Source organism: Vibrio toranzoniae (genome assembly GCF_024347655.1).
Taxonomy (GTDB): domain Bacteria; phylum Pseudomonadota; class Gammaproteobacteria; order Enterobacterales; family Vibrionaceae; genus Vibrio; species Vibrio toranzoniae.
This window is the reverse complement of sequence record NZ_AP025515.1, coordinates 115,344-576,716: the sequence shown is the minus strand read 5'-3', so window position 1 is coordinate 576,716 and position 461,373 is coordinate 115,344. Positions and strand designations below refer to the sequence as shown.

General features: G+C 43.3%; 370 protein-coding genes, 9 pseudogenes and 1 riboswitch (2 of these 380 running past the window's edge). Of the genes and pseudogenes, 216 read left to right on the top strand and 163 right to left on the bottom strand.

Going from position 1 to position 461,373, the window contains the following annotated elements:
- Positions 1-449 carry the beginning of an MFS transporter gene (locus OCU50_RS16980; RefSeq protein ID WP_060469440.1) on the bottom strand. The gene continues 760 nt to the left of window position 1, outside the view, so 449 of the gene's 1,209 nt are visible here — the first part of the coding sequence; it begins with the start codon at positions 447-449; its stop codon lies off the left edge, out of view.
- Between the two features lie 147 nt (positions 450-596).
- Here OCU50_RS16980 and OCU50_RS16975 point away from each other — a divergent pair, with 147 nt between their 5' ends.
- The 5 genes from OCU50_RS16975 to OCU50_RS16955 all read left to right on the top strand — a co-directional run bounded on the left by OCU50_RS16975 (position 597) and on the right by OCU50_RS16955 (position 7,219).
- Positions 597-1,364, top strand: coding sequence for an ABC transporter ATP-binding protein (locus OCU50_RS16975; RefSeq protein WP_060469441.1), 768 nt, complete (start codon positions 597-599; stop codon positions 1,362-1,364).
- A 22-nt stretch (positions 1,365-1,386) separates the two neighbouring features.
- Complete coding sequence (locus OCU50_RS16970; protein ID WP_060469442.1) at positions 1,387-2,280, top strand: iron-siderophore ABC transporter substrate-binding protein; 894 nt, start codon at positions 1,387-1,389, stop codon at positions 2,278-2,280.
- Positions 2,281-2,339: 59 nt separating this feature from the next.
- Entirely contained in the window at positions 2,340-4,280 is a 1,941-nt protein-coding gene (gene fhuB, locus OCU50_RS16965; RefSeq protein WP_370736485.1) for a Fe(3+)-hydroxamate ABC transporter permease FhuB, read from the top strand.
- A 249-nt stretch (positions 4,281-4,529) separates the two neighbouring features.
- Complete coding sequence (locus OCU50_RS16960; RefSeq protein ID WP_153011328.1) at positions 4,530-4,844, top strand: hypothetical protein; 315 nt, start codon at positions 4,530-4,532, stop codon at positions 4,842-4,844.
- A gap of 218 nt (positions 4,845-5,062) precedes the next feature.
- Positions 5,063-7,219, top strand: coding sequence for a TonB-dependent receptor (locus OCU50_RS16955; RefSeq protein WP_060469444.1), 2,157 nt, complete (start codon positions 5,063-5,065; stop codon positions 7,217-7,219).
- 128 nt (positions 7,220-7,347) lie between these two features.
- Here OCU50_RS16955 and OCU50_RS16950 read toward each other — a convergent pair whose 3' ends face one another.
- A complete protein-coding gene (locus OCU50_RS16950) occupies positions 7,348-7,728 on the bottom strand; it encodes a hypothetical protein (protein ID WP_060469445.1) in 381 nt (126 codons plus the stop codon).
- Between the two features lie 197 nt (positions 7,729-7,925).
- The gene (locus OCU50_RS16945) at positions 7,926-9,638 is read right to left on the bottom strand and encodes an RluA family pseudouridine synthase (RefSeq protein ID WP_060469446.1); all 1,713 of its coding nucleotides are present in this window, start codon (positions 9,636-9,638) and stop codon (positions 7,926-7,928) included.
- 293 nt (positions 9,639-9,931) lie between these two features.
- Here OCU50_RS16945 and OCU50_RS16940 point away from each other — a divergent pair, with 293 nt between their 5' ends.
- A complete protein-coding gene (locus OCU50_RS16940; RefSeq protein ID WP_060469447.1) occupies positions 9,932-10,384 on the top strand; it encodes an NUDIX hydrolase in 453 nt (150 codons plus the stop codon).
- Between the two features lie 90 nt (positions 10,385-10,474).
- On the opposite strand, the gene OCU50_RS16935 is transcribed toward OCU50_RS16940, so the two are convergent.
- Positions 10,475-11,518, bottom strand: a complete 1,044-nt coding sequence (locus OCU50_RS16935) for a helix-turn-helix domain-containing protein (protein ID WP_060469448.1) — start codon at positions 11,516-11,518, stop codon at positions 10,475-10,477.
- Between the two features lie 187 nt (positions 11,519-11,705).
- Between OCU50_RS16935 and OCU50_RS16930 the strand changes: the two genes are divergently transcribed.
- Together OCU50_RS16930 and OCU50_RS16925 are read left to right on the top strand one after the other, a co-directional pair.
- Positions 11,706-12,041, top strand: coding sequence for a DUF805 domain-containing protein (locus OCU50_RS16930; RefSeq protein ID WP_060469449.1), 336 nt, complete (start codon positions 11,706-11,708; stop codon positions 12,039-12,041).
- Entirely contained in the window at positions 12,038-12,520 is a 483-nt protein-coding gene (locus tag OCU50_RS16925) for a hypothetical protein (RefSeq protein ID WP_060469450.1), read from the top strand. The genes OCU50_RS16930 and OCU50_RS16925 overlap by 4 nt, the downstream gene beginning before the upstream one ends.
- A gap of 290 nt (positions 12,521-12,810) precedes the next feature.
- Here the strand turns inward: OCU50_RS16925 and OCU50_RS16920 are convergent, their stop codons facing one another.
- Positions 12,811-13,371, bottom strand: coding sequence for a ShlB/FhaC/HecB family hemolysin secretion/activation protein (locus OCU50_RS16920; RefSeq protein ID WP_160327928.1), 561 nt, complete (start codon positions 13,369-13,371; stop codon positions 12,811-12,813).
- Here OCU50_RS16920 and OCU50_RS16915 point away from each other — a divergent pair.
- Positions 13,312-13,776, top strand: a complete 465-nt coding sequence (locus OCU50_RS16915; RefSeq protein WP_060469452.1) for a Tad domain-containing protein — start codon at positions 13,312-13,314, stop codon at positions 13,774-13,776. The genes OCU50_RS16920 and OCU50_RS16915 overlap by 60 nt on opposite strands.
- 58 nt (positions 13,777-13,834) lie before the next feature.
- Here the strand turns inward: OCU50_RS16915 and OCU50_RS16910 are convergent, their stop codons facing one another.
- The 6 genes from OCU50_RS16910 to OCU50_RS16885 all read right to left on the bottom strand — a co-directional run bounded on the left by OCU50_RS16910 (position 13,835) and on the right by OCU50_RS16885 (position 20,683).
- Positions 13,835-14,161 carry a putative quinol monooxygenase gene (locus tag OCU50_RS16910; protein ID WP_060469453.1) on the bottom strand — a complete coding sequence of 109 codons (327 nt, stop codon included), beginning with the start codon at positions 14,159-14,161 and terminating at the stop codon, positions 13,835-13,837.
- A gap of 1,105 nt (positions 14,162-15,266) precedes the next feature.
- Entirely contained in the window at positions 15,267-16,124 is an 858-nt protein-coding gene (locus OCU50_RS16905) for a hypothetical protein (protein WP_060469454.1), read from the bottom strand.
- Positions 16,124-17,029 carry an ABC transporter ATP-binding protein gene (locus OCU50_RS16900; protein WP_060469455.1) on the bottom strand — a complete coding sequence of 302 codons (906 nt, stop codon included), beginning with the start codon at positions 17,027-17,029 and terminating at the stop codon, positions 16,124-16,126. Before OCU50_RS16900 ends, OCU50_RS16905 begins: the two co-directional genes overlap by 1 nt.
- Positions 17,026-17,397: a GntR family transcriptional regulator gene (locus OCU50_RS16895; protein WP_017058710.1), complete on the bottom strand. Its 372-nt coding sequence runs from the start codon at positions 17,395-17,397 to the stop codon at positions 17,026-17,028. The genes OCU50_RS16900 and OCU50_RS16895 overlap by 4 nt, the downstream gene beginning before the upstream one ends.
- A gap of 207 nt (positions 17,398-17,604) precedes the next feature.
- Entirely contained in the window at positions 17,605-19,365 is a 1,761-nt protein-coding gene (locus OCU50_RS16890) for an EAL domain-containing protein (RefSeq protein WP_060469456.1), read from the bottom strand.
- 778 nt (positions 19,366-20,143) lie between these two features.
- A complete protein-coding gene (locus OCU50_RS16885; RefSeq protein WP_060469457.1) occupies positions 20,144-20,683 on the bottom strand; it encodes a GNAT family N-acetyltransferase in 540 nt (179 codons plus the stop codon).
- 226 nt (positions 20,684-20,909) lie between these two features.
- On the opposite strand from OCU50_RS16885, the gene OCU50_RS16880 reads away from it, so the two are divergent.
- Positions 20,910-22,175 (top strand): HD-GYP domain-containing protein, encoded by a 1,266-nt coding sequence (locus OCU50_RS16880; protein WP_060469458.1) that lies wholly within the window; start codon positions 20,910-20,912, stop codon positions 22,173-22,175.
- A gap of 140 nt (positions 22,176-22,315) precedes the next feature.
- On the opposite strand, the pseudogene OCU50_RS16875 reads toward OCU50_RS16880, so the two are convergent.
- A pseudogene (locus OCU50_RS16875) lies at positions 22,316-22,678 on the bottom strand (PTS sugar transporter subunit IIA); the annotation flags it as partial.
- Positions 22,679-22,879: 201 nt separating this feature from the next.
- On the opposite strand from OCU50_RS16875, the gene OCU50_RS16870 reads away from it, so the two are divergent.
- The 4 genes from OCU50_RS16870 (at position 22,880) to OCU50_RS16855 (ending at position 26,414) form a co-directional block, all read left to right on the top strand.
- Positions 22,880-23,500 carry a YajG family lipoprotein gene (locus OCU50_RS16870; protein ID WP_060469459.1) on the top strand — a complete coding sequence of 207 codons (621 nt, stop codon included), beginning with the start codon at positions 22,880-22,882 and terminating at the stop codon, positions 23,498-23,500.
- Positions 23,501-23,937: 437 nt separating this feature from the next.
- Positions 23,938-25,146, top strand: a complete 1,209-nt coding sequence (locus OCU50_RS16865) for a NupC/NupG family nucleoside CNT transporter (protein WP_060469460.1) — start codon at positions 23,938-23,940, stop codon at positions 25,144-25,146.
- A 335-nt stretch (positions 25,147-25,481) separates the two neighbouring features.
- Positions 25,482-25,751, top strand: coding sequence for a hypothetical protein (locus OCU50_RS16860; protein ID WP_060469461.1), 270 nt, complete (start codon positions 25,482-25,484; stop codon positions 25,749-25,751).
- Positions 25,752-25,796: 45 nt separating this feature from the next.
- Positions 25,797-26,414, top strand: a complete 618-nt coding sequence (locus tag OCU50_RS16855) for a class I SAM-dependent methyltransferase (protein WP_060469462.1) — start codon at positions 25,797-25,799, stop codon at positions 26,412-26,414.
- A 109-nt stretch (positions 26,415-26,523) separates the two neighbouring features.
- On the opposite strand, the gene OCU50_RS16850 is transcribed toward OCU50_RS16855, so the two are convergent.
- A complete protein-coding gene (locus OCU50_RS16850; RefSeq protein ID WP_060469463.1) occupies positions 26,524-27,666 on the bottom strand; it encodes a DUF3541 domain-containing protein in 1,143 nt (380 codons plus the stop codon).
- Between the two features lie 263 nt (positions 27,667-27,929).
- Here OCU50_RS16850 and OCU50_RS16845 point away from each other — a divergent pair, with 263 nt between their 5' ends.
- Positions 27,930-29,285: a diguanylate cyclase gene (locus OCU50_RS16845; protein WP_060469464.1), complete on the top strand. Its 1,356-nt coding sequence runs from the start codon at positions 27,930-27,932 to the stop codon at positions 29,283-29,285.
- A gap of 164 nt (positions 29,286-29,449) precedes the next feature.
- On the top strand, positions 29,450-31,039 hold the full coding sequence (locus OCU50_RS16840; protein WP_060469465.1) for a DEAD/DEAH box helicase: 1,590 nt from the start codon (positions 29,450-29,452) through the stop codon (positions 31,037-31,039).
- Between the two features lie 587 nt (positions 31,040-31,626).
- Here OCU50_RS16840 and OCU50_RS16835 read toward each other — a convergent pair.
- The gene (locus OCU50_RS16835; RefSeq protein ID WP_082710376.1) at positions 31,627-33,156 is read right to left on the bottom strand and encodes a DUF3612 domain-containing protein; all 1,530 of its coding nucleotides are present in this window, start codon (positions 33,154-33,156) and stop codon (positions 31,627-31,629) included.
- A 169-nt stretch (positions 33,157-33,325) separates the two neighbouring features.
- Here OCU50_RS16835 and OCU50_RS16830 point away from each other — a divergent pair, with 169 nt between their 5' ends.
- Positions 33,326-33,922, top strand: coding sequence for an aldolase/citrate lyase/malate synthase family protein (locus OCU50_RS16830; RefSeq protein ID WP_060469467.1), 597 nt, complete (start codon positions 33,326-33,328; stop codon positions 33,920-33,922).
- 145 nt (positions 33,923-34,067) lie between these two features.
- Here OCU50_RS16830 and OCU50_RS16825 read toward each other — a convergent pair whose 3' ends face one another.
- The 4 genes and pseudogenes from OCU50_RS16825 to OCU50_RS16810 all read right to left on the bottom strand — a co-directional run bounded on the left by OCU50_RS16825 (position 34,068) and on the right by OCU50_RS16810 (position 37,640).
- Complete coding sequence (locus tag OCU50_RS16825) at positions 34,068-35,084, bottom strand: GGDEF domain-containing protein (protein ID WP_060469468.1); 1,017 nt, start codon at positions 35,082-35,084, stop codon at positions 34,068-34,070.
- Positions 35,085-35,538: 454 nt separating this feature from the next.
- Positions 35,539-35,751, bottom strand: coding sequence for a transcription antiterminator/RNA stability regulator CspE (cspE, locus tag OCU50_RS16820; RefSeq protein WP_004740083.1), 213 nt, complete (start codon positions 35,749-35,751; stop codon positions 35,539-35,541).
- A 352-nt stretch (positions 35,752-36,103) separates the two neighbouring features.
- A pseudogene (locus OCU50_RS16815) lies at positions 36,104-36,306 on the bottom strand (cytosine deaminase); the annotation flags it as partial.
- Positions 36,307-36,959: 653 nt separating this feature from the next.
- Entirely contained in the window at positions 36,960-37,640 is a 681-nt protein-coding gene (locus OCU50_RS16810) for a pyridoxamine 5'-phosphate oxidase family protein (protein WP_060469470.1), read from the bottom strand.
- Between the two features lie 90 nt (positions 37,641-37,730).
- Between OCU50_RS16810 and pdxR the strand changes: the two genes are divergently transcribed.
- Positions 37,731-39,191 carry a MocR-like pyridoxine biosynthesis transcription factor PdxR gene (pdxR, locus tag OCU50_RS16805; protein ID WP_060469471.1) on the top strand — a complete coding sequence of 487 codons (1,461 nt, stop codon included), beginning with the start codon at positions 37,731-37,733 and terminating at the stop codon, positions 39,189-39,191.
- A 78-nt stretch (positions 39,192-39,269) separates the two neighbouring features.
- Here pdxR and yjeH read toward each other — a convergent pair whose 3' ends face one another.
- Positions 39,270-40,535, bottom strand: coding sequence for an L-methionine/branched-chain amino acid transporter (gene yjeH / locus OCU50_RS16800; protein WP_060469472.1), 1,266 nt, complete (start codon positions 40,533-40,535; stop codon positions 39,270-39,272).
- A 410-nt stretch (positions 40,536-40,945) separates the two neighbouring features.
- On the opposite strand from yjeH, the gene OCU50_RS16795 reads away from it, so the two are divergent.
- Both OCU50_RS16795 and OCU50_RS16790 read left to right on the top strand, forming a co-directional pair.
- On the top strand, positions 40,946-41,866 hold the full coding sequence (locus OCU50_RS16795) for a LysR family transcriptional regulator (RefSeq protein ID WP_060469474.1): 921 nt from the start codon (positions 40,946-40,948) through the stop codon (positions 41,864-41,866).
- 113 nt (positions 41,867-41,979) lie between these two features.
- Positions 41,980-42,594 (top strand): LysE family translocator, encoded by a 615-nt coding sequence (locus tag OCU50_RS16790; RefSeq protein ID WP_017058685.1) that lies wholly within the window; start codon positions 41,980-41,982, stop codon positions 42,592-42,594.
- 94 nt (positions 42,595-42,688) lie between these two features.
- Here the strand turns inward: OCU50_RS16790 and OCU50_RS16785 are convergent, their stop codons facing one another.
- Positions 42,689-43,852, bottom strand: coding sequence for an alpha/beta hydrolase (locus OCU50_RS16785; protein WP_060469475.1), 1,164 nt, complete (start codon positions 43,850-43,852; stop codon positions 42,689-42,691).
- Between the two features lie 48 nt (positions 43,853-43,900).
- Complete coding sequence (locus OCU50_RS16780; RefSeq protein WP_017630489.1) at positions 43,901-44,131, bottom strand: hypothetical protein; 231 nt, start codon at positions 44,129-44,131, stop codon at positions 43,901-43,903.
- A 273-nt stretch (positions 44,132-44,404) separates the two neighbouring features.
- Here OCU50_RS16780 and hcp point away from each other — a divergent pair, with 273 nt between their 5' ends.
- Positions 44,405-46,066, top strand: coding sequence for a hydroxylamine reductase (gene hcp, locus OCU50_RS16775; protein ID WP_060469476.1), 1,662 nt, complete (start codon positions 44,405-44,407; stop codon positions 46,064-46,066).
- 118 nt (positions 46,067-46,184) lie between these two features.
- Positions 46,185-47,246, top strand: coding sequence for an FAD-binding oxidoreductase (locus OCU50_RS16770; RefSeq protein ID WP_060469477.1), 1,062 nt, complete (start codon positions 46,185-46,187; stop codon positions 47,244-47,246).
- Positions 47,247-47,490: 244 nt separating this feature from the next.
- Here OCU50_RS16770 and OCU50_RS16765 read toward each other — a convergent pair whose 3' ends face one another.
- Positions 47,491-48,927 carry a glyceraldehyde-3-phosphate dehydrogenase gene (locus OCU50_RS16765; RefSeq protein ID WP_060469478.1) on the bottom strand — a complete coding sequence of 479 codons (1,437 nt, stop codon included), beginning with the start codon at positions 48,925-48,927 and terminating at the stop codon, positions 47,491-47,493.
- A 920-nt stretch (positions 48,928-49,847) separates the two neighbouring features.
- Between OCU50_RS16765 and OCU50_RS16760 the strand changes: the two genes are divergently transcribed.
- Positions 49,848-52,421: a hybrid sensor histidine kinase/response regulator gene (locus OCU50_RS16760; protein WP_060469574.1), complete on the top strand. Its 2,574-nt coding sequence runs from the start codon at positions 49,848-49,850 to the stop codon at positions 52,419-52,421.
- Between the two features lie 96 nt (positions 52,422-52,517).
- Here OCU50_RS16760 and OCU50_RS16755 read toward each other — a convergent pair whose 3' ends face one another.
- The gene (locus OCU50_RS16755) at positions 52,518-52,832 is read right to left on the bottom strand and encodes a DUF496 family protein (protein ID WP_004730049.1); all 315 of its coding nucleotides are present in this window, start codon (positions 52,830-52,832) and stop codon (positions 52,518-52,520) included.
- Positions 52,833-53,026: 194 nt separating this feature from the next.
- Between OCU50_RS16755 and OCU50_RS16750 the strand changes: the two genes are divergently transcribed.
- From OCU50_RS16750 to OCU50_RS16725, 6 genes are all read left to right on the top strand, one after another.
- Entirely contained in the window at positions 53,027-53,227 is a 201-nt protein-coding gene (locus OCU50_RS16750; RefSeq protein WP_017058678.1) for a hypothetical protein, read from the top strand.
- A gap of 64 nt (positions 53,228-53,291) precedes the next feature.
- Positions 53,292-53,948 (top strand): YceH family protein, encoded by a 657-nt coding sequence (locus tag OCU50_RS16745; RefSeq protein WP_060469479.1) that lies wholly within the window; start codon positions 53,292-53,294, stop codon positions 53,946-53,948.
- Positions 53,949-54,263 carry a GIY-YIG nuclease family protein gene (locus OCU50_RS16740; RefSeq protein ID WP_060469480.1) on the top strand — a complete coding sequence of 105 codons (315 nt, stop codon included), beginning with the start codon at positions 53,949-53,951 and terminating at the stop codon, positions 54,261-54,263.
- Between the two features lie 305 nt (positions 54,264-54,568).
- Entirely contained in the window at positions 54,569-55,654 is a 1,086-nt protein-coding gene (locus OCU50_RS16735) for an autoinducer 2-binding periplasmic protein LuxP (RefSeq protein ID WP_060469481.1), read from the top strand.
- A complete protein-coding gene (gene luxQ / locus OCU50_RS16730) occupies positions 55,654-58,224 on the top strand; it encodes a quorum-sensing autoinducer 2 sensor kinase/phosphatase LuxQ (protein ID WP_060469482.1) in 2,571 nt (856 codons plus the stop codon). Before OCU50_RS16735 ends, luxQ begins: the two co-directional genes overlap by 1 nt.
- 128 nt (positions 58,225-58,352) lie before the next feature.
- Positions 58,353-58,715: a HopJ type III effector protein gene (locus tag OCU50_RS16725; protein ID WP_060469483.1), complete on the top strand. Its 363-nt coding sequence runs from the start codon at positions 58,353-58,355 to the stop codon at positions 58,713-58,715.
- Between the two features lie 75 nt (positions 58,716-58,790).
- On the opposite strand, the gene OCU50_RS16720 is transcribed toward OCU50_RS16725, so the two are convergent.
- Positions 58,791-59,099, bottom strand: a complete 309-nt coding sequence (locus tag OCU50_RS16720; RefSeq protein ID WP_077681677.1) for a DUF1289 domain-containing protein — start codon at positions 59,097-59,099, stop codon at positions 58,791-58,793.
- Positions 59,100-59,259: 160 nt separating this feature from the next.
- On the opposite strand from OCU50_RS16720, the gene yegD reads away from it, so the two are divergent.
- The 4 genes from yegD (at position 59,260) to OCU50_RS16700 (ending at position 63,942) form a co-directional block, all read left to right on the top strand.
- Positions 59,260-60,612 carry a molecular chaperone gene (gene yegD, locus OCU50_RS16715; protein ID WP_060469484.1) on the top strand — a complete coding sequence of 451 codons (1,353 nt, stop codon included), beginning with the start codon at positions 59,260-59,262 and terminating at the stop codon, positions 60,610-60,612.
- Between the two features lie 520 nt (positions 60,613-61,132).
- Entirely contained in the window at positions 61,133-62,176 is a 1,044-nt protein-coding gene (locus OCU50_RS16710; protein ID WP_060469485.1) for a porin, read from the top strand.
- 274 nt (positions 62,177-62,450) lie between these two features.
- The gene (locus tag OCU50_RS16705) at positions 62,451-63,083 is read left to right on the top strand and encodes a fumarylacetoacetate hydrolase family protein (protein WP_046224011.1); all 633 of its coding nucleotides are present in this window, start codon (positions 62,451-62,453) and stop codon (positions 63,081-63,083) included.
- A 226-nt stretch (positions 63,084-63,309) separates the two neighbouring features.
- Positions 63,310-63,942: a LysE family translocator gene (locus tag OCU50_RS16700; protein WP_060469486.1), complete on the top strand. Its 633-nt coding sequence runs from the start codon at positions 63,310-63,312 to the stop codon at positions 63,940-63,942.
- A gap of 103 nt (positions 63,943-64,045) precedes the next feature.
- Here OCU50_RS16700 and OCU50_RS16695 read toward each other — a convergent pair whose 3' ends face one another.
- Entirely contained in the window at positions 64,046-65,752 is a 1,707-nt protein-coding gene (locus tag OCU50_RS16695; protein WP_060469487.1) for a phospho-sugar mutase, read from the bottom strand.
- Positions 65,753-66,209: 457 nt separating this feature from the next.
- Here OCU50_RS16695 and coxB point away from each other — a divergent pair, with 457 nt between their 5' ends.
- Genes coxB through OCU50_RS16675 form a run of 4 tightly spaced genes read left to right on the top strand, consistent with a single transcriptional unit; the run spans position 66,210 to position 70,634 of the window.
- On the top strand, positions 66,210-67,412 hold the full coding sequence (gene coxB / locus OCU50_RS16690; RefSeq protein ID WP_060469488.1) for a cytochrome c oxidase subunit II: 1,203 nt from the start codon (positions 66,210-66,212) through the stop codon (positions 67,410-67,412).
- Entirely contained in the window at positions 67,409-69,070 is a 1,662-nt protein-coding gene (ctaD, locus tag OCU50_RS16685) for a cytochrome c oxidase subunit I (protein ID WP_060469489.1), read from the top strand. Before coxB ends, ctaD begins: the two co-directional genes overlap by 4 nt.
- Before the next feature lie 11 nt (positions 69,071-69,081).
- Positions 69,082-69,711, top strand: a complete 630-nt coding sequence (locus OCU50_RS16680) for a cytochrome c oxidase assembly protein (RefSeq protein WP_060469490.1) — start codon at positions 69,082-69,084, stop codon at positions 69,709-69,711.
- Between the two features lie 38 nt (positions 69,712-69,749).
- On the top strand, positions 69,750-70,634 hold the full coding sequence (locus OCU50_RS16675; RefSeq protein ID WP_060469491.1) for a cytochrome c oxidase subunit 3: 885 nt from the start codon (positions 69,750-69,752) through the stop codon (positions 70,632-70,634).
- A 44-nt stretch (positions 70,635-70,678) separates the two neighbouring features.
- On the opposite strand, the gene OCU50_RS16670 is transcribed toward OCU50_RS16675, so the two are convergent.
- Positions 70,679-70,909, bottom strand: coding sequence for a DUF2909 domain-containing protein (locus tag OCU50_RS16670; protein ID WP_082710377.1), 231 nt, complete (start codon positions 70,907-70,909; stop codon positions 70,679-70,681).
- Between OCU50_RS16670 and OCU50_RS16665 the strand changes: the two genes are divergently transcribed.
- The 7 genes from OCU50_RS16665 to aroG all read left to right on the top strand — a co-directional run bounded on the left by OCU50_RS16665 (position 70,821) and on the right by aroG (position 77,100).
- Positions 70,821-71,702 (top strand): SURF1 family protein, encoded by an 882-nt coding sequence (locus OCU50_RS16665; RefSeq protein ID WP_060469492.1) that lies wholly within the window; start codon positions 70,821-70,823, stop codon positions 71,700-71,702. The genes OCU50_RS16670 and OCU50_RS16665 overlap by 89 nt on opposite strands.
- 76 nt (positions 71,703-71,778) lie before the next feature.
- Complete coding sequence (locus tag OCU50_RS16660; protein WP_060469493.1) at positions 71,779-72,387, top strand: hypothetical protein; 609 nt, start codon at positions 71,779-71,781, stop codon at positions 72,385-72,387.
- Positions 72,388-72,466: 79 nt separating this feature from the next.
- A complete protein-coding gene (locus OCU50_RS16655; RefSeq protein ID WP_060469494.1) occupies positions 72,467-73,522 on the top strand; it encodes a COX15/CtaA family protein in 1,056 nt (351 codons plus the stop codon).
- On the top strand, positions 73,512-74,486 hold the full coding sequence (gene cyoE, locus OCU50_RS16650; protein ID WP_060469495.1) for a heme o synthase: 975 nt from the start codon (positions 73,512-73,514) through the stop codon (positions 74,484-74,486). The genes OCU50_RS16655 and cyoE overlap by 11 nt, the downstream gene beginning before the upstream one ends.
- Before the next feature lie 372 nt (positions 74,487-74,858).
- On the top strand, positions 74,859-75,212 hold the full coding sequence (locus OCU50_RS16645; protein ID WP_017058656.1) for a hypothetical protein: 354 nt from the start codon (positions 74,859-74,861) through the stop codon (positions 75,210-75,212).
- Positions 75,213-75,519: 307 nt separating this feature from the next.
- Positions 75,520-75,738 (top strand): DUF3820 family protein, encoded by a 219-nt coding sequence (locus tag OCU50_RS16640; RefSeq protein ID WP_060469496.1) that lies wholly within the window; start codon positions 75,520-75,522, stop codon positions 75,736-75,738.
- Positions 75,739-76,047: 309 nt separating this feature from the next.
- Complete coding sequence (aroG, locus tag OCU50_RS16635; protein WP_060469497.1) at positions 76,048-77,100, top strand: 3-deoxy-7-phosphoheptulonate synthase AroG; 1,053 nt, start codon at positions 76,048-76,050, stop codon at positions 77,098-77,100.
- A gap of 114 nt (positions 77,101-77,214) precedes the next feature.
- Here aroG and OCU50_RS16630 read toward each other — a convergent pair.
- The 3 genes and pseudogenes from OCU50_RS16630 to OCU50_RS16620 form a co-directional block, all read right to left on the bottom strand.
- Positions 77,215-78,525, bottom strand: a pseudogene (locus OCU50_RS16630) (phosphohexomutase domain-containing protein); the annotation flags it as partial.
- 259 nt (positions 78,526-78,784) lie between these two features.
- Positions 78,785-80,236, bottom strand: coding sequence for a mannose-1-phosphate guanylyltransferase/mannose-6-phosphate isomerase (locus tag OCU50_RS16625; RefSeq protein WP_060469499.1), 1,452 nt, complete (start codon positions 80,234-80,236; stop codon positions 78,785-78,787).
- Positions 80,237-80,294: 58 nt separating this feature from the next.
- The gene (locus tag OCU50_RS16620; RefSeq protein WP_060469500.1) at positions 80,295-81,407 is read right to left on the bottom strand and encodes a mechanosensitive ion channel family protein; all 1,113 of its coding nucleotides are present in this window, start codon (positions 81,405-81,407) and stop codon (positions 80,295-80,297) included.
- A 187-nt stretch (positions 81,408-81,594) separates the two neighbouring features.
- On the opposite strand from OCU50_RS16620, the gene OCU50_RS16615 reads away from it, so the two are divergent.
- Both OCU50_RS16615 and OCU50_RS16610 read left to right on the top strand, forming a co-directional pair.
- Positions 81,595-82,251: a potassium channel family protein gene (locus tag OCU50_RS16615; protein ID WP_060469501.1), complete on the top strand. Its 657-nt coding sequence runs from the start codon at positions 81,595-81,597 to the stop codon at positions 82,249-82,251.
- Between the two features lie 19 nt (positions 82,252-82,270).
- Entirely contained in the window at positions 82,271-83,638 is a 1,368-nt protein-coding gene (locus tag OCU50_RS16610; protein WP_060469502.1) for a TrkH family potassium uptake protein, read from the top strand.
- Between the two features lie 130 nt (positions 83,639-83,768).
- Here OCU50_RS16610 and msrB read toward each other — a convergent pair whose 3' ends face one another.
- Positions 83,769-84,911, bottom strand: coding sequence for a peptide-methionine (R)-S-oxide reductase MsrB (msrB, locus tag OCU50_RS16605; protein ID WP_060469503.1), 1,143 nt, complete (start codon positions 84,909-84,911; stop codon positions 83,769-83,771).
- A 200-nt stretch (positions 84,912-85,111) separates the two neighbouring features.
- Here msrB and OCU50_RS16600 point away from each other — a divergent pair, with 200 nt between their 5' ends.
- Positions 85,112-85,510, top strand: a complete 399-nt coding sequence (locus tag OCU50_RS16600; protein WP_060469504.1) for an OsmC family protein — start codon at positions 85,112-85,114, stop codon at positions 85,508-85,510.
- An 88-nt stretch (positions 85,511-85,598) separates the two neighbouring features.
- Here OCU50_RS16600 and OCU50_RS16595 read toward each other — a convergent pair whose 3' ends face one another.
- The 4 genes from OCU50_RS16595 to phnW form a co-directional block, all read right to left on the bottom strand.
- On the bottom strand, positions 85,599-86,666 hold the full coding sequence (locus tag OCU50_RS16595) for an OmpA family protein (protein ID WP_060469505.1): 1,068 nt from the start codon (positions 86,664-86,666) through the stop codon (positions 85,599-85,601).
- Between the two features lie 384 nt (positions 86,667-87,050).
- On the bottom strand, positions 87,051-87,893 hold the full coding sequence (gene phnX, locus OCU50_RS16590) for a phosphonoacetaldehyde hydrolase (protein ID WP_060469506.1): 843 nt from the start codon (positions 87,891-87,893) through the stop codon (positions 87,051-87,053).
- A 97-nt stretch (positions 87,894-87,990) separates the two neighbouring features.
- Positions 87,991-89,448 (bottom strand): aspartate aminotransferase family protein, encoded by a 1,458-nt coding sequence (locus tag OCU50_RS16585; RefSeq protein WP_060469507.1) that lies wholly within the window; start codon positions 89,446-89,448, stop codon positions 87,991-87,993.
- Entirely contained in the window at positions 89,448-90,551 is a 1,104-nt protein-coding gene (gene phnW / locus OCU50_RS16580; RefSeq protein WP_060469508.1) for a 2-aminoethylphosphonate--pyruvate transaminase, read from the bottom strand. Before phnW ends, OCU50_RS16585 begins: the two co-directional genes overlap by 1 nt.
- Positions 90,552-90,877: 326 nt before the next feature.
- Here phnW and OCU50_RS16575 point away from each other — a divergent pair, with 326 nt between their 5' ends.
- The 13 genes from OCU50_RS16575 to gntR all read left to right on the top strand — a co-directional run bounded on the left by OCU50_RS16575 (position 90,878) and on the right by gntR (position 105,532).
- Positions 90,878-91,888, top strand: a complete 1,011-nt coding sequence (locus tag OCU50_RS16575) for a putative 2-aminoethylphosphonate ABC transporter substrate-binding protein (RefSeq protein ID WP_060469509.1) — start codon at positions 90,878-90,880, stop codon at positions 91,886-91,888.
- Positions 91,889-92,009: 121 nt separating this feature from the next.
- Positions 92,010-93,428 (top strand): FAD-dependent oxidoreductase, encoded by a 1,419-nt coding sequence (locus OCU50_RS16570; RefSeq protein ID WP_060469510.1) that lies wholly within the window; start codon positions 92,010-92,012, stop codon positions 93,426-93,428.
- 74 nt (positions 93,429-93,502) lie between these two features.
- Entirely contained in the window at positions 93,503-94,144 is a 642-nt protein-coding gene (locus OCU50_RS16565; protein ID WP_060469511.1) for a haloacid dehalogenase-like hydrolase, read from the top strand.
- Positions 94,145-94,418: 274 nt separating this feature from the next.
- The gene (locus OCU50_RS16560) at positions 94,419-95,528 is read left to right on the top strand and encodes a putative 2-aminoethylphosphonate ABC transporter ATP-binding protein (protein ID WP_060469512.1); all 1,110 of its coding nucleotides are present in this window, start codon (positions 94,419-94,421) and stop codon (positions 95,526-95,528) included.
- A 21-nt stretch (positions 95,529-95,549) separates the two neighbouring features.
- The gene (locus tag OCU50_RS16555) at positions 95,550-97,259 is read left to right on the top strand and encodes a putative 2-aminoethylphosphonate ABC transporter permease subunit (RefSeq protein ID WP_370736484.1); all 1,710 of its coding nucleotides are present in this window, start codon (positions 95,550-95,552) and stop codon (positions 97,257-97,259) included.
- A gap of 68 nt (positions 97,260-97,327) precedes the next feature.
- A complete protein-coding gene (gene phnR / locus OCU50_RS16550; RefSeq protein WP_060469575.1) occupies positions 97,328-98,032 on the top strand; it encodes a phosphonate utilization transcriptional regulator PhnR in 705 nt (234 codons plus the stop codon).
- A gap of 135 nt (positions 98,033-98,167) precedes the next feature.
- Positions 98,168-99,070 (top strand): EamA family transporter, encoded by a 903-nt coding sequence (locus tag OCU50_RS16545; RefSeq protein WP_060469514.1) that lies wholly within the window; start codon positions 98,168-98,170, stop codon positions 99,068-99,070.
- A gap of 200 nt (positions 99,071-99,270) precedes the next feature.
- Positions 99,271-100,287 carry a TRAP transporter substrate-binding protein gene (locus OCU50_RS16540; protein WP_060469515.1) on the top strand — a complete coding sequence of 339 codons (1,017 nt, stop codon included), beginning with the start codon at positions 99,271-99,273 and terminating at the stop codon, positions 100,285-100,287.
- Positions 100,288-100,352: 65 nt separating this feature from the next.
- The gene (locus tag OCU50_RS16535) at positions 100,353-100,910 is read left to right on the top strand and encodes a TRAP transporter small permease subunit (protein ID WP_060469516.1); all 558 of its coding nucleotides are present in this window, start codon (positions 100,353-100,355) and stop codon (positions 100,908-100,910) included.
- Complete coding sequence (locus OCU50_RS16530) at positions 100,903-102,225, top strand: TRAP transporter large permease (RefSeq protein WP_060469517.1); 1,323 nt, start codon at positions 100,903-100,905, stop codon at positions 102,223-102,225. The genes OCU50_RS16535 and OCU50_RS16530 overlap by 8 nt, the downstream gene beginning before the upstream one ends.
- A 118-nt stretch (positions 102,226-102,343) precedes the next feature.
- Complete coding sequence (locus OCU50_RS16525) at positions 102,344-102,841, top strand: gluconokinase (RefSeq protein ID WP_060469518.1); 498 nt, start codon at positions 102,344-102,346, stop codon at positions 102,839-102,841.
- 3 nt (positions 102,842-102,844) lie between these two features.
- The gene (gndA, locus tag OCU50_RS16520) at positions 102,845-104,353 is read left to right on the top strand and encodes an NADP-dependent phosphogluconate dehydrogenase (RefSeq protein WP_060469519.1); all 1,509 of its coding nucleotides are present in this window, start codon (positions 102,845-102,847) and stop codon (positions 104,351-104,353) included.
- 177 nt (positions 104,354-104,530) lie between these two features.
- Positions 104,531-105,532: a gluconate operon transcriptional repressor GntR gene (gntR, locus tag OCU50_RS16515; RefSeq protein ID WP_082710379.1), complete on the top strand. Its 1,002-nt coding sequence runs from the start codon at positions 104,531-104,533 to the stop codon at positions 105,530-105,532.
- A gap of 140 nt (positions 105,533-105,672) precedes the next feature.
- On the opposite strand, the gene OCU50_RS16510 is transcribed toward gntR, so the two are convergent.
- Complete coding sequence (locus tag OCU50_RS16510) at positions 105,673-106,455, bottom strand: siderophore-interacting protein (RefSeq protein WP_060469520.1); 783 nt, start codon at positions 106,453-106,455, stop codon at positions 105,673-105,675.
- A gap of 329 nt (positions 106,456-106,784) precedes the next feature.
- Complete coding sequence (locus OCU50_RS16505) at positions 106,785-108,155, bottom strand: L-serine ammonia-lyase (protein ID WP_017058616.1); 1,371 nt, start codon at positions 108,153-108,155, stop codon at positions 106,785-106,787.
- A gap of 290 nt (positions 108,156-108,445) precedes the next feature.
- Here OCU50_RS16505 and OCU50_RS16500 point away from each other — a divergent pair, with 290 nt between their 5' ends.
- Positions 108,446-109,342 carry a YdcF family protein gene (locus OCU50_RS16500; protein WP_060469521.1) on the top strand — a complete coding sequence of 299 codons (897 nt, stop codon included), beginning with the start codon at positions 108,446-108,448 and terminating at the stop codon, positions 109,340-109,342.
- Positions 109,343-109,346: 4 nt separating this feature from the next.
- On the opposite strand, the gene OCU50_RS16495 is transcribed toward OCU50_RS16500, so the two are convergent.
- The gene (locus tag OCU50_RS16495; protein WP_060469522.1) at positions 109,347-110,024 is read right to left on the bottom strand and encodes a hypothetical protein; all 678 of its coding nucleotides are present in this window, start codon (positions 110,022-110,024) and stop codon (positions 109,347-109,349) included.
- 257 nt (positions 110,025-110,281) lie between these two features.
- Positions 110,282-110,536, bottom strand: a complete 255-nt coding sequence (locus tag OCU50_RS16490) for a putative hemolysin (protein ID WP_060469523.1) — start codon at positions 110,534-110,536, stop codon at positions 110,282-110,284.
- Positions 110,537-110,907: 371 nt separating this feature from the next.
- Between OCU50_RS16490 and OCU50_RS16485 the strand changes: the two genes are divergently transcribed.
- The 6 genes from OCU50_RS16485 (at position 110,908) to OCU50_RS16460 (ending at position 117,227) form a co-directional block, all read left to right on the top strand.
- Positions 110,908-111,426: an NUDIX hydrolase gene (locus OCU50_RS16485; RefSeq protein WP_060469524.1), complete on the top strand. Its 519-nt coding sequence runs from the start codon at positions 110,908-110,910 to the stop codon at positions 111,424-111,426.
- Between the two features lie 246 nt (positions 111,427-111,672).
- Entirely contained in the window at positions 111,673-113,439 is a 1,767-nt protein-coding gene (locus OCU50_RS16480) for an ABC transporter ATP-binding protein (protein ID WP_060469525.1), read from the top strand.
- Positions 113,433-115,217, top strand: a complete 1,785-nt coding sequence (locus OCU50_RS16475; RefSeq protein WP_060469526.1) for an ABC transporter ATP-binding protein — start codon at positions 113,433-113,435, stop codon at positions 115,215-115,217. Before OCU50_RS16480 ends, OCU50_RS16475 begins: the two co-directional genes overlap by 7 nt.
- A gap of 234 nt (positions 115,218-115,451) precedes the next feature.
- Entirely contained in the window at positions 115,452-115,736 is a 285-nt protein-coding gene (locus tag OCU50_RS16470) for a hypothetical protein (RefSeq protein WP_046223975.1), read from the top strand.
- A 73-nt stretch (positions 115,737-115,809) separates the two neighbouring features.
- Complete coding sequence (locus OCU50_RS16465; RefSeq protein WP_060469527.1) at positions 115,810-116,244, top strand: hypothetical protein; 435 nt, start codon at positions 115,810-115,812, stop codon at positions 116,242-116,244.
- A gap of 143 nt (positions 116,245-116,387) precedes the next feature.
- Positions 116,388-117,227 (top strand): tetratricopeptide repeat protein, encoded by an 840-nt coding sequence (locus tag OCU50_RS16460; RefSeq protein ID WP_060469528.1) that lies wholly within the window; start codon positions 116,388-116,390, stop codon positions 117,225-117,227.
- A gap of 143 nt (positions 117,228-117,370) precedes the next feature.
- On the opposite strand, the gene OCU50_RS16455 is transcribed toward OCU50_RS16460, so the two are convergent.
- A complete protein-coding gene (locus tag OCU50_RS16455) occupies positions 117,371-117,691 on the bottom strand; it encodes a heavy metal-binding domain-containing protein (RefSeq protein ID WP_060469529.1) in 321 nt (106 codons plus the stop codon).
- 94 nt (positions 117,692-117,785) lie between these two features.
- Positions 117,786-118,694, bottom strand: a complete 909-nt coding sequence (locus OCU50_RS16450) for a LysR substrate-binding domain-containing protein (protein WP_060469530.1) — start codon at positions 118,692-118,694, stop codon at positions 117,786-117,788.
- Between the two features lie 91 nt (positions 118,695-118,785).
- Between OCU50_RS16450 and OCU50_RS16445 the strand changes: the two genes are divergently transcribed.
- Positions 118,786-119,805: a DMT family transporter gene (locus OCU50_RS16445; RefSeq protein ID WP_060469531.1), complete on the top strand. Its 1,020-nt coding sequence runs from the start codon at positions 118,786-118,788 to the stop codon at positions 119,803-119,805.
- Between the two features lie 15 nt (positions 119,806-119,820).
- Here OCU50_RS16445 and OCU50_RS16440 read toward each other — a convergent pair whose 3' ends face one another.
- Positions 119,821-122,838: an HD domain-containing phosphohydrolase gene (locus OCU50_RS16440; RefSeq protein WP_060469532.1), complete on the bottom strand. Its 3,018-nt coding sequence runs from the start codon at positions 122,836-122,838 to the stop codon at positions 119,821-119,823.
- Positions 122,839-123,157: 319 nt separating this feature from the next.
- Between OCU50_RS16440 and OCU50_RS16435 the strand changes: the two genes are divergently transcribed.
- The 4 genes from OCU50_RS16435 to OCU50_RS16420 all read left to right on the top strand — a co-directional run bounded on the left by OCU50_RS16435 (position 123,158) and on the right by OCU50_RS16420 (position 126,722).
- A complete protein-coding gene (locus OCU50_RS16435) occupies positions 123,158-123,904 on the top strand; it encodes a phosphatase (RefSeq protein WP_060469533.1) in 747 nt (248 codons plus the stop codon).
- 144 nt (positions 123,905-124,048) lie between these two features.
- A complete protein-coding gene (locus tag OCU50_RS16430; protein ID WP_060469534.1) occupies positions 124,049-124,444 on the top strand; it encodes a cytochrome b562 in 396 nt (131 codons plus the stop codon).
- 280 nt (positions 124,445-124,724) lie between these two features.
- Entirely contained in the window at positions 124,725-125,075 is a 351-nt protein-coding gene (locus tag OCU50_RS16425) for a hypothetical protein (protein ID WP_048657751.1), read from the top strand.
- 111 nt (positions 125,076-125,186) lie between these two features.
- Positions 125,187-126,722, top strand: a complete 1,536-nt coding sequence (locus OCU50_RS16420) for a PepSY-associated TM helix domain-containing protein (RefSeq protein WP_060469535.1) — start codon at positions 125,187-125,189, stop codon at positions 126,720-126,722.
- Positions 126,723-126,985: 263 nt separating this feature from the next.
- Here the strand turns inward: OCU50_RS16420 and OCU50_RS16415 are convergent, their stop codons facing one another.
- The gene (locus tag OCU50_RS16415; protein WP_060469536.1) at positions 126,986-127,174 is read right to left on the bottom strand and encodes a hypothetical protein; all 189 of its coding nucleotides are present in this window, start codon (positions 127,172-127,174) and stop codon (positions 126,986-126,988) included.
- Between the two features lie 159 nt (positions 127,175-127,333).
- On the opposite strand from OCU50_RS16415, the gene OCU50_RS16410 reads away from it, so the two are divergent.
- Positions 127,334-128,161 (top strand): LysR family transcriptional regulator, encoded by an 828-nt coding sequence (locus tag OCU50_RS16410; protein WP_060469537.1) that lies wholly within the window; start codon positions 127,334-127,336, stop codon positions 128,159-128,161.
- Between the two features lie 49 nt (positions 128,162-128,210).
- On the opposite strand, the gene OCU50_RS16405 is transcribed toward OCU50_RS16410, so the two are convergent.
- Complete coding sequence (locus OCU50_RS16405; RefSeq protein ID WP_060469538.1) at positions 128,211-129,143, bottom strand: LysR family transcriptional regulator; 933 nt, start codon at positions 129,141-129,143, stop codon at positions 128,211-128,213.
- Positions 129,144-129,573: 430 nt separating this feature from the next.
- Here OCU50_RS16405 and OCU50_RS16400 point away from each other — a divergent pair, with 430 nt between their 5' ends.
- The 3 genes from OCU50_RS16400 to OCU50_RS16390 all read left to right on the top strand — a co-directional run bounded on the left by OCU50_RS16400 (position 129,574) and on the right by OCU50_RS16390 (position 132,903).
- Positions 129,574-130,767, top strand: coding sequence for a glycine C-acetyltransferase (locus OCU50_RS16400; RefSeq protein WP_060469539.1), 1,194 nt, complete (start codon positions 129,574-129,576; stop codon positions 130,765-130,767).
- A 110-nt stretch (positions 130,768-130,877) separates the two neighbouring features.
- Entirely contained in the window at positions 130,878-131,909 is a 1,032-nt protein-coding gene (gene tdh, locus OCU50_RS16395) for an L-threonine 3-dehydrogenase (RefSeq protein WP_017058545.1), read from the top strand.
- Between the two features lie 559 nt (positions 131,910-132,468).
- Positions 132,469-132,903, top strand: coding sequence for a YccF domain-containing protein (locus OCU50_RS16390; protein ID WP_060469540.1), 435 nt, complete (start codon positions 132,469-132,471; stop codon positions 132,901-132,903).
- A 209-nt stretch (positions 132,904-133,112) separates the two neighbouring features.
- Here the strand turns inward: OCU50_RS16390 and yiaY are convergent, their stop codons facing one another.
- A complete protein-coding gene (gene yiaY, locus OCU50_RS16385) occupies positions 133,113-134,261 on the bottom strand; it encodes an L-threonine dehydrogenase (protein ID WP_060469541.1) in 1,149 nt (382 codons plus the stop codon).
- Between the two features lie 625 nt (positions 134,262-134,886).
- Here yiaY and yjjG point away from each other — a divergent pair.
- Together yjjG and yddG are read left to right on the top strand one after the other, a co-directional pair.
- Positions 134,887-135,561, top strand: a complete 675-nt coding sequence (gene yjjG / locus OCU50_RS16380) for a pyrimidine 5'-nucleotidase (protein WP_060469542.1) — start codon at positions 134,887-134,889, stop codon at positions 135,559-135,561.
- A 174-nt stretch (positions 135,562-135,735) separates the two neighbouring features.
- Positions 135,736-136,651: pseudogene (gene yddG, locus OCU50_RS16375) on the top strand (aromatic amino acid DMT transporter YddG).
- Positions 136,652-136,702: 51 nt separating this feature from the next.
- Here the strand turns inward: yddG and OCU50_RS16370 are convergent.
- Positions 136,703-137,599 carry a cation diffusion facilitator family transporter gene (locus OCU50_RS16370; RefSeq protein ID WP_060469543.1) on the bottom strand — a complete coding sequence of 299 codons (897 nt, stop codon included), beginning with the start codon at positions 137,597-137,599 and terminating at the stop codon, positions 136,703-136,705.
- Positions 137,600-137,947: 348 nt separating this feature from the next.
- Between OCU50_RS16370 and OCU50_RS16365 the strand changes: the two are divergent.
- Positions 137,948-138,298, top strand: a pseudogene (locus tag OCU50_RS16365) (hypothetical protein).
- 60 nt (positions 138,299-138,358) lie between these two features.
- Here OCU50_RS16365 and OCU50_RS16360 read toward each other — a convergent pair.
- A complete protein-coding gene (locus OCU50_RS16360; RefSeq protein WP_060469544.1) occupies positions 138,359-139,237 on the bottom strand; it encodes a LysR family transcriptional regulator in 879 nt (292 codons plus the stop codon).
- A gap of 161 nt (positions 139,238-139,398) precedes the next feature.
- On the opposite strand from OCU50_RS16360, the gene OCU50_RS16355 reads away from it, so the two are divergent.
- The 3 genes from OCU50_RS16355 (at position 139,399) to OCU50_RS16345 (ending at position 142,811) form a co-directional block, all read left to right on the top strand.
- Positions 139,399-139,998, top strand: coding sequence for a class I SAM-dependent DNA methyltransferase (locus OCU50_RS16355; RefSeq protein WP_060469545.1), 600 nt, complete (start codon positions 139,399-139,401; stop codon positions 139,996-139,998).
- Between the two features lie 291 nt (positions 139,999-140,289).
- Positions 140,290-141,855: a YjjI family glycine radical enzyme gene (locus OCU50_RS16350; protein WP_060469546.1), complete on the top strand. Its 1,566-nt coding sequence runs from the start codon at positions 140,290-140,292 to the stop codon at positions 141,853-141,855.
- Positions 141,856-141,896: 41 nt separating this feature from the next.
- Positions 141,897-142,811 (top strand): YjjW family glycine radical enzyme activase, encoded by a 915-nt coding sequence (locus OCU50_RS16345; RefSeq protein ID WP_060469547.1) that lies wholly within the window; start codon positions 141,897-141,899, stop codon positions 142,809-142,811.
- Positions 142,812-142,878: 67 nt separating this feature from the next.
- Here OCU50_RS16345 and OCU50_RS16340 read toward each other — a convergent pair whose 3' ends face one another.
- From OCU50_RS16340 to yccS, 5 genes are all read right to left on the bottom strand, one after another.
- On the bottom strand, positions 142,879-143,790 hold the full coding sequence (locus OCU50_RS16340) for a LysR family transcriptional regulator (RefSeq protein WP_060469548.1): 912 nt from the start codon (positions 143,788-143,790) through the stop codon (positions 142,879-142,881).
- A 53-nt stretch (positions 143,791-143,843) separates the two neighbouring features.
- A complete protein-coding gene (locus OCU50_RS16335; RefSeq protein ID WP_060469577.1) occupies positions 143,844-145,103 on the bottom strand; it encodes a hydroxymethylglutaryl-CoA reductase in 1,260 nt (419 codons plus the stop codon).
- Positions 145,104-145,276: 173 nt separating this feature from the next.
- Entirely contained in the window at positions 145,277-145,597 is a 321-nt protein-coding gene (locus tag OCU50_RS16330) for a hypothetical protein (RefSeq protein ID WP_060469549.1), read from the bottom strand.
- Positions 145,598-145,718: 121 nt separating this feature from the next.
- Positions 145,719-145,904 carry a hypothetical protein gene (locus OCU50_RS16325; protein ID WP_060469550.1) on the bottom strand — a complete coding sequence of 62 codons (186 nt, stop codon included), beginning with the start codon at positions 145,902-145,904 and terminating at the stop codon, positions 145,719-145,721.
- Between the two features lie 327 nt (positions 145,905-146,231).
- Positions 146,232-148,415, bottom strand: a complete 2,184-nt coding sequence (yccS, locus tag OCU50_RS16320; RefSeq protein WP_060469551.1) for a YccS family putative transporter — start codon at positions 148,413-148,415, stop codon at positions 146,232-146,234.
- A gap of 177 nt (positions 148,416-148,592) precedes the next feature.
- Between yccS and helD the strand changes: the two genes are divergently transcribed.
- Together helD and OCU50_RS16310 are read left to right on the top strand one after the other, a co-directional pair.
- Positions 148,593-150,668 (top strand): DNA helicase IV, encoded by a 2,076-nt coding sequence (helD, locus tag OCU50_RS16315; protein ID WP_060469552.1) that lies wholly within the window; start codon positions 148,593-148,595, stop codon positions 150,666-150,668.
- A gap of 60 nt (positions 150,669-150,728) precedes the next feature.
- On the top strand, positions 150,729-151,079 hold the full coding sequence (locus OCU50_RS16310) for a VOC family protein (protein ID WP_060469553.1): 351 nt from the start codon (positions 150,729-150,731) through the stop codon (positions 151,077-151,079).
- Positions 151,080-151,199: 120 nt separating this feature from the next.
- Here OCU50_RS16310 and OCU50_RS16305 read toward each other — a convergent pair whose 3' ends face one another.
- Both OCU50_RS16305 and torT read right to left on the bottom strand, forming a co-directional pair.
- Positions 151,200-151,655: a methylglyoxal synthase gene (locus tag OCU50_RS16305; RefSeq protein ID WP_060469554.1), complete on the bottom strand. Its 456-nt coding sequence runs from the start codon at positions 151,653-151,655 to the stop codon at positions 151,200-151,202.
- A 61-nt stretch (positions 151,656-151,716) separates the two neighbouring features.
- Positions 151,717-152,745: a TMAO reductase system periplasmic protein TorT gene (gene torT / locus OCU50_RS16300; RefSeq protein WP_060469555.1), complete on the bottom strand. Its 1,029-nt coding sequence runs from the start codon at positions 152,743-152,745 to the stop codon at positions 151,717-151,719.
- Between the two features lie 92 nt (positions 152,746-152,837).
- On the opposite strand from torT, the gene torS reads away from it, so the two are divergent.
- A complete protein-coding gene (gene torS, locus OCU50_RS16295) occupies positions 152,838-155,870 on the top strand; it encodes a TMAO reductase system sensor histidine kinase/response regulator TorS (protein ID WP_060469556.1) in 3,033 nt (1,010 codons plus the stop codon).
- A gap of 163 nt (positions 155,871-156,033) precedes the next feature.
- On the opposite strand, the gene OCU50_RS16290 is transcribed toward torS, so the two are convergent.
- Both OCU50_RS16290 and OCU50_RS16285 read right to left on the bottom strand, forming a co-directional pair.
- Positions 156,034-158,388 carry a fatty acid cis/trans isomerase gene (locus OCU50_RS16290; protein ID WP_060469557.1) on the bottom strand — a complete coding sequence of 785 codons (2,355 nt, stop codon included), beginning with the start codon at positions 158,386-158,388 and terminating at the stop codon, positions 156,034-156,036.
- A gap of 193 nt (positions 158,389-158,581) precedes the next feature.
- Complete coding sequence (locus OCU50_RS16285; protein ID WP_060469558.1) at positions 158,582-159,820, bottom strand: L-lactate MFS transporter; 1,239 nt, start codon at positions 159,818-159,820, stop codon at positions 158,582-158,584.
- A gap of 595 nt (positions 159,821-160,415) precedes the next feature.
- Between OCU50_RS16285 and OCU50_RS16280 the strand changes: the two genes are divergently transcribed.
- Positions 160,416-160,796 carry a hypothetical protein gene (locus OCU50_RS16280; protein ID WP_060469559.1) on the top strand — a complete coding sequence of 127 codons (381 nt, stop codon included), beginning with the start codon at positions 160,416-160,418 and terminating at the stop codon, positions 160,794-160,796.
- Between the two features lie 149 nt (positions 160,797-160,945).
- Here OCU50_RS16280 and OCU50_RS16275 read toward each other — a convergent pair whose 3' ends face one another.
- Positions 160,946-161,290 carry a YajD family HNH nuclease gene (locus OCU50_RS16275; protein ID WP_004730279.1) on the bottom strand — a complete coding sequence of 115 codons (345 nt, stop codon included), beginning with the start codon at positions 161,288-161,290 and terminating at the stop codon, positions 160,946-160,948.
- A gap of 286 nt (positions 161,291-161,576) precedes the next feature.
- On the opposite strand from OCU50_RS16275, the gene yghU reads away from it, so the two are divergent.
- The 9 genes from yghU to OCU50_RS16230 all read left to right on the top strand — a co-directional run bounded on the left by yghU (position 161,577) and on the right by OCU50_RS16230 (position 172,703).
- A complete protein-coding gene (yghU, locus tag OCU50_RS16270; protein WP_060469560.1) occupies positions 161,577-162,434 on the top strand; it encodes a glutathione-dependent disulfide-bond oxidoreductase in 858 nt (285 codons plus the stop codon).
- Between the two features lie 349 nt (positions 162,435-162,783).
- On the top strand, positions 162,784-163,920 hold the full coding sequence (locus tag OCU50_RS16265; protein WP_082710380.1) for a hypothetical protein: 1,137 nt from the start codon (positions 162,784-162,786) through the stop codon (positions 163,918-163,920).
- A gap of 16 nt (positions 163,921-163,936) precedes the next feature.
- Positions 163,937-164,842 carry a metal ABC transporter solute-binding protein, Zn/Mn family gene (locus tag OCU50_RS16260; RefSeq protein ID WP_060469562.1) on the top strand — a complete coding sequence of 302 codons (906 nt, stop codon included), beginning with the start codon at positions 163,937-163,939 and terminating at the stop codon, positions 164,840-164,842.
- Positions 164,843-164,844: 2 nt separating this feature from the next.
- Entirely contained in the window at positions 164,845-165,642 is a 798-nt protein-coding gene (locus OCU50_RS16255; protein WP_060469578.1) for a metal ABC transporter permease, read from the top strand.
- Positions 165,643-165,798: 156 nt separating this feature from the next.
- Entirely contained in the window at positions 165,799-166,122 is a 324-nt protein-coding gene (locus OCU50_RS16250) for a DOPA 4,5-dioxygenase family protein (protein ID WP_017058518.1), read from the top strand.
- A 369-nt stretch (positions 166,123-166,491) separates the two neighbouring features.
- Positions 166,492-167,379 carry an ABC transporter six-transmembrane domain-containing protein gene (locus OCU50_RS16245; protein ID WP_060469563.1) on the top strand — a complete coding sequence of 296 codons (888 nt, stop codon included), beginning with the start codon at positions 166,492-166,494 and terminating at the stop codon, positions 167,377-167,379.
- Positions 167,369-168,544 (top strand): efflux RND transporter periplasmic adaptor subunit, encoded by a 1,176-nt coding sequence (locus OCU50_RS16240; protein WP_060469564.1) that lies wholly within the window; start codon positions 167,369-167,371, stop codon positions 168,542-168,544. Before OCU50_RS16245 ends, OCU50_RS16240 begins: the two co-directional genes overlap by 11 nt.
- Positions 168,541-171,702, top strand: coding sequence for an efflux RND transporter permease subunit (locus OCU50_RS16235; RefSeq protein ID WP_060469565.1), 3,162 nt, complete (start codon positions 168,541-168,543; stop codon positions 171,700-171,702). The genes OCU50_RS16240 and OCU50_RS16235 overlap by 4 nt, the downstream gene beginning before the upstream one ends.
- Positions 171,699-172,703 carry a helix-turn-helix domain-containing protein gene (locus tag OCU50_RS16230; protein ID WP_060469566.1) on the top strand — a complete coding sequence of 335 codons (1,005 nt, stop codon included), beginning with the start codon at positions 171,699-171,701 and terminating at the stop codon, positions 172,701-172,703. Before OCU50_RS16235 ends, OCU50_RS16230 begins: the two co-directional genes overlap by 4 nt.
- A 95-nt stretch (positions 172,704-172,798) precedes the next feature.
- On the opposite strand, the gene OCU50_RS16225 is transcribed toward OCU50_RS16230, so the two are convergent.
- From OCU50_RS16225 to fruB, 3 genes are read right to left on the bottom strand one after another with little or no spacing between them, the layout of a single operon-like run.
- Positions 172,799-174,559, bottom strand: coding sequence for a PTS fructose-like transporter subunit IIB (locus OCU50_RS16225; RefSeq protein ID WP_060469567.1), 1,761 nt, complete (start codon positions 174,557-174,559; stop codon positions 172,799-172,801).
- A 15-nt stretch (positions 174,560-174,574) separates the two neighbouring features.
- Positions 174,575-175,552 carry a 1-phosphofructokinase gene (pfkB, locus tag OCU50_RS16220; RefSeq protein ID WP_060469568.1) on the bottom strand — a complete coding sequence of 326 codons (978 nt, stop codon included), beginning with the start codon at positions 175,550-175,552 and terminating at the stop codon, positions 174,575-174,577.
- 9 nt (positions 175,553-175,561) lie between these two features.
- Positions 175,562-176,695, bottom strand: a complete 1,134-nt coding sequence (gene fruB, locus OCU50_RS16215) for a fused PTS fructose transporter subunit IIA/HPr protein (protein ID WP_060469569.1) — start codon at positions 176,693-176,695, stop codon at positions 175,562-175,564.
- A gap of 373 nt (positions 176,696-177,068) precedes the next feature.
- Here fruB and cra point away from each other — a divergent pair, with 373 nt between their 5' ends.
- Positions 177,069-178,073 carry a catabolite repressor/activator gene (gene cra / locus OCU50_RS16210; protein ID WP_060469579.1) on the top strand — a complete coding sequence of 335 codons (1,005 nt, stop codon included), beginning with the start codon at positions 177,069-177,071 and terminating at the stop codon, positions 178,071-178,073.
- An 86-nt stretch (positions 178,074-178,159) separates the two neighbouring features.
- Here the strand turns inward: cra and OCU50_RS16205 are convergent, their stop codons facing one another.
- The 4 genes from OCU50_RS16205 to nirB all read right to left on the bottom strand — a co-directional run bounded on the left by OCU50_RS16205 (position 178,160) and on the right by nirB (position 184,773).
- Positions 178,160-179,950 carry a bifunctional protein-serine/threonine kinase/phosphatase gene (locus OCU50_RS16205; RefSeq protein WP_060469570.1) on the bottom strand — a complete coding sequence of 597 codons (1,791 nt, stop codon included), beginning with the start codon at positions 179,948-179,950 and terminating at the stop codon, positions 178,160-178,162.
- 144 nt (positions 179,951-180,094) lie between these two features.
- Positions 180,095-181,564 (bottom strand): NarK family nitrate/nitrite MFS transporter, encoded by a 1,470-nt coding sequence (locus tag OCU50_RS16200; RefSeq protein ID WP_060469571.1) that lies wholly within the window; start codon positions 181,562-181,564, stop codon positions 180,095-180,097.
- Positions 181,565-181,706: 142 nt separating this feature from the next.
- Complete coding sequence (gene nirD, locus OCU50_RS16195) at positions 181,707-182,051, bottom strand: nitrite reductase small subunit NirD (protein WP_017082504.1); 345 nt, start codon at positions 182,049-182,051, stop codon at positions 181,707-181,709.
- A gap of 139 nt (positions 182,052-182,190) precedes the next feature.
- A complete protein-coding gene (gene nirB / locus OCU50_RS16190; protein WP_060469572.1) occupies positions 182,191-184,773 on the bottom strand; it encodes a nitrite reductase large subunit NirB in 2,583 nt (860 codons plus the stop codon).
- Between the two features lie 486 nt (positions 184,774-185,259).
- Between nirB and OCU50_RS16185 the strand changes: the two genes are divergently transcribed.
- From OCU50_RS16185 to OCU50_RS16170, 4 genes are all read left to right on the top strand, one after another.
- On the top strand, positions 185,260-187,833 hold the full coding sequence (locus OCU50_RS16185) for a molybdopterin oxidoreductase family protein (protein ID WP_060469573.1): 2,574 nt from the start codon (positions 185,260-185,262) through the stop codon (positions 187,831-187,833).
- A gap of 382 nt (positions 187,834-188,215) precedes the next feature.
- Positions 188,216-188,614, top strand: coding sequence for an SMI1/KNR4 family protein (locus OCU50_RS16180; RefSeq protein WP_046875492.1), 399 nt, complete (start codon positions 188,216-188,218; stop codon positions 188,612-188,614).
- 186 nt (positions 188,615-188,800) lie between these two features.
- Positions 188,801-189,046: a hypothetical protein gene (locus OCU50_RS16175; RefSeq protein ID WP_046224150.1), complete on the top strand. Its 246-nt coding sequence runs from the start codon at positions 188,801-188,803 to the stop codon at positions 189,044-189,046.
- A gap of 173 nt (positions 189,047-189,219) precedes the next feature.
- Positions 189,220-189,693, top strand: coding sequence for a hypothetical protein (locus OCU50_RS16170; RefSeq protein WP_060469831.1), 474 nt, complete (start codon positions 189,220-189,222; stop codon positions 189,691-189,693).
- 678 nt (positions 189,694-190,371) lie between these two features.
- Here the strand turns inward: OCU50_RS16170 and OCU50_RS16165 are convergent.
- Both OCU50_RS16165 and OCU50_RS16155 read right to left on the bottom strand, forming a co-directional pair.
- Positions 190,372-190,593 (bottom strand): hypothetical protein, encoded by a 222-nt coding sequence (locus OCU50_RS16165; protein ID WP_065311194.1) that lies wholly within the window; start codon positions 190,591-190,593, stop codon positions 190,372-190,374.
- A gap of 1,940 nt (positions 190,594-192,533) precedes the next feature.
- Positions 192,534-192,728 carry a hypothetical protein gene (locus OCU50_RS16155; protein ID WP_082710393.1) on the bottom strand — a complete coding sequence of 65 codons (195 nt, stop codon included), beginning with the start codon at positions 192,726-192,728 and terminating at the stop codon, positions 192,534-192,536.
- A 263-nt stretch (positions 192,729-192,991) separates the two neighbouring features.
- On the opposite strand from OCU50_RS16155, the gene OCU50_RS16150 reads away from it, so the two are divergent.
- On the top strand, positions 192,992-193,645 hold the full coding sequence (locus tag OCU50_RS16150) for a hypothetical protein (protein ID WP_153011341.1): 654 nt from the start codon (positions 192,992-192,994) through the stop codon (positions 193,643-193,645).
- Between the two features lie 1,366 nt (positions 193,646-195,011).
- Here OCU50_RS16150 and OCU50_RS16135 read toward each other — a convergent pair.
- Together OCU50_RS16135 and OCU50_RS16125 are read right to left on the bottom strand one after the other, a co-directional pair.
- Complete coding sequence (locus OCU50_RS16135; protein ID WP_065311196.1) at positions 195,012-195,233, bottom strand: hypothetical protein; 222 nt, start codon at positions 195,231-195,233, stop codon at positions 195,012-195,014.
- Positions 195,234-197,027: 1,794 nt separating this feature from the next.
- On the bottom strand, positions 197,028-197,249 hold the full coding sequence (locus tag OCU50_RS16125) for a hypothetical protein (RefSeq protein ID WP_060469833.1): 222 nt from the start codon (positions 197,247-197,249) through the stop codon (positions 197,028-197,030).
- A 190-nt stretch (positions 197,250-197,439) separates the two neighbouring features.
- Here OCU50_RS16125 and OCU50_RS16120 point away from each other — a divergent pair, with 190 nt between their 5' ends.
- The 3 genes from OCU50_RS16120 to OCU50_RS16110 all read left to right on the top strand — a co-directional run bounded on the left by OCU50_RS16120 (position 197,440) and on the right by OCU50_RS16110 (position 199,898).
- Positions 197,440-197,832, top strand: a complete 393-nt coding sequence (locus tag OCU50_RS16120) for an NUDIX hydrolase (protein ID WP_060469789.1) — start codon at positions 197,440-197,442, stop codon at positions 197,830-197,832.
- Between the two features lie 765 nt (positions 197,833-198,597).
- Positions 198,598-199,008, top strand: coding sequence for a GNAT family N-acetyltransferase (locus OCU50_RS16115; RefSeq protein ID WP_054963648.1), 411 nt, complete (start codon positions 198,598-198,600; stop codon positions 199,006-199,008).
- A gap of 152 nt (positions 199,009-199,160) precedes the next feature.
- A complete protein-coding gene (locus tag OCU50_RS16110) occupies positions 199,161-199,898 on the top strand; it encodes a hypothetical protein (RefSeq protein WP_060467612.1) in 738 nt (245 codons plus the stop codon).
- Between the two features lie 325 nt (positions 199,899-200,223).
- Here the strand turns inward: OCU50_RS16110 and OCU50_RS16105 are convergent, their stop codons facing one another.
- The gene (locus tag OCU50_RS16105) at positions 200,224-200,397 is read right to left on the bottom strand and encodes a hypothetical protein (RefSeq protein ID WP_157769197.1); all 174 of its coding nucleotides are present in this window, start codon (positions 200,395-200,397) and stop codon (positions 200,224-200,226) included.
- Between the two features lie 186 nt (positions 200,398-200,583).
- Here OCU50_RS16105 and OCU50_RS16100 point away from each other — a divergent pair, with 186 nt between their 5' ends.
- From OCU50_RS16100 to OCU50_RS16035, 12 genes are all read left to right on the top strand, one after another.
- Complete coding sequence (locus OCU50_RS16100) at positions 200,584-200,964, top strand: MmcQ/YjbR family DNA-binding protein (protein WP_060467613.1); 381 nt, start codon at positions 200,584-200,586, stop codon at positions 200,962-200,964.
- Between the two features lie 783 nt (positions 200,965-201,747).
- Complete coding sequence (locus OCU50_RS16095; protein ID WP_060467614.1) at positions 201,748-201,996, top strand: hypothetical protein; 249 nt, start codon at positions 201,748-201,750, stop codon at positions 201,994-201,996.
- Between the two features lie 132 nt (positions 201,997-202,128).
- Positions 202,129-202,731: a DUF922 domain-containing protein gene (locus OCU50_RS16090; RefSeq protein ID WP_060469830.1), complete on the top strand. Its 603-nt coding sequence runs from the start codon at positions 202,129-202,131 to the stop codon at positions 202,729-202,731.
- 1,089 nt (positions 202,732-203,820) lie between these two features.
- Positions 203,821-204,096: a putative quinol monooxygenase gene (locus OCU50_RS16085; RefSeq protein WP_060469790.1), complete on the top strand. Its 276-nt coding sequence runs from the start codon at positions 203,821-203,823 to the stop codon at positions 204,094-204,096.
- A 284-nt stretch (positions 204,097-204,380) separates the two neighbouring features.
- On the top strand, positions 204,381-204,854 hold the full coding sequence (locus OCU50_RS16080) for a hypothetical protein (protein ID WP_153011337.1): 474 nt from the start codon (positions 204,381-204,383) through the stop codon (positions 204,852-204,854).
- 87 nt (positions 204,855-204,941) lie between these two features.
- On the top strand, positions 204,942-205,100 hold the full coding sequence (locus OCU50_RS16075) for a hypothetical protein (RefSeq protein ID WP_157769189.1): 159 nt from the start codon (positions 204,942-204,944) through the stop codon (positions 205,098-205,100).
- 460 nt (positions 205,101-205,560) lie between these two features.
- On the top strand, positions 205,561-206,097 hold the full coding sequence (locus OCU50_RS16070) for a hypothetical protein (RefSeq protein ID WP_060469792.1): 537 nt from the start codon (positions 205,561-205,563) through the stop codon (positions 206,095-206,097).
- A gap of 122 nt (positions 206,098-206,219) precedes the next feature.
- Entirely contained in the window at positions 206,220-206,675 is a 456-nt protein-coding gene (locus tag OCU50_RS16065; protein ID WP_060469793.1) for a GNAT family N-acetyltransferase, read from the top strand.
- Positions 206,676-208,466: 1,791 nt separating this feature from the next.
- Positions 208,467-209,144: a RusA family crossover junction endodeoxyribonuclease gene (locus tag OCU50_RS16055; RefSeq protein WP_060469795.1), complete on the top strand. Its 678-nt coding sequence runs from the start codon at positions 208,467-208,469 to the stop codon at positions 209,142-209,144.
- 189 nt (positions 209,145-209,333) lie between these two features.
- Positions 209,334-209,633: a hypothetical protein gene (locus OCU50_RS16045; protein WP_060469796.1), complete on the top strand. Its 300-nt coding sequence runs from the start codon at positions 209,334-209,336 to the stop codon at positions 209,631-209,633.
- Complete coding sequence (locus OCU50_RS16040; RefSeq protein ID WP_235588176.1) at positions 209,623-210,150, top strand: hypothetical protein; 528 nt, start codon at positions 209,623-209,625, stop codon at positions 210,148-210,150. The genes OCU50_RS16045 and OCU50_RS16040 overlap by 11 nt, the downstream gene beginning before the upstream one ends.
- A gap of 106 nt (positions 210,151-210,256) precedes the next feature.
- Entirely contained in the window at positions 210,257-210,994 is a 738-nt protein-coding gene (locus OCU50_RS16035) for an HNH endonuclease signature motif containing protein (protein WP_060469798.1), read from the top strand.
- 1,355 nt (positions 210,995-212,349) lie between these two features.
- On the opposite strand, the gene OCU50_RS16030 is transcribed toward OCU50_RS16035, so the two are convergent.
- A complete protein-coding gene (locus tag OCU50_RS16030; RefSeq protein ID WP_065311181.1) occupies positions 212,350-212,571 on the bottom strand; it encodes a hypothetical protein in 222 nt (73 codons plus the stop codon).
- Between the two features lie 208 nt (positions 212,572-212,779).
- On the opposite strand from OCU50_RS16030, the gene OCU50_RS16025 reads away from it, so the two are divergent.
- The 6 genes from OCU50_RS16025 to OCU50_RS15990 all read left to right on the top strand — a co-directional run bounded on the left by OCU50_RS16025 (position 212,780) and on the right by OCU50_RS15990 (position 216,602).
- Entirely contained in the window at positions 212,780-213,016 is a 237-nt protein-coding gene (locus OCU50_RS16025) for a hypothetical protein (protein WP_060469827.1), read from the top strand.
- Positions 213,017-213,153: 137 nt separating this feature from the next.
- The gene (locus tag OCU50_RS16020; protein ID WP_025534186.1) at positions 213,154-213,618 is read left to right on the top strand and encodes a hypothetical protein; all 465 of its coding nucleotides are present in this window, start codon (positions 213,154-213,156) and stop codon (positions 213,616-213,618) included.
- Positions 213,619-214,280: 662 nt separating this feature from the next.
- Complete coding sequence (locus OCU50_RS16015) at positions 214,281-214,700, top strand: GNAT family N-acetyltransferase (protein ID WP_060469832.1); 420 nt, start codon at positions 214,281-214,283, stop codon at positions 214,698-214,700.
- A 121-nt stretch (positions 214,701-214,821) separates the two neighbouring features.
- Entirely contained in the window at positions 214,822-215,484 is a 663-nt protein-coding gene (locus OCU50_RS16005; protein WP_060469825.1) for a hypothetical protein, read from the top strand.
- A gap of 143 nt (positions 215,485-215,627) precedes the next feature.
- Positions 215,628-215,942, top strand: a complete 315-nt coding sequence (locus OCU50_RS16000) for a hypothetical protein (RefSeq protein WP_025787411.1) — start codon at positions 215,628-215,630, stop codon at positions 215,940-215,942.
- A 147-nt stretch (positions 215,943-216,089) separates the two neighbouring features.
- Positions 216,090-216,602 (top strand): hypothetical protein, encoded by a 513-nt coding sequence (locus OCU50_RS15990; protein ID WP_060469826.1) that lies wholly within the window; start codon positions 216,090-216,092, stop codon positions 216,600-216,602.
- 136 nt (positions 216,603-216,738) lie between these two features.
- Here OCU50_RS15990 and OCU50_RS15985 read toward each other — a convergent pair whose 3' ends face one another.
- The 3 genes from OCU50_RS15985 to OCU50_RS15975 form a co-directional block, all read right to left on the bottom strand.
- Entirely contained in the window at positions 216,739-217,017 is a 279-nt protein-coding gene (locus OCU50_RS15985) for a type II toxin-antitoxin system RelE/ParE family toxin (protein ID WP_046225271.1), read from the bottom strand.
- Entirely contained in the window at positions 217,014-217,298 is a 285-nt protein-coding gene (locus tag OCU50_RS15980; RefSeq protein ID WP_006710667.1) for a type II toxin-antitoxin system RelB/DinJ family antitoxin, read from the bottom strand. Before OCU50_RS15980 ends, OCU50_RS15985 begins: the two co-directional genes overlap by 4 nt.
- Before the next feature lie 335 nt (positions 217,299-217,633).
- Entirely contained in the window at positions 217,634-217,855 is a 222-nt protein-coding gene (locus OCU50_RS15975) for a hypothetical protein (protein ID WP_060469706.1), read from the bottom strand.
- 195 nt (positions 217,856-218,050) lie between these two features.
- On the opposite strand from OCU50_RS15975, the gene OCU50_RS15970 reads away from it, so the two are divergent.
- The 4 genes from OCU50_RS15970 (at position 218,051) to OCU50_RS15950 (ending at position 220,287) form a co-directional block, all read left to right on the top strand.
- Positions 218,051-218,446, top strand: coding sequence for a DUF3465 domain-containing protein (locus tag OCU50_RS15970; RefSeq protein WP_060469705.1), 396 nt, complete (start codon positions 218,051-218,053; stop codon positions 218,444-218,446).
- Between the two features lie 165 nt (positions 218,447-218,611).
- On the top strand, positions 218,612-219,436 hold the full coding sequence (locus tag OCU50_RS15960; RefSeq protein ID WP_235588172.1) for a hypothetical protein: 825 nt from the start codon (positions 218,612-218,614) through the stop codon (positions 219,434-219,436).
- Between the two features lie 113 nt (positions 219,437-219,549).
- Positions 219,550-219,801 (top strand): TIGR03643 family protein, encoded by a 252-nt coding sequence (locus tag OCU50_RS15955; RefSeq protein WP_060469704.1) that lies wholly within the window; start codon positions 219,550-219,552, stop codon positions 219,799-219,801.
- 144 nt (positions 219,802-219,945) lie between these two features.
- Positions 219,946-220,287 (top strand): SH3 domain-containing protein, encoded by a 342-nt coding sequence (locus OCU50_RS15950; protein WP_060469703.1) that lies wholly within the window; start codon positions 219,946-219,948, stop codon positions 220,285-220,287.
- A gap of 85 nt (positions 220,288-220,372) precedes the next feature.
- Here the strand turns inward: OCU50_RS15950 and OCU50_RS15945 are convergent, their stop codons facing one another.
- A complete protein-coding gene (locus tag OCU50_RS15945; RefSeq protein WP_060469702.1) occupies positions 220,373-220,861 on the bottom strand; it encodes an Sbal_3080 family lipoprotein in 489 nt (162 codons plus the stop codon).
- Between the two features lie 186 nt (positions 220,862-221,047).
- On the opposite strand from OCU50_RS15945, the gene OCU50_RS15940 reads away from it, so the two are divergent.
- Complete coding sequence (locus tag OCU50_RS15940; protein WP_060469701.1) at positions 221,048-221,335, top strand: hypothetical protein; 288 nt, start codon at positions 221,048-221,050, stop codon at positions 221,333-221,335.
- Between the two features lie 197 nt (positions 221,336-221,532).
- Here the strand turns inward: OCU50_RS15940 and OCU50_RS15935 are convergent, their stop codons facing one another.
- The 7 genes from OCU50_RS15935 to OCU50_RS15905 all read right to left on the bottom strand — a co-directional run bounded on the left by OCU50_RS15935 (position 221,533) and on the right by OCU50_RS15905 (position 229,119).
- Positions 221,533-222,534 carry a substrate-binding domain-containing protein gene (locus OCU50_RS15935; RefSeq protein ID WP_060469700.1) on the bottom strand — a complete coding sequence of 334 codons (1,002 nt, stop codon included), beginning with the start codon at positions 222,532-222,534 and terminating at the stop codon, positions 221,533-221,535.
- A gap of 152 nt (positions 222,535-222,686) precedes the next feature.
- Positions 222,687-223,613 carry a ribokinase gene (rbsK, locus tag OCU50_RS15930; RefSeq protein ID WP_060469699.1) on the bottom strand — a complete coding sequence of 309 codons (927 nt, stop codon included), beginning with the start codon at positions 223,611-223,613 and terminating at the stop codon, positions 222,687-222,689.
- Positions 223,614-223,798: 185 nt separating this feature from the next.
- Entirely contained in the window at positions 223,799-224,677 is an 879-nt protein-coding gene (rbsB, locus tag OCU50_RS15925) for a ribose ABC transporter substrate-binding protein RbsB (protein WP_060469698.1), read from the bottom strand.
- Between the two features lie 174 nt (positions 224,678-224,851).
- Positions 224,852-225,844 (bottom strand): ribose ABC transporter permease, encoded by a 993-nt coding sequence (gene rbsC / locus OCU50_RS15920; RefSeq protein ID WP_046224736.1) that lies wholly within the window; start codon positions 225,842-225,844, stop codon positions 224,852-224,854.
- Positions 225,841-227,346, bottom strand: coding sequence for a ribose ABC transporter ATP-binding protein RbsA (gene rbsA, locus OCU50_RS15915; RefSeq protein WP_060469697.1), 1,506 nt, complete (start codon positions 227,344-227,346; stop codon positions 225,841-225,843). Before rbsA ends, rbsC begins: the two co-directional genes overlap by 4 nt.
- Before the next feature lie 100 nt (positions 227,347-227,446).
- A complete protein-coding gene (rbsD, locus tag OCU50_RS15910; protein WP_060469696.1) occupies positions 227,447-227,866 on the bottom strand; it encodes a D-ribose pyranase in 420 nt (139 codons plus the stop codon).
- Positions 227,867-228,081: 215 nt separating this feature from the next.
- Positions 228,082-229,119 carry an endonuclease/exonuclease/phosphatase family protein gene (locus OCU50_RS15905; protein WP_060469709.1) on the bottom strand — a complete coding sequence of 346 codons (1,038 nt, stop codon included), beginning with the start codon at positions 229,117-229,119 and terminating at the stop codon, positions 228,082-228,084.
- A 343-nt stretch (positions 229,120-229,462) separates the two neighbouring features.
- On the opposite strand from OCU50_RS15905, the gene OCU50_RS15900 reads away from it, so the two are divergent.
- The 5 genes from OCU50_RS15900 (at position 229,463) to OCU50_RS15880 (ending at position 235,808) form a co-directional block, all read left to right on the top strand.
- Positions 229,463-231,358, top strand: a complete 1,896-nt coding sequence (locus tag OCU50_RS15900) for an extracellular solute-binding protein (protein ID WP_060469695.1) — start codon at positions 229,463-229,465, stop codon at positions 231,356-231,358.
- 12 nt (positions 231,359-231,370) lie between these two features.
- Positions 231,371-232,459 carry a microcin C ABC transporter permease YejB gene (locus OCU50_RS15895; RefSeq protein WP_060469694.1) on the top strand — a complete coding sequence of 363 codons (1,089 nt, stop codon included), beginning with the start codon at positions 231,371-231,373 and terminating at the stop codon, positions 232,457-232,459.
- A gap of 31 nt (positions 232,460-232,490) precedes the next feature.
- Positions 232,491-233,513, top strand: a complete 1,023-nt coding sequence (locus tag OCU50_RS15890) for an ABC transporter permease (RefSeq protein WP_004730360.1) — start codon at positions 232,491-232,493, stop codon at positions 233,511-233,513.
- Positions 233,514-233,522: 9 nt separating this feature from the next.
- Complete coding sequence (gene yejF, locus OCU50_RS15885) at positions 233,523-235,145, top strand: microcin C ABC transporter ATP-binding protein YejF (protein ID WP_060469693.1); 1,623 nt, start codon at positions 233,523-233,525, stop codon at positions 235,143-235,145.
- Between the two features lie 117 nt (positions 235,146-235,262).
- Positions 235,263-235,808, top strand: a complete 546-nt coding sequence (locus OCU50_RS15880) for an RNA-binding S4 domain-containing protein (RefSeq protein ID WP_060469692.1) — start codon at positions 235,263-235,265, stop codon at positions 235,806-235,808.
- Positions 235,809-236,037: 229 nt separating this feature from the next.
- Here OCU50_RS15880 and OCU50_RS15875 read toward each other — a convergent pair whose 3' ends face one another.
- Positions 236,038-236,928 carry a LysR family transcriptional regulator gene (locus OCU50_RS15875; protein WP_060469691.1) on the bottom strand — a complete coding sequence of 297 codons (891 nt, stop codon included), beginning with the start codon at positions 236,926-236,928 and terminating at the stop codon, positions 236,038-236,040.
- Positions 236,929-237,085: 157 nt separating this feature from the next.
- On the opposite strand from OCU50_RS15875, the gene OCU50_RS15870 reads away from it, so the two are divergent.
- From OCU50_RS15870 to OCU50_RS15840, 7 genes and pseudogenes are all read left to right on the top strand, one after another.
- Positions 237,086-237,484, top strand: a complete 399-nt coding sequence (locus tag OCU50_RS15870) for a RidA family protein (RefSeq protein WP_004741170.1) — start codon at positions 237,086-237,088, stop codon at positions 237,482-237,484.
- A 205-nt stretch (positions 237,485-237,689) separates the two neighbouring features.
- On the top strand, positions 237,690-239,150 hold the full coding sequence (locus tag OCU50_RS15865) for an aldehyde dehydrogenase family protein (RefSeq protein ID WP_060469690.1): 1,461 nt from the start codon (positions 237,690-237,692) through the stop codon (positions 239,148-239,150).
- A gap of 210 nt (positions 239,151-239,360) precedes the next feature.
- Entirely contained in the window at positions 239,361-240,356 is a 996-nt protein-coding gene (locus OCU50_RS15860; protein WP_060469689.1) for a membrane dipeptidase, read from the top strand.
- Positions 240,357-240,586: 230 nt separating this feature from the next.
- Entirely contained in the window at positions 240,587-242,194 is a 1,608-nt protein-coding gene (locus OCU50_RS15855) for a BCCT family transporter (protein ID WP_060469688.1), read from the top strand.
- 232 nt (positions 242,195-242,426) lie between these two features.
- Positions 242,427-244,255: pseudogene (locus tag OCU50_RS15850) on the top strand (hypothetical protein).
- A pseudogene (locus OCU50_RS15845) lies at positions 244,252-244,989 on the top strand (DUF3726 domain-containing protein). Before OCU50_RS15850 ends, OCU50_RS15845 begins: the two co-directional pseudogenes overlap by 4 nt.
- 354 nt (positions 244,990-245,343) lie before the next feature.
- Complete coding sequence (locus OCU50_RS15840; protein WP_060469686.1) at positions 245,344-246,636, top strand: alpha/beta fold hydrolase; 1,293 nt, start codon at positions 245,344-245,346, stop codon at positions 246,634-246,636.
- Between the two features lie 117 nt (positions 246,637-246,753).
- On the opposite strand, the gene OCU50_RS15835 is transcribed toward OCU50_RS15840, so the two are convergent.
- Together OCU50_RS15835 and OCU50_RS15830 are read right to left on the bottom strand one after the other, a co-directional pair.
- Positions 246,754-246,936 carry a hypothetical protein gene (locus tag OCU50_RS15835; protein WP_017058452.1) on the bottom strand — a complete coding sequence of 61 codons (183 nt, stop codon included), beginning with the start codon at positions 246,934-246,936 and terminating at the stop codon, positions 246,754-246,756.
- A 297-nt stretch (positions 246,937-247,233) separates the two neighbouring features.
- The gene (locus OCU50_RS15830; RefSeq protein WP_017058451.1) at positions 247,234-247,458 is read right to left on the bottom strand and encodes a PAS factor family protein; all 225 of its coding nucleotides are present in this window, start codon (positions 247,456-247,458) and stop codon (positions 247,234-247,236) included.
- 248 nt (positions 247,459-247,706) lie between these two features.
- Between OCU50_RS15830 and OCU50_RS15825 the strand changes: the two genes are divergently transcribed.
- From OCU50_RS15825 to OCU50_RS15815, 3 genes are all read left to right on the top strand, one after another.
- Positions 247,707-248,528 (top strand): PhzF family phenazine biosynthesis protein, encoded by an 822-nt coding sequence (locus tag OCU50_RS15825; RefSeq protein ID WP_370736477.1) that lies wholly within the window; start codon positions 247,707-247,709, stop codon positions 248,526-248,528.
- 148 nt (positions 248,529-248,676) lie between these two features.
- Positions 248,677-249,180: a YgjV family protein gene (locus tag OCU50_RS15820; RefSeq protein ID WP_017058449.1), complete on the top strand. Its 504-nt coding sequence runs from the start codon at positions 248,677-248,679 to the stop codon at positions 249,178-249,180.
- Positions 249,181-249,192: 12 nt separating this feature from the next.
- Entirely contained in the window at positions 249,193-249,657 is a 465-nt protein-coding gene (locus OCU50_RS15815; protein WP_060469684.1) for a GNAT family N-acetyltransferase, read from the top strand.
- A 254-nt stretch (positions 249,658-249,911) separates the two neighbouring features.
- Here the strand turns inward: OCU50_RS15815 and OCU50_RS15810 are convergent, their stop codons facing one another.
- Entirely contained in the window at positions 249,912-250,409 is a 498-nt protein-coding gene (locus tag OCU50_RS15810; protein ID WP_060469683.1) for a fasciclin domain-containing protein, read from the bottom strand.
- Positions 250,410-250,921: 512 nt separating this feature from the next.
- Between OCU50_RS15810 and OCU50_RS15805 the strand changes: the two genes are divergently transcribed.
- Together OCU50_RS15805 and OCU50_RS15800 are read left to right on the top strand one after the other, a co-directional pair.
- Positions 250,922-251,416 (top strand): GNAT family N-acetyltransferase, encoded by a 495-nt coding sequence (locus tag OCU50_RS15805; RefSeq protein ID WP_060469682.1) that lies wholly within the window; start codon positions 250,922-250,924, stop codon positions 251,414-251,416.
- Positions 251,417-251,612: 196 nt separating this feature from the next.
- A riboswitch (purine riboswitch) is annotated at positions 251,613-251,712 on the top strand.
- 89 nt (positions 251,713-251,801) lie between these two features.
- Positions 251,802-252,800 (top strand): adenosine deaminase, encoded by a 999-nt coding sequence (locus OCU50_RS15800; protein ID WP_060469681.1) that lies wholly within the window; start codon positions 251,802-251,804, stop codon positions 252,798-252,800.
- A gap of 79 nt (positions 252,801-252,879) precedes the next feature.
- Here OCU50_RS15800 and OCU50_RS15795 read toward each other — a convergent pair whose 3' ends face one another.
- The 4 genes from OCU50_RS15795 to OCU50_RS15780 all read right to left on the bottom strand — a co-directional run bounded on the left by OCU50_RS15795 (position 252,880) and on the right by OCU50_RS15780 (position 259,238).
- Positions 252,880-253,524: a DUF2057 family protein gene (locus OCU50_RS15795; RefSeq protein WP_060469708.1), complete on the bottom strand. Its 645-nt coding sequence runs from the start codon at positions 253,522-253,524 to the stop codon at positions 252,880-252,882.
- Positions 253,525-253,885: 361 nt separating this feature from the next.
- Complete coding sequence (locus tag OCU50_RS15790) at positions 253,886-256,261, bottom strand: ATP-binding protein (protein WP_060469680.1); 2,376 nt, start codon at positions 256,259-256,261, stop codon at positions 253,886-253,888.
- Entirely contained in the window at positions 256,254-257,348 is a 1,095-nt protein-coding gene (locus OCU50_RS15785; RefSeq protein WP_060469679.1) for a cytochrome-c peroxidase, read from the bottom strand. Before OCU50_RS15785 ends, OCU50_RS15790 begins: the two co-directional genes overlap by 8 nt.
- A 327-nt stretch (positions 257,349-257,675) precedes the next feature.
- Positions 257,676-259,238 carry an arylsulfatase gene (locus OCU50_RS15780; protein WP_060469678.1) on the bottom strand — a complete coding sequence of 521 codons (1,563 nt, stop codon included), beginning with the start codon at positions 259,236-259,238 and terminating at the stop codon, positions 257,676-257,678.
- 346 nt (positions 259,239-259,584) lie between these two features.
- Between OCU50_RS15780 and OCU50_RS15775 the strand changes: the two genes are divergently transcribed.
- The 10 genes from OCU50_RS15775 (at position 259,585) to yegS (ending at position 272,428) form a co-directional block, all read left to right on the top strand.
- On the top strand, positions 259,585-261,132 hold the full coding sequence (locus tag OCU50_RS15775; protein WP_060469707.1) for an arylsulfatase: 1,548 nt from the start codon (positions 259,585-259,587) through the stop codon (positions 261,130-261,132).
- A 190-nt stretch (positions 261,133-261,322) separates the two neighbouring features.
- Entirely contained in the window at positions 261,323-263,689 is a 2,367-nt protein-coding gene (locus OCU50_RS15770) for a tetratricopeptide repeat protein (protein ID WP_060469677.1), read from the top strand.
- A gap of 95 nt (positions 263,690-263,784) precedes the next feature.
- Positions 263,785-264,768 carry an AAA family ATPase gene (locus OCU50_RS15765; RefSeq protein ID WP_060469676.1) on the top strand — a complete coding sequence of 328 codons (984 nt, stop codon included), beginning with the start codon at positions 263,785-263,787 and terminating at the stop codon, positions 264,766-264,768.
- A 12-nt stretch (positions 264,769-264,780) separates the two neighbouring features.
- Positions 264,781-265,737: a DUF58 domain-containing protein gene (locus tag OCU50_RS15760; protein ID WP_060469675.1), complete on the top strand. Its 957-nt coding sequence runs from the start codon at positions 264,781-264,783 to the stop codon at positions 265,735-265,737.
- Entirely contained in the window at positions 265,738-266,298 is a 561-nt protein-coding gene (locus tag OCU50_RS15755; RefSeq protein WP_060469674.1) for a DUF4381 domain-containing protein, read from the top strand.
- Entirely contained in the window at positions 266,291-267,370 is a 1,080-nt protein-coding gene (locus OCU50_RS15750) for a vWA domain-containing protein (protein ID WP_060469673.1), read from the top strand. Before OCU50_RS15755 ends, OCU50_RS15750 begins: the two co-directional genes overlap by 8 nt.
- On the top strand, positions 267,363-269,105 hold the full coding sequence (locus OCU50_RS15745) for a VWA domain-containing protein (RefSeq protein ID WP_060469672.1): 1,743 nt from the start codon (positions 267,363-267,365) through the stop codon (positions 269,103-269,105). The genes OCU50_RS15750 and OCU50_RS15745 overlap by 8 nt, the downstream gene beginning before the upstream one ends.
- Complete coding sequence (locus OCU50_RS15740; protein WP_060469671.1) at positions 269,102-270,496, top strand: BatD family protein; 1,395 nt, start codon at positions 269,102-269,104, stop codon at positions 270,494-270,496. Before OCU50_RS15745 ends, OCU50_RS15740 begins: the two co-directional genes overlap by 4 nt.
- A 78-nt stretch (positions 270,497-270,574) precedes the next feature.
- The gene (locus tag OCU50_RS15735; protein ID WP_060469670.1) at positions 270,575-271,483 is read left to right on the top strand and encodes a LysR family transcriptional regulator; all 909 of its coding nucleotides are present in this window, start codon (positions 270,575-270,577) and stop codon (positions 271,481-271,483) included.
- Between the two features lie 36 nt (positions 271,484-271,519).
- Positions 271,520-272,428, top strand: a complete 909-nt coding sequence (gene yegS, locus OCU50_RS15730) for a lipid kinase YegS (RefSeq protein ID WP_060469669.1) — start codon at positions 271,520-271,522, stop codon at positions 272,426-272,428.
- Between the two features lie 166 nt (positions 272,429-272,594).
- Here the strand turns inward: yegS and OCU50_RS15725 are convergent, their stop codons facing one another.
- On the bottom strand, positions 272,595-273,383 hold the full coding sequence (locus OCU50_RS15725) for a formylglycine-generating enzyme family protein (protein ID WP_060469668.1): 789 nt from the start codon (positions 273,381-273,383) through the stop codon (positions 272,595-272,597).
- Between the two features lie 137 nt (positions 273,384-273,520).
- Here OCU50_RS15725 and OCU50_RS15720 point away from each other — a divergent pair, with 137 nt between their 5' ends.
- Together OCU50_RS15720 and OCU50_RS15715 are read left to right on the top strand one after the other, a co-directional pair.
- Entirely contained in the window at positions 273,521-274,852 is a 1,332-nt protein-coding gene (locus OCU50_RS15720; protein ID WP_060469667.1) for an anaerobic sulfatase maturase, read from the top strand.
- Positions 274,853-274,939: 87 nt separating this feature from the next.
- Entirely contained in the window at positions 274,940-275,998 is a 1,059-nt protein-coding gene (locus OCU50_RS15715) for a tetratricopeptide repeat protein (RefSeq protein WP_060469666.1), read from the top strand.
- Between the two features lie 103 nt (positions 275,999-276,101).
- On the opposite strand, the gene OCU50_RS15710 is transcribed toward OCU50_RS15715, so the two are convergent.
- The 8 genes from OCU50_RS15710 to OCU50_RS15675 form a co-directional block, all read right to left on the bottom strand.
- Entirely contained in the window at positions 276,102-279,326 is a 3,225-nt protein-coding gene (locus tag OCU50_RS15710; protein ID WP_060469665.1) for a response regulator, read from the bottom strand.
- 214 nt (positions 279,327-279,540) lie between these two features.
- Positions 279,541-279,915 carry a hypothetical protein gene (locus OCU50_RS15705; protein ID WP_060469664.1) on the bottom strand — a complete coding sequence of 125 codons (375 nt, stop codon included), beginning with the start codon at positions 279,913-279,915 and terminating at the stop codon, positions 279,541-279,543.
- Between the two features lie 108 nt (positions 279,916-280,023).
- On the bottom strand, positions 280,024-282,162 hold the full coding sequence (locus tag OCU50_RS15700; protein WP_060469663.1) for an ATP-binding cassette domain-containing protein: 2,139 nt from the start codon (positions 282,160-282,162) through the stop codon (positions 280,024-280,026).
- Complete coding sequence (locus OCU50_RS15695; RefSeq protein ID WP_060469662.1) at positions 282,159-283,745, bottom strand: ATP-binding cassette domain-containing protein; 1,587 nt, start codon at positions 283,743-283,745, stop codon at positions 282,159-282,161. The genes OCU50_RS15700 and OCU50_RS15695 overlap by 4 nt, the downstream gene beginning before the upstream one ends.
- Positions 283,735-285,159 carry a TolC family protein gene (locus tag OCU50_RS15690; RefSeq protein ID WP_060469661.1) on the bottom strand — a complete coding sequence of 475 codons (1,425 nt, stop codon included), beginning with the start codon at positions 285,157-285,159 and terminating at the stop codon, positions 283,735-283,737. The genes OCU50_RS15695 and OCU50_RS15690 overlap by 11 nt, the downstream gene beginning before the upstream one ends.
- On the bottom strand, positions 285,134-287,365 hold the full coding sequence (locus OCU50_RS15685) for an ATP-binding response regulator (RefSeq protein WP_060469660.1): 2,232 nt from the start codon (positions 287,363-287,365) through the stop codon (positions 285,134-285,136). The genes OCU50_RS15690 and OCU50_RS15685 overlap by 26 nt, the downstream gene beginning before the upstream one ends.
- A gap of 3 nt (positions 287,366-287,368) precedes the next feature.
- Complete coding sequence (locus tag OCU50_RS15680) at positions 287,369-288,718, bottom strand: HlyD family type I secretion periplasmic adaptor subunit (RefSeq protein ID WP_017058421.1); 1,350 nt, start codon at positions 288,716-288,718, stop codon at positions 287,369-287,371.
- 11 nt (positions 288,719-288,729) lie between these two features.
- Positions 288,730-289,083, bottom strand: coding sequence for a hypothetical protein (locus OCU50_RS15675; RefSeq protein ID WP_060469659.1), 354 nt, complete (start codon positions 289,081-289,083; stop codon positions 288,730-288,732).
- 180 nt (positions 289,084-289,263) lie between these two features.
- Between OCU50_RS15675 and OCU50_RS15670 the strand changes: the two genes are divergently transcribed.
- The gene (locus tag OCU50_RS15670; RefSeq protein WP_261809205.1) at positions 289,264-309,066 is read left to right on the top strand and encodes a tandem-95 repeat protein; all 19,803 of its coding nucleotides are present in this window, start codon (positions 289,264-289,266) and stop codon (positions 309,064-309,066) included.
- A gap of 157 nt (positions 309,067-309,223) precedes the next feature.
- Positions 309,224-309,586, top strand: coding sequence for a hypothetical protein (locus OCU50_RS15665; protein ID WP_060466854.1), 363 nt, complete (start codon positions 309,224-309,226; stop codon positions 309,584-309,586).
- A 319-nt stretch (positions 309,587-309,905) separates the two neighbouring features.
- Here OCU50_RS15665 and OCU50_RS15660 read toward each other — a convergent pair whose 3' ends face one another.
- The 5 genes from OCU50_RS15660 to OCU50_RS15640 all read right to left on the bottom strand — a co-directional run bounded on the left by OCU50_RS15660 (position 309,906) and on the right by OCU50_RS15640 (position 315,948).
- On the bottom strand, positions 309,906-310,802 hold the full coding sequence (locus OCU50_RS15660) for a sigma-70 family RNA polymerase sigma factor (protein WP_060466853.1): 897 nt from the start codon (positions 310,800-310,802) through the stop codon (positions 309,906-309,908).
- A 379-nt stretch (positions 310,803-311,181) separates the two neighbouring features.
- Positions 311,182-311,514: an Hpt domain-containing protein gene (locus OCU50_RS15655; protein WP_060466852.1), complete on the bottom strand. Its 333-nt coding sequence runs from the start codon at positions 311,512-311,514 to the stop codon at positions 311,182-311,184.
- Positions 311,508-313,091 (bottom strand): response regulator, encoded by a 1,584-nt coding sequence (locus OCU50_RS15650; RefSeq protein ID WP_060466851.1) that lies wholly within the window; start codon positions 313,089-313,091, stop codon positions 311,508-311,510. Before OCU50_RS15650 ends, OCU50_RS15655 begins: the two co-directional genes overlap by 7 nt.
- Positions 313,092-313,329: 238 nt before the next feature.
- Complete coding sequence (locus OCU50_RS15645) at positions 313,330-314,880, bottom strand: DHA2 family efflux MFS transporter permease subunit (RefSeq protein ID WP_060466850.1); 1,551 nt, start codon at positions 314,878-314,880, stop codon at positions 313,330-313,332.
- Positions 314,881-314,883: 3 nt separating this feature from the next.
- The gene (locus tag OCU50_RS15640; RefSeq protein ID WP_060466849.1) at positions 314,884-315,948 is read right to left on the bottom strand and encodes an HlyD family secretion protein; all 1,065 of its coding nucleotides are present in this window, start codon (positions 315,946-315,948) and stop codon (positions 314,884-314,886) included.
- 127 nt (positions 315,949-316,075) lie between these two features.
- Here OCU50_RS15640 and OCU50_RS15635 point away from each other — a divergent pair, with 127 nt between their 5' ends.
- On the top strand, positions 316,076-316,978 hold the full coding sequence (locus tag OCU50_RS15635) for a LysR family transcriptional regulator (RefSeq protein WP_060466848.1): 903 nt from the start codon (positions 316,076-316,078) through the stop codon (positions 316,976-316,978).
- A 130-nt stretch (positions 316,979-317,108) separates the two neighbouring features.
- Here OCU50_RS15635 and OCU50_RS15630 read toward each other — a convergent pair whose 3' ends face one another.
- The 4 genes from OCU50_RS15630 to OCU50_RS15615 all read right to left on the bottom strand — a co-directional run bounded on the left by OCU50_RS15630 (position 317,109) and on the right by OCU50_RS15615 (position 322,412).
- Entirely contained in the window at positions 317,109-319,424 is a 2,316-nt protein-coding gene (locus OCU50_RS15630; RefSeq protein WP_060466847.1) for a glycoside hydrolase, read from the bottom strand.
- A gap of 135 nt (positions 319,425-319,559) precedes the next feature.
- Positions 319,560-320,378, bottom strand: coding sequence for a DUF2861 family protein (locus tag OCU50_RS15625; RefSeq protein WP_060466846.1), 819 nt, complete (start codon positions 320,376-320,378; stop codon positions 319,560-319,562).
- Positions 320,375-321,025, bottom strand: a complete 651-nt coding sequence (locus OCU50_RS15620; protein ID WP_060466845.1) for a response regulator transcription factor — start codon at positions 321,023-321,025, stop codon at positions 320,375-320,377. Before OCU50_RS15620 ends, OCU50_RS15625 begins: the two co-directional genes overlap by 4 nt.
- Positions 321,003-322,412, bottom strand: a complete 1,410-nt coding sequence (locus OCU50_RS15615) for an ATP-binding protein (protein ID WP_060466844.1) — start codon at positions 322,410-322,412, stop codon at positions 321,003-321,005. The genes OCU50_RS15620 and OCU50_RS15615 overlap by 23 nt, the downstream gene beginning before the upstream one ends.
- Positions 322,413-322,683: 271 nt before the next feature.
- On the opposite strand from OCU50_RS15615, the gene OCU50_RS15610 reads away from it, so the two are divergent.
- Together OCU50_RS15610 and OCU50_RS15605 are read left to right on the top strand one after the other, a co-directional pair.
- Positions 322,684-323,217, top strand: coding sequence for a YbhB/YbcL family Raf kinase inhibitor-like protein (locus OCU50_RS15610; RefSeq protein ID WP_060466843.1), 534 nt, complete (start codon positions 322,684-322,686; stop codon positions 323,215-323,217).
- A 61-nt stretch (positions 323,218-323,278) separates the two neighbouring features.
- Positions 323,279-324,076, top strand: coding sequence for a helix-turn-helix transcriptional regulator (locus OCU50_RS15605; protein ID WP_060466842.1), 798 nt, complete (start codon positions 323,279-323,281; stop codon positions 324,074-324,076).
- A gap of 14 nt (positions 324,077-324,090) precedes the next feature.
- Here OCU50_RS15605 and OCU50_RS15600 read toward each other — a convergent pair.
- Positions 324,091-324,385 (bottom strand): annotated as a pseudogene (locus OCU50_RS15600) (MFS transporter); the annotation flags it as partial.
- A 160-nt stretch (positions 324,386-324,545) separates the two neighbouring features.
- Here OCU50_RS15600 and OCU50_RS15595 point away from each other — a divergent pair.
- The 5 genes from OCU50_RS15595 (at position 324,546) to OCU50_RS15575 (ending at position 331,315) form a co-directional block, all read left to right on the top strand.
- Positions 324,546-325,877, top strand: a complete 1,332-nt coding sequence (locus OCU50_RS15595) for a D-serine ammonia-lyase (RefSeq protein ID WP_060466840.1) — start codon at positions 324,546-324,548, stop codon at positions 325,875-325,877.
- Between the two features lie 253 nt (positions 325,878-326,130).
- Positions 326,131-326,931 (top strand): hypothetical protein, encoded by an 801-nt coding sequence (locus OCU50_RS15590; RefSeq protein WP_060466839.1) that lies wholly within the window; start codon positions 326,131-326,133, stop codon positions 326,929-326,931.
- Between the two features lie 250 nt (positions 326,932-327,181).
- Positions 327,182-328,204, top strand: a complete 1,023-nt coding sequence (trpS, locus tag OCU50_RS15585) for a tryptophan--tRNA ligase (RefSeq protein ID WP_060466838.1) — start codon at positions 327,182-327,184, stop codon at positions 328,202-328,204.
- 292 nt (positions 328,205-328,496) lie between these two features.
- Positions 328,497-329,357 carry a delta-class carbonic anhydrase gene (locus OCU50_RS15580; RefSeq protein WP_060466837.1) on the top strand — a complete coding sequence of 287 codons (861 nt, stop codon included), beginning with the start codon at positions 328,497-328,499 and terminating at the stop codon, positions 329,355-329,357.
- 431 nt (positions 329,358-329,788) lie between these two features.
- Positions 329,789-331,315 (top strand): methyl-accepting chemotaxis protein, encoded by a 1,527-nt coding sequence (locus tag OCU50_RS15575; RefSeq protein ID WP_082710308.1) that lies wholly within the window; start codon positions 329,789-329,791, stop codon positions 331,313-331,315.
- Positions 331,316-331,456: 141 nt separating this feature from the next.
- Here the strand turns inward: OCU50_RS15575 and OCU50_RS15570 are convergent, their stop codons facing one another.
- On the bottom strand, positions 331,457-332,848 hold the full coding sequence (locus tag OCU50_RS15570; protein WP_060466835.1) for an HD-GYP domain-containing protein: 1,392 nt from the start codon (positions 332,846-332,848) through the stop codon (positions 331,457-331,459).
- A 265-nt stretch (positions 332,849-333,113) separates the two neighbouring features.
- Positions 333,114-333,773, bottom strand: a complete 660-nt coding sequence (locus OCU50_RS15565) for a class I SAM-dependent methyltransferase (RefSeq protein WP_060466834.1) — start codon at positions 333,771-333,773, stop codon at positions 333,114-333,116.
- A 229-nt stretch (positions 333,774-334,002) separates the two neighbouring features.
- Between OCU50_RS15565 and OCU50_RS15560 the strand changes: the two genes are divergently transcribed.
- On the top strand, positions 334,003-334,572 hold the full coding sequence (locus OCU50_RS15560; RefSeq protein ID WP_082710307.1) for a type II secretion system protein: 570 nt from the start codon (positions 334,003-334,005) through the stop codon (positions 334,570-334,572).
- 97 nt (positions 334,573-334,669) lie between these two features.
- On the opposite strand, the gene OCU50_RS15555 is transcribed toward OCU50_RS15560, so the two are convergent.
- On the bottom strand, positions 334,670-336,052 hold the full coding sequence (locus OCU50_RS15555; RefSeq protein ID WP_060466832.1) for an MATE family efflux transporter: 1,383 nt from the start codon (positions 336,050-336,052) through the stop codon (positions 334,670-334,672).
- A gap of 389 nt (positions 336,053-336,441) precedes the next feature.
- Here OCU50_RS15555 and OCU50_RS15550 point away from each other — a divergent pair, with 389 nt between their 5' ends.
- On the top strand, positions 336,442-337,182 hold the full coding sequence (locus OCU50_RS15550; RefSeq protein WP_235588137.1) for a hypothetical protein: 741 nt from the start codon (positions 336,442-336,444) through the stop codon (positions 337,180-337,182).
- A gap of 332 nt (positions 337,183-337,514) precedes the next feature.
- Here OCU50_RS15550 and gcvP read toward each other — a convergent pair whose 3' ends face one another.
- From gcvP to OCU50_RS15535, 3 genes are all read right to left on the bottom strand, one after another.
- The gene (gene gcvP, locus OCU50_RS15545; protein ID WP_060466830.1) at positions 337,515-340,394 is read right to left on the bottom strand and encodes an aminomethyl-transferring glycine dehydrogenase; all 2,880 of its coding nucleotides are present in this window, start codon (positions 340,392-340,394) and stop codon (positions 337,515-337,517) included.
- An 88-nt stretch (positions 340,395-340,482) separates the two neighbouring features.
- Positions 340,483-340,863: a glycine cleavage system protein GcvH gene (gene gcvH / locus OCU50_RS15540; protein WP_017105929.1), complete on the bottom strand. Its 381-nt coding sequence runs from the start codon at positions 340,861-340,863 to the stop codon at positions 340,483-340,485.
- Positions 340,864-340,914: 51 nt separating this feature from the next.
- Complete coding sequence (locus OCU50_RS15535) at positions 340,915-342,207, bottom strand: serine hydroxymethyltransferase (protein WP_046223630.1); 1,293 nt, start codon at positions 342,205-342,207, stop codon at positions 340,915-340,917.
- A 442-nt stretch (positions 342,208-342,649) separates the two neighbouring features.
- On the opposite strand from OCU50_RS15535, the gene OCU50_RS15530 reads away from it, so the two are divergent.
- The 3 genes from OCU50_RS15530 (at position 342,650) to OCU50_RS15520 (ending at position 346,225) form a co-directional block, all read left to right on the top strand.
- Complete coding sequence (locus tag OCU50_RS15530; RefSeq protein ID WP_060466829.1) at positions 342,650-343,273, top strand: helix-turn-helix domain-containing protein; 624 nt, start codon at positions 342,650-342,652, stop codon at positions 343,271-343,273.
- A gap of 493 nt (positions 343,274-343,766) precedes the next feature.
- Positions 343,767-344,900, top strand: coding sequence for a glycine cleavage system aminomethyltransferase GcvT (gcvT, locus tag OCU50_RS15525; protein WP_060466828.1), 1,134 nt, complete (start codon positions 343,767-343,769; stop codon positions 344,898-344,900).
- 263 nt (positions 344,901-345,163) lie between these two features.
- Positions 345,164-346,225 (top strand): S1 family peptidase, encoded by a 1,062-nt coding sequence (locus OCU50_RS15520; protein ID WP_060466827.1) that lies wholly within the window; start codon positions 345,164-345,166, stop codon positions 346,223-346,225.
- A 113-nt stretch (positions 346,226-346,338) separates the two neighbouring features.
- Here OCU50_RS15520 and arfB read toward each other — a convergent pair whose 3' ends face one another.
- Entirely contained in the window at positions 346,339-346,749 is a 411-nt protein-coding gene (arfB, locus tag OCU50_RS15515; protein WP_060466826.1) for an alternative ribosome rescue aminoacyl-tRNA hydrolase ArfB, read from the bottom strand.
- 87 nt (positions 346,750-346,836) lie between these two features.
- Here arfB and OCU50_RS15510 point away from each other — a divergent pair, with 87 nt between their 5' ends.
- Positions 346,837-347,442, top strand: coding sequence for a beta-phosphoglucomutase family hydrolase (locus OCU50_RS15510; protein WP_060466825.1), 606 nt, complete (start codon positions 346,837-346,839; stop codon positions 347,440-347,442).
- 35 nt (positions 347,443-347,477) lie between these two features.
- Here OCU50_RS15510 and OCU50_RS15505 read toward each other — a convergent pair whose 3' ends face one another.
- The 4 genes from OCU50_RS15505 to OCU50_RS15490 all read right to left on the bottom strand — a co-directional run bounded on the left by OCU50_RS15505 (position 347,478) and on the right by OCU50_RS15490 (position 353,578).
- Positions 347,478-349,382, bottom strand: coding sequence for a sensor domain-containing diguanylate cyclase (locus tag OCU50_RS15505; RefSeq protein WP_060466824.1), 1,905 nt, complete (start codon positions 349,380-349,382; stop codon positions 347,478-347,480).
- 258 nt (positions 349,383-349,640) lie between these two features.
- Positions 349,641-351,389, bottom strand: a complete 1,749-nt coding sequence (locus tag OCU50_RS15500; protein WP_060466823.1) for a formate--tetrahydrofolate ligase — start codon at positions 351,387-351,389, stop codon at positions 349,641-349,643.
- 291 nt (positions 351,390-351,680) lie between these two features.
- Entirely contained in the window at positions 351,681-352,985 is a 1,305-nt protein-coding gene (locus tag OCU50_RS15495) for an inosine/guanosine kinase (protein WP_060466822.1), read from the bottom strand.
- Positions 352,986-353,101: 116 nt separating this feature from the next.
- A complete protein-coding gene (locus OCU50_RS15490; RefSeq protein WP_060466821.1) occupies positions 353,102-353,578 on the bottom strand; it encodes a CreA family protein in 477 nt (158 codons plus the stop codon).
- A 248-nt stretch (positions 353,579-353,826) separates the two neighbouring features.
- On the opposite strand from OCU50_RS15490, the gene OCU50_RS15485 reads away from it, so the two are divergent.
- Both OCU50_RS15485 and OCU50_RS15480 read left to right on the top strand, forming a co-directional pair.
- Positions 353,827-354,321: a hypothetical protein gene (locus OCU50_RS15485; protein ID WP_060466820.1), complete on the top strand. Its 495-nt coding sequence runs from the start codon at positions 353,827-353,829 to the stop codon at positions 354,319-354,321.
- A 378-nt stretch (positions 354,322-354,699) separates the two neighbouring features.
- Entirely contained in the window at positions 354,700-355,425 is a 726-nt protein-coding gene (locus tag OCU50_RS15480) for an HAD-IA family hydrolase (protein WP_060466819.1), read from the top strand.
- Here the strand turns inward: OCU50_RS15480 and OCU50_RS20770 are convergent.
- The 3 genes from OCU50_RS20770 to OCU50_RS15470 form a co-directional block, all read right to left on the bottom strand.
- Positions 355,367-355,582 (bottom strand): hypothetical protein, encoded by a 216-nt coding sequence (locus OCU50_RS20770; protein ID WP_082710305.1) that lies wholly within the window; start codon positions 355,580-355,582, stop codon positions 355,367-355,369. The genes OCU50_RS15480 and OCU50_RS20770 overlap by 59 nt on opposite strands.
- Before the next feature lie 403 nt (positions 355,583-355,985).
- A complete protein-coding gene (locus OCU50_RS15475; RefSeq protein ID WP_060466818.1) occupies positions 355,986-357,410 on the bottom strand; it encodes a methyl-accepting chemotaxis protein in 1,425 nt (474 codons plus the stop codon).
- Between the two features lie 148 nt (positions 357,411-357,558).
- Positions 357,559-358,782 (bottom strand): aromatic amino acid transport family protein, encoded by a 1,224-nt coding sequence (locus OCU50_RS15470; RefSeq protein WP_060466817.1) that lies wholly within the window; start codon positions 358,780-358,782, stop codon positions 357,559-357,561.
- A 445-nt stretch (positions 358,783-359,227) separates the two neighbouring features.
- On the opposite strand from OCU50_RS15470, the gene OCU50_RS15465 reads away from it, so the two are divergent.
- The 3 genes from OCU50_RS15465 to OCU50_RS15455 all read left to right on the top strand — a co-directional run bounded on the left by OCU50_RS15465 (position 359,228) and on the right by OCU50_RS15455 (position 361,467).
- On the top strand, positions 359,228-359,365 hold the full coding sequence (locus OCU50_RS15465; protein ID WP_167346757.1) for a hypothetical protein: 138 nt from the start codon (positions 359,228-359,230) through the stop codon (positions 359,363-359,365).
- A 161-nt stretch (positions 359,366-359,526) separates the two neighbouring features.
- Positions 359,527-360,138 (top strand): acyl carrier protein phosphodiesterase, encoded by a 612-nt coding sequence (locus OCU50_RS15460; protein WP_060466816.1) that lies wholly within the window; start codon positions 359,527-359,529, stop codon positions 360,136-360,138.
- 57 nt (positions 360,139-360,195) lie between these two features.
- Entirely contained in the window at positions 360,196-361,467 is a 1,272-nt protein-coding gene (locus OCU50_RS15455; protein WP_060466815.1) for a DEAD/DEAH box helicase, read from the top strand.
- A gap of 227 nt (positions 361,468-361,694) precedes the next feature.
- Here the strand turns inward: OCU50_RS15455 and OCU50_RS15450 are convergent, their stop codons facing one another.
- The 6 genes from OCU50_RS15450 to OCU50_RS15425 form a co-directional block, all read right to left on the bottom strand.
- The gene (locus OCU50_RS15450) at positions 361,695-363,101 is read right to left on the bottom strand and encodes an aspartate aminotransferase family protein (RefSeq protein WP_060466814.1); all 1,407 of its coding nucleotides are present in this window, start codon (positions 363,099-363,101) and stop codon (positions 361,695-361,697) included.
- Between the two features lie 35 nt (positions 363,102-363,136).
- Entirely contained in the window at positions 363,137-364,657 is a 1,521-nt protein-coding gene (locus OCU50_RS15445) for an NAD-dependent succinate-semialdehyde dehydrogenase (protein ID WP_060466813.1), read from the bottom strand.
- A 155-nt stretch (positions 364,658-364,812) separates the two neighbouring features.
- Entirely contained in the window at positions 364,813-365,292 is a 480-nt protein-coding gene (locus OCU50_RS15440) for an Lrp/AsnC family transcriptional regulator (protein WP_060466812.1), read from the bottom strand.
- Between the two features lie 25 nt (positions 365,293-365,317).
- Complete coding sequence (gene doeB, locus OCU50_RS15435) at positions 365,318-366,325, bottom strand: N(2)-acetyl-L-2,4-diaminobutanoate deacetylase DoeB (RefSeq protein WP_060466811.1); 1,008 nt, start codon at positions 366,323-366,325, stop codon at positions 365,318-365,320.
- A gap of 53 nt (positions 366,326-366,378) precedes the next feature.
- On the bottom strand, positions 366,379-367,566 hold the full coding sequence (gene doeA, locus OCU50_RS15430) for an ectoine hydrolase DoeA (RefSeq protein WP_060466810.1): 1,188 nt from the start codon (positions 367,564-367,566) through the stop codon (positions 366,379-366,381).
- 587 nt (positions 367,567-368,153) lie between these two features.
- Positions 368,154-368,888 carry a TetR/AcrR family transcriptional regulator gene (locus OCU50_RS15425; protein WP_060466809.1) on the bottom strand — a complete coding sequence of 245 codons (735 nt, stop codon included), beginning with the start codon at positions 368,886-368,888 and terminating at the stop codon, positions 368,154-368,156.
- Between the two features lie 156 nt (positions 368,889-369,044).
- Between OCU50_RS15425 and OCU50_RS15420 the strand changes: the two genes are divergently transcribed.
- Genes OCU50_RS15420 through OCU50_RS15410 form a run of 3 tightly spaced genes read left to right on the top strand, consistent with a single transcriptional unit; the run spans position 369,045 to position 374,244 of the window.
- Positions 369,045-370,133 carry an efflux RND transporter periplasmic adaptor subunit gene (locus OCU50_RS15420; protein WP_060466808.1) on the top strand — a complete coding sequence of 363 codons (1,089 nt, stop codon included), beginning with the start codon at positions 369,045-369,047 and terminating at the stop codon, positions 370,131-370,133.
- Entirely contained in the window at positions 370,133-371,188 is a 1,056-nt protein-coding gene (locus OCU50_RS15415; protein WP_060466807.1) for an efflux RND transporter periplasmic adaptor subunit, read from the top strand. Before OCU50_RS15420 ends, OCU50_RS15415 begins: the two co-directional genes overlap by 1 nt.
- Positions 371,185-374,244 carry an efflux RND transporter permease subunit gene (locus tag OCU50_RS15410; RefSeq protein ID WP_060466806.1) on the top strand — a complete coding sequence of 1,020 codons (3,060 nt, stop codon included), beginning with the start codon at positions 371,185-371,187 and terminating at the stop codon, positions 374,242-374,244. The genes OCU50_RS15415 and OCU50_RS15410 overlap by 4 nt, the downstream gene beginning before the upstream one ends.
- A 123-nt stretch (positions 374,245-374,367) precedes the next feature.
- Here the strand turns inward: OCU50_RS15410 and OCU50_RS15405 are convergent, their stop codons facing one another.
- Positions 374,368-375,003, bottom strand: coding sequence for a hypothetical protein (locus tag OCU50_RS15405; protein WP_060466805.1), 636 nt, complete (start codon positions 375,001-375,003; stop codon positions 374,368-374,370).
- Positions 375,004-375,293: 290 nt separating this feature from the next.
- On the opposite strand from OCU50_RS15405, the gene OCU50_RS15400 reads away from it, so the two are divergent.
- The 3 genes from OCU50_RS15400 to OCU50_RS15390 all read left to right on the top strand — a co-directional run bounded on the left by OCU50_RS15400 (position 375,294) and on the right by OCU50_RS15390 (position 376,798).
- Entirely contained in the window at positions 375,294-375,539 is a 246-nt protein-coding gene (locus OCU50_RS15400; RefSeq protein ID WP_017058334.1) for a DUF2164 domain-containing protein, read from the top strand.
- A gap of 153 nt (positions 375,540-375,692) precedes the next feature.
- Complete coding sequence (locus OCU50_RS15395; RefSeq protein WP_060466804.1) at positions 375,693-376,232, top strand: cytochrome b; 540 nt, start codon at positions 375,693-375,695, stop codon at positions 376,230-376,232.
- Positions 376,229-376,798, top strand: a complete 570-nt coding sequence (locus tag OCU50_RS15390; RefSeq protein ID WP_060466803.1) for a YceI family protein — start codon at positions 376,229-376,231, stop codon at positions 376,796-376,798. The genes OCU50_RS15395 and OCU50_RS15390 overlap by 4 nt, the downstream gene beginning before the upstream one ends.
- 364 nt (positions 376,799-377,162) lie before the next feature.
- Here the strand turns inward: OCU50_RS15390 and focA are convergent, their stop codons facing one another.
- Positions 377,163-378,614, bottom strand: coding sequence for a formate transporter FocA (gene focA / locus OCU50_RS15385; RefSeq protein WP_060466802.1), 1,452 nt, complete (start codon positions 378,612-378,614; stop codon positions 377,163-377,165).
- 257 nt (positions 378,615-378,871) lie between these two features.
- Between focA and OCU50_RS15380 the strand changes: the two genes are divergently transcribed.
- Complete coding sequence (locus OCU50_RS15380) at positions 378,872-379,777, top strand: LysR substrate-binding domain-containing protein (RefSeq protein ID WP_017058330.1); 906 nt, start codon at positions 378,872-378,874, stop codon at positions 379,775-379,777.
- A gap of 206 nt (positions 379,778-379,983) precedes the next feature.
- A complete protein-coding gene (locus OCU50_RS15375; RefSeq protein ID WP_060466801.1) occupies positions 379,984-380,478 on the top strand; it encodes a DUF1097 domain-containing protein in 495 nt (164 codons plus the stop codon).
- A 130-nt stretch (positions 380,479-380,608) separates the two neighbouring features.
- Here OCU50_RS15375 and OCU50_RS15370 read toward each other — a convergent pair whose 3' ends face one another.
- On the bottom strand, positions 380,609-382,264 hold the full coding sequence (locus tag OCU50_RS15370; RefSeq protein ID WP_060466800.1) for an ATP-dependent endonuclease: 1,656 nt from the start codon (positions 382,262-382,264) through the stop codon (positions 380,609-380,611).
- 237 nt (positions 382,265-382,501) lie between these two features.
- On the opposite strand from OCU50_RS15370, the gene OCU50_RS15365 reads away from it, so the two are divergent.
- The 5 genes from OCU50_RS15365 (at position 382,502) to OCU50_RS15345 (ending at position 389,822) form a co-directional block, all read left to right on the top strand.
- Positions 382,502-384,241 (top strand): bifunctional metallophosphatase/5'-nucleotidase, encoded by a 1,740-nt coding sequence (locus OCU50_RS15365; RefSeq protein ID WP_060466799.1) that lies wholly within the window; start codon positions 382,502-382,504, stop codon positions 384,239-384,241.
- A 550-nt stretch (positions 384,242-384,791) separates the two neighbouring features.
- Positions 384,792-385,793 carry a TerC/Alx family metal homeostasis membrane protein gene (locus OCU50_RS15360; protein ID WP_060466798.1) on the top strand — a complete coding sequence of 334 codons (1,002 nt, stop codon included), beginning with the start codon at positions 384,792-384,794 and terminating at the stop codon, positions 385,791-385,793.
- Positions 385,794-386,105: 312 nt separating this feature from the next.
- A complete protein-coding gene (locus OCU50_RS15355) occupies positions 386,106-386,294 on the top strand; it encodes a hypothetical protein (protein ID WP_017058324.1) in 189 nt (62 codons plus the stop codon).
- A gap of 321 nt (positions 386,295-386,615) precedes the next feature.
- Positions 386,616-387,905: a DEAD/DEAH box helicase gene (locus OCU50_RS15350; protein ID WP_060466797.1), complete on the top strand. Its 1,290-nt coding sequence runs from the start codon at positions 386,616-386,618 to the stop codon at positions 387,903-387,905.
- A 198-nt stretch (positions 387,906-388,103) separates the two neighbouring features.
- On the top strand, positions 388,104-389,822 hold the full coding sequence (locus tag OCU50_RS15345) for an autotransporter assembly complex protein TamA (protein WP_060466860.1): 1,719 nt from the start codon (positions 388,104-388,106) through the stop codon (positions 389,820-389,822).
- Between the two features lie 313 nt (positions 389,823-390,135).
- On the opposite strand, the gene OCU50_RS15340 is transcribed toward OCU50_RS15345, so the two are convergent.
- The 6 genes from OCU50_RS15340 to OCU50_RS15315 all read right to left on the bottom strand — a co-directional run bounded on the left by OCU50_RS15340 (position 390,136) and on the right by OCU50_RS15315 (position 398,394).
- A complete protein-coding gene (locus OCU50_RS15340) occupies positions 390,136-391,593 on the bottom strand; it encodes a phospholipase D family protein (RefSeq protein ID WP_060466796.1) in 1,458 nt (485 codons plus the stop codon).
- Positions 391,594-391,679: 86 nt separating this feature from the next.
- Positions 391,680-393,737, bottom strand: coding sequence for a carboxylesterase family protein (locus OCU50_RS15335; RefSeq protein ID WP_060466795.1), 2,058 nt, complete (start codon positions 393,735-393,737; stop codon positions 391,680-391,682).
- Between the two features lie 191 nt (positions 393,738-393,928).
- A complete protein-coding gene (locus tag OCU50_RS15330) occupies positions 393,929-395,596 on the bottom strand; it encodes a hypothetical protein (protein WP_060466794.1) in 1,668 nt (555 codons plus the stop codon).
- Between the two features lie 346 nt (positions 395,597-395,942).
- Complete coding sequence (locus OCU50_RS15325; RefSeq protein ID WP_060466793.1) at positions 395,943-397,298, bottom strand: FUSC family protein; 1,356 nt, start codon at positions 397,296-397,298, stop codon at positions 395,943-395,945.
- Between the two features lie 12 nt (positions 397,299-397,310).
- Positions 397,311-398,171: an HlyD family secretion protein gene (locus tag OCU50_RS15320; RefSeq protein ID WP_060466792.1), complete on the bottom strand. Its 861-nt coding sequence runs from the start codon at positions 398,169-398,171 to the stop codon at positions 397,311-397,313.
- Between the two features lie 10 nt (positions 398,172-398,181).
- Entirely contained in the window at positions 398,182-398,394 is a 213-nt protein-coding gene (locus tag OCU50_RS15315; RefSeq protein ID WP_060466791.1) for a DUF1656 domain-containing protein, read from the bottom strand.
- A gap of 470 nt (positions 398,395-398,864) precedes the next feature.
- Here OCU50_RS15315 and aspT point away from each other — a divergent pair, with 470 nt between their 5' ends.
- The 7 genes from aspT to OCU50_RS15280 all read left to right on the top strand — a co-directional run bounded on the left by aspT (position 398,865) and on the right by OCU50_RS15280 (position 407,652).
- Positions 398,865-400,580, top strand: a complete 1,716-nt coding sequence (gene aspT / locus OCU50_RS15310; protein ID WP_060466790.1) for an aspartate-alanine antiporter — start codon at positions 398,865-398,867, stop codon at positions 400,578-400,580.
- Between the two features lie 87 nt (positions 400,581-400,667).
- A complete protein-coding gene (locus OCU50_RS15305; RefSeq protein WP_060466789.1) occupies positions 400,668-402,266 on the top strand; it encodes a bifunctional aspartate transaminase/aspartate 4-decarboxylase in 1,599 nt (532 codons plus the stop codon).
- A gap of 206 nt (positions 402,267-402,472) precedes the next feature.
- Positions 402,473-403,330: a pyridoxal kinase PdxY gene (gene pdxY, locus OCU50_RS15300; protein WP_060466788.1), complete on the top strand. Its 858-nt coding sequence runs from the start codon at positions 402,473-402,475 to the stop codon at positions 403,328-403,330.
- Positions 403,331-403,554: 224 nt separating this feature from the next.
- Positions 403,555-404,727 (top strand): patatin-like phospholipase family protein, encoded by a 1,173-nt coding sequence (locus tag OCU50_RS15295; RefSeq protein WP_060466787.1) that lies wholly within the window; start codon positions 403,555-403,557, stop codon positions 404,725-404,727.
- 88 nt (positions 404,728-404,815) lie between these two features.
- On the top strand, positions 404,816-405,169 hold the full coding sequence (locus OCU50_RS15290) for a hypothetical protein (protein ID WP_370736479.1): 354 nt from the start codon (positions 404,816-404,818) through the stop codon (positions 405,167-405,169).
- A 159-nt stretch (positions 405,170-405,328) separates the two neighbouring features.
- The gene (locus tag OCU50_RS15285; RefSeq protein WP_060466785.1) at positions 405,329-406,234 is read left to right on the top strand and encodes a LysR family transcriptional regulator; all 906 of its coding nucleotides are present in this window, start codon (positions 405,329-405,331) and stop codon (positions 406,232-406,234) included.
- Positions 406,235-406,491: 257 nt separating this feature from the next.
- Positions 406,492-407,652 (top strand): BamA/TamA family outer membrane protein, encoded by a 1,161-nt coding sequence (locus tag OCU50_RS15280; protein ID WP_060466859.1) that lies wholly within the window; start codon positions 406,492-406,494, stop codon positions 407,650-407,652.
- 89 nt (positions 407,653-407,741) lie between these two features.
- Here the strand turns inward: OCU50_RS15280 and OCU50_RS15275 are convergent, their stop codons facing one another.
- The 3 genes from OCU50_RS15275 to OCU50_RS15265 all read right to left on the bottom strand — a co-directional run bounded on the left by OCU50_RS15275 (position 407,742) and on the right by OCU50_RS15265 (position 412,235).
- Entirely contained in the window at positions 407,742-408,299 is a 558-nt protein-coding gene (locus OCU50_RS15275) for a PhnA domain-containing protein (RefSeq protein WP_017058318.1), read from the bottom strand.
- Positions 408,300-408,520: 221 nt separating this feature from the next.
- Positions 408,521-410,962, bottom strand: coding sequence for a VolA/Pla-1 family phospholipase (locus OCU50_RS15270; RefSeq protein WP_060466783.1), 2,442 nt, complete (start codon positions 410,960-410,962; stop codon positions 408,521-408,523).
- 13 nt (positions 410,963-410,975) lie between these two features.
- Positions 410,976-412,235, bottom strand: a complete 1,260-nt coding sequence (locus OCU50_RS15265) for an outer membrane protein transport protein (RefSeq protein ID WP_060466782.1) — start codon at positions 412,233-412,235, stop codon at positions 410,976-410,978.
- A gap of 358 nt (positions 412,236-412,593) precedes the next feature.
- On the opposite strand from OCU50_RS15265, the gene OCU50_RS15260 reads away from it, so the two are divergent.
- Positions 412,594-413,676, top strand: a complete 1,083-nt coding sequence (locus OCU50_RS15260) for a site-2 protease family protein (protein WP_060466781.1) — start codon at positions 412,594-412,596, stop codon at positions 413,674-413,676.
- 130 nt (positions 413,677-413,806) lie between these two features.
- Here the strand turns inward: OCU50_RS15260 and OCU50_RS15255 are convergent, their stop codons facing one another.
- Entirely contained in the window at positions 413,807-414,595 is a 789-nt protein-coding gene (locus OCU50_RS15255; protein WP_060466780.1) for a M48 family metallopeptidase, read from the bottom strand.
- 165 nt (positions 414,596-414,760) lie between these two features.
- Between OCU50_RS15255 and OCU50_RS15250 the strand changes: the two genes are divergently transcribed.
- The 5 genes from OCU50_RS15250 to OCU50_RS15230 all read left to right on the top strand — a co-directional run bounded on the left by OCU50_RS15250 (position 414,761) and on the right by OCU50_RS15230 (position 418,572).
- Positions 414,761-415,186, top strand: coding sequence for a hotdog fold thioesterase (locus OCU50_RS15250; RefSeq protein WP_060466779.1), 426 nt, complete (start codon positions 414,761-414,763; stop codon positions 415,184-415,186).
- 89 nt (positions 415,187-415,275) lie between these two features.
- Positions 415,276-415,509 (top strand): DUF3389 domain-containing protein, encoded by a 234-nt coding sequence (locus OCU50_RS15245; protein WP_060466778.1) that lies wholly within the window; start codon positions 415,276-415,278, stop codon positions 415,507-415,509.
- Between the two features lie 163 nt (positions 415,510-415,672).
- The gene (locus OCU50_RS15240) at positions 415,673-417,364 is read left to right on the top strand and encodes an SgrR family transcriptional regulator (protein ID WP_060466777.1); all 1,692 of its coding nucleotides are present in this window, start codon (positions 415,673-415,675) and stop codon (positions 417,362-417,364) included.
- Positions 417,365-417,394: 30 nt separating this feature from the next.
- Positions 417,395-418,306: a DMT family transporter gene (locus OCU50_RS15235; RefSeq protein WP_060466776.1), complete on the top strand. Its 912-nt coding sequence runs from the start codon at positions 417,395-417,397 to the stop codon at positions 418,304-418,306.
- A gap of 14 nt (positions 418,307-418,320) precedes the next feature.
- The gene (locus tag OCU50_RS15230) at positions 418,321-418,572 is read left to right on the top strand and encodes a hypothetical protein (protein ID WP_060466775.1); all 252 of its coding nucleotides are present in this window, start codon (positions 418,321-418,323) and stop codon (positions 418,570-418,572) included.
- Between the two features lie 88 nt (positions 418,573-418,660).
- Here the strand turns inward: OCU50_RS15230 and OCU50_RS15225 are convergent, their stop codons facing one another.
- Positions 418,661-419,269: a DUF2238 domain-containing protein gene (locus OCU50_RS15225; RefSeq protein ID WP_060466774.1), complete on the bottom strand. Its 609-nt coding sequence runs from the start codon at positions 419,267-419,269 to the stop codon at positions 418,661-418,663.
- Positions 419,270-419,468: 199 nt separating this feature from the next.
- On the opposite strand from OCU50_RS15225, the gene OCU50_RS15220 reads away from it, so the two are divergent.
- Both OCU50_RS15220 and OCU50_RS15215 read left to right on the top strand, forming a co-directional pair.
- Positions 419,469-420,308 (top strand): isopenicillin N synthase family dioxygenase, encoded by an 840-nt coding sequence (locus OCU50_RS15220; protein WP_017058308.1) that lies wholly within the window; start codon positions 419,469-419,471, stop codon positions 420,306-420,308.
- A 165-nt stretch (positions 420,309-420,473) separates the two neighbouring features.
- Positions 420,474-421,112 (top strand): DNA-J related domain-containing protein, encoded by a 639-nt coding sequence (locus OCU50_RS15215; protein ID WP_060466773.1) that lies wholly within the window; start codon positions 420,474-420,476, stop codon positions 421,110-421,112.
- A 78-nt stretch (positions 421,113-421,190) separates the two neighbouring features.
- Here OCU50_RS15215 and mrdA read toward each other — a convergent pair whose 3' ends face one another.
- The 5 genes from mrdA to OCU50_RS15190 all read right to left on the bottom strand — a co-directional run bounded on the left by mrdA (position 421,191) and on the right by OCU50_RS15190 (position 429,169).
- Complete coding sequence (mrdA, locus tag OCU50_RS15210) at positions 421,191-423,089, bottom strand: penicillin-binding protein 2 (RefSeq protein ID WP_060466772.1); 1,899 nt, start codon at positions 423,087-423,089, stop codon at positions 421,191-421,193.
- A gap of 294 nt (positions 423,090-423,383) precedes the next feature.
- On the bottom strand, positions 423,384-425,039 hold the full coding sequence (locus tag OCU50_RS15205; RefSeq protein WP_060466771.1) for an ABC-ATPase domain-containing protein: 1,656 nt from the start codon (positions 425,037-425,039) through the stop codon (positions 423,384-423,386).
- 120 nt (positions 425,040-425,159) lie between these two features.
- A complete protein-coding gene (locus OCU50_RS15200; protein ID WP_060466770.1) occupies positions 425,160-427,067 on the bottom strand; it encodes a sensor domain-containing phosphodiesterase in 1,908 nt (635 codons plus the stop codon).
- Between the two features lie 179 nt (positions 427,068-427,246).
- A complete protein-coding gene (fabV, locus tag OCU50_RS15195; protein ID WP_060466769.1) occupies positions 427,247-428,446 on the bottom strand; it encodes an enoyl-ACP reductase FabV in 1,200 nt (399 codons plus the stop codon).
- An 81-nt stretch (positions 428,447-428,527) separates the two neighbouring features.
- Positions 428,528-429,169 (bottom strand): arylesterase, encoded by a 642-nt coding sequence (locus OCU50_RS15190; RefSeq protein WP_060466768.1) that lies wholly within the window; start codon positions 429,167-429,169, stop codon positions 428,528-428,530.
- Between OCU50_RS15190 and OCU50_RS15185 the strand changes: the two genes are divergently transcribed.
- The 3 genes from OCU50_RS15185 to OCU50_RS15175 all read left to right on the top strand — a co-directional run bounded on the left by OCU50_RS15185 (position 429,168) and on the right by OCU50_RS15175 (position 434,269).
- Positions 429,168-429,842 (top strand): ABC transporter ATP-binding protein, encoded by a 675-nt coding sequence (locus OCU50_RS15185; protein ID WP_060466767.1) that lies wholly within the window; start codon positions 429,168-429,170, stop codon positions 429,840-429,842. The genes OCU50_RS15190 and OCU50_RS15185 overlap by 2 nt on opposite strands.
- 1 nt (position 429,843) lies before the next feature.
- Positions 429,844-432,282 (top strand): ABC transporter permease, encoded by a 2,439-nt coding sequence (locus OCU50_RS15180; RefSeq protein WP_060466766.1) that lies wholly within the window; start codon positions 429,844-429,846, stop codon positions 432,280-432,282.
- Between the two features lie 532 nt (positions 432,283-432,814).
- Positions 432,815-434,269 (top strand): FAD-dependent oxidoreductase, encoded by a 1,455-nt coding sequence (locus tag OCU50_RS15175; protein ID WP_060466765.1) that lies wholly within the window; start codon positions 432,815-432,817, stop codon positions 434,267-434,269.
- Between the two features lie 146 nt (positions 434,270-434,415).
- Here OCU50_RS15175 and OCU50_RS15170 read toward each other — a convergent pair whose 3' ends face one another.
- The 3 genes from OCU50_RS15170 to OCU50_RS15160 form a co-directional block, all read right to left on the bottom strand.
- A complete protein-coding gene (locus OCU50_RS15170; RefSeq protein WP_060466764.1) occupies positions 434,416-435,366 on the bottom strand; it encodes a 5-oxoprolinase subunit C family protein in 951 nt (316 codons plus the stop codon).
- Positions 435,359-436,108: a 5-oxoprolinase subunit B family protein gene (locus OCU50_RS15165; RefSeq protein WP_060466763.1), complete on the bottom strand. Its 750-nt coding sequence runs from the start codon at positions 436,106-436,108 to the stop codon at positions 435,359-435,361. Before OCU50_RS15165 ends, OCU50_RS15170 begins: the two co-directional genes overlap by 8 nt.
- A gap of 120 nt (positions 436,109-436,228) precedes the next feature.
- On the bottom strand, positions 436,229-436,972 hold the full coding sequence (locus OCU50_RS15160; RefSeq protein ID WP_060466762.1) for a 5-oxoprolinase subunit PxpA: 744 nt from the start codon (positions 436,970-436,972) through the stop codon (positions 436,229-436,231).
- Between the two features lie 168 nt (positions 436,973-437,140).
- Here OCU50_RS15160 and OCU50_RS15155 point away from each other — a divergent pair, with 168 nt between their 5' ends.
- The gene (locus tag OCU50_RS15155; RefSeq protein ID WP_060466761.1) at positions 437,141-437,320 is read left to right on the top strand and encodes a hypothetical protein; all 180 of its coding nucleotides are present in this window, start codon (positions 437,141-437,143) and stop codon (positions 437,318-437,320) included.
- A gap of 81 nt (positions 437,321-437,401) precedes the next feature.
- Entirely contained in the window at positions 437,402-438,415 is a 1,014-nt protein-coding gene (gene galE / locus OCU50_RS15150) for a UDP-glucose 4-epimerase GalE (RefSeq protein ID WP_060466760.1), read from the top strand.
- A gap of 347 nt (positions 438,416-438,762) precedes the next feature.
- On the opposite strand, the gene OCU50_RS15145 is transcribed toward galE, so the two are convergent.
- Positions 438,763-440,901, bottom strand: a complete 2,139-nt coding sequence (locus OCU50_RS15145; RefSeq protein WP_060466759.1) for a TonB-dependent hemoglobin/transferrin/lactoferrin family receptor — start codon at positions 440,899-440,901, stop codon at positions 438,763-438,765.
- 224 nt (positions 440,902-441,125) lie between these two features.
- On the opposite strand from OCU50_RS15145, the gene OCU50_RS15140 reads away from it, so the two are divergent.
- Entirely contained in the window at positions 441,126-442,013 is an 888-nt protein-coding gene (locus OCU50_RS15140; protein ID WP_060466758.1) for a LysR family transcriptional regulator, read from the top strand.
- Here the strand turns inward: OCU50_RS15140 and OCU50_RS15135 are convergent.
- Positions 442,002-444,686, bottom strand: coding sequence for a bifunctional acetate--CoA ligase family protein/GNAT family N-acetyltransferase (locus OCU50_RS15135; RefSeq protein ID WP_060466757.1), 2,685 nt, complete (start codon positions 444,684-444,686; stop codon positions 442,002-442,004). The two genes, OCU50_RS15140 and OCU50_RS15135, sit on opposite strands and share 12 nt — an antisense overlap.
- Before the next feature lie 216 nt (positions 444,687-444,902).
- On the opposite strand from OCU50_RS15135, the gene OCU50_RS15130 reads away from it, so the two are divergent.
- Together OCU50_RS15130 and OCU50_RS15125 are read left to right on the top strand one after the other, a co-directional pair.
- The gene (locus tag OCU50_RS15130) at positions 444,903-445,454 is read left to right on the top strand and encodes an SPOR domain-containing protein (protein WP_060466756.1); all 552 of its coding nucleotides are present in this window, start codon (positions 444,903-444,905) and stop codon (positions 445,452-445,454) included.
- A 180-nt stretch (positions 445,455-445,634) separates the two neighbouring features.
- Positions 445,635-446,630, top strand: coding sequence for a D-alanine--D-alanine ligase (locus OCU50_RS15125; protein ID WP_060466755.1), 996 nt, complete (start codon positions 445,635-445,637; stop codon positions 446,628-446,630).
- Between the two features lie 138 nt (positions 446,631-446,768).
- Here the strand turns inward: OCU50_RS15125 and OCU50_RS15120 are convergent, their stop codons facing one another.
- On the bottom strand, positions 446,769-447,737 hold the full coding sequence (locus OCU50_RS15120; RefSeq protein WP_060466754.1) for a tyrosine-type recombinase/integrase: 969 nt from the start codon (positions 447,735-447,737) through the stop codon (positions 446,769-446,771).
- Positions 447,738-447,837: 100 nt separating this feature from the next.
- Here OCU50_RS15120 and OCU50_RS15115 point away from each other — a divergent pair, with 100 nt between their 5' ends.
- On the top strand, positions 447,838-448,206 hold the full coding sequence (locus tag OCU50_RS15115; protein ID WP_017058288.1) for a DUF3319 domain-containing protein: 369 nt from the start codon (positions 447,838-447,840) through the stop codon (positions 448,204-448,206).
- Positions 448,207-448,209: 3 nt separating this feature from the next.
- The gene (yciH, locus tag OCU50_RS15110; RefSeq protein WP_050649524.1) at positions 448,210-448,521 is read left to right on the top strand and encodes a stress response translation initiation inhibitor YciH; all 312 of its coding nucleotides are present in this window, start codon (positions 448,210-448,212) and stop codon (positions 448,519-448,521) included.
- A 790-nt stretch (positions 448,522-449,311) separates the two neighbouring features.
- On the opposite strand, the gene OCU50_RS15105 is transcribed toward yciH, so the two are convergent.
- The 3 genes from OCU50_RS15105 to OCU50_RS20725 form a co-directional block, all read right to left on the bottom strand.
- Positions 449,312-450,361 (bottom strand): ATP-binding protein, encoded by a 1,050-nt coding sequence (locus tag OCU50_RS15105; RefSeq protein WP_060466753.1) that lies wholly within the window; start codon positions 450,359-450,361, stop codon positions 449,312-449,314.
- Positions 450,354-451,085 carry a DNA-binding transcriptional response regulator gene (locus OCU50_RS15100; protein ID WP_060466752.1) on the bottom strand — a complete coding sequence of 244 codons (732 nt, stop codon included), beginning with the start codon at positions 451,083-451,085 and terminating at the stop codon, positions 450,354-450,356. Before OCU50_RS15100 ends, OCU50_RS15105 begins: the two co-directional genes overlap by 8 nt.
- Before the next feature lie 354 nt (positions 451,086-451,439).
- The gene (locus tag OCU50_RS20725; protein WP_060466751.1) at positions 451,440-451,649 is read right to left on the bottom strand and encodes a hypothetical protein; all 210 of its coding nucleotides are present in this window, start codon (positions 451,647-451,649) and stop codon (positions 451,440-451,442) included.
- Between the two features lie 459 nt (positions 451,650-452,108).
- Between OCU50_RS20725 and OCU50_RS15095 the strand changes: the two are divergent.
- Positions 452,109-452,675: pseudogene (locus tag OCU50_RS15095) on the top strand (GGDEF domain-containing protein); the annotation flags it as partial.
- A 767-nt stretch (positions 452,676-453,442) separates the two neighbouring features.
- Here OCU50_RS15095 and OCU50_RS15090 read toward each other — a convergent pair.
- The 8 genes from OCU50_RS15090 to OCU50_RS15055 all read right to left on the bottom strand — a co-directional run.
- Positions 453,443-453,595 (bottom strand): YoaH family protein, encoded by a 153-nt coding sequence (locus tag OCU50_RS15090; RefSeq protein ID WP_004731009.1) that lies wholly within the window; start codon positions 453,593-453,595, stop codon positions 453,443-453,445.
- Between the two features lie 41 nt (positions 453,596-453,636).
- Positions 453,637-454,779 carry a conjugal transfer protein TraF gene (locus OCU50_RS15085; RefSeq protein ID WP_060466750.1) on the bottom strand — a complete coding sequence of 381 codons (1,143 nt, stop codon included), beginning with the start codon at positions 454,777-454,779 and terminating at the stop codon, positions 453,637-453,639.
- A gap of 50 nt (positions 454,780-454,829) precedes the next feature.
- Positions 454,830-455,717, bottom strand: a complete 888-nt coding sequence (locus OCU50_RS15080) for a DUF2861 family protein (protein WP_060466749.1) — start codon at positions 455,715-455,717, stop codon at positions 454,830-454,832.
- Positions 455,717-456,376, bottom strand: a complete 660-nt coding sequence (gene vxrB, locus OCU50_RS15075; protein ID WP_017058282.1) for a response regulator transcription factor VxrB — start codon at positions 456,374-456,376, stop codon at positions 455,717-455,719. Before vxrB ends, OCU50_RS15080 begins: the two co-directional genes overlap by 1 nt.
- Complete coding sequence (gene vxrA / locus OCU50_RS15070) at positions 456,351-457,823, bottom strand: sensor histidine kinase VxrA (protein ID WP_060466748.1); 1,473 nt, start codon at positions 457,821-457,823, stop codon at positions 456,351-456,353. The genes vxrB and vxrA overlap by 26 nt, the downstream gene beginning before the upstream one ends.
- Before the next feature lie 282 nt (positions 457,824-458,105).
- Positions 458,106-459,485 (bottom strand): Re/Si-specific NAD(P)(+) transhydrogenase subunit beta, encoded by a 1,380-nt coding sequence (gene pntB, locus OCU50_RS15065; protein ID WP_060466747.1) that lies wholly within the window; start codon positions 459,483-459,485, stop codon positions 458,106-458,108.
- A gap of 10 nt (positions 459,486-459,495) precedes the next feature.
- On the bottom strand, positions 459,496-461,043 hold the full coding sequence (gene pntA / locus OCU50_RS15060; protein ID WP_060466746.1) for a Re/Si-specific NAD(P)(+) transhydrogenase subunit alpha: 1,548 nt from the start codon (positions 461,041-461,043) through the stop codon (positions 459,496-459,498).
- A gap of 297 nt (positions 461,044-461,340) precedes the next feature.
- Positions 461,341-461,373: the 3' end of an HlyU family transcriptional regulator gene (locus tag OCU50_RS15055; RefSeq protein WP_060466745.1), read on the bottom strand. 249 nt of this gene lie beyond the right edge of the window; the window shows 33 of its 282 coding nt (coding positions 250-282); its start codon lies beyond the right edge, outside the window; the stop codon is at positions 461,341-461,343.

Sequence of the window (461,373 nt, the reverse complement as noted above, 5' to 3'; positions counted from 1 at the left end):
ACCGATGTGATGGCTTGAAGTCGGTTTTCCTTACCGCATAAGATAATAGCCCAATGTTGGCTTGCTGGCACCATTCCTGAAACAGTGCAGCCGTAGATAATGCGAGCCAATAGTAGCCCAGTGAAATAGAACGGTATGTAAGAATCCTCACCTTTACTCAAAATCGCAAATAAAGCCAAAAATGAGAAGCTAATCGCCATGCCAATCAGAGCCTGAATAACTACTTTTTTAGGCCCGTGTTTATCACTGTACCTCCCCCAGAAAGGAGCGGATGGCAAAAATAGAAAGCTACCAGTGGCTATCAAAATAGACCATGTTGACAGCCCAAATGCGGATTGTTCTACCAAGAATGGTAGCGAGACCAACAATCCATTTTGCCCAATGCCCATGAGAGCTGCGGCCAAACTTATAGTGGCTAATTGAACGCGTTTGCTATTTGTTCCTGACATATCTTGAGGTACTTGTGGCGATGGTGAGGACGACAATGAATAGCATTGTTAATGATAAAACTGTTCATTGTGATAATAATTATCATTGTTATTTTGTTGTGATAAGATTAACGGCCTGTAGCTAATAACACAACTGCGTATTTAATTATGTACCGACTTGTCGATGCGTCGTTTGAAATCGACGGCAACCCTATTCTTTCCGCCACGAGCTTAACTTTTGAACCCGGTCAAATCACTACGCTGCTAGGGCACAATGGCTGTGGTAAGTCGACGCTGATGAAATTGTTGAGCCGCCAAAATGTTCCTACTCAAGGACAAGTTCTCTTGAGAGGTACACCAGTCTCTCGGTTCAATCATCTTGAATTTGCTCATCAAGTGGCTTACTTGCCTCAACATCCACCAATTACTGACGGCGTCACTGTTCGAGAATTAGTTTGTTTTGGCCGTTACCCGTGGAAAGGCGCCTTTGGTCGCTACAGCAAAAAAGACTATGCGATTGTGGATGATGCTATTGATAGAGTTGGATTAAATGCCTTCCGAGATCGATTTGTGGCGACCTTATCTGGTGGTGAAAGACAACGCGCTTGGATAGCGATGCTATTGGCTCAACAAAGCCAATGTATTTTGCTCGACGAGCCGACGTCTGCACTAGATATTGCCCACCAACATGAGTTGCTATCTCTTATCCGCGATCTCAACCGTACTATTGGCCTGACGGTTATCATGGTTTTACACGACGTCAATATGGCGGCTAAATTCAGTGACCACCTGATTGCGCTTTCTTCCGGTAAGATTATAGCCTCAGGGGTTCCTCAAGAATTTATGACCCGCAAGACGTTAATGCAGATCTATGGAATTGATCTCGCCTTATTCCAGCACCCAGAAACGGGTCAACAAATCAGTTATATCCCTTAATTAAAATAAATAGGATTCGGTTGTGAAACAGTTTGTGATGATGTTTTCTATGTTTCTAGCGTTTGCTACTAATGCTATGGACCTTAAACATGAAATGGGTGTTGCCTCTTTTGATTCCATCCCTGAAAAAGTGGTCGCTTTAGATTGGGCATTAACAGAGACCGTCTTGAGTTTGGGGGTTGAGCTTGAAGGCGTGGCGGATATTGATGGTTATAAGCAGTGGGTCGTGGAGCCAGTTCTGAACTCAAATGCCACCAACGTAGGTTCTCGGCGTGAGCCTAATTTAGAGCTGCTTACTACGTTAAAGCCTGATGTCATCTTGATCAGTAAACACATGGCGGCAGCTTACGAGCGGCTCAATCAAATTGCTCCTGTCGTGGTTTTCAGCGTTTATAGCGAAGATAAACAACCTCTTGAGTCGGCAGAATCCGTGACGGTGTCTTTAGGTAAGTTGTTCGGCAAAGAGCGACAAGCAAAGAAAGTGATTCAACAGACTAAACGTGTATTGGCAGAGAACGGAGCGAAAGTACGAGCCGCGAACAAGGGAAGTAAGCCTTTTATTTTTGCTCGATTTATTAACGACAAAACCCTGCGGGTTCATGGACAGGGTTCGCTTGCACAATCAACGCTTGATGCGATGGGGTTGCGTAATGACTGGCAAGCGCAAACGAATCTTTGGGGGTTCTCTACGGTAGGAACTGAGAAGTTAGCAGAGCACCAGCATACCAATGTCATGTTGCTTGGACCTCTTAAGGAACAAGAATTAATACAGCTATCTCGCTCACCCCTTTGGCAAGTCATGGAGTTCACGCGCACCGATTCTGTTCATGAACTCCCTGCGATTTGGACGTTCGGCGGGCTTATTGCTGCGCAACGTTTTAGTTTCCATATTAGCGATAGCATGAATAAACAATGACAAATACCGCCATTAAGCTTCCTAATCGGTCTGTGGAGCGCGTTAATTGGAAAGTGACGATGTTGCTCCTTTCGGTAATCATAGTGATCGGTATGTTACTGCAAGTGACTGCACCATACTCTAAAGGTGTTGAACTGATTTGGGATACGTTATTTCACTTTGATGCGTCGAATTATCAGCACTTGATTACCCGGCTAACTTACCTTCCTAGACTAGTGGTCGCATTAGCATGTGGTTTTGGTCTTGCTGTTGCGGGTTCTGTGATGCAGTTTGTGCTGCGAAACCCTATCGCATCACCTACTACATTAGGGGTTGCGGCGGGAGCAGAATTAGGCATGGTTCTCGGAATACTGTTTCTGCCTGTTGGCTTAGCCATACCAGCATTCATTCCTGCCTTTATTGGTGGCTGTTTAGCGACGGCGCTGGTTTTTTCTCTTAGTGCTGCCAGAGGTTTCTCACCTTTACACTTAGTGTTGGCAGGCATGGTGGTGAGTTTGTTCTTGGGATCAGTGAATACCATGTTACTGATGCTCAATGAACAAAGACTCACCAGTATTTTTGTGTGGGGATCCGGTGTACTTAATCAAAATGATTGGTCGAGTGTTCAGACACTGATTCCTTTGATTTCCTTTCCAACCTTCTTGTTATTACTTCTTCATCGACCACTGTCTGCGCTGCAGTTTGGCGATAATGTTGCGACCTCGCTTGGTATTAACATTAAACACGTCAAGCTGTTGTGTTTGTCTTTGGCTATTTTTATCACCGCTGCGGTAGTCAGTGAAGTAGGACTCATTGGGTTTGTTGGCATCGTTGCTCCCGCCATAGCGAGGATGCTTGGTGCGAGATCGTTAAGGCATCAGATTGTGGTGAGTGGGTGGATCGGTAGCCTAATGCTATTGATTGTTGATTTAGTTATTCAGCCTTTTTCAGGCGTTGGGGGAGAGCTGCTTCCTACCGGTGCCATGACTGCATTGATTGGGGCGCCATTTTTGCTTTGGTTACTACAAAGGGCCAAGTTACCTTCGGAATTAAAAGCACGTAGTGAGCAGACGGAACGCTATAAGCACGTAAATACGAAAAAGATCATTGTGATCATGTTTGGCGTGTTGTTAATCGCTGCTTTACTCGCTGTTGTTGTCGGGCGAGATCAGTTTGGTTGGACATTGAGTTTCAATCAATCCTTATTGCGACTGCGTGCGCCACGGGTATTGGTTGCGTTAATTGCAGGGATAGGACTGGCTGTTGCGGGCACTATTATTCAACGAATCTCAAACAATCCAATGGCAAGTCCCGAAGTATTGGGGATCAGCTCTGGTGCGGCTCTTGCGCTAGTACTCGGGACTTTAACGGGGATAGCGATTGAACGAGAACAACAAATGGCTCTTGGGACTCTAGGTGCTGTATCGGTGACAGTATTAGTGTGGTTGGTGGGACGAAAACACAACTTTGCTCCCGCACAAACTTTACTCACTGGCATTGCATTGAGCGCAGGGCTTGATGCCTTGCTACGTATTGCAATGAGTTCCGGGAATGAAAATGCAACGGCACTCCTTACGTGGCTATCGGGTTCAACTTATCTGGTGGTTACTCAAGATATCGTCTTGCTATTGACTGGCGTTGGTTTAGTCGGAGCTTTTGCATTAGCACTCAATCGTTGGATAGAGATCATCAGTTTAGGGGAGGTAACGGCTAATAGCATCGGTGTGAGCGCCACCACGGTACGTTTAGTCTTACTTCTTTTGGTCGCGGCGTTAACGACGTTGTGTACCATCGTAATAGGGCCATTGAGTTTTATTGGCCTGCTTGCACCGCATATGGCCCGCTCTCTGCACCAATATCGGGCCGTGCCACAAATGTTGACCGCTGCATTATTGGGGGGAATTGTTATGGTCATTGCCGATTGGTTAGGTCGAACTTTGTGGTTCCCTTGGCAATTCCCTGCTGGTCTATTGGCTTCATTAATAGGTGGGGGGTACTTCCTGTATTTAATGAGGCGTTAATAAGATAACCCTTCAGTTTTAGCAGGAATTAATGCGATATTTGCAGTCGATCTGTACGTGATTATAGAGGCCAGAGTACCGAAAATTCGAGTGCTCTGGCCTTTTTATTTGTCGGTATATTATTGATAAAATTAATATTTGTAGATTTGTTATTTATTTTTGTCAATTATTAAAAAATTGGTTGATTATGCAAATGATAATAATTAGCATTCTCTGTATTGGTTTGGTAATAATAGTTCGAGAAATAATATGAATCGTAAAAACGATCGGCTCAATCTCGAGAATTCAAACAAACAGGTCCGAGGTAATGACCCGTCCATTGCTTGTTTTCTCAACTCTCTCGCCCGCGAAAGTCAGTTCATTCAAATTCAACGTTCTGAAGGCCGGTACATTTTCCAGTTGTCCTTATCAGAAAATAGAGTGATTCAAATCCCTCTAAGTTATCACTCTGAACTTGGCAGTCATGAGTATGACCTACCTGCATTGCTCCTTACAGAAGACGCGTATCACGCTTTATCTATTGAAGACCTGATCGACCGAGCCCTTCCACATTGTCCGAATTGAGCACTATTAAATAGTGCATTTGATACGTAATGGCTTTGCTGTTTTGGACAATTGGTATTGCCTTGTCTGCTTAAGCCATTGAGTTAAGAATTTAAGCCATGTATGAACCACCTGATGGGGGATGATGACATTGGTTTATTTAGCAAAGTAATAATGAAGGACATCACATAAGCCTTGATGGTTTTTGGATCCTTCTCTCAATAAAAATAGAGAATGAAATGAACGTTAAAAAAGGAAGTTTTCCACTATCGACTGTTGCTTTAGCGGTTGCCGCTGCAAGCACAATATTCCCAGCCCAAGCTCAACAAACAACAACTGAAGAAAAAATGGTCGTTGTTTCAAGTCGAACTCCTAAAGCGATCAGTGATATCCCCGGCACTGTTTGGTATATCGATTCGGCGCAAATTGAGCAGGAGTTTCGTGGTGGTAAGTCACTTGGCGAGATTCTCTCGGCAACTATCCCGTCGTTAGACGTTAGCAGTGGTGCTCGTACTAACTATGGTCAGAACTTACGTGGACGTAAGATGCTCGTGATGATTGATGGTGTATCTTTACAATCTTCACGTCCAATCAGTCGTCACTTAGATTCGATCGACCCGTTTAACATTGATCGTATTGAAGTGTTGTCGGGTGCCACTTCGATCTATGGTGCGGGTGCGTCTGGTGGTGTAATCAACATCATCACCAAAAAAGCGGATGGTGAAGCGCTAGAGTTTGAATCGTATGTGGGAGGTTCATCAGGCTTTAATTCAGGTGAAGACTTTGATTACAAAGTGGGTCAATCAATTTCTGGTGGTAACGATAAGGTTACTGCTCGTGCATCTGTGGTTTATACCGAAACCCAGGGTTTCTTTGATGCTGACGGCGACATCGTAACGCCTGATATTTCTCAGGGTTCGTTACAGTTTAACCAAACGGTTGATTTTTTGACGACAGTTGGTGTGAATATCTCTGAGACGAAGAAGCTGAACTTGTTAGCTCAATACTACGACAGCCAACAAGATTCACCTTACGGACTTTACATCGTTAACAATAAATTTGTGGACGTGAGAAAAGGTTTTTATTCTGACCGTGAACATGGCACTGAGCGTATGATGTTAAGTGCGTCTTACGTTGATGACCAGTTCTTAGGGCATCAACTTATTGCTGAAGCGTCTTACCGTAAAGAAGATCAGACCTACACGCCTTATTATCAATCTTCAGGTCAACAAATAACGGATGTTTTCTCTTTAAAAACAGCCTTAGCGAAGAGTTTTAACAAGTTTAACATCGTTTATGGTATTGATGCTTATCAAGATACCTTAGAGAGCAACCAAGCACTTTATGATCCAACGATTGCCAATAATTCTGGTAATCTAGTTAACCAAACTTACGCTGAAATAGGTCGTTACCCTAGCGTTGAGGTTGGTTCTGTAGCGGGCTTTGTGCAAGCCGGGTATTCGATCACTGATGCTTGGAGTGTCGAAGGTGGTTTCCGTTATCAATATATGGTCAATAAGATTGACGATTTTGTTGGATATAAGCAACAGGGTCAGATAGCTAAAGGCAATGGAACATCAGCCGACTCAGTACCGGGTGGTGAAACGAACTACAGTGTTGGGTTGTTTAACTTGGGTACGATCTATCATCTCAATGATGAGTCTCAAATCTGGACTAACTTCTCTCAAGGTTTTGACCTTGCGGATCCTGCGAAATACTACGGCCAAGGTGACTACACGTTGGTTGGTGATAACTGGCAATTAAACGACAGTATTAATGTTAACAACTCAAAAATGTCGGGCATTAAAACCAATAGTGTTGAACTTGGTTATCGCTTAGATAACGGTGATTTGAATCTTCAAACTGCAGCGTATTACTCTCACTCGGATAAAGCGGTTAAGTACAACAAGCAGACACTGCTTATTGAAGAGTTGGATGATAAAAAGCGTGTTTACGGTTTAGAAGCGATGGCGTCTTACTGGGTACATGACAACGTTCAACTGGGAGCTTCAGGTCACTACGTTGTTTCAGAAGTGAAAGGCGACGATGGTTGGAAAGATATGACCGCTGGAGAAGCGAGCACGTCAAAAGCAACAGCATGGGCTGGTTGGTATGATTCAGAGCTCGCGCTTAAACTTCAAAGCCAAACTATGTTTGATTACGAAGATGACTCTCAAAACAAACTGGATGGTTACACTGTGTTTGATCTTGTGGGCTCTTACCAATTACCTGTCGGTAGCTTAGGTTTTGGTATCCAAAACTTACTTAACGAAGACTACACAACGATCTGGGGTCAGCGCGCACAAATTGTATACTCGTCTCACTACGATGCTGCAGCTTACGATTACAAAGGCCGTGGTCGTACTTATACTTTGAATTACCAAGTTAAGTACTGATCTCTTTTAGGTAACTGATGTAGAGCTAAATATAGCTTAGCAAAGGCAAAGCCATTCATAGCGATATGAGTGGCTTTTTGTATGACTCTCAATATAGCCGTGCTGGATTACCTCCAACGAGAACGGTGTTACTTACCTCTCGAACGCTTTTCTACCAAGCCATTGCGTTCTAAGCCGCGCCTTACGCTGCTGCATAGTTTACCAAAACGACGCAGTTCTTCGAAGTTTGGCCCTTGTCCGATTGAAATACTGTGTTCCCAGTACATCAACTCACTGTCGACCATCTCCAATAATTTCTTAGAGCAACCGGAGCAATTTCCTTTTGGCCCACAAATGAACGTCTCTGACTCGTAAAGAGGGAGTTCGTTTTTCACTTCTTCGATGAGATTCAACATCGCCGAGTTTAAGTCTGGCTTCTTGTTGGTGAGTGGTTTCAAGCTTAGTGCTTGAGGTGCGATCACTGAAGGGGCTTGTGTATTGGATTGTAGATTCAAAGCAGCTGATGACATATCAAAGGCCTCAAGGAAAGAAGAAGAGGGGCATCCTACTCATCACAACAAAGTGAATCTTGATGTAGTGCAATAAGCGTGGAGATATATCCTAAAGAGGTAGAAGAAATAAGGGCGTGAGAATGGTGGAGAGCGTGAGAAGGAGAGCCACAAACGGCGTGGCTCCCCTAATTAAAGTTTGATATTAACAAGAACCCTTAGAACTCAGCGTCGAACTGGAACTCCATCCACTCTTTGGTGACTGGGTGATGTAGCGCAAGCCTTTCAGCGTGTAAGTGCAATCGGTCAGCTTTGTTGCCATACAAGCCGTCACCAACGATAGGCATGTTAAGCCCTTCTTCGTGTGAACAGTGAACGCGTAATTGGTGTGTACGGCCAGTTTTCGGGTGCAGATAAACCTTGGTTGTGTCTTGGTTTCGCTCAATCACTTCCCATTTGGTTTCAGCTGGCTTGCCGTGCTCGAAGCAGACAATCTGACGAGGACGATCGTACAAATCGCCGCGCAATGGCAAGCGAACATAACCTTCATCTTCTGCCAGAACGCCTTCAATCATTGCTACATATCGCTTCTCGACTTCACGAGTAATGAACTGCTTCTGCAAGCTTTTGTTCGCACGTCGAGTGAGGGCAAATATCAGAATACCAGAGGTCGCCATGTCCAAACGGTGAATCACAAATGGGCCTTCAACATCGGGATGCATTTCTTGAACGCGAGTATAAGCCGAATCTTTGATGGTTTTGCCCGGTACAGATAGGAAACCGGCTGGTTTGTGTACCACAACGATGTGGTCGTCTTGGAACAAGATATCGAGGTCTTTGCCTTCTGCTGGGTTTTCTAGCAATGGGTTTGGGTCGACTTCTAGACCTTTCATCATGTGGCCTAAAATCGGTACACATTTGCTTTGGCAAGAAGCATAGTATTTTTTGTGTTTGCGGATTTCTGATTTTGGTGAGCGACCCCACCAGAATTCAGCCAGTGCCAGTGGCGTATAGCCATTCAGATATGCATATTGCAGAAGTTTTGGCGCAGCGCATTCACCAGAGCCTGCAGGTGGAATCTTGTTCGGCGTGTTTTCAAAGATTTGGTTTAGATCTTCGACATTGCCTTCCGCATTTTGGAAAGCGTATTGTGAAAACAACTTGTGTTGAAGCTGATGAGAAAGGTGTGCTCTTTGCTCTTTGAGCTCTGCTAATTGAGTCGTAAACACGTCAACTTTGCCTTGAAGCTCATTCAGAGTTTGTTCCCAGTTGAGCTTAAGATACTTCTGCTGATTCTTGTCGGCAACACTGGCTTTGTTTAGCTCGTTATTTAGCTCTTCGAAAGCTTGCTCATCAAGGTTTTCTTTGCCTTGTTCACGTTGCTCTTTACGTGTTTTTCGGCCTTCAATAATCAGCAAGCGTTGCGCTTCGATCTCTTGTTCTGCCTGTGCTTTCTGTTGTGCTAACTGCTCACACAATTCGAGATATTCAGTATTGACTTGCAGCGCTTTAAATTTCGCATTCACAGCCATCATGTCGGCCGTGTCTTGATGGAAAAAGCTGTCGCTGCTCAACATGTCGAATACGGGCGGTACAAAATGGGGCAGTAGGTTTTGGTCGGCGACTTTACCAGAAAATGCAGAGAAATAACCAAGCTCACCTTCTGGGCTTTTCACCAACAATACACCAAACATTTTACCGCGACCCACGTCAGAATCTAGCCCGAAATCATGTTGCCAATCGGTTTGTGTTTCTAAATATTGTTGAAGTTGGTGAGAGGCGATTTCACACAGTGGGTGTGGTTCGTAATAGAATGGGAACGTGAAACGCTCAGGCAACGAATATGACTCGATCGGCTGTTGAAAGCGAGTGAAGCAATGCTCAGGGTTGTGGCTTTTTTCTGAGGCGTGCGTTGGATTTGGTGAGTGCATATTGTCGTCTTAATACTTATATCGTCGTGTAATGGGTAGTGAGTCTACCGTGTATTACTAGAAAGCCTTCAACACGGTACAAGGCGGCGATTCTACTCTTTATCGAAAAGCGCCACAAATAAGAAATGGTTCAATTATTGGATACCACTGTTGTGATGCGTCACTCCAAGTTTTCGAGTGACGGTTTGAGCTTCATAAGTGGATGAGTGACTTCTCGTTTTTTATTATAGAAGACAACTTAATAAACGAAGGGTGGTAGCCTTACCGATGTCTTGTGTAACTAAGGTAACGTTATGATCCCACTAAATACTTCCATCGTGGCAGGTGTCGCTTTTTCTGAAATCAACGGCCAAACGAAAATGCTATTAATGAAGCGTGTGAAGGGCGGTTTTTGGTGCCATGTTGCTGGTTCAATCGAAGTGGGTGAGACTGGCTGTCAGGCCATTGTTCGTGAGTTTGAAGAAGAAACCAAAATCGCAGTGGAAGTTCTGTATAATGCGCAGTTCTTAGAACAGTTCTACGAGGCGGACGTCAATGTGATTCAACTAATCCCAGTGTTTGCCGTGTTATGCCCGCCCAATCAGGCGGTTGAACTGAACCATGAGCATACCGAGTACCGCTGGTGTAGTTTAGAGGAAGCTAAAGTGCTAGCGCCGTTTCCTAATCAGCATGCAGTTTATGATCATATCTGGTCGTATTTTGTTGATAAGTCCGTAAATCCGCTTTACCGAGTGAAAGTGAAGTAGCGCGGTGTCCCTTGATTAGATGTGCAGAACTTAACGTTTAGACTTACAAAAAAGGGGTAAGAAGACGCTTACTGGTACTTGGCGCCAAGTTTACTTATTGTGTTTCTCTTTGCTTTTCCGGTATTCACTTGGTGTCATTCCAGTCATTGTTGAAAACTCCCGATTAAAATTAGATTTAGTCTGAAAACCAGAATTCATGAATACTTGAGTAATAGTGTCTTGCGACGTAATCAAAGCATGTTTGGCATGGTCTATACGATACTTATTGATGAGTTTAGAAATATTCTTTTTATGAACTTGATTGACTGCGATAGAAATTTGTTTTGCTGGTATACCTAACTTTCGTGTCAATTTCGAAAGAGTGAGTTCAGGGTCTAGGTAAAGAGAGTCTTGGCAAATCTTGCTATCTAACATAGAAGTGATTTCTTCAGCCCGTTCACTGGTCATTAATGCAGAACTTAGTGGCTCATCATTAGCGCCATTCATTTCTTTGGACTTTTCCCCATTCGTTATAGGAGTATTAATACCTGTCACGACGACAGCTATCGATAGCACGGGCAAAAGAACTAAATGTGCAGCAGTAAGTATGTAGAGTGACAGTTCGCCTTGGTTAAAAGTTAAATCCAACGACATGAATGTATCTACAAATGCAGAAAATATCAGTACCCACCCAGCAATACTCTCTGCTTTTTTTACTCCTTCCCAATTTCCTAGCGAGACATTAATCAGTGCGGCTTCTGTTGACGAAAAGCGGAGTAGTGCAATTCCATAAATGATGTAAGTTAAAGTAAGTATTTCATCCAATGGAAGTGCTAACCAGGGTTGAGTTATAGAGCTCACAACAACGAGTAATGGTGCAACAAAGTGTTTAATAGGTAAGAAGCCGAGGTCTCGATTTGCATGCGCAAACGCATACCACGCTGCAACAGGAATTGTAGAAGCCAAAATAGGTTGTGCGATGCTGAAAATTTCAAGTCCAAATGTCCAGCGTAATCCAACCATCGCGGTAGTGGCAGAGCACAGCCCTAAAAACATGCTTGCGACCTTAGTTTGTTGAGAGAGTCGGGCATAAAGTATTATCGCCAATAACCCTAGCAACATAGAAACAATGAATGGTACGGGAATCGCAAGCATAGTTGGACCTAGATTAATAAATGGGTATTTGAACGGGATTGCACCAAGGATAACTCGATGAAATATAATTAAAAATGTAAAATAGACAAAAACTTGTTTAAGGACGACCTAAAACCTGTTTTGAGACGTATACTCCCCTTATTTCGAGGCAAAATGTCATCATCAATTCGTTATTGAGGTGACATTTATGAAGTTTTATTTTCTAGCTTGGAAACGAAGTTTAGATTTTGTTGGCCGCTCGTCGCGTGAAGAATACTGGATGTTTATACTCGTGCATATATTGGTGAGTGTCGGGTGTATTGTGGCTGATATGGCTATGGATATGACGACTTGGTTTGACACCATTTATGGCATTTTAAGTTTCATTCCTATGCTTTCCGCAATAGTGCGTAGACTGCACGATATTAACAGATCTGGTTATTGGGGACTGGTCTTTTTTATACCAGCAGTAGGACCTTTTTGGTTAATATATTTGTTGGTGAAATCGACCAATGTTCAGAACGATCAGGAGGCTTTAGCATGAAAAAAGCAATCACTTTGCATGTGTTTTTGTCTGTTTTTATCTCAACATTTAGTGGCGCCATCACTCTATCGCCGGCGGATACGTTTGGTACTCTAACAATCGACACTATGACCCAAGGACAGCTCTTGTGGCTTAACGGCCGAGTCGGGGAAGCGAACTATATATTTACTCGTCAAGACGAAAAAATATGTACTGTTCAGGTGCCTGTTGCTGTGGGGAGTATTGCTGAACCTGATTTGGGGATCAGTAAAACGAAAGGTCTAACTATTGTCGTTGTAAGTCAACGGCTCAATGATGCACTTATTCAAGGGAAACGGGTAAATAGTAAAGATTGGCGCTTCACAACAAAAGAATATAATGGAAACGTTGACGGACTGATAGTTAATGGAATTAACCTTGAAGAAGGCTTCATCTTAAACTCCAAAAGAAAGTGGGTTTCTTGGTTTTTAGGAGATAAACCAAGCGTCGTTTGTCACTAATTTATAGTTCCTTTCAAACAATGCTACTCATACCAATCGTAGTACGTAATTGGCCACCATAGCTTGTTACAGCGCTCGACAACTTTGTTAGAAACTGTGGTTGGTTGGTATTACATGCATAGAAGCTCATTCTGCAAATGAATGGGCTTCATCTTAAGGCGGCCTGCCTAACCACATCATCTTTTTTACATGTAGGGGTTGGTATGCCCGAGTACGAAGCGTCTTTGGGGGACAAATCCATCCATTAAAATATACTTGCACCTTGGATAGTTCAGGAAAACGAAAGTTAACTAAAATTGCCAGTTTATATTTAGGTTGTAGACATAGTCGTTATTGTATTCTCTTTCTTTTAAGGGTTTAGCATAGTCAACAGCAACATATAAGTTTGCTTCAAAGCCAATTTCAACACCAAGTGCTGCTGATGAGATCCGGTTTGTTCTGGCGGTAGAAAGCTCTCGCTCGGTATAAGCGAAGTCATAAGTGATATAGGGGTTAAAAAAATAATTCCCATGTTTGTTTCGTTGTAACAGCTTTACTTCGGTGCCATATCCTCTATCACCTTCTATGGTGTTTTCCGGGTAACCACGGCCATAGTTGAGACCACCGTAATTTAAACGCTGCGATGGCACTATCCTCTCATCGGCAAACATGCAGTTTGCCCGCAAAGATACAACGTAATCCTTAATAAATTCATATGAAGTAGATAAATTAAGGTCGTAAAAAGTAAAATCGCTGTTGTAGATATTTTCAGTTTCTAAATCACTCCTATATCTAAATGCACTACTGATACTTTGGTTATCTTTACTTCTGTCGCTATTGATACTGCACGACTTGCTTTCCAGCGTCAGCAATTACAGTCAGTCGCCGATCTTTCTGCTTCAGAAATTGGTCTGAACAATCCCTATTTCATCCAACCTGAAGCAGTTGAAAACTGGGAGGTTATATTGACTGATAAGTATCAGCAACAAGTCGATGATATTGTTATTCAAAATGGTTATGCCTTGATTCAGGATAACCGTTGGATTTTTAATCCGAGCCCCAGCGCGGCTACAGATGGTTCCCCGGCCACTAAAGTTGTGGCCACAAAAACCGTCCCACAAAGTATGATTGCTGGTGGCCTTTTCAACGACAATCAAATTACCTTGATGGCAGAATCTGCCATACAAAAAGCAGGAATCATCAGTTTTGGGATTGGCAGTAAAACTCTCGAAACAACAGAAAGTAGCATTTTAAATGGTTTGCCAACACCTCATTAAAACTTGGTTCAGTGGACATTCCGCACATTTTAAAACCTGCGTTCGTTAGGGAGCTTATTTAATCAGTGTGATGATGCAGTTGACTAGCGGATACGTCATTAGGTGTCGGAACATCGGTGACTTGATAATGACGTGTCACGCTCTTAGAGATTTCACACCATTCCGAGCTTTTAACTCGACGTTGGTGTGTGTCGAATGCCTCTCGGTTAGTGAACTCTTCATACACTTCAAAGCGATTAGGTTGAAGCGTACTTTGACTGATCCGAAACACTATACAGCCAGGTTCCGCAAGTGTGAGTTCTTTATGCGCAGCCAAGGCTTGGGTGACTGCTTCTAGGGCGTTGTCTGGCACTAGAATATGACCTTGTAGAATTACTTTACTCATTATTACGTCCATTTAACTTTATCTATTACGAGCATTATCTATTAGATAGAGGCTTTATCCATTGCCAATATAAACACATTTTGATGTTGTGACGTACAGACCATTGTGGGGTATAAAACGATCATCTTCAATATACCGATTGTTACGTGGTAACTTTGGTGGGTGAAATAAAGTAAATATTTGGAACTAAATCCGTGCTGGTCCGGTCTATTAATACGTATCATTGAACTGTATTGATACTGAAATGAATATGTCATTTGAGAGAGTTAACCTTAAATTCGAATAACAACTCATGGTATTAAACTGAACCATAGTTGATATCTAGGTCATACTTTGATGCAAATGGTACTAAGAATTCCATATATTTCGTGACCTGTATCATTGATCTAGCCATCAAACACCGTTAGATTCGAATAGTTGGCAATAAAAATAGCTCAAGAAGAGCAGTTAAATGAAAAGGAAATATCCCATATGAAAAAAATGAGAAGAGCACAACTTCATCGCGTTCGTATCCAATATTGGAAAGACACGTCAAAAGAAGCTGCAAAGAAATAAGCTTTAAATTGTAAAGCTATCAAGTCAAAAAGCTGAAAAGCTTAAGTATAATGAAAAATGCAACAAACCGGTTTCATTAGTTCTCCCAAAGACCTTTATCTGGTAGGTGACTAAAGAAATCATTCTCCAAAGAGCTGACAGGCATTAAGTACAATGCATCCAGTGTCAGCTCATTAATACCCCTCTTAGCTCATCTTTGCTTCACTTTAGTTCTTCTTAGTTAAAACGGCCCTCTACCTCTTTTTTATGATCTAACTTGTAAGGTTAATAAATTGGAAGTATTGCTAATACCCATCGTCGTAGGTACTTGGTCACCTTCGCTTGTTGAAAGGCTTGATAACTTCGTTAGAAATTGTGGTTGTAGGATAATAACTTACCGAAAATGTCTGCCTGGCCCTAAAGCCTTTGCCTGCGATAATTATGATCACTTATTTGCTGTGATTGGGAAAACAAAAAAGCTCCTGATTTCTCAGAAGCTTTGATTTTGATTTGGATATCGGACGTGGTGATTTACTCAGGAGTGATATCATTAACGTCAGGATAGCTCTCTCTAACGTTGGAACAGACCCTTCAAACTTACATCATCCGTTCTGTTTAGCTTTAGGCTCAGTAGATAACCGCTAACACCAATCAATACGTAAATACCTAAAGATAAAACTGGAGCTTCTGCAATCGCGCTGAACGGATTACTCGCCATCAGCACGTTGATTGGTAGCGAAGCGATGAGAGATAGGAAGTCATTGATGCCATAAAACCCAAACACGGCAACAGAGAGAAACTTAATCGCATAGCTTGAGATAAAAATCACAAGCAATGGTGAATTAACCAACTGTGAAATAGCCAGAGTAACCGTTGCCAATGGTAGTAGAACCAGTGCAACTAACATCATTCTTCCAAAGAACACGAGCCAGTTGCTTAGCACATAAAACAGAGACTGCTGCTCGACGAGCAGCGCTAATTGTTGTTGGCTTGAAATGTTCAGTATCCAAAGTAGGAAATCGGCGAATAGCACTAATAGCGCACAGAGAGCTGGAATAACCACTAAACCGAAGCCTAGCTTCACTCCGTGAGTCATTGCATTGGATACTGGCATACTTCTCCAAAACATTGAGCTGCCTTCTTGACGCTCTTTACGCAGTGTTTTAGGGATGTATAGCGTCGAAAGCAGCAGTGAAACTAGGCCTGCGCCAAAGTAGATCACTGAGTTTAGATCTTGTGCGAACTCTCTGTGGATGTCACTAACGTCGCCATTGACTTCCATTTGAAAGAAAAAATCGTGTTGCGCCTGACCGCTAAAGAACAGGCTAACGAACAGCAACAAACCACATAATGCGACAAACAGAGGTAATCGAGTGTTAATCTTGTGCTCGATAAGCTCTTTTTCTAGCATGTAAAAACTTGGATGCATTATGCCTTCTCCGTTTGTGTTGCAAGGAATAGGTCAGCGAGACCCACGTTGTAGATGTTTCCCAATGACTCAACCAGTTCTTTGTATTGACCTTCCAATAACCACTTAGTGGTCCCTAGGCCCGGTTGTGAGGTCAATGGATTGAGCTTCTGGATCTCGTTTGAATGGCTGTTTTCCACGTCGATAATGAAATAGTCGTTTTCGATGTCTTCCAGGCTCTTTTGCAACACGCAGTGACCTTGTTTCAGAATCAACACATCCGTTAATAGGTGTTCAATCTCTGAAACCTCATGGCTAGCGATGATCATCGCGCGTTCACCGTCATGGAACCACTCTAAAAGGTGACGGTAAAAAGTATCACGGTAGAGCAGGTCTAGACCCAGTGTTGGCTCATCTAAGATCAAAACTTGAGTATCAGTTGCGATGATGATGGCAAGGTGAAGTTGTACCTTCATTCCTTTAGAAAGCTGCTTTATTTTAGATGAAAGTTTAATGCTAGTGCTGCTTAAGGTTTGTTCTGCTTTATGTTTTTTAAAACTTGGGTGCACACCTTCTGTGTATCGAAGCAACTGCTTAACCGTCATCCACTCAGGCAACACGTTCACATCTGAAATGTACGATAAGTGCTGCATTAGCTCTGCGTGCTGGTGGATGGGGTGGTAACCATTCACTTCAATCTCACCTTGATAATTGTGACCACCAAGCAGTGATTTGATCAGTGTCGATTTACCCGCACCATTGTGACCGAGTAGTCCAAGCACTTGTCCCGGCTTTAATTCGAAGCTGATGTCCTCAACACCTACTTGGTTTGAATAGGTTTTGGTTACGTTTTTTACCGAAAGCAGTCTCTTTGTAGAAGACGTGTTCGTAGGGTATTCGTTTTCTGAGGGAAGTGATCTACTCATGACTTATCCTTTATGTGTTGTGCTAGCTGTTTCACGAGTTCTTCGACACTCATATCAATGATGCCTAGCGTCTCAGCGATGGCTGGGATCTGTGTGTTGATAAATGACTGATGTGCAGACTCTTTCAATTTTTGAACTGCCCCCTCGGCTACATACATGCCTTGGCCTCGTTTTTTCTCTACTAACCCTTCATCCACCAGTAACTGGTAGCTTTTCATGACAGTGAGGTGGTTGATCTTTAGATCGGCGGCAACCGTACGCACAGAGGGCAATGCTTGTTGCTCTAACCAAACGCCTTGAAGAATTTGGTCACTGATCTTTGTCGCAAGCTGCCTAAAGATTGGTTGGTCGTCTTTCCATTTGGTCATAATTAACACTGCATGGTGGTATACATATGTATAACACTAAACTATTTGTTCAAATTGGCAATGATTTTATGAAAATGGACAGAGTATTTTCATGGTTGGATAAAACGTTTTGCGGAAGGGGGGGACTTGAAGCCTACATCCTTGTGGGCTCTAAATCGGTCTTATGAGCGATGACTATTTTTAATAGAAAAGGGGCGGCATCAATACTCAAATAGGGTCAGAGGTTATCTCCTTTGAATTATTGGGTCTGCTATACAGGTAACCTTGATGTAAGTTGTAGCCGAGTTGACATAAGATGTATTGTTGTCTGCGGGTTTCTACACCTTCGTAAATCATAGTGATGTTTGATAAGCGACCTATTTCCGAGATGTTTAGCAATACACCTTGATGATGTTCACCTGATTCGATGTCTTTAACAAAACAACGATCCAGTTTTAGGTAACGAGGAGAGATAATACTAATGATTTCGATATTGTTATTGCCAGTGCCAAAGTCATCCAACGCAATGGTTATACCAAGTTCTTTAACTTCTTTGATGTTGTCGATGACCTCACAGCCATAACCAATGTTCGAGTACTCAGTAATCTCTACGACAAATTCATTTGCTTCCAATGTTAATAAATGTTCTCTGAGTTTTTCAAAATTAGAGCCTACCAAAGCACTCGGACATACATTGACACCATAGATCTCATGGTTGTTGTTTAACTTAGCGTTTTTGACCGTTTCAATGATTAAAATAGTATGAAAAGTCAATAAATTGGTACGTCTCATCGTGTTGATGAAGCTCAGGACGCCAACGTTATGAACTCTCGACAACAACTCGTAGTATAAAACGGTGTTGTCTTTTGTGTTGATTATTGGCTCTTCCTCAAAGGAGATATGTCTCCAACGATACATGTAAGTAATAAAGCCCAAAATGTAAGAGCGATAAAGTAGTGTGGCGAGCAGCAGAGCAAGTGCAGCCCACAATTCAACAACATTGTCACTGTAGAACGTGATGGATGCGCCAGTTGAAAGTGAGGTTTGATAAATAGGCTGATTGCTTTCGCCAAGGTTCAAGATATCGTTATCATTTTTTTGGATAGAGACTGAATCGACTAGCAGCGGTAACAATGAATTTTTGTACCGAGCTTCAATAGGACGTTTAGAAATCCGCACTGTAAGGTCAATATTATGTTCGTGATCGGCGAAATGTGAGTACGAGAAATCTGCACTGTTGTAAAAATCATCAATTTGATCGAGCTTTACCATTTCCGAGCGTGTTTTAGAGATATAACAGGAACGATAAGGTGTTGTCAGGAGCACCGAATCAATGTTGAGTGAGTGCCTTAACGCGTGCACCGACACTTGGCTACCACAGCCGTAGTTCATGACTTCTTCCGCTATCAGCTTTGTGTTCTCGCTATATTCGCTTGCAATCTTCGTCGTATAAAGGATCTGGAAAAAGTAGATAGCAAATAGAAAAAATGAAGAAATAGTGACGACGGTTATCAACGCTTTGATCAAATCCTTCTGATAGGTGTTGATCATCAGCTTTAATAGTTCGATATGGTTGGGTTTGAATGGGGTGATGCTGTGCTTTGGTGCTATGCAGTTTTCTGAGCTTTTATCTAAATCTATAAAGTAGCCTACCTTGTATAAATTTGAGATAAGTTCGCTATTACTATTAATTTTTGATTTCTTACACAGGTTCCGATATTTCTTTCTAATCGAAGCAATAATATTTTTTAAGGCGTATAAGCTGAACTCTTCATCAAAGTGTAATTTAAAGGATTCTTCAACATCTCGTGCAGACTGAGGGTTTGATATTGATGAATTTTCGATAAGGTACTTAAAGACAAAACTCTCTTTACTATTGAGCCTTTCCTCTGATATCTTATTACTGTTTATTTTTATATAGATTTTCTCTTCGTTATAAATTAGTTGCAAGCTCTCATCGTTTTTATTTATGTTGAAAGAACAGTGCATAACTCAACTCCTAAGTGATATTTACTATTTATATGATTGATATTTAATAACTAGGACTTTTATTCACCCCAAGACTTTTTAAATAACACAACTAAAATGTCACTATTTTTCTTAAGATGTTGATACTAATCGCAGAATTTTTACCTTAACGAAAGTCTGTGAAGGTGCCCACTCAAAGCTTAAATTTATAAATGAAAGTCTATGATTTACAAGAGGTAAAGAGGATTTATCCGTCTATTTTGGTATTTATCCATTTCTAAGGCTGTATCTTATGGCTTCCATATCGAAATTCAGAGTGTTCTAATTAATTTTTTGTCTTTGTTTTTCTATTGATATTTAATAATTGTAAGGTTTTTATAAATAAAATAGGATGGTTGAGTTTATATATAATTAATAAAACTCATCTGTTTATTTAAAATACAATGTCGAATAGGTGATAAATATTAATTTATTTTTATTATGTGGTCGTTATTGGATTTAGGGCATGGCTTTTTGGTAATTAAATATATTGGATGATTGTTGACGTTGTATACTAGTTGTCGCCTAAAGTGATTTTTAGTTACTTTAGATTTTGTTCCCTAATTATTAATTAAATAGGAAAGTTAATAATTGAGTTGATGGCTAAACGAGCGGTATCGTTTTAGGTATATTAATATTGTCAGCTTATCTAATAAATTAATGCTGTGGATATTAATTATTGGTAAATTTAAAAACGCTAGTATGTGTATCCCGTTATTCGTTGACGTTTGGGTTATTAGGGGTCAATTAAACTTAAGTGTTATGACCGCCTGGAACGATGAAGGCCATAAATAGCGTGGTCAACGATGCGACCATTCAAGTTTTCGTCACGAGTGATGATGCCTTCTAATGTGAAATGTAAGCGCTCACAAACCTTACGGCTGCTTTGGTTACCTGTTGCCGCTGATATCTCGACCTTTTCCATATCTAACTTATTAAAAGCAATATCAATCAACTTCTCGACCACACGGGTAACAATCCCTTTTCCTTGGTACGGTTCAGACAGCCAATAGCCTATCGTGACTTTCTGCTTGTTGTGATCAATGGTGTTGAAGCTACAGTTACCGACGATATTATCTTTATACACAATCGCACAGGTCATGCTTTGGCCTTCTGCGTAATCGTGCAGCGAACGTTGGATGAAGATCCTAAAATCTTGCTCGGTTTTACAATGTGGCGGCCACGCAAGCCATTGGCTCAGGTACTCATTCTGGTTTTGTGAGATGTCCGCGTAATGAGAAGCGAAGCTCTCTTCAACCAATGCAATGGATAGTTCGTTATCGATAACTGTTTTAAACATGTCTTTCCTTTTCTTATGATTGCTGATTTCTGTCAACCTTGATCGGTAGGATATAGTGCTGCATGATTTTTAATATGCAATACATTGTGGCACGAATTTTTCGTTATACGTTAAATCTATCACGAAACTCATTAAACCTTACAATAGTTGTGTATATAATCATTAACTATGCATTAGTATTGGCAGATTAAATATATAAAAACTATAAAAATTCTAGGCTTAATTAATGAATCAACATTGCCAGGACGTAACCGTAGACTTAAGGAAGGCTCTATTTGGTATTGCTAAGGCGCTTGATAACGTCGGTTTTGAAAGCAAAAATCATGGACAAAGAGTTGGTTACATAGCGTATCGATGCGCTCTGAGTGTCGGGTGGGAAGAGGAGCAGGCGCAACTTGCATTCTCGTTGGGGTTAATTCACGACTGCGGCGTATCGCAAATTGATGAACACCTCAGTTTGACCTCTGGTTTCGTGCCAGACTCAAGTTACCACCATTGCCAAAAGGGTTATCAAATTCTAAAAGAGTGCCCAGTTCTTTCTATATTCGCTAAGCCGGTGCTTTATCATCATACTCCTTGGGTTGAGCTTAAGGCGATGCCGATCAGTGAGTTAGAAAAGGAATTGGCCGCTATCGTGATGCTGGCCGATAGGGTGGACTACCTTTACGGCATCACCTCTTCTGATCGTTATGGGAACCTAACCCCAGATGGTAAGGCAATCATCATTGAGCGTTTGACCGAGCAAGCTAATGAGATGTTCGAGACCAACCTTGTACAACACATGTGTGAGTTGGTCGATCTGGATGATTTCTGGTTTTCGATGGAGATCCCTTACATTGAAAACATGAGAGATAACTTTGAGCCTGTGCCATTTTTCTCCCAAAAAATGTCATTGAATGAGACGGTTGCCTTTGCTGAGTTTATTGCCAATGTCGTTGATACAAAGAGTTCATTTACCTTTAGGCACTCTTTGAAAGTCGGACAGCTTTCTGAGTATTTAGCAAAACAACTGGGTTACTCACACACAACTCAGCGAAAACTTTATCTGGCAGGTTTGGTTCACGATATAGGTAAGCTGCAAACACCAAATGAGATTCTTCATAAATATGATTTGCTGACAGACGAAGAGTATTGCTGTATTAAGCGACATGCAACGGACACTCGATTTGCGTTACAGGAATTATTTAGCTCGCCCCAGATCTGTCAGTGGGCATCAAACCATCATGAAAGATTGGATGGTTCTGGTTATCCTATGGGGAAAACAGCTGAACAATTGGATCAACCCAGTCGGATTATTGCGGTAGTGGATGTGTTCCAAGCGCTAACTCAGTCTCGTCCTTACCGACAGGGCATGACATTAGAAGAGTCTTTAAACATGTTGGCTGACCTTGTTGAAAATCATAAGTTGGATCGAGAAGTGTTTGAGTGCCTAAAAAAACACTCGGAATACTGCTTTGAATTATCAACAGATAAAAGAATGTACGCGTTTTAGCGTTAGCGAGTACTTTTGGGGTGTGATGCCTTAAACCAATTTAGATGAAAATGACTCATAAGAAACAGAAAGCGATAGCCGAGGCTATCGCTTTTTTAATGGGGGTCTATCAGATCAATATCAGGATCGTTAGAGCAAGGTTAGTATCGTTTTAAGATCTCGATGATCGCTTGCGCTGTTTCCGCGGCGATAATGGCATCTATGTCATCATCATTTTGGAACAACTCTGATAGTGCCATAATAGTCTGGATATGGCTGTCTGAATCCATTGCCGCCAGAGTAATGGAAAGGTAAACGTCTCCGTTGTCTTCTGACTCTAAATCAACACCGTGTTTAAACACCGTCACTTGCAGTGATGCTTCGTTCACGCCATCTTCAGGACGAGCATGAGGCATTGCAATCTTTGGCGCTAGAACATAATACGCGCCAATATCTTTGTGCTTTTGCTTGATAGCTTCAACATAGCTAGCTTCGATTTTGTTGCTTGCTAGCAATGTTGAACATATTGAATTTGTTTAATAAATTTATTTTGCAACTGACCATTGTTTTAAATTTATAAGTAATTTTATCAATAATAACCCTACCAATATGTGAGTTGGTTTATGTAATGAGATTTATATAAATTATTGATTTAGCGAATGTTTGATGATTGATTAGATTTTTGTTAGAACACCACCTTCAAAACAATAAGATAGGTAAATATCATGAAAAAACTCGTCAGTTTGCTGCTCGTTGCAGTATCGCTTGGGCTTTCCGGCTGTGCAACCGTATTAACTGCGGAACAAAGTGCGCCGCAATTGAGTGTGGTTCCACAAGATAAAGCGCTGACTATTGCTGTCATTGATAAACGTCCATACGTTTTAGAACAAGATAAAGAACCAAAGTTTGAGGGAATCATTCGCAGTTCATTGGGGATACCTTATTCATACAATACGGCGACTCAGCAACCAATGTCTCAGTTTTTGACGGATAGGCTCGTTGCAGGCTTAAAGAAGCAGCAAGTGACGGTGGACTCAGTCGAAACGACACCAAACGAAGACATAACTAAAGTCGTTGAGCAGATGAAAGCGTTCGACAATAAATCTATGATGTTCGTTTTGAATGAATGGAAGTATGATTTCCACGCGTTCACAGACAACTCTTGGTACAACGTCAATGTAATTATTTATGATGAAGCCGGTAAGAAGTTACTGAGTAAAAACTTTCAAGGTGAGAATGATGTTCCGGATGGCGGCGCGATTATCAATGAGATGCAGCTTATCTACAAACAGCGTTTTGAAGAAATCTTCCAAGATGTTGAAGTAAAAAGTGCTTTACTAAACTAGTTACTGGTGCTCCTATTCTAGAAAAGCCACGTGCTGTGGCTTTTTAGCTAAATCATAGATCTAGTTAACTTATTTTTAACTGTCACGGTAGATCTCTCCGATAAGCACTCCGTTTTGCACGATTCTTAACCGCGCGAACGTTTGCGTTAAAAAATGTGATGAAAGTCTCACTTAACTGTTTATACTTCTCTTCCGGTTTTAAGCCGGTGCTTAGCCAATACAAGCCGTCACATGGATATGTGAATGACCCCACGGACCGGACCAGCTGCGTTCCACTGCTTGTATAAGGTGATTCTTACATGAACAACTCGTTGTTACATTCGCTAACTCTGTTAGCTCCTTCATCGCGTAGCGTGTTGCTTGCGGTTCTTTGTCCTGTTCCTTTGATGTCATTTGCTTGGCTCATGTTCACTCTATAAGGATTACTAGGACATATTATGAATATTCTATTTGGTTTTGTCGGTGTTATTGCACTGATTGCTTGCGCGTACCTGCTGTCTGAAAGTCGTTCTTCGATTAACTGGAAAACGGTCTCTCGTGCTCTATTACTTCAGATTGGTTTTGCTGCTCTAGTATTGTATTTTCCATGGGGACAGTTGGCGTTAACAAGCCTAAGTAATGGCGTTTCTAGTCTGCTTGGTTTTGCAGACGCTGGTATTGCTTTCCTTTTCGGTGACCTTGCCACTGAAGGCTTCATTTTCGCGGTTCGCGTACTTCCAATCATTATCTTCTTCAGTGCTTTGATCTCTGCGCTTTATTACTTAGGCATCATGCAGAAAGTGATTCAAATCTTGGGCGGAGCGGTGCAAAAACTGCTGGGAACAAGTAAAGCTGAATCTCTTGTTGCAACCGGTAATATCTTCCTTTCTCAGGGTGAGTCTCCTCTTCTTATTCGTCCATTTTTAAAATCTATGACTCGTTCTGAGCTGTTTGCTGTAATGGCTGGTGGTATGGCGTCTGTTGCGGGTAGTGTACTTGGTGGCTATGCAGGATTAGGTGTTGAACTTAAATACCTTATTGCAGCAAGTTTCATGGCGGCTCCAGGTAGCCTATTGATGGCGAAGATCATTGTCCCTGAGCGCAGCACACCAAGCGATTACGAACACATTGAGCTAGATAAAGCTGACCAAAGCAATGTGATTGATGCATTGGCAAGCGGCGCGATGAACGGTATGAAAGTCGCAGTGGCTGTCGGTACTATGTTGATTGCATTCGTGAGTGTGATTGCGATGGTGAACACGGGCCTAGAAAGTCTAGGTGAGACGTTCGGTTTTGCGGGTATTACGCTGCAAGCTATCTTCGGTTACCTGTTCTCGCCGCTAGCGTGGCTGATTGGTATCCCGAGTGATGAAGTGTTGATGGCGGGTTCTTACATCGGTCAGAAGATCGTAATGAACGAGTTTGTTGCTTTCATCGACTTCATTGAGAACAAAGCGCTGTTATCTGAACACAGCCAAGTGATTGTGACATTTGCTCTGTGTGGCTTCGCTAACATTGGCTCTATCGCGATTCAACTGGGTTCTATCGGTGTGATGGCACCTGAGCGTCGTGCTGAAGTAGCAAACTTAGGCCTGAAAGCAGTAGTTGCTGGTACGTTAGCAAACCTAATGAGTGCATGTTTAGCGGGTATTTTTATCCTGCTTTAAGCTCGGCTCAGTAAAAGCGATTAGATTCGTAAAAGCGGAGACCTTGCTTACGGAGTTTATGTAAGAAGGGTGTCCGCTTTTTTGTGCCTGCTTGTTAAGTTGATTCAGATTCAAACCACTACTTTCATTGCTCTGTCGTATGCTAGCCTCACTCGGAAGAGTAATAGAGCAAGCCCATTTTATTCGATATACTTGAATATCATTAGGTTGCGATTAATTACATTCAGTTTCGGTCAAGAACATCCGGTTTCGATTTAGAACATTCGGTTTCGATTTAGAACATTCGGTTTGACCAGAACAAAAGCAACCAAGTCCAATAAATCAAAGGTCTCCCCATGAACATGCGCGTTCTTATCGGTCTTATCACTGCCTTTATCGGCTTGTTTGCGGTAGTTTATCTTATTGCTGGTGGTACTCAGTTTCCTATCTCTCAGTGGCCACAAGAGGCTTATCTCGGTTTGGTGTTTAGCGTCGTGTGGGGCACTGGCGTAGCGGCATCGGTGGCGTACTTCTTCTCGGCATTGGTGTTTGTGACGATTGCTGTGGTTTGTTATGCGATTGGTTATAAGATTGGTGGGCTTTTCTTTTCAAGTTCTAAATCTTAATATCATTAAGGTATGCGGATGTTCACTGAAGTGGGACAGATTTGAATGCACTGGCGCGACCGTTTTAAGGTGTATTGGTATCACCGAAAGCAAACTAATCGTTGGCAGGGTGACAAGGCAAAGTCTTTAGGTTGGACTAACGAAGAGAGCCAATTATGTCGCTTCGAAGTCATCGCACGCTCGGCTGACTTTGAGAAGAAGAGTGTTTTGGATTTGGGCTGTGGCTATGGAGAGTTGTTCGAGCTGCTCGACAGTATCTATCGAATTCAATCTTATACGGGTGTTGACCAACACGCGGACTTCTTAAAAAAGGCTAAGCAAAATTACACCGAAGCTCGCTGCAAGTTTATTGCGGGTGACATGAGTAAGATGAATCTAGAAGCGTACGATGTGGTTATCGCAAGTGGTTCACTGAATTACATCTCTCGCGATTCCGACTATCTGACGAACATGATCACTCGTATGTTTGAGTTAGCGAATCAGACTGTGATTTTTAATCTGCTCAATTCAAGCCAATATCCTTCGCGCAATACCTTGATGAGTTATCACCCTCAAGGTGTTTATCGCTTCTGTAAAACGTTGTGTGATGATGTTTCCTTAATAGAAGGTTACACAGAAGGGGATTTCACGATAGTGATGAACAAAGTCAGCTCAGGAGGTTGAGGAACGGCTATCCTTGGTTTTGATTCTATGTTGATGTAGCAGACACAAATAAGCCGCAGGCCTCGAAAGGTATGCGGCTTTTAAATTCTGTAGGTAAACCTTGGAGTCTCTATTTACTCAAAGGCTGGTTTTCAATGAGCCCGTAAGGAATCGTTGTAAACACTTTTGGGTTGCCCTTGAAGGTTGGTGCTTCATTTACTTGTTGCCAATCAAGCAGCATGATTGCTAATACGTTGCGATGCTCACCGTACTCAAGGTCAAAGTCACCCGTGATAGACGGGATCATCCCATGCTTCTTGTCGATAGAGGCTTGGATAGCGAGTCGAGTTTTCTCTACAACCGGGTCATCTTCTAAGCCCGCTAGCAAGAAGGTTAATCCAACTTCCGCGATCACGTCTTCTTTTGCACGCAGAAGAATCGTATCGATGTTCTCTCTAAAGTAATCGTAGATCCATTGGTGATCTTGCTCGCTTACTTGGTGTTGGTAGTATTCCGAATCACCGAAGATTACATGTGTCATACCATAGATCTTATTACCGTATTGCTGGCTTGATAGCTTCTTGTCTTTGTCGTCTGGATAGGTTTTTTTGAACGTGTCGACGAACTCATCAACGACATCTTGCTCACCCAGTTGGCGCAGCCAATAAACCTGATTAGCTAATTGTGCCGCCCAGGCTTTTATCATGTCTTCATTGGTCACGTAGCGTAAAAAGTCATAGCGACGAATGATTTCGCGTAGCTTGGCATCGTTCTTGTGTTCTAAACCGTACTCATTTGCACGTGCCATAGAGCCGAGAAGGTCCACACCAAGATATAGGTATTCGGGCATGTGTTGGGTTACGTTGTAGCGCCGGGTACTGCGCTCATCGTTGTCATCAATATAAGAGGCAACACGCTGCTTTGAGTAAAGTACAATCTGTTCCATGGTGTGAACGTCATTAGACAAGCGGTTTAGTTTACTCGCAACACGCGCCATGTCACTCCAAACAGCGGCAGCATATTTATCGTCTAATGTTTGTCGATACATCCGTAACCCATAGTGACCTTCCTTGAAGGCGGGCAGAGTATAAAGTTGGCTTTCGTAGGTGGTACGAATGAGGTCAGCGAACTGCTTGAAAAGTGGTTCATGAGAAAGAAGAGCATCGGCTTGTGATTGAACACTCGGTACGTTTGCTTTTTGAGAATTGTCCTCTGCATAAATGGCAAAAGCAACTGATAGTAATGTGCATAGTAGTATAATTTTTAGCTTCATACGTAAGGTACCAAGTGATTAATGGTGTATATAAAATAACAGTGATGAATTCTTTCATGTGAAATTTTGGTCAGTACAATGTAAGCTTTATTAAGTGGATAATCAGTGTTGTTGACGGGAGTGTCAGTGATGAATGACTCAATAATTAATGGGGACTCTCTATTAAGTGTGGATTTTTAATGACTTGGCGGCATAATGATGGATTAGTCAGAAATGAGCCGATTTAAGGCAGTAAATAGAACAAAAGTGTTAGAGGTTCGTGAATGCCCAATCGTTCTAGCAAGCAATGGCCTGCCAAATTATTATCTTTGTTATTTTTTGTAGTGATAGTGAGTGCTATCGAAGCGTTTCACGCCAAGCAGTTAACCTTTTTGAAAAATGAATCTTATTCTGAGGCAAAGAGACAGCTGGCTATTATTCGATCGAGCATAGAAGCTAGGATCGTCTCGGATATGTATATTCTCAACAGTTTCTCGACTATTGTGACCATCAACCCCGATGGCGGCCAAAAAGATTGGGAGCGGATTGCGCAAAATATTATTCGAGATGCTTCCCACATTCGATTGATTGCCTTAGCTAAAGATGATGTGCTTAATTTCGTTTATCCCATGGAAGGTAATGCGCAGGTCCTTGGTATTGATTATCGTGACCACCCAATTCAATGGGAGTCGATTGAGATCGCTCGTAATATTGGTCATACATTTATCGCAGGCCCGTTTGAGCTGTTTCAAGGTGGGCAAGCACTCATTACACGAACACCTATCTTTCGAGATCCTCCCTTTTATCAAAATTACTGGGGTGTTTCCAGTGCCATTATTGACTTAGATGAATTATTTGAAGACGTCGGTATTGGTGAGATCGAAAATAAATATGAGCTCGCAATTCGTGGCGATAACAGTTCAGGGAAGAATGGCGATGTCTTCTATGGCGAACAAGACGTATTTGATAACGCGTTTGCTACAGAGCAAGTGAACTTCCCTTATGGTGGTTGGTATCTTGCTCTCTCTGGAAATGAAAATGTATTGATGGACGTCCCTTGGTACCGAACTCAAGCCGTAAGGTTGGTGAGCTACACTATAACGCTTGTGTTAGTGATAGCCTTTTTTACCATCTATCGCTTGTATCGTATTGCAGATAGCCGCTCAATGCATGACGAGTTGACGATGCTGCCGAATCGTAGATACTTCATGTACAGCTTGAAACAGGTCTTTAAGGGCACTCAAAAACAAGGGACAAGGACCTTTGCCGTTGTCAATATTGATCTAGATGGATTTAAAGCGATCAACGACACTTATGGTCACCTAGCCGGTGATCAAGTATTAGTCGAATGTGCTAAGCGTATTAAAAGTGAATTGCGTGTCTCAGACATTGTCGCAAGGATCGGCGGGGATGAGTTCTTAGTTTTGCTACCGCGTATTATCGATGATGAACATGTTTCGTCGATTGTTACAAAGCTTCGAAGGGCGATTTGCACGCCTCCAGTCGTCTATGAGACGCACTCTATTTATCTTCGGATCAGCGTAGGTTGGGTTACTCACAATAGTAACTACAATGATGTCGATGCTCTTTTGAAAGCGGCTGATGAAAAAATGTATGAGCAGAAGCGACAAGCTATCTAGGTTGAATCTGAGCTGTGATTAGAATTTAGTTGCTGAATGTGGGGAAAAGCCTCAGAATACCGCGTTTTGCTTCTATCAATCTAATTGATAAGCAAAAGCTGTAGCAACGATTTCTTTCTATTACGTTGCTCATATTAAATGTTATTCAACTGAGAAAATAATCTATGAGTTTTACCTCCCTTGGCCTTTCTGAACCGATCCTTAAAGCAATTGAAGCACAAGGTTACGATAAGCCATCACCAATCCAAGAGAAAGCGATACCTGCTGTCCTAAAGGGCAAAGATGTAATGGCCGCTGCTCAAACAGGTACAGGTAAAACTGCTGGCTTCACGCTACCTATTCTTGAAATTCTATCAAAAGGTCAACGCGTTCGTCAGAACCAAGTTCGTGCGCTAGTGCTAACGCCAACTCGTGAACTTGCTGCACAAGTGAATGGTAGCGTAGTTAAGTATGGTATTAATTTACCTCTTACTTCTACCGTTGTATTTGGTGGCGTAAAAATTAACCCTCAGATGCAAAAACTGCGTAAAGGCAGTGATGTGCTGGTGGCAACACCGGGGCGTCTACTTGATTTATATAACCAAAATGCGGTGCGCTTTGATCAGTTAGAGATCTTTGTGTTAGATGAAGCTGACCGTATGCTAGACATGGGTTTCATTCGCGATATCCGCAAGATCTTAGCTTTTTTGCCTAAGAAACGTCAAAACCTACTGTTCTCAGCAACGTTCTCTGATGATATTCGTGGCTTGGCTAAAGGCTTAGTAAACAACCCAGTTGAAATATCGGTAAGCCCTGCGAACTCAACCGCGAAAACCGTTGAGCAAAGTATTTACCCAGTAGATAAAAAGAAGAAAGGCCCAATGCTAGCGAAGTTAATCAAAGATAATGATTGGCGCCAAGTGTTGGTATTTAGCAAAACTAAGCACGGCGCCAATAAACTGGCTCGCTTTTTAGAAGAACAGGACATTACTGCAGCTCCTATCCATGGTAACAAGAGCCAGGGGGCTCGTACTAAAGCCTTAGAAAACTTTAAATCAGGCAAGGTACGGGTACTAGTAGCGACTGATATCGCGGCGCGTGGTATTGATATCCCGCAACTGCCTCAAGTCGTTAACTTCGATCTTCCACATGTATCTGAAGACTATGTACACCGTATCGGTCGTACTGGACGTGCTGGTGAAGTAGGTAAAGCTATTTCACTCGTTTGTGCAGATGAAGTGGGTGAACTGTTCGGTATTGAGCGTCTTATTCAGCAAGTGCTAGAGCGTCGTGAACTTGAAGGCTTCTCGCCTGTAAACAAGTTACCTGAATCACGATTGGATGCGCGTCCTATCAAGCCTAAGAAACCGAAGAAGCCTCGTGAACACTCTGATGGTCAACGTTCTGGTGAGAATGCTCGTGGACATAAGCCAGCGAGTAAAAACAAGCGCCACGTGCCGGGTTCTGGATCTGCGCCAAAGCGTAAGCCAAACACAGCTAAGAAAGCGCTAGATAGTAACTCAGCGACTGCAGCTGATGATAAATCAGTAAGAAACAATGGCAATAACTTTAAGCGTGGTAATGCTGGCAGAAGCTCTGAGAAAAATACTAACTCAAGTACTCAAAACGGTGCTGTTAAACCTAAGAAATCAGGTGATGGTGCGGGCTATGGTTCTGGACGTTCATCAAATAAACCAACTTCTAAATCGTCAGTGAATAAACCGTCTGGTAGCAAGCCATCTATAAATCGCTCTAAGCCATCGGCTCAAAAATAGATTCCGGCTCAAAAATAAATTCGAGTTGAGCTGAATACAGGAAGGGTGTTTTAAGAACGCCACTTTTTGATATAGCAAACTTGTAACCGAACCTAATGAAGCGCGAATATTGATTTTCAATATTCGCGTTTTTTGTAGACGCTATATGGCTATATTCAGGGATGACCAGAGCAAAACATATTGAATCTGAAATAGAAGGTGTTGATGGAATGTTAATTGTTGTCTATTAATAACTAAATCACTAGCGTTTTGTTGTTGTTTGCAATTTGCAATTTTAGTTTGCAAAATAAATAGAAACTTACGGTCAATACGTGTTCAGATGCGTAGAAAATGCATGATTTAAAGTTGGCACACATACTGCATTAATAAACGTGACCCTTCTTAAGCCGAGGGTCACCTAGCCAACTGACGTTGTTAGTGAACCTTTATTGTTCACACAAAATATATGACCAATCACCCTTTTGTGATTGGTTTTTTTTGCTTGAATTTTAGGCTCGGCTTGAGGCCTTAGTTTTATTCATCGTCGCTACTAAGCTAAGCAGAGCAGAGCAGAGCAAGACAAATTACCTATAATTCTCATACTGTTATCACTCACCACATTTTGAATAACAACTTGGTTGACGAGGGCACTCTCCACCTCGAGAACAAATAAGCCGAGCCTCTGTTTCGATCCCGCGTTCAATCCAATTTATATTTAGAATCTTGGCTATTGTCGTGAGATCTTTTTTGATGTTACGTGGGATAGTCACAGAACCGCCATTGTTGACGCATGAAGCTTTAAGTTGCTCTGCTATTTCTCTTGAGTTACCGCCTTGAGCATCAATCGCAGGGTTGAGGTCAATGCCTGCACACAACACGCGATTATTACCCGCAGGATCCGTCATATTGATGGATTCACAGCAGTAAATTCTTGGCTCATCGCCCACGTTTAAAATGGAAATTTGAGCCGAACTGCCCGCTCGAGGCTCTGATAATCGACGGAACACGGCCCAATGCTGACATGGATCAGCGACCGTTCTCATATTGCCCCAAGGCAGTGGAATCCCGTTTCCGCGATATACAGCCTTGAGTTTCCCCGGTCCATAAGCATCAAAGTAATGCCAGTGAGGGTAGGGCGATACTACCGTCATTCGGCGCATCGCTACAGAGGGGGAAACCCCTGCTCTTTTATGAACGTCGATTTCGTAACCCGTACGGTCTAGCAACTGTCTAAACGGGACTTTTGGGCATAACAGTGCACCAGCAAAAAAACTGGACTCAAAATCACGCCATGCTTGCAAGATGTCTTGGGAATTAAGCTGAGAAGAGCCCGATATTTGGTTATCGTCCCAAGTGTTGTTGTTACCGACCGACAACACACTCTTAAGACCTTCCTTGCTATGCAGAATGCAATGGCCGATATATACCGAGAGATCGTATTTCAGACGAGTCGGGTACTCTTTAAGAATTTCGTTTAAGAAGATAGTGCCTGGAGGTTCAAAAAAAGAGGTGACCAGCTGTTTGGCATTTATGCCGAGTTCATCGACTACGTCTTGCGGTGTGCGCGTAACCCAGCGGATGTTGATTCCAAGGCTTCTTGCGATGTCTATAAGGTCTTCTACGCTCAGGTTAAGGCGCTTTAAGCCAACTTCCTCTGCCGCACGTTCAAGGTCAGGGAAGTGGTTCTGGTTGCTTTCTTGGTGTGCTCGAATCAAGAGGTGCGCAAACTGACGGCCAGAGATCCCCGTTTGTGACAGCATTTCAGGAATCGCAATCTGCAGGATGTCGTTGGAGAAAAGAAAGCTAGGCTCGAGTGCCATGCCACTTATCCCACCACGATTCCCTTTGTCAGGAGCAATGGCTTGTTGTTCTGATTCGTCGTCGAGAAACCACGTCGGATTCTTTTGAAAGACCTGCGCGATCACTTCTAGCATATCGATGCTTGGCACCCGCTTTCCACGTTCAATCATTGACAGATAAGAAACGGAAGGCGCGTATTCTGGGTTGATTCTAATACAACGCGCAGACAGGTCTTCCATCGTTAAATGGTTACGTTTTCTTAGGTTACGTATTTTTGTACCTAGGAAATGTGACTGACGAACTAAACTTTTTGACAAGGCCATATTTGTAAAATTCACATTGTAAAATTTTTGTTGTGAAATTGTATGTAAAAAAGCGCTAATCTACAAACTAAGCAATTCACAAAATGACAAATAAATTAAACGTTAGTTTTGAATAATTGCTCTAGGACACATTTTTGCGTTAGAAATCGGTGGTTATCACCGGACTGGTCAAGAGGGAAAGACTATGAATATGCTTACATTCGATAAAACAGAAATCCAAAAACAATCAAAGCCATTTATCGCTGAAGCTGTCTTTGCCGTGGAGACAATCAGTGCAAACCAGCAAACTGAGAAGCAAGTGAGAGCAAAGCAGCTGCTTGATCGACTGTTCCCACTAGAGAAGGGCTCACATCAAGACGTAACCAGCTATGTAGTCGACTACCGTCATATTATGGCTTACTTTAAAGACGGTCAGCACAGCGGCCTAAAGCACCCTAAACAGTTTGTAGCGTATATGGGTGAGAAGAATGACCCGGACTCTATCTTGTTCCGAGATGGCAGTGGAAGTCACCTAGAGGTGATGTTTGGATGTCATAAAGGAACAGGTTGTATTGAATTGGTGGAAATCGATGATATTCAGTTGGAATCATGTACCACGTTCGGTCAATCGTCAATGGAAGCAACGACCACAATGTGCGAAGAGACGATTGCAGCAATGCGCCATTGGATCAGTTTGATTCAAGGTGACGCAAAAGGTAAGCCAAAGGCATGCAGCGAAGATAAAGAGTTCAGAGCAAAGAGTGGTGAAGACTACTGCCTGAATTACTGCTTTCAAATCTAATGGCACACTCTAAACATAGAGAACAATACATATAGCCGAAGAAAAAACCTCAAAGAATTAACGTGTTAGATAGCCTTTGAGGCTTTTTCGAACGCATTTCGCTTAATCCTTCACTTGCTCTAGTTTGCGTAGAGCAAGTGAAACCTTACACAGGCATTACTCGGTTACGGCCAAGTGATTTCGCTTCGTAAAGTAGCTTATCAGTACGTTCGATCAGTGACTGAGAGGAATCACCAAGTTCAAGTTCAGCAACACCAAACGATGCGGTGATATTACCGACTTGCTCACCACTGCGACGATCTTTAATCGACATCTTTTCTAGAGAGCGACGGATAGTATCAGCAAGTTGACGAGTAATACGTAAAGATTTGTTTGGCACAATGAGTGCGAACTCTTCACCACCAAAACGATAGGCAGAAATGCCCTCTCGACAGCTTAACTTCAGTTTACGAGCAATCCCTTTTAGAACCAAATCACCAAATAAGTGGCCATAGGTATCGTTGAAATTTTTAAAGTGGTCGATGTCGAGAAGAATCAAACACAGAGATTGGTTGGCTTCACACAAGGTTTCCATATCACGGTCGAAAGAGCGGCGGTTATACAGAGTCGTTGTGCTATCAAAGAGTGCGTCTTTTTGTACTTCTACCAGTTGGGTTTTTAGCTTGGTAATCTCTGACGTTGCAGAATTCAGCTGAGAGTTTAGAAACTGGGTCGAGTGGCGAATATGACGAGACTCAGAAACAAGCTGGCGAACCAAAGACATGACTTCATCAATAGATAAGCTTTCATTATCAACGCGAGCCAAATCTTCGAAGCTTTTATCAATCATGTCAGAGAACGCAGAGGTATCAGTTAAAGTGTCGTTCATCGAGTTCGAAACTTCAGAAACTAACAGTTCTAAGTTAGCTCGTAGGTCACTGATATTAGTTTCGGATTTGCTCGCAACATAGCTGTTGTAAAGCTGCTCACCAACAGCTGGAGGACAAATACCGTAGTGTTCTAAAATACCATCCATATCTTGATTCAACTGCGGGATCGCGTTGTCAACATAGGTGTACCAAAGTGCGTAATTTGCAGGTGTTGTAGACACCCTATTCTTCATCATAAGAGGCACCGCTTTTTTTAGATTAGCGGTGGATTTCTGAAATTCATCTTTTTTCATTATTTTTACTGCAGATACCAAACCAACTAAAGCCACTTGTGGACAAGGTTAGCGGATTTCGAAGATTTTTGCTGCAAAAATTATATGATTAATAGATGAGGGTTGGATAAATCACTACTTTTTATTATGAATATCGGTTGAGTATTGATAAAGGTCATCTAATGGATTGTTCTTTAACCATATTTTTGGTTACTTATTTTGTAACAAAGATTGGTTTTGGTATGAAGTTTTTCAGTAAAAATGAATGGTGTTAAAACTGGAGTAACAGAATAGATTTACATACTAGTAAGGGTAAATTGAAAGCAGATCTGTGATTGGTTTACTCTGACTTAAGTGTAAGATCTAGAGTAGGGTAGGAATCTAGAGAAAGTGGGGTAGGAAAATGTTTTTGTGTAGATAGTAAAAAGCGCCGATAAAAATCAGCGCTTTAGAATTCTTTTAAGCTAAAAGCTTATTATTGAGCAACAACGTTTGCTGCTTGTAGGCCTTTTTGACCGTTTTCAACTTCGAAAGAAACCTTTTGGCCTTCTTTCAGAGTTTTGAAGCCTTCAGAAACGATTGCACGGAAGTGTACGAATACGTCAGCGCCGCCGTTGTCTTGAGAAATGAAGCCGAAACCTTTCTCTTCGTTAAACCATTTTACAGTGCCAGTATTTGTGTTAGACATAATTTGTCCCTTATTCATAAATTTTCTAAATTGTTAATTGCATTACTGCAATGCGCTGATAATTGAATTATTTAATGTTGCTAAGAAATAAGGAAAAACTACTTACAAAAACGGGTGACGATTTTACTTGTTAATTTTACTTTCATCTAACTTAAATAACTCCGTATAACAGGGCGAGTGCATATTAACACAGTCTTTCGAGATGTACACTCATTGATTGAAAAATCCGTGTTTTTTTGTCATATCACGCGGAGTCGAAAGTATACACTAATTTAGTGATGGTTTTGTCAATTCGCTTAACATAACAGAAGGAAGGATCTCAGCTTCCTTTCATCATTTATTATAGACGATGTTAGCGCTTAAAGTTTATATCTTCCGTTTGAGATAAGTTAATTTTTGTTTTAGCTAGTTGAGTCTCTGCGATCGCTTTGCTTTGGCGCACTGAGTATTGGACTGTCATTTGGCGATGCACAGCATCAAACCATTATCAGCAGGAAGAGTCAGTAGGCTACCTGGCTTACCTTCTTCGATACCGAAGTTGTCATGAATGTTGATTATTATGCGATTGAATGGGTGTCTGTATCGAGAGAGAGGTGCGGCTAGACAAACGACAGGCAAAAAAAATAGCCAATCGCAATAACCGCGATTGGCTTATATATTTTGTGAACAAGAATAGGTTCACTAACAACGTCAGTTGGCTAGGTGACCCTCGGCTTAAGAAGGGTCAATATATACATAGCAGGTAGCGTGCCAACTTTTAAAGACCCGAATATAGGCTGTTTAATAGCAATTCGGTGCGTATTTAGGCGTTTTATTCGCGTTTTAAAATCTTACTGTTGTATTTTGCAATTGCGATTTGCGAATTTATAGTGGTTTGATGATTAGGAAGAGTGGAAAAGGGAAGTTATATAAGGTTCTGAGTGATCTGGCTTGTGTTGACTTTTCCTGAAGCTAAAATAATAGAGTCAGGCTTGGGAAGTCGTGAAGCTAAGAAGTTCAATAGCGACAAACAACAAAGCCCAAGTGATTTGATATCACACACGAGTTGTGTTTGATCAATGGTGTGAATCGAATGTTCAAAAAGCATCGTGGCTTAACACCTAAGCAATATGTCGAGCGCTTAAAAATCGGCCTATAAAGCAACTAATTTTCAATCATGTTATATGTCTGCACAACCCATTTTATGAAATTAACAGTGTGACATGTTGTTAGGTTTGATATCGTGAGGGAACATCCTGATACCAACGTTCACTATAAGCCTGTTGGTAATCTGGCTTTTCAATGAGCCCTTCCTGTTCTGGAACGGTTTCTAGTGGCCCAACAACGGTTCGGTAAGGCAATACACCTGCCCAAACGGGAATGTCCATGTCTGCTTTGTCATCATTAACACCATGCTTACCAATTTTTACCGATGCTTCGGTTAACGGAATCGCCAATAACTCAGTGGCGGTGAGTTCTCTTTCGTTACTCAGCCTAACCTCATCGGTTCTACCCGGTGCAATCTGCTCAATGAAGATGTTCAACAAACGATCCTTTTCTTGGTTGTCATCGATGACTGAAAACGACCCCAATACCACTGCTGAACGATAATGTGCACTATGATGAAATGCCGAACGAGCCAACACCCAACCATCGAATAAAGTGAACGTTAAGCAGGTTGGTTCTCCTTTCTTTAACCCTTTCAGCAAACGACTGTTTTTGGCGCCATGAATATAGACCATGTCACCCACGCGCCAAGCGAGCATAGGGATAACCATAGGGCCGTGTTCGCCTTGCAATGCAATGTGTGCAATTAAGCTTTCATCAATGATCTGATGCAGTTTCTCTTGTTCAAATACGGCTTTGTGAGCCCCTTTCTTAATCGTGGTTCTTTTCGTGTTAGATAACATAATCGTTCCTTAATCATTGCCTTTTGATTAATGTAGCGATTAACTGGTCTATTAAATAGAGCCACTTTTAAACACTACTTGGATCCAGTTATGCAGCCTATTGATGTCGGTGACTTACAGTTAGATGACCAACACGACACACGTCAGACCGCTTTGTTTCATGCAATCCGAGAGAAGATTGTCCAAGACCTGTGGAGCAAAGGCAGTAGGCTGCCTTCAACACGAAAGTTGGCCGTAGAACTGTCAGTAAGTCGAAATACGGTGATCTACGCGTATGACCAATTGGTTACTGAAGGCTACATCGAGAGTAAACAAGGCTCTGGTTTTTATGTGTCGGTCGAGCAGCCAGAGCATTTTCTCAGTTTGTCTCAATCGAGCAATGTTCAGAGTTCACAGGACTTGAGTACAGAGGTTGATACACCAAGTGGCGCGAGAGTGACACCCAGTGACATCAACCGCGGTTTTGCGCCGGGTGTTCCTGATCTGGATGCATTCCCGTTTGCTAAATGGCAGAGATTACTGCAACGCCATGCTACGCGACAGAACATCGCAGGCAACCAAGACGTTCAGGGTAGTTTGGCTTTGAGGGAAGCGCTCAGCGGTTACCTTGCAAGCAGCCGTTCGGTTCGTTGTCATGCTGATCGAATTATGATCACCGCCGGTGCTCAGCAAGCTATTTCGATAGGTTTAATGGCGACGTTAGCGATGGGCGACCAAATCCTGGTTGAAGAGCCGGGCTATCGACAGGTGCATAAAATTATTGATCTGTTAAAGCTCGAACTTGATGGAGTGAGTGTTCGTGAAAAGGTCGGACTGGATATTGAAAAAGTGCTTTCCAGTAACGCCAAGGCATTGTATATCACTCCGAGTAATCAATATCCAATGGGTACAACACTCAATACCGAACAGCGCCTCAAACTGATTGATTGGGCAAACAAGAACCAGTCTTGGATCATTGAAGATGACTACGACAGTGAGTTTCAGTTTGCACATCGTCCTTACACCAGTATGCAAGGCTTGGCAGGTAAACTCGGGTTTGATGATCGAATCATCTATGTTGGTTCACTGAGTAAAGTCATGTTCAACGGTCTCCGTTTAGGTTACTTGGTTGTACCTGAAAACTTGGTGGCGAGATGCCTAGAGATTAAAGAGGCACTCACGGGAGATACCGCCGCACATACACAAGAAGCACTGGCTGACTTTGTCCAAGAGGGGGACTTACTGCGACATATTAGAAAAATGCGTCGTTCATACAAGCTTAAGCACGAAGCGATGATTGAAGCGATTCAAAGTGAGTTTCACGGTGATCTTGAGGTGATCAGTCAAGCCGCTGGATTGCATGTCACGGTGAAATGGTCGAACGGAATATCAGAGCAGGAATGGAGTCGAAGGGCTGAACTTGAGAACATCATCGTTCGACCTCTCGATTTTTATGAATATGGCTCAAGTGATTTTCGCGATTGGCATGGTGCGGTATTAGGGTTTGGTAACATCCGTTTGGCTGACATAAAGCCGAAGATCAAACAGATCGCTCGGCTTTTTTATCAATAGTCTCTGATTTTGAACATTAGTGCTGTGAATTTGATGGGTGGTAGCCCCGCTTTACCAAGAGTTGTTGCGGGCTTTATCTTACCACTTTTCTATAGAAACCGTTGGTTTGCCTGACCACTTGCGCCACGGGAGTGACAGTGTCACAAAAATAATGACCGCATAGAGCATTGACCAACCTAAACAGATAAAAACCAGGGTGCAAATAACGAGAGCAATCATGGCTGTGTATCTCGATGTTCCGGTTAATAAGCGACAAGCTGCTAACATCGCGAGCATATAAACCAGAACAAAAATACTATTGGCGAGTTTAAGAAAGAATTCGAGGTCCAAGCTAGACAGCTCACCAATTACACACGAAACAAGCGCGATGAAGCCAATCGCTAAAGTTGGGTAGAGTGGTACACCACGGTTGTTGAGCTGGGCCATTTTACTGGTTGGGCTATGTTGGCGAGCTTGGGCCCAGATCATGCGAGACAAGCTTTGGGTATAAAGGTTTAGGCTCGCAAAGCAAGCAAAGAAACCAAGCACGCTGATGACCGTTTTGAAGCCATTACCAAACAGTTGTTCAGTTACCCAAGGGATAGAAGCGGCATCAAATTCAGAAGAACCATACGCCCCAAGCTTGAGAATAACCACTGAACAAGCCCAATACACCAAGCCTGCGACGAAACACCCTGCAATGATGGCGATTGGAAAGTCGCGCTGTGGATTCTTAAACTCCTCTCCCATGTGAGCAAAGGCTTCTATCCCCACAAAACACCAAAACATCACCGCTAATGCAGCCCCAATAGACCACATAGAATCGTATGAGATAACTGGAATCGCAACATCTGTTACGGTGATATCAGCTTTCCAAACAAAAGCGCTAACTAACGCAAAGATCGACAAGGCAATCACAGTTTGCAGACGACCAGAAGACTTACTGCCCATTAAATTGACGGCAATAAGTAGGGCTACCGTAAAGGACTGAGCACCAAGCGGTGTGTCGAGAGGCGAAGGTAACAGTTGTTGAGCAAAGCCGCCCGCTAATGCAATTGCAGCTGGAATGCCAACAGGAATAACACTCACAAACAACCATGCCACGCTTGTTTCTAATCGCTCGCTGAACGCTTGGCGTACAAAGTAGGCGGTACCTCCTGCATTAGGGTAGCGTTTTCCTAGTGCTGCGAAGGTTAGGGCGACCGGGCAAATGGCGATAAACAGCACTAACCATGCTAGTAGTGATAACTGACCCGCGATACCTGCAGCAATAGCGGGGATCATGAATAGCCCTGTGCCTAATAATGTCGTCGAGAGTTGCCCGATTCCTGAAGTGAGCGTGATTTCTTGTTTGAGTTGCGCCATTCGCTTTCCTTGCTGATACTACATTTCTTTTGCTAAGAGAGGGTTATGCAAAAAAAAGTGCGTTCAGTGCTTATTCCTAATTGTGATTGAAAGCATACAGTGTCGCTACTAATAATGCAGCTAGCAAAACGTCTTAAGATACTGCCACTTTAACGGTATTTATCCAGTTAAGCGTTAAAGTGTCTGCTGTTCTATCGAGAGAAATTGTGTCAAATTAGTAGGGATAAATAGAACGACAATGGAAGTCATCACAGGCATGGAACGTTTGAATCAAATTCGCGATCAGTTGCAAGGCTACTCAGACCTTCGTCACTTGATGACTCATACGGTTTTAACTGAGTTTTTTAATAAGCAAAATTTGTCTTTTAATCTATCGAAAGTCAACGTTAAGTCGTGCGTTAAGGTTGTCCATGTTAGGTAATATCAATCTAAATTTGTTACGCTCGCTGCATGTGCTTCTTGAAGAGTGCCATGTAAGCCGAGCCGCCCAGCGCCTGCACATTACGCAGTCAGCAGTGAGTCGCCAACTTGCGCAGCTGAGAGATTTGTGTGGTGACCCTTTGCTGGTTCGTGATGGTAATAAGCTAGTTCCTACCAACCGAGCTCTGTTGCTTAAAGGCAAGCTCGATGATCTTCTGAGTGAGTTTGATCACCTATTAGATGATAAACCCTTCGAGCCGCAAGACTGGCAGGGTGAATTGGTGTTGTCTTCAAGCGATTATGTTGCTCAGTATATTCTTCCTGTCATTGTCTCTGAAGTATCGGCTGAAGCACCGAATATCAATTTAGCTTACCGTTTGTGGCAACCAACCTACCTAGAAACACTGAGCGAATCAGGTATTCACTTGGCATCAAGTATGTTTCCTCAAAAACCGGATCATGTATCAAGTATCAAGCTTGGTGAAGATAAGTCGGTGTGCTTGATGAGAGCTTCCCATCCGTTGGCTAAGCAATTGGCCATAAGCTCAGCAGATATCGTGAAGTATTCGCACATTAAGGTTACCGGCGGCGGAGACAAAGACAGCTACGCGGACATAGCATTGAAGAAGCAAGGACTGAAGCGAAAAATAGCACTTCAGGTTCCGTTCTTTTCATCGGCTGGAACGGTATTGATGCAAGATGACTATCTGATGATTGTTCCGGAACATATAGCCTACAACCTAGGTAGACACCTCGACACGATTTACTTTTCTTTGCCATTTGATACGGAAATGCACACTTATTGGTTAATGTGGCACCCTAAGTATGACAACGATTCTGCTCATAAATGGGCGCGAGAAAAGGCATTCCAAGCCATGCAGAAGTCGAGCTACAATATCAGTATGATTTAAGATCATAAGTATGATGATAATCTTTGATTTCAAATAATACCTTCTGCGAATTATGGTAAGTATCAAGTATAGAGCGTTCAGTTGGAGCGCCTTGTTTTACTAGGAATGGAATGATGACAGTAACAATTTGGTTTTCTTTATTAGCTATTTGCTTGTTGGGTGCAATGTCTCCGGGCCCAAGCTTAGCGATGATCGCTAAGCACAGTTTGGCTGGTGGCCGTATCAATGGACTTATCGCAGCTTGGTCACACGCAGCTGGCATAGGTATTTACGCGTTCGCAACCATTGTCGGCTTGGCGGTGTTACTTGAACAATCGCCAATACTGTTTAAAGGGATCAGTTTGGCGGGGGCAGCGTACCTGCTTTATTTAGGTGTGAATGCGTTACGTTCAAAAGGTGGCGTTGCTGCGAAATTGGAAGCCGGCGAACAGATGAGCTACATGCAGTCTGCGCGCGAAGCTTTCTTGATCTCAATCTTGAGCCCTAAGATCGCTCTGTTCTTTATCGCTCTATTTAGCCAATTTGTTGCGTTAGGTAATGAACTTAGCAATCAAGTGATTATTGTCTCAACGCCACTGATTGTTGATGGCCTTTGGTACACTTTCATTACTTTGGTGCTATCTAGCCCGCTTATCGTAGAGCGCATTCGAGCAAAAGCACAGTTGATCGATCGATTGTCAGGAGTCGTTTTAGTTTTGCTGGCAGCTCGTGTGGTGTGGACTATATAGCGCTAAGATATATGTTGGAAAGAAACGATACCCATTAAAAAGGCTCACTAGACGTTATCTAGTGAGCCTTTCATATTCCTTATTGAGAGGCTTTTTAGCCTTCAGAATCCAGCACTGTATCAAGCTTAGCCATTGAATCCGCAAAGTAAGGATTGTAGGTTAGGCGAGCATGGTTTTTACCATCCTCAGTATATCCCCACGCTGAGTACCAGACTTCACTATTGTCGATACACTGCTGTTCAAAGCCTTCAGCTTGCCCGTTAGAGCAAATCTTCTCACTACCATTGATTCCGTAGTACGGGTTATTGGGTGAGAACAGTAACCCCATGTGGGAACCATTTGAAATACGTTGCTCTGGGATCTTCATGCTGTATTGAATGGCGCGAGGATCTTCAAGTGTGGCTTCCCCTAGCCAAATTAGCACATTGTTTGGATTTGGCATCGACTGAATAAACGCTTGCTGGACAAAGTTGGTGTCAATCACACTGTCGCCTTCACTCATCATGATAAACACAGGTTTGTCGAAGTGCTTCTTTTGTAGAGCTTCGCGAACCACTTCTGAGGTCTCGTAGTAAACGGCGGCACCGTTCATGGGCAATGAGTTATAACGCAGTATGTTGTCTTCAGGATCTTGATCCGCCCAAGTAACAAAATAACTTGCTAGACTAGCGTATTGCACGGCTGATGAGCTCGGCTGAAACGCAGGAGAGAACAGCAGTAACCCTGAGACTTTGGGATCATTCATCGCCTGTGAAGTCACTAGATTCGCGCCTGTTGAATAACCACCAAGCCAGACGGAATCATATTCTTGTTCAAGTAACTTAGTATGGTGAGCTACGACACCTTGCCAATCTTCTAAGCTTGGCTGCATTAAGTCGCCTACGCGGCTACCGTGGCCCGGAAGTAATAGCGTTCTCACTAGGTAGCCTTGTTCTGATAAATGCGTAGCAATGTCATTAAATGAGTAAGGGGAGTCACCTAGTCCATGAACTAATAACACCGCCTTTCCATTTGGAGAAGCCGGTTTATATTCTGTCGGGGAATTGAGTTGAATCTCAAGTTGCTTGTTTTCTGTCATGAACACACGGTTTTTCAGTAACCAATCTTGAGTGTCATTTACGTAGGCGTCAAAGCTGTCTTGCTGATATTCGGGTAAGTTTGGTGAGGTTTCGTAAGCTGGAGCGATGGTCTCGTTGGAACAACCAACGAGACTTAAAGTTGTTAGGGCGAGTAGCGTTAGAATGGTCTTGCTATGCATTTTTTAGTGTTGTCTCTGTCGTGTATTGTCTTGAAGCAAAAGCTTGGACTATTTTCTATTTGAAAGGTCTTCGTATTCACCTTCAATCACACCTGCATCACTGGTTGATGACTGACGAGTGTTCATATGAGCTGCGAAACCTTGTTTTTTCATTTGATTTTGAATGCGCTTGCCAGTAATTAAAGCTGCAATAGCCAAAGGAATAGCAAGAATCAAGCTTGTGAATAGCGCCAAAAGGCCAGTAAACAGTGCAACAATCGTAACTAATATATTTTTCATATTCATTCCTCTTTTCTCTATGTTGTTACTATATCGCTTCTATTCTGAACGAAACATGAACACCGTTAATTAATCTCAGAGAGTCACTATGACACGGGTGTGTGTAGATTGAGGGTTTATATGTAGTCATAATCACGCATTAAAAATATGGAATTTATTTTAGTTGCTTAAAATCAACAACTTAAAACTTGGCATGCTTGATGCTCTATAGGGTTTGGAATAAGTCACTGTAAGCAAAGTACTTACAGCTAATGAAAATTACTGGAGCCCTATATGTTCTGTATTCAATGTGAACAAACCATTCAAACCCCAACTGTAAAAGGTTGTTCTTTCGCACAAGGTATGTGTGGCAAAACTTCGGAAGTATCCGACCTTCAAGATGTGTTGGTGCATTCTCTCCAAGGTGTTTCTTTTTGGGCAAATTTAGGTCGCACTTGCGATGTTATTGATACTGAAATTGATGAGTGGGCGCCAAAAGCGTTTTTCGCAACATTAACCAACGTTAACTTCGATCCTGCTCGTATCATCGAATTTGCACAGCAATCTCACGAGTTTAAACAGCGTTTAGAGCAACAAGTTCGTGCAGCCGCGACCTTGATTGGTTTCGAAATTCCAACGCTTTCTCCTGCCGCGCAATTCGATCTTCCAACAGACTCTTCAGAGTTACTGGCCCTTGCGCCACAAGCAGCAGTTAACCGTGGTCACGACTCTCAACACGAAGATGTGATTGGTCTTCGTCTTCTTTGCCTATACGGTCTAAAGGGAGCAGCAGCTTACATGGAGCACGCTCGTGTTCTTGGCCAAACTGACAACGCTATTTTCGCTGAATACCATGAGATCATGGCGTTTCTAGGTACTGACCCTTCAGACCTAAAACAGTTGCTCGATACATCAATGCAGATTGGCTTGATGAACTACAGAGTCATGGAAATGCTGGATAAAGGTGAGACAGATACATTTGGTCACCCACAACCTACAACTGTGAACGTGAAGACTAAGAAAGGCCACTGTATTCTTGTTTCTGGCCACGACTTGCATGATCTAGAAAAGATCCTTCAACAAACTGAAGGCAAGGGCATCAATGTTTACACTAACGGTGAGATGCTACCTGCACACGGCTACCCTGAACTGAACAAGTACCCACACCTTGCTGGTAACTACGGCAGCGCTTGGCAGAACCAGCAAAAAGAGTTTGCGAACTTCCCTGGCGCGATTGTGATGACATCTAACTGCCTACTTAACCCAGATGTTGGTGCGTACGCTGATCGTCTGTTTACACGCAGCATTGTTGGCTGGCCGGGTGTTGCACACCTTGAAGGCGACGATTTCAGCGCAGTAATTGATTGTGCACTAGCCCAAGAAGGCTTCAAACACGACGAGATTGAGCAAATGATCACTGTCGGCTTTGGTCGCAATGCCCTGATGGAAGCAGCACCTGCGGTTGTTGAGCAAGTGAAAGAAGGCAATATCAAACACTTCTTCCTTGTGGGTGGTTGTGACGGTGATAAATCTGAGCGTAGCTACTACACAGATTTCACCGCTCAAGCACCAGAAGATTCAGTTATCCTAACGCTGGCATGTGGTAAATTCCGTTTCAATAAGAACCAATTCGGTGACATTAACGGTATTCCACGTCTGCTCGATGTTGGCCAATGCAACGATGCTTATTCAGCGATCCAGCTTGCACTTGCGCTGTCTCAAGAGTTTGATTGTGGCATTAACGAACTTCCGTTAACGCTGGTTTTATCTTGGTTTGAGCAAAAAGCGATCGTTATCTTGCTGACTCTGTTCGCACTGGGTGTGAAAGGCATTTACACAGGCCCAACAGCGCCTGCGTTCCTAACTGAAAACCTACTAAAGATTATTCAAGACGAGTTCGACATGCGTTCTATCTCAACGCCAGAGCAAGATCTTAAAACAATCTTAGCGGCTTAATGTAAGCCCACTCCTAAGCCCTGTTGTTGCTGTTCTCTTTGAACGTGCAGCGGCGGGGCTTTTTAGATTTAAATCTTCAGTCATTTAATCAATAAGTCATCAGCAAGGTGTGTGAACTATGTATGCATGGTCGGATAGCGATTCAATCAATTTAGTGTGTTTAAAGAAATGGCATGAGACGCCAGATACGGTCAGCGTCGAGCTTGGCAGTATTCCACAAGACCTACACTTCAATTTTAAGCCAGGCCAGTTCATCACGTTGGGCTTGGATATGCCGACAAAAACCGACTATCGCGCTTACTCGGTGGCTTCTTGTCCTGAAGATAATCGTTTAAAGCTGACAGTTAAGCGTGTTGAAGGCGGCTTGGTGTCTAACTTTATTGTCGATGAACTTGATGAAGGCGATGAGGTTTCCGTCTTAAAACCTGCTGGTGGCTTTAACTGTATTGATTGCATGCCTACTGCGGCGAAGAAGGTAACGCTAGTCAGCGCAGGTTGTGGTATTACACCGGTCATGGCAATGGTGAAATATTGGTTGTCTCAAGATAGTGAGATGGAGGTAGATTTCGTCCATATGGCGCGCAACAAGCTTGAGACTATCTATTTTGAAGAGCTTCACCAACTCGATAAAGCCTATGCTAATTTCAACCTAAAACTACTGCTGAAAGATAATCAAGGAACCACCGCGTCTCAAGGCCGATTGGATAAGAATTGGTTGGTGAAACTGAGCCCAGATATCTTAGACAGAACCGTTTATCTTTGCGGACCAGTTGGGTTCATGCAAGACATAGAAAGTTATCTAAAAGAACTAGACTTCAACATGGATAACTTCTATCAAGAAAGTTTCACGCCAGTTTCTAAAGACACTCAGCAAGCTTTAGAGGCGGACGTGAACAATGTTGAAGCGAATGATGGTGGTTCTGTAAAAGTCTTCGTACCTACATTTGGCAAAGAAGTGGAAGCTGAGTTTGGAACGCCATTAGCCGATGCATTAGAGCAAGCTGGTGTGCCAATCATCATTGCGTGTCGCAGTGGTATTTGTGGCTCGTGTAAATGCAAAGTAACCAAAGGTTCTGTGGAATCGAGCAGTCAAGAGACATTGACGTCAGAGCAGATAGAGCAGGGGTATGTACTGGCGTGTTCCAGCAAGATTCAATCCGATATTGAGGTTGAGTTGTAGCTATCTCATGCTGGCAATAATGAAACACGATTGGAATGAAGTTTTGTCCATGTGGCAGATATAACGTGTGACAGATATAAAAAGGCCACTTAGATCGTTAGAGAGACCAGATCTAAGTGGCAACCCTCTTGTTTATACGGGGGAGTAAAACAAAAGGGGTTGCGAAGCCCATAATAAGCCTCGCAGATATAGTTATTATGTTGTGGAGCTGGTTGCGCAGAATTAGTTACAAGCTCGAAGTTGTTTAAACTTCAGGGTAAGTCTTGTAGCGAACTCCCATCATTTGTTCCATACAGTGAACAACTTGGCAGCTGTAGCCAAATTCGTTGTCGTACCAAATGTACAGAACTGCGCGGTTGTCTTGCGCGATAGTTGCAACACCGTCAACGACGCCCGGGTGGCGAGAACCAACTAAGTCTGTTGATACAATTTCAGTCGAGTCGGTGTAATCAATTTGAGCTGACAAAGTAGAAGACAGTGCCATTTCACGAAGGTACGCGTTTAGCTCGTCTTTGTTGGTACCTTTCTCAAGGTTTAGGTTTGCTACTGCCATTGACACGTTTGGTGTCGGTACGCGAATCGCATTACCCGTTAGCTTACCTTCCATCTCTGGCATCGCTTTTGATACTGCTTTTGCCGCACCTGTCGATGTCAATACCATGTTCAATGAAGCAGCACGACCACGACGATCACCTGAGTGGAAATTGTCGATTAGGTTTTGATCATTGGTAAATGAGTGAACCGTTTCGATGTGACCCGATAGGACCCCAAATTTGTCATGAACGGCTTTCAATACCGGTGTAATCGCGTTGGTAGTACAGCTTGCTGCAGAGATAATCGTATCTTCTGGTTGAATAACATTTTCATTCACACCAAATACGACGTTCTTGATGTCGCCTTTACCTGGCGCAGTCAGTAGAACCTTCTTAGCACCGTTACATGCTACATGTTGGCTTAGGCCTTCAGCGTCACGCCATACACCTGTGTTATCAACCACAAGTGCATTCTCGATACCGTAAGCGGTGTAATCCACTTCTTCAGGCTTGTTTGCATAGATAACTTGGATGAAGTTACCGTTAACGATGATCGCTTTGCGTTCTTGGTCAACTACGATACTGCCGTTGAACTGGCCATGAACAGAGTCACGACGTAACAGGCTTGCGCGTTTTTCTAGGTCACCATCTTTACCGCCACGTACAACGATCGCACGTAAACGTAGTGGGTAGCCTGGGCCGCTTTTCTCGATCAATAGACGAGTCAGTAGGCGACCGATACGGCCGAAACCATAAAGAACAACGTCGCGAGGTTCTGTCATCGCATCGCCTTCAAGCGATTCCAAAAGGGCAGTTTGTAGGAAATCATTCAAACCCTGTGTGTCTTCGCGATCTTGCCAGAATGAATGTGCAAGGCGACCAACATCAATACGACATGGAGACAGGTCCATAGAGAGAAGGTGTTGAATGATTGGTTGAGTTTGTTCTGCTGTAAGAGGAGAACCAGTGTAACGTTTTGCGATGCGGTGAGCTTTGATGATGTCGATAGTTGTCGCGTTAACTAGGGTCTTACCAAAAAGAATAACTTCTACGCCTTTCTGACGGTATAACTGACCTAAAGTTGGAGCGATGGATTCAGCAATGGTTTGACTAGTTTGCCAATCTAGGAGGTGCTTTTCGGGACTCATCTTTACTCGGGACCTTTCACGTTAAGTTTCTGCATTCATGGCGGTTGTAGGGAAGCCAATCAGCATAGGGGATTGAGGCATCAGGCTGTGGTCTTTTAATGCCACTTAAATATGCTTGATATACCTTGTCTGTATTTGTAATTTTTATGTGGCAGGATTGTAAGTCACGACGGGTTATTCTGCTAGGAAAAATAAATGCAGATAGATTGGCTGTAAATTTATATAAATGCAGTAATAAACATGGCTTTTTCGAGAGGAAGCACTATTGACTTTAACAATCTGTAGCACTTATTTTTCGACAAAAAATACTCAAATCAAAATTATTTATGTAATACAGGTTACCTTGAACATTAAACATGTGATCGCTAACTCAAGTTACACGCAAATAGTAAACGATAAATAAGGTCATTAACGAGTTTTCTTGTTCTACGTTTGAATAAGCTGAGGTTGAATATGAAAAGTACATGATACGAACGATTAGATGTCACAAATTTAACCTAACCATCGGCTTTGTTGGTGTATAGAGTCATAACTTACAGCCTAGTTGAGCTGAGAAGCTAGTTTGCTCACTTGTTATTCGGGTGATAATAACTTGATAAGCCTCCTTTACTTAAATCTCATTTTTGTAGATCTTTCGTGCCTAGACCTCATTTATTCCAACCGTTTTGCTTTAGACCTCTTTATTTAACGTTAAACCTTCTACTTTAAAGCCCTATTATGGGGGGGCTAGGTGACTATAATTTGCCATTGTGGAGTCAGAGTATCGTTTGTTTGTATCTAATTTGATCAATAACTCCTAGTAATGTCCTACTCTTAACTTGGGTTCGTAAATTACTTTCGGGAAGGGAGTAGTTATATAAATGATAAACATGTCAATTAGATGGCGTCTTATTTTTCTTTCTACGGTTTCTGTATTCATCATGTTTGGGTTTGCAGTCAATGAGCTGTTAAAGAGCGACAAGACGGTGGCTCATCTTGAAGCAACACGTATGAGAGTAGAGGCGCTCCAATCTTTTAACGCTGTTTCAGGTGATGCTTATCAATGGATAGTTTTATCTAATGATATTCCTGAAAAAGGCCAATTGCTCGAAAAGCTCAACACTGAACTGGATAAGCTAGCTGAGTACGAAAAGCAACTTCAACGGTTTGATCCCAACTGGAGTGCCGAACCTCAGTTGATTGAACTTAAGAGTGCGTTAGGTAACCTTGTAGGAGTAGGATCAAAGCAAAGTGACGAAGAAAGGTTACTACTGACAGAGCGTGTCTTTAGCTTGCTGCAAGGCGTGTTAATGGATCTCTCTAAATATCGTATCGCTTTAATGGATGCAAAGATCAGTGATACTGATGCGATGTTTGTCAATCTTACTAACTACATGTTTTGGATTCAGAAAGAAGCATGGTTAAGTTATCGCTTATATCGATCCCCAAATCAGAAAAGCCAATATTTTCTGAGTTATGTCGGTACTTTGGAAAGGCAGCAGCAGTTATTAGACACACTTTTTCGATCAGGGAGTCATGCAACGGAAACTGAGAAATTGTTGAACGCTTTCTACAAAGAGAACGTTCAGGACAATTTCACCGCTCGGATCCTGGAAGGAACCTTCTCCTCACCGGAAATATATGATCATATCAAAAGTTTAGAGTTAAAGGAGCAAACCATTTCAAAAGCGGTTGGTGCTTTTACTGAACAACTTCAATCTGAACTAACAAAAAATATTACTCTGCAGCAAAGGCAAACGCTGATCATGGCATCCTTGATTCTCGTCGTTTCAGGTGTTTTGTTATGGTTGGGTATAGCGACATCTATACGTTTAAATAAAAACCTATCGCTTATCCTAAAAGGGGGATCTGAGTGTGCTGATAGCTATGGTAAGCCCAAGGTTATTCAAATTGAAGGGAACGATGAATTAGCTCAGTTCACTGAAACCTTAAATCGAGTGATGGAACGCAATTATCAACACAACAAGGAATTGATAGAAGCAAAAGAAGATGCAATTTCAGCAAATAAAGCGAAAAGCGCATTCTTAGCGAACATGTCCCATGAAATACGTACACCGCTCAACGGGATTATCGGTATGACTGAGATTTTATCTCAAAGTCAGTTGAATGCGAATCAGCAAGAAGTGTTAGGAGATATTGAGTCGTCTTCACATTCACTATTGGTGCTACTTAATGAGATTCTCGATCTTTCTAAAATAGAGTCGGGTAACTTAATGTTGTCGCCACATAATGCAGATCTACGAGAATCGGTTTATGACTCCGTGAGTGTGGTTTTGTCGAAAGCGATAAGTAAAGATATTGAACTCGACATCAATATTGACTCTCACATTCCATCAAAACTGTTTTTTGATGAATACCGTGTTAAGCAAGTACTGACCAATTTGTTGTCTAACGCCATCAAGTTTACTTCAAAGGGAACGATCACCACGGACATCGTTTATACACAGGTGTCTTTGGATAGAGGAAAGGTTGAATGCAGTGTGACTGATACAGGGGTCGGGATTGAGTCGGAGAAGCTGGAGTCCATTTTTGAACCGTTTACCCAAGAAGATGGCAGTATTACTCGACAATTCGGTGGTACAGGTCTGGGCCTTGCTATTTGTCGACAGCTTGTTGATTTGATGGACGGGTACATTACTGCGCGTTCGGTTAAAGGAGAAGGGGCGACGTTCACTTTTTGTCTGTATGTCGACATTGTCGATACTCACGTTCAGACCTTCGATAATTTAAGCTGCGCGACTATTATCTCGAACTCTTTCAATTACCTAGATCAACTTGTTAAAGAGTGTGAACGATTAAATATTCGACCAAATGTAGTTTCATCCATGTCGGCCCTTGATGACAGCCTCAAAGAAAGCGACTTTATCCTTTATTGTCATACGTTGTATCACTCTATGGAGAATGATCTTGCAGAGTTGAAAGCGTTATACCCTCTTACTCGCGTCATTGTATGTCAGCATCATCTATTTAAAACGAACCTAATAACAGAGTCGGTCCACTCAACTCATACATTACCATTCTTGGGTCAACGATTCTTAAACAGTTTGCAATCTCTAGATATCGGTGGAGAACAAGTACGGCAAGTTGAACCAAATGATAAAGAAGTTCGTTCTTTGAATAGACGCATTTTGATTGTGGAAGACAACCTGATGAATCAGAAAATAGCGAGCTTCTTCCTTGAGCAAGCGGGCTATGAATACTTGATTGCCAGCAATGGGCAAGAAGCGTTGGATGTGATAACTCAAGGTGCCCAGTTTGATGCAATCTTAATGGACTGTATGATGCCCGTCATGGATGGGATAACAGCGACCAAGGCGATTAGAGAGTGGGAACTCGACCAAGAAGCGATACCTTTACCAATTATTGCCTTAACTGCTAGCGTATTAGAAGAGGACATTAAAGACTGCTTTGAAGCCGGTATGAATGCTTACCTGGCGAAGCCTTATAAATCTCATCAACTGTACGACCTTTTCAGTAGCTTAGATATCGTCTAGCGATGTCGTATTTTGTGTTTTACGTACAAAAAACCCACTTATACGGAGTATTAAGTGGGTTACTAACATTATTGCAAATTCATTAACTAGGTTAAATTACTTTTTACCTTGAGTTTGCTTATCTTCTTCTGTTAGTTCACGGATGCGGCGGCTGATGTCACGACGAGCTTTAGAAATTTCTGCGCTCTTAATGATGTGGTCATCAACGCGGTCTTCGTAGTCAGCTTTCATGTTTTTGATAATGCCTAGGATTTCGTCATGAGTCATCTCTGGCTTGATGTAATCAAGTAGGTTATCAAGAAGGTCGACACGCTTGCGGTTGTCACGAACTTTCTTTTCGTTGTCTAAAAGTTCACGCTTAAGTTTGTTCTTACGTCGTGCTTGGTTAACAATTTCAAATACGCTGCTCATAGATTCCTTTTCCTAATCGTCAAATACATTGTCTGGTTCTGATTAAAGCATATCAATTGATGTTGTAACAGTCTTTAGATCAAAGCAAAAGTAAGGTTGTATAATTATTCGGCACTCTCGCTGATGTGTGATTGTTTTTATCTCACCGTTCAAGTTAGTATCCCTGTAGATACTGCATTGATACGACATGTGAAATGAATCAACAACAATTGGAAAACGAAGATTTGGATGACAATGTCACTGAATTTTCAGCAGAGCAAAATAAGCTTCGTGATGCGTACGTACAAGAGCGAACTTACTTGGAAGTTGTGGAAATAGAGTTAAACCGCTCTAAAATCATATTGATTGATGAGCAAGGTAGAAAGAAAAGAGTACCTATTCTGTCTGAGCACTAGTCTTCAGTGACTGAATGGTTAGGTGTAGAGATGGAATTATCAAAAATAATAAAAAGGAAAAACGATGAACACAGTACTTTCCCCAATTGAAGCAAGAATCATTGGGTGTTTGATCGAGAAAGAAGTCACGACTCCTGATCACTATCCACTCACGTTGAATAGCTTAACTGCGGCTTGTAATCAAAAGAGTAATCGTGATCCGGTTCTTTCGGTGTCAGAGTCAGACGTTTTGGATGCGGTTGATGGTTTGATCTCGCGTCGTATGGTGAGTGATGAAAGCAGCTTCAATAGTCGTGTAAACAAATATCAACATCGCTTCTGCAATACCGAATTTGGTGATTTACAATTTACAGAGCAAGAACGCGCGATCATTTGTTGTATGCTGCTTCGTGGCGCGCAGACACCGGGTGAGCTTCGTACTCGAACTGGTCGTCTAGCGAATTTCGGTGACGTGAAAGAGGTGGAAGCGACTCTAGAGAAGCTAGCAGCACGAGAAGCGGGTGCGTTAGTCGTTAAGCTACCTCGTGAAGCTGGTAAGCGTGAATCACGCTATCAACATTTGTTAAGCGGTGAGGTGGATGTTGATGCGTTTGCGACGGCACCTGTGGGTACGGCTACTCCATCGGCGACTAACGAAAAACTTGAAGAACTCGAGTTAGAGGTTGCAAGCCTGCGCGCAGAAGTCGCAGAGTTAAAAGAGTTAATTGAATCACTGATATAGATGTCAGTTTTTAATAAAGATACGGATTGGGTCGTCTACCTGATCCGTAACAGACACAATGCGCTCTATTGTGGTGTTACTAATAATTTGGCACGTCGCTTTGAACTGCATCAACAAGGTAAAGGGGCAAAAGCGCTGAAAGGCAAAGGGCCACTGTCACTAGTGTGGAGTTTTAATGTCGACTCAAAAAGCCAGGCATTAAAAACCGAATACGCGATCAAACAACTCCCCAAATACCGCAAAGAAAAGTTGGTATCACTCGAGCTAACCATTGAGTGGCAAGAGGAGACAATTCAATATATCAAAGTTTCATAATTAATAGCTAAAATTTCCACTCGTAATCAGCTTTCATGATCGATATCTGTTGATGAAACCAACTTAACATACTGAATATAAAGGTTAACTATTATAGGTTCGGTGAACCTTTTCTTGGCAAAAATGCGTCAATATCCATGTTATTCCAGGATTAATGAATTACTCATTTGGAATATCGTTCTAATTAGGTTTGGGCGCTATCATTTCTTATCGCTGTACTACATAATATATTCTATCCATACAAAGATATGGTGTCATGCTAGGTTAAAAATGAGCCAAAGTAGCTCATATAAAACGAGAAATATATGAAACGTTTACTTATGTTGTTTGGAATTACCGTATTTTCTACGTCCTCCCTTTCCCACGCTCTCAATGGATATTGGGAATATCAAGATTACCTTTCTAAGTTTCCAAAGCAAAAAATATTGACCGATAAAATGGTCGAAGCTGTTCAAAACCATCCCGTGCCATTGAGGCTAGTTCAAGATAGGCCTATTACTATTTCAGTCGTGTACCCTGGTCGACAGATTTCCGACTACTGGGTGCGCAATATTCAAGCGTTTGAAAAGCGCCTCGATAAATTGAGAATCAACTATCAGATCAATCAGGTTTTTACACGTGTTAATGCTGATATCAATCAACAGAGTATTTCTCTACAAGAGGCGGTTGAAAATAAAACTGATTATTTAATTTTTACGCTAGATACGACGCGACACCGTAAATTTATTGAACATGTGCTGAGTTATACGGATACCAAACTGATCTTGCAAAATATTACCACTCCTGTGCGAGCGTGGTCTGATAGACAGCCGTTTATGTATGTAGGTTTTGATCATGCGACAGGGAGTTTGAAATTGGCGGACTATTTTAAAGAAGTGAGTCAACCAGACAGTCAGTACTCTGTTCTTTATCGTTCAGAAGGTTATATAAGTGACGCTCGTGGAGATACCTTTATTCGTGAAGTGAACTCCGATACAAATTTTGCACTTAAGTCTTCGTTTTACACCAAGTCTGATAAAGAGAGCAGTTACCAAGCGGCTAAAATCAGCATAGAGAACGATAAAAATCTAGACTTTATCTATGCATGTTCAACCGATGTTGCTTTGGGAGCCGCTGAAGCGATTCGTGAGTCTGGTAGGGATATCTTAGTCAATGGCTGGGGAGGCGGATCGGCAGAGCTCGAAGCAATCGAAAGTGGGGACCTAGATGTGACAGTTATGCGTATGAATGATGATACTGGGATCGCGATGGCAGAGGCAATCAAATGGGATCTCAGTGGCTTGAAAGTTCCTACCGTTTACTCCGGTGAGTTTGAAGTGGTGACCAGCGAAGATTCCCCAGAACGTATTTCTGAGCTTAAGAAGCGCGCATTTAGGTACTCAGGTCAATAATGAAGAAAAGCTACGCTTGTACACCAAGGAACACCTTAGCCAAATTAATTACCCGTATTATTATTTTAGTCATAGGGGTGATGGCACTTGGTGTGCTGATTCACAACTATGAAAGTAGCAGTAGTATCGTAAAACAAGAGACGAACCGAACTGTTCAGCAGACCTCAAGCCTGATCCAAAACATGTTTGATTATCGTTTATCGGTGCTGCAAATCCATCAAGACAATAATTCACACAGTGAAAACCTAAGAGAGTATTTTGATACTCATAATGATAAAGCGTTGAGTTACTTTTTTTTTGGTATTGATCAACGTGAGCCGAACCATGCCCCTGATTTACGTTTTGTCTCTACTCATGATGGTTTGGCTTGGGAGGATGGTAATGGTCAATTTTATGGTTTGGATGCAACCAGCTTAGAACATATTTCTGATAAAGTTGCGTTCAGTAGTAATTGGCACTTTTTAAAGCTTATGACGGATATAGGTAATCGTCACTTGTTGGCTCGTCGAACACCTATTGTCGACGATAAGACAGGAGAAGTTCTTGGCCAGTTGTATATCGCGATCGTACTCGATAATAACTTCTCTCTTGCGGAATCCATTCAGAAAGGCAGTAATTGCGAGAATATCGTTATTGAAGCGCATGGCACGCCTGTCGCTTCTACATTCAAGGGTGATGAAAGCTATACGATAGCAAGTATCCTTAATTATAAAATGTACGATCAACTACCTCGCCATTTCGTTACCATCGCGACGATTAAGATAAATGCCGTGGAAACTCCCCTCACTATTCGTGCGGTACAAAAGAACACAAATTTTATTGCGTTGGAAGAAAACTATGAGCGAGCCACCATTGTTGTGGTGGTGTTGATCATACTTATGTCTTTTTTTGCCCGCGCTTGGATTCAAAAAAGAGTAGCTGCAGAATTAGACAAGTTGATGGACTTCACTCGTTCAGCAAGCGGTGGCGAAGAATACAGTAAGTTTGATGGTTCTAATATTTTTGAGTTCCACCATATTGGCTGCACACTAGAAGACACCTTCGACCGCTTATCTGAACAGAACCAAAAATTTCAAGATCTCTTCAATTTTGCCCATTCCCCTATTTTGGTTTGGTCTGAAAAAGGTGACCTGATTCAGATGAACCCGGCAGCTCGTATGGCGTTATTTGATGACGATGACAACTATGGCGCGATGGCTGATGAGTTTGAGCAACGAATGTTGCCTAATATTCAAATGGTGGTTCAAGGGTCAAAGCTGACGGGCATTAATGTTCCAATTGGGGCTAAAGTGTTTCGCTGGAACATGTCTGCAATTCGCGTTGAGCACGGTATTACGGGGGTTGTCGTACAAGGGCAAGACATCACCAAGCTCATTGAGGCGGAGAGACAGGCTGATCGAGCTAGAGAAGAAGCTGAGCAGCTTGCAAACCTTCGTGCAGACTTTTTAGCTAAGATGAGCCATGAGATTCGTACGCCGTTAAACGGTATTTTAGGTGTATCTCAGCTGCTCAAACGATCTATCCAGAATGAAGACAACCGAGACTGGGTAGATGTACTTTGTAACAGTGCCGAACATTTACTGGCAGTACTTAACGATATCTTGGATTTCTCTAAAATAGAACAAGGTCAGTTCAATATACAAAAGAAAAATTTCCGCTTGGGTGAGTTGGTCAATACTGTAGAGAGTATCTATCGTCCGCTTTGTGAAAATAAATCGGTCGCTTTTAGTATTGTGAATCACTTGGTAGATGACATTGAGATCTACACTGACCAAGTTCGACTGAATCAGGTTATGTTTAATCTATTGAGCAATGCCCTTAAGTTTACTCATCAAGGTGGTATTTCTGTCAGTTTTGAGATCGATAGTATTTTTAACTCCGATAAAGCCAGCTTAATCGTTCGAGTGAAAGATAGCGGCATTGGTATTGATGACAGTAAAATTGAGGCTGTTTTTGAACCGTTTGTTCAAGCTGAAGAAACGACGACTCGTGAATATGGTGGTACAGGCTTGGGGTTAACAATTGTAAAAAACCTTGTCGATATGCTTGAAGGAGATATTCACGTTCGTAGTATCAAAGGCCAAGGTTCAGAATTTATAATAGAGATCCCTATTGAGTTGCATTCAGAGCCCTCGTTGGATTCAAAACAACGACCAAAGATGGAGCCTCAGACACTATTTGATCGGTCTTTGGAAGTTTTACTCGTGGAAGACAATCATACCAATGCGTTTATCGCTCAAGCTTTTTGCAAAAAGTATGGAATGGTTGTTACTTGGGCAAAAGATGGTTTAGAAGCTTTGGAGATGGCAAAGGCGAATAAGTTTGACCTCATTTTAATGGACAACCAACTTCCGAACTTAGGTGGGGTTGAAACGACTCAACAATTGAGAAGTGAGGTTGGTATACGGACTCCTATTTACGCGTGCACCGCTGATGCTCAAAAGTCTACCCGAGACCGTTTTTTTGGCGCGGGGGCAAATTACGTGATTGTAAAGCCGATCAAGGAAGATACGCTACACCAAGCTTTTGTCCATTTTAAACACTCTTACTGGAACGAGATTAAGCATTAGTTTTATTAAGGTAATTGCAGGTGTTGAGTGAAAAGATGAATCACTTTTCAGAGTAAACAGTAGGGCTTACTCTTACCGTAAAACAATATAAACTATTGCCTGTTATGTACTTAATGGAGAATAAGTAAATGGAACTGGAAACTTTCTTAGACATACTGCAACAAGCACCTGAAAGCGTTCAATTTGAAGATACAATGCAAGTGATAGAGAGGTATTATGACTTCTCTGTAACTGAATTCAGTAATGGCGATGTGGTCAATGCGGCAGGGCAGAATAATGGTTCATGTAAGATTTTTGCCTTTGGTCTAGCGTTAGGACTTTCAGCAGAGCAAACATTGGCTTGTTTTGGCCAGTTTTATCGAAATGACGTGCTAGGTTTTCCTGAGAATACCGACCATCAAAATATTCGAAACTTCATGATTCATGGTTGGAGTGGAGTAGAGTTCTCTCAGCCAGCACTGGTTGCAAAAGCTAAGCAATCACTCATTTAGTTAATGGTGTCTTGAAGCGAGGTAATAGCATCTCGCTTCTCTTCGCGTTCTAGTGGAAGTTCATCGGTGCAAAATCTACTGAATAGGTAAGGCAGATAGACACTTACGGCACATGCAAACTCCAGCCTTTGGGATATTGCCGGTATCACGTTTTTCTAGCTCGAAGCACCAACAGGTTTCTTTACCTGCACTGATATCACATTGTGCTGGTTCATTGCATGCTGGGCATTGGTGAGTAGAGTTAATACCACTCAGATTATTCATCACCAACTCTCTTTCGCCTTCAGATAACCCTTTCCAGCCTATAATCTCATCCATTGTTCGATGGCACCCACTGCATATACCGCCATTATTTTTACAAGCCGCTCGGCAAGGTGTTTTCATTTATCTGACCTGTGATTCATTTGTGCTGAAATGTAGCATATTTGTTTTCCTTTGCAGAGCCTTATAAACCAAGAAGTGACCTAGTAAAGTCAATAAATGACCTCGTAATTTTGCGGATTTTCATGTAGCATCTCGTCCCTTTTGTCGAGTGGGGGATATTATGTTTATCGGATTTGATTATGGGACTGCGAACTGTTCTGTTGCGGCAATGGTAAATGGGGAGCCAAGTCTATTACCGCTAGAAGGTAAAAACCACTATATTCCCTCAACCGTGTTTGCTCCAACTCGTGAAAGTGTTTCCGAGCATCTCTTTCGCCATTTAAATATTAAGCCTAGCGATGCCGTTGGTGAGCAGGTGTTACGACGCGCGATTGCATTTAACCGAGAAGAAAGTATCGATTTGGTGCCGGAAGACATGGCATTTGGTCAGGCTGCATTAGATCTATATTTGGAAGACCCTCGTGATGTTTACTACGTTAAATCTCCTAAGTCTTTCCTTGGAGCGAGTGGATTGCATGATGTTCAGGTGAGTTTTTTCGAAGATTTAGTGTGCGCCATGATGGCGAATATTAAAAATCAAGCCGAACTTACGACTCAAGAACAGATTAAACAAGCCGTTATCGGCAGGCCGATTAACTTTCATGGTCGAGGTGGCGAAGAGGCAAACAGACAAGCAGAAGACATCCTTACTCGCGCAGCTAAACGTGCTGGCTTCCTTGATATCGCCTTTCAATTTGAGCCAGTAGCCGCAGGCCTAGATTACGAAAGCACCTTGACTGAAAATCAAACGGTACTAGTGGTTGATATTGGTGGTGGTACCACCGACTGTTCGTTGTTAGAAATGGGCCCGAGTTGGTCTAATCAAGCGGATCGTACTCAAAGTTTATTAGCTCACAGTGGACAAAGGGTAGGGGGGAATGACCTTGATATTTACCTTGCGTTTAAACAGTTAATGTCACCTTTTGGGATGGGTAGTAAAGGTACAACGGGCATTGATATGCCTTTGACTCAATTCTGGAACCCTATTGCGATTAATAATGTCGAAGCTCAAAAGAACTTCTATTCTCGCGAAAACCTGGCGGCCTTGAAGTTACTTCGTAAAGAAGCTTCAGAGCCTCAAAAGCTAGACCGTTTGATGAAGGTTTATCACGATACTTTAGGTTACAGCATTGTACGCAGAGCTGAAGAAGCCAAGATTGCACTAGCAGAATCTTCTCAATATCGAGCAGCGATTAATGTAGCGTCTGAACTGGTTGAAGTGGATATCTCTGTTGCACAGATGATTGCTACCATTGAAACACCAAAATCAAAAATGATTGAGTTGGTGACAGAGGCGATACAACAAGGTCAGAAGAAGCCCGATGTAATTTACATGACAGGTGGTTCAGCGCGTTCACCGATACTTCGCGAAGCAGTACAACAAGCAGTGCCTAATGTGCCTATTGTAAGTGGAAACTACTTCGGTTCTGTAACTGCAGGTTTGGCTCGTTGGGCTGAGGTTTGTTTTAAATAGTAGATTAAGCCGTTTAGCTATGAAAGGGCTTGAAGTAACAATGTAGCTGACAGATAGGGTAATTGGTCTTCGACTGGTTGCCCTTTTTTATGTCTAACGCTTTTGTCAATAAACAGTGGCATATCGATGTATTGCTTGCTTCGGGTTCTGTGATTTTGCCTTTGATTAAAAGATTCCAAATGTTACAGAATATTTCCGGGAAAGAACCTCTCTATTCATGGTAAATCTGTTTTTCTTTTTTTTGATTTTAAATGCTTTTTTAGTGATTTAAAAACCAAAAAGTTAATTGCATTAAAATAAATAAAACACAATAGTTTCGTTGTGATGTTTTATTAATTTGTTGTTTTTATTTGGTTTTTTGTTTTCTATAGCATTGTTGTTTTTATTTTATATATTTTAATGCAACTTTTTTGTCATTCATCGATTAGTGTTTGCCTACTTGTTAAATGTAGTTAACAACTTCTCTTATCAATGTGAGGTTGTTAGTGAATAATTCACCCAGTTACAAATGGATATGACAATGAATAAGAAACTTTTGGCGCTAGCGATTTCTGGTGCAGTATTTGGTACACAGGCAGTTGCAGTAGAACTTTACAATGAAGATGGCACAACATTCTCAGTTGGCGGCCACGTTTCAGTTGCAGTTGGTGATGTAAACAGCGATGACCGTATCAGCGAAGACGATATTGGCGTAGAGGCTGTTTCTCCACGTATTAACTTCAATGCTACTCATGAGCTTGGCAATGGCTTCACAGCAGATGCCAAAGGTGAGTGGGCGCTAAATATGTTAGACGGTGGTGATGAATCATTCGCAACACGTTTAGGTTACGTGGGTCTAACGCATGAAGACTTCGGTCGTGGTGTTGTGGGTACTCAATGGGCACCATACTATAACGTTGCTGGTGTTGCAGATATGCCAATCGCATTCGCGAATGATTTCATCTACGACGATCACGGTAACCTAGGTACTGGTCGTGGTGAAGAGATGGTTAGCTACGGTAACGCTATCGATTTTGGTAACGCTGGTTCTCTAAACGTAGGGGTTGCATGGCAAGGTCGTAAAGTCGCTGATTCGAATAAATATGGCAACCGTGCTCAAATCGCATTGAACTACGCTATCTCTGATTTCACAGCAAACTACGCATACAACACTGGTGATGTTACGTTTGGTAACATCGGCGGCGGTTCTAAAACTGCTGATTCAAATGTAGTAAGTGCCACTTACGGTTCTTATGGTTCAGAAGGTCTATTCTTAGCCGGTGTTTACGCTATGAACAACTACATGAACTCAAGCGCTGGTGTTGCTCTTGAAGAAACGGTAGCTGTTGAATTACTGGCATCTTACGCGCTATCTAACAGCCTTAACCTAAGTGTCAACTACGAAGCCGTAGAAGACGACAAGATGAGCGAAACTGTGTTTGCTACTACTGCTCTACAAGCTGAATACAACTTTACGTCTCAGTTTGTAGGCTTTGCTGGCTACCAATTCGACCTACAAGGTTCTGGCGTTTACAAAGAAAAAGCTGACGACCAGTGGCTTCTTGGTGCTCGTTACTACCTATAAGTCGCAGACTTATTTAGCATAGTGTTTACTCCTTAGGTTTACCTTTTAGGATACTGTCCTAGACACCATGCTAAGCCCTCTCAGCCTTTTGGTTAGAGAGGGCTTTTTTTCGTTTTGGACTTTCGTTTAGGGTGGTGCGATCTCCGTATAAAAGCTTTCAAATCATTGAATTGAGTTAAAGATCAGAATTTAGAGACTGGTAACCATCTTGTCGAAGATTCTCTTCTTCTGATACGGTAAACTCTGTATCCCAAGAATAGTTCAGGGATAAACTATGAGCAGCGTTATAAATCAGGAGCAATTGATGAACTCGAAACGAACAGCAATACCCACTAAAGTCTTGTGTGTAGGGCGTAACTATGTCGATCACATTGAAGAGCTCAATAATACTATCCCTGACGCAATGGTGGTTTTTAACAAGCCGAGTACCAGCGTGACTTCTTCTTTATGTTCTTTTCATCAAGAAGCGTTGCATTACGAAGCTGAAATCTGCTTTATTGTTGAAAATGGTCAGTATTCTGCAGTAGGACTTGGATTAGACCTGACTAAACGTGAGCTACAAAGTAACTTAAAAGCGAAAGGCTTACCGTGGGAACGAGCCAAAGCCTTCGATGGCTCTGCTGTGTTGAGTCGTTTTGTGCCAACTGAACATTTAGATTTGTCTGACTTAAATCTAGAGCTGTTTATTAATTGTGTCCGCGTGCAAAAAGGGCATGTGGAGCAGATGCTTTACTCCCCACAGACCATTCTTGAAGAGTTATCTTCTTATACAACCTTGCTAGATGGTGATGTTGTGATGACAGGAACACCGAAAGGCGTCGGAGAAGTGCACCGAGATGATATATTCCTTGGCCGTCTAAAGTGTGGTGAAACTACTCTGATTGAGATCGAATGGGTGGCAAGTTGATGCTAAAGTTTTACGGCAGAGTCTTCTAGCAGATAGCGAGTTAAACATAAGCGGTGACGTTGTTAATGGGACTAAACCGTTAGATTTAATTAGTTGTAAAATTTGTATAATGACCAAAATCTGGTTTTTAATTCGAGATAACTGACGGGTCTCAACGGATTAGATCTGGAAGGGCGTTGGCAATTGATATAAAATTCGACTCCATTTTTTATCAATATTAGAACTCATGATCGACTTAGCCATCTTACCTGTTTACTTGACTGCCGTTGTCGCCCTCCTGCTTTTGCCCGGCCCTGATATGTTGCTTATCGCAAGCTCGAGTATGAGTTATGGACGTAAAGTTGGTTTGTTCGCGAGCCTAGGTAATGCGACGTCTGGAATTATTCTTACCGTATTAGCTGCTATGGGTGTCTCTGCGTTGATCGCAATGAGCCCAGTAGCTTTGAAAGTACTGCACTTGTTAGGTGGTACTTACTTATTAAAAATGGGGTGGGATTGCCTGCGAACAGAGCAGGGCAATGCACCTGAGTTAAGCAATAACTCTGCCGCCAAGTCGTATTACCAAAGAGCACTTATCAGCAATTTGCTCAACCCCAAAGCGTTAGTTTTCTTTGTTATGTTTTTACCTCAATTTGTCTCTACGAATATTGAAGCCACCTCGGGCGAACAGATGCTCATACTGGGTTTGTTGTTGAATATTTTAGGCTTAACCTTCAATTTTTTATTGGTCGCGTTAGTGGGGACAATAGGTAAATCTCTCTTGGAAAACGCACAGTTTCGTAACTATCAACAAAAAGTGATGGGCGGAGTTTTCATTGTGTTGGCCGTGTGGATGCTGTCTTCTTTCTTTACTTCGTAAACACCCAATTCAAACATATTATCGCGGTTGACCGCTGAGAAAGATGGACGCTTAGAGCGTCCATCTTTTGTTTTTATCCGTCATATATTGAACATACCAATAGTTAAGAATTCAGTTCTTGCTGGTGTCGTTCAATCAGTTTATCCATATATTCCTCACCGCGTAGGCGAGTGTCATCGTACGTTTCTGTTCCTTCAAACTTTGCCACCGTTTCATAGTAAACCTTAACTTTAGGCTCGGTTCCTGAAGGTCGTACGATAATGCGCGAGCCATCTTCAAGGTGATAGATGAGTACATCACTTGAAGGCAGGTTAATGGCTTCCGTATTGCCCCCAATGACGAAGCGTAAAGAAGACTGCAGGTCTTCAATCACAGAGATAGCAACACCGTTGATGGCTTTAGGTTGTGCCGCTCGGAGTTTAGATCCAATGGACGGTGAATCTGGATCGAGCGCGATACTTCGTTGTGCGTTGGTATAGACGCCATGTTCAAACGAAATTTGCGCAAGAAGATCCCAAACGGTTCGACCTTGAGACTTTAGCTCCTCAACTAATTGAGCAAAAATGACGATAGCGGACAGCCCATCTTTATCACGTACTTGAGTACCAATTGTGTAACCTAGAGCCTCTTCATAAGCGAATAAGAACTCATTCTGTTTATCTTCTAACTGCATGCCAATATTGGCCAACCATTTGAAGCCTGTTAGTGTTTGGAAGTAGCTAGCACCATGAGATTGCGCTACTTTTTCAAGTAAGGTTGAAGATACGATACTGTTACCAACCAACTGGTTTTTTGTGTGTGGCTTCGATAACAAATAATGTGCGAATAACACACCCACTTGGTCGCCCGTTAGCATCTTGTATGAGGCACCTTCAGTTCGGACAGCAACGGCGAACCGATCTGCATCTGGATCGTTGGCGCAAGCAATGTCGGCATCGACACTTTTCGCTAAGTTGATCACAAGATCCATTGCCCCTTTTTCTTCTGGGTTTGGGAAGTTAACGGTTGGGAAGTTGCCATCGGGCTCTCTTTGCTCCGTTACGCTGAACACTTTGTGAAACCCTGCATCGTGTAGAAGGTCCTCTGCCATTTGTGCTCCCACACCATGCATTGCAGTATAGGCAATGGTTGTATTCGCCGATTCTATCCCTTTATTCACATACGGACTTTGACTAATGGCGGCACGATACGTTTGGTAGTAGCCTTCGGTTAGCCATACTAAGTTACCTTGTTGTTCAGCATTACTTAGGCTGATCAAAGGAATTGGCTTAGTCGATGCTATGTCGATTTCAGCGGCAATGCCTGCATCGTGGGGGGGAATGATTTGAGCACCATTTTCCCAGTATACTTTGAAACCATTATATTCCGGAGGGTTGTGGCTGGCAGTCACGACAACAGCAGCGGCAGCATTGAAATGTTTGATACCAAAAGCAACGATAGGCGTCGCCGCAACATTGGCGGTTAGGTAAACCTTAATACCTAAAGCTGTGAGTACAGAAGCGGTATCAATTGCGAATTGCTTTGAATCTAAACGGCCGTCATAGCCAATTATCACTCCACGAATAGCGGTATTCGCAACATGTTCAATTAAGTAATGTCCAAGCCCTGTTGCTGTTTCTTGTATGACCAAGCGATTCATTCTATTCGGGCCACATCCTACTTTGCCCCGCAATCCCGCCGTTCCGAATTCTAGGCGTTGAGTAAAGCGGTCATCTAATTCGTCGTGCATTCCCTCATCGATGAGATGTTGCAGCTCTTCACGAGTTCTTGGATCTGGGTCTCTCGTTAACCAGTTCATCGCATCTTGCATAATTACTAAACCTTATAATGTCGGTATGACTTCCTATGGGTTTAAATTAAGTGATACTGATTATCATTTCCATGAAGGCAATCGTAAAACTCAATATAAAATAAATTCCAACGGCAGCAGAAAGGCGTATAGATTAAGCCTCTTTAGATAATTGACTGTTTAGCAAGTAAACTTATCTTGAACAATTGGATATCACTAACTAGCCTTTCATATAAATATAACAAAATTTAACAAATTCGCCGTTTTTGAATCTTTCGTTAAAACCTTCGATGTTTATGAGCTGTGTAAGTTCATAGACTGATAAGAATCTAGCAGTCGATTTTTGGAGGTCGCTACGTGAGTTGTCGATTGAGATTCAGCCTTTTCATGTGTATCCGGAATAGCAACGACTGTGATCCGATTCACAGCGATATTTAGGTCGCAAGTATCCAATTTAGGAAGGATAAGGAGAAATCTTTTGAAAAGATTACTGGTTAGGCTAGCGTGGCTTTTGAATGGTTTTGTTGTTGTTTTAGTAGCACCTTTGGTGAATGCAAGCAGTGAATACAACATGACACAAGGCGTCACCGAGATCAGTGGTAAGGTATATGAACTTCATATGCTGATCTTCTACATTTGCTGTGCGATCGCCTTTGTTGTTTTTGGTGTAATGTTTTATTCCATTTTGAGGCACCGAAAGTCGAAGGGAGCGGTGGCTGCCCATTTTCACGAAAGCACTAAAGTTGAAATCCTTTGGACCATCATTCCAATCATTATTCTTATCGCTATGGCCATCCCAGCTACTAAGACCTTGATAGCGATGGAAGACACCTCCCAATCAGATCTCACCGTAAAAATTACTGGTTCACAATGGAAATGGCATTACAGCTATTTTGGCGAAGATGTTGAGTTTTTTAGCCTTTTGGCAACTAGTGATAAAGAGATTGATGGCATCGAAGTAAAAGGGGCGCATTACTTGTTGGAAGTTGATAATCCGCTAGTACTCCCTATCGATCGTAAAGTTCGATTTTTAATGACTTCCGACGATGTTATCCACTCATGGTGGGTACCAGCCTTTGCCGTTAAAAAAGACACGATTCCTGGGTTTATTAACGAGGCGTGGACAAAAATAGATGAACCTGGTGTTTATCGAGGCCAGTGTGCTGAATTATGTGGTCGAGCACATGGGTTTATGCCAATAGTCGTGCATGCTATGGAAGAAGAAGATTTTGATGCATGGCTAGCAACGCAGAAAGAGTTGGCGATAGCCACACAGCAAGCAGCACAAGATGCATTAGATGCGTCACTCTCTCTAGAAGAGCTTAATTCCCTCGGTGAAGAAGTCTATAAAAATCGATGTGCGGTTTGTCATCAAGTCAATGGGGGAGGGATTCCGGGGGCTTTTCCTGCAATTAAAGGCAGTCCTGTTGCTCTTGGCGATGTAGACGTGCATATCGATACTATCGTTTACGGTCGTGGCGGCACGGCAATGCAAGCATTCGATAACCAGTTAACCGAGAAAGAGATCGCAGCAGTCGTTACATATCAAAGAAACGCATGGGGTAATGATACGGGCGATGTTGTGCAGGCTTCAGATATTAACGCTTACAAAAGCAAACAATCAGGTGGCACTGAAAGCTCAACGGATGAAGTGCAAGACAATGCTAAGGAGCAGTTATGAGTTCACCAATCCATAAGCCGGTGAAAGCGGCTCCAGCGGAAGATCAAGCTCTGAGCCATTCTGCGGAAGGTACACTGGGCAATAATGATTTGCCTGTTGATGATCACGACTCACATGCGGCACCCAAAGGTTGGGCTCGTTGGCTTTACTCGACCAATCACAAAGATATAGGGACACTTTATTTGTGGTTCAGCTTCACCATGTTTTTAATTGGTGGTGCTATGGCGATGGTGATTAGGGCCGAGTTGTTCCAACCAGGGTTACAACTCGTTGAACCGGATTTCTTTAACCAAATGACGACCGTCCACGGTTTAATTATGGTGTTTGGTGCTGTGATGCCTGCTTTCACAGGTTTAGCTAACTGGATGATCCCGATGATGATCGGTGCGCCGGATATGGCGTTGCCGCGGATGAACAACCTTAGCTTCTGGATTTTGCCTTTTGCTTTCTTAATATTAATTGGCTCTTTGTTTACAGAGGGAGGCGGCCCGAATTTTGGTTGGACATTTTATGCACCGCTCTCGACGACTTATGGCCCTGATAGTACGGCGTTGTTTGTATTCTCTGTCCATATCATGGGGATCAGCTCGATCATGGGGGCGATCAACGTCATCGTGACTATTGTCAACATGAGAGCTCCGGGTATGACGTGGTTCAAGCTACCTATGTTCGTATGGACTTGGTTAATCACGGCTTTCCTTTTGATAGCCGTGATGCCCGTGCTCGCCGGTGCTGTAACTATGGTACTCACCGACAAGTACTTTGGGACGAGCTTCTTTGACGCCGCTGGTGGTGGGGATCCGGTGATGTTCCAGCACATTTTCTGGTTCTTTGGTCACCCCGAAGTGTACATTATGATCTTACCGTCTTTTGGTATTGTCTCTGCGATCATTCCTACATTCAGTGGTAAACGCTTATTTGGCTATCACTCCATGGTGTACGCGACCTGTAGTATTGCTCTGTTGTCATTCTTGGTTTGGGCGCACCACATGTTCACCACGGGTATGCCAGTATTTGCAGAACTGTTCTTCATGTACTGCACCATGTTGATTGCGGTGCCTACTGGTGTGAAAGTCTTTAACTGGGTGGCGACTATGTGGCGAGGAGCTTTAACCTTTGAAACACCAATGCTGTTTGCTATCGCCTTTATTGTTCTATTTACGATTGGTGGGCTATCTGGACTGATGCTCGCCATCGTGCCTGCTGATTTCCAATATCACGACACCTATTTTGTAGTGGCTCACTTCCACTACGTTCTGGTGACGGGGGCCGTATTCTCGATAATGGCGGCGGCGTACTACTGGTTGCCTAAATGGACCGGGCATATGTACGACCACAAGCTCAGTCTGTGGCATTTTTGGACCTCAGTTATATCGGTCAATGTCCTTTTCTTTCCTATGCACTTCTTAGGTTTAGCAGGCATGCCGCGTCGTATTCCAGATTACGCTATTCAATTTGCTGACGTTAACCAAGTGGTGTCGATTGGTGGTTTTGCCTTTGGGTTGTCTCAGCTGATCTTCTTATGGTTGGCTATTAAGTGCGTAAGAGGCGGAGAGCCTGCACCGAGCAAACCGTGGGAAAGAGCGGAAGGGTTAGAATGGACAGTAGCAAGTCCTGCCCCTCATCATACTTTTACTCATCCACCTAAAATAGATTGAGGAGATGAGATATGGACAACAGACAAAGCAACCAAAACCGCGACGCTGAGCAGCCAAGACGTTCAACCAAGAAGCTGACGGGTTATTTGTTGCTGAGCGTGATAGGCATGTTTGGCTTCGGCTTCGCTTTGGTGCCGCTCTACGATGTTATGTGTGAAGCCTTGGGAATTAATGGCAAAACCAATACCGTTTCTGCTGTGCAACCTCAAGGAATGCAACCTGACTACTCTCGTACAATTCGAGTTGAATTTATGTCTCATATTAAGCCAGATATGCCATGGCAATTTTCCCCCGAAGCACGTGTATTAGAGGTTCACCCAGGTCAGGTCATTCAAACGAATTATTTTGCTAAAAACCTATCAGGTGCTTCGTTGGTTGGACAAGCCGTGCCGTCGGTGTCTCCGGGAATGGGGGCAACCTACTTCAATAAGATGGAGTGCTTTTGCTTTAATCAGCAACCATTAGACGGGTATAAGAGCGCTGAAATGGGTTTGATATTTTATATTGAGCCTGACATCCCAGAATCAATACATACGCTTACGCTCTCTTATACGTTGTTTAACATCACGAATCAGGTGAGTGGAGAGGCAAGTAAGCCTGAAGTGAGCACATCAACATCGAGCACACTCGCAAGTAACTAGGGATTTACAGAACCAGTATCAACATAAGGAGTTGAGCGATGAGTTCTAAAAAGGAAGTGTATTTCGTTCCACATCAAAGCCACTGGCCATTAGTCGGCGCCGTTGCACTGTTTTTGGTCGCGGTTGGTGCTGGCTTGACGGTGCAAAACATGGGTACCGGATCCGCTGGTGGCGTGTTTGGAAAAGTAGTGCTGTTAGTTGGGTTTGTTGTTCTGCTTTATATGCTCGCAGGTTGGTTTAGCAATGTGATCACGGAATCATTAAGTGGTCTCTATTCCGAACAAATATCTCGTTCTTTTCGACAAGGGATGAGTTGGTTTATCTTTTCCGAAATCATGTTTTTCGGTGCTTTCTTTGGTGCGCTTTTTTACGCTCGTATGATATCCGTTCCGTGGATTGGCGGTGCAGGCAACAATGCAATGACACATGAAGTGTTGTGGCCGATGTTTCAGTCGATATGGCCGCTAACCACCACACCAGATGGTGTGACTACACAAGCAATGCCTTGGCAAGGTATCCCGCTTAAGAACACGATAATCCTTTTGCTATCATCTGTAACGCTGCACATGGCACATATCAGTCTTGAACAGAGCAAGCGGATGGCTTTGATCGTGTGGTTGGAGATAACCATTGTGCTGGCTGGCTTGTTCCTATTCTTCCAAGTTGAAGAGTACCTTCATGCGTATCAAGAGATGGGGCTGACACTTCAGTCCGGTATCTACGGTAACACCTTCTTTTTACTGACTGGGTTTCATGGCTTACATGTTTGTTTAGGAACGATTTTTTTGATTGTGTTACTGGCGAGAGTTGCGAAAGATCATTTCTCTACAAAAGATCACTTTGCGTTTCAAGCGGGCAGTTGGTATTGGCACTTTGTTGATGTGGTTTGGTTAGGGCTATTCGTGTTTGTCTATGTACTTTAACTAGATATTCAACGGCTTTAATGATGTACCCAGTCTATATTGAGTTAATAAGGTCGCGGGTTAGGAGTAATGACACCAGAGCCTAAAGCGATTAATAGCAAAAGCACTACGATGGCTGACAGCATTACACGGCGGCCCAAGAAATGACTGAGTCTTTTTCCATTGTGTTTGCCTGAGGCGATTTGGATGAGACCTTTCATTAAGTTGAAGGCGATGAAAAATAGCAAAGCGACCAACACAATTTTCAATAACAACGCAAAGGTAGATGACGCCATAGTGATAACTCCAAACCGTTCGAATGATGATGAACATAAGTTCCGCAGTAAAGGTTTTTGGATAGCGGCTGTTTTAACTGTGGTTTCAGTCGGCGTTTTAATCAAGTTGGGTGTGTGGCAGTTAGACAGAGGTAACGAGAAACTACGTTATGAGCAGCAGCTATTGGAAAGATCGCAACAATCTTCGAGGGCATTGGATATCGTGCTTTCTGATTGGAGAGGTACAGGTTTACGAGCGCAAGAACCATCGAGTCCACAAACCTTAAATGGCTTAAAGGTCGATATTGAGTTAGCGACACCGAGTGGATTAATCCTCTTGCTGGATAACCAGATAAACCAAGGAATGGTGGGGTATGTGATTTACATGTTGGGCGAAACTCAAACTCAGAACGGAAGAAAGCAGCTCTTGATCGATCTTGGATTCGTTGCGGCAAGTAACGACAGAAGAAAACTGCCTCAATTAGGAAACATCACACTACCAACGAATATGTCAGGACGTTTGTATGTACGTTCGGTGAACCCACTAAGTCAGGAACTGGGGTTAGAAAACACCACACCGAAACGAATTCAGAATATCAATATACAAGCGTTATCACAGTACACTGGTCAAGAGGTGTTGCCCTTTATATTTCAGCCGCAGAGCTTAGGTTCATGGCCATATGAAATGTTATGGCGACCGTCGGCAATGAAATCAGAGAAACACTTTGGTTACTCATTTCAATGGTTCGTCATGGCAGCGGTACTGCTATTTTTGATGTTATTGATTGGATATAGGTACATGAAGCAGAAGTAGGCACTTGAAACTGCCATAGACATTGAAAGTCGAGATTGCGACAGCATAAAGGCAGCACCTAACACAGGGAATAAAGATGGATAAGTCTCAAGCACAAACTAACAAAGAGCGTACTGATGCTAATTTAGCTGCGTTCAAGCAGCGTCGATCTCGTGGTCGTCTTGTACTCGTTGGACTGATTTTGATCTTCGCCTTGCCCGCAATTGTCGCTAAAACCGTGTTAGAGCAAAATTGGTACACATCCGGTGTGACGAATTCGGGCGAATTAGTTGAACCAAGAATGACGTTAAAGGACCTGGGCTTAACGACTCCGGTGGAAGCTGAGGGCTGGTTAGTGGGGTACATAGCGCCAACAGAGTGTAAAGGCTTGTGTGAACAACAGCTTCACTATTTGAATCAAAGTTACTTAGCGTTAGGGAAAAATAAAGAGCGAGTGACGGCGGTTGTTTTTGTTTCAGAGGGCAACTCATTGTTAGGGGCGCTGAATAAACCGGATTTGTCATTTATGGCTGGTGGTGATGAGTTGAGTACCGAGTTCGCACCGGCTTCTATCATCATTATCGATCCTTTTGGTCAGCTCGTCATGGAATATAAAAGCGTTTCTGAACCGTCGCAGTTAGTCGGTCAATCTAAAGGCATGATTCATGATCTTAGAAAACTACTTAAATTGTCCCGAGTAGGATAGTGCGGACGGGGGAGTGATGGCTGCTGGGTGTCAGAAGTTAGCTGCTAGGATCTGCGACTAAGTATAGGGAGATACAAAAATGCATAATAAAGCCCCGAAATTACTCATGCTTGCTATGAGAGTGACTATTTTACTGACCCTTACCGTGATCGTACTCGGCGCTTATACTCGTTTATCTGATGCTGGTCTTGGTTGCCCGGATTGGCCGGGCTGTTATGGAAAAATCACCGTGCCTTCCAATACACTAGCAGTGAATGAAGCAAATATTCAGTTTCCAGAACGAGCGCTTGAAGCAGAAAAAGCTTGGATAGAGATGATACATCGTTACTTTGCTGGTTCCTTAGGGCTTCTTATCTTTGTCGTTGTCGCTTGGTGTATTAAAAAGAATATCACCTCTGTTGAACTTCCCTTGCTTATTTCTGCCACTGTGATTTTTCAGGCTTTATTAGGCATGTGGACAGTGACGCTCAAGTTGATGCCCGTTGTGGTTATGGCGCACTTGATGGGGGGCTTTACATTGCTATCTCTCCTTTGTTTGCTCTATTGCCGTCTGTCTCAATTCCAAAGTCGATTTGGTGACGCTACGTATACATCATCACTTAAAGCTTGGGCGCTGTGTGGATTATTAATTGTGGTGGGGCAGATATTGCTTGGTGGCTGGACATCGTCAAATTATGCCGCTTTGGTGTGTACGCAACTGCCGATATGTGAAGGGAACTGGGTAAGTTATCTCGATTTCAAAAACGCTTTCGACTTTGCTCAACACGGTCATGATAATTATGAGTTTGGTGTGTTGGATTACCCCGCCAGGCTTACCATACATGTCATGCACAGGATTGGGGCTATCGTCGCGACTTTAACTGTACTAATGGTGGCGTACCAACTGTGGAAGTTCGGCAAAGGACCTCAGCAAAAACTGAGCGTGGTTGTGGTGATAGTGTTGTTTACCCAAATCACTCTAGGGATCAGCAACGTATGGTTTCATCTACCTATTTTTGTCGCGGTTATGCACAATCTAGTCGCGGCGATGTTGCTGATCAGTATGGTTGTGACGAATTTTGTGGTTTGGCAACCAAAACCGAGCGAATACTTGGTGAAGAACAACGTATTACAAGGAGGTAATCATGGTCAGTAGAACGTCAACACGACATGAATTGGTGGCTCAAGAGAGAGCTTCAAATCAAGAGATTGCTGCCAACAATGAAATTGCTTCAAACAGTGAGTTGGCCTCGAAAAACAACGCCACTTGGAAAGTCTATTTAACACTGACTAAACCAAAGGTGGTAGCGTTGATGTTACTCACAGCATTGGTCGGTATGTGTTTGGCTGTACCCAATGGATTACCTTTGCAACAAACTTTGTTTGGAATGATTGGAATAGGGTTGATGGCGGGCTCAGCAGCCGCGTTTAATCACTTGATTGATAAAAAGATCGATGGGCAAATGTCTCGAACAAACCGACGTCCTTTACCATCTGGTGAGCTCAGTAGTATGCGTGTGTTCAGCTTCGCTACTGGTATTGGTTTGCTTGGCTTTGTTACATTAGTGGTATGGGTCAATCAACTCACTGCTTGGCTAACCTTTGCAAGTTTATTGGGCTATGCGGTGATTTATACCATGTACTTGAAGCGAGCTACGCCTCAGAACATCGTTATAGCTGGGATCGCAGGCGCGATGCCACCTTTGCTGGGGTGGACAGCAGTCACCAATGAATTGCATTCAAACGCTTGGTTGTTGGTGATGATCATCTTTATTTGGACACCTCCGCACTTTTGGGCACTGGCGATTCATCGTCGTGACGAATATGCCAAAGTGAACATTCCTATGTTGCCAGTGACTCATGGGATCGAATACACCAAAACGTCAATTTTGCTTTATACATTTTTGCTTAGCGTTGTGTGTGTATTGCCAGTATTGGTCGGTATGAGTAGTTGGATATACTTAAGTGCTTCATTGGTACTGAATATTGGGTTTGTGTACCACGCATGGGTACTCAAGTATTGTGACAAGCCTAATATGGCAATGAAGACTTTTAAGTTTTCTATCTATCATCTTATGACCTTGTTTGTTGCTCTTCTCGCTGATCACTATCTGCTTTGATTATTATGTACTTCGCTTACTTGCACTAAACAACGCCAGTCTACGTATTCTTTGAGTAAGAAAACGGATGCTCAGACATCCGTTTTTATCTATATACCTAGTTGTTAAAAATAGATATTTAGCTGTTAAAAATGGAATATTTGAAGTAAGCGCTCTAGAAATCAATTCATGTCAGAGTTTGCCTATGTGGGTAACGCCTAGTTGGTACTGGGGCGCTGTTTGCAGTGAATGTTTTATAGCCATCATACTTTGTCCCTATAACCAAATTGTACGCTTATACAAACTAAACCTTTGGTTTCCATTAACCTAGCCCTGACATGCTATGTGTGAAAAGACGGACAATTGATTGATATGAATTATAAAGGAGTCACTATGGAATTCACCGAACAAGACAGAGATGCGTTGTATCAAACGTGGATGTCTCAAAAGTCCCGAATGCGTATTACCCAGATGGAGTTTTCAAAGAAGTTGGGAATGAATCAACTTGATTTCTCTAGAGTGCTAAAAGGGGAGACCCCATTAACCATGTCATTCATCAGTCACTTCTGTCGATTGCTGCATTTAGAGCCTAGAAATGTGTTTCCTTCGCTCAAAGAAGGCATAGACTCAGGGCCTAAAGTTGTCTATTTAAAAAGTAGAATGAGTGTTGATGGAGAAATTCAAAATGCCTATATAGAAGGAAATCAGGTGATCGTAGAGTATGCACACACTGTTCAACATGACTAATATTAAAACTAGCTTCAAATTTTAACTCCTTTACCTACAACCTTTTATTATATTGCTTGTCATTCTCGTTTGAGTTTTCACTCATATCTAAGTGCACTATAAAACCTTTAAACTTTATCTCCTTTAATCTAGCAAGCATTTACTACGACTGGCATTAAATCGGCAGACGATTTTCACAACCCACTAAGGTTAGCCGTTCAAGTATTGATCTTTTGATGCGTAGAATGACGCACAGTGTCACCAACTATTGGGTTGGACGTTTAGGTGATACTCTATAGAGCATAATGAAGCATAGAAAGAGCCGGTAATGCTAGAGAAAGAGAATCTGATTAAGCTCGCCAGAGTACAAATGCCATTTGGTAAATACGCTGGTCGTATATTAATTGACCTGCCTGACGAATATTTGCTGTGGTTTGCTAAAAAGGGCTTTCCATCTGGCGAGCTGGGTGACTTGTTAAAATTGTGTCTTGCCTTGAAAATCGAAGGACTTGATAGTGTCGTCAAGCCATTGAAAAAATGTGAATAAATCTAAGCTCACGCTAATAACGTGAGCTTTTTTATTATCCAGTTTCAAAATATTCTATGACTAGGGCGGAGTTTGAAAAACAGCGGGTCCTACCTTGTTATAAGTTTCGTAATTCATGGGGTGTAAATTAATTTATACGGGGTGTTGTTAATGTAAAACACAAAAAAAATTGCCTTTTTTTTTAATTAGTGATTGAAACTAGAGTTTTTACTAGTTAAGTTACAGGGAACAAGAAGATTAGTGCTGATGGAAAGTTACGTGAGACGACGTACATTCAGCTCAAGGATAGAAAATAGGAAGAAGTAAGCAATGTTTCAGACTGATGATGTAAGAATTAACAAAGTAAAAGAATTATTACCCCCTGTTGCTGTTTTAGAGAAGTTTCCAGCGACAGAAACTGCTTCTTCTACAACCTTTGCAAGCCGTAAAGCCATTCACGATATTTTAGAAGAAAGTGATGATCGCCTGTTGGTGATTGTTGGCCCATGCTCGATTCATGATCCAGAAGCGGCTCTTGAATACGGTAAGCGTCTAAAAGTACTGCGTGACGAACTTGGCGATAAGCTTGAAATCGTGATGCGTGTTTACTTTGAAAAGCCACGTACAACGGTGGGTTGGAAAGGGCTAATCAACGACCCATACATGGATGACACTTTTAAGCTAAATGACGGTCTTCGTCTCGGACGTAAGCTACTGCTGGACCTAACGGATCTTGGTATGCCAACAGCAAGTGAATTTCTTGACATGATCACACCTCAATATGTGGCAGACCTGATAAGTTGGGGGGCAATTGGTGCACGTACTACTGAATCTCAAGTTCACCGTGAACTTGCTTCAGGTCTATCTTGTCCAGTTGGTTTCAAAAATGGTACAGACGGCAATATTAAAATTGCAACAGACGCGATTCGTTCGGCAAGTGCTTCACACCACTTCCTATCAGTAACAAAGTACGGTCATTCTGCAATTATTGAAACGGCAGGCAATCCTGACTGCCATATTATTTTACGGGGCGGTAAAGAGCCAAACTACAGTGCAGAGCATGTAAGTAAAATAAAAGAAGAGCTAGCTGCATCAGGCCTCCCACAGAAGGTCATGATCGATTTCAGTCATGCGAACAGCTCTAAGCAGTTTCAACGTCAAATTAATGTGTCTGATGATGTAAGCACACAAATTGCGAATGGTGACAAAGCGATTTTCGGTGTGATGATTGAATCTCATCTTGTTGAAGGTCGCCAAGACTTAGTGGACGGCAAAGCTCCGACATATGGTCAGTCTATCACTGATGCGTGTATCGGTTGGGAAGATACTGAAACAGTGCTTCGCCAGTTAGCGGATGCAGTGGAAGCTCGTCGTAATCAGTAGGTTCGTTGCCAAAAGGTAGGCCAAAAATTAAAAAGCCCTCGTTCACATTCACGAGGGCTTTTTACTGGGGCTTACTTTTTATTGGACGCTGTTTTAGTTTGAGCTATCTGCTTTTTAAACGAGAAAAGACAACAATTCATCGACTTTCTCAGCGAGCAATTTCGGATCCTTTCTGGATTCTACGTTCAAGCGCATTAATGGTTCTGTGTTCGACATCCTTAAATTGAAACGCCAGTTACTCATTTCAACACTGATGCCATCGATATCACTGATCGTTAACGCGCTATTCTTGTAGTGATTGAGCAGGTTTTCGATGACTTGTTTTGGGTCTGAGACTGTACGATTTATTTCACCCGACGATGGGAAGTTACTAATACTTGCTTGGGTGAGTTGATAGAGAGATCGTCCAGATTTTGATATTAGCTCAATGATAAGTAGCCACGGAATCATGCCTGAGTCGCAATATCCAAAGTCACGAAAGTAATGATGAGCACTCATTTCACCGCCATAAACCGCATTTTTATTACGCATCGCTTCTTTGATAAGAGCGTGTCCAGCTTTCACAGCGATAGCGTTCCCATCAAGTTTATTGGCCACTTCAATCGTATTCCATGTTAAACGCATGTCGTGTAACACGGTTGCGTTAGGCTCTTTGAGTAAGAATGCTTCGATTAGCAGGCCAACAATATAATAGCCTTCTATGTAGCGACCTGTTTCATCAAAGAAGAAACAACGATCGAAATCTCCATCCCAAGCGATGCCAATGTCTGCGGCATGCTTTAAAACCGCTTCTCTTGTCGCGTTTTGATTCTCAATTATTAACGGATTAGGGATACCATTAGGAAACTTAGCGTCTGGTTTATGATTAATCTTGATCAGCTTTATTGGGACACCAAGATTTATAAAACGGCTTTCTAGCGCATCAATAACATGTCCTGCAACACCGTTACCTGCGTTAACCACAATCTTCATTGGTGTGAGTTCAAAAGGGTTTATATAAGAGAGCAAGTGATCTACATAGGGATCCAATACACTTATCGATTTAGAGCTGGTGTAGCACTGAGGTACTTGGTTAGCCTGTAACCTGTAATTAGGTGTATTACCATCAGTGTTATTGCTATTACATGTTTTACCTAAAGCTTCAACTCTCCGTTTGATCGCATTTAACCCACTATGTTTGCTGATTGGGCTCGCATCAGCTCCTACCAATTTCATGCCGTTGTAATTGATTGGGTTGTGGCTTGCGGTTATTTGTACTCCGCCAATAGAATTAAGATGACGGGTAGCAAAATAGACTTCTTCAGTCCCTGTCACTCCTAAGTTAACGACAGTAATACCAGACTCGATTAAGCCTCTTGTCATGGCGTCTTGCAATGATAGAGATGTATCTCGATTATCACGACCAACCACCACCTGAGCTACAGAGTTCGAGAATTGTTTTTTACCGTCGTGGTTCCGTTGCTGATAGGTAACCTCTAACGAATGTTCGACTCTTTGGTTCAAGAGGTGTTGTCCAAATGCCTTACCGAGCAGGTAAGCAAACGGTTCATTGATTTGACTGCCGATAATGCCGCGAACGTCGTTGTTCTTAAAGCAACTGAGATCTAATGTTAGTTTCACTATATTGCCGCCGCTTTATTCCGGTTGGTTGTTAGGCTTAGAAGATTAATGTTCTCTTTTGGGTTTAAACATCTCGCCCATAACTGTCTTGATATCTAGTGATATCGTTTTCACTGAGGTAGCTGCCGGTTTGTACTTCGATCATCTCGAGAGGTGTGTCTCCGGGATTTTCTAGACTATGAATGTGGCCTAGCGGAATATAAGTGGATTGATCTTCCTCGACTAGATAGCTTTGATTGTTATTGGTGACTTTGGCTGTGCCAGCTACGACCACCCAGTGTTCGGCTCTGTGATGGTGCATTTGCAAAGACAATTTCTGCCCTGCATTTACCGTAATTCGCTTCACTTTGTCACGCTTTCCAAGATCTACGACGTCGTATTTACCCCAAGGCCTAAAGACTTCTCGGTGATGTATATGTTCGGTTCGACCTGCTTGATTAAGCTGTTCAACAATCGATTTCACGCCCTGAACTCTGTCTTTATTCGCAACCAATATCGCGTCTTTGGTTTCGACAATAATCAGGTTTTCGACCCCCACAGTCGCAACCAGCTTATTTTCAGCATGAATGTAGTTGTGTTGCGAGTCGACAGTCAACACATCGCCTTCAATCACGTTGTTGTGCTCATCCTTGTCACTCACATCCCAGATCGCAGACCATGAACCAATATCATTCCAGCCAACATCCATAGGAATTACTGCAGCGTGTGAAGTTTTTTCCATCACGGCATAATCAATAGAATCGCTTGGGCTGCTTTTAAACGCTTCAGTGTCAATGCGGATAAAGTCGAGGTCAGTATTTTGTTTTTCAAGTGCGAGTTTACAGGCGGTTAAGATCTCTGGGCTATGTTCGGCTAGTTCTTCAAGATAGCGGGACGCAGTAAACATGAACATGCCGCTGTTCCATAGGTATTGTCCCGAATCAATGTACTGCTCTGCAGTTGCCAGATCGGGTTTTTCAACGAAACATTCAATCGCGTAAGCATGATTGGAGAGCGGAGCTCCTTTCTTGATATAACCATAGCCCGTTTCGGGTGCGTTCGGAGTAATACCAAATGTGACGAGTTTGCCTTGTTTCGCGTATTCGACACCTCTCGCTACCGTTTGCTGAAATTCGGTCGTTTTGGCTATGTGATGATCAGCTGCCAGTACCAATAATATTGGATCTGACTCGTTCTGTTGGTTGCTGTTTGAGTGACTTACGGCCTGTAAGGCTGCGAGTGCGATGGCGGGCGCTGTGTTTCGACCTACAGGCTCTAGCAGAATACCACTGTGTTGGATGTTAGCCGATCGAGCTTGTTCTGCAGCAATGAAGCGGTGTTCTTCGTTACAGATGATGAAGGGAGCGGCACACTCGGTATCCCTTAAGTGCGCTTCAAGGCCTTGCAAACGTAAAAGGGTGTGTTGAAGCATCGATTGTTCGCCAGCGATGTTGAGGAACTGCTTGGGGTAAAGCTCACGAGATAATGGCCAAAGGCGACTACCAGAGCCGCCAGCTAAGATGACAGGTAAAATCATAAGGTGGTAATTAGGTGTATAAGGGCTACTCCCACCATATTACCACGCTTATCACTTATCAATGAGCTTCGGGATGTGAATTAATAACATCTTCAGGCAGACTGACTTTCTGAGAGTCGATCTTAAGTGTTTGGGTTGGGAAGGCGATTTTCGCATCGTGTTTATGAATAATCGCCAATACCTGTAATAGAACGTCTTGCTTCACCCTGTGGTATCTCGCCCAATTGACCGTTTTTGTGAAGGTGTAGATAAAAAAGTTCAGCGTTGATGGACCAAATTTATCAAAGTTAACGATCAACGTCTGTTTGGCGTCAATGTCTGGGTGGGTCTCAAGCATGGATTTTACATCGTTAACAATTAGCGCGAGTTTTGAGGCATCTTGATAACGAAGTCCAAAAGTTTCATGGATCCTGCGGTTCAGCATTCTAGATGGGTTCTCCACCACAATACTGCTGAACACTGAATTTGGAACGTACAAAGGGCGCTTATCAAAAGTGCGAATGATCGTCATGCGCCAACCAATGCGCTCTACTGTACCCTCAATTTGACGATCGGGAGAGCGTATCCAGTCACCGACTTTAAAAGGACGATCGAAGTAAATCATCATACCGCCAAAGAAGTTAGACAGCAGATCTTTAGCTGCCAAACCAACGATTAAACCACCTACACCACCAAAAGTGAGTAATCCAGATAAACTGAGCCCAAATGCCTGCATGATAGTGAGGCCACCTATTGTCATAAAGAATAGTCGGGCGACTTTGGCGATAGCTTGTACAGTGGTTTCGTCTCTGGTTTTCTGTTCCAAGACGTATGCTTCTGCATTACTGATCATTCTTAATGTAAACCAAACAAAGGTACATATAATCAGTATGTGTTTGAGAGTCTTTAACCAGTTGATTTCATTGCCAAACTGGTCTTGAAGGATCAATCCAACCGATACCGTTGCGGGCCAACACCAAAGTAACGTGCTGACAGGGCTTTTTAGTGCTTCTAGCAGGAGGTCGTCCCAATGAAAAGTCGTTTTTTGAGCCAGTACTTCTAAACGACTATGGATAATTCGCCAAACCACCCAAGCTAAGAAACTCGCGATGGTGATAAATAAGACGCTACTCCACCAGTTACTGTGGCTCTGGTTGATGTAGGTTTGAACTTGGGTTATGAATTCATTCATTGTGTGTACTGCCGCAGAAATTATGAGTTGGAAATTAGCAGAAATTGCTGTTGTTCTCTACCTTTATAAATCAAACGATTATGATAATGGAATAAGCTTATTATTGCATACTCGACTTTTTTTGAGATAGAAACTAATGTAGGTTTGGCTATCCGATATAATTCAACTTCTTAAACGGGGACTTCAAATGAGCGACAAACAATATGCAGTTATCGGCTTGGGGCGTTTTGGGTTATCTGTTTGTAGAGAGCTGCAAAGTTCAGGAGCACAAGTACTCGCCGTCGACATTGATGAAGATCGAGTTAAAGAAGCTGCGGCTTTTGTTTCACAAGCGATTGTTGCGAACTGTACGAGCGAAGAGACGGTAAAAGAGTTAAGGCTAGACGATTATGACATGGTAATGGTGTCGATTGGCTCCGATGTTAACTCTAGTATTTTAACCACTTTGGTGGTGAAAGAGTCAGGATCAAAGGCGGTTTGGGTAAAGGCTAATGATAAGTTTCACGGCAAGATTCTTTCTAAGATTGGTGCTGATTATATCATTATGCCAGAACGAGATATGGGCATTCGTGTGGCGCGGAAAATGTTAGATAGACGCGTTCTAGAGTTTATTGACCTTGGAAGTGGCTTGGCGATGACGGAGGTTGTTATCGGACATAACTTATTGGGTAAGAAACTTGGTGACCTTAAGCTGTGTAAAGAGAGCGGTGTTGATGTCCTTGGTTTTAAGCGAGGACCGCATTTAACCAAAGCACCAGAGCTGGATGTGAGTTTAGAAACGGGGGATGTGGTGATTCTTGTTGGGCCGAAAGAGACCTTGTCTAACAAATTACGTAATTGGTGATTGGTAATAAGGTAAGAGTATGAATTCGTTTCAACGTAAAGGTATTTTCTACACGCTTAAGAGAGATGAAAAACCACGTAAAGGGTCTGAACCTAAAATTATCCTTACGAGTTTTTTAGGCGTCCTTATCCCTGCTGCATTATTGCTTACACTTCCTGTTTTTTCTGTCTCTGGACTTAGCTTTACAGATGCGTTGTTTACCGCGACTTCCGCGATCAGTGTGACCGGTTTGGGTGTAGTCGATACGGGTGAGCACTTCACTTTAGCAGGAAAAATCTTACTGATGTTTTTGATGCAAGTGGGCGGGTTAGGGCAGATGACTCTGTCAGCAGTATTGCTCTATATGTTTGGTGTTAGGCTAAGTTTGAAACAACAAGCGTTGGCGAAAGAAGCGCTTGGGCAAGATCGTAAGATTAACCTTCGTAAATTAGTAAGGAAGATCATTATTTTTGCATTGGTGGCGGAGTGTATCGGCTTTATATTACTTTGTTTCCGTTGGGTGCCTGAAATGGGATGGGCAACCGGAAGTTTTTATGCGCTTTTTCACGCTATATCAGCATTCAATAACGCAGGCTTTTCTTTGTTTTCAGACAGTATGATGAGCTTTGTTGACGACCCATTGGTGATCTCTACCTTAGCAGGCTTATTCATTTTTGGGGGACTTGGTTTTACGGTGGTGGGGGACTTGTCGAGTAATTGGCGCAAAGGTTTTCAGCACTTGCATTTACACACCAAGATTATGCTAACAGCGACACCGACTTTATTGTTGGTGGGAACGGTAATGTTCTGGTTGTTGGAGAGAAATAACTCTGCAACGATGGAAGGGTTATCGACACAAGGGCAGTGGCTAGCGGCATTTTTCCAGTCTGCGAGTGCTCGTACTGCAGGGTTCAATAGCGTGGATTTATCTCAGTACACTCAACCTGCATTGTTGGTGATGATTGTCCTTATGTTGATTGGTGCCGGCTCAACCTCTACGGGGGGCGGAATTAAGGTTTCGACCTTTGCGGTTGCATTTGTAGCGACTTGGACCTTCTTACGTCAGAAAAAACATGTCGTGATGTTTAAGCGAACTGTAACTTGGCAAGCGGTAACAAAGTCATTGGCTATCATTGTGGTAAGTGGGGCACTATTAACCACCGCAATGTTTTTGTTAATGCTTACTGAAAAGGCTCAGTTTGACCGAGTAATATTTGAAGTGATTTCTGCCTTTGCGACAGTTGGACTAACGGCGGGGTTAACAGCAAGCCTCTCTGAGCCGGGAAAATACATCATGATAGTCGTGATGGTCATTGGGAGGATTGGTCCTTTGACTTTAGCTTATATGTTGGCTCGTCCAGAGCCTTCTTTACTGAAATACCCAGAAGATACGGTATTAACGGGTTAATAATGCTAACAGGCTAGGATTAACCCTTCTTATTAACGCGTTTAAAAAAGAGAGCCAGCGATACGCTGGCTTTGTTGTTTATGGAGATCGTGCTGTTGGTGAATAGAACGAGTTGGGGGTTAGTCTTTGATTAGCCCTCAAACATCTCAACGTATTCTTCGTAGCCTTCTTCCGCTAATTTATCTGCTGGGATAAAGCGCATCGCGGCTGAGTTCATGCAGTAACGCAGGCCTGTTGGTTTTGGGCCATCTTTGAACACGTGTCCAAGGTGCGAATCACCAAAGCGGCTACGAACCTCAGTTCTTGGATAAAATAGTTTATAGTCAGTGGTTGTTACCACATAAGCCTCGCTAATGGGCTGCGTAAAGCTCGGCCAACCTGTACCTGATTTGTATTTGTCTTTCGACGAGAACAACGGTTCACCTGTTACGATATCGACGTAGATACCTTCCTGTTTGTTATCCCAGTATTTGTTGTCAAACGGGCGCTCTGTAGCGTCATCTTGTGTAACATCGTATTGAAGTGCTGTTAGGCTCGCTTTGATCTCTGCATCAGACGGCTTACTGTATGTCTTAGCATTTGCACGTGCATTCTTACTATCGATAATCTGACGGAGTGTTTGCGGATTTTCCTTTCTATCCTCACCGAAGATTTTATCTAAGTACTGATCACGACCTGATGCATAGCGGTAGTAGTTATAACGAACCTTGCTCTTTTTGTAGTAATCTTGGTGATAGTCTTCTGCTGGCCAGAATTTCTCAAATTCAATCAGTTCTGTCTTTAGCGGTTCACCAAAGATTTGAGCTTTATCGATTTCCATCATGAAGTTCTGAGCGACGTCTTTCTGCTCTTGGTTTCGATAGAAAATAGCAGGTCGATATTGAGGACCTCTGTCTACGAAAGAGCCTTTATCGTCGGTTGGGTCTATGTGTCGGAAGAATTGGTCAAGTACCTGCTCATAACTAACCACATCAGGGTTATAAGCCACATTGATTACTTCGATGTGCCCTGATTTACCTGATGAAACTTGCTTGTAGGTTGGGTTTTTTAATTCACCACCAGAATATCCTGATATAACGTCGGTAACACCAGTCAATTTCTCCAAATCGGATTCTGTACACCAAAAACAACCACCAGCCAGTGTCGCGATTTCACTTTTACCTGAATTAGCCGTTTTATCCATTGTATTGGCAGTGCCAGTCTGGCTCACAAACAGCGAAATCAGTGGTAGCGCAACCACGAGTGATACCAATATTTTAGATAATTTATTCATAGATACCTCATCTTGACGTTTTCTCATTCGATTTTGAATGTACGAATAGAGACAGGTTTTAGATGGAAAAAATTGCATCATTCATAAAAAAAATGTGCCACTCAGAAAATCTTGCTCATAAATGCCGCCAGTAGTAGGGTGTAGGCATTGATGTAAAATAATAGATAATGATGACGTTTTTCGTACATCTAAGGAACAGCATGCAAGCAGAAGTTAAATGGGTCGAAGGCTTTAAATTCCTAGGTCAATCTCAATCAGGCCACTCTGTTGTTATGGACGGCAGCGGTGGTGCAACGGCGCCAAGCCCAATGGAAATGGTCCTTATGGCTGCGGGTGGCTGTAGCTCTGTTGATGTAGTAGATGGTTTGAAATCTGCGGGTCAAAGCATCACAAGCTGTAATGCAAAGCTAGAAACGACACGTCGTGAAACTGCGCCAAAGATCTTTACTGTGATTAATATTCACTTTGAAGTGTCTGGTGACAACCTTGATCCTGAGTTGGTTGCTAAAGTATGTTCTGATTCTCTAGAAAAATACTGTTCAGTATGCCTAATGTTGGGTGCTGGCGTAGAGATGACTCACAGCTGGGAAATTATCTAGTCTTCTGATTACAGCAAAGGCGGGCAAAGAAAAGGGCGGAGCACGTTGAGTGCTCCGCCCTAGTTATTTTGATTAAGGTAGAGTGCGATTATTCAGCAGTTTCTACGATAACTTCTTCTACTTGTACTTCTTCTTGATATTCGAAACCAGGGATCGTCGCTTCAACTCGACGGTTTTGAGCACGACCTTCAGCAGTATCATTTGATGCTACTGGGTTCTCTTCACCTTCACCTGTAGCTGTGATGCGGTCAGCATCAATACCTTGCTCTTCGATGTGCGCAGCTACTGCAGCGGCACGTTTTTTGGAGATCATCATGTTGTATTCAGCTGCACCTGTTGAGTCAGTGTGACCAACAACTTCAACTGTTGATTGAGGGTGAGCCTTCAGTACTTCAATTAATGGCACTAGTGCGATTTTTCCGTCTGTAGACAGCTCGGTACTGTTCGTCTCAAACATGCCTTGAGAGAAGCTTTCAGTGTGTGCTTTCGTCACAACAACTGTTGTCTTTTCTTCTTCCACAACGACTGGTTCTGTGATTGGCTCAGATGGTGCTTGTGTCATTGAAGCTGCGGCTGCGGCAGCAGCTGCCGAGGCGGTAGTATTGCCTGTACCGAAGTTGTAGCTAAGACCTACAGTAACAAGGTTGGAGTTAAGATCTTGGATGATCTTATCGTCAAAATCATCGAAGTATTGATATTCAACTCGAAGTGCCCAATCGTCTGATAGCTGTTTCTCAGCACCGATACCTAGGGCTAATACAACGTCGTCTTCGTCGTCATGCATGATATATGCAGGACCAGCTTTGAAGAAAATATCAAATTCTTGTTTAATCGCTAATCGATACATTGGGCTCAAAGATATTGCTACGATAGAGTCGCTGTATCTTTGAGTTGCTCCATTATTGTTGAAGCTCGTGTCGTAATCACCTAAGTAATCGGCATTCAACTCAAGCGCGAGCGTATCAGTAAAGTTGTAGCCACCGTAAATACCACCCGCAACTGAATCATCTTCACAGTTCGTGCTGTCAACACAAGCACTGTCTAACCAACCCATACCTACTTTAGCACCAACATAAGTTGTTGCTGCGATTGACGGTGCAGCTGCTAAGCCTGAAGCGGCAACAACAGCGCACATGATTTTTGACAGTCTTTTCATAATTATTTCCTTGGATTAACTCTTATTGTTATCTGAACCTGCCAGTAAGACGATTACCTATTAGTTGATGACACTGCTTATAATAAGTAAATCAAAGCGTTGGTTCAGTTGAACCTCTTTTCTTCTCCGCAGTTATATTGTTAATCTGATTGAGTATTGGAGTCAATGAAATTGCTAACTATTGTATAGCTAATAAGTTTATTACTAATTAGCTGAATGATTATATTTAACCTATAGCTTATATATAATCATTTACAAATTATGTAGATAGTAAAATTAAGAAACTTGACCCATATCATATTTATAAAACTGAAAATCCCCATACAACATTCTGGTGTAAGGGGATTTGAATTAAAATTGATTAAATATGTATATTTTTGGATTTTATATTGCGGTTAGTTTTGTATTCTGTGGACGTTCGCCTGCCAGTAAACGCTTTTCGATATCTGCAATCACTTCAGGTAAATCGGCAATCGTGTCAACTAGATAGTGTGGGTTGGACTTGTTTAGCTTAACGCTGGCTTTTTCGCGAGCCGCTGCCAGTGTTGCTTCGTCTGCATCTAAGTATTCTTGATACGTTAATCCAGCCTCATTGCCAGATAGAACAAGGCCTACCGTCCACATGCCTGCGTTGTGGCCTTCATCAATGCCGGGTGCTGCGTCGTCTACTTTTACACACGCAGCAACGCTCGTCACACCTAGGTCGATTACGTTTTTCAGTGCCATAAATGGAGCTGGGCGACCACCTTGAGGCAAGTCATCCGTTGCAACTACGTTGTCTGGTCGGTAGCCATAATCTGCAGCAGCAGGGATTAGCACATCCATTACTTCGCGTGGGTAACCAGAACAAGAGCCTATTTTTACGTTCTTTTCTTTTAGAGTATTCACGACTTCAATCGCGTTTAAAATTGGCGCTGCGTGGTCGGCTACTTTCGCTTTTTGAAGAGGCATGAATGCCGCGTAGATTGCATCAACGTCTTCACTGGTCATTGAACGTCCGAATTGAGCCTTCCAACGAGCGTCAACCGCTGGAATTCGCCCCACCGCTTGGATGTGATCCCATTTGCCGATACCCATAGGTTCACGTGCTTCTGCTAAGTCGATGTCAAAGTCGAAACCTTGCTTGAATGCTTCAACAAAAATACTGGTTGGAGCAAACGAGCCGAAATCAACGATAGTGCCAGCCCAGTCAAAGATAACCGCTTGGATAGGTGATGTTGTGTTCATAATAGTGTCCTATTTTTGTGTCACTCCCTGTTCAAATTACTGGAAGGACGAATGATTGTTTTAGGTTATTGGTTTAAATGTTGATTTAGAGAATGAATTAAAGGTATTCAAAATCTTTGCAGACTTTGGCTATCGCTTTTTCGAATACAGACAGAGCAGCTTCTAGTGCGCTGCGGCTGATGATCAATGGCGGGCTCAACTGAATCACGTTACCTTGTGACACCTTAAAGCTCAGGCCCTCATTCAGACATTGATAAAGTACGGCTTCTGCTTCGTCGAACGCTCTGGTCTTAGTGATATGGTCGGTGACCAACTCAACACCCCAAAGCAGCCCGATGCCGCGAACGTCACCAATGACTGGGTATTTCTCTTTCATTTGAAGCAGATGTTCACGCACGAATACGCTGTCTGTTTGCACTTTTTCAAGTAGATTTTCTTGTTCAATCACTTCCATGGTCGCGAGTGCTGCTGCGCAGCCAATAGGGCTTTTCTCATGGGTGTAGTGACCAAGTGAGACTTGCGCTGCCGTGTTGTATTTGTCTTTGGTAACCATGGCTGCAATTGGAACCAAGCCACCGCCAAAACCTTTACCTATACATAGGATGTCAGGTTCGATATCAAACGCTTGATGAGTAAACCATTCGCCGCTACGACCCATGCCATTTGGGATATCATCAATGATCAACATGACGTTGTGTTTGTCACAGATCTCACGAATGCGCTTCCAGTAAGCCTTACTTGGTACTTGAACGTCAGTGTTACGAACCGCTTCTGCGATGAAGGCACCGATGCCGCCTTCTTTTTCAATCACGTACTCAAGGTAATCCGCATAATGCACATCACATGCGGTCTCACTTTCACCGCCTGCGCTATTCCCACTTAACGGAAAACTATCGCGAAGCGAAAAAGAGTCATTGAGCGGGAAAGCACCACGATAGGAAATCGCTGGTGGGATACGTTCTACGCCAGCCATTAGCGGGCCCATGCCTTCGCGAAAACAGGCTTCGCCGCCGACAGAGATAGCATCCAGCGACGCGCCATGGAAGGAATCCCACAATGAAACGACTTTGAAGTTGTTGGTGACATGTCGAGTCAGTTTGAGTGCCATACCGATAACCGATGTACCACCTGGAGCAAACAAAACACGGTTCAAATCACCACCACAGAGCTGTGTTAGCTTTTCAGCGCACTGGACGGCTGTTTCATTGGTAAAGCGACGCGGTGAAAACGGCAATGACGCCATTTGTTGAGTCACTTTATTAATGATGTGTGGGTGGCCATAACCTAACTGATGGACATTGTTGCCGTGAAAGTCCATGTACTTCTTGCCAGTCGCATCTTGAATGTAGATGCCTTCTGCGGCTTCAAGTGTGTCTAGGCAAGGTGTTGACATCGCTTGATGAAGAAATACGTCAGAGTCACGTTTTAACATTGCTTGAGTGGCATCATCGTTTAGCGACTCGTTCCATTTCTCACGCGCTGGTGTGGTGTTCACATCGCCTTCGCTTCGAAAGTGTGTCGCCTTTAGAACAGAATCTTGATTGGTCGTGGTCATTATTTGATGTCCCAGTACATAGCGTTTTTCACTGCGCCAATGAGGGCTTCAATGTCAGACGGGTAAACTTCACCGATGTTACCGATGCGGAAGCAGTCTGCGTTTGAAACCTTGCCCGGATAAATCACAAACCCTTGCTTTTTCAAACGGTCATAGAATTCCTTGAATTGGTAATCGCTATGAATGGGGGAGTAAAAAGAGGTGATGATGGGTGAATGAAGGTCATCATTTAACAGAGGTTCAAAACCAAGAGAGCGCATACCTGCAACCAGTGTGGTTTGATTGGTTTGGTATCGAGCATGGCGAGCTTCGATGCCGCCTTCTTGTTCCAGTTCAAGCAGGGCTTGGTAAAAAGCACGCACTGTGTGAGTTGGAGAGGTGAATCGCCATTTACCGTGATTGCTTTCCATGCAGTGCCATTGGTCAAACAGATCAAGGCTTAATGAGCGAGCTTGGCCTTTGCACTTCTCTAGTTCCGATTGCTTGGCGATAACAAAGCCGAACCCCGGTACGCCTTGAATACATTTATTTGCCGAGCTGATCATGTAGTCGATGCCTAAGTCAGCAATATCCATAGGGATACCGCCAAAGCTCGACATCGCGTCAAGAATGACCGTTTTGTTGTGCTGCTTTGCCAATTTGGCAATGTCTTCAATTGGATTCAGCATGCCAGTGGTGGTCTCACAGTGCACAATTGCGACGTGAGTAATGTCTGAATCCATGGCCAATGCCGTTTCCATTTCGTTCAAGTCAGGCTGTGATGTTTCACCTGGGGAAACGACATGGCATGGAATGTTTAAATATTCTGCTATTTGAGCAATACGAGCACCATACGCACCGTTATCAACAACCAGAAGCTTACCGCTGTTAGAGATAACACTGCCAATCGTAGCTTCAACTGAAGCTGTGCCGCTACCTTGCATTAATACACTTGTATATCCCGCTTGCTTAGTCGCCAAAGTCACTAGCTTGCTACGAATCACTTCAACAACGTCTTTGTTGTATTCATCATCCCAAGTACACCAATCTTTTAGCATCGCTTGGCGAACGGTTTCAGAAGTAGATAGAGGACCCGGTGTCAGTAGTAAGTATTCGTTTCTCATGTTCAATTCTCGTGATGTTCATTTTGGACTATACCAATATTTACGATTACTTTAACAACCAATTTAAACGGTCGTAAATAGCTCAAACACCATTTTCACAAAAGCTTCATATTAAAATGGGTCACTTGTCTTGAGAAAGTTTCCGATCTTTAAACTGCCATTTTTTGTTCATTTAATCGTCATAAAAGCCAGTTAGCTTAACACTCGAAATCTGGTACATACCACGGTTAAAGTGTGTGCTAACAACCTAAATGAATTTATGGATATAGAAGCCTCTTGATATGGCTTCTAGCTTCTAACCTTGGCATCGGGCCTGACTGGAGAAAATGATGAAAAACCGTTTTATGAAAGGATCACTTGCAGCATTAGTTACTCTATTAGCTGGTAATGCTCATGCAGCACAGGAAGTGACGGTTTACACCGCTTTTGAAACTGACATTTTAGCGAAATACAAAAACGCATTTGAAAGTGAAAACCCAGACATCCACATCAAATGGGTTCGTGATTCAACTGGAATCATGACGGCAAAACTATTGGCTGAGAAAAACAACCCTCGTGCAGAAGTGGTGTGGGGCCTTGCGGGTTCTTCAATGGCTCTGCTTAAAGAAGAGGGCATTCTTAAGCCTTACACACCTCAAGGTGTAGAAGCGCTGCGTTCGAACCTTAACGACCCACAATCGATTCAAGCTTGGTATGGCAACGATGCATTCTTCAATGCGGTTTGTTTCAACGAAGCGGTAGCAAAACAACTTAACCTACCAGCACCTAAATCTTGGGATGACCTAACGAAGCCTATCTACAAAGGTCACATCGCGATGCCAAATCCAGCGTCTTCTGGTACGGGTTACATGCAAGTGTCGGCGTGGCTACAAAACATGGGTGAAGACCAAGGTTGGAACTACATGCAGAAGCTAGACCAAAACATCGCTCACTACACGCACTCTGGTTCTAAGCCATGTGTTCAAGCGGGTATGGGTGAAGTCGCTATCGGTATTTCTATGGCGAGCCGTGGCGCTAAGCTAAAAACTCAAGGTGCGCCACTTTCTGTGATTACGCCTGAAGGTATCGGTTGGGAATCTGAAGCGGTAGGCCTTGTTAAGCCTTCTGATGCAGCACAACGTGTTATCGATTGGTCTATTTCTAAAGCGGCAAATGAGCTTTACATCGAAATGTACCCAGTTGTTGGTCACAAAGATGTGACAGGCAAAGCAGAGAACTTCCCTAATGTAGAAAAGAACATGGCAAAAATGGACTTCGCTCGCATGGGCAGCGAGCGTGCAGACGTATTGAAAACATGGTCTGAGAAGTTTGACGCTAAATCAGAGCCAAAATCTTAATCTATCGAGCTACTCAGTTAATTAACTATTGAGTTCATTAGAAGTTAGAAATCAGTAAAGGAAGGCTTCGGTCTTCCTTTTTTAGTTTTACGCCTTTAGCGTTTTAAGTAAGGTACGACAAATGACAAAACACTATTCATATTGGTTCAAGCAGGCACTAGAAAAGGAATTTGGCAGCATAGATGCAGGTCTAGAATCCGCGAAGCCACTTCAAAAAGACGTTAACTGCGACATCGCTATTGTTGGCGGCGGTTACACAGGATTATGGACGGCGATTTTAATCAAACAGCAGCAACCTCAAAAGCACGTTGTGGTGATTGAAAAAGGTTTGTGTGGAAGCGGTGCTTCCGGCGCGAACGGTGGTTGTATGTTGACGTGGTCGACTAAGTATCCAACGTTGAAGAAGCTATACGGCAAAGAACAAGCAAAATGGCTGGTTAAAGAATCGGAAAAGGTCATTTACGAGATTGAAGCTTTCTGTAATGAACACAACATCGACGCGTATCTCTATCGCAGTGGCACTTATTACACGGCGACCAATGAAGCGCAAAAAGGTGGAATGGAACCTGTTGTGAATGAGTTGGTCAAGCAAGGAATAAATAGTTGGAAGAAGTGTGACAACTCTTTGCCTGATAAAGCGGGATCGGATCGTCATATTGAAGGGTATTACTCAGAAGCCGCGGGCAGTGTTCAACCCGCTTTATTGGCGAGAGGGTTACGCCGAGTTGCTATTGAACTAGGTATCGAAATTCACGAAAACACAGAAATGACGTCGCTCGATTATGGCTCTCCAGCTCGAATCCAAACTAAGGGCGGATCTGTCTTTGCCGATAAAGTGATCTTGGCACTCAACGCATGGATGCTCGATCATTTCAAAGAGTTCAAACGCAGCATTGTGGTTGTCTCGTCAGACATGGTGGTGACTAAGCCAATCCCAGAAAAACTTAAGCAGTTTGGTCCCGAGAAAGGGGCAGCGGTGGTGGATTCACGTATCTTTGTTCACTATTACCGAGACACCCAAGACGGGCGGCTCATGCTAGGCAAAGGTGGCAACAAATTCTCGTTTGCGAATCAGGTTGAAAGCATGTTTAACCAAACGACCAACTATCTGCCGATTCTCAATCAATCTTTCCAAAAACTGTTTCCTAAACTGGAACAAAGTGAATTCGATTACAATTGGTCGGGTGGCTCAGACCGTTCTGTCACAGGATTGCCATTTTTCGGTAATCTAAAAGGCCAAAACAACGTCTATTATGGGCTTGGTTACTCAGGTAATGGTGTTGCTCAAACTCGTATGGGCGGAAAGATTCTGTCATCAATGGTACTCGGAACCGATAACGCTTGGACGTGCTGCGGACTAACCAAAGGACCGCTTGGTCATTTCCCGCCAGAGCCATTCCGTTGGGTGGGTGCAATGATGGTGCGTGATGCGGTACGAAGAAAAGAGAACGCGGAAGATTCTGGTAACACGCCATTATGGCTAGATAAGCAATTGGCAAAGCTGGCTGGTGCGGCAGGTAAAGCCGACAAGGTAGAGTAAATCTGTCGTTTAGATTTTTTCTCGCCCGCTAAGTCTGACTTGGAAGTTAAATTTGATTTGAAGTGAGAATTGATATGACGACCCCGCTGTACGTATTTGATCTAGATGAAACACTCATGGACGGAAACAGTGCCATGATTTGGAATGAGTTTTTGGTTGAAAAGGGCTTAGCGAGTGAACCTAGCTTTTTGAACGAAGAACGCCGGCTTATGACGCTGTACGTTCAAGGTATGCTTAATGAAGATACTTACCTTGAATTTGCTACTCGCTCTCTAGCAAATAAGACACATCAAGAGGTGTGTGCTTTATTAGAAGAGTGTATTGATAGCAAAGTATTGAGTAAGATCTTTCTTCAAGTGATGCAGAGGAGCTGGTCTTCCAAAATACAAGGGCAGACGATGGTGATTATCTCTGCCATCGTATCGTTCATTCCTGCCTGTGTAGCGAAAAAGCTCAATATTCCGAATGCAGTCGGCATCGAATTAATGGAAGAGTCTGGTCAATATAGTGTTAAAGTTCTGGGGATTCCAAATCACCCGTACGGTAAGATTGTGAGTTTTAAAGAGTGGCGCACAGCATTTGATCACCAACAAGGCCTCTGTGGTTCAATTAACGACTTGCCTCAATATGATTTGGCCGATCGCCCTCATTTAGTTAATCCACACGAACGTTTAAGCGCTGGCTCGGACTCTGCTCCATGGTGTGCCGTGTACTGATTTCAGTATTGGTAGAAACAATAGGTATAACAATAAACAAGCATTGATATTTGGCGGTGAAAAGTACATTGGCTTTCATCGTCAAATACTTTTCTTAAAGCGATCGGTTTACTGTAAGCTATTGAATATTATAACTTGTTTAACTCGCGTTTTCCTCCACTAGAATGAATTTTATTTCTGCAATATAACTGTCACTTAGCTTCTATAAATTTGTCACTCAACTGCAATATTCAAAGTTTAAATTTGGTATATACCATATTAAGAGTGCTGTAGTATGAGCAACCAAACTTATTTGAATATTGAAAACGTTGTAAAGCAATTTGGCCAATTTACAGCGTTGAAAGACATCTCCTTATCGATCGAAAAAGGTGAATTTGTCTGTTTCCTTGGCCCGTCTGGCTGTGGAAAAACCACCTTATTGCGTGCGATTGCAGGTTTAGATTTACCAACTTCAGGCTCTATAGAGCAAAACGGTAATGACACAACCTTCTTGCCGCCAGAAAAGCGCGACTTTGGCATCGTGTTCCAGTCTTACGCACTGTTCCCGAACCTTACGGTGGAAGATAACATTGCGATTGGCCTTAAAAACCAAGGTATGTCGACCAAAGAAGCCCTCGAGACGGTGGAATCTTGGCTAGAAACCATCGGTTTACCAACGTCGGCTCAAAAATTCCCGAATCAGCTGTCTGGCGGACAACAGCAGCGTGTGGCTTTGGCTCGCGCTTTGGCACTGTCTCCGGGCTTGCTACTGCTTGATGAACCGCTGTCTGCATTGGATGCAAAAGTACGAACACACTTGCGCGACGAGATCTGTCAATTGCAGCGTAAATTAGGCATCACCACAATCATGGTGACGCACGACCAAGATGAAGCCTTGACCATGGCCGACCGCATTGTGGTAATGAATCATGGAGTTATCGAGCAAGTCGGGGCTCCACAAGAGATCTACCAAAAACCAGTAAGCCGTTTTGTGGCTGAGTTTGTGGGCAGTATGAACTTCATTCAAGCGTCTGTAGCAGCTCAAGGCAAGATGCGTATTGCTGAGTCTATGTTGCCATTGCCTGGGCTAGATAACTTAGAACCAAAGCAGGGTGATGTGTTTGATATCGCGGTTCGTCCAGAGCAAATCCAGTTTGTTGATCGTTTTAATGAGTCCTTACCGGTTCGAATCGTATCAAGTGAATTCTTAGGGGCGTTTTATCGCGTTGAGTGTCAATTGCAACATGACTCAACCGCGAAAGAGATCATCGTTGATGTATCAGTCAAAGAGTTCAACCGATTGAACCTGCGTCGCTGTGATATTCGTTATGTGGCCTTTGACCAAGAAGGCCTAAGAGCTTACCCATCGAAAAGCTTGCAAGTGATGAAAGACGAGGCAGCGTAATCAATCATGGAATCGACTCAAATGATGCAATCTAATCTGCTATTTCAACGACGAGTACAACCTTTTCTTGCTCGGTTGAGTAAAGACAACGTTATCCTATTTGGGCTGTTGGCATTTTTGTCTGTAGTCATGACACTGTTTATTCTGATGCCGTTGTGGGCAATGCTGAAAAAGAGTGTTCAAAACGCAGATGGCGAATTTGTCGGTTTGCAGAATTTCGCGACGTATTTCGCGTCTCAAAGCCTGTGGCAATCCGTCGGTAACACCTTCACGTTGGGCTTGTTGGTAACGACAGTGGTTGGCGTTTTAGCGTTTGGTTATGCCTATGCTTTGACTCGTTCATGCATGCCTTTTAAGGGACTATTTCAGGTATTAGGTTCTGCGCCGATTCTTGCTCCGTCACTACTTCCGGCGATCAGCCTGATCTTCCTATTTGGTAACCAAGGTATCGCCAAAGAAGTCTTGGGCGGTAACTCGGTATACGGCTTGATTGGTATCTCACTCGGCTTGATATTTTGGACTTTTCCACACGCCTTGATGATTCTAACCACTTCACTCAGAACGTCCGATGCTCGTCTTTATGAGGCAGCACGCGCACTGAATACGTCATCGCTCAAAACCTTCTTCATGGTGACGTTACCTGCAGCCAAATATGGCTTGATCAGTACTTTGATCGTGGTGTTTACGTTGGTGGTTTGCGACTTTGGTGTGCCAAAAGTGATTGGCGGTAGCTACAACGTTTTATCGACGGACATCTTTAAACAGGTGGTGGGCCAGCAAAACTTCTCGATGGGTGCGGTAACCAGTATCTTGTTGCTGTTGCCTGCATTGCTCGCGTTTACGGTTGATCGCTGGGTGCAAAAGAAACAGAAGAGCTTGTTTGATACTCGTTCTGTCGCGTACCAACCAGAGCCAAATACGATGCGTGACGGCTTGTGTTTCCTTTACTGCACGATCATCTCTGCTGCTGTCGTTATCGTGTTGGGCATGGCGATATATGGTTCTATGGTCACCTTCTGGCCTTGGAACAAAGCGCTGACACTGAACAACTACAACTTCGCAGAAATGAGTACTTATGGTTGGACTCCGTTCTTCAATTCTCTGACGCTTGGCGCATGGACTGCCATTATCGGTACGGTCTTGATTTTCTTAGGTGCGTATTGCATTGAGAAGGGCAGAGCATTTGGTCCTGTTCGTCAGGCGATGCAGATGCTCAGTGTTGTGCCGATGGCGGTTCCGGGGATGGTGTTAGGTTTGGGCTACATCTTCTACTTTAATGACTTAAGTAACCCACTCAACTTCTTGTATGGAACAATGGCGTTCTTGGTGATCAATACCGTGGTTCACTACTACACGGTAGGGCACATGACGGCGTTAACGGCATTAAAACAGCTGCCTTCGGAAATTGAAGCCACCGCGGCCTCGGTTAACCTACCGCAATACAAGTTGTTCTTTAAGGTGACGGTGCCCGTTTGTCTGCCTGCGATTTTAGATATTGCGACATACCTGTTTATTAATGCACTTACCACGACATCTGCGGTAGTATTCTTGTATTCTACCGACACGATACCTGCGTCGGTTTCAGTCATGAATATGGACGATGCGGGGCAAACTGGTGCAGCAGCAGCCATGGCGGTAATGATCATGATATCTGCAGCGAGTGCGAAGTTGATTCATATGCTAATCAACAAGTTATTCGAGAAGCGCACCCAAGCTTGGCGTAAACGTTAGCGAACCATTTTATATTGCAGTTGGCCAAGGAGTGGCTGACGACAAGAACAAGAATGAAAGGAAATGAAGTGCAGTACGTAAAAATCAAAGATGTCATTGTAGAGCAGATAGAGTCGGGGATGTTAACGCCACGACAGAAGCTGCCTGCAGAACGTAAACTGGCTGAGTCGTTTGATACGACACGAGTTACGTTACGCGAAGCCTTGTCTTCACTTGAAGCGGAAGGACGCATTTATCGAGAAGACCGTCGTGGTTGGTTTATCTCGCCGGCGCCGCTTCGCTACAACCCGACACAAACATTGAATTTCACCAACATGGCTCTGGCGCAGAATCGTAATCCGAAAACTGAGTTAGTGTCAGCGAAAGGGATATTGGCAACCAAGGAGGCGACGAAGCTTCTTGAGTTACAACCGTTCTCAGACGTTTATCGAGTCGATAGAGTTCGCTACCTTGAAGACAGGCCTGTTGTGTATGTGACGAACTACATTCGACCAGAGTTGTTTCCTAACTTGCTCGATTATGACTTGTCCAAATCACTGACGGACATCTACCGCGAACACTTTGGCGTGGTGTATCAGAAGATCCGTTACCGTGTGAGTACAACGTCTTTGTTGGGTGAAACAGCGCAAGCTCTGCGTGCGACTTCGGGTTCTCCTGCAATGGTTGTCGAGCGTGTTAACTACAATCAAAACGGCGATCTGATTGATTGCGATATTGAGTATTGGCGTCATGACGCGATCAGTATCGAGTCGATAGCGCAGTTAGAGCGTTAGTCGTACGTTAGAACGCTGGCACACCTCACTTTAGGGATTTGCCCAACTGGAATAATCAAAGGCCTCTTATCTGGAGGCCTTTTTTATCCCTTGTTTTCAGCGACTGTTCTTATCAGTTATCAATTTAGGAATGAAATGGAATTCTCTGCCATCATCATCGTGATTATTTCGGCTCTGCTGCATGCGGGTTGGAATGTCTTAGGTAAATCAAATCAAGGCTCTGGGTCCTCTTTCTTTTTAGCGTCTGGCTTTGCCGCTGCCGTGATTCTGACCCCTTATTTGATTTGGTATGTCTACAGCGTCGGCTTTGCAAACATCACAATTCCATTCTGGCAGTTGCTCTTCTTGAGTGGCATTTGCCAAATCATCTATTTAATCGGCTTAGGCATCGCCTATAAACAGGCTGATATTGGTGTCATCTACCCAATGGCACGAGCGCTTCCTGTGTTAATGGTTGGTTTGGGAACCGTATTGATTGGCTATGAGTTGTCATTGAATCAATGGATTGGCTTTGCACTGATCACATTAGGCTGTTTGTTTGTTCCACTGAAACAATTCTCTGAGCTGAGGCTTAAGGCTTATCTTAACCTTGGTGTGCTGTGGGCACTAATAGCCGCGATAGGCACCACGGGTTACTCCATTATTGATAAAGAAGCGCTTTTGTTATTGGAGCCATTAAGCACGCCTACCATTACTAATAAACACACGGCAATTTTCTACCTAGGCATTCAATTTTGGGCGATCGTAATTCCGCTGAGTATTTGGTTGTTGGTGACCAATCAAAGAGTCGAGTTTACCAACGCATGGGTACTACGTAAAAAAGCTACGGTTGCAGGCATTATGATGGCATCGACTTACGGTTTGGTGTTGTTTGCGATGACCATGACAGAGAACGTCAGCTTGGTGGTGGCACTTAGGCAAGTAAGCATCATCTTCGGCGTCGTGATGGGGATCTACTTTTTAAAGGAAAAGTGGCACATGACTCGCGGTGTAGGCGTCATTTTTATCATTGCTGGTTTAGTTATCTCACTGAATTAAAGAGAAATTAAAATACACTTCTAACTTATAATGTGACTTTTCAGTCACATTTTCATTATTGATAGCAAACGTTTTACTAATGTTAAAGATGTGATCCTTCTCATAGACAAAGCTGTTAAGTTACCGGTAACATCCACCTTAACGTTACCGGTAACATATAACAACAAACCGGACTCTGTGAAACTCATAAGGATACCCAAATGAAAGCTCTGACTAAAACGCTGATCGCTGCTTCCCTCACTGGCCTATTTGCTACTTCAGCAATGGCTGCAGACTTCAAACTTAAGATTCAATCTTCAGATCCATCTGGTGATTTGAACTTCAAGGTTCAGCAGAAGTGGGCTGAGCGCGTAGAAACGATGTCTAACGGACGTATCGACATTGATCTTCTTCCTGTAGGCGCTGTGGTTAAGCACACTGAAACGCTAGGCGCGATCAAAATGGGCATCTTAGATGGTCATATCACAGCAACGGGTTACTTCTCTGGTAAAGATCCAGCATTCGGCCTAATCGGTAACATGGTGGGTGCATGGTCAGACACAACACAACTGCTTCAGTACATGAACTATGGTGGCGGTAACGAACTAATGACTGAGCTTTACAAGCCTTACGGTGTTCAGTTCGTTGGTGCTTCAACAACAGGTGTTGAGTCTTTCATCTCTAAAAAGCCAATTGACGGTGTTGCGGATCTTAAAGGTCTTAAATTGCGTGCGCCTGAAGGCTTAGTACAACAAGTGTTTGCGGCAGCGGGTGCGACTCCAGTAAACCTTCCGGGTTCTGAAGTATTTACCGGTCTAAGCAAGGGCGTCATTGATGCTGCGGACTACACAGTATTCTCGACAAACCAAAAAGCGGGCATGAACGATATTGCGACACACCCAGTTCAACCGGGTTTCCACTCGCTACCGTTAATCGATATCTCTGTTTCTCAAAAGAAATGGGACAAGATGCCTGCGGATCTACAAACGATTCTACAAACGTCGGTTCGTGACTTCTCTTACGACATGACGACTCAGCTAAAAATGGCTGACCAAGCAGCAGTTAAAGAAGCCCAAGCGAATCCAGAAATCACAATTCATGACTGGTCTCAAGAAGAGCGTAAGAAGTTCCGTGAAATTGCAAAAGGTCAATGGAAAGTCTTTGCAGAGCGTTCTGACAACGCAGGGAAAGTTTACACTTCCGTTACCGTGTTCCTAGAAGAAAACGGCCTACTGTAATTCAAACCTAGCTTATTGATGGGGGAGGGCATTGCTCTCCCGTTTTCTCTCAGGAAATTTGGCTCATGACAGACAAAACCCCTCACGCACCAGCTGAAAACGATGAAAAGCCAAGAAACGGCCTTGATCGTCTTATCATAAAATTCAGTAACTTAGTTAGCTGGCTGTTCATCTTCACTGTATTGATCTCATTTTACGAAGTTGTGATGCGTTATGCATTTGATGCCCCGACCACATGGGTACACGAAACGGCTTCATTTATCGGTGGCTCCCTATTCATTATCGGCGGCATCTACGCTTTCGCGGCTGATAAGCATGTACGTGTGGTTCTTATCTACGATTCAGTGTCTAACCAAACACGTAAGTACCTTAATCTTGTTCACCACACAGTTGGCTTGGCCTTTGCTGGCATGCTGGCTTACGCGGCTTACTTCACAGCAGAAGAAGCATGGTTTGCACCTTGGGGTGAATTCCGCTTAGAGACATCAGGCTCAGTGTTAAACGCACCTTATCCTGCGTTGCTGAAAGGTCTGATCTTTGTCGTTTTATGTGTTCTTGTTGTCCAGTTTGTATTGCACCTAATCCAAGAGTTGATGGGTCTAAGGAAGAATGACGATGTTTGATTTATCTTCTATTGGTATCGCATGGGGCAGTTTGCTCATGCTGGTTATGATGATTGGTTTGCTACTCACGGGTATGCAGCTGGCCTTCGTAACAGGTTTTGTCGCGATTTTCTTCACCCTATGTTGGTTTGGCCCTGATGCCTTGCCTTTGATTGCGAGCCGCACTTACAGCTTTGCTTCTGGTTATGTATTCCTCGCCGTCCCAATGTTCGTATTGATGGCAGCGCTCTTAGACCGTTCGGGTATCGCGCGTGACCTGTTTGATGCCATGAAATCTGTCGGCCGTAAAGTTCGCGGTGGCGTTGCGGTACAAACGTTACTAGTTGCGGTTCTATTGGCTTCAATGTCGGGCGTTATCGGTGGTGAAACGGTACTACTTGGTATTCTCGCTCTGCCTCAAATGCTTCGCTTGGGTTACGACCGTAAGCTTGCTATCGGTACAACCTGTGCGGGTGGTGCGTTAGGCACCATGCTTCCACCAAGTATCGTATTGATCATCTACGGTATGACAGCCAGCGTATCGATTGGTGACTTGTTTAAAGCATCTTTTTTACCAGCGTTTATCCTTGCGGGTTGTTACATCGGCTACGTATTGATTCGTTGTAAGCTAAACCCTTCTCTCGCGCCTATTCCAAGTGATGATGAGACAGAAGAAGACATCGCAAATCAGCCTAGCTACTTCAAGGCTCTGTTCTTCCCATTGCTTTCAGTAGCAACCGTTCTAGGCAGTATCTACACCGGCATCGCGTCAGTAACAGAAGCTTCTGCTTTGGGTGTGGTGGGTATTATGATCAGTGCACTGATCCGTGGCGAACTGAACTTCAACATGTTGAAAGAGAGTGCCATGGCAACCATGCGTACCTGCGGCATGATCATGTGGATTGGCATCGGTGCAAGTGCACTGGTAGGTATCTACAACTTGATGGGCGGTATTGATTTTGTTGAAGAAACCATCCTTGCTCTAAGTGGCGGCAACGCAACAGTAACGCTGCTAATCATGATGGCTATCTTGTTGGTTTTAGGCATGTTCCTTGATTGGGTCGGTGTGGCGCTTCTAACAATGCCAATCTTCGTTCCAATCATTACAGGCCTTGGTTTTGACCCAGTTTGGTTTGGTGTTGTGTTCTGTCTCAACATGCAGGTGTCTTTCTTGTCGCCACCGTTTGGCCCTGCGGCATTCTACCTAAAATCAGTCGCACCAAAAGACATCAGCTTGGGCGAGATATTTACCTCACTACTGCCGTTCATTGCACTTCAAGTCTTGGTTCTGGGGCTGGTTATTATCTTCCCTCAGCTAGCACTTTGGTGGCAATAACAGTAAAGGTCCTTGAGCGGATTTAGTATTCGGGGACCGATCAGCAGCAACATAAGTTTAACTATTAGATTCGATTGTCAGCCCCAGTTTTGGTTGGGGCTTAGGGAAGGCTTGCCTTATGAAAAGCAAAAAAATACTCGTGATGGGCGTATCTGGATGCGGAAAAAGCCTGATTGGTAGCCGTATCGCAGAAGCATTAACGCTCCAGTTTTTTGATGGCGATGATTTCCATCCGCAAAGCAATGTAGAAAAGATGCGTCAAGGTATCCCACTGACAGACGACGATCGTCAAGGATGGCTGGAAACACTGAATAAGCAATATATCGAACAACCAAGCGCAGTGATTGCTTGCTCGGCACTAAAGCCGCAATACCGCGATATTCTGCGCAACAACAATGAAGATTTAGTGATTGTGTACCTACAGGGCAGTTTCGATACGATTTGGAATCGTCACAAAGCTCGTGAAAATCATTATTTTAATGGTCAAGAGATGTTGAAAAGCCAGTTTGAAACCTTGGTTGAACCTGATCTAGATGAAGCATTATTTGTCGATATCTCACAAGATGTCGAGCAAGTAGTAGAAAGTGCAGTTAAACAAATTAAGCAGATAGGCTAAACCATGACTCAGATAAAAAATGACATCGCTATGATTGGCTTAGGGGTGATGGGTAAGAGCTTAGCACTCAACCTGCTCGATAATGGATTTAACGTTGCTGGCTTTGATTTAAGCGCTGACAACATTGAGCGTGCGAGTTCAGAAGCAAAGCAGCTTAATGAATCCTTTGACGGCAAAGGTCAGTTCACCAAAGGCACGAGTCTTGAACATGTGTTGCAGAGCTTAGCAAAACCGCGTGTAATCGCACTGTCGGTTCCTGCTGGAAAGCCCGTTGATATCGTCGTGAATAATCTGCTTGATGCCGGTTTGGAGAGCGACGACATTGTTATCGATACGGGTAACAGCTTATGGACTGATACCGAGACACGTGAACAGAATTATAAAGGTAAGCTCCGTTTCTTCAGTACAGCGGTTTCTGGTGGCGAAGAGGGGGCTCGTGTTGGCCCAGCATTGATGGCGAGTGGTGACCCGTCTGCTTGGCAATATGTGAAGCCGATGTGGGAAGCGATTGCTGCAAAAGTGGATGCAAATGGTTTGCCTGTTGCCCAATTTGAAGTGGGTGAGGCATGCGCGGCGTATGTTGGCCCTTCTGGTACTGGGCACTACGTTAAGATGGTGCATAACGGCATTGAATACGCCGATATGCAGCTTATCTGCGAAGTTTATCAGTTCATGCGTGGTGTGCTTGAAATGCCTGCTCAAGAGATTGGCCAAGTCTTTGAGCAGTGGAATAATGGTGTACTTAATAGTTACCTGATGGAAATCAGTGCCGATATTCTTCAGCATGAAGATGTGGTGACGGGTAAGCCATTCGTTGAGGTCGTGCTAGATAAAGCTGGGCAGAAAGGCACGGGATTGTGGACGGCGGTTAATAGCCTTCAAGCAGGTTGCCCAACGCCAACCATTGCACAAGCGGTTTACGCGCGTGCGATGAGCGGTCAAAAATCACAACGTGTCCAGGGAAGTCAGCTTTTAAAAGGTAATATTGCTGATGCGAACTTGTTAGATAAAACAGAAGTGATTTCTGAACTTCACGATGCTCTGTATTGCGCCAAACTGTGCGTTTATGCGCAGGGCTTTGATTTGTTGAAAACAGCGTCAGACAAAGAAGGTTGGAACCTAGATTTCACTCAAATAGCAAAAATCTGGCGAGCGGGGTGTATTATCCGTGCGGCTTTCTTGCAAAGTATTACAGCGGCTTACCAACAAAATAATGAGCTAGCGAACCTGTTGTTTGATGAGGCTTTCATTAAACAAGTGGAAGAGCGTGAGCTGGCTTGGCGTATTGCGGTAGCGAACTCCGCTTTGTTTGGTGTGCCGATGCCGGGGATAAGCTCAGCATTAAGCTACTTCGACTCTCTGCGCTGCGAAGTGTTACCTGCGAACTTGCTGCAAGCGCAGCGTGACTATTTTGGCTCCCATACCTATTCAAGAGTCGATAGAGAGGAAGCTGAAAAATTTCACGTAACTTGGAGTCAGTCTCCAAGAACTGAAGTAAAAGTTAATACCTAAATGATGTATAACGCCCTCGCCATGAGGGCGTTATTGTTTGCACCGGAAGTAACAATAGATAGATCTTTTTTATGTTCTTGTCGTTGCATCAACCTTTTGTTAGATAAGGCTTCAAATTCCAAGTCAGTTGGATACACTGTTACCAGTAACATAACTCAAAAATAATAACTATTAATTATGTCGAATAAGAAAAAACGCCCTACATTACAAGATGTTGCCAACCTAGTTGGCGTAACTAAAATGACGGTGAGTCGCTGTTTACGTGATCCTTGCCAGGTATCAGAAGCTTTGCGAGACAAGATTAACGCAGCAGTCGATGAGCTGGGTTATATCCCTAATCGTGCCCCAGATATTCTTTCTAACGCAAAAAGTAATGCGATTGGCGTTTTAGTTCCCTCGTTAACCAACCAAGTTTTCGCTGAAGTGCTCCGTGGTATTGAGCAAGTGACGGCACCAGCAGGTTATCAAACCATGATTGCCCACTATGGCTATAGCCCTGAGTTGGAAGAGCAGAGCATTGCTTCGCTGCTCTCTTACAACGTTGATGCGATTATCTTGTCAGAAAACGTTCACACCGATAGAGCTAGAAAAATGCTGCAAACGGTCTCGATCCCAGTGATTGAAATCATGGATTCGGTGTCTCCAAGGATTGAACAAGCGGTTGGCTTTGATAACTTCGAAGCCGCTAGGGCGATGACTAAAACCATACTCGACAGAGGGCGGACAAATATCGCTTATTTAGCTGCTCGCATGGATGAGCGTACTCGCTTAAAAATGGCAGGCTATGAACATGCGATGCAAGAGGCCGATAAAGTGCCAGTAACACTGCAAACAGAAGACGCGTCCTCGTTTACTTTAGGCGCTAAATTGATTGGCGATTTACTCGAGAAGCACCCTGAAGTGAACGGTATATTTTGTACTAACGATGACTTAGCCATTGGTGCTTTCTACGAGTGTGTAAGGCGTGGTATTCAAGTACCTGAACAGATGGCGATTGCAGGTTTCCATGGACACGACATCACAGTGGCGATGACGCCTCGTTTAGCCACGGTGGTAACACCAAGAGAGCAGATTGGTAAAGTCGCTGCGCAGCAAGTGGTATCGCGTTTACAAGGAAATAAAGAGTGGGTTGCGAAGCTGGATCTTGGTTATGAGATTGAAATCGGTGAGAGTATTTAATTTGTATTATGTTTTGCTTTGACGGGATTAAAGCCAAACGCCCTTAACGATAGACATATCGTTAAGGGCGTTTTTATGTGCTAAACGTTCGCTGAACGTTTTCAAAGGTTAAGATCAGTCGTAGTAAACAATTGGTCATCCTAGCTTGCTAAAGCTTGCGTATCTTGTTGTTTCAATACTTTATGGCCATCTTCAGTGACGCCACGTTTCCAGTAGCTGCTGATATAGATGTTTTCTTTCGCTACGTCTTTTTCGTTTCTGAAGTACTGTCTCAGTTCACGCATGCTTTCAAACTCACACGCCGTCCATACTGAAACTTGGCCCTCTAACCATTCTGTGTTGCGCACAGTTCGTGAAAGGGTGTCTGAGGCTTCATCTGCAATTAACCAAGTGACCTTGATACCTTGTGGCGCTTCAAGTGTTTGCTTGTCTTGTTCAGAATTAATTTGAACAACAGCGTAACCCGTTGCTGATTCTGGAAGTGTTTTTAATTTGGCTGAAAGAGCAGGCAGTGACGTCATATCTGCCACTAAGAAGAACCAATCCGACTCAAGGTTTACCCCTTGAATCAAGCCAGGGCCAACCACTGAAATAGTATCGCCCACTTGTGCGTTCATTGCCCATCTTGCAGCAAAACCACATTGCAAATCTGTGGTGATATGGCGAACGAAATCAACCTCGATAGAGTTTTCGTCAGGGTGGTATTGACGAACCGTGTAGGTACGCATGGTTGGACGATCACCGTCATTCAATTGGCTTAAATCAGTTGAGCCTAAAGGAGAGAATAAAAGCTTGATGTATCCGCCGGCACACTCTGTTGGGTATTGACTTAATCCCTCACCGCTAAGCGTTATACGTTGCATGTTCGGTGTGATTGTTGAGGTTTGACTAACGGTTAATGTGATAGGACTAGGCTTGCTCATGAAAGGCTCTCTTAGGGTTTGATTTTCACATGATAATCCTGAATAAGATAACACTCAATAGTAATAATTATCATTTACCTTTATTTACACAAGCGTGACGTATTTTGAATCATTCCGTTAGATCGAAAGTCATCGACAAAAAAAGTTTATCGCGCCTTTATAGGGAAACCTCTTTGCTCTTTAGCAAAAAAGCCAGTTGTTGGCTGGCTTTGTCTGGATAGTTAGCACTGTTAGAAGTTAGCTTATAAGAATGCAGTTTTGGTATAGGCTTTTCTTACAGTAGTTTCCAATAGTCTCGGTTTCTATCAGTTAATCATTTTTAATTTGTGCTATTCACAAGGCGGCGCCATATGGATCACTGCCAAGCCACCTAAAGAAGTCTCACGGTATTTCTTGTTCATATCTTTACCCGTTTGATACATAGTCTCGATCACTTTGTCCAAAGAGATAAGGCACTTGCTGGTACGTTTCAACGCCATGCGTGATGCGTTAATAGCTTTCATTGCCCCCATTGCATTACGCTCAATACACGGCACTTGGACAAGCCCACCAATTGGATCACATGTCATGCCCAGTGAGTGCTCCATTGCGATCTCAGCAGCAATACAGATCTGTTCGTTGCTACCACCACGTAATGCAGTTAAGCCTGCAGCAGCCATTGATGAAGATACGCCGACTTCACCTTGACAGCCAACCTCAGCACCAGAAATAGACGCATTGGTTTTGTAAAGAATGCCGATCGCCCCAGATACTGCTAAGAAGTCTTTAAGCTGTTTTGTATCAAGTTCTTTGATGAAGCGATGGTAATACATTAACACGGCTGGAATCACACCGGCAGCACCATTGGTTGGAGAAGTTACCACTTGTCCGCCAGCCGCATTTTCTTCACTTACTGCAAAGGCGAACAGGTTGATCCAATCCATGATCTCCATGGGATCGCTTTCGATGGAAGCATTGGCCTCAAGCTTTTTCAAAAGTGCAGGGGCACGGCGCGTGACCTCTAGGCCACCATCGAGAATACCTTCGGTATCAAAACCTCGTTGCATGCAAAGTGACATCACCTTCCAGATCTGGTCGGCTTTTTGGTCAATTACATCCATATCTTGGAACGAAATTTCATTACGCAGGATTAAACCACCCAGGCTGAGACCATTTTGTTCCGACAACTCCAACAACTGATCGGCAGAAGAAAAAGGGAACTCTACTTTTGTTTCGGACTCTTTTTTTCCGTGTTGTAGTTCGTCAGCCGTTGCGATGAAACCACCACCAATCGAGTAGTAAGTTTCCATTTCTAGAAGGCTGCCGCTTGCATCAAAGGCTGAGATAGTCATGCCGTTTTCGTGAAGTGGAAGGTTAGTTTTGTGGAATAGTAAGTCGCTTTCTACGTTGAAGTGAATTTCATGGTTACCGCTAACCATGAGAGATTTGTCTTCAATCGCTTTACGCATTGCTAAATTAGCGCTGGTTATTTTGATAGTATCAGGGCGGTTGCCAAGCAGACCTAACAGCGTTGCACGATCGGTGTGGTGACCGATACCTGTTAGCGACAGTGAACCGTATAGGTCGATCTGAATACGAGCAACTTGTTCAAGTACAGATTCAATTTTTTGTGTAAAATTAAACCCAGCGATCATTGGTCCATTTGTATGGGAGCTGGAAGGCCCGACCCCAATTTTATAGATATCAAAAATAGACAGCATAGTAACTTCCTGTGAAGACGGTTCGATGAACGAACTCTGGTTAAATTTTGTTTTGTTAGCTTTATTTCTTTGAGTGAGACAAATGCTAACAAGCATAGGTGGTGAAACTCAAGAGCGTGCTATTTTTGCTTTACAGTGGCACGTGGCTCTCGTGTGTGTGATTTATGATACTGCTATTAATAGTGAGCGTTATTGTAAGCAACATGTAAGAACTTAAAAATACTTTTGTTAACAGGTATTGTATACATAATTCACTCCATCAGAACACCAAAACGAGACTTGAACATAAAATGAGCATTAATCACCTCCTTATTGTGCTGGGTAAGCGACTTAATGAGAACAAATTGACTGATGAAGGAATGAGTCGAATTGATGCTTTAGTTGATTATCTTACGGTCGAATCTAATCAGAAACTGGCGGTTGCATTTTGCGGTGGGGTGACCAAAGGCCAAACCCGATCAGAAGCGGATGTGATGTACCAATATTATCGAAAACTTGAAGATCAGCGTGAGTATCCGTTCACCTTAGGGGCTATTTTACTGGAGAAGGCATCGACAAGTACGGTTGAGAATATTCAGAACTTGGCCTCAGAAATGATTGAAAGCGGTCTGTTTACGCGTGGGCAAAATGTGAAGGTGACGTTTGTTTCCAATGACTACCACTTACAGCGTATTTTCGAAGTTCAAGCGTTGATGGATGAACAAGGCTTGCTTAAGGTTCTGGTTGAGGAGTGTTCTTCGCTTGGGATCGAACTTCAAGTAGACCGTCGGCTAGATGCTCATGTTGCGGTGCCATACCCTCATCAAAGTGTTCAGGGGCATTTGTTTTTATTGATGGATGTACTGACGACTTATCGAGTCTATCTTGAAGGTGTCTGCGCGGGGGTATTTCAGCGAGATTTAGAGTCAGTAAGACAAGAACCAGAAAGGCTCTCTTTAGAAGCCTTAGTTGTTGTAAAAGAGCTAGTCGCGAAAAGCTTCACGAAGAAAGGCTCGACGGGGTTGTCAGCCCTGTTTGATATTGTAGACAGTTTACTTCCGGTATTGGAACGCTGTATTCAACATACTCCAGCAGATACAGATATTAAAAAAGTCAGGGAGTATCTAGCGCTACTAGACACAAACCTGACTTTGTTGAACCGATATTTAGACCCAGAATCTGACCACACACATCGCTGGTGGCGATAAGCCGTTATTTCTTTCTCGTGATGCCAAGAACCGTTTTAAGGCTAGCAAAAGCAATCAAACAATAGGCTAAAAGCTCAGTACCTTCTTCGGCGATGTTTTTAACCACGCGCACGTAATCATCCCCCATAACGTTGTGCCAAAAACTGCCCATGCCAAACAGACGAGAAAATACCAATAACAGCATGACACCAGTAACCAAAAGGTTCATGTGCGGAGATGCAAGAATAAGCGCAAGCTGGTCAATGGTTCGTTTACCATTTTTAATCGCATAGAAAATGGCACTGCCAGAAACCAATAGGGCAGGGACAACCCAAGCACCATGTACGATCTTGTCGAACCAAAAATCCATTTCACGAATAAACATCACACCGAAAAACGCGCTGATGAGCAGGGCTGCGTGCTTAACTTCGGTTTTCTTTCTTGCTAGATAAGCAAAAGATCCAGACGCAATAATAAGCAGTAACTGCTGCAGCATTTCGGTCACTGACACTTCACCAACAGATCCATTTAACAATATAAAATCAATTCGAAGTGCCAAGTTTACGATAATACCAATAGCTAAAACGACTAACGCCGTTTGACACCGTTTATAGATAACTTGTGAGGTGGATTGTGAGAGCGTGAACTCAGGGAGTTCAAACGACATATGAGCTTTTGCTTCTTTTTTAGGTTGGCTTTTCATATCAATTTAACATGTAAATGTCTGTAACAGATCGATATTTTATCGACCTGATACATTCACAATGTCAGGGCTATGTCATAAATAAAACGCTGTTCAATTGATGTTGTGGTAAAGTAAACCGCCGCTGAGTCGCGGGCAGTTTACGTAATATCATGGGATTTTATTGGGTGAGAGTTGTGAAGAAATAATGCTGATTATATCGATGTGGCGTCATAAGCTCACAGCATCACAGCATCACAGCATCACAGCATCACAGATTAGCTGTCTTCTTTCTGATCGTGGTTATTGCGGTAGTATTCCCACTGTTCGATACGTTGACCATCTTGTAATACACAATAAGTGGTTCGTTGATTATTTTCCGTTACCGTGTCCAATTCGCCGTCCTGTTGAACACAATAAACCGATGCCGGGTTAGCGACTGAAACACGTTGACCTTCGCTATATTCTGCATAGTCATTAGCACAACCGCCTAATACAAGGGCAAACACAGCCATCAAACCAATTTTTTTCATGTTTATCTCCTAAGTGATAACTCTACAAGTGAATGTGTTAAGTTCTACAGAACTAAATTTAAAGCTCTATAAACCAGTATATTTTAGATTTAAGAAAAGGTTGTTCTAATTTGGTCAAGATATTGAAATAGGTTGATATTTCCTCATTTTTAACTGTTTTTTGAGCATGAGATCAAGCTCAGTTAGGTTGGGGCCTTAAAAAGAGAGACACCCTATGACTCGAGGTTTGTAAGATGGGAATTATTCTCTTACGACCATGAATCCCCCGCGATAAAAATAATATCTTCCGAGTTTTGTCGGTCATTCTGAGCCTCTAATCTACGCTTGGTTATGATATGATGCCGCCCAAATTCAGTTGAGCAGTCAGAACGATGAGACACCTAAAAACCACAATTCACCCAGATATCGAACACTTAGATAATAAAACGGTATATAAGCGCAATGCCGCCCGTGCAATTGTTTTAGATGGTGAGGATGTTCTGATGCTCTATACGGAACGTTACCACGACTACACCATTCCTGGTGGTGGCTTGGACGAAGGCGAAGACGTGATCGCAGGTATGGTTCGTGAACTTGAAGAAGAGACTGGTGCTAAGAATATTCACAGTATTAAGCCGTTCGGGATATTTGAAGAATTTCGTCCTTGGTATAAAGACGATGCAGACATGATGCACATGATCTCTTATTGTTATTCGTGCAAGATTGATCGTGAGCTTGGCGAGACGGATTACGAAGACTACGAAGTGAAAAACGGGATGAAGCCTGTTTGGGTGAATATCCATGAAGCGATTGCCCATAATGAAAAAACCATAGCGGAAAGCCCTAAAAAGGGCATGAGCATTGAACGTGAGACATTTTTATTGCACTTGATCGCTAAAGAGATGTTGTAAATGGTCTTCGACTTCTAAACCTCCTTTTTTAAGCTCGTTAATTGTGCTCCGCCTGAAAGTGGCCGGCTTTGGGCGGTTTTCCCCAGCGTCAAACACAACATGTAGTTTGGCATTGTACATAGGTTGTTCAATGTGGTTGATGCTACTAGCTAAATTGTTTTGGTGTCTATTTGCCTCTGCGATTGTTCAACTTAGCTTGAGTTATATATCCAATCGCTGTGAACCTGCCTTAAGCAAAGAATCCTTATGAAGAATAAAAGACAGTTTATTGCCCACTACCTGCGCATGAATCGCACCTCTTACTTGATGGCGGTCGTGTTCATTTTCCTCGTTAACTGGCTACAGGTTGAGATCCCTCGTTATATTCAATTATCGATAGATTTGATTGATGATGCTTCATTTAGTGGTCATCAACAGCTTCAACATTATGTTTGGATTGTAGTCGGCATGTCAGTCGCTATGGTTGTAGTGCGTATTCTGTCTCGTATTTACGCGCTTAACCCGGGCCGAATCACTGAGGCGGCATTAAAAAGTACACTTCTACAAAAACTCAATCGTTTACCTAATAGCTTTCATGAGCGTTTTGCTTCTGGTCGGTTAATCTCAATAATCAATAACGACCTTAGTGGCATACGTTTGTTGTTTGGCGTAGGTTTTCTCCAGTTCTTCAATGTGTTACTTGCACTGTCACTGACGCCTCTCTATATGTGGCGTATATCTTCAGAATTAACGCTCTATTCGATTATTCCTATCTCAATAGCCTTTGTGATTTTTCGTGTCGGCTTTAAACGTATGAAAACGCTGCATTTAGAACATATGAAGCGATTACAAAACCTGTCGGCTCAATTGATGAGTTATTTGTCTGGAATTGATCTGATTAAAAGTCAACAGATGTCACCTTGGGTGATAGCGGAAACTGAAAAACTCAACCAACTATTGCTTGAGTGTCGTCTCAAGATTACCCGCATTCAAGTCTTCTTTATGCCTGTACTTGATTATGCTAATGACCTGATGAAAATCATTATCCTAGGTTTTGGCGGTTACATGTTAATGAGACAGGAACTTACCTTAGGCGAGATAACCGCTTTTCTGACTTACTCTGTGTTACTCGCTATGCCATTGATGCAGTTAGGTAGGATCGCGACTATTTATCAGCGAGGCATGGTTGGCATTCAAAGTGTGCAGACGATTCTTAATGCTAAAGTTCCAGAGCTTGATGAAGGTAAACTGTCTGAGAACGATATTGAGTCCCTAAAGGGAAAAACGTTTTCCATTCGCAATCTCAGCTTTAGTTATTCAGGTGAAGAACGTCTGATTCTTGATAACATCAGCTTTGATATCCCAGCGGGTAAGAAAGTCGGTGTACTTGGTGGCATAGGGGCGGGTAAAACGACATTAGTGAACTGTTTGAACCATCACTTGGACGTTCATGAAGGTTCTGTTTTCCTTGGAGAAAAAGATGTAACCAGCTTCTCACGCAGTGACTTGCGCCGTTATGTTAAAACCGTTACTCAAGATCCTTACCTGTTTTCCGCAACCGTCGAAGACAATATTCGTTTTGGTAGTCTAGATACAGATTTGGCGAAAAGTCAGGTTGATGAAGTGCTGGAACTCAGCCAGTTGGCCGGTGATGTCACACGCTTTGAAGGTGGAGATCAAACCTTAGTTGGTGAAAAAGGCATCATGCTGTCGGGTGGCCAGAAGCAGCGTCTGAGTATTGCGCGAGCCCTGTTGCAACCGACCGATCTGATCATCATGGATAACGTTTTATCCGCTGTCGACTATGAAACAGAACGAAAAATATTGGAAGGCTTGTTTAAACGCTTAGAAAATCAGTCTGTTCTTGTGGTTTCACACCGTGTAAATGCCCTTGAATATATGGACGAAATTATCGTGTTAAATGAAGGTAAGGTCATTGCCAAGGGCAGCCATGCCACGTTACTAAAATCGTGCGATTATTATTACGACACATGGCAATTACAGCAGAATGAAACGGAGGCAACAGCATGTTAAAAGGTGTTGATCTCAAGTACCTCAAGCACTTTTTTAAGTTTGCTAAGAAATACAAAGGCTCTGCGATTCTGGGTATTGCTATGCTTCCGCTCTCTGTCCTCACAAGCTTATTGTTTCCTTGGCTTATCATTCAAGTGATCGATGTTCATTTGAGCCATGGGGATATGGATGGACTGCTCGAGTACATTTTCTACTTGGTTGCCGTGCTAGTGGCGAGTTATGTGGTGGATACCACCTATTCGTATAACCTGCGTAAAACGGGTCAATATACCATCACGGACATGCGCTCCGTGTTGTTTTCTCGTGTGCTTAAACTGCCGCGCCGCTATTTTGATAACACACCTATTGGAGTAACACTTTCACGGTTAACCAGTGACTTGGAAACCATCGGCGAGACATTTGTTCAGTCGGTTGTTGGGCTTGTTAAAGACAGTATTAATACTATTGCTCTGTTGGTGATGATGTTCTTTATTGACTGGCAGTTAACGATGATTGTGTTGATTATCATGCCACCAGTGATGTACTTGACGGTGTATGTCAGAAACCGGCTTCGCGCTCTGTATAAAGTCACGCGATCTTCGCTTGCTCGTGGAATTGGCTTTCTACAAGAAGTTTTGTTTGGCATGAAAACGGTTCAGATGTACCGAGCGGAAGGACAAGTTGAGCAGCGCTACCAAGGCTATACTGATGAGTTTTTGAGAGCGCAGAAAAAGATCAATAAATACGATGCGATTCTGTTTTCGTTTATCTCTGGCATTACCTCAATCACCATCGCGATCATGATTTGGTATGGCTCTGAGCAAGTGATTAAAGGCGCACTAACCTTAGGTGTGTTGATCGCCTTCATCAACACGTTAGAGAAAGTGTTTGTCCCGATCCGTGATTTTACCTCGCAGATCGCTTCGATTCAGAGTTCATTCGCGGCGTTTGACCATATAGAAGAGCTGTTTGTTGAGCCAACTGAAGAGGAAGAATGTCATTTATTGCCATCAAACAAGGTTGAAAAACAGCTAGAGCAGTTTGAGAGCCTTGAGTTTAAGAACGTGAGTTTCCGCTACAAAGGCGATGCTCCGTATGTGTTGAAAAATGTCTCTTTTGTATTGGAGAAGAGACATCAAATTGCGCTTGTCGGTTCCACTGGATCTGGCAAGTCTACGATTCTGCGTTTGATCTCTAAAACTTATCAAAACTATGAGGGCAGCATTTTATTGAATGGTATTGAGCTGTCGCAGATTTCAAGCGAAGACTCAGCTCATTTGTTCTCAATGATGATGCAAGACGTGCACTTATTTGAAGAGACAATTCAGTTCAATATTGCGTTGGGTAAAACGCATTTATCTAAAACCGAGGTTGAGCAGGCAGCGCGTTATGTTTACGCCGATAAGTTTATTGAACAATTGCCACAAGGTTATGACTTCCACTTGGAAAAGAACGGCTCAAATTTGTCTGTGGGGCAAACGCAGCTTATTTCGTTCGCAAGAGCGGTCGCCCAGGGTGGGCAGTTGATGATGCTTGATGAAGCAACTAGCTCGGTGGATTCCATTACCGAGGATCTCATCCAAAAAGCGATGCAGCGTCTTTTCAGGGAAAAAACCGTGATTGCGATTGCACACCGTCTGAGCACTGTTCGTCATTCTGATACAATTTTGGTGTTGGAGAAGGGAGAAATTGTCGAACAAGGTAACCATCAATCGTTGGTTGCTCTGAATGGTATTTATGCTGGTTTGTTGAAAGAGTCAATTGTTGAAACGAGTGATTCTCAGTCTATTCTAGCTTGAAACCTCCAACAGATTACCGCACTTAAACAGACGATATTGGCTTGAGCACGCCTGACTAGTTTTCTATTGTTCTCTAGTATTCCCAATAGCTTAGAGGTAAATAAAGCCTATTTTACGAGTGTTAATATGTTATGATTTTGCGATAACTTAAGGATTGTCTTTGAGCACAAAAATGTATGTAAGCAAAACGTACGTGTTTGTGTTAGTCACTTTCTGGCGAATATGGAATCGAAAATGTTGTTGGAAGAAGTAGTAGAGATTATTGAATTCACGGACTCAGACCATTTATCTCAAGCAATGGAACGGTTTAACGAGTATGGCTTTGTTGATGCTGAGCTTTTGCCTTTCATGGATATTGTTTTTGAAACGGCGCCAGAGCAGTTAGCAAAAAAATTGTCGCAAAGTGGCTTCAACGGCCAGGTGCGAGTTGAGAAGAATGATGACGCATCCGGCTTCCTCATTATTGATGCTGGACGTACTCAATTACAAGACGCTATTCAAATCAACAAAATAGCGTAAGCAAGGCAACACTAAGTTCAGTAAATCGAACTTAGTACAGTAACACCAGTTATGATTATTAGAGGTTAATAAAGTGACAATAGCTACCGTATCACCAACAGAGCAACACATTTCCAGTGAGAATGCGCTTCTAGGTGCGTCTTTATTAGCAGCGCAAAAAGTTGAGTTAGCTCTATTCAATGTTATTTCTAGATTAGCTAAAGCACTACCAAAGGAAAGGCAGCAGCAACTAGGCTTGAACTTGGATACATTTTTAAGAGAAAAACCAAGTGAACAAGACTCGTCGCTGAGTTTTTATGAACAAACGTTTGGTGCGCAGCTTCCTCTTAAAAAAAGCGAAATTAACGAATTTATTGACCACAGAAATTTAGTGATTCATAACTTTTGGCGAGTGACTGGTGCTGATGTGAAAGGCGGTGAGAAGCTTGCTAACCCAGAGCTTTACTTAAAAGAGTTCTTAGCTAAATGTGAGTACTGGCAAATGATGCTTAATACTCAAACTAAATAACTAAATAGAAATAAGAAAACCATAGTGAGTATGCTATGGTTTTTTTACGAATAATGCTGAAGTTTAAAATTGCCGGCTTTATCGCTTGTCTCTCATTTAGGAGACACAGTGACACAACCATGAAATATATAAGGAATATGTAAATGCTTCGAATCCTATTGATTGCAGTGTTCTCACTGGTAACAACCATGAGCTTTGCAAGCGAGGAGGTTACTTACTCAGAACAAGAGTATTTAGATAGACCGCTGATGGAACGTTATATCTTAGACGAGTTGAAGCAGTTGCGAATGGAACAGCAAGATCTTGAAAGACGCTTAACCATTCAAATGACGGATCGTGAGCTTTCTGTGGCTGACAAGTCACTGAACTATGCGAATGTCACTGTGACGTATTTTTTCTATATCATTGCCGGTGTTGCTTCACTCATTGCCTTGGTTGGTTGGCAATCAATTAAAGAGCTCAAACATACCACTAAAGAAATGGCCGATCAGCGACTTAATTCTATTGCTCAAGACTATGAGAAGAAATTCAATGTTCTTGAAAGGGATCTTAAGCGTAAGACTAGAATCATCTCGGATAATAACCGAGAGATTGAAATTATCAATGAGATTCATAACTTGTGGTTGAGAGCGCAGAATGCGCAAACGGCAGAACAAAAGATTGAAATCTATGATGAAATATTAAAGATTCGTCCTGGAGATTTAGAAGCGCTAACCTCTAAAGCCGATGCTGCTATGGATATGCAGGAATACCACTGGGCAATGAGTCTATGTAATCGTGTATTAGAAGTCGATGATCAAAATGCTCACGCTTTGTATCAACGGGCTTGCTCATACGCAAGATTAGGAGCAGAAGCTCAGTCTATCGATGATTTAGAGCGCGCTATTGAAGCTAGTGGCTCAATGAGAGAACTGTTAGCTGAAGAGCCGGATTTTGAAATGTTGCGAGGCCTAGACCGCTTCGAAGCGCTTCGAGAAGAGTAATATTAACGACAAACAGTATTCGGTGATGTGATTGGCTGACTGCTGAATGGACGTTCATGTCTAGATGAGTACAATTTAACCCTTCCAAGTTTGATAGGAAGGGTTAATCGTTACGTAACACATTTTCGTGTTTACCTGCTCTATTAAGCTACGACAACCGCTGTGCCACTTGCTGAAACCATCAGCATGCCATTACCTGTGCCTAAGACTTCGTAATCGATATCAACACCAACTACCGCGTTGGCACCTGCTTCTATCGCTTTTTGCTCCAACTCTTTGAATGCGTAGTTACGTGCTTTCTCTAGCTCTTTTTCGTAAGTGCCAGAACGTCCACCCACAAAGTCACGAGTTCCTGAAAACATATCTTTGAAAACGTTCACTCCTAGAATGGCTTCTCCGGCAATAACTCCTTTGTAATCGACAATGCGTTTGCCTTCGACAGATTGCGTGGTGGTAATAATCATAGTGTCCTCTTATAAGCTAGCTTTATTGTTAGATGGTTTAGATCTTATTTTTGACGTTATGGTTGGGTTCTATTCGTTATTGCTTATTGAATCACTATTGAGCGTCAGCTTTGCGTGTGAATTCATGCCTTAACCATGCTCTTAGTTGTAGCACACTTTCTTGTTTCAATTTGTTGTTAGGGCAAACAAAATAGAAATCCTGGTGTGGATTAGGGACTGGCTCTCCAAGCTCAACCAACATACCGTGGCTTATATCATCTTTTACAAATAGGCGATGAGTGACCAAGACACCAAGCGAGCGAATTGCGGCTTGCACAGCTTGAATAGAGACATCGAACGTCAAGTTACTGTGGAAAGTGGGCATTGGAACTTGGTAATGGTCGCACCACACTTGCCAGTCTAGTTTTCGTCTAGGATTAAATACACCAATGGGTGGACGCTGTTTTACTATCTGCTCAACGCTTAAGCCCATTTGACTCTTCAATAGACTAGGACTGCACACCAACACCAGATCATCGTCGCCTAATTTTTCGCTGTAATACTGGTTCCACTCATTGGGTTTACCATGCACAAGGGCAATATCTACACCCTCTTGCTCTATATCGAAAGGGCCCGTTAACGTGGAAATACGGATATCGAGTGAGGGAGCGAAGTTTTGGAAATCAGGAACTCGAGGTATCCACCAATGCATGGCGAGAGAGTTCACCATGTTAAGAGTAATGCGGTGCTCGTTAGGTGTTCTTGCCAGTTCTTCGGTAGCTTCGATTACTTGTTCTAGTGCTGGTGCTACTTTTCGATAATATCGTTTACCTGCGGCATTGAGCACAACGCGACGTCCCACTCTCTGGAACAGTGGTTTATTGATCTGTTGTTCCAACGATTTTATCGCCTGACTGACCGCTGAGTGACTGACATATAACACATGAGCAGCCTCGGTCATGCTGCCTGTTTCTGCGACAGCTACGAAAGCGTAAACAGATTTTAGTGGTACGAGTTTCTTCATTGGTAAGTTTTCCTTACAGTTATGGTTAATATTACTCGCTATTTTTCATCTCGTCATGTCTTTAAAGTAGTGGTCATAGGAGGTGATAATTATGTCTGATATTACCAAGGCAACAGTTTTCATGTTGTTGTCGACATTCAGTTTGTCTTTAAGCGGCTTATTGGCCAAGTATTTGTCTGAAACGATGACAATCTCATTGCTGAGCTTCGTCCGGTTTCTGCTGCCTAGCTTATTTCTATTTTTCTTCTTGGCCTTTTACAAAATCACTCAGCCTTCACGAGAGATGTGGAAACCTTTGGTGATGCGGGCTATCTTCATGGTTGCGTGTCAGTGGTGCTTTCTTACAGCATTACAAACCTTAACGTTGGTTGAGGGTATCGTATTATTTAGTACTGGCCCTTTATTTATACCCTTGTTAGAAAAGTTAATGTTTGGAACTAAAGTTCATACAACGACGGTGATTTGCTTGGGGGTGACATTTGTTGGCGTAGTGCTCATGGCAGGGGATTGGTCTCAGTTTGAATTTGGCTCGACATTCTTTAGGCCCGAGCTGCTGCTTGGGTTGTTAGCTGGTGTGTTTAATTCGGGATCACAAGTGAGTTTGTATCGAGCCTCCAAGACTAGCCTTACACCAGCAGAATTAAACGCATGGACCTTCTTAGTCGCAGCAATATTCGTTTTTCCCATGATCGCGGTCACGTCGCTCTCTTCCGCTGCGGAAGTCATTGGGAATGATAGAGGGTATGAGGCCTTAGCGACCTTATTGTCAATTGATAGCATCAGTTGGATTGGCTTTGGAGTTTTTGGATTGGCGCTATTTACTATTAATACGCAAATTTTCCGCTCTAAAGCGTATAAGCTGGTAGACAGTGGATCTCAGTTGGCACCTCTAATTTTCACTAACATGCTGTTCAGTGCGCTATGGCAGATCTTGTTCTTTGATGATGTGTTTTCAACTCAGCAATTAATGGGTATTAATCTAATTGTCGTCGCGAGCATAACGAATACGCTATTGGCCAAAAGACACAGTAAGGCAAAAACTAAGCAGACACCGCGAGGGACAATCAATGAGATAGCCTCCTCTGTGTTGGGCTCCGCTGCTAAAAGCTAAACGATAGATTTAAGGCTAGAACAACGAGCGCATGTACTCTTTCACTCGACGGATATGCTTATCCTGATCAATGTTACACCGTTGGTTAGGTTCAAGAAATCGAGCCGCGTATTTGTCATAGATCTTGTTCTCCAGAAACAGTAAATACAGTTTCGGATCAATGTGACCGCTGGTTGCCATGTCGGTCATGATACTCAGTGATTCATCTAAATGTTTGCCCTTCTTGTACGGGCGGTCACTTGACGTTAAAGCTTCAAAGGCACTGGCAATCCCTATTGCTCTAGACGGTAAGGGCAATTGCTCTTCGTTTAGACCTCTTGGATAACCTTTACCGTCAATACGCTCGTGGTGGCCGCTGGCGAGATCGGGAATGTTTTTGAGATAAGATGGGTAAGGGAGTTTGCTGAGCATGATGAAAGTCTGAATGATATGGTCGTTTACCATGAAACGTTCTTCATCGTTTAGCGTACCATGGCACACTTTCAAGTTATGCAGCTCACCTTGGTTGTATTTTGTTTCTCCGGGTTTGAGTACGAACTCTTCTTGCCACACGTCTGCTGGGTTAAAGCCGTTATCCCACGGTATTTTATGTTCGGGTTTATCAGCAAGTAATGGTTCCATTACGGGAAGCGCCTGTTTACTGTTATTTGGTGCTGTTTCATCCTGTTCTGCTGTACCCTGGTTAGTGCTGTACCTCTCTTTTTCAGCCCAAGACAAGCCTAATTGATCGTCTAATGTGCGTTTCCATTGGCGTTTTGCAATTTGGTCCAAGCGTTCTATTTGTTCTTCCGTCATTGATTCACTACCCTGGTTGCATTTAGCAACGAAGGAAAATTCTTCGTCCAGTTCTGATTGTTTTTGTTTGAGGATCTTAAGACTTTCTGCCTGAAGCGCACCATTAGCTATGGCCCTCCAATAGTCCGTTTCAGCTTGTTGTTTTAACAACTCGAAACGCATGCGAACTTCGTGGATACGGTCGTAAACCGTCTCCAATTTGGTTGCTTTGTCTACGATATATTCAGGGGTAGTGACCTTACCGCAATCATGAAGCCAGGCGGCTAGCATCAGCTCTTCCCATTGCTTATTATCGAGTGAAAATTGCGGATAATAATGGTCATCATCAATGGTTGCTTGGGTTATCCATTTGGTGAGTTCAGGTACTTTTTGGCAGTGCCCTTGCGTATAGGGTGATTTGGTATCAATCGCTGACGCAATAAGTTCAATTAAGGCATTGAGCATGTTTTTCTGCTGTTGCATTTGGTCAATGTTATCTTTGGCTATTTCAGCAAAACTCAGCAGCTCTCTTAGAAAGGCATGTTTGTCTGTTTGAATCTTAGTAATAGGCCTCTCATAGCCAATCACGACGATGCCAACCAATAATTTCTCGCGGTTCAACAAAGGAAACAGGAACAGGTCTGAATTGAAGATCGAGTTTTGATAATAGTTAAGAACGTTATCCTCTCGGTTTAAGTGGATGGTTTCTCCATGTTTGAGCTGAGATAGCAACCAAGGAGTATGTTCGATGAAATCATTGATATCTGCTTTAAAAGGAATAATGGATAGGTTGGCCGCTGTATCAAACACGTTTTTTTCTTTTGATTGAGTAAAGAGCACAATGGTTTCTGCTTTGGTTATTAAGTAACTTTGATGAGCAATGTTCTTGGTTAATATCGAAAACTCCTGATTACCTGCGGTGTCTCGAAGTAGAGAAATAAGATCATGAAGCGTGTGTTCCATCAGCTCAATCGAGTGCGTGAGGTCAACTACTTCCTTAATCATGCTTTTGGGGGAGCGGGTTCGTCTGAAATCAAATCGTGTGATGTTGTCAGTGAGTTGCACGAGCGTATTGAGTGGTTGAGATAGGCGATTTGCGACAAACCATACAATGCCGAAGCAGAGCAATAACATACCAATTGCCACGCCAACTTGCTTATCCCGCATGGAAATAAGGTCAGAGAGCAAATCATTGTGCGGTGTTGCTTCTGCCAAATAAAGGGTGACGTTTGGAGTCAGCTCAACGGGCGTTAACGTTAGTGCCCAAGTATTTAAGTTGTAATCAACGTTTTTTAGCTTGAGATCAAATTTCTGTTCATCAGAGATAAGAGGTGCTAATACGGATGATTTTAATGCTTCCATTTGTTCTCGTTTAGGCATTTTGACGAAGCTGTGTTCTTGTTCACTACCAGAAATCTTCCCTGTAGCTTGGCCATTATGTTTAATCGAACCATCGGGTTGATCAGGGGCAAGGTTAGGTACCGGTAGATCAAGCTGATGTTGGCCAAGAAGGTTAAAGTGTTTGTCAAATAAGGCGAGTCGGGTTTGCGGGGAATAGGCCAGTTCACTGATTTGAGACGAGAGAGATTCTAATGTGAAATCGGCCCCAACCACATGCTTGTCGTCTGCAGATCGTCTAGAAAGCGTAATTCCATTGGTTTGTAAAAAATAGAACAGATAGGGCTCAGAAAGTTGTATTGAGCCATTAGGCTTTGCGTTCCGAAACCAAGGGCGGGCCGTGGGGTTAAACTTGCTTTCAGCTTGCATGGTACTGATCACTTGATGTGTGCCATCAAGAAAAGTAATAAAATTTTCACCTTTAAGATTAGTACTGCTGATCATCATGGTCGCTTTGGCTGGTGCATTGTTTTCGGCTCTTTGTCTATTGGTACTTAAAGGGCGGAAAATTCTGAATTCACCATCGTCAGAGGCATAGAATAAAGCAACCAGACTTTTATTCTGCTTGAAAATGATATCGACTGATGCCAGCCAAGATTCTTTCTCGGTAGAGAAGGTTTGATGAGCCACAAATGGGCTCACAGCCATCACATTCAAGGTTGTGATAACGGGTGCGATGGCTTGCTTAAATACCGATTCCAGCTTATCGCGATGTTCATTACTAATTTCGCGCACTGTGCCTAGTAGCAATTCTTGAGAATGACGGTAGCTGATTGAGATAAGTACGGCACCGGCAAGTGTTGTCAAAATTAAGAAAAGGCTAGTGATGTGGATACTCAGCGGATATTGTCTTCTTCTCATCAAACACTCCAGTTTGTTAACTTGTATAAGTATTGACGAACTTGGGTAGGTTGCAAAAAATTGGTGTAATTACCAAGTTTGTACGGTTATACGTTGATGAGAGGAAGCGTTCTAGAGGTAGTCTTTATAAGGTTTGGATAGCTCAATGTCTAACAACAGGGTGAATGAAGTAAACAAAAAGCTCTATGCTTAGGTGCTAATTGTCACTTTCAACTGATAAACTGGTTAAATTGTTGCCACGAGGCACTCCTTTTCAGAAAGCGATATCAGAGATACCTTTTTGAAAAACGTTTAGAGACCAAGCTAGAGGCATTGATTCATGGAACTAAAAGTAGATACCCATACCCACACGTACGCGAGTGGTCACGCTTACAGCACGCTGATCGAAAACGCAAAGTCGGCGAAGCAAAACGGTTTAACAATGTTTTGTACAACCGATCACTCAGAGTCGATGCCGGGCGCGCCGCATTATTGGTTCTTCAGTAATCAGCGTGTACTTCCTCGTTTTATCGAAGACGTTGCTATCATCCGCGGCGTGGAATCAAACATCATGAACACACAGGGTGAAATAGATATTCACCCTAGTGTTGATAAGAACCTAGATTGGGTGATTGCCAGCTTCCACGAGCCAGTGTTTCGTCCGTCGGATGCCGCAACTCATACGGAAGCGTTGTTGAATGTGATTAGGGGCGGTCGAATTGATGCACTTGGCCACTTAGGGAACCCAAATTTTGATTTCGATTTTGAAACTGTGATTGAATGCGCAGCCCAACATAATGTCGCAATCGAGATTAATAACACCACACTCAAAGGCAATAGCCGTGTTGGTAGTGTCGACCGCTGTTTTGAGATCGCAAGAATTGCGAAAGCAAAAGGGGCATTCATTACTACAGGAAGTGATGCGCATTTCTGCCAAGACGTGGGCGGGCTGGATCTTGTGTCTTCACTGCTTGATGAGGTGGGCGTGGATTCGAGTAAGGTGATTACCCACTCGCCAAAGCAATTCCTAGCCTTTTTGGCACTGCGTGGTCGTAATGACATCCCAGAATACTCGGCTCTTGCTTAAGAGAATGTCGGTGGGTTTGCATTTCGACACAATCAATTTTTGTGCCTGTCAGATTTTTGTATACACTAGCCGAAAATAATAAAGTCGAAGTGCCACAATCATGGTGGCGCTATCTTCAAAGTCACAGTTTCACTTGGAGAAACAATGAAAACTCGCTCAATCCTTTTATCTGGCTTAATCGCTGCTGCAGTAATGTCTGGCAACGCATTTGCTAACGTTGACCTTAAGAAAAACATGCAAGAAATGAAGCTTGCGTTTAAACAAGCGGCAGAAGCTCAAAACATCGAAGAGATGCAGAAACCTATCGTTCGTTTAGATACGCTAGTGGCAGAACTGAAAACGGGTGTTTACCCAGTAGAAAGAGAAGACAACTTTATGGAAGGCTTCAAAAAAATCAGTGCTTCAATCGATAGCATTGAACAGAAGCTAGATCAAGGTGACTTTGAAGCGGCACAGCAAGAACTGCGCACGATTGATGGCCTTCGCGAAGAGTACCACGAGAAGCGTACCCCAAGCATTTGGAGCAAGATCTTCGGTTAATTCGTTTGTTCATTAGAGTGACCAGATAACAAAGTTCAACTTCTAAAACGCCGGTTATATTTCCTTTCCCAGGAAAATATAAGCGGCGTTTTTTATTGTCTTTTTTCTAATCAGTTTGATGCACAGAGGTGCGTAATATTTTATTAGCGCTTCTGTTGTACCCCGTTTTTAACGAAATAGAGTGTGCGTTAGCTTCAATTTTTTAACTTGATGTTAATCTTTACGTTTACCTATATAGCAAGTGCCTCATAATAAGGGAAATTTATAAAGATTTGGAATAATGCGCCGAACCTCGTTCAATCTCTCCATGTTACTCGCCACAGCGTTAAGTTGGGCTTTAGTGACATTAATGCCTGTTATCAATGCTCATGGTAACAGCGCGGGAGTGTGGGCGTCGTTATGTACGGTCAACGGCTTTGAACTGGTTCAAATTGAAGAAGGCGAACCGAATACTCATAAAGGTAAGCCGTGTCCGTTTAGCCATTTTTCCACATTTCACCAAGATGAACTTCCAACTACACTACTCACAACTCGACTGAGTTTTATTGTCTCAGACAGCTACGCTTTTTTGGCTCTAAGCGAACGCTACACGAGGCAAGCCCCGCGCGGCCCTCCCTTTGTTACTGCTTAAACCTAACCCATTAAAATAATTAAAAAATAAAGTATTAAGTAAAGTTAAACATGCCTTAGTGACTTTCTGATTTTTCAGAAGGTGAGTTTGCGCGTGTCAAAGGAAATAATAATGTTGAGAAATGAATCTCAAGCCTCTGCGAAGGCACAAACGACTTCGCAGTCTACAAGCAGTGTAAATACCGGTTCGAAAACCAATATAAAAAGCAAAGAACGCAATAAAACTCTCTACTTTCTCACTTGGCGCTGGCACTTCTATGCTGGGCTATTCGTTATCCCATTTATGTTGATGCTGAGTATTACTGGCTTGATGATGCTGTTTGATGACGAGATCGAACTCGCTTTTCATCAAAACGCGATTGAAATTGCTGCATCGGGTGAACCCATCAAGGTTTCGCAGCAGCTAGCGTCAGTGCAGAATCAATATCCACAAGGTTCAGTGACACAGTTCGTACCGAGCAAATCGCCTGACTTGGCGAACCGATTCTCAGTATCACTTGAAGACGGTACATCGGTTTTCGCTACCGTGAATCAATACACCGGTGAAGTCGTTGGTGAAGTGCCACGCAGTGAAAGCCTCTACGAACTTGCGAACGATATTCACGGCACGTTGTTGATTGGTGATTGGGGTGATTACCTTATTGAAGTGGCAATCAGCTTATCGATTCTCCTTCTTATCAGCGGTATTTATTTATGGCTACCGAGAGACAACGCAAGCCGTGCTGGGTTTCTCAAGCTGAGAGTGTCATCTGGGCCACGTGTGCTTATGCGTGATCTGCATGCGAACATAGGTGGCACGTTATCTCTGATCTTGCTGTTGTTTATTCTCTCAGGATTGGCGTGGACGGGCTTCTGGGGAGGAAAGTTGGTTCAAGCATGGAGCACTTTCCCTGCTCAAATGTGGGACGATATTCCTCTTTCAGACAAAACTCACGCTTCTCTTAACCACGGTTCAGAAGAAGAACTACCGTGGAACTTAGAACAAACACCACTGCCGTTGTCTCAAGATAAGCCTGCAGAGCATGTACACCACGTAGAAGAGGCGTCTGAACCTCATGATCATTCAAAGATGGGCGAAGACCACTCTCAACATGTGATGTCAGCAAGCAGCTTTGCTATCGATGATGTTATCGAAAAAGCGCACTCGCTTGGTTTCACGCAATACAAGGTGAACTTCCCACGCTCAGAAACGGGTGTTTACACAGTGACAGCCAATACCATGGGTGGTGACATCATCGACCCAACTCAGGATCGTACCACGCATCTAGACCAATACTCAGGTCGTATTCTGGGTGAGGTGACTTGGCAGGATTACAACTTTATCGCTAAGACACTGGCGGTCGGTATTTCTCTGCACCAAGGTGACATCAGTATCATCAATAAACTTCTAAACGCGCTGTTCTGCTTTGCATTTATTGTGGTGTCGGTGACTGGCGGTGTTATGTGGTGGATGCGTAGACCTTCAGGTCAACGCAAGCTTGGCACACCACCTAAGTTTGGTGATGCTGGCCTATGGAGAACTGGCTTGGTAACTGTCGTGGTGATTTCAGTGCTGTTTCCACTGGCGGGAGCGACGATTGTGGCTGCGATGCTGTTGGATTGGCTGCTTTTTTCGCGTGTTGAAAAGTTCAAAACTGTTCTTAATTAGTTAATTAATACACAAACTGACCTTCTTTGTTTGAGAGGGTCAGTTTCATGATTAAGATCATATGTTCAACTTTGATTTTTTAATAAAAAATTGTAATTTAACGAAAAAATTAGTTCTAACTGATAGACGATGATAATGAATACCGTTATCGCTGTGGTCCATCAGGAGTTGCGACAATGTTTGTGAAATTATGCATTAACACATAAGAAATTATCTTGAAGTTTAAACGGTTTATTTTTTATTTACTGAAGTTAATTGATCAATTAATCTAAACCAAGGTCTCGTTTCATGTGTTCACTAAAATCAGACGTGTTTCGAACATTGATTTTATCCTTGTTGTGACGGAAATTAATTTCATCACCAAATAACGTAACAAAAACTTTTGTATAAAAATTTATAATGTTATTTATCAAGTTATATATTTTTTTTGAAATTTGTTTTTCTTTTTTCATGGTATGTACCCGTATATAGTTTATGGATTTAATTTTTTAAAATATTTCTATTACTTGAATATTATTTATAATGCCACTTCCCCCCTTCGACTGAATGTAGTTATACTAAGGAGACATTTTAAATACAACGTGACCCAGAGTTGCAAATAGGTAACAATCATGGAATTGATGAACAATGAACTAATCTGCTTTGCAGCAGTTTGTAAGCACCTTTCCTTGACGGAGGCTTCCAAGGAACTGGGAAAGTCGAAGGCTCAAGTCAGTCGCCAACTAGCAGCCTTAGAGAAGCAAATTGGAGTGACACTTGTTCACAGAACAACAAGACAACTCGTTCTGACTGATCACGGAGAAAGTATCAAAGAGCTTGCCATCGAAGCTTTAGATAATTTACAAGCGTTGAATTATAGAGCGAAATCACTTAGTGATTGTATTAGTGGAAAATTTAAAATAACAATGCCTAACTCAGTCGCCTCTTCTATTTTTGGTGAAATTCTTAAAGGCCTTAAAGAACGATACCCAGCCGTGAACTTTGAAGTATCATCAAATAATAATGTTGAAAATTTATTGGAAAGCAATATCGATATTGCAATTAGACTAAATAACGTTGTTGATGAAACATTGATTGCACATGAAGTTGGAAATTATAATGATATTGTAATCTCGCAACTTGATAACACTCAAAATAACACGTTATTAATTTATAAAAGACACTCTAATAAAGAGGAGATAAAGCAGAGGTATAGTGATGTAATTGAAGTTGATAATACATCTATTCTAATGAACTTTGTTTCTAAAGGCGTAGGCGTGGGTGTGATTCCGAATTATCTTATGAAAGGAAGCCAAATAAATAAGAACATCCATATTACACAGGTTTTTGACACAGAAAGATCCATGTATATTGCCTACCCTTACCAAAATCCACTGCCGAGAAAATTGGTTGAAATTTCAGCATTTATTAGAATGGAACTGGATAGGATTTTGAATTAATAATCCTTTTAGTTAGTCTGACATTGTGAGCTGCAGATCCCTATCAATATTACTTTAGTTCCCTGGCTAACTTATCACCCAAGTGCTCCATAGCGTAATCAATGAACACACGGAGGCGAGCAGGCATGTATTTGGTTTGAGCAAACTGCATCGCGATAGCGCCGTGGTAATTACTCTTGATGGTCCAATCTTCCAATGCCTGCACCACAGAGCCTTCAGCCAGCGCATCTTGAATCACGAAGTCATGGAAAATACCTACGCCAAGTCCTTCTTTCACACCTTTGAGTCGCATTTGGGAGTGGTTTACCGCGTAACGGCCACTGACGGATACCGTGTGAAATTCATCGTCTTTCAAGAAGTCCCAAATGTGGTCTTTGTCTGTCTCAGCAAGGTATAAACAGTCGTGTTTCGAAAGGTCAGTCGGGTGGCTAGGAACTCCTTTTACTTGCAAATAGTCGGGGCTTGCACATAACACGAGGTTGGTCTTTCCAAGCTCTTTCAAAACTAAGCTCTCGTCGGGCTTATCAGTAAGGCGAAACGCGATGTCGATGCCTTGGCGCAATATGTCGATGTCGCCATCAGCCGCTCTTAACTTAAGTTGAATCTCGGGATACTGGTTTAAGAATGGAACAACGAAAGGCTGTAGAACCGAGTTCAAGAAGGCTTCTGGAGCCGCTACCGTTATAGAACCTGCAGGTTCAGTGTGATCAGAGGTAGACAGTTCGACCGCTTGCTGCGCTGCATTAATCATAACCACGCTTTGGTCGTAAACCAGTTGGCCTGCTTGTGTGATGATCAATGTACGAGTCGTGCGTTCAAACAGCTTCACTGAGAGCGCTTTTTCTAAACGTGTGATCAGTTTACTCAACGCTGAGGGTGTTACTCCTAACTGTTTTGCTGCCGCAGTAAAGCTCCCTTCATTTACCACTAAAATGAACGAGGCGAGATCCGGAAGTAGGGCAATGAGCTTAGGATTAATCATAAGTATCCAGTTAAACAAGTTTCAACGATGAGCGTAATGGCAATTGTGAGTGATTACGTGTGATTTGTGAATCAATTTCATCAATTGAACGGCGGGATTTTCTGAGATAAACCTAAATTCATCACTATATCGTTCTGAGATGAAAAATTGATATTTGATATGACAGCGAAATTAGACCGAAATGGAGGTCGATTTGACGTTAAAAAGAACAGGTAAGACGCGTTTATGTGCCCTGTGTCACTGGGATGAACTATTATTAATGCCTCAGGTTCACTAATGTTTTTCCAACTAAAGGGATAATCGGAATGCGTATGTTCAACTAGAATATAGGCATTAGTTTTACAGTGTAAATGATCGTTTTGAGATCGTTTATATCCCTACATAAAGCGGCGCGTGATGCTGCTGAATAATAATTAGGAAGGAATGAACAATGTCTTCTGCATTTTACCAACAGATTCAAACTCAAATCGAAGAAGTTAAAGAAGAAGGTCTTTACAAGTCTGAGCGCATTATCACTTCTGCTCAAAAAGCAGCGGTTTCTATCTCGACTGGTGAAGAAGTATTAAACTTCTGTGCAAACAACTACTTAGGCCTTGCTAACCACCCGGACCTTATCGAAGCTGCTAAAGGCGGTATGGATCAACACGGTTTTGGTATGGCTTCAGTACGTTTCATCTGTGGTACTCAAGACTCTCACAAAGAACTAGAGCAAAAGCTATCTACGTTCCTTGGTAAAGAAGACACAATCCTATACACATCTTGTTTTGATGCGAACGCTGGCCTATTCGAAACGATTTTAGGCAAAGAAGACGCAATCATTTCTGATGCTCTAAACCACGCATCTATCATCGATGGTGTTCGTCTGTGTAAAGCAATGCGCTTCCGCTACGCGAACAACAACATGGAAGAGCTAGAGCAGCAACTTATCGCAGCTAAAGAAGCTGGCGCTCGTCACACGCTTATCGTAACTGACGGTGTGTTCTCAATGGACGGCGTAGTAGCTAACCTTCCTGCTATCTGTGACCTTGCTGACAAGTACGGCGCACTAGTGATGGTTGATGATTCTCACGCCGTAGGCTTCATGGGTGAAAACGGCGCAGGTACTCACGAGTTCCACAACGTTGTTGACCGTATCGACATCATTACAGGTACGCTAGGTAAAGCAATGGGAGGCGCTTCAGGCGGTTACACTTCTGGTAAGAAAGAAGTAATCGACTGGTTACGTCAGCGTTCTCGTCCATACCTATTCTCTAACTCTGTTGCACCAGCAATCGTATCGGCGTCTATCCGTGTTCTCGATCTTCTAGCGGAATCTGGCGACCTACGTACTCAACTATGGGAAAACTCTGCTCACTTCCGTACTCGCATGGAAGAAGCGGGCTTCACAATGGGTGGTGCTGACCACGCAATCATCCCAATCATGCTGGGTGATGCAAAAGTAGCGGCTGAATTCGCAGAGCGCGCTCTAGAGAAAGGCATCTACGTTGTCGGTTTCTCTTTCCCTGTAGTACCAAAAGGCCAAGCTCGTATTCGTACGCAAATGTCTGCTGCACACTCTCGTGAGCAACTAGACCGCGCAATCGATGCGTTCATCCAAGTTGGTAAAGATATGGGTATCATCTAATTTTAAAGGGGTGCCTTGTGCATCCTTTAGTTAGATAGAGCAACGCCCAATAGCACATATAGATTTTTGATTCTCGCCTTACAGTTAGGCGAGATGAACTGGATAACATTATGAAAATTAAAGCACTTTCTAAGCTTAAGCCTGAAGAAGGCATCTGGATGACCGAGGTTGAAAAACCTGAAATGGGTCATAATGATCTTCTTATCCGTATTAAGAAAACCGCAATTTGTGGTACTGACGTACACATCTACAACTGGGATGAGTGGTCACAAAACACAATTCCAGTACCTATGGTAGTAGGTCACGAATACGTGGGTGAAGTTGTTGGCATCGGCCAAGAAGTTCGTGGTTTTGAAATCGGCGACCGTGTTTCTGGCGAAGGTCACATCACATGTGGTCACTGTCGTAACTGTCGTGGCGGCCGTACTCACCTTTGCCGTAACACAACAGGTGTTGGTGTTAACCGCACTGGTGCGTTCTCTGAGTTCCTTGTGATCCCAGCGTTCAACGCATTTAAGATCCCTGCAGAAATCTCTGACGATCTAGCATCCATCTTTGACCCGTTTGGTAACGCAGTACACACAGCGCTTTCTTTCGACCTAGTAGGCGAAGACGTGCTCATCACTGGTGCTGGCCCAATCGGTATCATGGCTGCAGCTGTTGCTAAGCACGTTGGTGCTCGTCACGTAGTTATTACTGACGTAAACGAATACCGCCTAGATCTTGCTAAGAAAATGGGTGTGACTCGCGCAGTAAACGTGATGGAAGAGAAGCTTGAAGACGTAATGGCTGATCTTGGCATGACTGAAGGCTTCGATGTAGGCCTAGAAATGTCTGGTAACCCATCTGCGTTCAACAGCATGCTGACGAACATGAACCACGGCGGTAAGATCTCTCTATTAGGTATTCCACCATCAGACATGGCAGTAGACTGGAACCAAGTAATCTTCAAAGGCTTGGTTATCAAAGGTATCTACGGTCGTGAGATGTTCGAAACTTGGTACAAGATGGCTTCTTTGATTCAATCTGGCCTAGATCTAACACCAATCATTACTCACCACTACAAAGTGGACGACTTCCAGAAAGGCTTTGACATGATGCGATCTGGTATGTCTGGTAAGGTAATTTTAGACTGGGAATAAGCTTAACAGCTAATCAATAACAAAAAGGCGATAGTTGATACTGTCGCCTTTTTTGTTTTTAAACGAGAACAGCTGTTAGTTAGTTGAGATGAATACAGGACATAATTACTCTATTCATTATCACTCAGATAGGATGGCAGATTTTGTTACATATACTGGTTGATGTACACGTCGACTAAAAACATGAGCACAGGAACTGTACTCAGAAGTGCGAAAAAGACGATAGGCACCCAGTTTTTCATTTTCTTTTTAGGTTGCTTAGGGTTATTCATAAATTAGGCCTTAAATTAGTTGAAGTGTTTGCACTGCTGCTGGGCACGCTATGGGTGAATTAGCGTGGGGCGCTGTTTAACAGAAGGTTCTAGTTGTATATTTATGGTATCAAATAAAATAGTTGATACCTATATGGTTATGGAGATCCTTGGTGCGCGTCAAAAATATAAAGTGTAGGTGATTCATGAGTGGTTCATAAAGGCTCGATAATAATGAACCTATTACAATAAACATTGCCTCACTCGGCATATGAAAGAAACGTATAAAAAGATTTGGAGAATACAGAATGAGAACAATAGGTAACATCATTTGGTTTCTGTTCGGTGGCGTATTTATGGGACTGGCTTGGTGGTTCTTCGGGCTACTTGCATTCCTCACCATTGTTGGTATCCCTTGGGGCAGAGCGTGTTTTGTAATGGGTAACTTCTCTTTTTTCCCATTCGGACAAGAAGCGATTTCGCGTGATGAGTTAACTAATGAGATGGATATAGGCACGAGTCCGTTAGGTGTGATTGGGAACATCATTTGGTTTTTATTTGCGGGAATCTGGCTTGCGATGGGTCACATCATGTCAGCAGTGGCGTGCTTCATTACGATCATCGGTATTCCGTTTGCGATTCAGCATTTAAAGTTAGCGGTTATCTCACTGGCGCCAATCGGTAAAACGGTTGTCGACAAGCATGAAGCCGATGCGGCACGAGTAAGAAACTACAAAGGCTAAGGCTCCGGTCTTCTGAGCTTGATATAAAGTTGAAAAGCATATCGTATGATGTGCTTTTTTTACGTCGTGGTTCCTATCGAGTGTCTAATTTGACGGTGCCAGAGGCAAAGGCTTGATGTGATACGACTGATAAAAGAAAACGGGCTCAGAAGGTGAGCCCGTTTGTGTTTGTTTTGACCTGTTTTAATAACAAGTGACGGGTAGCTAGGTTACATCGCTGCTTCGAAGATCGCTGAAATTTCTTCGTGCGTGGCTTGTTTAGGGTTAGTGAAACCACATGCGTCTTTCAGTGCGTTGTCTGACAGGGTTGGAATATCTTCTAGTTTGGCGCCTAACTGTGCGATGCCTGTTGGGATATTTACATCATTCGCTAATTGAACAATTGCGTTAATTGCTGCGTCTGCGCCTTGCTCCGGTGACATCCCCTCAACATTTACGCCCATTGCTTTCGCAACGTCACGTAGACGCTCTGGACAAACTTGCGCGTTGTAGCGTTGAACGTGTGGAAGCAAGATAGCGTTACATACACCGTGTGGAAGGTCATAGAACCCACCCAGTTGATGCGCCATTGCGTGAACATAACCAAGAGAAGCGTTGTTGAATGCCATTCCTGCCATAAACTGTGCGTAAGCCATTTGCTCACGAGCTTCAATGTCTTCGCCGTGCGTTACGGCTGTTCTTAGGTTCGCTTGCACAAGCTCAATAGCTTTAATGGCTACTGCGTCTGTGATTGGCGTTGCTGCGATAGAAACGTAGGCTTCGATTGCGTGTGTTAACGCGTCCATACCTGTTGCAGCCGTTAGTGATGCAGGTTTAGCAAGCATCAGTTCAGGATCGTTTACAGAGATAAGCGGCGTTGTGTGCTTATCTACGATAGCCATCTTAATGTGACGCTCTTCATCAGTGATGATGCAGAAACGTGTCATTTCAGATGCAGTACCCGCTGTGGTATTGATAGCAATTAATGGCATCATTGGTTTTTCAGACTGATCAACACCTTCGTAATCTGAGATTTTGCCACCATTAGATGCGACAAGAGCAATACCTTTTGCGCAATCATGAGGAGAACCACCTCCTAGAGAAACAACAAAGTCACAATCATTATCTGTAAGTAGCTCAAGGCCGTCATTAACGTTAGTAATGGTTGGGTTTGGCTGGGTGCCATCGAAGACAACAGCGTCAACGCTACGTTGGCTAAGAAGGTCTTGTACCTGCTTTACCACGCCAATTTGGTTAAGAATCTTATCCGTAACGATCAGACCTTTTTTGAAGCCTTGAGACTGAATGCTATCAGCAGCATCTTTCAAACAGCCGGTACCCATGAAGTTTATTGTAGGGATGTAAAACGCGCTAGACATTGGGAAACTCCGTTAATTATAGTTTTTGATTTGTTCTATGTTGTTGGTAATATTAGGAAAACCTTCGATCCTAGATAAGCTTTAACCCAAACTACCACTTTGTGATTATGTATTAAGTTTGATGCATATGACAATCGTTTTTATGGTTTTATGTGAGTTTACTATCAGCAGAAAAAACCAAATTAAGAAGAATATGTTGAGGTGCTGGTCAATTGAGTGGCTAACAAATGAGTATTATTAGTTTGACTCGTCTGCTTTAGAAGATGCCAAACTCGTTTTACATTGGTTTGAACTGCTCTCATGTTCTGTTTCTGAATTTTCATTTTTATTCGGTTCTTCATCGTAGTGTTTGACCACAAAAGGAGTAAGTATTACGGATGATGGCAAGAAGTGCTTCATAGTACCTCCCGGTACTTAAATGGATTTTTATTGTATGGTATTGGTTTAATATGTGGCAGAATTTGCGATATATCATGACTTGCGACTTGTTTTCTATAAATTATTAGATTTATATACAGGCTCACAAAATTGAGAGTAAAGTGATGACCCGCCCTTTGAGGCAACGATAAAAACAACGACAAAACAGCGCATGCACTGCTCAACAGCGCGAGTAAGAGGACATAAAATGAAGTACGATTGGATATTCTTTGATGCGGATGAAACCTTGTTTCACTTTGATGCTTTTCAAGGGATGAAGTTGATGTTTTCCCGTTTTGGTGTTGACTTTAGCGAACAGGATTATTCATTTTATCAAGAGGTTAATTTACCATTATGGGTAGATTACCAAGATGGTCGTATCACGGCAGCTCAACTGAAGCATGCGCGTTTTGAAAGCTGGGCGGCAAAGTTAGAGACAACAACGGCAGCATTAAACAGTGCATTTTTAGCCGCAATGGCGGACATTTGTTCTCTGCTTCCTGGTGCCAAAGAGTTGATGGAGTCGTTAAAAGGCAAAGTGAATATGGGCATCATCACTAATGGCTTCACAGAGCTACAATCGATCCGTTTAGAGCGAACAGGAATGACAGGCTATTTTGACCATGTGATCATTTCTGAAGAAGTCGGTGTCGCAAAACCAGACGCCGAAATTTTTGAATATGCACATAAGCTGATCGGATTGCCATCGAAGCAACGGGTATTGATGGTAGGGGACAATCCGCACTCTGATATATTGGGAGGCTTGGATTTTGGTATTGAGACTTGTTGGCTGAATAGCCAAGAGAAAGCGACACCTGCGGGGATTAACCCTCACTATCAGGTTCGATCTCTGGCTGACCTACAAGATCTTCTACTGGCATAATCGCCTGCTAGTTTTGACTTTATAAGTTAATTATCGACAACCGAGTACCAGCATGTGCTCGGTTGATTTTTCTACTGGTTTATCATCTAGCTTAAAACATAGATTGCAGCGTTGAAGCACAGTCGGCCTGATGCTTGGCACTGAAGACCAAGACAATGAATATAAGGAAGAGGCGTGCTGAAATCTCATCGCCATAGCTGCTACTTTACTTTGGAGCTGCTTAATTGCACTGTCTCGTAGCGTTTCAGAACAACTGGGGCCCATTGGTGGCGCAGCCAGTCTTTATACGGTGAGCTCACTGTTGTTGGTTTGTGTTATGGGGCTACCTAAGCCGTCGCGCTTCTCTAAGTCATACTTGTTGATCGGCGGTGCTTTATTTGTTTGCTACGAGATTTTCTTGGCTTTGGCTTTGGGAATGGCAAACAATCGACATCAAGCCTTAGAAATGGCGGTGATCAATTATCTCTGGCCAGCACTGACAGTGTTGTTTGCGGTATTGTTGAGCGATAAAAAGATCAACTGGTTAGTTTATCCAAGTATCTTCTTGGCATTTTTTGGCGTGGCTTGGAGCATCAGTGGCGAGCAGGGGCTTTCTGTCGACCAAATAGCGGCTAATATTGCGACGAATCCTAAAACCTATTCGATGGCATTTTTCGGAGCAATTATTTGGGCTGTGTATTGCAATTACACCCAACGGGTTGCTAAAGGCCAAAATGCGATTGTGTTTTTCTTTATCGCTACCGCGGTCACCCTGTGGATTAAATATGCACTGAGTGATGAAACCGGCATGGTAATGACAACGAGTGCGGCGATTGACTTAGTGCTTGCTGGGGCTTGTATGGGAGCAGGTTACGCACTTTGGAATACAGCAATATTAGGTGGCAATATGATGTTTCTGGCGACCATGTCGTATTTTACGCCAATCTTCTCTACCTTACTGTCTTCCGTGATTCTCGGTTTGTCATTGAGCATCACGTTTTGGCAGGGCGTGTGTATGGTGACGATTGGTTCGCTCGCTTGCTGGTGGGTAACTAGAGAAAAGCCGACATCAAAGGTGTCGGCTTCTAAAGAGGTTCAATCTTCCCCTTAATCTGATGTTATCTTGTCGCGTGAGGTTTTTCCTCATTTGTTAGGTAAAAGCTTAACTCGCGACATTGAGGTTCAATTGAAGCTCATAAGGCATCTTAGATAAGCGTCGCTTAAGTTGGCGGCGCGTTCGTTCAATATCATTGAACGCAATTGCTTGTTGGTCGTTGGTATGAATATCAACGTTAATTCTGAGTTCTGGGCCAACTTTAGTCACCCCCATCAGTTCTAAATTTTGATCCGCTTCTTTGTTTACCTCGACAACATTCTTATCCACCGCGTCACAAATGTCTTTGGTTGCCGACATCATTAGAAGTTCACGCATTGCTTCGCGCAACATGTCAAATGGGACTTTGATGAAGTAGAAAGACATAATCAACATCATCACTGGGTCAGCATAAACCGCATATGCTGATAGTGGAGAAAAAGTCACTAGCCAAGCAACTACGAACCCCGCGGTCACTGCCACACTCAATAACGTATCCATTTGCCATTGTTTTGACTCGGCTTGAATCAGGCCTGAAGAGATACTTTTGCTCTTATTGGCGATGTACCACCAAGCGTAACCACAACCTAATACGTTGATAATACCGAACAGAGTTGCGATAGAAGTATCAACTTCACGGCCGCCAGTCATAAGGGCACCAATCGCAGAGTAAAGTGAGTAGCTAACCACAAGCAGAATGACTAGGGCTTTTATCGCAATAACAATCGGTTCTATGATAGCTCGACCGAACGGGAACTCTCTATCTGAAGGGCGATTAATGTATTTTGAAGCTGCTAGTGACAATAAAGTTAACAGTAAGCTGATAAGAGAATAGACACCGTCAAATACTATGACCAGAGAGCCAACGATAAGACCCAACACCAATCCGCCAATAGCGAAGCCTGATGCTAAAAGGGCTGAGAACAATAGTACTCGATTTTCGTTTTGGCTTTTCCTGTCGCACATAAAATTTTCCAGATGTTTTTAATAGCCTCATTGTTCTGATATTGAGCTAACTTTACAAACCTTATATAGTGAAGTTGGCCGTTTTTATCTAACATTTAACTAAAAAGCATTAAAATTCAATCAGTTAAGATTCGTTTGTAGGGCCAGTTATATTGACACTGAGTGTTTGTTGATGATTCAGTACAGCTGAAATGAGAGAATTTATGATTAATAAAACATATCGTTGGCAAATGTTGTATAGCTCTAGAAAATTAAGCGATACTCCAATAAAGGCTCAGGGTTAGAGCGCGATCAATAAATTGTTCAAGCTTTAACGAAATGGTATGAATTTCAAAGGAATGGGTAAATATGAAGTTTGACAATCTCAGCGATAGTGAATTATGGGGCATTGCTAAACCAATTATGGATAACCTGATGGAGGGCTCAACAAAAATTGATCATGCACAGCACAGCCGAGACTTTACGCAGAGGATGAAGGATATTGTTACGCCTTAATATCTGGAAAAGGTGTGTCGCTATTATCAGCACAGCAACGGATTTTTTGCTGAACGTGAGCCAGTTGCGCTATTCAGACGATCTGATTCAATCGCCTTTGTTTGGAAGCAAGCGTATACCATTGCTAAAGGCGAGTTTGTCGCTGAAATGGTACTGGTTGAAGAAGATGGACGTTACATGGTTGATCACGTTATGGTTTTCTAAGGAGAGGGCGTGTTAGCTGTCGTATAACTTTACGTATTGATATAGAAAAAACCGGGTTGTCTAGAAATCAAATAGATAATCACTTATTTGATCCGCTAACCAGCTCATACCTGGATGCTCAGCCATTCCCGCAGCTGTAAACATACAGTAATCTTCTTGCGTTAGTCCGTAAGTATGCTTAATAACAGCCAACTCTTGTTCACGAAGTAAGTGGCGAATCAATGGTTCAGGCAATACGCCCCAAGCGTTTTCACGTAGAATAGTATCCAACATAAAGTCGAAGCTAGAAAAGCCGATGTGGCGACGCGAGAAGGGCTCAAGCTCTGGGTTATCTTTTTCATTGAGATAAACCATCGTTACTTGCATCGAATTTCTCAACACTTCATCAGATACACGTCGCATCACACTCAGATCGTGTCCTTTTTTACATACAGACATCATTCTAATCTTACCAAGTGGGTTGTAGATTATTCTTGGATCATCAACACGCTCGTAATCGACACCAAACGCGAAATCGACTTGCTGGGTTTCGACTAGGTTGGCTAAGTCACCACTCGATGCAAGAACGAAGTTGAATGAGGTGGAAGGATACTTCTTGTTGAGTGCATGAGATAAGTCCTGCCACATTTCGTCGGGTAATGAATCGTCGCGAGCGATCCATATCTCCGCATTGAATTCACCTGATACATAGAGACAAGTTTGCTTAATGCGAGCTACCGTCACCAACATGCCTTCGCAATCTTTATAGATGGCTTTGCCTGCTTCAGAAAGCTCAACGTGGTTTCCGCTGCGCACAAACAGTTCGATATCTAACTCTTTCTCTAAGGCTTTAATCGACATGCTGAGTTTAGTTCGGTTGCATTCTAACTGACGTGCAGCTTCAGAGACGGATCCTAAATCAGCAACAGAACAAAAGGCTTGGACTTGAGAAAGGTTCATTTCATTTCCATATTGAGCGGGAGTAGGCACATATTATCTGAATATTGTGCTGACTATCTTAGAAATAGTCCATCTTTGCATGATAACTCTATGACGAATTGGCTAATTTGGTTTATTCTGTGCGTGTTCCGAACCTACAAGAAGTAAAGATGGAGGCCATGATGGCGAAACAATGGGACGAGTACGCACCTGACTGGGATAACGATCCCGCAACTGTAGTATTCGCACAGTCCGTATTTGACCAGTTAACACAGCTCGTTGATTTGAACGGAACCCGTGTCCTTGATTTTGGCTGTGGTACAGGACTACTCAGCCAAAAAATATCTCCTTTTGCAAAAGAGGTCATCGCGCTTGATATCTCTGAAGGGATGATCGAAGAGCTAGATAAAAAAGAGCTAACCAATGTTGAAGCCGTTGTCGATATTCTATCGCGCGGGCTTGCGGCGCAGCATCCAGCCTTCAGAAATCAATTTGATGTAGTGGTAGCGTCTTCGGTATGTGGTTTTATTCCGAATTTACAAGACACGGTCAGTTTGATTTATACGTTGCTCGAAAACGATGGCATTTTTGTTCACTGGGATTGGTACCTTGAAAACGACGATGAAGATTATGGCATCAGTCTAGAGCGTTCAAAAAATGTTCTAGGTGCTGCTGGTTTCTCTGTTGTTGAAGTATCAACACCGTTCTCAATTGACACTCCGCAAGGACCTTTAAAGGTATTGATGGGGGTTGGTCGTAAACAAGTGCTCCCTCACCTTTAACAGATACTGTCGCTCGTCTCTTTCTCTATAGCGTGAACTCTAAATAACAAACTCACATTAACGGTCTCATGACCAGTTATGTGGGTTTTTTGTTTTTACCCGTTTGTGTTTCAAGATAAATGACTAGACTAGTACTTACAGAACTCTGTTATTTATTCGTTTAGCTTTCATTATTTGCTATTCAGTAATACCGAATTTCCATTTTGGAAATATAGTCTTTCATACCTTTCATTAGTGGAAACTCAAAACATAGGTGTAGAATAAACCCATAATAAAACAGAGGGTTTAATCATGAGCCACCAATCTGCGTCATCTACTTCTTCACCACTTTCAGAGCAACAACAACGCTTTAGCAATATCATTTCAGATGCCAACCTGTCTCCAAAACAGAAGTCGCACTATCTTGCCTTAGAAGCTGAAGCGAGCCTGCCGTATATGTCGGTAAGCAATGAAGTAGAGCAAGCCTTACAAGAAGGTGTGCTATGTGACATGTTTGAAGGTCACGCCCCATTTAAGCCGCGCTATGTACTTCCAGACTACTCTAAATACTTACATCAAGGCTCAAAGTATTTAGAGCTTAGCGCGGCAACTAATTTCGACGAAGCATTGAACATGCTGACCATCCTTTATCATCACGTTCCATCAGTGACTTCCATTCCGGTTTACTTAGGTCAACTGGACGATGTATTGATGCCTTTCGTTGGCGGCTTAACGGAAGAGCAGGTTTATCAAAAGCTTAAGCTGTTCTGGATCATGCTGGATCGCACACTGCCAGATGCCTTCATGCACGTCAATATCGGCCCGACAGATAATATTATTTGCCGTACGATTTTGCGCGTAGATGCTGAACTGAAGCAGATCGCACCAAACCTAACCTTTATGTATGACCCTGCTGTTACACCTGATGATCTACTTCGTCATGCGGCAAGCAATATCTGTGAATGCAGCAAGCCGCACATTGCCAACTATCCTGCACATGCCGCAGCGTATGGTGATAAGCGTTTTGGTATCGTGAGCTGCTACAACTCTCTACCTTTGGCGGGCGGTTCAAATACCTTAGTGCGTATGAACCTTAAGCAAGTGGCGTTGAAGTGTCAGGATAGTGATGATTTCTTACAACACGTATTGCCTAACTACAGTGGCATCATGGTTGAATTGATGAACGCTCGTAGCCGCTTCTTGCATGAAGAGTCTCACTTTTTTAACGGCTTCCTGACCAAAGAAGGCCTTATTGAAGAAGATCGCTTTGCGCCAATGTTTGGTATTTACGGCATGGCGGAAGCGGTTAACATCTTGATGGAGAAAGAGAGCCAAGCAGGGCGCTATGGTCACGATGAACAGGCGAATCAACTCGGTTACAGTATCTCTGAAAAGCTGGCTGAGATCGTCGAAAGCTCTGAAGTGAAATATGGGCTGGAAGGTAAGGCACTGTTGCACGCTCAAGGCGGTATCAGCTTAGATGAAGATGTAACACCAGGTGTGCGTATTCCTTATGGTACAGAGCCAGATCCTGTCGCTTATGTTCGTGCTACAGCAGATCACCACAAGTTTTACACCTCGGGTATCAGTGACATTCTGACCATAGACGAAACAGTGAAATCTAACCCTGAAGCGATGTTCAACCTGTGTAAAGGCGCGATTCAAGCGGGCTACCGTGAATTCACTGCTAACGTGGCATCAAATGACTTGGTTCGTGTGACGGGTTACATGATTAAGCTTTCAGACATTGCTAAATATGACGAGCAAGGCTCTCGCACTAACACGACTTTCTTAGGCGCTGAAGCTGCGAAGAACACGGGTATCTTAGAGCGTAAACCACGCGTGGCGAGCTTAGAGATGTCACCGATGTACGAATAGAACTTTAATCTAACTATATCCATAACCAAACAATATCAATTATGAAAATTTCTGATCTAACAACTCAAATGGCTAGGGTTAATAACAATAAGACAGAAAAACAAGCGAAGGTCAGCCGTGTGCTGACCTTTTCTTGTGTTGATGGGCCGGGAAATCGTCTAGTACTGTTTCTACAAGGCTGTAATTTTGATTGTATTACTTGTCATAACCCACATACCATCAATCACTGTAACCATTGTGGGGACTGCGTTAGCGGGTGTCCAAGCGGTGCACTAAGCGTTGTTGATGGCAAAGTGAAGTGGGATTTGTCTGACTGTACCAATTGCGATCAGTGCATTGATATCTGTAATCATAAATCGAGTCCGAAAATTACCTCGATGACGGTCTCGGAGGTACTTGAACTCGTTAGGCACAATCAATTTTTCTTGAGTGGTATTACCGTTTCGGGCGGTGAAGCGACCATGCAACTGCCGTTTATTATCGAATTGTTTCAAGCAATCAAAAGCGATTCGCAGTTGGCACACTTAACGTGTTTTATTGACAGTAATGGTTCGCTGCCACAACAAGGGTGGGACAAAGTGTTGCCTTTCCTTGATGGCGCGATGATTGACTTAAAGTCATGGCAATCGGAAACCCATCTATGGTTAGTTGGCAGAGGGAATCATAGGGTGTTTGAAACCATTAACTACCTTGCAGATAAAGGAAAACTACACGAAGTTAGGTTGCTGCATATTCCCAATAAAAGTGATCTCGATATTGAGGTAGAGCAGGTCGGTTATTACTTAAAAGGCTTGCCAAGTGATGTTCGTATTCGATTGAATGCCTTTCAACATCATGGCGTAATTGGTGAAGCATTAGAGTGGTCTAAATGTACAGAGCAACAAATGCAGAGCTTTCACGACAAGCTCTACGCTATCGTTCAAAGGCCGATGCAAACACCTAAAGTTTATACCTAATCTTTTATCAACATCGAGTATTTTATAAACACTAGTCTCGTTAGTTAGATCAGCTTCTAGTACAATCCTAGGCTTCTAAGAATAAGTCACACAGCCATTTGATCGCTTGGTCATTCATGTTTGGTTTGTTCCACACCAAGCTATACGCCACTTTACCGTAATCGAAAGGAAGTGGCTTACTCACTAAACCTTGTGCTTGTTTTGCATGCTCAGCCCATTGTTTTGAACAGGTGAACAAGAAAGGCGTGTGATGACAAAGTACGGCTGCAGCACCAAAGTCCGCTACCGATATCGCCATTTCTCGCGGCTGGTGGCATTGAACTAGGTTTTGTTCAAAGTAAGGCTGAGACAGTTCGTTATCTAGGATCCCAATATGTTTATGGTTTAAGTAATCTTCAACAGTCAGTTCCTGTCGGGCAAGTGGGTGGTGTGCGCCCATTAAGCAAACCATTTCATCTTGAAGTATGGTTTTCCAGACTAATTCTTTGTTGTTTGTCGGGGGTTGAGAAATGTCATGGGGCAGTAGAACCAAATTGATCTTGCCACTTAATAATGCGTCGAAGCCGAGTTGTTGTTTTGAATAGATAGTTAGCTTGGCTTTGGGGGCGAGCTCCGTCGTTATTCTGCTTACCTTAGAGGCGAACACCTCAAAGGTACTTTCACGCATCGAAAGTGAAAAGTTGCCTTGGTAATCTTGCGGGACAAAGATTTTTTGATGAAGTAAGCCGTTCATACTGGCTAGAATTGCATGTACAGTAGGAGCTATTTTCAGTGCAAATGGTGTCGGAATCAACTTGGTGCCATCTCTATAGAATAGCTCATCATTTAAGATGTCACGCAGTTGAGAAAGGTTTTTACTCACACTTGAAGGGCTCACACAAAGCTGCTCAGACGTTTGAGTAACACTATGAGTGTCCAGCATAATATGAAGTGCAGTGAGGTGCTTAAGGTTCACTCTCGATAAATGTAAGTAATCCATTCACAACTCACTCAATACTTGGACAGTTTAGGTTTTAAGGTTTGTAACCGAAATTAGCGTGCTAACTTGTGATGAGCTCGCGAGAAATGACCTGCACAGAAGGCACCGACAATAGAAAGTTCTCCTGCTAAACACAGCACCGCGCAAACTTCTGCTAACGCTTGTGACTTTCCGTTACCATGTAACCCCAATAGATCTAAACAAGCTTTTTGACTAGGAAGGCTTGTACCGCCACCAACCGTACCCAGCATCAAGTTCGGCAGTGTAACACTAGCGTAAAGTCCGCCTTCTTTATTTAGCTCCATACGCGTCATACCAATCGCAGATTCAGCAACACACGCCGCGTCTTGGCCACAAGCGATATAAAGTGCAGCCAGTGCATTGGCATAATGGGCATTAATACCAATCGTACCACTCAAAGCGCCACCTACCGTAGTCATTTGGCCAAATTGGACCATCTTCTCTGGTGTGGTGTGTAGATACTTTGCGATAACCTCAGCAGGAATATTGATTTCAGCTGTTACCTTTTTACCACGAACGCTGCGTAAGGTTTGGGTATTGGCTTTCTTATCACCCGACAAGTTACCATCAAGGAAAGCATGATCGGGTTTAACCGGCGTGTTTTCTATGATGTACTCAAATACTGCATTAGTGGCAATTGTCACCATGTTCTGACCAGATGCATCTCCAGTTAGGAATTCAAACACCAAGTAAACATGGTTGCCTTCGATGTTGATATTGATGTCGGTAAGTCTGCCATGTGAAGTGGTGGCTTCTGCCAAGGCTTTAAACTGTTCATATTGAGTAACAGCCCAAGCAACAAACTGTCCCGCTTCAACTAACCCTCGGAATGCAAAACCAGGGGTACGTGTTACACCTTCATTGAGCAACATCGCACTTGCGCCACCACAAGCGGTGATCAGCTTTGAACCACGGTTGTAAGACGCAACAAGTGCAGCTTCCGTCGTTGCAAGCGGCACCAAATAATCGCCCTCAGCAAACAGACCATTCACTCTTAGTGGGCCAGATATACCGACAGGCACTTTCACTGTTCCAATAAAGTGCTCGATGTTTTTTTCATAAGCTTGAATCTGACTTTCAGTATGAGTATCGAGCAGCTCTTGTTGTGATTCTGCGTTATTAAGGGCCGCCCAGCGACGTGTAAGGTTTTTTTCTGTCAGATAGGGGCTCGGTGTCAGCTTGTTTACTGGCTTTTCAAAGTGAGGTTGAAGCTTTTTTTCTAATTCGTCTGCGGAGATGTCGCCTCCTAAAATAGAAACATAGTCACGGCGATGCAGATTTAGTTTTGGCATAAATAGTATGAAGTGAAGTTTGTGCAGCAAATTGGTTTGCGCTGATTCTACCGAGTAATAAGCCAGAAACAAGCGTCAGATATAATGAGTTACAGTTTGTGAGCTTATCGTGTCAAAAATCGTTGAATCAAACTGGTTTAGAACATCAAAAAAGTACGAAATGTAAGTGTAGTTTAGATATGGATGTCGAGAAGACTGCCGATAGCTTCGTTTTGACGATCAACGACACTCGCACCAACACGGTTATAATTGGCACTTTGGGTCAGCTTTAGTAAGGGCTCACTCGAGGGCGAAACGGGTTCTGGTTCTTTGTCTTTAAACGAAGTGTATTGCTCAGGCTCTACTTGGTTAAAGCTGAGGTCACTGCTTTTGAAAGCATCATCGGAGTTTGGAACGTTTTTGTAGGCTTGGTTGAGCTCGATAGCGGCTTCTTCAGCCATTTTGGTTGACTGCTGAATAATGGCGTAACCAGATTGAATACCAGATATCGACATAGCAGAACCTTTAATTGACGTATTGATTAAGTCTAGGTGGACTATATTTTGAGCGCAATGGTTAAGGAATGATATTTATAGTGAAACGGTATACTTAAGCTAAAATAGTGACGTCTGTCTGTTAACTGAACAGGTCGTTTAGTACATTTAGCTCTTCATCGGTAAGAAGAGTTTTCTTTTCCGTTTCAAGATTACCATCGATCTCCCCTTGCAGCGCCTTTAATTGCTGTGGGCTAAGATACTGTATCTGTTGTTTGAACGCTTCAAATTGTTGTGTATTCATAACGTGACCTTGCTTCAAATCCATATGCTCAGTTGAGCATAGACTACTGATTCAGGAAATCAAACAAGATTAAGTGAATATTATTTGAAGTTTGCAATTTCCTAAAACTAAGACAACTATAAATCTATTTGGTCGTTTTTTGTCCGGAAAGTGTTAGGCAAAGTTATAGTTTAGTCAGTTAAAGTCAAAAAATTATTTATAATGTAAAAGCGATTCAGCCCTTTCACAATAAGGGTAGGAAAGTTGTTGCTCTACCTATTTTGGGGGTTGGTAGAGCAATGTATAACTATACGTAATGATTAAAACTTGAGCGGTTGGTGCTATCTGTCTATTTTTACAGCACTTTGTTCATCAAGAAGTTTCCTTGTTGATGTACTTATTAATGTTGATTTTAAATGCAAACTTGGTCGCTAAAGTATGCAGTTCCGGAAGCATTCGATAAATTAAATGCAGCTGTTGTAGAACCATTCTAACAGACCCCTCATCTTCTTCTCGCCATTCACTCAAGCGCTTATCAAGTTCAGGATCATAGGTATTTTTGATTTCACATTGCTCATGGTAGGAATAGAGCTGGTCATTCAGAGCGTCGAGGTGATCATGTATGACACGATGTGCATCCAACACAAGTTTATGTGTGGATTCGTCATCAATACGAGTTCTATGAGCACCTAATGCAGAAATGTAGCTCAACAGAGCGTGATTGAGGGTCAGAAATCGAAAGCTATCGTCTTCAGAAGTACGATATTTATCAGGCTCAGCTAGCATACTGCTAATGACCAGAGTTAGATTCGCGTCGTTATTGTGTGCACTGCGACGAGCGATACGATAATTCAAAGTGTCTTTTTTTCCGACGCGGTATTGGCCAATGATTTGGTCTAAGTAATTTTTATTGGAATCGAGAGCATCGGCCATGACCTTGTGCAGTCGTTTTGATTGCCAGTCTGGCAACACGTAGACCACTGCGAGCACGGCTAGGGCACACCCAATAAACGTATCCGCTAGCCTTGGCAGCACCACGGCATAGCCTTCGCCGAGCTGATTAAAGCAGAATAATACCAGTAATGTGATGAAGCTTGTTGCGAAGCCGTAATTGTTGATGCGAAACGCAAAGAACATAACACCACTGATAACAATGAATACTAACTGGCTTTCTTGAGAAGGGAAGAAGGTCAGTAGTGGGACGCCTATCAACAAGCCTGCCACAGTTCCGATCACGCGGGCCGTCAGTTTTTTTCGTGTGGCACTGTAGTTTGGTTGGCACACAAACAGTGTAGTAAGTAAGATCCAATAGCCACGTTCAATATCAAAGCCTTGGATTATGCCATAACCGAGCGTTAGAGTGATTGCCAACCGAATTGCGTGACGAAACAACATGGAATCTTTGTGTAGGTTGGCTCTGATTTTTTGCCACATCGCGGTTAATGTGTGTGGATTCGTATCGTCCAAGACTCCTTCCTCTAACTTTTCGGCGTCTGGATTGCTGATATTCGACAGTTGTTTTTCAACGGTTGCTAGGTTATCGAATAAGTAACCTAATTGGTTTAGCAGTGGTTTCCATTCTGTCTTGTTCTGTTGTTGTAAATGATTGAGTGAAGACATCAGCTCATCAAGTGCCAGTACAGACTTATTGCCATGCTGGTACACAGCCCCAACCTTGAGTGAACTTGCCACTTCTTTGCATGCGGTTGCTTGTGACTCTAGTAGATACTTAAAGCGGAACAACACATCAGATCGTTCGAAATGTTTCGCGAGTTCTTGATAGCGATAGTGGGTGGAACTCACACGTTCATGAATGTCTTGCGCGATAAAATAAGTATTTAAGAATCGGTCACTCGGGCCATCAATGTGTCCACGCTTTGAACGGTTAAGCAACGTCGCTTTACACATGTTGAGTGCATTAACGGTACTGGCATTCAGCTTGGCCTCGATAATGCGGTGTGGCTGAGGGATGAGGTCAGAAACAGGGTAAAATAGCTCTGCTTTAGAGTCCATGTAGGTTCCAATTTGATCAAATACCGTTGCAAGGTTTTGCTGTACCGGTTGCATTGGCCATATAATTTGCCAAATCATAGACATAAAGTAATACCAAGCTGCCCCCGTTAATAGCAGCAGTGGTTGAAACCATAGGTTAGTGCTTTCGTGGGCGCCAAGCATTGCATAGATGGCTATCAACAAAGAGCCAAATGCGATACTTGCGTATTTCGGTCCAATAGCGCCCAGCATAATGAACGAAAATGTTGATGCGAAAAGCCCTAATGCGAACAACCAAGGTGTGTCGAAGAGTAGCTCAATGGAAAAGGCGGCGATTGCAAAACAGATAAACGTAAGAGTGAGCGCCTTTAAGCGGCCCGTAAAGCTGTCGTCACTTTCAGCTAGTGCAGCAGCAATAACCCCTAAAATTAAAGGCGTGATAAGTGTGTTTAGTTCATAATACCAAGCAGGAATAACAACACCCAGTAGAGTGATAAGAATTAACACGCTGTAATTGATGGTTTTATTCGCCCAATAGAGGCGTAATTTGACAGAGAAGTCCACAGTCGCTCACTTAATACACTAAAACCATAATCCTAACAGAAATCAAGCACAAGAATTTGATACTTATCCATAATTGTCCCTAGGTGGTCATGAAAACGTCGATAAGATGTGAGACATTATTAATTCTCTTTGCATCATGATATAAATTCAACATTCCCAATTAAAGAGCACGCTCCAATGCAGCTAAGCGCTAACAAGACTGCACAGTTTTTTATTCAAAATGAATATCATCAAGTTGAACTTGATGGTCCACGCCTATTGCTATCTTCAGTAGGCAGTGAAGAACGTATCCCGTTTACTATTTGGAGTGGCAAGGTCGCGATAAAGCGTGGGTTGTTTTGGGGATCATTGCAGTTCTTTGCGAATCAGCAAGATGGCCAACAGCGCAGTTGGCTAGTACAAGGCCTACCTTGGGAGCAGTGTCGTCAATTTGCACGTGTATCGGTTGCCGCGTATCAGAAGTGGCATAATACACAGTGTGAGCAACTTGCTGAACACGTCCCTCAATGGGAATCAGAACTGACACGCCTTGAGCAACTTCCTGCTTTTCTTCCGCACTCAAAAGTTAACACTTGGGTCGACATGGTTAAATCGGATTTACAAAGTATGACCATGACGCTAGAGGAAGCCGCTCAACGTATGCCGCACCGCATCGCTCGAATGCAGCCATGGTTGTCTGAAACGGAGAGCAAGCAAGCTGATAGAAACCAGCAATGGATAGAGACAGAAAGAAAAAATTGGGAAGTGCTGTTTGCTCAGTGTGAGTCATCTCCTCTGAACTTGTCGCAGCAATACGCCGTATTAATGAACGATGATCATAACCTGATTCTAGCGGGCGCTGGCTCGGGTAAAACCAGTGTTCTAACCGCTCGTGTTGCTTATCTATTGCAAAGCCACCAAGCTCAAGCTGAAGAACTTCTATTGCTTGCATTTGGGCGTGAAGCCGCTGATGAGATGAAACAGCGACTCGCCAGCAAGATTGGATTATCAGCGGAGAAGGTGCAAGTTAGTACTTTCCACCAATTAGGTTTAAAGATCCTAAATGAAGTTGAAACTGAACGTGTCGTTATTTCTCCGCTGGCATTAGACGACAATCAACGCCAAGCATGGTGTATTGATTGGTTGAAAAAGCACTGGATGACCCCCACTAACTTCAAGCGTTGGCAAAAGCACCTGTCTAAATGGCCAATTGCTTATCTTACTGGTGATGATGAGCTTGGCAGTCACGTATCTAATCTTAAATTGATTGCTTGGTTAGAAAAACAACTTGAGCAGCTTAACGCGTCGGGCTTATCGAAGAAAGAAGTACAGCAACAGCTCATCGACCACCGAGATTATACGCGCTTAAATAGTGAACTCTCATTGTGTTGGCCATGTGTTACCGCGTGGCAGAAAGCACTAAAAGAAGAGAATCATATCGATTTCTCGACCATGATCAGCCGTGCGACTCAATACGTCGAAAAGGGTAAGTTTATCTCGCCTTGGAAGTTCATCATGATCGATGAATACCAAGATATCTCACCCGATCGTCTTGCTTTGGTTGAAGCGCTGTGTAATCAGTCGAAAGCTCAACACCAAGCGTCTATTTTTGCTGTGGGCGATGACTGGCAGTCGATTTACCAGTTTGCGGGGGCCGATGTCGATTTAACAACGGGCTTTAAGGATCGCTTTGAAAGCTCGACTATTCATCACCTAGATACCACTTACCGATTTAACAATCAGCTCGGTGCGGTTGCCAATCGCTTTGTACAAGAAAATCCGATTCAATTGCCGAAAGAATTGAATAGCTTTAAGCAACAGAAGCAGAAAGCGGTGTACAGCGCGCCAAGTAAAGAAGTTGAGAAGATCCTTGACCAATTGAACCGTCAATCTAAAGGTAAAACCAAAAAATCAGTGATGCTGCTTGGTCGTAACCACTATCACAAACCAGAGTTGTTAGATGATTGGAAAAAGATCTATACCTCGATCGATCTTCACTTTATGACCTGTCATGCGAGTAAGGGTAAAGAAGCAGACTTCGTGATTATTCTTTGTGTTGATGAAGGGCAGTTTCCGGCGAAAAAGAAACAACTGCATATTGATGGCGCGTTGACTGAGTCATCCGATGTGTTTCCTTATGCCGAAGAGAGACGCCTATTTTACGTGGCAATGACACGGGCTAAAGAGAAGGTATGGATTACGCATAGCGGTGATGGTTCTGGCTTCGTGCAAGAGCTTCACGGTTCTGATTACCCTGTGATACGCAAAAAGTAATATGCCCTGTCGTTATCGTCTAAAATTAGATCTCAAAACCTGAATATAGAAGGATGCGATATGGAACATGGATCGATCAACTACATTGAATTTGCTGCACGAGATATGGCCGAAACTAAGGCATTTTTCAGTGCTGTGTTTGGCTGGAGTTTTGAAGATTATGGCCCAGAGTATTCTGCTTTCGAAGGTAAAGGTTTAATGGGTGGCTTCTATTTGGCAAATCTGGCTTCTGATGCTGAAAGTGGCGCGGCTCTGATGGTTTTTTATAGCCAAGATCTCGAGCAAACTGAGCGTGACGTGATTCATGCTGGCGGGCAGATAAACCGTGAGATTTTTAGCTTTCCTGGCGGACGTCGTTTCCATTTTAAAGAACCGAGTGGTAACGAAATGGCAGTGTGGAGTGACCAATAGTCAGCTCCATATCCTAAATTTCGGACAAAGATAAAGCCCGCAATTTTAAGCAGGCTTTCTTGTATTTGATTTCCTATTCGCTGGTATAGCAAGCAGCTAACTCAACAAACAAACTCAGTATCAAGTACGCTCAGCGAGATACGCTTCGTAATCTGGGATCTCAATGATCACTTCTTCTTCAAGCAATGAAGAATTAAATAGGAAGTTAGCGGTAGCACGGTTGGTTGCAACAGGAATGTTCCATACACTTGCAATACGAAGTAGTGCTTTCACATCTGGATCGTGTGGTACTGCATTGAGTGGATCCCAGAAGAAAATCAGCATATCGATCTTTCCTTCTGAAATAAGCGCACCAAGCTGTTGGTCGCCGCCCATTGGGCCGCTGATCATACTTTTGATTGCTAGGCCTGTTTCTTTGCTGAGTAGAGAACCCGTAGTACCCGTCGCATATAGAAAATGGCTTTGCAGCTTTTCTTTGTTTTCCTTAACCCATCTTAGTAGCTCTGGTTTGAAGTGGTCATGAGCAACCAAAGCGATATTCTTATGCGTTGGCATAGTACGTGTTGTTTTTTGCATGAATGTTCCCTAATTATTGTTCGTATTTTTATTGTTATTGAGTGCTTAACTCAATATAACACTATGGATTCACACTGAATACTGGTCGAAACTCAGAAGGTGACAATGAATCGGCAATAATTTGATCTTTTAATGTGGCAGGAGTGAGGGCTTCAATAACTGGGGCACTGTGTTTCTCATAAGGTTGCCCTCTCAAGTAATTAATGGCTTGCTTGAGTGACAAGCGACCTTGTTCGACCATTTTATCCGTAGGTGCAAAAAGGACTTTATTGCGCAGTAAACCGCGGTAGATACCGTGACTTAAATAGCTCGAAATCAAACCTATTTCATTTGTTTTTCCTGCTGCTCTGAGCTCACTGATCGCCGCTTCGATAGCAACCGCGCTTCCGACAATATATTGAATATTAGGCTGCTCAATGACTTGCTGGACAAGGTTTCGTTGTAGTTCTTTATCGTTATCAGCCCAATAGCTGATCGCGATTTCGACATCGCTCGACTTGATCGCATCATAAAAGCCGAGAGCAACCGGCTTGGTGCCTCCGCTAGATTGAGGGCCAAGTAACAGGGCGATGGGGGTTTTGCCAGAACCTTTAGGATGTGACTTCGCTAAATACTCCCCAACTTGAAAGCCCATCTGATACCAATCAACGCCCACTGTACCTTTCAAAATCTTCTGTTGAATTTTATTGACGGTAAGCTCATTTACCGTCGCAAAAACGGGCGTTGAGCCGACCCAATCGGTCAGGTTATCGTGGTAAGCGTCAGGTGAAACCGTTCCTAAAATTATGGCGTCGGCCCCCCATTGAGTGCAAAGCACCAGTTGTGAAGCTTGTTTAGTTACGTTGGGGTAACCGCCTGCTTCCAAAACTTTTAGCTCGACTTGCTGTTTTTCTGCTTCCGAGACCATACCGTAGTTAACGGACAGCCAATAAGAGTCTTTCAGGTGCGGATAAATGGCACAAACTTTCTCTTTTTTGGTTGCAGCGGTAGCCGATTCTATCGGGCTTGGAAGCTTGCTAGCACTAGTGTTACTGCTCATTACAGCAAACAAAGCTAGGAGAAGTTTTGAAGCGAAAGGTTTAAATAGCATGGATTGCCGTTTTATTGGTCTTAGATAAGAAACACTGCAAAATATAGCGTATTCTGCAGGGGTAGAGAAGAACGTTTTAAGGTTTAGATTTTATGTTATTAGCTTCAGCAAGTATTGGACGCAAGCTACTAGCCTCATTTTTAGTGATGGCGATGCTCGTTCTTTTGTCTGCATTGATCGGTGTTTCTGGATTTAGCTTTGTAGCAAAAACAGAGAGAAACGTCGTTGATTCGGCACTGCCTGCGATGATCGAAGCTCGTCAGGTTTCCGGATTGAGTAATCGCATCATTTCGTCTGTACAAACACTTTCCAACGCAAGAAATGAAGCAGAGAGAAAAAAAGCCGGCACTGTTTTGTTCGATCAGCTCGAAGCGCTATTACAACATATCAAAGAACTAGGGGTTGACAGTTTTGACTCCCAGCTGCTTGATGAACTTGAAAACAATGTTCAAAGTGTTATCAATACATTGGCTGAGCTTGGTGTCTCTGTAAAGCGTAAGCTTTGGCTCGCCAAAGAACTGTCGTCTCGTGTTGAAGAGATGCGTTTACTCGCTGAAGAGCTTGAGCAATTGACTCGTACTCAAGTTTTAAATACGGCCACGATTGCTGTAGCTAATGTCACACACATCTACGATCTGCTAGAAACCGAAGAGACAGATAAAGCCTACCAAGCACTTGATGCACTGGTTGAGGTTGATCTCGATTTATCTGAACGGTTGCATGAGTTGCACCTGCTAGCCTTTAAAATGCTTAATCAAATTGAAGAAACTCAAACCGTTACCAATATCGAGCGTATTCACCAGATAAAAGCTGAATTCGAATCTAATCTGAGAGTTATGGCACGCCGTGTTAAAGCGGTAGAGGATCCTACTCGTTCTGCGCAGATGGCCCAACTATTGGATGAACTGCAGCGACGACAAGTGGTGTTTGATATCGCTCTAGAGAGGTATGAGAACAACAAACAATCCGAACTCTTAATGCAGAATACTTTGCAGTTATTTGCTCAATTAAATACCACCGTCAATCAACTTATTGATGATTCAAATCGGAGTACAAAGAAAGCGGTCGATGAACTGACATCCACTCTGAGTTTGGCTCAATGGTCGCTCTCGGTTATCTCCATAATAGGTCTGGTTATCGTGGTTTTCATTGTGTGGCGTGTTGTTTATATTTCAGTAGTTAAACGTCTTACCGAGTATTCCTCTGCATTAATGTCGATCGCACAAGGGCGTTTAAACATTGATATCTCGGTAAAAGGTAATGATGAACTCGCTCATATGGGGGAAGCCATTATTACCGCCAGAAATACGGCTCAAGCGTTGCAAGTGGTTGCTGTGGGCGAAGCCAAAGCGAAACGAGAACTTGAAGAGCACAAAGAGCATCTTGAAGAGTTAATCACTGAACGCACATATCAATTGCAACAAACTAACGAAAAACTGAATGTCGAAGTAAGTAACCACGCCAAAGCTCGTCACGCTGCTGAGCAAGCGAGCCGTGCAAAGTCAGTTTTCCTCGCGACCATGAGTCACGAAATCAGAACACCAATGAATGGGGTGTTAGGTACAGCGAGATTGCTTAAAGACACTGGCCTAAATCCTTTACAGTCTGGTTATGCTGATATCATCAACCGCAGTGGTAAGAACCTGTTAGCGATTTTAAACGATGTACTTGATTATTCGAAAATTGAAGCGGGTCATCTAGAGATTCGAGTTGCTTCCTTCGACCTCCATCAGATGGTTCAAGATACTTATCAGTTGATGGAAGGGAGAGCCGGTGAGAAGAAACTCGAATTTAACTACCATATTGAGAGTGGTGTTCAACGTTATTGGCGTGGTGATGTTACTCGAATGAGTCAGGTATTGAATAACTTGGTTGGTAATGCCATCAAGTTTACAAACACAGGTACCGTGGATATTTTTATCAGTCTAGATGTAGAAGATGAAAACCGGGTGATGTTTGAGGTGTCGGATACAGGGACCGGAATTCGAGCAAGCGAACAGAAGTATTTGTTTGATGCGTTTAGCCAAACGGATAGTGGGCGTAATAAAACGGGTGGTACGGGTTTAGGTTTAGCAATTAGTAAAAGCATTGTGTTAGCGATGAACGGCGACATTGGTGTTCATTCCGAAGAGGGTGAGGGCTGCCAATTTTGGTTCTCTGTTCCGCTTCAAATGGGTGAAGAAGTCGAAGCAAAAGTCACGGCAGTTGAAGCCTGTATTCGTGCCAAAGTACTCTTGGTCGAAGATAATCCGGTGAACTGCATTGTTGCAGAAGGTTTCTTACACAACCTTGGTCATGAAGTCGTTATTGCGACGACAGGCAAAGAAGCCCTATCTATCTTTTCCGAACAAGCATTTGATATTGCATTGGTTGATATTAATTTACCGGACTGCGACGGCGTAGCGTTAATACAGCAGTTAAAAGCCATCTATGATGAGCAGTTATCTCATTCACTGTATGCGAATATTGGGCATACCCCGTCGATGATTGCTGTTTCTGCTCACGTTTTCAATGAAGAAGTGGAAAGTTACTTGGCATCGGGTTTTGATGGCTTCTTACCTAAGCCTTTGGAAAAAGAAGAGCTTTCACAACTGATTGTCGATCAACTTGACGGCAAATCTTTGTTGCTTCCGCAACCCGATCCTGGTGACACAATGTGTAAAGATACTAACAGGCTGAACAACCCCGACGGACAATCCCAAAAGCATGGTCTTCGTTCACCTCAGATAGCCAGCATGATATCTGATTTAACCACCGAAACGAATTCTCAAGTTCCAGAGATAGGAGGTGCGTCAGTGGAGCTTATTAATAGCAAAGTAATAGAAGGTGACTTGTCTATTTTAGGTTTGGAAAAGATGAAGCAGATCGTTACGTTATTTGAAGAGAGTAGCCAGCAGATCTTGCGTGAGTTTGTTCAAGCAAGTGACGCTAGTAACGGGCAAGAAGTAAAATCACTTGCTCATAAGTTAAAAGGTTCTGCAGGTAGCTTGGGCTTATCCGCGCTATTGCATTTATGTCAGAGCATTGAAGCGAGTGACGATCCATTGCAGCAATACCGAGAGAGCAGTGAGTCTTTGGCTAAATTGGCGAAAGACTCTCTACTGGCGCTCAAGCTTCATGTTTGATTTAACGCTTGAGTCGTTAATCGTGAGTCGCTAAAAATGACAAGAAAGTCCTTTGAAAGACGGTTCGTCGCTTATTAACGGCTTTAAAGCACCGCTGAGAAAAAAATATTAAAGTTCAAATGAGGGCGGATGTACATTCGCGTAATCAGCCCTTGGATATCGATTATCTATTTTCGAAACGGTTGTAATCGAGGAGACCGAACTCAATAGGCTGATCTTTTTGATACCAACGATGCACACGGTCACTGAACGGCCAAAACTCCGGAGAGCTGCGTCGTACTGCAAACTTATCAAGTAACGCTACGTAGTCTTCTTCTGTGGTCAAGTTTTGTAGTGTTTTAACCAAGTTCGGAATCTCGTTCTCTGTTAATGATAGGTAAGCTTCGGGGTAGCTGCCCAACACACCACGGACGAGCGTTAAGTCATCATTGGCGTAATCACGGTTACTTTCTTCATCAAAAAGGCTCGAAATGTTGCTGTGAGCGTTGTTATGAATCATGGTGAACAGCTGCTCCTCGCCGTTTTTGCCTTCAATCATAATCATCACTAGTTGCGGTACATGACGTAAGCCTTCGCCCCGAATCAAACTCACTTGATTAAGCAGAGCCTCGTTTTTCTTACCAAACCCAGTCTCAACAATATCAAATCGATTATCGAGTACAGGTGCCAGTTTATCTTTGAGCATGTGCAGCAGTTCACGCTTCGGATCGTCGGTTTTGTAAATCACGCTGGTTGGCTGCTCAAAAGGAGCAATATTACGCTGCAAAAAGTCACTTAATTGTACACTTTGATTTTGGTACCAGCTTGAATGTTCTATATGTCGGAAGTCTTTAGGCAGAAGGGTTAAGAAGTTGCTCTCACCCTCAAGGCGTAAGAAATCCATAAACATACGAGTAATCAGTTGGTGGCCAAAGTTACCATACACATCAAAGCCTGCTACAAGAAGGTAGTGAATTCGTTCTAAAAGAGCATAGTCAAGAACCCATGCCGTTTTCGGTTGAGGGCCAACCAAGCCTTGGACAACAGAGGCGCTATCAAAGTGTCTAAAGATGGTTAGAGCGGCATTGCGGTTAATGCCATTACCGTCCCATATGATGCCAGTATCGAGGTTGACGCCACTTGCAAACCATTGGTTAGTGAAATCGGATTTAGCATTGAGGTATCGTGCTTGTTGCTTTGAATAGCGTACCCAATTAGTCGCTGGGACGGTATTGCTTTTTAATTCGCTCGGTAGCTTTAAGTTTTTCTTTTGACTGGCATAGAAGGCGTTGATTTCCGGTAAATCGGCTTTATCTGGGTCAATGAAGAATACCCAAAAACGGTCGTTAATGACATTCAGTGCGAGCTGACCGCGGCACACCGGTCCTTTGATAAAGGCCATGATGGTGTTTTGTGCGTTATCCAACATGAAGTGGAAACGTGAGTTTACCGGTATCGCTTCGAAAGAAGTCATAGGGTTGGCTGCCACATCTATGTCATAGCTAGGAAGTTGTTTGACTTGGTAATTAGCGTCTACAAACCACGTATTCCATTTTTGTAGGCGCTCTTTATTTAGCGCGAATGGCATGTGCGTCTTGTCAACAATCGTGCCTTGCTCTGGAATTAATCGGTAGTAGACCCGGGCGACTTTTGGATCGTCGTAAGGGCGACGAGTCGTAATGCGCTGGACTGCTTCGCCTGGTGGTGTTGCGGAACGAACGATTGAGAAGAAACGTGTTGGTTGCCCTAAATCAGAAAAATAGACGTGCGATAAAAACAGATGCTCGTAGATGTAACGTGCGGAGACCTGGCTCTTGTTCGAGCTTTTATTCAGGAAGCTTTCATAGACGTTAACAAGCCTTTTCTCGGCATCGTTTAGAGGAATATGCTCGTTCATCAATGCCCCGTTTTCTAACCAGCTCATTAATGTCGCATACTCCGTCTTGTCGAGGTTTGGCATGCCATAAGGCATCCCCCAAGTCGGGTAGTCTTTTTCATATTGAGCATACTCTTCGATGGTTGGACACCGTTGGTCACGATTGGTTGAAAAGTCGAAACCTTCCAATTGCTTTTGGTCTGGAAGCGGATGGTTCTCTTTTTGAATCAGCATTCGAGATATAAGACCAGCATCTAGGTTAGCCGTTGAATTCTGCATACGTTCGTTAAGCACCGGGTGGAAATCAGCATCACGCCACTCTTGTGTGGTTAACGCGTCTTCAAACAAACGAGTTGGGGCTGAGGCGGTTAAGCGAGTACCTTGGTAGACAAGTGCCTTACTTGCGCCACGATCGATACCTTCCACCGAAGACATTTTGAGTTGGCAAGGTGCGTCGTAGCACGCATGACACACCACACATCGGTTATTAATGATGGGCTTTACTTCGTCAATGAAGTGCTGTGCTTGAGCAGAAAGAATAGGAGCTTGGCGATTACGTACTTGCTGTTCACCAAATAGCTCATCGAAGTTTAAACCCGCGTACACGGCACAACCTGAGAAGACGCTTACAAAAGCTAAAATGAAGATTTTTTTCAAATTCATAGGTATTTAAATATTAGGAATTTTTCCAATTATATCGAAAAGGCTTATGTTCTAACAATGTTATGGACAAAGTGGTTAATAGGGTTAATCAGTAGGGGATAGATGAGGAACCGGGTTCGATTGTCGTTTGATACAAAAAGAGCCTAACCTTCCGGTTAAGCTCTTCAGTAACAAATTCAATCTTTTCTGACGATTAAGCTTGAGATGCTTTTAGTTCAGAAACTTTAGCTTCAGAGATTGGCTTAGTGATGATTGCTAGAACAATACACACGGCCATCATAGCAGCAGAGATTGTGTAAGCTAGGCCGTAACCTTCGCCATTTGTCATTGAGTAACCAACAACCGCTGCGCCGATAGCGCCGCCGATACCCCATGCCGTGTAAAGCACGCCGTAGTTAGTACCGTAGTTTTTCAGGCCGTAGAACTCAGCAGTAAGTGTTGGGAATACTGCTAGAAGCGTACCGTAACCAACAGCTGCGATAGCCGTACCAATGATTAGCGTGAATTCAGAGTTGAACGTAGCGAATAGAGCCATGTTCGCGCCTTGAAGGATGAACGCTAGAAGTAGAGTACGTACGCCACCGATTTTATCTGCAAGCATACCCGCAGCAACGCGGCCGCCTGAGTTGAATACAGCAAGGATAGACGCTAAGTAAACGGCGTTTGGTAGGTTCGCTTGAACGCTAGCAATCGTAGTGATGTTACCGATGATCATAAGACCAACAGAAGCAGCAAATGCGTACATGATCCATAGAGAGTAGAACTGAGGAGTCTTCAGCATTACTTTCCACGTTAGGTCTTCAGTCTTCTTAACCGATTTAGGAGCTTGGCCTGCTTTTACTTTAGGCTCAGCTGGCGTGTAATCCGCAGGTGGGTTGTTGATCGTTGCTGCTAGAGGTACTGCAATTGCAAGTACACCAACACCAAGAATCATAAAGCTTGTTTGGATACCCATGCTGTTGATTAGCGCAGAAGTTACTGGCGCTAGGTAAATAGCAGCAAGTCCGAAGCCCGCTGCGATTAGGCCGTTAACCATCCCTTTCTTAGAAGAGTGGAACCACTTCATTGCAGATGGAGAAAGACAAGCGTAACCGAAGCCGATACCAGCACCTGTCATCACACCAAACGTTAGGTTTAGCATCATAGGCGTTGTAGCAAAACCAGAAGCAATCATGCCCAGGCCTGTAAGCGCTGTACCTAGAATAAGGATCTTACGTGGCCCCATGCGGTCTTGTAGGATGCCTGCAATAAGAAGACAAACAGAGAATGTGATAGTTGCAATAGCGTAAGGTGAAGACGCTTCAGCAGCACTCCAACCAGCTTCAGTCACTAGCGCCTTGTTAAATACACTCCAAGCATACAGGATGCCAAGACAAAGGTTGATACAGAAGCCTGCTAGCAGGATACGTGTTGCTTTATCAATCTTGCTCATTTTTATTCTCAGTTTTGTCATCAATCATGTGGAGAGTCACTTAACTAACGACGGGTTATTGTGGTTATTTCTTCAAAATTAGTTTGCGTTTTTCAACAGGTGACGCAAAAGAGCGCGGATTATAACCAATAAAAATGTGATTGGAATCTATTTTTCTGTTTTTGGTCAATTAAGATTTCTTTGTTAACAGGGTGTTTTTTGTTGGTTTTTAAATTGTTTTCAACACCTTTCTATTTTGTTTTTTTTAGCGCCGTCATCTTATTATTTTTGGGATTATTGAGTCATGGTTTCTGAGTAGCCGTGTATTTCGTGCGGATATCACAGATTTTCGAATTATTTTAAATTTTTTATAAAGTTAATATTGTGTAACAAAATAAATCAAAATAGCGCTTTGTTCATATGAGACAAGGGGTAACGGAATCCAATTAAATACAAATTGTTAAACACTTGTTAAAGGTGGTTGTGGTGTGTACTTTTGCTTACATTTTGTTCGATTTAAGGGGTTGTGTTGTCGAGAGAAAGTGAGAAAATAACACACAAACAAAGATTCCAAATTTGAAAGGATGCGTTTCCAACTTATGGCGAGGCGAATATTATGAAACTGTTTTTAATTCTATTGATGTCAATTTCTGGTGGTTTGGCTGCAGCTGACCATATTCACTCTTTCTTGTTTGGCTTTTATATTGCTGCATTAGCGGTGGGTAGTTGCTATTGGCTTGCATTTCGCAGCACGCGTTTCCCGCAGTTAGCTCTAGTGCTATTAATGTGTGGCTTCTTCGCGAAAATCGCTGTGACGGTTATCGGTGTTTCTTGGGGTATCTCGAATGACATCATTCAATCGCCGTTCATTTTCTCATTGTCATACCTATTCTTCTTAGTGGTTGTGTCTTACGTTTGGTTTGCATACCGCGATAAGTTGACGCTAAAAAAACGCGCTAAGCAGATAGAAGAGTCTCGTAAGCAAGCGGCAGCATAATTCTATTTGATTCTTAAAAAGCTTTCTTCGGAAGGCTTTTTTGATCTTGCCTCGCTGAATTTGTAGGGCAGATAAAAGAAACCCCAGTATGGCGACAGACTGGGGTTTCTTGTTATTCGAGCGACTCGTTTTTACAAGGAAGGAAGCGCTTACTTCTTCATCAACTTCGCTAGATCGGCGAAAGGGTTATGTGTCGCTGATTGGTGGTCATCTAAACGGGCTTTGGCATCAACGCCGTAACGGTCATGATCTGTGTACTTTGAGTGTTCATGATCGTGGCAATAAAGACAAAGAAGCTCCCAGTTACTGCCGTCTTCAGGGTTGTTTGTATGGTCGTGATCGACGTGGTGAACGGTCAGCTCTCTCAAGTTCGAGTAAACGAATTCTCGTGCACATTTACCACAAACCCATGGGTACAGTTTTAGTGCTTTTTCGCGGTAGCCTTTCTCTTGGCGAGCGTACGCTGCACTCGAGCCGGTGTAATCAGAAGACATTGCCAAATCCTTATCAATTGTAATCTCCCGATTTTATCACAGCTTTCTTGAACGGGTAGGACTGTCGTTGCTAAATGATGCTCTAGATTGACCAACATTAAATGAGGTTCGAAACAAGATTCGAATAGGTGCTTACCTTTTACATGAATCCTCTCGGTAAACGGGTTATGTCTTTCTGGAATAAGCCATGCTTAACAGTTTGAAAATAAATCGTATTCAGGGGTTTTAACCAAGGACATGTGACCTAATATCAGTTTATGAGACCCTATATTAATAAGGAAATATCATGTCACAACAATACACACCGCCAAAAGTTTGGGTTAACGATACTGCTGGTGGTAATAAGTGGGCAAACATTAACAGCCCTGAATCTGGCGCTCGATTTGATAAAGAGCTTCCTGTTGGTGACCATGCTTTGCAACTGTATTCTCTTGGCACACCTAACGGTCAGAAAGTGACTATCATGCTAGAAGAGCTGTTGGCGGCGGGTGTTAAAGAAGCTGAATATGATGCGTACTTGATCAATATTGGTGAGTCGGATCAATTCTCATCTGGCTTTGTTGGTGTCAACCCAAACTCTAAAATACCAGCGCTTGTCGACAAGTCTGGCGATGAAGATGTCAATGTCTTTGAATCGGCATCTATCTTGATGCATCTGGCTGAAAAATTTGGTCACTTCTTACCGAAAGAAGGGGCGGCAAGAACGCAAACCATTAACTGGTTATTCTGGGCACAAGGCTCGGCACCTTTCCTTGGTGGTGGTTTTGGTCACTTCTACGCTTACGCGGATGAAAAGCAAGAGTACCCAATTAACCGTTTTGCGATGGAAGCGAAGCGCCAGCTAGACGTGTTAGACAAACAGTTAGCAAATAACACTTTTGTTGCGGGCGAAGAGCTGACTATTGCAGATATCGCGATTTGGCCTTGGTACGGCAACTTAGTGCTTGGCAAAATTTATGACGCAGCAGAGTTCTTACAAGTGGAGTCTTACACCAATGTTGTTCGTTGGGCGAAGCAACTTGAAGCTCGTGAAGGTTTTCAGCGCGGCCGAGTGGTTAACCGTTCATTTGGCGAAGAGTGGGAGCAAGTACCAGAGCGCCATTCTGCTGAAGATATTGATCGTGTGTTAAAGCTACGCCCGTAGTGACTTTAAAGAGATAATCTATCTCATATAATGAGAGTTTGTTTTAACTGCTAATGTTAACGCAAACTCTAGTATCTAAATTTCATCTCATACCTTCGTTTCTTTCTGCACCAGTCTTCCGAACAAAAGCGTTACCACGTGCTTCCAAATTTTTAATTCGTACTACTTATTACAGAATGTTATTTAAAGTATTGATTATTAACCCTCTTTTTCTTTTTCTATTCGGCGCACCAACTCTCTATTAGTTGGTTTTTTCATATTTTTTTACATTTTACTGGTTAATTTATTATTGGTACGTTATAACATAACAATTGTTAATTGACCGATGTACTTTAAAAAGGAAGAAGTTGTGAATAAAAAATTGGTTTCTCTAGCGGTTGGAAGCTTGCTCGTTTCCTCTGCTTTTGCTGACACATTGTCGAACCCTCAAATTGGCGTGGTTCTTGACGGTTATTATCAAGATGGACAGAGAAACAACTCGGAACGAGCGGAAGGGTTCGGTCTTGGTCATACAGAACTGAACATGTCGGCAAATATTGACGATAAGTTTTACGGTTCTTTAACCACAGTAATTGAAAGTCATGATGATGAGACAGAGTTACTGATCGAAGAGGCGTTCATTGAAACATTGACCATGCCTTACGGTTTAAGTATTCGAGGCGGTCGCTTCCTATCCGACTTTGGTTACATGAATAACCAACACATGCATACCGATAGTTTCGTTGAGCGTCCTGCTGTTTACCGTACATTCTTAGGTTCCCATTATTACGATGATGGTGTTCGTGCGAACATCGTGCTTCCTACCGATCTGTATGTAAAGTTTGGTGTTGAAGCCCTAAGTGGCAGCAAGATATCTTCCGTTGATGATGGATCTGACGTGGGTGTTTACACTACAACTCTTAAGCTGGGTGACGACTTTTCAGAATCTTCAAGCTGGCAGTTTGGTCTGAGCTATTTACGTAACGAAAACGGAAAAGTGCGTGAATTTGAAGATCACGATCATGATCACGGGCATGACCATGATCATAGTCACGGCGCAGCGGTAACAGGTTCAAACTTATATGGTGCGGACTTTGTTTGGAAATGGGCGCCAAGTGGTAACTACAAATACCAAAATTTCACGCTTGCAGCTGAGTATATGCTGTTAGATGGCATTGTCGATGACAAATACAAAAATGACGCGGAATCACCAGATACACTAGCTGGTTACTATGTATCGGGTGTCTACCGATTCAACCCTAGTTGGTCAGCAGGTCTGCGTTACGGTGAAGCGGAAAGCTACGATGGTCATGCACACGGAGACCACATGCACTTTACTGCAATGAACGACAAAGAAGCGGACGTAATGCTTGCTTGGGACTCGTCTCATTTTGGCACAGTTAGAGCACAATACTCTCGCGTTGAAAATAAAAGCAAAGAGACTGATGATGTCTTCACTTTGCAGTACGTAATGACCTTTGGAGCACATGGTGCTCATGCTTTCTAGGAATTTACTCCTAACAATGGCAACAGGTGTTGCCGTTGTATCCTCATCAATAATGGTATCTTCGCCTGCGATGGCGTTGAACATATTCGTCTGTGAGCCAGAGTGGAAGGCATTGATACATAGCCACGCACCTGATGCTAATATCTACTCGGCCACCACCGCGAAGCAAGATCCTCACTATGTTCAGGCAAGGCCATCACTTATTGCCAAAATTCGTCAAGCTGATTTAGCGATGTGTTCAGGGTCTGAATTAGAAGTAGGCTGGTTGCCAATGTTGCAGGTACGTAGTGGTAACCCTGCAGTTCAAGATAGCGCACCAACCATGTTATACGCGAGCGATATGGTTGATATGCTTGATACCCATGACCACGTAGATCGAAGCATGGGCGATATCCACGCTCATGGAAACCCACATGTCCAGTTTGCTGCTGAGTATATGATCCCTATCTCAAGAGAAGTCACCAAGCGATTACAATGGGTTGATCCTGAAAATGCACATATTTACATGCGAAATGGCATGAAGTTTCGTGCCAGCTGGCGTAATAAATTGGCTGAGTGGGAAACTAAAGCTGAGCCGTTACAAGGTAAAAAAGTGGTCGGTTATCATGCTACATATCGTTACCTCTTTGACTGGTTAAATATGGCGCAAATTGCTGACTTAGAACCTAAACCGGGAATATCACCGACTACGTCACATTTACAGTCATTGACCAAGTTGGATCCTGCTTCGTTTGATGCGATTGTGTATTCCTCACATCAAGACCAACGTCCTGCTAATTGGCTTAACCAGCAAATCAATAAGCCTACGTTACAGCTACCATTGACGGTTGCAGAAGGTCAGAGCTTAGATGAGATGTACGATCAAGTGATTGATGAGTTGTTGGATACCTTGGTCGATTCAGATACGTCTGAGAGCTCGTGATGTTGATGGAATATAGCTGGCTGGCACCTGCGGTATTGTGTGGATTAATTGCATTAGTCGGCAACATTGTGCTTGGGGAGCAAGTCCTCAAGCGCCAGATCATCTTTATTGATCTTGCTGTTGCACAAGTGGCTGCTCTTGGTGCTGCTTTGAGTCAGTATTGGTTTAGCCAACATACGCTGCTTCGCGGCTCTTGGTTTGCAGAGATGATTGGCCCGTGGGTCATGTCATTATTGCTGTGCGGATTAATTGCGTTAATGGAAAAGCGTTACAAACAACACCTAGAACCAATGATAGGAAGTTTGTTTGTGGTGTCTGCTTCGTTGGCTATTTTATTGGTCAGCAAAGATCCTCATGGCGCCGATTTTATTCAAGGCATTCTTAACGGGCAGCTGTTGTGGTCTACCTGGGATGATGTCTGGCCATTGGCAATAATCACGACCGCGATGTTGGTGTTGATTAGCGTAAAGCCTGAATTTATGCAGGGAAGTGGCTTTTATCTTATTTTCGCTATTTTGATGCCGATCACCGTAAAGCTGACTGGGATATATTTGGAGTTTGCGTTACTGGTGATTCCTGCGTTATGTGCAGCTGCCTATAAAGGCGTTCGCTTCTTTATCGCGAGTATTGGGATTGGCACTGTCGGTATTTTATCGGGCTTAGCGGTGTCGGCTTATTACGATTTGCCAAGTGGCGCCAGCATTGTCATCACGCTGTTTTTGGTGGGGCTGATATTCAATAGTGTGTCACAGCTAGTTCGACATCAATGTGCAGTTAGATCGAGCAAGCTTGTTATCTAGGGGAGTTTTAATTTGAAGGTAAGGCATAGAACGTTAAACCTAGGCATGGCCCCTTTATTTTTTAGAATCGATGGCGCGGGCAAATTATATTATCTTTAGCTATTGAAGGCGGTTTAGGTATAAAATCGCGATATCATAATTCTAAAGGATGGTGCCATGTACCACGGTCACGTTTATTTCCCTCTGCGATTTGCAGAGCAAGCTGAGACACTACGTCAGAAAATTATTACAGAGCGTAAGGATGTATTAGAGGTTTATCCATTGATACAGCGCTTGGTAGGCCCACATAAAATGCCAATGTTTGAGGTCCATTTTGTTAATAAAGAATCTGGATTTGTTGAGTGGCTTGAGCAAGCACGAGGAGATATGTCAGTGCTGATTCACCCAGTAACGGGGGGCGAAGAGACCTTAGATCATACCGTTCGTGCTACGTGGCTTGGTCGCGAGTTAGGTGTGTTTGAAGAAGCGCTAACCAGTTAATTCAATTTTTCGCCCGACAATACGTAACGAATAAACGTACTGTCGGGTGTGCCGGTACACCTCTCGTTTTGCTCATCGACTTCTTATTGAAATGTTAGTTTCACTAGCTATTCCCCTGTAATAAAACGCCACAACTGCAGCGCCTAGTGTATTAATATGTTGATTAGGTTCACCATCAAATAGCAATACATATCTAGATAGTTACCACTGTCCACACTAACGTTTCTTATGAGTGACAATAAGGGACCTTTGGTAAATAAAAGATAACCGTGGTTAATTGTAAACTACCTACCTAACACAGCAATTTGGGACACTTTTTCCCATGCCGAATTGGTAATACTGACGCCATATTCATTTATGGGCTCAATAATGCTATTCAAATATCCCATCTCTCTACTGACGATTATTCGGCTTAACCCATTAAAGGTTGCTGCGACTTGGTTAATGGTCTTAGCTGAAAACGTGATGCTTATTCTGTTGCCGTTGTTTATTGGTTACGCCATCGACGGCGTGTTAAACCAAAGCTTTCAGCCTTTGATGATGTTGGCACTGATTCTTTTTGTACTGGTGATCATCAGTGTCGTTCGTCGGTTTTACGATACCCGTGTTTATGGGGCGATTCGGGTCACACTGGCGAATATCGTGGAGCGAAACCTGCGTAGCTTATCTGTATCAACCAAAGATGCTCGACTCACCATGTCGCGTGAGTTGGTTGATTTCTTAGAAGACGATTTACCTGCTTTGATGACGGCCGTGGTTCAGCTTGTTGCGACTGTGGTGATTCTCTCTACATTCCATTTTTCATTGGCGCTTTGCATGTTGTTTGCAGGGCTGTCGATGCTCGCGATCTATGGCGTGTTCCACCGAACCTTTACCCAACTTAATGGCCAGTTTAATGATCAAGTGGAACAGCAAGTTCAATTGCTGAGTGGCGTTCGCTTGTCCGCGCTTCGTTGGCACTTTGAACGACTAAAACAGTGTGAAATCAAGCTCTCAGACACCGAAGCTGTTGTCTATGGCCTGATCTTTATCGTGTTGTTTGGCGCGGTCATCGGCAATTTATGGATGGTGAGTCAGCTTATCGAGCCGACTGCTGGTCAAGTGTTCTCCATCGTCACTTATTCACTGGAGTTTGTTGAAACCGCAGTGATGCTACCAATCACGCTACAAACCCTTTCTCGTCTTACTGAAATTAGTCAACGACTCAATCATACCTCCGTCCAACAGGCTACCAAGGAGATGCCTTATGAAATTTAAAAAGCCACTTTCGGTATTAGTCGGTTGTGCGGCTATCTTTATCGCCTTGATTGTCGTAGATGAATTGGAACCTGAAGCTACCCAGCCAGTGAAGAAAGAAGCCGTCCTTGCCCCAGTTTCAGTGTTAGAGGTGACACCATCACAGCATCAATCGACGCTAACGGTATTAGGTGTAACTGCTGCTCGTTGGCCTGTGCAGTTGAAAGCGTCCAGTAGCGCACAGTTGAAATGGCTAGATGAAAGCGTTGAACCGGGGGATTTGGTTAACAAAGGCGATGTGTTAGCAAGGTTAGATACTAGCGCAGTTGATGCTAATTTGGCTCAGGCGTTGAGCTCATTGAAACAAGCGGAATTGGAGTTGAAGCAGGTTAAGCATGAGCAAACGGTCGCGTTAAAAATGCTGAACCCGAAAACGAGTTCGTCTTTTGCTCGTAGAGAGCCTCAAATGCTTGCTGCAAAAGCTAACCTGCAACAAACCAAACAAGCTTACGTAAGTGCGAAGAAGCTAGTGGAAGAGTCAGTGATCACCGCGCCTTTTGATGCGGTAGTCATGAAGCGCCACATTAGCCCGAGAGAGTGGGTAGAGGCGGGGCAAGTGACCTTTGAATTGGCTTCCAGTGATTCGATTGATATTGAGTTGCCTATCTCTGAAATGCATTGGCAACAAGTCCAAGCCGCTCTGAGTGAGCCAAGTATCATGGTGGTGAACCGCTCTGGGAATCGGTGGCCTGCAAAGGTGCGCTATGTGTCTCCGCAAGTTGATTCGGTCACTCGTCAAAAACAAGTCGTGCTTTCGGTTGAGGCGCCTTATCAAAGCAAGCCAAGACTGTTTCCAAATCAACAGGTTCAGGCGGTGGTTAATCTGGGGCTGAAGGATAACGTAGTCAGCGTGCCTTTAAGTGCGATGACGCGAGACGGGTATGTATGGACGTTAGACGTTGGTAATCGTTTACGAAAAGAGTCGGTAACGCTTATCGGGCAAGGCAGCCAAGAGCTTGATATTCGCTTCAACGATCAAAGTGATAAGACTCGTCGCGTGGTGCAATATCCGCTTTCTTCAATGCTAATTGGTAAGCAAGTCGAGCCTAGATTCAATGAAGTTCATTCTGAAGGCATGCTTGCTGGCAAATCTGATGCAGCACAGATTAAGGAATCAAACCAATGAGTTGGATGACAAAATGGTTTATTAATAACCCAGTCGCCGCCAATTTGTTGATGATGGCGATTGTTATCAGTGGTGTGTTGGCGTTTGGGCAGTTGCGTGTCGAGTCGTTTCCACAAATCGCTCCCTCTTCCATCAGTATCAGTGTTACTTACCCTGGCGGTACGGCGCAACAGATCGATGAGAGTGTTACCCAGCGAATCGAAGAATCGATCAGCGGCATTGCTGGCATCAAACAGATCACAAGCCAATCGAGTGCTGGCGTGTCTAGAGTTGAGGTACGTAAAACCAGCAGTACAGATTTAGACAAGCTGTTGGATGACATTCGTAATCAAGTCAATGCTATCAATGGCTTTCCTGTGCAAGCAGAAAGACCACAAGTGGTGCGTAACGAATTTACCAACTTAACCGCGTTTGTTGTGGTATCAGGGCCAAGAACTGATGATGAGCTGCAACCTATCGCCAAGCAACTTGAACAAGCACTGAAGAAGAATCCGCGTATCTCGAAGGTATCAAATTGGGGAACTCGCACATCTCAACTGGTTATCGAGCCTGATCCTGACCAACTTAAAGCGTTAGGGCTGAGCTTGGAAGATCTCGCAAGTTTAGTTGAGCAGCGTTCACTTGAGTCTCGCAGCGGTGAGCTAATTAGTGACAAAGGCCGAATGGTGATTCGTGGTGACGGTTACGCCGATGATGTGCAGAAACTGAATCAGCTTGTCGTGATTTCGGGAAGCAACGGGAAAATACAATTGGGAGACATCGCCAAGCTGACCCGTGGCTACCAATACAGCGGCTCTATCGTGCGTAACAACGGCTCTAACGCCATCGCGTTATTGGTCAGTACTAGCCAAACCGACAATCTGCTTAAAGTCAGCGAAGCGATCAGTGAAACACTGGATGCGCAACGCGCGATTTTGCCGTCGGATATAGAGCTGAATACCATGGCTGACATGGCACCTTACATTGAAGAGCAGCTGTTTCGTTTGAGCGAAAATGCATGGCAAGGCCTGATAATTGTGCTGATCTTACTTGGGATATTTCTTGAGATTAGGCTCGCGTTTTGGGTCGCGATGGGGATTCCGATAGCACTTACAGGAACGCTCGCCGCAATGCAGTGGTTTAACTACAGCATCAACGATATCACTCTATTTGGCTTTATCTTGGTGCTCGGTGTGCTGGTGGACGATGCTGTGGTTGTAGGGGAAGCGATACATGAAAAACGGACGGGTAACGTCGGCTATTCTCCTAATATAAACGGCCCCTCTAATATAAATGGAAAAACAGCGGCTTGGCAGGGCGTTCATTCCGTGTCAGTCGCAACCGTGTTTGGTGTGCTCACTACAATTGCGGCATTCTCTCCAATGCTCTGGGTTAACAATGAGTTAGCCAAGGTGCTTGCTGGATTTTCGGCTGTGGTGATCTTCGCTTTGATCTTCTCACTTATCGAGAGCAAATTTATTCTACCGTCACACTTGGCTCAGCTCTCTGTGAAAAAGCCATCTACAAGTATCTTCGCCAAAATTCAGAATGCCGCTCAAGGCGGGTTGCAGTGGTTTAATCTCAACATCTACAAGCCAGTATTGGAGTTTTCACTTGGTTACAAAGTGGCGTTTTTGCTTGGGTTTGTGGCGGTTATCGCATTGGCTTATGGCATGTGGTCGAATGGTGCGATTCGCAGTGCGTTGTTCCCTGAAATTCCGGGGCGCTACATCACTGCGGTTATTGAACTGGAAGATGGCGCGCCGTTGCCACTGCAGCGCCAAGCTTTGTTGCAAGTAGAGCAAGCGATGACGCAGGTTGAGAAAGGCTTGATGGACGATTACCCATTACAAGAAAAGCCTGTGGTAAACCTACTTGCGTGGTCTGATGGTTATGGTGAAATTGAAGTGACCGCCGAGCTCACCAATGAATCTTTAAGCTTATTGCCGGGTAACTTACTGTTGAAGCGATGGCGAGAAAATACAGGCCAAATAGAAGGCGCTTATTCGGTGAAATTCAGCGCAGCAGAGGAGCCTGCTGGTGGCACATTCTTAACGATCTCCTCTAATGATCGTGAGCTTGCATCAAGAGTGAGTGAACAGCTAGCAGATACTCTCGCTTTGCTAAAAGGCGTTTCGGATGTTTACGATGATGGTCAGGATGGGTTACCGCAAGTTCGTTTGGTATTGAATCAATATGGCCAGCAGCTAGGGTTAACTCAAGCGAAACTGGCTCAGCTAGCAGGCGAAGCGTTTGGCGAAAGAGAAGTCCATCGCCTATTAGAAAATGGGCAAGAGACCAAGGTGCTGCTGCAATATCCAAGAGAGGAGCGCAGAACCTTAGCTCAGCTACAGCAAGCCATCATTATGTTGCCGAACGGTGGCAGTGTGATGATGGGCGATATTGCTGAATTTCGTCATGAGCAAGAGCCGCAAGTGGTTTACCGTCGCGACCGAGAACAAGTGATCAATCTGTATTGGAAGCAGAACCGCGACCTGCAATCACCAGAGAAAACACGTGAGCAACTCGAAGATACGATTGAGTCTCTGCACCTACAATATCCAAGCGTAACCATCAAAGCGGGCGGTGAGTTTGAAGAGATAGGGGAAGTGTCGGATGGCTTTAAATCAGCAATGATTTTGACTCTATTGATGATCTACATTTTGTTGGCGGTGCCATTGAAGTCTTATTGGCAGCCGATGATCATCATGGCGGTCATACCGTTTGGTTTTGCAGGCGCTATTTTTGGTCACTACTTGATGGATTTGCCCATCAGCATTCTCTCAATGTTCGGCATGATGGCCATGACAGGTATCGTGATTAACGACTCGCTGGTGCTGATCACTCGCTTTAATAGTGAATATCGCCAAGGTGTGCCGTTACAGCAAGCTTTAGTCATTGCGGGTACCAGCCGTTTAAGAGCGATTTTCTTAACCACGATTACCACTGTATGTGGGTTGTTACCATTGCTAAGTGAAACTGCTGAACAGGCGCAATACTTGAAACCAGCGGCGGTATCCTTGGTGTTTGGCGAGTTGTTTGCCACAGCAGTAACTCTGATTTTGATCCCTGTGCTCCTTGGCCTGTTTTGCCGTAAGCCGCCTTTACTTGAAAATCTAATTGAAAAAGAACCTAGCGAACAAGATTCATTAGAAGCACTCAGTTTGGATCGCTCGTGATTGATTTTATTAAGGACAAAGACGATAGTGAAGCCAAGCTGTTCGAGAGCAACCCCAATGTACCTGAGAACAAAGACCGTATGACGCAACAGAGCAAACCTGACTATCACTCAGTGCCTGGCTTTAAACTGGTGCCAGAGATTGCATTGATTGAATCTTTACCAGAGCACCTTCAAAAACGCTTTGGCCATGCACTTACCTTAATGCATGAAGAGTGGGGTGAACGTCGTACATGGGAAGAGATAGCCACCGAAAGCGCGATTTCGCCTTATCACTTTCATCGTCAGTTTACTGAGCTGTTCAACGAAACGCCGGGACAATATTTGAGTCGCGTTCGATTACAAATCGCAGTGAGTCTGTTGATCAATGATGAACCGTGGAGCGTGATTGAAATAGCTCAGTATTGCGGCTTCTCATCCTCACAGTCTTTAGGTAAGGCGCTGAAGCGTGAATTAGGGGTTACGGCAAAACATATTCGAGAGATGGGCTACAACGCGACACCCAAGGAGACGGCGGATTTCATCCTGAGATTGGCGCATCCGGGTGTGCAGTCTTCAATGGAAAAAGAACTGGTTAAGTCGATGCCGACAGAGTTGGTTTGGTATCCGGAACGCGGTATGAAAAAGCTTAAGCTGGAAGATCCTGATTGGGACACCGTGTTTGAAATCTATGGTCAGAAATCGACGCACTTGATGGGCACCACACCGATCAAGCAAATGAATAATAAGTGGGATGACATCGACGCTGAAATCGGAAACTGGCAAGTCGCCAGAGACCGTTACGACAAGATCGTCCCTAAAGGCTACTACTTATGTAGCGATGTTTATCTGGTTTCAGATGTGGCTTATAGCACCGCCTTAGAAGCGCTATTTAATGCGGTTAATCAGCAAGGTTTACAGTTAGATGTGAATGGCTATTTGGTGGAGATGATTCGCCACATAGATGATGACGATGTGGAGGGAGTTACTTTCTCTTTCCAGCTGCCGGTTTTATACGAATAATAAAAAGGCTCCTCAAATGAGGAGCCTTTGTTTTAAGGAACAGTTTATCAAGAGCCTCTGGTTATCGGATTGAACCGTTAACCAGAGTAGGGGGATTAAGCCTCTGCAGTTGCCTTAGAATCGCTCATCTTTTTAAGAGCTGCGTAACCAAAGCCTGTTACTGCTGTACCCGCTGCAATCGCCACTAGGTACATAAGAACTGGAGAGATAGCGCCAGGAATCAGTAGTACGAATAAGCCGCCGTGTGGAGCCATTAGCTGTGCACCAAACATCATTGATAGAGCGCCAGTTAGTGCACCACCTGCCATACAAGCTGGGATAACACGCATTGGATCTTTCGCTGCGAATGGGATTGCGCCTTCAGAGATGAAACATAGACCAAGAACGAATGATGCTTTACCTGCTTCACGTTCGCCAGCTTCAAACTTGTCTTTCACTAGGAAAGTCGCAAGGCCCATACCTAGCGCAGGAACCATACCTGCTGCCATGATTGCTGCCATTGGTGCGTAAGTTTGCGAAGCCAGTAGACCAACACCGAATGTGTAAGCCGCTTTGTTTACAGGGCCACCAAGGTCGAAACACATCATTGCGCCTAGAATCACACCCAGAAGAATCGCATTAGACGTTCCCATGCTGTTTAGGAAAGTGGTCATCGCGCTCATCACGCCAGAAACAGGACCACCTACGATGTAAACCATCACCAAACCAGTGAACAAACTCGCGATAAACGGAATGATCAGAATAGGCTTAAGCGCTTCCATAGACTGTGGAAGTTGAACCTTGTCGGCAATGAATTTCGCTGCGTAACCGGCAATGAAACCTGCTGCGATACCACCTAGGAAACCTGCGCCCGTTGAGCTAGCCAGCATACCGCCGATTAGACCTGGAGCCAGACCCGGGCGGTCAGCAATTGAGAATGCGATGAAACCAGCAAGAACAGGAATCATCAGTGCGAATGCAGAACCACCACCGATTGTCATCAATGCTGCAGCTAGTGTGCCTTCTTCTTTAAACGCTTCGATACCGAATACAAAAGAAAGAGCGATGATCAAACCACCCGCAACAACCACAGGAAGCATGTGAGATACACCTGTCATTAGGTGCTTGTACACGCTTTTCTTCTCGTCAGCGGGTGCTGCATTAGAAGATGCTGTGTGTTGGTATGGTTTAGCTTCAGCAAAAGCTTTCTCAACTTCTTGCTTCGTCTTCTTAAGTGCAGGACCCGTTGTCGTTTTGTATAGCGCTTTGCCGTTAAAACGATCCAGTGGAACGTCGATGTCGGCTGCGATGATAACAAGATCAGCGTCTGCGATTTCTTGGTCTGTCAGTTGGTTCTTCGCACCTACAGAGCCGCGAGTTTCCACTTTGATTTGGTGACCTAGGCGTTTGCCTTCTGCTTCAAGCGCTTCAGCTGCCATAAAGGTATGTGCAACACCAGTCGGGCAAGCGGTAATCGCTACGATTTTTTTGCTGCCTGTGCTTGCTGTTGTAGAAGAGTTTGGAGACGTACCGGTCACTTCAACAGTGCTTTCAACTTGAGAAGCGTCTAGTACTGTTGTTCCTGCTACCGCTTTCTCTAGAAATGCTTTTGTATCAGCGGTGCATTCAGAGATAGCCGCTTGGTACACTTTCTTACCGACAAAGCGCGCTTTATCAACGTTGGTGTTAGCTGCGATAACCACGACGTCGCTGCTGTCGATAGTGTCTTGCGATACGGTTGAGTCAGGTAGCACGCTTGATTGACATTCAATAGCGGCGTTCCAACCCAGTGCTTTTGTCGCTTGCTCTAACAAGCCTGCGGCGATGATGCTGTTTGCTACGCCACTAGGGCAAGCTGTGATAATGGTAATATTCATAATAAACCTTTTGTCCTATTTGCTTATGTCTAACTGGCTAGTTGGAGCACTAAGCGACTGTAATTGGATATTTTGTAGTACTGAATCCAGCTCTTGTTGGCTGGTGATGCCCACGCCTACCTGTGAAACTGCTAGAGCAGATAGGGCGGTTGCGAATTTAATAAGTTCTGGTTTTGGCATCTGTTGCATGTGACCCCAACATAGGCCAGCAACCAAGGTGTCGCCTGCGCCTACTGTGCTTACCACTTGCATACGCGGCGGTTGAGCATGTAGCCATTCACCTTGGTTAAGCCACATCACGCCTTCTGCACCAAGTGATACCACGATGTTATCGATGCCTTTTTCACTTAGGGCTTGGCCTGCGTGTTGGCACTGGTCACGTGTTGTCAGTTCGGCATTGAACAGCTGAGAAAGCTCTTCATCGTTTGGCTTAATTAACCAAGGTTGTGCATTGATACCGGCTTTCAGTGCGTCACGGCTGCTGTCGAACAACACCTTTTTACCTAGGTCACGCAAGCGTTGTACCCAAGAAGCGCAAAGCTCTGGTGATACGCCTTGTGGTAAGCTGCCTGCAATCACGAAGTAATCGTGAGTTTCAGCCAGTTCTAACAAGGTTTCTTCAAACGCTTTGATAGCGTCAGCATCAACAGGAACACCCGGGAAGTTGATGTCGCTCACTTGACCTGAGTTCTCTACTAATTTCACGTTGATGCGAGTCGCACCGTCGACACGGATAAAGCGGTCAGTTGCGCCCATCTGTTCAAACAGTTGGCAGAATGCTTCTTCGTTATTGCGACCAAGGAAACCAGTTACGGTCACTTTAGCGCCAAGCTCTGAAAGCACTTTTGCTACGTTAACGCCTTTGCCCGCTGCATGTAGAGAGCCTTTGTTTACTAGGCTCACTGAACCCACATTTAGTGCGTCGATAGCGCCAGTTAAGTCGAGAGCCGGGTTTAGCGTTACGGTAACGGCTTTGATTTGTTTATCAGACATATCGACTCCTTAACCTTCGCCAAGGCCTGAAGCGATAGCCTTGCCAATCGATTCAAGTGCTTGTGTTGCATCTTCACCCTCTGCAACAAACTGAAGTTGGTGGCCGTGTTTAACGCCAAGTGCGATGACTTTCATCAGGCTCTTCGCGTTCACTTCTTTTCCGTCGCCATCTAGGTTTGAAACGCGGATAGTTGATTCGAATTTCTTCGCTTCAGCCACCAACATTGCACCTGGACGAGCGTGTAGGCCATGTGCATTTTTGATTTTGAATACGGCGCAGTTGTCATCGTCTTGAGAGGCTGTAGAAACTGCTTCACCTTTTAGAAGGCCAATTACTTGTGCAATGTCAGCAGTCAACAGTTGTTGCTGTTTACCTTCGAAAACCATTTTGCTTAGGTTTGCCAGAATAGATTGGTGTGCGCTGTTACAAGCTGCGAATGCGACCAATGCTTTCACTGGTGTGCCTTCGTACTCACAATGGTTTGCCGTTGAAACAAACGATACGCCAGTGCGAGTTACGCCTTTATCGCTGCCTAACAACCACAGGCCTTGGCCTAGGTGAGTCGGTGTTTTTGTTACTAGGTCGGCAACGAACGCGTTGTCAGTACAGCCAGTATTCTTAAGAAGGCCGCCCGCAACTGCAGACATTTGAACCATGTCGCTAGCAGGGAACAATAGCTGAACCAAAGATGCGTCTAGGTCGGCTTCTAGCTGAACTTCGCCATTAAGTAGGGCGATGATTTCGTCTTCTGATTTCGCTTGCTTTAATTTCTCTTCAACACCGTCTGCCGCTAGAACCTTAGTTAGCTGCTTAAGGATGCCTAAGTGCTCGTCAGATTTCGCCGCAATACCAATTGCTACGTAAACACGGTTACCGTCTGCCCAATCAATGCCTTCAGGGAAGTGGTGTACTGCAACGCCTGTCTCTTTTACTAGGCCACGCGTGTCAGTGGTGCCATGAGGAATCGCGATGCCGTTACCTAGGAACGTAGAGTTCTGGTTTTCACGGTTCAGCATCCCTTCAACGTAGCCAGAGTCAACTAGGCCTTTCGCGGTTAGGTCGCCAGCAATGTTCTGGATAGCTTTGAATTTGTCATCGGCCGTTTGACCAAGAGTGATGTCAGATTTTGATAATTTAAGCATGGTGCCTCTTTAGCGTATCGCTTGAGAATTTGTGTATCGCTACGATTCAGTCTAGAGCAATATCTGTTTGTTGCTGCTCTTTGTTTTATCTTAGCTGAATCGGTTCAGCAATCGGTGTAAAAAAATTCAGCAAAGCCAATTCTGTTAACCAAAATAGTTTTGCTGTGTGTCGTAATTTCAGTTTCGTTTATAACGAGAAGTTGAATCACGGCAAATGACGCTCAATCCATTCAAAAGGATGATTGAAGTCACTTTTCAGATTTTGCTGAATCCTTTCAGCTTTTATACTGAATCGATTCAGCCTATAATTCAACTAATCCAAGGATCAGAAGATTGGTTATATGATCCTACGCACAAAATACAGGTCACCCATATGACACTAGATGAAATTGCCAAATTAGCCGGTGTGTCGAAAACCACAGCTAGCTATGTGATTAATGGCAAGGCGCAGAAATACAGAATCAGTGAGAAGACTCAGCAGAAAGTAATGGCGGTTGTCGACGAATATAACTACCGTCCAGACCATGCAGCTTCGTCGCTGCGTGCTGGTAATAGCCGTTCATTTGGTTTGATTATTCCTGATCTGGAAAACAGCAGTTACGCGCGTTTAGCAAAATTGATAGAACAGAATTCACGTAAAGTGGGTTATCAAATCCTGATCGGTTGCTCTGATGATGATGCTGAAACCGAACGTAAAGTCGCAGAAGCGTTAGTGAGCCGTCGTATCGATGCCTTATTGGTGGCGAGCTCAATGCCAGACGCCAATGAGTTCTACTTAAAGTTGCAAAACTCGGGCACGCCTGTAATTGCGATTGACCGTCCTTTAGATGATGAGCACTTTGCCTGCGTGATCAGTGAAGATTTCGAAGCTGCGTTTGAACTGACCCATTCAATTCTCGATGACAGTATTCACAGTGTTGGTTTGATAGGTGCACTGCCTGATTTAAATATCTCACGCGAACGTCAGCTAGGTTTTGAAGCGGCAAACAAAGCGTACGGTCAACAATTCGGGTTGTCAGAAAACAAACCTACTGTTGTGGGTTATGGTGAGCACTTTGATAGAGAATCAGGGCGTGAGATTTTTGAGGGTTGGATTGCAAAAGACACAGTGCCCGATGCGATTGTGACCATGTCTTACACCTTGTTAGAAGGTATATTGGATGTGATGGTCGAAAAGCCAGAGTTGATCAATCAAGTCAAATTGGCAACCTTTGGTGATAACCGCTTATTGGATTTCTTACCTTTTAAAGTCCATTCACTGCCGCAGCAATTTGAAGTGATTGCCGATAGTGCTTTTGCTTTGGCGTTAAATGCATCGGCTAAGCGTTACCAAGCGGGTATTGAACTCGTGCCAAGAAGCTTAGTTAAGCGAGGCTAGCTTTCATTTAACAATTAGTCAGAGCTTAACGGCTAGCTTTTGTTTAATAGTTAGCCAGAGCTCAGCCGTTAGCTAGAACTCAACCGTTAGCTAGAACCAAGTAACAAAACTAACTCTACGATAGCGATAACGCCGAGCAACAAGGCCAACACTTTCCAAAACTGGATTGGGTGTCGGTTTATCAAAGGTTGCTTGGCTTTGCTTTTCACCAAGCTTTGGTTTGGTGTGTAAAGGTCTTCCACAAAATCCCCCAACACTTGATGACGTTCGTTTGGCGATTCGGCACACGCTTTCTGTAAAACCAAATCAACCCAAGCCGGTATATCAGCACGCTTTTGTGTGAGTGGTTGGTATTCCCACTGATGATGACGAGATTGCTTGAGAGATTGCGCGCTCATTGCTGAATAGGGCAATTCGCCCGTCAGCATCTCATAACCGATCACTGCAATAGAGAACAGATCTGAGCTTGTGGTGGCCGTGTTGTGCTTAATAGTTTCTGGTGCGATGTAATTCACGGCTCCCAATGGCGTAGGCTCTTTATCTGTTTGTTCTCCCTCTTCAATCCCTCTCACTAACACCGCACCAAGGTCGATGATTTTGATATCACCGTCACGCTGAACCATGATGTTTTCTGGTTTCAAATCCCTGTGAACCATGTCGGCACGTTGTAATACCCGAATGCCTTGAGTGATCTTTTCTAATATTTCGCGCACTTCATTGAGTGATGGTTTTGGATTGTCGTACATCCACTGCCTTAGCGTGACCCCCTCAACCAATTCGCAAATTTGATATAGGAATTGAGAATGCTCTGGCGTTGGGTAGACCTTCATGACTTTCTTGTTATTCAGCAAGATGCCCGCCCACTGTTCGTTAAAGAAAGCCCTTAGTTGTGCTGGGTCGTCATGATATTGAACGGAAGGTACTTTGAGCACGAATTCAGTTTGTGTCTCTTTCTGCATCACGCGATACACATGGCTTCTTGAGCCTGCATACAACACCTCAAGCACCATGAAGTTGTCGATACTTTGCCCGAGTTTTAATGCGGGTGGAATGGCTCGTTTGGCGAGCTTTTCATGAAACTCAATTAACGATGGTTTGGGTAGGTGACTGACTTGGACTATCAAACAGCTCACATTGTCTGAGCTATTGTGGCTTAAAGCGGTATTGCAGATGGTCTGTGCGGCGTATTCGAAATCCGCTCCAGGCTTATCGATGTGTTCATTGAATGTGTTGGGCGAGACAAACTCATGCACACCATCCGATGTGAGGATGAAGCAATCATTCTTTTTGATTGGCAGGGTTTGGTAGTCAACGTTGAGCTGGTTATCCATGCCTAAAGCTCGCGTCAGGTAATGCTTCTGTCCCATGGTTTTACGAGTATGGTCGCGAGTAAGTTGGCGCAGTTCACCATCTCTTAATAGGTAAATTCGGCTGTCACCCACATGGAATATATGCGCGGTGTTGGATTTCAATATCACGCTGCTAAAGGTGGAAACGAGCGCATTGTGGTTAACTTGCTGTGCGGGATGAATATTAGAAACAGATGTATTGAAGAGCCAAGAATTGAGTGAAGTTAAGATTTTTTGAGCCGAGCGTTGAATGCTCCAACTTTGTGGCGTGGCGTAATAGTCATCAATAAACTGCATTACGCTGGTATGGCTGGCTTTTTGGCCGTGCTCACTGCAACTTGCGCCGTCGGCTATACAAGCAACACTGCCTTTTAGCTCTTGCTCTGTGCGAGTCTTAGGGTGTTTTACAATGATGGCGTCTTGGTTTTCATCACGTACGCCTTTATTCGAATAACCACCAAACTTCAAAGTCAGTTGGTTATTGGTTTCTGGCTTGATGACTTGCCCTTGGCTGAATGAAATCGTCATAACTGGTCTTCTTCTTAACTGGCCGTTTTCTCATCTGCTTGAGAGCAAACTTGAGAAAGAACAAAAGCTCTAGCGAATGCAGAGCCTTTGAACGAAATAACCGAGTGTCGCAAGCCCGGTTACTTCTCCCGATTCAATGAGTGGTTAGCTCGATACGTTAATCAAGGTCACGCTACCGTCGTCGTTTACCTCGGCGATTTGGCCGTTAGGCTCTTCCATGAACATCAGAGTTACAAAGCCTAGTACCGCTGTTCCTGCAATCACTAAGAAGAAGGTTTGGTAGCTTACGAATGAAAGTACCGTTAGGTAAACCACCGCCCCCACGTTACCGTAAGCACCCGTCATACCGGCAATTTGACCTGTCATACGACGTTTAATTAGAGGTACGGTTGCAAACACCGCGCCTTCACCTGCTTGCACGAAGAAAGAACACGCCATCGCAGCCACAACCGCTAGCCATACAGGCCATGTGCTGTCGACTTGGCCCATTGCAAAGTAACCCACAGCAAGACCAATCGTAAGAATAAGCAGTGTTGGTTTTCGACCGAACTTATCTGAAATCCAACCGCCACCTGGGCGAGACATCAAGTTCATAAAGGCATAAGCTGATGCAACCATACCTGCAAGAACGGGTGTTAATTCAAAGGTTTCAGAGAAGAACAGCGGCAGCATAGAAACTACAGCCAGTTCAGAACCAAATGTCGCGAAATACAACACGTTCAACACAGCAACTTGCTTGAATTTGTATCTGTGAATCTCAGGTACTTCTTCTTTGAATACGTTCTTATTTACCTTCCAAACTTGCGACACTTCGTACACGTAAAGTGCGGCTAAACTTGCATACACTGAATACACCGCCATGTCAGACAGCATGTTGATGTTGCTCGGTGATAGCTTCCATGTCAGTAGCGCTAAAGCGGCATACATCGGGATCTTCATAATAAGTAGGAAGAAAAAGTCACCCTTTGATGTCACTTCCATTGCCGTTACTTGAGCAGGTTTGAAGTAAGTCGAACCTTTTGGTGTATCCGTTACGTTTTTGTAGAAAATAAACGAGAACGCTAAGCTCATCAGGCCAGTAATACCGACCGCATAACGCCAACCATCTTCGCCACCAAATGCTAGAGCCAGAGTTGGAAGTGTGAACGCTGCCGCTGCTGAACCGAAGTTACCCCAGCCACCATAAATGCCTTCAGCGGTACCCAATTCATTGTGTGGGAACCACTCAGACACAAGACGAATACCGACAACGAAACCTGCACCGATGAAACCTAATAGGAAACGAGCAATTGCGGCTTGAATGAAAGAGTCTGCCAAAGCAAACATAAAACAAGGGATTGAACAGATCGCGAGTAGCGAAGAGTAGACCAGCCTAGGGCCGTATCTGTCGGTTAACATACCAATGGCGACACGCGCCGGAATGGTCAATGCAACGTTGAGAATAAGGAGTGTTTTGATTTCCTCAGTTGAAAGGCCAAGCGAGGTTTTCACCATTTGCAGTAGTGGGGCAAAGTTGAACCACACAACAAAGGTAATAAAAAAGGCCATCCAACTAAGGTGTAAGGTTTTCATCTTTCCCGTAAATGAAAGCAGCGAAAATTTTGTGTTATCCATGGTTTAAATCCTTTAAATCTGGAAAATTACCCGGTTTTAGCTCGTGCGCTACTTCCGAAATTCGAACGCATTAATGTGGCTAAACCCTATGCCGAAATTGCTCACGCCTGTAAAGCGTTTACATGATGATGTCGGCGTTTAGTTAACTGGCGATAGCAAGTGGTGCGAGAACCTGTACTTGTTCTCCTTGCTTGCGAACTTCAAATTTCACAAGCTTGAGATCGGGTTGTTCAAGGCACGCGCCAGTTTCTAAATGGTAATGCTGCTTGTATAAGGGCGAGGCTACGTAAGGCTCACCGCTTAATGAACCAATGATACCACGTGACATCACATTCGCCTTGCCGATAGGGTCGTAATTAGAGAGCCCATACAGTGTGTCGCTGCGCTTGCAGTAAAAAATAGCCACTTGGTTATCGTCTACTTTGGCGCAAATTCCACCATTTGGGGTTAAGTCCCGAGTGCTGCATACGGTTGTCCAATTTTCCATGACTTTCTCCTAGTCAAAACATAAAACTAATAATCAATTTAATTAGGGTGATAGCCGACAGCAGTTTTCTTGGGCTGCGCCACTGTCGACTATCGATATTGGGTTTAGTTGTTACTGATTCACTCACCAGCAATTCAGCTTACGAAACTTCCGTGACTTTGATTTGGTCAGCCTTAGTTCGTTTTTCATCACGTTGTGAATCAGCAGAAGAGCTCAAACTGGGTTTTGGAAAGCGTTGCTCTCGTTCTTTGATGAATGACAGGCTAGTGTCCATTTCTTCGCTGTTAATGTAGTGCTGGAAGCGTTTCATCTTTTCAGGGTTTTCGATGGTGGTTTTCCATTCACACTGGTATTTTTCGATGTTGAGGGCGATATCGGCCTCAAGTTCTTCAGCAACATTGAGCTTGTCTTCAATCACGACTTGTTTGAGGTATTCAATGCCGCCTTCAAGGTTTTCCATCCATACCGATGTACGCTGTAGGCGATCTGCGGTACGTGTGTAGAACATCAGAATGCGGTCGATGTATTGCAGTAGGGTGGTTTCATCAAGGTCGGTAGCGAAAAGGTCACCATGGCGAGGGCGCATACCGCCGTTACCACAGATGTAGAGGTTCCAGCCTTTGTCGGTAGCGATAATGCCAAAGTCTTTCGATTGCGCTTCTGCACATTCACGAGTACAGCCAGAAACCGCAAATTTGATCTTGTGGGGTGAGCGTAAGCCTTTGTAGCGGTTCTCGAGTCGAATCGCTAAGCCAACACTGTCGTCGACACCGTATCGACACCATGTGCTACCCACACACGATTTCACGGTACGTACCGATTTGCCGTAGGCATGGCCAGTTTCAAAACCAGCATCGATCAGCTTTTTCCAGATGATTGGCAGTTCGTTAAGTTGCGCGCCAAACAAGTCGACGCGTTGACCACCGGTGATCTTGGTGTAAAGGTCGAATTCTTTAGCGACTTCACCAAGCACGATTAGTCTATCGGGTGTGATTTCACCGCCAGCAATACGCGGAACCACAGAGTAGGTGCCGTCTTTTTGCATGTTGCCAAGGTAGATGTCGTTGGTGTCTTGCAGTTCGATGTGTTGATCTTCGAGGATGTAATCGTTCCAGTACGAAGCCAGAATCGAACCGACAGCCGGTTTACACACGGTACAGCCCAATCCGTTTCCGTGAGAATCTAACAGCTCGTCGAAGGTCTTGATTTTGTTGACGCGAATGATGTCTGTAAGCTCTTGGCGAGAATACGCAAAGTGCTCACAGATATCGTTAGAGACTTCCACACCTAGGTTACTTAGCTCGCTATCGAGAACCTGTTTAGCAAGGGCAGAACAACCGCCACAACCTGTCGACGCGTTGGTCGTTTCTTTCAATGCGGCCATCGTGGTACAGCCTGCTGAAACCGCGTCTTTAATGTCACCTTTGGTCACATCAAAACACGAACAAATCACTGCGCTATCGGGCAGAGCTTCAACACCCATTGCCGAACCTGAATCATCGGCCACGTTAGGTAAAATCAGCACTGATGGGTTTTCAGGAAGAGGCATGTCATTTTGCTTTATTTGCAGTAGCGAACCGTAAGCCTCTGCATCACCGACCAATACTGCACCGACAATCTTTGTGCCGTCTGCCGAGATGATCAGGCGCTTATAAACTTGTTCAATTTCATCGTTATAGGTATACGACTGAGCGCCTTCCGTCTTGCCATGTACTTCACCAATACTGGCCACATCGACGCCAAGTAATTTGAGCTTGGTGCTCATGTCAGCACCAGTAAACGAAGCGTCGCTTGTTCCGTCCGATAGGATATGCGCGGCCGCGATTTTCGCCATTGAATAGCCAGGGGCGACTAAGCCAAAGATCTTGTTGTCCCAAAGCGCACATTCACCAATCGCATACACGTTGTCGATGTTGGTTTGGCAGTGATCGTTAATCACGATACCGCCACGTTCACCAATGGCGATATCAGAGCCGCGAGCTAGGGCATCTTGAGGACGAATACCCGCAGAGAACACGATCATATCGGTCTCTAAATGGGTGCCGTCTGCAAAGTTCATTCTGTAGCGAGCTTTCTCACCCGCGACTATCTCAGAGGTTGCTTTCTCGGTGTGAACTTGCACACCAAGGTCTTCAATTTTTCTGCGTAAAAGCGCACCGCCACCGTCATCTAATTGTACGGCCATCAGGCGAGGTGCAAATTCCACAACATGAGTTTCTAAACCAAGGTTTTTGACCGCGTTTGCGGCTTCTAAGCCAAGCAGGCCACCACCAATCACCACGCCCGATTTGCTGCCTTTACTTGAGAGTTCAATGGCGTCTAAATCTTCGATGGTACGATAAACGTGGCAGTGTTCTTGGTCGTTACCGGGAATAGGGGGAACAAAAGGGAATGAACCGGTCGCCAGAATCAAAGTGTCATAACTCTCGGTATGCCCCGATTCAGTCACAACGCACTTATTTTCAGTATCCAGTTGAGCGACTTTCGCGTTGAGAAGGTAATTGACGCCATTGCTCTGGTAATACTCTTCGCTGGTTAATGCCAAGTCATCAGCATTTCCGCGCTTGAAGTAAGCCGTAAGCTGAACTCGATCGTAGGCTAACCTTGGCTCTTCACTGAAAGTCATGACATCAAACTTATCACTGTCTGATTGCAGGATGTTGTCGATAAATTTGTGTCCAACCATACCGTTACCAACGACGACGATTTTCTTCTTGCTCATAATCCATTCCTTATTCTCGGCTTCACTGTTTCGAGTATCTAATTTCTAGTCGCTAGCAGATGAATACCGGGTTGAGATTCCACTCAATTCATAATTATCAAGAAAACAAAAATTGTTTTTCTAAGTCTTGGTTTCTAGTGGAGCAAGGAGGATGCCAGATTACCTATCATCAAATTAAATAAAATTTAACGTTTATTTTTCAATGGATTAAAAATTTGGGGTAGCACGCATTTACCCCCAAAGTGGTATGTAACTATTTTGTTAAATTTATGGAAATGAGCATTTGTGGTGCAACTTTCAGCAAGATGGTGCAAAAATTAACTTTCATGTTGGCTTAACTTCGATTGAATTTGCTATTGATATCTATAGTTAAAATAAGTTTATGTTTTTATTGGTTATTTTTACTGTTTAAAATCTTGTGATTAAGTGGCGTGTTATTTGCTTTATTTGATTAAATGCAATTATGGATAATTGAGTGAGAAACGGATGACCGATTCAAACAGTGGCTGGATAAAATCGACATGTGCTTATTGTGGTGTTGGCTGCGGAATAGAAGCGAGGCCGACTTCATTAGGTAAACTTGAAGTGCGCGGTGATAAAGAACACCCATCAAATTATGGAAAGTTATGTACTAAAGGGGTAGCACTGGGCGATACCGTCACACCTTTGGGGCGACTTACACAGCCTATGCACATTCAAAACCAACTGCACATTCAAAACCAACAACAGCAAGCACTTGGCTGGAACGAAGCAACTCAGTTGGTCTCAGATAGATTCAATCAAACCATCGAAGAGTTTGGCCCTGACTCCGTGGCGTTTTACGTATCCGGCCAACTGTTAACGGAAGACTACTACGTTGCCAATAAACTGATGAAAGGTTTTATCGGCAGCGGCAACATCGACAGTAATTCTAGGCTGTGTATGGCATCGAGTGTTGTTGGGCACAAGCGTGCATTTGGTAGCGACACGGTGCCTATCTGTTATGAAGATCTAGAAGATACTGATTTAGTGGTGATCACCGGTTCTAACTTAGCTTGGTGTCACCCTGTATTGTTTCAACGATTACGCGCTGCCAAGCAAAGTAACCCGAACTTAACGGTTGTGGTGATCGACCCTCGTTATACCGACACTTGTGAAATTGCCGACCAACACCTAGCGATTGAATCGGGATCTGACGTTGCCTTGTTCAATGGACTGCTTTCTTATCTCGCCAACAATGATGCACTTGATGAAGAATATATAAGCAAGCATACACAAGGCTTTGAACAAGCGATCGAGTCAGCAAAGAAGTATGTTTACCACTCTGATTCAAACATCAATTTTGAGCAAGGTGTCAGCCAACTGACTGGCTTAACCGAGCAAGAGGTTGAACGCTTTTACCGTGCGTTCGCATCCAACAAAAAAGTCATCACCATCTATTCGCAGGGCGTGAATCAGTCGAGCCAAGGGTGCGATAAGGTGAATGCCATCATCAATTGCCATTTGGCGACCGGAAAGATTGGTAAAGTCGGCATGGGGCCTTTCTCGGTGACAGGGCAACCGAACGCTATGGGCGGTCGTGAGGTTGGGGGCTTAGCGAATACCTTAGCCGCGCATTTTGAGTTTGGGGATGCTGATTCACATCAAACGGTGAGTGATTTTTGGCAAACCGATAACCTAGCAACTAAGCCGGGTTTGAAAGCGGTCGATCTGTTCGATGGTATGCTGGATGGCAAGATCAAAGCCGTGTGGATCATGGCGACGAATCCGGTCGTTAGCCTTCCAGACAGTGCGAAAGTGAAAGCCGCGCTCGAACAATGCCCATTTGTTGTCGTGTCCGATTGCATTGCCGACACTGAAACCACTCGCTTGGCTGATGTAGTGCTGCCCGCGCAAGGGTGGAGTGAAAAGTCGGGCACCGTGACCAATTCAGAGCGCCGTATATCAAGGCAGCGCCGCATATTACCAAGCCCAGGCGAAGCCAACCCCGATTGGTGGATGATTAAAGAAGTGGCGCAGAAAATGGGTCATCAACATGCCTTTGATTATCGTCATGAAGGACAAATCTTTGAAGAGTATTGCCAGATGACCAGCCTTGATAATGCAAACGGCAAACTGCGAGACTTGTGTTTGATTGGCTTAACAAACTTAGACGACAAAGGTTACAGCGAACTTAAACCTCAACAGTGGCCAGTATTGAAGCTGCAACAAGACATCGTGAACCAACGAATGTTTACTAATGGCGAGTTTTTTACCGCCTCTGGGAAAGCGCAGTTTGTTGCCGTTGAACACTCGCAGCCTTTAACGACCACTTCTCCAGATTACCCATTGATCATGAACAGCGGTCGAGTGCGCGACCAATGGCACACCATGAGCCGAACGGGGCTTGCTTCATCGCTTGGTGAGCATACGCCAGAGCCATTTTTAGCCATTCACCCTGAAACCGCCAAAAAGTTCGGCTTTGCAACCAGTACCAATCAAACCAACCAAGTGGTTAAGGTCAAGAGTGCCCAAGGTGAATCTCAAGCACGCTTGGTGTTAACGCAAGAGATGCGCAAAGAGCAGGTGTTTATGCCAATCCACTGGAACGGCACCACAGCCAAAAACAGTAAGCCATGCGACCTTATCTTACCCAATACCGATTCCAACTCAGGACAGCCAGAATTCAAGCACACACCCGTGATGATTGAACCATGTGACTATCGCAGTGAAGCGGTACTGATCAGTGACAGTGTGGTGGACTGTGATGAGTTTGATTATTGGGTAAGGCAGAAAGTGGAGGGCGGTTTTCTGTATCGCATCTCATCATCTAAGAACCCAATGGAGTTGGTGATTCAGCTTGCTAATACCCTCGATGCCTTGCCAGAACCTAACGCAGAAGCGATCAAATCACTCCATTACCACGGCAACAAATCATTCAAAAACTACGGCTCTGCCAAGTTGGGTCAGTCTGGCGTAAAGCAAGCCTTCGTAGTGAACAGCAAGCTCGACCATCAAAGTATCGATTGGCTGGTGGAATGCCTAACCCGAGAAGCCGATGAAGAGTTCGAAGCCGAGTTTTTGAGTACCATGGCGAAGTAGAAGACACCTTCGTAATATAGAGCAATAACCCAAGGGTCTATATATTGCGGCTACTCGCCCAAGTTAGAGACTATCTCTAAGCCACTCATATTTATATCGTAATGCCGACAATCATGTTGGCATTATTTTGGGTACATGACACCCAAGGTGTGGTCGTTCATTGCCATACAGCGACCTAGTCATTCGTTTTCTGCATTTTTCTGATGTTTTATAGATAAAATCTGTATTTAGTCACATCTATTGCGCAAGTTAATCAGTAAGGTACTGTTATTAAATAGTTTATTAGACTCGCCTTGATCTGGATAGATTACTAGACAGAATTGTTTCAGGGACAAAATGTAGAATTTTTCGGTCTAATAACTGTTATGCATCAGGGGGCTTCATGGAATTTATAGATAGACCTGTAGGCGCAAATCAGGAAGAAATACACAAGTTAGAAACTATATTTCAAATGACTCTTCCTGAAAGTATGTTGAATTGGTGGCGTGTTAGCGATGGCCCTATAGTCTATTTTGGGTTCAAAGAGTTACAGTTCTTCTCTTTGTCGGAGATATACGGCGAAGATATTTATGGGGTAAAGCACGATATGCTTGGCGCAATGCCAATTTGCTTAGATGGTAATGGAAATATTTGCGTGGCCAGAATTGCAGGTGGTGTTATATCTGGCTTTTATGTCGTTGATTCTAGTGATTTAGGTTGGGAGCAAGCGAAAATTATAAGCTGTGAATTCTTAAAGTTTGTGAACGATAGTTTTTCACCCGAAGAACGACTAAATGCATAACAAAGCATTTAAGAGTGATTCCCAACGCTTGGCGCTTTCGCTTCGCTCAAGTATAGCCAAGCGCTGCTCACACCTTAATGCGGCGTTATGTGCTTTCAAGGTTCAAGGTAAGTGCGAGTAGTCTGAATAGATTCTATCCAACACATTTTGTGACTTTTGTTTAATATCAGCGGACAAGGAAGCGTAATGACTATAGATGACACATTTTGGCTAGCAGCCAAGAGGAAGGGGTTTGTTCGGTTCATAGTTGAAACAGGTTTACCATTTAGTCTAATCATGTTTATTGCAACTGGAGTCATTTACGATCAATTTGGTGATGGCTTTCTAAATTTGAACGTATTGAAACATTTGGTTGTTTGGCTAGTCGGTGGCGTATTTTTTGGTATTTACCAGTGGTATAACTTAAAACGGCGAGCGTCCGGACAGGTCTGAAATAGGTAAACACGTACTTGGGTGGTACGCACATAACAAAGCGTTTAAGACGGATTCACAACGCTTGGCATTTTTGGTTTGAACTAGCTTTAGTGTTTACGGCACAATGGTTTAGGTTTGGTGGTCGCGTTGTTCACCACTTAACGCGGCGTTATATTTTATTGGAGTTCATCGTGCTAAACAGAATCGAAGAATGGATTGATTTAACTAATGAAAGGTTTTCTAGTCAACGGCAAAGTTGTGCGTTGTTTGCGACTGAATTTGCTGGTTTTTACTCTGAAGAGTTTCTAGCTGACTCATATTTTGTAGTCGTTGATAGTATCCCAAAACCAAATTTTCCAGAATTACGCCAAGCGGGTCTAGGTGATTTTCTTGATATGGAAGTCCAAGGCATAACATACAAGAACACTTACTATATTGTTCCGAGTGTCGCCAAGAACTTACGTTTGCATTTTCACGAGTTGGTGCATGTTGCCCAATGGAAGACTTTTGGTGCTATTGGCTTTTTGCAACGCTACATCACCGAGGTTCAAAGTGTTGGTTATAACGAAGCACCGCTAGAGAAGTTAGCTTATGCATTTGATCTCCACTTTTCTCAAGGTGGACAAAAAATTGATGTTCCAAGCTACGTAGAAAGTAAAATATAACAAAGCATTTAAGACGGATTCCCAACGCTCGGCATTTTTGGTTTGCTTCAAAATAGGTGTTTACGGCACAATACTTTGAGTTCGGTGGTCTGCGTTGCTCACCACTTAATGCGGCGTTATATAGTGACGTTTACTAAGTTTAAGGTGTAACGCTTTGAATTCAAAGTATTACGTAAGATCGAGTGTGCCTCTTACAAGCGAAAATAAGGGTGAGCAGGGGGCATTCTCATGCTACCCTCAAAGCACAGCTCGTCTGGTTAATACGCTTGCGATTAAAATCAGAACGAGCTGTGCTTTGAGGTAAGGCATTTTCCGCTGCCTCAGCTTCGATTTTTGCGTGTCCAAAGGGCAATTGAGCGCGTGAAAGATTGATAGTGCGATATCATGAAGTTTTGGTCACTAATATAACAAGACGTTCAAGAGCGACTCACAACGCGTGGCATTTTTACTATGCGTTGATATAAGTGATTACGGGGTCTGCAGTGACTGATGTATTGCGTTGCTCACGCCTTAACTCATCGTTAGTTTGCAAAGGGCAGAAAAGCGTTTGTGGTCTAAAATCTTTGTTCTGCGTTCTAGCTATTCACCTGTTCGTTTTCCAATCTCACGAGCTTTCCGGTGGCACTATGCTGGAAGCGTTTACGGTGCGTTAGTCACTTACTGGTTCTAACATTGTTACTAGTTCTTTGGTGCGTCTTCTTTGTCTTGGCGGCTAATTAGTAAACAAATGGCTTGGTCATATTTGGTTGTCAGGTTGGTCGAACGAATCCTTTGCCAGTTAAAGCGCTTCAAACCGTGGTTGTTTGTCGTATGTCGCTTCTTAGCCAAGTGCGTTTTGTTGGTTGAGTTTAAATTCTGAGCTGTTCGTTTTACTTTTGTGTTCAAAGCCAGTAGTTTCATTGCTAATTCAGCACCTTGGCGCTAAACCTTTGGTTTTATCGCGGTGGCAAACTAACAAAGCGCTTAAGACGAACTAACAAACGCTCGGCATTTTTGGTTTGGTTAAGTTGTGTGTTTAAGGTGTTCAAATTGAGTCAGGTGGCAGGTTTGTTAGCCACTTAGCTTAGCGTTAGTTTGCAAGGAGCAGAAAAGCGTTTGTAGTCTAAGAACCTTGTTCTACGCTCTAGCTATTCACCTGTTATTTCCCAAAGACTTTTCATCGAAATAGGCATCTCGCGTAGCCAGTTTTTCGGTTAGTTGGCCTCCGTGTTACTCATTTCTTTCGTGTTAGTAAGGTTCATTTCTCAATATTCTTGCGCGCTGCTTCTTTGGTTTTGAAAGCTAAGTATGAGCATTGAAAATTGCACTTGTGGCTGTCGGCATCTACGAAAGTCTTCTTAGCCAAGTTTGTTTTGTTGGTTGAGTTTAAATTCTGAGCTGTCAGTTTTACTTTTGTATTCAAAGCCAGTAGCTTCATTGCTAATTCAGCACCTTGGCGCTAAATCTTTGACTTCATCGCGGTGGCAAACTAACAAAGCGCTTAAGACAGATTCGCAACACGTGGCATTTTTAGTATGCGTTGATTTATGTGTTTAAGGTGTTATGCGGTGGCTTCGTATTGCGTTGCTCACTACTTAGCTTAGCGTTAGTACGGGTTTGACATCAAAGGTCATAAGTTTTGGTGTTTATCTGTTTTGGCGCTCGTCTTTACACCTTTCAGTTAGTGCCTTTCACGTTCTTTCCGGTGGCACTATATGCGGAGTGTTCGCTTTGATTTCACCGTTTACGGCTTCTAACTCTTAGCCTATTTATTTGGCGCTTCTTCATTTTCGTGGTGGCTTTTGAGAGAACCTTGGTTACTTTTGGTATGGCTGTTGAAGTACGAGGAAAGAATCCTTTTCTAATTTGAAGCTAATGAAAGTAGGGCAGTTCAGTGCGTTTTTCTTCTAGCCAACTTTCCCCTATTCATCGGTGTAACGTTTTGTAGTTGCCCGTCTCACTTCAGTGTTCAAAGCCTTTCATATCATCTCAGTTTTCAATATCTTGGAGCGCATAAATAGAAGTAGCACATGTACTAACAAATTGCTTAAGAGTGATTCGTAACGCGTGGCATTTTTACTTTGCGGTGGCTTATGTGATTAAGGCGTCGTGCGGTAGCTTTTGTATTGCGTTACTCACACCTTAGCAAGGCGTTAGTTTGCAAGGAGCAGAAAAGCATTTGTGGTCTAAGAGCCTTGTTCTGCGTTCTAGCTATTCACCTGTTATCTCCCAAAGACTTTTCATCGAAATAGGCATCTCGCGTAACCCGTTTTCGGTTAATTGGCTTCCGTGTTACTCATTTCTTTCGTGTTAGTAAGGTTCATTTCTCAATGTTCTTGCGCGCTGCTTCTTTGGTTTTGAAAGTTAAGCGGGAACATTGAAAGATGGTGTTTGTGGCTGTCGGCATCTACGAAAGTCTTCTTAGCTAAGTACGTTTTGTTGGTTGGGTTTGAATTCTGAGCTGCCCGTTTTACTTTTGCGTTCAAAGCCAGTAGTTTCGCAACTAATTCAGTATCTTGGCGCTAAACATCTGGCTTCATCGTGGTGGCAAACTAACAAAGCGCTTAAGGCGGACTAACAAACGCTCGGCATTTTTGGTTTGGTTAAGTTGTGTGTTTAAGGTGTTCAAATTGGGTAGGGTGGCAGGTTTGTTAGCCACTTAGCTTAGCGTTAGTTTGCAAAGGGCAGAAAAGCGTTTGTGGTCTAAAAGCTTTGTTCTGCGTTCTAGCTATTCACCTGTTCGTTTTCCAATCTCACGAACTTTCCGGTGGCACTATGTTGGAAGTGTTTGCGGTGAGTGAGTCACTTACTGGTTCTAACATTGTTGCTAATTCGTTGGTGCATTTTCTTTGTTTTGGTGACTAATTTCGTAAACAAATGGCTTGGTCATATTTGGTTGTCAGGTTGGTCGAACGAATCCTTTGCCAGTTAAAGCGCTTCAAACCGTGGTCATTTGTCGTATGTCGCTTCTTAACCAAGTGCGTTTTGTTGGTTGGATTTGAATTCTGAGCTGTCCGTTTTACTTTTGTGTTCAAAGCCAGTAGTTTTGTAGCCAATTCAGCACCTTGGCGCTAAACCTCTGGTTTCATCGCGGTGGCAAACTAACAAAGCGCTTAAGACGGACTAACAAACGCTCGGCATTTTTGGTTTGGTTAAGTTGTGTGTTTAAGGTGTTCAAATTGAGTCAGGTGGCGGGTTTGTTAGCCACTTAGCTTAGCGTTAGGCTTCCCCGGTTTGGAAAGTTCAATTAATAATGGCATCATGCTAGTCAACTAAGTGCATTTCATCAATAAACATAAGTAGTTTTATGGGGTTAAAGTTGGAAAATCAAGTTCGGGACAGTGAAAAAGATAGTAAAAAATGGAAGTCCATTTTCGGTGTTATTTTCTTAGGCGCTTTAGGAAGTGGATTTTGGGAGTATTTCCTAAAGGATTTCTGTTTAAAGGTATTAGATCTTACTGTTACCGCTGCTAGTTATTTTTTCTCAGGGTTTGCTGATAGCCTTTACGGTAATATCGGTAATGGTGTCGGTGGCTTTCTTCCTATTTTCACTCCAGTAATGATCATGATCATGATGATCGTTTTTCCTTGGGTTTTTACAATTAAGCTGTATTCAGTGACAAAGCAGATGAATGTGCGGACTAAAAAATTAGATAATGATAAAATCTTGAAGAAAATTAGGTTTTATAAGATAGTTACACCTTTGTTATCTCTTCTAATAACTTTAATGTATGGCCATATGTTATTTGAGTCCGTTTATCAGTATAAAACTGTCCATTATATTGAAAGAACCTTAGAGATTATAAGACCGTCAGTCACACCACAGGATTTTTTGCTTTTAAGGTCTGAATATAGGCAAATTAATTCATTAGAAAAATTTGAAGCTTTTTACTTTAAAGTTTCTTCTGTTGCTAAAGAAAATAGCATTGAACTACCTAAGTTTTCACCATTGTTAATCAAATCTAAAGCCTAACAAACTGTTTAAGAGTGATTCGCAACGCATGGCATTTTTACTATGCGTTGCGTTCGGTGTTTAAGGTGGTATGCGTGAGCTTCTGTATTGCGTTACTCACACCTTAACAGTGCGATTAGTTTGCAAAGGGCAGAAAAGCGTTTGTAGTCTAAAAGCCTTGTTCTGCGTTCTAGCTATCCACCTGTTCCTTCTCCAATCTCACGAACTCTCCGGTGGCACTATATCGGAAGTGTTTGCGGTGAGTGAGTCACTTACTGGTTCTAACATTGTTGCTAGTTCTTTGGTGCGTTTTCTTTTTCTTGGCAGCTAATTTGTTAACAAATGGCTTGATCATATTTGGTTGTCAGGTTGGTCGAACGAATCCTTTGTCAGTTAAAGCACGTCAAACCGTCGTTGTTTGTCGTCTGTCGCTTCTTAGCCAAGTGCATTTTGTTGGTTGGGTTTAACTTCTGAGCTGTCCGTTTTACCTTTGTGTTTAAATCCAGTAGTTTCATCATTAATTCAGCATCTTGGCGCTAAGCCTTTGGCTTCATCGTGGTGGCAAACTAACAAAGCGCTTAAGGCAGATTCGCAACGCGTGGCATTTTTAGTATGCGTTGATTTATGTGTTTAAGGTATTATGCGGTGGCTTCGTATTGTGTTGCTCACTACTTAGCTTAGCGTTAGTTTGCAAAGAGCAGAAAAGCGTTTGTGGTCTAAAAGCGTTGTTCTACGTTCTAGCTATTCACCTGTTCGTTTTTCAATCTCACGAACTTTCCGGTGGCACTGTATTGGAAGCGTTTGCGGTGAGTTAGCCACTTACTGGTTCTAACATTGTTGCGAGTTCTTTGGTGCGTTTTCTTTTTCTTGGCAGCTAATTTGTTAACAAATGGCTTGATCATATTTGGTTGTCAGGTTGGTCGAACGAATCCTTTGTCAGTTAAAGTGCTTCAAACCGTCGTTGTTTGTCGTCTGTCGCTTCTTAGCCAAGTGCGTTTTGTTGGTTGAGTTTAAATTCTAATCTGTTCGTTTTACTTTTGTGTTCAAAGCCAGTAGTTTCATAGCTAATTCAGCACCTTGGCACTAAACCTCTGGCTTCATCGCGGTGGCAAACTAACAAAGCGCTTAAGGCAGATTCGCAACACGTGGCATTTTCACTATGCGTTGATTTATGTGTTTAAGGTGTTATGCGGTGGCTTCGTATTGCGTTGCTCACTACTTAGCTTAGCGTTAGTTTGCAAAGGGCAGAAAAGCGTTTGTAGTCTAAAAGCCTTGTTCTGCGTTCTAGCTATTCACCTGCCCCTTTTCCAATCTCACGAACTTTCCGGTGGCACTGTATTGGAAGCGTTTGCGGTGCGTTAGTCATTTACTGGTTCTAACATTGTTACTAGTTCGTTGGTGCGTTTTCTTTGTCTTGGCGGCTAAGGTGCTTATAAATAGCTTGGTCGCACGTGGTTGTCAGGTTAGTCGAACGAATCCTTTGCCAGTTAAAGCGCTTCAAACCGTGGTTGTTTGTCGTATGTCGCTTCTTAGCCAAGTGCGTTTTGTCGGTTGGATTTAACTTCTGAGCCGCCCGTTTTACTTTTGTGTTCAAAGCCAGTAGTTTCATTGCTAATTCAGCACCTTGGCGCTAAACCTCTAGTTTCATCACGGTGGCAAACTAACAAAGCGCTTAAGACGGACTAACAAACGCTCGGCATTTTTGGTTTGGTTAAGTTGTGTGTTTAAGGTGTTCAAATTGAGTCAGGTGGCAGGTTTGTTAGCCACTTAGCTTAGCGTTAGTTTGCAAAGGGCAGAAAAGCGTTTGTGGTCTAAGAGTCTTGTCCTACGTTCTAGTATTCACCTGTTCGTTTTCCAATCTCACGAACTTTCCGGTGGCACTGTGTTGGAAGCGTTTGCGGTGCGTTAGTCACTTACTGGTTCTAGCATTGTTGCTAGTTCGTTGGTGTGTTTTCTTTGTCTTGGCGGCTAATTCGTTAACAAATGGCTTGGTCATATTTGGTTGTCAGGTTGGTCGAATGAATCCTTTGCCAGTTAAAGCGCTTCAAACCGTGGTTGTTTGTCGTATGTCGCTTCCTAGCCAAGTGCGTTTTGTCGGTTGCATTTAAATTCTAAGCTGCTCGTTTTACTTTTGTGTTCAAAGCCAGTAGTTTTATAACTAATTCAGCACCTTGGCGCTAAACCTCTAGTTTCATCGCGGTGGCAAACTAACAAAGCGCTTAAGGCAGATTCGCAACGCGTGGCATTTTTACCATGCGTTGATTTATGTGTTTAAGGTGTTATGCGGTGACTTCGTATTACGTTGCTCACTACTTAGCTTAGCGTTAGTTTGCAAAGGGCAGAAAGGCATTTATGGTCTGAAAGCTTTGTTCTGCGTCCTAGCTATTCACCTGTTATTTCCCAAAGACTTTTCATCGAAATAGGCATCTCGCGTAGCCAGTTTTTCGGTTAATTGGCTTCCGTGTTACTCATTTCTTTCGTATTAGTAAGGTTCATTTTTCAATATTCTTGCGCGCTGCTTCTTTGGTTTTGAAAGTTAAGTGGGAACATTGAAAGATGGTATTTGTGGCTGTCGGCATTTACGAAAGTCTTCTTAGCCAAGTTTGTTTTGTTGGTTGGGTTTGAATTCTGAGCTGTTCGTTTTACTTTTGTATTCAAAGCCAGTAGTTTCATAACCAATTCAGCATCTTGGCGCTAAACCTCTGATTTCATCGTGGTGGCAAACTAACAAAGCGCTTAAGACAGATTCGCAACGCGTAGCATTTTTAGTATGCGTTGATTTATGTGTTTAAGGTGTTATGCGGTGGCTTCGTATTGCGTTGCTCACTACTTAGCTTAGCGTTATATAGTGACGTTTACTAAGTTTAAGGTGTAACGCTTTGAATTCAAAGTATTACGTAAGATCGAGTGTGCCTCTTACAAGCGAAAATAAGGGTGAGCAGGGGGCATTCTCATGCTACCCTCAAAGCACAGCTCGTCTGGTTAATACGCTTGCGATTAAAATCAGAACGAGCTGTGCTTTGAGGTAAGGCATTTTCCGCTGCCTCAGCTTCGATTTTTGCGTGTCCAAAGGGCAATTGAGCGCGTGAAAGATTGATAGTGCGATATCATGAAGTTTTGGTCACTAATATAACAAGACGTTCAAGAGCGACTCACAACGCGTGGCATTTTTACTATGCGTTGATATAAGTGATTACGGGGTCTGCAGTGACTGATGTATTGCGTTGCTCACGCCTTAACTCATCGTTAGTTTGCAAAGGGCAGAAAAGCGTTTGTGGTCTAAGAGCATAGTCCGGTTTTTATGCTTTACACCTGTTCGTTTTCTAATCTCACGCACTTTCCGGTGGCATTATGTCGGAAGCGTTTGCGGTGAGTTAGTCACTTACAGGTTCTAACATTGTTGCTAGTTCTTTGGTGCGTTTTCTTTGTCTTGGTGGCTAAGGTGCTTATAAATGGCTTGGTCGCACTTGGTTGTCAGGTTAGTCGAATGAATCCTTTGCCAGTTAAAGCGCTTCAAACCGTAGTCATTTGTCGTATGTCGCTTCTTAGCCAAGCGCGTTTTGTCGGTGGTATTTAAATTCTGAGCTGTCCGTTTTACTTTTGCATTCAAAGCCAGTAGTTTCACAACTAATTCAGCACCTTGGCGCTAAACCCCTGGTTTCATCGCGGTGGCAAACTAACAAAGCGCTTAAGACAGACTCGCAACGCGCGGCATTTTTAGTATGCGTTGATTTATGTGTTTAAGGTGTTATGCGGTGGCTTCGTATTGCGTTGCTCACTACTTAGCTTAGCGTTAGAACTTATAGGGAAATTTGATGAAAGTGCATGAATGCGTATCTTTTATGTTGATCGAGTACGATAGCGTGTTACTCGAAAAACGTAGCGAAATAAGAGAAACAGATGTGGGCGTAATAAATATTCCCGGTGGGCATATCGAAGGTGATGAAAGCCAAGCCCAAGCCTTGTTTCGTGAAGTTAGCGAAGAATTGAATGTAAGCCCTAAATCATACAAATATCTCTGTTCCCTATATCATCCAACTAGTGAACTGCAATTGATTCATTATTATGTTGTTGACAGTTGGTCGGGGGCAATTTCAGCACAAGAAGCTGAAAGTGTGCATTGGTATCCGCTATTATCAGCTCCAGTTAGTATTGAAGCTGATAAATTGGCACTTGCTGAGTTTTTCAGGGTTGGGCAATACCTTTAACTACAGTTCTAACAAAGCGTTTAAGACAGATTCCCAACGCATGGCATTTTTCATTCCATCGTTGGGTTTTGTGTTTAAGGTGGTATGGTTAAGTTCAGTGGTAGCGTTGCTCACTACTTAACGCGGCGTTAGTTTGCAAAGGGCAGAAAAGCGTTTGTAGTCTAAAAGCCTTGTTCTGCGTTCTAGCTATCCACCTGTTCCTTCTCCAATCTCACGAACTCTCCGGTGGCACTATATCGGAAGTGTTTGCGGTGAGTGAGTCACTTACTGGTTCTAACATTGTTGCTAGTTCTTTGGTGCGTTTTCTTTTTCTTGGCAGCTAATTTGTTAACAAATGGCTTGATCATATTTGGTTGTCAGGTTGGTCGAACGAATCCTTTGTCAGTTAAAGCACGTCAAACCGTCGTTGTTTGTCGTCTGTCGCTTCTTAGCCAAGTGCATTTTGTTGGTTGGGTTTAACTTCTGAGCTGTCCGTTTTACCTTTGTGTTTAAATCCAGTAGTTTCATCATTAATTCAGCATCTTGGCGCTAAGCCTTTGGCTTCATCGTGGTGGCAAACTAACAAAGCGCTTAAGGCAGATTCGCAACGCGTGGCATTTTTAGTATGCGTTGATTTATGTGTTTAAGGTATTATGCGGTGGCTTCGTATTGTGTTGCTCACTACTTAGCTTAGCGTTATGCGTACTAATCAAAAACTCACTTCACATGTTTATTTATACAGTTGTCTTGTGTATGCTCCGAATGTAATAAAAGGAGATGTACATCATGACAATAACATACGAAGCAAAAGTCCCTAGCCCGTCAGAATTTTGCGAAATGAGAGTGAAGGCTGGGCTGTCTCCAAAGTCGTTAAAAGCTGCCACTATTGCTTTGCCAAATAGCTTGTACGCTATCTCGGTTCGAGATGATGATGTGCTAATTGCTATGGGGCGGGTAGTTGGAGACGGCGCATGTAACTTTGAAGTCGTGGATGTTGCAGTTGATCCGAACTATCAAGGCCAAGGGTTAGGCCGGAAGGTCATGGAGCATATAGATAACTATTTGTCGTCGGTTGCTCTTGAAGGCTCTTATGTTTCAATGATCGCAGATGAGCCAGTGTTTTACGAGAAATTAGGGTACAAGCTTGTTTCTCCATCCAGCCAAGGAATGACGAAGAAATTTAAGCCGCACGCATAACAAAGCGTTTAAGGCAGATTCGCAACGCTCGGCATTTTCGGTTTGATTTGAATTTAGTGTTTACGGCACAATATTTTAGGCGTGGTGGTCGGCGTTGCTCACTACTTAACGCGGCGTTATACGTATCTTCGCTTTTGTGAGAAATTACGATTATGAATAAATTAGAAACTATAGCGAAATTACTAGAGAAGCATGGACTTTCACACATATTAGGCAGTCCTTTTGATAACGCTTTTGACGTCTTTGATAACAAAAAAGAAGATATCAATCTCATCTTGTTGGGCACTAATGGGAACATGACCGATGCGATAAAAACCAATGTAGAGTGGGTGAAAGAGAGAGCTAGAAATCCACAATACAGTCACCTTTTATCTGGTGATTGGGGAGTATCGCCTTTGCGAAAAGAGCTAATCAAGCTCCCTGATGTCCTTAATGAGTGCTTTGGAAATTCTAAGTTTTCAGTGTCAAATATGATTTTAACTAATGGGCTTTTGTTGGCATCCAACGGTGTTGGTGATATCAAAAATCAGTTTGAGATATTGAGAAGTGAAACGGACACGTTTACTAATTTGAAAGGCTTACTTAATGCATCAATGGGTTTTTTTGATGACTTCGTAGTGAAAAATTCTAACCCTAGAGTAATTTTCGCCTATGGTAATGCCGACCAAGGGCATTCTGCGTGGAAGTATTTGAGAGATTATTATCCGAGGTTGAAAGAAACTGTGATTGTTCCTATCAATTCGACTAGCTATAAGTTTTGTTCACTAGATATGCATGGAGACGAGGTGTTTGTTATTGGCTCTCCACATCCTTGTTTTCATTACAACAAACTAAACAAAGATTTAATCAAAGAGGGACTTGAGCAGATCGGTGCTATACCACACGTATAACAATGCGTTTAAGACAGATTCGCAACGCTCGGCATTTTCGGTTTGCTTTGAATTTAGTGATTACGGCACAATGGGTTAAGTCTGGTGGTAAGCGTTGCTCACTACTTAACGCGGCGTTAGTTTGCAAAGGCAGAAAAACGTTGTGGTCTAAAAGCATAGTCCGGTTTTTATGCTTTACACCTGTTCGTTTTCCAATCTCACGGACTTTCCGGTGGCACTATGTTGGAAGCGTTTGCGGTGAGTGAGTCACTTACTGGCTCTAACATTGTTACTAGTTCTTTGATGCGTTTTCTTTGTCTTGGCGGCTCATTCGCTAACAAATAGCTTAGTCACATTTGGTTGTCAGGTTAGTCGAACGAATCCTTTGCCAGTTAAAGCGCTTTAAACCGTGGCCATTTGTCGTATGTCGCTTCTTAGCCAAGTGCGTTTTGTTGGTTGTATTTAAATTCTGAGCTGCCCGTTTTACTTTTGCATTCAAAGTCAGTAGTTTTGTAACCAATTCAGCACCTTGGCGTTAAACCTCTGGCTTCATAGCGGTGGCAAACTAACAAAGCGCTTAAGGCAGACTCGCAACGCGTGCCATTTTTAGTATGCGTTGATTTATGTGTTTAAGGTGTTATGCGGTGGCTTCGTATTACGTTGCTCACTACTTAGCTTAGCGTTATGAGCTAATAGGGAAATCAGTATGAATTACGAAGAATTTAACCATTTTTGCGGATCTTTTGCCGGAACGAGTCACGTCGTTCAATGGGGTAATTCCGATGTATGGAAGGTTGGTGGTAAAGTTTTTGCCATAGGAGGTTGGAGCGATGGTTCTCAAGCTGCATTCACGTTTAAAACCTCCAACTTAAATTTCGACTTTCTAAGTGATTGTGAAGGTTATAAACCGGCTCCATATTTTGCTAGTCGTGGAATGAAGTGGATACAGCAAGTTGAGACTTCAGGCAAATTAGACGATGACCTAAAGTATTATTTATCGGAATCATACCGAATTGTCGCGAGTGGTTTAAGTAAGCGCAGGCAACGAGAGTTGGGCATAGAGCACCTAGCTGAACCACGCTCATAACAAAGCGTTTAAGACGGATTCGCAACGCTTGGCGATTTCGGTTTATTTTAAGTTAAGTGATTATGTCACAATGGTTTAGGTAGGGTGGTTGGCGTTGCTCACCACTTAACGCGGCGTTAGTTTGCAAGGAGCAGAAAAGCGTTTGTGGCATAAAAGCTTTGTTCTACGTTCTAGCTATTCACCTGACAGCTTTCTAATCTCACTCTCTTTCCGGTGGCGCTATGTTGGAAGCGTTTGCGGCGAGTGAGTCACTTACTGGTTCTAACATTGTTGCTAGTTCTGTGGTGCGTCTTCTTTGTCTTGGTGACTAATTTCGCTAACAAATGGCTTGGTCACACTTGGTTGTCAGGTTAATTGAATGAATCCTTTGCCAGTTAAAGCGCTTCAAACCGTGGTCATTTGTCGTATGTCGCTTCTTCGCCAAGTGCGTTTTGTTGGCTGTATTTAAATTCTAAGCTGCTCGTTTTACTTTTGCATTCAAAGCCAGTAGTTTCATCATTAATTCAGCATCTTGGTGCTAAACTTTGGTTTCATCGCGGTGGCAAACTAACAAAGCGCTTAAGGCAGATTCGCAACGCGTGGCATTTTTAGTATGCGTTGATTTATGTGTTTAAGGTGGTATGCGGTGGCTTCGTGTTACGTTGCTCACTACTTAGCTTAGCGTTATGTGCTTTTCTTGAACAACCACTTTTAAACGTATTGATAATTCGGTGATTAAACCTGAATGGGGTAAATTGGTTATTGGTATTTCATCTTGTAATTAATGGTTAAATGGAGTTCTAAATGAAAGCAGTAGTAGCAGGTATTAGCCCTTCGGCAGGTATTTATGCAGCTGAAATTGATGGTTCTGGTGAATATGTGATATTTGAGCTTTTGGATACTGATGAACCTGAAATCGGTGATGTGATCGTACATTCAGACTTTTACTCATTGGGTGGCGAAACATATAAAAATCAGACACAAGGATGCTCTATTGAAGTGTATGTGCAAAATGTAGGGGATAGGAATACAGCGAGACACATGCTGGCATAAACACGACGGGTTGAGTACGCACATAACAAAGCATTTAAGAGTGATTCGCAACGCTTGGCAGTTTCGCTTCGCTCAAGTATAGCCAAGCGCCGCTCACACCTTAATGCGGCGTTATATGCTTCAAGGAAGATGATGAAAAAAATAGTACTTTCAATATGTTGCTTAATGGCGTCCAGTCAGGCTAATGCTGACGTCAAGGTAGATTTTCCCTTCCAAAAAAAGTTCGAAGTGTATGAGGTTAGCGGGAATAGTGTTGAAGAAATTGAACGCTCATTTAACGCTAGACCTGAGTTTCTCGTAAATGAAGGCTTTGACGGGTACACCGCGTGGAAATATGACTTCAATACGAATGATGATACTTGCGAAATTAATGAATTTAAGCTGGAAGTTACCTATACACTTCCGAAGTTCGAAATGTCTAAGACTTCAGTTGAATCAGCGGAGGAGTTTCGCCTATATCTAGAAAAGCTCTATCGACATGAGCAGATTCATTGTGCTCTTGCAGTTAAGTCGATGCATGAAATTTATTTAGCCTTCAAAGGTGGGCAGCGCGGAAGGTGCAGTAGTGCTAATGATAGAGTCACTGAACTTGAAGGTGACTTAGTGGAAAGTAATGCGCTGTTTGACGTTTATACATCGCATGGAGAAATTGAATTAGCAGAGTCTCCATTTGGTGAGGAGCCTTACTTAAAAATATGCGAAATACCTTTCGTGCCAATGTCACCACGCATATAACAAAGCATTTAAGACGGATTCCCAACGCTCGGCATTTTTAGTTTGCTTCAACTTTAGTGTTTACGGCACAATGCTTTAGGCTCAGTGGTCTGCGTTGCTCACCACTTAATGCGGCGTTATGTAGTGACGTTTACTAAGTTTAAGGTGTAACGCTTTGAATTCAAAGTATTACGTAAGATCGAGTGTGCCTCTTACAAGCGAAAATAAGGGTGAGCAGGGGGCATTCTCATGCTACCCTCAAAGCACAGCTCGTCTGGTTAATACGCTTGCGATTAAAATCAGAACGAGCTGTGCTTTGAGGTAAGGCATTTTCCGCTGCCTCAGCTTCGATTTTTGCGTGTCCAAAGGGCAATTGAGCGCGTGAAAGATTGATAGTGCGATATCATGAAGTTTTGGTCACTAATATAACAAGACGTTCAAGAGCGACTCACAACGCGTGGCATTTTTACTATGCGTTGATATAAGTGATTACGGGGTCTGCAGTGACTGATGTATTGCGTTGCTCACGCCTTAACTCATCGTTAGTTTGCAAGGAGCAGAAAAGCGTTTGTGGTCTAAAAGCTTTGTCCTGCGTCCTAGCTATTCACCTGTTCCTTTTCCAACCTCGCGAACTTTCCGCTGGCACTGTATTGGAAGTGTTTTCGGTACGTTAGTCACTTACTGGCTCTAACATTGTTGCTAGTTTCTTTGGTGCGTTTTCTTTGTCTTGGCGGCTAATTCATAACAAATGGCTTGGCCATATTTGGTTGTCAGGCTGGTCGAACGAATCCTTTGCCAGTTAAAGTGCTTCAAACCGTGGTTGTTTGTCGTATGTCGCTTCTTAACCAAGCGTGTTTTGTCGGTTGGGTTTTAATTCTGAGCTGCCCGTTTTACTTTTGCGTTCAAAGCCAGTAGTTTCACAACTAATTCAGTATCTTGGCGCTAAACATCTGGCTTCATCGTGGTGGCAAACTAACAAAGCGCTTAAGTCAGATTCGCAACGCGTGGCATTTTTAGTATGCGTTGATTCATGTGTTTAAGGTGTTATGCGGTGGCTTCGTATTGCGTTGCTCACTACTTAGCTTAGCGTTATGCGTCACAAGGAAATTCATGTCAAAAGTAACATTGAAAGGTTTTATTTTAGTTCCTGAATCGGAGCTTGAATTAGTAAAAAATGAGTTGGTAAACCATAAACGTCTTACTCTCGAAGAAACTGGATGTATCACGTTTAGTGTCATTCAAAATTCGGAAAACGCTCTTCGCTTCGACGTTTATGAAGAGTTCACAGATAAAGTGGCTTTTGAACAACATCAGAAAAGAGTCAAAGCATCTCATTGGGGTAAAGTGACCTTAAACGTTGAACGTCACTATGAGATTTTGGAGTAAACGCATAACAAACTGTTCAAGCAGATTCGGCACGCGTGGCATTTTTGGTTTGCAGTGAGTTTGTGTTTACGGAGTAGTGCAGAAGCTTTTGTATAGCGTGCCTCACTACTTAACAGGGCGTTAAATTTCAGTAGGAGTATCGAGGGTTAGCAGATGTAGTTCAAGTTATAGAAAAAGCACAACTGTCTATCATTACCTTGTCTGTTGTGCTTTTTTGGCTATATAAGATTGATCTTTCGGGAGTCTACAAGGGGCTGCACGAACGAAAATCTAAGCAGTTAGATTTGTTGATTAAGAGTTTGGATAATCATCACCTCAGTGACAATACGAAGTTTGCAATTAAAGAAAATGTTGAAGCTCAATTGTTTCATCAAAGTCATGGAATACGCGCTGATAAGCCTTACCGAGAAGCGTTGATCAATATCAACAAGAAGTACCCTAATCAAGCCCGTTGGTTCTTCCTGCGAAGAGCTTACCCATTTATGTCTTTAGGTGAATCAGGGCGAGTGGAACTAAAGGTGGGCAAAAAAGATGTCTGGATAAACAATATAGTCACTTGGTTTTCCATGGGAGTTGTATTGCTAGGTTTTATATCTTTGTTGCTGTTCCTTTTCGCCACTGTATTTAAGTACCTGCCAGCTCGACTTGGTTTTACAATGGCGGGGTTCGGTTTCATCATGATATTTATGGGCATGTATTTCCATTGGACTACTTGGGGTAGGCATGCAGCAATTAAACTGTCGAAACTAGAAATTTAACAAGGCGCTCAACAGCGACCCTCAACGCGTGGCATTTTCAGTTTGCAGTAACATCAGCGTTTAAGGTGCATTGCAGTAACTATCGTTGTGCGTTTCGGGCACGTTAGCTTGGCGTTAGTTGGCAAAGGGCAGAAAGGCATTTATGGTCTAAAAGCCTTGTTCTGCGTTCTAGCTATTCACCTGTTCGTTTTCCAATCTCATGAACTTTCCGGTGGCACTATGTTGGAAGCGTTTGTGGTGAGTTAGTCACTTACTGGCTCTAACATTGTTGCTAGTTTCTTTGGTGCGTTTTCTTTGCCTTGGTGGCTGAGGTGCTTGTAAATAGCTTGGTCGCACTTGGTTGTCAGGTTAGTCGAATGAATCCTTTGTTAGTTAAAGTGCTTCAAACCGTGGTTGTTTGTTGTATGTCGCTTCTTAGCCACGTGCGTTTTGTCGGTTGCATTTAAATTCTAAGCTGCTCGTTTTACTTTTGTGTTCAAAGCCAGTAGTTTCATAGTTAATTCAGCACCTTGGCGCTAAACCTCTGGTTTCATCGCGGTGGCAAACTAACAAAGCGCTTAAGGCAGATTCGCAACGCGTGGCATTTTTAGTATGCGTTGATTTATGTGTTTAAGGTGTTATGCGGTGACTTCGTATTGTGTTGCTCACTACTTAGCTTAGCGTTAGCTATTTTGGTTAAAATTGGCACACATAATAAGGTAAAAATATGAAGCGAATGTTGGTATTGGGCGCATCTATTGTCGTAGCGTCAGGGTTATTAGGCATAGAGCAAATTAATAATTTTAAGCAGTTCGGTAATGTTATTGAATTAACTTCTGGAAAAATTAGACTTGGTGAAGTCTATCGTGAAACACTGAGTTCAACATACGAAGTCACATTTGTTGGTGATGATCGTGCATCCACTTCAGTTTATGCAAGCACTAAAAACCTTTACTCTTCTGCGTATGAAGATCTCAAGAATACTATTGATAAAGTTAATAAAAGTAGAGAGAAAGATAAAGAAGAGCCATTATCAATCGACAATGTAACTTGGACTAATGATGCAACGATTAACTTAACTACTAAAGTTACCTATCAGTCAGAGTTTCACCCAAGCTTTGTTCTTACCATTGATGAAACAACGATAGACTATATTGCAGGTAAAGATGATTCAAAAAATATTTCACATTATTTGTCTGAATTAAAATCGTACTCTAATAAAATGGAAGCGAAGTATGAGGCAAGTAATTCATTTATCAAATAGCTAACAAAGCATTTAAGAGTGATTCCCAACGCATGGCATTTTTCATTCCATCGTTGGGTTTTGTGCTTACGGTGGCATGGGTAAGTTTCGTGGCAGCGTTGCTCACACCTTAATGCGGCGTTATGAGGCATATGGATATTCAACTAATACAAGTAGAAAGTGATGAGTTTAAAAGTCTGTTTTCTGTTGTGAAACAGGGACTTTATTCACATGTCGATGCCGTCTTTGGTTGGTGTGATGAGTTTCAGGTCAATCGTTTAAAAAGTGACTACGAGCCCCATTGGTTTCACTGGGTTTATCTCAATAACACGAAAGTTGGAATGCTATGCTTCAAGCCTTACGACAACGCATTTCATGTACATTTACTCATTGTGTTTCCAGAATTCCAAAATCAAGAATTTGGTGGAAGGGTAATGAAGATGGTTCACGAAATGGCGCGAGAGCAAGGGCGTAGTCGCGTAACCTTATCAAGCTTTACTAGAAATGAGTCAGCGGTAAGGTTTTACAAATCTCTTGGTTATAAGGTGACTGAAAGCGATGAAAACTTCCTTTCTTTGTCTCTTCAAGTTGCCTCATAACAAAGCGTTTAAGGCAGATTCGCAACGCTTAGCATTTTCGGTTTGCTTTGAATTTAGTGTTTACAGCACAATGGCTTAGGTCAGGTGGTGATGTTGCTCACTACTTAACGCGGCGTTAGTTTGCAAAGGGCAGAAAAGCGTTTGTAGTCTAAAAGCCTTGTTCTGCGTTCTAGCTATTCACCTGTTCCTTTTTCAACCTCACGAACTTTCCGGTGGCACCATGTTGGAAGTGTTTGTGGTGAGTGAGTCACTTACTGGTTCTAACATTGTTGTTAGTTCTTTGGTGCGTTTTCTTTTTCTTGGCAGCTAATTTGTTAACAAATGGCTTGGTCGCACGTGGTTGTCAGGTTAATCGAACGCATCCTTTGCCAGTTAAAGCGCTTTAAACCGTGATTGTTTGTCGTCTGTCGCTTCTTAGCCAAGTGCGTTTTTTTGGCTGTCTTTAAACTCTGAGCTGCCTGTTTTACTTTTGCGTCTAAAGCCAGTAGTTTCATAATTAATTCAGCATTTTGGCGCTAAGCCTTTGGCTTCATCGCGGTGGCAAACTAACAAAGCGCTTAAGACGGACTAACAAACGCTCGGCATTTTTGGTTCGGTTTCGTTACGTGTTTAAGGTGTTCAAATTGAGTAAAGTGACAGGTTTGTTAGCCACTTAGCTTAGCGTTATGTTTTACTAGGATTTCAATGGCTTAAATGCCTTTGAATCGTTCTTTGTCCCTTTAGCCATTCGTTGGGAGTAGACTCAGCAAGTCACTATTGTCTGCCCCAATTCTTGAATCACTTAACCCGTAAAACATGCCAAACTTCGTGGGTTGCTTCATTCGAGTTTTCGGGCGGTTCGGTAGTCAGGTTTCTCTGGCTCAAAGTCGCTTTGAGCATATTTCCCAATCAGCCAATAATCTTGGAAGTAGTCTCGGCAAATCGCCATTGTTCTGCGCTGCCTTTGCTAAGAAAGGGCGCTTGTTGAGGCTTGACCGAGTTGCCTCATTAGCAGGGAAGTGGACTTACTCGTTTTTGGTTTGGCGCATCTGGCGCTCAAGTGAATCCGAGCTTGTGATTTGGTTCAGAAATCTAGGTCTGCATTGCAGTTCTTTGCCAAATAAATCAGTCGTTTGTGTTAAAACATAACAAAGCGTTTAAGACGGATTCCCAACGCTTGGCGTTTCCGGCTTTCTTCGGTTTAAGTGTTTATGTCACAATGGTTTAGGCAGGGTGGTAGCGTTGCTCACCACTTAACGCGGCGTTATGTGTAAAAGAGGATTATTATGTACTACCTTCCCAAGTTGTTGGCTGAGAAGTTTGCTTACTTTGGCAAATTCTCAATATTTGGTATCTGGGCGATATCATTCGCTTCAATGATCTTATTTGCATTTATTGCATCTGCTATCGCTTCTTTAAACGAGCTATTGGTTGCTCCAGCATTTAGTATCTACTTGATATTTGTTTTGGGAATCGTTTCGGCTAAGTTTTTTTCAAGAAAGAAAATCATCCTAACCGGCCCTGTCGCTGTAAGAATAGCTGCATCAGATGCAGGAGAATCGGCCGCGAAAGTTGGAAAAACGATTTCAGAAATAATTTTTTTGCTGTGTTTTTACTTTTTTCTGTTCGGGTGCGTATTTTTTGCGTTATCACCTTTATTGTTTTGGGTATACACATAACAAGTTGCTTAAGAGTGATTCGCAACGCGTGGCATTTTTACTATGCGTCGGTTTATGTGTTTAAGGTATTATGCGGAGGCTAAGGTATTGCGTTGCTCACACCTTAGCAAGGCGTTATAAGACAAGGAATAAAATGGACATTATTGATTTAGACAATGATTTAGGTTTTTTGGATCATGATGAAGAAAACTGTGAGTTGTATTTCAATTTGTACGTCTCACCAGTTTCTTTACAAAGTAAAAACAAAGAAGCTAAACGAAAATTACAATCTTCAATAAAAGAAGCGCTAACACGCTTAGACTTTTATTTGGTCGGTAATGTTAGCTTTCATCTTACATGGAACCTGCATGAGCACCGGAGAATTGAAACCGATGGGGCATCGGATATTGATAATATTTTAAAACCAATCATAGATGGTTTTACTGGTTATGATGCTCTTTTGATTGATGACAATCAAATTGATGATGTGCATGCTCAATGGGCACACTATTACGATTACAACGATGATAAATTTGTTGTAACGATAAAGTATGAACCGGGAGAGCTAATCCCTAAAAAAGCTCTCTTCTTGCTTCAGCTAGAGAGCAATCTTTTTATTCCTATTAAGATTCACAGCGATAACAATGATCGTAGTTTGGAGCTTGAGCGGATACTATCTGATTATCGGAAACGTAAGGAAGATATCACCAGCCAAGGATACGACAGAGCAACTAGGCGTAAAAATAGAATGCAAAGGTTTTTCCATAAAAGTCGAATTGACCACGGATTTAGTAGAGGAAGTTCAGCAACATACCTTGAGTATGTCTTATAACAAACTGTTCAAGAGGGATTCGCAACGCGTGGCATTTTAACTATGCGTTGGTTTTAGTGTTTAAGGTGGTATGCGGCGGCTTAGGTATTGCGTTGCTCACCCCTTAACAGGGCGTTAGCTTTCTGAAGGTGTAAGCCTAAAACTATGCTGTTATAATTGAAACGTATTTGTATTTTGAGAAATGAGACGATGAAGTTTACGTTAGAAGGTAATGACTGTATGCCGCCTATTTCAGGTGGTTATCTACTTATTTATCGCGGTTCTGAAGAAATTACGGTTGTTAGCGTGCCATCCCCTAACTTTACAGCAGATCGCTATAGGGACAGTGTGAGCGAAAACTATGATTCGTTTGAAGACGAGAAAGGTAATGAGTTTAACATTAATGTTTGGTCTTCTAATGTTGGCGTTGATTGGACGCTAGATGTTGAGACAGAGGATGACACGCTAGAAGAGCAAATTAGAGTGGAGTACCATGCTAATGAGTTCTGATACGGCATTTGATGTATATCTCAATACCTTCACTGAAGGACTTACGCAAATAAGAGCGCAAAGTCGAGATAGTTTTCACAACCAATTGTATTTTTCAAACGTGATAAGTTTAATGGAACAGTATCTTTCAAACCTGTTCATTTTTGAGATTACTAATTCTCCTGAGTCACTCCGAAAACTAGCAAGCCATGACAAGTTTCGTTCTGCAACCGTGACGGTTCCTTTTGCTTTAAACAATCCTATTGATGAGTATCTGATACATTCAATGAAAGCATTGGTATGGCATCGGCTTAATGATGTTGAAATGTATTATAAAAAAGTTCTTGGCATTCGTTTCAATATCAGTAGAGAGCTATTAAAACAACTTGAGTTACGCCATGATCTTGTGCATCGAAATGGTCATACTTTAGATGGTGATAAAGTAGATATAACGGATGGCGATCTAGACCGATGTATAGCTTTAGTTGAGCCATTTGTCCTTGATATTCACGCAAAGTATGTAGCCCAAAAAAGCTAACAAAGCATTTAAGAGTGATTCGCAACGCTTGGCATTTTCGCTTCGCTCAAGTGTAACCAAGCGCTGCTCACACCTTAATGCGGCGTTGTGCATATATGAGGAAACTATGGCTATCTCAGATAAAACGCGGAAAATTCTTTGGGGAAAATCCGGTACTAAATGTGCAATTTGTAAACAGTCTTTAGTTTTCGAAAGAACGACTCAAGATTCAGAGTCAGTAGTTGGTGAAGAGTGCCACATAGTGTCTGGCGCTAAAAAAGGCCCCCGAAGCGACCCTGAGTTTCCCAGAGATAAAATAGATGATGTTTCAAATCTCATATTGCTTTGTAGAATTCACCATAAGCAAATTGACGATCAGGTTGAAACATTTACTCCAGAATTATTGATGACTATCAAATCCAATCATGAAACATGGGTTGAAGAAAAACTAAAAGAAACGCCTCAAACTCCGAAGGTTCGAATCGTTAGAGATAAGGCAGAAATTCCAGAAAAATTATGTATTGTTCACACTGGCAAGGAAATGTTTGAAAAAATGTCAGGCTGTCTTGCTTCATATATGGATTACAGTGATAACTTATCTGACGAAGAATTAGATCTTGTAGCTAACTTCCTACAAAATATAAAAGACTGGTCTGAATTTGTGCAAGACTTGGAGCCAGTCCAAAAAATAAATGCTAGCCGGGACATTAATAATGAGCTGATCGCTCTGCGTGAGAGAGGTTTGTATGCTTTTGCTGCTGTTGAAATTCAAAGAATGGTTGGCGGTATTGGTGGCGAGTCTTCATTTCCTGTATTGCATTTGACTGTTAATAAGGCGGATGATCCAAACGTAGTTTCAGAGTAGCTGGGGCTATATGCATAACAAAGCATTTAAGACGGATTCCCAACGCTCGGCATTTTTGGTTTACTTTGAATTTAGTGGTTACGATACAATACTTTAAGTGCAGTGGTCTGCGTTGCTCACCACTTAATGCGGCGTTAGTTTGCAAAGGGCAGAAAAGCGTTTGTGGTCTAAAAGCGTTGTTCTACGCTCTAGTTATTCACCTGTTATTTCCCAAAGACTTTTCATTGAAATAGGCATCTCGCGTAGCAAGTTTTCGGTTAATTGGCTTTCGTGTCATTCAATCCTTTCGTGTTAGTAAGGTTCATTTCTCAATGTTCTTGCGCGCTGTTTCTTTGGTTTTGAAAGTTAAGTGGGAACATTGAAAGATGGTATTTGTGGCTGTCGGTATCTACGAAAGTCTTCTTAGCCAAGTTTGTTTTGTTGGTTGGGTTTGAATTCTGAGCTGTCCGTTTTACTTTTGCATTCAAAGCCAGTAGTTTCATAACCAATTCAGCATCTTGGCGCTAAACCTCTGATTTCATCGTGGTGGCAAACTAACAAAGCGCTTAAGACAGATTCGCAACGCGTAGCATTTTTAGTATGCGTTGATTTATGTGTTTAAGGTGTTATGCGGTGGCTTCGTATTGCGTTGCTCACTACTTAGCTTAGCGTTAGTTTGCAAAAGGCAGAAAAGCATTTATGGTCTAAAAGCCTTGTTCTACGTTCTAGCTATTCACCTGTTCCTTTTCCAATCTCACGAACTTTCCGGTGGCGCTGTATTGGAAGTGTTTTCGGTATGTTAGTCACTTACTGGTTCTAACATTGTTGCTAGTTCTTTGGTGCGTCTTCTTTGTCTTGGCGGCTAAGGTGCTTATAAATAACTGAGTCGCACTTGGTTGTCAGGTTAGCCGAACGAATCCTTTGCCAGTTAAAGCGCTTCAAACCGTGGTTATTTGTGGTATGTCGCTTCTTACCCAAGTGCGTTTTGTCGGTTGTATTTAAATTCTGAGCTGCCCGTTTTACTTTTTCATTTAAAGCCAGTAGTTATTGTAAATAATTCAGCATCTTGGCGCTAAACCTTTAACTTCATCGCGGTGGCAAACTAACAAAGCGCTTAAGACAGATTCGCAACGCGTGGCATTTTTAGTATGCGTTGATTTATGTGTTTAAGGTGTTATGCGGTGGCTTCGTATTGCGTTGCTCACTACTTAGCTTAGCGTTAGTTTGCAAAGGGCAGAAAAGCGTTTGTGGTCTAAGAGCCTTGTTCTACGTCCTAGCTATTCACCTGTTCGCTTTCCAATCTCACGAACTTTCCGGTGGCATTATGTCGGAAGTGTTTGCGGTGAGTGAGTCATTTACTGGTTCTAACATTGTTGCTAGTTCGTTGGTGCGTTTTCTTTGTCTTGGCGGCTAATTAGTAAACAAATGGCTTGGTCATATTTGGTTGTCAGGTTGGTCGAACGAATCCTTTGCCAGTTAAAGCGCTTCAAACCGTGGTTGTTTGTCGTATGTCGCTTCTTAGCCAAGTGCGTTTTGTTGGTTGAGTTTAAATTCTGAGCTGTTCGTTTTACTTTTGTGTTCAAAGCCAGTAGTTTCATTGCTAATTCAGCACCTTGGCGCTAAACCTTTGGTTTTATCGCGGTGGCAAACTAACAAAGCGCTTAAGACGGACTAACAAACGCTCGGCATTTTTGGTTTGGTTAAGTTGTGTGTTTAAGGTGTTCAAATTGAGTCAGGTGGCAGGTTTGTTAGCCACTTAGCTTAGCGTTAGCACTATTGTTTCAAATAATGTACAAGGAGTTGATAATGAGTAAACCTAGTGAAGCTATTTGTAATGATTTAAAAATGCGCATAGATGAAATCTATAGCAAAGATTACGATATTCTTTCAACGTCAATAGATTATAACCTCACTGGTAACACTTGGTATGCGGACGTCTTTATTTCATTTAAAGAGGTAACGCCTGGGACTGCTAATTTCAAGCATAGGAGTGACGTCAATGTTTGGGCATTAGTTGGCGATTTCCGAGATCATCAGTGCTAACAAAGCATTTAAGAGTGATTCCCAACGCTTGGCATTTTTATGTCATCGTTGGGTTTTGTGTTTGCGGTGGTATGGTTAGGTTTCGTGGTCGCGTTGCTCACACCTTAATGCGGCGTTAAAATTCTCAGGAGGTTATGATGGAACATCAGTTAGAAACGGTGGAAGTTACAATTAACTCTGATGGTAGACCAGTACCATTAAATCAATTTAGTGAATATTTTTCATTGTTGAGAGCATGCTACGTTTTAGCGTTGGATGAAGTTCAATTCCAATTTGATGGCGATGACGGTGATGTAATGGTGGCAGAAATGACAGCTACAGAGGTGTCAGAGCTTATTGCTTCTCGAGCGTCTACTCTTACTCCAAGGGAAGTGGAACGTTTGGCTTCTACTGAATTGGCTCCTCATGAAGAGCTGTATTTACAAAATATTATGCGAAGAAATCCTTTTGAGGTTGTCTTTTTAGGTATTGGTATCGCATTAACCGCTGCATTAATCGTGTCAGGTGGTAAATTTGAGTTTGGCTTAACAAAGCTCAAAATAGAAATTCCTCCCCTCGGCGAGGGCATTGAAAAACTTAGAAAAGCGTTCCGACGAAAGTAGAATTTTAACAAAGCATTTAAGAGTAATTCGCAACGCTTGGCGCTTTCGCTTCGCTCAAGTATAACCAAGCGCCGCTCACACCTTAATGCGGCGTTAGTTTGCAAAAGGCAGAAAAGCGCTTGTGGTCTAAAAGCGTTGTTCTGCGTTCTAGCTATTCACCTGTCCGTTTTCCAATCTCACGAACTTTCCGGTGGCACTATGTTGGAAGCGTTTGCGGTGCGTTAGTCACTTACTGGTTCTAACATTGTTGCTAGTTCTTTGGTGCGTCTTCTTTGTCTTGGTGACTAATTTCGCTAACAAATGGCTTGGTCACACTTGGTTGTCAGGTTAATTGAATGAATCCTTTGCCAGTTAAAGCGTTTCAAACCGTGGTCATTTGTCGTATGCCGCTTCTTAGCCAAGCGTGTTTTGCCGGTTGGGTTTTAATTCTGAGCTGCCCGTTTTACTTTTGCATTCAAAGCCAGTAGTTTCACAACTAATTCAGCACCTTGGCGCTAAACCTCTAGTTTCATCACGGTGGCAAACTAACAAAGCGCTTAAGACGGACTAACAAACGCTCGGCATTTTTGGTTTGGTTAAGTTGTGTGTTTAAGGTGTTCAAATTGAGTCAGGTGGCAGGTTTGTTAGCCACTTAGCTTAGCGTTAGGTTTGTTGGTAAGTTCATGGAAATAATAAGATTTCAATCTCATCATTTAGATGCTGTAAAGAAGCTGTATCTAGGATCACGACTAGCAACCTTTAAATGGTTGGATACAGTTGAATTTGAGCTGTCAGATTTTGAACGGGATACAGAGGGTGAAAGTCTTTGGGTAGCAATTGAATCAAACAAAGTCGTCGGTTTTGTCTCAATTTGGGAGCCTGACAACTTCATTCACCACTTGTTTGTGAGTCCAGGTAACTTACGTGGCGGTGTAGGCTTAAAGCTGCTAGATCTCGCGAAACAAAGGCATCCAAGCTTAAGCCTCAAGTGTCTTAGTAAAAATGGCAATGCCACTGAGTTCTATTTATCTCAGGGCTTTACAATTGCCGAAACGGTGGATGATGGTGCGGCAAGTTATCATCTAATGAAGTGGAAATCATAAACCTAACAAAGCGCTTAAGACAGACTCGCAACGCGCGGCATTTTTACTATGCGTTGATTTATGTGTTTAAGGTGTTATGCGGTGGCTTCGTATTACGTTGCTCACTACTTAGCTTAGCGTTATGCACTTTGGTGGTAATATTTTGATTAATATGAAAGAAATTATATTTACGGCAATTTTATCTGCTCTACTTACTGTAGCTGGTTCATATTATTTGATGAGTAGTCAACTAACAGCAGAGCAAGACTATTGGTTGAATCGACAGACCCAAGAGTTAGCAGAAAAGAAGCTAAACAAGCAAGTTGAACTTCTGGAGTCTTTCAATGACATTTACTTGAACCTGCAACTTCAAAGTCTGAAAGCAATGACGGGTACAGCAAAATTTAAAGCAGATTTACATCTTTGCTATCAGGCAGTGGAACTAAAAAGCTCTGAATACAACTGTGATACCAAAGTTGAAGAGCACTTAAAGGAAAAGCAGCGTTATCAACAGCAGGTATATAAACTTAGTGTATTGATGCAAATGTTTCCTTTGTACTTTTCAGATGAAGTAACAAGTAAAGTTCCAGTTATACACGCCGCGGTCGTTAAAAATAACGAAAAGCTATTTGAACTCAGTAGGTACGAGGTGAAAGGTAAGTATCTTGATACTGAGGCAACGGTGTACTTTGAGCGCGAAATGGAAACCTCACCAGATTTTGAGGAAGCAAGAACAGAAGTTATTGATACAATGCTTCGAGAAATCCAAAATTCCGAGAGGTCTTTGTACCGAAGTGCAAGGTAAAACGTGCATAACAAAGCGTTCAAGACAGATTCTCAACGCTCGGCATTTTCACTTTGGGTCAGCTTTAGTGTTTAAGGCGGCAAGGTTTTAGGTAGGGTGGTGGCGTTGCTCACTACTTAACGCGGCGTTATACAAATACAAGGATGAAAATGGAAATTACAGCTAAGAAAATCTCGAAAAGATCTCTTTTCAAAATGCTCTTTATTGGTTTGAGCCTAGGCTTCTTTGTCTTCTTTTTAATTTGTGGTGTCGCATCTATGTTTGGTGCTGAGACTGTAAAGTGGGACGAAACACCAGTAACAGGCACCTCAGGGCTGCTTCTCGCTTTGGCAATATGGCCAGTGTTTAGTTTATTCTTCACGTTGTTCATGTGGTGTTTTGTAGCATTTGGTCTTTGGATGTACTCTTTAGTTAAACCATTGAACTTAGTCTTTAAAGAGGTTCCTAAGCCTCATTAACCATTTGTATAACAAACAATTTAAGAGTGATTCAGCACGCTTGGCACTTTTGGTTTGGGTTTAGTTTAGTGATTAAGGTGTTCAAACTAAGTGTTGTGGCAGCGTGCTTCACACCTTAATTGGGCGTTAGGCATATAGGAGTTTCCTTTGGAAAAAGAAGTTTTTACGTTACTTGATACCGCTCTAAAAATTGGCCTTGGAGCATTAATTAGTGGGTTTTCTGCATACTTTCTTGCTAAAAATAACTTTAACCAAGCGCAAGTAGCGGACAAAAGGGCTAGAACTATTCAATTCTTACAAGACATTGCAACAGGTATTGAGTCTGCGAGAATTAACCACGAAAAAGCCACACATCCGTATTGGTATCGAGCAAGTGCGGAGAGTGCTAAATTTGAAGATGCTACAAAAGAGTCACTAGATTATCTATCTAAATCAATGGCTGATATAGGAAAAGCTCGTGCGATAGCAAGCCTGTTAGACTTGGCCTCAATAACTCAGTCATTAAAACTAGCCGATGAGATCCTCGAAAGTCTATTTGAAGATGTGGCAACATTTGATGCTACAAAAATTGCAGATGATTTAAACGTTCAAAGTAGTGCTTTTAGAAACCAGTTGGACTCTGCGCTAAGCGAACTTGCGTATTGCTACAAAAATGCCTAACAAACAATTTAAGAGTGATTCAGCACGCTTGGCATTTTTGGTTTAGGTTAAGCTCAGTGTTTATGGTGTTCAAATTGGGTATGATGGTAGCGTGCTTCACACCTTAATTGGGCGTTAGTTTGCCCACCGACCACAATCAGTCGGTAGGGAATTTTTGCTTCTGGTGTAGAACTCGCATTACGCGAATCGCTGAGCCGTCAACCCAGTAAGAAACGATCATTGAGATTTCGGGGATAATTAGTAATCGTCCTCGAATACCATCACGTTGAACACCCATTAATGGTTGCTCAAGTAAATTTTCTACTTTAGCTTCGATAATTTCGTCAGTTTTGTCTGCCGCATCAGGGTTGAAGTCATAAAGAAACTCAAAGATCTTCTCACGATCATTTAGCGATTCTTCTTCCCATAAAATCATTGTTGACCTCGGCTACGAATCTTTGCTTTTCGTTCAGCCATTCGCGCTTTTGCTGAGTCATGGTCAACAAATGAAGCTTTTCCTGAGTCAAACTTCTCAAATGCTAGGTTTACTTGTTCAGTTAACCAAGCGTCGTGAGATAATGCTTTGCGTTGTTGTTCAGCCATTTGCTCAGTAAGTTCACGGCAAGCATCGCTAAGTGTGCGTCCTTGGCTTTCAGCCATTTGCTGAGCTAAGCGTTTGATTTCGTCATCAACACGAAATTGAATTCGAGTGTCCATGAGTTGCTCCTAAATTAATGTACACACAAATGTTAGCACTAGCGTCAGGCAAGGGCAACTAACAAAGCGTTTAAGACGGATTCCCAACGATCGGCATTTTTGGTTTGCCTCAGCTTAAGTGTTTACGGCACAATACTTTAAGTGCAGTGGTCTGCGTTGCTCACCACTTAACGCGGCGTTAGTTTGCAAAGGGCAGAAAAGCGTTTGTGGTCTAAAAACCCTGTTCTGCGTTCTAGCTATTCACCTGTTCGCCTTTCTATCTCACGAACTTTCCGGTGGCACTATATTGGAAGCGTTTGCGGCGGGTGAGTCACTTACTGGCTCTAACATTGTTGCTAATTCTTTGATGCATTTTCTTTTTCTTGGCGGCTGAGGTGTTTGTAAATGGCTTGGTCGCACTTGATTGTCAGGTTAGTCGAACGAATCCTTTGCCAGTTAAAGCGCTTTAAACCGTGGTTATATTCCGCATGTCGCTTCTTAGCCAAGCGTGTTTTGTCGGTTGCATTTAACTTCTGAGCTGCCCGTTTTACTTTTGCGTTCAAAGCCAGTAGTTTCATAACCAATTCAGCACCTTGGCGCTAAACCTCTAGTTTCATCACGGTGGCAAACTAACAAAGCGCTTAAGACAGATTCGCAACGCGTGGCATTTTTAGTATGTGTTGATTTATGTGTTTAAGGTGGTATGCGGTGGCTTCGTGTTGCGTTGCTCACTACTTAGCTTAGCGTTATGTGAATCGAAGGAATTGAGGTATATGAAAAAATTTTTCACAGTGTTTATAGCAGTCCTGTGCTTTGTTTCAGTAGGTGCTCAAGCCAATGATCACAAGCTAAAACAAGCATATGAAAATCATCAAAGTGACCTTCAAGTTCGAGGTTCTGGAACTGTAAGCCACCTATTGCCAGATGATAACGAGGGAAGTCGTCATCAGAAGTTTATACTCAGACTAGATAGCAAACAAACTTTGTTTGTAGCTCAAAATATTGATTTAGCCCCAAGAATTCCAAACCTTAGAATCGGTGACCGAGTTCACTTCTATGGTGAATATGAGTGGAATAAAAAAGGTGGTGTTATGCACTGGACTCACCATGATCCACAAAACCGACACCTTCATGGTTGGTTAAAATACAACGGTAAAAAGTACGAGTAAAAATTCACATAACAAAGCGTTTAAGGCAGATTCGCAACGCGTGGCATTTTTACTATGCGTTGCGTTTAGTGTTTAAGGTGTTATGCGGTGGCTTCGTATTACGTGGCTCACTACTTAGCTTAGCGTTAGTTTTTTACTCAGAAATACTCATTAAGGAGGAAGTTTTTGAAGTCAAAAGCTAGAATAATTGTAGTCATGTCGTTATTGGTTGTGGTCATAATAGCTATCTTAACTAAACCAAGCTCAAAGGGATTGGAGCTATCCGATTGTAATTTAGACGCTGTGGCTACAACACATGTCCATTTTTTTGTAGATGAAGAAGTCTTAGCATTATCTACATTAGATGAAGTGAAAAAATCCATGAATAAATCAGTAAAGTACGCCAATCAGGTACTTGAAAATTCGTGTATTCCCTTACGAAGAAAAATTGGCAAAATTTCAGCGATATCATTAGAAAAAGATTCAGTTAATAATCTAAGTTCAGCATGGAAAGTTGTGAGAAAAACTCTTGAAAGTAAAGGAGTTACTTTCAGTGATACACATACAAACGAATTATACGGTTTGATTTTCCATGAAAGGCATGCAAAAAAATTAGGTTTATCTGGACAAGCTTCTCCATATTTTGGTGGTGGTTTTTTTGCTATTTCATCTGGCGCACCAATACATGCTTTAGAGCATGAATTAGGTCATTTGTCGTGGGCACAGCACCGAGAAAGCAATCCAATACCTAACTTAACATTGTTTTTGAAATCCGCTACCCCACAAGACTATCAGGGGAAACTTGTTTCTTATGCTCGCGCATTTAGATGTGGTGATTCAGGTACAATAATGAGTTATGAGACAAACATACTCCCCATATATTCAAGCCCTTTAGTCAAATACCAAGATGATGTTTGTGGGGACATAGATAATGGCGATAATGCACGTGTGTTGCGAGAGTTTGCGCTTGAGTTGCTTAAACAAGAAAGGGAGCAACAGCCTAAAATTTAGTATCAAGTTTGAAGTGCGATTCCTCACCGTTTAGAAGATTAAGCTATATATTTTGTGAACCAGAAGCTAGAAATTAACGTACAAAAAGCGACTTTTTAACTTAGGAATACAAAATGACTCTACAAGAAGAAAGAGCATCTAGAATTATTGAAATGGCATGGGAAGATAGAACTCCGTTTGAGGCTATAGAATTACAATTCGGCTTGAATGAAGCTGAGGTTATTCGCTTCATGCGTAGAAAACTGAGAAGTGGCAGTTTTAAATTGTGGCGCTCTCGAGTTTCAGGGCGCTTAACCAAACACGAAAAACTGCGAAGCTCTGATATTACAAGAGCTTATTGCCCAACTCAGTATAAGCATCGTTAAATTTACACCATACAAGCATTTAAGACAGATTCCCAACACTTGGCATTTTCGGTTTGAATCGGAGTTAGTGTACCGGCACCATGGATTAGCTTTGTAGGAGGCGTCGCTCACTACTCAACGCAACGTCGATACTTTGGAGGGAATATGGAAGTAGTTACTACTAAACAGCATGTCTCAGAATACCCAAATCCGTTTTATTTGAAGCGAGGCGATAAAGTAGCGCTGGGTGAAATGGATGACGAATTTCCCAATTGGATTTTTATAACCAATGATACTGGCGAGCAAGGCTGGGCTCCAATTCAATATATAGAAAAGACTGAAAGTAGCTCCGTAGGAGTAATGCTGGAAGACTATGACAATGTTGAGATCAATACCGTCATCGGTGAAAAGCTGTCAGTGCTGTATGAACTCAATGAGTGGTATCGAGTTTCGAGGTCAACATGCGAAATTGGTTGGGTGCCAGTGCGCTCTGTACAACGTATTTAAACTCAAGTCATATAGCAATACATCAATATCGCAGGGTTTATACATCAAAATAAAAGTAGGCCTCACTCTATGAGGCCTTCTAATATTACTGGTTTGGCTGACCGCCAAGGCAGATTAGCTCGTTTGCTTCTTCTTTAGTTAAATTACTTAGTAGTAGATCGAGCGTAATCTCTGTGCGACGTTGGGCTGAACCAAATTTGTCAAATCCACCACATTTTACCGTGTCAATTTTCACAAGTGCTACGGTTTGCTTGTTGTCTTTTATTTCAACATTTAGAAAGCGCATGTAACTAGCCATATCCCACCACCAATTTGCAGAGTAGGTCAGTTTTGGGTTATCAGTAGTGCTAGAGTTAGATTGAGAAATATCGACAACTTCATATTGGAAACCGTACTCATCTAATTTACCTGCAATAATATGTTTAATTGACTCTTTAGTGCGTCCATCATCAATGATCTGGATACTTTTATTTTCTATTTTAGTTGAATCAAGCTGTTGAAGTTCAAGGATGGCATTATTTGCACAGCCAGACATGAGTAGTATTGAAAAAATTAGGACGATCTTATTAAGCATTATAACGGTTCTCAATTATTATTTATATTCAGCAAATGTTACCATATGGTATGGTGTTCATAAAATGTTTTGTTCGTCTTAGAATTAAAAGCCATTACTTGCCCAAGGTTTCTTAAGCTAACCCATGATATTGGAGGCTAGTACCTTTCGTGGGGGCATTATGTCTATGTACTATGAGGAATAGTTATGATAGTTAGCGAATATGTAGTGAAAAAATCTAATGATAACGCGCTAAATTTGGTTATTGAACTAGGTTTGCCCGAGCCAGACTCAACGGGTGACTATCGTTGTAAATTTAGTGTTCTGGTACTGGGTATTGATGAGTATATTTATGGTGTAGATGCCATGCAGTCATATTGTATGGCGCTAAAGCGCTTTAATTTTCTGATAAATGACCTCGTTTCGGAAGGTTATAAGTTCTACTATCCTGGCTTTCTCGATATGGAAGTGGATATTTTGTCAACGTACTTTTAGGTATACACATAACAAGACTTTTGAGGTCAATAGTTAATGCTGGATGCCATATTTATCCCACATTAAACCGTCTCTAAGTACCACATTTTGTGTCATGACCACCTTTCTCATGTAGGCAACTTCAAGACCGCTGGGATGCTTACATATCAGCTCATTGTGAGTTTATTGCTTTGCTTTGTTACTTTGTAGCAGGCGAGCTAGATTGGTTTTACGCTGCTTCGTTCAACTAATGTTGGTTCGAGTTCCACAACTTGTGGGTAAGCGTCAGGAGTTTGTAGTCGGCTTAAAAGGGTATCTACTGCGACTTTGCCTAAGCGGTGTTTTGGCTGGTGGACGGTACTTAGTGCTGGTGTCATGTACTTCGACAGGTGGATGTCATCGTAGCCAATAATTGATAAATCATTCGGGATCAATGTGCCATCTTGAGCTGCTGCGTGTATCACGCCCATTGCCATCATGTCATTACTGACAAACAGCGCCGATGGCATTTCACCACGCGCTTTTAATGTTTGGTAAGAATCAAAGCCACCATCACATTCGAAGTTAGATTCAACAATCCAATTTGGGTTGATCTCTAAACTCGCTTCTTCCATCGCTTGCTTAAAGCCTTGGTAACGAGACGAGGCTTGGTTGCGATGAAGTGGGCCAGTAATACAACCAATCTGAGAGTGACCGTTATCTATCAAGTGTTTGGTCGCCATGTAGCCACCTTGATGCGAGTTGTCTTGGATCTTATCGCTGGCAAACAACATTGGGCCCCAGTCCATAACCACAACTGGCAGCTCTGGGTAGCGTTCAAACACATCGATATGTTCGCCTTCAAGGGTAGAACACATCAGCATTAAGCCATCGACACGCTTTTGCAGCAAAGTGTCGATGGATGATTTCATACGCTCGCTGTCGCCTTCGGTGTTACACAAGATAAGGTTGTAACCTTTCTCGTAGCAACGACGCTCAACACCTTTCACTACTTCACCAAAGAATGGGTTGGTAGAGGTAGTCACCAGCATCCCAAGGGTTTTGGTTTGCTTCATTTTCAAGCTACGAGCCAATGCAGATGGCGCGTAATTCAGTTCTTTAGCCGCACTGTTAACACGCTCTGCTATCTCTTCGCTGACAAAACGTGACTTGTTGATCACATGGCTCACGGTCGAAGTAGAAACCTTTGCGAGCCGAGCGATGTCTTTCATTGTTGCCATAAAAAATCCTTGTGGGAGTAACTTGCCACGTTGCGCGATATTCTGCCTGAAAACAGGGGCTTATGCTTGTTATTTGTTGTTACCGAATTTGAAGGCTAACACCCGTTAACGACGGTTTAGCTCAGGAGTTAAGCCTTCAAGTAGGTGTCAAGCTAAGCCGATAATTGCTCTGATAAAAACGCGTCTGTTTCTGCTCGGCTTGGAATAGAGGTTTGAGCGCCAAAGCGAGTCACTGAAATTGCCGCCGCAGCGTGAGCAAACTTAATTGCGCATTCTAATGGCATGTCTTCAAGTAAGCCTGTCACTAATGCACCATTGAAGGTATCACCCGCAGCAGTTGTGTCTGTTGCTTCAACGCGGAAGCCTGCGATCAACTCACCTTCACCGTTTTTACTTACCCACACACCCTTCGCGCCAAGTGTGATCATCACAGTCTCGATGCCTTTAGCATGCAGAGCCAAAGCCGCCTGATGAGCAGATGCGCTGTCGCTTACGGTAACGCCTGTCAGCACTTCTGCTTCGGTTTCGTTTGGTGTAATCACATCAACACAAGCAAGCAATGAATCCGATAATGGACGAGCAGGAGCAGGGTTCAGAATAACTCGCGTGCCACTCTCTTTTGCTACTCTCGCAGCGTATTCAATGCCTTCAATCGGTGTTTCAAGTTGAGTCAGCAGGTATTTAGCTGCGCGAATCTTTTCTAGGTGCGGTTCGATTTGGTCGCAAGTCAGTTTGTCATTAGCTTCTGCTGAAAGACAAATACTGTTTTCGCCCGTTGCTGATACTTGGATCATTGCAATGCCAGTTGGCGTGTTGTCTGCAACGATAACACCGTCGATGTTGATACCGTCTTTAGCAAAATCTTGACGAATGTTGATGCCGAACGGGTCGTCACCGACACACGCGATAAAGCCGATATCTGCGTTTAATCGCGCAGCAGCCACTGCTTGGTTTGCGCCTTTGCCGCCAGGGATGACCTGATAGTTACCGCCAATCAAGGTTTCACCCGGACGAGGGAACGAAGGAACTTGCAGTACGTGGTCAGCGTTAACGCTACCTAAAACAATCAGTTGAGTCATGATACGAGCCTTATGATATATCGTATTTGAAAATGCATGGGTCTTTCTCATTACGTTGATTGCTCGCCTTGTTAGCGGCTTATGAGAAACAGCGATGCACTGTCGAGTTGGGTAAATAAGGCAGGGATAGGGGAATCCCTGCCTATGTGTCACTCTAGTTTTTGCTTTATTTAATAGATATTAAATTACTTAGCAATGATTTTTAGCGGTACTGGTACGTACTCGTCGACTGTTTCGCCTTTCAGTACTTTGTCAGCCATTTCAACACCTAGAGAACCGATTAGGTCAGGTTGTTGTGCAACCGTTGCGCCAAGTAGGCCACGGTTAACCGCTGCGATGCCGTCTTCAGTGCCATCAAAGCCAACGATCATTACGTCTTTACCCGAAGCTTGAACGGCGCGAAGTGCACCTAGTGCCATTTCATCGTTTTGAGCGAATACTGCTTGTACGTCTGGGTTTGCAGCAAGCAAGTTTTCCATTACGTTCAGACCTTTAGTACGGTCGAAATCAGCAGGTTGGCTTGCAAGAAGTTCAAGGTCGCTGCCGTTTACTGCGTTCATGAAGCCTTCACCACGTTCACGAGCTGCAGAAGTACCAGCAATACCTTCAAGTTGGATTACTTTCGCTTTTTCGCCCACTTTTTCCATGATGTAGTGACCCGCCATTTCACCACCGATGACGTTATCAGAAGCAATGTGGCTCACTACGTCACCGCGGCTTGCACCACGGTCTAGCGTTAGTACAGGGATGTCTGAGCGGTTAGCCATGCGAATCGCGTTAGACACAGCGTCGGAATCCGTTGGGTTGATCAGGATTGCCTTAACACCACGAATGGTTAGATCTTCAATGTTCGATAGCTCTTTGCTTGGATCGTTTTGAGAATCAAGAACGATAAGCTTGTAGCCTAGCTCTTCTGCTTTCGCTTCTGCGCCATCTTTCATGGTTACAAAGAATGGGTTGTTCAATGTAGACAGAACGATTGCCATTGTATCTTGCGCCTGTGCAGACACAGAGACTGTTGTAGAAAGAAGAGCAGCAGAAATAAGAGTCGCTAATTTTTTCATGGTGTAAGTCCTTTGTGTAGGGTGAGCTAGGAGGCGAGTCCTAGCTCGTTGTTACATTATTTATAGATTTAATGTTTATAGGTTTATTACTGATAGATCTTTTAATTAAAGGTGCTTTTTCTACGGATTTATCTATAGATAAAGCAGGGTGTTGCATTGACTCAAACTAGAGTCTTATTTGTTTTTGTTGTCGACCAATACTGCCAGAAGAATAACCACTGCTTTTGCAATCATCTGGTAGTAAGAAGATACGTCTAATAGGTTTAGGGCGTTGTTTAGGAAGCCGATAATCAATGCACCAATTAATGTGCCCATGATGCGGCCACGACCGCCAGCTAAGCTTGTGCCACCTAGAACCACGGCTGCGATGGCGTCTAGCTCATACCCCATACCTGCGGTTGGTTGAGCGGATGACAAACGCGATGCCACGATGATGCCTGCCACTGCTGCTAACAGACCACAGATTGCGTAAACACCGATTTTTACTTTGTCTACGTCGATGCCTGATAGGCGAGTTGCTGATTCGTTGCCACCAAGAGCGTAAACGTAGCGACCAAAGCGAGTGTGGTTAAGTAGGTACCAAACCGCTGCGAATACCACGACCATGATCCATACTGGAACTGGGATGCCCATTGCGTAGCCTGTACCGAACCAAGCGAATGCATCTGCTGTGTCAGTGAAGCCCGTTGAAATAGGACGACCATCGGTGTAAACCATGGTTACGCCGCGCAATAGAGTCATGGTGACTAGTGTTGCGATGAAGGCCTGAACTTTGCCTTTAGCGATAATCACACCACTGATAGCACCTAATGCAGCACCTGCGACTAGAGCGGTTGGCACTGCGATCATCACTGGGATTTCCATACCAATCATGCTGGCTGCGAACGCACCACAAAGTGCCAGTACAGAACCAACACTCAAGTCGATACCTGCGGTTAAGATAACCAGCGTCATACCCACTGCGATAATGGCGTTGATAGAGGTTTGGCGCAGAATGTTTAGGATGTTGTCGACAGTAAAGAAATTCGGATTTAAAAAAGAAACGACAACAATCAGGAAGATCAAAGCAATTAATGACTTTTGATCAATCAGCCACTCTTTACTGATTAACGGTTTCTTCTTTGGCGCTTCAGTTTCAGTTGTTTTGCTTATGGTTTTAGTACTCATGCTGCATCCTCGTTGAGCTTTTTACCGACCGCACACGCCAGTAATAATTCTTGGTTTGCTTCTTTAGCATCAAATTCACCGCTTACACGGCCTTCATGCATCACCATGATGCGGTCACTCATTCCTAACACTTCTGGCATTTCAGATGAGACCAAAATAATGCTCATGCCATCGGCTTTAAATTTATTAATGAGTTGGTAAATCTCTTTTTTAGCACCGACATCGACACCACGCGTTGGCTCGTCGAGAATCAGTACTTTTGGCTTGGTCATCAAGCCTTTAGCGATAGCCACTTTCTGTTGGTTACCACCAGAAAGGTTACCAATAATTTGCTCGCGAGTAGGCGTTTTGATGTTGAATAGCTTGATGAAATCATCAACCGCCATCACTTCGTCTTGGTGTTGAATTTGACCACTCTTGGTCAGTAGATCCAGTGAACATAGAGACATGTTCTCTTTCACTGAAAGTCCAAGCACTAAGCCATCGCCTTTACGGTCTTCAGAGATGTAAGCAATACCATTAGTAAGACCATCTTTTGGACTCACGGGATTAATGGTTTTGTTTTCCAGGTTAATAACGCCGCGCTCACTTGGAAGGGCACCGTAAAGCACTTTCATTAGCTCTGTTCGACCTGCGCCCATCAGCCCAGATACACCAAGGATTTCACCACGCTTTAGAGTAAAGCTCACATCGTGAACACCAGACCCCGTTAAGCCAATCACTTCAAGGCAGGTTTCACCGTGGCTCTGTCCGATTCGCGGATATTGCTCATCTAACTTACGGCCAACCATCATCTCGATCAGGCCATCTTCGTCGGTATCTTTTACTTCACATTGACCAATAAATTTACCGTCACGAAGTACCGTGATGTCGTCACAAATCTCGAAGATCTCTTTCAAACGGTGAGAAATGTAAACAATGCCACAGCCTTCATTACGCAGTTCGTTAATCACCTTAAATAGAGATTCCGTTTCGGTGTCGGTTAGCGCATCGGTCGGTTCATCCATGATGATGACCTTAGATTCAAACGATAGGGCTTTCGCGATCTCTACCATTTGCTGCTCACCAAGACTCAGCTGGCCTAAAGGTGTTTTCGAGCTGTGTTTTACGTTAAGTCGTTTAAGTAACTTGTCCGCTGCTTGGTACATCTCGTTCCACAAGATGCGACCCATGGTGCCGGTGATTTCACGACCCAAGAAGATGTTCTCGGCGATGGTTAACTCAGGGATTAGGTTCAATTCTTGGTGAATGATACTAATGCCGGCTTGCTGTGAATCACGCGGCCCTTTAAATGCGGCAGGTTTTCCTTGGTAGGCGATAGTACCGCCGTCCAAGTGATAGATACCTGTCAGCACTTTCATTAGGGTTGATTTACCCGCACCGTTTTCACCCATTAACGCCATTACGCGTCCTGGGTAAACGTTGAGGCTTGCCTTATCGAGTGCTTTCACACCAGGGAAGGCCTTCTCAATTGAGCTAAGTTCTAAAATGGCTTGAGTCATGTCGGTTCCTTTACTCGGGGCCAGTTGTATTTGGTTGTTCTGTATATGTATTGTATCTGTTTCTGCAATGACGCTGGACTGTCGTTGCGTTTCGCTTGAGCTAAAACGTTACACCAGCTTGGAAAATCACATTCGCGTAAGGTGTACATTCACCTGTGCGAACTACTGCGCGGCTTTCATGCGTACGCTGCTTAAACTCTTCATGAGTGATGTAAGTAATCGAAAGCGGTTTACCACAACGTGCTTCTTCCGTTTTGATTTGATCAATCAGCGCTGCGTGATGTTCTGGGCTGACTTTCGCAAACTCTTCTGCAATCACAACGCCTTCAATTTGAGACTCATCAAGCATGGTCTTCACTGTTTGAGCGAAGCTCGGCACACCGTGAGTCAAAGCAAGATCAATTCGAGTTACATGATCCGGAATCGGCAAGCCTGCGTCACAAATCGTGATTTCATCTGTGTGGCCAAGAGTCGCCACTAAGTAAGAGAGTTCAGAATTAATTAGAGTACTTTTTTTCATATCACGACCTATCGAAAAATAACGTTTAATGGGTTGAGAACAACTCAAGAAAAAGCCATCGAAACGTTTCGCTATTGATAATAATGTGTGATTTATCATTTGCACGTCTGATTGTTTTAGAGTGTGATAGCGATCATCGAAACGTTTCGATGGGGCGTTTTTTGGTGATCGTAATCACGAATTATTTGCAGAGTGAATGTGTTGATTTACTTATTTTACGCTTCTCGGATATGGGCTGTTACAGAGACAATAGCGTGATCGGTACTGAACTGGTCGTGTGCAAAGCTGGGATTGATGAGGTGATGGTCGAGCACTGTGTAGCTAGAGATCTCCATCAAGCTTGATGAGTTCTGACAATCGAACTCATTGGACATCAAAATGTAGTCCAGTACAGATCCAGAAGCACCGTAGTAGTGGGTTGGTTTGCGTTGTTCAAGTAAGTCTTCTTCATGCAATTGATGATAAAGATCCCAGCTGTCTTTTAAGCGGAAGTGGGACAGCCAATGCTTGCTGTTTTCGTCTCGGTTGATTGAGTAACTCAGCAGCCCTTTAAACTCATCATTAAACAGAGGCTTGTTAAAGTCGCCCATCAACACAACAGGTTGATCCGTTTGGTAGCGTTGATGGGTGATGTACTGATGCAGCATCTGAGCTTCTAGGCCACGTTGAACACTTGATAGCCAAGAGCCTAGTTGTTCCTGATGAAGCTTAACCAAGGTGTCGCTTTGCGGCTTTTTACCTGGTTGATTGTTGTCTACAGATTCAGTTTTAGGTTCTGTCGGGCGCTGTGATTTGAAGTGCACAACGTAACAGTCGGTTGAACCTAAATGAGGTAATGTAATCGTGGCATGAACAGGCGTTCGGTTGAAGGAAAAATTGTCACTAAGATTGAAGGCTGAAAGCAACTCTGAATCTGGTTTAACTGGCTGTACTTTTTCAATTGGGTAGTGGGATGCGATACCCACGACCGGTGAGGTATACAGGTAATCATCTTCAACGTGCGCGTTATCAACAACCGCAAAGTAGGGATAACCCAGATCATTCATTAACTGCTCTAAAGACTGCGGACTAAATATCTCTTGAAAGCCAATCACATCACAATCAGATGAGCGAATCGCTTCAGCTATCCAGCCTTGTTTCTTTTGCCATTCCTTGAAGCTGTAGATGTTCTCAAAATCATAATAAGCATTCGGTGGTTCGAGGTAGTTTAAAAGATTGAACGTTGAGAATGTTATTTGGTTTGGTTTATTCAAAGTGTTATTCCATTTAGAGCAAGTTAACAAGGATACTTCACTCACGTGATTATTGTTGATCATTTAGCAGCGGCATCTTCATTTGTGGAGTAAGCAAGGCTCGTTGAGGTTTATGTCGCTCTCGATAGAGAAATTTTAATGGCTCTTATCTTAGTCTATCCCATCTAATTGCTTTGAATAGACCCGAGTAATTTATAAATAAACGGTAAGAGATAGAGTGCTGATGGTTTTATTAGTTATTACATGATGTTAGATTTGAACCTATACTTGCTTTAACGGTGTGCATTTAAAACCGGTTAATCAAGTTGGATATAGAATTTATAACATTTGAAGGGAGAGTCAAATGGGAACAGATTTCCGAAGCAAAGCCTCGCAGCGCACTCAGTTTTTCAGGTCTAGTTTGAAGTCATGTGCAGTCATGCTGCCGCTAATTGCTCTATATCCCTCCGTTACACACGCCTCTGATACCGAATCAACGCCTGCTGTCACCGTTATTGAAACCACGCAACTGGTCGGTTTTGGTGAAGCAAAATATCCTGTCGATTTCACTCACTTTGATTACGTGAATCCTGACGCGCCAAAACTAGGTAAAATAACCTATGGCACCATTGGCACCTACGATAGCTTTAATCGATTCGGTTCTCGCGGCGTTGCGGCAAGTTACACGGGTGAGATTTACGATACCTTGATGTTTTCTCCGAGCGACGAGATTGATGCGTATTATCCATTGATCGCCTCAAAGGTTCGCTACGCCAGTGATTTCACTTGGATGGAAATCGATATCAATCCAAAAGCTAAGTTTAATGATGGCGAGCCTATTACTGCTCACGATGTTGCATTCACCTTTGATAAGTTTTCAAATGAAGGTGTGCCTCAATATCGCGTGTATTACAAAGAAATTGAATCAGTCACCGCGGTTTCTGATTTAGTGGTTCGTATTGAGATGGAGAAGCCGAACCGCGAGAAGTTGTTTAGCTTTGCCCAAAGCACTCGCGTATTACCAGAACATTATTGGAAAGACAAGAAGCTGTCTGAGCCTCTAAGTGAACCGCCTGTAGGCAGCGGCCCTTATAAGATCATCAGCTATAAATCGGGTCAAAGCGTGACTTACGGTTTAGATGAAAATTACTGGGCCGCCGACCTGCCTGTTAACGTCGGTCGTAATAACTTCAAGGAAGTGCAATACGATTACTACCGTGACGACACCGTAATGCTAGAAGCCTTCAAAGCAGGGGAATTCGATCTTCGAACGGAAAACTCGGCTAAGTTCTGGGCCAACTCTTACACAGGCGCCAACTTCGACAAAGGCTACATCATCAAAGAAGAGATCAAACATGAGAAGCCAGAAACGACTCAAGGTTTTGTCTTTAACATTCAATCTCCTGTGTTCTCTGATCCTAAAGTTCGTGAAGCGTTAACCTACGCGATGGACTTTGAGTGGATGAATAAGAACATGTTTTATGGCCAATACAAACGTACTCGTAGTTACTTCCAAAACACCGACTATGAAGCGAAAGGCTTACCAAGCGAAGCTGAAGTTGAATTACTGTCGCAGTATAAAGATCAAATCCCACCACGAGTGTTTACTGAAGAATTCCAGCCGCCAGTAACCGATGGCAGCGGGCGTATCCGTAGCCAAATGCGCACAGCTTTCAAACTATTGAAAGAGGCGGGTTGGGTACTGAAAGACAAAGTAATGACCAACGCAAAGAGCGGCAAGCCAATGTCATTTGAGTTATTGATTTACAGTCCTACCACGGAGCGTATCGCCACACCTGTTCAGAAGAACTTACAGCGAATGGGTATCGAGATGAAGATCCGTACCATCGATACCACTCAGTACATCAAGCGTCTTCGTGATCGAGATTTCGACATGGTGTCTTCGTCGTTTTCTGCAAATCCTTACCCTAGTCCAAACTTAATGATCGTATGGAACTCTAACTACATTGATTCTACTTACAATACCGCCGGTGTAATGGATCCGGTGGTTGACGCGTTAACAGAACAAATCGCGAGTAATCAACAGAATCCAGAAAAATTGCTTACGTTAGGTCGTTCACTAGATCGTGTATTGCAGTGGAATTTCTACAATATCCCGCAATGGCACGTTGGTGAATACCGCGTAGCAATGTGGGACAAGTTTGAGCGTCCTGATGTCTTACCTAAATACGATTTAGGCATTGATACATGGTGGATTTCAGAAGAGAAGGCGGCTTTGCTTCCTGAAAAGCGTCGCTAGGAGTGAGTTAGCATGGCCGCGTATATATTTCGACGTTTACTGTTGGTGATCCCCACGCTGTGGGCGATCATCACCATCAACTTTTTCATCATCCAGATCGCCCCTGGTGGCCCGGTAGAGCAAGCCGTTGCCCAATTAGAAGGGCACAACTCTGGCATCATGGAGCGTTTTTCTGGTGGTGGACAAGAGGTTGATTTAAGCGAAAGTGACCAAGCGTCAGTCAGTGGCTATAAAGGCTCGCGCGGGCTTGATCCTGAAGTGGTTGAAGAGATCAAAAAACAGTTTGGTTTTGATAAGCCGATTCACGTTCGTTACTTCGATATGTTGAAAAATTACGCGACCTTTAATTTTGGTGAAAGCCTGTTTAAGGGTGGTAACGTGATTGATTTAATCATCGAGCGTTTACCTGTCTCCATTTCCTTGGGGTTGTGGAGTACGTTAATCATCTATGTGATTTCGATACCTCTAGGCATTATGAAGGCGATACATCACGGTTCTCGCTTTGATATTTGGTCGAGCGCAGTGGTAATTGTTGGCTATGCCGTTCCGGGCTTCTTGTTTGCGATCATCCTGATTATTTTGTTCGCGAGTGGTAACTACTTCAGTTGGTTCCCATTGCGTGGACTCGTGTCGAGTAACTTCGACCAGCTCAACTGGTATCAGCAAATAGGAGACTATTTCTGGCATCTAGCATTGCCGATTTTTGCGATGGTTATCGGTGGCTTTGCCACGCTCAGCATGCTGACCAAAAACTCCTTCCTTGATGAAATCAATAAGCAATATGTGGTGACCGCACGAGCGAAAGGTTTGGACGAGAGCAGTATTCTCTACAAGCACGTTTTCCGTAACGCGATGTTGATTATTATTGCTGGTTTCCCAAGCGCGTTTATTAGTATTTTCTTCACGGGTTCTATGTTGATTGAAGTGATGTTTTCACTCGAAGGCATCGGTCTGCTAGGCTTTGAGTCGACCATTCAGCGAGATTACCCAGTGGTGTTCAGCTCTCTCTATATCATGACCTTGCTTGGCTTGGTGCTGAGCATTATCTCCGACCTGACGTATACCTGGGTTGATCCTCGAATTGATTTTGAAGCGCGTTAATGGCGAATGAATAACAAGGTATTGATGATAAATGTTTAACAACCCTTTAGCTGAAGCTCGTTGGTTACGTTTTAAAGCAAACAAGCGTGGTTTTATCTCCCTTTGGATATTTACCATCTTGTTTGGATTGAGCCTGTTCGCTGAAATCATAGCCAACGATAAACCACTCTTGGTTTCTTATGATAATCAGTGGTTTGTGCCTGTTATCAATGAGTACGCCGAGACGGAATTTGGTGGCGAGTTTGAAACTGAAGCCGATTATAAAGACCCATATGTTATTGAACTTATCGAAGACAGCGGATACATCGTGTGGCCAATCATCCCGTTCAGTTACGACACGATAAACTTCGATATTTCAGGTGCGGTGCCATCGGAACCCGATTCAGTCAACTGGCTAGGAACCGATGATAAAGGGCGTGATGTATTAGCTCGCATCATTTATGGATTCCGTATCTCTGTTCTGTTTGGTTTTATTCTGACGATTGTATCGAGCGTGGTCGGCGTCGTCGTCGGGGCGACTCAAGGTTACTACGGTGGTTGGGTCGACTTGTTTGGGCAACGATTTATTGAAGTCTGGTCTGGAATGCCGACTCTGTTCTTGTTGATTATTTTGTCTAGCTTTATTGAGCCGAATTTCTGGTGGTTGCTCGGGATTATGGTGCTGTTCAGTTGGATGAGTTTAGTTGGCATCGTGCGAGCTGAATTCTTACGCTGTCGAAACTTTGATTACGTAAGAGCCGCGCAGGCTATGGGCGTTGACGATAAACGCATTATGCTTCGTCATATGCTGCCCAACGCGATGGTCGCATCACTAACCATGATGCCATTTATCCTTTCTGGCTCGGTGACCACATTAACCTCATTAGACTTCTTGGGCTTTGGCCTTCCTGCGGGTTCGCCTTCATTAGGTGAGCTATTGGCGCAAGGTAAAGCTAACTTGCAAGCGCCTTGGCTTGGCATTTCTGCTTTCGTCGTGCTTTCACTGATGTTGACGTTACTTGTCTTCGTTGGTGAAGCGGTACGTGATGCTTTCGATCCACATCAACAGAAGTAAGGATCAGTTATGACTTCAAATACAGCTCCTGCTTCTCCAGTTCTAACTATCGACAAATTGTCTGTCGGTTTCGGGCGAAAAGATTCGATAGAACAAGTGACACAAGATGTCTCTTTAGAAATATACAAAGGTGAAACGCTCGCTCTGGTGGGTGAGAGTGGTTCCGGTAAATCGGTTACGGCTAACTCAGTATTGAAACTTCTACCTAAAGGTTCATCTCATTACTTAAACGGTAAGATCAATTTCTCTGGCACTGATATTCTGAGTTGTTCTGAAAGGCAGTTGCGTGGGATTCGAGGTGGCCGCATTGGAATGATCTTCCAAGAGCCTATGGTTTCGCTTAATCCGCTTCATCGAGTCGGTAAACAGTTGGTTGAAACGCTCGCTATTCACCGCGGTATGCGAACCAATAAAGCGCAAGCCTTGGCGATAGAGTGGCTTTCTAAGGTGGGTATTCGCTACCCAGAGCAAAAAATTTCAGCGTATCCACATGAGTTGTCCGGTGGTGAGCGTCAACGTGTGATGATAGCGATGGCACTGATCAATGAGCCAGAGTTGCTTATTGCGGATGAACCCACAACCGCATTGGATGTGTCGGTACAAGCGCAGATCCTCGACCTGTTAAAAGATCTGCAACAAGAGTTGGGTATGGCGATGCTCTTTATCACCCATGACTTGAGTATCGTTCGTAAAATTGCCGACAGAGTCGCGGTAATGAAAGACGGTCGCCTTGTTGAAAGTAACGATTGCAAAACGCTGTTTAACGCGCCTGCTCACCCTTACACTCAAAAGCTCATCAACTCCGATCCAAAAGGTTTGCCTGTCCCCGTATCACCAGAAAGTAAACCTCTGCTTGATGTGAACCAACTGCGCGTTTGGTTCCCGATTACGGGCGGTTTGTTCAAACGCACGATTTCACATGTTAAAGCGGTCACTGACATGGAGTTTACTCTGAAAAAAGGGCACTCAATCGGCCTTGTGGGCGAAAGTGGTTCGGGCAAATCGACAACCGGTATGGCTATATTGAAGTTGGTGGAGAGTGAAGGCTCGATTACTTATTCGAGCGAACAGCTTCAAGGCTTAAACCGACAACAGATGTTGCCGTTTCGAAGCCGCATGCAAGTAGTTTTTCAAGACCCATTCTCGGCATTGAATCCAAGAATGTCGGTCGCTCAAGTGATTGGTGAAGGTTTACTTGTGCATCAAGACCTAGACGAGAACGAACTAGACCAACGCATCTGTGACGTAATGAAAGAGGTCGACCTCAACCCTGAAACTCGTCACCGCTACCCCAACGAATTTTCTGGCGGACAAAGGCAGCGTATCGCTATTGCACGCGCACTGATTTTAAAGCCAGAGTTTATCTTGTTAGACGAACCAACATCGTCACTCGACAGGACCGTCCAAGCGCAAGTGTTGGATCTACTGAAGTCACTGCAAGAAAAGTATGACCTGACGTACCTGTTCATTAGCCATGATTTGAATGTCGTGAAATCCCTCTGTCATTACACCATCGTGATGAAAGCGGGTGAGGTGATAGAGAAGGGTGACACTGAGACTTTGTTTGGTAATCCGCAGCATGAATACACCAAGCAACTGGTTAGCCTATCGAATGTTGGTGGGGTTTTATAACGCAGAGAGTTTATTTAAAACAAATGGACTCTGGTTGAATTCAACATGGTCATTTACTTGTTTTACTATTACACTGCGCCCAATATTTCAGAAGTACATATTTAGGTAGAGGTCACCATGGACCAAGAACATTACGAAGACGCTGATTACGAAGGTTACGAGCACGGTGAAGAAGGCGAAGAGATTGAAATCGAAGCCATTGGTATCGATGTTTCTTCTCAGCCAATCGAGCTCTACAAAGCGTTTAAGATTGCTAACCTAGTAAGCGGTGGCGGTGAGGCTAAACACATCATTTCTGAAGGCTACGTAGCGGTAAATGGTGAGTTAGAAACGCGTAAGCGTCGTAAAATGTACGATGGTGATTTTTTCGAATTCAACCAAGAATATTATGTAGTGGTGTGTGATCAGCCAGTACAAGAAGAGTCAGAAAAGTCGAAAAAGAAAGAAGCGCCGCAGCCTAACAACAAGGCAAAGAAAGGCCAGTATAAAAAGGGTTCAAGCAAGAAAGAATCACAGCGCAGCACTGCAGATATGCTAAGCGCTAAAGCTGAACCTAAGAAAGAGAAAAAAGAGAAGAAAGAAAACAAATCGAAAAAGAAAGCGGACACGCCAAAGCCCCAACGTGACGATAAAAGCGGCCGTAATTCGATTGAATTCTTTTAAACTACAGCTCTAAAAGCTATGCTTTTTAAATTTAAGCAACGTTCAACCTCGGTTTGTGTTGAATAGGTATCGAGAGGCTCACTATTTAGTGAGCCTTTTTTGATCCGCTAAACTTAACCTATGATCTGGGTTTAAGGCTTGCTTGAAAAAGCTATATGTATGCCTAGCACCAACGAGTCGTTGAACTGTGTGAAAGTTTCTAATTCTGACCAACCATGTATTTAATGAGTTACGCTTTGTCGTCTCCATAGCTGAGGTATTGGATACACAGATCATGAAAAGCCTGAGCTTGTGGCGAAATCGTACGGTCGGCTAATCTAAAAATACCGATTTGACGCTGTAACGGCGGGTCAATCAACGGAATCCACACCAAGCGGGTTTCATTGGTTGGGAAGGCTAGCTTAGGCAGCGTGGTCACGCCTATCCCGAGTTCTAATACAGAAAACAGGGAAGTAATGTTCTCTACTGAATACAAAGCTTGTTCACTGAGCATGCGCGCCGGGGTTGGGTCAAGTAGGGTACAAGTCCCGTTGCGAATGAACGGCTGTTTTAACAAAGCTTGCCATTCAATTCCTTCTAACTGAGAGGCGATAGGGTTGTCTCTGAGGCAAACCACACCAATAGGATCGGAGAGTAATGGCGTGAAATCGATGCTCTCTTCTTCTAAATGGGAGCTGTTTCCGAGGGCAACATCCACTTCTCCAGAGAGTAATCTGGCCTCTACACCAGCCGCATTATCATCAATCAAGCTTACCTCAACATTCGGGTACTGCTCACAAAATGCTCCTAAAACACTAGGGATTAACTTTGCGGCGACCGATGGCACGCTCGCTATTCGAACTCTTCCTTGTTGCCCTGCCGCGGCTGCACGTAGGTCATTATCTAATGCTTTGTAAACATTAAGAAACTGAATGATTTTTGGCAGGCATATTTCCCCGAAAGGAGTCAGTGTGGATTTGTTGCCGGTTTCAAATAGTGGTTGGCCGAGTATTTTTTCTAGCTCTTTTATTGAGGTAGAAAGTGCCGCTTGCGATCGATTTGCACGGTGAGACGCTGCTCGAAATCCGCCTTCTTCGACCACTAAAACAAAATGTTTTAACTGTTGTAGCTTAATGCTCATGGCATTGATCCTTCTCTAGCCCTTGTTATACCTTGCTTCTTGTATAGTGATAGGTTTTATTTATCAAATGCACAAAATTTACCGTTAGATTTATCATTCGTCAAGGTGCAGTATTTAACTATCTTGAAACATAGTTGTTACAAAGTTGGATGGAATCGTGAACGCACAAACTAAAAAACACCCAGTAAAAACCGCTCTTTTTGCTTCAAAAGCACCACTAGAGTGGGCGATCGTAAATAACGGTACTCTATACACCGCGCAGATTCCAATTGATGAAACGGGCGCAGTCGTAGAGGGCGGTATCGAAGCGCAAACTCGTCAGACTTTTAACAACCTTGTTCATACGTTGGAGTGTGCAGGCGAATCTATGGATTCCGTGCTGCAAGTTCTAATTTACGTGACTGACCGTGAATACCTAAAAACGGTAAACAGCGTATACGGAGAATACTTCAATGCACCTTATCCAAACCGTGCGGCGGTCGTCGTTGCAGGGTTAGCAAGAGAAGAGATGCTGGTTGAGTTCGTGGTTTACGCATCAGCCTCTCAACCTGAATAATTCGATTGTGAACTAAGGCTATTTGCGGATTAAAGCTATTTGTTTGTAAAGAAATTAGTCTGTAAAGATCTTTATTGATACAAGCGACTTGGTTCAGTTTTAGATACAAAATTTAAACGTTATTCCTTATATAAATTAACGTTTTATTCATTAATCAGATGGTTGCCAGACTCGACCGCAACCTAACCGTTACAAGGACAGAATGATGACTCAATTACAGAATGTTCAAGCAGAAAACGCACTTTACATTGGCGGCGAATGGCAAGCGGGTGTAAGCACCGTTGCGAACATTAACCCATCAGATATTTCTGAAAACATCGGTAACTTTGCACAAGCAAGTGCTGAACAGGTTCAACAAGCGATTTCAGCGGCAAAGCACGCTCAGCCAGAGTGGGAAAAAACGCCAATTGAACGCAAGCAAGCGGTACTTCAAGCGATTGGTGATGAGCTGATTGCACGTTGTGATGAGCTGGGTACGTTGCTTTCTCGTGAAGAAGGTAAGCCTTTTGCTGAAGGTCGTGGTGAAATTTACCGCGCAGGTCAGTTCTTCCAATACTTCGCAGCAGAAGTACTTCGTCAAATTGGCGACAACGCTGAATCTGTGCGCCCTGGTGTTTCTGTTGAAGTGACTCGTGAAGCGGTAGGCGTTATCGGCATCATCTCTCCTTGGAACTTCCCGACAGCAACGGCTGCTTGGAAAATTGCTCCAGCACTGGCTTTCGGTAACAGCGTTATCTGGAAACCAGCAAACCTAACACCAGCAAGTGCGGTCGCGCTTACAGAGATCATCCACCGTCAAGGTATCCCTGCAGGTACGTTTAACCTTGTACTAGGTAGCGGTTCAACGGTAGGTGATGCACTGATCAACTCTAAAGAAGTGAACGGCGTGAGCTTTACCGGTTCTGTTGATACGGGTCGTAAGGTTGCAGCTGCTACCGCGCCAAACTTCGTTCGTTGCCAACTAGAAATGGGCAGTAAAAACGCACTTGTTATTGCTGACGATGCAGACATCCAAACTGCGGTTGATGCAACGATTGCAGGTTCGTTCTCGGGTGCGGGGCAAAAATGTACCGCGTCTTCTCGCCTTGTGGTTATGGATAGCATTCACGACCAATACGTTGAAGCATTAATCAAACGTATGAGTGAGCTGAAAGTGGGTCACGCACTAGAAGACGGCGTGTTCATGGGCCCTGTTGTCGATGGAAACCAACTTGAAGCAAACCTAGGTTGGGTTGAGAAAGCACGTCAAAGCGGCGGTGAGCTAGCATTTGGTGGCGAACGTTTGAGCATGAAACACGAAGGTTTTTACATGTCTCCAACGTTGTTCTTAAACACTAAGAACGATTGGGAAGTGAACCAAGAAGAAGTGTTCGCACCAATGGCAAGTGTGATTCGTGTCGCTGACCTAGAAGAAGCGATTGCGACAACCAACGATACTCGCTTTGGTCTAACGGGCGGCATCATCACTCAGAGCCTACGTACTAGCGCAATGTTCAAGCAACAAGCGCAAACAGGTTGTGTGATGGTGAACCTACCAACTGCAGGCACGGATTACCACGTACCGTTTGGTGGTCGTAAAGAGTCTAGCTTCGGTCCTCGTGAGCAAGGTCAATACGCGAAAGAGTTCTACACAGTGGTTAAGACGGCTTACCAGCGTCCTTACTAATCAGCTTTCTGTATAAAAATTGGATAGCTGAAGATATTAACTTCCTAGCTATCCAGCTATCGAATTGGCCTGATTCACAGAGTCAGGCCAACATTTAAACCAAAGCAGCAAACGAATTTAGATAAGTGATTTAACCCATTTTTGAAAACATGTTATTTGAGCGTGTTTTCAAAACCGAGCTAGAACACTGAGCTTTCAATAGGAGTGGTTATGTACCAGCAACGGATTGTTATAGATGGATTGCAATACTGCAATTGGAACAGAGAATATTTCCAAACACTAAAGGCGAGCGGCATTACAGCAGTTCACGCTACCGCGGTTTACCACGAGACAGCTCGTGAAACCTTATCTCGCTTTGCAGAGTGGAACTTAAGATTCGAGCAGAACGCAGACCTCATCATGCCGATTCACTCAATGGCTGATGTTGAGACTGCAAAAGCGACGGGTAAAGTCGGTATTTTCCTTGGTGCTCAAAACTGTTCTCCAATCGACGATGAGATTGGTCTTATCGAAGTGATGCGTAAGCAAGGTCTTTTGATCATGCAATTGACGTACAACAACCAGAGCTTATTGGCGACGGGTTGCTACGAGAAGAACGACACCGGTATTACTCGTTTTGGTAAACAAGCCATCGAAGAGATGAACCGAGTGGGCATGATCATCGATATGTCTCACAGTGCTGAGCGCTCAACACTTGAAGCAATTGATTTGTCTTCGCGTCCTATTTGTATCAGCCATGCGAACCCGACGTTTGCTCATGATGCACTACGAAACAAATCAAACGATGTGATTAAAGCCCTAACCACACGCGGTGGCTTAATCGGATTCAGCTTATACCCATTCCACCTACCTAATGGCAGCCAATGTACCTTGGAAGACTTCTGCCAAATGGTTGCGACTACTGCTGACATGGTCGGCGTAGAGCACCTCGGTATTGGCAGTGACCTATGCTTAAACCAACCTCAAGCCGTTCTTGAATGGATGAGAAATGGTCGTTGGTCTAAAGCAATGGACTACGGAGAAGGCTCTGCGAACAACTCAGGTTGGCCAGATGCGTTGCCTTGGTTCTGCGGTAGTGCGGGTATGGAAAACATATATAACGGATTGATGCGTCATGGTTTCAGCGAGTCTGAAGCTGGACAAGTCTTGGGAGAAAACTGGTTTAATTTCTTGAAAGATGGCCTAGCGCCTCAAACCAAGAGTTAACGGTTTCACACGAGCCATCATCGAATTAGCAGCCTGCTAACAAACGTTCAATGAGCAAGCGCTGCTTAAACTAATTTCACTATTCAAAAGGAACAACGGTCTATTTCGCAACGCGGTAACCCAAACATGGATTAGCCTGCTCAACACAAAAAACAATAGGGCAGGTGTTAAATACACCCTTGTAGTCATCATTCAAATGACAGCTGCAAAGAAACCTCTGGAGTCAGAGTATGTCTGATTTAACCAATAGCGTGAAATCTTCAAACGTAAATGCGGGTCAAGCACACACAGCAAGTAATGCAAAAAGCAACACAAACCAGTCTGAGTCTACCTCAGACAAATTAGGGCTAACCAACCCAGCACTTTGGTACAGCGGCGGTTTTATCGCTCTGTTCGTGGCTCTTGCTTTGTTTGATGATGAGCTGTTATCAAGCCTAGTAAATACGGGCTTTGCATGGTCTGTAAAAGTGTTCGGTCCTTACTGGCAAATGCTTCTTCTTCTGACTTTTCTTATTGGTCTTGGCCTGGCGGCAGGGCGAACAGGCAAGGTTATCCTAGGCGGCATCGCTAAACCTGAAATGGACGGCTTCCGTTGGATGGCGATCATCTTCTGTACGCTACTTGCTGGTGGCGGTGTATTTTGGGCGGCAGCAGAGCCGATTGCACATTACGTTAGCCCACCACCATTGTATGGCGCGCAAGAAAATGCACAGCAAGGCGCGGTGAATGCGTTATCGCAATCCTTCATGCACTGGGGTTTCCTAGCATGGGCCATTGTCGGTAGTTTGACCTCGATTGTGGTTATGCACCTCCATTACAATAAAGGCTTGCCGCTTAAACCTCGCATTCTTCTTTACCCAGTTTTAGGAGAGCGAGCACTGAAAGGCCATACCGGCGCATTGATTGATGCATGTTGTATTGTCGCAGTAGCGGCGGGCACCATTGGTCCTATCGGTTTCTTAGGCTTGCAAGTGAGCTACGCACTGAACGAATTGTTTGGTATTCCAGACGGTTTCACGACCCAACTGATCATCATCTTGTTTGCTATCGTTCTGTACACATTGTCGGCATTAAGTGGTCTTAACCGCGGAATGCAAATGCTAAGCCGTTACAACGTAATTTTGGCGATGGCATTGATGGTCTACATCCTGATTTTTGGTCCAACAAACTTCATCTTTAATGGCTATATTCAAGGTGTAGGCAGCATGATTGATAACTTCATCCCAATGGCAACATACCGTGGTGACGAAGGTTGGTTAAGCTGGTGGACCGTGTTCTTCTGGGGTTGGTTCTTAGGTTACGGCCCAATGATGGCAATCTTTATTGCTCGTATTTCTCGCGGTCGTAGTATTCGCCAATTGGTATCAACCATTAGTCTTATCGCACCGTTTGTTACTTGCTTTTGGTTCACGATTGTTGGCGGCTCTGGCCTTGCGTTCGAAATGGCAGATCCAGGTAGCGTAAGTAAAGCGTTCGAAGGTTTTAACTTACCAGGCGCGCTACTGGCGGTCACTCAGCAGCTACCAATGCCAATGCTTATCTCGATTTTGTTCTTGATCTTAACGACGATCTTCATCGTAACGACCGGTGACTCAATGACTTACACCATCAGTGTGGTGATCAGTGGCGAGACAGAGCCCAATGCAATTATTCGTACTTTCTGGGGTGTGATGATGGGGGTAACAGCGTTAATTCTGATTTCCCTAGGTTCTGGCGGTATTTCAGCGCTGCAATCCTTCATTGTTATCACTGCGGTACCAGTGTCCTTAATCTTATTACCATCGCTTTGGAATGCGCCTCAGATCGCAATCAAGATGGCGAAAGAGCAAGGTTTATAAAAGAGAAGACGCTGTAAGAAATTGATGAAATAAGAACAAATAAGTCTTTGAAAAAAGGCTGATACGAAACACTGAAAAAAGGGGAAAGCCGTACTGGTGAAGATACATCAGACGGCATTATTTAAGTGAAGAGACCTAGTCAGAACAAATAATAATGGGCGAGTTCGCTTGCTTCAATAACTATCAAAAACGTGGAAGCTAACCAGCATACTGTTAATAACAAGTGCTTTAAATGACGGCAACGTCCAGTTCTGAATGGCTAGCAAGTTCCTTATAACTACAAAGGTGGTGAGCAAAATGGATGCACATCGTTCTACCTACACTGAATCAGCACTACGTGACGCAACCGTCGTCATGGCACCGGAAAGACTGGGTGCTATGCACCAAACACGTATCAGCTTCGTAAGAACTCTGATTCGTAAAATGGCGCAACAGCAATGGAAAGTGACTAAGCATGAGTGGCAATTAGACGCTCAAGGCTTTGGTCACGTTATCTATAAGCTAGCGACGCCAAATCATGTTTATCATTTGGTTGTTTTTTGTGATGAAATTGCAGACGACGAACGAAATGACCGCGTAATTGCTGAAAAGTGGGACGTAACGTTCGCGCTTGTTCTTGGTGATGTTGATGTCACCCTACTTGAAAGACTTCGTGCGAATGTACCGCTTCAAGAAGCAGGTCGTAACTCTAACAATGTGCTTGTTTTAGCGCGTGCCAACAAAAGTGTGCGTGTGTTTGAACATATTGTTAGTCACTTGGCTAAAGGTGTTCAACCAACGCCAAAAGAGCTAGCTGAAGTTGGCTACATCCTACGAACGACTGCGGTATATGGTAATGGAAAATTTGGTATTGCTGATTTTAGAATATTGGAAAACAATCCAGATTTTAACCAGTCGTTCAGTGCTCAAATGTGTGCGGTTTATATGCTACGCGAGTTCAGCCTAGATTGGGTTCATTCCCTAGCTGAGCAGCAAGGCGGCGAACAAGCAATTACTTTGCACCGTGGATTACAGCGCTATTTAGGTGTGGGTAATGCAACAGGTTTAGGCATGGCGCCATACCTTATTAACCACCCAAGGATTGTCGATCAATGGATGACAGCCCGTGAACAAGCATTGGCTGCAGTATTGGCGAGTCAGACTGATACGGCGTTGATCGAGCCACTACGTACCTTAGTTAAAAAAGCGATTTGTCATTTAGAGCAAGTCGTTACCATCAATGAAACGCAGCAAGAGCTGAACAAAGCTGCTGTTGATGATTTGAAAGAAATAGAACAATCGCTAGAAACGTCTGTCAGCCTGTGTGAGACATGGTCGCAGTTTGTCGAGCAATCTAAGCGCATGAGTATGGAAGCCCAAGAAATCCTTATCTCATGCTTGATGGAATTGTACCCAGAATTAGTGGACGCCCATCAAGAGCAAATGAATTGCAGCGAAACATTGTCACTTCCTAGTGGCAAAAAGATTCAAGAGTTGTTGGTTGTATTAGAAGAAAAGTATCGCTGGGCGATCACGACTGACTTTACGAAAGCAGAGAACAACTACTGGTTCTGGTATCGCTCTCAAGACAAAGAAGAGCCAAGACTCGGTGTACGAGGCGAAGAGCTGGGGGAAGAGCGTGAACTACCGTTGGATATCGGTCGTCAAGCTTACCGTCTATACCATGCTTTATTGCAATTCGCGCCTGAGCTTTCATTGGCTGAATTCCTTGTTAAACAACCGCAGCATCGTGCAATTGCTCGCCGTGTGTGGACGTTAGGTAACAAGGCGATGGGCGACATTCAAATGAATGTGCTGCATCAAGATTCGCTGCCAATGCACTTACTGCGTTGTAAGCTTGCGATGTTTGGTGCGACTAAGTTTGACCCTCGCTCAGATCGCTGGGTACGAGTGACATTCTTCCAAGGTGCGCCATTGCTTGATGAGATTCATCAGGACGAATGGGTGTTCCCAGTCTTACCAAGTGAAGCTGAACTGTCTGATTCGCAAAGTGTTTCAACTCGAAGCACACCTATTCGCAGTACAAGTACGAAAGGCCAACATGGAGGTAAATCGTTATGATCGTCTCTCACAATGAACTGGTAGCGGCCGTCAATAAGGCCTTTCTGGGTATGCGTCGTGCATGTGGTGAAGCCGACGTGATAGCGAACATGGTGGCAGATTTACAAATGGTCGGTTTGGATGGTGTTCGTCACTTTAACAATGCAAGCAACTTCATTGGTCTAGAAGACGATTGCCCCGTGGATATTCAGGTGCGCAGCGATAATACGGTTGAAGTCGACCTGCACAAAGCGAGTTTGGCGTGTCACCTTCCAGTGGTGATTGATTACGCGATTGAAAAAATGGTCGGCAAGAAGACGCTGAAAATTGAGCTTAATAACTGTCATAACCGTTGGTTAGCGTACAGCGAGCTTGTAAAGCTGGCTGCGAAAGGCATCGCGTGCATGGCACGTTAGGATAACGGCTCTAGCCCTAAGAGCACTTTGTATGTGCTTAATCGTGGTTGCGTTGCACCTGAACTGTTTTTATCAGATTTGCCACTGGCATCGGTCGAACATATCCACAATATGACCATCGAACTTTCCGTCCAGGATTTCGATATCGAACGTTTGTCAGATGGCTACCAAACACACATTGAATCGGAAGCGCTTTTTAAAACTCAAGAGAAAGCATGGAACGATGGTATCGAGGTTGATGATGGAGAGTGGGCAACACTGAAAGAGACCGCTACCGCAATCTTAGTTCAGAGCAGCGAACGCTCGACTCAAGGTGCAGGTGAACTGACGGCTTCATAGTTGCTAGATGTGTCAGAACTAACGATTCGATAGATTAACGGCAAATGGACCAGTTAGTTTGTTAATACAGATAAAACCAAAGAGCTTAACGTATCCTCACCTCGTTAAGCTCTTTTTATTTGTCACCCGTACTCATTCCTCCTCTCAATAGACCACCCTTTCAATCTTTTGTTTTTATGCAAGTTGTTATGTGTTTAAAGCTAATTTGGTGATTTAATGAAGTACCTTCACATTCAGGTTAAACAAACGGTTTCTTTTACAAGCCACTATGCGTATCTTGCTAATTCTAGGTGCCAACGGGCGCCGTTATTATTCGTACCGATGACATTAGAATCAGATAAAAAGGAATGAAGCGTGCAAGCTAACTTTATTGATGGAACGACCTTGTATCGTCAGCACTCTTTTGAGTTGCCACTCGATTACCAAGCAAAAGATGGACAACAGATCCAAGTCTTCGCACGTGAGCTAGTTGATCTCGCTAAAGATGCGCAAGAACTGCCGTGGTTGATCTACTTTCAAGGCGGCCCAGGTTTTCCTTCTCCACGCGTGAGCGGCCAATCGGGTTGGCTAAAGCGTGCATTGCAAAACTACCGTGTTCTGCTTCTAGACCAACGTGGTACGGGCAACAGCACGGTGATCAGCCATGAAACGTTGGCGCATTTGTCTCCAGAGAAACAAGTTGAGTACTTAACGCATTTCAGAGCGGATAGCATCGTTCGTGATGCGGAAGCCATTCGTGAGCAGTTCGGTGTTAAGCAATGGTCGACGATTGGCCAGAGCTTTGGTGGCTTCTGCACATTGAGCTACTTATCGCTGTTCCCACAAAGCTTACAACGCTGTTATGTAACGGGTGGTATTCCGTCTATTGAGCGCGAAGCTGACGATGTGTATCGAGCAACCTACAAGCGTGTAGAAGATAAAAACAGAGCTTTCTTTGCTCAGTTCCCGCAAGCACAAGCTATGTGTCGTGAGATTTCTGATTACCTGCTCAACAACGACGTGAGACTGCCAAATGGTCAAGTATTTACGGTTGAACAGTTCCAGTTGATTGGTATTAATCTTGGCGGTGGTGAAGCAAACCTTCCTATGTACTTCACATTAGAGAGTGCGTTTGTTGAAGTGAACGGAAACAAGCAGTTGAGCTACAGCTTCCTAAATCAAATGCAGCAAGAGCAGGGCTACCTAACGAACCCTATCTACGCGATTCTGCATGAATCGATTTACTGCCAAGGCAAGGCCTCACAATGGTCTGCACACAGAGTTCGCCAACAGTACCCACACTTTAACTACCAATCGGGTAGTGAGTTCTGGTTTACTGGAGAAATGGTGTACCCGTGGATGTTTGACCAATTAGAAACACTGAAGCCTTTACGTGAAGCGGCGAACCTTTTGGCTGAGAAAGCGGATTGGGGCAAGTTGTATAATGCAGAACAGCTGAGCAAGAATACAGTTCCAATGGCGTGTGCGGTTTACGCGGATGATATGTACGTTGAACTAGATTACAGCCGTGAAACACTGGCGACTATTCCAAACTCAAAAGCGTGGATCACTAATGAATATGAACACAACGGCTTGCGAGTAGACGGAGAAAGAATTATCGATAAATTAATGACGATGGTTGAATCGTTAGAAAACCTGCCAAAGTAATTAAGCTAGCTTCGTTAAAAAGACGCCAGAAACAAGAAAACGCTGCATCCGTGCAGCGTTTTTATTAGGTCATCGAACTTAGATATTAAGAACTAGGAGGGGTAGCTTTTAAAACCATTAGGGCTGGATGACGATATCTTGAGTTTCGGTAGTCGTTAAGCTGGCGCGATTCTGTTCGATAAGTTGAGCCGCATAAGAGGGAGTCACAGCTTGAATTTCGCCCTTTGAACGAATGGTTAGTGCTTCCCACGCATGGTCTCGGTATTTGCCTGTTTGTGTATATTCAATAAGTACTCTCATGAGCCTTCCATCTAATGTGTGGTTAACGTGCTACTAACATTAGTCATTTAGATATGGTTGCGCACCTGTTAAATATGAAACATAAGATTAACTAAATGTATCGGGCGATAACCTTGATAAATTTGTTATATACATTTGTAACAAGTAATTTTGAGAGGTCGGTACGGTGTGGAGAGGTTAAGGTTATTGTAAGTTTTGCTTAGGATGAAAGGTAGAATGTACTTTTCTCGTATAAAAAACGCTGCATATAAGCAGCGCCTTTAACGATGGTATCAAGCGATCCGTATAACGGAGTATTTACTTTTTCAGACCAAGGCTTTTACTTGCAGAAATAGCGGCACTTTCTAGGTCGGTAATACGCCCTGCACTGGCTGGACCTAGGACATTTGAATACAAGGCTAACTGTTTCTCAAATGATAAATCCAATTGGTTATAGAGATTTTGGCGAATTTGAGCGTGCTGTTGCGGCTCAGCGTTCGATAACCCTTCCAATGTATCGTAGATGAGAGCTGTTGTATCCATAGATGGTCCTTAGTAAACCTTTACAAAATAAGGAGGATTATGCACTCAGTCTCACTTTTGTTCTGCGATATCGATCTCATTATGTGCGAATTGACTGTATTATGTAATCAGTTAGTTAAAACGTTTGGTGACTGAAATGTCGAAACCGGTGTAGGCTCTCTATAATCAATAAGATGTAGACAATAGTTTTTGCTCGCTACTTGTAGCAGAGAGTATTTGTGCTTATTGTGATCAACAATATTTAACCTATGTTCGCACTAGGAGTCATTGTGGATTTAGATATACATCAGGTTGATTCGTTCACAACTCAAGCTTTTAAAGGAAACCCAGCAGGGGTTTGTATTTCACAAGAGCCCTTGGATGAGTCATTAATGTTTTCAATAGCAGAAGAGATGGCGGTGTCAGAAACGGCTTTTCTGGCGCTTAACACCATGACGCTTAGATGGTTTACGCCTGAAGTTGAAGTGAAACTATGCGGACACGGCACTTTGGCGACAGTGCACGTATTGAAAGAACAAGGGTTTGTGAAAGCAGGTGACCGAGTCGTGTTTAATACGTTGTCTGGAGAGTTAGCTGCCACCGTTTGTGAGTCTTCTATCGAGCTTGATTTCCCTAGTACTGATTTATCATCGGGTTCTGATCCCGACGGAGCGTTGCTTGAATATCTGGGCTTAGCACGGAATCAAGTTGTATCATTCAGGGAGTTTGATTCAAAGCAGTTAATAGAAGTCGTCGATGAGCATGTACTATTAAATTTGTCACCTAACTTTGATGCCTTGAAAGGGATTAAGGGGCGAGGAGTTGTGGTGACGGCATTATCATCGAATCCTGAGCTCGACTTTGTTTCTCGTTATTTTGCTCCCTGGGTGGGGGTTAATGAGGACCCAGTGACTGGCTCGGCGCATTGTGCTCTGACTCAATATTGGTCAGAGAAGCTGAATAAACGCAGTTTTGACGCTTATCAAGCATCGTATCGTGGTGGTTATATTTCTACGAAGTTACAAACGAATGGGCGGATTAAGCTGATTGGTACTGCAACTACCGTGATCAGTGGAATATTGAAGTTGTAGGTTCTAAGCAAGTTATCTTATGAGCTTGCGTTTTCTAACTTGCTCTTATTTTCAATGTCTGTTTTTATTAGTCGGGCTTATTCTTCAGTCATGCCTATTTGATTGACTAAATAGCTAAAGTGTCATTGTCATTATTTAAGGAATCGCCGTGTCAGCCTTCTACCTTTCACAAGTGCTCGTCGCCATCGCTATATGTTTCGACTTGTTGTCTTTTCAGTTCAAAGAAAGGAAGAAAATCGTTACGTGTTTGTTTTTCGCTGGCGTTCTTATTTCGAGTCATTTCATTCTTCTTGAGCAATGGACAGCGGCGAGTTTGATGATTATCGCGACTGTACGTTATTTGACGAGTGTGTTCTCGACATCACCTAAATTAAAATACTTCTTTTGTTCTATGTCATTAGTGGCAACCGTTTTTACTTATTCTGGGGTTGTGAGCGTATTAAGTTGTTTGGCTTCAGTTTTTCAAACTTTAGCGGCGTTCAATAAAGACGATCGTCGCTTGAGAGAGTTGATGATAATAGGAACCAGTTTTTGGCTAATTCATAACTATTTGGTTGGCTCTCCAACCGCAGTGGTAATGGAAGTCTTGTTTATATGCAGCAATTTAGTGGGTTATTACCGTTTTTATTTCAAAAAAAGTGCAGTGGTATAAACGGAGTACGTCGTGGTTAAAATTCGAAACTATCAAGCGAGTGACGCCAAAGCACTGTGGGAAATTTACTTTAATACCGTTCGTAATATTAACGTTCGTGATTACTCTCAAGAACAAGTCGAGGCTTGGGCACCAAGTTATTTTGACTCCGAACTTTGGCAAAAGTGTTTGCACCGTATACAACCCTTCGTGGCCGAGTTCGAGGGAGTTGTGGTTGGTTATAGCGACCTTCAACCGGATGGGTTGATTGATCATTTTTTCTGTCATCATGAATACCAGGGCAAAGGTGTAGGAAGAGCCTTAATGGAACATGTGTTTTCTATTGGTGCAGATCTCGGAGTAACTCAGTTTTTCTCTGAGGTGAGTATTACCGCCAAGCCTTTCTATGAGCACTTTGGTTTTACGGTGGTGAATGAGCAGGAGGTCGACATGCGTGGAGTTAAGCTGACAAATTACGTTATGGAGAAAGTGACCTAATAACCTAATCTGATTTTAGTTTGTTTCTCGCCAATGCTATTTCATATTAAGAGAGGCAGAGTGTCGATAAGTTCAAGCGATGAGCGCCTGTTTGCTTGATACAGATCTTTATTTGAAAGTGTTACTTATTTCGTTGCAAAAGCATCGTTTGTAGTGAAAGTACAGTTTGTAGTGAAAACACAATCTGTAGCAAAGGATGAAGGGGCGTGAACCAATCACACCCTCTAAGAATTGTTCGTGTTTATTTCTTTTGCTTACTTTGGCAGTAACACTTTATCGATCACGTGGATTACGCCATTGCTTGCTTCAACGTCTGGCATTGCGACTTTAGCGTTATTAATCATTACATTACCATCGTCAATTGCTATCATTACAGCTTCCCCTTGCACCGTTTCAGCACTATTAAGCTTCATGACTTCTGTGGCCATTATTTTGCCTGGCACCACATGGTATGTGAGCACAGCGACTAACTTGTCCTTGTTTTCAGGTTTCAACAACATATCAACAGTGCCTTCTGGCAGTGCCGCAAATGCTTCATCGGTTGGTGCAAACACCGTGAAAGGGCCATCGCCTTTCAATGTCTCGACTAAACCTGCAGCTTTCACTGCTGTTACTAAAGTGGTGAAAGAACCATTTTCAGCCGCCACATCAACGATATCTCTCTTCATTTCATGATGGTTAGCTTGAGCAAAAGCGGTGAAAAGAAGTGTTGCAAATAGTACTGACAGAGTCTTACTTAAATTATTAAACATATTGTCGTCCTTTGAGTTTGTCTGTATTTTCGACAATCACTACGAAAGTTTAAACTGGATAGATCAACTAACTGAACCTTCGATCAACATCCTTTGATAGCCAACGTCATCATACGAATAAAAATACACTGCTAAATCATTGTTATCATTTCACTTATCTACGTATAGCTGAAAGTCATTACTCAATTAATGGATGTGAATATGATTTTTTACCTGTTTTACTATCGGGATTTGCGTCAATGTGGACGCGAAAGGTGATTTGATAGGTTATCAAGATTGGTCCTAATATCGATTTTTATAACTCCGAGTAAGTGTTAGCAACTGTTGGTGTCGACGATAAATTCTAACCGCACTCAGATTCCAAACTGCAATTTTTATTATTCGTTTAGCTTTCTCTTCATTATTGATTCAAGTATCTTGATTATTTACCACCTTCTAAGGTTGTAGGTGCTCGTTGCTATCCGTAATATGAAAAATAGGTTACAGGTAGGAAGAATTAATAAGGAAGTGCTTTGGAAATACAAATTAGACATCTTGAACTCACGGACAATTCAGATATTTTCGATATTTATCGACATCCATCAGTATCTGAAAATACTTCACAAAAGCCTTTCCTTAGTTCAGACCAAGTTGAAAGGTTGTTTGGACATTCTGATCATTTTTCTTTGGTGGCTGAAGTCTCGGGTAAAGTCGTGGGACATATGACCTTATTCATGACCACGAAGGTCAGAGACAGACACTGCGCAGGGCTTGGTATCGCGATTCATCCTGATGCCCACGGCAAAGGGGTCGGTAAGGCATTAATGCAAGAAGCAATCAACCAGGCGGATAACTGGCTTAATCTCGTGCGCCTTGAACTTGAGGTTCATGCTGATAACCACGCCGCAATTGCTTTGTATGAAGGTGTCGGTTTTCAATTTGAAGGCACTAAAAGGCTCAGTACATTCAAAGCCGGGAAATACATCGATATGTTATTAATGTCGAGAATTCGACCGGATTACCTCTAATATCTCGTTATTCGTTTACCTTTAGTGGACAGATACTACAGTGATAACTGACAGCCCCAAACCGTTTGTTGTTTGGGGATTTTATATAGAATGAATGGGTTATTTATTATTTATCCCAAACTGGATTAATTCAGTATGGTTGTCGAGTTCACAATATTACTGAGTAATTTATTAGTGAAATTCCCATCTGATTCTGTATAGTTACAACAGTTTGCTTCGTATAACCCCAATGATATGGTTTGGGGGTCTCTACCAGCTCCCGCAAAGTGCTGATTACGAAGGGTTTAGATCACAATAGTGTTCTTGCTCTTTGTAATGGCGTTCAAAAAACATCTTGTCTATTATTCAGAGTAAGTACACACCTAAAATCCATAGTAGGTGAAATATGAACGCATTTATTCAAGGGCTTCCAAAAGTAGAGCTGCATTTACATATTGAAGGTTCATTAGAACCCGAGTTACTTTTCCAACTGGCTCAACGCAATGGCATCGATCTGCCTTATTCATCTCCAGAGCAATTAAGAGCTGCTTATGAGTTTGATGATCTGCAATCATTTCTTGATATTTACTATCAGGGCGCTAATGCTCTGCGTACAGAACAAGATTTTTACGACCTAACATGGGCATATTTAGAGCGCTGCCGAGCCGACAACGTTATTCACACTGAAATTTTCTTTGATCCTCAAACACATACTGATCGTGGCATTGCATTCGATACCGTGATTAACGGCATTCACCGTGCGCTTGAATACGGTCAAAAAGAACTAGGAATTACCTCTCAAATCATTGCCTGCTTCTTGCGCCACCTGTCTGAAGAGAGCGCCATTCAAACGTTCGCTGATATTATCAAGCATCAAGATAAAATCATTGGTGTTGGATTAGACTCTTCTGAATTAGGGCACCCACCTGAGAAATTTAAGCGAGTATTCCAGAAAGCCAAACAAGCGGGTTTCCTAACGGTAGCTCATGCGGGAGAAGAAGGGCCAGCTCAAAATATTGTTGATGCGATTGAAATGCTTGGTGTTAGCCGAGTAGACCATGGTGTGCAGTGCATGGCTGACAAGGCCTTGATAGAGGAATTGATTGAAACCAAGATGCCACTGACTGTATGTCCACTGTCTAACACTAAATTACGCGTTTTCGATGCGATGGAAGACCATAACATAGTCGAGTTGTTAAGAAAGGGCGTAGCTGTCACCATTAACTCTGATGATCCTGCGTACTTCGGTGGTTATATGTCGGATAACTTTAATGCTGTGAATCAAGCTCATGACATGACGCAGCAAGAACTGGCGCAGTTTAGCTTGAATGCTATTGAAGCGAGCTTTATTGGAGAGTCATTAAAGCAGAAATATAGAGGAGTTGTGTTGGCTTATATCGCATAGCTTTCTGCAATATATGAAGGTAAGAAGCTGGCTATAATAACGTGCCAGCTTCTTTAGTTTGAACGAGAGATAAATCGATCTACTTGTTCACGTAATCTTTGAATTTTTGTTTGGTTTCAGAGTCAGCTTTTTCGTACCAGAAATAGAGCATCTCCTCGGCTGTGTTCGCAGCGTTAGTATCTATCTTAGCTGGCAGAGTAACTGCTTGGGCATCAACGGACGTAGTCATGCCAATGGCTAGTGCCGCAATACCACCTTTCTTGTTGTATTCTTTAGCTTCTTGAGGGAACTTACGACCAATTTGCATGCCGTCTTTAATTAACTTGTCTTGCTTAACACTGATAACGTTTTGGTTCTCATCAACCAATTTCCAATCTAGGTGCTCAAGGCCTTTCTTCGCTTCACGGGTATTATGGTATTTAGGCATATCGAACATCAATGCAGCGTCGGTAGCACTGAAGGTTGCAATAATAGCATCGCTATCAACAAACTCACGGTCGTTACCTTTGTCAAAAGCAAGCTGATATTGGAATACGATCTGGTTTTTACCGTCTGGAACGGTGAGCGTTTTATGGGAAGAGAATAAGCTGCCATCTAGATCTGGCTTAGCTTCGTTGACCGCTAGAATATCAACACTTGATGGAACTTGAATTTCAACGTCAGCTAATACTGCAGGTGTTGCAACGATAGCTGTAAGTAGGGCAATGCTTTGGATTGTCTTCATAATCATACAGTTGTTTATAGTTAGATAAATCACATTCTCATGCAGAGCGAAGTATTTCAAGTTACCTTGTCTCGATTTGATAAAATTCACCGAAACTTAACCTAAGCCTAATTTTTGAACGAATTACTCGCACTTTTCCGCTCAGATAAGGGGGCGTTTAACGACTCATGATGTGTAGGGTTTATATCGAAGCTTTAGGACTCGAATCTTTAGGGTACATGGGGAAACACTGCATACATTGAAAATATCAGAAACCCAACGGGCAACAACTTATTTGAAAGCGGCAAACCAGTTTGTTGCTCGTTTGAAGAGTAAACAAGCCAAACGTACGAACAATTGCCCACATATCGGCTGAGGAGGTCTACCCCGTTTTTCGTTGTTGATGGAGTTTGTGTATTAATCGCATTGCTTGGTGACTATTGACCATTAGCCTATTAATGAGTTGTTGAAGTAGCTCTGCTTCGGGCATCATATGTTGTTCGGTGATTTCTTCAGCGGAGATTGATAGCTCAAGAACCTCTGACATTTGAAACTCTATGGCGATATTTTTTACTGCTTGTAAGGTGTCGTAGAGTTCATCAGGTTTTGAATCAGAAAATATCTTTATTAATTGATCAATTTCGTTCTCTAACTTATTGACTAGAGATCTTAAACATTCAAGCTTCTCGCTGGCTTTAAGCTCTTCGCCAATCAGTAATTGGCAGCGAGATATCTCTTCTTCTGTCATCGGTAGCTTATCTTTTGGATGACGAGTAAGTACCGTAACATTGCCTCTAGCCTCGTTCTGAAGACTTTGCAAATGCGAGGATCTGTGTCGATTTATCTCAAACTTATGACGAAATTCATTAATGGCATTTTGGAGGCTGTTTTTTTGTAGTGGTTTAGTGAGAACGAAATCAGCCCCTGAAAGCAAAAAATCGTCATGAGCCTCCTTGAATACGTCTGCGGTGCACGCGAAAATGACGGTCTTGAGTTTAAGCTCATTTCGAATCTTATGTATCGCTTCTATACCGCTCATATTGGGCATGTGGTTGTCCATGATGATTAAGTCATATTGGTTTGAAATCAATTTATCCAATGCCTGTAATCCGTCGTAGGCATTCTCAACGGTTAAGTTTATCGACTCACAAAACTTTCTTATCACCATTGCGTTAATCTTGTTGTCTTCTACTAATAGCACAGAAAAATTATCGAGTGTTTCACTATATTTGGGTAGTGCTTTTTCTACTATTTGTCTTTCAATCTCATACATTTCTAACGGAAGAGTGATGGTAAATTTAGTACCGAAATTTATCTGACTGAAAACCGAGATCGTCCCGCCCATCAATTCGACTAACTGCTTCACAATAGAAAGCCCTAATCCTGTTCCGCCAAACTTACGTGTCGTTGAAAGCTCTGCTTGTTCAAATGCCGTGAATATGTGGTCGATTTTGTCTTCGGCAATCCCAATCCCTGTGTCGGCGACCGTAATATGTACACTTGGTGGGTTCGTTGATGTGATCTGGAATTCAACTTCGACTTTCCCACTTTCGGTAAATTTAACGGCGTTGCCAGCAAGATTAAATAAGATCTGACGTATACGTGCGGGATCTCCAATGAGCTGAATATTGGTTGGTGTGCTGTCTTTTATGAGAAAAGATAAGCCTTTTTCGGCGGCTAATGGTGTCAGGGTTTTATCAAGGTGGGGGATGATGTCTGTAACAGAGAATGGGCTTAGTTCTAGCTCCATTTTCCCTTGTTCTACTTTAGAAAAATCAAGAATGTCATTGAGTATTGTGACGAGATGTTGACCTGAATCGATAATAATTTGGGCCTGTTTTCGGGTATCAGTACTTTGTGAGTCCTCTTTGATGATTTGAGCGATGCCCAATACGCCATTCATCGGCGTGCGTAATTCATGGCTCATGGTCGCGAGGAACAAAGACTTCGCTTCGTTGGCTTTGTGTGCTCTATCAGCTGCCTTTTGGTAAGAAAGGGTGTTCCGTTTCAACTCGAATACACGCAGAATAAAGATCGTGATTGAGAAGGCAAAGGTAAGCAGGGAGAGGGTGATGATGAGTCGAACGATAAACCCGACGAGTTGGTCTTGAAAATTTGTAAACTGATGTGCAATTTGATCTAGATATTCCATGCTATGAGCGGCAAGGACTTGCGAGAGAAGCTGGCTTTGTTGTTGATTAAGCTCCACAAACGTTTCTGATAGATTCGCTAAATCTGAGTCCACATTTTGTTGCTGGATAGAGGATCCGGTTTGCAAAATACTGGCGAGAAGTCCGCTTGGTATTTTTAAGTTCATAGAAGAAGATAAGCGGTTATCAGTGAGCTTAAGAGTCAGAGATTGCAGAATGAACTCTCGAGCGACACTCAGCCCGACAAGGTTGTCTAGCTTATCGATATTAGCCATTGAAGCATTGTGGAAGCGCTCAAGTAATTGAACCGTTTGTAAGTCGCTAAAGAACGTGGAATGTATTTTCTTTCCTTGATAACTCTCCCTTAATGTTTGTAGTTTCTTTTCTAAACGGACTAGATTTGCCGACATTTGATAAGGGTTTGAAATACCTGCGAGAGCACTGTTCGTGACTTTATCGCGCATTTCTAAAATTTCATGGCCTAATTCACGAACAGACTCACTGTATTCAACGACATTCTCATGTTCAGCGTAGGTGAGTACAATGGCGCTGATTAGACCCACAAATAGAGAAACAAAAAGTAAGAGGGCGAACCTGATTTTATTCATTTTCAAACTCCACTAATATTGGAGGTCGGTGACCTGTAAGTGTTTTTAAAAATACTTTAAGATCACTAATAGTTTGTTTTTCGAATGTTTTACCGAGCTGGCTTTCACCCATGATTTTGATTGCTTCCTCTAAAGTGGGCGTTTGACCATCATGAAAATAGGGTGCTGTAATTGCCACATTTCTTAGGCTGGCGACACGAAATAGATGCTTATCTTGTGGTTGACCGGTAAACATAAAACGGCCTTGATCTTTACTTCTCTCTGCACCTGTTCTTGATAACCCAAAGTAGCCAAATCGCATTACCATGCCGCCGCCAATATTGGTGCCTTGGTGGCAACGAATACAGCCTTCCTCTTGAAAGGTTCTCCACCCCCTTTTTTCGCTTTCAGAAAGTGCAGAACTATTGCCTCTTAAATATTGGTCGAAAGGAGAGTGTGGTGTCGTTAAGCCTCGCATAAACTCAACGAGAGCCGCTTTAATTGAGGCCTCGTTAATATCTGTTCCCTCTTCATTGAATAGATTAACGTAATCATCTGACTGGGAGACATAATCAATAATATACCCCCAGTTAGAATCCATTTCGGCGACGTTGTGTACAGGGCCATCGATTTGGTCAGTAAGGTTGTTAACGCGACCATCCCAAAAGAAGCGGTAGTTAAAGGTTGCGTTGAACACTGTGAGTGAATTTCTCATTCCGCTGCCGTTTACCCCTGCGGATACAGGAGTCACTTCAGCCCCATTGGTTTGCAGGCTATGACAACTTTCACAACTGACACTTTGATCGGATGATAAGTTGGGATCCCTAAATAAAACCCAACCTATTTTGGCAAGTTTCTTATCAATTTGAATTGAGTCTGGAATTGGTGATACTGGAGATTTTGCAGATGGGAGCTGTTTGGTATTTTGGCTATCTCTAGTGGAGGTGTGCGCTGCTGAAAGGAAGGTTTCATCGTCGTTATTACGAGAATGTTGTTCTTCATGTTCAAGTAATACATGGACCTTTGAAGAGGCGGTATCATAAACCAATACGGCGATTGAAACGCAAATTACCGTTATGCTTATTACAGCCAGATATGGCGTTTTCATAGCATTAATTCCAACTGATTATGACCATTCAGAGTCGCTCTGATTCCACCTTCATTTTCCTTGTTAAGGATAGGTGTGACTTTATAAACCTAGTTGCATTAAATTGAAGTTGCAAGGCAGGTGGAAGGAAATTAAACCGGCTTGGAAAGTATGGTCGGGGAATAGACTGACAAACTGGGGGCTAATGTCGGTTAGATGAGGAAAAGCCGTAGTCACTGCATTGAGTCACCACGGCTTGGTTATTTCATAATGCACTTACTTTATATATTTAGTGCGTATGTTTACTGAGGTACTAATGTTTACTTGAAACATCTCGCCTAAATCGGCTTATTTAGCTTGCGCTGCTGCCGCTTCTAGTTGCTTTAGTCTACCTTGAAGCATGTAAGTATTCTGGTTGAAGTTGCCAGAGTTCAGCACTTGGCTATTCTGCATTGGGTAATCTGGTAGTGTGTTCATAAACTCTTGTACTTTGCCGCCTACCGGTACGAATAGCCACATGTTGTCTGCCATCCAGCGCAGGTACATGCCAGATTCGTGTGGTGCTTTTTCGAATGGGTCGGCACGCAGGTGTACGACTTGGGGCCAGTTTGGTTGGAAACGTACCGCATCGGTAATGTTACCATCCATAACAGCGAATGAGATCTTGAAGTCATTCCAACGTACAGCGTTTAACTCAGCGTTAGCAGAGAAGTAAAGCATGCTGTCACGAGGGCCTTTTTCTTCTTTACCTTGGAAGTAAGGTAGGAAGTTGTAACCATCTAGGTGTACACGCCAGTTTTTACCGTTGTAAGTCGCACCTTTATCAGAAGCAAGCTTCTCAACCACTTTATCATCACCAGCCGTTGCTAGTAGCGTCGGGATCCAGTCTTGGTGACTCATGATGTCATTGATCTTAGTTCCCGGTTTGATTGTACCAGGCCAGCGAACGAGCTGAGGAACACGCATACCACCTTCGTAAGTGGTACCTTTCTCACCGTGGAAGTAAGTTGCACCGCCATCAGGCCAAGATACTGTCTCTGCACCATTATCGGTAGAGTAGATTACGATGGTGTTGTCTGCGATTTTAAGCTCATCAAGCTTGTCTAGCAGGATACCTACTTGGTCATCGTGCTCTAACATGCCGTCAGCGTAAATGCTGATACCCGATTTACCTTGGTATTTTTCTTGTAGACGAGTCCACACGTGCATACGTGTTGTGTTGTGCCAGATGAAGAATGGTTTGTCAGCTTTCACTGCTTTTTCCATGAAGGCTAGAGATTCTTCTAGGAACTCTTCATCCGCGTGCTCCATACGCTTACGCGTCATAGGGCCAGTATCTTCGATCTTACCATCAGCCGTTGACTTGATTACACCTCGAGGGCCGAAGTTCTTACGGAACTCAGGATCTTTAGGGTAGTAGTATGTCTCTGGTTCTTCTTCTGCATTCAGGTGGTAAAGGTTACCGAAGAACTCGTCAAAGCCGTGATTCGTTGGAAGGTGCTTATCTTGGTCACCCATGTGGTTCTTGCCGAACTGAGCGGTCATGTAGCCCTGTTCTTTAAGAAGGTCAGCGATAGTGGGAGCCCAATCTGGGATGCCGTGATCAGAGCCTGGCATGCCGATAGTCAATAGACCGGTACGGAAAGGTTCTTGGCCCGTTAGGAATGCAGCACGACCAGCAGTACAAGACTGTTGCCCGTAGTGGTCAGTAAACAGCGCGCCTTCGTTAGCAATACGGTCGATATTAGGTGTTTCGTAACCCATCATACCGTTGTTGTATGCACTGATGTTGAATACACCAATGTCATCACCCCAGATAGCAAGAATGTTTGGTTTTTCTGCTGCTGTTGCCGCTGAAGAAGCGGCTAATAAGCCAACACCTAATGCCAGTTTATTAATTGTAGTACCCATAAGGACTCCGATTCACTTTAAAGATTAATGCGTTAGAGCAACACATCGCTGGACAAACATTAATCTTTAAAATCGGTTGTGTCTTTTTATAGTGGTTATAACTAATTGTTATGGGTGTTTATTAAAGTTTTGATTTTTATGGTTCTTTACTGGTTTAGTCGATTTGCCTTCTCACATCAGTTGTGATCATTATCATGTTTGTGTGCCTAATTTCTATCATCTAGTTGTGCGTGTCGCTGTTAAGAAAAATGACAAATAGATTAATAGTTTAGCGAATCTCGCGATCGTTCAAAAAATGGACTATATGTTGTATGGCAGGATGCAAACAACTAACGAAGAGGTTTTTATGACAGCGAAATATGGCGTCAAACGTCGATTAGCAATTATGGGTATTGCGATGATGGTGGCTTCCACCACCACATTCGCGGCAGAAAAACCGAATATTCTCGTCATTTGGGGTGATGACATTGGTCAATCTAATGTCAGTGCGTACACCTTTGGCTTAATGGGGTATCAAACTCCGAATATTGATAGCATTGCCAAAGAAGGCATGATGTTTACCGATTACTACGCAGAGCAATCTTGTACCGCAGGTCGTTCTACGTTTATTACAGGGCAAAGTGTACTGAGAACAGGCTTGAGTAAAGTAGGCTTGCCGGGTGCAGACATTGGCTTACAAGCTGAAGATGCAACCATTGCAGAAATGCTGAAACCTATGGGTTACATGACAGGTCAATTTGGTAAAAACCACCTTGGCGATAAAGATGAATTCCTTCCAACAGCACACGGGTTTGACGAATTTTTTGGCAACCTTTACCACCTAAATGCTGAGGAAGAACCAGAAAATGAAGATTACCCGACCGATCCTGAGTTTCGTAAGAAATTTGGCCCGCGTGGTGTCATCAAATCATTTGCTGATGGCAAGATTGAAGATACGGGTCCTTTAACGCGTAAGCGTATGGAAACGGTTGATGAAGAAACACTAGACGCGGCACTTGATTTCATGGATCGCGCAGTGAAAGCGGACAAACCATTCTTCGTGTGGTGGAACGCGACACGTATGCACTTTAGAACCCACGTGAAAGCGGACAGTAAGGGTGTGACAGGTGTGGGTAATTACGCTGATGGTATGGTGGAACACGATCGCCACGTAGGACAGTTATTGAAGCAAGTCGATGAGCTGGGTATCAAAGACAACACGATTGTTTTCTACTCAACGGATAATGGTCCACATATGAACTCTTGGCCGGATGCCGGTACAACACCGTTCCGTGGTGAGAAAAACACTAACTGGGAAGGCGCATACCGTGTACCAGCAATGGTTCGTTGGCCCGGTAAGATTGAACCGGGTAGTGTTTCTAACGAGATCATGCACCATATGGACTGGTTGCCAACTTTTGCAGCCGCCGCTGGTGATGACCAAATCAAAGAGAAACTTCTGAAGGGTCATAAGGCAGGCGATAAAACGTTTAAAGTTCACCTAGATGGTTATAACTTCCTTCCTTATCTAACCGGTAAAGAAGAAAAAGGTCGACGTTCTGAGATCTTCTACTTTACCGATGACGGTGATTTAGCGGCACTTCGTTACAACCAATGGAAAGCGGTGTTCATGGAGCAGCGTGCAACGGGTACCATGCAGATTTGGTCAGAACCGTTCGTGACGTTGCGTCTTCCTAAGCTGTTTAATCTGCGTATGGATCCTTATGAAAACGCAGATATTACGTCGAATACCTATTATGACTGGTTGTTAGACCATGCTTATATGTTCGTTCCTGCGCAAGCGTATGTGGGCAAATTCTTAGAAACGTTTGCTGAATTCCCACCACGCCAAAAAGCAGCAAGCTTTAGCTTGGATCAGGTTATGGAAAAACTTCAAGAGAACCATAACAAGTAAGCTTTAGTTTATTGAAACTGATAACACGAAAGAGCTCCTAGGAGCTCTTTTTCATGTGCATTTCGATGAGTCAATACTAGTCGCGCATGTGAATCACAACTATCGTGCTCACTGCCACTAAATAATTGTAAATTCGTTGTTTTTACGTCTACCTTATTAAGCATAAGGATGTATAAAAACAAGGAATGTTATGTCTGCATGGTTGTGCTTGCTAGTGAACGGATTGAAACACCAGCGAGTTGCAGTATTATCCGCAATGTTGTCTTTACCTATGTTGTTGATACTCAGTGTCAATACGCATGCCAATGAACAGGCTTTATCAGTTGGATCAGAAGGTTCGCTTGTTAGCTCTCAAGCTACATATGTCGGCTCGGAAGCATGTATAGACTGTCACAGCGAAGAAGTGGAAGCGTGGCAAGGCTCTCATCATGATATGGCGATGAAGCATGCCGACGATGAAACGGTATTGGGCGACTTCAACGATCAAACCGTGACTCATAAAGGAAAACCCAACCGTTTTTTTCGCAAGGGTGATGAGTTTTGGGTCAATATCGAAGGACCAGACGGTCAATTCAAAGATTACAAAATCAGCTATACCTTTGCCTTTGAACCTCTACAACAATACATGGTTGAGTTTGAAGACGGACGTGTTCAATTGATTCCTTTCGCTTGGGATTCTCGTGGTGAGGGAGAAGGCGGCCAGCGTTGGTTTCACCTCTATCCAGATACTACCAACACCGATGAATTCTACTGGACCAACAGTGGTCAGAACTGGAACTTCATGTGTGCAGACTGTCACTCAACGAACCTAGAAAAGAACTACGACAGCGCAAACAATACTTACAATACCACTTGGTCTGAGATTAATGTTGGTTGCGAAGCGTGTCATGGCCCTGCGAGTGAGCATGTTGATCAGACCCGGTCAGCAAAAGCTAATGGTGGGAAGGGTGTCCAAGTCTCGGCGCATTATGGTTTCGATCGCGACTTGTCGAAGTCAGTGAAAGAGTGGATCTATCAAGAGGGCAACTCAACCCTACAACCAAAAGACATCATCAATACCAATCAAGTTCAAACTTGTGCTCAATGCCACAGCCGACGTACTCAGCTAAATGAAACGGGTGACCACGTTAATGGGTCATTCTTTGATAAATATCGTCTGAGCTTAATTACCCCTGAGCTTTACCACAATGATGGTCAAATCTACGATGAAGATTACGTTTACGGATCTTTCTTGCAATCAGTGATGGCAGAGAAAGGCGTCACGTGTACTAACTGTCACGATCCCCATACCGCAGAACTGAAAATTGCCGAAGAAGCCGTGTGTAGCCAATGCCACATTGCCTCTGAATACACACCTGAAAAGCACACATTCCATGAAGCCAATACCGAGGCTTCACAATGTACCACTTGTCACATGCCTGAAACGACGTACATGGAAGTTGACCCAAGGCGTGACCACAGCTGGCATATCCCACGTCCTGATATTAGCCAGCATATTCAAACACCGAACGTGTGTACGAGCTGTCATGAAGACCAAACTGACCAATGGGCCGATCAACAAATTGGCAAATGGTTCCCAGATTCTAAGTATCGTAACCAGCAACACTTTGCTGTCGCCTTTTACGCGGATTCAATCGGGCATAGAGGTGCAGAAGATGCATTGGCGTATTCAGCTCAGGATTCAAGCTTAAGTAATATCATTCGTGCTTCGAGCTTAGAACGTTTGGGTGGTAACGCAGGTAAGAACACGCTCATCTCATTGGCGAGAGCGGTGAAACACGACGATGAAATGATCCGCTTGGGCGTTGTGCAAGGCTCGTCCGGCTTTCCATTTACTGACCGTTGGCAGATTATAGAGCCACTACTGGAAGACTCTGTATTGTCGATTCGTTCAGAAACCGCAGGCGCACTAGTACGTTATTGGGGAGAAATGAATCCGCTGCAGAAAGACCAAATCAAGCCTGCATTAGAAGAGTACATAGAGATACAACAATTCAATGCTGACAGAGGGTTTGGCCGCACGAACTTAGGTAACGTTTACCGAGATTTAGGTCAGCACGACAAAGCCATTGAATTCTATCAAGGTGCTATCGAGATTGAGCCTTACTTCGAGAACAGTTACGCCAACTTGGCTGATTTGTATCGTGCACTGGGCGACGAGCCAAAGGCATTAGCAACATTGAAACAAGGCATTCAAGCGCAACCAAAATCAAGTGTGCTGCCATTCAGTGCAGGGCTATCAATGCTGCGAGTGAAAGATTACAAACAGGCAACCAACTATTTAAAACAAGCGGCAGAAACCGCACAAACCGACCCGCAATATTGGTATGTGTACGGTTTGGCTTTAGAGAAGTCGGATGTACTTGCGGCAAGTCAATCACTGCATAAGGCTTACCAATTTAGTCGCAACCCACAGCACCTGTATGCTCAGTGTGAAGTGTTGGCGCGAAACAGCCATATACCGGGCGTACCAAAGGCGTTTGAGCAATGTATTTCATCATTGAGCAAAGTGGCTCCGCCGGAGGCAATTAACCAATTGAAAGCTAGGTTTAAATAAAGCGATGAGGTGAGCTTGGCTATCGAGCTTATAACTAATAGTTATGGGGCTTGTGAGTAGGATGTACGCAGCCAGATTGAATTAAGGGAAGGCCTATGAACCATGCGCAACAAGCAATAAACCAACTGATTGAACAAACAGAGAAAAGTGTTATCGGTCAGAGCCTCGTCGTTCGGGCTCTGGTAATCGGATTATTGACCAATGGCCATGTGCTTCTAGAAGGGCTTCCCGGTACAGCGAAAACGCGCTCGGTGAAGTCGTTGGCGAATTTATTGAATACAAGCTTTGGCCGTATTCAGTTTACGCCCGATCTCCTGCCATCAGATGTAACGGGTACTGAAGTGTATCAAGAGCTAGATGGTAAGCCTCAACTGCATTTCCAACCGGGTCCTATTTTCAATAGCATTGTTCTGGCCGATGAAGTGAACCGTGCCCCTGCAAAGGTGCAAGCGGCACTGCTTGAAGCGATGGCGGAAGGCACAATAACTGTGGGTGGCCAAACTCATATACTTCCAGACTTGTTCATGGTGTTAGCGACTCAAAACCCGGTTGAACAAGAGGGCACGTATCCGCTACCTGAAGCACAAATGGACCGTTTCATCATGAAAGTGACGGTCGATTACCCAGAAGACGAAGCGGAACGCGACATCATTCGATTGGTGCGTAGCGAAGAGCTAGGCAGCGAGACCAGTTCTGAATTAGTCACACCACAGCATATTGAACCTGAATTGGTACTTGAAGCTCGTCGCCAACTTCCTGATATTGCGGTTTCTGATTTAGTCGAAAACTACATTGTGGCCTTAGTGATGGCGACTCGTAAGCCAGAGCGTTACCCAGAATCAAACTTGTCTAAATGGATTGAGATTGGTTCAAGCCCACGAGCGTCAATCTCATTGGATAAATGTGCTCGCGCTTATGCTTGGCTGCAGGGGCGTGACCACGTCACGTTAGACGATGTGCGTGCAATGTTACCTACCGTATTAGGTCATCGATTCTCATTGTCTTATGACGCATTGGCCGATGGTGTTGACCATCAAAGAGTGGTTGAAGAACTGCTTGATAATGTTGAGATCGGATAACTAGGGGGCGTCATGGCGAAGCCAACACAAGCTCCCAAACCGCAAGGCCTTGATCCACGATTATACTGTGATTACTCAAGGTTAGTGCGAATACAGGCTCAAGCTGAGTCGTTTTCTCTGTTGCCTCATCTTAAGGCGGGCAGTGTACTGTCAGGTCGACATAATTCTCTGTTCCGTGGCCGTGGTTTGAACTTCGAGGAATTACGGCATTACCAATTAGGTGATGATATCCGTAATCTCGATTGGAAAGTTACGATGCGAACGGGTAAGCCTCATGTTCGCAGCTATACCGAAGAGAAAGACCGTAATGTGATTATCTGTGTTGATCAGCGCAGCTCGATGTTCTTTGCTTCTCAAAACACCATGAAATCCGTTGTGGCGGCGGAAGTTGCGGCATTGTGTGGATGGCGAGTACTGAAAGATGGCGACCGTGTTGGCTTTGTTTTAGCCTCACATCAAAAGCTATTCCATACCAAAGCACAGCGCTCACAGTCTGATTTACTCGCTCAACTTAAACACCTTACTAAAGCGAATCAAAGCTTAGGTGTGAGTAACAGCGAGGGTGTCGGGTTCAGTCAATGGATTGAACTGATAAAGCGAATGAGACTAAAACAGTCGACCTTAATCTTTATTAGCGATTGGCGTGACTGCCAAGAACAACATCTTGATCGACTCAAGCAGCTACAGCAGCACAACGACATCCTTGCCATTATGGTGACCGATCCCTTAGAGCAATCACTGCCTCATGATCTTGCTAGCGCGAACTGGGTGGTGGGTGATGGTCGTTTTCAGCTCAATCTCGATAGCCAATCTAAGGTCAACCTTGCGAGCGAAAGCCTTGCTCAAAAAGCGGCACTTCAAAAACAATCTCTTGCTGAATTAATGGCGATGAAAAACCTTCCTTATATCGAATTAGATACGTCTGGTGCTCATATTTCACAGCTTCAAAAGCTAGTAGGAGGGCGCTAAATGGCCATTGAACATACGCCTCCTAGCACTTATATCCTTCGTGAACTGCATGATGTCACGATTCCCGACAGCGTGAGCTGGGTTCCCCAAACGATCGGCTGGAAGATCCTCGGTGTGGTCTTGCTATTGGTTGCTTTCTATCTGACTTATCGCTTGGCGTTAAGATGGTGGAATAATCGTTATCGCAAAGAAGCGCTTAAAGAGCTCGTGCTATTGGATGCGCGAGACAAAAATTCGACCGAGCGAACTTTCAAGGTGCTCAAAGTGGTGCTTCGTTATCTAGACAGCAGCAATGCAAAGTTGTTTGGCCAATCTTATGTAAACCGATTGAATGCTTATTTGCCTGTTAGTGCTGGCACGAGTGCAAACAGCAATGCTTTCTTTACCGATGAAGTGTCGGGGCTGTGGATGCAAAGCTTAATTGATCCCAAGGTGCGTTTGACCTTTGAACAGCGTTTAGAGGTGATTCAAACTGCGATGATGTGGTTAAAACTTCATAAACCCGATGTACAAACAAAACCGAATGTACAAGCGAAACCAGAGGGGCAAGATAATGTTTGATAGTTTATCTGCCAGCTTTGAGTTCGCGCATCCATTGTGGTTTATCGCGTTACCATTACCTCTGTTGGTCTACTTGGCTGTACCTGCTTATCGCACCAAGCAAATGGCCATTAAGGTGCCGTTTTTCAGTGAGTTGGTAGAAGCGATTGGCGAGGCGCCATCCGAGGGTGCAAGCCAGTTAACACCAAGTTGGTGGCAGCGCACCACGTTGATTATTACTTGGGTACTCGTGGTTTGCGCGTTAGCTAAACCAACCATCTTAGGTGAGCCACAAGTTCGTGAACAATTGGGCCGCGATGTGATGGTGGTCGTCGATTTATCGGGCTCAATGGCTGAACAAGATTTTACTTCTAAACAAGGGGACAAAATCTCGCGTTTAGACGCAACTAAAGATGTGTTAGCCGACTTTGCTAAAACTCGAAAGGGCGACCGACTCGGTTTGATTCTGTTTGGTGACGCAGCATTTGTACAAACGCCATTCACTGCTGACCAAGATGTGTGGCTTGAGCTACTTAATCAAACCGACGTGGCAATGGCAGGGAAAAGTACGCATTTAGGTGATGCCATTGGCCTAGCGATTAAGGTGTTTGAACAGAGTGAGAAGCAGAGTGCTGCGGTTCAAGGTTCAATCATTGATGCCAACGCAAAAGAGAAAGTAGTGATAGTGCTGACTGATGGTAATGATACTGGCAGCTTTGTTGAACCTATCGATGCGGCCAAAGTGGCTAAGGCGAAAGGCGTTCGTATCCACGTTATCGCCATGGGTGATCCGCAAACCATGGGCGAAGTGGCTTTGGATATGGAAACCATCAATCGTGTGGCTCAAGAGTCTGGTGGCGAAGCCTTTGAAGCCCTTAACCGCGATGAATTGATTAAAGCTTATGCTCAAGTTGGTGAGCTGGAGCCTAAGTTGTATGAGAGTACGACTTATCGTCCTAAACAGGGATTACACCATTATCTGATGGCCATTGTTGTTGTGATGTATTTGACTGCGTTTAGTTTAGCAACAATCCGCCGACGCTTGATTTTGGCTTCTTCAATGAAAAATTTGAAAGGAGAGAACGATGCCTGATTCTCTCATGTTGCAACAGTTCTTTACCCAGTTTCACTTTATTCGACCATTGTGGTTGTTGGCCTTTATTCCGATGTTTTTCCTACTGTGGATTCGTTGGAGAGAAGAGACTAAGCCAACGTGGAAAGACATTCTGCCTGCACATTTACGCGATGCATTGACCATTGGGGAAACCGGCTGGCGCAAACAGTTACCACTGAAGCTATTAATGGTGATTGTGACCATCGCCATTATTATCTGTTCAGGCCCAACATGGCAGCGTGAAGCTTCACCTTTTGGTGAAGACAAAGCGTCGATGTTAGTGGTACTTGATAACAGTGACTCCATGTTGGCTAAAGACTTACCACCAAGTCGCTTGGAACGCTCTAAGCAGAAAATTAGAGATTTACTTGCAGCTCGCAAGGGCGGCAACACGGGTTTGGTTGTGTATGCAGGCAGTGCTCACGTTGCGATGCCAGTGACCCAAGACAGTAAAGTATTCGAACCGTTTCTGGCGGCTATCACCCCTGACATCATGCCAGTATCCGGAAAGTCAGCGGAAGAGGCATTGCCACTCATCAATCAACAATTGTCGGGTGAGTTAGGTTCGTCAGTGTTGTTGGTATCTGATGGTGTTAACCCTAGTACTATCAGGGCGTTCGAAAGTTTCTTTAACGACAATCCGTATCAGTTGCTCATTCTGGCGGCCGGAAATAGCAATGTGGTGAGTGATAATCCCGTTGATCTCGATTCATTGCGCAGCCTAGCGAGTAAGACGGGTGGACGACTGTTCGAAGTGACCGTTGATAACTCCGATATCCAACAGCTCAACCAAGCGGTTGAAAGAAACATGCAACTTAACGGTGAATCTTCAATGCCTTGGAAAGACATGGGATACGGCCTGCTTATCCCAATGGCTATCATCATGCTGTTGTGGTTTAGAAAAGGGTGGTTGGTTCAATGGTGTGTGGTTGGCGCTTTGATTACAAGCAGTGTGTATTCTCCGCACACTTTGGCGAAAACGGTCAGTTTAACTGCTGACAAGCCCATGGTTGAAGAGTCCGTGACCGTTTGGGATAAAACAGCCCAATGGTGGTGGGATTTATGGCTGACGCCTGATCAACAAGGACAACGTTTATTGAATCAAAAGGAATACCTTGAAGCCGCCAAGCATTTTAAGGATCCAATGCGAAAGGGCGCGGCTTATTACTATGCTCGTGATTTTAAGTTAGCTCATAGCGCCTTTTTACAAACCAAAACCGATTATGGTTTGTATAACGCCGCAAGTGCGTTGGCTCGACAGCGTGAGTACCTTGCTGCTCGTGATCTACTGAAATCACTGAGTGAGAAGCCCGATCTGTCGCCAGAATTAAAAGCTGATATAGATAATAACTTAGCGGTTTTGAGTGGCATTGTCGAAGAGGTTAATCGCACCAGTGAAAGCCAATCAGGCACCACCGACGGCCCTGAAGAATCTTTAGAGCTGGAGGATGATCAACCGCGCACGGGTGATGGTGCAGAAGAAGAAACGGTGGCGGAATTAATGCTTAAGGAAACCCTTAACGCCAATGAGATTTTGGGTAGCCAAGAGCTTGCCGACAAGTGGTTGAAGCGAGTAGAAGCCGATCCTAAGTTCTTCTTGAAATCGAAATTTCAAATTCAGTTGAGAGATCCAGCGCCTTTGCTCGAACGGACATCGCAACAGGAGCAGTCGTCAAAACAAGAACAGGCACCAAAACAGGAGCAAACACAATGAGTCGATATGATTTAGCTCTTGCAGCGGTTCAAGTAAAGGCAGGGCGCTCAGAGTCCTTTAACCTAACCAAGACCTTGCTTGTGTCGATGGTTCTGTTGATTAACACTGTTTTACCTACTCTTGCTTCTGCGGCCGATATCTATGACCTGCAGAGGAATGGCGATGTCGAATTGATCGCTTGGGTCGGAGAAAAGCCAAAGTCTGGCGATAAAATTACGCCTGCAAAAGTAAGCGTTAATGAGCAAGTGATTCTGAACATTGAGGTGGCGACACCACGTTGGCTAACCGGGGGGACTCGAATTGGTAGCATCGAAATCCCGAACGTTATTGCTAAGCAGCGAAATCAACTTGCGACCAACTACACTGAGCGAGTGGAAGGTACAACATGGTCACGCCAACGCTGGGAAGTGACGCTTTATCCGATGACTTCAGGCGAATTCGTGATTCCTACTGTGCCTGTTCGTATTCAAGTGTCAGCTCCTGATGGATCAAACGTTGGTGGTACGCTCTATACGCAACCCATTAAGTTTGAAGCTTCATTACCTTCAGGTTTATTAAGTGATGAATCACCTTGGTTTTCTGCGATAGATGTGGATGTTGAACAGCAATGGCAACGTTCGAATGAAAACTTGAAAGTCGGTGACGCGGTTACACGAACAGTGACGATCAAAGCCAAAGACAGTTTGTCGGTGTTACTGCCGGATGTGTTGTCCAATGAATCGACTCAGCAATATCAAGCTTACCCACAACCTAATCGTTTAGACGATACACAAGAACGTGGTGATTACCGTTCTAGCCGAATCGAAGAAACGGTTTATGTGATTCAACAAGGTGGCGAATTTACCTTGCCGGATTTCTCATTCCAGTGGTGGGACAGCAAGAATCAACGTCTTGAAAGTGTTGTCATAAAAGGTGAGGTGTTTGAAGCAAAACACACTGTTCAATCCTTCATCAAGGCTTATATGTCGGTCTTTATCAGCGTTGGCTTGGCATTAGTGCTGTGTGTTGCGTTGTTTGTTTCTTTGAAGCGTTATTACAAGAACCGACCAACACCGAGCTGGTTGGTATTCCGTCGTTTGCTTAAGCAAGGTAATTGGTCTGCATTGAGAACCTTTATCTATCGTGAGTTACGAACTCAGACTACTCAGCTAGAACTGGATAAAGTGAAGCTGAGTAAAGTGCAACTGGGTAAATTGAATGGACAAAAACGTTGGGTGGAGGACAGCGAAGCACTTCAACAAGGGCGTGAAGATAAAAACGTATTCGCTCGTTTGTGGAGAGGGTTACATAACCTGCCTAGTGACCAATCAAACTCAAGCCATTCTCATTCGATTTTCGCTCGCTTGAAAATCCCTAAAGCCTTGCCAGACTTAAAAGATAAAACTAAGTAGCAAACTTTAGTTATTCGCATCGAACATAATCGGCAGGTTCTCTATTATGGGGAACCTGCTTCTTTAATATGGAACTGTATGAAAAATACCGAGCTAAATTTAATTCCTATATTTGTTGCTATCTATGAAGAGCAGAACTTGTCTAGGGCTGCTAGTCGCATGGATATCAGCCAGCCAGCTGTGAGTAAAGCGCTTGCGCGGTTGCGAGATATCTATGACGAGCCACTGTTTCATCGAACCACTTCAGGCGTAGAACCGACTACTTTTGCTATTGATATTTACCCTGCAATGGCTGCCGCATTGAAGAACTTCACTTCTACTTTATCGGATTCAAGAGACTTCGATCCTAAAACCTCAGGCCGCGTCTTCTCAATTGCTTGCGTTTCAGCGGCGAGTTACGAAATGATGCCAAGAGTCATGCAGTTAATTAGCCAAGTGGCGCCTGGTATCGCATTGGAAGTTCACCCTCTGTTTACTGAAGACTACGAGTCTGATTTAAGGCTCCAAAGACACGATGTGATTGTCGATATGACTCCAAAGGGAAGAACCATGCTCAAGCATGAGGTGATTTCTAAAGAGGAGCTGGTGATTGTATGCAGAGCTGACCATCCTACGATTGGCGACACCATTAATATGGATCAATTTCTTTCTCTTGGTCACGTCGTGGTATCTCGTTGGCATGCCCGTAAAAGCTTGTTAAGTTCTGAACACTATGATGGCTTAGAACAGCGCAGAGTGGTTTACCGAGCGGCTGGCGTTGTCGAGATGCTCCCGGTCATTGAGAACTCAGATTACATCGGTATGCTGCCAATATCGTCGGTTCGCTGCTTCTCGGAGAAGTACAATGTCAAAATACTGCCTTTACCATTCGAGTTGGAAGACCTCGAAATGTGTATGATTTGGCACCCAAGCCGTACCAATGAGCCAAGCCATAAGTGGCTGCGTGCTAAAATAAAAGTGGCGGCAAAAGAGATATCAAGTTACTAGTTAGACTATATTAGTTAGCATTATAGAGGACATAGCATGGACAGCATTCGCGCGATTTTCAATGGTAAGAAAGCCAATACTCCAGAGTTAAGACAAGCGGTTTTTGATGCAAGAGACCGTGATATCGACCTACAAGTTAGAGTGACTTGGGAGCCTTCAGATATGCATCGTCTAGTAAACGAGGCAATATGCGATGGTATGAAACGGCTCATTGTTGCTGGTGGCGATGGGACGGTTAATGAGGCCGTTAGTGCGCTCAACCAGTTTCAAGTAAGTGAAAGGCCGCAACTTGCGATTATTCCCATGGGAACCGCGAACGACTTTGCTACCGCTACCGGCATCCCAAGCGATATACCTTCGGCATTCGATTTGGCAATAAAAGGTTCAGCTTTCGCGGTCGACAGTGTTCGTGCTAATGACCGCTATTTCATGAATGTAGCGGCAGCAGGATTTGGAGCTGAAGTGACTGCTGAAACGCCTGTTGAATTGAAAGACTTTCTTGGTGGCGGTGCGTACACGTTAACAGGCGTGGTGAAAGCGTTAGGCTTTAAGCCTTACAGCGGCACCTTAACCGTAGATAAAGGCACTTTTACTGGCGAAATTCTGGTTGGTGCGTTTTGTAATGGGCGCTTGGCCGGTGGCGGTCAATCACTTGCGCCTGAAGCTTTGATAGACGATGGCTTAATGGATCTAACATTAGTTAAGTCATTTGTAGCGTCAGATTTACCGCAAGTTCTTGAGGAGTTAAAAAGTCCTGATGAAGACGGTAAGTATGTTGTGCATACCCAAACGAGCTGGCTTGATATCGATTTTACTCAACCTTTACCGATTAATTTAGACGGAGAGCCTTATCGCTCAAATAACATCCGATTCGAAGTTGTTCCATCAAGCATCCGTCTGGTACTTCCTGATGACTGCCCTTGTTTAAGTAAGAACTGCGTTTGAATATGCTCAATGTCATATGGTGTTACTGAACGTGAGATCTGCTTTGCTTCAATAGTGTGCTCTGTTTACTGAGTGTGCTTGCAATATTTTCTGCGTTCTTATCGCCAGCCGAGATCCGGGTTAAGGTTGTGCTGTGTAATACTGAATTATCTTAACCCGCCTGTAACTAGTCTACGTCTTTAACTAGGCGCAGCCCCATGTCCGACATGGTGATTGACTGACTTGCGAAATCACGACGGTAACTTTCAGACTCATTTGCGTCATAAGCAAAGCTGCCACCGCGCACCGATTTATGTGATAAACCTACGTCACTGTGCTTTGCATTGTTTGGATTATTTGTTGGACCGAATCTATAGAAGGTGTCATCGAAAGCATCAATGACAAATTCACCAACGTTTCCTGTCATGTCATATAAGCCTAGTTCATTTGGCTTTTTTAACCCGACAGGATGCGCGCTATTTTTCGAATTTGCTGAGTACCACGCAACATCATCTAAGTTGTTGGAACCACTGTAAGTATAGCCTTTGCTTTTGTTGCCACCTTTGGCTGCAAATTCCCATTCCGCTTCAGTCGGTAGGCGGTATTCTTCGCCTGTTAGTTCATTCAACTGCTCAACGAAATAGTTCGCTTGTTGCCAGCTTAGGTTGTTGACCGGAACTTGCGGGTTTTGGAAATAACTGAGAGATGAACCCATCACCGATTCAAACAATTCTTGAGTCACCTCAAACTTCGCGATGTAGAAACTATCTACAGTTACATCACGGGCTGGTCGTTCTGCTTTGGTCGCTTCCGAACTGTTTGAACCCATGGTGAATGTTCCGCCTTCAACCAACACCATCTCTTGGTCAATTTTTTGAGCGATAGGGTGTGTAGGCACGCTTGCACAGCCGCTTAGGAAAATAGTCATGGTGACGCCGCTAACTGTTGCTAAATGTTTGTAATTGATAAATTTCATCACGTGCCTCAAATGTTCGAAATAGGGCGTAATTCTAACGTTTTTGGTCATTCCTATTGGTTATAAAGGGTATAACATGCCACTGACTTAATTCGGAATTATGATGGGAACAAGACACTAAGATAGGTAGGTAAATCATGCACATTACTCAAGGTCCACAATATAACGGTAAAGCGTCTAAGCGCCTGCACGTTATGGCTAAGCCGATTGGTGCAGCGTGCAACATTGACTGTAAATATTGTTATTACCTAAGTAAGCAAGATTTGTTGGAGTACAAGAAAGGCAGTTCTCCAAGAATGGATGATGAGACGCTAGAGACTTACATCCGACAATACATCGAAGGTCAAAATACGCCTGAAATCATCTTCTCATGGCAGGGTGGTGAACCGACTATGTTAGGTTTGGCTTATTTTGAGCGCGTGGTTGAGCTACAGAAAAAGTATCAGCCTGAAGGTGTGTTAATTTCAAATGACCTACAAACTAATGGCACATTACTGAATGACGATTGGGGTCGATTCTTAGCTAAGAATAACTTCCTGATCGGTTTGAGTATTGATGGCCCTGAAATGCTACACAACGCTTACCGTACCAACCGAGCGGGTCGTGGCACATTCAAACAAGTGATGGCTGCTGTAGAGTTGCTGCACAAGCACCAAGTCAAATTCGCCACGCTTACCTGTGTGAATAATCTCACTAGTCAAAACGCATTAGAAGTGTATCGTTTCCTACGTGACGTGGTGAAGTCCCCCCAAATGCAATTTATTCCTATCGTAGAACAGAAAACCTTTAGAACCGTTGCACCGCAAACGTCTCAAGTGAGTGAGCAACTCAAGCAAGGTGATAAGCGTCTTATCCCGGGCCACAAAGATTCGATCATGGAATCATGGTGTGTTTCGGACTTAGCGTGGGGCAACTTCCTGATTGCTGTGTTTGATGAGTGGGCGAAGCATGATATCGGTAAAGTGTTTGTTCAGTATTTTGAAGCAAGCTTAGAAACGTGGATTGGTCGTCCGAACCCGCTTTGCACCTTGAATGAGATCTGCGGTAAAGGTTTATCGATGGAGCCAAACGGTGATGTGTTCTCTTGTGACCACTATGTTTACCCTGAATATAAAATTGGCAACATCCACCACGAGAAGCTTGATGACTTAGCATACAGTGCACCACAACAGAAATTTGGTTTCGCTAAATCACGTACGCTGACGAGCCAATGTCAGCAATGTGATTACAAGTTTGCTTGTCATGGCGAGTGCCCGAAAAATCGCTTTATCAAAACTCGTGCGGGTGAGCCGGGCTTGAACTATTTATGCGCGGGCTGGCACAAGTTCTTCTCTCATGTTGATAAATCGATGGCGTATATCGCGCGTGCGATGAGACACCCTGTTGCTCATGGTAAGTACAGTGATTCTGTGATGATGGCGCGTCGAGCAGAACTGGCAAAACAAACGACGTTTGAGACTAAGTTTTAACTCAGTGTCTAGGTCTATCGATCCTAACGAAATTTAATCAGATATGAGTCTAGGGACAGGCTAAGTTCTCCAGCTTAAGGTAATACTATGATCAAGAAGAGTTTAGCGACAGCGGTTGCTTTGTTTATTTCAACGTCCGCATTGATTTCAACGTCAGCGATGGCAGCTAATAGCGTTCAACAAACCGTTGATGCTCCGGCACAAAATATCAATCAAGTGCTTGAAATGACGGACACTCAAACCCGCATTCAACAGTTGTCTTACATGGCGCAAGATCAGAATCAGTCTATTGAAAACCGTACTGGAGCGCTGCAAGAGTTAGCTTCATACCCAAGCCAGAATGCGCTGGTGGCGGTTGCTAGAAGTTTGAAAGATCAAGACCCTGAAGTTCGTGAAGCGTCTGTGATTGGCTCTGAACCTTATCAATTAGAGCACCGTTGGGCATTGGTATCTCCCTTGCTTAAAGACAGCGATACCATGGTTCGCCACACGGCAACATCAAATCTAATTCGTGACTTTAATGCCTTAGATGATCAACAAAAAGCGCAAATCGAACCACCAGTAAAAGAGTTGATCAGTTTCTTAGAAACGCAAGAATCTGAAAAATATCAATTGCTGTTTGCTGATGTACTTCGCTGGCACAACGAATGGGATAAGGCGGAAACGGTTTATCTAGACCTGAGCAAAATGCATAAAAAAGAGCCACAAGTTTGGTTAAGTTACGCTGATAATTTCCGAGCGCAGAAAAAAGACCAACAAGCGGTCGATGTATTGGATCGCGGTTTGAAACATGTGCCTGACAACGCAGCTCTACATTACTCTAAATCTTTAACTTTGGTTCGCCTTGAAGACAAGAACGCTGCGGCCAATGAGATTGAAGTGGCCGCTAAGTTAGCGCAAGATAACAGCTATTACTGGTACCTCAATGGGGTATTACAAGAAGAGTTGGATATCGACAAGTCGACCAAGTCGTTTGAAAAAGCGTACCTAATATCGGGTTCCCCAGAGCAGTTGTACGCAGTATGTGACATTTACGTACGCTACGGTAATGAGAAAACGGATGAATGCTTAGTTGAGCTTTCGAAAGTGGCTCCGAGTTACGTGATTGATCAGCTGAAAGAGAAGCGAGTAGCGCCAAGCTCGTAATATCTTCAATAACAACGTTGAACAATTAAGAAGTCAGTTGATATATTCGATTGGCTTTTTTGTCTTGTCCTGAACTGTGCGACTCGTGTGTGGGTCATCTCGTCTAACAAGTTGCACTTTCTATTTGATGGAATAGTTTGTCTTTTCTTACGGGCTTCGCGACGTACCCATCCATTCCCGAATCAAAGCACTTTTGAATGTCATCATCGATAACGCTGGCGGTTAACGCGATAATAGGCGTTTTATTTAAACCTAGATTTCTCTCGTATTCTCTAATCGCTCGAGTTGCGGTGAAACCGTCCATTACTGGCATCATGCAATCCATTAAAATAATGTCAAAGTTACTGTCGCTCTTATACATATCAACAGCGATTAGTCCATTGTCTGCAATTTCAAATGCATAGCCCGCTTTTTTCAGCATTAAAGATGCCACCTTCTGATTCACGCGATTGTCTTCGACAAGAAGTATCTTTTCAGATTTACTCGGCACTGTGTTTTGTTCTGTTTCTTCTGGCAATGTCTGTTTGGCTTTGCTTGAGTTATTAATAGGAATGACAGTTGATGCTACTGATGTCGACTTTTGATGAGAGGTGACAGGCAAAGGCATTGTCTCAACAGCGGCTAGGATTTTCTCTTCCAACATTTCGAACTTGAATGGCTTTGGTACATAGTCGTCCATTCCTACATCGAAACACTTTTGAATATCATCATCAATCACACTGGCGGTAAGTGCAATAATAGGGATACGACGTTTTGCTTTTGTTTCCTCTTCAATTCTTCGGATGTTGACTGTTGCTTGAAATCCATCCATAACTGGCATCATACAATCCATCAATATTGCCGCGTAAAGAGAGTTATTAGCAAACATATCCACGGCTTCTTGGCCATTGTTTGCAAATTCGAAGTCAAAGCCACTTTTACTTACGTGAAGGCCAGCAATCTTTTGGTTTATTTTATTGTCTTCCACGATCAGAATTTTATGTTGAGGCATTAGATCTTGTTGATTGGCTTCTGAGCGAGCAGCAGAGCCCTGTACATCGCAAAGTTCAATGGCTTTTATTAAGCGTATGCCAAGTAGCGGTTGTGATACTTGAGCGGTGATACTGTTACCAATATCACCTGGTTCGCTGAGAAATGAACGAAGGAGACAAATAGTAGCGCCGTTTTGATGCAGTTTATCTAAGTTGTCGGAATGGTCGTTAACTCGGAACGAATCATCTTCAGCGAAAATGACAGTGGTCGATTTACTGTACTTTTTCGTTCTGATTTGCTTAACAATATCGTCTGCGTATTCCGTTATTTGAGTCACTTTCAAACCATAAAGATTAAGGTCGTTTTCTATGCGATCAGAAAGTGCATTTTTGTTACCTAGAATGTAAATGTTAGCGGTTGCTAAACTTGGCTTCGGCAACATTAAGTCAACGGGTAATTCTAAATCGAAGTAGAAACAACTGCCTTCCCCTTTAACTGAGGTGAGTTGAATCCTACCACCCATAAGTTCAACGAGCTGAGTACTGATGGCGAGACCAAGACCTGTGCCGCCGAATTGTCTAGTGGTTGAATTGTCCTCTTGAGCAAAAGGTTCGAATATTTGTTTTTGTTGCTGTTTATCTATACCAATGCCGGTGTCACGCACAGCGAATCTAATGGTAACACTATTGCTAGGTTGGCTGAGAGTTTGGATCGATAATGTCACCCCACCTTTTGCGGTAAACTTCACTGCATTCGACATAAAGTTCATTAGAATTTGTCTTAATCGGTGATCATCAAGCATGACTCGTGCTGGTGTATCTGAGCTGATGTCGACGCTAACTGTGATATTTTGCTCTTTTGCTTTCGGTGCAACAATTGAGGCGATGTCGTATATTGATTCTCTGATGGATGCGGAATGTGGGCTGATTAATAGCATGCCAGATTCTATCTTAGAAAAATCTAAGATATCGTTGATTAAACTCAGTAGCAGTTGAGATGATATTTCAATGGTATCAACATAATCTCGTTGTGTTGGGGTAAGCGGAGTATCGGAAAGGACTTCTGAGATACCGATAACGCCATTTAATGGAGTACGTATTTCGTGAGACATATTAGCAAGGAAGCTACTTTTTGCCTTACTCGCTTGGATTGCGTGATCTTTTGCCTGTTCAGCCTCTTCTTTAGCCTGTTCAGCCTCTTCTTTAGCCCTTTCGGCGTCTTCTTTCGCTATCATCAGTCTCTCTTTAGCGAGCCCTTGTTCGATGGTCAATCGTTTTACTTGCTGAGCAAATAGACTGAGCTCATCTTTTCCTTGTATTAGTTTATCTAAAGAAGGCCGAGTTTGATCGTTCTCACTTTTTAAAAACTTGAGAACCAAATTAAGGTTATTGGTGACCTGCCTTGTCAAACTTAAGGTTAACCCCATCACTAATGTAGTGAGTAGGGCGCCGATAGAAATAAACAGCGTTCTCTGCATCTGAGCGGCATAAATCGCTTGCTCAACTTCTTGTTTGAATTCTTGTTTAATGATACTACCGAGGCTTTGTAATAGGCTTAGGCGTGCGTTCATTGCCTCTAAACCAACCGAGATTTCTTGTGGACTTAGCTGGCTTATTGCGTTGAGGTTGAGTAAGGCACTTCTTATTTTTTGGCTTTGAGTAAAAACGTCATTTCTAAACACCTCAACCATTAAAGCGACTTGATCCTCGTTAGCATTTAATAAAACGAAGCGTTCTAGGAACAGTTGTTGCCTTTCACTGAGGGTTTTTATTTGTTCTGCAAGTTCTGGGCTGTATTCTTGGCTGCTTTGAAATATTTCAATCAGTGAGGTACCCAGTTTGAATTCCTCATTTGACCAAAAAGCTAGCCACTCAAGCTGTTGTAATGCAGTGAGGTGCTGCTGAATCTCACGTTTGGTGTTCTCAAACGGGACTTTTTCTATTTCGATCAATAACCGTTTGTACGTATCACTTTGCCACTCAAGGGCATCTAATTTATCGTAACTATCGGTTGCTTCCATCGTAAATAGAGTCGCGTCGCTGAAGTCTGCTACAAGTTGATTTACTTCATCAGAGGCGTCTAAAAAAATGGATGGGGAGACCTTTTTCAGTTCTTCTCTTACTTGACTGCTTTGTGTCGCAAACTCCTCCGAGCTAAAAGTTAGAGCACTCCGAGATAAGGCTGAAACATCCTGAAGGTAGACAAATAGCTGATTGGTTCGTTCAAAATCGTCTAACTGAGTTGTTAAGATATAAGCCTGCCGGCCTGCAAGGAAGAGCAAGAGTGAAATGGGGAGTAAAACTAAGCCAAAGAGTTTGTGTTTGACTGAAAGGTTATTCCAGACCGTAATCGGCATATAAGGATCCATGCTACTGTTTTTATATAAAAACAGTAGAATAAAAATGACAATATGGAAACTTTGATAAGGTAAATTTAGTGGAAGTGTGGAAGGGGTATAAGTTCCGAGGATCTTATCGCTTATCTTGCAATACATTCCGTTCTTGGCCATTGATAACGTTTGGCCTTAGGTTCATTTTGTATTTTTATTGATGAGAAATTTTAAAGAAAGCTTAATGATGATGGTTGTTGTCTTTATTTACTTCTAATAGAAGTTGCTCTAGTGCTGATTTTGCAGTCGGTTCTAATGTCCAAATCCCTAGCATTCGCTGGAGTGCGGCACGATATACTCTGTTTTTTAACAGGAAGGCGAGAGTGCTAGTGTCGTTATTCAAAACATGGCTTTGTATCACGATTAGCTCAGCTTTGTTTGCGATGTCAATTTTCTGAAGATTAAAAGCGGGTAGAAATGCACACTCATACCATACCTCAACAACCTCTCGGAGTTCGATTTCCTCTTCAGGTACGTCACAGCCCTGAAATTGATGATTTTCAGGAATAGTGGATAAGTACGATACATCAAGCTTGTCTGCAACGAATGTGTACATTTGCTTCCTAGTTAAATGTGACTTGAGGGTAAATCATCTCTTTCACTTATGTTTTTGTCAATTACATCCATTTACCTAAAGAGTTAATTGTGAATAAAGGTTGTAGTTTTAACTTAAACTGTTTAAGTATTTGTCTGTTAAACCAAAATATTTCAAATTACCATCTGACTCTAAGACTAAGCTCATGTTTGATGTAATGATCAAGCCTGGGTCATTAGTCGAAAAAATCACGGTCGTGTTCAACAGTTTATCGGTGAACAAGCGATTAAAATACTGTGCGTTCTCGTTTTCGGCACCATTGAAAGGTTCATCTATGATGATCAGAGATTGTTCACAATTACCTAAGCCAAGCGCTAACCGCAGTTTTTGCTGAACCCCGTTGGGAAGGCTTTTGCATTTATCCACGCTCAATTGAGTCGACAAACCTTCTGGTAGCCACTCATCCAATTCGAAGAAGCTGATCATCTCTTGCATATCCTCTATTGGAATGAGTCCATTGTGCAAAATGAAGTTAGTCTCTAGAGAGCCCTCGAAGATGTGCAAGTTAAAAGGGATGTAGTTAATCGATGTGCGATAGCGATAACTGTTGAATTGTTTGATGTTGTAGCCATCGACCGATACCGCGCCTTGATAGCGGTCTTCTAGCCCGGCAATGATGGAAATTAGCGTTGTCTTGCCGCAGCCTGTCGGGCCACAAATCACGACTTTTGCACCGGGTGGTATCTTGAAACCAAGATTGGTTAAACCGGTTGCGGCCCCTGTGTAACGGTGGCTCACACCACTGCCCACAATACTGCCTTGAAACAAGCGAATGGGCGGGCTCTTTTCTAAAGTCAGTTTGTCGTCATTCATCGACATTAAGTTGTTGATCTGAGCTGATGACGCCTTAATTGATTGGAATTTGGAAATGGAGTTGTAAATACCCATGATCGGTCCTAATGCCTTCCAAACCAAAATAACGGTTGCGAGCATGGCACCAGCATCTGAAGTACCTTCCATTACGCCGATTACCGCAGCGACAATACTCGCTGTGCCAATCACTTGGATCAAACTGCCCCCTGCAGCCTGAATTTTGCTGTTGGTCACGGCAACGTTCTCTGCATCATTAGTGCTTTGCATATGGGAAGCACTAAAGCGAGATTGAACCACACGCAATAAAGGTAGACCTTGAATGGTCTTGATACCACGAAGGATCTCATTCCATTGATAAGAGACCATCGCATTGGCACGAGAGCTTTTGGATGTGGCTTGTGAGTAGATATAGCGAGAGTACACACAGAATACCAACATTAAGACTAAGCCGGCCATTACTACCAGTGCTGCCGTGCCAGACATTAGAGCTATCGCGATGATAAATACAATCACGAATGGCATATCAAAGTAGCTGAGGGTCGATTCTGCCGTTACTAATCGTCGGAAGGTATCGATATCTTTTAAGCGAGCCAACTGAGACGAAACCCCAGCGGTTGATGTCATAGCGTAGGGCAGCCATAGAAGCTTTGATATAACGGCTTGGGATATGTGTACCGCGAGATCTTTACCTGAGGTCGCTATGATATTGACCCGCATTTTCTTAAAAAAGTATTCAGAGAAACCAACAATAATGGCAAATAAGGTCAGCCAGTAGAGTGTTACTTGAGAACTAGACGTGAGCGCGAAATTATACACACTCATAATAAAGAAGGGTTGTAATGCCCCAAGTATGCTGATGAAGAAGCTCAAAATTATTAAGCTCTTGAATTCGTTGTTATAACGATAGAAAGCATATTTGATCCAATTACTTCTATCTTGAGATTCTGGTGGTGGTTCACGAAATAGACGAGAGTACTCGCTGATAGAAATCAACAAGCATGGCTTATTACACATTGGATACTCAATAGTATTGTTGTTCGTGTAATCAAACAGCAGCAATTTTCCATCCTTTGTTCCCAAAAAGATGGCGTTGAGGTTTTCTATCTCAATAAAGCTTGGATTAGGGTGCTTATCGATATTTTCGAGTGTTTTAAGCTTAGTGGCATCACAACGGTATCCAAGACGCTCTATGGTTGCGGTAAAGCTGTCGCTGTCTTTTGGTTTTGGCATAAACGCATCACTGAGGATAGCAGGCGTACCTTCCCATTCAAGCGCTATCAATGCGTAAGCTAATCCACGAATCAGAGGTGACTGATTGTAGCGTTCGTTATATCCGATTGCTTCAAAGTCCAATACACGCTGCGATACATTGTTGAAGTCAACGAGAATACTCATTGATTACCTCCCGTCAGTTTGACACGTTTGAGGCGGTGGTTAAGCTTGTCCATTTTATTGCTGGCAATGATCAAGATCTTGTCATTAGAACGATAAGCAGTACTGGTCAGCACCACTCGGGCAAATTCATCGTCAAAGACACAATCGATATCGTCGAATATTAATACGCGCTTGCTAGCGAGCAGGGCGCGGACGAGTAACAGAGCATAACCAACTTGGCGTGAGAATGGGTTGCGCATGTGACCTTTAAGTTCGGTGTAAAATCCGGCGGGAAGAGCATCGATTTGTGTCTTGATGTTCATGGTTTCACACAGTGCGAAAGCCGTGTTATTCAGGCTTGGTCGGAAACAGGTGAGGTTATCAATAATGGTACCTTCTACGAACGAGCTCGTTTTATCGACCATCAACACGCTGTTACGCCAAACGTTGTAGTTAATGTCACTCAGAGGCGTGTCGTTGATCATAATTGCCAGATGGTCATCGCTGCTTTGTCTCGTAATACAGTTGGCGAGGTGGGTCTTGCCTGCACCACTTTTCCCCGTGAGCAAATAGGCTTGACCACGCTCGAATTCGATACGTTGCTTGTCAGAGTACTTGACTGAAATGCGTTCAACTTCTGTTGTTTCATGTTGATGTTCTACTGAAGCCGTCAGTTCAAGCAGTTCCGCGATACGTTGTATATGAAGTTTATTTAGTTCCCAACGGCTCGCGGTACGCATTACTTGTTGGTAGGGGGCAAAGTAACGGTTGGTTAGCATGATGATTGCAGCCATGATCCCTTGGCTTGATTCCATGTTGATAACCGCCATTGCCAACACCACAACAACACAGGCGATGGAGAGCTGTTGGATCAGTGCCAATATCAACCCGAAATTAGATTCAATTTGCTCATATTTGATGTTTTCGACTTCGCGTTCTTCGACCATTTGTGTCATCAAGCTTTCGACGCGGTATTCCATGTTTCGCGCTTTGATATCCAGTGGGCTAGAGATGATTTCTATGATTTTTGATGTGGTTAAGCCTTCGATATCGGATTTATTTTGCAGGCTACTAATCTTTTGTTTAGAGAGGCTAAATGCGAAAATAGCCAAAATAATCGAGGCTATCAGAAGAGTAACGCCCGCCCATATGTTGATTAGCCCTATTATTATGATAGTTAATAAGCTAACCGCTAGGTTGATTAGAGCCCGAACAGACTCTCCGCCAAAGAAGGTTTTAAGTTCAGGAATAGTAGAGATGCGTTCGAGGTACTCACCGGGCTCTAAGCGGCGGTATTTGGAAATCTCAGCCAAACAGATGGATTGAAAAACCTTGTTAGTTAAGTTGGTCTCAAACTGCCTCATGATGACAGATGAGATCTTCTCTTCCTGATTCTTGAGATGGTAATCGAGGAAGATAGAAATCAAGATAATAGCGAACAATAAGAACAGAGTGTTTTGTGCTTGATTGGGTAAAACACGGTCGAAAATAATCAAAATAGAGAAGGGCAAAACTAATCCAAATAGGGTGGAAATTATCGTGGAGAAAGTCAGATAACACTTGTCTGCCATATTGATCTTTTGAGAAAATTGTTTAGTTTGCATTGCGATCTCCTTTCTTCAAGGACGAAGTCGAAAGAAGGTGTTTAGGCACTAATTCTTGGCTGTCTCGATCTTCGATATCACTCATCAATTGCATGATACTCTCTATAGATTCTACGGAGAGCACGCCCTTAATTTTTTCGAGTTTGATGGTCTCGATGATGTAGTCATATCGTGCACTTTCGTAATCTCTTAAAGCGCTGAATAATTTACTCTCGGCCGCGAGCAAATCGGTGATAGTACGCGTACCTAATTGGTAGGCTCTTTGGATCCCTTTGTAAGACGCATAATTAGCGCGAATGATGTTTTCATAACTGCTTATAGACTGGGAAAAGTCGTTAATGGTAAGTAGCGAGGTATTCACATTGTTACGTGTGGTGTAAAGCGAATCTTGGTAAAGCAATTCGGTACGTTCAATGGCCGTCGAGGATTTTTGATATCCGTAATAATCAGAACCACCGGATAAGATAGGTACGGCTAGATTTAAGCCAACACTCGTTGAGTTACTTTCACCAGTCGCTGTTATATCGGTCTTGTCGTAGTTATTGGCGTCATCATGCCGATAACTGGCTGAAAGCGATACTGTAGGTAAGAAGTTCGAACCGCTCTCTTTTAAGCCTCTACGGCTTCTCTCGACGTTTTTCTTAGCCACGAGTAAGTCGTTATTAAGCTTTAATGCTTGATCCATGATTGAACGTTGTTCTGTTTCGTTTATCTCTTTTAAAGGCACGCTTTCGTATATATCTTGCGAAGGTGTGATTGGGTATTGAATCTGAATCGATAGCCCATTGAGAATGACTTGGCGATCTTTTTGTAATGTTCTTAATCGATTTGCCACCCCCTCTTTTTGTGCAATCACTTCGTACAGTTCACTGGCAGCTGTGTTGCCTAGTTCCACGTTACGTTTCATCTGATGTTCACGAGCCTCAGATGATTTAAGTTCAACTTTCGTTGCTTTTATCTGTGCGTTGTTTTTCAAGTACTCAAAATATTGAGAGCCGACTTCTGAGATGGTGTCTTGGATTTTGTTCTCGTGTTTAATCTCTTCAATGTTGAAGTCGAGCTTTGCCGTTCCATACTTAAAAACATCGCCAAGATTGAATATTGACTGGGAAAGGGAAAGGCTGTAGCTGTTCGAGTTGTAGCTTGAGGTCTCATCGGGCACGCTCCGCAATAAGGTCTCATTTTCATTCCATGTGGTATCGGCTGCGCCATTAAGAGAAGGGAGGAACTTAGAGCGGCTGATACCAATGTTGTACTCGTTCTCTTCGACACCTTTATCACTCGCGCGAAGTGAAAGGCTGTTTTGCAGGCCGAGTTCTACTGCCTCAAGCAGGGTCGTCGCCGATGCTGAAGGTGTAGTACTTAATGCAAGCGCAGCCATGATGCTGCTAGTTAAGTTTCTGTACCGCCACATATTTGTTGATCACCTTGATGATTTCGTCGCTTTTGTAAGGTTTGCTGATCACGTAATCCATTCCGGCCTCAATACAAGCCTGGTGTTCGTTACTGCTGGTCAATGCGGTTGCACCTATAATGGTGCAAGGTTTCCTATCTTTATTTTTTTCAAACTGTCGAATACGCTGTGTTGCTTCTATGCCGCCCATTCCTGGCATGATGCAGTCCATAAAAATAATGTCGGAACGTTGATTCATGAAGTGTTTCACGGCGTCGGCACCGTCACCAACAGTGTCTGGTTCGTACTCTTGCTTGGTTAAAATGCGCTTAAGTAAGATTTGTTGAACTCGGTCATCCTCGACGATCAGGAATGAGCTGTTTTCCATTTGTCCTTCCGATGCTTCCGCTTCCATAATGGAAAGTAAGTTAGGAATAAACTCGTAAGGAATAGCTGGTGAGTTTATGATTTTATCGACGAAGCTGTGGCACTCTTGCGCGTGTTGTGTGTTGGTTACGGATAACAACAACTTGGTATTCGGGTGATTCTTGAGCTGTGATTTGACCGTTTTACAGAGCGATGAAAGCTTATTGGGTTCAAATGTATCGGTCAGCATTATTGCATCGTATTCACCGAAGGAGTTCGCTGCTGAAAATAGCTCATTAGCAGTGCGGATCTCGGTGATATCGAGCCCCAAATTGGAGAGCATCTTTCTCATGACATCTATGCGAATTTGAGTGTTTGCGCAGAGCATCAAACGCTTACCGTCGAAACGAGTTTTCTCCGTATGGAAGCTTTTAGCCTTTAGGTCAAGTTCTATTTGAAAACGCTCTTGAGTGCCTGATTGGAACCAGCGGCTTTCGTAGTATCCGTAATCTTTCAAAATGCTCTTTGCTAAGTCGTCTGTGCTGGTGGTGTGGTCTTTGTGAGCGCTCCAATGGAGTGTATTTAGTTTTGCAACAAACACATCAAGCGTTGAGAGGAAATTAAGGTTGATGGTGACGCGCGTATTTTCCATATTAGAAGCCGCACCAGATTCAATCGTTACAAACAATTTCTTGTTAGCTTTGAGCTGAATAGCGTTAGAAAGCTGCAAGAAAAGTATCCAGAATAAGCTGGTGGATTGACCTTCAACGCGATTTGGTAAATTGTCAGAGATAAGACAGTCGAGTTGGCTTTCATTACGCTGAACTTTCGCACTGATATGAATCATCAATTCAGACAGCACGCTCAAAAGCGAGAACTCTTTAGATTTACTCTCTGAGCCTTGAGAAATCAATCGGTTATAGTTTTCAGCAAGCTCTGATAGTGTATTGGAAGCAGACGTAATGTCCTTCGCCATTAACACGCCGCTCTCATCGGTCTCTTGAACTAGGTATTGCACGCCACCATTGATAGTGTTGGTTATTCCGCGAATTTCATATCCTATTAGGGCATACAGTTGCTTGTAGAGATCGTTATTGCGCTTTTGGTCTTCTAATTTACTGAATACCAATTTGAGGTGAGAGTAGATCTGACGTTGTTTGGGGTTGATGCTCACTTCGTTAAGAAGCTCTTCAAGTCTTTTTAAATCGAGCTGCTTGAGTTCTTGGTATAAGGCATCGAATTCACAGTCTATTTCTCGTTCGTTTGAGCTGGATTTTTTCAGTTTCAATATAGCTGCTGAGTTAGAAATAACGATAATAACAGCCAAGATTACGGCTATCATAAACAACCACACAAAGAACTTGTTCTTTTCTGACATCAAGTCGCTCGCGTGCTTATTAAACATGTTGCGATAGTTGTCATCCATTTGCAGGTAGCTGTTAGTGAGTGAAAGGTATAAGTCCAGCATGTCATTACGTGTTTTGGAACTATCGACAAAGCGATTAATAGCTAATTCCATTTGTGTATATTCGGTCGCCCCAACCAAGCTGAATTCGGTTTTGTTCAAAGAGGCTAAAGACCTAAACTCATCTATTTCGCTTTTTAAGGTTGATAGTTTCAAATCATTGCTGCTGCAATTGTTGGTTCTTAAACAACGTTGCAGGGTTTGGATATCAAGTTCGATAGTCTGGTTGAGTTCTTGAGCCTTTATTAGAAGTGGGGCGCTTTGCACTTGAGCGACTGAGTCTATTTTCGACCAAGAAAAGTACAAATAGAAAGCGAGCGCGGTTAATACCACACTAAACAATATGCTAAGGCGTAGAGCTGGAACGGAAATGTTGTATGAAGGTTTTCCGCTCATTGATTACCTCTCATCGAACGCATCTTCGATGGCAGACATCACGGGTTTTGCTGCATATTCGATCACACGACGTGACCCTGTTTTCACATCGGCGGTAAATTCCATATAAGGTGATAACTTGTATTGAGTGCCTCCTCGCTCAAGAAAATTTTGGTCAATTTCAATCTCTGCTAAATAGAATTCGGCATCCTCTTCTTCGTATGATGAACGACTGATTGAAGCAATGGTCCCCTCAACAAAGCCATACTTGGCGAAGTTATAAGTGTCCATTTTTACTTTCACTGCTTGGCCAATTTCAACAAATCCCATGTCTTTACGTGGGATCTTTGCTTCTCCGTGTAGCGAGTTATTGATCGGTGCAATGTCAGCAATGCTTTCGCCTGGCGGAATCACTGCAGAGCGAAAGTTGAAGTGTAGCTTGTCGACTACACCATCGACCGGAGAATAGACAATAAGACGATCAACTTTGTCGGAATGTTGTGGTTGTAAGATTCGCTTTAGCTTAAGATCTTTATTCACTTGAATAATTTGTGCTTGGTATTCTGAATTTCTATTTTCAACCAAATCTCGGTGTTGCTTTTCTAGTTTATCGAGCTGAAAACGCTCATTCATGACTGACTCATCAAGGTTTTCAATCTCACGTACCATGTTGGACTCTTGTACTTTCATATTGAGAACATCAACGTATGAGGCCATCTCTTCTTTATAAAGTGTATTTTTGATGTTGAGTTGTTTACGAATCAGAGAAAGCTGGTTCTCTGAGCTCTTTCTACGTTTTAACATCGAACTTATTAGAGAGTTTTTATGCTTAATATCGTGAGTGATGAGCTCTTCATTAGAGCGGTTTTTTGAGAATTCTTGTTGCCACGTATTCATGTTTACTTGAACCTGATCAGGATATTTTTCAGTGAAAGCAGTAAAGTTTGGCTTCTTCATGTCTCGTAAACTCTCATAGCGAATTTTGTCTAGCTCTAGCTGAATGATTTCTGTATTAACCGTATCGAGTTGGGTATTACGATCAAGAGAGCGTATTCTCGCGATAGGCTGCCCCTCGTAAACGACTTCACCTTTCCTTACTAGCAACTCTTCTAGAATACCTCCTTCTAAGTGCTGGACCTTCTCAACGTCAGATTCCAACAACAACTCTCCACGCAAAGAAACGACAATATCGATACGTGCCTGCGACGCTACAGCGATAGCAACTAAAGCGAGGAGAAAGATGATGAGCAACGTTTTGTGAACGCTGGTCATAGCACTAGCCAGCACTATGGTGTCGTCCGCTGTGACCTTAGAAGCATCGTTGTTAGAAACCAATGCTTTTCTGAGGTGATGCTCTATTTGGTTATTACTCATGACTGCCTCGGTTATTTGTCATCTACTACGTCCTTCATATCTAACAAATGCTTGATCTGTTGATTGACATTTTGTAGTTCGGTTTTGACATCCTCCAAAAGTTCTTCCGGAACAGGAAAGTGGTGTTTACTCAAATATTCCAACTTTGCCATTTGGGGGGGAAGATCTTGGTCACAAAGTAAAATTAGTATCGCCTTCAATTTTTTTGAGTAGCAGTTGAGTTCATCGAAATGATTACCTTTGTGAAGCGTCTCTATATTTATGGCAGCGTCTGAGAAATCCTTACAAAATTCGCTTAATAGCAATTGCAGCCCTTTGTGGTTGTTCTTGATTGAACGCAATAAATTTGTCATGTCTATCATCATTCCACTGCCTAAATTGCTTTAATGACAATAACTAAGGATATTCGAAGGTGCTTTTCAATTTTTTTTGATTATTCGCGTCTAGAAATTATGAAAATTGTTGCATAAAAACTTGGTTTTCTAAAATGGTGTCCTTTAATGCCTCTAAATACGATTAGTTAGCTAGTAGCAACGGAGGCTGTAATGGCAGGCGAAAATAACCAAAACAACCAAAATGAAGATCTCAATGACGCGGTAGAACAGACGGACACGAACGACGCGGGTACGCCCTCCCAGCAGCAGAATCAACAAAACCAACAGAACACGATAGCGACGACGATAGCGACAGGTGCTGAAAACACGGACGCAGCCGACGAAGTTAACCAAGCGTTGGAAGATAATCCAAGTGGCGCAGGTAATGAAGAAGAGGCCTCGGCTTCTGGTGGTTCTGCAGAAGAAGAGACGCAAGAAAGTGACGAAGGTTCAGATGATGCCCAATCGAATGTAGTTGGTGGTGCTGCTTCTGATGCCAGTTCGGATGATGCCTCGGGTAGTGGAGGTGGTTCAGGTGCCGGCGCTCAAGCTGTCGGTGGCGAAAACGCTGCCGCTTCTGAAGGCGGTTCAGATGCCGAAGGTAACGAAGACCAAGGCCAAGCCGCAAGAACATCAGCGGCGCCTAGCGCGGAGGCTTCGGAGTCTGACGAGCAGCAAATGGGCGATGATTTAGATTCACAAACGGTAGAAGAGACATTTGCCGTTGACGTTGAAGCTTCTGACGAAGAGACCATCAGTGAAGTAGAAGATGACTTTGATTCAGAGACGGTAAATGAAACGTTTAAAATCAAAGTGGAAAGCGAAAATGATGCACCAGAAGCTGAACAAAACCTGGCTTACATTATGGATGAAGATGGATCCATAACATTCACTCAAGAACAATTACTCGAATACGCAAGTGATGTTGATGGTGATGAGCTGGTTGCTTCAAATGTTCAAGTCGGCGCAGATGCAACGGTTCAAGAAAATGGCGACGGTACTTTCACGGTGGTTCCTTCCGCTGATTTCAATGGCGAACTTGACCTAACTTTTGATATCAGTGACGGACAAGAAACAATAAGCAGCGCAATTGATCTAACGGTTCGTCCTATCAACGACGCGCCTGTACCAGAAGACAAAACGTTTGTAATAGAAGAAGACGGTACGCTGCAATTTACAGATGCCGACCTATTAACCGGTGCAACGGACATTGAAGGCGACAACCTAACCGTTGAAGGTGTGACCTACGATGGTGGTGACGGTATCCTTACTGACAACGGCAATGGCACGTACACCTTCGCGCCAAACGAGAACTTCAATGGTGATGTAAACTTCAGCTTCGATGTGTCTGACGGTACTGGTACGGTTTCAGCAAACATCGATGTCAGCGTGACTGCGGTTGATGATGCGCCAGTGTCTGGCGACTTAGCGTACTCTGTCGATGAAGACGGTTCTATCCGCCTAAGCCAAGAGCAACTGCTATCGCAAGCATCCGATGTGGAAGGCGATGACCTGACGGCGAGCGGGCTAACAGTGGGCGGTGACGCGACGGTCACTCAAAACGAGGACGGCAGTTTCACCATCACACCAGATGAGAACTTCAATGGTGACATCGATATCAGCTTCGATATCTCAGATGGCACCAATACGGTTCAAGCTTCAGCAGACCTAACGGTTAACCCAGTTAATGACCTGCCAGTTCCACAAGATCAACAGTTTTCTGTTGAAGAAGACGGTACGCTCATCTTTACGGACGCAGACCTTCTAACCGGTGCTACGGACATTGAGGGTGATGATCTCACGGTTGAAGGTATCAGTTATGAAGGGACTGATGGCGTACTGACTGACTTGGGTGAGGGCTCATATAGCTTCGCGCCAAACGAAAACTTCAATGGTGATGTGAGTTTTAGCTTCGATGTGTCAGACGGTACCGATACCGTGTCTGCAAACATCGATGTCAGCGTGACTCCGGAAAATGATCCTCCAGTTGCGGGTTCTACTTCTTACACGGTGAATGAAGATAACTCGATTACCATTTCTGATGCACAGCTATTGGCAACATCTTCAGATATTGAAGGTGATGTATCAATAGACAGCGTGACTTATTCAGGTAGTGACGGTGTTCTTGAAATCAACGGTAACGGTACTTATACCTTCTCACCAAACGAGAACTTCACCGGCGAAATTGCTCTGGATGTCGTGGTTGCTGATGAAGATGGTGCGACCGACGCGACAACAGCGGGTATCACTGTACTTGAAGTGAACGATCCGCCAGTTGCAGGGCCAACGTCTTATACCATTGATGAAGATTCTGTGCTCACGTTTAGTGAGTCACAAGTTCTTCTTAATGCTTCTGATGTTGAAGGAGATGTTGAGCTTGTCGGCATTAGCTATGACGGCCCCGACGGCATCTTCTCAGTCAATGGTGATGGGACTTGTAGCTTTGCTCCGAATGAGAATTTTAACGGTCAAGTTCAGTTAGATGTAACTATTCGTGATGAAGATGGGGCAGAAGTTGATACGGTCATCAACGTGGATGTTCTGCCAATCAACGATGCACCAGTATCGGGTGATTTGGCTTACAACGTTAACGAAGACGGTTCAATTACCTTGAGCCAAGAACAACTACTGTCTCAAGCGTCTGATGTTGAAGGTGAAGACCTAACCGCGAGCGACTTAACGGTTGGTGGTGATGCGACGGTTGAAGCTAACGATGACGGCAGTTTCACCATCACACCAGATGCGAACTTCAATGGTGACATTGATATTCAATTCAACATCACTGATGGTACTGACACAGTTCAAGCAACCGCCGATCTTACTGTTAACCCAGTTAATGACTTGCCGGTTCCTCAAGACCAACAATTCAGCATTGAAGAAGACGGTACGCTGCAATTTACAGATGCCGACCTACTCACCGGTGCCACCGATATTGATGGCGATGACTTAACCGTTGAAGGTATTAGCTATACAGGTGGTGATGGTGTACTGACCGACCATGGTGATGGTACTTATACCTTTGCACCAAACGAAAACTTCAATGGTGATGTCAACTTCAGTTTCGATGTGTCTGATGGCACAGAAACGGTTAGTGCAAACATTGATGTGAGCGTAACGCCTGAGAATGATCCGGCAGTGGCAGGGTCTACTTCTTATATGGTCAATGAAGATAATGCGATCACCATTTCTGATGAGCAATTATTAGCTAACTCTTCGGATATTGAAGGTGCGGTGTCGGTCGATAGCGTAACTTACAGCGGCACAGATGGTGTGTTCCAAGATAACGGCGACGGCAGCTATACCTTCCTTCCTAACGAAAACTTCAGCGGTGATATCAGCCTTGACGTTATTGTTGCCGATGAAGATGGTTCGATTGATGAAACTACTGCGGGCATCACCGTTCTAGAAGTGAATGATCCACCTGTTGCGGGTCCAACGTCATACACCATTGATGAAGATTCGGTTCTGACGTTCAGTGAATCTCAGATTCTTGTGAATGCTTCGGATGTCGAAGGCGATGTAGAGCTCGTTGGCATTAACTACGATGGCTCTGACGGTATCTTCACTGTAAATGGTGATGGTACATGCAGCTTTGCACCCAACGAAAACTTCAATGGTCAGGTTCAACTGGGTGTGACCATTCAAGATGAAGATGGCGCAACGGTTGAAACACACATTAACGTTGATGTATTGCCAATCAATGATGCGCCAGTATCGGGCGATCTGGCTTACACGATTAACGAAGATAGCTCAATCACGCTAAGCCAAGAGCAATTGCTAGCACGAGCGGGTGATATCGATAGCGATAACTTAGAGGCTATCAATCTATCTACTGATGAAAATGCTACCATCCAACAAAACGACGATGGTAGCTACACCATTACACCAGACGCCGACTATAACGGTGATCTAGACCTGAACTTCGATATCATCGATAACGATGGTGGTTCAGTTCAAGTTGGCCTAGACATTACCGTCAATCCGGTTAATGACTTGCCACAAGCGCAAGATCAACAGTTCACGATTGAAGAAGACGGCACGCTGCTCTTCACAGATGCTGACCTGCTTGCAGGTACGTCAGATATTGATGGTGATGAACTGTCGATTGAAAACGTGCTTTATACAGGGGCAGATGGTGTTCTTAGCGATAATGGCGACGGCACATACAGCTTTGCTCCGAACGAGAACTTCAATGGTGATGTACAATTCTCATTCGACGTTTCTGATGGCACCGATTCAACGGCTGCGGTTATCGATGTTAGCGTAACGCCAGAAAACGATCCGCCAGTTGCGGGCTCAACATCGTACACAGTTCAAGAAGATGGCCAAATCACGATCAGTGATGAGCAGCTATTAGCGAATTCTTCTGATGTTGAAGGCGATGTTTCACTATCAAGTGTTAGTTACACTGGTGATGATGGTTCGTTTGTTGATAACGGTAATGGTACATACACCTTCACGCCAAATGAAAACTTCGATGGTGACATCTCATTGGATGTTGTGGTCGTCGACGAAGATGGCGCTACGGCAACTACCACAGCAGGAATTGATGTTATTGCTGTGAATGATGGACCTGAAACTTCGGGTATTCAGGCTGAAGTTGACGAAGATAATTCAATCACTATTACTCAAGATCAGTTACTTGCGAATGCGACCGACGTTGAAGGTGATGAGTTAACGGCAACTAACCTACAAACCAACGATCCTGACGCGACAATTGTTGCTAATGACGATGGTTCATTCACCATTACGCATACAGAAAACTTCAATGGCGAGTTGGACTTCACATACAACATCAGTGATGGTGAGAATGAAGTTCTGACGACACTCGACTTGACGGTTAACCCTGTCAACGATGCACCGGAAGCGGGCGATGAAATCTTCATCCAAGCGCAAGAAGACCAAACAGTTGGTGTGACACTTCGTGAAGAGCCAGCACTACGTTTAGATCAAGCGCCAGAAAATGGAATCATTGAAGCGAATGTAAATGACGAATGGGTGGTGCTGGAAGTAGGACAAGAAGTTCCTGCCGACACAGAAGTGCGCTTTATTCCAAATGATGAAGCACTGGCGAACGGTACACACACCACACAAATCGGTACGTTTGACGATAACGCGAGCGTGGACGATTGGGGTACAGAAGTCGACCCTTACACTCGTGAGTTCTCGGATGGTGATTTAACGGTAACCGTTCAAAGTAACGATGATCCTCTTGGTGCCTGGAATGGTAACACTCACATTGGTCACGGTATTGGTGATACAGACCGCCAAGGCCTAAGTGGTGATGAGAAGCTTACAGTTTCGGTTGAAGGTCAAGACATCAATGAAATCAGTTTCCACCTTGATGGTTTGGGTGGTTGGTTCATGGAAGAGTCTCGTCACTTTACTGAAGTGGAAATTCGCGCCTTCAACGATGATGGTGAGTTAATCGATTCGATGACTTACCACAAAGAAGACCGAAGCAATTACGAGACTGACTATACGCTTACGGTAAGTGAGCCGGTGTCTTACTTTGAGCTTGGTACCGTGCAAGGAAATGGTACTTACGTCGTTCAAAACATGACAGTGTCACAAACTTGTCCTGATTCAGCTGTGTTTACATCAATTGGTGTGGATGGCTCAGAGATCACCGAAACGGTTGAGTTGAATATCCATGCGGGTGATAACGAAATCGAGTTAACGGCTGAACTTCCGAATATTACTGTCGATACCGATGGTTCTGCTCAGTTTGCTTCGGTTGTGATTACCGAAGAGCAACTACTGGCGCAAGCATCGGATATTGATGGCGATGACCTTGATATTCAAAATCTCGAGCTAGTGGGTGAAAATTCAGAGCATGCCACGCTCATCGATAATGGTGATGGCACTTGGACGGTAACACCGGATGAAAACTTCCATGGTGAAATCGAACTTGGTTACCAAGTTAGTGATGGTGAGCTGACAGACAACAACATCATCAACATCAACTTCGAGTCGGTGAATGATGCGCCAATCGTTTCAGGCCCAATTGTTCTATCGACAGATGAAGATGAAGGTATCACGTTCAGTGCGGATGACTTGCTAGCGAACACCACAGATGTAGAGGGCGATACGCTGTCTATTTCTGACATCACTTACGGTGGTGACAACGGTGAACTAGTTGATAACGGTGATGGTACGTTTACTTTCATGCCGAATGAAAACTTCAATGGTGAAATCGACATCGACTACAAGGTGTTTGATGGTACTGATGAAGTTGCAACGCATCTAGACCTAACGGTTGTACCAGTCAATGATGTGCCGGTTCCGGGTGAACCATTGCACACCCAAATGCTTGAAAACGGCTCTATGATCATCGAAGCGAAAGACCTATTGTCTGGCGCGACCGATGTTGATGGTGACATTCTACATGTTGAAAACCTATTACTTGCAGACCAAACGCAAGGTACCTTAACGGATAACGGTGATAATACCTTTACCTTCGAACCTGCAGAAGACTTCTACGGTGAAGTGAATCTGACTTTCGATATTAGTGACGGGCAAGCAAGCGCACCAAGCACAGCAAGAGTTGACGTTGAAATTGTCAATGAAGGCCCAGAGGTTAGTGGTCCAATTGAAGCCGTTGTTGATGAAGATGGTTCAATCACTATCACTCAAGAGGATCTATTAGCGAATGCAACCGATGTTGATGGCGATAACCTTGAAGCGGTTAATTTTGCGACCAACGATCCAAATGCGGTTGTTGTAGAAAACTCAGATGGTAGCTTCACGATTACACCAAGTGCTGATTTCTTTGGTGAAATTGAATTTACTTACGATGTCACTGACGCGATCGAAACTGTTGCCGCTGACCTCAATCTAACCGTAAATCCAATCAATGATGCACCAGACGTGCCTGATATGTCTTTCACTACGGAAGATGGTCAAGCGATTACTATTACCGAAGCTGAGTTACTGGCACAAGCGACAGACGTTGAAGGTGATGAACTGTCAGTTGTGAATGTGACTAGCGCAAGCGATACAGTGGAAGTCACAGATAACGGTGATGGAACATACACACTAACACCAGAACAGGGCTTTTTCGGCAATGTTGATCTAGCGTTTGATGTGAGCGACGGCACCGATGTCGTGGCGGCAAACATCGACCTGAAAGTTGAATTCGTCAACGATGCGCCAGAAGCAACTCCAATGGTTGCGGATGTTGACGAAGATGGTTCAATTCTGGTTACACAAGAGATGCTGTTGGAGAACGCGAGTGACCAAGATGGCGATGAGCTGTTTGCTACTTCGCTTGAAACCAATGATCCGAACGCCAATATTGTAGACAATGGTGATGGCACGTACACAGTGACACCTTCTGAAAACTTCAATGGTGATATTGCATTCACTTATGAGGTGAGTGACGGTGAGCTGAGCACGTCTAATGATATGACATTGACCGTTAATCCGGTGAATGACACTCCAATTGTTGCTCCAGGCCTGTACCACATTGAAGAGGATGGCAGCATCCTGTTCACTCAAGAAGATCTGTTGAGTGGTGCGATTGATATTGACGGCGACGACCTAAGCGTTACTAGCATTAATTACTCTGGCGATGAAGGCACAGTCACCGACAATGGTGACGGCACGTTCAGCTTCGTTCCTGAAGAGCACTTCAGTGGTGATCTACAGTTCAGCTTTACGGTGACAGACGGCACGGATGAGGTTGAACAAGACATCAATGTTCACATTGAAGCCGTTGCTGATGCACCTGACTTAGTGATTACGGATGGCGATGGCGTTAACGTTGATGATGAAGCAATTCTGGTTGAGCCAGGCGGTATTGTTGAGCTTAATATTGCGGCGGCACTTGTCGACCAAGACTTGTCTGAAACACTTACCGTAACCGTAGATGGTGTACCGGAAGGCTCAGTTATTCAATACGATAACGAGGGTGTTCTGAATGACCAAGAGAACGGCATCACCAGTTACAACGATACTGAAATTACAGTAACGTTTGAAGGTGAGACTGCGGGCTACCAAAACACAGCGGGTTACTACAAAGTTGACGAAGACGGCAACATCACGGGTGTTGAAGTTGTTTACGAGAACGCATCAGAAGTTGGCGGCGGCGGTGACCTTGTCCCTGGGCAAGATCAATTCAGCTTCCAAGTTGCAGAAGGTGAAAGTTTCAACTTGTTTTTGATTCCAAACGGACATCAGCACAACGACTTTGATGCAATGCAAGACGGTCAGTATGAGTTCCGTGCCGAGGATGGTTCGCCTGCGAATATGGATACGGTTGATCCTCAACTTGTCTTTGTGGCCGCAGATGGAACCGAGACCGTGATTCAAGGCCAGAATGGTGACGCGATCTTCCATGGTGGTTCAAGCTCTCAGCTAAACCAAGATGGTATCGAACATACTCGCACGACGGTTAATGAAGACGGCGAGCTGGTTTACGGATTTGAAGATTTGTATGGTGGTGGTGATGCTGACTATGCAGATTTCAACTTCACAATCGATGTGGGTGAAGTGAACAGCCAAATCTACAGCGGTGAAGTGACGGTTGGCCCTGATGGTACAGTGAACTTACCAACAACGGCTATCGAAAATTCACTACAAATCCAGTTACCAGAAGACTTCAACGAGCAGCTTGAAGTTCATGTAACCGCAACCGCAACAGAGCTATCGAATGATGATTCTGAAACGGTCTCTCAAACCATCTACATTAACGCGACAGGCGTGCACATTGAGCATGCTCCTGAAGCATTACCTGTTTCTGCCACGGTTGAAGAAGACGGTTCTATTATCATCACGCAAGACGATTTGTTGGCTAATGCTCGTGATTTAGATGGCGATCAACTAACCGCACTGAACTTAGCGACCGATGATGACAGTGTGACCATCACGGATAACGGCGATGGTACGTACACATTAACGCCAGATGCTGACTTCAACGGTGATGTTAACTTCACCTTCGATGTTTCGGATGGTGATGATGTTGTCTCTACCAACCTAGAGCTAACGGTTTCACCAGTGAACGATGGTCCAGAAGCACAAGACCAGACATTCACAGTTGGCGAAGATGGCGTGTTAACTTTCAATGACCAAGACCTATTAACAGGCGCTACGGACATTGAAGGAGACGACCTAAGTGTTGAAGGTATAACTTACACGGGCGCAGATGGTGTCCTAACCGACAATGGCGATGGCACATACAGCTTCGCGCCAAACGAAAACTTCAATGGTGATGTGAACTTCAGCTTTGATGTGTCAGATGGCACGGATACGGTTCAAGCCAATATTGATGTGAGCGTGACGCCAGAGAATGATCCACCGGTTGCGGGTAGCACGTCTTACACCGTTCATGAAGACAACTCCATCACAATCAGTAACGAACAATTGCTTGCGAACTCTTCAGATATTGAAGGGGAAGTCGCGATTGATAGCGTGACCTACAATGGTAGCGATGGTGTGCTTGAAATTAACGGTAACGGTACCTACACCTTCTCTCCAAATGAAAACTTCAACGGTGAAATTAGCTTAGATATAGTTATTGTCGATGAAGACAATGCGATTGAAGCGACCACCGCAGGTATTACTGTTCTTGAAGTCAATGATCCGCCTGTTGCTGGCTCAACGTCATACACTATCGATGAAGATTCTGTACTGACTTTCAGCGAATCTCAAGTTCTGCTGAATGCTTCTGATATTGAAGGTGACGTAGAGCTCGTTGAGATCAACTACGACGGCCTAGATGGTATTTTCTCAATCAATGGTGATGGCACATGTAGCTTTGCACCGAACGAAAATTTCAACGGCCAAGTGCAGTTGGATGTGACCATTCAAGATGAAGACGGTGCTCAAGTTGATACCTACATTACGGTTGATGTTCTTCCTATCAATGATGTACCAGTGTCTGGTGACTTGGCATATAGTGTTGAAGAAGACGGGTCGATCACCTTAAGCCAAGAGCAATTACTTGCTCAAGCTAGTGATATCGAAGGGGATGATCTAACAGCGGCTAACTTAACCGTTGGTGGTGATGCAACGGTGACCGCCAACGATGACGGTAGCTTTACCATTACGCCTGATGCGAACTTCAATGGTGATATTGACCTTGTGTTCGACATCAACGACGGTACAGATACGCTTGTCACGACCGCTGACCTAACCGTGAATCCAGTTAACGATTTACCACAGCCACAAGATCAAACGTTCAGCATTGGTGAAGATGGTATCTTGAACTTTACCGATGAAGACTTGTTAACCGGTGCGACTGACATTGATGGGGATGAGCTATCGGTTGAAGGCGTGACTTACACAGGTGCGGACGGTGTTCTTACTGATAATGGCGACGGAAGCTACAGCTTTGCGCCAAACGAAAACTTCAATGGTGATGTGAACTTCAACTTTGATGTGTCAGATGGTACCGATACGGTTCAAGCCAACATTGATGTGAGCGTGACGCCAGAGAATGATCCACCGGTTGCGGGTAGCACGTCTTACACCGTTCATGAAGACAACTCCATCACCATCAGTAATGAACAGCTATTAGCCAACTCTTCAGATATTGAAGGGGAAGTGGCAGTCGATAGCGTGACTTACTCGGGCGCTGATGGTGTGTTTGAGGATAACGGCGACGGCACTTACACCTTCTCACCAAACGCAAACTTCAACGGCGAAGTTAGCCTAGATGTTGTTGTTACTGATGAAGAGGGTGCAACCGAAGCGACCACCGCAGGTATTACCGTTCTTGAGGTTAACGATCCACCAATCGCCGGTTCAACCAGTTACTCAGTCAGCGAAGATGAAGTTATTACTATTAGTGCAGAGCAATTGTTGGCGAACGCTTCTGATATCGAAGGCGAAGTGGCGATTGATAGCGTTAACTATGTCGGCTCAGACGGTATTTTCACTGACAACGGTGACGGCACATTTAGCTTCGCACCAAACGCGAACTTCGACGGCGATGTCAGCCTTGATGTTGTTGTTACTGATGAAGATGGCGCAACTGCAACAACCACTGCAAGCATTGATGTTCTGCCTGTTAACGATGCTCCGGTATCAGGTGATTTGGCATATAGCATTGATGAAGACGGGGCGATCACCTTAAGCCAAGAGCAATTACTGGCTCAAGCTAGTGATATTGAAGGGGATGATCTAACAGCGGCTAACTTAACCGTTGGTGGTGATGCAACGGTGAGCGCCAACGATGACGGTAGCTTTACCATTACGCCTGATGCGAACTTCAATGGTGATATTGACCTTGCGTTCGACATCAACGACGGTACAGATACGCTTGTCGCGACCGCTGACCTAACCGTGAATCCAGTTAACGATTTACCACAGCCACAAGATCAAACGTTCAGCATTGGTGAAGATGGTATCTTGAACTTTACCGATGAAGACTTGTTAACCGGTGCGACTGACATTGATGGGGATGAGCTATCGGTTGAAGGCGTGACTTACACAGGTGCGGACGGTGTTCTTACTGATAATGGCGACGGAAGCTACAGCTTTGCGCCAAACGAAAACTTCAATGGTGATGTGAACTTCAACTTTGATGTGTCAGATGGTACCGATACGGTTCAAGCCAACATTGATGTGAGCGTGACGCCAGAGAATGATCCACCGGTTGCGGGTAGCACGTCTTACACCGTTCATGAAGACAACTCCATCACCATCAGTAATGAACAGCTATTAGCCAACTCTTCAGATATTGAAGGGGAAGTGGCAGTCGATAGCGTGACTTACTCGGGCGCTGATGGTGTGTTTGAGGATAACGGCGACGGCACTTACACCTTCTCACCAAACGCAAACTTCAACGGCGAAGTTAGCCTAGATGTTGTTGTTACTGATGAAGAGGGTGCAACCGAAGCGACCACCGCAGGTATTACCGTTCTTGAGGTTAACGATCCACCAATCGCCGGTTCAACCAGTTACTCAGTCAGCGAAGATGAAGTTATTACTATTAGTGCAGAGCAATTGTTGGCGAACGCTTCTGATATCGAAGGCGAAGTGGCGATTGATAGCGTTAACTATGTCGGCTCAGACGGTATTTTCACTGACAACGGTGACGGCACATTTAGCTTCGCACCAAACGCGAACTTCGACGGCGATGTCAGCCTTGATGTTGTTGTTACTGATGAAGATGGCGCAACTGCAACAACCACTGCAAGCATTGATGTTCTGCCTGTTAACGATGCTCCGGTATCAGGTGATTTGGCATATAGCATTGATGAAGACGGGGCGATCACCTTAAGCCAAGAGCAATTACTTGCTCAAGCTAGTGATGTAGATGGCGATGACCTAACGGCAAGCAACCTAAGTGCAGGCGATAACGCGACCGTCGTTGATAATGGCGATGGTACCTTTACGGTGACACCAGGCACTGACTTCAACGGCAATATCGACCTAAACTTTGATATTTCGGATGGCACAGAGTCGATTGTGGCGAATGCCGACCTAACGGTAAATCCAGTCAATGACTTGCCAACGACATCTGATGTTTACGCAAGCGTTGATGAAGACAACGTCATCACTATCACACAGGAGCAGTTACTTGCGAATTCCGCTGATATTGAGGGTGACGATCTTGTCGCTTCTGGCTTAACCTTAGTGGGAGATGATGCAACGATTGTCGATAATGGCGATGGTACATTCTCAATCACCCCAAGCGAAAACTTTAATGGCTACATTGATGTGGCTTACAGCATCAGCGATGGTGACACACCGATTGCGGCTAACTTAGGCTTAACGGTTGATCCTGTTAACGATGCGCCGATTGTCTCTGCTGATGTGGCGATAACCATTGAAGAAGACGGTTCGTATACCATTACCCAAGAAGAGCTTTTACAATTCGCGACTGATATCGAAGACGATGATATGACCGCGATTATTGGGGAGCAGGGCGATGAAACAACCGTTATAGGAACGGTTCTAGATGCTGAAACGGGTAACCCAGTAGTTGGTGCAGACGTCATACTGACCGATAACGCAGGTCACACATATACAACGGTAACAGACCAATCTGGTAACTATACCGTGAATGGCCCTGTTGTTGACCAAGGTAGCGTTACTATTGAACAAGAAGGCTCAATTACTAGCAGTTTCCTTGTTCCAGCAGGTGAAGATACCAATGGTGGCGTGACGGCAATATCTGAAGTACTCGAAGAAACAGATATGCGTATCGTCGTCACATGGGGTGAAAGTCCTCAAGATATGGATAACCACTTGTGGCTTTACGATACAGAAACGGGCAATGAGTTAGACCATATCTACTACCGCGACATGAGCCACGACCTTGGTGAAGGTAATGTCGTCCAACAAGATGTTGATGATACGAATGGTAATGGTCCAGAAACCATCACTATTCCAAACTACCAAGATGCAAACATGCATTATTCAGTACACAACTACACCAACAGAAGTTGGGATGTAGATGGTGTTGAAGATGTGCAAGTTCAGGTGTTTGTTGGTGATACCTTAGTTGAAACCTTTACCCCAGAACTACCAGAAAACCCATCAGGCGAACACTGGCACGTATTTGATATCGTTAATGGCGTTGTCGTTCCAAGCCAAGATGTGGGTAGTGAAAACGCATTCGAGTTACCAACGTCAGAAGAAGTATTAGCGAATGTAAACGGCATTGATATTTCTGAATTACTAATGGGTGATGAAGGGGGTGACTCTGGTGATGCGGGGGGTAACGAGCCGAGTGTTGGAGACGTCTCAATCGAGAATGCACTTATCACTGACAATGGTGACGGCACTTACACCATCACTCCTGAAGAGAACTTCAACGGTGAATTCTCAATTAGCTATAACGTGGATGACGGTAACGGTGGGGTTACTCCTGCGGAACTAGACGTCACCGTAACTGCAGTTAACGACCTTTCTGTTATTTACGACCACGACTACACCATCAATGAAGATGGCTCATTGACCTTTACTGACGAGCAGTTGCTGGCTGGTACAACAGATATCGATGGCGACGGCCTTACTGTTGAATCTGTTAACTACGAAGGCACCGATGGTGTGTTTACGGATAACGGTGATGGTACTTACACTTTCGCTCCAAACGAAAACTTCAATGGCAATGTCGACCTAACTTACGATGTCAGTGATGGTACTGATGTTGTATCGGCAAATATTGATGTTCAAATTGTTCCAATTAATGACGTACCGGTAGCTGGCTCTACCACTTACAGTGTTGAAGAAGACGGCAGTATCACCCTAAGTGATGCTCAACTTCTGGCAAATAGCTCGGATGTTGAAGGTGAAGTGTTTGTCAGCGATGTAAGCTACAGCGGCACCGATGGTGTATTCACCGATAATGGTGATGGTACTTACACTTTCTCTCCAAATGAAAACTTTAACGGCGACATCAGTCTTGATGTGTCTGTTATGGATGAAGATGGCGCAACGGCTGAGACAACTGCAGGTATCGACGTCATTGCCGTCAATGACTTACCGGTGGCAGGTTCAACGACCTACAGCGTTGACGAAGATAACGTGATTACCATCTCTGAAGCGCAACTTCTTGCGAACAGTTCTGATATTGAAGGTGATGTATCCGTAAGTGATGTTTCTTATTCCGGCGCTGACGGTATCTTCATTGACAATGGTGATGGTACTTACAGCTTCGCACCAAACGAAAACTTTAACGGCGACATCAGCCTTGATGTGACCATTATCGATGACGATGGTGTAACAGCGACCACAACGGCGGGTATTGATGTTATCGCCGTCAATGACGCGCCAGTGGCGGGCGACTTGGCTTACTCAGTGGATGAAGATGGTTCAATTACGCTGTCTCAAGAACAGTTGTTGGCGAACGCTTCCGATGTGGATGGTGATGCACTGACCGCAAGCAACCTATCTGCAGGTGACAATGCAACCGTAACAGCCAACGATGATGGTTCATTCACCATCACGCCGGATGCGGACTTCAACGGCGACATAGACCTAAGCTTCGATGTCTCTGATGGCCTTGAAACCGTGCAAGCGGGCGTTGACCTCACGGTGAACCCTGTGAATGACGTCGCGGTGGTTGAAGATGTCGCTTACACCATTGAAGAAGACGGCTCGTTAACCTTCATAGACGCTGATCTATTAGCGGGCGCTGCAGATATAGATGGTGATGAGCTGTCTATCACGGATGTATCGTACACGGGCGCTGAAGGTGTGTTCACCGATAACGGTGATGGCACGTATAGCTTTGCTCCGAACGAGAACTTCAATGGCGATGTAAGTCTGGACTTCTCAGTATCTGACGGAACAGAGACCGTTAATGCAAACATCGACGTAACGGTAACGGATGTCAACGACGCACCAGTGGCGGGCGCAACGTCTTACCAAATAAACGAAGATAGCACCATCACATTGAGCCCTGAGCAGTTGATTGCGAATAGCTCAGATCTAGATGGTGAAGTATCGCTTGATAGTGTTAGCTATTCAGGTGCCGACGGTATCTTGGTTCAAAACGAAGACGGCTCAGTCACTTTTGCTCCAAACGAAAACTTTAACGGCGATATCAGCCTTGATGTGACCATTATCGATGACGATGGTGCAACAGCGACCACAACGGCGGGTATTGATGTTATCGCCGTCAATGACGCGCCAGTGGCGGGCGACTTGGCTTACTCAGTGGATGAAGATGGTTCAATTACGCTGTCTCAAGAACAGTTATTGGCGAACGCTTCCGATGTGGATGGCGATGATCTAACGGCTGCCAACTTAACCGCGGGTGATAACGCGACGGTGACGGCCAACGATGATGGTTCATTCACCATCACGCCGGATGCGGACTTCAACGGTGATATAGACCTAAGCTTCGATGTCTCTGATGGCCTTGAAACCGTGCAAGCGGGCGTTGACCTCACGGTGAACCCTGTGAATGACGTTGCGGTGGTTGAAGATGTCGCTTACACCATTGAAGAAGACGGCTCGTTAACCTTCACAGACGCTGATCTATTAGCAGGCGCTGCAGATATAGATGGTGATGAGCTGTCTATCACGGATGTGTCGTACACGGGCGCTGAAGGGGTGTTCACCGATAACGGTGATGGCACGTATAGCTTTGCTCCGAACGAGAACTTCAATGGTGATGTAAACCTTGGCTTCACAGTGACTGATGGCACTGAGACAGTCGATGCCAATATTGGTGTAACGGTAACGGATGTCAACGACGCACCAGTGGCGGGCGCTACGTCTTACCAAATGAACGAAGATGGCACCATTACATTGAGTCCTGAGCAGTTGATTGCCAACAGCTCGGATGTGGACGGTGACGTGTCGCTTGATAGCGTGAGCTACTCGGGTGCCGACGGTATCTTGGTTCAAAACGAAGACGGCTCAGTGACCTTTGCTCCGAATGAAAACTTTAACGGCGATATCAGCCTTGATGTGACCATTATCGATGACGATGGTGCAACAGCGACCACAACGGCGGGTATTGATGTTATCGCCGTCAATGACGCGCCAGTGGCGGGCGACTTGGCTTACTCAGTGGATGAAGATGGTTCAATTACGCTGTCTCAAGAACAGTTATTGGCGAACGCTTCCGATGTGGATGGCGATGATCTAACGGCTGCCAACTTAACCGCGGGTGACAACGCGACGGTGACGGCCAACGATGATGGTTCATTCACCATCACGCCGGATGCGGACTTCAACGGTGATATAGACCTAAGCTTCGATGTCTCTGATGGCCTTGAAACCGTGCAAGCGGGCGTTGACCTCACGGTGAACCCTGTGAATGACATCGCGGTGGTTGAAGATGTCGCTTACACCATTGAAGAAGACGGCTCGTTAACCTTCACAGACGCTGATCTATTAGCAGGCGCTGCAGATATAGATGGTGATGAGCTGTCTATCACGGATGTGTCGTACACGGGCGCTGAAGGTGTGTTCACCGATAACGGTGATGGCACGTATAGCTTTGCTCCGAACGAGAACTTCAATGGCGATGTAAGTCTGGACTTCTCAGTATCTGACGGAACAGAGACCGTTAATGCAAACATCGACGTAACGGTAACGGATGTCAACGACGCACCAGTGGCGGGCGCTACGTCTTACCAAATGAACGAAGATGGCACCATCACATTGAGTCCTGAGCAGTTGATTGCTAACAGCTCGGATGTGGACGGTGACGTGTCGCTTGATAGCGTGAGCTACTCGGGTGCCGACGGTATCTTGGTTCAAAACGAAGACGGCTCAGTGACCTTTGCACCAAACGAAAACTTTAACGGCGACATCAACCTTGATGTGACCATTATCGATGACGATGGTGCAACAGCGACCACAACGGCGGGTATTGAAGTTCTAGCTGTGAACGATGGGCCTGAATCTGAGGATGTGAAACTTACTACAGCCGAAGACAGCACCATTTTGATCACTCAAGATATGTTGCTGGCTCAGGCTACGGATATCGATAACACCGCAGATGAGCTGTCAGCTTCTGGTCTACAAATCGACCCTAGCTTGGGTGAGTTGCTAGACAACGAAGATGGTACTTGGTCATTCACACCGAACGAGAACTTCAATGGCGATGTACCAATGACGTTTAACGTTAGCGATGGCCAAGAGACAATTTCGGTCGACGGCAACATCGATGTTACGCCAGTGAATGATGCACCTGAAGCGCCAACGATTGAGATGCAAGGCGAAGAAGATGTGGTCATGGTGATTGACCCTGCTTACATTGCAGATCAAGTGACGGATCTTGATGGTGACGAGATCAGCATTGAGAGCATCACGGTTCGAGCTCCTGCGAATGCGACCTTAACTCAGCAGCCTGACGGCATGTATCACTTAGTCACTACTCAAGACTTTAATGGCTTAGTAGAGCTAGGATATCAAGCAACTGATGGCGAAGAAGTGGTTGAGGGCTCACTGAATGTAGATGTGATTCCAGTTAACGACGCACCATTTAATGTCGGTAACGCAATGATGACCACAAACGAAGATGGTGCGTTCACCTTCGATGCTGGCGATTTGATGAACCTGTTCGGTGACATTGATACTACAGACTTAGTTGTTTCACGAATCATCAACGCAGAGGGAGAGGATGGCGGTGAGCTCACTGACAACGGTGACGGAACTTGGACATTCACACCAACCGGCGACTTTTCTGGTACGTCTGATCTACAAGTGGTTGTAAGTGACGGCGAATTTGAAACGGTTCTTGATGTTCCTGTGTTTGTACGTCCAGTCGCAGATGGCGCGGTTATTACAACCGACCATGACGGTCCGTTAGTCTTCGGTGAAGATGAAACGGGTCACCTAGGACTGAACGTTGGTCTGGTCGACGATTCAGAAACGTTAAGTAACCTAGTGATGACCGGTTTCCCTGTCGGATTCGAAGTGACGGATGGAGTAAACACTGTGATGATCACCGAACCGGGTCAATATATAGACCTGTTCGAATGGGATATCTCAAACATTCAAATGACGCCTCCTGAAAACTTCAGTGGTGAATTCTTCATCACCGTTAGCGCAACAACGGTCGATTACGGCGATGATCCAGAAGCGTTCCAAGATGGTATCGATTCAGGTGACTTCGAAACGGTAGCGGGTGACGCCATCATCTTAACAACTGATGAACTGATCGGCTTGGCTGAAAACGTGAATGCGGATGGTGATGATGAAGTGAAACTGGTTCATCTTGCAGACCGTAGCCAAGGTGAAATTATCGACAATGGCGATGGCACATGGACTTTCACACCGGCTCCAGGCTTTACTGGTGAAGCAGACATTGCTTACGTGATTGATAAAGATGGTGTGCTTCATGATGAGCAAACAGGCGTAGTCGTAAAAGAAGGCGATTTACAAGGGAATGCAGCACCAGAAGTTAACAGCATCGCGACAACAGAAATGTCGGCGGATGCCACTTTGTCATTTACTGATGAAGACATGTTAGCGAACCTGAGCGATGCAGAGGGCGATAGTTTGAGCATTGAGTCAGTAAGCTTAATGGAAGGTCAGGGCGTGATAGAGAGTGATAATCAAGGTAACTATCAATTCACACCTGCTGAAAACTACACCGGAGATGTTCAAGTTGGCTTCATTGCGACGGATGGTGAAAATCGCATCGAGAGCTTTTTCAACGTAGATATTCAAGGCGGCGATGAAGCAACGGTAAGTGAAGGTTATGCCTTAGCAGGTGATGGTTCATTAACTATCACAGAATCGCAATTGGTGGATGAGTTAGGCGTTAGTGATACGGCAAACATTGTCGATGTTGCAGATGTTAACGATGCTGGTTTCTTTGCTGAATCTGGCGAAGGTGAGTGGACGTATTGGCCTAATGAAGATTTCGATGGCAACTTAGCCATGAATGTCGAAGTTGACGATGGCGGTGAAGTGTCGAGCCATAGCTTAGGTCTTCAAGTTGCCGATGATTCGGCACAAAGTGAGGAGTCACAAGTACAAGCCGCTCAAGTACCAGAAGAGCAACCGGTGGAAGTTGGACAACAAGCTGATGACCAAGCTCAAGAGGCTGAAGCCAACGATAGCTCTGCTGATGTCACTGCCGCACCGGGCGATACTATATCTATCTCAATACCAGATGAAGTGAGCGCTAACGAATCCGTTGATTACGCTGAAATGTCCGGCTTACCTGAGGGCTCGACTGTAAGTAACGCGTTGGATAACGGTGACGGTAGCTTTACAGTCAGTGGCAACTTGGATCAGTCTGTATCGGTTGAATTTCCTGAGGGTTATGAAGGGACTAGCGAGATCCAGTTCCAAGGTTACGACGAATTGGGTAGCTCAATAGACGGTGCAAGTGGTTCTGTTGAAGTTGAAGTCGATGATCAATACACCATGCAAGGTTCTACTCAAGAGCAGCAAGCGGACATGGCAGGTATGGAGTCTGGCAGTAGCGATTGGACAAGTTCAGGTGGTCAAGAGCAAGGCGTTGACTTCACTGACGACTCTGGCAGCTACGATTCAGATTCACAAACCGGTACCGACCAAAGCAACGATTTTGACCAAAGCTCAATTTAATTTCTAGAGCCCTGTGTTAATTTGCTTGAATAAAGCCATGTAGAGTTATCTCTACATGGCTTTTTTATGGTTCAGGCGGATTACCCAGCAACAAAATATTGAGAATTGATAAAAATGCTCTTAGCTATAATAAAGACTAAACAAAAGGAGGAACGACATGTATCGATATGTCAGTTCACCGCAAGCGTCAAAGTACATCGTGCCGCCCCCTCTACACCGCGAGTTGTCGAGTGTGGATGTGCCTGAGTCTGAATTGGAAATGCGGGAAATCCTAAATAATTGGTTTGCTGATGGGTTAGCTCCTATTATTAAAAGTGATGATAACTACATTTCGAAAAGCGACCAAATCCGCTTTGAGAAACTGAGCCATACTGTTGGGGTGTTATTTCGAAACAGAGATTATTATTTCGCAGCCAAACGAATTCTATCTGTGTGGGATCAAGACTGTATAGAAACCACTTATGTCAATTACTTGTTATTACGCAGTGAACGAGTTTTATATGAAGAGCACATATTGTAGTGATGAAGTTCCGTTTTCTTATTGGCTTTGTTATAGGGTCTAATCAGCAGTGTCGTAAGTACTTACGACTGTATCTATAAAGCTTTAAGTTATGTGATTTGTAGTTAAAATTATTGATATTGTGATTAACTCATCGAAAAAATGTAAAGATGGAAGTGATATTGAGGGAGAGGAGGGCGGCATAGTTCGCTCACCCTTAAGTCATGTTTTTTGGCTATAGTGGTTTATTGACAATATTTGGTAGCGCCTACAACTGGTTATAGGCGACGAACATATTGATGAAAGTTTGATCGTGTGTCTGAACAGGAAAAAGGTTTAATTACACCCAACCGTCAAATTGAAGCCGCTTTTGAATCCTCTCAATCGCCTCTTTTTGCATTTGCCTTACCCGCTCATTGGAAACATTGATATCGAGCATTTCACCAACTTCAGATAATGTTTTTACCTTATTTTCGAAGAAGCCAAAACGATGAATAAGCACTTTCTGTAACCTAGGCGGCAACGTGTTTATAATTTGCTCTAATGCTTCTGTAAAACATTGATCCTCACAATCTTGCTGAGGATCTGGAATATGTTCACATTCACATTGCTCCAAAACTAAAGGTACGTGATTGATATCAACCGTTGTTGTGACATCAATAAACCCACTTAAAGAGACTAGTTGGTCAACACGTTCGGCTTTAATACCAGAATTTTTCGATAGTTCTGAAATAGAAACCTCTTTACTCATTTTTCTACTCATAGTGAGTTTTTTTGATGCGAGGTTATTTATTTCTTTGCAAACGTGAGCCGGTAACCGAACAGTACGCCCTTTGTTCATCAATGCGGATTCGATGTTTTCACGAATCCACCACACTGCGTAGGTTGAAAACCGATAACCCGGATCAGGGTCGTATTTGTCAATCGCTTTGATCAGGCCGATGTTGCCTTCTTCAATGAGGTCCAACAACGTAAAGTTATTCCCTTTACGCTTCAGATAACTCTTAGCAACTTTTACCACAAGACGTAAGTTAGATTCGATCATGAGATCACGAGCTTTTTTGTCGCCTGAACGGTTCAATTTTGCGTAATATAATTCATCTTCACGCGATAACAAATCGATGCCCACAATATCTTTCAGATAGTGAGCATAGGGCTCCCGACTTGCACAAAAGCGGTCTTTAATAGGAGAATCATCTATAAATCCTTGGAACTTAGCAAAACCTTCATTGTTCATTTCCTTGTCCTTATATAGCCGACTGAACGTTCTGTTTTTATGCAACTTGATTGTTATTATGTTGTTTCATTAGGGTGTAGGTAACAGTTTCTTCTTTACCAACAAATAAAATGTAATTTCATATGTTGTTGTCACAAAAGTTAGTACAAATCTTTAACTGATTTTTGTTTGAAAGTACGCGTTTCGTTCTGAGTATGTAATCGTTTGCAAAGTCAGTGTGATCTGTCGTCGATTCGAAATGGTCATGGTGAATTTAAAGACGTGCTTTTGGGAATTCAAATATAAAAACAAGCCAAAGAACAAGGCTTTAAATAATCCAGAGCACTCGAGTTCTTTTCTATGTTTAGCTATCACTTGCCTGAATTACCGAACCCTGTGGTTAATAGGTGCTGAGTACTCCATCTATTTGTTGGTTGATAATTTTTATTTCTCTATATATAACGGCAAGGTCGTTATCTTGTGGTGCGAGTTTATTAAGTGTGTTCTGCTCAACCCGTTCTAAGGCCGCTGTGGCTTCTTTTTCGCCAAAGCTGGCTAATATGCCTTTCAGTGTGTGTACCGTAAAGTGAAGCTTCCCCCAATCTTGCTGTTGCACTAATTCATGTATTTCGTTTAACGAATTGCCATGATCTTCTTGATACGTCGATAACACTACGAAGATGACATCTCTGTCGTTATCTAAGTAATCGTTTAAAGCATCGAAATCTAGCATAAGGACTCCTGTCGGTTACATGTTGAAATTGGGCTCGGAGGTTTAGTGGAAAAACCATAACGCGATGCCTCGTTAATCCATTGCTTCCATCTTTTGGGAAGTTCTAATTGTGTGATGTCTTGTATAAAATCGTTACTAAGCTGTTCTTGTATTTGAGTTCTATTCACAGCATATAGATAGTCAAGCTTAGCGGCTATCGAATAGGGATAGCTGTGAATATAGTCTTTAATGACTTTTATCGAATCCAAACTTTCGAGGTTGACCAACATGGAAGGTGACAGTGTTTTAGGCTGTTCTCGATGCAATACAGTAGCACCACGCAATTGGATACATTCTATGACTACACGATATAAGGAGTACTCTCCAAAGTGAGCAAATAGTGGCAACAATCGGTTGAGTAGGTCGGTTGGGGTTTCGTAAAAGCGGTAAGAAAGTAACGTGGCCGCTTTGACCAGTTTTTGATGTGCAAGCTTTTCATTGTTTTCAAGTATGAGTATGTGACAGTGGAAGATAGCCAAGTTTGAGAGTACTTGATTTTGAAGATTGCTTGGTAGTTTTAAATTGACCTGTGTTGCGAACTGGCCTGCATGTTCGATCAGTGTTTTTTTATTGTTGGTATTCGTTTCACGCTCATACGTCGCTTTCAAAGAGTTGAAGTAGGTTGATATGGAATTAAGGGCATCAATATCGGCAGATGAAATGCTGCTCGCATAAATCTCACCTAATTTGATTAATACTTGTGTATTGTCGGCGTTTTCAGCTAAATCGATGGCGCGAATTGCGCGATGGCTGACACTAGGCGTTAATTCAAAAGATCGTAATGCTAACTTTAAGGCTGGCAATAACATCTGATGTTTTTCGTAAAGACAGCTTAGACAGTCTATTACGCTCAAAGAAAGCGGTTGTGCAACGAGGTAGTTGTGCAGTTTATTTATCGCTGATTTTGGTTTACCTAACCCATCTAAAATCAATGCTTCTGCGACCAGTTTTGTTGGGTGCATATTGGTCTTCGATTCATTGAGTAAATCTGAGAGCAGGTCCCACTTCTTACCAGTAATCAAATGCTCAATTAACGTTGCTTCAAACTGTCCCTTGGTATTTTTACCGGGAATTTTTAATGCGGATTTCAGTGCTGCTTGATCATTTATGGGGTAAAGGTTAATGAGCTGAGATATTTGTTTTGCTTCAAGCAGTGCTGTTTGGACCTTCTTTCCAAGCGCGGTAGTATTGATTGGTTTGGTAATAAAATGTTGTGCTTCACCGGATAAAGCAGTCAATACCGTTTCCTGACGCATGTCACCAGATAGTAATATTGTCGCAACGGTATGGTCTATAAGTCGGTTACGATAGAGAATACCTAGCAGTTCAAAACCGGTAAAAGATTGCTCTAGATGATAGTCGATGAGAAGTACATGGAAAGAGTGTGTTTCAACTGCTTTGACCGCTTGTTGATAGTTGGTCGCAATGAAAATATTCCCATGCGAAATACCCAGGCTGACAAGTTGCTGTTTGATAAGAATAGTGGCACTCCTAGAGTCGTCCACAATTAAAACCCTTAGGCCTGGCGATAAGTTCAAATCTTCTTTCCCTAGATATTCAACTATAAATTCAATTTAGGTGTCGTGTTGCATAAAGTCAAGGTCCTGGAAACCTGGATTTTTAACTATTAAGATATTGATAGAATACTATTTTCTATGCTGTGAAAATCTCATTTTATAGAATGTTCTGTGTAGCTACCTATAAAAATAACGAACAAAAAAATGACGAACTGATTAGCTCGCCATTTGAATGTTAGGTAAAGAGGGTTAGAGTGATCTAATCACGCATATTCAGAATCAATACAGCGGCTAACGCTAAGAATGCTGTCATCATCAAGAACACATCATTATAGGCCATGATAGCGGCGTCACGTTGCATGGTTCCTAACAAGCTTGCTTGCGCTTGTTGCATCGCTGTCGCGGCATCACTGCCAGATTGGATAAAGAACGCTTGCTGATCTTTGAGTGTTTGCCAACCTAACTGACTCACTGAAGGTAGCGACTCTTTGATATGTGCAAGATGCTCGCGTGTCTTGTTGTCCAGTAGCGTAGCGATAATCGCAATACTGAACGCACCACCTAGGTTGCGCATTACGTTGGTTAAAGTAGAAGCGTCAGGAGTGTCCATTTTGCTGATGTTCTTCATGGCAACCAAAGACAGAGGAACCATAATAAACGGGCTACCGATAGCGCGTAGAACCATAGACAAAATCAACTGTTGGCCACCAAAATCAATCGTCATGTGTGTGTTCACGTAACAACTGAAACCAAACATCGCGAAGCCAAAGGTCACCAAGTATTTGGGCTTAATGATTTGAGTCAGTTTGGGCACGATGGGGAATATCAGTAATTGAGGAAAACCCATCCACATCAGTACTTCGCCAATCTCCATCGCGTTGTATTGCTGGATCTGCGTTAAGTACAATGGCAATACATAGATTGAGCCGAGCAACGCCATCCCTAAAATCAGATAGGCGATACAAGACATCGCAAACTGCGCATCCCGCAATAGCCGCAAATTCACCAATGGCTTCTTGTGTTGTAACTCGTTTATCACGAAGTAAACCAAACTCACCGCAGACACAATACTCAAGCCAACGATAAAGCTTGAGCTAAACCACTCCTCACGGTTGCCTTCTTCTAGCACGACTTCCAAACAACCTAAACCTAGCGCCATGGTCGCGATACCGAACCAATCGGCTTTTTTCAGCGTGCCAAGGTCGAGTTTTTCATCATCCAAGCCATACCGGATCATGGTGATCACAAGCAGAGCGGGTGGAATATTGATATAGAAAATATAGTGCCACGAGAAGTTTTCGGTCAACCAACCACCAAACGTTGGACCAATAGACGGAGCAAACGTCGCGGTGACACCAAACAGTGCCATGCCGACCGCCCGCTTATTGATCGGCAGCAGTTGAATAACTAGTGAGAAGGCGAGTGGAATTAATGCTCCACCACTAAAACCTTGCATCGCACGGAACACGATCATCGATGTCATGTTCCACGAGAAAGAACACAGCAAAGATGAAATGGTGAATATTGTCGTGGTCCACGTGAGATAACGGCGTTTACCGAGCGCTTTTGAAAGCCAACCACTGAGTGGAATGGCGATCATTTCTGCGACTAGGTAAGAGGTCGAAATCCACGAACTTTCATCCAAGGTTGCAGACAAGGCACCTTGAATATCTTTAAGAGACGAGTTGGTGATCTGGATATCCAAGATCGCCATGAACGCACCAATCAAACCGCCAAATAGGGCGATCCAATGGCGAGTTGATACTTTGTCCTCATCATGGGTTGAGGTGATAACACCGGCGCTGCTCATGGTCTAGCCTCGTTTATCGATGGTCGCAACCACCGACAAGCCAGGGAGTAATCGACCTTTCAATTCTTGTTGATCTGGGATGGTAATTTTCACAGGCACACGTTGAACGATTTTGGTGAAGTTACCGGTTGCGTTTTCAGGTGGTAGCAGCGCGAACTTAGCGCCAGTAGCAGGGGAGAAGCTGTCTACCACACCTTCAAGTGGATGACCTGGAAAAGCGTCTAGCTCAACTTCAACCGTTTGACCTTTGTGAATGCCACTTAGTTGTGTCTCTTTGAAGTTTGCTTCAATCCACACTTGGTTATTAGGCACTAAACTCATAAGCGGAGCACCGGCTTGAATCAGTAAACCTTCACGCACACTGCGTTTACCAATGATGCCATCGGTAGGTGCGTAGACTTTAGTGTAATCAAGGTTGAGCTGTGCTTGTTCTCTTTGTGCTTGAGCTTCAGTGACTGATGCTTTGGCTTGTTCAATTTCGCTGGCAATAACGATGAGTTGGTCATTGCTTGCAACAAGGTTGGCTTTCGCTTCTTCTAATTCCGCTTGGGTGACTTTTTGTTGTGCCACCATGCTGTCGACTTCATCTTGAGAAGCGTAATTGCGTTTTAACAAGCTGCGAGAACGTTGCACTTGTTGGATAGCACGTTCATATTCTGCTTGTGCGGAATCAACTCGACTTTCTGCTTGGTTAATTTGGCTACGTTGTAACGTTTGTTGGGCTGCAAGATTGTGCACGCTTGATTGAACAACAGCTAGATGAGCATTAGCCTGAGCGAGTGCGGACTGGTAATCACGATCATCAATTTGAACCAATAAATCACCTTGTTTAACCGATTGGTTATCACTCACGTAAGACTTAACAATATAGCCAGATACCTTAGGGCTAATATTAGTGATGTCGCCTTGTAGGTAGGCATTATCGGTCGATTCAAAATACTGGCCGTAGCCATACCAATATCCAGCGCCAGCTAAACCTAATGACAGCATGATCGCAGTAGCAATAAGCGGCGCTTTTTTACGTTTTTTTGTGCTTACTGATTGCGAAGCGTTGTTGTTCTCTGTCATTTCTATTTCTCATTGTGTTTCTATTTAAATGTAACGAATTGTAAATGAATTAGATTGATTGATAAGATAGGAAAAAAGGGAAACACTGTTGCAAAAATCTAACCAATAGAAGCTTTGGAGAAGTACGATGGACTTAAATGCAGTGACGGTTTTTACACAAGTTGTTGATTGTGGGAGTTTCACGCAAGCTGCTGAAGTCCTTAACATGACTAAGTCCACCGTTAGTCGAAAACTGGCAGAGCTCGAACAGCATTTAGGTGTGAGGTTGATCACTCGTTCAACACGTAGCTTGGTGCTCACCCCCGAGGGGGAGCGTTTTTACCTATCGAGCACGCAAATGCAAGAGATCATGAACCAAGCTGAACTAGAGGTTTCTGCCAATCAGGATTTAATTCGAGGGCCGCTTAATGTGGTTTTACCTGTCGAGTTGGGGCACCAAGTGTTGGCTAAATACATCCATCGCTTTCTTCTTGAACATCCGAATGTGACGATGAATTTGGAGCTGACTAACCGCGAAGTCGATATTATTGGAGAAGGCATCGATCTTTACGCACAAATTGGTGAGCTGGAAGATTCCAGTTTGGTCTCTCGTTATCTAACATCCTCTGAGCGTGTTTTAGTCGCTAGCCCTAAATATTTAGAACAGTTTGGCGAAATCAAAACTCCCAAGGACCTCAAGTCACCATTTCGTATGGTTGAGGTCGCTAATAAAGCGGCGCGCTTGCCTAAGTGGGAACTACAATTGGGCGATGGAGAGCCAGAGCTGATAGAGCTACCGAGTCAATTGAAGGTCAATACTATTACGGCATGTCTTACCGCGTGTGTTGATGGGTTAGGGCTTGCAGTACTTCCAGAATTTATTTGTAGAGACCACTTTAAGACTGGTCGGTTAATCCGTCTTTTACCTGAATATGAGATGCCACAAGTGTCTGTGAGTTTGGTGTATGCCGATAGGCAGCTCATGCCCAAACGTAAAAAGGTGTTTATTGATTACCTACTAACGGCTTTTCTAAGCGAGAAAAATAAGTAGCGTTCGTCTAGTTTATCGAAGTGATTCAAAGCCGTCAGTTCTTTAGCATCAAAACAGAAAGTTATGGGAAACAAAGAGCTAAAGAACCGAACATTAAGACCTGACATTAAGAACTAGAGCACGAACCTAATCAATTCAGCGCTGGTTTCCACTCAACGACTTGCCCATTGCTTAATAACGCTTTGATAGAGGTCGCCGCTATTTCAACTCCGTTTTGGCTAAACGCTTGGCCAGAGAAGTTTGCGATGATTTTACTGCCGTCATCGAATACGGTTTGTTGAACATCGCCGTTTTTGTCTAACCAGTCGAAATCGACCAACTGCTTATTCCATAGCTGTTTGTGTATCGGTTCAAAGCCGTCTTGATAGTGTTTTAGTGCTTTGAGCCTTGGGCTCGAATTTGATAAAGCTTCATCTCTTGTTAAGTGAACCATCGCAGGCGTGTTGTACAGCATGGCAGTTAAGTCGCGGTTGGCTTTCACATTACTGAACTTGAGACTGTCTGAATGCCAATGGTGGGTGTTAATCAATTCATCATGGAATACGGCTTGATATAGTGGAATGCGGTATTGAGGCGAAAACAGTAGCGACTGGTATGGCTCTTTAACCTTTGCAGGCTTGAAGAAGAAGTCCGGTTTATGATCAGGATACCAGCGACCCAAGTAATAAGGCGACTTGCGGTTTTCTTTCATGTCTTTGTCTGTCCAACCAAAGCCGACCGTTTCTAAGCCGTGTGCAAACGCGATGCCTTTGGTTGTCAGGCTATTGCCATCTTCAGAACCCAACACCAAATTTGGTTGCTCACTTAACAACTGCATACGGTTATTGAAAGTAAAAAGCATATCCAATTCATTGGAATTGTCTCGATAGTCCTCACGCGCCATTGCTGTTGCATCTACATCTAAGAACAAGCTATTGAAGTTGCCCAACCTCATGATGTCTTGTGCGCGCTGCTTTACATAATCTAAATGGCAATTCGGATTTAGATAATAACCGTTACCTCGGAATCCTTTTTTCAAGCTGCCATCCGCTAGTTCAATCGCGCACTTCTCGCGAATAGGTGTTGGTAATTGAGCCGTTAACCAGTTGTCGTTTAGCTTGGCGGGTATGGCTGTGTTGTAGGAGTCGTAGGTTCCAACCAGATAACCAGACTGTTTAGCTAGTTCCACCGCGTTCGGTTGATAGAAAGCTGGCATCCAATTATCAAAACCCAGCCAAAGCTTATTCAGGCCTGCTTTATTTAGGTTGCTGACCATGTCCGACGACAGGGCTTGTCCCCAAGTTTCAGGAGTATTGAGATAAGAAGACGCGTTCTTAATCAACCAGTTTTTCTTGTTCTGTGCAGCGGCATATTGAGCTTGAATAGTGTTGTCGGTGAGTGTTGGCGTGGCAACAGGATACAAGCCTTGTAGTGACTGGCTGATAGAGTCCAACAACAGTTGTTTGTGATATTGGCTGAACCAATCTTTGCTTTTAGACAGTGAAGACAGTTCTCGCTTGGCCTCACTTGGAACAATCAGTTGAGATCTCTCTAGATACCAAGCGTTTAATCCCCACCAGTCGTTCACATCTTGGACGCTTAACGGATCTTTACCAAATAGGTACACGTGGCTCGCGCCAATTAGCTTGCTCACATCTGGATTTCGCTTTTTCTTTTCCGCAAGTGATTTAGATAGATCATGATCAATGCGCCAATCGCGGTATTGTTTAGCGCCATCTAACCAAGAGTCTCCAAGTGTTATTCGAACGATAAAAGGTTGTGACTGATTCAGCGCGGTAAATTGATGTGATGCGCTCATATCAATCTTGGTCTTGGCTTCGGAGGGCATATCTGAGGACGTATCAGAAAAAAGTAATTGGTTATTGGTTGGATTAATCATCTGATAACTGATGAATTGATCCTTCTGTTGTGCGGTCCAAAACGGCATCTTTAAGTCTTGAGTTGTGTTACTTCCTGAATGATTGTCGACTAGATGGTTTGCCCAATGTTTATTGTTGGTAGGCACACGCATCCCTTCGCTAAACGGCAGGAATAGGGTTTGAGTTTGTTGTTCAGCAAGGTCAAACCAAGCGAGTTCAATGGGGTGGTTTCGTTTTAGTTGTGTGTTTTCAGGTAAGGTGAATTGGACAAGGAGATCATCTTCTTTCAACTCCGCTTTAACATGGATTCTGCTTGGTAGGAGTGTCCAAGAAGCCTTGGCTTGGGAGTGAGCGACAAGTTGAGTGACTTGCTGAGGTTGACGATCAACCGTTAGCGCTGCGCTATTCACGCTTATGTCATTCCAATCTATCGCTAATGTTTTTGTTGAAATCGATATGGTGTCGCTGTTGTTGGTATTCGTTAGCGTTATCTGGCTGTCTTGTGTGTTTGCTGAGAACGCACAACTGCTGAAGAGAGCCGCAATGGCGAAAGACGTAAAGTTAAGGTGGTGACGTACACTGAGCATATCTAGGTTTCGTAAAGAGTAAGTACGGTTATTACACCTAAGTCGTGTTGGTGCTTTGTCACCTATATGTCTCCATTCTTTCCCTTAGGGGTTTAATTCCATTTTATAGCGAGCTTAACTCAGAAAGGTATTAGCTTAGAAAGGTACCGCGACACGCTGTACATATTGGATTTCAATCGCACCTTGATATTCAAACATTTCCACCGAAGCACTCAGGTGCTTGGCTTTTGAGCCTGAAGGGCTTTCTGTTGGAACCGGTGCTTGCGTTGTTTTGATTGGCACCTTGAAACCTAACATATTGTAATTTTTATCAAACCACTGCCAACTGACATGGGTGTCTGGACAGTTGTCGATTACCTTGGGCGGCGTTACCCAAATATGCGGGTTGTTGAGTTTACTTTCGAGTGTTAGCCATCGTTTACTGTCATCCAAAGCCACGATAATAGGGTAGTTGTTTGACCCTATGGTTAACTGGTAAACACCAGACTCCGGTTTGAGAAACATTTCGCTAGTTTCAATCTCTTGATATGCCGCATCAGAATTGAGTTGCCCGTCGATAATGGTTTTCCCATAAGGCGACACCAGAGATATTCGTTGTGTTTGAGCTTCTATCGCTCCATTCAACTGCTCGACAGAGAATTTAATCTGATAGCCTTGTGAAGAAAGGCCATGGCGCCAGATAAAGCTCACTTGGACGTGGCTGTTGGGTGCTGCACTTTGTTCAAGAGTGCTTCCACATTGAGTCCTACTTAAGATCTCTTGTTTTACGGTTAGCCAACGTTGGCTATCAAGTTTCTCCTGATTAAGCGCGATTTGCAGTTCTTGCCATGCCACTTGCGGTTGATCATTGAGCAGTGATTGATAAGTGTGTTGCAATGGCGTATTGGTAAACCATGCCGCATGACACGCAAAGGGTAGCGTGCAGATTAGTGCTGTTAATGTCCTTAATTTCATTGTGATTCTCCAGCCAAACGATAACCAACTCCACGATGTGTTTCTAGATTCAGTGCTGGTAGCTTTTGACGTAAACGCAGTATGTGGTTATCAACGGTTCTGGTACTTGGGAAAGCTTGGTAACCCCAAATCTTGTTGAGCAATTCATCTCGGTGAAATACTCGCCCTTGGTTCTGAACAAACAAAACTAATAACTGAAACTCTTTAGGTTTGAGTGCGATAGGCCTGCCATCCAGATAAGCGATTCGTTCCGACAAGTTGATTTGGATGTTGGCGTAGTTCAAGTGGCTAACACCTAATGGACGGAGCTGTGTGATCACCCGAGCAAGCAACTCTTCATTTGAAAATGGTTTAGTCACGTAATCTTTAGCGCCAGCCATCAAGCCTTCAACACGTTGTTGAACTTCCACTTTCGCGGTTAACACAATCACAGGTAGAGCTTTGAGCAGTAACCAATTTGGAAGGTGTTGTAAGCTGTCGCCGTCTTCGAGTTGTCGATCCAGTATCACAAGATCGGCTCGAAACCATTGCTTACTGGCACTCTGTGAATCCTTCGCCCAAAGGCAGTGGTAACCACTGGACTCAAAAAAACTGACGAGACCTTGTCCAAGCAGATGGTCATCTTCAATCAGCAGTAGGGTGTTCATAAACTAGTTCCAAAATACATCGGGTCGGGTTACGAAGAATAATGAGGCGACCATTCACTTGCTTCATCAGGTGTTCGACAATCGTTAGGCCAATGCCCATGTTGTCTTGTCTGTGATTGGTATTCGGTGTTGTTCGAGATACAAACCGTTGCAGAAAAGAAGGGAAGTGGCCTTCGTCTTGCACCTCAATCCTGAGCTTTTCAGCGAGTTCGACTTTTACCAACACCTCACCTTTACCGTGTTGTTTGGCGTTTTTAATCAAGTTATCTAGGCAGATGGTTAGCCAGTAATACGGTAGGTTAAGTTCGGCATCACTTGATTCACATTGATACTCGATATTGTGCTTTTCACATACATGATCGAGCCACTCCTCTAAGGATGCGTTTTGCTTTAACAAAGGCTCCGACTGATCCGCACTTAGGTACACTTTGCTGTTTTCGGTGAGCTGAGAGAGCCTTTGATAGTCTGAGATTAAGCGCCAAACCGCATCTTGGGTATCATCGGGAAATTCATCGTACCGATTTCTAAACATTTCGACGGTTAAGCCAAGGCTAGTGATCGGGGTTCGAAGCTCATGAGTGAGGAGCTGCAGCACAAACTGCTTCTCTTTGCGCTCTTTTCGTCGCAGGTATAAGACTCGACCTAGTACTGAAAGCAGCAACAACAGCAGGCAAAAGGTCAAAATTTGCATTAGAAGCGTGCCATTGCTCGATTCAGTCAGGCACAGGTTACTGTAACGAAAAGAACAGTTTTCGCCCAACAATGTTACTTTTTGTTGATCAGCGATAGGTTGCCAAATTTCCGACGGAATCGCTTTCCAACCTTGTTCGCCACTTAACCAAAGCACATCACCTTGTTGCCAAGCGCGGTATCCATTGAGTAGCGCTTCTTTTCCGTCTTTTTCTAAGCTTTCTAGCTTGTTGTGCAACGGGTGCTGAGGATTGCTAATACTCAAAAATGGATGAATTTGTTTACTGTTCTCTGGGGAATGAGCGACATAGCGATCAGCAAAGCTGCCACCAGCAGGATGTCGTTTTGAGTGTGCCGCAAACCAGATGGAATCCAACGGTTTTTCCTGACACAAAGCCAGCTCGAATTCGATCGCATCATTCAAAAAAGGGTTGGTGTTTTTAATCGCTAGGCAACTATCTTGTATTGTGGCTAGCTCAGCGATATCGCCCCAACTGAATTTGGTGAAATCGGGGTAGCGGCTGCTTTCCTGAAGCAGAACTTTTGGATACTGAGATAACTCTTGTTGAGAAATAGAGATAGGAGACGATTGCCAACTGAGTTGATACAGGGTTTGCCATTTGTTTTGCAAACTTTGGGCATTGGCTAATGTTGGGAGCCAAAGGGTCAAACAAAGGGCTAATGTCAGCCTGCGCATCCAGTCATTCTCATTAAAAGTCATTAGGGCGAGTCTAAAGAGTTTTGGTTGAGATTTGTAACCTGAATGTCAACAAGTGCATTTTTATTTAAAACTGTGATAAGCCTGCAAGATAAATAATACAGGTAGCTAAAATTATGTACTTGTATAATGAGGATGAATTTCAGTAAGTATCATTTACTGGTTCAAGGTTGGGTGATTGTATACTTACTGTCATTTTTTAAGAGTGAAAGTGACTATACTGGATTTAAATCTAATAAGAGGAACCACCATGAAAACAACTAGTAAATCAATATTGGCAATGAGTATTTTGGCTGCAGGGGCGGCTCAGGCATTTGAACTAACGAGTAGTGATATTCAAGAAGGTCATCCTATGGCGAAGACGTTTGAATACTCTAGCTGGGGCTGTGATGGCGATAACTTATCACCGCAGTTGATGTGGAAAGACGCGCCAGAAGGTACCAAAAGCTTTGCTATTACAGCGTACGACCCAGACGCACCAACAGAAAGCGGCTTCTGGCATTGGGTGGCGTTTGATATCCCTTCATCGGTAAAGGAGCTTCCTAGAGGTGTTGATATCTCTAAGCTGGGTGGTAAAGAAAGCCGCATCGATTACGGGACGATTGGTTTTGGTGGTGCTTGTCCTCCTGAGAACGACGGTATGCACCGTTACCAATTCACTGTTTGGGCGTTACCAACGGATAAGCTTAACCTAGATGAAAACACGTCGTCTGCTGTGGTCGGTTTTACGTTGGACAGCATGGCGTTAGATAAAGCGAGATTAACCACGACTTATACTCGTTAGTTGGTTAATAAAGCAATAAGCAATTATTGCTACAAGAAATACAACCAAACAAGGGGATGGGATGAATCATCAATATCAAGTGACCGTCTTTCGATCTGAGCAATTACAGACGCTGCGAAATGTGAGGATTCTATCCCCGAGTATTATCCAGATCATCACCGGCAGTAAGCGCTTGTTTTGGAAAAATTCATCAACCGAACTCACACACTCGGAGCTATTGCTGTGTGAAGCGTCGGCATCACTGAGTTTCGAAAACATGCCGCATAAGGGGCGTTTTCTTTCGCGTGTATTCAGTTTTTACTTTCAACCTACGCAAGTGATGCTCGATTTTAGTGAGCGGCGCTCAGACGAGTTAGGACTAGCCACTGTAGAAGCCGACCGTAGTTTGCAAGATTCATTGAGTGCTTTGTTTACGTTTGATCGTCAAAGCATGAGCAAAGAGACTCAGCAATTTTGGTTGCAAGGTTTATATCAGCAATTGGCGGAGAAGGGTGTATTGCATCGACTGTTTACTAGCTCAAACATCTCTTTTAGTCAAAAGCTCAGTCACTATCTTTCCCACTCTCCAGATGAGAAACACCCGTTAGAGTCAGTAGCAGAACATTTTGCGATGAGCCGCACCACGCTTATCCGTAAACTCAAACTTGAAGGTATGCAGTATCGTGAGGTATTAGCGGAAGTGCGTTTAAGCCACGCACTGTATTTAATGCAGTGCGGTCAGCACAACGTCGCTATGTTAGCCCAGTCTTGTGGCTACCAATCTGAAGGGCGTTTTAGCCAGCGCTTTAAAGGAAAGTTTGGAGTGTCACCAAGTGAATACATTAAGACAGTCGCAGGCAATAAAGTCGCGACGCCATAATCATCCTGTTTGGCCTAAACGCTGACTTTTTTGTCTCTTGCTGCCAGTACAGTGAAAATCGTGCACGCAAATGCAAGAGATGCGATCAGCAGAATGGGAACGCTCCAAGAATCGGTTTGAGCATGAAGCTTATCCACCAGCGATGCGGCTTGGCTGCTATTCGATGTACGTAAGTCAACAAAAGAGAGTGCGGTAATAAACGTCGAGCAGTTGGCTAATCCAAAGAGTGATGAGCCATTGTTGATTTTCACTTTTGGCTAAGAATGGCAGTAACAGCAGTCCCGGAACCATAGTCGAAAATTGCAGAAATGTGCTATTACGAAGAAAGGCCCTCATAGGTTGCTCTATTGGTTACTTATGAGAAGAAAAGCTAGCCTACAGATCATTGAATGATTACACAACTACCGTTTAAATAGGTTTACTAATAACTGAACCAGCGTAGTTCGCGCTTTACTAGAGAAGGTCACCCATGACTGTATTGAATATTGACAAGCTCATTTCAGACTTCCCATTGCTTCAACGGTTAGTTGATCTGGAAGAAGTGACTTGGTTTAACCCAAACATCACGACGTTGAAGCAAGGTTTACCCTATGTGGGATTAGGCGAACAAGATACTCACGATGCGAGCATGAGGCTGCAAAGGTTTGCTCCTTATCTAGCCAAGGCGTTTCCTGAAACTCAAGCGACCAATGGCATCATCGAATCTGAGCTTATCGATATCCCTGCAATGAAGTTAGCATTAGAAGCTCATTATCGGCAGCCAATAAAAGGGCGTTTGATGATGAAGAAAGATAGCCATTTGCCGATTTCAGGTTCAATCAAAGCGCGCGGTGGTATCTATGAAGTACTAACGCATGCTGAGAAGCTTGCCATTGAAGCCGGGTTATTGTGTGAGAGCGATGACTACAGTAAGTTGCTCAAACCTGAATTTCGTGACTTCTTCCAACAATACAGCATTGCGGTAGGCTCCACAGGTAATTTAGGCATGTCGATCGGTATCATGAGTGCCAAATTAGGCTTTACGGTCTCTGTTCATATGTCGGCAGACGCGAGAGCTTGGAAGAAAAGCAAACTTCGTGAGCATGGCGTCAACGTTGTTGAATATGAACAAGACTATGGCGTTGCGGTGGAGCAAGGACGTAAAGAGGCAGAACAAGATCCTCGATGCTTTTTCATTGATGATGAAAACTCGCAAACCCTGTTCCTTGGTTATTCGGTGGCAGGGCAAAGGCTCAAACAGCAATTTGAGCAACAACATATTTCAGTGGATAAAGAACACCCATTATTTGTTTACTTACCATGTGGCGTTGGTGGTGGGCCCGGTGGTGTCGCATTTGGCTTGAAGATGGCTTTTGGTGATCATGTCCATTGTATTTTTGCTGAACCGACTCATTCACCTTGTATGTTGCTCGGTGTTCATACCGGTTTGCATGATGAGATTGCGGTGCAAGATCTTGGTATCGACAACTTCACCGCCGCAGACGGTTTAGCGGTGGGGAGGGCATCTGGCTTTGTCGGTCGAGCGATGGAGCGCTTGCTTGATGGTTACTACACATTAAACGATGAACGCATGTATCAATTGCTAGGCGAACTGAACCAAGCAGAGGGTGTTCAACTTGAGCCTTCAGCGCTAGCGGGTATGCCGGGTGCGATTCATGTTGAGCAAAATAGTGAATACCTTGCTCGTCTAGAAATTGATGAGTCGACGCTAGCGAATGCAACACACCTTGTGTGGGCGACAGGCGGAGGCATGGTGCCATCACAAGAAATGGCAGCTTACTTAGCTAAGTCATCGGTTTAACCCCAAAGCTTTTATGAGCTAATGTTTTTACAAAGAGAAGCTGTTATAAATATCAGCGATTAAAAGATAAGTCATGATAGAAGAGTGTTGTTTATCGGTTGAACACACTCTTTCTCACCTCTAATTCCCACCGTAACTTAAACAATAACTTGCGCAGATCGTTATCCAAAACACACATTTTATAAATTAAACTTCTTAGATGTTCTAACTATCAGTTAGGTTGAGTGGCATTTAACTTGATAGGGATTAAGCAATGCAAACGGATAAAGTGATGCAGACAAGACACATAAACACACCAGAAAAATTACTCCAGCGTTTAGATGCAATCGGGGAGTCTTTGGAAGCATCGAGTAAGGCTCATGCTTTATTGGGATTGGGCTCAGTAGGTATTGAAACGGAGCGACTTGATCAGTATTCAGATGTCGATTTTTTCGCGATAGTACAAACAGGGCACAAGCAGTATTTCTTAGACAGTTTGCATTGGCTATCTAATATTCACCCAATCGACTACGCGGTGAGAAATACCGTCGATGGCTATAAAGTCCTGTACGCCGACGGAATTTTTTGCGAGTTTGCGGTGTTTGAACCCCACGAGTTAGCGCATATCCCCTTTGCTGAAGGGCGCATAGTTTGGCAGCGACCTGAATTTGATACTCAGTGCTGTATCCCATCACAGAAGGGCACTGCAGAAGTTAATTCGCAAGCGTGGATCATAGGTGAAGCATTAACCAATCTTTATGTCGGTATGTCTCGTTATAACCGAGGCGAAAAACTGTCGGGCAGTCGGTTTGTTCAATCTTACGCTCTCGATCGTTTGATCGATCTTGTGGATCAAACTGAACAGCCTGAGCCTGAATTCGTTGATGAATTTATGTCTGATAGAAGGCTAGAAGTACGCTTTCCTAAGTTTGCTCAATTGCTACCAAGCTTTACACAAGGTTACGAGCGTACTGCTGAATCGGCACTTGCCCAATTAGCGTTCCTCAACACCCACTTTATAGTCAATAAAGCCATGTGTGACCGAATCACTGGACTGTGTGCCAGTAACGATTAAGCCTATAACCTGTTAATCTTAAACCTATTTTCTTGGTGCGCGTAAATAACAGTTGTCGCTCGTCAGTATTGTTGATAAGTTTTAACCATGAAATTTAATTCTGCTTCAACTTCAATTTTCTTTTGGTGGTGCTCTTAACAGAGCAGCACGGAATACTCACATTCTTTAGCTGCTGGACGGTAGCTAAGAATGTCATCAAAAATGTCGCCTCTTTTTATCTCCAGTAGCCTTTTTAACTTGGAGATACCCCATGAAAACACCTCAAAACACGAACAAATCGGAAATCATTCTGACTGGCGACCGAGCGACAGGTCCTTTGCATCTGGGTCACTATGTTGGTTCACTTCAGCAGCGAATTTCATTGCAGCATATTCACGACCAAACGATACTGGTTGCCGACATGCAGGGGCTTACTGATAACGCCCATAATCCGGCAAAGGTTTCGTCTAACATTCTCAATGTGGTGGCTGATTATCTCGCGGTGGGCATTGATCCGACCAAGACCACGATTTGCCTTCAATCACACCTATCAGCACTGGCTGAACTCACCATGTTCTATAGCAACCTTGTATCTATCGCTCGGTTGGAGCGTAACCCAACCGTGAAAAGCGAAATCCATAACAAAGAATTTGGGCGCTCAATTCCAGCCGGCTTTCTCACTTATCCTATCTCACAAGCTGCTGATATCACGGCCTTTAATGCAACCTTGATTCCTGTTGGTGACGATCAATTGCCAATGCTAGAACAGACCAATGAGATCGTGAGAAAAGTAAACTCACTCGCGGGTAAGCCAATCTTAAATGAGTGTAAACCTCTGCTTAGTAATGCCTCTCGTCTTCCGAGCACCGACGGCAAAAGCAAGATGTCTAAATCAATGGGCAACGCCATTAATTTAGGTGCAACAGAGAAAGAGATTCGGGTGGCTGTGAAATCTATGTATACCGATCCAACTCATCTAAGAATTGAAGATCCTGGCAAAGTCGAGGGGAATATAGTGTTCACTTATCTTGATGCTTTTCATACTGACGTTAACTATATCAGTGAACTAAAAGAGCACTACCGAAGAGGTGGATTAGGCGATGGTCAGACGAAGAAAGTACTGGAAGAGTGCCTGCAAGATATGTTGCGTCCAATCCGCGAAAGAAGAGCTGAGCTGTTAGATGACAAAGCACAGCTCATCGATATCTTACGTAAAGGCACTCAGGTCTCGAAAGAGAGAACTGAATCAGTGCTGTTGGAGGTTAAAGATCTATTCGGGCTGAATATTTTGTAAATAAGTAGATTAAATCTCTGATATTGGAACCTTACAAATCGACCTGCTTGAATAAAGATACAATCGACACAAGTAGGCGTTTGTTCGACCTATCATGTATTTATCGTGTCTAACGGGCTACGTGTATTAAAGCTTTTAAGACGATTCTTAAAAGCTTTTACACTGATATCAAAGTAAACAATGGAATCTAATCTTACTAAGACGGTACCTTATATTCGCTTTTGATTGCTGTAATATGTGCGCGGTGAAGCTTGATATTTAAGTCGATTTATCAATATTTTAGGGACGAAGCATGAAGAGTAGAAGTGTATTTTTAGGTGTAGTTATGGCTCTATTGTCAGGTCAAGCAAGCGCGTCTAACGCGAACCATGAGCCCGTTTCAGACAGTGTCATAGCCGAGCAAAGATCGCAGTTATCGGAAAATACACAAGGGAAAGGGTTTGGCCCGCAAGCTCCTCGAGATTTAGGTTCTTTCGAAGGCACTAACGCCCACCTGTTTTCGGACGCGCCAGATTCAGCAGCTATGAACTTGTGTAATATTCATTTTCATAAGAATGCTGAGCACAAAGGCGGTGAGTTTACTCAATACGTCGGTAACGGTGATGGTAAAGGTTTCCAAAGTGGTTACAAGTACACAGGTAAATTGAGTACCAATGAGCTTAAATCATTCGGTCAAAAGGTTTGCCCTAGTGAGCATGGCTCTCTTTATTCGGGTGATACTATTGAGGTGCATTACGTGTATTCAACGGCGCAAGTCGCACCGGGTGAAACGCTTGGGGCTTGTTTCAATGATGCAATTACTAACCCGCAACTGCGTGTAGAAACCCAAGTCTATGTGTTGGTGAATGACGATAAAGCACTCGACTTCGACACCTTGGCTAAGCACACTAAAGTCGATGGCTTGCACCAAGCCCCCAATATTCCGAAAGATACAGGAACTGCGATTCAATATTCAGGTTCTACCACCGGTCCTAGTTACAATGAACAAGGCTCGCCTTTCCAAGTTACATGGAACGTGAGACCACAAGTGGCGAAAGTTAATATTGCGACTGTTGGCCGTTGGTGTGAAGGAAACGACTTTAACGAAGATCACGCACACGGTGTGAGAAATTTAGTGGTAAACCCAGAACTACTGTCACCAATCCGCAACTAAATCGGTATATTTGATGGCTAGGCCATTATCTCCATTAGTTATGTGGCTTACTAGATATCACTAGCAGGGCGGTCTCCTTAGGGCCGTCTTTGTTAAATCCCCTAATCCTTCCTAAATTGGCATGATTTAAAACTGCGATACCGTAAGTATTTGTGTTTAATCATTTCCATTTATCGTATTTATACTCCTCTCCCAACCTTCAAGTAACTAACGCGTTCCAAATAATTAGTAAACATTGTGCAAATGTTACGATTTCATACAATTTCGCTAAAGTTATCGAGATTTAGACAGATAAAGAACAGTAGCGAGCTTTAACATGAGAAGTGTTGTATGCGAGCTCAGGTTTAGTTCTTAAACCTCTAAAGAATTTTTAATAAACTTGCGTTGAGACAACCTAAATGAAGAAAACAATCCTATTAGCCGTTTTTATTATGTTTGGTATTGCGGTCGCTGCGAGTATGGTTTCAACCTATCTCATTTCAAGCGAAAAAATTGATGAGATAATCTTAAATAAATCTCAAGTTCAAGCGGAATTTTTAGCTGGCAATGCAGGGTATGTCCTAGAAAACTCGAACAATCCAGTTCAAGACTTACAAAAACTGGTTAGTGAACTTAAACAGCGCAATGATGTTAGTTATGCCGTTGTTATTGATAGTAACGTAACTGCTATTGCACACAGTGATAAAAAGAAACTCAACAAAGTTTATGAAGATAGTTATACCGTTGAAGGCGCAACTAAAGGCGTACAGCAGTACTCGAAGTGGTACGCTGATGTGCAGCAAGTATGGGTGTTTGATATCATGGCGCCTATCTATGTCAACGGTGAACTTTATGGCACCTTTGATATCGGTATTCCAATCACCGAAGTCAGCCAAGCAACAAATGGAATAATTAGTTACCAGTTGGTTTCAATGATTGTTATTTTTGTTGTTTGTCTCGTTGTTCTGTCACTCCTTCTAAACAAATTGATGCAACCCCTCTTGGTATTGAAAAATACATTACATGATATTTCTGAAGGTGATGGCGATTTAACAGTCCGATTGCCAATTAAGGGGAACGATGAAGTCGCTCAAATCTCGTCAGCTTTCAATGTGTTCGTGGGCAAGGTACACGAGATAATTACGCAAACCGTAAATACCGGCGTTGAATTAAATAGCACCGCTATTGCTCTTCGTGAACAGTCACAACAAGCATTGCAAAGAGGACAAGAACAAAACGAACAAACGATGTTGGTTGTGACATCTATGAATGAAATGATTGCTACGGTTAATGAAATTGCATCGAGCGCTGCAAATGCGGCAAATGCGGCAAATATGGCAACCAGCGAGACTCAAGAAGGGCATAACACAATCGAAAAGACAACAACCTCGATTGCTAACCTTGAAGCAGAAATGACGAGTGCGTCTAACATCATCGTGAGTCTAGCTGATAACACACAATCGATCGGCACTATTCTTGATGTTATTAGAGGTATATCTGAACAAACGAATCTGCTTGCGCTTAACGCTGCAATTGAAGCGGCACGTGCCGGTGAGGCAGGTCGAGGTTTTGCTGTCGTTGCCGATGAAGTTCGTAACCTTGCAACAAAAACGGCACAGTCGACAGATGAAATTGACACCATGATCAACCAACTTCAAACTGAAGCTAAAAACGCCGTTAACTCGATGAGTAATAGTAAGAGCTTAATTGAAGAGGGCACCACCGAAACCGAAATGGCGCGCCAAGCTTTGGAAAAAATCTCTACACAAGTTTTGGCTATTCTCGATATTAACACTCAAGTTGCGACAGCAACCGAGCAGCAATCAGCGGTAGCGAATGAGATCAATATGAATATGGATACGGTGAATATTTCAGTGAAGAATGGCTTAAGTGCAAGTGAAAAGTTGGAACAATCGAGCCAGCAACTGGCCGATCTGTCGCAAGCCCTCGATCGTTATGTTGGTTCATTTAAAATCTAGACTTCCTAACATATCTCACTAAGAGGTATGTCGGATTTCCCGTTATTCAATAGCGCGTTATTGCTAATTAGCAGTAACGCGCTTTTTTGTATTCGAACACCATGCCGAGTGGCAGTGCCAAGCCCTAGTATGAAGCGATGGCTAAACAGCGGAATCAAGAGTTGTCAGTTCCTCTGGCAATTTATCCAACGCACGCTTTAATGCTTCAAAGCATTCAGGATCAATTGCAGTATTTAAATTTTCAGACATTATATCCAATGTTTTTGGGACTGGTACTGCTCCGCGGTAAGGTCGTTCTGCTGTAATAGCATCAAAAATATCAGCGGTAGTGATAATTCGGGTTGACAATACAATGGATTCAGCACTTAGTTTGTTGGGGTATCCAGTGCCATCAAGCTTCTCATGATGGCTACCTGCCATGTTTGATAGGTTTTTAAAGGGGGTTATCTGCGATAATATATCTTTAGTAAATTGAGCATGTTGTTGAACGGATAACCATTCATCGTCATCTAATTTTCCAGGTTTATCGAGTATTGTATTGCTCACACCTAACTTCCCAACATCGTGCAATAACGCTGCACGCTTAAGCCATTTCCGTTCTTCTTCTGATACCCCCATTTCGATAGCAATAAGGTCAGTAAAGAAGGCAACTCTCTCGCTATGACCTGATGTGAAAGGGCTTTTACTGTCGATAATTTTTCCAAACGCAAAAACGATGCAATCAAGGTAGTCATCATCAATGAGTATGCTGGCTTTTGCTGGCGCTAATGCCATGACTTTATCAATGATATTTGATGAGGTTAAGGCAGTGCTGAATTCGTTATCCTTTGCTATTTCGTTTATCGCAGAAACTAAAGTGGGATCAAACCAACTTCCACTTCTTTCGTTTGCTTCGTTTAGCGCGGTTTCGAAATTGTGTTCAAATTGAAAAACGTCAATAACTTGTGCGAGTAACGCAATACGAGAGTTTAATGGAATATTTTGTTGAGCGAGGTTTTCTGGCCGACCACTACCATCCCAATGTTCATCTAAAGAATGAACCCCCAATGCGACGTTTTCATTAAACCTTAATTCTCTCGCAATATCAGCACCTCTCGAACAGCGAGTTTCTATCAACTCTTGAGCGTAGGAATCGCCATTTTTTAAGATATCTATCGTCTTAGTGATGCGAGTTAACCAGTTTTTATTTTTCCCCGTATTGCGAATAACAAAGTTAATGACACTTGATAGACTTGTTCCTACCGTCTTAAAGTTACGTTTAAACTCTTGATCATCAGCGAGATAGAGTTCGCAAATACGGGCTGCATTACTACTACAACCAGTATCTTTTAGTAACAGGGTAAAATAGAGATCATGAAGTTCGCTTTCTGATAAACCGATTTTCTCACCTATGTGCATGCCTATCCAGCAGCAACGAATACAATGTTCTGGTGGTTGTCCTTCCGTCATATCCAGAGCTGTTGTCAACGATAGCATTAGCTCAGACAATTGAATGTAATTAGACTCAGGTAATAATGGCGTTACTTTGTTCATTCATTTAACTTCCTATGAGCAGTGTAGGTAGTTGGACTGTTATACCAAGACTTTGTTTTAATGTACCAGTTTTACGCAATAGAATGATAAACATTAAATGCCGCTTAATAATATATGCTCAAAATGTTTTTCTTAAATATGTGTGAGTGAGCGGTTCATTACTGCATCAATATAGCTCACTTTAAGTCTCTTCATACTGGCACTTAAGACGGACTGCACTCAAATCTGGGTATGGCAGCCCGTATGAATGAAATGTACTGTACTTTTAGGTGTTCCGAGAGAATCTTAGTATGTGGCCTTTAAATTTTTGCTCTAAGTAATCAGTATTTTCTGGTTGTATGTGGTCATTTGTAAACCCGTACTCGCTCATTTTGGCACTCAGTTTATTTTTTCGTCCACGGCCTGGATCGACAATGATCACTTCACAAGTATCGTTGGCGTGGTTTTGAATAAAATAGGACAACAATTCAACATGTTGGTCTTCATATAGAAGATCACTACCGATGATAAGATCAAAAAGACCCAATTGGCTTTCTTTGTCTGCCCAATCCACGCGTTCGAAAGCAATTTTCTTTCGGTTATTTAGTTGTATGTTTCTATTTAAGAACTCTTCAACTTCAGGGTGAAAGTCGGTAGCGGTGATGTTGGCTCGTTGCTCATTGAGGAGCAAACTAGATAAAGCCATACCACATCCTATTTCAAGAATACGTTTGTTTTTAGTATCAAAATGAAGCATATGGTGGGCGAGGACTAAACTTGATGGCCAAACAACCCCAAAAATTGGCCACGATGCGGATGAAATACCGATATTGAGTGCAACATTATCTGGGTCATTAAATTGTTGATTATCACGTAGGGTACAAAGGTGTATATCTGTGTTTTCGATTTCAATCGTTTGGTAGCGAATACGAAGTTTAGCTGTCATGTAATTTTAGTCCGATAATAAGGCTAAGCCAAGTATCAGAAAATCATAATTGACAAAACAAGATAGGATTCAGTTTAAAGGTATTTGAATTCAAAGCAAGGTCAAAAAATCGACTATACAATAGCTCTGACGCGATACATAAGGTGTTACATCGCTCATTACAATGTATAGTTATTGATAATTGATTCAACTATTTAATACTCTAGAGCTATCAGCTGATGTGGATGTCATGAATAAAAACGGATTTACTCTAATGGAACTGATCGTAGTGATCATTATACTCGCGGTATTAGCGGTGACGGCTGCCTCGAGGTTTCTTAATATCCAAGAGTCGGCGAGAGAAGCGGTACTTGAAGGTGTTGCGGGCGCAATGGAAGGGGTAATTACTCAGGTAACATCGAAAGCAATTATTGCTGGGCTTAATCCGGACGCAACAAACCCAGGTGACCAAAGTAACTATGTGATTGACTTTGGTATTGGTAGCGTTGAAGTTGATTGGGGTACGCTATGCCCTGAAAGTCAAGGAGAGTCCGGTGATAAACCATTAAAAATGCTCGATTTCCTTACCTTGTCAGATGATGACAGCTTAACGTCTGATTTCGGTAACCGACATACTGTAGTTGGTTATGATTACGATTTTACCCAAGCTGAACTAGATAGTACGAACATAACGGACGCGGATCTAGAGACGCGCCAAGGTTGCTTTGTTCTTTATGACTCTTTTGGCCGAACAAATGGCAGCCAATGTCCTGATGAAGGATGTGAGTGTACAGTCCGTATTGTTAACAACAATTGTTAAACCGCACTCTTTAACTGATTGATAGAAATTCAATAAAAAAGCGCGTTATTGCCGAGTAGCAATAACGCGCTTTTTTGTATTAGCTTGATGCTCTGTCTTAGTTTGCCAATGGAGCACTTGCTGGTGGCAAGTCACGCTTCTTAATCACGTATCGCAAGCGAAGTAACATCAGTGTCGCTGAAACGCTTAAGCCCGTCAGAATACCAATCCAAAAGCCTTTTTCCCCCATTGCTGGAACAATGTGGTCTGTTAAGCCCAACACCATGCCCAATGGTAGTGCCAAGCCCCAGTATGAAGCGATGGCTAAGATCATCGGGATCTTGGTGTCTTTATAGCCACGCAGTGCGCCATTAGCCGAGGTTTGCAATGCATCGCTGAATTGGTACATAGCCGTAAAGGTCAACAATACTGCTGCCGTTGCGCTTATCGCAGGGTCAGTGGTGTAAAGCCTAATGATCCATTCAGGGAACAGTAGGAACATCGCAACCGAAAGCAATGAAATTAATGCTGCAACCAAGATACCAACTTTGCTGCGCTCAATGGCGCCAAGTTCATCTTTTTCACCTAGTGCATGCCCAACACGAATCGTAATACCAAACGAGATACTCATAGGAATCACGTAAGTTAGGCTTGAGATGTTAAGTGCAATTTGTGCTGCTGCTACGTTCTCTGCACCAATACGGCCAATCATCAGAGCGATTACCGCAAAGATGCTGCCACATACTGCGATGCTCATCCCGATAGGCAGACCTAACCGTAGAAGGTGAAGCATCTCTTTTGCTTTTGGTTTCGCGTCCGCAAAGCTAATAATAGTTTTGTAGTGATGATGGCCTTTAATGTAAGCATACAACATTCCCGACATTAGCCAGTACACCAAGCTCGTCGCCCAACCACAACCCACAGCGCCCATTTCAGGGAAGCCGAACTTACCGTAAATAAGCACATAGTTGACAGGAATATTCACCAACAAACCAACCACGGAAATGATCATCGGTACTTTGGTGTTGTTCATACCCTCACAGAAGCCATTCAAGGTGTAGAACAGGGCAATACCCGGCACACCGAAGGCTAGGGCGAAAGCATAGTCACTGCCGATAGGGATGATCTCAGCGGCAACCCCAATCCATTCTAAGATCGGTTTAGCACTCACCAAGTAAGCGATAAGTAGCACACTCGCGATTAATGCCAACCAAACCATCTGGAAGAATTCAACAGAGATACTTTGAAAGTCGCGTGCGCCGCGGTGGTAAGCGACAACAGGCGTTAACGCCATAATCACGCCACGCAGTAGCAGTAATACAGGAATCCAAAGGCTGGTGCCAAGTGCAATAGCGGCGAGATCGGCAGGGCTTACTTGGCCAGCCATAGTCGTATCGACAAATCCCATCGCTTGGGTCGCTATTTGAGTCAAAATGATTGGAACCGAAAGGTGCATAAGTGCACCCGATTCACGAGTAAAAGGACGAAATTTCGTTAGCATGGAAGTTCACAACACCAATATAAATACACGAATGATGGCAGGATGGCCGGTGTGCATTTTAGGATGTGCCCCGTTGGGCGGGCGACAATATAAACACCTTACCGTATAGGGTCAAGCTTTGGATTTATAGAGTTTCACTTGCTTCGAGGTACGGATAGGTTCTGATGGTTACAATACGGGTTTGACGCGCATAAGTTCATGATTTCGTGGGAATCATACTAGATGGATAATTTCTATATTTGCCACGCTAATCACTAAGATTTAGGTATAAGTGATTGTTATGGAAAGACAAAGGCTAGTACAATTGCTGGCATAAGGAACTAGATAGGAAACTCTGTATTAGATGTAGAATTTTTTAGTCTAATAGCTGTTATGCGATTTAAGAGGAAATGATGGAGTACGAAAGGCCTAGAAAGAAAAATCCGTTTGGGATTACGATTGAGCAACACTTTCATACTGCTCATTCAATTGGTAAGTTTTACGATCACATTGAGAATGTTGAAGTGTATGAAAAATCGACACTTTCTACATTTCATCGCAATAAACGAGCAAAAATATTTTGTACTAAGCGCAATTGGGATGAACGTGCTGAGCGTGGATACATGGTCGATATTGAGCATGGATTTCACGAGCAAATTGACAATCTTGGGGTCTGGTCTGAAAGAAACCACGAAGCTATCTCTAAGTATTTCATTTTATGGCGGCTGCGCCATCAATTTCATTTCAATCGTTTGCCAAACGTAAAACTAAATGGAATTCCGGGCGATGACTTAACTAAGGAACAACAAGAGATTCTAGAAGTTAAACATGTAGGATTTGTTAATTCTGATGGTGAAGTTCCTGCGAGGCAGATAACTGGTCTTCAAATCCAAATTGGCATCAACCAACAAATACTCGAGCTTAAGGATACAAAGTGGGGCTTACTTCAAGCAAAGAAAGGGCATTTTTTGTGTGCAGATAGTTACCATGAACTCTGTTTAATTCCAGTCTCCCCAAAGTTCGCATTTGCTGCAAACGTGTCGGATAGTCTTCTTTCTTATTCAGAAGTTGCAGCTATAAATAAGCAAAGTGTTGAAAGTGCCAAAGAGTTTTATTTTGCTAAATCACTTAAGAAGTGCCCAATCGCATAACAAACGACTATGGCGCCAATATCAACTTGGCGCTATCCATTGCACCTTCAAACCTAGTGTGCATTAGCTTCTTACTGCCACAGAGCTAACATGAACACAAATAACCCAATCCCAAGCGTGACTTTTAGAAGCAAGCCAAGAGGGGCACCACCTTTTGGCGCCTTGTTGCAACATCCCATCATCGTTTCCTAATTTGTCGTGACTGTCATTGCACCTTAAACCTTTACCTTACGGTAAGGTCAATGCTTTATTGCCCTCAGATTTCAGACAACAAAAAGGCGAACCGTTTGGTTCGCCTTTTCTTATTTTGTGCTGCTTAACGCCGCTACGAATTAGTCTTCGTAGTTATCGATGCTTGGGCAAGAACAGATTAGGTTACGGTCGCCGTATACATTGTCTACACGGTTAACTGTTGGCCAGTACTTCGAGTTCTTCGTTGCTTTCGATGGGAAGCAAGCCAGTTCGCGAGAGTAAGGGCGGCCCCATTCTGCGCCTGAAAGGTCAACTTGTGTGTGCGGAGCGTTCACTAGAGGGTTGTTGTCTAGTGGCCATTCACCGGCTTTCACTGCTGCCATTTCGTGACGGATAGCGATCATCGCTTCACAGAAACGGTCTAGCTCTTCTAAACCTTCAGATTCAGTTGGCTCAACCATTAGTGTGCCAGCGACTGGGAAAGACATAGTCGGCGCGTGGAAACCGAAGTCCATTAGACGCTTAGCAATATCTTCTTCGCTGATGCCTGTGTCTTCTTTAAGTGGACGAATGTCGATAATACATTCGTGCGCTACGCGGCCGTTAATGCCACGGTAAAGAACAGGGTAGTGAGGACGTAGTTTTTCCATCACGTAGTTCGCGTTCAGAATCGCTACTTTCGTTGCATTTGTTAGGCCTGGTTCGCCCATCATAGCGATATAAGCCCAAGAGATAGGTAGGATTGAAGCACTACCTAAATCTGCTGCTGATACCGCGTAGTCAGAACCTTGTACACCGTTTTCGATGTGACCTGGTAGGAAAGGTGCTAGGTGCGATTTAACACCGATAGGACCCATACCCGGACCGCCACCACCGTGTGGGATACAGAATGTTTTGTGTAGGTTCAAGTGAGATACGTCTGAACCGATGAAGCCAGGTGAAGTTAGGCCTACTTGAGCGTTCATGTTCGCGCCGTCTAGGTAAACCTGACCGCCCGCTGCGTGTACTTGTTCACACACTTCTTTCACTTGCTCTTCGTATACGCCGTGCGTAGAAGGGTAAGTGATCATGATGCTTGATAGGTTGTCTTTGTGCTTCTCGATTTTCGCAGCTAGGTCTGTCATGTCGATGTTGCCATCTTCATCACACTTAACAACCACTACCTTCATAGAAACCATAGATGCCGTTGCAGGGTTAGTACCGTGCGCAGAGCTTGGAATCAGACAAACGTTACGGTGAGCTTCACCGCGGCTTGCGTGGTAACGTTGAATCGCGATTAAACCGGCGTATTCACCAGATGCACCAGAGTTCGGCTGTAGTGAGAAATCGTCGTAACCCGTGATTTCACATAGCTTCTCTTTTAGATCTTTCGCTAGCGCTGTGTAACCCGCCGCTTGCTCTAGAGGTGCGAATGGGTGAATTGAACCAAACTCAGGCCATGTTATTGGAATCATCTCAGCAGCAGCGTTCAGCTTCATCGTACAGCTGCCCAGTGGGATCATGCCGTGCGTTAGTGAGAAGTCTTTGTTCTCAAGCTGTTTTAGGTAACGCATCATTTGCGTTTCGCTGTGGTGCGTGTTGAATACTGGGTGAGTTAGGAACTCAGATTCACGACGACAGTTTTCTGGAATTGCTGCAAACTCGTTTGATGCGATGTCAGAAGAGAGTGCTTGAACGTCTTCTTTCACGTCGAAGATTGCGAATAGTGCATTCACGTCGTCGATCGTTGTTGTTTCATCTAAGCTGATACCGATCTTACCTTTAAGAAGGCGAAGGTTGATGTCTGCTGCTTGCGCTTTCGCGTACAGTGCATCTGTCTTCTCTTCAGAGTTGATCGTGATGGTATCAAAGAAGCTGTTGTTCGTTAGCTCGTAACCCGATTTAGTCAGGCCAGCCGCTAGGATAGCTGTCATGTGGTGTGTACGACGAGCAATAGTACGTAGGCCTTCTGCACCGTGGTAAACCGCGTAGAAAGACGCCATGTTTGCTAGAAGTGCTTGAGCTGTACAGATGTTCGATGTCGCTTTCTCGCGGCGGATGTGTTGCTCACGAGTTTGCATTGCCATACGTAGCGCTTGGTTACCGTGAGTATCGATAGAAACACCGATCACACGACCTGGCATTGTACGCTTATGCTTTTCACGAGTACCCATGAATGCAGCGTGTGGACCACCGTAACCCATAGGAACGCCGAAACGTTGCGCTGAACCGATTACTACGTCTGCGCCCATTTCGCCAGCTGGCTTAAGTAGAGCAGAAGCAAGTAGGTCAGTAGCCACTGTAACCAGTGTTTTGTTAGCTTGAGCTTTCGCAATGATGTCTGTTAGGTCACGAACTTCACCCGTTGTACTCGGGTATTGAAGAAGCGCACCAAATACGTCTTGCTCTGGAAGTGTTTCAAGAGCGCCAACCATTACTTCAAAACCGATGTACTCAGCACGAGTTTTAACAACTTCTAGTGTTTGAGGGTGAACATCGTCAGCAACGAAGAATACTTTGCTCTTGCTTTTGCCAGCACGTTTACACAGTGTCATCGCTTCGCCTGCCGCTGTCGCTTCATCAAGAAGGGATGCGTTCGCGATTTCCATACCGGTTAGGTCCATTACCATTTGTTGGTAATTGAGTAGAGCTTCAAGACGACCTTGAGAAATTTCTGGTTGGTATGGTGTGTAAGCTGTGTACCAGCCTGGGTTCTCTAAAACGTTACGTAGAATAACGTTTGGAGTGAATGTGTTGTAGTAGCCTTGGCCAATGAAAGTACGTTTCACTTGGTTTAGGTTAGCGATCTCTTTAAGAGAGGTCAGCATGTCCATTTCGCTCTGTGGCGCAGCAAGTGTCATTGGTTTTTCAAGACGGATTTGTGCAGGAACCGTTTCGTCGATCAGTGCGTCTAAGCTAGTCGCGTTGATCGTTTCAAGCATTTTCTGCTGGTCTACTTTATTTGGGCCGTTATGGCGAGCAACAAACTCGTTTTGAGTACCCAGGTCTTTCAGTAATTGGCTTTGAAGTAATTCAGTCATGATATGTTCTACTTTCTCTCTGGAGCCGTGAGCTAGCCCCTAAAATTAAGCTGCTCACAAGAGCAGCTTTATCGTAATGAGGAACCTATTAGTCTTCTTCGATAGAGCTTAGGTATTCTTCCGCATCTTTAAGGTTGTCTAGTTCAGACGCGTCAGACATCTTCACTTTAACAATCCATCCACCTTCATAAGATTCTTCGTTAATTAACTCTGGGCTATCTTCTAATTCTTCATTGATTTCTACGATTTCGCCAGAGATTGGTGCGTAGATATCAGAAGCTGCTTTCACTGATTCAACGAGGGAGAAGCTTTCGCCAGCTTCTATTTCGTCTCCAGTGTCAGGCAGGTCAACAAACACAACGTCACCTAGCATCTCTTGAGCGTGCTCAGAAATACCGATAGTTACAGTACCGTCACCGTTGTCTTTTACCCACTCGTGGCTGTCTGCAAACTTTAGTGTATTGTCCATTGCTTATTCTCCAAAAATTTATGAGGTTTTAATTTAAATCTTAAAAACGGTCTAACGGTAAAGAGGGAAGCGCTTGCAAAGCTCTTTAACTTGCTTGCGAACACGTTGCTCAACTTCAGCGTTGCCTTCAGGGCTTTCAACTAAGCCATCAAGTACATCGCCGATCCATTCACCGATAAGTTTGAATTCTTCAGTGCCAAAACCACGACTGGTTCCAGCTGGCGTACCTAAACGAATGCCAGAAGTAATCATAGGCTTCTCTGTATCGAATGGTATGCCATTTTTGTTACATGTGATCCCTGCACGCTCTAATGCCTCTTCCGTTACGTTACCTTTCAAGCCTTTAGGACGAAGGTCTACCAGCATTAGGTGCGTGTCTGTTCCACCTGTCACAATGTCACAACCGCGAGTTTGCAATACTTCAGCAAGAACTTTTGCGTTGTCGATCACTGAATCAATATAAGTACTAAATTCAGGACCAAGTGCTTCACCAAACGCCACTGCTTTAGCTGCGATAACGTGCATAAGTGGGCCGCCTTGTAGGCCAGGGAACACTGCAGAATTGATCTTTTTGTTGATGTCTTCGTGGTTAGTCAGAATCATACCGCCGCGTGGGCCACGAAGTGTTTTGTGCGTTGTTGTGGTAACAACGTGTGCGTGTGGTAGTGGGCTAGGGTGAGCACCTGTCGCGATAAGGCCCGCGATGTGTGCCATATCGACCATTAGGATAGCGCCAACTTCGTCAGCGATTTCGCGGAACTTAGCGAAATCAATAACGCGTGGGATAGCACTACCACCAGCAATAATCATTTTAGGTTGGCTTTCGATAGCTAAAGCGCGAACCGCTTCATAATCGATTTCAAGAGTGTCGCGGTCTACGCCATATTGAACAGCGTTGAACCACTTACCAGACATTGCAGGGCGCGCACCGTGTGTGAGGTGACCACCAGCGTCAAGAGACATACCTAGGATAGTGTCGCCCGGCTGAAGTAGCGCAAGTTTAACCGCGCCGTTTGCTTGAGCGCCAGAGTGAGGCTGTACGTTTGCGTATTCACATTTGAAAAGCTGTTTAGCGCGCTCAATAGCGATAGCTTCAACGGTATCTACGTGCTCACAACCACCGTAGTAACGACGGCCTGGGTAACCTTCTGCGTATTTGTTAGTTAGGCAAGTGCCTTGAGCTTGCATTACTGCTTTAGAAACGATGTTCTCAGAAGCAATAAGCTCGATTTGTTCATTTTGACGAGTGTTCTCTGCTTGGATGCCAGCAAATACGGCGTCGTCAGTACCAGATAAGTTCGTAGTGAAAAAGCTGTCTAAGCTATGGTTTTGGTAAGCGTTCATTGTCGAGACCTTTCATTAAGCTAATGGTGATTGTTTTTATAGTCCATTAGGTCTTACGTTGATTTCTGCATCGGTATCGTTTGCGCTGTATAGGTAGAGATAAACGTTAATTGCGTTTTAAATATACTCTTACAGCATCTAATCGATCGTTGTAGGGTCAATGCAGCACGAATTGTTTCCCAAAAAGTTCGGGTAAAAAAACAGCTCTTACAAATGTTAAAATACTCATTTGGTGCAAGCTGAAGTAGCATCTCTTCATCTAACAAGTCGATAACATAGCTCCGATAAAATCAATTTTCAATAAAAATTTCCAATAGGAAACAACTTTTCTTGTTTTGCTACGAGGAGCACGCTTTATTTCTGTGTGTGCTCTTTAATCAACAAAGCGCTTCATGCAACAATGAAGTGACTAGACAGGAAGTAAGAATATAATGAGGGACCTATGTCAGAAGACATTTATGATGAGTACCCATCTTTAACGTTGGCGAAGGAAACGTTAGATCAGAATATCGAACCACTAAGGCTTGGTCAGCGTATTAAAGATATCCGCGGTAAGCTTGGGATTACGCTAGAAGAAGCAAGCCAAAGAACGGGCTTGGCGCGTTCTACGCTCAGCAAAATCGAGAATGAACAAATCTCGCCAACCTTTCAAGCTATGCAAAAATTAGCGATGGGGTTGCAAATTGACATGCCACAACTCTTTGAACCACCAAGGAAAAAAGTCGCAACAGGACGTCGTGACTTAACTAAGGCGGGTCAAGGAAAACCTCACCCAACACCGACTTATGAGCATGAATTGCTTGCGACTGAGCTTTCTAATAAGAAAATGATGCCGTTTAAAAGCCGTGTAAGAGCACGTACTTTCGAAGAGTACAGTGATTGGGTTCGTCACGATGGGGAAGAGTTCTTAATGATTATCTCTGGCGATGTGATGTTCTACTCAGAGTTTTACGAACCCGTACCGATGAGTGAAGGTGACAGCATGTATTACGACGCCAATATGGGCCATATGTTGGTTTCTATCAGTACAGAAGATGCGCTCATTTTGTGGGTGACTGCAAAATAAATTAACAATCTTAGAATTTCTTATAGTGAATGCAAACGTTTGCTTTTGTTTCGAACGTTAGCCAATAGCCGCGATATTGATGTGAAAATCATCAATGTCGCGTTTTTGTATGTAACGAGGGATTGTTTTTAAATTGTTAAATGTCACATTTTGAGCTGTTTTAATCTTGTTAAGGGTGTAAAACTGATTCAGGCTTGTTTACTATAGTGAACGCGGTTTACTCATATTGATTGAAGTTTACTGAAGTGAATTCTTAGAAAGTGAGTTGTAGAGATTTTATACAACCAACCCGATGTATCAAGCTAACGATATAAGCCTATATACAAGGCATCACTTTTTACTATCTACTGCTTCTAAGGTTAAGACGTCAATGTTACTAACGCGAGTACGCTGAGGTGACTTATGATGAAACTTATCGTTAGAAGTGACTCTAAATAGAGATATAAGCGGCAGACTCGATTTGGAAAGCCTGCAACGCTTCATGGAGAAGAAAATGACTCAAGAACACGCTAATCAAGACCTACTAAAAACACCACTGCACGCACTTCACGTTGAAGAAGGCGCAAAGATGGTTCCTTTCGCTGGCTACGACATGCCAGTTCAGTATCCACTAGGTGTAAAGAAAGAGCACTTGCACACTCGTGATGCTGCCGGTCTTTTTGATGTTTCTCACATGGGGCAACTTCGTCTACATGGTGCAAACGCAGCTGCTGTCTTAGAATCTTTGGTTCCTGTAGATATTATCGACCTTCCTTCTGGTAAGCAGCGTTACGCGTTCTTTACTAACGAGCAGGGCGGTATCATGGACGACCTAATGGTGGCTAACTTAGGCGATCACCTGTTTGTTGTTGTAAACGCAGCTTGTAAGACACAAGATATCGATCATCTAACGGCTCACCTTCCTGCAGACGTAGAAATGGAAGTCATTGATGATCGTGCTCTGTTAGCACTTCAAGGCCCTAAAGCGTCTGAAGTTCTTGCTCGTTTCCAACCAAGCGTTGCCGATATGCTGTTTATGGATGTTCAAAAAATGGATATCGATGGCGTTGAATGCATCGTGAGCCGCAGTGGTTACACGGGCGAAGATGGTTACGAGATCTCAGTTCCTAACGATCACGCTGAAGCGCTAGCGCGTAAGCTAACTGCAGAAGCTGAAGTAGAATGGATTGGCCTTGGCGCACGTGATTCACTTCGTCTTGAGTGTGGTCTATGTCTATACGGTCACGACCTAGATACAACAACGACGCCAGTAGAAGCTAGCCTTCTATGGGGCATTCAAAAAGTGCGTCGTACTGACGGTGAACGTGTTGGTGGTTTCCCTGGTGCCGATATCATTCTTGAGCAAATCGCAACGAAAGACGTGCAACGCAAGCGTGTTGGTCTAGTGGGCCAAACTAAAGCGCCAGTACGTGAAGGCGCTGAATTGTTTGATGCTGAAGACAACAAGATTGGCGTAGTTACAAGTGGTACAGCGGGCCCTAACGCGGGCAAGCCTGTTTCTATGGCGTACGTTCGTACTGACCTAGCGGTTATTGGCACTGAAGTATACGCTGAAGTTCGTGGTAAGAAGCTACCAATGACAGTAGAAAAAATGCCATTCGTACCTCAACGTTACTACCGTGGCTAATCTCTTTTAAGAGAAAACACTAAGTATAACGAAAGCCTATTGTTTGCTTTTCTGTATTGAAAAGTCTAACAGTGGGCTTTTTTGTGTTTAAGAGCGTATTTAGTTTGAATTGCTACACTTAAGTCTCGTCATTTTAAATTGGCTTATAAAATAATAAGTATCTCATTACAGTTGAGAATATTCACTATACTGTTAGTTATGACATGCTATGGTAGCGAATCTTTCATTATTCAATAAGTAGTAGGGATTGCAAGGAGTTACCTATGAATGAGATCCATCCAGTTAGTCCGATTCGTAAAGCCGTTTTAGGGCTCTTAGTGCCATTAATCTGTACATCAAGTGTTATGGCAGCAGAAAACACGGTCGAGATGACTGCTGACGTAGGGGTGACACCTTATATTGTGAATGGTAGTGACGCTTCAGTCAGTGAATTTCCTTCAATGGCGAGCTTGTTCATTGACCGTATCGATTACGATGGCGTCTATTCAACAGGCCCTTATTGTGGTGCGACAATTTTAGATCCAACGCATATTTTAACCGCAGCACATTGTATTTACGGTAATGAAGAAGGGCAGTTGTTTACTTCAGTTGTCCCTCAACTGGAAGACACTTCTCAATTCCCTAACGGTAACATTCAAAAAGCACGAGTTTCAGAAGTTTACTATCGCAGTGACTATTCAAATGCGTTGAGCGATCTATTACGCAATGATGTTGCTGTACTCAAGCTAGAAAGCGCACTTAATATCGATTCAATCAATGATGTTGTGAAATACCCGCCAGATGATACTTATCGTAATGTCGCAAAGGATTTTGTTGTTGTAGGCCATGGTGATACAAAATCGGACTTTGATGGCACAACGATATTACAGAGAGCGCCACTAAATTATGTAGATAACCCCACATGCGCAAAAGCATTCTCTGGTGGCTCAGCACTGACGAGTAATCAAATTTGTTTTGTTGGTGACTATAGCGCCTTCACTAAGTTATACGGAGGTACTTGCCAGGGGGACTCTGGCGGTCCTGCTTACTGGAAGGACGGTTCGATTTACAGACAAGTAGGGATCACCAGTTTTGGACCTGAAACATGTGGCGGCAGTTCTGCCGTAACGTCTGTATTTACGGAAATATTAGACTACAAAGTTTGGATCGACAGTGTTATTGCTGGTAACGAAACCGCTCAGTTTGTTTCTACTGACGCCAAACGAACGGCTTATGTGAATGCGCTAAATTCATCTGGTTCTGGTAGCAGTGGTGGTAGCGTATCGTTTGGTTTGCTTGGTGTGTTGATGTTACTTGGTGGCGTCAGAAGAGCAATATTACGTTAAGAGCTAGTCACTATTAATTAAGCTTAAATAACGGTTATTGAGTCAATGAGTCGATGAATCAATAAAGTCTGACTGCTATTTTATATTTTCCCCATTTTGGTGCCATAGAACGATTAGCTGATTTTTCCTCGGAGTTGTTTTGTGGTACTTCTTTGTTTTTTACTTTCTAAACGTCTCTTTTGAGAACCTTTTGTCGGTTTTGTCGCTCGCCTAACTTTTTGAACTTTTGTTGCTTCTAAGATGAGTTCTTTCAAACGCACCAAAGCATCGTCTCGGTTTTGTTCTTGAGTTCTATATTGTTGCGCCTTAATGATAATCACACCCTCTTTGGTGATGCGGCTATCTTTGCATGCTAAGAGTTTCTCTTTGTAGAAATCAGATAGGGTGGAGTGCTTAATGTCAAAACGTAAATGTATCGCGCTTGATACTTTATTGACGTTTTGGCCGCCAGCCCCTTGTGCTCTGATCGCTGTTAACTGGATCTCCCAGTCTTGAATCGAAACAGAGTTAGATATTTGTAACATAAACATCCATAGTTAACGGAAATATGCGGTCATGATACTGAATATTGGTTATGGTATCAGTAACTTTCTTAAAGAGTGGTAGTAGTAATGAAAATAGATTTGACGATGTATGAAGGGTTAATCTTTGATATGGATGGTACGTTAATTGATACAATGCCTGCTCATGTCAAAGCATGGCAAAAAACGGCAGAGCAGTTCGGCTTTCATTTCGAAGCGTCTTGGCTACATAGTTTAGGTGGTATGCCGAGTTATAAGATCGCCGGCGAAGTGAATCGTAAATATGGTTTATCACTCGATCCCCACGCGGTGTCGACATTTAAAATGGCTGCGTTTGCGGCTATTGAAGACAAAGGAGACGTTATCCCTTGTACCCATTCTTTGTTGTTAGAATACTTAGGCGACAAGAAAATTGCGGTAGGGACGGGCAGTCAGCGTAAAAGCGCTGAACAATTGCTAGAGAAAACGGACATCTTAAATAAGCTTGATATTTTAGTAACAGCGACCGACGTTAAGAATCATAAGCCAAACCCTGACACTTTCTTGGATGCATGTTTAGGCATGGGTTTGCGGCCAAAGCAGTGTGTTGTATTTGAAGATACCAATCTTGGTAAGCAGGCGGCGCACGCTGCGGATATGGATTGCATTTTAGTGGTGGAAGGTAATCAATTAGAGTTTTATCCAGCACCAGACTAAAGCACTGCCTAGTACAGGCGATATTGCTCTCTCCGCTAGGCGATCTCGTTCATTTCTGCGTCTAGGAACAAACACACATTATTTCGACCTGCCGCTTTTGCCTCGTATAATGCTAAGTCGGCGCACTTATAATTGAGTGCAGGGTCATCTGTGAGGTTGGTGATTCCTCCGCTTACCGTTGTCACGTTGTCGAGTTCAATACTGATAGCGATTCTTAGCCTGTTAAGCACATACTCTGCTTCTTCAGTTGTTGTATGAGGTAAAATAACGCCAAACTCTTCGCCACCAATACGAGCGACAAAGTCGGTTTCACGACATTCTCTTTGTAATATTCGAGCGACGGTTTGAATGACTCGATCACCATAGTCGTGGCCAAACCGATCGTTAATACGTTTGAAGTGGTCAATATCTAAGATAGCTAAGCAAGACTGTTCTCGGGTGGGATAACGATTTACACGAGAGCATTCGTCGCGAAGTTCACGGTCGAACTTACGTCGGTTCCAACAGCCTGCTAATGCATCTTTCTCACTCAAATTTCTTAGTTTGTTCTCAAGTTCTTTGTGTTTGCTTATATCTACAAATGATGCGACGTAAAACTGAATGGTACCTTTTGAGTCTTTGATGGTTTGAATTCGAAGTATTTCCGTAATCAACGATCCGTCTTTACGACGATTCACCACTTCACCTTCCCACATGCCTTTTTGCTTGATTACGCTCCACATTTTGATGTAGAACTCCTGGTTGTAGCGGCCAGAGGCAAACATAGAAGGTTGGCGGTCTTTTACATCTTCCAAATCGTAGCCACTTACACGAGTAAACTCCTGATTCACTTTTATGATTCGATTATTTCTGTCGGTAATGACTAAGGCCGACATGCCATTCATTGCCACTTTGGCTAATTGGCTTTCGATGCTGTTCTTTTTGTGGTTTCTATTCCATAGCACGAAGCCAGCTGAAATCATTGAGATTAGTATTGTGAGTGTAATAACTTGCACAATGATCGCGTGGTTTTCTCGTTGGTATTGACTACTAAATTGTTGATTTTTAATATGAAGAACCATGTATATTGGGCCTTCAAACTGCTCTATTTTGGGGCTGATATTTGCATAGAAGTACCAATTTTTACCGTCAAAATAGCTAGAAGAAGTGTTGTCTTGAATTGCTTGCCAAAGTTCGGGGTAAAGATTTACGTAAGTTTTATTTGAGCGTGACTCAACAAGGTGTCCAAATGATTCTTCAAGATCAGGCCCCATGATGATATGTCCCGTTTTGTTGAGTATTACAGGGACGGCTGCAGATGTGTTGATTTGATAAAGAAGGTGTTCGTAGATTTTTAGAATGTTCAGGTTTGCAATAAAATAGCCAAGAATACGACCTTCTGAAGCAACTGGGGTCATAATTCGCAATGTAGGAGTCAATGGGTGAACGACTTCGCCATTTTCGACTTCTAAATCAATGCTACTTGAAATGACTTCCCCTATTTTCAAGTGGCTAAGCCTTTCAAAGTAGTCACGATCCGATTTATTTTGAAGCTTATGAGTTGGAACTATCGTCGCTTTCTTATTGCGGTAGTTTATACGAAAAACTTCATCACCTTTTAAGTCTAAGTAGCGAAGTTGAGAGTAATATTGTTGGGTACGAGCCAGCATTATCCAAAGATCTTGCAATACTTCTCTATGAATAGTCGATGGTTCTTTAATGGCACGAAGTAACGTTTTTGAATCGGCAATGGAAGGCACTGAATTGGATACTTGTTCCACAATAACGGCTAGCTTGTGGAAGCTGTATTCTATTTGGTTTTGACTGGATTGTTTGATATTTAGCGTATGCTGAGCTTCTACTCTGTCAAATTCAGAGTTGATGTAGAGTGCTGGTACTAATCCTAAGGCAAACATAGTGCACAGAAATTGGCTGATCAGCTTTTTTATACTTGTATTCATCCACCGTCCTCAAAGAATCCGGTGCAATACTATATATTTTATAGGGCTTTTAATGTGATCTTGACCCAGAACTTTAAGCAATAATTGCATATTACTGCGGTTTTAGTGCAACTTTTTGCTTCGAGGCTGTTAATTAAGCCATATAAGTAATAGTAAGTCATCGTTAAATGAAGGCCCGCTGATGACAGTAATACTCGGAGGAACATGAGCAGGACCTTTGTTCGTGTTTTTACTCTATTTACTAAGGCTCTGTAATCGCTAATTTAAACCAATGATGCTCCCTTCGTCATCAATGTCTAACGACATAAATGCAGGTCTATCTGGTAAGCCGGGCATTGTCATTACATTGCCGCATAAAGCGTAAATGTAACCAGCGCCTGCACACAGTTTGAGTTCTCTAACGGGTACATCAAATTGAGTTGGCGCGCCTTTTATGTGCGCTTCAGTAGAGATAGACAAGGGGGTTTTTGCCAAACAAACGGATAGACCGCTATAACCATGTTTGTTGAACTCTGCGAGCTGTTGCTTAGCAAGTGGTGATAGTGTGATACTTGATGCGCCATAGCCGGCTTCCGCTACAGACATCAGTTTTTCTTCCAAGCTTTGCTCAGGATAATACAGAGGCTTAAAGTCTCGCTCATCTTGGCAAGCGTTAACGATGGCATGCGCCAACTGAGTCGTACCTTCGCCACCTTGATCAAACGCTTCACTTATTTCAACGCCAACGCTTGGATCGAATTTTATGATCATCTGTTTTAGTGCGTCTAATTCTCTGTCTGAATCTTGTGGGAATCGATTAATCGCGACTACTGTAGGCACTTGATATTGCTTGACGTTGTTGATGTGCCATTTGAGGTTCTCAAAACCTGCAATGAGTGCGTCTTGGTTTTCATTAAAGATCGAGTCTGGTAGGGCTGTACCTAGCTCCAAATCGTATAAGCCGGAGTTAGCTTTTAATCCACGTAAAGTTGCTACAATTACTGCGCAATCGGGCTTCTTGTTTGAGGCTTTTACTTTTATATTGCACGCTTTTTCAAAACCCATGTCTGAGCCAAATCCACCTTCTGTTACAACAAAGTCACTGAGCTTTAAGGCTATCTTGTCGGCAATAATTGAAGAGTTACCATGGGCGATGTTCGCAAATGGTCCCGCATGAATTAAGGTAGGGACACCTTCAAGGGTTTGCATTAGTGTCGGCTCAATAGAATCCTTCATTGTTACTGTCATAGCCCCTGCAACGTTGAAGTCATCTGCCGTTAATGGCATACCTTGATGGTTATAGGCGAGTACGATACGACCGATACGTTTTCGTAAGTCTTGAAGGTCATTAGCAAGAGCGAGAATGGCCATTAGCTCTGAAGCGGCTGATATATCAAATCCATCTTCGCGTTCGTAGCCATTGATGGTTTTGCCAGGTTCGTTTTTACCGACAGTGATCATGCGCAGTGCACGGTCATTATGGTCGAGTACACGTCGCCATACTATTCTGTTTGGGTCGATATCCAGCGCTTTTAAGCCAGATCGCGCTTCAAATACTTCTAAACCTTCGCGTTGTTCATGGTACAAACGTGCGTCAATTGCGGCAGAGGCGAGATTATGAGCTGCAGTAACCGCGTGAATGTCACCTGTTAGGTGAAGGTTTAACTGCTCCATAGGGGCAACTTGAGAGTACCCACCGCCAGCTGCGCCGCCTTTTACGCCAAATACCGGCCCCATTGAAGGTTGACGAATGCAAGCCATTGCTGAGTGATTAATCTTAACGAGGCCTTGCGCTAGCCCAACTGTGGTAACGGTTTTGCCTTCACCGAGAGGAGTGGGAGTGATAGCGGTCACGATAACTAGTTTGCCATCTGGTTGATCTGCTAGACGCTCCAACAATGTTAAAGACACTTTAGACTTATATAAGCCCAATGGCTGGTGTTCGTTATGTTGTAGGCCTGCTTGTTCAGCAATATCACGGATGTTTTTAAGAGGAGTTGTGAGACAAATATCAATATCAGACAGCATGTTTGATCCTTATATCAGAACCGAAAGGTAGTACGTAAACGGTTGCCTGGCGATAGTACTGTATAAATCGGCCAAGTAAAGGCAACCACACGAATTATGTGCTGGAAGATGGCAGATCTAAAGCGTTATTGCTCAGGATCAATTCTTAAACGAGCAAAATATTTGACGTGGTCGCCTTTCACCACGTTTATATTTATGTTGAATACAAAAAGAGCTGCCTATAGCAACTCTTTTTGAGAAATGGATGATCTGGATTTGGTTCATCAAACCAACTAACTGACTATGGCCAGATTAACGATCCCAGTATGTTTCTTCTAAGCTATCTTCGCGCTCAGGTAATGCACGAGAAAGACGAGGAGAGTGCTGAGTTAACACTTCGTAGCTGACGCGGTTTGCGTACTTACAAATTTGAGACAGTGACGAGTACGTAAGACAAGTGTACTCGTGTTTCTCTGAATTCGGTACGTTCACATGGTGGTAGCTATTAGCAGCCATGTCGTGTAACAGAGCAGAAAGCGCGCCATCACCAGCGCCATTTGTGTTCTTGATCTCAAGGGGACCACCAAGGTAAGGACCGATGTGAGAGTACACTTTTACTGGTTTTTTACAGTCTTGCTTACGCATCGAACGGCTGAATTCATATTTGTTGAATTCTGCTATATTTCCTGGCAGTAATGGAAACGTTGTTTCGCGCTTCGCTAACTCGTCTGTATAGCCAGCCATGTATAAGCCGATAGGGCCAGCTGTACATAGAACTAAGTCAACCCACTCAAGTGCTTTGTTGGCAGCCAGCAGTGGATCTTTCTCACCAGTTAACGCTTCACCTTCATCTTCATTCATCGCGACGATCGTTACGTTTTCTTTGAGGTATTCTTGCCACCATTCAGCGTTGCCTTCGATCACGTATTTAGTACCAAGCGTTAGTACAACAGGCACATTATGCGCTTTCGCGTATTCGATCGCTTTTTGTACGGCTTTTGGCATTGGATCGTCAGGGTTACCACGCATCAGGTATGAAGAGACAACTAATGCAGAGGCTTTTTCGAAAATTTGTTCAGGAATACTTTCAGGAAGCAACTGGTTCATATGACCTTCGTTGATCGCAAACGTACGTTCGCCATCTTCGGTAATGAGCGTGTAACAACGACCAATTGGACCATCAACAGTTTGTAGGTGGTTTAAGTTCATACGAGAAGAAGTACGACAAAGGTAACGGTAACCAAATGAGCCAACTTCAATTTTCTTAGACATTACACCAAGCAGTACTGATTTGCTGTCTGCTAGAACAGAATAGTTGTGCAGTGTATTGCCGATAGTATCGCCGGGGTATTGATGCGTGATCAAACCAGATTCAACGAGTTCCTCATACAGCGCATCGGCTTTACTTTCTTCCAATACAAGAGAGTGGCCTTTACTCAGTTCATATTTTTCTAGGAACGCGTCGTCAACACGGGCTTCGATATCAACAATAGTCTGGCCAACACCAACAATGGTTGCGCGGTGCAGTTTAGGTGTTTGTTGAATTTGGTTGACCAACGGATCACGTGCGTGAGTTGGAAAGTAGTGCTTAGATTTACGCTGTCCAGGAAACTTCATATGAAAAATACAGTGAAAAAATTTTGCCGCATGATATCACGTTTTTATTCTGTTTCTTTCATTTTTATTACATTCAGAGTCACCTGTACAATGTCTGTACAGGTGACTCGGTATCACTATTCTGTTGGTATTAACGTTGACGGTTCAACGTAAGCTTTTGTACCTAATAGTGGAACAGTTGAAAGGCTGTGTTTAAAACTGCCTTCTGTTTCTTTGGTTGTGTAAGACAAGTAGAGCAGTGATTGATTCGCCGCGTCGTAGATACGACGAACCTTCATGGTCTTAAAGAAGATGCTTTTTGATTGTTTAAAGACCACTTCACCAGATTTACTCTTGTCTATTTGAGCAATCATTTCTGGTGTGATTTCACCGGTTTGACGACAAGAAATAGAGCTGTCACTTGGGTCAGAAAGGCTAAGATTTGCCTCAACTGAAGCTATGTGACACGTCACGCCTGGAATTTTATCATCATCCAAAGATGACATTTTTATATCCTTGAGAGTGAAGAAGCCCAAAGAGACGTCACCAACCTCGTTGTCTGAACAGCCGGCTAACATAAAGAGGATACCTGCTGCTATTAAGGCTTTTTTCATAAGAAGTCCTTTGGTTTGTATAGTTCTGTTTAGTATGAAGATTATTGAAAGTTCGCATATTAGTGTAGAGCTTTTCGCTAACTTCTTAAAGGATGTTGTTGGATAATGAAAACTAAGAAGCATTTAAACTACTTGTTGGCCATGTTCATGCTCTGTATGCTCTCTGTTTGTAGTTCGGCACTTCAACCGACCATATGTCTTCCAAATAATTGTGATATTTGGGGATACTAACCGTAGGTACTAAAAGAATGAATAATGAAATACCTGAAATTGCACATAATAAAAACCAATGGCTATTTGGCCAGCTTGACATCGCGTACCCCGCAAAGGAAAGTCTTCTAGGTCGAGAGATCTATAAAAAACAACTCTCCCAAAGAACTTATCAACTCCTCCCGCAACACCAAACTCCCACTGAAATAGATGAACTGCATAAAGTCGACTTCCATAAGTTGACGGTACTATTCTCACTTAACCAAGCCAGTGCTTACTCAGATAAAGCGGATAGGGCCAATATCGTAGAGTTTTTGAGCCAGATAATGTTATCGGATGAACATGAATTATATGTAGGTACTCAAAAAGGTGATGTTGTGGCGAGTGCCATCGTTACAGAAAAAGATGATGAGTTGCTGATATCGGATGTTGTGAATAAAGATGATCAAAATGTGATCGGCTTTGCTAAGCAGCTGCATGACTTTTGGGTAGAAGGTCAAGATTCTAGCCGTAAAGTGTGGCTAGAAAACTAAAGGTTCCTTGAGAAAGCGTTGACCTTAATACAATGCACGGCCTTTTAACAAAGGGGGCGGTATATATGATCACTAATTTATTGTGATTGGTGTTATATTTATGCGAACCCTCTTCAAAGCTCTCCTCTCAAACTTACATTTTTATTTTTATACGACATTTGATGACTTTTATAAGCCAAATAATATTCAGCATTGTTCAATCTAAGCAATTTAAACAATTAAAATGAGATCTGTTGCTTATCTTGGTGCGTTAAAGTGATCCACTGCATATTTCGTGAAGAGAAATAAGAGGGTATCGGTAAACTGTTACCTTAGTCATCCTTAGGAGTGAAATAACGCTATAGGATAAAGCTTGGATTCAATACGGGTGATATATCTATGCGGTTAGAACAGACGAAGTGTGTGATTTTTGATTGTGACGGAACACTTATTGATAGTGAAAAGTTATGTTGCCAAGCTTTGGTGAATGTATTCGCCAGTTTTGGGGCTGATTTAAATGTTACTGACTGCTATGCACACTTTCAAGGCGGGAAATTGGCCGATATCTTAATGGATACACGAGAACGTCTTGGGCTATCTATTTCTATTGATACACTTGAACCGCTATATCGCGCAGAGCTAGAAGCACTATTCCAACGACATCTAAAGCCAATGGATGGTGCGATCGGTCTTATTGAGTTCCTAAAGCAGCAAGACATCGAGTTTTGTATTGCCTCAAATGCGCCTAAATCTCGAGTTGAATCGTCATTGGCAATGACAGGAATGCTCGACGACTTTAAGGGGAAAGTGTTTTCAGCCTTTGATGCAAATAGCTGGAAGCCAGAGCCAGATCTGATTATGTATACCGCAATGAGCATGGGTTTCTTACCCAATGAGTGCATCTATGTTGATGATACCTTGAAAGGAGTGGAAGCTGGCGTTCGTGCCGGTGTTCAGTCATTCCGGTTACGTCCAAGTATTGATGAGTCTATAGTGGATCCAGAAGCCGACTCAGCAGAGCTAGCGGCTCAGGATATATACAGTTTAGAAGAAATTTCGGTTTGGCTTAATGGCAAGCACTGTTTAAGTGATGATATACCGAACTCGGAAGCTTTGGCGGGTTAGCACCCAACTGAAGGCTAACGATTTTACTGAACTGTTTGGTATGGAAACCACAAGATGCACACGTAAACTTTTCTCCACTTTCCGAAAGCAGATATTCGTCGTGTTGGCATAAAGGGCATGTAACGTTTTCGATATTTGATGCTTCTGTATTATTCATTATGTGTCACCTGCAGCAAGAGGGTAAGCGAAAGTAAGACCTGCTCCACTAGATTACCCCTAAGCTCGATTATTAGACAGTTTTGATGTCTCATAATCTTTCCTTTGCGACTTGCTTCATGGTAATGATAATTCGATAGTTAGTGGGCACACAGTGGTGCGTCTCATTTTAGATGAATACGTTACTTTTTCGGTGCTAGTTTCGATGTTGTAACGGTAGGCTTTGCTGCCAATGGTTGGATTGAAACTGTGAGATCCAACCTCAGACCGATATATCTTTAATGACAACCTAGCTTTCAGCGTAAACTAATTTAAAACACTCATAAGGGAAAAGGGCTCTATCGAGCCCTTCTTCGTTTCGTTGATTTTAACTTAGAGTCACTTAGTGTTATTTAGGTCGAACGCTAAGTACGGTATCTTGCTAATGTTTTAGATAAAGACACCGATGCTTCTGTTAGCTTAGATACGCCATTTGAAGAGTTTTGTACCACGTCTTTAATCACATTGGATTGACTACGGATATCGTTAAGTTCCGCTGCGACGGTATTCGCGACGTTACTTTGCTCATCCGCTGACGTTGCTATCTGAATACTCATGTCCATTAGAGCTTGAGCCGAGTCGGCGATAGAGTTCACGTCATCACCAATATTTGAAATCAACTGGCTACTGGTTTGTGCTTGATTGACCGTTTTCTCGGTGATCTTTGCGATATTTTGACTTTCTTGTTGTAAACGTTCAATCATTGCGTGGATTTCAACCGTAGCTGATTGAGTTCTACTCGCCAGGGTCCTCACTTCATCAGCAACGACCGCGAAACCACGACCTTGTTCACCCGCACGAGCTGCTTCAATCGCAGCATTCAGGGCAAGTAGGTTGGTTTGCTCTGAGATAGCGTTGATCGTCGTGATCACTTCATTAATTTGGCTGGTGTTCACATTCAAGCTGGTAACAGAAGAAGAGGTTTGCTCAATCAAAGATGAAAGGGTGGTGATCTCTGAGATTGCGAGTTGAACTTTAGCGTGGCTGTCATTGATTTGCTGCGTATCGTGCTCAGTTTGCTCTGTTGCACGCGCGGAAATATTAGTCACTTCATTCGCAGATGCCGTCATCTGATCCATTGCTGTCGCAACAGAGTCTAGGGATGAGTTCTGGCTAATGATTTGTGTTTCGCTGCGCTTCATCTCTTTTTCGAAAGAAGCAGACGTTTCACTTAGTGAGGCTGCGCTGTGATTAACGTTATTAACCAACTCACTTAGGGTGTCCATTGAGCGATCGAGTGCACAACCAATCGTACCAAATTCATCACGGCCAGGGTGGAAACCAAGGCGTGAAGTTAAGTCACCATCACCAATCTTTTGAGTCGTTGAGTAAAGTACCCAAAGAGCGCCACCTAAGAAGGTCGCTACCCAATAACAGAAAAGACCAAAAGGCACACACCATAAAAGACTGAGTAATAAAGTGTACAGTGCTTGCTGCTTTTGGTTTTGTGTATCGTTGTTTGAGACGGTAAGAGAGTAGTAATTACCATCTTGTCCAATAGCTGTTGCGGTAACCGCGCCATTGTTCGAAATGATGGTTTCTTGAGCGCCTGTTTGTTGGCTAACAGAACGAACAGAGGCAGGGGAATCTGACGCTGATAAAATGCCTTTGAGTTGATATTCAACTTGCTGTTTTGCACTTGCGTCAATTTGTTCCATTTTGTTGACGTAGCTCATTCCAGCTAGGCTCGCCACAGCGGCGAAAAAGATTAAGAAAATAACCCAAAACTTATCGTTGATAGACATTTTAATAAACAGCTTGTCTATCGTTCGAAATTGTACTTCTTTCATAAAAACTCCACGGTAAATCCTTTACCGTGGACTCTAAATAACCGATCTCAATAAAAATGTGACAACAATCAATTAATTGTGAAAATTAATGATACCAACATGCCATTTATGAGATCTCCATCAAGTGTAATTGTTAGATATGGGTTTATTAACCTAATGAAGGTAGTAATCCCACTGAAATAAGAATTTGAGTGGCAATGATAAATACACCAACGCTGCCGGCTAAAAATAACGCTTTGCTTCCGCCTAACACTTGGTAGGTCGCTTCTGTACCTTGAGGCTTTGCTGAGAAGTTCGTGTAGCGCACTTTGTATACCATCACGGTTGGTAAAAGAATCGCCAATACTGACAGTGCAATTGCGGCGTAACCCAAGGCCATGATGAAACCTTGTGGATAAAATAACGCAAACCCCAGTGGTGGCAAGAAGGTGATAGCGGCTGTTTTAACGCGTTTTGCATTACCTAGTTTCTTGCTCAATGAATCGCCCATGAATTCAAACAAACCTAAACTAACGCCAATAAAAGAAGTCAGAAGCGCAAGATCGGCAAATACACCAACTATCACACTTAAGTTTGATTGTTGAACGGTTTGCGACAGTGAGACTAAAAGTGCGCCTAAGCTTGTGTCTGATAGCAACTGTTCTTGGCTAACTACACCTAAAGTTACGCTCTGCCAGAATACGTATATAACCAACGGCAATGCAGAACCAATAATCATTACCTTACGTAAAGAGCGAACATCACCATCTAAGTACCGGACAATTGATGGAATACTGCCGTGAAAACCAAAAGAGGTAAATACAACCGGTATCGCTGCAACAACAAGGCCTTGTTGTAAAGGCATGCTCATTAGGTACTGCGAAGTAATATTTGGAGCTAAGAAGCTGAGCACGATGACCATTGCGATCAACTTTAATCCAAATAAAACTCGGTTAACTTTATCGACACTATGTGTACCAATGGTCACAACGCATGCAACTAACAGTGTGAACAAAAGCGTTGTGATTTGGCTATTAAGTTGAATGTTAGTGATCTCAGAGATACGCTGATTAAATTGTGCACCACCGCCGGCTATGTATGCCGCACATAAAGCGTAGAAGAGAAACATAACGGCGAAGCTCGCTATCCACTTTCCTTTGGTCCCTAAAATTGTGTGAGCTAAAGTATGTAGGGTGGCGTCCGATTCTGCGAATTGGTGAAGCTCCACCATTAATAATGCAGTGAAGGCCATTAGAGCCCATAACCCCAGCATTAAAAAAAGTGAAGTTGAGAAACCAATTCCAGCTGAAGCGAGTGGAAGGGCGAGCATGCCAGCACCAATTGTAGTGCCTGCAATGATCAAAGTACTACCAAAAACCTTTGATTTATTCATTGTATATAATTCTTTACGTTAAGGTGTGTTTACGTTGTAATTCTTCTAGCTTAAGAGAATAAACCCAAAGAATATCTCGATTTTTAAGTATTCTGATTGAGTTTAATTTCAAATGCAATGCTTAATGTAATTTTAAATATCCACTGTAAATTTTATTGTACATTCGATTGAGTTCGATGAGTGGAATGAAAAGGGCAAACGTTTGACTATGATCCGCTTCAAAACTTTTAGAGTAATTAGTTGTACTTAGTGTAAGGTGTTAGTACATATGTCGTTCGCGCATACCCCTTTAGCGTAACAAGCGTTAATGATCGCGAGTAGCTTCAAGCTATAAATATGGAATGGGTAAAGTAGAGTGCTTTCATCAAAGTGACATAATATAAGTCCAAGATGGTGCACTAGTTAACAGGACATTATGTCCACACCAAGGAATAGAGGGGGCACTATGAGTGACCAATCTTATAATGACGAAAGTCTTGAGTTGTTAGATGCTATGGAAATCGGCATTGATTTATCTGACTATGAGCAGACCGTTCAACAGCTGGCAGAAGAACTTTTTAAATCTCAAACTAAGCTTTCTTAGCTAAAGATTTTGTAGTTCAACATTCTCAAATTAAACAATTCTTAAACTGAGCAAATCTCATTCGCTCACACTTCATAGCAAAACTATCCTCATTAAAGTTCGCGAAGATAAACGAGTACGTTTACCATGTTACTTAGTTCTCGATACTTTAATGAGGTTCAATGAACTTTCTCGCACACCTACACATCGCTCAACATTGTAACAGCAACTTAGCCGGTAATTTGTTAGGTGACTTCGTTAAGGGTGACCCCAATAAACACTATTCAGATTCGCTTTCTAACGGCATAAGACTTCATCGATTCGTTGATAGCTATACCGACCGTCATGATGTTTCACGCTCTGCAAAATCTCTCTTTTCAGACCAAACAAGACGCTTTGCGCCTATTGCGCTCGATGTATTCTGGGATCATTGTTTGGCTAATCATTGGCAGAAGTTCTCGACACAATCGTTAGAGCACTTTTGTTTAGACAGTCATCAACAGATTTTTGAGCATCAAGAGTCACACTGGCCTGAAAACTTCATTACTATTCATCAGAAGATGGCAGAACAACGATGGCTGGAAAGCTATCAAGACATGTCTTCTATTGAGCTAGTATTACAGCGAATGGCTTTAAGAAGGCCTAAGCTAGGCATGCTAAAAAACTGTTACCAAGACCTCGAACGCCACTATGATAAGTTGCAGTGTCACTTTCATGAGCTATATCCAAGCGTTTTAGCGGAAGCAAACCAGTTTAGTACGCTTCAATTGATGAAAAATCAAAAGGAAAGGTAAACAGCGTAATGCAGGTTTGCTACAATCCGCGCCTATTTAATCTTTGAGCATCATACTATGTCTGAACCTACTAAATCTTTTAACCAACTTGGATTGTCTGAGCACCTTCTTACTACGCTATCAGAGCTAAATTTTACGGCTCCAACCAGTGTTCAAGAACAAGCGATTCCTTTGGTATTAGAAGGTAAAGATGTATTGGCAGGTGCGCAAACGGGTACCGGCAAAACGGCAGCATTTGGTTTGCCGATTATTCAAAGATTAATCGAGACTAAAGACAACGTTATCCCCAACCCTAAGTTAGTTCGCGCATTGGTTTTAGTACCAACTCGTGAACTCGCACAACAGGTATTTGATAATGTAACCAGCTACGCGAAAGGCACGGACCTGAAAGTGGTTGTGGCTTATGGCGGCGTAAGTATGAAGGTTCAAACTGACAACTTACGCGCAGGCGCAGATATCTTGGTAGCAACACCTGGTCGTTTGATTGATCACATGTTCACTAAGAACATTATGCTGAGCCAGACAGAAGTATTGGTATTGGACGAAGCTGACCGTATGCTTGATATGGGTTTTATGCCAGATATTAAACGCATTCTTTCGCGTATGAATGAAGTTCGCCAAACCTTGTTCTTCTCGGCTACGTTCGATAACAAGATCAAAGCAATGGCGTATCGCATGATGCAGTCACCAAGTGAAATTCAAGTGACGCCTAAAAACAGCACGGCTGACACCGTGACTCAGATGGTTTATCCGGTTGATAAATCACGTAAAAGTGAACTGTTGGCTTACTTGATCGGTTCAAAGAACTGGCAACAAGTGTTGGTCTTCACCAAAACTAAGCAGGGGACTGATGCGCTCGTAAAAGAACTTAAGCTAGACGGCATAAAAGCGGCATCAATTAATGGTGATAAGAGTCAGGGTGCTCGTCAAAAAGCACTCGACGATTTCAAATCAGGCAAGGTGCGAGCGTTGATTGCAACTGATGTCGCAGCGCGTGGTATCGATATTCAGCAGCTAGAACAAGTTGTGAACTATGATATGCCATTCAAGGCGGAAGACTACGTTCACCGTATTGGTCGTACTGGCCGTGCAGGTAACAGTGGCTTAGCAACCTCTTTAATGAGTCAGGATGAGGCGTACCTATTGGGGGATATCGAGCGACTACTGGATACGCGTTTGCCTCAAGAGTGGCTAGAGGGCTTTGAACCAAGTCTTGAAAAAGACCTTGCCCCCGAGCGCGGTGGTCGCAGTAAGAGTCGTTCATCAGAAAAGCGCAAGATGAAAGCGAAACTTAAGATCCATCAAAATCGTGGTAAAGCGCGTCGTTAAGAAAGGGGTTGTACACGGCTCTTCTTCTATTCGTCTCAATGCTTTACATTCCGCATCTTATTGACCTTGAACAACAATTTAACTCTTCGCCTAACCTGTCAATCGATTTTTATGCGGAAAGTATTGCTGGTATTGTTTCCATGTCGTCTATCTCTTAGGACCGCCCCTCTAATTTGGTTAGAGGGGGCGGTAATTGTTGGTAGGTTTGCGAGTAGGGTCATGCGCGGCTATTTTGGCTGCCACTGTTTAGACGTGACGAGGTTATCCATCACTTTGTTTACCGCTTGATGCGCTTTATCGACAATGGTGTCGATGTCATTACGATTTGCGATAAGCGGTGGAGCAAAGCCGAGGATGTCACCATGTGGCATTGCTCGTGCGATCAACCCCTGTTCTAAACAGGCCGCCGCGATTTGTGGACCCACTTTCAAGTTTGGATCAAAGTGTGCTCGGCGGAGTTTGTCGGAAGAAAACTCCAACGCATGTAACAAGCCAATACCACGGGTATCACCGACTAATGGATGATCGTTAAACGTCTCCGCCATGCGTTGCTGCAAGTAAGCCCCGACGTCGGCTGCGTTTTGCACCAAGCCTTCCCGCTCAATGATATCGAGATTGCAGTTCGCGGCCGCCGCTCCCATTGGGTGACCAGAATAGGTGTAGCCGTGTCCAATGGCGCCCCATTGGTCGGTGCCGTTTTCTAGCACACTCCAAACGCGTTCTCCAACGATCACACCTGACAGAGGTTGATACGCTGAGGTTAACCCTTTCGCTACCGTGATGAGATCCGGTTTCATGTCGTAATGAAGTGAGCCAAAGTCGGAGCCGAGGCGACCAAAGCCACAGACCACTTCATCCGCAATCAAGAGTACATCGTATTTGTCGAGCACTTTGCGAATTGCCTGCCAGTAACCTTCTGGTGGTGGCACAATACCACCAGTACCGAGCACCGGCTCTGCGATCATCGCCGCCACCGTTTCTGGGCCTTCTTCCAAGATCATCGCTTCGAGTTGATCCGCACAATATTGAGAGAATTCAAGCTCAGACATACTCTCGTCTTCACGGCGGTAGTAATACGGCGCCATGGTGTGCTTGATGCGATCAAGCGGTAAATCAAAATGTGCGTGGAACAGAGGTAACCCGGTCATTGAACCCGAAGCGATACTTGAACCATGGTAGCCACGATCACGGGAGATGATTTTTTTCTTCTCTGGTAGACCACGAGCATTGTTGTAGTACCACACTAGCTTAAGTTGAGTCTCGTTCGCGTCACTGCCTGACATGCCGTAGTAGACTTTGCTCATGCCTTCAGGCGCCATTTTGATAATGCGGTCTGACAGTGTGACTAGCGCTTCGTTCGTATGGCCGACGTAAGTGTGGTAGTACGCCAACGCTTTGGCTTGTTCATAAATGGCATCGGCCATTTCAGTCCTGCCATAGCCAATGTTCACACAATACAACCCGGCAAAGCCGTCTATTAGCTCGATGCCTTCTGAGTCGGTGATGCGTATTCCGTTTCCGCTCGAGATAATTCTTCCCGAAAGCTCCCCAGCCGCATACTGCTTCAGGTGGGTTGAGGCATGAAATACTCTCTGACGATCGATCTCTAAAAGTTGTTGGGTTTTGTTGCTCATGATCCTTCTCCTCTTGGATATCCATATTTCGTATCTCAACTGCCACTGACGGTAGGCAATGCGCCCAAGCAGCAGTATTTGATTTCACTGTATTCTTCAAAGCCGTGGCGACTGCCTTCTCGTCCAAGCCCTGACTGTTTCACGCCGCCGAATGGGATAGGGTGGCCAGTCATCTTGACCGAGTTCACGCTCACCATGCCAAACTCCAAACCACGCATGCAGCGCCAAATTTGGTGAATATCGTGACCATAAACATAGGCAGCTAAGCCGTACTCAGTGTCGTTGCTCATTTCAATCACGGTATTTAAGTCTTGGTAAGGCAATACGCCTGCTACAGGACAAAAATTCTCTTCGCGATACACCGCCATGTCTGGGGTGACATCGGCCAGTAATGTTGGCGCGAAGAAGTTTTCGCTTGGTACGGGCTGGTGGTATCCCGTCACCAATCGCGCGCCCTTGTCGAGTGCGTCACGCACCAAATCATGTGCTTTATCGACTGCAGCTAGATTGATCAGCGGCCCCATGGTGGTTTTTTCATCTAAACCATTGCCTAAAACGATGTGGTTCATTTCTTTGGCAAACGCTTCCAAAAACGCTTCGTACTTATCATCAGGGACGAAGATACGGTTTGCGGCCAAGCAGTCTTGTCCCGCAGTTTGAAACTTGGCATCCACGGCGGCTTTGGCTGCTTGCTCGATATCCATATCTGCCAGTACGATGAAAGGGGCATTACCGCCGAGCTCCATGCTGCATTTCTTCACGGTTTGTGCCGCGTCGCGCAGCAGTAATTTACCCACTCGAGTTGAGCCTGTGAATGAGAGCGCTTTGACTTTATCGGAGTGACACAAGGTTTGTGACACCATCACCGCATCGCCAGTGATCACATTAAATACACCTGGCGGAAAACCAGCTCGGTCCGCCAACTCTGCCAAGGCCAATGCCGAGAAAGGCGTTTCACTGGCGGGTTTAATGAGCACTGGACAGCCTATCGCTAATGCCGCGGCGGCTTTTCGTGTGATCATGGCATTAGGAAAGTTCCATGGCGTAATCAATGCTGCGACACCAATCGGTTCGCGCATCGTCGACAGTTGCGCATTCGGAATATGACTTGGGATGGTTTCGCCATAGTTACGTCGTGCTTCCTCTGCAAACCAACGAATAAAGGAGGCGCCGTAGTCAATCTCACCTAAAGCATCACCTAATGTTTTGCCTTGTTCCATGACCATCAAACGAGCGAGATCTTGTTTTGATTCTAGAATCAGATCGTGCCAACACATGAGAATTTCAGCGCGTTGTTCTGCTTGCATTTTTCGCCATTGACGAAAGGCTTGATCGGCTTCATCAATCGCTTGATAGAGTTGTTGTTGAGATAGCTTAGTGATGTAGCCGATGACCGTACCATCCGCTGGGTTAACCACCGGGTGAAATTGGTCACCACTTACCCATTTGCCATTTACGTACGCTAAACCTCTCACCAAGCGTACATCTTTCATTATCGCCATCATGTCGTGCGAGGCTTTTAATTCCTCTGCATGTAAGCTGTGCAGTGCTGTCATGATTCCCTCTCCCAGCGTCGTTGTCCATCGTTAAACTGTAGTGGAGAAGTGAACGGAATAATTTCTGATACCGAGGTTTAAACCATCAGAATTTTCTTTTCCGCATTGTTAGATATGATGAATTTTCTGGTTGCGTTTTAAGCGTATTTTCTCTTTTAGAACAAGACGCTTTGTTTGACTTCTAATATGTCTGCATCACGTTTAATTGTTTTCGTCACGATGTAAGTAAAGTAGCGCTCAATACCCACTTCTGACTCCAACCAGTTGTCGATAAGACGCTGATATTGATCGATATCTTCAGCCTGAATTTTGAGGATGTAATCGACACCGCCACCTGTGGCATAACAATCCGTGACTTCTGGTGAATGTTGAACCAGTTTCTCAAAACGTTTGAATGCTTGAGCGTTGTGTTCTTTGAGCGTGACTTCAACCATTACCGACGTTCGTTTGAACAAAACATCGGTATTTATTTTTGCACCGTAACCTTCAATAATGCCGGCTTCTTCCAGTTTTTTGACACGCTCCCAGCAAGGGCTAACGGATAGATTAATGGCCTCGGCTAGGTGAGATTTGGTGATACGACCGTGGTCATGGAGTATCTGTAGAATTTTTATGTCGTAGCGATCGAGGCGCATAATTGCTCTCCCTATAAAATACCAATCAGTTCAATTCGCCACAGTCTTTAGCGATCACGGCGACAGTGTCACCAGTATTCACCATGGAGGGGAAACGACGTGCAGCAAAAATACCACTACGCTGAGCTTTGTATTCGATAGGGGCGGTCCCTGTGCGCTCGGTCGAATAGATCCTCATCAAAACATCGCCTTGTTTGATGGTGTCGCCAAGCTCAAATAAGTATTCGGCGATGCCATTGTGCTGGCTTTGCACGTAGCAACTTGCATCGGGCATATCAAGTAACTTGGTTGGCTGGGTTGTTTTTTCGTAATCACCAGATAAGTTGCCTGAAAAACGTAAGAAATTACGGATTCCACGGTCGGCATAAGCGATGGTTTCTGGGGTACTGGTTCCGCCGCCTCTGAGTTCTGTGGTGACAAATATTTTGCCTTGAGATTCGACGGTAGTGTCGTACAGGCTAGTGGTGTCCATTTCGAGTAAGATCATGGTGTAAGGCGCGCCAAACAGTTTTGCACCTAAGATGCATGCTTCTTCTTGGTCGAGGTTGTCGAGACGGTGGGCTGCGGCGAAAGGTACGATGTCTAGCGTTTTACCACCGGAGTGAATGTCTAACGCAAACTCGCACATGGGTACCAAGTAACGAGTAAAATAATCCGCGATTTTCTCGGTCACGGAGCCAACAGGGTTTCCTGGAAAGCTGCGATTTAAATTCCCTTTATCGATAGATGACGTACGCGAAGCATTTTGTACCGCAGGTAAGTTCATCATAGGCACAATAATAACACGGCCTTGGATTTGCTCGGCTTGAAGCGAGTTTGCTAATTTAAGTAGGCTGGTGATACCTTCGTATTCATCACCATGATTACCGCCAGTAAGTAGTGATGTTGAACCGTGACCATTCTTAATCACGGTTATAGGTATCATGATGCTTCCCCAAGCGGAGTCATCGTGGGAATAGGGGAGCGTTAAAAAACCGTGCTGTACGCCTTCTCGGTCAAAGTCTACGGTGGCTGTGATCGAGGTTTTTTGCATATCAACTCCTTTTTGTTCTTAAGCTTAGTTCACAGAACTTAAGGTTTGAAATATTAGTGTTTAATAAAGAGGTGTCGTGGAAAATCACACAGGGTTTTTGCACCATCACTCGTGATCACAATACTTTCGGTGGTTTCTAACCCCCAATCTTCAAACCATAGTCCCGGCATAAAGTGGAATGCCATGCCTTCTTTCAATACGGTTTTATCAGTGTCTCGTAAACTCATGGTCCGCTCGCCCCAATCTGGTGGGTAGCTCATACCAATTGGATAACCACAACGCGCGCCTTCTCGTGAGAATCCTGCTTTATCGAGAACTTGGTTTAATGCATTGGCGATTTCGGCGCAGGTGTTACCGGGTTTTGCCACTTCTAAGCCTGCTTCGAGACCTAAATTTAAGGCTTCATCGGCACGTTTAAACTTGTCGTCTGGTTCCCCAAGAAAAATGGTGCGAGAGAGTGGGCAATGGTAACGGCGGTGCGCCCCAGCGATTTCGAAAAAAGTACCTTCGCCTTTTTTGAATGGTCTATCGTCCCACGTTAGGTGAGGTGCAGAGGCATCAGCACCAGATGGCAAAAGGGGCACTATCGCCGTGTAATCACCAAAGTGGTCTTCATGTCCGAGCACCGCTTGGCGGTTAATCTCGGCGACAAGGTGGTGTTTCGGCAACCCTGGCTCGATCATATCGAACGCAACACGGTGCATGTTTTCAACAATGCGAGCCGCGCGGTACATGTAAGCGAGTTCTTGATCGGATTTAACGGCGCGACACCAGTTCACTAGCCCGGTAGCATCGAGAAGTTGAGCATTCGGTAAGTGAGTGATAAGTGATTCATAGGCGGTGGCACTAAAGTAATAGTTGTCTTTTTCTACACCGATACGACCGCGATCCCAAAGGCGCGGAACCAGTACGGCTTCTACCAGAAAATCCATCGGATGTAATGGCGGGTTCATAACATAATGGTCAGGGTAATAGGTGATGTTTTCTGCAGACATATACGCAGTTCTGTACGCCCCATTTGCATCTTGGCAGCGCCCAAACCAAACAGGCTCGCCAGAGGAGCCCACAACGACACATTGTGGTACATAAAAAGACCAACCGTCGTAACCTGTCAGCCATGCCATGTTAGAAGGATCGTGAATGATAAGGACATCCAATTCTCGTTCTTCCATCGACAGCCGAACTTTTGTTAATCGGTCCTGGAACTCATCCAGTGTAAAATGCAAAGCAACGCCTCTCATAATCTCTCCTTGTTAAAAGTCCGACGCCTTATGGGCCTTCGGAGACGTTGAGGTATTTCTACCTTCCACTAGGTCTGTTAGACCTGCGTTTAAACTGTTGCAACTCACTACTGCGGCTGTGTTTGATTTAAACGATGTCATTTAGCATGCTTGTTGAATCTATACCTCTGATATCAATCATTACAATTGTGGCTCATTTTTGTGGTTCACACCGTATTTATGATTGAAATTCCATCGATTGTTAATTTTTAGTTACAGTTATTGTTGAGAATTAATCAATTAAAATATTGTGTCATGCATATGGTTACGCGGAGAAAAACGTGCTCTCGAGGCTTGGGTAGGAAATGGTGCGTTGGTAAGATCAGGTTTTTAATCGACCAATGCCTTATGTGCGATGTCTGGTGCAGCTTACGTATTCTACGTAAGCAATAATTGGTTATGTTGGACCGATAATGTGGCCGAAAATACTGGAGTATCTCTACATTAAGATCGACACAAATAAAAATGCGCCGTTACAGTTGGCTCTGTAACGGCGCATTTTTTATCAAGTAAACTAATTTACAATCAGGATATATTCAAACATCGGTTTACTGATGTTCTTGGTTACACTTCCATACGCAAGGCACATCGTAAATCAGCTCTCCAATAGAGCTTGGATTCAACACCCATTCACTGTCGACATTAAACTTGCTGACCATTTGTGTATTGAACAACTGCCAATGCATGTGCAAGGCTTCTTCTGGAGTTGCTTCCATTTCACCTTCGTTCCACGTACTTTCCATAAATGGTGTTAGGCACACAGCACCATGTGCATACATGATCATTTGCCACTTAACTTCATAAATATTGATCATTTTGTCTGGATTCGCATCATTATATTGCGCTGCCAATTGATTTATTTCCTTTTCAATATCACCAGTGTTGTCGATAAAGTAATCAACTAGGTGATCTTCTTGGCGGACTGAATCAGAAATAAGCTGCATTGGTCTGCGTGAGTGAATCATGTTGCTAAAAAGGCGCATGCTAAACAAATAGATAGAAATGTTTGGTGCTACGTCTTTGGGAAGCTCTTCCATTATCTTAGCAATATAAGACTGAAAATATACGTGTAAACAATCGCTTATCGCATGCCATATCTTCTCTTTACTACCAAAATGATGGCGGATAAGGCTATGCGATACACCTGCTCTTTCACTGATGTTTCGCAGTGAAACACGATCATAGCCAAAGTCACAGAACATATCTGCGGCAACGCCCATGATCAAAAAACGCGTCTCTTCGGCGTCTTTTGCACTTCTTCTACCTTGTTTCTTTTCAGTCATCTTCAATTCACACATTTATCTGATTGCCGCATTCTACACTGTTTTCACTCAAATAAAAAATACTGCACAAGTGGAAAGTAAAGGTTGTACATTGTCAGGCTTTGAATATACTGCACGAATGGATAGTAAACTGTAATAATTAAATGGAGAAGCATCATGCAATCCAATTTGTCTATAAAAAATATGACGAGTAAGCAGGTAGGAGTGGCTCTAACCACATTATTGCTCGCAGGCTATCTGGCGGGATGTGACAAGGTTCAGTCAGAAGAAAATGTTCAAGTTGTTAAACCAGTAAAGTTGTTTAAGGTTCCACTACAGACTGATGTTGGGTTTGATAATTTTATCGCAAAGATTGATGCGACCGACCGTGCTGCACTCTCTTTCAATGTGGGGGGAGATATTGAAACCTTCTTTGTTCGTATGGGGCAAGAAGTGAAAAAAGGGCAAGTGCTCGCCGTGTTAGATGCAACGGATTTCCGTATTGCGGTGGATGCTGCACAAGCTAAATTTGATCTAGCGAACAGCCAATACAAGCAAGCGTCAGAGTTGTACTCGAAGAAGCTGGTGAGTACGGATTACTACGACCAAGCCGTAAACACCTTTACTGCCGCTCAAGTTGAGTTGGACCAAGCAAAAACAAATCTTGGTTACACCACGCTAGTTGCTCCATTTGATGGTGTGGTATCGATGGTGTTTGGTAAGCAATACCAATTGATCGCTGAAAAACAGCCGGTACTTAACATTTTGAATCACAGTGAAATGGATGTGACTTTCTCTATTCCGGTATCAAAGCTTGAAGACCGTTCGGTTCAAGACCTAATCAGCTCAAACATGTGGGTTGTGATGGATAGCCACCGTGGGATACGTATCCCAACACGTTTTAAAGAGATCTCAACTCAACCCGACGAAGACACCAACAGCTTCCAAGCCGTTGTGTCTATTAAAAAAACTGATGATATCAAGCTTCTTTCCGGCATGACGGCGCAAGTCGAAGTTGAAAAAAGCAAACCTGACAACGGTGTCGGTATTGTCGATTCAGCATGGTTAAACAAACAAGCAGACCACGGAGAACTTTGGCGCTATGACCCAGAGTCTCAGTTGATCTCTAAAGTAAAAGTGACGCTGGATAATCAAGGCAATGTAATTGACGGTCTTTCTTCGGGCGACCTAATCGTCGAAGCTGGTGTCAGTGGGTTATCAGATGGGCAACAAGTAAAAGCTTGGTTACGTGAGGGTGGTATCTAATGAACCTTTCCAAATTATCAGTTGTGGTTGCTTCGGCCTTATTGCTGCAAGCGTGTAACAACGAAATGGAGCTCCGCGAGCAACAGCCACTTTTGGTTTCAACGTTTAAAGTCGGTGCGCCACTTACTGAACAACACCGTAGATTTAACGGACAGGTAATGCCTGCTGAGCTCACTCCTTTGGCATTTAAACTAGCTGGTGAGATCCAGCAAGTATTGGTTGAAGCGGGAGACAAGGTCGAAAAAGGGCAGTTACTGGCTACTTTAGACAATGCGACTTACCAACAAAACCTGACCGATGCAAAGTCTCAGTTCGAACTTGCGAATAAGCAATTGACTCGTGGTACTGAGATGTTCGGTAGCAAGATGTTGTCGCAATCAGAATACGATCAACTGACCGCTAACCACAAGCTGGCATCGGCTAATTTGGCTGCAGCAGAACGTAAGCTAAGTTACACAAAGCTTCTAGCACCATTTTATGGAACGGTTTCAACCGTCGATAAGCAACGCTTTGAAAATACGACACCAGGTGAAACGCTACTTAGTTTGTATCAGAACGATAAGGTTTACGTACGAATTCAAGTATCCGATTCGATCTTAGCGTCGATCAGCCCTGACATGCGTTCAAGTAGCTACCGTCCTGAGGCGACCTTTGGTGGTCACTCTGGAGAATATCCTCTGACGTATCTAGAGCACACCAGTGAATTGCACCCACAATCACGTACATACGAGTTTTGGATGCAGATGCAGCAACCTGAAAGTGAAATTCTGCCGGGTACGAGCGTTACGGTCAATGTCGACATGGGGAAAGCAGGCCTAAGTGATGTTCAAGGCTACCAGTTACCAATGACGACGCTACAAGCAGGCGCTGAAGCGAACCAATTTTACGTGTGGAAAATGGAAGACGGCCAAGCATTCAAAAGCGAAGTGGAAGTCGACAAGATCAGCGGCCAAGGCGCACTTATCGCTCATGGTGTTGAGCAAGGTGAGCTACTCGTAAATTCGAATCTAAGAAAACTCCGTGACGGAATCCAATTGTCAGGAAAAGCAGAATGAACATCGCAGAATATTCAATAAAGAACAAAGTAATCAGTTGGCTGTTTCTCGTCATTTTGGCCGTTGGCGGTGTCACGTCTTTTGGTAATCTATCTCGTTTAGAAGACCCTGCTTTTACTATTAAAGATGCCATGATTATTTCAACTTACCCTGGCGCTACGTCTATGGAAGTTGAAGAGGAGCTCACTTACCCGCTTGAAAAGGAGATAAGACAGCTCCCTTACATCGATAAGATCACATCGACCTCTTCGAACGGTTTGTCTCAAATTACAGTTAGCATGAAGATGGACTACGGGCCCGACGAGCTGCCACAAATCTGGGATGAAATGCGCCGCAAGATCAACGACCTACAGCCAACGTTACCAAGTGGTGTGAATTCCGTTCAGATCATTGATGATTTTGGTGATGTATTCGGTGTGATGATCATGTTGACCGGTGATGGCTATGATTATGTCGAGCTAAAACAGTACGCAGATTACCTAACGCGTGAAGTTGAACTGGTTGATGGTGTTGGTAAAGTCAGTATTGCGGGTGACCAACAAGAACAACTGTTTGTTGAGATGTCTCTGGAACGCTTAGCCGCATTGAATCTAGACATGTCGACGGTTACGTCACTGTTAGCACAACAAAACAGTGTGGTGTCGGCAGGCGAAGTAATGCTGAATGGTCAAAGCCTAACGATCAAACCTAACGGTACATTGAGCACAGTTGAGGAGCTCGAAAACCTGATCATTCATGGTCGTGATACAGGTAACTTGATTCGATTAAAAGATGTCGCTGAAGTGACTCGTGGTATTCAAGAAAAACCGGGCAATGTATTAACGTACAACGGTAAACCCGCAATCAACCTAGGTATTGCATTCTCTTCAGGCGTAAACGTGGTTGAGATTGGTAAAGCACTGGATGTAGAACTGGATCGCCTAGAAAGCATTAAACCAGCAGGTGTAGAGCTGAACTACTTTTACAACCAAGCGCAAGAAGTCGATAAATCAGTGGCTGACTTCTTAATCAGCCTAGTTGAAGCGGTAGCCATCGTTATCATTGTACTGCTGTTCGCAATGGGCTTACGCAGTGGTTTGATCATTGGCTTGGTTCTTCTATTGACGGTATTCGGTACCTTCATCCTGATGGACTACAACGATGTTGAACTGCACCGTATCTCACTGGGTGCGCTGATTATCGCGTTGGGTATGCTGGTGGATAATGCGATTGTTGTCGTTGAAGGTATTCTGGTTGGTTTGAAGAAAGGTAAGACCAAGCTTCAAGCCGCGAAAGACATTGTGACACAAACACAATGGCCACTATTGGGCGCGACTATTATCGCTATCACAGCCTTTGCGCCGATCGGTTTGTCGAAAGACGCGACAGGAGAGTTCATGGGTTCACTGTTCTGGGTACTGTGCTTCTCGTTATTCTTGAGTTGGGTTACGGCACTAACATTGACGCCATTCCTTGCTGAGATGTTGCTTAAAGAAGAAGACAAGGTCGATGAGAACCAAGACCCGTACAAAGGTATTTTGTTTGTTGTATTCGGCACGTCTCTGAAATTTGCATTGCGTTTTAGATGGTTAACCGTAGTGAGCATGATAGCTTTGTTGGCTGCTTCGATCGCCGGTTTTGGTATGGTGAAGCAACAGTTCTTCCCACCATCAAACACGCCAATGTTTTTCGTGGATATGTGGATGCCTGAAGGTACGGATGTTCGTGAAACCATCAAACAGACTGAAAAGGTTGAAAGCTACATTCGTCAGCAAGACGACGTTGAGTTTGTAACAACAACGGTTGGACAGGGCATGCAACGTTTTGCGCTGACATATCAACCAGAGAAAAGCTACGAAGCGTACAGCCAGTTACAAGTAAGGACCACTGACCGTGAAACCATGTTCAAGGTTCTAGCAGGGTTAGACAAAAACTTAGTCAACAAATTTGAACAACCGACGTTTCAATTCAAATTGATTGAGTTTGGCCCTTCACCAGCTTCAAAAATAGAAGCGCGTATTATCGGCGCTGATCCACAAGTACTGCGTAACATTGCCGTTGAAGTCGAAGATATTTTGTTGACGGATCCAGGCTCGCGAAATGTTCGTCACGACTGGCGTGAACGTACTAAAGAGCTTATACCATTGTTCAACGAATCTAAGGCTCGTCGCCTAGGCATTTCAAAAACTGATTTGTCTGAGACGTTACAGATGGCGTTTGGTGGCCAAAACATTGGGTTATTGCGTGATGGTACTCATATGTTACCTATCGTGGCGCGTTTACCGGAAAAAGAGCGTTTTGATTTTGAATCGCTAAACAATGTGAAGATTTGGAGCCCATCGCTACAAACTTACATCCCAGTTGAGCAAGTGATCGATGGCGTAGATCTTCAATGGTCTGAACCACTGATTCAGCGTCGTGATAGAAAACGTACGCTAACGGTGCTAGCTGACCACGACGTGCTTGGTGATGAAACACCAGCGAGTTTGTTTGCTCGTGTGAAACCAAAGGTAGAAGCATTAAATTTACCAGAAGGCTACAGCATTAGTTGGGGAGGGGAATATGAGACCTCTAAAGATGCTCAAGAATCTCTATTTGGTTCACTGCCAATGGGTTATTTGTTGATGTTTATCATCACCATGCTTCTGTTTAACTCGCTTCGTAAGCCGCTTGTGATTTGGTTTACGGTTCCACTCTCTATCATTGGTGTTTCGATTGGTCTGTTAGGTACTAATATGCCATTTAGCTTCACGGCATTCCTAGGCTTATTGAGTCTAAGCGGCATGATTCTGAAGAACGGTATTGTACTGCTTGACCAGATCAACAGCGAGCTAGCAACAGGTAAAGACCCTTACTTAGCGGTTGTCGACAGCGCGATTAGTCGTGTACGACCGGTATCTATGGCAGCACTGACGACTATCTTGGGTATGATTCCTTTGGTATTCGATGCATTTTTCGGCTCGATGGCGATTACCATCATGGCAGGCTTAGGCTTTGCTACAGTACTAACGCTAATAGTAGTACCAGTGATGTTCGCTATTCTATATAGAATCAAACCGTCCACTGCGGGTTATTAGGGATTGATATAAAACAGATTCTTTTAAGCCAGCCCAGTCAGTTTTGATTGGGCTTTTTTACATGTGTGATGTGTTAACATGTGAGATTGGCAAGCGGTGACTAGGGCGTGTTGACCCATATTCTTACTGCCATTGAAGTACAGCATAAAGTTGCATGTATTTACGAACCAACTGTTGATTCCCTGACCGTTTTAACGGGTGACCGAATTTAATAAAACATGGGCTGATACTAAAGTTATTATTTAAATCAGTAGCGAATTGAGAATCACTCTCTCTTAGCGTGATACCTTGTTGGCTATATTCAGTGATCTCGTCTGGGAGTTCGCCCATCCACCAATGTAAGAGCTCACCACTGCTTTTGCCTCGGCTTATCCAATGATCAGAGACAATGATTAAAAGGTCATTGGGTTGGATAGCAAACCCATACTCTGATTGCCAATTATGAATGTCTAACATTAACTTTCTACGACAGGTTTTACCTGCACTCACCATATGATGGCTGATCGTCCATACGGTACCTATCTCAGAAGAAATTCGGAAATGTCGAGGGGCATCACTGGAAGAAAACATTTCAAGTGGACTTGTATGACTCGCATGATTAAAGCTAACGAAGGTGTGTTCCATTCGTCTGGCAAAAGCTTTCCCTATGTGATGCTCACTGATCCCTTGATTATGTACGGTAGGATAATGGTGTTCACAGAGTTTTAGGCAATCATCTTGAAACTGATTGACGCTTTTAATCACGAGATCTAATAACAATGAAGTCCCTTATGCATAGTTACTATTTTATTGATGGGCAATAGTACGGTAATTTTTGTGTCTTTACCTATTAGCAAAGTGTGAGTTCTTGATCTCTCTATCAAAATTAGCTATTCCTAGCCGTTTTTATGGATAGCGCTGGCACTTAGCTGATCTGTATTCTAAATTATGAGGAATTCTAATCAGTTAGAAAGACTATAGCGAGTTAGCTAATGTTCATTGGGTTAGCGAAATTATAGTTTAGTCAGCTGATCTCGATTGACTTATTTACTCTTAACTTGGAAGTATTCATGACCATTCAATTAGATTCGAAACAAAAGTCTGAGCTAACCCATGCCCTTCAAAAGTACCTGCAAGATGAACTTGATGTAGAACTTGGTCAGTTTGATACTGAGTTTTTGATTGATTTTATAAGTAAAAAGTTTGGGGCCATTTACTACAACAAGGGGGTAGAAGACGCTCAGAAAGTAATGGAACGTAAAATGTTAGACATATCAGACGAGCTCTATGAAATTGAGCAAATCGTTGAAATTTAACCTCTATGACCAACTTGTTCAAAAAAGTTGAATAACTCGTTTAATTTGGAACGATGTAATTAATGTAAAGCTTGGTAAATAATATGTTACACAAACTTGGTGTAGGGTACGCTTTTCGAAACTACACTACTCGTTAATATTCGGAATAGGTTCATGGACAATAACGTTAGAAATTACAACCCCTTAGCAAGAGCGATGCATTGGGTATCAGCCCTCGCGATTTTTGGACTATTTGGTGTAGGCTTGTGGATGGTTGATCTTTCATATTACAGCGAGTGGTACAAAACAGCGCCAGATTACCACCGTTCGGTAGGTATTCTTTTGGCTATCGTTACTGTTATCCGTTTGCTTTGGAAGTTAGTTACCGCGTCACCTAAAGTGGAAGGTAAAGGCTACGAAGTTGCAGCAGCGAAGGTTGCTCACGGCTTTATGTACATCAATTTAGCGGTTTTATTTATTTCAGGTTATTTGATTTCAACATCAGATGGCCGCGGGATCGAAGTATTCAATTGGTTCACTGTACCAAGTATGGGTGAACTATTTGCAAACCAATCTGATCTCGCAGGTACGGTTCACTACTATGCTGCATGGGTACTGATCATCATGGCATCAGTGCACGCCTTAGCGGCGATAAAACACCACGTTATCGACAAAGACGATACGCTACGAAAAATGATAGGAGCTTCAAAATGAAAAAGTCAATTATCGCTACAGGATTAGCATTTGCTATGGCAATGCCTTTCGCTGCGAACGCCGCTGATTACGTGATTGATACAAAAGGTGCGCATGCTTCAGTTAACTTTAAAGTTAGCCACCTAGGTTACAGCTTTATCCAAGGTCGTTTTAACACATTCTCAGGTGATTTCTCATTTGATGAAAGCAACGTTGAAGCGTCTAAAGTCAACGTAACTATTGATACAACAAGCCTTGATTCAAACCACGCAGAACGTGACAAGCACATCCGTAGCTCTGACTTCATTGATGCAGGCAAATTCTCAGACGCAACATTCAACAGCACAAAAGTGGTTGATAAAGGTGACGGTAAACTTGAAGTTATGGGCGACCTTAAACTTCACGGTGTAACTAAACCTATCGTTATTGAAGCTGAATTCATCGGTGCTGGTCAAGACCCGTGGGGCGGTGAGCGTGCTGGCTTCGTTGGTACAACTCGTCTAGAACTTGCTGACTTCAACATTCCAGTAATGGGCGCTTCAAGCTATGTAGACATGGAACTACACGTTGAAGGTGTAAAGAAATAATCTAGCTATTAATGCTAACTGGTATCAAGCTTATGTAGTATCAAAGTTGAATAGATACTTAGAAAGCGGCAGTTAGAAATAGAGAAAGGCGCAAAGTTATCACTTTGCGCCTTTTTATTATGGTAAATGGTCACGCGTTTAGATCTGTTTTGTGTCAAATCTTTAGTTGCGCTTTAAGCCACCATTTACTTTTAGCCAGTCAACGTTGCCATGACTGATTTATCTAGGCGAACAACTAATCCCTAACTGTTCAACCTTGTCCTAGTTAACTAACCACTTCCTAGTCAAACAGTCGTTGGCTACACGCTTCCTAGTTAAACCGTTGGTTGCAAGTTAAATCACTGTAAGTTAGACCATTAGCCAGTTAAGCCGTTTCTAGTTCCGCTTTTGGTACTGCGTTTAGGCGGTCACCGTAGATTGGGCGAAGTGCTTGCATCACCTCAATGCGAGTTAGAACCCCGACCATCACACCGTTTTCCAATACCGGCAGCATATGTGGTTGGCTCACTTTCATCGCTTTTGCACGCTCTTCTAGAGAAAGAGAAGTCAAGCGAGTTGCGAAGCCCATACTTGTCGTCGGGTACAGTTGCTCTTTGTCGATACATAGGAACTCAGCCACATCAACCAACTTGTCGTTTGCGCCGATAGCCACAACATCACGGCTCATTAGGTCTACGACTTTCTGGCCTTTAGTTGGGATGTAGTCTTGGCACCAAAGGTCAACCATTACATCGTGAACAGAGAAAATACCCACTAGACGACCTTCAACATCGCAAACTGGAGCGCTAACAAGTTGAGCATCTAAAAGTGAATCAATTGCCACAGATGTAGGCATTTCTACGCTCAGTGTAATTGGTTGAGTGTTCATGATTTGCTTGATAGTCGTTGCTGTATTCATAGTGGTTTCCTTAACTGACGTAATTTCTGTTGTTTGTGTAATTGTTGTAATTTTTGCTGCTGTAAGTTGTGGGCGACGATAAATGCTCCAATTGGCTAAGCCGACCAATACTGCACCACCGACTATGTTGCCGATTGTTACTGGCACCAAGTTTGCGGTGACAAATTTCATGATGTTTAGGTCTGCGTACTGGGTTGGTGTTGCGCCAATTTGCATCCAAAAACTTTCTGGTGCGAATGTTTGAATCGTGATGCCTAGTGGAACCATGAACATATTCGCCACACAGTGTTCAAAGCCTGAACTAACGAACATTGCTACGGGTAATACAGTCATCATCGCTTTGGTCATAGCGTTAGCAGAACTGAACGTTAACCAAATGGCTAAACACACCAATAAGTTACAAAGCACACCCAAAGCAAAAGCTTGAACAGGGCTGTGGTGTAGCTTGTGTTGAGCAATATTCAGAGCATTTAACCCCCATTGCCCGCCATCTAATTGATACAATCCTGCTGCACTTACTAGAGCCAAAAGGAACATGGCACCGATAAAATTGCCGACATACACCTTGCCCCAAATAGACAACATCTTAGTGAAAGTAATCTGTTTGTTAGCCCATGAGATGCTTGATAACACTGAGCTGGTGAACAGCTCGCCACCGCAAATCACAATCAAGATTAAACCCATACTGAATGCAAGACCGCCGGCTAAGCGACTCAATCCCCATCCAGCATTAGCGCTACCCGTGGTTACCGTGATGTAGAATAAGAAAGCCAGCCCTATAAATGCACCAGCCATGATCGCCAAACTCACTGTCATGCTGCTGGTTTTATTTGCTTTGCTTAAGGAAAACTTCTCTGCTTCCGCCATCATTTGTGCTGGTGAGAACAGTTGATAGTTTTCAGAAGTACTGGTTACCATACTCCCCCCTTGAACAATCCGTCATGTGTAATTCCTAGTGTTAATGACTCGGTTAATCCGTGATGTTTTGCAGGTTTCGTTGTGTCCTGCCATTCCAGATTAGGGAGTTGAGGAGTTGAGGTAAAATTGATAATTTTTAGAAACCACATCAAAATTATTGATATAGATTTGGTTACGCGTAGAATGAAATTGATTGCTCATCGGCTTAAAAAAACGAGCAGCAGGACACAAATAATTAAAATCATTAAGGATGAATTTTGCGTTATTCATTAAAGCAACTCGCGGTATTTGATGCAGTGGCAGATTCCGGGAGTGTTAGTCATGCAGCAGACAAGTTGGCGTTGACTCAATCAGCGACAAGTATGTCTCTTGCACAGTTGGAAAAAATGCTCGGCAGGCCTTTATTTGAAAGGCAGGGTAAGCAAATGGCTCTTACTCATTGGGGGATGTGGCTAAGGCCAAAAGCGAAGCGTTTACTGCAAGATGCGCAGCAAATCGAAATGGGATTTTACGAGCAGCATTTATTGAGTGGAGAGCTCAAATTAGGCGCGAGCCAAACCCCGGCAGAACATCTCGTTCCTGACCTCATCAGTATTATTGATAACGACTTTCCAGAGATGCGAATCTCGCTTGGAGTACAAAGTACCGATGCCGTTATCGATGGCGTATTAGATTATCAATATGACTTAGGTGTGATCGAAGGTCGTTGCGATGACAACCGAGTTCATCAAGAAGTATGGTGTACTGACCATTTAACGGTCGTTGCATCCGCTCATCACCCCTTTGCGAAACGTGAACGTGTGAGTTTGGCGCAGTTAGAGCAAGCGAAGTGGGTATTGCGTGAACATGGTTCGGGTACCCGCAAAGTTTTTGATAGCTCTATTCATCATTTAATTGGTGACCTTGATGTGTGGCGAGAATATGAACACGTTCCTGTTTTAAGAAGCTTAGTAGCAAACGGGCCATATTTAACGTGTTTACCTTATCTCGATGTCGAGCAGTTTGTTGAATCAGGTCAGCTTGTTACTTTGAATGTCCCTGAGCTTGAAATGGAACGTACGCTTTCATTTATTTGGCGTGCTGACATGGCAGAAAACCCACTTGCCGAGTGTATTAAGCGCGAAGGTAAGCGCATGATGAAAGGCAAACCGTCCGTTCTCTAGCGATAAATTGCCAACAACCACTGATAACTAAATGTGTTGAATAAGCGATTCCGGTCTCTATCTCGTGATATAAGAACATTTGTGTACATTATTAATGTGATCATGATCAGCTAAAAGAAGGCGTTCTTACCATAATATGCTTACTTGATTTTAAGTGAGGCTAAATCCGGTTGCGTTCAATTGCGTAATTAGGCTTTAGAAATAGTATGAGTACATTAGTCGCGATTTCACTAACAACAGGTATTTTGTCAGGTCTGTGGGGATGGATTGCTATCTCTTTGGGATTATTGTCATGGGCAGGCTTCTTAGGTTGCACCAGTTACTTTGCATCGCCAATAGGCGGCGTTAAAGGATTAGCAGGTAGCTTATTGACCAATATGACAGGCGTGTTCTGGGCTATGGTGATAATCGAAAGCTCAACCTTCGTAGGGTTAGAGATTTTTGGCTATGTGATCACTGCTATTGTGGCTTTCTTTATGTGTATTCAAGCGAAACAAGCGTGGCTAGCTTATATCCCAGGAACCTTCATTGGTTGCTGTGCAACGTTTGCGGCAGGTGGCGATTGGCAACTTGTAGTACCATCTTTACTGCTTGGTGGTGTGTTTGGATACTTAATGAAAGCGACGGGGCTATGGCTTCACGATAAATCAAGCCAATCTTCGGAAGTGGTTGAACAACACACTAAGCAAGCGAAGGCCTAACTCGTTAAGTAGGTGCTGCTCTAGTGACGGTGAACTCTTGCAAGATAACCCCCAATTAATTTGTATAACTATTTATACAGGCACACCTATTTGGTGTGCCTTTTTTGTTCCGGGGAGTAGGAAAATGATATTACGTGTTTCCATTAGCCATTGTAATCACACGTTTTAATGTCCACCTTAGTAGTATCGGAATACACTCTTGTCCCCGGCTTTCACAATTAGAAACGATGGCAAGAGCAAGGTCTGGCTTCGCGTGTTTTTTGAGAACTCTAGCGACGACTTTTTTCGGTGGGATAGGGTGATCGTAAGGTATCTTAACCATGTCACGAAAAAAGTTCTCAAACCCGTTCATATACAAATAATGTTCGATATCTTTATCAGGCAATTCAGTTAGACGGTGTCGTGCTTGATCGTTACCAAGCTTTGAGAGGACCGTTGCCGCATACTTTTTACCTGCGGCATCACCATCGGTTACTACGTGCCAGTCTATACCAAATTCTTGTGCTACTTTGATGAGAGCTTTAAGCCCTGATTGAGCAAATTCGATGATCTGGACACCTTCTGCTGCAAGATTATACCCACATTGATTGGCTAACTCATTAAACAACCAAACTTCAGTTTCACCTTCTACCAGCAACCAGCATCGAGCAAATAAAGCACCAGGGCGGTGGAAGCGAAGATGGAAACCAATTCGTCTTAGCTCATCTTTGCTGAAGTGATTCATATTGAGTTTGTTAGCGATGGTTTTGTCAGACTGACGAACCAACCTGCGGATCGATTGAAGTGGTACAGCAGATAGTAATTCGCCACTGTTAGTCGTGAGCATTTTCTGCATGGGTAATTTTTGCATTAAACTCCAAGCTCTAGCTAAATGCGTTGGGTGCAAACGACCTTCTGGATCTTCAAGGATCAAAAGAGGACGGGCACACCGTCTTAAGTCAGTCGGCCCCTTAGCTTGTAGATAGGCATTAAGTAAACCCATAAACAATAAGCGAGTTTGCTTACTTTTGGTCTCTTCGACAATCTGATGAATACTCTTTTCATTTGCTCCTGTAGAGTAACGTAAACCATCCCGTGGCTTCCTTGGGTTATTGCGAGAAACGCTCTTAAATGAAAAATAATGCTCTATGAGGTTTTGCATCGACTCTAAGCTACTGCGCATTTCGCCTTTATTGACGTGACCGGGAATTGCCATAAGTCGACGGCAGGTGTTATCGATCCGTTTCTCTATTCTCGCCTGACGACCATTGCCACTAGCCACGTTGCTGACTGCTTTGTGATGGAAAGGGCGATTAAAGTGTCTTGCATCTCGTAAGCGAATTACAGGGTGCAAGGTCATTAACTCTTGGGCAAATTTCTCTGGGTGATGAAGCTTGAGCGGGTTTCCATCTAAGTCTAAAAATGCGTAATGTGTTGTCGTTTCATACTGTTCTAACGTTGCGCTGATTCGATAATAGATACGGTTGACGCCAAATTCATCTTGAACCCAAATCGGTTTCAGTTTGCGATAACGACCCGCTTTAAGCTCGTTTTTGTCGTTGGCTTTTAACGCAAGAACAATTTGAAGGTGTTGAAACTGTGGATGTGAAATCGAATAATCGACATGAAAGTCAGTCATTTCGAATTGATATGGTACTCCGTCAGAGGGGAGAACGACGGACAGGGCATCTAATAATGAAGACTTACCCCAAGTATTTTCACCAATAAGCGTGGTTAGTTCGTCAAACGTGAGTGACATACGTTTGACACCCCGAAAGCCAGAAATCTCAATTCTTTCTAGTTGCATAGACTTACTCCTAACGGAATACTCTGCTAATTGTTTGAAAGCTAACAAATATCTTTAATCATAATCTAAAATTACTAGGCCGGTATGCCCACTGGTCACAAAAACTATTCTTTGTTTGTACGGTTCAAAATGAGATTTATAGCTATCTTGAGTATTTTTTTTCAGTTCAGTTTCATAAAATTCACGATTCTGTCATTATTCTCGACCTAGTATGAAGGGACAAAGAGAGAAGAAAATATGACTAAAAAGAACAAGCCAATAAAAATAGTGTTGGCACACATCAATGACACCCATTCATACTTTGAACCAACCTCATTACAGCTATCACTTAAAATGAACAACCACATCATTGAACCTTATGTCAGTACTGGTGGTTTTGCGCGAATTTCAACTCGATTTAAGCAAATTGAGCAAGACGCTAAACGTCAGAAGTTCGGTACTCTGTTTTTACACGCTGGAGACTGCTTTCAAGGCACTTTGTACTTTTCATTGTTTAAAGGAAGGGCTAATGCTGATTTGCTCAATGCGTTGAATATAGACGCAATGACGCTTGGTAATCATGAGTTAGACATGGGGAATGAACCGGTTGCGATTTTCGCGAAAAGAATACAATTCCCATTGTTGGCTGGTAACTGGAATTTATCGAATGAGGATATCAATAAAACTCATACCCTAGCGGACAACGAAATTGTTAAGCCTTACCTAACTGAGACACGAAGTGCTTCTTTTATAACGAAAGAGTTTGATGGCGAGAAAGTCGCCATCTTCGGCTTAAGCATCGATAAGATGGCGAGCATTGCTAACCCAGATATTGACACCCCATTTGAAAATGCATTAGAAACCGCCAAAGCCACGATAGAACAGATTCATCAGGCAGGCATAAACAAGATTGTGTTACTGAGCCACCTTGGCTATGAAGCTGATTTGGAATTAGCAGCGAATGTAACAGGTATCGGCGTGATTGTGGGTGGCCATAGCCACCGCTTGCAAGGCGACTTCTCTGACATCGGTTTAGTGAAAGACGATGATTACGGTGTAAAAATTGGCGACACCTATGTGGTACAAGCGGGTTTCCATGCAATGAGCTTAGGTCACTGTGAAATAGAGTTCGATTCAGAAGGTAAAGTCACTCACTTTAATGGTAAGAACGAGCTGTTATTAGGACGTCGGCTGTTTATCGACGCAAAATTGAGCGAGGTTGGACAAGACGATGCCCACGATATGGCGTGTGAGTTCTTGAACAACCATTCTAATATCGTGGTATGTAAAAAAGATCCTGAACTTCAAAGTATCTTGACCGATAAGTACCAACCTCAAGTTAGAAAGTTGCAGCAACAAGTTATCACTTACGTCGAGAATAACTTGCGCCATGTACGAATTCCCGATGAACAAGGCCCAAGTCAACTAGCACCGTTAGTCGCACAATCATTTCACTACCTAATGAATAAAAAAGGGCATGAAGTCGAGTTTGCTATTCATAATTCTGGAGGAGTCAGAAACTCGCTAAATAGTGGTGATGTATCGGTTGCCGACATTGCCGGAAAATTACTACCGTTTGCCGTACCTATTGGCATGTACAAAGTGAGAGGAGAAACGATTGCCGACATGTTGGAAGGGGCTATTAACAATGCTTTGGACAATGGAGTGGTTGGTACTGGGTCGGGTAGTTTCCCTTATACTCATAACTTGAGGTTTTGTTATTACAAAGAGGCACCGCTAGGCCACCGCATTCACCACTTAGAAATTTATTCAGAATCTTCCGGGTGGCAAACCGTGAACCACGATCGAGTGTATAAAGGTACTTCTTCTGCCTATACCATGAAAGGGAAGGAGGGCTATGACGCCGTTTTAGGTATGTTAGGTAACGGAACTGTCACGACAGATTCAATGGCAGACTGTTTCATCGAGTTTCTTCAGGATCATCCTGAGTCATTACAACAACATGAAACGATGAATTGCTTAGAATGTTCTAAGTAATGCAAAGTAGTACGTCACTATTGATTGATTTATAAAATTGGCACCATTTATGCTTTATTCCTGCAGGTGTGTTTCCTGTGGGGGATAAAAATGGATAAGCAAGATTGGTTGGATGCGGCAGCGGTTGTTGGTTGGGTATCGGTTTGGTCTGCATTGGTATATTTAGTACCTATGGCCGGTTTATAAAAATAGTCGGTGATTGATAAGTACTTACTGTTGAGTAACAGTGGAGTCAGCATTTGCAATGCGTGCAACATCATCAGCATATTACAGACATAGAAAAGGAGCTGATAGCTCCTTTTTTGCTTTTTAGGTCAATTTTCTATAGACGAAATACGACGAGATGATTATGATCGTCGCGTTTGGGGAGTAGTTAGCGCAAGTTTACATATCGTCATCTCGTTAGGCCAAGTGTCTATCCGGTATGTAAAGGTGAAATCCCATATTTCACTTCAACGAGACCAACGCAATCACAGTCAAGATCCGTAATGGAACCTGATATGCTTTGTTTGCGGAAGGTCTTTATACAGTTCTTCCGCCCGGAGGAATAATGAACTCAACTCAATCTCTATTATCTACCAATAGTGAATCCTTTTTTTCATCGCCGATCATGACGACTTATGCGGGCTTTTTTCTGCTGACGGTTGCTCTCGTCGCTATTGATATCTATCAGACTCGTGGCGGTAACGTCACCATTAAGAAAGCGGCAATCTGGAGTGTTTTCTGGTTTGTTCTTACGTTTTTGTTTGCAGGTTCCATCTATCTATTCTGGGAGGTTTACGCGCCCAATAGTGATTACACTGCGCAAAAAGCAACCGTGTCATTCATTACGGGTTACTTGTTAGAGAAATCACTGAGCGTAGATAACTTGTTTGTCTTCGCGATGATCTTTGCTCAATATCAAGTTCCTGAGCATCTACGACCTCGTGCGCTTCTTTGGGGCGTGATTGGTGCATTAATACTTCGTGCAATTATGATCTCACTAGGCGCACAGCTATTGGCGGAATACCACTGGGTACTTTACGTGTTTGCTGCGTTCTTGATTGGCACTGGTATTAAACTGGCATTAGACAAGGGTGAAGAAGAGAGTGTGAATACACTGCCTGAAAAGCTACTTCGCAAAATCATGCCGGTAACAGAAGATTTCCATGGCCCTGCATTAATGGTTAAACAGAGTACAAAATGGGTACTAACACCAATGATGTTGGTGATTGGTGCGATTGCAGTCATGGACGTGATGTTTGCACTGGACTCTATCCCTGCAATCTTCGCGGTAACACAAGAACCGTTCTTAGTACTTGCTGCTAACGTGTTTGCGTTACTTGGCCTGCGTTCGTTGTACTTTGTACTTCAAGGCATGATGGATAAGTTCATCTACTTGAAGCCAGCACTGGCATTTATCATGGTGTTTATTGGTGTGAAAATGCTATTGGTCGACAGTGAATGGGCTATCCCAACGTATTGGTCTCTAGCGGTGTTGATTTCAACGATGACGATTGCGGTTATAGCGTCGATTTATGTGAAGAAGCCAAGTATAGAACAAGTAAATTAAAACAAATATAACTTATCGAAAACTCGATAAGGGATACGTGGTCGATGATGCGGGGGATTTATTTATGTAAAATATTTGTGACTTCGCCCACTTTTGTTTGTGGCTTATTTGTACAAAATGCATGATATAAGCACTATTTTGAATTTATAGTCGCTAGGTGTGAATATGTATTTCTTGATGTTGTTAATGGTTTGTTTTATTAGAAAAACTAATTCGAATGTCCAATTTTAGTCATTTTTTAACCTAAAAAAGATCACCTATTATTCTTGTCATCAGAACGAAACACACAAACAAATTTATAGAGAGGCAATCATGGCTCAAGCAGTACAAATGAATACTATCGCTGTTCCTAACTCTATGGATAAGAAGACCTACGCGGTTAACTTCAAAGGATTGATTGCACACATTTTCGATATTCTTTTCGTAGACAACTCTCCACGCAGTTACTACGCAAGCGACCTATCTGGTCACATGCAACGCGATATCGGTATCAACCGTTAATTTTAGCGTAAACGTATAGAATTAAAGAAATATAGAATTAAAAACGCCAGCTTCAGAAGCTGGCGTTTTTGTATCTGAAAGAAGGGGACCTGAATTTGAGTGAACGTTTACAAAATTGGTTCTCAAAAGAGACAAGCGACATAAACGTGAAGCTGATACCGTGTTCACAACTCACTTGAAATCGATTACTTCATATCTTGAACTGCTTTGTTGGGGCTTAATCGCTTAAACCTTTGGGAAAGGGGGCAAATTAGTTACGTAATACTGCTGAAATACGTTAATATAGCGCGCTATTATTTTAGCTTTGAGTTCCTGCAATTAATGACTAACACCACGACACCAACCAACTTCTCTGATCTTGGCTTAATCTCACCTTTGATGGCTCGTTTATCTGAGCTTGAATACCAACAGCCAACGCCTATCCAAGCGCAAGTTATTCCAAGTGTGTTAGCAGGACGCGATTTAATTGCAGGCGCAAATACGGGTTCAGGTAAAACCGCTGCATTTGCACTTCCTCTGTTACAACAGATCCATGAAGATGCACCTCTGGACCGTCGTTCAGGCAAAGGTAACTTCGTTTCTGGCCTTATCTTAGTGCCTACTCGTGAACTTGCTAAGCAAGTTGCTGATAGCGTTAAATCTTACGCAGTGCATTTTAACGGTACGATTAAAACGGTTTGTGTATTTGGTGGTGTGTCGGTCAACACTCAGATGCAAGCGTTACGTGGCGGCACTGATATCTTGGTGGCGACACCGGGTCGTTTACTTGACCTTATTTCAAGCAACGCAATCAAACTTGATAAAGTCAAAACGCTCGTGCTTGATGAAGCAGACCGTATGTTGAGCCTTGGCTTTACCGAAGAGCTCGATGCTATCTTGAAGTTACTGCCGAGCAAGAAGCAAACTCTGTTGTTCTCTGCAACGTTCCCTGAGCAAGTTAAAACATTAACTCACGAACTATTGAATGATCCGATTGAAGTACAACTTCAAAGTGCCAACGCGAGCACATTGGTTCAGCGTGTATTTGAAGTCGAAAAAGGTCGCAAGACAGCATTGCTAGCGCATCTAATTCAGCAACACGAATGGCGCCAAGCTTTGATCTTCGTGAATGCGAAAAACAGCTGTGAGCACCTAGCAGACAAGCTTTACAAACGCGGCATTATCGCTGAAGTATTCCACGGTGATAAAGGGCAAGGCTCACGTACTCGTATCCTTGAAGATTTTAAATCTGGCGAGATCGACGTTCTGATCGCGACTGACATCGCGGCACGTGGGCTGGATATTGAGAAGCTTCCAGTCGTTATCAACTTTGACTTACCACGCAGTCCGTCAGACTACATGCACCGTATCGGCCGAAGTGGTCGTGCAGGTGAGGTTGGCCTAGCGTTATCTCTGATCGATCACGAAGACTACCATCATTTCACGATCATTGAGAAGAAGAATAAGATTCGTCTTGAGCGTGAGCAAATCGAAGGCTTTGAAGTGGATGAAGAAGCAACCGCTGAACTCGTTGCAGCATTGAAACCCGTTGCGCCACCGGCTGGCACAGGTAAAAAGAAGAAAAAGAAAAAAGCACAAACTAATCAAGATGTGTGGTTGAGAAACAACTGATATTAATTCAGTAAACGATCGATATTCTAAAGGCGCTTAATTGCGCCTTTTTTTGTGTCTGTAATACGAGAAAGTTAAGTCGTGGGTAAGCGATTGTTCTTGTTTTAATAACCAGACACATTCATTGAAGGGTAGCGTCCTCCATATGAGATTTAGTGATTTTACGCTTTGCTCATAACCTATTCGGGTTTTAAGCAATTGGGCAACCGCGTGAAGACCTCGATTAAACAAGTAGTGCTGGCAGCTTCATTTCTCCTGTTTACCCAACACTCTTCGATAGCTGCTGAATTTGAAGTTAAAGGGCTTAATAAAACTCTCACCGAGAATGTAGAACTGTATTTAAAACCTTTAGCTGATGTTCCCACTTCAAAGCTATCGAAAACTAAGCTCATTCAACGAGTTCAAGACGCACTCAACCCTTATGGTTACTACCATTCCCAGCTAAATATTCTTGCTAGCGATCCCGAAAGTTTAGTACTTGAGATCGATTCAGGCCCTGTCATGCGCATTAAAGACTCTGTTATCAAAATAATAGGTGAAGCGAGTGAAGATTCAGACTTCATCAATGTACTAGAGAAAAATAAGTTGGCTTCAGGTTGCGCGTTATCACATCCGGAGTACGACAGAGTAAAGCGAGAGATCTTATCTCTAGCAAAAAGGAAAGGGTATTTTGACGGTCAGTTTATTGAGTCAGAAATGGAGGTTATTCCTAGTGAAAACGTGGCCAATATACATCTGCAATTTTCTAGCGGCGCACGTTATAAATTTGGGTCATTAAGTATCCCTGATGACGGCGTTGACCCTCTGCGTATAGGAAAAATCCCTACGTTCAAACAAGGTGACTATTTCGACACCATAAAGCTAGGCCAACTCCAATCTGACTTATCAGAAACGCAATGGTTTCGCAGCGTCGTTGTCCACGGTGATTTCAAAGAACTAGAGAGTAACCTAGAAGTACCTATAAAGATTGTTGCACAGCCAAGTTCGCGAAACATCGTGCAAGTTGGTGGTGGCTATTCAACGGATCTAGGGTTAAGGGCTTCTCTAAATTGGTCAAAACCTTGGTATAACCGAAGAGGACATAGTTTTGAGACGAAAACGTATTTGTCTGAACAAGAGCAGTCTCTCAAGCTAGGGTATAAAATTCCAACGCAAGAAGTCACGACTGACTATTACGGTATTCAGTTCGAGTCAAAACGTATTGATCATCGAGATACAAAAAGCTTCACGAATGATCTTAAGTTTGAGCGTTATTGGCAATTAGACAGTGATTGGCAAAGTACAATTTACGTCAAATACCTGCATGAACAATATAGTCAGGCGTCAGAGGAAGACCAATCCCAACTGTTGCTACCCGGAATCAGTTTTTCTCAAATCGATCGTAAGAACGATCAACTCGAGATTAATCATCGCCATATCTATTCTTTGGAATATTCTGATCCGAGTCTGCTGTCTGATTCAAGATTGTTGAGACTAGAGGGAAGCAGCGTTGTTTCTTGGGATATTAGCGAACAACAAAAGCTCCATTTTCATTCAAACGTTGGTATTAACATCGCCAAATCATTATCTGATGTACCGTCATCGCTTCGTTATTTTGCCGGTGGAGACGGTAACTTGCGAGGCTATGGTTATGAATCCATTTCTCCTAAAGACGAAAATGGAGAACTAACCGGTGCGCGTTACATGTTAACTGCAGGGATCGAGTATCAACATCAAGTGTATCGCTCAATATGGATGGGGGCGTTTCTGGATGTTGGTGATGCGTTTGATGACAAAGCAGATTGGAAGCGTGGTACAGGGTTGAGTTTGATTTGGAACTCACATTTTATGCCAGTAAAACTCGATTTTGCTTATGGTCTGGATGCGCCCGAAGGCGATGAGTTTCGTATTCACTTTTCATTAGGTACTCAGTTCTAATACCCATCACCGTAAGTAAGTGATCAGAAATAGTGTGTTAACCAGCTAGAATGACCCGTTGTTTACTACGATTGGCATAATTGTCTATGTTGTTTAAAGTTCGAGTGGGTTTGATACTTTGTCGATGACCACTACCTTGAAAAACGCCACCATTTTCATGTGGCAAATATAAAAAAACCGCGAATTACGCGGTTTTTTTGTACCTATGAGGCTGCGGCTGGCGTGTTGACGCTAACTAGGGTCTATTGAATAAAATGTAACCACGAAAGTTCAATAGACCTTAATACCTTTCACTATTCGTGGCTTGTAGACGTTAGAGCTCAAACTCTCCATTCATTTTTCTGAATAACCAGTCTGGTAGTTTGTTCCATGAACTGTAATTAGGGTTCTTAGTGTATTCTTGTTCTCCTGAAACCCACTTTGTTTCGCCTGATTGGTCGCGCGACACAGCCCAAAACAAATCGTTTTTCTGACGTGTTAAATAGTGTGTTACTTGTTCCGCAAACTCTTCACTATCAATCAGCACGCCAAGCTCAATATTCAAAAAATCGGACCTGGGATCGAAGTTCGATGAACCGATATACGTAACACGGTTATCTAGAATCACGGTTTTATTATGATAGTAAGTATCAACATGAAAATAGTGGTCATCATTGATCGCTTTGCTTTTGTACTCAAAGATACTGACGCCTTTATCGAGTAAGGTCTGGCGATGTTGCTCGTAATACGCAGGAACAAACCCCGAATCATTAGAAGCCGATGAATTGGTCATTAAAGTCACTTTGGCCTGTTGCTCAGTTAATGCATCAATAAACACAAATTGGTTGTCGCTCGGCACCACATAAGGCGTAGAAATCACTGCTTTTGAAGGTGTCGGTATTTTTTGCTTGATCAAGTGCTCTGTACGTTGGCGAAAGTAGGGCTTGTTATCATTGAGTTTCTCCAGTGAATCAAATACTGGCGTGACAGAAGCAGAAATGAAACTCAGATGGTTTAAGTTCTTTATCTGTCTCTCGACTTCAGACGTGATCAACGCTTTATTTTTCTCGCCTTTATTCAACGCTTTGGTGAACGCTTTATATTGCTCCGTTCCTTTGATTTTAATGCGTTCCTGAATCGGCACCACATGTTCGCTGTTCCACAATGCTTGGTAATTTTGGTTGAACGCAGCAATCACATCGCCTTTGAATAGCACATCCATATCAAAGAAGTTGGCTTTTTCACTGTAGCCAAAGTAGTCATCACCGATGTTGCGCCCCCCGAGGATCATCCATTGGTGGTCAACATTAAAGTATTTCTCATGCAGTCGGTTATCTAACTGTTTTTGGTGAGTCGAGAAGTTAAACGCGCGTCCTATCCAGCTCTCTTTGCGAGAATCAAACGGATTGAACAATCGAATTTCAATGTTTGGGTGCGAGTCCAATTCAGCCAACCATTTATCGTTAAATACCAACAAATCATCGAGAGTTAGCCGTACAGAAACACCACGATCGGCCGCTTGTTTTAATTCATCTAACAGCATTAAACCAAGCGTGTCTTTTTCCCAAGAGAAGTAGGTGATATCGATTGAGTTTTCGGCGTGGCGAACTAGGTCAATACGACGAGCAAACGCTTCAGGTGCGGTTGGAATTAGATACACTTCAGCTTGGTGTTCTGTGCTTTGCCAGTTAGCTTCGAAGCCGGGCTCGACATCAGGGTAAGGTTGGGCGCAGCCGGCTAATAAAGCAATGCAAAATATCGCACATATGGCGCGCATCTTATTCTTAAGCATAGGGGACTCATGACATTTTGGCGAATAAAAAGGCCAGCAAGCCGGCCTTAATTTAGGAATGAATACAAATTTAGATGGAATCCAGATTACTCAGGCATGTAATTTAGTAGGAGACCTAGATTTTCAAGACCAGTTAGGCGACCTTGACGTAGGTTGGCATCTTTACCTGGGTTTTTTGTTTTATCCCAGTTAGGAGCGGAAAGCGCCATACCATCAGTATCAATCACTAACACCTGGTCTTCGTTTGCATTATATTGATTCGAATCTGAGAATAATGTTTCGTCAAACCACGAACGAGATATCTCATTCATCAGCTTTTTGTCGGTTGAACTTGGGTGAACTTCTGTGCCATCCATTTTCATTGCTTTATTAAATACAAATGGCAGCTCTGAGCCATTGCAAGCACCCGTAATACAACTGATAGACTTAAGTAAATCACCAATATCTGTTTCGCCATTCGGACCTGTGTTATGTGTCCACACGTTGAAGCTTGGGCTATGGTCAAAATAGTACATGGTCGCATGTTCACTTTCAGCAGCTTTCATACGAGCTGGACCAGCAAACAGCGTATCGTTCATGATGGTACGATATTGGCCCATGTTGTTGATTGCCGACAGTATTTCATGTTCATCATTTGGGTAAAAATCGGTTAATTGGAGCAAATCACTACCTGTTTGGTTTTTTAATCCAAAGAATAACGGAGTCATCGCTTCGTATGCAGACTTTGGTAGCGCATCGATAAGGTCTTGCAGTTCAAGTTGAGCGCTGAATTCATCACTGTTGGCTAGAGAGTGCATACGTTGTTTTACAAGTTGCTTATTGCCATCAATCGCTAACCACTCGGCCATGCGTTGTGCAGTATATTCTGCATCACCAGTATCATCGCCCATTAAATCGATGATTAAAGGCACTAGTGAGGTTAAGTTGGGTAGCATGCTCATGTTATCTGAGTCTTGTGCATTGACACCGATAACCGTCGGTACAACAAAATTAGAGCGACTTGGCTGTGCTTGACCCATACCGTCTTTACAAGAGCTCGAATTCAGCAGTCCACCTTTAAGCTCCGAGCACTCCAAGTAAGGTGCGTAAGGCATTAAGGTTGCCATTGGCGTATTGTCTGACTTTGGTGTGACTGTTGGTATTTCCACACCAATTGAAGACAATAACCAGCTTTCTAATCGTTGTAATGGATCAAGTGCTGTCTTTTGTTCTTCAAGCACTTGCTTAATAGAGTTGTCGCGTAACGTATCAGTATCACTCGCTTGGTCTTTTGCTACGTTGTAGCTTTTGTACTCAAATCCATAAGGTATGCTTTGCATAATGGCGCGCTGGAAATAGCTATCTTCTAGTTTTTTTTCTGTCACTTTTTGTTGCAATAAAGCAATCGACATTGCACCAGAACCTTGGCCCATTAGGGTTACGTTGCCAGTATTCCCACCGAAATTTTGGATGTTTTCTTGTACCCATTTCAATAACGTTTCTTGGTCACCTAAACCGAAGTTACCATTAACGTCGACGCCTTTTACCCAGTTAGACCCCAGCAGCCCCAAACGATAGTTAAACGTCACAGCAATAAACGGATTACCTTCATCGGCACCTTGTGCAACAACCGTGTCACCATGAATCATTGGGTTAGCGCCAGAGCCGTATTCGAAGTCACCACCATGAATGAACACGTATACAGGTAGTTGGTCTTGTGCAGTGGTACCTTCAGGTCGCCAGATATTCAGATTCAAGCAATCTTCACTTTGCTCCAGTTCAAGGCCAGAACCAAAGCTTGTCGATTTATTCTGTGGGCATGCATCACCAAACGACGTTGCTTCAACAATGCCTTCTGAATTGATGAGCTTATTCAAGCCGACAGGATTACTGTGTTCAAAACGCTCAGCTTTTGCAAAGCGAATACCTTTAAAAACTTCAACAGAAGCCAGTTTGTCATCTTCAGTATTTGAAGTTATTAAGAGTTCTTGTTTGGTCGCGTTAATGTTCGTATCACCTATTTGAGCGGTAAACGTTTCCGCTGGTGCAGGAACTAACGCCGCAGGCGCTTCTGGAGAACTAGGGGTATTAGAGTTATCACTGCCACATGCTGCTAACAGCATCGAGATCGTTACAGCTAAAATTGAACGTTTGTTGAGTTTCATTATTATGTCCGCAGTTTTTGTTGTGACCAAACCAGCAATTCCGTGCGCTATCGTCGACCGTTGTCGTGCTTGGATATATGTAATTTTGTTATGGGATGTATATTAAAGACATTATTGTGATTGATGGAATCGCATAAGTAGGACGCTACCCTACAAGAGTGGCCTGCGACCACTCTATGCTTTCTTAGGTGTTAGAATCGATAGCCGAAGTTCATAGTTACAGAATTACGAGTTTCGCCTTTATTGTACATCACAGTTAAGTTGTAATTTTTACCAAACTGCTTGTTAAAACCAACTAAGTAAGCCCATTGATCGAGTTCAACACCAATGTCATAGTCAAATTCAATATCACCGGCAATGACGTGACCATCCATACGTGCGTCTAGCCCTTGATATTCTGCGCCTAAAAAGACTTGCGCACGGTAATCAACTAGCTGGTAACCCAACATTGGTTGTACGGTCACGATACCTTCTCCCCAATCTGTCATGCCCTTGAGGCGGGTTTGTGAATAAGTACCGGTCACAGAAGCAAATAGTTCGCGATAACCAACAGAAAGGGTAGTACCTACACCACGTAGGTCATATTCAAGATGAAGTGGAACTCCTAAGTTACCTGGCCGGCATAAAGTGCCCAATGTATCGTTGTTACAAAATGCATCACCAGCTCCTGAGAGTTTGTTATTCAATTTATCTCGAATGAGCTCGCCTGGTGCACCGGTATAACCGGCATCAACTTTGGCATCTACGTTAATCTTACCGACATAACCAAACACGTTCCAAAACGGTAAAATATTGACATCACCACGTACGCTGACACTTTCAGCATTCACGACACCAATAGAATCTTCAGGCTCGAATATATCGTTTAAACGAATACCATCAATGGTAAAGTCGTTAAATGGGACATTCATATCTTGATTACGATAAGCAACTGAGACACCAAATGGTAATGGTAAATCGATACCTTGACGACGCACCATGTCGCCCATCAGAGGAAACACTCGATCTAACTTAACACTCGCCTCTTTCATGCGAGGGTCAGAGACTTCTTGTAGTCTTTCTTCGCTTAATACTTTTACACCATTGTCTTTTTCATATAGTGCAACAGGTTCTATCGATGTATTTATTTTCAGAGGTTTATTTTTTCTTTTACCAATGATGTCTGTCTTTTTACTTGCAATGATAACCTTGCCAGATTCTATGGTCTGAAATTCAATAACTTGGTTATAGCTCTCTACTTGATCTTTCTCTCGTTTAAATGGTTCATTGTTAGTAATCACCATTCGTTTTGGTTCGCCATTAATAAGCTCTATATCAACCTCTAGGAAACGGAAGTAAGCGATATCTTGAGGTAAGCCATATTTAGAGTAGTTGAAACTGATGACCACTTTTCCCTCTTTTTCTTCTCTTACTTTTACCGAGGAAGGATCGAAGCTTTCTGCATAATTACGTAAACGGTATTCAAGACGTGTAAATGACTCGATATCATCTAGGACGTTTTCGTGCTCGTCTAACTCATCTGGGTTGTATTTAATACGAAGGTCAATATTCCCTTTATTGTCAGTGTTCTTTACTAAAAATGCCGAAGAATCTTGAATTTCATCACCTAATTGTATTGTACGGTGAGTGTATTCAACTAAGTGTTCGCCCTGAACCAATGAGCTGATTGCTAGTTTTGGTAAGTCACGACTGATGCCGTATTTGTCAAAAATTGCACGTCCTTGTTCCATGACGTTGGCATAAGTTTTTGTTTCTTCCGCCGCATGAACAAAAGTGGGAACAGTTAGGATTAAGGCACTCATCAATAGAGATAGAGTGTGTTTTTTACGTGCGTTCGTACATTTTTTTAAAAAACTCATGACGGTTTCCATTCTGAGTAGCCTCAAACCTTCGAGACTTAAACAGTCGATGTTGTACTGAACATCGTGTTCAGTTGTTATATATGCATCCATAAGGATTGCTGTTGTGAATGTCGCAATTAATAATGCATTGCATCAATCTATGGGAAGAGTCTAAATTGAGGATGGAAATGTCGTTAATCGCGTTTGATGGACGATATCCTCACTTGATTGGTTTGGTGGTGTTTTTTGTTAAATTTTTGATTTTATGAGTCTTGATGTCAGCATGATGCGGAAATAAAAACAGCCTGAAAAACAATATGTTTAGCAGGCCGTTACATTTCTATGAGGTCGCTTGGATTTAATTCTAAGCCGTCGCTTTTACTCTAAACAGATCAGTAAAGAATTTCGCTACCATTAGAATCATTAATATATTAATTAGCATAAGTAGCGGTGTTTCGATCTGGTAAATAGGCGTTAGATTCAGCGCACCAGACGTAAGTACGACCAACAAGTTGACACCCAGTATGCGATGCACCATAAGTTTAGGTGCATCGAATACTTTCCATATCACCATAATATTGATGAAGTAGAATAGGGCGAGTTGCCATAACTCAGTCATCAAAGGCATCACGAAAATGTACTGCAGTAGGATCACGGTTCCCGTACCGAGTACACCGAAAAACGCATCTTTGATGATACTCGGCGGCATCGTTGGCAGCATCGAAGAAAATACACCGGCAATCATAGGGAAAATAAAACCACCCGGCATTGGAAGATATATCCATATTAATAACGACGTTACGAACATCGACACTCCTTGTAGGACCTTGCGCCCGTCTTCATTCAAATGTTGAACAAACGTACGATGAGCGTGATGCCAAGACACCTCTTTGTTATCGCCCATTACATTGGGTTCACCCTCAACAAGAGATTGATCTGGTGTTAATACATCGAACGTCTTCAAGTTGTGAGTAAGAACTGCCCATTGGATGCCCAAGTCAGATTCGCTGTTACTTTGTTTGAGTAATGTATCTTGGATATGCGCCATTTCATCGATACGCAAACGCCATGTTTGGATATTCTCTTTAAGGTGGTAACTTCCGGTCAGTGGGAGATCTAAAAGTTGATACAGCTTATCAATATTTGCGGTATTGCTTTCAAGTGCGGCAATGTCGATGTCGTCTGTTTTTTCCATCGCATCTAATAAGGCTTGTTTACTTGTTTCGAAACGTTGTACAAAGTTGAGTTCAGTATTCACAGGCCACACGATGCGATACACAATAGAGAAGACGACAACACCTAATAGTGTTTCTTGAAGTCGAAGCACAGCAAAATGAAAGGTCATTTGGCTATCAAACCCGCCCATGCAAGCAACAATCGAACACACGGCAAATCCTATTGAAAAGATATAGCCGTATTTCTCATCGCTCGACATGAAAATGCAAGTGCCTAAGAACAAGGTAAAAAATGTCAGAAACAAAAATCTGTCTTGTGAAAACATCGCAATGAGGAAAAAGGCATAGCCGGTCCCTAACAAGGTTCCCATTAACCGGTTATGGCCTTTGTTTATTGAATGGGCGAAGCTCTCGTTCAACGCCATCACTGCAACCGCAATCGCCGCCCAATACGGTTTCTCCCATTGAAACCAAAGAGCAAGGCAAATTGCGATAACAATAGAAAGTGCGGCTTTGATCGCTTCTTTAGTTGATGTATTGAACATAGAAACCCCCAGTTATTTAATGATTTTGATCGAGGCTGTCATACCAACACGCAGCTGCACGTCTGCAGGTACTTTATCTAATTTAACTTTAATAGGGATTCGTTGAGCGAGACGTATCCATTGGAAGTTTGGATTCACGTTTGGCAATAAATCATTACCTGTGCTGCCGTCTTGTTTAGCGATACCAAAGCCAATACTTTTGATATGGCCTTCTAGTTGAACATTGTTGTGCATCATAAGTGTTACGTAGGCCTTATCTTGAGCATCAACGCCGACCAGATCGGTTTCTTTGAAATAACCTTCAATCCAAAAGCTATCTTCATCAATTAACGCAACCACAGGTGAATTCGCAACAACTTGAGAGCCCACGCGTAGGTTCAAGTTAGTGATGTAACCGTTAGTAGGCGCGTATACCTTGGTGTACTCAAGATTCAGGTGTGCTTCTTCTACGTTAGCTTTTGCTAGTTCGACATTCGCGGCGCTTGTTTCTACAGCGTTGCTTAAGTTGTTTAGAGTAAGAACGGGGACGGCTCCGGGCGTTCTTTTCTCTAAATTCAAGGCGCGTTGTTCTTCATTTTTGGCTTTGGCGAGTAGGGCAACCGCTTGTTTTTGAGTGGCAAGCGCTTTTTTGTAGGTCGCGTTGTAAATACTCGGATCGATTTCAAAAAGAAGATCGCCTTTGGACACTTGTGAGTTGTCGTCCACGTGCACTTTGACCACTTGCCCGGTGACGCGAGGTGTGATTGAAACAATGTATGCGCTGACTTGACCGTCTCTAGTCCACGGATTGCTTGTATAAGATTGGTAGTAGTTGTAAGCCACAGAACCAGCAGTCGCAACTAATAACAGTGTGATGAGATAACGTTTGATCACGGTAAGTGCCTCAAAAAATGGTAATAAAATGGCCGATAGCGCCAGTAAAAATCACGATTAAGCTTAGTTCTGCTATTGCAGGTAAGGCGACATATTTATGTACTCCAAGCCTTGTGGCGATTGACCCAGTTAAGATTGTTAACATGTAAGCCAATGCAATAACCAGTAACAGCGGTGGGAAGTAGACTTCGCCCCACACGAGTTCATGCGGCATTGTATTCATGGTTCTTTTCTCTATTCGTTTGATGAATACAAAGATAACGGAATTCGATTTATTGTGACAATCGCTTATAGAGGGTCAGATCCATCAAAAATCTGACTTTATTAGGTGACTGTGCTGACCACGTCTTTTTTGGTGCCCTAAGCCAGTAGAACAATGGTAGGTAGGTTATCGTTCTGGGTATAAAAACATTTTTCGAAATTTATTTCGAAAATAATCCACTTATCCTACCTTGAACTAAATGCAGTAAAAACAACCACTTTAGATATAAATTATACTTCAGGTTCCCTCCAAATAGTCAAAGTGATGATTTGATCCGTCAAATGGGATTACATAATTAAACCTTTTGTTATTAATATTCGGTTCGAAGCAACGAGATGCTTTATTTAATTTGAATAATCCAACAAATATCAATATTAAGTTATTCGTTAGGTTATTTACTCCTTTTATTTAATAACAAGAGTAAATTTGTCATGGACATTATTTCTAATCTATTTGACATGGCACCATTTGTCGCTCTATTTATTACACTATCTCTTGGCTATATGGTTGGTAAAATTACCATTGGTCGATTTGTTTTAGGCGGTGTTGCCGGAACATTATTGATGGGCGTAATTATAGGACAATTTGGTGTTAATATTGACCCAGGTGTGAAAAGTATTTTCTTCGCGCTATTTATATATGCAGTCGGTTATCAAGGCGGTGCTCAGTTCTTTAAAGCACTTAACTTTAGAACCATCAATATATTACTTTCAGCTGTCGTGATGACTGTGTCCGGTTTACTCTGTGTATTAGCTGCAGCATGGTTATTTGACCTAGACAGAGGTACTGCTGCGGGCCTTGCAGCTGGTGGTCTTACACAGTCTGCGATAATTGGCACAGCGGGCGATGCTATTGCTCGTCTTGGTGGCGTTTCAGAAGAAGCAAAGCACCTAATGCAAACCAATGTTGCCGTTGGTTACGCTGTAACATACATCTTTGGATCTTTAGGCCCAATCTTGATGGTAACATGGGTATTCCCAACACTGATGAAGTGGGATATTCGAGCTGAAGCGATTGCCTTAGAAGAAAAAAACTCTAACGGTAAACGTGAGCTAGCGCCAGGTGAATTTAATGCAGTTACGGCATTAGTTACTCGTGCGTTCAAAGTGAGTTCTAGCGATAAGCTAGTAGGAAAGACTTTAACACAGCTAAATGATACATCACTTTCTGCTTGTATAGAGCTAATTGAACGTGATGGACAAGAGCTTGATGCAGACAAGTTTACTGTACTCAAAGAAGGTGACATCGTCGTTGTTACTGGTCGTCGAAATACGGTTCAAGATTTACAGTGTAAGGGTGAAAGCAATGAAGTATCTCTTCCTGAAAGCTATGAAATAATTGAAGAAAATCGACAACTGATTGCAGATAACCACAAGCTTATCGGACAATCTCTTAAAGAGCTCAAACAAAACTCAAACAAAGGTCTATATCGCGGAGTCTACATTACTGACTATATCCGTGAGGGTGTCTCGCTTACATTGACACCGGAACTCGTTGTTAAGAAAAACGATATTATTCAAGTTACGGGGACTGCAAATGATATTAACCGCGTAGAGAAAAATATTGGCAAACGTATGAGCTCAGCAAGCATGACTGACTTTGTCATTCTTGGTTTGGGTATGGTTGTTGGTCTTCTTATTGGTTTGATTAGCTTTAAAATTGCGGGGATCCCAGTAACGATCGGCTCTGGTGCAGGTTGTTTGATCTCTGGTTTATTCGTTGGTTGGATTCGTAACAGAAACCCTCACATTGCACAGTTCCCAGTTGGAGCCGTTAACTTTATTCGTGACTTTGGCCTGGCAGCTTTTGTTGGAATTGTAGGGTTGCAAGCAGGGCCACAAGCCGTTGACACCATTAAGGAACACGGCATGTCATTATTGTTCTTAGGTGTTGCTGTAACCATTATTCCGCAACTTATTTCATTCTTCTTTTCATACTTTATCTTGAAAATTAAGAATCCGGTCGAGGCATTAGGTTGTGTGACTGGTGGACGCAGCGCAAACCCAGGCTTTGCGGCATTACTGGAAAAAACAGGCAATGCAACACCTGTCTTTACTTTCACAGTAACTTACGCAGTAGCTAATGTCTTACTTACATTGTGGGGCCCAATCATCGTCGGTGTCATTACTTTAAACGCAGGCATGTAAATAATAAACAGTAACTTATCGGCTAAATATTTAGTCGATAGGATAAGTATTCCCAAAATTTAACAAATATATAATTAGGTAAATATTATGACTACACAAAATACTAATATCGACTTTTCAAAATTCGCTGATTTAAGCCCATTTGAATTAAAAGACAAATTAATTGAAGTTGCTCAAGCCGTGCCAGACCGCGCTTTACTAGACGCAGGTCGTGGCAATCCAAACTTCCTAGCAACATTGCCACGTAAAGCGTTTATTCGTCTTGGTGAGTTCTCTGTTAATGAAGCAGAACGTAACTATGCGTACCTTGGGGGTGATTTCGGCGGTATCCCTGATGGCGTGGGTATCGTTGAGCGTTTCGATACGTTTGCTAAAGAATACTCAAACGACAAAGGTGTTCAGTTCATCGAACGCGCACTAAGCTACGCAAAAGATCGTCTAGGAATCCAAAAACAAGCGTTCTTAAACGAGCTCGTTCTTGCTTACCTAGCGTGTAATTATCCAGTACCACCACGTATGTTGACTAATATTGAGAAAGTGGTGAAGCAGTACATTGCACAAGAGATGTATGGCCCAGTTCCAATGACCACAGACTTCGACTTGTTCGCAACGGAAGGTGGTACGGCATCAATGACCTACACATTCCAAACGATGTTCAATAATGGTCTATTGAAAAAAGGCGATAAAGTGGCGTTAATTACGCCAATTTTTACCCCTTACCTAGAAATTCCAGAGCTTTCTGAGTACGAACTAGAGATCGTTGAGCTGCGTCTTGATGAGACCACTTGGCAGCTACCAATGTCTGAAATCGAGAAACTGGCAGATACAGACATCAAACTACTTTGTGTCGTTAACCCTGCTAATCCAGCATCAGTGAAATTCTCTGACGAGACTTTAGAGAACCTAACAAACTTTGTGAATGAGCAACGCAGTGACCTATTCATCATCACTGATGACGTATACGGTACGTTTGCCGATGACTTCGTTTCTCTCTTTGCAAAACTACCGTACAACACACTTTGTGTTTACTCGTTCTCTAAATACTTTGGCGCAACCGGTTGGCGTTTAGGTACTATTGGTATCCAACACAAAAACGTATTTGATGACGCACTAAGCTCTTTCAGCGAAGAAAAACAGTGTCAACTTGATGACCGTTACAAAACACTGACTCCGGAGCCACGTGACATTAAGTTCATCGACCGCATCGTTGCAGACAGCCGTAGCGTAGCCTTGAATCACACTGCCGGTCTATCTCTACCGCAACAAGTGCAAATGGCGATGTTTGCCCTAACGTGTCTCATGGATTCTGAAGGTAGCTACAAAGCAGCATGCAAACGCATCATTCGTGAACGCTACATAACTCTATACACCAACATGGGGCTAGAAGTTGAAGAGAACAAAGACCGCGTTGATTACTACACACTGCTAGAGCTAGACACTCTAGGTGGCAAACTATACGGTCAAGAGTTCGTTGAATGGTTCAAAGCAAGCGGTAAAGGTAAAGATTTCTTATTCCGTCTAGCTCACGAAACGGGTGTTATTTTACTACCAGGTAACGGCTTCGATACTGTACATGCATCGGTTCGTGTATCTCTGGCTAACCTGACTCACCATGAGTACGAACTGATTGGCCGTGCAACTCGTAAGGTGTTGGACGAGCACTACGCTGAGTTTCAAGGCGCATAAGCTCTAGTCAGGCTTAGAATCGAATACATGATTCTAGGCCAGCTATGTTCAAATCCTTAAGAATAAGCCTCGGCGATGTCGAGGCTATTCCGACCAAATAAGCACAGAGGTTAGAATGATAAAACTTCCTATCTTGATGCTCCGTTGTGTTTATTTAGTCGTCTTATCTAAGTAATCAAATCCATTTCAAACTGAAAGAGCGACGCATGAAAAGCATTATTTCTATTCAATCTCACGTGGTTTATGGGCATGCAGGCAACAGTTCTGTGGTTTTTCCAATCCAAAGAATGGGACTCGATGTGTGGCCAATCCATACTGTTCAGTTCTCTAATCACACTCAATATCAACAAGGTTGGACTGGGCAAACATTTGGCTCAGATGATATTCGAAACTTGATTCGAGGCCTAGACAACATCAACGCGCTGAAAGACTGCGGTGCGATCCTATCGGGTTATCAGGGAAGCGCAGACCAATGTAAAGCGGTTGCTGAGTCGGTTAATCTAGTTAAAGAAAAGAACCACAGTGCACTCTATATTTGTGACCCTGTAATGGGTGATCCAGATAAAGGTTGTATCGTTGAGGATGGCGTTAAAACTGCCATTGCCAAACACTTGCTGCCTATTGCCGATGTCATCGTGCCAAACCAGTTTGAGCTGAGCGAATTGACCGATACCAAGATCCACTCGCTTTATGATGCGGTTACTGCCTGTAAGAAGGCACTGGAACTTGGGCCAAAGATGGTACTAGTGAAACATCTGCACTCATTACCCGATGATGCGTTCAGCATGATCCTCGCAACGAAAAAGGCATGCTATTTAGCTCAACGACCGAATATCGAATTTGATAAACAGCCAGTTGGTGTTGGCGACCTTATCTCAGGCTTATTTACAGCGGGATTAATGAAAAGAATGTCTCCGGTGGCTGCATTCCGCCATGCAAACAACGCAGTCTATGGTGTGTTGGAGCTGACTAAGATCTATGGCACTTGGGAACTACAAACAATCAATGCTCAGTATGAATTTGTAGAGCCTACCCACGATTTCAACGTGGTCAAAATAGGCTAGAGCGATTAACTCCAACAGTGGTTAAGGTCAAGTAAGGGGGCGTCTATTCGATGGGTGGTGTCCTACAAACGAGATTACGAGTTGAGCCGGATACTAGCTATATTACGACCACAAAGAGATGGACTTCACTTTATCCCTATTTACTAATCTTTCTGTTTTTTAACTTTCTTATTTATTAAACAGAGCCTCTGAATCACTTTAGAGAACACTAAATGAGCCTAAATATGAACCGTTTAATCTCTTCGGGTCTTACCGTTGCTTTGTCACTCTTGGTAGTGGCTTGTAGTTCACCTCACACACTGGATGTACGCGTAAACAAAGACAATTACAAAGAAGTCATTGTAGAGGATGCATCATCCGTAGCAGAGCCACTGCGTATTTGGGCGAGTGAGTCGCCAGACTTCTTATACTCTCCAGCGGATCAAACCACGCCGATTACTGTGTCAGGTGATCAATTGAACATCTTGGCGTTGTCGGGAGGTGGCGCTAACGGAGCTTTTGGTGCCGGTATCTTGATAGGGCTAGAAGAATCGGGCCAATTGAAAGACTACTCAATAGTGACAGGCATCAGCGCAGGCGCGTTAATGGCACCGTTTGTGTTCATCGGAGGAGATGCATTCTCGCGGATGAAGGACGTGATGTTGAACATAAATGATAAATCCGTACTCGGTAAAAAGAATTTTTTGAACACTGTCTTTAAAGATGCGTTTACTGATGGCGAAAACTTGTATCAGTTTATTGCTGAAGCTTTCCCAGAACCGATGATTGAGCAAATCGCAGCACAACATCGTAGCGGTAAGCGTCTGTTTATTGGTACTACTCATTTTGATTCTGGTGAACTTGTCATTTGGAATATTGGTGCAATAGCAAATAGCGACATGCCAGATAAGTCTGAACTCATATATAAGGTGTTGGCCGCAAGTGCGTCTATTCCTGGTGTGTTCCCACCGCAGTTCATCGATGTAGAGCATGAAGGTGAAATCTTTGAAGAACTGCACGTCGATGGCGGTTTAGCGACTCAAGTATTCTTCAATCCCTCTAACTTCGACTATCAACAGATCTCAGATGCACTTGGGTTAGAAACACCCCCACAGCTCGATGTTATTCGAAATGGCGCGCTGAAAGCGCCGTATCACTCGCTAAGAGATAAGGGACTCGATTTGGTAGCAAAGAGTGTATCAAGCCTAACGCTTGCACAAACGCGTGGTGACTTATATCGAATGAAATACATCAGTGAAATCAACAACATTGATATGCAATTCACTTACATCGAGCGCGACTTTGGTTACGCCAAACGAACCAAGGACATGTTTGATGAACATTATCTATTAACTATATACGAATATGGTTATTACAAAGCGACTCACGGGAAACTTTGGGTAACCGAATTACCTTGATTAGGGATATTATAAAATGAAAAGAACAGCATTAACGCTACTGATCTTGGCAACGTCTTGCGCTGCAATGGCACAAAACGTGCCCTCAATGGATCAGCAAAAAGTCGATAACGACATGTTACAAATGGCCGACGTTCAGCAAGAAGCGGCGCTAATCATAGTCGAAGAGGGTTTAGACTACGTGGCGATTGATTACATTGGTCAGTGGGTTAAGGTGAACAATTACGTCACACACAAAGAAGCGAAGCAACGCCAGCTTCAAAAGAGCACCAAGAAATACATTTACTCGCAAACGGGTGAAACTCTAGAGTCTATTGAGCAGCGTATTGCTGAACACATTCAAGCAGATCAACCTAAATATTTCAGTGTCGATGTTTACCGCAATTACCATGGTGACTCAGGCGACTTTAACTACCTAGCTCGAGTGATCGAATACATTTAAGTTATTCGTTACACATCAATGATAGAACCTACTGACTTAAGTAGTTTTTTTTTGTTTCAACCAGACGAATTCATTTCACTATTATTATTCTTACAAAGTAGATATTTCGTTAATCTGTGGTAATTTAAATACATAACGACCAACAGTAAGCACAATAAAATGAATTTCAGCATTGAACAACTTCTCGCGTTTGTGACTGTTTATGACCAACTGTCTTTCAGCAAGGCTGCGGTTAAGTTGAACAAGCACAGAACGACAATCGGGCAGGTTATTACAAACCTTGAAGACCAGCTCGCGGTAAGCCTATTTGAAAGGGTTGGACGTTCGGTTAAGCCAACAGAAGATGGCCATCACCTTTATCATTATGCTAAGCAAACGATTGAACAAGCCCGAATTTTCGATAAGGTCGCTTTGAGCTTGTCTTATGGTGGCTTGGAAAGCATTACTTTTGCTTATTCAAGTGTAATACCTCACCAAATACTTGTGGATATTCGAAAGAAGTTACGTCGTGATTTTCCGATGATGCGAGTGAATTTTCTAGTACGAAATAAAAAAGACATTAAGCAAGGCCTTCAGAGTGGTGAGTATCATTTTGGATTGGTCAACGTGCATGACAGTCGTGGAATACATAGTTTTGATGCGACCTTTTTAGGTCATATTGAGTTTTTCCCTTTCGTTCAAAAAAATGGTGAGTTTTCATCTTTGGCAAAGGAAGATGTGCTTTTAGCGTTAAAAAACGCGAAACAGTTTGTCTTAAAGTCGTTTCTTGAAGAAGGGATGTCCGAAAAAATAACCATTAGCTCTGACAATGAAGAAGTAGACCAATTGGCGTTAGTTATCAAAATGGTTGAAGCGGGCCTAGGGTGGGCGCTGCTACCAAAAACGTTCGCTCATTCTGAACTTTCGCATTACGACATCGAACCTATACAATCATCTGAAATGGAACAAGGATTTAAATTTGGCTTTGCTCTTTGGTGTCATCATTCTAAACAAATGAGTGATGTGAAGTCTTCGATCTTATCTGTTATTAAAGAAAACGTAGATCGACTGTTAAAGCGAGATTAACAAAGCAATAACACAGTTTATTTGTTTATAGAGGCTCATTTATATGAGCCTTTTTCGTTTCTGCCATCTATAGAATGATTTAATTTTGTAGGACGAGACCCTCCATATGAGAGTAGGGTAAACATAGAAAACGCTCTATTATGCTTGTGCTGATAAGGAACTCTCTTAGCAGTAAAAAGTTCTTAATTTCAATGTTTATTGCAAGGAAGCAAACTTTCAACCGAGGCTCATGCCTCGGTTTTTTTGAGGCAATTTATATGAACCGCTGTGGTGTGCTTGCGTTATTATCAAGCTCTTTACTGATCCCTTTTGATTCAATGGCATCGTTTTACGACCCTGTGGATGGTCAGTTTGATATGGGCCACCACATTGCAGAAAATGCAACGGGGTTTTTACCTATACCTATACTAATTACCGAGCCTGCGGTTGGGTATGGTGGTGGTGTTGCTGGGTTGTTTTTACACGAGAGCGATGAAGAAAAACGAATTCGTAAAGAAGCAGCGTTAAAGGCTATTGATGGTGGTGCGCAACTTGTCCCATCTGCGATGAGTGTTGTTGGTGCTCTGGGAACTGAAAATGGAACTTGGTTTGTTTTTGGTGGTCATAGACGTTCATGGTTGAACGACTCAATTCGTTATACCGGTGGCGGTGGTTTAGGTGTCGCTAATATCGATTTATATAAGCAACTCTCTTTTGGTGGCAAAGAACTAGACTTGAAATTTGGCACATCAACGTCGGTCGCGGTACTTTCACAAAAGGTGCAATTTAGAATCGGTGATACACCTTGGATGATAGGTTTGAAACAGTTATTCGCCAAGTCTAAAGTTGAATCTGATAATCGTTTGGTCGATAAGTTTATGGAGCTTACCCTAGGCACTGAATCAGTGACATCTGGTTTAGGTATTGAAGCTGAATTCGATACAAGAAACAATTTGTTTTACCCAACAAAAGGATATCGATTTTCTGCAGACTACATGGTATTTGATGATGCGATTGGCAGTGATTTAAATTACAGAAATCTCAATGTGGAAGCGGAAGGTTACATTCCAGTGTCAGAAAAGTGGACACTTGGTTTAGCGGGTAACTATCAAAATTATGAGCAAGGTGATGGATTTGTGTCTCCAACAGCTAAGCCATATGTTGAATTAAGAGGTGTGTCTTCATTTCGCTATCAAGGGGATGAAATTGAAACCCTCCAAGGGCAGCTGACCTACAGTATTAGTCATCGTTGGAAAGTATCAGGCTTCTATGGTTCAGGAAAAGCATCAGAGCGAGCTGAACAAAGCAACAAGGTGAATGCAGGAGGTGTTGGTTTCCGATACCAAATCGCAAGACGTTATGGTTTACACCTTGGTATGGACTACGCGCAAAGCCATGAAGAACGCGCTATCTACTTTAATATAGGCAGTGGTTTCTAGAACAACTAAATCGGTTTGATTTTTTCTAATAAAAAAGGCGCTAATTATTCATTAGCGCCTTTTTAGATTTTGTTCAGCTAAAAGGATAATTACTTTTTACGGCAGAACTCAGCGATTACGTACATTGATTGACCGCCGTTTGTTTTACCAGAAACAAGCTTAGGATCGTCACCAACGCTGATACCACGAATAACAGTACCTTGCTTAATCACTTGGTTAGTGCCTTTGATTGGCAGGTCTTTGATTACTGTTACGTCGTCACCTTTTTTAAGTTCAACGCCGTTCACATCAAGAGGCTTGTCATCAGCAGACATGCCGATTTGTGCCCAAACTGATGTTTCTTCTTCAAGGTACATCATATCTAGCGCGTCTTGAGCCCAGCTTTCAGAGTTCAGACGAGTAAGTTGACGCCACGCCATTACTTGAACTGGCGCTTCCTGGCTCCACATGCTGTCATTTAGGCAACGCCAGTGGTTGATGTCTTTAGGATCGTCGATCTCACCAAGACATTTGTCACATACCATGATGCCGTGATCCACTGTTACGTGGCTGTGTGGCGGTACTGCGTATGCAGTAAGAGAAGAATCAGAACCACATAGTTCACATTTAGATTGGCAGCGTTCTAGCATCGTAGCTTCAGAAGACATAATGGACTCACATTTATTAGGTGTTAAATTACGGAGGCTATTATCCACTTTATTCACAATAAAGAAAGAGATCGTACGGTATTCTGTCTTGATTAATTTTAGCTGAGATCAACCATTTGTGTTTTTTAATATTATGCAAACGGTTAACTAGAGAAGGTTGGTTGGTGATAAAAACAAAAATGCCAGCGGTTAGGCTAGCATTTGGTTTCACTGAGAAAGCATTATTGTTCCAAGACTGCTTCATTAATAGAGCCTACTGATAAAGCGTTGTCTACTAAGAAATCTGTAGCTTGTGTCTGCATGCTTGCATGATGACCTGCGTCCAAAGGTGTTGGTGTAGTGGTATCTTGCGGTAATACAAATGTACTATGCGCAGCAACATCACTGAACTTAACAAAGTCCTTCGCACCGTCGGGGGTCGTGTTACTCGAATCAACGACTGTTAGGCCAAGCTTCGTTGCTAACGGTGTGGTTCCCGCGAACGGAGCGTTTACCACAGTGTTTGGTACTGTATCATCACCTTGCACTTGCCCCATATAAATAGGCAGAACAGGTGAGCCAGAAGCAACTAGATAAGCAGCATTGGTAAATGGATCAACAGTATCTAACACAGTTTGTGCAGCGTAAGCGAACTGTTGAAAAGCGGCTGTCATGGTTGCTTTCTGTGCTGCAGTCGCGTTTGCTTCAAACGTTTGATAGCACTGCTTATTAGAAAGGCTTCCACAGTTTGCGGTTGCGAAACCTGCGTATTCAGTTGAAGCGCTCAACGCAACATTGTGTTTAACCTGAGGACCAAACTCTGTAGAACCTAGTAGAAGGTTAGATATTTGACCACCAGAGTTTTCAAAAGCTGCAGAACTAAACGAATACAGAGCATCAGCCGTTGGACTACCTAACGTACGGTTAGAGGCAGCAACAGCTGTCGTTCCAACAATACCGCCCAAAGAGTGACCTAAAAATTTAACCTGTGAACCTGTATTTAGATTGAATGCACTCAATGGAGAACTAGCGAGTAAACCAGCTTGCAAAGAAGCGGTTAATGATGCACGTAAGCCCATTACATCTAGTGCACTTTGTCGAACGTTATCGCGAGCTACTGGCAAGTTTGTTAGGTTTAAATAGGCCAAAACGTCAGCGTTTGCCGAACGAGTATCATCCAAACTACGTGTACCGTGAATTGGAAGGTCAATTGCTAGAACCGCCGTATCATCTCCCACTAAGTTATAAGCAAAGGCATAAGTATTCTCTTTAGCTGAGGTAATGCCATGCTGATAGATGACAACGTTTTTTGGTGTTGCTCCATTCTTAGTAAATAACAAGAATTCAACAGATTCCAATGATTTAACTTGTGGAACTGGAGAATATTTAGTGATTACTCTCTCGCTATCTAGCGGAGAACCATCAGCTAGTACAAGGTTTAAACCAATCAGTTTAAGTTGTTCTGTTTGGCTGGTTGCTAAGACACTGGTATCGATACCTGCCGCAATAAGCTGCGCAGCCATGTTAGCTTGTTCTGCGCTGTTGCTAAGAGCACTAGATACTTTAGCTAGGCTCGGCATCGCTGATTCGAATGGCTGAGCGTTCCAGTTACTTGCGTCTTTTTCCAAATAGTGCGGTAGTTGAACGAAGCCTTCGCTGACATCGACATTCGCGCCGGAGTTGGTATACATTAAATTGATTGCGCCTTTTGCTAAAGCAATGGCATCGGCATCACCGCCACCAATGTACTTGTCAAAGTCCGCATCTTCAGAAAGCGCTGTGGTAAAATCTTTTGTTGAAACAAACTGCATTCCGTATGCCGTCGATAAATCTACGCCGTTAGGGTTTGCGCTATCTTTCCAAACACCATTTAGATTTGCTGAAGCCAATCCTGTTGCGGTTGCTGCTTTGGTAGCGAAAAGTGAATCACCGACAGACTCTGTAGTAAACCACGTCGAGTAAATGATGTTCTCAGTATCAAGGTTAATTGCACCTGCAGCAGTCGCTCCAGCAAAGATCTTTTCAACACCTTGAGTGACTTGCTGTGCTTGAGCAAGGCTACCTTCGGTATAAGTTACTGCACTTGATTTCAGCGCAGCATAACTTGCCGACATGCCAACAGGATCGCCATTAACATCCGTTAGTTCATTGGAAAGTGCCAATACGTATTCACTTGAAGCATCTAAGGAATCATTGAACACAATTGTGAATGTGTCAGTTGAGGCGTTAGATAGAACTTTAAAGTCAGTGCCTAAGGTCAATACTCCAGCAACACTTGGTACTGTGTCTGAAGTAAGTGAACCACTAAGCTTTAATAGGTAAACACCACCTGTAGCGAAACCATCAGCTAAACCAGTACCTTCAAAGTTCATGATGATTGGCATTGAAGTAGACCAGCCATCCATTGTGTTCATTGCTGCGATAGGGTTGGTTAATGAATCATCACCGCCAGTTGGTAAACCAAGTGTACCGTCGGTAGTATCCATTAACGCGAAGCTAGGAAGAGGAACGGCAATATCCGCACCCGTTAGTTGAAACTTGATGCTCGTCGCTTGTGCGAGTGAATCTTGAATGTATTGCTCATATTGAATCGCTGTTGAAGCACCTGAACTCGAAGAGTCATCACCACAACCAGCAAGAAACATTGCTGAAGCGAGCAGCGAAACATTAAATAACTTTTTCATGTTTTAATTCCGTTTAGTTGAAGGTGTAGTTCATTTGAATTGCAGATAGGTAAGCGACTGCATCACCAGAGAATTCAAGTTCTTGACCAAGTTCATTGGTTTCAGTGAAATCACCTTCTTTACTTTGAACAAGAGCGAAACCAGCATCGATTGAAAGGTTAGGACTGTACTGATAAGTCAAACCTGCGCTGTACCAGAAACGATCGCTATCTGGAATACTCAATGTCGCTTCACCCGCTTGCTCGTCATAAGCTAAACCAGCTCTTAAGGTCCATGCTTGGTTCAATTGGTAAGTAGCACCTAGTGAGTAACGGTTATTGTCGTCGTAATCTTCAGTCTTTTTGAAGCACTCGCCATTTGCGCAATCTGAGCTAGTCGCTTTGAGTTCTTTAAAGCTACTCCAACCCGTTTGTTGCCAACCGTAATGGATAGCCCATTGATCGGTTAGTTGGTGGAAAGCTGAAATCTCAATGATCGAAGGTAATGTGATTTTTAGACGACCGGTTGTGGTCGTTGCACTACCTTGGACGATTCTACCTGTGTAATCGCTGAAGTCGCCATCATCAAAATCTAGGTCAACCTCTGAACGATAAGCGATAGAGAATCGATTGTTTTCATTCAGTTCATATAACGCACCTACGTTCCAACCAAATGCAAAGGTTTCACCTGTCATGCTAATCAACTTTGTTGAAGCTGGATCGCCAGTGATGTTCGAAATAGAGCCCTGATGACGATTAAGTTCTGCCTCTGCGTAAACAAGGTTTGCACCAGCACCAACACTGAATTGGTCATTAATACGATAGGCGACATTAGGGTTTACGTTTACAGATATAAGTGAAGTATCACCAGCAAGATCACCAGCATAAATATCATCTGGGTAATCGGTAGCAACTCCGTAATTAGAGAACATACCAATGCCCCATGCCCACTTTTCATTGATCGGACTGATGTAGTAAGCGGCAGGAACCACTTGCAAAGGTGCAACATCTTTCGATACTTGGCTTTGACCGCCAGAACCTGGGACATTGTTTTGAGTGATATTAACCTCGGGATCAACGATAGAAACCGCGCCTGAAAACTGTGCTGTATCAAAGAGGGTCATTGCGGCGGGGTTTCTCGCTAGTACACTCGCGTTATCAGCTACGGCACCTTCACCTGAAAAGGCACGACCAAGACCTGAGGCAGAATGCTCAGCAACTTGGAAACCAGCCGCAAGTGAGTTACATGCAAATAGTACTGAAAGTGAAACGAGAGAGCGTTGTATTGTTTTCATCCTTGACCCTCCTAGGGCATCGAATTTCGTTATTATGGTTTGAAAACACACTGAGCATTTTTGGTGTTGAAGCTCTAATGTAAATAGCATGTTAAATTCATGTTTAATATAAAGTCAAAGAAAGAGTTGTGATTTTGTGAGGTTATGTTTTAAAGGGGCGGCACTTTAACATCGATAATATAAACATAATCAATAGTTTATTAATGGTTGGAGGTGTGACCAGAGTGTTTATGCGTCGTTGCGGTATAAATAGTGTTCAATAGCTCAATATGTAACAACTTTGTTTGTGTTTACCGCTATTCGCTAAATCGGCATAATATCGACTCATTTTGATAGTCATTAAATTGGAATTTTAAGTTTGGAATTACTCGCGATAGAGTTTCTTGGTAAACCGCTTCGTTTAGAAGGATCAATGGCAGGGTGGCAGCAGTTGTTTTGGGACAACACGTTGGTGTCTCAACTGGATGCGAACTCAGAAGAAGACGATCTGAGAACACACACATTTACCCTTCGTTCTGGTGAAGAAACGTTGCAGTGTCACGTTGAGTCGACCGTTCAATGGCAGCCCTTTGAGATGACGTATAAAGCATCGGTTAATGGGCAAACCATTACCGAAGGAAATCGCAACACTAAAGATATCGAACAACAGACTCCGGTTATGGCACCTAAGCCTGAAAAGCGTTTTAGTTTGATTGGCTTGGTGTCGCTCGGAATGAAAGCGCTGAAGAGTGCTAAGTTGATTAAAGTGGTGCTTGCTTCTGCCAGTTTAGCGGCGTATTCATGGCTGTTTTCTATTCAGTTCGCACTGGCCTTGATCGCTTGTCTTATGTTCCATGAGTACGGGCATATCAGAGCGATGAAATACTTTGGGATGAAGACAAAAGGGATCTACTTAATCCCATTCCTTGGCGGATTAGCGCTTTCAGACGAAAAGATTAATACTCGATGGCAAGATGTGGTTATCTCGATCATGGGACCATTGTTTGGTTTGATATTGTCGTTGATATTTACGGTTTTGTACTGGGCAACTGGCGAGATGTTCTTCGCTGGTCTTGCCGTGTTTAACGCCTTGTTAAATCTATTCAATTTACTGCCAATTTTGCCACTCGATGGTGGCCACGTGTTGAAAAGTATCAGCTTTTCGATGAACAGCGTATTGGGTATTGTACTGTGTGTCGCAGCAGCCGTTGCCGGTGTCGTGTTGAGTTACCAATTGAACTTAACCCTGTTTGGTTTTCTATTAATCATGGGTAGTGTTGAAATTCTGTTCGAATGGAGAGGCCGTCATCATAGTCACTTGTTGCCATTAGACAGATACGGCCAAATCGTATCCTTCCTTTGGTATGTGGGCTTAGTAACAGGATTAATTGGTGTTATCTGGTACTTCGCTTCAACTGGTGACCAATTGCTGAGCCTGCCGTTACAGATTCTAGGCACTTAATGCATATTTATAACTGAGTGACTTGTTCATAAAAGTCCAGAGTCGCCAAATATAAACAAAACGAAAAACGCCCTAACCATTTGGATAGGGCGTTTTAATATCTGCGATATTAAGTTGTGTGTTCGTTAATTCATACTTTGCAATTTGGTTTAGCAACGTTCGATTGAGGCAGTGTCGTGATCTTGGTTTGCAGATCTTTAATTCGAGTACTGTGAGACGGGTGCGTAGAAAGTAACTCTGGTGGTTGATTGCCACCTGATGCTTTCGCCATGTTTTGCCATAAATCGACGCTTTGGTTTGGATCAAACCCGGCTTTTGCCATGTACTCTAGGCCAACGATATCAGCTTCGGACTCTTGAGTTCGACCATAAGGCAGAATCACACCATATTGAACACCCAAGCCTAATGCGGCCATGGTCATGCCTTGATACTGTTTGTATTCTGATGAACCGAGAGCAACACTGGTGATCGACAAACCTGTATTGGCGAGTTGTGATTGTGATAGGCGTTCGTTACTGTGGTCAGCAAGAACGTGTGCCACTTCATGCCCGATAACCGTTGCCAATTGGTCTTGGTTCACCGCAACATTGAGTAACCCCGTGTAGACGCCAATCTTTCCGCCTGGCAGAGCGAACGCGTTCACTTGGTCGCTATCAAAAACCACAACTTCCCATTCACTAAAGCCTTGCTTAGGAATGTGTTGAGTAATACTGTTCGCTACGCACTGAACATACGCGTTGGTTTTTGCATCTTTACTAATGGGTTGCTCTTTCTTCATCTGTTCAAACGACTGTGCGCCAAGCTGAGACATATCTTTATCTGAAAAAAGCAGCAGTTGGTTTCTCCCTGTCGGGGAAGCGCTACACGCGGTTAGGCCTGCAAGAGTGAGAAGCGAGGCAAACTTCGTCCATGACGTCATACAATATCCTCTGTGTATTCGGTTTTTATGCATGTTAACATCAACTTGCGTAATAACTAATAGCTGTAAGATAACTATTGTCTTTAAGACCATTATTATCGCTAGAACACCATTAGTGTTAATAAAAAGGCTCACGCACTAACAAAGTATAATTAAGGAACCCACATGAGTATTTGGAAAAAGCCCGTTGATCTAGATATCTTCAACGCGACCTCAAAAAATACCTTAATTGAGCACCTCAACATTGTTTACACCGAGGTTAACGATAACTCCTTGGTGGCAACCATGCCGGTTTGTCATTTCACCCATCAACCACTGGGTATGCTTCATGGCGGCGCATCGGTAGTTTTAGCCGAAACGCTGGGATCACTAGCAGCAAACTTCTGCGTACCCGATGGTTACTATTGCGTAGGGCTAGACATCAACGCTAACCACGTTCGTTCGATGCGTGAAGGGCATGTTATCGGCACCGCTGAGCCTATTCACCTTGGCGTATCTACTCAAGTATGGCAGATAAACATCACTGATGAACGTCAACGCTTGGTGTGCACAAGCCGTTTGACCATCGCAGTGAAAAAGCATAAACGTTAGTTCTGCGAGCAAGGTGAGGCACTGTAATCATCCTAACCACACCTGATTAAACCTCATTTACACACTGTTTATTTTAGTTAGAGAAATCCATGGTCATAACGTTTAAAAGTGGAAAAGTCATCGCAACGGCGCATGAGTTGGTTGTTCGTTTGGACGGTGAACACAGAGTCACTATGCAAGCTCAAGTTGATGCAATTCAACTGATCGGAAAAGGGGCAAACGTGATTTCAGTTAATGGCTCTGAATGCAAATGGTCGATTAAATTAGACAACGAACAACAGCTTCGTGACATCGCCAATGAAATTGGATGCGATGTGATGTAATTACTGGTTATCACTGCGTTTATTTCTGATGTCTATCCCCTATTAGAGGCACTAAAACGACTCACATTCGTTACCTCTCCATAAAATTGTATAAGTTCGATTGATTTTGACTCTTAAAATAGGGAAACTAAATTCAATATCCTTTGAGTGAGTTTTCCTCTTTATGAGCAGCCCAAGACTTCGCGTTCAATTTGAAACCCTGTTTGAATACTTCGATGGTAAAGATTCTGATGTTCAGCTTGATGACATAACAGATGTGCTCTGTTGTACACGTCGTAATGCCAGAATGGTACTGAACAAGCTTGAAGAAGAAGGTTGGGTAGAGTGGTTACCTGCAGCGGGTCGCGGTAAATTGTCTCAACTTATCTTTAAGCAGAATCGGTGCGATGTTAGTGAAAACCTAGCACGCCGCTATTTAGAAGAAGGTAAAATCGGACAAGCGCTATCGGTACTTGACCACAATGCCGCAAAACTTACTCAAGTTATTCAAAACTACCTGGGCGTACAGTACCAAGAAGGTGAACAAGTTATTCGTTTACCTTACTACCGTCCGCTCTCCATGCTCAATCCAACCAAATCGATGCGACGTTCTGAGCAACACATCGCTTGTCAGGTATTCAGTGGGTTAACTCGCTTAGATGAGAACGATCAGCTACAGCCTGATCTCGCGCATTCATGGCAAAAGATTAACGACAATCAATGGCGATTCTTCTTGCGGCCGGGCGTCCGTTTTCATAATGGCGAACCGCTATTGACGAGTCACGTTGTGGACACGCTGCTTTTACTCGAACCGCTCAATATGTTCTCTCATATTAAAGATGTCTCATCACCTGCAAATTGTGTGGTTGATGTCTTTCTAACGCGTCCAGATAAATATTTCCCACTCGCGCTCACCGAATCAGTCGCAAAAGTGACTCTGCCGATGATTTTACGTGGTGAAGATTACGATATTCGTCCAATTGGTACTGGCCCGTATCGCATTGAAAAGAATGACGAAAAACAACTCGTTTTAACGGCTTTCAATGGATACTTTGGTTTTAGGCCATTGATCGATCGTGTGGAAGTTTGGGTTGTTGATGAAGCCTATTCGTCGATGGTTTACCCAAGCCTTTCTAAACCAATAATGGCTGATCGTGGTGATAGCGATGAAGTAGAGCTTGATCCGGGCTGTACGTATTTACTGTTGAATAGAAAAAAGGGCATTGCACAAGATCCAGAATGGGCAGAGTTTCTATCGAACGCGTTGAATGCCTCTGACTTGTTTGTCCATATTCCAAAAGAGACCGTTATAGACTTGGGTGTGTTACATGCTTACGGGATCAAACCCGGTTGGTATGACATCAAGTTAAAGGTACCTGTTTGTCCACCAGCAAGTGTTAAACCGAGCATAAAATTGGCGTATCAATGCCAACACCCGATGTTCCCAACACTTGCTAAAGCCATTGTCACTGTATTGAAGCAATACAATGTCGATGTTGAACTTTTCGGTTACGAAACCGATCCTCCACATGCCGACAATGTTGATATCTGGATTAACCCAATGGGTATTGCCAACAACCGAGATGACGCGTTGGCTTTCTGGTTGATGGATTACAGCTTCCTGGATGAATCTAGCCCGGCAGAAGACTTCGATCAATGGTGTCACATGATTGATCGTTGGCGAACCGGTGAGTTTGAACAATTCCCAGCAAGACAACTTGGTAAACAACTCGTACAAAGTAATCAATTGGTACCGATGTTCCACTGTTGGTTAGGCGTAAACAAAGACCAATGCGGTACACTGCAAAACGCTAAGTGTAATGCATTAGGGTGGTTCGACTTTAGCCAAGTTTGGGTAAAACCTGAAGTTGATTGAAACCCGAGACAACTCGATTAGGACAACACAATGCAAACCGTGATTATCACACTCATTACGCTGCTGGCATTTGCTGCCAATTCAGTATTGTGTCGTTGGGCCTTAATGGATCAAACGATTGATCCTTTGAGTTTTTCGATCGTGCGTATGTTATCGGGAGCACTCACTTTATTGATTTTATTAACCTTATCTTCAAACGCTAAGCGCAAACAAGTTAAAGCAGCAGACAGCAACACATCGATCTATACCAAGGTTCGCACTCAGTTTGATCTAACCGCGATATTGACTCTACTGGTTTATATGTTCGGCTTTTCGTTTGCTTACTTAACGCTAGGTGCAGGGCTTGGTGCTTTGGTGTTGTTTGTCGCGGTGCAATTCACCATGATTGCAGCGCACCTATTAGCTGGTAACAGAATGTCATCGATTGAGTGGGTTGGGTGTTTATTGTCTGTTGCGGGGCTTGTTTATTTGCTCATGCCGACGGGCACGACAGGCTCATCGGATCTAATCTCCATCATATTAATGGCTTTAGCTGGGGTTGGGTGGGGCATTTACACACTGGCAGGCAAGAAATCGACAAACGCACTTCAATCGACTACGGCCAATTTTGGTTTTGGTTCGTTAGTCATTCTTGCATTGTTAAGTCTTCTAGCCTTCATTCCGAGCGTCGCGGAACAAATATCCATAACCGAGCAAGGTTTGATTTACGCAGTATTATCGGGAGCTGTGGCCTCTGGCGTGGGTTATAGCTTGTGGTATTACGTCGTTAAGAAACTAAACACCGTTGTTGCATCCATCGCGCAACTCTCTGTTCCTGTTATCGCAACACTTGGTGGGGTCTTACTCTTGTCCGAGCCGGTCACTATGCAATTTGTTATCTCTTCGACCGTCATTTTACTGGGGATAAGCTTGGTTCTTGTCGCCCCTAAACTTAAGAAATAAAGAGTTGAATCACTATGGCTAAACCAAACAAGAAACAACCGACTAAGACGGTTCAGATTTTCTGCGCAAAATGTAAGACACAACTTTTCAAGTATCGGAAAGGTGGTAAAGGTGCTCTCGTCAAGTGTTTTAAAGAACGCATTGTTGAAGATTTCACGACAGAGCCCTGTATTTGCCCTGAATGTGGCATAGAGTTCGCACGTGATACCTTCGTTAGAGGCACGCCAGCCTACAAATTTGTTGGCGGTAAAGTCACGATGAAATAAAAATGCCACAGCACTAATTGTGTGTGGCATTTCAGACCTGTTATTGAAGTTAAGAACTGATCTTGATGTTAAGAATTGGAGGCTAGTATCAATGAACTCTAACTCGCCCTTGAAGCTTGAGAAGTAACAACGAGACTATTGCTCCAGTTGTATCGCAGAGCATGTCTTTCTGAGCATCCCAAATATCACCTTGTGACCCAAGGAATGCGATACCTTCATCGCCACCTGCAATTTCCGCGTACCACCATTCAATAATCTCATACCCTGCTGCAACACTCATGATGGCGAATAGAGCAAAGAAACACGCCAACACTGGTTGAGCTAATTTCTTACGAATCAAATATTCAGCGAGCGGGTAAGCATAAAGACCAATAGCAAAATGAGCGACTCGATCAAAATTATTGCGATCAGAGCCTATCATGTTGTTAAACCAATCAAAGGGCACTTCTGCGAAAGTGTATTTGGCGCCAATTGTGTGTAGAGCTAGCCAAATAAACATTAGAACGTACGCTGTCTTTGAAAAGGTGAGCTTGGTAGAAAGCCACCATATACCGGCAAGAATACTAAGGGCGGGGGTGATTTCTGCTATCCATACCGCCCTTGAAAAAGGTTCAATAGCAGAGAATAGAAATACAGTCAGGTAAAGAACTGTCAGTGACAGCAAGGGGATGTTTTTAGCAAGAGGCGTTGTTGTCATATCAATCTCTCGTAGAATTTTTAGATATAGTTACATAATAATGAACGCTGTTCAATTGAGTTTGATTTACCAAACCTGTTGAAAATAAGCGTTATAGCCCAGTATCTAGACAAACGATTGCGAGAGTTTCACAAAAGTTTGATTTACAGCAAAGCGAACCATAAAATCCCTGAATCACTACATAACAAGAAAGAAAGTCATGAAACTGGAAACTGTCGATTATCTTGCTGACGACGCAGCAGAACAATTTGTTCGCTCTCTACGTGAAACTGGATTTGGCGTACTAAAAAACCACCCGATCCCAAAAGAGCTTGTTGAGTCAATTTACGAAAACTGGTACCAATTCTTCATTTCTGAAGAGAAAGAAAACTTCCACTTTAATGTTGAAACACAAGATGGATACTTTCCGCCTTCAGTGTCGGAAGTTGCAAAGGGACACACTGTAAAAGATATTAAAGAGTACTTTCATGTCTACCCGTGGGGTCAGGTTCCTGAACCGCTGAAAGAACAGATTCTAGATTACTACCAACGCGCAAACGCATTTGCTCAAGAGCTTCTAGGTTGGGTTGAAGCGCACGCGCCACAAGAAGTACAAGAGAAGTTCTCAATCGCACTTTCTGAAATGATCAATGGTAGTCAACAAACCTTGCTTCGCGTACTTCACTACCCACCAATGCAAGGTGATGAAGAACCAGGTGCAATCCGTGCTGCTGCTCATGAAGACATTAACCTGCTGACTATCCTGCCTGCATCGAACGAGCCTGGCCTACAAGTTAAAGCACAGAATGATGAGTGGTTAGATGTTCCATGTGATTTCGGCAACATGATCATCAACATCGGTGACATGCTACAAGAAGCGTCTGGTGGTTACTTCCCATCAACGACTCACCGTGTAATCAATCCATCGGGTGCGCGTCAAGAGAAATCACGTATTTCTCTACCACTTTTCCTTCATCCGAAACCAGAAGTGGTACTCTCTGAAAAGTACACGGCGAACGAATACCTAATGGAGCGATTAAGAGAACTTGGTGTTATCTAATTCGTCTTAATTGTATATTGTAAGGGGCCAGCGTAAAGCTGGCTTTTTTTATTTTTACACGTCTAACGGTATGAAATTTAATTTGTTTGAACCTCGACAAGTGACCATGAATCGATTTCAATTAACAAGTTACTTCAATATATACGTCAATAGGCTTACTTAATTATGTCTGACAAAGCAGCTACATCAAATCATCAAGGTATTAGGTCCACTTTTCAGGCACATATGGAGAACCCTTTGCTTTGGCCCATTCTGGAGGTGCTTAAGCAACAACCGAGTGGATGGAAAGTGCATACCTTGGCGGCGCATCTCAACGATCTCGGCTTGGTGCCAGTATTAGATTCCGTGCCTGAAAAAGAGCTATTCAAAAAAAACTTCTTAATCATGAATGCACTCTATCAGTTGCAAGACACCTTATACCCTGACAGCTGGCTTCAGGTTCAAGCCATGGACATTGAATTGATGAACGGGCGTTATCATGGCAGCACTCATACAATCGATATTGAAGACCCACTGCGTGATTACTATATCAATTGGCTTAACTATGAAGCTGATGAAGGTGAAGTAAAGCGGCTGTTGAATGAGTTTTGGACGCGCTACAAGAAGTTTGTCGGTGGCAGCGAAACGGATATGGACAGAAGCAATGCGCTCAGTTTATTCGAGTTACCACTGGATGCGACTCAACAAGATATTCGAAAGCGATGGAGACGCCTTGCACTGCGTTGGCATCCGGATAGAGATGAGGGCAATACCTCCAAGTTTCAGACGCTCTGTGAAGCATGGCACGTACTACGAAGTTCGTAATTGAAAAGCACTTACTGCGTGGTTACCTCCAATAGAAAGCCCCCATTGTGAGTGATACCAATGGGGGCTTGGTTTTTACTACGAGTGATCTTTTCTTTCGCCACTTTTATGTTCAAATGCGTAATCGAGTACCTTACGAATGTATGGCGCACCCACTTTTGAACCACCGTTACCATGCTCGATAACCACTGTCGCAACATATTCAGGGTTATCATAAGGTGCAAACGCGGTATAAAGCGCGTGGTCGAGTAGGTGACGTGCTAGCTTCTTCGAGTTATAGACCTGATCCTTTGCCAAGTCGAAAACCTGTGCCGTTCCTGATTTACCACCGCTTACATACTCAGCGCCCTTGAAGGCTCTTCGACCACTGCCTCGACTGCCATTGTTTACCAACCTCATTGCATTAATTGGTACGTCCCAAACCTCATCGGGTACTTCTTCAATCGATGCCATCTGTTTTGGCACAACAGGCGTTTGCGTATCAAAGTCTTCACCATGATCTAACGTTGCTCTTAGAATGTGTGGAGGCATCACCTTACCGTGATTCACTAACACAGATGTGGCTTTAGCTAGTTGCAGTGGAGTAGAAGTCCAATAACCTTGTCCGATACCAATCGGCACGGTATCACCTTGATACCAAGGCGTGTGATAACGCATCATCTTCCAATCACGAGTCGGCATATTGGCGTTACTTTCTTCATAGATATCGATGCCTGTAGGTTTACCAAAACCAAAACGGTTCATCCAAGTAGAAATGCGGTCGATACCTAAATCAAAGGCCGTTTGATAGAAGAACGAATCTACAGATTCTTCAATCGCTCGCGTCACATCAACAGGCCCGTGTCCCCAACGTTTCCAGTCTCGCCAAGCTTTCGAGTTTGATTTGGAGCCGGGGATTCGCCATATACCATGGTCGTTACGCACGGTATTTTCCGAAATGACATGTTCTTGTAAGCCAGCAACGGCCATAAAGGGTTTGACGGTCGAAGCGGGCGGGTACACACCTAAGGTTGTTCTATTCACCAGTGGGCGGGATGGATCGTTTAATAAGGCTTGGTAGTCTTTACTAGAAATGCCATCGACAAAGAGATTCGGATCATAGCTAGGACTAGATGCCATCGCCAATACGCTATTGTCTTTTGGATCGAGAATCACTGCACTACCGGTACGATGGTTCAGTTGGTTGAAAACGTATTTTTGTAGTTCGATATCAATATTTAAAACAATGTCTTTGCCGGCAACTGGAGGCACATATTGAATCGTTCTCACAACACGGCCACGGCTATTGACTTCGACCTCTTGATAACCTTTGGTGCCATGAAGTATGTCTTCGTAATATCGCTCAACGCCAAGCTTACCGATGACGGTCGTCGCTTGATAGTTCGCTTCTATACCTTGTTCTCCCAACTTTCTAAGATCGCTATCATTGATGTGTGCCACATATCCTAAGATATGAGTAAGAACCTCACCATTTGGATAGAATCGTTTCAAACTGGTATCGATAGACAGGCCGGGGAATTGATATTGATGAACGGAGAACTTCGCAATCTCTTTTTCAGTTAGGTTCTCCAATATAGTCACAGATTTAAAACGACGTGTGTTGTGATAACGTTTTTTGAAACGAGTAATCTGTTCAGGATCACGCGGGATGAATTGGTGGAGTTTTTCGAGCATTAAGTCAATGTCAGCAGTTTGCTCTGGAATCATGGTCAAATCAAAGACGAGTTGATTTTCCGCCAATAACACGCCATTACGATCATATATCAGCCCGCGAGTAGGCGCGATAGGCAGTACTTTGATTCTATTACCATCCGCTCGGGTTTGGTAACTTTCGAAGTTTTCTACTTGGAGCCTATATAGGTTTCCAACTAAGACGAAGGTGAAAATAAAAATCCCAATAAATGCGACGATAACTCGGTTTCGAAACAAATTTATTTCGCTTTTATGGTCACGAATTCTTACGCCTTTGTGGTTCATCAATATATCGACCTGTTACATTTAGTTACACTTTCCAAGGCTGAACTTTATCTGAATACCACTAGGGCATTGTAAAAGCTGTGTCATTATTTGGATTGTCAGGGATAACTTATAGTTAATTGAAACATATCGGCTTAAGTCACACCCAATAAGTCGGTTGTTAACAACGTAAAAATAGCGTTATTGATGTATTAATCGTTATAGAGTTGGTATTGCAAGGAAGGGGGCACCATATAAAAAACGGCCCTCATGAATGAGAGCCGTAAGTTGAAACAGTGCTATCTGGTAGACAATCTAGTTAGTAGGTTTGAACTGAGACTTACGCATACGGTTCAAAGCAGCCATAATGTCCAACGTTCTTGGTTTTGCTAAATCACCGTACTTTGGCATGTTAGCGTGCCATTCGTTTTCTAAAATAGTGTTGAACTCTTTCGCTGGATTATTTGACCAACCTGGCGTTTGTGCAAACTGAAACCAAGCCCAACCGATCGCATTGACCTCTGATGTTGACTCAAGTTGCTCTAATGCAGAAAGGTCTGCGAACTCTTTACCAAAGCGCAGTGATTCTTTGCCTTTCGCGCTAACACGGAACTTGCCATCCATAAGAATGTTCATCAGTGATACGCGGTTCAATGAACGCGGTACAAACATCTCTAAAGCCGTTTCACATTCATTAGTACGTTGAGTAGGGTGCTGAGCAATCACATCTTTTGCTTTTTCAGTCACGTCTACCGCTTGGTAGTCGTGCATTTGAATTACAGTGTTTGCTACGTCTAGGTAATCACCAGAACCACCCATTACCACGATGGTTGAGATATCCATCTCTTCACGTAGTTGCCCGATACGATCAACAAGCGGTGTGATTGGCTCGTCCCCTTTAGAGACTAAAGCCTGCATACGCTCATCACGAATCATGAAGTTGGTCGCTGACGTATCTTCATCGATAAGTAGAGTTTGTACACCGGCTTCAATTGACTCTTGTAACCAAGCCGCTTGAGACGTAGAGCCAGACGCATCTTGAGTACTAAAATCACACGTGTCTTTCTTCATTGGTAAATGGTTGATGTAGTTTGACAAGTTCAAGCTGTGTACACATCGGCCATCTTCCGCACGAATCTTCATCGTATCAATGGCAGTCACAATACCCTCGCGACCATCACCAGGAATATGATTGTAGATAGAACGTTCAACAGCGTTCAATAGCGTCGATTTACCGTGGAAACCACCGCCAACGATCAATGTGATGCCTTTAGGAATGCCTAGGCCAGTCACATCACCTTGGTTTGGCGTGTTTAGTGTTACGCTCAATGATTCTGGCGCTGTAAAAGGAACTGCATCTTTCATTGGAAGATCACAGTTACCCGCGATACGGGGTAGCACACTGCCGTTAGCAACGAATGACGCTAGATTATTTTCGTTTAATTGAGCACGTAGCGCTTCTTGGTCTTCAATCGTTTCACAATGTTTGATCATCGCATCGATGTTCAGTTCACGCTCAAGCGTTGCACGGCGAATAAACTTCGGTAAGTAGAAAGTGATGATGTTGAGCGCTTTCTTAGCAAGAATGCTACGTCCATCAGCTGGTAGGTTGATACGGAAACGAAGTTCAATACCGTGCTCAGTAAACACAACCGATGTGCTGTCTAAAACCGTTTGACCCGTCAGAGCGATAGATATGGAAGATTCTTGTTTAGCGAACTCAGAGAAGCTACGTGCAATAAAGTCACGAGCTGCTACTTGGTATTCGTAAGACTTTTCTTTCAGCCAATCTAACCCAGTTAACGACCACGCGCGCGTTGCGCGAAAACGAGAAGCTGACGCGTACGGGTCACCTTGAATGTGGTCGATGTGTAATTCAAAATCAGCAAAGTCGTATTGACCTTTAATTTGTTGATATGCACGGTAGTTTTGTTTTTCGAGCTTTTTAAGCTTTGCAGTCAACTGATCCATAACGAGGAATGCCTATATAAGGGGAAAGATAAAAACAGAAAGGCGGCGATTATAAAAATCACCACCTATAGAGTAAAGAGAAAGTAGGCCTAAATTGAAAACTAACTACTCTTTCGCGCTTTAAGCGTATCGAGTTGTCCCTAAATAGTTTTGATTGATTAAGCTGTGTTCGAATTCTTTACTCGGCATCGGTTTACCATAGAGGTAGCCTTGGCCCACATCACAGCCTTCATCAATAATAAATTGTTCCTGAACTTCGGATTCTATGCCTTCAATAATCACTTTTAAGTCTAACTTCTTAGCAATTTGAACAATAGAACGAACAATTTCAGAGTCTTCATTTGAATGCAGCATCTGATCTATGAAGCTCTTATCAATTTTAATTGAGTCAAATGGGAATTTTTTAAGGTAACTGAAAGAGGCGTAGCCTGTACCAAAATCATCTAGTGACAAGGTAACACCAATGTCGTGTAACAGTTCTAAAGTGTTTTTAGCAACAACTTCATCTGCAATAAGTCCACTCTCGGTAACTTCGAGTTCCAGGAAGCTAGGCTTAAGGTGGTAGGTTTCTAATAAATGGACAACTTGTTCCGCAAAATGTGCATTCTTAAGTTGTACCGCAGAGACATTAACTGCCATCTTGAAATCATCGACGTATTCAGACCACTCTTTGGCTTTTTCAATCGCATTACGTAAAACAAAGCTTCCTACTTCAAAAATCAAACCGTTTTGCTCTGCCATATGTATCAAGGTCTCGTTGGAGATATCACCTAAAATCGGATGGCGCCAACGTAGTAAGGCTTCAGCACCTAACCAACGATGAGTCAAAGGGCAGACCTTAGGTTGAAAATAGAGCATGAGGTCATCATTACGAACGGCTTGTAATAAATATCCTTCTATCTTATTGATGTGGCTTTGTTCTTCTGTGTGAGACTGAGAGTAATAAGCGAACTTTTGTCCGGAATCTTTACAGGCGAGCATCGCTTCTGAGGATTTTTGGAGAATGCTTTCTGCATGATCTTCTTTATCAGTAATCGCAATCCCAATAAATGCATGCAAATGAACTTTGTCATTTTCGATCAAGAATTCTGAATGGCCGACCTTAACTAAAGTTTGGCAGAGTTCTTCAAGGCGGTGGTGTACATCCTTAACGCTAAAAGCAAGAACGAGCTCGACAGAAGTAGGGCGCGCCGTTAATACCTCAATATCGTCAATGTTGTTGATTCGTTTTCGATACTCGACAAGTACTTGATCTAAGGCGCTATAGCCATAACGTGCTTGTATACGCCTGCCATTAGTAAATCCAATATGAATTACAGCAAACGAACAACCAGTTAACCTTCGCTGTGACAGTAACTTTTGATTTAAACGAGACTCGAATGCATTTCGGTTCAAAAAACCGGTTCCGAGATCGTGATTTTTTTGGAAGTTTATTTTTTGTTCGGCGGCTCTTCGTTTATCAATTTCTTGGTTTAATGAATAATTAAGACTGGCGAGATCTTTAGTTCGACTGTACACGCGGTTCTTTAACTCGCGGTTCACTTGGGTAAGCTTAGCATGCTGAAATAAAGTTTTGAGCTGAGACTCTATCGAAGTGCGAAAGCTTTCTAATAGCTTGATATAGGTAGGAGTATAGTGATTCTCTTTAGAGTCCAAAATACAAATGGTGCCAAAGAGTTCACCATTAGGCCAAAGTAATGGGATACCGCAGTATGAGACTAAACCAAGCTCTATATCTGGGTTATTTTCCCATTGAGGGTCACTTAAAGCATTGGGCACAATCAACTGTTGCTGAGACTCCATCACGCTTTCGCAATAAAGCCCACTCCCTAAGGTTTCTGAATCCCCTTTAGTGTAGGGATTGTTTTGGCTGTTACTGGTTGAAAATACTTCTATAGAATTGGCATGAACGCGCATGATCAGTGCTGCTGGCGTTTGAGTCAGTTCTGCCAAAAGGTCGACGATGTTCTGCCAGCCAGACTTCATGTCGTCTGGAATATCTAGATCGAGCGTTTGTATTTTCTTCATATGACTCCGAGTCAATTATGCTAAATGCATCAACACATCCTGTGTTAACCACAATGAAACCAAAAAACCTATAAATATATCATTTAATAAGTATAAGAAAAGTTATAGAAAAAAACCTCTGCAATTAAGCAGAGGTTCTCGAATGTGAATACGTGTCTCAGTATTAAGATGATTTTATCTTAAGGCACTAATTTTATGAAATCAGAGGTGTTAAGTTGCTGACTATAGTCTACCGATTGTTGGGCAAAACCATTTAACTGCAAAAACTCTTGTTTGAATCCTTGATAGTCGCCCAACGTTTGAAAGTTATTTTCATCCATGTTTTTAAGAATTTCTGTTACATGAGATTGAGTTTCTGCATCAAGTTCCAAGTCATCCATTCGAATTAAGCGTTCACCATCAAGCGGTATCTTTTCTTGGCCATACAGTTTAGAGCTAAACAAGCGTTGCATTTGTTGAATACATCCTTCATGTGTCCCTTTGTCTTTCATTACTTTATACAAAGCGAGCAGGTAAGGGCTTAACCCAGGAATAAATACGCTGGCCTTAGTGACCAGAGCTTTACAGACCGTAGCATAAGCATTACCACCAAAGTTCGCTAATTCAAGATTGAGCGCATGGCTTGTTTGATGAAGGTCTATCTTGGCGCGGCCTAAAGTGCCATCTAAGTAAATAGGGTGAGTTACTTCTGGACCAACATAAGAAAACGCAATCGTTTTACACCCTGGAGCGATAGATTCCGCGTTGATTAGCTCGTCTATCCAGCTTTCCCAATCTTCTCCGCCCATGACTTTGAGTGTACTTTGTGCTTCTTCTTCCGTCGCCGCTTCAAGAGTGTTGGTTACCCAGCTATCGTGTTCAAGTGAGATCGTCGCTCCGGTGACGCTTTCTCCGATTGGTTTAATAGCAGATCGCCAAAACTCCTCGGAACCCGGTTTAGGTCTGACGGCAGCGGCTAAGCTGTAGATAATCAGGTCAACTTCACCTTCGAAGTAGGTTTCGATGGCTTCGACAACTTGCGAGCGTGTCTCTTGGGAAAAGGCGTCGCCGACGATATTGATAGCGGTACGTTGCTCTCGTTCAGCTTCTTTCTTGAAGTAGATGTTATTGTACCAACCGGCAGTCCCTAGCGATTTTTCATTAGGGCCACGTTCGAATGAAACGCCGATGGTGTCAGCTTTAGCACCGCCAAAGGTAAGGGCGATACGAGCGGCAAGGCCGAAGCCCGAAGAAGCACCGATGATCAGTACTCGTTTAGGACCGTCTTTAATTTGAGGAGCACTCTTAACAAACTTAATTTGTTGCTTTACGGCTTCTTGGCAGCCTAATGGGTGCGCGTTTTTGGCCACCACACCCTTGATAATAGGTTCGATCAGCATAAATAACCTTGCAGTTTACAATGATATGCACTCAGGTTAACGTAAAACTGTGTAAAATTTATTGAGCTAGACCATTAAAACCTAAAGATACTGATATAATTCTCCGGCGACGAATTCCGCAATCCAAGGTTGAGCCTCTGGTTTTGGATGGAGTCCATCGTTCATCATCCACTCTGGTTTAAGAATGATATGTTCCAGAAAAAACGGAAGAAGTGGTACCTTTTTTTGATCGGCAATAGACGCAAACACGTATTCAAATTGCTGGTTGTAACGCTTACCGTAATTAGGCGGGATTCTAATTTGCATCATAATCGGTTTGGCACCTGAAGCTTTTATTTGTTCAATGATTTGGTCTAAATTTGCAGACATCAACTTAGGTGGAAAACCGCGAAGCCCATCATTCGCTCCTAGTTCAATGAGAACACTATCAGGAGCATGCTCTTCAAGAAGTTGTGGTAGACGAGCTAAGCCGTTGCCAGTTGTGTCACCAGAAATACTTCCGTTAACCACGGTAACCTCTTTATTGTGCTTCGCTAGCGCCTCTGGTAACAAACTTGGCCAACTCTGTTTGATGTCCATGTTGTAACCAGCACTCAAGCTATCGCCGAGGATCAATAGAGTCGCTTTTGGAGTTAACGTAGGATTTCTAACTAGCTCACTATTTTGGGCTAGACACGCGGTTGAAAGAAAAATAAAGAACAAAAAGGAAATTAGTCGAGTCATGCATACATCCATCATAAAAGCAGAAGCTGTTTCTAAGACAGTGTCTACTAAACAAGAACATTTAACAATCTTAGAGCATGTTGATATCGATATTCGTGAAGGCGAAACTGTCGCTATTGTTGGAACGTCTGGTGCAGGTAAATCGACCTTAATGACGTTACTCGCAGGTCTTGATGTACCAACGGAAGGTGAGATCAGTTTATTGGGGCAGCCACTCTCGCGACTTGATGATGAAGCAAGGGCTAAGATCCGCAGTGAATCCGTAGGGTTTGTCTTTCAAAGCTTCTTATTAATTCCAAGCCTTTCTGCACTGCAAAATGTCACGCTTCCGTGCTTGCTAAAGGGAGAAGACGAAGACATCGAACGTGCGACTGCTCTGCTTGAATCAGTAGGCTTGAAAGACAGGCTTGATCATTTACCGTCTCAGCTATCTGGTGGTGAGCAACAGAGGGTCGCTTTGGCCCGCGCGTTCATGATTAAGCCTAAGATCCTATTTGCAGATGAACCAACGGGCAACTTAGACCAACAAACAGCGTCCAAAATTATTGAATTGTTGTTTGAACTAAATTCATCACACGGCACAACACTGATCTTAGTAACACACGACCCTAAGCTTGCACAACGTTGCCAGCGAACTCTCAAAATGCATGTCGGTCAGATAGAGGAAGTCTAAATTGAATTCACCAAATGGACTGAACAAGCGATTATTGTCATGGAGCATCGAAGAAATTCGACATGGTCAACTTTGGCCAGTGTCCATCGCTTTGACGTTAATTATTGCTTGTGTATTCGCGTTGTCAGCGTTGGCAGAGCGTATGGAGCAAGTCATTGTTAAACAAGGTAAAGATGCTCTAACAGCGGACAGTGTGTTTATCTCAGCAAATCCAATCCCACAACCTTTACTCGATCTCACTCAGGTTGAGCAGTTGGAAAGTTCTGAACTAACCCGTTTTTCCACCATGGCATTCAGTGATAACTCAATGCAGTTGGTGACGGTGAAAGCGGTTGAGAGTAACTATCCATTGCGCGGTGAAATGATACTGGAGGGCGCTAATAATGCGTCTCGTCATCATGTTGAACCGGGTGAGCTTTGGCTGGATGAACGTATATTTGCTCAGTTAGAAGTTGAAATTGGTGACAATGTCACGATTGGTGATGCGGATTTAACAATAACAGGTCGCATCACTCAAGAACCGGGCTTGAGCTTTAACCCATTTCAGCAAATGCCTGCGGTATTGATACACAGAAGTGATATCGATGCGACGGGTGCCATTCAACCGGGAAGCCGTGTGAGTTTCAGACTGTTTTTGAACGGTGATGATGACAAACTAAAAGCTGCACAAGACAGTATCGAGCTAACACCAAGTGATCGCTGGCGCACGCAAGATTCAGCAAGCCGTACCAACGAGATGTTTGAAAGTACAACGCAATACCTGTCACTCACCGTGGCCATCGTCGTGATCATGGCAGCAACAACTTTAGTACTCACTTGCCAGCACTATGTGGCGAGTCGTCGTAAAACCATCGCGATGCTAAAAAGTTTGGGGGCGAGCAAGCCGTGGATCATTAAATGGCTTTCGGTTCAGGTATCTCTATTAGTCGTGATTGGCGCCGTGTTAGGTATTGCGATTGGTATCGGTTTAGAGTTTTTGCTTCGAATCCCACTGGGTGACTTATTGCCATCGCCACTTCCGAGCTATGGCATCGAGCCCGCTGTGTTAGCTATTCTATCAAGCATTCTGATAGGGGTGCCTGCATTAGGTATACCATTAATCGGCTTGGTCAACACATCGGCTATTAGTGTTATCCAATCAAGTCATAAGGCACACGACAGCTACAAAAAGTTCGCATTGTTGCTTGTACCTATTATTCCTATGATGTTGATGTATGGCGACAATCTGTTGGTATGGATTGTCTTAGCCGGTATTGCGTGTCTGTTCTTAGTGTTAGCTATTGTAAGCACGGCTGTTCTGCGCCTGTTTGGCAAGCTACCAACTTCAACATCAATGCGCTTAGCGTTAAGCCGAATCAATCGAACTCCGCTAGCAACAGGTATTCAGTTTGGCTCGTTAGCTCTTTCGTTGATGCTGTTGTCGATTATCTGGTTGGTGAGAAGTGATCTGCTATCAGATTGGCAACAAACGTTACCAGAAAATGCCCCCAATGCTTTCGCGCTTAACATTGCTGATTATGAGAAAGAGAACTATCTAGCGACCATTGATTCGAATCAAGTAGAACGAACCCAAGCGTTTCCAATTATTCGAGGTCGGCTCACCACGATCAACAAGGTAGAAGCGGCTGAATACAGTAATACGTCAGACAAGACCGATGCTCTTCGACGTGAAATCAACTTCACTTGGGGCGATAGCTTGCCTGAGTACAATGAAGTACTCGAAGGAAGCTGGACACAAGAGCAGGGCGTGTCTGTTGAATCTGATGTTGCAAAAGAGCTTGGCTTACAAATTGGTGATGAACTCACATTTACGATAAATAGCCAAAATGTTGCAGCCCAGGTTAATAGCATACGAAAAGTTGAGTGGCGTGAAATGAAGCCAAACTTTTATTTCATATTTACTCCAGATGTATTGAGCTCGATTCCGTCAACTTGGTTGGTGAGCTTTAGACTCGAAGATAAACACAATCAAATGCTCAATGAATTATCTCGAAATCACCCAACAGTGAGTTTGATGGATATTCGTAAGATGGGCAGCAAAATCCAAGAACTGCTTAAACAGATTGTTTGGTCAATCACTGTGCTTGCTGCGCTTGGCGTGGTTGCTGGGCTGTTACTCATCTTCACACTGTTACGATTGAGCTTATCTCAAAGGCAGCAAGAAATTCGTTTGTATCGCACGTTAGGCGCGAGTAAGAAACGGATTCTGAATACGATTTGGTGTGAGTATGGATTAATGGCATTAGTGGCGGGTTCTATCGCGGCGTTCGGTTCAGAGCTCAGCGTAGCGGGAGTGATGAGCTTTGGCTTCGAACTGACCCCCTCGTTTCACCCCACGTTGTGGGCTGCTTTACCTGTGCTGACCTTTATAATGCTAGCCGCTGTAGTTAACAGTTTGATTAAACGTTTATTAGCTCCGGCAAGTAAGGACTTCAGCTAGACATACAGCTTGCCACTGACACAACGCGTTAAATGGACTAATTGTGAATGTTTATACTTTAGTCACAAGCGAGTTATAGAAACCATCATTTGGTTTTTTTTATTTAACTGGCGAGTACCATGATAAAGAAATTCCACACTTTAAAATCATTGGTTTTCAGCATTTTTTAAAACTAATTGTGCAATTATGCCGATTTAATGAACAACGGTTAGTCCCTGTAAACAAAGGGTTTGCGCAACTTAGCAAGAACGTTATCAACAGTTATCCACAAAAACGGTGGATAACTTTAGGGATAAGTTAATGCCTGTGTTTTAAGAGTGCTGAGACAGCCTTTATGTGGCGTCACTTAGGGCAAATCTGGCTGTTAGAATAACCTTTCTAACTCTATCTGGGGTTATTGAGTCAAGAGGTTATTTATATTTTTTACATAGATATTAATTAACGCAAAGCTAAGACCTTGATAAAAATGTGTTTTAATTCATCGCAGAACAAAAGTAGAATAGCGTCAGTTAATCTTATTCTACAGAACACGATGAACCACAACAAAACGGATAAAAATCAAGCTTCTATTACCATTGTTGGTGGTGGTATTGCAGGGACAACAAGCGCTATTCACTTTAGTGAGTTGGGCTTTAATGTCACTATTTTGGAAAAAGGGCCGAGTTTGGTTAATGGCCCGCCAATTTGCCATTTACACGCTGGTGGCAATTTGTATCGAGATATTTCTGTAGAGCAATGTCTTCAATTGCTCATACAGTCAATTGATACTGTCCGCCTATTTCCTCACACGATCAATATACGACCGACAGTCATTGCTGTTCCGCATAGTGATGGAGGGGAACCAATGGATCTTCTTCCTCGTCTTAAGGTAATTAAGGATGCTTATGCTGAGCTTGTTAAACAAGATAAAAGCAACCAAGTACTTGGTGACCCTGAAGAGTACTACAAGCTCTACAGCAAAGAAGACCTGTTAGAGATAGCTGAAAGAACTCAGCCACTAAAACCAATGTCACTCGATGATTGGTGTATTCCTTTTGCTAAACATACTGATTTAGACACGCTCAAATATCCTGTCGCCATGGTTCAAGAGTATGGATGGAGTGTATTTCGACTCTCTGCGACCGCTCAACTATCTTTAGGCCAGCAGCCTAATTGCACAGTATTAACCAACAGTCGCTTAGAATCCGTTGAAGCGATAGAGCAAGGTTGGTCTTTGACTTATACAGACCATGAAAATCAAAGCCATATTTTAACAACCGACTATTTGATTAATGCGAGTGGTTTCGAGACCGGTATTGTTGATGACTTTGTCGGATCTAGGCAGCAAAGGCTTGTTGAATTTAAAGCCGCCTACGTCACAGAGTGGCCTTACTCACAAGAATGTAAAGAAGAGTGGCCCGAGGTTATCTTCCATGGCCCGAGAGGCACACCGCAAGGCATGGCTCAATTAACGCCGTATGTTGACGGCGTGTTTCAACTCCACGGTATGACAGAAGGGATTACTCTGTTTGAGGGAGGGTTGGTTTCCTCTTCTACAGACTCATCACAACCGCTGTTGCCGTCTAAGCTGTTAAAGAAAATCGTATCAGGTTGGAGTGAAGAGCAACTTGAATTGAGAACTCGCGCGGCAATTACCCATATGTCTCAATTCATTCCAAGTTTTAGCTCTGCGCAGGTTGGCGGCAAACCTTTGTTCGGTGCACAACAAATACCAGGAACCGACCCTAGCCTTAGGGCGTCAGATGTTTCATTTTGTGGTGATCGTTATGCTCGACTTGAAGTGGTTAAAGCCTCTTCAACATTAGAGGCCGCGCAAAAAGTTGCTGAGCAATGGTTTGATATTACTGAAGCCATATCGATTGAAGATACTCACTCCGTGACAATGTCACTCAATGTGAATGATATTGAGAACAGGGCAATAGGCTTGACCAAGGAGCGAGGGTATCCAGACGCACTTGCTAAGGTATCAGGACAAGAACACTGTTAAACAACGCTCTAATTCGCTTAATACCTTACCTAATACAAAATCTCAAAAAAACACAATCCAGCTTACTATTTACAGTAAGCTGGATTTTTCAATTTAACGTCCTATTTGGTTATCTTAATAGAGGAGTATCCATCCAAAGATGTGTATCAATAACCAAAAAACTTCGCCCACTGACACCACAAATCTTGTAATCCCAATCGTTCGCCTTTACTAAAAGATATCTCATGGCCAGGTTTAGCTTGTGCTAAACGCGGTAAGTCGATTCTTGCAACGCAGCCAATCTTCGGATAACCACCAATAGTTTGTCTGTCATTGAGTAACACTATAGGTTGCCCGTCTTGTGGGATTTGAATCGCCCCAAGTGCAATGCCTTCCGACAGTAAAGAAATATCTGGAGAAGCAACCACGTCGCCATTAAGTCGATAACCCATTCGATTCGAGTTTTGGTCAACGATGTATTGAGCGTTGTAGAAGGTCTCTTTTGCTGACTCTGTGAATAGCTCGTTCTGATAGCCTTCAATCACGCGTAAATTGACTGGCAAATTGTAATCGGGTTTGTAACGAAAGGTGACGCTCAGTGCTTTAAAGGTGTGAGATAGTTTGTGTTGGTTAAAACCGATTTGTTGGCCTTGTTGGCAAGGTTGCCCGTCTTGCGTGAGACCTCCAATTTTTTCTCGCGTCACAGTTGAGCTGCTATTAAGAGTATTGGGAACGTTGAAGCCACCTTTAATCGCCAAATACGCTCGCAACCCATTCTTAGGCAATCCAAATGAAAGAACTTGTCCTTTAAAAGCTTGGAAAGAGGTCCAGTTACTCAGCGGGTTACCGTCAAGTGTTGCTTGTAAATCCCCACCGCAGATTGCCATCTCGCAATCGAAGTCAACTTTTAAAACACATTGCCCAAGGGTTATTTCTAACGCAGCTTGGTTAACGGTATTTCCTAGCAGGTAATTGGCCCAACTATAAGAGTAATCGTCAACAGGGCCACCTTGCGTTAACCCTAGATGAGCAACACCAAACCGTCCGAAATCTTGAATCAAACTTAATGGGCCTGGCTTGATGACTGTAAGGGTTGGTTTATCTAGTGATTTAGCCAAATGTGTTACCCCCACTAAGTTCAACAAATTCTTGTTTAGAGATCGCTTTGAAGCGGACAATATCACCAACATCAAGCAGAGAAAGCGGTCGTTGTGTAACCTCTGCATGTTTTAATTGGCTGTGTTCAAACAGCGATAATGGACAGTTGCCAATAATATTCCAACCGCCTGGTGAATCCGATGGGTAAACCGCGGTTTTGGAGTCTGCAATCGCGATGCTGCCTTTAGGAACGCTTAAACGTGGTGTTGAGTGACGAGGTAAAGCCAGTTCACTAACCACATCCGACATAAAAGCAAAACCGGGAATGAATCCTATCGCACTGACACTGTATGTCTCTGAGGTATGATATTGGATGATATCGTCCAGAGATAAGCCTTTCTCTTGATATCTACCTAAATCGAGTGCTGTTTCAGGTGAATAATAAGCGGGAAGCTCAATAATATTCGTCGCCGTATCGGTGGTATTTGAAAATGAGGATAAGGCCTGAGTTAATAGTGAGCTTAGCTGTGTTATCAACTGCTGTTCTGAAATTCGATAAGGTAGATAATCAACTAATATGGTGTGGTAGGCCGGTGTCACATTCATCAACACGGGCGTTAGATTCTGGCGAATAACATCAGAAAAGTGCGCTATATACTGCGCATCGATAGCACTAGAGTGAGGGTTTAAAGGTATTAGCGTAACGAGAACACTGCATTCAGCAACGGGGTCTATATTGAATTCAATCTGATTTTTCGTCATTTCCTTTCCATACATTTATTCCAACTTCCATGTTTAGAGCAGTATCAGCTTGTAAGTTGTTCTTAGCCAACGAGTAGAAATTCGTTCAAGTCACACTGGTATAAATTGAAAGCATTGATATTAATTAAAAGCGTTGAAGTCTTGTCGGATTCTTCTGATTAATGCGATAGATTGAGGGTTATCTCCGTGTACACAGATGGTATCAGCTTCAATAGGCAGTCGTTCCCCCTCAATAGTTGTGACGGATCCATAGTTAATGATTTGCATGACTTGGTTATAGATATCGTCTTGATTGACGTACACCGAGCCTTTTTGTGTGCGAGGTGCTAACAGCCCGTTGTTCAAGTAAGCTCGGTCTGCAAATGCCTCGAACAAAAGTGGTAAGTCATGATCATCAGCGATGTCTAAATATTGTTGGTTGTCAGACGAAGAAAGAATCATGAGAGGGATATTAAATTCAGCCACCGCTTGAGCGACTGCATTAAAAACATCAGTGTTCGCCATCATATCGTTATAAAGGGCACCATGAGGTTTCACATACCCAACCGAGGTATGATGATAGCGGCAAAGGGCTTGCAAGGCTCCAACTTGGTAACACACTAACTCACTGATCTCATCCATAGTATGTGGAATGGAACGACGTCCAAATCCAACTAAATCTTGGTACCCTGGGTGAGCACCGATTTGAGTATGGTAGTGCTGAGCAAGTTTGATGGTTTTGGACATTACGTGTGGATCCGATGCATGAAAGCCACAAGCGATATTGGCCATATCGACCCATTCCATAACCGATTCATCATCACCCATTTTCCAATTGCCGAAACTTTCTCCCATGTCACAATTAAGCAAAATCTTCGTTGGCACTTATGTAATCCTTTAAGTTGTGGTATCTAAAGACGTTCGTATAAATGATAGAATTAAACAGTGACCCAATTCAAAGTTTCGTTATTGATAATTTATTAGTTCAGCATTTCATTTACAGTTCGCATATCGAATTTTATTTCTAGTATGTGCAGGTGATTAGGTAGGCGTTTGTCGGAGCTTATCGAACAAGAAGTGAATTATAAACAGCGTTCACGTCATATTGGAGCGAACTTGGGTATGATGGTTCAGAACATGATATCGACACGTTCTAAAGTTGCCAATGAGGCGATGTATCAAGCAACACATAAAGGAAAAGGTCAGTTCGTGTTCTCTGATGAGAGCGAATAACTCCATAGGTTTGTGACCAGCACCTAAGTTGTTGTATCATAAGTGATAGGTTGAGTATTTTAAATTAAAGGTCTACTAAACATGAATGTTTTAGTTACAGGTGGCATGGGCTACATTGGCAGCCATACAAGTATCCAGATGATTAACGCAGGAATGACGCCTGTACTTTTCGATAACTTGTACAATAGCAAGCCAAGCGTTCTTGATCGCATCGAGAAAGTATCTGGCGTTCGCCCTAATTTCATTGAAGGCGATATTCGCGATAAAGCACTTTTGACTGAAGCGATGAAGCAGAACAATATCGAAGCGGTTATCCATTTTGCAGGCCTAAAAGCAGTAGGCGAATCGGTTGCTAAGCCTCTTGAATACTACGACAACAATGTGAACGGCACTTTAGTTCTTGTTGATGCTATGCGCGAAGCTAATGTAAAAACCTTAGTATTCAGTTCATCAGCAACGGTCTACGGCGATCCTGCTAGTGTGCCAATTACAGAAGACTTCCCAACAAGCGCGACTAACCCATACGGCCGCAGTAAGCTAATGGTTGAAGAGTGCTTAACTGACTTTCAAAAAGCAAACCCAGATTGGAGCATTACACTGCTGCGTTACTTTAACCCAGTAGGTTCACATCCAAGTGGCGAGTTAGGGGAAGACCCGCAAGGTATCCCAAACAACCTAATGCCATTTGTCTCTCAAGTTGCAGTAGGCCGACGTGAGTTCCTATCGGTATTTGGTAACGATTACCCAACAAAAGACGGTACTGGCGTTCGTGATTATATCCACGTTATGGATCTATCTGATGGACACATCGCAGCTCTTGAGAAAGTAGGGCGCAAAGATGGTCTTCATATCTACAATCTTGGTACAGGCAACGGTTCAAGCGTACTAGATATGGTTAAAGCGTTTGAAAAAGCGAGCGGTAAAGAAATCCCATACAAATTGGTTGAGCGCCGCCCTGGCGATATCGCAGAATGCTGGGCAGATCCGGCTAAAGCGCAGAAAGAACTAGGTTGGAATGCGACACGTACACTGATTGAAATGACCGAAGATACATGGCGCTGGCAGTCAACAAACCCTGATGGTTTCCCGGGCTAAACGAGTAGTTTCATGGTCAGTTAACATACAAAAAGATGCTTTAGGGCATCTTTTTTGATCTAACAAGAATAAAAAACAAACTGTTCGGTTAAAATGTATCATTCTTTATTTGTTATGTTACTATACGCGCGAATTATATGTTTAATGTTAATTTTCCTTGGAGTTAATCATGGAACTAGGCCTAATTATCACTTTCATCATTGCTGCTACAGTAATGGTTAAGAAAGAAATGGCAGAAAAGTAAGACATAATTTCACTTATTCCTTTTTGATACAATTTTTAGTGAAATAGATAAAAGCCAGCATTAAGCTGGCTTTTTAGTTTCTGCAATTTAGGTTTGTAACAAATTAGAATTCGTAGTTTGCAGATAAGCCCCAGTTACGACCAGGTTGAGACTTAATGTCTGTATTGAATTGAGAATCGTGCGCGCTACCAGACATGTCGCTGTACAACCAGTACTTCTTATCTAGAGCGTTAAATAGACCAGCTCGCAGAGTTAAATCTGTCATCGGGCGGTAATAAGCCGTCAAATCAACAACTGTGTATCCAGATATATCTACATTGTCGTCAGAGTTCCAATCATTCTTCGAAGCAACCATTTTAACATTCAAAGCTGAACCGAAGTTATCACGTTCAATACCTAATCCAATTGTACTTGTTAGAGGTGCAACTGAATCAATTGATTTACCCGTCGACTTGTCTTCGCCATCTGCATAAGCAACAGCTAAGCGAGTGTAAGTTCCGTAAGGTGCATCAAACAGAGTATCAAGGTTAATGGTTGACGAGAATTCAGCACCATAGATAGTTACTTCATCTAAGTTTTCTTTCGTAAATACGTCTTTACCACCTTGCTCACCTGTTTTCGTTTCGTTGATGAAATCAGTGTAGTCAGTGTAGAACGTGCTTAATTCGAATCGAGCATATTGGTTGCTACCACGCAGACCTAGCTCATAAGAAAGGCTTCTTTCTGCTTTCAGGTTAGGGTTTGCCTCTACGATAGCACCTTGATTATAGAAGTAGTAAAGGTCATAAACAGAAGGAGCTTTGAAGCCTTGACCAATCTGACCAAATACAGACAAGCTATCGTTGATGTGGTAAACCGAACCTAATTTGGCAGTAAATGCATCATCTTCATTCTTGTCATATTCAGTCGTGTAGCCATCATCTGTTGATGGGTCAGCAACAAATGAGTCGTAACGAAGACCACCAGTTACAATCAACTTATCTTCCATGAAGAACGCTTGATCCTGAACAAACACACCCCATTGAGTAATTTTCGCATCTGGGATACCCGTACTACCTGGAGTAACGGTGCCTTGGTCAAACTTATAATCAGTGTTGTCTAACTCAAAATCATTTTGTAGGTAAGTGAAACCATACGTAAACTCGTGGTCAGCACCACTAATATTCACCAACTTAGAAAGCTGTGTATCGACTTGCATGTTCACATCTGATGCATCACGCTCACGAAGTCGACGGCCGTTAAAGCCTGTTGTATCGTAGTTTTTATTCAGAGTACTTGAATCTTGGTAGCTTAAAGACCAGTCCAAAGAATCTGCAATAGAAGAGTTCAGTTTAAGCTGCTGCTCCAGTGTTGCACGGAAGCGTTTATTGGTGTCTTCATTGTAGTTATCCGTGTATACAAAGCCCGGCATCAGCGTATAACCATTGTAGTTCAACTCGTCTTCATCATATTGACGCTGATAATGTTCTACGGTTAAGCCGATCTTGTTTGAATCCGATACGTTATAAAATGCTTTGGCTAAGAAGTTGCTCAGTTCGGTATCGGCAGGGTTAGCGGCACCACGGTCAGGGCCTTCGATATCACTTCCTGACGAATGCGTTTCAGTTTCATGACCTTGAGCGTATGTCGCCATTACGATAGTTTCTAGCTTGTCTTTACGCATAGCCCAAGAAAGGGTGTTCTTAAACTGTTCGTCAGCAGAAGTGTAACTAGATTTGATGCCAAAACGGTTTTCATCGCCGTCTGTTCTAAGCATATCCTCTGGGTTCTTTGTTCTTAACAGTACAGCACCGCCAATAGCGTCAGAACCATAAAGCGTAGAAGCAGGACCTTTATTCACCTCGATCACACTCAATGTGTCTACTTCAATCGCATTCGAATATTTACGTTGTTCAGATGCACCTGGATTATATGGAGTAGGTTGTTGAACACCATCGACCATCAATTTAACGCGGTCACCTTCAACACCACGAATGTTGAAGCCCGAAAGACCAAAACGGCCACTACCTTGAGCTTCTACACCCGGTATGTACTGAAGTGCTTGCTTTATGTCGTTAGACATTTGATTATCAATATCTTCCGAAGATACTGATTCAATAGAGCTTGAAACATCTGCTTTGCTTTGTTCAGTACGCGTTGCCGATACAACAACCTCGTCAAATAGGGCATAATCTTCAGCAAAGGCTGAGGTTGATGAAAGCGCTAAAACGATTGAAGCAGAGAGTAGGGATTGCTTATACATCTGATAGTTACCTTAATTCCATAGTATTATCTTGATTTGCGAAAGATAATATTGGATCTAAATGATAATTACTATTATTTGCATTTAATTAATTTTTATTTTTATCAACTGATTCATGATTAATATTCTTAAATATCTGTATTAAAAAGACTTTTACAGTTCCATTCACGTGGCGAATGCTTCTGTTTTTGTGACTAAAGTCTCATTTGTAAAATAGGAAAGCTATGCATAGCCCAATAACACTTGAAGCATTACACATATTAGATGCCATAGAGCGACGTGGAAGTTTCGCCGCTGCGGCAAATGAAATGGATAGAGCCCCTTCATCACTCAGCTATCAAATTCAAAAGCTAGAGCAAGACTTAGACATTATGATTTTTGATCGATCCGGCCACCGTGCAAACTTCACGGAAGCGGGGCAATTGATATTAGAACAAGGCAGAGTGATTCTTGGTGCGACGGAAAAATTAGTAAACGAAGCCAGTATTCTTGCAAATGGTTGGGAGCTCGACTTAACAATAGCCTTTGATGGTATTATTCCGGTTGCTAATTTCTTCCCACTCGTGGATGAGCTAGGAAAAATCAGTAAGACACGCGTTCGATTACAAGAAGAAATCCTTGCCGGTTGTTGGGAATCACTGACCGATGGCCGCGCAGATTTGCTGGTTTGCCCAAAAATCGACACTATTCCAAATGACATAAAAAGTGACGTAATTGGTAAAATGGAAATGGTTTGGGTAGCGTCATCAAAACACTACGTTCACAAACGTTCAGGTGAATTTGACCAGAAGGCAAGAGAAAGTTACAGGGTAATTGCAATTGCGGATACAGCCCGTGATCAACCAGCATTAAGTATCAATATTTTAGAAAAACAACCACGACTAACCGTGACAAGCTTTTCTTCAAAAGTAGAAGCGTTAACCACTGGTTTAGGTATTGGTACTTTGCCAAGTAGTGTTGCTGAACCTTTGATCGAGTCTGGCGTCCTACAGAAAATTTCAGGGACTGAGCCACAACCTATCGATATCGTGATGGCTTGGCGACGCAATAAAATGGGCGACGCCAAATCTTGGTGTATTCAGCATCTTAAAAAGACATGGTCACTCAAATAGCGGTAACACCATATCTGCAGTACCATCTTCAAAACTGATATCTAGCTTAAAACCGAGTTTTCGAGCTAGTGTCAGCATTCCTCTATTGGTTGGCATTGTCATGCCAGACATTTGTTTAGTCTGTTTTGCTCGGCAGTAATCGATTACCTTAGTCATCAAAATCCGACCTAAGCCGGCGCCTTTCAAATCAGAGCGTATCAATATTGCAAACTCAGCGTCTGTGTTCTCTGGGTTTATCAAGGCTCTGGAAACACCAATGATCGCAGGAAGGCCTTGCTCCTTACGCACAACAACAAATGCAATTTCTCTATCAAAATCGATCTGAGTAAAATTCGCCAATGCCTCGTGATTGAATTCACCGACATCACTAAAGAAGCGTTTATAAAGATCTTCTTTGGAGACCCGGTTAATAAAGTCTGCGTGAAGCGGCTCATCTTCTGGAAGGATAGGGCGTAGCAGCACCTCAGTACCGTCTCTCAACTGTATTGTCTCTTCAAGCTCAACTGGATATGGGCGAATCGCGAGTCTTTCTTGCGGATCTCCCTCATACGCTTTCAAAATAATATCGGCGTCCAATATAGTGAACTTGTCTCCATTGGCAAGCACTGGGTGAATATCCAAATCATGTATCTCAGGACAATTAACCACCATTTGAGATATACGAACTAATAGTTCAGAAAGCCCCTCAATATCGATCGGATTAGGCAACTTTTGCAGGCGAATCTTGCCACTTTTTATCGCTCGAATAATCAAGTATCGAGCCAGTGTCATGTTAAGCGGTGGGAATGCGGCTGCCGCATCAATGGATTCATCCCATTCAGATCCACCTTGACCAAGCAGAATAATTGGTCCAAAGGTTTCATCGGTTGTTACTTTCACGCGCAGCTCTTGACCACCTGCGAGCTTGGCCATTCCTTGAATCAACAAACCATGAATATGAGCGGTAGGGAACGACAATTGCGATCGATCGAGAATCGCTTGAGCCGCATTTGCTACCTCATTGCTGTTTCGCAGATTGAGCATCACACCTTGTACATCTGACTTATGTGCGATGTCTGGTGAACGGAGTTTTACTGCAACGGGATAACCAATCGTTTCTGCAATATGTACCGCCTCGCTTGGGTCAGAAGCAATCCAAGTAGGAAGAACATCCAAATTGAAGTGTCTAAAAAATTGGCTGTTTTGATGGGTATCAAGACTAACTGTATCTTTACCCAGTAGTTGGCGTTTAATCCAATTCTTCGCATCTGCCAAGTCTTCAATGTGTACTTTTTCTGCAGTCGTTGGGGTTTCCATTAACTGACGCTGGTTGCGTCGGTACTCGACCAAGTGCATGAAGGCAACCACAGAACTCTCTGGCGTTCGATAGGTAGGAATTCCCGCTTCAGTAAACAGCTTTCTCGCAGGCCGGGCTGTTAATTCGCCAGACCAATTAGTTAAGATATTGAATCGTTTGTGGCGAGGGTGCTTCTTGATCACTTCAATAATTCGTTCCGCTGTTTGAGCGGAATGCGCGACAGCAGAAGGGCTGTGCATGATAAGAATGGCATCAGCTTCGTCACCATCAAGCAGTATGTTGATAGTATCGATATAACGCTGATCGCCGGCATCACCAACAATATCTATAGGATTGCTATGGGACCAACTCGCTGGCAAAACTCTGCTTAATCTATCAAGTGTTTCATCGGATAATTCTGCTAACTTACCGCCACGATCAAAAAGCGTGTCTACAGCCATAATCGCAGGGCCTCCACCATTAGTGACAATAGCGAGACGCTCACCACGCAGTGGCACCGAATGAGTCAGTGTCTCTACCGCGGCAAACAACTCATGTAAGTTCTTAACTCTCAGCATGCCACTGCGTCGGATTGCCGAATCGTAAATAATGTCTAGAGTGTCTGCACCACCAGTATGTGCCATAGCAGCCGCTCTTCCTTTCGCTGTTCGACCGCCTTTTAATACTAGGATTCGTCGGTTACGCGACGCTGCACGTGCTGCAGAGATAAAGCGTCTTGCATCCGTAATGCTGTCAATGTAAAGCAAGATCGCTTCGGTGTGAGAATCGGTACTCAGATAATCTAAAAGCTCTGAGAATTCAATATCACTGCCATTCCCAATTGAGACAAACGCAGAGAAACCAATCTGCTTGTCGTTCGCCCAATCAAGAATAGTGGTACAGACTGCTGCGGACTGGGAAACAAACGCAATTTTACCGGGAAGCGCAGTAACAGGAGAGAAAGAGGCATTTAAGTTTAGCCATGGAACAATAACCCCTAAGCTGTTTGAACCGAGCACGCGAATATTGTGTTTTTTGGCAATCGCTAGGCATCTTTCATCAAATGTCTCACCATTATCGCTTAGCTGTTGCATGTCGGAGGAAAGTACAATTACTGACGCGATGCCTTTCTCGGCCAGTTCTTCAAAAATGGCGACGTTGCGTTTCGCATTCGTACACAAAATCGCAAGGTCTGGAACGATAGGTAGGGATAGAATTTTCTTATAAGAGAGTACGCCAGCCACTGAATCGTATTTCGGTGTAACTGGCATCACCGCACCTTTAAAATCCCCGTGCAACAAATTATTCATAACAATATAGCCCGCACGCGTTTCTCGTTGCGAAGCGCCGACAACAGCGATAGAGCGGGGTTTAAGTAGGGGATCAAGATGATTCATAGACATATCCTAGCAATGCACGTAAGTTCATCGTAACTTACTTTTCACTGATAGGTTGATGGCAAATTCACCGAATTCAGATGAATAAGCAAACACTGCATAAAGTTTGTGAAATAGGTCACCCACTAATGGTGTATAATCTCAAAGTTAACTTGATTCTAAACCGACGTATCGGCATGATTTATAGTAATTATTATTAAGGACATAGAGCTTTCCATGAAAAAAATTGCAATTGCGACTTTGCCTCTGCTCTTGGCTGCATGTGTATCTGAAAACTACATTACGGATGTGACTTCAGATAGCTATCAAGAAGAGTACAAAACTGCCAAAGTTGAAGCTCCAGTTGTATCTCAATCTGAGCAAGCAGTCGTTGTAGAAGAGAACGTTGTTAACGTTATCAGAACAGAACCTGTCACCCAAACAGCTAAGGTTAAGCCAGTTACAAACGTGACGGGTCCAACGAAAAAACAACAAGACATGAATCAACGCTTTGGTTATACGGTTCAAGTTGTTGCTGTTGGCAGCCAAAGTAAAGTCGACTCTTTCGTGAAAATGCTACCACCGACTTCTCAACCAGTTTGGGAAAACTACAAAATGGTTAACGGTACTAAGTGGTTTACCGTACTTTACGGTGACTACGCAACACGCTTAGAAGCTAAAAAGGCGATTTCAAAACTGCCAACCACTTTTCAAAACTTAAAGCCGTTCGTTAAAAGCATTGACGACATCAAGAACTCTGAATACCCAACGCTTAACAAGTTAAACTAAGTTTTGATTCATAAAAGAGGGAGCAAATGCTCCTTCTTTTGTTTTAAGACTATCGGTTTTGTTTAATAGTTAATCGCTCGATCTTTCGAACGCAATTTTAACAATCAAAACACTGTACCTATCTCGACTTTTGTTTATCATTGAAGTCAGTACTCCTAGTTTCAAGGATCGATTTTACCCATGAGCACCACAAACATTCTTCTACTTTGCGGCGGTGGATCTTCAGAGCATGAAGTGTCTTTAGTTTCAGCTAATTACCTTTTTGAACAACTCAATAGCGTTGCAGATTTTAACGTTTTAAGAGTTGAGATTAAGAGTGAAGGCTGGTGTATTGATTCCGGTGAATTAGTTTACCTTGATATTAATGAGCAAACTCTACGTGGCGACAATATAGAATCAAAAGTCGACTTTATTGTGCCGTGTATTCATGGTTTCCCAGGTGAAACGGGTGATATTCAGTCACTGTTTGAAATGGCTAAACTTCCATACCTAGGTTGTGGCTCTGAAGCAAGCAACAACAGCTTCAACAAAATCACATCAAAACTTTGGTATGACGCACTTGGTATTCCAAATACACCATACTTATTCTTATCTGACAACACGGAACAAGCTCATTCACAAGCGACTCAAGCTTTTGAAAAATGGGGAAAAGTGTTCGTGAAGGCTGCGCGTCAAGGTTCTTCTGTTGGTTGTTACCAAGTCAACAAAATCGAAGATTTAAGCGAAGCGATCAACAAAGCATTTACGTTCTCAGATCAAGTACTTGTTGAGAAATCAGTCGTACCACGAGAACTAGAAGTCGCTGCCTATCAAATCGACGGTGAGCTGCATATTAGTAAGCCGGGCGAGGTGATAGCACCAAACGGCGCATTTTACTCTTATGAAGAAAAGTACAGTGCAGACAGCCACTCAATCACTGAAGTTGAAGCAAGTAACCTGACTGATGAACAATGTGAATTAATCGCAGACAATGCGCGCAAAGTTTTCACTCAAATGAAGCTGCGTCACTTATCTCGAATTGATTTCTTCTTAACCCAAGATAACGAAATCTACCTGAACGAAGTAAATACTTTTCCAGGTATGACTCCAATTTCTATGTTCCCTAAAATGGTGGAGCATAATGGACACAAATTTAGTCAGTTCTTAGAGAACTGCGTTAGAATGAGCCTTGCTTAGTTTAGCTAATCGTTCTTCCTGTATTTGAATCTGACAACATAATGCCTTGAGCTTTTCTGCCAAGGTATTATTGTTTTTTTAGAAGCCGATTTTTTTAACGCCGACGATGCTACTACTTTACTGGCTGACGACAAAAGTCTATTGCCACGGTATTAAGGCTTTGAATTTCATTTTCTCCTTCTCCGCTGTGCCCGTATACCCCACATATTGCGCAGGCATGGCAGGGCTGAGCCAACGACCAAAATCCTGAATCTCTTTTACCTTAAGACCTTGTTTAGAAAGCTCTTGTGCAGCACCAACACGAATCGAGTTACCTGAGAAATGGTGGCTTTCCGCCAGTTGTAGTAAATCGCTTGCTCTGCGCAAGATTCGATAGATAGACGAATCATCCAAAGGTTGCCGTCCAATGTTTTCATGCTTATCTATTGCACGGAACACCGGCAAATCCTCTTGTGATCCAGCAAACGAAAGCCAACGCTCAAGTGCGACACTCGCGACTTGTGAAAGCTGGTATACAGAATGTTTAATCGTGATCTGATAATCACTATCGGTGCTCTCAACATCGGTGGTTGATAACAGCTTAAGTTCTGAACGCTTTAAAGCACACTCGAACATCACATTATAAATGGCAATGTCACGAACCTCTTTTAAGTTGGCCTTGTCATGCGAAAGCAATATGTTTAATTCAGTGAGGTGTGCAGATGTCATGGCGTTGGTTTGTTTAGCATCACCGGCCATTCTTGCTTGCAAGTGGAGTAGAGTAAAGCGAACTTGTCGGTGTTTGATAGGGTTAGCGAAGCCAAGCACAATGTGCAACAAACTAAGCGTTGCAGTGTAACGTTTTAGAGAGGCGTATTTTCTGTCATTGGATTCAGTCTCTAAAAAGCGACGAATAGCCGTAACGGAAGCTGGAAGTGTATTGATACGGTTTTTAGTACAAAACGCGTGGTAGCGATTCCAGTCACTGTAGATGCCTAAGAGTGAATTGCGCGAGTATTGGTATCCTGTTAATTCATCTATAATTTCAATTGACGCATTGCTGTTCAACTTTTCAACAAACAAATTAACTGTCACAGAATCAGATAAAATAGGGACTTTTTTTCTCAAATTACCGTACCTTAACAGGTGTTTTTACCATATTATGCTTGATATCATTAAAAGTATACTTATGATTAATATAGTGAAAACAAAAAGATGATCAATAGATATGGCTAATTCAATTTACCGAAGCGTCCATCTTCAATCGATAGATGCTAATCACACGGTTTGGCGTGCGAAGTTAAAAAACAATGTTATTCAAGGTAACCTAGCTGCTGTTAAGAAGAGTATTGATTGGTGGATTGAAACCGCTTCTATTATTGATCCAAAAGAATTCACAGCGTTAAATAAGTCGAGAGGAACTGGTGGCTCGACTGAAAACTTCAACGGCTACCAAATCAAGAATGACACCGGTGAGCCTAATGCGTGGTATTGCATGTTTAACGGACGCCTAATTAAGGGCGGAAAAATTGCAATTCAGCGTCATATAGAAGCTTACTTACTCGCAAAACAAAAAGCAGAGCAACAAAAGAAGTAAATTATGAGCCTAGTATATTCAACAGAAACAGGTCGTATTAAGCCTGAAGAAGAGAAAGTCCAACGTCCTAAAGGCGATGGTATTGTTCGAATCCAAAAAGAAACCAAAGGCCGTAAAGGCAAAGGTGTTTCTGTCGTAACTGGCTTAGACCTAGATGATGCTCCATTGAAACTAATGGCTGCAGAACTTAAAAAAGTTTGTGGCTGTGGCGGCTCGGTAAAAGATGGCAACATCGAAATTCAAGGTGATGCTCGTGACAAGATCAAAGCGCACCTTGAAAAGAAAGGCTACAAAGTTAAGTTCTCTGGCGGTTAATCTATACTAATATCAGGGCTAAAATCGAAGATTATTATCACTGGATATTAGGTATTTTATGGTAAATATCCAATATGGTTAAATACACAGTATAAAGTAGAGAATAAACACAATACAAAAGCAGGGCATAATACAAAGAGTCCTGCTTTATAAAGGCAATCATTCCAAATTTAACATAATATACATAATACGCACTGAGCTTGTAAGAGCAATTTAGTAATGTCACTATGTTCCCAAGTTATTCTTATCATCGTTTCCCCTTAAACCCTTAATACAACTGGCACCTCAAGCATATTGAGTTCACCAGCATTTTCTAAACACTCTTTTAACTCAATTATTATACGTGTGGCCAACATCTACATGATTCGCTTACACAAAGCCGATCAACGAGAACATTTGCTCCGTCTGTCTAAATTACAGCTTCTTGCACTAATGATTCACCGCGCTGTGTGTAAACCTTGTGGGCATTGCTGTCGTTTCTTTTTCAGATTTCACACACGCCACCATGTTTCTTGTTGGCTACACACGTTGAATTCTGTTTTGTGTTATCCACTAAACCAGTTAAGTTCTCTCACACGAGTTCGTCTGTAAGTTTTCATACTGAGTTTTTTAAACCAAACTTACAGCTTGCTCTAAATTTGTGTTTGTTGGTTAGATTATTGGATTGCTCTTTGTGTTCCTCAGATCTAAGCAATGTCATGAACAGATATGTTCACATGGGCTAAAAACATTTACGCTCGCAGTTACTTGACCTTAAAACCACTCTCAAACACTTGGTGTATTTAAAACATTAGTGGATTTTAACTTCAAAAGAATTTAAGAAAAGCCCCTTATTACGAGGTTGTATTGGTGTGCTGGTAACAATCACCTCAAAATCATGAGCATCAGCTACTATTTTAAGTACATACAATCCCAGACCACTGCCTTCAACGGCCATTTCACGGGCTTTCTTAGTTCTAAATCCACGAATAAACAAGCTATCAATTTCGGACTGAGGAATTTCATGTCCTACCGAGTTCACTTTCATCTTTAAGCTATCACCAATTTCATCAAATAGAATCTCAACATCACCAGAACGCTTGTACTTCATAGCATTCTGTATCAATGAAAGAGGTATAATTTTAAAAGACTCGTAAACTTTGTGCTTATTTTCGACTCTCCCTCGGATTACCACATTGGCACGACTTTTATTCGCAACAGAATGGCTCAACACTAACTTTATTTTATGCACCATGCTGTATAGATCAGCATATTTCTTTCGACCAAACTTGGCACTTTCTGGATTAAAATACAAAGCAGTTGTATCAAGAGAATCGAGTAACATTACGCTTGTTTTATACAAGCTTTTTAAATCACCTGACGCATTTTCAAAAGCAGAAACCTTTGAGGTCGTACTTTTGGCTAAAAGTCGTTCACTGTAGTGACCGATTTCCCTCGCCCACTTAACAAATTCGTGGAACTGATCAAAGTTGTTTTTTGCCGTTTTTGCTACCAATGAATTAATTGCTGACGACTTTTCATCCAAAGTTGTAAACCACTGATTAATTGACTCAATGGTGACTTTTCTTTGGTTCAAAGCTATGTTTTTACGATATCGTCTTCCACTACCTTTTGTTGGGACAAATACTCCTGATATTGTAACTACCTCTCCTCCAACTTTTCTAGATATATAGCTCAAGCCGTGACTACATACATGAGTATCACTTACACCTTGTCTTTCATTACATTCAGATGTGCATCGCTCATATGTTTGAAATTTACTACCTTCATATACCTTGCCGTCAATTAGCGTAGGCCAAGGGACGTCAACAATTTTGTTTTCGATAATCTGATTAAGCATATTTAACTCTGTCTAGCAGTATTCTACTGTTATTAATGATTTCTTGTGACTCACCCTTTGCATTCATATGAATAACGTTCAAAAAATCATTTTCTGAACACTTGCCAGATACAAATTCGATAACTAGTTGATTTAGCTTGTTCTTTTTAGAAGAACTAAGATCAAGTTTCTTAATACTATCTTCGATAGTATTAGCTATTGAGGGTGCATCAAAAAACTCTTTCTTAAGCTCACACAATAGCTCTCGAATTTTAAATTCATCAATTGGCTTATTTACAGTAGCATCTGAAATTCGGAAGTAGTCATTCAACTCCGTATGGAAGTAACCTGAAGACACTGCTACAACAGGAATTAAAGGGCGAGCCTCTTTTATTATTTTTATTAACTTAGCACCACCTTCATCTAGATCTTCCCTGACGACACCTTTTACATCGAGAAGTAACAAGTCGTGATTTATCAAATTTTGCGCATCAGTAAATGAAACTGATTCATACTCATGAACGTTAAAGCCTAAGTCTTTGATGTATTGTATTGGATAATTGCCTATTTCATCATCGACAATTGCGATTCTAAAGTCAGTTCGAAGATGTAGCTTTTCAACATGAGATTGAACACTAAACTTTTTGAAGCGATTGGTTACAACCTCTCGCGGAACAACCCAAAAGATAAATCCTAAAAACAAACTAGCTAACGCTAGTACAATACCGAGTTCTGTCGCGTCCATTCTGATCCAGATAAATAATAAAAGTATGGTAGATCAGCATATGAACCTTCACATACACTGATAAATAAAAACAAGTCAAGCTAACAGGAAAACGCCGTGTTCAAATTGACGATTTTCTGGCTAGCCTGATTAGTGGAATGAATTATAACCATTAACCTCATTTATAACAGTGATTTAAATCATTAGCTGTAAAACTAGGTGCTGATAGTACAGTCTCTTACACAGGGGATACAAAAAGAGCCACTTTTATAAGAAAATGGCTCTTTTGATTAGTGTGGTTTATCGGCGTTTTTGTAGTGTTTTCGTGTAGTGTTCGCCCTCACCACTCGCCCATTTTTGAGTGTGTATCCTTTCTTAAGTTGGTCGTTTGGTCGGCGGCCTTTGCACTTGTGTCCTTTCATTCGGTATCTCCAGTTTTCGTATCCGTTGCTCTTGGTCCTGTTGCACTCGTTTTATCCAGTTGATGTCCGTTTTCAAAGCTGCAATCGCGCCAAGGCTTGAGACTCCACCTGTAATAAGCGCAATGATTAACGGATTGAGGAACGCAATTACTTCGTTATCCATCGAGATGCGTAGTATTCAAGTAGGTATCGCACTATGGCGCGTAATTGGGAATGAAAGACAAAATGAGTGGTACGAACGCTCTCATAGACAACAAAGTGTTTCGATAAAATTGAGCTTAAGAAGTGACACTGCAACATAAGTACCCTCCACTTTAATTGATGAACAGTAAAGTGGCCTCGTGACTCGTTATCACAGCAAGCCATAAAACTCGCACACACTACTCTTATTACAACAAACCGAGCCACTTTAAGTTTAACTGTATAAATATACAGTTAAATTATCACCCCCGAAAAAACCGCACTTATTGAGCAAATAACATTCAGAATCAAGGGTCTGCGTTCAATATTTAAACTTGAATTTGGTCTAATGGTGCGCTTTCCTGTATAACCGTCAGTTCTGGGTCTAGCAATTTTATCAATGCTAATGCTCTAATCTCCGATTGCGCCAAGTCTAAGGCATTGCGCATTACACATCGCACAGCGAAGCAAAACGCGTGCAGCAGAGCAACAACGCTATTTAACCCAAGAAATTGAAGAGCTAAAGGTAAAGGCCACAACCGATCCGTTGACCGGATGTAGAAACCGAACCGAAGCGTTAGATACCTTCTATGATTTCGAATGGCTGGCGCAACAAGGAAAAACGATTCACATTGCGTTGTTTGATTTAGACCATTTTAAGCAGATCAATGATCAACATGGCCATGAAGCCGGTGACAAAGTACTTATTCAGTTTGTCGCAACGACGAACGAGAGCCTTGGTGAGTAGTACTTGCTTTATCGCTGGGGTGGTGAGGAGTTTCTACTCGTTTGCCTGGAACAAACTGCGCTACAGTGTAACGAATCTATCGATGATTTTTACCTAACAATGGACCAAAGCCCTTGGCCTAAAGCGCTTCAAGTAACGGCTTCGACCGGAGTAACGCAGCTTAAACAGCATGAATCGATACGTACTGCCATCAAACGTGCAGACAAAGCGCTTTACCAAGCTAAAGACAACAGACGAAACCAAGTCGTTACGTTTGATTAAAGTTCGCTAGATTGGACTGCAGTTACATATTCAACTCTCTGCTAATACTCAATCAACGCAATCAATACCCTGTCGATATCTACTCTCCACTTAAGCAGCCGTTAGATTTTTAACCGCTGACTAAATAAGCTTTATTGTCTCATCAGAGTTCTAATCGATTCGCCCCCCTAAGCGCGCTCTCATCATCTGTAATAACGTCATCAATGGCATTCTCCGGTTGATACGTATCGTTACTGAATCGCTCTATAAACAGCTCTTTCTTACGTCTCTATGCTTCTCCTAAGCACTTGTTCTTAAAGTCACATATTTGGGAGTAAAGCTTGCTCTAAGCAGTGGTAAGTCACTCGAGGTATCGGTTTTGAACATTACCGTCGTTACTTATCTCGCGCTGTTCTTAGATGAAATCCTCATTTGTCTGCTTCTGAACATTCATGCACTCGTATCCGCTAAAAACAGAAGTCACAACGTCACTAGCTTTAAAAAACACCATAGATTTAACCACTTAGATATGGTGACATAAATACTGACACCTAAAGTGACAGATGTTTTACTTTCAGACTTCTATGTAATTTAATTACAAACAGAAAGGAAGAAAAGCCACTACAGTGGATTGCTCTGATGTAACTAACTGAATAAGCTGAATTTAACAGTTTTGGACAGGTCAGGATTTAGGATGAATAAAGTATTGGTATGAACGAGATAATATATTAGAAGGCAATGTATTTAGTTATAGTGCATTAAGTGAGTAAAAAAGAAGGGCTTATGCCCTACTCTTCTTTATTACTCATTTCTTCACGAATTTGCTCAGCGACGATTTTGATAGCTTGTGCTGTACTGATGCCTTGAGTCATCATTTCTTGGATACGTTCAACAGCTTTCTGTTGTTCTTCGTGAGAAAGGGTTGGTAAGTCGTTTAACATGCTCTGCTCCTTTGTTTAGGAGCAGAACTATATAAGGTGTGCTAGTAACTAGCAAGGAAATTGATTGAAGCACCCATAGCATTTTCATTCGTGTAGTTAGCACTTAGATCTAACTGGAACAAGTTGAGTGGCGAGATACCAATACCGGCTGTAACTGTTCCTTCTGAATCAGAGTAAGCCAAGTTCTTGTAGTACCCTCCCCTTAGCTTAAGCTGACGTAGCAGGTCGACTTCAGTACCCACACGAATCATCTGCTCGTTATCATCAAATGAGGTGAACTTTTCTGTCTCATTCAAATCGTAATCAACGCTTAATGTAAAATAGTCCGACACGATACCAGCACCAACGGTATAAACTGGCTCAAGTTGGTAAGTGTATTTACCACCCACAAAGTTACTTTCTGAACCACTCGTTAGTAACTTAGTAGTATCTTTAGTTTCAATATCTCGAGAGATCAAGTTGGTTGCCGCAACACCGACTCGGAATGGACCGAAGAACCAAAGTGCACCAGCATCCATGTTGAAAGCTGTTTCACCGTCACTGTTTTCTCTTACGTCAGACAGGTCGTAATCATTAACTGAAGCAACATAGTTGTATGTATATATACGTTGGATTTTAGGTGTAATACCAAATGAAATGTGTTGGCCCATGAAGGTTTGGTATTTAGCAAGAGAAAGGCCGACTTCGGCTACGCCGATTGAAACCGCTTCAACTGTCGACAACTCCACTTTGTCCGTATCGGAACCGGTTGTGTAAACATCAGGCGTCGCAAAAGATTCTGTGTAAGCTTTAGCAAATAGGTTTGCAGCAACAAACTGGTTAGGAAGTGCAAATGCTACAACACCACCAAGCTCTACATTAGCTTGGTTGCCATCAAGTCTATTAAGCGCCGCATCTAAGTCAGCAGTATTTGAAGCGTCAATAACACTATCGATATTCGATTTCATATCGTTGGGGTCATTATAGTTACCACCAAAGCTTGGCGTGATCATGCCCATGTCATCGTTACGACGATAGATTGCAACCAGTGCTGGGTTATAAAATGGAGCGGTTAGGAAGTTTGCAGAAACAACACCAACACCACCCATCGCATCACCACGCGCTTCAATGGCGTAGTTGGCTGCTGAAAGAGGAAGACTGGCGAATGCAATTGACGCTGCGAGTAGTTTAGTAGTTTTTTTCATGCCGTTTATCTTTGTTAGATCCCTTACATAGTTAACGGCTCAATTTTAAATTACTTTAACTCTTCTTCGCTAGAAATATCATAAGTTTTACTGATAGTTTGTGCTTGTTCTATCGCTATGTCGCCCTGCCAGCGATAATGCACCATTGAAATGGCCAAAACATAGCGATCATTGGGTAGCTCTTCACCTGTGAGGTTCATCGGATAATCAGATTCGTAGCTCTTACCCCACACCTGTTCATAGTGCTCGTCGATATAATCGTACAAACCGACTTCAAGCTTAGGCAGTGGACAATAAGGGTTAAGGAGCTCTTTTTTATCGATGCGCCACGTGTCTTTAGATGCCCAGCGAACTTGCTGACGCATGGCGACCTCACCAAGAATAACCCAAGTGCTCCAAGAATTACCGCCATCGCCTTTTACGCTTAAACGATATAAACCAGAGTCGAGTTGAGACGCTAAGTTATAACGCTTGAGATATAAATTGACTGAAGCATTGTTAACGACTTCGCTTTCTTTAGTTAATTCACTATCAGACGAAACAACTTTATCGACCCACTTCTCGAAGGTGATATCTTGAATGTTGTTATCAGATTCAACCTCAATCGCAACACGAAATGTATCTCGCCCTGGGCTTTGGATAATGTGCCTTTTTACGACCACCGAACTGACCCAATCGGGTAGTGTCTTTTTTGTGAGGGTTTTACCGCAATCTTTATTCAACGCTTGGTCGAACAGCTCATTTAGGTGATCTTCTCGAGACTGAGAAGCATTGATTTGCCAAACTTCCACTAATGAATCAAACATAAGGGATAAGTCATTATCCAATAGATGTTTGTGCACTTGAGTTAGAGCATCGCTATTTTTAAACCAATCTGTTGCTTGCGCGGTATTCACCACGCAAGACAACATTAATAGTGGGAGTAAGGCTTTTTTCATTACGCTTTCATCTTGTAACCAACGCCACGTAGCGTTTCGATTTCTAGACCCGGCAGTTTCTGTCTAAGTTGCAAAACATGGGTATCGACTGTACGTGTTGTTGGAAAGTGGTTGTAACCCCAAACGTGGTCAAGCAACTCGTCACGGGTGAATACGCGGCCAAGGTTACTTGCCAAGAACAATAACAGGTCAAACTCTGTGCGCGTTAACGTGACTTCTTGCTCGTTAAAAAACACTTCACGAGTCGCTTTATCGATAACAAGATTTTGAGCGATTACTTTTGATTCATCCTGCTCTTCAGCGTCTGGTAGGCGAAGTTGAGCACGAATACGAGCAAACAGCTCTGCTTCTGCAAATGGCTTTGTTAAGTAGTCGTTCGCACCTGAATCGAGACCCGCAACTTTGTCTTTTACTGTAACGAGTGCTGTCAGCAAAATTACGGGGATATCTTTCTTTTTCTTCCAACCGGGAAGAGCATCTACTGAGTCGCCATCAGGAAGCTGACGATCTAGAATCACTAGATCCGCTTGCTCCCAGTAGGCATCAACTTCAGAGACCAGTTCTGCATGCAAACATTCATACCCAGCTTGCTCAAGGCTAACTAATAGACCGTCAGCTAAATTTTTATCATCTTCAACGAGAAGCAATGTCTGTTTCACAAGGTATCTCCAAAATAAATGTTGTTGGGGGGCCGATAAGCGTCATGTGACCGCCCATTTTTCCGACCATAGATTCCACTATCGTCAGACCTAAACCGAGTCCACTCTTACTAACGAATGGCTTTCTTAGTTGCCCCCAATCTTTGCGGGACAAGTCTCCATTATCTATAACTTTGAATGTCAGCTTCTTGTCAGAAGTATTCAGTTCTAGTATCACTGGTGCGACACCGTATTTAACAGCATTCCTGATCAGGTTATCGATGCACGTCCCTAACCAATATACGTTCACTTTTGCGGCGATATCTTTATTCACACGGAGTTCAATTCCCGGTGCGAATTCTTCTTCAACTTTGTATTGAAGCCACTCTTCGACGCTTGGTACCCATTCAGTTGCGAGCGGTTGATTATCTGACTGCAAATAGTCTTTACTTGCTTCAGCTAACTGTCTTAAACGACGAGTATCTTCACACAACCTACGAAACTCATCATAAACCGATTCTGGTAAGTGTTCGAACTCGCGTCTGAACCCTTCAACTGTCAATGATAAACTCGCAATCGGTGTTCTTAATTCGTGCGTTAAAATTTGAAGAACGAGCATGCGGCTCTTCATCTCTTGCTTCTTGCTATTCCAACGATATACGGCCCAACCGAATACAAGCATGATGTTGGCGATCACCAAGATAAACATCGCGATTTGCAGCAGCTCTGAATGATCTTCTATTTCCCAACAGACGTTACCGCGTTGGACAAAACAGCTATTGTCTTCTGAAGATAAACTGAACGATAATCCAGCAGCCGTTGCATTTTCGTTCCACACAGATTCGTCATACAGATAATATCTGTCGCCGCGCTTCACCCACATTTCATCAAGCTCAACAAACATGCTTGCGCCAGCTAACAGAGCCGCTATGGCTTCATTGTCCATTTTTTGTAAACGAGATAACAGCTCATCATCTTCAGTATTTGGCCGCTCTTGAATATGCATAAAACGCTTTAAAGAGTCGAACTTTTCCGGGTACTTCTCAACATAACGTGCCGCATAAGAGCCACCACCAGGGTGAATCAAGCCACTACGGCTAAACCAGCGGTCTGAAAGTTTGGTGCCTTTACACATCGCCCGGGTAAAAACCAACGGCTCTGTGATCAAAGGGCTTAACGGAAGCTTTCCGCTACATGTTTTTGATAACTGATATAAGCGTTGGATATCTTTTAATGGATACTCTGCTGTTTGCGGCAGCATTGAAGATGGCATGATCAAGCGAGTTGGATAATCAGCCTGAAGCAGTCGAATGTCATAAGATTCAACTGCCGTTTCATGATCAAAAAGTTTGGTGAAGTTATCGATACGCTCAGGCAAAGAATCAGCAAATGCGTTTACTGAAACTGACAACGTAGCAATAAGAAGCGTAAATTTTCTTTTGATGATCACAAACCAGCGCAAATTCATATAGATCAGACAAATATATACCATTCGCTATCAAAGATAAATTTTTAAGCGCATGAAAAACAGTGAAAGCAGCGAATATCAATGATTAATTCCATCATAATATGGATACATTGTACGGGTGTACCAGAGCGTTGATTTAATAATCCAGCAATCCAAGCGAGTGTGCGATTACGTAATTTCTTTCCAATCGTTTATGAATAATAGTCAACGATGACTTTTACCGATCAAAAAAAGGAGCTCAAATGAGCTCCTTTGTTTTAAAGGTGTTTGTCAGACAGGTCTTTACAAGTGTTCTAGAATTCCTAGACAGCTCTGTTTCGCATCACCAAACAGCATCTGTGTATTCTCTTTAAAGAACAGTGGGTTTTGCACACCTGCGTAACCAGTGTTCATCGAACGTTTGAACACGATGACGTTTTGAGCGTTCCAAACTTCAAGTACTGGCATGCCAGCAATTGGGCTGTTTGGATCTTCCAGCGCTGCTGGGTTTACAGTGTCATTCGCACCAATTACCAATACCGTATCTGTCTCGTCAAAGTCGTCATTGATTTCGTCCATTTCAAGAACGATATCGTAAGGTACTTTTGCTTCAGCAAGCAGCACGTTCATGTGACCCGGTAACCTACCAGCGACAGGGTGGATACCAAAGCGAACGTTAATACCTTGCGCTCTTAGCTTCTCAGTGATTTCATGCACTGGGTATTGAGCTTGGGCTACTGCCATGCCATATCCCGGAGTGATGATTACTGACTTAGAGTTCTTAAGCATGTCAGCCACATCTTCAGCTGAGGTTTCACGGTGTTCGCCCTGCTCTTCATCGCCATCAGAAACTGTGACTTCTTGGCCAAAACCACCAGCGATAACACTAATGAACGAACGGTTCATTGCTTTACACATAATGTACGACAGAATGGCACCTGACGAACCAACGAGTGCACCGGTTACGATAAGCAAGTCGTTCGCAAGCATGAAACCTGCCGCCGCCGCTGCCCAACCAGAGTACGAGTTAAGCATAGAAACCACCACAGGCATATCTGCACCGCCAATCGATGCCACTAGGTGGTAACCGAATGCAAACGCGATCAATGTCATCACCATAAGTGCAAACATGCTGCCGTCTGCTTTCACGAACATGATCATTAGCAATGTAGAAACCACAATAGCCGCTAGGTTCCACTTATGCTTATGAGGGATATTCAGTGCCGACGAAGAGATAACGCCACGAAGCTTACCAAACGCAACAATCGAACCAGTGAACGTAACCGCACCGATAAACACGCCAAGGAACACTTCCACTAAGTGAATCACATGCTCTGCGTGTGTTGCCGCTTCAGGAGCATCAATGTAACTGTTGTAACCCACAAGTACCGCTGCCATACCCACAAAGCTGTGCAGAATAGCCACTAGCTCAGGCATTTCCGTCATTTCAACTTTCTTAGCGTAGTGGATACCAATACCACCACCGATCACCATTGCGATGATTATCCACACAATACCTGTAGAGTGAGGGCCAAAGATCGTCGCGATCAATGCAATTGCCATCCCCGTAATACCGTAATAGTTACCTGCACGTGCAGATTCCTGTTTCGATAATCCAGCCAAGCTCATGATAAAGAATACAGCAGCAACAATATAAGCTGCTTGTACTAATCCTTCAGACATCTGTTACTCCTTAGTCTTTACGGAACATTTCAAGCATACGTTTGGTCACGGTAAAGCCACCAAAGATATTGATACTTGCAATTAATACGGCAATAAATGATAAGAACGTGACGACGCCACTTCCTTGTCCTATTTGTAACAGTGCCCCTACCACAATGATCCCTGAAATCGCGTTAGTCACGGACATCAACGGTGTGTGCAGAGAATGGCTTACATTCCAAACTACGTAATAACCCACCACGCAAGCGAGAACAAAAACGGTAAAGTGAGATAAAAATGCAGCAGGAGCAACCGAAGCAACCCAAGCGAATGCACCAACAGCAACCGCCATACCCGCCGCTTTCTTAATTGGAGAAACAGGTTCTTCAACTTTAGGCTCGGGTTTCGCTGCTTTTGGTTTAGCTTGTTGTGGTTGAGCAGAAACTTGAATTGGTGGCGCTGGCCAAGTGACTTCGCCTTCTTTTACTACTGTGACTCCACGCAGCACAACATCTTCAAAGTCTATATTGATATTGCCGTCTTTCTCTTTGCAAAGCAGTTTTAGCAAGTTAACGAGGTTAGTCGCGTAGAGTTGAGAAGACTGAGTCGGTAGACGACCAACCATGTCTGTGTAACCAACAATCTTAACGCCATTCGCTGTTGTAATGACTTGATCCGCAACCGTGTACTCACAGTTACCGCCATTCGCTGCTGCAAGATCGACAATCACGCTACCTGCACTCATGCTGTCTACCATCTCTTTGGTAATCAGTTTAGGTGCCGGACGTCCTGGGATAAGAGCGGTGGTAATAATGATGTCGACGTCTTTCGCTTGAGCCGCATAAAGTTCTTCAGCTTTCTTATTGAACGCGTCAGACATCTCTTTTGCGTAGCCATCACCAGCGCTTGTATCTTCCTTGAAATCGACTTCCAAGAACTCAGCGCCCATAGACTCTACTTGCTCTTTTACTTCTGGACGAACATCGAACGAACGAACAATCGCACCCAAACTACCTGCAGCACCAATAGCGGCAAGGCCAGCAACACCCGCACCAGCAACCAGTACTTTTGCTGGTGGAACTTTACCAGCCGCTGTAATTTGACCGGTGAAGAATCGGCCGAATTCATGCGCCGCTTCAACAACCGCACGATAACCGGCGATGTTTGCCATAGAACTCAACGCATCTAGCGCCTGAGCTCTCGAAATTCGTGGAACAGAATCCATCGCCATCACGTTGATGTTACGACTGGACAATTGTTCCATTAATTCTGGGTTTTGAGCAGGCCAAATAAAGCTGACCAATGTTGCGCCATCTTTAAGTAGATCGATTTCGTTTTTAGACTCGTCAACGATCGGAGCGTTAACTTTAAAGATAATATCGGATTTCCAAGCTTCATCTGCAGTAACAACTTTTGCTCCAGCTTGTTCATAAGCTGCATCTTCAAAACTTGCTAACGCACCTGCTTGTGATTCAACACAAACTTCAAACCCTAATTTTAGTAGCTGCTCTACCGATTTCGGCGATGCAGCGACTCGCGTTTCACCTGCGAGTGTTTCTCTTGGTACACCAATTTGCATAGCTATTCCTTGACTATTGGCACAATGACTTATTCGTTTGTATCTAACGACAACTAATACTTCAAGCGTTTTGTTCAAAGAATAAGAAAAGTTATTACTTATAACAGTTTGGTGGAGTTTTAAGCACTTTATTTTAAGAAGTGAAACCCTTCCTCAAAGCAGATCAACCACTCAATCAGTAATCTGTGTGACAACTACCTGTTAGCAGATCTTATTCTCAAAAACAAAAAAGAGCTTTCAGCATATACACTGAAAGCTCTCAAAATGATGACTAACATCAATTCTAACCCTAATTGGTTAGCTAAATATATTGTTACCCATTTGGTCGAT

Bases quoted from the DNA above. Each gene is read 5' to 3' on its own strand.
- OCU50_RS16000 (WP_025787411.1), top strand. From the start codon at position 215,628: ATGAAAATGGAAATTACAGCTAAGAAAATCTCGAAAAGATCTCTTTTC.
- fabV (WP_060466769.1), bottom strand. From the start codon at position 428,446: ATGCTGATCGAACCTATTATCAAGGGTGTGGTGGCCAAAAACGCGCAC.
- OCU50_RS16710 (WP_060469485.1), top strand. From the start codon at position 61,133: ATGAATAAGAAACTTTTGGCGCTAGCGATTTCTGGTGCAGTATTTGGT.
- OCU50_RS16055 (WP_060469795.1), top strand. From the start codon at position 208,467: ATGGACATTATTGATTTAGACAATGATTTAGGTTTTTTGGATCATGAT.
- cyoE (WP_060469495.1), top strand. From the start codon at position 73,512: ATGGTCAGTAGAACGTCAACACGACATGAATTGGTGGCTCAAGAGAGA.
- vxrA (WP_060466748.1), bottom strand. From the start codon at position 457,823: ATGAATTTGCGCTGGTTTGTGATCATCAAAAGAAAATTTACGCTTCTT.
- OCU50_RS15395 (WP_060466804.1), top strand. From the start codon at position 375,693: ATGGACAATAACGTTAGAAATTACAACCCCTTAGCAAGAGCGATGCAT.
- OCU50_RS15240 (WP_060466777.1), top strand. From the start codon at position 415,673: ATGAGCAGCCCAAGACTTCGCGTTCAATTTGAAACCCTGTTTGAATAC.
- OCU50_RS15460 (WP_060466816.1), top strand. From the start codon at position 359,527: ATGAACTTTCTCGCACACCTACACATCGCTCAACATTGTAACAGCAAC.
- OCU50_RS16330 (WP_060469549.1), bottom strand. From the start codon at position 145,597: ATGTCGATATCTGGTATTCAATCTGGTTACGCCATTATTCAGCAGTCA.
- OCU50_RS15975 (WP_060469706.1), bottom strand. From the start codon at position 217,855: ATGAAACTACTGGCTTTGAACGCAAAAGTAAAACGGGCAGCTCAGAAG.
- OCU50_RS15470 (WP_060466817.1), bottom strand. From the start codon at position 358,782: ATGAATAAATCAAAGGTTTTTGGTAGTACTTTGATCATTGCAGGCACT.
- OCU50_RS16760 (WP_060469574.1), top strand. From the start codon at position 49,848: ATGTTTGGGTTTGCAGTCAATGAGCTGTTAAAGAGCGACAAGACGGTG.
- OCU50_RS16860 (WP_060469461.1), top strand. From the start codon at position 25,482: ATGAACATGCGCGTTCTTATCGGTCTTATCACTGCCTTTATCGGCTTG.
- OCU50_RS15890 (WP_004730360.1), top strand. From the start codon at position 232,491: ATGTTTAACAACCCTTTAGCTGAAGCTCGTTGGTTACGTTTTAAAGCA.
- OCU50_RS15080 (WP_060466749.1), bottom strand. From the start codon at position 455,717: ATGAAAAAAGCCTTACTCCCACTATTAATGTTGTCTTGCGTGGTGAAT.
- OCU50_RS15715 (WP_060469666.1), top strand. From the start codon at position 274,940: ATGATCAAGAAGAGTTTAGCGACAGCGGTTGCTTTGTTTATTTCAACG.
- OCU50_RS15340 (WP_060466796.1), bottom strand. From the start codon at position 391,593: ATGCTTAAGAATAAGATGCGCGCCATATGTGCGATATTTTGCATTGCT.
- OCU50_RS15750 (WP_060469673.1), top strand. From the start codon at position 266,291: ATGTTTGATAGTTTATCTGCCAGCTTTGAGTTCGCGCATCCATTGTGG.
- OCU50_RS16625 (WP_060469499.1), bottom strand. From the start codon at position 80,236: ATGATTTTACCTGTCATCTTAGCTGGCGGCTCTGGTAGTCGCCTTTGG.
- fhuB (WP_370736485.1), top strand. From the start codon at position 2,340: ATGTTGCTCCTTTCGGTAATCATAGTGATCGGTATGTTACTGCAAGTG.
- OCU50_RS16475 (WP_060469526.1), top strand. From the start codon at position 113,433: ATGTTAAAAGGTGTTGATCTCAAGTACCTCAAGCACTTTTTTAAGTTT.
- OCU50_RS15945 (WP_060469702.1), bottom strand. From the start codon at position 220,861: ATGCTTAATAAGATCGTCCTAATTTTTTCAATACTACTCATGTCTGGC.
- OCU50_RS15280 (WP_060466859.1), top strand. From the start codon at position 406,492: ATGAACCGCTGTGGTGTGCTTGCGTTATTATCAAGCTCTTTACTGATC.
- OCU50_RS16570 (WP_060469510.1), top strand. From the start codon at position 92,010: ATGACAAAACACTATTCATATTGGTTCAAGCAGGCACTAGAAAAGGAA.
- OCU50_RS16085 (WP_060469790.1), top strand. From the start codon at position 203,821: ATGTCAAAAGTAACATTGAAAGGTTTTATTTTAGTTCCTGAATCGGAG.
- OCU50_RS15130 (WP_060466756.1), top strand. From the start codon at position 444,903: ATGAAAAAAATTGCAATTGCGACTTTGCCTCTGCTCTTGGCTGCATGT.
- OCU50_RS16620 (WP_060469500.1), bottom strand. From the start codon at position 81,407: ATGAATGAATTCATAACCCAAGTTCAAACCTACATCAACCAGAGCCAC.
- OCU50_RS16245 (WP_060469563.1), top strand. From the start codon at position 166,492: ATGCTATTCAAATATCCCATCTCTCTACTGACGATTATTCGGCTTAAC.
- OCU50_RS16290 (WP_060469557.1), bottom strand. From the start codon at position 158,388: ATGAATTTGAAAAAAATCTTCATTTTAGCTTTTGTAAGCGTCTTCTCA.
- OCU50_RS16035 (WP_060469798.1), top strand. From the start codon at position 210,257: ATGGCTATCTCAGATAAAACGCGGAAAATTCTTTGGGGAAAATCCGGT.
- doeB (WP_060466811.1), bottom strand. From the start codon at position 366,325: ATGCAAAAAACCTCGATCACAGCCACCGTAGACTTTGACCGAGAAGGC.
- gntR (WP_082710379.1), top strand. From the start codon at position 104,531: ATGTCGAATAAGAAAAAACGCCCTACATTACAAGATGTTGCCAACCTA.
- OCU50_RS16510 (WP_060469520.1), bottom strand. From the start codon at position 106,455: ATGAGCAAGCCTAGTCCTATCACATTAACCGTTAGTCAAACCTCAACA.
- yjjG (WP_060469542.1), top strand. From the start codon at position 134,887: ATGAAGTACGATTGGATATTCTTTGATGCGGATGAAACCTTGTTTCAC.
- OCU50_RS16540 (WP_060469515.1), top strand. From the start codon at position 99,271: ATGAAAGCTCTGACTAAAACGCTGATCGCTGCTTCCCTCACTGGCCTA.
- OCU50_RS15625 (WP_060466846.1), bottom strand. From the start codon at position 320,378: ATGAAATTAAGGACATTAACAGCACTAATCTGCACGCTACCCTTTGCG.
- OCU50_RS15955 (WP_060469704.1), top strand. From the start codon at position 219,550: ATGACTCTACAAGAAGAAAGAGCATCTAGAATTATTGAAATGGCATGG.
- OCU50_RS15785 (WP_060469679.1), bottom strand. From the start codon at position 257,348: ATGAAAACGCCATATCTGGCTGTAATAAGCATAACGGTAATTTGCGTT.
- OCU50_RS16410 (WP_060469537.1), top strand. From the start codon at position 127,334: ATGGAATTGATGAACAATGAACTAATCTGCTTTGCAGCAGTTTGTAAG.
- OCU50_RS15695 (WP_060469662.1), bottom strand. From the start codon at position 283,745: ATGCAAACTAAACAATTTTCTCAAAAGATCAATATGGCAGACAAGTGT.
- OCU50_RS16350 (WP_060469546.1), top strand. From the start codon at position 140,290: ATGAGCCACCAATCTGCGTCATCTACTTCTTCACCACTTTCAGAGCAA.
- OCU50_RS15415 (WP_060466807.1), top strand. From the start codon at position 370,133: ATGAACCTTTCCAAATTATCAGTTGTGGTTGCTTCGGCCTTATTGCTG.
- OCU50_RS16585 (WP_060469507.1), bottom strand. From the start codon at position 89,448: ATGACCACGACCAATCAAGATTCTGTTCTAAAGGCGACACACTTTCGA.
- OCU50_RS15760 (WP_060469675.1), top strand. From the start codon at position 264,781: ATGGCGAAGCCAACACAAGCTCCCAAACCGCAAGGCCTTGATCCACGA.
- OCU50_RS15860 (WP_060469689.1), top strand. From the start codon at position 239,361: ATGTACCAGCAACGGATTGTTATAGATGGATTGCAATACTGCAATTGG.
- OCU50_RS16310 (WP_060469553.1), top strand. From the start codon at position 150,729: ATGGAACATGGATCGATCAACTACATTGAATTTGCTGCACGAGATATG.
- OCU50_RS15325 (WP_060466793.1), bottom strand. From the start codon at position 397,298: ATGTTCAATACATCAACTAAAGAAGCGATCAAAGCCGCACTTTCTATT.
- OCU50_RS16555 (WP_370736484.1), top strand. From the start codon at position 95,550: ATGATGCAATCTAATCTGCTATTTCAACGACGAGTACAACCTTTTCTT.
- OCU50_RS15705 (WP_060469664.1), bottom strand. From the start codon at position 279,915: ATGTACACATTCGTTGCAGACAAGCTTGATGTATCGTACTTATCCACT.
- OCU50_RS16695 (WP_060469487.1), bottom strand. From the start codon at position 65,752: ATGCAAGATGCGATGAACTGGTTAACGAGAGACCCAGATCCAAGAACT.
- OCU50_RS16865 (WP_060469460.1), top strand. From the start codon at position 23,938: ATGAATATTCTATTTGGTTTTGTCGGTGTTATTGCACTGATTGCTTGC.
- OCU50_RS15655 (WP_060466852.1), bottom strand. From the start codon at position 311,514: ATGCTAGATTTCGATGCTTTAAACGATTACTTAGATAACGACAGAGAT.
- OCU50_RS15185 (WP_060466767.1), top strand. From the start codon at position 429,168: ATGCATACATCCATCATAAAAGCAGAAGCTGTTTCTAAGACAGTGTCT.
- OCU50_RS15745 (WP_060469672.1), top strand. From the start codon at position 267,363: ATGCCTGATTCTCTCATGTTGCAACAGTTCTTTACCCAGTTTCACTTT.
- OCU50_RS15615 (WP_060466844.1), bottom strand. From the start codon at position 322,412: ATGCGCAGGCTGACATTAGCCCTTTGTTTGACCCTTTGGCTCCCAACA.
- OCU50_RS15780 (WP_060469678.1), bottom strand. From the start codon at position 259,238: ATGGGTACTACAATTAATAAACTGGCATTAGGTGTTGGCTTATTAGCC.
- OCU50_RS16675 (WP_060469491.1), top strand. From the start codon at position 69,750: ATGAGTTCTAAAAAGGAAGTGTATTTCGTTCCACATCAAAGCCACTGG.
- OCU50_RS16120 (WP_060469789.1), top strand. From the start codon at position 197,440: ATGAAAGTGCATGAATGCGTATCTTTTATGTTGATCGAGTACGATAGC.
- OCU50_RS16855 (WP_060469462.1), top strand. From the start codon at position 25,797: ATGCACTGGCGCGACCGTTTTAAGGTGTATTGGTATCACCGAAAGCAA.
- OCU50_RS16500 (WP_060469521.1), top strand. From the start codon at position 108,446: ATGAGCATTAATCACCTCCTTATTGTGCTGGGTAAGCGACTTAATGAG.
- OCU50_RS15165 (WP_060466763.1), bottom strand. From the start codon at position 436,108: ATGACGAAAAATCAGATTGAATTCAATATAGACCCCGTTGCTGAATGC.
- yghU (WP_060469560.1), top strand. From the start codon at position 161,577: ATGTCACAACAATACACACCGCCAAAAGTTTGGGTTAACGATACTGCT.
- OCU50_RS16095 (WP_060467614.1), top strand. From the start codon at position 201,748: ATGAAAGCAGTAGTAGCAGGTATTAGCCCTTCGGCAGGTATTTATGCA.
- OCU50_RS15660 (WP_060466853.1), bottom strand. From the start codon at position 310,802: ATGAACAATGAAGGTTTTGCTAAGTTCCAAGGATTTATAGATGATTCT.
- OCU50_RS16825 (WP_060469468.1), bottom strand. From the start codon at position 35,084: ATGAAAAAAGATGAATTTCAGAAATCCACCGCTAATCTAAAAAAAGCG.
- OCU50_RS16455 (WP_060469529.1), bottom strand. From the start codon at position 117,691: ATGATTATTACCACCACGCAATCTGTCGAAGGCAAACGCATTGTCGAT.
- OCU50_RS15115 (WP_017058288.1), top strand. From the start codon at position 447,838: ATGGCTAATTCAATTTACCGAAGCGTCCATCTTCAATCGATAGATGCT.
- OCU50_RS16880 (WP_060469458.1), top strand. From the start codon at position 20,910: ATGAATCAACATTGCCAGGACGTAACCGTAGACTTAAGGAAGGCTCTA.
- OCU50_RS16850 (WP_060469463.1), bottom strand. From the start codon at position 27,666: ATGAAGCTAAAAATTATACTACTATGCACATTACTATCAGTTGCTTTT.
- OCU50_RS15125 (WP_060466755.1), top strand. From the start codon at position 445,635: ATGAGCACCACAAACATTCTTCTACTTTGCGGCGGTGGATCTTCAGAG.
- OCU50_RS16945 (WP_060469446.1), bottom strand. From the start codon at position 9,638: ATGCACTCACCAAATCCAACGCACGCCTCAGAAAAAAGCCACAACCCT.
- OCU50_RS16670 (WP_082710377.1), bottom strand. From the start codon at position 70,909: ATGGCGTCATCTACCTTTGCGTTGTTATTGAAAATTGTGTTGGTCGCT.
- OCU50_RS16785 (WP_060469475.1), bottom strand. From the start codon at position 43,852: ATGCATAGCAAGACCATTCTAACGCTACTCGCCCTAACAACTTTAAGT.
- OCU50_RS15315 (WP_060466791.1), bottom strand. From the start codon at position 398,394: ATGAATACAATGCCGCATGAACTCGTGTGGGGCGAAGTCTACTTCCCA.
- OCU50_RS15205 (WP_060466771.1), bottom strand. From the start codon at position 425,039: ATGGATCAGTTGACTGCAAAGCTTAAAAAGCTCGAAAAACAAAACTAC.
- ctaD (WP_060469489.1), top strand. From the start codon at position 67,409: ATGAGTTCACCAATCCATAAGCCGGTGAAAGCGGCTCCAGCGGAAGAT.
- OCU50_RS15980 (WP_006710667.1), bottom strand. From the start codon at position 217,298: ATGGACACTCGAATTCAATTTCGTGTTGATGACGAAATCAAACGCTTA.
- OCU50_RS15505 (WP_060466824.1), bottom strand. From the start codon at position 349,382: ATGAATACAAGTATAAAAAAGCTGATCAGCCAATTTCTGTGCACTATG.
- OCU50_RS15270 (WP_060466783.1), bottom strand. From the start codon at position 410,962: ATGAAAAAGTTATTTAATGTTTCGCTGCTCGCTTCAGCAATGTTTCTT.
- OCU50_RS15685 (WP_060469660.1), bottom strand. From the start codon at position 287,365: ATGAGCGGAAAACCTTCATACAACATTTCCGTTCCAGCTCTACGCCTT.
- OCU50_RS16065 (WP_060469793.1), top strand. From the start codon at position 206,220: ATGAGGCATATGGATATTCAACTAATACAAGTAGAAAGTGATGAGTTT.
- OCU50_RS16975 (WP_060469441.1), top strand. From the start codon at position 597: ATGTACCGACTTGTCGATGCGTCGTTTGAAATCGACGGCAACCCTATT.
- OCU50_RS16110 (WP_060467612.1), top strand. From the start codon at position 199,161: ATGAATAAATTAGAAACTATAGCGAAATTACTAGAGAAGCATGGACTT.
- OCU50_RS15565 (WP_060466834.1), bottom strand. From the start codon at position 333,773: ATGACAGCTAAACTTCGTATTCGCTACCAAACGATTGAAATCGAAAAC.
- OCU50_RS15285 (WP_060466785.1), top strand. From the start codon at position 405,329: ATGAATTTCAGCATTGAACAACTTCTCGCGTTTGTGACTGTTTATGAC.
- OCU50_RS15875 (WP_060469691.1), bottom strand. From the start codon at position 236,928: ATGAGCATTAAGCTACAACAGTTAAAACATTTTGTTTTAGTGGTCGAA.
- OCU50_RS16175 (WP_046224150.1), top strand. From the start codon at position 188,801: ATGACTATAGATGACACATTTTGGCTAGCAGCCAAGAGGAAGGGGTTT.
- yegS (WP_060469669.1), top strand. From the start codon at position 271,520: ATGGACAGCATTCGCGCGATTTTCAATGGTAAGAAAGCCAATACTCCA.
- rbsA (WP_060469697.1), bottom strand. From the start codon at position 227,346: ATGACTCAAGCCATTTTAGAACTTAGCTCAATTGAGAAGGCCTTCCCT.
- gcvH (WP_017105929.1), bottom strand. From the start codon at position 340,863: ATGGACAATACACTAAAGTTTGCAGACAGCCACGAGTGGGTAAAAGAC.
- OCU50_RS15225 (WP_060466774.1), bottom strand. From the start codon at position 419,269: ATGACAACAACGCCTCTTGCTAAAAACATCCCCTTGCTGTCACTGACA.
- OCU50_RS16345 (WP_060469547.1), top strand. From the start codon at position 141,897: ATGAAAATTTCTGATCTAACAACTCAAATGGCTAGGGTTAATAACAAT.
- OCU50_RS15950 (WP_060469703.1), top strand. From the start codon at position 219,946: ATGGAAGTAGTTACTACTAAACAGCATGTCTCAGAATACCCAAATCCG.
- OCU50_RS15500 (WP_060466823.1), bottom strand. From the start codon at position 351,389: ATGCTGTCTGATATTGATATTTGTCTCACAACTCCTCTTAAAAACATC.
- OCU50_RS16750 (WP_017058678.1), top strand. From the start codon at position 53,027: ATGAATCAACAACAATTGGAAAACGAAGATTTGGATGACAATGTCACT.
- rbsK (WP_060469699.1), bottom strand. From the start codon at position 223,613: ATGACTCAACTGATTGTTTTAGGTAGCGTTAACGCTGACCACGTACTG.
- OCU50_RS16405 (WP_060469538.1), bottom strand. From the start codon at position 129,143: ATGATTAATCCTAAGCTCATTGCCCTACTTCCGGATCTCGCCTCGTTC.
- helD (WP_060469552.1), top strand. From the start codon at position 148,593: ATGCAGCTAAGCGCTAACAAGACTGCACAGTTTTTTATTCAAAATGAA.
- phnW (WP_060469508.1), bottom strand. From the start codon at position 90,551: ATGAGAAACGAATACTTACTACTGACACCGGGTCCTCTATCTACTTCT.
- OCU50_RS15880 (WP_060469692.1), top strand. From the start codon at position 235,263: ATGGACCAAGAACATTACGAAGACGCTGATTACGAAGGTTACGAGCAC.
- OCU50_RS15510 (WP_060466825.1), top strand. From the start codon at position 346,837: ATGAAAATAGATTTGACGATGTATGAAGGGTTAATCTTTGATATGGAT.
- nirD (WP_017082504.1), bottom strand. From the start codon at position 182,051: ATGGAAAATTGGACAACCGTATGCAGCACTCGGGACTTAACCCCAAAT.
- OCU50_RS15720 (WP_060469667.1), top strand. From the start codon at position 273,521: ATGCACATTACTCAAGGTCCACAATATAACGGTAAAGCGTCTAAGCGC.
- yegD (WP_060469484.1), top strand. From the start codon at position 59,260: ATGTTTATCGGATTTGATTATGGGACTGCGAACTGTTCTGTTGCGGCA.
- OCU50_RS15790 (WP_060469680.1), bottom strand. From the start codon at position 256,261: ATGAATAAAATCAGGTTCGCCCTCTTACTTTTTGTTTCTCTATTTGTG.
- aroG (WP_060469497.1), top strand. From the start codon at position 76,048: ATGTTTCAGACTGATGATGTAAGAATTAACAAAGTAAAAGAATTATTA.
- OCU50_RS16770 (WP_060469477.1), top strand. From the start codon at position 46,185: ATGTATGCATGGTCGGATAGCGATTCAATCAATTTAGTGTGTTTAAAG.
- OCU50_RS15940 (WP_060469701.1), top strand. From the start codon at position 221,048: ATGATAGTTAGCGAATATGTAGTGAAAAAATCTAATGATAACGCGCTA.
- OCU50_RS15740 (WP_060469671.1), top strand. From the start codon at position 269,102: ATGAGTCGATATGATTTAGCTCTTGCAGCGGTTCAAGTAAAGGCAGGG.
- OCU50_RS15580 (WP_060466837.1), top strand. From the start codon at position 328,497: ATGAAGAGTAGAAGTGTATTTTTAGGTGTAGTTATGGCTCTATTGTCA.
- OCU50_RS16525 (WP_060469518.1), top strand. From the start codon at position 102,344: ATGAAAAGCAAAAAAATACTCGTGATGGGCGTATCTGGATGCGGAAAA.
- OCU50_RS16100 (WP_060467613.1), top strand. From the start codon at position 200,584: ATGAATTACGAAGAATTTAACCATTTTTGCGGATCTTTTGCCGGAACG.
- OCU50_RS16600 (WP_060469504.1), top strand. From the start codon at position 85,112: ATGCAAGCAGAAGTTAAATGGGTCGAAGGCTTTAAATTCCTAGGTCAA.
- OCU50_RS15835 (WP_017058452.1), bottom strand. From the start codon at position 246,936: ATGAGAGTACTTATTGAATATACACAAACAGGCAAATACCGAGACCAT.
- OCU50_RS15190 (WP_060466768.1), bottom strand. From the start codon at position 429,169: ATGACTCGACTAATTTCCTTTTTGTTCTTTATTTTTCTTTCAACCGCG.
- OCU50_RS16430 (WP_060469534.1), top strand. From the start codon at position 124,049: ATGAAAACTCGCTCAATCCTTTTATCTGGCTTAATCGCTGCTGCAGTA.
- OCU50_RS15375 (WP_060466801.1), top strand. From the start codon at position 379,984: ATGAGTACATTAGTCGCGATTTCACTAACAACAGGTATTTTGTCAGGT.
- OCU50_RS16545 (WP_060469514.1), top strand. From the start codon at position 98,168: ATGGAATTCTCTGCCATCATCATCGTGATTATTTCGGCTCTGCTGCAT.
- OCU50_RS16740 (WP_060469480.1), top strand. From the start codon at position 53,949: ATGTCAGTTTTTAATAAAGATACGGATTGGGTCGTCTACCTGATCCGT.
- OCU50_RS15690 (WP_060469661.1), bottom strand. From the start codon at position 285,159: ATGTGGCGGTACAGAAACTTAACTAGCAGCATCATGGCTGCGCTTGCA.
- OCU50_RS16905 (WP_060469454.1), bottom strand. From the start codon at position 16,124: ATGCATCCAAGTTTTTACATGCTAGAAAAAGAGCTTATCGAGCACAAG.
- gcvT (WP_060466828.1), top strand. From the start codon at position 343,767: ATGACTCAAGAACACGCTAATCAAGACCTACTAAAAACACCACTGCAC.
- OCU50_RS15855 (WP_060469688.1), top strand. From the start codon at position 240,587: ATGTCTGATTTAACCAATAGCGTGAAATCTTCAAACGTAAATGCGGGT.
- trpS (WP_060466838.1), top strand. From the start codon at position 327,182: ATGAAAACACCTCAAAACACGAACAAATCGGAAATCATTCTGACTGGC.
- rbsB (WP_060469698.1), bottom strand. From the start codon at position 224,677: ATGAAAAAATTAGCGACTCTTATTTCTGCTGCTCTTCTTTCTACAACA.
- OCU50_RS16370 (WP_060469543.1), bottom strand. From the start codon at position 137,599: ATGTGCGACAGGAAAAGCCAAAACGAAAATCGAGTACTATTGTTCTCA.
- OCU50_RS15330 (WP_060466794.1), bottom strand. From the start codon at position 395,596: ATGAGTTTTTTAAAAAAATGTACGAACGCACGTAAAAAACACACTCTA.
- phnX (WP_060469506.1), bottom strand. From the start codon at position 87,893: ATGAACACAACATCACCTATCCAAGCGGTTATCTTTGACTGGGCTGGC.
- OCU50_RS15255 (WP_060466780.1), bottom strand. From the start codon at position 414,595: ATGACGTCATGGACGAAGTTTGCCTCGCTTCTCACTCTTGCAGGCCTA.
- OCU50_RS16490 (WP_060469523.1), bottom strand. From the start codon at position 110,536: ATGAAAAAAATTGGTTTGATGGCTGTGTTTGCCCTTGTATTAGGCGGT.
- OCU50_RS16870 (WP_060469459.1), top strand. From the start codon at position 22,880: ATGAAAAAACTCGTCAGTTTGCTGCTCGTTGCAGTATCGCTTGGGCTT.
- yiaY (WP_060469541.1), bottom strand. From the start codon at position 134,261: ATGTCTAGCGCGTTTTACATCCCTACAATAAACTTCATGGGTACCGGC.
- yjeH (WP_060469472.1), bottom strand. From the start codon at position 40,535: ATGGCGCAACTCAAACAAGAAATCACGCTCACTTCAGGAATCGGGCAA.
- OCU50_RS16420 (WP_060469535.1), top strand. From the start codon at position 125,187: ATGTTGAGAAATGAATCTCAAGCCTCTGCGAAGGCACAAACGACTTCG.
- OCU50_RS15490 (WP_060466821.1), bottom strand. From the start codon at position 353,578: ATGAAAAAAGCCTTAATAGCAGCAGGTATCCTCTTTATGTTAGCCGGC.
- focA (WP_060466802.1), bottom strand. From the start codon at position 378,614: ATGGTAACCAGTACTTCTGAAAACTATCAACTGTTCTCACCAGCACAA.
- OCU50_RS15765 (WP_060469676.1), top strand. From the start codon at position 263,785: ATGAACCATGCGCAACAAGCAATAAACCAACTGATTGAACAAACAGAG.
- OCU50_RS15355 (WP_017058324.1), top strand. From the start codon at position 386,106: ATGGCTCAAGCAGTACAAATGAATACTATCGCTGTTCCTAACTCTATG.
- OCU50_RS16560 (WP_060469512.1), top strand. From the start codon at position 94,419: ATGAGCAACCAAACTTATTTGAATATTGAAAACGTTGTAAAGCAATTT.
- OCU50_RS16115 (WP_054963648.1), top strand. From the start codon at position 198,598: ATGACAATAACATACGAAGCAAAAGTCCCTAGCCCGTCAGAATTTTGC.
- arfB (WP_060466826.1), bottom strand. From the start codon at position 346,749: ATGTTACAAATATCTAACTCTGTTTCGATTCAAGACTGGGAGATCCAG.
- OCU50_RS16680 (WP_060469490.1), top strand. From the start codon at position 69,082: ATGGACAACAGACAAAGCAACCAAAACCGCGACGCTGAGCAGCCAAGA.
- OCU50_RS16185 (WP_060469573.1), top strand. From the start codon at position 185,260: ATGACCGATTCAAACAGTGGCTGGATAAAATCGACATGTGCTTATTGT.
- OCU50_RS16640 (WP_060469496.1), top strand. From the start codon at position 75,520: ATGCTAGAGAAAGAGAATCTGATTAAGCTCGCCAGAGTACAAATGCCA.
- OCU50_RS15560 (WP_082710307.1), top strand. From the start codon at position 334,003: ATGAATAAAAACGGATTTACTCTAATGGAACTGATCGTAGTGATCATT.
- OCU50_RS15645 (WP_060466850.1), bottom strand. From the start codon at position 314,880: ATGAGCAGCGCCGGTGTTATCACCTCAACCCATGATGAGGACAAAGTA.
- OCU50_RS16240 (WP_060469564.1), top strand. From the start codon at position 167,369: ATGAAATTTAAAAAGCCACTTTCGGTATTAGTCGGTTGTGCGGCTATC.
- OCU50_RS16895 (WP_017058710.1), bottom strand. From the start codon at position 17,397: ATGACCAAATGGAAAGACGACCAACCAATCTTTAGGCAGCTTGCGACA.
- OCU50_RS16935 (WP_060469448.1), bottom strand. From the start codon at position 11,518: ATGCTTGCGATTCCCGTACCATTCATTGTTTCTATGTTGCTAGGGTTA.
- msrB (WP_060469503.1), bottom strand. From the start codon at position 84,911: ATGAATAAATTATCTAAAATATTGGTATCACTCGTGGTTGCGCTACCA.
- OCU50_RS16480 (WP_060469525.1), top strand. From the start codon at position 111,673: ATGAAGAATAAAAGACAGTTTATTGCCCACTACCTGCGCATGAATCGC.
- OCU50_RS15475 (WP_060466818.1), bottom strand. From the start codon at position 357,410: ATGAAAGAAGTACAATTTCGAACGATAGACAAGCTGTTTATTAAAATG.
- OCU50_RS16450 (WP_060469530.1), bottom strand. From the start codon at position 118,694: ATGAAGAAACTCGTACCACTAAAATCTGTTTACGCTTTCGTAGCTGTC.
- OCU50_RS16040 (WP_235588176.1), top strand. From the start codon at position 209,623: ATGAGTTCTGATACGGCATTTGATGTATATCTCAATACCTTCACTGAA.
- OCU50_RS15335 (WP_060466795.1), bottom strand. From the start codon at position 393,737: ATGAAACTCAACAAACGTTCAATTTTAGCTGTAACGATCTCGATGCTG.
- OCU50_RS16470 (WP_046223975.1), top strand. From the start codon at position 115,452: ATGTTGTTGGAAGAAGTAGTAGAGATTATTGAATTCACGGACTCAGAC.
- mrdA (WP_060466772.1), bottom strand. From the start codon at position 423,089: ATGAACCACAAAGGCGTAAGAATTCGTGACCATAAAAGCGAAATAAAT.
- aspT (WP_060466790.1), top strand. From the start codon at position 398,865: ATGGACATTATTTCTAATCTATTTGACATGGCACCATTTGTCGCTCTA.
- OCU50_RS15215 (WP_060466773.1), top strand. From the start codon at position 420,474: ATGTCTGACAAAGCAGCTACATCAAATCATCAAGGTATTAGGTCCACT.
- luxQ (WP_060469482.1), top strand. From the start codon at position 55,654: ATGAAGAAAAGCTACGCTTGTACACCAAGGAACACCTTAGCCAAATTA.
- OCU50_RS16845 (WP_060469464.1), top strand. From the start codon at position 27,930: ATGCCCAATCGTTCTAGCAAGCAATGGCCTGCCAAATTATTATCTTTG.
- OCU50_RS15865 (WP_060469690.1), top strand. From the start codon at position 237,690: ATGACTCAATTACAGAATGTTCAAGCAGAAAACGCACTTTACATTGGC.
- OCU50_RS15605 (WP_060466842.1), top strand. From the start codon at position 323,279: ATGAATCATCAATATCAAGTGACCGTCTTTCGATCTGAGCAATTACAG.
- OCU50_RS16810 (WP_060469470.1), bottom strand. From the start codon at position 37,640: ATGTTATCTAACACGAAAAGAACCACGATTAAGAAAGGGGCTCACAAA.
- gndA (WP_060469519.1), top strand. From the start codon at position 102,845: ATGACTCAGATAAAAAATGACATCGCTATGATTGGCTTAGGGGTGATG.
- tdh (WP_017058545.1), top strand. From the start codon at position 130,878: ATGAAAATTAAAGCACTTTCTAAGCTTAAGCCTGAAGAAGGCATCTGG.
- OCU50_RS16275 (WP_004730279.1), bottom strand. From the start codon at position 161,290: ATGTCTTCTGATTACACCGGCTCGAGTGCAGCGTACGCTCGCCAAGAG.
- OCU50_RS15935 (WP_060469700.1), bottom strand. From the start codon at position 222,534: ATGGCAACAATGAAAGACATCGCTCGGCTCGCAAAGGTTTCTACTTCG.
- OCU50_RS16565 (WP_060469511.1), top strand. From the start codon at position 93,503: ATGACGACCCCGCTGTACGTATTTGATCTAGATGAAACACTCATGGAC.
- OCU50_RS16030 (WP_065311181.1), bottom strand. From the start codon at position 212,571: ATGAAACTACTGGCTTTGAACACAAAAGTAAAACGAACAGCTCAGAAT.
- OCU50_RS15230 (WP_060466775.1), top strand. From the start codon at position 418,321: ATGGCTAAACCAAACAAGAAACAACCGACTAAGACGGTTCAGATTTTC.
- OCU50_RS16340 (WP_060469548.1), bottom strand. From the start codon at position 143,790: ATGGATTACTTACATTTATCGAGAGTGAACCTTAAGCACCTCACTGCA.
- OCU50_RS15670 (WP_261809205.1), top strand. From the start codon at position 289,264: ATGGCAGGCGAAAATAACCAAAACAACCAAAATGAAGATCTCAATGAC.
- OCU50_RS15825 (WP_370736477.1), top strand. From the start codon at position 247,707: ATGTTCGCACTAGGAGTCATTGTGGATTTAGATATACATCAGGTTGAT.
- OCU50_RS15610 (WP_060466843.1), top strand. From the start codon at position 322,684: ATGAAAACAACTAGTAAATCAATATTGGCAATGAGTATTTTGGCTGCA.
- OCU50_RS15710 (WP_060469665.1), bottom strand. From the start codon at position 279,326: ATGCCGATTACGGTCTGGAATAACCTTTCAGTCAAACACAAACTCTTT.
- OCU50_RS15370 (WP_060466800.1), bottom strand. From the start codon at position 382,264: ATGCAACTAGAAAGAATTGAGATTTCTGGCTTTCGGGGTGTCAAACGT.
- OCU50_RS16665 (WP_060469492.1), top strand. From the start codon at position 70,821: ATGAGACCTTTCATTAAGTTGAAGGCGATGAAAAATAGCAAAGCGACC.
- OCU50_RS15635 (WP_060466848.1), top strand. From the start codon at position 316,076: ATGGACTTAAATGCAGTGACGGTTTTTACACAAGTTGTTGATTGTGGG.
- OCU50_RS16460 (WP_060469528.1), top strand. From the start codon at position 116,388: ATGCTTCGAATCCTATTGATTGCAGTGTTCTCACTGGTAACAACCATG.
- OCU50_RS15305 (WP_060466789.1), top strand. From the start codon at position 400,668: ATGACTACACAAAATACTAATATCGACTTTTCAAAATTCGCTGATTTA.
- OCU50_RS15135 (WP_060466757.1), bottom strand. From the start codon at position 444,686: ATGAATCATCTTGATCCCCTACTTAAACCCCGCTCTATCGCTGTTGTC.
- OCU50_RS16445 (WP_060469531.1), top strand. From the start codon at position 118,786: ATGTCTGATATTACCAAGGCAACAGTTTTCATGTTGTTGTCGACATTC.
- OCU50_RS15570 (WP_060466835.1), bottom strand. From the start codon at position 332,848: ATGAACAAAGTAACGCCATTATTACCTGAGTCTAATTACATTCAATTG.
- OCU50_RS20725 (WP_060466751.1), bottom strand. From the start codon at position 451,649: ATGGATAACGAAGTAATTGCGTTCCTCAATCCGTTAATCATTGCGCTT.
- OCU50_RS16745 (WP_060469479.1), top strand. From the start codon at position 53,292: ATGAACACAGTACTTTCCCCAATTGAAGCAAGAATCATTGGGTGTTTG.
- OCU50_RS16615 (WP_060469501.1), top strand. From the start codon at position 81,595: ATGAGCGACAAACAATATGCAGTTATCGGCTTGGGGCGTTTTGGGTTA.
- OCU50_RS16090 (WP_060469830.1), top strand. From the start codon at position 202,129: ATGAAAAAAATAGTACTTTCAATATGTTGCTTAATGGCGTCCAGTCAG.
- OCU50_RS16015 (WP_060469832.1), top strand. From the start codon at position 214,281: ATGGAAATAATAAGATTTCAATCTCATCATTTAGATGCTGTAAAGAAG.
- OCU50_RS15550 (WP_235588137.1), top strand. From the start codon at position 336,442: ATGATGGAGTACGAAAGGCCTAGAAAGAAAAATCCGTTTGGGATTACG.
- OCU50_RS15665 (WP_060466854.1), top strand. From the start codon at position 309,224: ATGTATCGATATGTCAGTTCACCGCAAGCGTCAAAGTACATCGTGCCG.
- OCU50_RS15795 (WP_060469708.1), bottom strand. From the start codon at position 253,524: ATGAAGACAATCCAAAGCATTGCCCTACTTACAGCTATCGTTGCAACA.
- OCU50_RS16950 (WP_060469445.1), bottom strand. From the start codon at position 7,728: ATGTCATCAGCTGCTTTGAATCTACAATCCAATACACAAGCCCCTTCA.
- yejF (WP_060469693.1), top strand. From the start codon at position 233,523: ATGACTTCAAATACAGCTCCTGCTTCTCCAGTTCTAACTATCGACAAA.
- OCU50_RS15800 (WP_060469681.1), top strand. From the start codon at position 251,802: ATGAACGCATTTATTCAAGGGCTTCCAAAAGTAGAGCTGCATTTACAT.
- OCU50_RS15295 (WP_060466787.1), top strand. From the start codon at position 403,555: ATGAACCGTTTAATCTCTTCGGGTCTTACCGTTGCTTTGTCACTCTTG.
- OCU50_RS15400 (WP_017058334.1), top strand. From the start codon at position 375,294: ATGACCATTCAATTAGATTCGAAACAAAAGTCTGAGCTAACCCATGCC.
- OCU50_RS16960 (WP_153011328.1), top strand. From the start codon at position 4,530: ATGAATCGTAAAAACGATCGGCTCAATCTCGAGAATTCAAACAAACAG.
- OCU50_RS16890 (WP_060469456.1), bottom strand. From the start codon at position 19,365: ATGCACTGTTCTTTCAACATAAATAAAAACGATGAGAGCTTGCAACTA.
- OCU50_RS16765 (WP_060469478.1), bottom strand. From the start codon at position 48,927: ATGAGTCCCGAAAAGCACCTCCTAGATTGGCAAACTAGTCAAACCATT.
- OCU50_RS16400 (WP_060469539.1), top strand. From the start codon at position 129,574: ATGTCTTCTGCATTTTACCAACAGATTCAAACTCAAATCGAAGAAGTT.
- OCU50_RS16135 (WP_065311196.1), bottom strand. From the start codon at position 195,233: ATGAAACTACTGGCTTTGAACACAAAAGTAAAACGGGCGGCTCAGAAG.
- pntA (WP_060466746.1), bottom strand. From the start codon at position 461,043: ATGCAAATTGGTGTACCAAGAGAAACACTCGCAGGTGAAACGCGAGTC.
- torT (WP_060469555.1), bottom strand. From the start codon at position 152,745: ATGCTATTTAAACCTTTCGCTTCAAAACTTCTCCTAGCTTTGTTTGCT.
- OCU50_RS15410 (WP_060466806.1), top strand. From the start codon at position 371,185: ATGAACATCGCAGAATATTCAATAAAGAACAAAGTAATCAGTTGGCTG.
- OCU50_RS16200 (WP_060469571.1), bottom strand. From the start codon at position 181,564: ATGGATAACACAAAATTTTCGCTGCTTTCATTTACGGGAAAGATGAAA.
- doeA (WP_060466810.1), bottom strand. From the start codon at position 367,566: ATGAGAGGCGTTGCTTTGCATTTTACACTGGATGAGTTCCAGGACCGA.
- OCU50_RS16910 (WP_060469453.1), bottom strand. From the start codon at position 14,161: ATGAGTAAAGTAATTCTACAAGGTCATATTCTAGTGCCAGACAACGCC.
- OCU50_RS16280 (WP_060469559.1), top strand. From the start codon at position 160,416: ATGAAACTGTTTTTAATTCTATTGATGTCAATTTCTGGTGGTTTGGCT.
- OCU50_RS15145 (WP_060466759.1), bottom strand. From the start codon at position 440,901: ATGTATAAGCAATCCCTACTCTCTGCTTCAATCGTTTTAGCGCTTTCA.
- OCU50_RS15675 (WP_060469659.1), bottom strand. From the start codon at position 289,083: ATGATGATAGACATGACAAATTTATTGCGTTCAATCAAGAACAACCAC.
- yciH (WP_050649524.1), top strand. From the start codon at position 448,210: ATGAGCCTAGTATATTCAACAGAAACAGGTCGTATTAAGCCTGAAGAA.
- torS (WP_060469556.1), top strand. From the start codon at position 152,838: ATGTTATTAGCTTCAGCAAGTATTGGACGCAAGCTACTAGCCTCATTT.
- OCU50_RS16260 (WP_060469562.1), top strand. From the start codon at position 163,937: ATGGCAACAGGTGTTGCCGTTGTATCCTCATCAATAATGGTATCTTCG.
- OCU50_RS16610 (WP_060469502.1), top strand. From the start codon at position 82,271: ATGAATTCGTTTCAACGTAAAGGTATTTTCTACACGCTTAAGAGAGAT.
- OCU50_RS15900 (WP_060469695.1), top strand. From the start codon at position 229,463: ATGGGAACAGATTTCCGAAGCAAAGCCTCGCAGCGCACTCAGTTTTTC.
- OCU50_RS16885 (WP_060469457.1), bottom strand. From the start codon at position 20,683: ATGTTTAAAACAGTTATCGATAACGAACTATCCATTGCATTGGTTGAA.
- OCU50_RS15620 (WP_060466845.1), bottom strand. From the start codon at position 321,025: ATGAACACCCTACTGCTGATTGAAGATGACCATCTGCTTGGACAAGGT.
- OCU50_RS15360 (WP_060466798.1), top strand. From the start codon at position 384,792: ATGAACTCAACTCAATCTCTATTATCTACCAATAGTGAATCCTTTTTT.
- OCU50_RS16025 (WP_060469827.1), top strand. From the start codon at position 212,780: ATGAGTAAACCTAGTGAAGCTATTTGTAATGATTTAAAAATGCGCATA.
- pfkB (WP_060469568.1), bottom strand. From the start codon at position 175,552: ATGTCTGATAAACAAATCAAAGCCGTTACCGTAACGCTAAACCCGGCT.
- OCU50_RS16720 (WP_077681677.1), bottom strand. From the start codon at position 59,099: ATGAAAACACCTTGCCGAGCGGCTTGTAAAAATAATGGCGGTATATGC.
- OCU50_RS16285 (WP_060469558.1), bottom strand. From the start codon at position 159,820: ATGAGCAAGATTGATAAAGCAACACGTATCCTGCTAGCAGGCTTCTGT.
- OCU50_RS16360 (WP_060469544.1), bottom strand. From the start codon at position 139,237: ATGAACCTTTCTCAAGTCCAAGCCTTTTGTTCTGTTGCTGATTTAGGA.
- OCU50_RS16415 (WP_060469536.1), bottom strand. From the start codon at position 127,174: ATGAAAAAAGAAAAACAAATTTCAAAAAAAATATATAACTTGATAAAT.
- OCU50_RS16235 (WP_060469565.1), top strand. From the start codon at position 168,541: ATGAGTTGGATGACAAAATGGTTTATTAATAACCCAGTCGCCGCCAAT.
- OCU50_RS16955 (WP_060469444.1), top strand. From the start codon at position 5,063: ATGAACGTTAAAAAAGGAAGTTTTCCACTATCGACTGTTGCTTTAGCG.
- OCU50_RS16165 (WP_065311194.1), bottom strand. From the start codon at position 190,593: ATGAAACTACTGGCTTTGAACACAAAAGTAAAACGAACAGCTCAGAAT.
- OCU50_RS16355 (WP_060469545.1), top strand. From the start codon at position 139,399: ATGGCGAAACAATGGGACGAGTACGCACCTGACTGGGATAACGATCCC.
- OCU50_RS15440 (WP_060466812.1), bottom strand. From the start codon at position 365,292: ATGCGCCTCGATCGCTACGACATAAAAATTCTACAGATACTCCATGAC.
- OCU50_RS15140 (WP_060466758.1), top strand. From the start codon at position 441,126: ATGCATAGCCCAATAACACTTGAAGCATTACACATATTAGATGCCATA.
- OCU50_RS15775 (WP_060469707.1), top strand. From the start codon at position 259,585: ATGACAGCGAAATATGGCGTCAAACGTCGATTAGCAATTATGGGTATT.
- galE (WP_060466760.1), top strand. From the start codon at position 437,402: ATGAATGTTTTAGTTACAGGTGGCATGGGCTACATTGGCAGCCATACA.
- OCU50_RS16780 (WP_017630489.1), bottom strand. From the start codon at position 44,131: ATGAAAAATATATTAGTTACGATTGTTGCACTGTTTACTGGCCTTTTG.
- OCU50_RS15555 (WP_060466832.1), bottom strand. From the start codon at position 336,052: ATGCTAACGAAATTTCGTCCTTTTACTCGTGAATCGGGTGCACTTATG.
- OCU50_RS15250 (WP_060466779.1), top strand. From the start codon at position 414,761: ATGAGTATTTGGAAAAAGCCCGTTGATCTAGATATCTTCAACGCGACC.
- fruB (WP_060469569.1), bottom strand. From the start codon at position 176,695: ATGCTTAAATTATCAAAATCTGACATCACTCTTGGTCAAACGGCCGAT.
- OCU50_RS15640 (WP_060466849.1), bottom strand. From the start codon at position 315,948: ATGACAGAGAACAACAACGCTTCGCAATCAGTAAGCACAAAAAAACGT.
- OCU50_RS16535 (WP_060469516.1), top strand. From the start codon at position 100,353: ATGACAGACAAAACCCCTCACGCACCAGCTGAAAACGATGAAAAGCCA.
- OCU50_RS15755 (WP_060469674.1), top strand. From the start codon at position 265,738: ATGGCCATTGAACATACGCCTCCTAGCACTTATATCCTTCGTGAACTG.
- rbsC (WP_046224736.1), bottom strand. From the start codon at position 225,844: ATGAGTACTAAAACCATAAGCAAAACAACTGAAACTGAAGCGCCAAAG.
- pntB (WP_060466747.1), bottom strand. From the start codon at position 459,485: ATGTCTGAAGGATTAGTACAAGCAGCTTATATTGTTGCTGCTGTATTC.
- OCU50_RS20770 (WP_082710305.1), bottom strand. From the start codon at position 355,582: ATGAATAATACAGAAGCATCAAATATCGAAAACGTTACATGCCCTTTA.
- OCU50_RS15770 (WP_060469677.1), top strand. From the start codon at position 261,323: ATGTCTGCATGGTTGTGCTTGCTAGTGAACGGATTGAAACACCAGCGA.
- OCU50_RS16020 (WP_025534186.1), top strand. From the start codon at position 213,154: ATGGAACATCAGTTAGAAACGGTGGAAGTTACAATTAACTCTGATGGT.
- OCU50_RS16925 (WP_060469450.1), top strand. From the start codon at position 12,038: ATGAAAAAAGCAATCACTTTGCATGTGTTTTTGTCTGTTTTTATCTCA.
- OCU50_RS15985 (WP_046225271.1), bottom strand. From the start codon at position 217,017: ATGATTTTATGGGAAGAAGAATCGCTAAATGATCGTGAGAAGATCTTT.
- OCU50_RS16305 (WP_060469554.1), bottom strand. From the start codon at position 151,655: ATGCAAAAAACAACACGTACTATGCCAACGCATAAGAATATCGCTTTG.
- OCU50_RS15105 (WP_060466753.1), bottom strand. From the start codon at position 450,361: ATGCTTAATCAGATTATCGAAAACAAAATTGTTGACGTCCCTTGGCCT.
- rbsD (WP_060469696.1), bottom strand. From the start codon at position 227,866: ATGAAAAAAAGTACTCTAATTAATTCTGAACTCTCTTACTTAGTGGCG.
- OCU50_RS15595 (WP_060466840.1), top strand. From the start codon at position 324,546: ATGACTGTATTGAATATTGACAAGCTCATTTCAGACTTCCCATTGCTT.
- OCU50_RS15480 (WP_060466819.1), top strand. From the start codon at position 354,700: ATGCGGTTAGAACAGACGAAGTGTGTGATTTTTGATTGTGACGGAACA.
- OCU50_RS15465 (WP_167346757.1), top strand. From the start codon at position 359,228: ATGAGTGACCAATCTTATAATGACGAAAGTCTTGAGTTGTTAGATGCT.
- OCU50_RS16795 (WP_060469474.1), top strand. From the start codon at position 40,946: ATGTTAGGTAATATCAATCTAAATTTGTTACGCTCGCTGCATGTGCTT.
- OCU50_RS16045 (WP_060469796.1), top strand. From the start codon at position 209,334: ATGAAGTTTACGTTAGAAGGTAATGACTGTATGCCGCCTATTTCAGGT.
- OCU50_RS15085 (WP_060466750.1), bottom strand. From the start codon at position 454,779: ATGAAAAAAACTACTAAACTACTCGCAGCGTCAATTGCATTCGCCAGT.
- OCU50_RS16725 (WP_060469483.1), top strand. From the start codon at position 58,353: ATGGAACTGGAAACTTTCTTAGACATACTGCAACAAGCACCTGAAAGC.
- nirB (WP_060469572.1), bottom strand. From the start codon at position 184,773: ATGAGCAAGAAGAAAATCGTCGTCGTTGGTAACGGTATGGTTGGACAC.
- OCU50_RS15235 (WP_060466776.1), top strand. From the start codon at position 417,395: ATGCAAACCGTGATTATCACACTCATTACGCTGCTGGCATTTGCTGCC.
- OCU50_RS16755 (WP_004730049.1), bottom strand. From the start codon at position 52,832: ATGAGCAGCGTATTTGAAATTGTTAACCAAGCACGACGTAAGAACAAA.
- OCU50_RS15575 (WP_082710308.1), top strand. From the start codon at position 329,789: ATGTTTGGTATTGCGGTCGCTGCGAGTATGGTTTCAACCTATCTCATT.
- OCU50_RS16940 (WP_060469447.1), top strand. From the start codon at position 9,932: ATGATCCCACTAAATACTTCCATCGTGGCAGGTGTCGCTTTTTCTGAA.
- OCU50_RS15970 (WP_060469705.1), top strand. From the start codon at position 218,051: ATGAAAAAATTTTTCACAGTGTTTATAGCAGTCCTGTGCTTTGTTTCA.
- OCU50_RS15680 (WP_017058421.1), bottom strand. From the start codon at position 288,718: ATGAGTAATAACCAAATAGAGCATCACCTCAGAAAAGCATTGGTTTCT.
- OCU50_RS15175 (WP_060466765.1), top strand. From the start codon at position 432,815: ATGAACCACAACAAAACGGATAAAAATCAAGCTTCTATTACCATTGTT.
- OCU50_RS16390 (WP_060469540.1), top strand. From the start codon at position 132,469: ATGAGAACAATAGGTAACATCATTTGGTTTCTGTTCGGTGGCGTATTT.
- OCU50_RS15100 (WP_060466752.1), bottom strand. From the start codon at position 451,085: ATGGACGCGACAGAACTCGGTATTGTACTAGCGTTAGCTAGTTTGTTT.
- OCU50_RS15485 (WP_060466820.1), top strand. From the start codon at position 353,827: ATGAATAATGAAATACCTGAAATTGCACATAATAAAAACCAATGGCTA.
- OCU50_RS15735 (WP_060469670.1), top strand. From the start codon at position 270,575: ATGAAAAATACCGAGCTAAATTTAATTCCTATATTTGTTGCTATCTAT.
- OCU50_RS15700 (WP_060469663.1), bottom strand. From the start codon at position 282,162: ATGAGTATTCTCGTTGACTTCAACAATGTATCGCAGCGTGTATTGGAC.
- OCU50_RS15535 (WP_046223630.1), bottom strand. From the start codon at position 342,207: ATGAACGCTTACCAAAACCATAGCTTAGACAGCTTTTTCACTACGAAC.
- gcvP (WP_060466830.1), bottom strand. From the start codon at position 340,394: ATGACTGAATTACTTCAAAGCCAATTACTGAAAGACCTGGGTACTCAA.
- OCU50_RS16250 (WP_017058518.1), top strand. From the start codon at position 165,799: ATGTACCACGGTCACGTTTATTTCCCTCTGCGATTTGCAGAGCAAGCT.
- OCU50_RS16645 (WP_017058656.1), top strand. From the start codon at position 74,859: ATGGAATTCACCGAACAAGACAGAGATGCGTTGTATCAAACGTGGATG.
- OCU50_RS16070 (WP_060469792.1), top strand. From the start codon at position 205,561: ATGAAGCGAATGTTGGTATTGGGCGCATCTATTGTCGTAGCGTCAGGG.
- OCU50_RS16700 (WP_060469486.1), top strand. From the start codon at position 63,310: ATGATCGACTTAGCCATCTTACCTGTTTACTTGACTGCCGTTGTCGCC.
- OCU50_RS15220 (WP_017058308.1), top strand. From the start codon at position 419,469: ATGAAACTGGAAACTGTCGATTATCTTGCTGACGACGCAGCAGAACAA.
- OCU50_RS15290 (WP_370736479.1), top strand. From the start codon at position 404,816: ATGGATCAGCAAAAAGTCGATAACGACATGTTACAAATGGCCGACGTT.
- OCU50_RS16440 (WP_060469532.1), bottom strand. From the start codon at position 122,838: ATGAGAAGAAGACAATATCCGCTGAGTATCCACATCACTAGCCTTTTC.
- OCU50_RS16435 (WP_060469533.1), top strand. From the start codon at position 123,158: ATGGAACTAAAAGTAGATACCCATACCCACACGTACGCGAGTGGTCAC.
- OCU50_RS15390 (WP_060466803.1), top strand. From the start codon at position 376,229: ATGAAAAAGTCAATTATCGCTACAGGATTAGCATTTGCTATGGCAATG.
- OCU50_RS16790 (WP_017058685.1), top strand. From the start codon at position 41,980: ATGACAGTAACAATTTGGTTTTCTTTATTAGCTATTTGCTTGTTGGGT.
- OCU50_RS15090 (WP_004731009.1), bottom strand. From the start codon at position 453,595: ATGTTAAACGACTTACCAACCCTTTCTCACGAAGAACAACAGAAAGCT.
- OCU50_RS16180 (WP_046875492.1), top strand. From the start codon at position 188,216: ATGGAATTTATAGATAGACCTGTAGGCGCAAATCAGGAAGAAATACAC.
- OCU50_RS16325 (WP_060469550.1), bottom strand. From the start codon at position 145,904: ATGGATTTGAAGCAAGGTCACGTTATGAATACACAACAATTTGAAGCG.
- OCU50_RS16485 (WP_060469524.1), top strand. From the start codon at position 110,908: ATGAGACACCTAAAAACCACAATTCACCCAGATATCGAACACTTAGAT.
- OCU50_RS15725 (WP_060469668.1), bottom strand. From the start codon at position 273,383: ATGAAATTTATCAATTACAAACATTTAGCAACAGTTAGCGGCGTCACC.
- OCU50_RS15350 (WP_060466797.1), top strand. From the start codon at position 386,616: ATGACTAACACCACGACACCAACCAACTTCTCTGATCTTGGCTTAATC.
- OCU50_RS15450 (WP_060466814.1), bottom strand. From the start codon at position 363,101: ATGAGCAACAAAACCCAACAACTTTTAGAGATCGATCGTCAGAGAGTA.
- OCU50_RS16335 (WP_060469577.1), bottom strand. From the start codon at position 145,103: ATGCCAAAACTAAATCTGCATCGCCGTGACTATGTTTCTATTTTAGGA.
- OCU50_RS15200 (WP_060466770.1), bottom strand. From the start codon at position 427,067: ATGAAGAAAATACAAACGCTCGATCTAGATATTCCAGACGACATGAAG.
- cra (WP_060469579.1), top strand. From the start codon at position 177,069: ATGACACTAGATGAAATTGCCAAATTAGCCGGTGTGTCGAAAACCACA.
- OCU50_RS15495 (WP_060466822.1), bottom strand. From the start codon at position 352,985: ATGAAGTTTCCTGGACAGCGTAAATCTAAGCACTACTTTCCAACTCAC.
- cspE (WP_004740083.1), bottom strand. From the start codon at position 35,751: ATGTCTAACACAAATACTGGCACTGTAAAATGGTTTAACGAAGAGAAA.
- OCU50_RS16705 (WP_046224011.1), top strand. From the start codon at position 62,451: ATGAGCAGCGTTATAAATCAGGAGCAATTGATGAACTCGAAACGAACA.
- OCU50_RS16930 (WP_060469449.1), top strand. From the start codon at position 11,706: ATGAAGTTTTATTTTCTAGCTTGGAAACGAAGTTTAGATTTTGTTGGC.
- OCU50_RS15590 (WP_060466839.1), top strand. From the start codon at position 326,131: ATGCAAACGGATAAAGTGATGCAGACAAGACACATAAACACACCAGAA.
- OCU50_RS16840 (WP_060469465.1), top strand. From the start codon at position 29,450: ATGAGTTTTACCTCCCTTGGCCTTTCTGAACCGATCCTTAAAGCAATT.
- OCU50_RS15365 (WP_060466799.1), top strand. From the start codon at position 382,502: ATGACTAAAAAGAACAAGCCAATAAAAATAGTGTTGGCACACATCAAT.
- OCU50_RS15425 (WP_060466809.1), bottom strand. From the start codon at position 368,888: ATGACTGAAAAGAAACAAGGTAGAAGAAGTGCAAAAGACGCCGAAGAG.
- OCU50_RS15275 (WP_017058318.1), bottom strand. From the start codon at position 408,299: ATGTCTTCTGAAGCTACGATGCTAGAACGCTGCCAATCTAAATGTGAA.
- OCU50_RS15520 (WP_060466827.1), top strand. From the start codon at position 345,164: ATGAATGAGATCCATCCAGTTAGTCCGATTCGTAAAGCCGTTTTAGGG.
- OCU50_RS16575 (WP_060469509.1), top strand. From the start codon at position 90,878: ATGATGAAAAACCGTTTTATGAAAGGATCACTTGCAGCATTAGTTACT.
- OCU50_RS16505 (WP_017058616.1), bottom strand. From the start codon at position 108,155: ATGCTGTCTATTTTTGATATCTATAAAATTGGGGTCGGGCCTTCCAGC.
- OCU50_RS15245 (WP_060466778.1), top strand. From the start codon at position 415,276: ATGGTCATAACGTTTAAAAGTGGAAAAGTCATCGCAACGGCGCATGAG.
- pdxR (WP_060469471.1), top strand. From the start codon at position 37,731: ATGCAGCCTATTGATGTCGGTGACTTACAGTTAGATGACCAACACGAC.
- OCU50_RS15420 (WP_060466808.1), top strand. From the start codon at position 369,045: ATGCAATCCAATTTGTCTATAAAAAATATGACGAGTAAGCAGGTAGGA.
- OCU50_RS16205 (WP_060469570.1), bottom strand. From the start codon at position 179,950: ATGACGATTTCATTCAGCCAAGGGCAAGTCATCAAGCCAGAAACCAAT.
- OCU50_RS15630 (WP_060466847.1), bottom strand. From the start codon at position 319,424: ATGCTCAGTGTACGTCACCACCTTAACTTTACGTCTTTCGCCATTGCG.
- OCU50_RS15895 (WP_060469694.1), top strand. From the start codon at position 231,371: ATGGCCGCGTATATATTTCGACGTTTACTGTTGGTGATCCCCACGCTG.
- OCU50_RS15445 (WP_060466813.1), bottom strand. From the start codon at position 364,657: ATGACAGCACTGCACAGCTTACATGCAGAGGAATTAAAAGCCTCGCAC.
- pdxY (WP_060466788.1), top strand. From the start codon at position 402,473: ATGAAAAGCATTATTTCTATTCAATCTCACGTGGTTTATGGGCATGCA.
- OCU50_RS15810 (WP_060469683.1), bottom strand. From the start codon at position 250,409: ATGTTTAATAATTTAAGTAAGACTCTGTCAGTACTATTTGCAACACTT.
- OCU50_RS16595 (WP_060469505.1), bottom strand. From the start codon at position 86,666: ATGAAAAGACTGTCAAAAATCATGTGCGCTGTTGTTGCCGCTTCAGGC.
- OCU50_RS16900 (WP_060469455.1), bottom strand. From the start codon at position 17,029: ATGAGTAGATCACTTCCCTCAGAAAACGAATACCCTACGAACACGTCT.
- OCU50_RS15265 (WP_060466782.1), bottom strand. From the start codon at position 412,235: ATGAAAACAATACAACGCTCTCTCGTTTCACTTTCAGTACTATTTGCA.
- OCU50_RS15830 (WP_017058451.1), bottom strand. From the start codon at position 247,458: ATGGATACAACAGCTCTCATCTACGATACATTGGAAGGGTTATCGAAC.
- OCU50_RS16225 (WP_060469567.1), bottom strand. From the start codon at position 174,559: ATGAATATTACCATTATCACAGCTTGCCCTAGTGGCGTAGCAAACAGC.
- OCU50_RS16735 (WP_060469481.1), top strand. From the start codon at position 54,569: ATGAAACGTTTACTTATGTTGTTTGGAATTACCGTATTTTCTACGTCC.
- OCU50_RS16425 (WP_048657751.1), top strand. From the start codon at position 124,725: ATGCGCCGAACCTCGTTCAATCTCTCCATGTTACTCGCCACAGCGTTA.
- OCU50_RS16660 (WP_060469493.1), top strand. From the start codon at position 71,779: ATGGATAAGTCTCAAGCACAAACTAACAAAGAGCGTACTGATGCTAAT.
- OCU50_RS15455 (WP_060466815.1), top strand. From the start codon at position 360,196: ATGTCTGAACCTACTAAATCTTTTAACCAACTTGGATTGTCTGAGCAC.
- OCU50_RS16530 (WP_060469517.1), top strand. From the start codon at position 100,903: ATGTTTGATTTATCTTCTATTGGTATCGCATGGGGCAGTTTGCTCATG.
- OCU50_RS16655 (WP_060469494.1), top strand. From the start codon at position 72,467: ATGCATAATAAAGCCCCGAAATTACTCATGCTTGCTATGAGAGTGACT.
- OCU50_RS16005 (WP_060469825.1), top strand. From the start codon at position 214,822: ATGCACTTTGGTGGTAATATTTTGATTAATATGAAAGAAATTATATTT.
- hcp (WP_060469476.1), top strand. From the start codon at position 44,405: ATGTTCTGTATTCAATGTGAACAAACCATTCAAACCCCAACTGTAAAA.
- OCU50_RS16495 (WP_060469522.1), bottom strand. From the start codon at position 110,024: ATGAAAAGCCAACCTAAAAAAGAAGCAAAAGCTCATATGTCGTTTGAA.
- OCU50_RS15530 (WP_060466829.1), top strand. From the start codon at position 342,650: ATGTCAGAAGACATTTATGATGAGTACCCATCTTTAACGTTGGCGAAG.
- OCU50_RS16830 (WP_060469467.1), top strand. From the start codon at position 33,326: ATGAATATGCTTACATTCGATAAAACAGAAATCCAAAAACAATCAAAG.